General features: G+C 69.7%; 362 protein-coding genes, 1 pseudogene and 1 riboswitch (1 of these 364 running past the window's edge). Of the genes and pseudogenes, 147 read left to right on the top strand and 216 right to left on the bottom strand.

Features of this window, described 5'->3' with window-relative positions; all coding sequences use genetic code 11:
* Nucleotides 1-15: 15 nt before the first annotated feature.
* The 23 genes from GTZ93_RS28820 to sppA form a co-directional block, all read right to left on the bottom strand.
* On the bottom strand, nucleotides 16-486 hold the full coding sequence (locus GTZ93_RS28820; protein WP_139915813.1) for a cyclic nucleotide-binding domain-containing protein: 471 nt from the start codon (nucleotides 484-486) through the stop codon (nucleotides 16-18).
* 32 nt (nucleotides 487-518) lie between these two features.
* Complete coding sequence (locus GTZ93_RS28815; RefSeq protein WP_120563250.1) at nucleotides 519-1,034, bottom strand: gamma carbonic anhydrase family protein; 516 nt, start codon at nucleotides 1,032-1,034, stop codon at nucleotides 519-521.
* A 36-nt stretch (nucleotides 1,035-1,070) separates the two neighbouring features.
* The gene (gene miaB / locus GTZ93_RS28810) at nucleotides 1,071-2,456 is read right to left on the bottom strand and encodes a tRNA (N6-isopentenyl adenosine(37)-C2)-methylthiotransferase MiaB (protein WP_120577618.1); all 1,386 of its coding nucleotides are present in this window, start codon (nucleotides 2,454-2,456) and stop codon (nucleotides 1,071-1,073) included.
* A gap of 73 nt (nucleotides 2,457-2,529) precedes the next feature.
* A complete protein-coding gene (locus GTZ93_RS28805) occupies nucleotides 2,530-3,045 on the bottom strand; it encodes a hypothetical protein (protein WP_139915812.1) in 516 nt (171 codons plus the stop codon).
* A gap of 29 nt (nucleotides 3,046-3,074) precedes the next feature.
* On the bottom strand, nucleotides 3,075-4,472 hold the full coding sequence (locus tag GTZ93_RS28800; protein WP_139915811.1) for a VWA domain-containing protein: 1,398 nt from the start codon (nucleotides 4,470-4,472) through the stop codon (nucleotides 3,075-3,077).
* Nucleotides 4,473-4,478: 6 nt separating this feature from the next.
* The gene (locus GTZ93_RS28795) at nucleotides 4,479-5,774 is read right to left on the bottom strand and encodes a class I SAM-dependent RNA methyltransferase (protein WP_139915810.1); all 1,296 of its coding nucleotides are present in this window, start codon (nucleotides 5,772-5,774) and stop codon (nucleotides 4,479-4,481) included.
* Between the two features lie 39 nt (nucleotides 5,775-5,813).
* The gene (locus GTZ93_RS28790; RefSeq protein WP_120563245.1) at nucleotides 5,814-6,206 is read right to left on the bottom strand and encodes a PilZ domain-containing protein; all 393 of its coding nucleotides are present in this window, start codon (nucleotides 6,204-6,206) and stop codon (nucleotides 5,814-5,816) included.
* A gap of 75 nt (nucleotides 6,207-6,281) precedes the next feature.
* Nucleotides 6,282-6,944: a CoA transferase subunit B gene (locus GTZ93_RS28785; protein WP_120577613.1), complete on the bottom strand. Its 663-nt coding sequence runs from the start codon at nucleotides 6,942-6,944 to the stop codon at nucleotides 6,282-6,284.
* A 3-nt stretch (nucleotides 6,945-6,947) separates the two neighbouring features.
* On the bottom strand, nucleotides 6,948-7,649 hold the full coding sequence (locus GTZ93_RS28780) for a CoA transferase subunit A (RefSeq protein WP_120563244.1): 702 nt from the start codon (nucleotides 7,647-7,649) through the stop codon (nucleotides 6,948-6,950).
* 12 nt (nucleotides 7,650-7,661) lie between these two features.
* The gene (locus tag GTZ93_RS28775) at nucleotides 7,662-8,843 is read right to left on the bottom strand and encodes a thiolase family protein (protein ID WP_120577611.1); all 1,182 of its coding nucleotides are present in this window, start codon (nucleotides 8,841-8,843) and stop codon (nucleotides 7,662-7,664) included.
* 148 nt (nucleotides 8,844-8,991) lie between these two features.
* Nucleotides 8,992-10,698, bottom strand: a complete 1,707-nt coding sequence (locus GTZ93_RS28770; protein ID WP_120563302.1) for a 30S ribosomal protein S1 — start codon at nucleotides 10,696-10,698, stop codon at nucleotides 8,992-8,994.
* A gap of 271 nt (nucleotides 10,699-10,969) precedes the next feature.
* Entirely contained in the window at nucleotides 10,970-12,115 is a 1,146-nt protein-coding gene (locus tag GTZ93_RS28765; protein WP_120596117.1) for an acyl-CoA dehydrogenase family protein, read from the bottom strand.
* Between the two features lie 31 nt (nucleotides 12,116-12,146).
* Nucleotides 12,147-12,608, bottom strand: coding sequence for an AgmX/PglI C-terminal domain-containing protein (locus GTZ93_RS28760; protein ID WP_120596118.1), 462 nt, complete (start codon nucleotides 12,606-12,608; stop codon nucleotides 12,147-12,149).
* 10 nt (nucleotides 12,609-12,618) lie between these two features.
* Nucleotides 12,619-13,761 carry an acyl-CoA dehydrogenase gene (locus tag GTZ93_RS28755; RefSeq protein ID WP_120577608.1) on the bottom strand — a complete coding sequence of 381 codons (1,143 nt, stop codon included), beginning with the start codon at nucleotides 13,759-13,761 and terminating at the stop codon, nucleotides 12,619-12,621.
* Nucleotides 13,762-13,796: 35 nt separating this feature from the next.
* The gene (locus tag GTZ93_RS28750; protein ID WP_161663126.1) at nucleotides 13,797-14,420 is read right to left on the bottom strand and encodes a hypothetical protein; all 624 of its coding nucleotides are present in this window, start codon (nucleotides 14,418-14,420) and stop codon (nucleotides 13,797-13,799) included.
* Between the two features lies 1 nt (nucleotide 14,421).
* On the bottom strand, nucleotides 14,422-15,198 hold the full coding sequence (locus tag GTZ93_RS28745; protein WP_139923027.1) for an enoyl-CoA hydratase-related protein: 777 nt from the start codon (nucleotides 15,196-15,198) through the stop codon (nucleotides 14,422-14,424).
* 20 nt (nucleotides 15,199-15,218) lie between these two features.
* Nucleotides 15,219-16,067, bottom strand: coding sequence for a 3-hydroxyacyl-CoA dehydrogenase family protein (locus tag GTZ93_RS28740; protein WP_120563237.1), 849 nt, complete (start codon nucleotides 16,065-16,067; stop codon nucleotides 15,219-15,221).
* Nucleotides 16,068-16,126: 59 nt separating this feature from the next.
* A complete protein-coding gene (locus tag GTZ93_RS28735; RefSeq protein ID WP_139923025.1) occupies nucleotides 16,127-16,567 on the bottom strand; it encodes a hypothetical protein in 441 nt (146 codons plus the stop codon).
* Between the two features lie 4 nt (nucleotides 16,568-16,571).
* Complete coding sequence (locus tag GTZ93_RS28730; RefSeq protein WP_121753391.1) at nucleotides 16,572-17,081, bottom strand: hypothetical protein; 510 nt, start codon at nucleotides 17,079-17,081, stop codon at nucleotides 16,572-16,574.
* 27 nt (nucleotides 17,082-17,108) lie between these two features.
* On the bottom strand, nucleotides 17,109-18,194 hold the full coding sequence (gene apbC / locus GTZ93_RS28725) for an iron-sulfur cluster carrier protein ApbC (protein ID WP_139923023.1): 1,086 nt from the start codon (nucleotides 18,192-18,194) through the stop codon (nucleotides 17,109-17,111).
* Between the two features lie 154 nt (nucleotides 18,195-18,348).
* A complete protein-coding gene (locus GTZ93_RS28720) occupies nucleotides 18,349-18,951 on the bottom strand; it encodes a hypothetical protein (RefSeq protein ID WP_120579927.1) in 603 nt (200 codons plus the stop codon).
* 83 nt (nucleotides 18,952-19,034) lie between these two features.
* Entirely contained in the window at nucleotides 19,035-19,784 is a 750-nt protein-coding gene (locus GTZ93_RS28715) for a TFIIB-type zinc ribbon-containing protein (protein ID WP_161663125.1), read from the bottom strand.
* Between the two features lie 51 nt (nucleotides 19,785-19,835).
* Complete coding sequence (sppA, locus tag GTZ93_RS28710; protein WP_139923021.1) at nucleotides 19,836-21,527, bottom strand: signal peptide peptidase SppA; 1,692 nt, start codon at nucleotides 21,525-21,527, stop codon at nucleotides 19,836-19,838.
* Between the two features lie 79 nt (nucleotides 21,528-21,606).
* Between sppA and GTZ93_RS28705 the strand changes: the two genes are divergently transcribed.
* The gene (locus GTZ93_RS28705) at nucleotides 21,607-21,960 is read left to right on the top strand and encodes a hypothetical protein (RefSeq protein ID WP_120579930.1); all 354 of its coding nucleotides are present in this window, start codon (nucleotides 21,607-21,609) and stop codon (nucleotides 21,958-21,960) included.
* Between the two features lie 18 nt (nucleotides 21,961-21,978).
* Here GTZ93_RS28705 and GTZ93_RS28700 read toward each other — a convergent pair whose 3' ends face one another.
* Nucleotides 21,979-23,055, bottom strand: a complete 1,077-nt coding sequence (locus GTZ93_RS28700) for an RNA 3'-terminal phosphate cyclase (RefSeq protein ID WP_139922081.1) — start codon at nucleotides 23,053-23,055, stop codon at nucleotides 21,979-21,981.
* 103 nt (nucleotides 23,056-23,158) lie between these two features.
* On the bottom strand, nucleotides 23,159-25,093 hold the full coding sequence (locus tag GTZ93_RS28695; protein ID WP_139922083.1) for a CocE/NonD family hydrolase: 1,935 nt from the start codon (nucleotides 25,091-25,093) through the stop codon (nucleotides 23,159-23,161).
* A 296-nt stretch (nucleotides 25,094-25,389) separates the two neighbouring features.
* On the opposite strand from GTZ93_RS28695, the gene GTZ93_RS28690 reads away from it, so the two are divergent.
* Together GTZ93_RS28690 and GTZ93_RS28685 are read left to right on the top strand one after the other, a co-directional pair.
* Complete coding sequence (locus tag GTZ93_RS28690) at nucleotides 25,390-26,979, top strand: ADYC domain-containing protein (protein ID WP_139922085.1); 1,590 nt, start codon at nucleotides 25,390-25,392, stop codon at nucleotides 26,977-26,979.
* A gap of 189 nt (nucleotides 26,980-27,168) precedes the next feature.
* Nucleotides 27,169-28,752 (top strand): ADYC domain-containing protein, encoded by a 1,584-nt coding sequence (locus tag GTZ93_RS28685; protein WP_161663124.1) that lies wholly within the window; start codon nucleotides 27,169-27,171, stop codon nucleotides 28,750-28,752.
* A gap of 9 nt (nucleotides 28,753-28,761) precedes the next feature.
* On the opposite strand, the gene GTZ93_RS28680 is transcribed toward GTZ93_RS28685, so the two are convergent.
* Together GTZ93_RS28680 and GTZ93_RS28675 are read right to left on the bottom strand one after the other, a co-directional pair.
* The gene (locus tag GTZ93_RS28680; RefSeq protein ID WP_139922088.1) at nucleotides 28,762-31,386 is read right to left on the bottom strand and encodes a bifunctional serine/threonine-protein kinase/formylglycine-generating enzyme family protein; all 2,625 of its coding nucleotides are present in this window, start codon (nucleotides 31,384-31,386) and stop codon (nucleotides 28,762-28,764) included.
* A complete protein-coding gene (locus tag GTZ93_RS28675) occupies nucleotides 31,383-33,167 on the bottom strand; it encodes a sigma 54-interacting transcriptional regulator (RefSeq protein ID WP_261778880.1) in 1,785 nt (594 codons plus the stop codon). The genes GTZ93_RS28680 and GTZ93_RS28675 overlap by 4 nt, the downstream gene beginning before the upstream one ends.
* Before the next feature lie 127 nt (nucleotides 33,168-33,294).
* On the opposite strand from GTZ93_RS28675, the gene GTZ93_RS28670 reads away from it, so the two are divergent.
* Nucleotides 33,295-33,789, top strand: coding sequence for a peroxiredoxin (locus tag GTZ93_RS28670; RefSeq protein WP_120578434.1), 495 nt, complete (start codon nucleotides 33,295-33,297; stop codon nucleotides 33,787-33,789).
* A gap of 123 nt (nucleotides 33,790-33,912) precedes the next feature.
* A complete protein-coding gene (locus GTZ93_RS28665) occupies nucleotides 33,913-35,388 on the top strand; it encodes a hypothetical protein (RefSeq protein ID WP_139922568.1) in 1,476 nt (491 codons plus the stop codon).
* Here the strand turns inward: GTZ93_RS28665 and GTZ93_RS28660 are convergent, their stop codons facing one another.
* Together GTZ93_RS28660 and GTZ93_RS28655 are read right to left on the bottom strand one after the other, a co-directional pair.
* Complete coding sequence (locus GTZ93_RS28660; protein WP_139922565.1) at nucleotides 35,389-35,754, bottom strand: hypothetical protein; 366 nt, start codon at nucleotides 35,752-35,754, stop codon at nucleotides 35,389-35,391.
* Between the two features lie 7 nt (nucleotides 35,755-35,761).
* A complete protein-coding gene (locus tag GTZ93_RS28655) occupies nucleotides 35,762-36,103 on the bottom strand; it encodes a hypothetical protein (protein ID WP_139922561.1) in 342 nt (113 codons plus the stop codon).
* Nucleotides 36,104-36,266: 163 nt separating this feature from the next.
* Here GTZ93_RS28655 and GTZ93_RS28650 point away from each other — a divergent pair, with 163 nt between their 5' ends.
* The gene (locus tag GTZ93_RS28650) at nucleotides 36,267-37,715 is read left to right on the top strand and encodes a TraB/GumN family protein (protein ID WP_257979479.1); all 1,449 of its coding nucleotides are present in this window, start codon (nucleotides 36,267-36,269) and stop codon (nucleotides 37,713-37,715) included.
* Between the two features lie 53 nt (nucleotides 37,716-37,768).
* On the opposite strand, the gene GTZ93_RS28645 is transcribed toward GTZ93_RS28650, so the two are convergent.
* The gene (locus GTZ93_RS28645) at nucleotides 37,769-40,069 is read right to left on the bottom strand and encodes a S8 family serine peptidase (RefSeq protein ID WP_139922554.1); all 2,301 of its coding nucleotides are present in this window, start codon (nucleotides 40,067-40,069) and stop codon (nucleotides 37,769-37,771) included.
* A gap of 235 nt (nucleotides 40,070-40,304) precedes the next feature.
* Between GTZ93_RS28645 and GTZ93_RS28640 the strand changes: the two genes are divergently transcribed.
* The 4 genes from GTZ93_RS28640 to GTZ93_RS28625 all read left to right on the top strand — a co-directional run bounded on the left by GTZ93_RS28640 (nucleotide 40,305) and on the right by GTZ93_RS28625 (nucleotide 44,811).
* Nucleotides 40,305-41,723 carry a hypothetical protein gene (locus GTZ93_RS28640; protein ID WP_161663123.1) on the top strand — a complete coding sequence of 473 codons (1,419 nt, stop codon included), beginning with the start codon at nucleotides 40,305-40,307 and terminating at the stop codon, nucleotides 41,721-41,723.
* A gap of 69 nt (nucleotides 41,724-41,792) precedes the next feature.
* On the top strand, nucleotides 41,793-42,605 hold the full coding sequence (locus GTZ93_RS28635; RefSeq protein WP_139920319.1) for an STM4013/SEN3800 family hydrolase: 813 nt from the start codon (nucleotides 41,793-41,795) through the stop codon (nucleotides 42,603-42,605).
* On the top strand, nucleotides 42,602-43,915 hold the full coding sequence (locus GTZ93_RS28630; RefSeq protein ID WP_139920321.1) for an STM4012 family radical SAM protein: 1,314 nt from the start codon (nucleotides 42,602-42,604) through the stop codon (nucleotides 43,913-43,915). The genes GTZ93_RS28635 and GTZ93_RS28630 overlap by 4 nt, the downstream gene beginning before the upstream one ends.
* A complete protein-coding gene (locus GTZ93_RS28625; protein ID WP_139920323.1) occupies nucleotides 43,912-44,811 on the top strand; it encodes an STM4011 family radical SAM protein in 900 nt (299 codons plus the stop codon). Before GTZ93_RS28630 ends, GTZ93_RS28625 begins: the two co-directional genes overlap by 4 nt.
* Here the strand turns inward: GTZ93_RS28625 and GTZ93_RS28620 are convergent.
* From GTZ93_RS28620 to GTZ93_RS28610, 3 genes are all read right to left on the bottom strand, one after another.
* Complete coding sequence (locus GTZ93_RS28620) at nucleotides 44,778-45,914, bottom strand: STM4014 family protein (RefSeq protein WP_139920325.1); 1,137 nt, start codon at nucleotides 45,912-45,914, stop codon at nucleotides 44,778-44,780. The genes GTZ93_RS28625 and GTZ93_RS28620 overlap by 34 nt on opposite strands.
* 9 nt (nucleotides 45,915-45,923) lie before the next feature.
* Entirely contained in the window at nucleotides 45,924-47,267 is a 1,344-nt protein-coding gene (locus GTZ93_RS28615) for a WGR domain-containing protein (RefSeq protein WP_139920327.1), read from the bottom strand.
* Between the two features lie 62 nt (nucleotides 47,268-47,329).
* On the bottom strand, nucleotides 47,330-48,553 hold the full coding sequence (locus tag GTZ93_RS28610; protein WP_257979347.1) for an OmpA family protein: 1,224 nt from the start codon (nucleotides 48,551-48,553) through the stop codon (nucleotides 47,330-47,332).
* Nucleotides 48,554-48,851: 298 nt separating this feature from the next.
* Between GTZ93_RS28610 and GTZ93_RS28605 the strand changes: the two genes are divergently transcribed.
* From GTZ93_RS28605 to GTZ93_RS28595, 3 genes are all read left to right on the top strand, one after another.
* Entirely contained in the window at nucleotides 48,852-49,574 is a 723-nt protein-coding gene (locus tag GTZ93_RS28605) for a biotin/lipoyl-containing protein (RefSeq protein WP_161663122.1), read from the top strand.
* A 295-nt stretch (nucleotides 49,575-49,869) separates the two neighbouring features.
* Nucleotides 49,870-50,286 carry a hypothetical protein gene (locus tag GTZ93_RS28600; RefSeq protein WP_257979348.1) on the top strand — a complete coding sequence of 139 codons (417 nt, stop codon included), beginning with the start codon at nucleotides 49,870-49,872 and terminating at the stop codon, nucleotides 50,284-50,286.
* A gap of 34 nt (nucleotides 50,287-50,320) precedes the next feature.
* Nucleotides 50,321-50,902 (top strand): hypothetical protein, encoded by a 582-nt coding sequence (locus GTZ93_RS28595; protein ID WP_139920333.1) that lies wholly within the window; start codon nucleotides 50,321-50,323, stop codon nucleotides 50,900-50,902.
* Here the strand turns inward: GTZ93_RS28595 and GTZ93_RS28590 are convergent.
* Complete coding sequence (locus tag GTZ93_RS28590) at nucleotides 50,890-52,482, bottom strand: ribonuclease H-like domain-containing protein (protein ID WP_139920335.1); 1,593 nt, start codon at nucleotides 52,480-52,482, stop codon at nucleotides 50,890-50,892. The two genes, GTZ93_RS28595 and GTZ93_RS28590, sit on opposite strands and share 13 nt — an antisense overlap.
* Before the next feature lie 16 nt (nucleotides 52,483-52,498).
* On the bottom strand, nucleotides 52,499-54,919 hold the full coding sequence (locus GTZ93_RS28585; RefSeq protein ID WP_180946120.1) for a DEAD/DEAH box helicase: 2,421 nt from the start codon (nucleotides 54,917-54,919) through the stop codon (nucleotides 52,499-52,501).
* 184 nt (nucleotides 54,920-55,103) lie between these two features.
* On the opposite strand from GTZ93_RS28585, the gene GTZ93_RS28580 reads away from it, so the two are divergent.
* Complete coding sequence (locus tag GTZ93_RS28580) at nucleotides 55,104-56,351, top strand: ArsB/NhaD family transporter (protein ID WP_139920336.1); 1,248 nt, start codon at nucleotides 55,104-55,106, stop codon at nucleotides 56,349-56,351.
* Here the strand turns inward: GTZ93_RS28580 and GTZ93_RS28575 are convergent.
* Nucleotides 56,348-57,172 carry a hypothetical protein gene (locus tag GTZ93_RS28575; protein ID WP_180946121.1) on the bottom strand — a complete coding sequence of 275 codons (825 nt, stop codon included), beginning with the start codon at nucleotides 57,170-57,172 and terminating at the stop codon, nucleotides 56,348-56,350. The genes GTZ93_RS28580 and GTZ93_RS28575 overlap by 4 nt on opposite strands.
* 91 nt (nucleotides 57,173-57,263) lie before the next feature.
* Here GTZ93_RS28575 and GTZ93_RS28570 point away from each other — a divergent pair, with 91 nt between their 5' ends.
* The 3 genes from GTZ93_RS28570 to GTZ93_RS28560 are packed head-to-tail and all read left to right on the top strand — an operon-like array spanning nucleotide 57,264 to nucleotide 62,075.
* Nucleotides 57,264-58,022, top strand: a complete 759-nt coding sequence (locus GTZ93_RS28570; RefSeq protein ID WP_315967368.1) for a GspE/PulE/PilB domain-containing protein — start codon at nucleotides 57,264-57,266, stop codon at nucleotides 58,020-58,022.
* Between the two features lie 7 nt (nucleotides 58,023-58,029).
* Entirely contained in the window at nucleotides 58,030-59,955 is a 1,926-nt protein-coding gene (locus tag GTZ93_RS28565) for a hypothetical protein (protein WP_139919252.1), read from the top strand.
* A complete protein-coding gene (locus GTZ93_RS28560) occupies nucleotides 59,952-62,075 on the top strand; it encodes a coiled-coil domain-containing protein (RefSeq protein WP_139919253.1) in 2,124 nt (707 codons plus the stop codon). Before GTZ93_RS28565 ends, GTZ93_RS28560 begins: the two co-directional genes overlap by 4 nt.
* A 6-nt stretch (nucleotides 62,076-62,081) precedes the next feature.
* On the opposite strand, the gene GTZ93_RS28555 is transcribed toward GTZ93_RS28560, so the two are convergent.
* The 23 genes from GTZ93_RS28555 to trpS form a co-directional block, all read right to left on the bottom strand.
* Nucleotides 62,082-62,594, bottom strand: a complete 513-nt coding sequence (locus tag GTZ93_RS28555; protein ID WP_120579054.1) for a hypothetical protein — start codon at nucleotides 62,592-62,594, stop codon at nucleotides 62,082-62,084.
* Nucleotides 62,591-66,418, bottom strand: a complete 3,828-nt coding sequence (locus tag GTZ93_RS28550) for a type VI secretion IcmF C-terminal domain-containing protein (protein WP_139919254.1) — start codon at nucleotides 66,416-66,418, stop codon at nucleotides 62,591-62,593. Before GTZ93_RS28550 ends, GTZ93_RS28555 begins: the two co-directional genes overlap by 4 nt.
* Nucleotide 66,419: 1 nt before the next feature.
* Nucleotides 66,420-66,737 carry a hypothetical protein gene (locus GTZ93_RS28545; protein WP_257979252.1) on the bottom strand — a complete coding sequence of 106 codons (318 nt, stop codon included), beginning with the start codon at nucleotides 66,735-66,737 and terminating at the stop codon, nucleotides 66,420-66,422.
* On the bottom strand, nucleotides 66,734-67,375 hold the full coding sequence (locus tag GTZ93_RS28540; RefSeq protein ID WP_120579040.1) for a DotU family type IV/VI secretion system protein: 642 nt from the start codon (nucleotides 67,373-67,375) through the stop codon (nucleotides 66,734-66,736). Before GTZ93_RS28540 ends, GTZ93_RS28545 begins: the two co-directional genes overlap by 4 nt.
* Nucleotides 67,376-67,387: 12 nt before the next feature.
* Nucleotides 67,388-69,034: a type VI secretion system baseplate subunit TssF gene (locus GTZ93_RS28535; protein ID WP_120579041.1), complete on the bottom strand. Its 1,647-nt coding sequence runs from the start codon at nucleotides 69,032-69,034 to the stop codon at nucleotides 67,388-67,390.
* A gap of 52 nt (nucleotides 69,035-69,086) precedes the next feature.
* Nucleotides 69,087-69,713: a hypothetical protein gene (locus GTZ93_RS28530; RefSeq protein ID WP_120579042.1), complete on the bottom strand. Its 627-nt coding sequence runs from the start codon at nucleotides 69,711-69,713 to the stop codon at nucleotides 69,087-69,089.
* Nucleotides 69,714-69,726: 13 nt separating this feature from the next.
* A complete protein-coding gene (locus tag GTZ93_RS28525) occupies nucleotides 69,727-71,415 on the bottom strand; it encodes a hypothetical protein (protein ID WP_139919255.1) in 1,689 nt (562 codons plus the stop codon).
* Nucleotides 71,415-71,804: a GPW/gp25 family protein gene (locus tag GTZ93_RS28520; RefSeq protein ID WP_120579044.1), complete on the bottom strand. Its 390-nt coding sequence runs from the start codon at nucleotides 71,802-71,804 to the stop codon at nucleotides 71,415-71,417. Before GTZ93_RS28520 ends, GTZ93_RS28525 begins: the two co-directional genes overlap by 1 nt.
* Before the next feature lie 5 nt (nucleotides 71,805-71,809).
* Nucleotides 71,810-73,060, bottom strand: a complete 1,251-nt coding sequence (gene tssK, locus GTZ93_RS28515; protein WP_139919256.1) for a type VI secretion system baseplate subunit TssK — start codon at nucleotides 73,058-73,060, stop codon at nucleotides 71,810-71,812.
* Nucleotides 73,061-73,146: 86 nt separating this feature from the next.
* Nucleotides 73,147-73,731 carry a hypothetical protein gene (locus GTZ93_RS28510; RefSeq protein WP_120599257.1) on the bottom strand — a complete coding sequence of 195 codons (585 nt, stop codon included), beginning with the start codon at nucleotides 73,729-73,731 and terminating at the stop codon, nucleotides 73,147-73,149.
* Nucleotides 73,732-73,786: 55 nt separating this feature from the next.
* Nucleotides 73,787-75,274 (bottom strand): type VI secretion system contractile sheath large subunit, encoded by a 1,488-nt coding sequence (gene tssC / locus GTZ93_RS28505; protein ID WP_120579047.1) that lies wholly within the window; start codon nucleotides 75,272-75,274, stop codon nucleotides 73,787-73,789.
* 41 nt (nucleotides 75,275-75,315) lie between these two features.
* A complete protein-coding gene (gene tssB / locus GTZ93_RS28500) occupies nucleotides 75,316-75,963 on the bottom strand; it encodes a type VI secretion system contractile sheath small subunit (protein ID WP_139919257.1) in 648 nt (215 codons plus the stop codon).
* Between the two features lie 136 nt (nucleotides 75,964-76,099).
* A complete protein-coding gene (locus GTZ93_RS28495; RefSeq protein WP_121762117.1) occupies nucleotides 76,100-76,996 on the bottom strand; it encodes a type VI secretion system baseplate subunit TssG in 897 nt (298 codons plus the stop codon).
* A gap of 5 nt (nucleotides 76,997-77,001) precedes the next feature.
* Nucleotides 77,002-78,081, bottom strand: a complete 1,080-nt coding sequence (locus GTZ93_RS28490; protein ID WP_139919258.1) for a type VI secretion system protein IglI family protein — start codon at nucleotides 78,079-78,081, stop codon at nucleotides 77,002-77,004.
* Nucleotides 78,074-78,460, bottom strand: a complete 387-nt coding sequence (locus GTZ93_RS28485; RefSeq protein WP_139919259.1) for a DUF4280 domain-containing protein — start codon at nucleotides 78,458-78,460, stop codon at nucleotides 78,074-78,076. Before GTZ93_RS28485 ends, GTZ93_RS28490 begins: the two co-directional genes overlap by 8 nt.
* A 14-nt stretch (nucleotides 78,461-78,474) precedes the next feature.
* Nucleotides 78,475-80,190 (bottom strand): AMP-binding protein, encoded by a 1,716-nt coding sequence (locus tag GTZ93_RS28480; RefSeq protein WP_139919260.1) that lies wholly within the window; start codon nucleotides 80,188-80,190, stop codon nucleotides 78,475-78,477.
* Nucleotides 80,191-80,196: 6 nt separating this feature from the next.
* Nucleotides 80,197-81,111: a hypothetical protein gene (locus tag GTZ93_RS28475; RefSeq protein WP_139919261.1), complete on the bottom strand. Its 915-nt coding sequence runs from the start codon at nucleotides 81,109-81,111 to the stop codon at nucleotides 80,197-80,199.
* 108 nt (nucleotides 81,112-81,219) lie between these two features.
* Complete coding sequence (locus GTZ93_RS28470) at nucleotides 81,220-83,127, bottom strand: cyclic nucleotide-binding domain-containing protein (RefSeq protein ID WP_161663121.1); 1,908 nt, start codon at nucleotides 83,125-83,127, stop codon at nucleotides 81,220-81,222.
* Nucleotides 83,128-85,245, bottom strand: a complete 2,118-nt coding sequence (locus tag GTZ93_RS28465) for a HEAT repeat domain-containing protein (RefSeq protein WP_121753186.1) — start codon at nucleotides 85,243-85,245, stop codon at nucleotides 83,128-83,130.
* Between the two features lie 97 nt (nucleotides 85,246-85,342).
* On the bottom strand, nucleotides 85,343-87,886 hold the full coding sequence (locus GTZ93_RS28460; RefSeq protein ID WP_139919783.1) for a pseudouridine synthase: 2,544 nt from the start codon (nucleotides 87,884-87,886) through the stop codon (nucleotides 85,343-85,345).
* A gap of 27 nt (nucleotides 87,887-87,913) precedes the next feature.
* Complete coding sequence (gene scpB, locus GTZ93_RS28455) at nucleotides 87,914-88,915, bottom strand: SMC-Scp complex subunit ScpB (RefSeq protein ID WP_120580751.1); 1,002 nt, start codon at nucleotides 88,913-88,915, stop codon at nucleotides 87,914-87,916.
* Nucleotides 88,902-89,714 carry a segregation and condensation protein A gene (locus GTZ93_RS28450; protein WP_167548464.1) on the bottom strand — a complete coding sequence of 271 codons (813 nt, stop codon included), beginning with the start codon at nucleotides 89,712-89,714 and terminating at the stop codon, nucleotides 88,902-88,904. The genes scpB and GTZ93_RS28450 overlap by 14 nt, the downstream gene beginning before the upstream one ends.
* Nucleotides 89,715-89,915: 201 nt before the next feature.
* A complete protein-coding gene (gene trpS / locus GTZ93_RS28445) occupies nucleotides 89,916-90,929 on the bottom strand; it encodes a tryptophan--tRNA ligase (protein ID WP_139919784.1) in 1,014 nt (337 codons plus the stop codon).
* A 244-nt stretch (nucleotides 90,930-91,173) separates the two neighbouring features.
* Here trpS and GTZ93_RS28440 point away from each other — a divergent pair, with 244 nt between their 5' ends.
* Genes GTZ93_RS28440 through GTZ93_RS28430 form a run of 3 tightly spaced genes read left to right on the top strand, consistent with a single transcriptional unit; the run spans nucleotide 91,174 to nucleotide 94,115 of the window.
* The gene (locus GTZ93_RS28440; protein ID WP_126934133.1) at nucleotides 91,174-92,361 is read left to right on the top strand and encodes a DUF4388 domain-containing protein; all 1,188 of its coding nucleotides are present in this window, start codon (nucleotides 91,174-91,176) and stop codon (nucleotides 92,359-92,361) included.
* Nucleotides 92,362-92,365: 4 nt separating this feature from the next.
* On the top strand, nucleotides 92,366-93,346 hold the full coding sequence (locus GTZ93_RS28435) for an RNA ligase family protein (RefSeq protein ID WP_139919785.1): 981 nt from the start codon (nucleotides 92,366-92,368) through the stop codon (nucleotides 93,344-93,346).
* Between the two features lie 19 nt (nucleotides 93,347-93,365).
* Nucleotides 93,366-94,115, top strand: a complete 750-nt coding sequence (locus GTZ93_RS28430) for a hypothetical protein (protein WP_139919786.1) — start codon at nucleotides 93,366-93,368, stop codon at nucleotides 94,113-94,115.
* Here GTZ93_RS28430 and GTZ93_RS28425 read toward each other — a convergent pair whose 3' ends face one another.
* Entirely contained in the window at nucleotides 94,116-94,478 is a 363-nt protein-coding gene (locus GTZ93_RS28425) for a hypothetical protein (protein ID WP_139919787.1), read from the bottom strand.
* Nucleotides 94,479-94,857: 379 nt separating this feature from the next.
* Complete coding sequence (gene sitA5 / locus GTZ93_RS28415) at nucleotides 94,858-96,114, bottom strand: SitA5 family polymorphic toxin (protein WP_139919789.1); 1,257 nt, start codon at nucleotides 96,112-96,114, stop codon at nucleotides 94,858-94,860.
* Between the two features lie 81 nt (nucleotides 96,115-96,195).
* Here sitA5 (GTZ93_RS28415) and GTZ93_RS28410 point away from each other — a divergent pair, with 81 nt between their 5' ends.
* Nucleotides 96,196-96,579: a hypothetical protein gene (locus GTZ93_RS28410; protein WP_139919790.1), complete on the top strand. Its 384-nt coding sequence runs from the start codon at nucleotides 96,196-96,198 to the stop codon at nucleotides 96,577-96,579.
* A gap of 18 nt (nucleotides 96,580-96,597) precedes the next feature.
* On the opposite strand, the gene GTZ93_RS28405 is transcribed toward GTZ93_RS28410, so the two are convergent.
* The 4 genes from GTZ93_RS28405 to xerD all read right to left on the bottom strand — a co-directional run bounded on the left by GTZ93_RS28405 (nucleotide 96,598) and on the right by xerD (nucleotide 102,095).
* A complete protein-coding gene (locus tag GTZ93_RS28405; RefSeq protein ID WP_139919791.1) occupies nucleotides 96,598-97,341 on the bottom strand; it encodes a glutathione S-transferase family protein in 744 nt (247 codons plus the stop codon).
* Nucleotides 97,342-97,403: 62 nt separating this feature from the next.
* Nucleotides 97,404-99,320 (bottom strand): hypothetical protein, encoded by a 1,917-nt coding sequence (locus GTZ93_RS28400; RefSeq protein ID WP_139919792.1) that lies wholly within the window; start codon nucleotides 99,318-99,320, stop codon nucleotides 97,404-97,406.
* Between the two features lie 24 nt (nucleotides 99,321-99,344).
* A complete protein-coding gene (locus tag GTZ93_RS28395) occupies nucleotides 99,345-100,868 on the bottom strand; it encodes a hypothetical protein (protein ID WP_139919793.1) in 1,524 nt (507 codons plus the stop codon).
* A gap of 291 nt (nucleotides 100,869-101,159) precedes the next feature.
* Nucleotides 101,160-102,095, bottom strand: coding sequence for a site-specific tyrosine recombinase XerD (gene xerD / locus GTZ93_RS28390; RefSeq protein ID WP_139923848.1), 936 nt, complete (start codon nucleotides 102,093-102,095; stop codon nucleotides 101,160-101,162).
* 125 nt (nucleotides 102,096-102,220) lie between these two features.
* On the opposite strand from xerD, the gene GTZ93_RS28385 reads away from it, so the two are divergent.
* A complete protein-coding gene (locus GTZ93_RS28385) occupies nucleotides 102,221-102,535 on the top strand; it encodes a hypothetical protein (protein WP_126934139.1) in 315 nt (104 codons plus the stop codon).
* A 25-nt stretch (nucleotides 102,536-102,560) separates the two neighbouring features.
* Here the strand turns inward: GTZ93_RS28385 and GTZ93_RS28380 are convergent, their stop codons facing one another.
* The 6 genes from GTZ93_RS28380 to GTZ93_RS28355 are packed head-to-tail and all read right to left on the bottom strand — an operon-like array spanning nucleotide 102,561 to nucleotide 107,637.
* The gene (locus tag GTZ93_RS28380) at nucleotides 102,561-103,547 is read right to left on the bottom strand and encodes a hypothetical protein (RefSeq protein ID WP_120581578.1); all 987 of its coding nucleotides are present in this window, start codon (nucleotides 103,545-103,547) and stop codon (nucleotides 102,561-102,563) included.
* Nucleotides 103,548-103,570: 23 nt separating this feature from the next.
* The gene (locus GTZ93_RS28375; RefSeq protein ID WP_121756135.1) at nucleotides 103,571-104,191 is read right to left on the bottom strand and encodes an L-threonylcarbamoyladenylate synthase; all 621 of its coding nucleotides are present in this window, start codon (nucleotides 104,189-104,191) and stop codon (nucleotides 103,571-103,573) included.
* 52 nt (nucleotides 104,192-104,243) lie between these two features.
* A complete protein-coding gene (locus GTZ93_RS28370) occupies nucleotides 104,244-105,542 on the bottom strand; it encodes a cation:proton antiporter (protein ID WP_126934140.1) in 1,299 nt (432 codons plus the stop codon).
* Nucleotides 105,539-106,774 (bottom strand): sodium:proton exchanger, encoded by a 1,236-nt coding sequence (locus tag GTZ93_RS28365; RefSeq protein WP_126934141.1) that lies wholly within the window; start codon nucleotides 106,772-106,774, stop codon nucleotides 105,539-105,541. The genes GTZ93_RS28370 and GTZ93_RS28365 overlap by 4 nt, the downstream gene beginning before the upstream one ends.
* 32 nt (nucleotides 106,775-106,806) lie before the next feature.
* Entirely contained in the window at nucleotides 106,807-107,145 is a 339-nt protein-coding gene (locus GTZ93_RS28360) for a hypothetical protein (RefSeq protein WP_120579666.1), read from the bottom strand.
* Between the two features lie 39 nt (nucleotides 107,146-107,184).
* A complete protein-coding gene (locus tag GTZ93_RS28355; RefSeq protein ID WP_120579665.1) occupies nucleotides 107,185-107,637 on the bottom strand; it encodes a general stress protein in 453 nt (150 codons plus the stop codon).
* Nucleotides 107,638-107,986: 349 nt separating this feature from the next.
* Between GTZ93_RS28355 and GTZ93_RS28350 the strand changes: the two genes are divergently transcribed.
* Nucleotides 107,987-108,697, top strand: coding sequence for a TVP38/TMEM64 family protein (locus tag GTZ93_RS28350; RefSeq protein ID WP_257979440.1), 711 nt, complete (start codon nucleotides 107,987-107,989; stop codon nucleotides 108,695-108,697).
* Here the strand turns inward: GTZ93_RS28350 and GTZ93_RS28345 are convergent.
* The gene (locus GTZ93_RS28345) at nucleotides 108,684-109,589 is read right to left on the bottom strand and encodes a LysR family transcriptional regulator (protein WP_139921965.1); all 906 of its coding nucleotides are present in this window, start codon (nucleotides 109,587-109,589) and stop codon (nucleotides 108,684-108,686) included. The two genes, GTZ93_RS28350 and GTZ93_RS28345, sit on opposite strands and share 14 nt — an antisense overlap.
* A gap of 102 nt (nucleotides 109,590-109,691) precedes the next feature.
* Here GTZ93_RS28345 and GTZ93_RS28340 point away from each other — a divergent pair, with 102 nt between their 5' ends.
* From GTZ93_RS28340 to thiD, 3 genes are all read left to right on the top strand, one after another.
* Nucleotides 109,692-110,342 (top strand): NADPH-dependent F420 reductase, encoded by a 651-nt coding sequence (locus GTZ93_RS28340; RefSeq protein WP_139921967.1) that lies wholly within the window; start codon nucleotides 109,692-109,694, stop codon nucleotides 110,340-110,342.
* Nucleotides 110,343-110,486: 144 nt separating this feature from the next.
* Nucleotides 110,487-111,539, top strand: a complete 1,053-nt coding sequence (locus GTZ93_RS28335) for an alpha/beta fold hydrolase (RefSeq protein WP_139921969.1) — start codon at nucleotides 110,487-110,489, stop codon at nucleotides 111,537-111,539.
* 44 nt (nucleotides 111,540-111,583) lie between these two features.
* Nucleotides 111,584-112,399, top strand: coding sequence for a bifunctional hydroxymethylpyrimidine kinase/phosphomethylpyrimidine kinase (thiD, locus tag GTZ93_RS28330; protein ID WP_139921971.1), 816 nt, complete (start codon nucleotides 111,584-111,586; stop codon nucleotides 112,397-112,399).
* Nucleotides 112,400-112,739: 340 nt separating this feature from the next.
* On the opposite strand, the gene GTZ93_RS28325 is transcribed toward thiD, so the two are convergent.
* From GTZ93_RS28325 to GTZ93_RS43480, 7 genes and pseudogenes are all read right to left on the bottom strand, one after another.
* Nucleotides 112,740-116,312 (bottom strand): DEAD/DEAH box helicase, encoded by a 3,573-nt coding sequence (locus GTZ93_RS28325; protein ID WP_161663120.1) that lies wholly within the window; start codon nucleotides 116,310-116,312, stop codon nucleotides 112,740-112,742.
* A 23-nt stretch (nucleotides 116,313-116,335) separates the two neighbouring features.
* The gene (locus GTZ93_RS28320; RefSeq protein ID WP_139923279.1) at nucleotides 116,336-118,075 is read right to left on the bottom strand and encodes an N-acetylmuramoyl-L-alanine amidase; all 1,740 of its coding nucleotides are present in this window, start codon (nucleotides 118,073-118,075) and stop codon (nucleotides 116,336-116,338) included.
* An 84-nt stretch (nucleotides 118,076-118,159) separates the two neighbouring features.
* A complete protein-coding gene (locus GTZ93_RS28315) occupies nucleotides 118,160-118,927 on the bottom strand; it encodes a DUF3592 domain-containing protein (RefSeq protein WP_139923277.1) in 768 nt (255 codons plus the stop codon).
* Nucleotides 118,928-118,987: 60 nt separating this feature from the next.
* Nucleotides 118,988-120,322: a hypothetical protein gene (locus GTZ93_RS28310; protein WP_139923275.1), complete on the bottom strand. Its 1,335-nt coding sequence runs from the start codon at nucleotides 120,320-120,322 to the stop codon at nucleotides 118,988-118,990.
* Complete coding sequence (locus GTZ93_RS28305) at nucleotides 120,319-122,502, bottom strand: hypothetical protein (protein ID WP_139923273.1); 2,184 nt, start codon at nucleotides 122,500-122,502, stop codon at nucleotides 120,319-120,321. Before GTZ93_RS28305 ends, GTZ93_RS28310 begins: the two co-directional genes overlap by 4 nt.
* Nucleotides 122,492-123,832, bottom strand: a complete 1,341-nt coding sequence (locus GTZ93_RS28300) for a hypothetical protein (RefSeq protein ID WP_161663119.1) — start codon at nucleotides 123,830-123,832, stop codon at nucleotides 122,492-122,494. The genes GTZ93_RS28305 and GTZ93_RS28300 overlap by 11 nt, the downstream gene beginning before the upstream one ends.
* 392 nt (nucleotides 123,833-124,224) lie before the next feature.
* Nucleotides 124,225-124,407: pseudogene (locus GTZ93_RS43480) on the bottom strand (AHH domain-containing protein); the annotation flags it as partial.
* Nucleotides 124,408-124,493: 86 nt separating this feature from the next.
* Between GTZ93_RS43480 and sitA5 (GTZ93_RS28295) the strand changes: the two are divergent.
* On the top strand, nucleotides 124,494-125,849 hold the full coding sequence (sitA5, locus tag GTZ93_RS28295; protein WP_139915778.1) for a SitA5 family polymorphic toxin: 1,356 nt from the start codon (nucleotides 124,494-124,496) through the stop codon (nucleotides 125,847-125,849).
* Nucleotides 125,849-126,199, top strand: a complete 351-nt coding sequence (locus GTZ93_RS28290; RefSeq protein ID WP_139915804.1) for a DUF2019 domain-containing protein — start codon at nucleotides 125,849-125,851, stop codon at nucleotides 126,197-126,199. The genes sitA5 (GTZ93_RS28295) and GTZ93_RS28290 overlap by 1 nt, the downstream gene beginning before the upstream one ends.
* A gap of 203 nt (nucleotides 126,200-126,402) precedes the next feature.
* On the opposite strand, the gene GTZ93_RS28285 is transcribed toward GTZ93_RS28290, so the two are convergent.
* Together GTZ93_RS28285 and mutS are read right to left on the bottom strand one after the other, a co-directional pair.
* Complete coding sequence (locus GTZ93_RS28285; protein ID WP_161663118.1) at nucleotides 126,403-127,530, bottom strand: CBM96 family carbohydrate-binding protein; 1,128 nt, start codon at nucleotides 127,528-127,530, stop codon at nucleotides 126,403-126,405.
* Nucleotides 127,531-127,636: 106 nt separating this feature from the next.
* Complete coding sequence (gene mutS, locus GTZ93_RS28280; protein ID WP_139915780.1) at nucleotides 127,637-130,399, bottom strand: DNA mismatch repair protein MutS; 2,763 nt, start codon at nucleotides 130,397-130,399, stop codon at nucleotides 127,637-127,639.
* A gap of 151 nt (nucleotides 130,400-130,550) precedes the next feature.
* Here mutS and nhaA point away from each other — a divergent pair, with 151 nt between their 5' ends.
* The 10 genes from nhaA to GTZ93_RS28230 all read left to right on the top strand — a co-directional run bounded on the left by nhaA (nucleotide 130,551) and on the right by GTZ93_RS28230 (nucleotide 140,670).
* Entirely contained in the window at nucleotides 130,551-131,906 is a 1,356-nt protein-coding gene (gene nhaA / locus GTZ93_RS28275; RefSeq protein WP_139915781.1) for a Na+/H+ antiporter NhaA, read from the top strand.
* On the top strand, nucleotides 131,903-133,588 hold the full coding sequence (locus GTZ93_RS28270) for an ABC1 kinase family protein (protein ID WP_139915782.1): 1,686 nt from the start codon (nucleotides 131,903-131,905) through the stop codon (nucleotides 133,586-133,588). The genes nhaA and GTZ93_RS28270 overlap by 4 nt, the downstream gene beginning before the upstream one ends.
* A gap of 185 nt (nucleotides 133,589-133,773) precedes the next feature.
* Nucleotides 133,774-134,232 (top strand): cytochrome c, encoded by a 459-nt coding sequence (locus GTZ93_RS28265; RefSeq protein ID WP_139915783.1) that lies wholly within the window; start codon nucleotides 133,774-133,776, stop codon nucleotides 134,230-134,232.
* Nucleotides 134,232-135,722 (top strand): hypothetical protein, encoded by a 1,491-nt coding sequence (locus tag GTZ93_RS28260; protein ID WP_161663117.1) that lies wholly within the window; start codon nucleotides 134,232-134,234, stop codon nucleotides 135,720-135,722. Before GTZ93_RS28265 ends, GTZ93_RS28260 begins: the two co-directional genes overlap by 1 nt.
* A gap of 188 nt (nucleotides 135,723-135,910) precedes the next feature.
* Complete coding sequence (locus tag GTZ93_RS28255) at nucleotides 135,911-136,165, top strand: hypothetical protein (protein ID WP_139915784.1); 255 nt, start codon at nucleotides 135,911-135,913, stop codon at nucleotides 136,163-136,165.
* On the top strand, nucleotides 136,162-136,443 hold the full coding sequence (locus tag GTZ93_RS28250) for a hypothetical protein (protein ID WP_120579994.1): 282 nt from the start codon (nucleotides 136,162-136,164) through the stop codon (nucleotides 136,441-136,443). Before GTZ93_RS28255 ends, GTZ93_RS28250 begins: the two co-directional genes overlap by 4 nt.
* Nucleotides 136,440-138,392 carry a glycosyltransferase family 1 protein gene (locus tag GTZ93_RS28245; RefSeq protein ID WP_139915785.1) on the top strand — a complete coding sequence of 651 codons (1,953 nt, stop codon included), beginning with the start codon at nucleotides 136,440-136,442 and terminating at the stop codon, nucleotides 138,390-138,392. Before GTZ93_RS28250 ends, GTZ93_RS28245 begins: the two co-directional genes overlap by 4 nt.
* Nucleotides 138,389-139,318, top strand: coding sequence for a hypothetical protein (locus GTZ93_RS28240; protein ID WP_126934045.1), 930 nt, complete (start codon nucleotides 138,389-138,391; stop codon nucleotides 139,316-139,318). The genes GTZ93_RS28245 and GTZ93_RS28240 overlap by 4 nt, the downstream gene beginning before the upstream one ends.
* Complete coding sequence (locus GTZ93_RS28235; protein ID WP_139915786.1) at nucleotides 139,315-140,130, top strand: hypothetical protein; 816 nt, start codon at nucleotides 139,315-139,317, stop codon at nucleotides 140,128-140,130. The genes GTZ93_RS28240 and GTZ93_RS28235 overlap by 4 nt, the downstream gene beginning before the upstream one ends.
* Nucleotides 140,131-140,157: 27 nt before the next feature.
* Nucleotides 140,158-140,670, top strand: coding sequence for a hypothetical protein (locus GTZ93_RS28230; RefSeq protein WP_139915787.1), 513 nt, complete (start codon nucleotides 140,158-140,160; stop codon nucleotides 140,668-140,670).
* A 6-nt stretch (nucleotides 140,671-140,676) separates the two neighbouring features.
* On the opposite strand, the gene GTZ93_RS28225 is transcribed toward GTZ93_RS28230, so the two are convergent.
* Nucleotides 140,677-141,546, bottom strand: a complete 870-nt coding sequence (locus tag GTZ93_RS28225; RefSeq protein WP_139915788.1) for an alpha/beta hydrolase family protein — start codon at nucleotides 141,544-141,546, stop codon at nucleotides 140,677-140,679.
* A gap of 145 nt (nucleotides 141,547-141,691) precedes the next feature.
* Here GTZ93_RS28225 and GTZ93_RS28220 point away from each other — a divergent pair, with 145 nt between their 5' ends.
* Complete coding sequence (locus GTZ93_RS28220) at nucleotides 141,692-142,819, top strand: serine hydrolase domain-containing protein (RefSeq protein ID WP_167548421.1); 1,128 nt, start codon at nucleotides 141,692-141,694, stop codon at nucleotides 142,817-142,819.
* Between the two features lie 32 nt (nucleotides 142,820-142,851).
* Complete coding sequence (locus GTZ93_RS28215) at nucleotides 142,852-143,256, top strand: GFA family protein (RefSeq protein WP_139915789.1); 405 nt, start codon at nucleotides 142,852-142,854, stop codon at nucleotides 143,254-143,256.
* Between the two features lie 7 nt (nucleotides 143,257-143,263).
* Here the strand turns inward: GTZ93_RS28215 and GTZ93_RS28210 are convergent, their stop codons facing one another.
* A complete protein-coding gene (locus GTZ93_RS28210) occupies nucleotides 143,264-143,860 on the bottom strand; it encodes a TetR/AcrR family transcriptional regulator (RefSeq protein ID WP_121753241.1) in 597 nt (198 codons plus the stop codon).
* 102 nt (nucleotides 143,861-143,962) lie between these two features.
* On the opposite strand from GTZ93_RS28210, the gene GTZ93_RS28205 reads away from it, so the two are divergent.
* Both GTZ93_RS28205 and GTZ93_RS28200 read left to right on the top strand, forming a co-directional pair.
* Entirely contained in the window at nucleotides 143,963-145,510 is a 1,548-nt protein-coding gene (locus GTZ93_RS28205; protein ID WP_139915790.1) for a flavin-containing monooxygenase, read from the top strand.
* Entirely contained in the window at nucleotides 145,503-146,324 is an 822-nt protein-coding gene (locus tag GTZ93_RS28200; RefSeq protein ID WP_219629037.1) for an SDR family NAD(P)-dependent oxidoreductase, read from the top strand. Before GTZ93_RS28205 ends, GTZ93_RS28200 begins: the two co-directional genes overlap by 8 nt.
* Nucleotides 146,325-146,330: 6 nt before the next feature.
* Here GTZ93_RS28200 and GTZ93_RS28195 read toward each other — a convergent pair whose 3' ends face one another.
* From GTZ93_RS28195 to GTZ93_RS28180, 4 genes are all read right to left on the bottom strand, one after another.
* Entirely contained in the window at nucleotides 146,331-146,789 is a 459-nt protein-coding gene (locus GTZ93_RS28195; protein ID WP_139915791.1) for a DUF2267 domain-containing protein, read from the bottom strand.
* A gap of 137 nt (nucleotides 146,790-146,926) precedes the next feature.
* Nucleotides 146,927-150,043 carry an efflux RND transporter permease subunit gene (locus GTZ93_RS28190; RefSeq protein ID WP_139915792.1) on the bottom strand — a complete coding sequence of 1,039 codons (3,117 nt, stop codon included), beginning with the start codon at nucleotides 150,041-150,043 and terminating at the stop codon, nucleotides 146,927-146,929.
* The gene (locus tag GTZ93_RS28185) at nucleotides 150,040-151,227 is read right to left on the bottom strand and encodes an efflux RND transporter periplasmic adaptor subunit (RefSeq protein WP_120580302.1); all 1,188 of its coding nucleotides are present in this window, start codon (nucleotides 151,225-151,227) and stop codon (nucleotides 150,040-150,042) included. Before GTZ93_RS28185 ends, GTZ93_RS28190 begins: the two co-directional genes overlap by 4 nt.
* Nucleotides 151,228-151,232: 5 nt before the next feature.
* Entirely contained in the window at nucleotides 151,233-152,633 is a 1,401-nt protein-coding gene (locus tag GTZ93_RS28180) for a TolC family protein (RefSeq protein WP_121777152.1), read from the bottom strand.
* 208 nt (nucleotides 152,634-152,841) lie between these two features.
* Here GTZ93_RS28180 and GTZ93_RS28175 point away from each other — a divergent pair, with 208 nt between their 5' ends.
* From GTZ93_RS28175 to GTZ93_RS28150, 6 genes are read left to right on the top strand one after another with little or no spacing between them, the layout of a single operon-like run.
* Nucleotides 152,842-154,722: a putative metal-binding motif-containing protein gene (locus GTZ93_RS28175; RefSeq protein WP_139915793.1), complete on the top strand. Its 1,881-nt coding sequence runs from the start codon at nucleotides 152,842-152,844 to the stop codon at nucleotides 154,720-154,722.
* A 10-nt stretch (nucleotides 154,723-154,732) separates the two neighbouring features.
* A complete protein-coding gene (locus GTZ93_RS28170) occupies nucleotides 154,733-155,431 on the top strand; it encodes an ABC transporter ATP-binding protein (protein ID WP_139915794.1) in 699 nt (232 codons plus the stop codon).
* 19 nt (nucleotides 155,432-155,450) lie between these two features.
* Entirely contained in the window at nucleotides 155,451-156,230 is a 780-nt protein-coding gene (locus GTZ93_RS28165) for an MlaE family ABC transporter permease (protein ID WP_257978986.1), read from the top strand.
* The gene (locus GTZ93_RS28160) at nucleotides 156,227-156,973 is read left to right on the top strand and encodes an MlaE family ABC transporter permease (protein ID WP_120580298.1); all 747 of its coding nucleotides are present in this window, start codon (nucleotides 156,227-156,229) and stop codon (nucleotides 156,971-156,973) included. The genes GTZ93_RS28165 and GTZ93_RS28160 overlap by 4 nt, the downstream gene beginning before the upstream one ends.
* Nucleotides 156,970-157,713, top strand: a complete 744-nt coding sequence (locus tag GTZ93_RS28155) for an ATP-binding cassette domain-containing protein (RefSeq protein ID WP_139915795.1) — start codon at nucleotides 156,970-156,972, stop codon at nucleotides 157,711-157,713. The genes GTZ93_RS28160 and GTZ93_RS28155 overlap by 4 nt, the downstream gene beginning before the upstream one ends.
* Entirely contained in the window at nucleotides 157,706-158,716 is a 1,011-nt protein-coding gene (locus GTZ93_RS28150; RefSeq protein WP_139915796.1) for an MlaD family protein, read from the top strand. Before GTZ93_RS28155 ends, GTZ93_RS28150 begins: the two co-directional genes overlap by 8 nt.
* 14 nt (nucleotides 158,717-158,730) lie before the next feature.
* On the opposite strand, the gene GTZ93_RS28145 is transcribed toward GTZ93_RS28150, so the two are convergent.
* Nucleotides 158,731-160,092, bottom strand: coding sequence for a hypothetical protein (locus tag GTZ93_RS28145; protein WP_139915797.1), 1,362 nt, complete (start codon nucleotides 160,090-160,092; stop codon nucleotides 158,731-158,733).
* A 426-nt stretch (nucleotides 160,093-160,518) separates the two neighbouring features.
* Between GTZ93_RS28145 and GTZ93_RS28140 the strand changes: the two genes are divergently transcribed.
* The 4 genes from GTZ93_RS28140 to GTZ93_RS42975 all read left to right on the top strand — a co-directional run bounded on the left by GTZ93_RS28140 (nucleotide 160,519) and on the right by GTZ93_RS42975 (nucleotide 163,566).
* Entirely contained in the window at nucleotides 160,519-161,817 is a 1,299-nt protein-coding gene (locus GTZ93_RS28140) for a sigma-70 family RNA polymerase sigma factor (RefSeq protein WP_139915798.1), read from the top strand.
* Nucleotides 161,818-161,902: 85 nt separating this feature from the next.
* A complete protein-coding gene (locus GTZ93_RS28135) occupies nucleotides 161,903-162,811 on the top strand; it encodes a viperin family antiviral radical SAM protein (RefSeq protein ID WP_219629038.1) in 909 nt (302 codons plus the stop codon).
* Nucleotides 162,808-163,380 (top strand): deoxynucleotide monophosphate kinase family protein, encoded by a 573-nt coding sequence (locus GTZ93_RS28130; protein ID WP_139915799.1) that lies wholly within the window; start codon nucleotides 162,808-162,810, stop codon nucleotides 163,378-163,380. The genes GTZ93_RS28135 and GTZ93_RS28130 overlap by 4 nt, the downstream gene beginning before the upstream one ends.
* Before the next feature lie 57 nt (nucleotides 163,381-163,437).
* On the top strand, nucleotides 163,438-163,566 hold the full coding sequence (locus GTZ93_RS42975; RefSeq protein ID WP_257978987.1) for a hypothetical protein: 129 nt from the start codon (nucleotides 163,438-163,440) through the stop codon (nucleotides 163,564-163,566).
* Between the two features lie 53 nt (nucleotides 163,567-163,619).
* Here the strand turns inward: GTZ93_RS42975 and GTZ93_RS28125 are convergent, their stop codons facing one another.
* From GTZ93_RS28125 to GTZ93_RS28115, 3 genes are all read right to left on the bottom strand, one after another.
* A complete protein-coding gene (locus GTZ93_RS28125; RefSeq protein ID WP_139915800.1) occupies nucleotides 163,620-168,515 on the bottom strand; it encodes a hypothetical protein in 4,896 nt (1,631 codons plus the stop codon).
* A 123-nt stretch (nucleotides 168,516-168,638) separates the two neighbouring features.
* Nucleotides 168,639-169,178 (bottom strand): hypothetical protein, encoded by a 540-nt coding sequence (locus tag GTZ93_RS28120; protein ID WP_139915801.1) that lies wholly within the window; start codon nucleotides 169,176-169,178, stop codon nucleotides 168,639-168,641.
* Between the two features lie 107 nt (nucleotides 169,179-169,285).
* On the bottom strand, nucleotides 169,286-169,702 hold the full coding sequence (locus GTZ93_RS28115) for a hypothetical protein (RefSeq protein WP_257978989.1): 417 nt from the start codon (nucleotides 169,700-169,702) through the stop codon (nucleotides 169,286-169,288).
* Nucleotides 169,703-170,336: 634 nt separating this feature from the next.
* Here GTZ93_RS28115 and GTZ93_RS28110 point away from each other — a divergent pair.
* On the top strand, nucleotides 170,337-170,846 hold the full coding sequence (locus tag GTZ93_RS28110; RefSeq protein ID WP_120580189.1) for a DUF2267 domain-containing protein: 510 nt from the start codon (nucleotides 170,337-170,339) through the stop codon (nucleotides 170,844-170,846).
* Nucleotides 170,847-170,918: 72 nt separating this feature from the next.
* Complete coding sequence (locus GTZ93_RS28105) at nucleotides 170,919-171,836, top strand: LysR family transcriptional regulator (protein WP_139915802.1); 918 nt, start codon at nucleotides 170,919-170,921, stop codon at nucleotides 171,834-171,836.
* 1 nt (nucleotide 171,837) lies between these two features.
* Here GTZ93_RS28105 and GTZ93_RS28100 read toward each other — a convergent pair whose 3' ends face one another.
* The gene (locus GTZ93_RS28100) at nucleotides 171,838-172,419 is read right to left on the bottom strand and encodes an NADPH-dependent F420 reductase (RefSeq protein WP_139915803.1); all 582 of its coding nucleotides are present in this window, start codon (nucleotides 172,417-172,419) and stop codon (nucleotides 171,838-171,840) included.
* Between the two features lie 348 nt (nucleotides 172,420-172,767).
* Here GTZ93_RS28100 and GTZ93_RS28095 point away from each other — a divergent pair, with 348 nt between their 5' ends.
* The gene (locus tag GTZ93_RS28095) at nucleotides 172,768-173,832 is read left to right on the top strand and encodes a hypothetical protein (RefSeq protein ID WP_161663116.1); all 1,065 of its coding nucleotides are present in this window, start codon (nucleotides 172,768-172,770) and stop codon (nucleotides 173,830-173,832) included.
* A gap of 7 nt (nucleotides 173,833-173,839) precedes the next feature.
* Here GTZ93_RS28095 and GTZ93_RS28090 read toward each other — a convergent pair whose 3' ends face one another.
* Nucleotides 173,840-174,247, bottom strand: a complete 408-nt coding sequence (locus GTZ93_RS28090; RefSeq protein ID WP_139923783.1) for a PaaI family thioesterase — start codon at nucleotides 174,245-174,247, stop codon at nucleotides 173,840-173,842.
* Nucleotides 174,248-174,658: 411 nt separating this feature from the next.
* Nucleotides 174,659-175,774, bottom strand: coding sequence for a Gfo/Idh/MocA family protein (locus GTZ93_RS28085; protein ID WP_139923787.1), 1,116 nt, complete (start codon nucleotides 175,772-175,774; stop codon nucleotides 174,659-174,661).
* A 149-nt stretch (nucleotides 175,775-175,923) separates the two neighbouring features.
* Between GTZ93_RS28085 and GTZ93_RS28080 the strand changes: the two genes are divergently transcribed.
* Nucleotides 175,924-176,694: a sporulation protein gene (locus GTZ93_RS28080; protein ID WP_161663115.1), complete on the top strand. Its 771-nt coding sequence runs from the start codon at nucleotides 175,924-175,926 to the stop codon at nucleotides 176,692-176,694.
* A 91-nt stretch (nucleotides 176,695-176,785) separates the two neighbouring features.
* Nucleotides 176,786-178,603, top strand: a complete 1,818-nt coding sequence (locus GTZ93_RS28075; protein ID WP_161663114.1) for a DEAD/DEAH box helicase — start codon at nucleotides 176,786-176,788, stop codon at nucleotides 178,601-178,603.
* Between the two features lie 53 nt (nucleotides 178,604-178,656).
* Here the strand turns inward: GTZ93_RS28075 and GTZ93_RS28070 are convergent, their stop codons facing one another.
* Together GTZ93_RS28070 and GTZ93_RS28065 are read right to left on the bottom strand one after the other, a co-directional pair.
* Entirely contained in the window at nucleotides 178,657-181,521 is a 2,865-nt protein-coding gene (locus tag GTZ93_RS28070) for a type 2 lanthipeptide synthetase LanM family protein (protein WP_139923673.1), read from the bottom strand.
* A gap of 119 nt (nucleotides 181,522-181,640) precedes the next feature.
* Nucleotides 181,641-181,838 (bottom strand): DUF6229 family protein, encoded by a 198-nt coding sequence (locus GTZ93_RS28065; protein WP_139922033.1) that lies wholly within the window; start codon nucleotides 181,836-181,838, stop codon nucleotides 181,641-181,643.
* Between the two features lie 379 nt (nucleotides 181,839-182,217).
* On the opposite strand from GTZ93_RS28065, the gene GTZ93_RS28060 reads away from it, so the two are divergent.
* Nucleotides 182,218-183,690, top strand: coding sequence for a hypothetical protein (locus tag GTZ93_RS28060; protein ID WP_139922035.1), 1,473 nt, complete (start codon nucleotides 182,218-182,220; stop codon nucleotides 183,688-183,690).
* Nucleotides 183,691-183,705: 15 nt separating this feature from the next.
* Complete coding sequence (locus GTZ93_RS28055) at nucleotides 183,706-185,079, top strand: metallophosphoesterase (protein WP_139922037.1); 1,374 nt, start codon at nucleotides 183,706-183,708, stop codon at nucleotides 185,077-185,079.
* A 9-nt stretch (nucleotides 185,080-185,088) separates the two neighbouring features.
* On the opposite strand, the gene GTZ93_RS28050 is transcribed toward GTZ93_RS28055, so the two are convergent.
* On the bottom strand, nucleotides 185,089-186,288 hold the full coding sequence (locus GTZ93_RS28050; RefSeq protein WP_257979444.1) for an MFS transporter: 1,200 nt from the start codon (nucleotides 186,286-186,288) through the stop codon (nucleotides 185,089-185,091).
* 268 nt (nucleotides 186,289-186,556) lie between these two features.
* Between GTZ93_RS28050 and GTZ93_RS28045 the strand changes: the two genes are divergently transcribed.
* Both GTZ93_RS28045 and GTZ93_RS28040 read left to right on the top strand, forming a co-directional pair.
* On the top strand, nucleotides 186,557-186,922 hold the full coding sequence (locus tag GTZ93_RS28045) for a MerR family transcriptional regulator (RefSeq protein ID WP_120580798.1): 366 nt from the start codon (nucleotides 186,557-186,559) through the stop codon (nucleotides 186,920-186,922).
* The gene (locus GTZ93_RS28040) at nucleotides 186,909-187,832 is read left to right on the top strand and encodes an alpha/beta fold hydrolase (protein WP_139922041.1); all 924 of its coding nucleotides are present in this window, start codon (nucleotides 186,909-186,911) and stop codon (nucleotides 187,830-187,832) included. The genes GTZ93_RS28045 and GTZ93_RS28040 overlap by 14 nt, the downstream gene beginning before the upstream one ends.
* An 11-nt stretch (nucleotides 187,833-187,843) precedes the next feature.
* Here GTZ93_RS28040 and GTZ93_RS28035 read toward each other — a convergent pair whose 3' ends face one another.
* Nucleotides 187,844-188,755, bottom strand: coding sequence for a glutaminase (locus tag GTZ93_RS28035; RefSeq protein ID WP_120580796.1), 912 nt, complete (start codon nucleotides 188,753-188,755; stop codon nucleotides 187,844-187,846).
* A 70-nt stretch (nucleotides 188,756-188,825) separates the two neighbouring features.
* Between GTZ93_RS28035 and GTZ93_RS28030 the strand changes: the two genes are divergently transcribed.
* The 3 genes from GTZ93_RS28030 to GTZ93_RS28020 all read left to right on the top strand — a co-directional run bounded on the left by GTZ93_RS28030 (nucleotide 188,826) and on the right by GTZ93_RS28020 (nucleotide 191,883).
* Complete coding sequence (locus tag GTZ93_RS28030; protein ID WP_139922043.1) at nucleotides 188,826-190,220, top strand: alpha/beta hydrolase family protein; 1,395 nt, start codon at nucleotides 188,826-188,828, stop codon at nucleotides 190,218-190,220.
* 536 nt (nucleotides 190,221-190,756) lie between these two features.
* Nucleotides 190,757-191,125: a DUSAM domain-containing protein gene (locus GTZ93_RS28025; RefSeq protein ID WP_139922046.1), complete on the top strand. Its 369-nt coding sequence runs from the start codon at nucleotides 190,757-190,759 to the stop codon at nucleotides 191,123-191,125.
* Between the two features lie 140 nt (nucleotides 191,126-191,265).
* Complete coding sequence (locus tag GTZ93_RS28020; protein ID WP_139922048.1) at nucleotides 191,266-191,883, top strand: dihydrofolate reductase family protein; 618 nt, start codon at nucleotides 191,266-191,268, stop codon at nucleotides 191,881-191,883.
* A gap of 4 nt (nucleotides 191,884-191,887) precedes the next feature.
* Here GTZ93_RS28020 and GTZ93_RS28015 read toward each other — a convergent pair whose 3' ends face one another.
* Nucleotides 191,888-192,649 (bottom strand): ParA family protein, encoded by a 762-nt coding sequence (locus GTZ93_RS28015; RefSeq protein ID WP_120580793.1) that lies wholly within the window; start codon nucleotides 192,647-192,649, stop codon nucleotides 191,888-191,890.
* A gap of 212 nt (nucleotides 192,650-192,861) precedes the next feature.
* Here GTZ93_RS28015 and GTZ93_RS28010 point away from each other — a divergent pair, with 212 nt between their 5' ends.
* The 4 genes from GTZ93_RS28010 (at nucleotide 192,862) to GTZ93_RS27995 (ending at nucleotide 198,824) form a co-directional block, all read left to right on the top strand.
* Nucleotides 192,862-193,698, top strand: coding sequence for an MBL fold metallo-hydrolase (locus tag GTZ93_RS28010; protein WP_121755759.1), 837 nt, complete (start codon nucleotides 192,862-192,864; stop codon nucleotides 193,696-193,698).
* A complete protein-coding gene (locus GTZ93_RS28005; RefSeq protein ID WP_139923218.1) occupies nucleotides 193,695-195,293 on the top strand; it encodes a sigma-54-dependent Fis family transcriptional regulator in 1,599 nt (532 codons plus the stop codon). The genes GTZ93_RS28010 and GTZ93_RS28005 overlap by 4 nt, the downstream gene beginning before the upstream one ends.
* A gap of 169 nt (nucleotides 195,294-195,462) precedes the next feature.
* Nucleotides 195,463-196,884 (top strand): sugar porter family MFS transporter, encoded by a 1,422-nt coding sequence (locus GTZ93_RS28000; RefSeq protein WP_139923220.1) that lies wholly within the window; start codon nucleotides 195,463-195,465, stop codon nucleotides 196,882-196,884.
* 131 nt (nucleotides 196,885-197,015) lie between these two features.
* Nucleotides 197,016-198,824 (top strand): DUF4215 domain-containing protein, encoded by a 1,809-nt coding sequence (locus tag GTZ93_RS27995; RefSeq protein ID WP_139923222.1) that lies wholly within the window; start codon nucleotides 197,016-197,018, stop codon nucleotides 198,822-198,824.
* A gap of 57 nt (nucleotides 198,825-198,881) precedes the next feature.
* Here the strand turns inward: GTZ93_RS27995 and GTZ93_RS27990 are convergent, their stop codons facing one another.
* The 4 genes from GTZ93_RS27990 to GTZ93_RS27975 form a co-directional block, all read right to left on the bottom strand.
* The gene (locus GTZ93_RS27990) at nucleotides 198,882-199,778 is read right to left on the bottom strand and encodes a hypothetical protein (protein ID WP_139923224.1); all 897 of its coding nucleotides are present in this window, start codon (nucleotides 199,776-199,778) and stop codon (nucleotides 198,882-198,884) included.
* A 117-nt stretch (nucleotides 199,779-199,895) separates the two neighbouring features.
* Nucleotides 199,896-202,244, bottom strand: a complete 2,349-nt coding sequence (locus GTZ93_RS27985; protein ID WP_139919616.1) for a serine/threonine-protein kinase — start codon at nucleotides 202,242-202,244, stop codon at nucleotides 199,896-199,898.
* A gap of 17 nt (nucleotides 202,245-202,261) precedes the next feature.
* Nucleotides 202,262-203,935: an adenylate/guanylate cyclase domain-containing protein gene (locus GTZ93_RS27980; RefSeq protein WP_121782225.1), complete on the bottom strand. Its 1,674-nt coding sequence runs from the start codon at nucleotides 203,933-203,935 to the stop codon at nucleotides 202,262-202,264.
* A gap of 127 nt (nucleotides 203,936-204,062) precedes the next feature.
* On the bottom strand, nucleotides 204,063-204,998 hold the full coding sequence (locus tag GTZ93_RS27975; RefSeq protein ID WP_139919615.1) for a hypothetical protein: 936 nt from the start codon (nucleotides 204,996-204,998) through the stop codon (nucleotides 204,063-204,065).
* A 70-nt stretch (nucleotides 204,999-205,068) separates the two neighbouring features.
* On the opposite strand from GTZ93_RS27975, the gene truD reads away from it, so the two are divergent.
* The 7 genes from truD to GTZ93_RS27940 all read left to right on the top strand — a co-directional run bounded on the left by truD (nucleotide 205,069) and on the right by GTZ93_RS27940 (nucleotide 213,547).
* Nucleotides 205,069-206,727: a tRNA pseudouridine(13) synthase TruD gene (gene truD / locus GTZ93_RS27970; RefSeq protein ID WP_139919614.1), complete on the top strand. Its 1,659-nt coding sequence runs from the start codon at nucleotides 205,069-205,071 to the stop codon at nucleotides 206,725-206,727.
* 90 nt (nucleotides 206,728-206,817) lie between these two features.
* Nucleotides 206,818-207,396 carry an RNA polymerase sigma factor gene (locus GTZ93_RS27965; RefSeq protein ID WP_370457290.1) on the top strand — a complete coding sequence of 193 codons (579 nt, stop codon included), beginning with the start codon at nucleotides 206,818-206,820 and terminating at the stop codon, nucleotides 207,394-207,396.
* On the top strand, nucleotides 207,393-207,899 hold the full coding sequence (locus GTZ93_RS27960; protein ID WP_139919613.1) for a hypothetical protein: 507 nt from the start codon (nucleotides 207,393-207,395) through the stop codon (nucleotides 207,897-207,899). The genes GTZ93_RS27965 and GTZ93_RS27960 overlap by 4 nt, the downstream gene beginning before the upstream one ends.
* Nucleotides 207,900-207,907: 8 nt before the next feature.
* Nucleotides 207,908-209,440: a bactofilin family protein gene (locus tag GTZ93_RS27955; protein ID WP_139919612.1), complete on the top strand. Its 1,533-nt coding sequence runs from the start codon at nucleotides 207,908-207,910 to the stop codon at nucleotides 209,438-209,440.
* A gap of 209 nt (nucleotides 209,441-209,649) precedes the next feature.
* Entirely contained in the window at nucleotides 209,650-210,996 is a 1,347-nt protein-coding gene (locus GTZ93_RS27950; RefSeq protein WP_139919611.1) for a 2Fe-2S iron-sulfur cluster-binding protein, read from the top strand.
* The gene (locus tag GTZ93_RS27945) at nucleotides 210,993-212,483 is read left to right on the top strand and encodes an FAD-dependent oxidoreductase (protein WP_139919610.1); all 1,491 of its coding nucleotides are present in this window, start codon (nucleotides 210,993-210,995) and stop codon (nucleotides 212,481-212,483) included. Before GTZ93_RS27950 ends, GTZ93_RS27945 begins: the two co-directional genes overlap by 4 nt.
* 278 nt (nucleotides 212,484-212,761) lie before the next feature.
* Nucleotides 212,762-213,547, top strand: a complete 786-nt coding sequence (locus GTZ93_RS27940; protein ID WP_139919609.1) for a trypsin-like serine peptidase — start codon at nucleotides 212,762-212,764, stop codon at nucleotides 213,545-213,547.
* Between the two features lie 11 nt (nucleotides 213,548-213,558).
* Here the strand turns inward: GTZ93_RS27940 and GTZ93_RS27935 are convergent, their stop codons facing one another.
* The gene (locus GTZ93_RS27935) at nucleotides 213,559-214,434 is read right to left on the bottom strand and encodes an SDR family NAD(P)-dependent oxidoreductase (RefSeq protein ID WP_139919608.1); all 876 of its coding nucleotides are present in this window, start codon (nucleotides 214,432-214,434) and stop codon (nucleotides 213,559-213,561) included.
* Nucleotides 214,435-214,577: 143 nt separating this feature from the next.
* Here GTZ93_RS27935 and GTZ93_RS27930 point away from each other — a divergent pair, with 143 nt between their 5' ends.
* Entirely contained in the window at nucleotides 214,578-215,039 is a 462-nt protein-coding gene (locus GTZ93_RS27930) for a universal stress protein (protein ID WP_120580698.1), read from the top strand.
* A 15-nt stretch (nucleotides 215,040-215,054) separates the two neighbouring features.
* On the opposite strand, the gene GTZ93_RS27925 is transcribed toward GTZ93_RS27930, so the two are convergent.
* The 4 genes from GTZ93_RS27925 to GTZ93_RS27910 form a co-directional block, all read right to left on the bottom strand.
* Nucleotides 215,055-215,735: a Fe2+-dependent dioxygenase gene (locus GTZ93_RS27925; RefSeq protein WP_120580699.1), complete on the bottom strand. Its 681-nt coding sequence runs from the start codon at nucleotides 215,733-215,735 to the stop codon at nucleotides 215,055-215,057.
* Nucleotides 215,736-215,774: 39 nt separating this feature from the next.
* Nucleotides 215,775-218,048: a TonB-dependent receptor gene (locus GTZ93_RS27920; RefSeq protein ID WP_257979280.1), complete on the bottom strand. Its 2,274-nt coding sequence runs from the start codon at nucleotides 218,046-218,048 to the stop codon at nucleotides 215,775-215,777.
* A 301-nt stretch (nucleotides 218,049-218,349) separates the two neighbouring features.
* Complete coding sequence (locus GTZ93_RS27915; protein ID WP_139919606.1) at nucleotides 218,350-219,720, bottom strand: PepSY-associated TM helix domain-containing protein; 1,371 nt, start codon at nucleotides 219,718-219,720, stop codon at nucleotides 218,350-218,352.
* Between the two features lie 27 nt (nucleotides 219,721-219,747).
* A complete protein-coding gene (locus tag GTZ93_RS27910; protein WP_161663113.1) occupies nucleotides 219,748-220,623 on the bottom strand; it encodes a TonB family protein in 876 nt (291 codons plus the stop codon).
* A 219-nt stretch (nucleotides 220,624-220,842) separates the two neighbouring features.
* Between GTZ93_RS27910 and GTZ93_RS27905 the strand changes: the two genes are divergently transcribed.
* The 4 genes from GTZ93_RS27905 (at nucleotide 220,843) to GTZ93_RS27890 (ending at nucleotide 224,411) form a co-directional block, all read left to right on the top strand.
* Entirely contained in the window at nucleotides 220,843-221,322 is a 480-nt protein-coding gene (locus tag GTZ93_RS27905; RefSeq protein WP_139924241.1) for a hypothetical protein, read from the top strand.
* A 153-nt stretch (nucleotides 221,323-221,475) separates the two neighbouring features.
* Entirely contained in the window at nucleotides 221,476-221,637 is a 162-nt protein-coding gene (locus tag GTZ93_RS27900; protein WP_161663112.1) for a hypothetical protein, read from the top strand.
* Nucleotides 221,638-221,723: 86 nt separating this feature from the next.
* Complete coding sequence (locus GTZ93_RS27895; protein ID WP_139918253.1) at nucleotides 221,724-223,781, top strand: cation:proton antiporter; 2,058 nt, start codon at nucleotides 221,724-221,726, stop codon at nucleotides 223,779-223,781.
* 84 nt (nucleotides 223,782-223,865) lie between these two features.
* Nucleotides 223,866-224,411, top strand: coding sequence for a hypothetical protein (locus tag GTZ93_RS27890; protein ID WP_139918251.1), 546 nt, complete (start codon nucleotides 223,866-223,868; stop codon nucleotides 224,409-224,411).
* A 30-nt stretch (nucleotides 224,412-224,441) separates the two neighbouring features.
* Here GTZ93_RS27890 and GTZ93_RS27885 read toward each other — a convergent pair whose 3' ends face one another.
* The 6 genes from GTZ93_RS27885 to GTZ93_RS43315 form a co-directional block, all read right to left on the bottom strand.
* Nucleotides 224,442-225,089, bottom strand: a complete 648-nt coding sequence (locus GTZ93_RS27885) for a cysteine hydrolase family protein (protein WP_180946057.1) — start codon at nucleotides 225,087-225,089, stop codon at nucleotides 224,442-224,444.
* 67 nt (nucleotides 225,090-225,156) lie between these two features.
* Entirely contained in the window at nucleotides 225,157-227,154 is a 1,998-nt protein-coding gene (locus tag GTZ93_RS27880) for a PQQ-dependent sugar dehydrogenase (RefSeq protein WP_161663111.1), read from the bottom strand.
* 43 nt (nucleotides 227,155-227,197) lie between these two features.
* Entirely contained in the window at nucleotides 227,198-229,723 is a 2,526-nt protein-coding gene (locus GTZ93_RS27875; protein WP_139918248.1) for a PQQ-dependent sugar dehydrogenase, read from the bottom strand.
* Between the two features lie 24 nt (nucleotides 229,724-229,747).
* Nucleotides 229,748-230,704 carry a WD40 repeat domain-containing protein gene (locus GTZ93_RS27870; RefSeq protein WP_139918246.1) on the bottom strand — a complete coding sequence of 319 codons (957 nt, stop codon included), beginning with the start codon at nucleotides 230,702-230,704 and terminating at the stop codon, nucleotides 229,748-229,750.
* Nucleotides 230,704-231,402, bottom strand: a complete 699-nt coding sequence (locus tag GTZ93_RS27865) for an Imm52 family immunity protein (protein WP_139918244.1) — start codon at nucleotides 231,400-231,402, stop codon at nucleotides 230,704-230,706. The genes GTZ93_RS27870 and GTZ93_RS27865 overlap by 1 nt, the downstream gene beginning before the upstream one ends.
* A 15-nt stretch (nucleotides 231,403-231,417) precedes the next feature.
* Nucleotides 231,418-232,119: a Tox-REase-5 domain-containing protein gene (locus tag GTZ93_RS43315; protein WP_161663110.1), complete on the bottom strand. Its 702-nt coding sequence runs from the start codon at nucleotides 232,117-232,119 to the stop codon at nucleotides 231,418-231,420.
* Nucleotides 232,120-232,384: 265 nt separating this feature from the next.
* Here GTZ93_RS43315 and GTZ93_RS27855 point away from each other — a divergent pair, with 265 nt between their 5' ends.
* Entirely contained in the window at nucleotides 232,385-233,044 is a 660-nt protein-coding gene (locus GTZ93_RS27855) for an SRPBCC family protein (RefSeq protein WP_139918240.1), read from the top strand.
* A 211-nt stretch (nucleotides 233,045-233,255) separates the two neighbouring features.
* Here the strand turns inward: GTZ93_RS27855 and GTZ93_RS27850 are convergent, their stop codons facing one another.
* From GTZ93_RS27850 to GTZ93_RS27765, 18 genes are all read right to left on the bottom strand, one after another.
* On the bottom strand, nucleotides 233,256-237,656 hold the full coding sequence (locus GTZ93_RS27850) for a discoidin domain-containing protein (RefSeq protein WP_257979156.1): 4,401 nt from the start codon (nucleotides 237,654-237,656) through the stop codon (nucleotides 233,256-233,258).
* A 317-nt stretch (nucleotides 237,657-237,973) separates the two neighbouring features.
* Nucleotides 237,974-238,642 (bottom strand): putative glycoside hydrolase, encoded by a 669-nt coding sequence (locus GTZ93_RS27845; protein ID WP_139918237.1) that lies wholly within the window; start codon nucleotides 238,640-238,642, stop codon nucleotides 237,974-237,976.
* Nucleotides 238,639-239,196, bottom strand: a complete 558-nt coding sequence (locus tag GTZ93_RS27840) for a hypothetical protein (protein ID WP_169820693.1) — start codon at nucleotides 239,194-239,196, stop codon at nucleotides 238,639-238,641. The genes GTZ93_RS27845 and GTZ93_RS27840 overlap by 4 nt, the downstream gene beginning before the upstream one ends.
* A gap of 13 nt (nucleotides 239,197-239,209) precedes the next feature.
* Nucleotides 239,210-242,521: a glycoside hydrolase 5 family protein gene (locus GTZ93_RS27835; RefSeq protein WP_139918235.1), complete on the bottom strand. Its 3,312-nt coding sequence runs from the start codon at nucleotides 242,519-242,521 to the stop codon at nucleotides 239,210-239,212.
* Nucleotides 242,518-243,888 carry a GH1 family beta-glucosidase gene (locus GTZ93_RS27830; protein ID WP_139918233.1) on the bottom strand — a complete coding sequence of 457 codons (1,371 nt, stop codon included), beginning with the start codon at nucleotides 243,886-243,888 and terminating at the stop codon, nucleotides 242,518-242,520. The genes GTZ93_RS27835 and GTZ93_RS27830 overlap by 4 nt, the downstream gene beginning before the upstream one ends.
* A complete protein-coding gene (locus tag GTZ93_RS27825) occupies nucleotides 243,869-244,864 on the bottom strand; it encodes an ABC transporter ATP-binding protein (RefSeq protein WP_139918231.1) in 996 nt (331 codons plus the stop codon). Before GTZ93_RS27825 ends, GTZ93_RS27830 begins: the two co-directional genes overlap by 20 nt.
* A complete protein-coding gene (locus GTZ93_RS27820; RefSeq protein ID WP_139918229.1) occupies nucleotides 244,861-246,627 on the bottom strand; it encodes a dipeptide/oligopeptide/nickel ABC transporter permease/ATP-binding protein in 1,767 nt (588 codons plus the stop codon). Before GTZ93_RS27820 ends, GTZ93_RS27825 begins: the two co-directional genes overlap by 4 nt.
* On the bottom strand, nucleotides 246,620-247,603 hold the full coding sequence (locus tag GTZ93_RS27815; RefSeq protein ID WP_120577654.1) for an ABC transporter permease: 984 nt from the start codon (nucleotides 247,601-247,603) through the stop codon (nucleotides 246,620-246,622). Before GTZ93_RS27815 ends, GTZ93_RS27820 begins: the two co-directional genes overlap by 8 nt.
* 2 nt (nucleotides 247,604-247,605) lie before the next feature.
* Nucleotides 247,606-249,249, bottom strand: coding sequence for an ABC transporter substrate-binding protein (locus GTZ93_RS27810; RefSeq protein WP_139918227.1), 1,644 nt, complete (start codon nucleotides 249,247-249,249; stop codon nucleotides 247,606-247,608).
* Entirely contained in the window at nucleotides 249,246-250,109 is an 864-nt protein-coding gene (locus GTZ93_RS27805) for a glycoside hydrolase family 16 protein (protein WP_161663109.1), read from the bottom strand. Before GTZ93_RS27805 ends, GTZ93_RS27810 begins: the two co-directional genes overlap by 4 nt.
* Nucleotides 250,106-251,332 carry an ROK family transcriptional regulator gene (locus GTZ93_RS27800; protein WP_139924181.1) on the bottom strand — a complete coding sequence of 409 codons (1,227 nt, stop codon included), beginning with the start codon at nucleotides 251,330-251,332 and terminating at the stop codon, nucleotides 250,106-250,108. Before GTZ93_RS27800 ends, GTZ93_RS27805 begins: the two co-directional genes overlap by 4 nt.
* 47 nt (nucleotides 251,333-251,379) lie before the next feature.
* Nucleotides 251,380-252,159, bottom strand: coding sequence for a hypothetical protein (locus tag GTZ93_RS27795; protein WP_161663108.1), 780 nt, complete (start codon nucleotides 252,157-252,159; stop codon nucleotides 251,380-251,382).
* Nucleotides 252,160-252,555: 396 nt separating this feature from the next.
* A complete protein-coding gene (locus GTZ93_RS27790) occupies nucleotides 252,556-252,924 on the bottom strand; it encodes a response regulator (RefSeq protein ID WP_120579753.1) in 369 nt (122 codons plus the stop codon).
* Between the two features lie 2 nt (nucleotides 252,925-252,926).
* The gene (locus GTZ93_RS27785) at nucleotides 252,927-254,498 is read right to left on the bottom strand and encodes an ATPase domain-containing protein (protein ID WP_139922071.1); all 1,572 of its coding nucleotides are present in this window, start codon (nucleotides 254,496-254,498) and stop codon (nucleotides 252,927-252,929) included.
* A gap of 150 nt (nucleotides 254,499-254,648) precedes the next feature.
* Complete coding sequence (locus GTZ93_RS27780) at nucleotides 254,649-255,428, bottom strand: lysophospholipid acyltransferase family protein (protein WP_139922069.1); 780 nt, start codon at nucleotides 255,426-255,428, stop codon at nucleotides 254,649-254,651.
* A 28-nt stretch (nucleotides 255,429-255,456) separates the two neighbouring features.
* Nucleotides 255,457-256,242: an exodeoxyribonuclease III gene (locus GTZ93_RS27775; protein WP_139922067.1), complete on the bottom strand. Its 786-nt coding sequence runs from the start codon at nucleotides 256,240-256,242 to the stop codon at nucleotides 255,457-255,459.
* An 86-nt stretch (nucleotides 256,243-256,328) separates the two neighbouring features.
* Nucleotides 256,329-258,155, bottom strand: a complete 1,827-nt coding sequence (locus GTZ93_RS27770) for a lamin tail domain-containing protein (protein WP_139922065.1) — start codon at nucleotides 258,153-258,155, stop codon at nucleotides 256,329-256,331.
* Between the two features lie 193 nt (nucleotides 258,156-258,348).
* A complete protein-coding gene (locus tag GTZ93_RS27765; RefSeq protein ID WP_139922063.1) occupies nucleotides 258,349-259,278 on the bottom strand; it encodes an alpha/beta fold hydrolase in 930 nt (309 codons plus the stop codon).
* A gap of 115 nt (nucleotides 259,279-259,393) precedes the next feature.
* On the opposite strand from GTZ93_RS27765, the gene GTZ93_RS27760 reads away from it, so the two are divergent.
* Both GTZ93_RS27760 and GTZ93_RS27755 read left to right on the top strand, forming a co-directional pair.
* Nucleotides 259,394-260,203 carry a phytanoyl-CoA dioxygenase family protein gene (locus GTZ93_RS27760; RefSeq protein ID WP_257979445.1) on the top strand — a complete coding sequence of 270 codons (810 nt, stop codon included), beginning with the start codon at nucleotides 259,394-259,396 and terminating at the stop codon, nucleotides 260,201-260,203.
* A gap of 20 nt (nucleotides 260,204-260,223) precedes the next feature.
* Nucleotides 260,224-261,072 carry a WbqC family protein gene (locus tag GTZ93_RS27755; RefSeq protein ID WP_139922060.1) on the top strand — a complete coding sequence of 283 codons (849 nt, stop codon included), beginning with the start codon at nucleotides 260,224-260,226 and terminating at the stop codon, nucleotides 261,070-261,072.
* Here GTZ93_RS27755 and GTZ93_RS27750 read toward each other — a convergent pair.
* Entirely contained in the window at nucleotides 261,012-262,883 is a 1,872-nt protein-coding gene (locus GTZ93_RS27750; RefSeq protein ID WP_161663107.1) for an ATPase, read from the bottom strand. The genes GTZ93_RS27755 and GTZ93_RS27750 overlap by 61 nt on opposite strands.
* 66 nt (nucleotides 262,884-262,949) lie before the next feature.
* On the opposite strand from GTZ93_RS27750, the gene GTZ93_RS27745 reads away from it, so the two are divergent.
* Nucleotides 262,950-264,611, top strand: coding sequence for an acyl-CoA dehydrogenase family protein (locus GTZ93_RS27745; RefSeq protein ID WP_121755428.1), 1,662 nt, complete (start codon nucleotides 262,950-262,952; stop codon nucleotides 264,609-264,611).
* A 51-nt stretch (nucleotides 264,612-264,662) separates the two neighbouring features.
* On the top strand, nucleotides 264,663-265,406 hold the full coding sequence (locus GTZ93_RS27740; RefSeq protein WP_139923750.1) for a phytanoyl-CoA dioxygenase family protein: 744 nt from the start codon (nucleotides 264,663-264,665) through the stop codon (nucleotides 265,404-265,406).
* Between the two features lie 7 nt (nucleotides 265,407-265,413).
* Here the strand turns inward: GTZ93_RS27740 and GTZ93_RS27735 are convergent, their stop codons facing one another.
* The 3 genes from GTZ93_RS27735 to GTZ93_RS27725 form a co-directional block, all read right to left on the bottom strand.
* The gene (locus GTZ93_RS27735) at nucleotides 265,414-265,695 is read right to left on the bottom strand and encodes a hypothetical protein (RefSeq protein WP_139923752.1); all 282 of its coding nucleotides are present in this window, start codon (nucleotides 265,693-265,695) and stop codon (nucleotides 265,414-265,416) included.
* A gap of 186 nt (nucleotides 265,696-265,881) precedes the next feature.
* Nucleotides 265,882-266,637 carry a hypothetical protein gene (locus tag GTZ93_RS27730; protein ID WP_257979553.1) on the bottom strand — a complete coding sequence of 252 codons (756 nt, stop codon included), beginning with the start codon at nucleotides 266,635-266,637 and terminating at the stop codon, nucleotides 265,882-265,884.
* Nucleotides 266,638-266,796: 159 nt separating this feature from the next.
* Nucleotides 266,797-269,811 (bottom strand): error-prone DNA polymerase, encoded by a 3,015-nt coding sequence (locus GTZ93_RS27725; RefSeq protein WP_161663106.1) that lies wholly within the window; start codon nucleotides 269,809-269,811, stop codon nucleotides 266,797-266,799.
* A 210-nt stretch (nucleotides 269,812-270,021) separates the two neighbouring features.
* On the opposite strand from GTZ93_RS27725, the gene GTZ93_RS27720 reads away from it, so the two are divergent.
* From GTZ93_RS27720 to GTZ93_RS27710, 3 genes are all read left to right on the top strand, one after another.
* The gene (locus GTZ93_RS27720; protein ID WP_161663105.1) at nucleotides 270,022-270,315 is read left to right on the top strand and encodes a hypothetical protein; all 294 of its coding nucleotides are present in this window, start codon (nucleotides 270,022-270,024) and stop codon (nucleotides 270,313-270,315) included.
* 156 nt (nucleotides 270,316-270,471) lie between these two features.
* Nucleotides 270,472-270,750 carry a hypothetical protein gene (locus GTZ93_RS27715; protein WP_121761382.1) on the top strand — a complete coding sequence of 93 codons (279 nt, stop codon included), beginning with the start codon at nucleotides 270,472-270,474 and terminating at the stop codon, nucleotides 270,748-270,750.
* A 113-nt stretch (nucleotides 270,751-270,863) separates the two neighbouring features.
* Nucleotides 270,864-271,706: a hypothetical protein gene (locus GTZ93_RS27710; protein ID WP_139920913.1), complete on the top strand. Its 843-nt coding sequence runs from the start codon at nucleotides 270,864-270,866 to the stop codon at nucleotides 271,704-271,706.
* Here the strand turns inward: GTZ93_RS27710 and GTZ93_RS27705 are convergent, their stop codons facing one another.
* Entirely contained in the window at nucleotides 271,707-272,555 is an 849-nt protein-coding gene (locus tag GTZ93_RS27705; RefSeq protein ID WP_139920911.1) for an alpha/beta fold hydrolase, read from the bottom strand.
* Between the two features lie 127 nt (nucleotides 272,556-272,682).
* Between GTZ93_RS27705 and GTZ93_RS27700 the strand changes: the two genes are divergently transcribed.
* The 6 genes from GTZ93_RS27700 (at nucleotide 272,683) to GTZ93_RS27675 (ending at nucleotide 286,993) form a co-directional block, all read left to right on the top strand.
* Nucleotides 272,683-273,183 (top strand): NfeD family protein, encoded by a 501-nt coding sequence (locus tag GTZ93_RS27700; protein ID WP_120579570.1) that lies wholly within the window; start codon nucleotides 272,683-272,685, stop codon nucleotides 273,181-273,183.
* Entirely contained in the window at nucleotides 273,174-274,259 is a 1,086-nt protein-coding gene (locus GTZ93_RS27695) for an SPFH domain-containing protein (RefSeq protein WP_120579569.1), read from the top strand. The genes GTZ93_RS27700 and GTZ93_RS27695 overlap by 10 nt, the downstream gene beginning before the upstream one ends.
* 288 nt (nucleotides 274,260-274,547) lie before the next feature.
* Entirely contained in the window at nucleotides 274,548-276,053 is a 1,506-nt protein-coding gene (locus GTZ93_RS27690) for an ATP-binding cassette domain-containing protein (protein WP_126936092.1), read from the top strand.
* Between the two features lie 160 nt (nucleotides 276,054-276,213).
* Nucleotides 276,214-279,108 (top strand): CARDB domain-containing protein, encoded by a 2,895-nt coding sequence (locus GTZ93_RS27685; protein ID WP_139920909.1) that lies wholly within the window; start codon nucleotides 276,214-276,216, stop codon nucleotides 279,106-279,108.
* A 235-nt stretch (nucleotides 279,109-279,343) separates the two neighbouring features.
* The gene (locus GTZ93_RS27680) at nucleotides 279,344-282,655 is read left to right on the top strand and encodes a CARDB domain-containing protein (protein WP_161663104.1); all 3,312 of its coding nucleotides are present in this window, start codon (nucleotides 279,344-279,346) and stop codon (nucleotides 282,653-282,655) included.
* A gap of 213 nt (nucleotides 282,656-282,868) precedes the next feature.
* Nucleotides 282,869-286,993 carry a CARDB domain-containing protein gene (locus GTZ93_RS27675; RefSeq protein WP_161663103.1) on the top strand — a complete coding sequence of 1,375 codons (4,125 nt, stop codon included), beginning with the start codon at nucleotides 282,869-282,871 and terminating at the stop codon, nucleotides 286,991-286,993.
* An 87-nt stretch (nucleotides 286,994-287,080) separates the two neighbouring features.
* Here the strand turns inward: GTZ93_RS27675 and GTZ93_RS27670 are convergent, their stop codons facing one another.
* The 5 genes from GTZ93_RS27670 to GTZ93_RS27650 form a co-directional block, all read right to left on the bottom strand.
* Nucleotides 287,081-288,055 carry an NAD-dependent epimerase/dehydratase family protein gene (locus GTZ93_RS27670; protein ID WP_139915346.1) on the bottom strand — a complete coding sequence of 325 codons (975 nt, stop codon included), beginning with the start codon at nucleotides 288,053-288,055 and terminating at the stop codon, nucleotides 287,081-287,083.
* A gap of 37 nt (nucleotides 288,056-288,092) precedes the next feature.
* Nucleotides 288,093-288,626 carry a hypothetical protein gene (locus GTZ93_RS27665; RefSeq protein ID WP_121755325.1) on the bottom strand — a complete coding sequence of 178 codons (534 nt, stop codon included), beginning with the start codon at nucleotides 288,624-288,626 and terminating at the stop codon, nucleotides 288,093-288,095.
* Between the two features lie 58 nt (nucleotides 288,627-288,684).
* Nucleotides 288,685-290,220: a Y-family DNA polymerase gene (locus GTZ93_RS27660; protein ID WP_139915345.1), complete on the bottom strand. Its 1,536-nt coding sequence runs from the start codon at nucleotides 290,218-290,220 to the stop codon at nucleotides 288,685-288,687.
* Nucleotides 290,221-290,238: 18 nt separating this feature from the next.
* Entirely contained in the window at nucleotides 290,239-291,093 is an 855-nt protein-coding gene (locus GTZ93_RS27655) for an ImuA family protein (protein WP_139915344.1), read from the bottom strand.
* Nucleotides 291,094-291,340: 247 nt separating this feature from the next.
* Nucleotides 291,341-292,558 carry a vWA domain-containing protein gene (locus GTZ93_RS27650; RefSeq protein WP_139915348.1) on the bottom strand — a complete coding sequence of 406 codons (1,218 nt, stop codon included), beginning with the start codon at nucleotides 292,556-292,558 and terminating at the stop codon, nucleotides 291,341-291,343.
* Between the two features lie 270 nt (nucleotides 292,559-292,828).
* On the opposite strand from GTZ93_RS27650, the gene lon reads away from it, so the two are divergent.
* Nucleotides 292,829-295,288 (top strand): endopeptidase La, encoded by a 2,460-nt coding sequence (lon, locus tag GTZ93_RS27645; protein ID WP_120593868.1) that lies wholly within the window; start codon nucleotides 292,829-292,831, stop codon nucleotides 295,286-295,288.
* 90 nt (nucleotides 295,289-295,378) lie between these two features.
* Here the strand turns inward: lon and GTZ93_RS27640 are convergent, their stop codons facing one another.
* On the bottom strand, nucleotides 295,379-296,575 hold the full coding sequence (locus GTZ93_RS27640; protein WP_139915343.1) for a cytochrome P450: 1,197 nt from the start codon (nucleotides 296,573-296,575) through the stop codon (nucleotides 295,379-295,381).
* Between the two features lie 86 nt (nucleotides 296,576-296,661).
* Here GTZ93_RS27640 and GTZ93_RS27635 point away from each other — a divergent pair, with 86 nt between their 5' ends.
* On the top strand, nucleotides 296,662-297,642 hold the full coding sequence (locus tag GTZ93_RS27635; RefSeq protein ID WP_139915342.1) for an aldo/keto reductase: 981 nt from the start codon (nucleotides 296,662-296,664) through the stop codon (nucleotides 297,640-297,642).
* 23 nt (nucleotides 297,643-297,665) lie between these two features.
* Here the strand turns inward: GTZ93_RS27635 and GTZ93_RS27630 are convergent, their stop codons facing one another.
* The 4 genes from GTZ93_RS27630 to GTZ93_RS27615 all read right to left on the bottom strand — a co-directional run bounded on the left by GTZ93_RS27630 (nucleotide 297,666) and on the right by GTZ93_RS27615 (nucleotide 332,258).
* Complete coding sequence (locus GTZ93_RS27630; protein ID WP_139915341.1) at nucleotides 297,666-298,634, bottom strand: FHA domain-containing protein; 969 nt, start codon at nucleotides 298,632-298,634, stop codon at nucleotides 297,666-297,668.
* A complete protein-coding gene (locus GTZ93_RS27625) occupies nucleotides 298,622-299,968 on the bottom strand; it encodes a S1 family peptidase (RefSeq protein ID WP_139915340.1) in 1,347 nt (448 codons plus the stop codon). Before GTZ93_RS27625 ends, GTZ93_RS27630 begins: the two co-directional genes overlap by 13 nt.
* A gap of 67 nt (nucleotides 299,969-300,035) precedes the next feature.
* A complete protein-coding gene (locus GTZ93_RS27620; protein ID WP_139915339.1) occupies nucleotides 300,036-300,704 on the bottom strand; it encodes a hypothetical protein in 669 nt (222 codons plus the stop codon).
* A 54-nt stretch (nucleotides 300,705-300,758) separates the two neighbouring features.
* The gene (locus GTZ93_RS27615) at nucleotides 300,759-332,258 is read right to left on the bottom strand and encodes a non-ribosomal peptide synthetase (RefSeq protein WP_161663102.1); all 31,500 of its coding nucleotides are present in this window, start codon (nucleotides 332,256-332,258) and stop codon (nucleotides 300,759-300,761) included.
* 313 nt (nucleotides 332,259-332,571) lie between these two features.
* On the opposite strand from GTZ93_RS27615, the gene GTZ93_RS27610 reads away from it, so the two are divergent.
* From GTZ93_RS27610 to GTZ93_RS27570, 9 genes are all read left to right on the top strand, one after another.
* Nucleotides 332,572-334,173 carry an MBL fold metallo-hydrolase gene (locus GTZ93_RS27610; RefSeq protein WP_139915337.1) on the top strand — a complete coding sequence of 534 codons (1,602 nt, stop codon included), beginning with the start codon at nucleotides 332,572-332,574 and terminating at the stop codon, nucleotides 334,171-334,173.
* A gap of 86 nt (nucleotides 334,174-334,259) precedes the next feature.
* Complete coding sequence (locus GTZ93_RS27605; protein WP_161663101.1) at nucleotides 334,260-335,267, top strand: CPBP family intramembrane glutamic endopeptidase; 1,008 nt, start codon at nucleotides 334,260-334,262, stop codon at nucleotides 335,265-335,267.
* Nucleotides 335,268-335,343: 76 nt separating this feature from the next.
* On the top strand, nucleotides 335,344-335,823 hold the full coding sequence (locus tag GTZ93_RS27600) for a hypothetical protein (RefSeq protein WP_120575378.1): 480 nt from the start codon (nucleotides 335,344-335,346) through the stop codon (nucleotides 335,821-335,823).
* A 154-nt stretch (nucleotides 335,824-335,977) separates the two neighbouring features.
* On the top strand, nucleotides 335,978-337,075 hold the full coding sequence (locus GTZ93_RS27595; protein ID WP_139915335.1) for a 6-phosphofructokinase: 1,098 nt from the start codon (nucleotides 335,978-335,980) through the stop codon (nucleotides 337,073-337,075).
* 23 nt (nucleotides 337,076-337,098) lie between these two features.
* On the top strand, nucleotides 337,099-339,078 hold the full coding sequence (locus tag GTZ93_RS27590; RefSeq protein ID WP_139915334.1) for a serine/threonine-protein kinase: 1,980 nt from the start codon (nucleotides 337,099-337,101) through the stop codon (nucleotides 339,076-339,078).
* The gene (locus tag GTZ93_RS27585; protein WP_139915333.1) at nucleotides 339,075-340,073 is read left to right on the top strand and encodes a hypothetical protein; all 999 of its coding nucleotides are present in this window, start codon (nucleotides 339,075-339,077) and stop codon (nucleotides 340,071-340,073) included. Before GTZ93_RS27590 ends, GTZ93_RS27585 begins: the two co-directional genes overlap by 4 nt.
* A gap of 22 nt (nucleotides 340,074-340,095) precedes the next feature.
* Nucleotides 340,096-341,997: a sigma 54-interacting transcriptional regulator gene (locus GTZ93_RS27580; RefSeq protein ID WP_139915332.1), complete on the top strand. Its 1,902-nt coding sequence runs from the start codon at nucleotides 340,096-340,098 to the stop codon at nucleotides 341,995-341,997.
* 19 nt (nucleotides 341,998-342,016) lie between these two features.
* Nucleotides 342,017-342,601 (top strand): hypothetical protein, encoded by a 585-nt coding sequence (locus GTZ93_RS27575; protein ID WP_120575373.1) that lies wholly within the window; start codon nucleotides 342,017-342,019, stop codon nucleotides 342,599-342,601.
* Nucleotides 342,598-344,235, top strand: coding sequence for a peptidase associated/transthyretin-like domain-containing protein (locus tag GTZ93_RS27570; RefSeq protein WP_169819990.1), 1,638 nt, complete (start codon nucleotides 342,598-342,600; stop codon nucleotides 344,233-344,235). The genes GTZ93_RS27575 and GTZ93_RS27570 overlap by 4 nt, the downstream gene beginning before the upstream one ends.
* 8 nt (nucleotides 344,236-344,243) lie before the next feature.
* Here the strand turns inward: GTZ93_RS27570 and GTZ93_RS27565 are convergent, their stop codons facing one another.
* From GTZ93_RS27565 to GTZ93_RS27555, 3 genes are all read right to left on the bottom strand, one after another.
* Nucleotides 344,244-344,753, bottom strand: a complete 510-nt coding sequence (locus tag GTZ93_RS27565) for a hypothetical protein (RefSeq protein ID WP_180945991.1) — start codon at nucleotides 344,751-344,753, stop codon at nucleotides 344,244-344,246.
* Nucleotides 344,754-344,850: 97 nt separating this feature from the next.
* Nucleotides 344,851-345,876 carry a tetratricopeptide repeat protein gene (locus GTZ93_RS27560; RefSeq protein ID WP_161663100.1) on the bottom strand — a complete coding sequence of 342 codons (1,026 nt, stop codon included), beginning with the start codon at nucleotides 345,874-345,876 and terminating at the stop codon, nucleotides 344,851-344,853.
* A 133-nt stretch (nucleotides 345,877-346,009) separates the two neighbouring features.
* Nucleotides 346,010-346,744 (bottom strand): hypothetical protein, encoded by a 735-nt coding sequence (locus GTZ93_RS27555; RefSeq protein ID WP_120577703.1) that lies wholly within the window; start codon nucleotides 346,742-346,744, stop codon nucleotides 346,010-346,012.
* A gap of 180 nt (nucleotides 346,745-346,924) precedes the next feature.
* Between GTZ93_RS27555 and GTZ93_RS27550 the strand changes: the two genes are divergently transcribed.
* Nucleotides 346,925-347,350 (top strand): YciI family protein, encoded by a 426-nt coding sequence (locus GTZ93_RS27550; protein ID WP_139920996.1) that lies wholly within the window; start codon nucleotides 346,925-346,927, stop codon nucleotides 347,348-347,350.
* A 4-nt stretch (nucleotides 347,351-347,354) separates the two neighbouring features.
* On the opposite strand, the gene mutL is transcribed toward GTZ93_RS27550, so the two are convergent.
* Nucleotides 347,355-349,238 (bottom strand): DNA mismatch repair endonuclease MutL, encoded by a 1,884-nt coding sequence (mutL, locus tag GTZ93_RS27545; RefSeq protein ID WP_139920997.1) that lies wholly within the window; start codon nucleotides 349,236-349,238, stop codon nucleotides 347,355-347,357.
* Between the two features lie 102 nt (nucleotides 349,239-349,340).
* Here mutL and GTZ93_RS27540 point away from each other — a divergent pair, with 102 nt between their 5' ends.
* Both GTZ93_RS27540 and GTZ93_RS27535 read left to right on the top strand, forming a co-directional pair.
* Nucleotides 349,341-350,312, top strand: coding sequence for an SDR family oxidoreductase (locus tag GTZ93_RS27540; protein ID WP_139920999.1), 972 nt, complete (start codon nucleotides 349,341-349,343; stop codon nucleotides 350,310-350,312).
* Nucleotides 350,309-352,504 carry a lysophospholipid acyltransferase family protein gene (locus GTZ93_RS27535; RefSeq protein ID WP_139921001.1) on the top strand — a complete coding sequence of 732 codons (2,196 nt, stop codon included), beginning with the start codon at nucleotides 350,309-350,311 and terminating at the stop codon, nucleotides 352,502-352,504. The genes GTZ93_RS27540 and GTZ93_RS27535 overlap by 4 nt, the downstream gene beginning before the upstream one ends.
* Nucleotides 352,505-352,531: 27 nt before the next feature.
* On the opposite strand, the gene GTZ93_RS27530 is transcribed toward GTZ93_RS27535, so the two are convergent.
* Nucleotides 352,532-353,410 carry a GGDEF domain-containing protein gene (locus GTZ93_RS27530; RefSeq protein ID WP_120577698.1) on the bottom strand — a complete coding sequence of 293 codons (879 nt, stop codon included), beginning with the start codon at nucleotides 353,408-353,410 and terminating at the stop codon, nucleotides 352,532-352,534.
* Nucleotides 353,411-353,504: 94 nt separating this feature from the next.
* A complete protein-coding gene (locus GTZ93_RS27525; protein WP_161663099.1) occupies nucleotides 353,505-356,096 on the bottom strand; it encodes a carboxypeptidase regulatory-like domain-containing protein in 2,592 nt (863 codons plus the stop codon).
* A gap of 195 nt (nucleotides 356,097-356,291) precedes the next feature.
* Between GTZ93_RS27525 and GTZ93_RS27520 the strand changes: the two genes are divergently transcribed.
* Both GTZ93_RS27520 and GTZ93_RS27515 read left to right on the top strand, forming a co-directional pair.
* Nucleotides 356,292-356,591 (top strand): DciA family protein, encoded by a 300-nt coding sequence (locus tag GTZ93_RS27520; RefSeq protein WP_139921003.1) that lies wholly within the window; start codon nucleotides 356,292-356,294, stop codon nucleotides 356,589-356,591.
* Complete coding sequence (locus GTZ93_RS27515) at nucleotides 356,588-358,198, top strand: CAP domain-containing protein (RefSeq protein WP_180946140.1); 1,611 nt, start codon at nucleotides 356,588-356,590, stop codon at nucleotides 358,196-358,198. The genes GTZ93_RS27520 and GTZ93_RS27515 overlap by 4 nt, the downstream gene beginning before the upstream one ends.
* 117 nt (nucleotides 358,199-358,315) lie before the next feature.
* Here the strand turns inward: GTZ93_RS27515 and GTZ93_RS27510 are convergent, their stop codons facing one another.
* Nucleotides 358,316-358,549 (bottom strand): hypothetical protein, encoded by a 234-nt coding sequence (locus tag GTZ93_RS27510; protein WP_120577695.1) that lies wholly within the window; start codon nucleotides 358,547-358,549, stop codon nucleotides 358,316-358,318.
* Between the two features lie 313 nt (nucleotides 358,550-358,862).
* Here GTZ93_RS27510 and GTZ93_RS27505 point away from each other — a divergent pair, with 313 nt between their 5' ends.
* The gene (locus GTZ93_RS27505; RefSeq protein ID WP_139923130.1) at nucleotides 358,863-360,998 is read left to right on the top strand and encodes a lytic transglycosylase domain-containing protein; all 2,136 of its coding nucleotides are present in this window, start codon (nucleotides 358,863-358,865) and stop codon (nucleotides 360,996-360,998) included.
* Nucleotides 360,999-361,097: 99 nt separating this feature from the next.
* Here GTZ93_RS27505 and cmk read toward each other — a convergent pair whose 3' ends face one another.
* The 3 genes from cmk to GTZ93_RS27490 are packed head-to-tail and all read right to left on the bottom strand — an operon-like array spanning nucleotide 361,098 to nucleotide 363,863.
* The gene (gene cmk, locus GTZ93_RS27500; protein ID WP_139923128.1) at nucleotides 361,098-361,793 is read right to left on the bottom strand and encodes a (d)CMP kinase; all 696 of its coding nucleotides are present in this window, start codon (nucleotides 361,791-361,793) and stop codon (nucleotides 361,098-361,100) included.
* Entirely contained in the window at nucleotides 361,790-362,881 is a 1,092-nt protein-coding gene (hisC, locus tag GTZ93_RS27495; RefSeq protein ID WP_139923127.1) for a histidinol-phosphate transaminase, read from the bottom strand. Before hisC ends, cmk begins: the two co-directional genes overlap by 4 nt.
* A 13-nt stretch (nucleotides 362,882-362,894) precedes the next feature.
* Entirely contained in the window at nucleotides 362,895-363,863 is a 969-nt protein-coding gene (locus GTZ93_RS27490) for an acetyl-CoA carboxylase carboxyltransferase subunit alpha (protein WP_120577691.1), read from the bottom strand.
* 93 nt (nucleotides 363,864-363,956) lie between these two features.
* On the opposite strand from GTZ93_RS27490, the gene GTZ93_RS27485 reads away from it, so the two are divergent.
* Nucleotides 363,957-364,649 (top strand): tetratricopeptide repeat protein, encoded by a 693-nt coding sequence (locus tag GTZ93_RS27485; protein ID WP_121778632.1) that lies wholly within the window; start codon nucleotides 363,957-363,959, stop codon nucleotides 364,647-364,649.
* A 103-nt stretch (nucleotides 364,650-364,752) separates the two neighbouring features.
* Complete coding sequence (locus tag GTZ93_RS27480; protein ID WP_120577689.1) at nucleotides 364,753-365,220, top strand: hypothetical protein; 468 nt, start codon at nucleotides 364,753-364,755, stop codon at nucleotides 365,218-365,220.
* A gap of 21 nt (nucleotides 365,221-365,241) precedes the next feature.
* Here GTZ93_RS27480 and GTZ93_RS27475 read toward each other — a convergent pair whose 3' ends face one another.
* The 6 genes from GTZ93_RS27475 to GTZ93_RS27450 form a co-directional block, all read right to left on the bottom strand.
* Complete coding sequence (locus GTZ93_RS27475; protein ID WP_120577688.1) at nucleotides 365,242-367,221, bottom strand: ArsA family ATPase; 1,980 nt, start codon at nucleotides 367,219-367,221, stop codon at nucleotides 365,242-365,244.
* Between the two features lie 337 nt (nucleotides 367,222-367,558).
* Nucleotides 367,559-368,998, bottom strand: a complete 1,440-nt coding sequence (gene nla6, locus GTZ93_RS27470; protein WP_120563019.1) for an enhancer binding protein Nla6 — start codon at nucleotides 368,996-368,998, stop codon at nucleotides 367,559-367,561.
* 71 nt (nucleotides 368,999-369,069) lie between these two features.
* Nucleotides 369,070-369,732 carry a HAMP domain-containing histidine kinase gene (locus GTZ93_RS27465; protein WP_167548420.1) on the bottom strand — a complete coding sequence of 221 codons (663 nt, stop codon included), beginning with the start codon at nucleotides 369,730-369,732 and terminating at the stop codon, nucleotides 369,070-369,072.
* A gap of 255 nt (nucleotides 369,733-369,987) precedes the next feature.
* Entirely contained in the window at nucleotides 369,988-370,446 is a 459-nt protein-coding gene (locus tag GTZ93_RS27460; protein WP_120563017.1) for a deoxycytidylate deaminase, read from the bottom strand.
* Between the two features lie 83 nt (nucleotides 370,447-370,529).
* On the bottom strand, nucleotides 370,530-371,420 hold the full coding sequence (locus GTZ93_RS27455; RefSeq protein ID WP_121751786.1) for a S1 family peptidase: 891 nt from the start codon (nucleotides 371,418-371,420) through the stop codon (nucleotides 370,530-370,532).
* A 149-nt stretch (nucleotides 371,421-371,569) separates the two neighbouring features.
* Nucleotides 371,570-373,828, bottom strand: coding sequence for a PrkA family serine protein kinase (locus GTZ93_RS27450; protein WP_139921995.1), 2,259 nt, complete (start codon nucleotides 373,826-373,828; stop codon nucleotides 371,570-371,572).
* Nucleotides 373,829-374,170: 342 nt separating this feature from the next.
* Here GTZ93_RS27450 and GTZ93_RS27445 point away from each other — a divergent pair, with 342 nt between their 5' ends.
* Complete coding sequence (locus GTZ93_RS27445; RefSeq protein WP_120577683.1) at nucleotides 374,171-375,691, top strand: Hsp70 family protein; 1,521 nt, start codon at nucleotides 374,171-374,173, stop codon at nucleotides 375,689-375,691.
* An 87-nt stretch (nucleotides 375,692-375,778) separates the two neighbouring features.
* On the opposite strand, the gene clpX is transcribed toward GTZ93_RS27445, so the two are convergent.
* The 3 genes from clpX to GTZ93_RS27430 all read right to left on the bottom strand — a co-directional run bounded on the left by clpX (nucleotide 375,779) and on the right by GTZ93_RS27430 (nucleotide 378,877).
* Nucleotides 375,779-377,056 carry an ATP-dependent Clp protease ATP-binding subunit ClpX gene (gene clpX, locus GTZ93_RS27440; protein ID WP_120577682.1) on the bottom strand — a complete coding sequence of 426 codons (1,278 nt, stop codon included), beginning with the start codon at nucleotides 377,054-377,056 and terminating at the stop codon, nucleotides 375,779-375,781.
* Between the two features lie 222 nt (nucleotides 377,057-377,278).
* Entirely contained in the window at nucleotides 377,279-377,932 is a 654-nt protein-coding gene (locus tag GTZ93_RS27435; protein WP_169826248.1) for a hypothetical protein, read from the bottom strand.
* Between the two features lie 27 nt (nucleotides 377,933-377,959).
* Nucleotides 377,960-378,877 carry an AgmX/PglI C-terminal domain-containing protein gene (locus GTZ93_RS27430; protein WP_121752681.1) on the bottom strand — a complete coding sequence of 306 codons (918 nt, stop codon included), beginning with the start codon at nucleotides 378,875-378,877 and terminating at the stop codon, nucleotides 377,960-377,962.
* Nucleotides 378,878-378,920: 43 nt separating this feature from the next.
* Between GTZ93_RS27430 and GTZ93_RS27425 the strand changes: the two genes are divergently transcribed.
* The gene (locus tag GTZ93_RS27425) at nucleotides 378,921-379,781 is read left to right on the top strand and encodes a tRNA pseudouridine synthase A (protein WP_139922397.1); all 861 of its coding nucleotides are present in this window, start codon (nucleotides 378,921-378,923) and stop codon (nucleotides 379,779-379,781) included.
* Between the two features lie 9 nt (nucleotides 379,782-379,790).
* Here the strand turns inward: GTZ93_RS27425 and GTZ93_RS27420 are convergent, their stop codons facing one another.
* The 9 genes from GTZ93_RS27420 to GTZ93_RS27380 form a co-directional block, all read right to left on the bottom strand.
* Nucleotides 379,791-379,955, bottom strand: coding sequence for a ribbon-helix-helix domain-containing protein (locus GTZ93_RS27420; protein WP_014396701.1), 165 nt, complete (start codon nucleotides 379,953-379,955; stop codon nucleotides 379,791-379,793).
* A gap of 63 nt (nucleotides 379,956-380,018) precedes the next feature.
* Nucleotides 380,019-380,558: a hypothetical protein gene (locus GTZ93_RS27415; protein WP_257979470.1), complete on the bottom strand. Its 540-nt coding sequence runs from the start codon at nucleotides 380,556-380,558 to the stop codon at nucleotides 380,019-380,021.
* Nucleotides 380,555-381,457, bottom strand: coding sequence for an ATP-dependent sacrificial sulfur transferase LarE (gene larE, locus GTZ93_RS27410; RefSeq protein ID WP_139922399.1), 903 nt, complete (start codon nucleotides 381,455-381,457; stop codon nucleotides 380,555-380,557). Before larE ends, GTZ93_RS27415 begins: the two co-directional genes overlap by 4 nt.
* An 89-nt stretch (nucleotides 381,458-381,546) precedes the next feature.
* Complete coding sequence (gene cysC / locus GTZ93_RS27405) at nucleotides 381,547-382,317, bottom strand: adenylyl-sulfate kinase (protein WP_139922401.1); 771 nt, start codon at nucleotides 382,315-382,317, stop codon at nucleotides 381,547-381,549.
* 157 nt (nucleotides 382,318-382,474) lie between these two features.
* Nucleotides 382,475-382,963, bottom strand: a complete 489-nt coding sequence (locus tag GTZ93_RS27400) for a Mov34/MPN/PAD-1 family protein (RefSeq protein ID WP_139922404.1) — start codon at nucleotides 382,961-382,963, stop codon at nucleotides 382,475-382,477.
* A complete protein-coding gene (locus GTZ93_RS27395; protein WP_121778643.1) occupies nucleotides 382,927-383,559 on the bottom strand; it encodes a HesA/MoeB/ThiF family protein in 633 nt (210 codons plus the stop codon). Before GTZ93_RS27395 ends, GTZ93_RS27400 begins: the two co-directional genes overlap by 37 nt.
* A 10-nt stretch (nucleotides 383,560-383,569) precedes the next feature.
* Nucleotides 383,570-383,842, bottom strand: coding sequence for a ubiquitin-like small modifier protein 1 (locus GTZ93_RS27390; protein WP_121752683.1), 273 nt, complete (start codon nucleotides 383,840-383,842; stop codon nucleotides 383,570-383,572).
* 4 nt (nucleotides 383,843-383,846) lie between these two features.
* Nucleotides 383,847-384,086 (bottom strand): sulfurtransferase TusA family protein, encoded by a 240-nt coding sequence (locus GTZ93_RS27385; protein ID WP_121778645.1) that lies wholly within the window; start codon nucleotides 384,084-384,086, stop codon nucleotides 383,847-383,849.
* Entirely contained in the window at nucleotides 384,074-384,850 is a 777-nt protein-coding gene (locus GTZ93_RS27380) for a HesA/MoeB/ThiF family protein (RefSeq protein ID WP_120581054.1), read from the bottom strand. Before GTZ93_RS27380 ends, GTZ93_RS27385 begins: the two co-directional genes overlap by 13 nt.
* A gap of 123 nt (nucleotides 384,851-384,973) precedes the next feature.
* On the opposite strand from GTZ93_RS27380, the gene GTZ93_RS27375 reads away from it, so the two are divergent.
* From GTZ93_RS27375 to GTZ93_RS27350, 6 genes are all read left to right on the top strand, one after another.
* A complete protein-coding gene (locus tag GTZ93_RS27375) occupies nucleotides 384,974-385,393 on the top strand; it encodes a hypothetical protein (protein ID WP_120581055.1) in 420 nt (139 codons plus the stop codon).
* Between the two features lie 91 nt (nucleotides 385,394-385,484).
* Entirely contained in the window at nucleotides 385,485-386,768 is a 1,284-nt protein-coding gene (locus tag GTZ93_RS27370) for a sensor histidine kinase (protein ID WP_120581056.1), read from the top strand.
* A 20-nt stretch (nucleotides 386,769-386,788) separates the two neighbouring features.
* Entirely contained in the window at nucleotides 386,789-387,529 is a 741-nt protein-coding gene (locus tag GTZ93_RS27365) for a response regulator (protein ID WP_121752685.1), read from the top strand.
* 100 nt (nucleotides 387,530-387,629) lie between these two features.
* The gene (locus GTZ93_RS27360; protein ID WP_139924010.1) at nucleotides 387,630-388,742 is read left to right on the top strand and encodes an S-(hydroxymethyl)glutathione dehydrogenase/class III alcohol dehydrogenase; all 1,113 of its coding nucleotides are present in this window, start codon (nucleotides 387,630-387,632) and stop codon (nucleotides 388,740-388,742) included.
* On the top strand, nucleotides 388,739-389,593 hold the full coding sequence (gene fghA, locus GTZ93_RS27355; protein ID WP_139924012.1) for an S-formylglutathione hydrolase: 855 nt from the start codon (nucleotides 388,739-388,741) through the stop codon (nucleotides 389,591-389,593). Before GTZ93_RS27360 ends, fghA begins: the two co-directional genes overlap by 4 nt.
* 96 nt (nucleotides 389,594-389,689) lie before the next feature.
* The gene (locus GTZ93_RS27350) at nucleotides 389,690-390,964 is read left to right on the top strand and encodes a DEAD/DEAH box helicase (RefSeq protein ID WP_126935261.1); all 1,275 of its coding nucleotides are present in this window, start codon (nucleotides 389,690-389,692) and stop codon (nucleotides 390,962-390,964) included.
* On the opposite strand, the gene GTZ93_RS27345 is transcribed toward GTZ93_RS27350, so the two are convergent.
* A complete protein-coding gene (locus GTZ93_RS27345) occupies nucleotides 390,958-391,446 on the bottom strand; it encodes an FKBP-type peptidyl-prolyl cis-trans isomerase (protein WP_120581329.1) in 489 nt (162 codons plus the stop codon). The genes GTZ93_RS27350 and GTZ93_RS27345 overlap by 7 nt on opposite strands.
* Nucleotides 391,447-391,521: 75 nt before the next feature.
* On the bottom strand, nucleotides 391,522-392,058 hold the full coding sequence (locus GTZ93_RS27340) for a DUF2378 family protein (protein WP_120581330.1): 537 nt from the start codon (nucleotides 392,056-392,058) through the stop codon (nucleotides 391,522-391,524).
* A 188-nt stretch (nucleotides 392,059-392,246) separates the two neighbouring features.
* Between GTZ93_RS27340 and GTZ93_RS27335 the strand changes: the two genes are divergently transcribed.
* The 3 genes from GTZ93_RS27335 to GTZ93_RS27325 are packed head-to-tail and all read left to right on the top strand — an operon-like array spanning nucleotide 392,247 to nucleotide 393,738.
* Nucleotides 392,247-392,789, top strand: a complete 543-nt coding sequence (locus GTZ93_RS27335; protein WP_014396684.1) for an RNA polymerase sigma factor — start codon at nucleotides 392,247-392,249, stop codon at nucleotides 392,787-392,789.
* Entirely contained in the window at nucleotides 392,786-393,445 is a 660-nt protein-coding gene (locus GTZ93_RS27330) for an NrsF family protein (protein WP_139916058.1), read from the top strand. Before GTZ93_RS27335 ends, GTZ93_RS27330 begins: the two co-directional genes overlap by 4 nt.
* Nucleotides 393,442-393,738: a Carotenogenesis protein CarS gene (locus tag GTZ93_RS27325; protein ID WP_121778650.1), complete on the top strand. Its 297-nt coding sequence runs from the start codon at nucleotides 393,442-393,444 to the stop codon at nucleotides 393,736-393,738. The genes GTZ93_RS27330 and GTZ93_RS27325 overlap by 4 nt, the downstream gene beginning before the upstream one ends.
* On the opposite strand, the gene GTZ93_RS27320 is transcribed toward GTZ93_RS27325, so the two are convergent.
* The 5 genes from GTZ93_RS27320 to GTZ93_RS42965 all read right to left on the bottom strand — a co-directional run bounded on the left by GTZ93_RS27320 (nucleotide 393,702) and on the right by GTZ93_RS42965 (nucleotide 396,335).
* Nucleotides 393,702-394,451, bottom strand: coding sequence for a glutathione S-transferase (locus GTZ93_RS27320; RefSeq protein ID WP_126934413.1), 750 nt, complete (start codon nucleotides 394,449-394,451; stop codon nucleotides 393,702-393,704). The two genes, GTZ93_RS27325 and GTZ93_RS27320, sit on opposite strands and share 37 nt — an antisense overlap.
* Nucleotides 394,452-394,557: 106 nt before the next feature.
* Nucleotides 394,558-394,887: a quaternary ammonium compound efflux SMR transporter SugE gene (sugE, locus tag GTZ93_RS27315; RefSeq protein WP_120575499.1), complete on the bottom strand. Its 330-nt coding sequence runs from the start codon at nucleotides 394,885-394,887 to the stop codon at nucleotides 394,558-394,560.
* A gap of 17 nt (nucleotides 394,888-394,904) precedes the next feature.
* Nucleotides 394,905-394,974: riboswitch (guanidine-III (ykkC-III) riboswitch) on the bottom strand.
* 61 nt (nucleotides 394,975-395,035) lie between these two features.
* Nucleotides 395,036-395,506 carry an NUDIX hydrolase gene (locus tag GTZ93_RS27310; RefSeq protein ID WP_139916059.1) on the bottom strand — a complete coding sequence of 157 codons (471 nt, stop codon included), beginning with the start codon at nucleotides 395,504-395,506 and terminating at the stop codon, nucleotides 395,036-395,038.
* A gap of 68 nt (nucleotides 395,507-395,574) precedes the next feature.
* Nucleotides 395,575-396,087: a carboxylesterase family protein gene (locus GTZ93_RS27305; RefSeq protein ID WP_257979027.1), complete on the bottom strand. Its 513-nt coding sequence runs from the start codon at nucleotides 396,085-396,087 to the stop codon at nucleotides 395,575-395,577.
* Complete coding sequence (locus GTZ93_RS42965) at nucleotides 396,084-396,335, bottom strand: hypothetical protein (RefSeq protein ID WP_257979028.1); 252 nt, start codon at nucleotides 396,333-396,335, stop codon at nucleotides 396,084-396,086. Before GTZ93_RS42965 ends, GTZ93_RS27305 begins: the two co-directional genes overlap by 4 nt.
* Before the next feature lie 115 nt (nucleotides 396,336-396,450).
* Here GTZ93_RS42965 and GTZ93_RS27300 point away from each other — a divergent pair, with 115 nt between their 5' ends.
* On the top strand, nucleotides 396,451-397,218 hold the full coding sequence (locus GTZ93_RS27300; protein WP_120575502.1) for a polysaccharide lyase: 768 nt from the start codon (nucleotides 396,451-396,453) through the stop codon (nucleotides 397,216-397,218).
* A gap of 45 nt (nucleotides 397,219-397,263) precedes the next feature.
* On the opposite strand, the gene GTZ93_RS27295 is transcribed toward GTZ93_RS27300, so the two are convergent.
* From GTZ93_RS27295 to GTZ93_RS27285, 3 genes are all read right to left on the bottom strand, one after another.
* Nucleotides 397,264-399,015: a CotH kinase family protein gene (locus tag GTZ93_RS27295; RefSeq protein WP_139916060.1), complete on the bottom strand. Its 1,752-nt coding sequence runs from the start codon at nucleotides 399,013-399,015 to the stop codon at nucleotides 397,264-397,266.
* Nucleotides 399,016-399,136: 121 nt separating this feature from the next.
* The gene (locus GTZ93_RS27290; RefSeq protein ID WP_139916061.1) at nucleotides 399,137-400,174 is read right to left on the bottom strand and encodes a hypothetical protein; all 1,038 of its coding nucleotides are present in this window, start codon (nucleotides 400,172-400,174) and stop codon (nucleotides 399,137-399,139) included.
* Between the two features lie 48 nt (nucleotides 400,175-400,222).
* Nucleotides 400,223-401,374, bottom strand: coding sequence for an AI-2E family transporter (locus GTZ93_RS27285; RefSeq protein ID WP_120575505.1), 1,152 nt, complete (start codon nucleotides 401,372-401,374; stop codon nucleotides 400,223-400,225).
* Nucleotides 401,375-401,467: 93 nt separating this feature from the next.
* Here GTZ93_RS27285 and GTZ93_RS27280 point away from each other — a divergent pair, with 93 nt between their 5' ends.
* The gene (locus GTZ93_RS27280; protein ID WP_139916062.1) at nucleotides 401,468-401,989 is read left to right on the top strand and encodes a hypothetical protein; all 522 of its coding nucleotides are present in this window, start codon (nucleotides 401,468-401,470) and stop codon (nucleotides 401,987-401,989) included.
* 37 nt (nucleotides 401,990-402,026) lie between these two features.
* Here GTZ93_RS27280 and GTZ93_RS27275 read toward each other — a convergent pair whose 3' ends face one another.
* The 3 genes from GTZ93_RS27275 to GTZ93_RS27265 all read right to left on the bottom strand — a co-directional run bounded on the left by GTZ93_RS27275 (nucleotide 402,027) and on the right by GTZ93_RS27265 (nucleotide 404,394).
* Complete coding sequence (locus GTZ93_RS27275; protein WP_120560766.1) at nucleotides 402,027-402,149, bottom strand: aminopeptidase; 123 nt, start codon at nucleotides 402,147-402,149, stop codon at nucleotides 402,027-402,029.
* Nucleotides 402,150-402,204: 55 nt separating this feature from the next.
* Nucleotides 402,205-403,587 carry a DmpA family aminopeptidase gene (locus tag GTZ93_RS27270; RefSeq protein ID WP_120575507.1) on the bottom strand — a complete coding sequence of 461 codons (1,383 nt, stop codon included), beginning with the start codon at nucleotides 403,585-403,587 and terminating at the stop codon, nucleotides 402,205-402,207.
* A 66-nt stretch (nucleotides 403,588-403,653) separates the two neighbouring features.
* Nucleotides 403,654-404,394 (bottom strand): TetR/AcrR family transcriptional regulator, encoded by a 741-nt coding sequence (locus tag GTZ93_RS27265; RefSeq protein WP_261778877.1) that lies wholly within the window; start codon nucleotides 404,392-404,394, stop codon nucleotides 403,654-403,656.
* A 94-nt stretch (nucleotides 404,395-404,488) separates the two neighbouring features.
* On the opposite strand from GTZ93_RS27265, the gene GTZ93_RS27260 reads away from it, so the two are divergent.
* Together GTZ93_RS27260 and GTZ93_RS27255 are read left to right on the top strand one after the other, a co-directional pair.
* A complete protein-coding gene (locus tag GTZ93_RS27260) occupies nucleotides 404,489-405,919 on the top strand; it encodes a carotenoid oxygenase family protein (protein ID WP_139916064.1) in 1,431 nt (476 codons plus the stop codon).
* Between the two features lie 75 nt (nucleotides 405,920-405,994).
* Nucleotides 405,995-407,278 carry a phospholipase D-like domain-containing protein gene (locus GTZ93_RS27255; protein ID WP_139916065.1) on the top strand — a complete coding sequence of 428 codons (1,284 nt, stop codon included), beginning with the start codon at nucleotides 405,995-405,997 and terminating at the stop codon, nucleotides 407,276-407,278.
* 63 nt (nucleotides 407,279-407,341) lie between these two features.
* Here the strand turns inward: GTZ93_RS27255 and GTZ93_RS27250 are convergent, their stop codons facing one another.
* The 5 genes from GTZ93_RS27250 to GTZ93_RS27230 all read right to left on the bottom strand — a co-directional run bounded on the left by GTZ93_RS27250 (nucleotide 407,342) and on the right by GTZ93_RS27230 (nucleotide 412,028).
* Nucleotides 407,342-409,540, bottom strand: a complete 2,199-nt coding sequence (locus GTZ93_RS27250; RefSeq protein WP_139916066.1) for a D-alanine--D-alanine ligase family protein — start codon at nucleotides 409,538-409,540, stop codon at nucleotides 407,342-407,344.
* A complete protein-coding gene (locus GTZ93_RS27245) occupies nucleotides 409,525-410,142 on the bottom strand; it encodes an RDD family protein (RefSeq protein WP_120575513.1) in 618 nt (205 codons plus the stop codon). Before GTZ93_RS27245 ends, GTZ93_RS27250 begins: the two co-directional genes overlap by 16 nt.
* Before the next feature lie 23 nt (nucleotides 410,143-410,165).
* On the bottom strand, nucleotides 410,166-410,576 hold the full coding sequence (locus tag GTZ93_RS42960) for a hypothetical protein (protein ID WP_257979029.1): 411 nt from the start codon (nucleotides 410,574-410,576) through the stop codon (nucleotides 410,166-410,168).
* Between the two features lie 210 nt (nucleotides 410,577-410,786).
* Nucleotides 410,787-411,755, bottom strand: coding sequence for a porphobilinogen synthase (gene hemB / locus GTZ93_RS27235; protein WP_121752700.1), 969 nt, complete (start codon nucleotides 411,753-411,755; stop codon nucleotides 410,787-410,789).
* Between the two features lie 63 nt (nucleotides 411,756-411,818).
* The gene (locus GTZ93_RS27230; RefSeq protein ID WP_120563278.1) at nucleotides 411,819-412,028 is read right to left on the bottom strand and encodes a hypothetical protein; all 210 of its coding nucleotides are present in this window, start codon (nucleotides 412,026-412,028) and stop codon (nucleotides 411,819-411,821) included.
* Nucleotides 412,029-412,421: 393 nt separating this feature from the next.
* Between GTZ93_RS27230 and GTZ93_RS27225 the strand changes: the two genes are divergently transcribed.
* The 4 genes from GTZ93_RS27225 (at nucleotide 412,422) to GTZ93_RS27210 (ending at nucleotide 418,558) form a co-directional block, all read left to right on the top strand.
* Complete coding sequence (locus tag GTZ93_RS27225) at nucleotides 412,422-413,270, top strand: ABC transporter ATP-binding protein (protein ID WP_257979030.1); 849 nt, start codon at nucleotides 412,422-412,424, stop codon at nucleotides 413,268-413,270.
* Between the two features lie 62 nt (nucleotides 413,271-413,332).
* Nucleotides 413,333-414,106 carry a hypothetical protein gene (locus tag GTZ93_RS27220; RefSeq protein WP_257979032.1) on the top strand — a complete coding sequence of 258 codons (774 nt, stop codon included), beginning with the start codon at nucleotides 413,333-413,335 and terminating at the stop codon, nucleotides 414,104-414,106.
* Nucleotides 414,107-414,109: 3 nt separating this feature from the next.
* Nucleotides 414,110-415,231 (top strand): hypothetical protein, encoded by a 1,122-nt coding sequence (locus GTZ93_RS27215; RefSeq protein ID WP_120575516.1) that lies wholly within the window; start codon nucleotides 414,110-414,112, stop codon nucleotides 415,229-415,231.
* Between the two features lie 117 nt (nucleotides 415,232-415,348).
* Nucleotides 415,349-418,558 (top strand): fused MFS/spermidine synthase, encoded by a 3,210-nt coding sequence (locus GTZ93_RS27210; RefSeq protein ID WP_139916069.1) that lies wholly within the window; start codon nucleotides 415,349-415,351, stop codon nucleotides 418,556-418,558.
* Nucleotides 418,559-418,574: 16 nt separating this feature from the next.
* Here the strand turns inward: GTZ93_RS27210 and GTZ93_RS27205 are convergent, their stop codons facing one another.
* From GTZ93_RS27205 to GTZ93_RS27190, 4 genes are all read right to left on the bottom strand, one after another.
* On the bottom strand, nucleotides 418,575-419,561 hold the full coding sequence (locus GTZ93_RS27205; protein ID WP_139916070.1) for a DUF6268 family outer membrane beta-barrel protein: 987 nt from the start codon (nucleotides 419,559-419,561) through the stop codon (nucleotides 418,575-418,577).
* A gap of 105 nt (nucleotides 419,562-419,666) precedes the next feature.
* Nucleotides 419,667-419,828, bottom strand: coding sequence for a hypothetical protein (locus tag GTZ93_RS27200; RefSeq protein WP_161663098.1), 162 nt, complete (start codon nucleotides 419,826-419,828; stop codon nucleotides 419,667-419,669).
* Nucleotides 419,829-419,839: 11 nt separating this feature from the next.
* Entirely contained in the window at nucleotides 419,840-420,985 is a 1,146-nt protein-coding gene (locus GTZ93_RS27195; protein ID WP_126934402.1) for a DUF1015 domain-containing protein, read from the bottom strand.
* A 67-nt stretch (nucleotides 420,986-421,052) separates the two neighbouring features.
* A complete protein-coding gene (locus GTZ93_RS27190; RefSeq protein WP_180946012.1) occupies nucleotides 421,053-422,327 on the bottom strand; it encodes a hypothetical protein in 1,275 nt (424 codons plus the stop codon).
* 95 nt (nucleotides 422,328-422,422) lie between these two features.
* Between GTZ93_RS27190 and GTZ93_RS27185 the strand changes: the two genes are divergently transcribed.
* Both GTZ93_RS27185 and GTZ93_RS27180 read left to right on the top strand, forming a co-directional pair.
* Complete coding sequence (locus GTZ93_RS27185; protein WP_257979031.1) at nucleotides 422,423-423,892, top strand: cryptochrome/DNA photolyase family protein; 1,470 nt, start codon at nucleotides 422,423-422,425, stop codon at nucleotides 423,890-423,892.
* A gap of 104 nt (nucleotides 423,893-423,996) precedes the next feature.
* The gene (locus GTZ93_RS27180; protein WP_120575522.1) at nucleotides 423,997-424,320 is read left to right on the top strand and encodes a polyhydroxyalkanoic acid system family protein; all 324 of its coding nucleotides are present in this window, start codon (nucleotides 423,997-423,999) and stop codon (nucleotides 424,318-424,320) included.
* Nucleotides 424,321-424,353: 33 nt separating this feature from the next.
* Here the strand turns inward: GTZ93_RS27180 and GTZ93_RS27175 are convergent, their stop codons facing one another.
* The 6 genes from GTZ93_RS27175 to GTZ93_RS27150 form a co-directional block, all read right to left on the bottom strand.
* Nucleotides 424,354-426,123 (bottom strand): CheR family methyltransferase, encoded by a 1,770-nt coding sequence (locus tag GTZ93_RS27175; protein WP_139916071.1) that lies wholly within the window; start codon nucleotides 426,121-426,123, stop codon nucleotides 424,354-424,356.
* Nucleotides 426,117-427,118 (bottom strand): chemotaxis protein CheB, encoded by a 1,002-nt coding sequence (locus tag GTZ93_RS27170; RefSeq protein WP_120575537.1) that lies wholly within the window; start codon nucleotides 427,116-427,118, stop codon nucleotides 426,117-426,119. Before GTZ93_RS27170 ends, GTZ93_RS27175 begins: the two co-directional genes overlap by 7 nt.
* Nucleotides 427,119-427,155: 37 nt before the next feature.
* Nucleotides 427,156-429,459, bottom strand: coding sequence for a hybrid sensor histidine kinase/response regulator (locus GTZ93_RS27165; protein WP_139916072.1), 2,304 nt, complete (start codon nucleotides 429,457-429,459; stop codon nucleotides 427,156-427,158).
* Nucleotides 429,460-429,524: 65 nt separating this feature from the next.
* Nucleotides 429,525-430,784 carry a methyl-accepting chemotaxis protein gene (locus GTZ93_RS27160; protein ID WP_139916073.1) on the bottom strand — a complete coding sequence of 420 codons (1,260 nt, stop codon included), beginning with the start codon at nucleotides 430,782-430,784 and terminating at the stop codon, nucleotides 429,525-429,527.
* Nucleotides 430,785-430,789: 5 nt separating this feature from the next.
* Complete coding sequence (locus GTZ93_RS27155; RefSeq protein ID WP_139916074.1) at nucleotides 430,790-431,194, bottom strand: Frizzy aggregation protein FrzB; 405 nt, start codon at nucleotides 431,192-431,194, stop codon at nucleotides 430,790-430,792.
* Nucleotides 431,191-431,673, bottom strand: a complete 483-nt coding sequence (locus GTZ93_RS27150; RefSeq protein WP_139916075.1) for a chemotaxis protein CheW — start codon at nucleotides 431,671-431,673, stop codon at nucleotides 431,191-431,193. The genes GTZ93_RS27155 and GTZ93_RS27150 overlap by 4 nt, the downstream gene beginning before the upstream one ends.
* Before the next feature lie 180 nt (nucleotides 431,674-431,853).
* Between GTZ93_RS27150 and GTZ93_RS27145 the strand changes: the two genes are divergently transcribed.
* Nucleotides 431,854-432,714, top strand: coding sequence for a response regulator (locus GTZ93_RS27145; protein ID WP_161663097.1), 861 nt, complete (start codon nucleotides 431,854-431,856; stop codon nucleotides 432,712-432,714).
* A gap of 12 nt (nucleotides 432,715-432,726) precedes the next feature.
* On the opposite strand, the gene GTZ93_RS27140 is transcribed toward GTZ93_RS27145, so the two are convergent.
* Together GTZ93_RS27140 and GTZ93_RS27135 are read right to left on the bottom strand one after the other, a co-directional pair.
* Nucleotides 432,727-433,431 carry a hypothetical protein gene (locus tag GTZ93_RS27140; RefSeq protein ID WP_139923342.1) on the bottom strand — a complete coding sequence of 235 codons (705 nt, stop codon included), beginning with the start codon at nucleotides 433,429-433,431 and terminating at the stop codon, nucleotides 432,727-432,729.
* Nucleotides 433,432-433,463: 32 nt separating this feature from the next.
* Nucleotides 433,464-434,774 (bottom strand): radical SAM protein, encoded by a 1,311-nt coding sequence (locus GTZ93_RS27135; RefSeq protein ID WP_139923344.1) that lies wholly within the window; start codon nucleotides 434,772-434,774, stop codon nucleotides 433,464-433,466.
* 181 nt (nucleotides 434,775-434,955) lie between these two features.
* On the opposite strand from GTZ93_RS27135, the gene ald reads away from it, so the two are divergent.
* The 4 genes from ald to GTZ93_RS27115 all read left to right on the top strand — a co-directional run bounded on the left by ald (nucleotide 434,956) and on the right by GTZ93_RS27115 (nucleotide 439,883).
* Nucleotides 434,956-436,083, top strand: a complete 1,128-nt coding sequence (gene ald, locus GTZ93_RS27130) for an alanine dehydrogenase (RefSeq protein WP_120599621.1) — start codon at nucleotides 434,956-434,958, stop codon at nucleotides 436,081-436,083.
* A 259-nt stretch (nucleotides 436,084-436,342) separates the two neighbouring features.
* A complete protein-coding gene (locus GTZ93_RS27125) occupies nucleotides 436,343-436,987 on the top strand; it encodes a sigma-70 family RNA polymerase sigma factor (RefSeq protein WP_120563274.1) in 645 nt (214 codons plus the stop codon).
* 50 nt (nucleotides 436,988-437,037) lie between these two features.
* On the top strand, nucleotides 437,038-437,889 hold the full coding sequence (locus GTZ93_RS27120; protein WP_120575531.1) for an anti-sigma factor family protein: 852 nt from the start codon (nucleotides 437,038-437,040) through the stop codon (nucleotides 437,887-437,889).
* A 188-nt stretch (nucleotides 437,890-438,077) separates the two neighbouring features.
* Nucleotides 438,078-439,883, top strand: a complete 1,806-nt coding sequence (locus GTZ93_RS27115; protein ID WP_161663096.1) for a response regulator — start codon at nucleotides 438,078-438,080, stop codon at nucleotides 439,881-439,883.
* 76 nt (nucleotides 439,884-439,959) lie between these two features.
* Here the strand turns inward: GTZ93_RS27115 and GTZ93_RS27110 are convergent, their stop codons facing one another.
* The 6 genes from GTZ93_RS27110 to GTZ93_RS27085 are packed head-to-tail and all read right to left on the bottom strand — an operon-like array spanning nucleotide 439,960 to nucleotide 446,726.
* Entirely contained in the window at nucleotides 439,960-441,096 is a 1,137-nt protein-coding gene (locus GTZ93_RS27110) for a hypothetical protein (protein ID WP_121756121.1), read from the bottom strand.
* On the bottom strand, nucleotides 441,093-441,863 hold the full coding sequence (locus tag GTZ93_RS27105) for a type III pantothenate kinase (RefSeq protein WP_139924187.1): 771 nt from the start codon (nucleotides 441,861-441,863) through the stop codon (nucleotides 441,093-441,095). The genes GTZ93_RS27110 and GTZ93_RS27105 overlap by 4 nt, the downstream gene beginning before the upstream one ends.
* 12 nt (nucleotides 441,864-441,875) lie before the next feature.
* Nucleotides 441,876-442,871: a biotin--[acetyl-CoA-carboxylase] ligase gene (locus GTZ93_RS27100; RefSeq protein WP_167548437.1), complete on the bottom strand. Its 996-nt coding sequence runs from the start codon at nucleotides 442,869-442,871 to the stop codon at nucleotides 441,876-441,878.
* Nucleotides 442,872-442,892: 21 nt separating this feature from the next.
* Nucleotides 442,893-443,516, bottom strand: coding sequence for a hypothetical protein (locus GTZ93_RS27095; RefSeq protein ID WP_161663095.1), 624 nt, complete (start codon nucleotides 443,514-443,516; stop codon nucleotides 442,893-442,895).
* A 3-nt stretch (nucleotides 443,517-443,519) separates the two neighbouring features.
* Nucleotides 443,520-444,437, bottom strand: coding sequence for a HEAT repeat domain-containing protein (locus GTZ93_RS27090; protein ID WP_120577061.1), 918 nt, complete (start codon nucleotides 444,435-444,437; stop codon nucleotides 443,520-443,522).
* A 54-nt stretch (nucleotides 444,438-444,491) separates the two neighbouring features.
* Nucleotides 444,492-446,726, bottom strand: coding sequence for an HTH domain-containing protein (locus GTZ93_RS27085; protein ID WP_139920485.1), 2,235 nt, complete (start codon nucleotides 446,724-446,726; stop codon nucleotides 444,492-444,494).
* A 97-nt stretch (nucleotides 446,727-446,823) separates the two neighbouring features.
* Here GTZ93_RS27085 and GTZ93_RS27080 point away from each other — a divergent pair, with 97 nt between their 5' ends.
* Complete coding sequence (locus tag GTZ93_RS27080; RefSeq protein WP_121753824.1) at nucleotides 446,824-449,019, top strand: outer membrane protein assembly factor BamB family protein; 2,196 nt, start codon at nucleotides 446,824-446,826, stop codon at nucleotides 449,017-449,019.
* A 46-nt stretch (nucleotides 449,020-449,065) separates the two neighbouring features.
* Here the strand turns inward: GTZ93_RS27080 and GTZ93_RS27075 are convergent, their stop codons facing one another.
* Nucleotides 449,066-449,995, bottom strand: a complete 930-nt coding sequence (locus tag GTZ93_RS27075; protein ID WP_172811452.1) for a hypothetical protein — start codon at nucleotides 449,993-449,995, stop codon at nucleotides 449,066-449,068.
* Between the two features lie 35 nt (nucleotides 449,996-450,030).
* On the opposite strand from GTZ93_RS27075, the gene GTZ93_RS27070 reads away from it, so the two are divergent.
* Nucleotides 450,031-451,083, top strand: a complete 1,053-nt coding sequence (locus GTZ93_RS27070; RefSeq protein ID WP_167548419.1) for an alpha/beta fold hydrolase — start codon at nucleotides 450,031-450,033, stop codon at nucleotides 451,081-451,083.
* Here the strand turns inward: GTZ93_RS27070 and udk are convergent, their stop codons facing one another.
* The 3 genes from udk to GTZ93_RS27055 form a co-directional block, all read right to left on the bottom strand.
* On the bottom strand, nucleotides 451,084-451,722 hold the full coding sequence (gene udk, locus GTZ93_RS27065; protein WP_120577057.1) for a uridine kinase: 639 nt from the start codon (nucleotides 451,720-451,722) through the stop codon (nucleotides 451,084-451,086). It lies immediately after the preceding gene.
* Between the two features lie 68 nt (nucleotides 451,723-451,790).
* A complete protein-coding gene (locus GTZ93_RS27060) occupies nucleotides 451,791-453,437 on the bottom strand; it encodes a DUF692 domain-containing protein (RefSeq protein ID WP_139920488.1) in 1,647 nt (548 codons plus the stop codon).
* Between the two features lie 34 nt (nucleotides 453,438-453,471).
* Nucleotides 453,472-453,924, bottom strand: coding sequence for a winged helix-turn-helix transcriptional regulator (locus tag GTZ93_RS27055; protein WP_199733788.1), 453 nt, complete (start codon nucleotides 453,922-453,924; stop codon nucleotides 453,472-453,474).
* A gap of 112 nt (nucleotides 453,925-454,036) precedes the next feature.
* Between GTZ93_RS27055 and GTZ93_RS27050 the strand changes: the two genes are divergently transcribed.
* The 3 genes from GTZ93_RS27050 (at nucleotide 454,037) to GTZ93_RS27040 (ending at nucleotide 457,076) form a co-directional block, all read left to right on the top strand.
* Nucleotides 454,037-454,822, top strand: a complete 786-nt coding sequence (locus GTZ93_RS27050; RefSeq protein ID WP_139920490.1) for an SDR family NAD(P)-dependent oxidoreductase — start codon at nucleotides 454,037-454,039, stop codon at nucleotides 454,820-454,822.
* Nucleotides 454,823-454,858: 36 nt separating this feature from the next.
* Nucleotides 454,859-455,608 carry an SDR family NAD(P)-dependent oxidoreductase gene (locus GTZ93_RS27045; RefSeq protein ID WP_139920492.1) on the top strand — a complete coding sequence of 250 codons (750 nt, stop codon included), beginning with the start codon at nucleotides 454,859-454,861 and terminating at the stop codon, nucleotides 455,606-455,608.
* A gap of 139 nt (nucleotides 455,609-455,747) precedes the next feature.
* Nucleotides 455,748-457,076: a ferritin-like domain-containing protein gene (locus GTZ93_RS27040; RefSeq protein ID WP_139920494.1), complete on the top strand. Its 1,329-nt coding sequence runs from the start codon at nucleotides 455,748-455,750 to the stop codon at nucleotides 457,074-457,076.
* Here the strand turns inward: GTZ93_RS27040 and GTZ93_RS27035 are convergent, their stop codons facing one another.
* Nucleotides 457,077-457,499 carry a hypothetical protein gene (locus GTZ93_RS27035; RefSeq protein WP_139920496.1) on the bottom strand — a complete coding sequence of 141 codons (423 nt, stop codon included), beginning with the start codon at nucleotides 457,497-457,499 and terminating at the stop codon, nucleotides 457,077-457,079.
* A gap of 124 nt (nucleotides 457,500-457,623) precedes the next feature.
* On the opposite strand from GTZ93_RS27035, the gene GTZ93_RS27030 reads away from it, so the two are divergent.
* From GTZ93_RS27030 to GTZ93_RS27020, 3 genes are all read left to right on the top strand, one after another.
* Nucleotides 457,624-458,427: a GNAT family N-acetyltransferase gene (locus tag GTZ93_RS27030; RefSeq protein ID WP_121753819.1), complete on the top strand. Its 804-nt coding sequence runs from the start codon at nucleotides 457,624-457,626 to the stop codon at nucleotides 458,425-458,427.
* Between the two features lie 200 nt (nucleotides 458,428-458,627).
* Nucleotides 458,628-459,881 carry a hypothetical protein gene (locus GTZ93_RS27025; protein ID WP_139919508.1) on the top strand — a complete coding sequence of 418 codons (1,254 nt, stop codon included), beginning with the start codon at nucleotides 458,628-458,630 and terminating at the stop codon, nucleotides 459,879-459,881.
* Nucleotides 459,882-460,084: 203 nt separating this feature from the next.
* Nucleotides 460,085-461,373, top strand: partial view of a sensor histidine kinase gene (locus GTZ93_RS27020; protein ID WP_139919507.1) — the 5' portion only. The gene runs 172 nt beyond the window's last position; 1,289 of the gene's 1,461 nt are visible here — the first part of the coding sequence; the start codon lies at nucleotides 460,085-460,087; its stop codon lies beyond the right edge, outside the window.

The raw sequence follows: 461,373 nt of genomic DNA, 5'->3' as shown, positions 1-461,373 counted from the left end.
CTGTCCGACAGCCGTTCAGGTTCCCGGGGCCCGCGCCACCAGCGTGCGCAGCATGTCCCGGTTATCCCGGGCCTTCGCGCCGAAGTGGCTGACGATGCCCATCAGCAGCTTGATGCAGGCCTGCGGCTTCTGCGCGAGCAGCTTCTGGAAGTCCGCCGCGCGGATCTCCAGCGCCATCACGTCCGTCTGGGCCGTGGCCGAGCACAGCCGCTCGCCCTTCTGCACGAGCGCCAGTTCGCCCAGGGGCTCTCCGACAGTCACCTCGCCCAGGGGCACGTCTTCGCCCGAGGGGCTCCGGGCGCTCAGCCGCACCGTGCCCTCACCGACGATCAGCAGCGAATCCCCCGCCTTGCCCTCGGTGAACAAGGCCGTCCCCTTGGGGAAGGCACGCGACACGGCCGCCGCCGCGAAGATGGAGATGCCGGTGTCGGTGAAGCCCTTGAAGAGCGGACAGGCCTTCAGGGTCGTCTCGGGGGCGAGCGCCATGGGGTGTTCCTAACACGCACAACGCGGCCGCGTCAGCGGCTGGCGCGGTGTTCGGCGGCGGTGTGCACGTAGTGGAGGGCGGACTGCACCAGGAACTCGCGTTCGCCGTCGTGGATGGGGCGCTTCACCTTGCCGGGCGAGCCCACCACCAGCGACCCCGGGGGAATCTTCGTCCCGGGCGTCAGCAGCGTGCCCGCGCCGATGATGCAGTCGTCCCCCACCTCCACGCCGTCCATCAGGATGGCGCCCATGCCCACCAGCACCCGGTGGCCCACGACGCACCCGTGGAGGATGACCCGGTGGCCCACCGTGCAGTCGTCGCCCACCGTCGTCGAGTCACCCTGGCTGGTGACGTGGATCATGGTGAGGTCCTGGATGTTGGTGCGCTTGCCGATGCGGATGGAGTTCACGTCCCCGCGCAGCACGGAGTTGAACCAGATGGACGAGTCCTCGCCCAGCTCCACATCGCCCACCACCTGGGCGGAGTCCTCGATGAAGCAGCTCGGATGGACGCGGGGGGACACCCCGCGAAACGGCTTCAACGGCATGGGGCTACCTCCGACGGCGGGACAGCGGCGGAAGCGTCAGGCCTCCGCCGGGACATGCAGCGGCACGGGCAGCTCCACGGCGGGCGGCGCCACGGTGGGGGCCTGGAGCACCACCAACTGCTTGCCCCCGAGCTGGTTGGGCGTGGCGCGCTCCACGTGCACCTTCACGATGGAGCCCGCGGGAGCATCACCCTCGAAGTTCACCGTGCGGTTCTCCGGCGTGCGGCCGAAGCGCTTGGTGGCGTCGTAGCGCGAGCGCCCTTCCACCAGCACCTCCACGTCCAGGCCCACCTGCGCCTGGGTGTACTCGCCGCTGATGCGCCGCTGCAGCTTCTGCAGCCGCTCCAGCCGGGCCACCTTCACCTCGTGCGGGATGGGACCCCAGTCCTTCTCGCGCAGCGCGGCGCCCGTCTTGGGGCGCGGGCTGTACACGAAGGAGAACTGGTTGTCGTACTTCACCCGTTCGGTGAGCTGCATCGTCATCTCGAACTCTTCCTCGGTCTCACCGGGGAAGCCCACGATGATGTCCGTGGTGATGGCGATGCCGGGCCGCGCGGCGCGCAGCTTCTCCAGTCGCTCCATGTACTGCTCGACGGTGTAGTCGCGGCGCATCATCTTCAGGATGCGGTCGCTGCCACACTGCACCGGCAGGTGGAAGTGCGGGGCAATCTTCGGCTGCACGCGGAAGGCTTCGATCAGCTCGTCCGACAGGTCATGCGGGTGGCTGGTGGTGAAGCGCACGCGCTCGATGCCCGGCACCTCCGCGGTGCGCAGCAGCAGCTGCGCGAAGCTGATGCCGCCCAGGTACGAGTTGACGTTCTGGCCAATGAGCGTGACTTCGCGCAGGCCTACGCCGGCCAGGTCCGCCACCTCGTTGAGCACCTCCGGGAAGTTGCGGCTCACCTCGCGGCCACGGGTGTGCGGGACGATGCAGAAGGAGCAGACGTTGTCGCAGCCCTTCATCACGGTGACGAACTCGGTCACCTTGCCGCGGGACGTCTCCGCGTCGGCGCGCGGGAAGACGTACTCCTCGGAGTCCACGAAGGCCGTCTCCACCACGCGCTCGCGGGCGTCCTGCACGCGGGCGATGACCTCCGGCAGCTTCGCGATGTTGTCCGGGCCGAAGACGAAGTCCAGGTACGGGACCTTCTTGAGCAGCTTGTCCTTCTCCTGCTGGGCCACGCAGCCGCCCACGCCCAGGATGGCGCCCCGGCTGGCCTTCACGGCGCGGTAGCGCCCCAGCGCGGACAGCATCTTGTCCTCGGCCTTCTCCCGGATGGAGCAGGTGTTGAGGATGATGAGGTCCGCGTTGTCCGGCTCCGGCGTGGGGACGTAGGACATCTTCGACAACGCTTCGCTCATGCGGAGCGAGTCGTTGACGTTCATCTGGCAGCCGAAGGTGTGGATGAAGTAGCGCTTCATGGGTGGGCCTTGAAGGAAAACGGGCCGTTATGGAACGCCCGGACGCGGAATGCAACCGGGCGGACACGCTGGGTCATCCCCGGCTGAGCACCTTCGTGAGCCGGGTGTGCAGGGCCACCAGCTCCGCCTCGCGCTCCCGGAGCAGGGCCACCGTCTCCACGCCGTACCGCCGGCCCAGGGCGTCCGTCTCCCGCTCCTGCTTCACCAGCTCGCCCTGGACGCGCTTCTTCACCTCGTCCACCTCCGGCCCGGAGCGGGACTCCAGCTCCGTCAGCTTCGAGCGCAGCCGCTGCACGGTCCACCGCCGCCCGCCGAAGGCCCGGAGGACGGCGCTCCCCCACTCCGCTGCCTTCACGTCCAGGCCGCTGGTTTCCAGCGCCGCCTTCGCCGCGCCGGCCATGGCTTCGGGACTGGCGTCCGCCTCCACGTGCTCCAGGAAGGTCTCCTGGTAGCGGACCAGCTGGTCGAGCAGCGCCTTGTCCACCGGCCGGGACGCCATGCGCAGCGTGCGGTCGTCGGCGGCGTCGAAGTCCGGACCGGTCTCCACGTTGGGGACGTCCTGGTAGTCGTCGAAGAAGGACGGGGCCATGGGGGCGCTCCTCGGGTGCGAAAGGGTTTTCAGACGGGGACAAGCTGTTCCGCGATGCGGGCCAGGTCCGTCACGGAGGTGACGACCACGGCCTGGGTGCAGTGCTTCTCGTAGGTGAGCATCTCGCTGTCGCCGATGCCCCAGTTGCCCCGGTCCTCGGGGCAGATCCACAGCACGCGCTTGGCCTTGCGCTTCAGATCCTTGAGGGCCCAGGCGTTGCTCGCGTTGTAGTTGTTGCGGCCGTCGCCAATGATCATCACGGTGGTGCGGCGCGTGATGCTGCCCAGGTGGTCGCGCGTGAAGTCCGCCAGCGCACGGCCGTAGTTGGAGTTGGAGCTCATGGACACGGTGCGCCCTGCGGTCGCCGCGTCGATGGCCTCGCTCACGTCCAGGTCCTTGAAGAACTGAGTGACTTCGCCCACGTCGGACACGAAGACGAACGAGCGCACGCGCACGAACAGCGACTGCAGCGTGTGCATGAACAGCAGCATCATGCGGGACGCATTGCGCACGGAGTCGGACACGTCGCAGAGCACCACCAACTCCGGGCGCTCGGGCCTGCGGGTGCGGAACACGGGCACCATGGGGATGCCATCCCACGGCATGTTCCGGCGCAGCGTGCGCTGGGCGTGCAGCGACCCGCGACGGTGCGAGCGCTGCTTGCGGATCATCCGGCTCTTGAGCTTCTCCGCCATCGTGCGGACGGCGGCCTCCATCTGGTCCACCTCCGCCTGCGTGAGCAGGTGCAGCGGCTTCTCCGTGACGTCGTCCGTGCGGCGGCGGATGCGAGCCTCGGACTGACGCTTCACCTCCGCGCGAGCGGCGTCTTCAATCTTGCGCATCGCCGCGGCCACGTGGCGCGAGACGATCTCCACGCCCTCGGCATGGAGCCCGCGAGCCTTCAGCTCGTCCTCCATCGACTTGAGGTCGGAGCGCGCCCGCTCCATGCCCGCGCCCGCGAGCATCCGCCGCGTGAAGAACCCCGTCTGCAGAGGGCTCTCCAGTTGCCCCAGGTCCAGCTGGAGCGACGCCTGACGGAAGATCTGCGCCAGCCGCGCGCGGTCACCCGCGAGGATGGCCTGCGCGAGCGGGGACATCTCCGGCGCCAGCAGGTTCATCTGGTAGATGACCATCTTCAGCAGGTCGCCTTCCAGGTAGCCCTCTTCCTCCAGCTGCTTCGCCAGCGACTTGTCGATGGCCTCGAACGTGCGGGCCGCGCCGGAGAAGTAGAAGTCGAACGCGCGGCGGAACGTCTCCACGTCCAGCTCGCGCTTCACCAGCGTGGCGCGCAGCACGGAGCGGAACAGGCTCCGGTCCTGGACGCCCACTTCCGCCGTGGCGCGCAGGGCGTCCTGCACCTCGGACGTGCTGACGCGCACGCCGTTTTGGCGGAGGACCTCGGCGAACTCGACGATGCGGGCGTCCATGGCGCGTCAGGCTCCCCGTTCGAAGGACATCACCGCTTCCACGTGGTGCGTCTGCGGGAACATGTCCACCACCTGGAGCGCCACCGGCTTGTAACCGGCCTCCACCAGCCCCGCCGCGTCGCGCGCCAGCGAAGCCGGGTCGCACGCCACGTAGACGACCCGGCGCACGTTCAGCGCGCGCATCCACTTCGCCAGGCCCGGAGCCCCGGCGCGCGGAGGATCCGCGAGGCACAGGTCGAACGAACGCCCCTCCGCCACCAGCCCGTCGCACACCTTGCGCGCGTCGCCCTGGATGAAGCGCACGTTGGCCACCCCACCCTCGCGAGCACTCCGCTGCGCCAGCTCCACGCCCACCGGCGACGACTCCACGCCCAGCACCGACCCGGCCGTGCCCGCCAACGGGAACGTGAAGTTGCCGTTGCCGGAGTACAGCTCCAGCACGGAGTCCGTCTCCTGTGCGCCCAGTTCGTACAGGGCCGCGGTGACGAGCCCCACGTTGGCCTCCGCGTGCGCCTGCGCGAACGCATCCGGCCGCAGGTACACCGGCACCTCGGGTCGCAGAGGGGACAGCGAGCGCAGCACCGGCCGGCCGATGAACCGCGCCGAGCCCTCCTTGGGCACCAGCACCGCGCCCTCCAGCCGCAGCGCGCGCACCGCCGCCTCCGCCGCCTCCAGGTGCCGCGCCGTCACCTGGCCGCTGAGGTTCACCGCGAACGCGGCCTTGTCGCCCTCGGCGAGCAGCAGAACCTCCTCGGTGTCCTTGGCCAGCGGCTTGAGCAGCGGGGCCAGCTTCCCGGGCAGCGCCGTGAGCACGGGCGTGAGCGCGGGGCAGACGTCCACAGGAATGCGCTCGTGCGTACGCCGGCCGAAGTAGCCGAGCGCCCCCTTCCCCGCCCCGTGCAGCACCGCGCGGCGGCGGTAGCCCCAGTCCCGAGGCGCCACCATCAACGGCCGCACCGTGAAGCCCGTGCGCTTCAAGCGGCCCAGGTGCTCCAGGGTGGAGAGGACGATCTCCTGCTTCGCGGACCGCTGTGCCGGGACGGACAGCTCCAGCCAGTCACAGCCGCCGCACGCGTCGGACAGGACGCAGCGCGACGACACGCGCTCCGCACCGTCCGTCAGCACCTGGCCCAACAGGCCGCGCAGGACCTTGCCCTGGGACTCCAGGCGCACGCGCACGGTGTCGCCGGGGAAGGCGCCGGGCACGAAGACGGTGCGCCCCTCCCACTGGGCCACGCCTTCGCCCAGCTGGCCCAGCCGTTCAATCGTCAGTTCAATGGGGGATTCGGGCAGCGTCGTCATCGCAGGCGCACTCGCGGGGGCCGCCTGGGTGGGGCCGCCCTACTTCCGGGTCGCACTGCCACGCTCGTCCGCCGGCAGGGCTTCCCGCAGGCGCTCCACGAACGCTTCGATGCGCGACCGCTTCTCGTCGTCAACGTCCAGGAACTCCACCGCCATCCCCGGCACCTCGGAGCCCGGCGTCCCCTGGGGGTTCGTGCGGGTCACCTTCCCGGACAGGTCCACCGGGAAGCTGGCGCCCGGCAGCGACACCAACAGGCGCACCACCGTGCCCACCGGCAGCGGTTGCGGCGTGTTGATGTAGAGCCCGCCGCGCGACAGGTTCACCGCCCAGTCCGTCACGAAGCCCGCCACCGTGCGGTACGCCACGGGCAGCTCATGGTCGATGCGGTGCGCGCGAGGCGCGGGGACGGGCTTCTCCGAGGTATCAGCCATGCGGTGCTCCGTTCCCCGGGGAAAGGTGGCTTCCGTCCCACACTGGGAAACGGAAGCGCACCCTAGCACTCCACGTCAGGCCTGGAACTTCATCTCGCGCAGGTCGGGCGCGATCTTCAGCTTCGGCTCGGTGAGCTGCTGCACCCGTTCCACCGTCAGTCCGGGTGCCAGCTCGCGGAGGACCAGTCCCTCCGGCGTCACGTCCATGAACGCGTGGTCCGTGACGATGTGGTGCACGCACTTGAGGCCCGTCAAAGGCAGCGAGCACTTCTTCAAAATCTTGGGCTGCCCGTCCTTGTTGGCGTGCTCCATGGCCACGTAGATGCGCTTGGCACCCACGGCCAGGTCCATGGCGCCGCCCATGCCCTTCACCATCTTGCCGGGGATCATCCAGTTGGCCAGGTCACCCTCTTCGCTGACCTCCATGGCGCCCAGCACGGCCAGGTCGATGTGGCCGCCGCGGATCATCCCGAAGGACAGCGCGGAGTCGAAGAAGGCGGAGCCCTTCACCTCCGTCACCGTCTCCTTGCCCGCGTTGATGAGGTCCGGGTCCTCGCTCCCCTCCTCCGGATACGGCCCGATTCCGAGCAGGCCGTTCTCCGACTGGAGCACCACCTCCACCCCGTGCGGGATGTAGTTGGGCACGAGCGTGGGGATGCCGATGCCCAGGTTCACGTAGAAGCCGTCCTTCAGCTCCTGGGCGATGCGCTGCGCGATCTGTTCACGAGTCAGGGGCATGGCTCAGGACGCCTTCTTGCGGACGGTCCGCCGCTCGATCCACTTCTGGAGGTTCTGCGCCTGCACGATGCGGTGCACGAAGATGCTCGGGATGTGCACCAGGTCCGGGTCCAGCTCGCCCGGCTGCACGATGTGCTCCGCCTCCACGATGGTGACCTTGGCGGCCATGCACATCATGGGAGTGAAGTTCCGGGCCGTCTTGTGGAACACCAGGTTGCCCCAGGTGTCCGCCTTCCATGCATGGACGATGGCGAAGTCGGCCTTCAGCGGCGTCTCCAGGACGTGGAGCCGCCCGTCGATCATCCGCGACTCCTTGCCCTCCGCCACCTGGGTGCCCGCGCCCGTCGGCGTGAAGAACCCGCCGATGCCGCAGCCCCCGGCGCGGATGCGCTCCGCGAGCGTGCCCTGCGGGTTGAGCTCCACCTCCAGCTCTCCGGAGAGGAACTGCCGCTCGAACTCCTTGTTCTCCCCCACGTAGCTGGCGACCATCTTCTTCACCTGCTTGTTCTGCAGGAGGATGCCCAGCCCCAGCTCCGTGGTGCCGCAGTTGTTGGAGATGATGGTGAGGCCCTTCACGTTCTTCTTGTGCAGGGCCGTGATGAGGTTCTCGGGGTTGCCGCACAGCCCGAACCCACCACTCATGAGGGTGATGTTGTCCGGGATGTCGGCGACCGCCTCATCCGCGCTCGCGTAGACCTTGTTCATGCGGTCAGGTCCTCAGCGCTCGACCATCAGCGCGATGCCTTCGCCGCCGCCGATGCAGAGCGACGCCACGCCGCGCTTCTTGTCCTGGTCCTTCATCGTCTGGAGCAGCGTGACGAGCACGCGAGCACCGGACGCGCCAATCGGGTGGCCCAGCACCACCGCGCCGCCGCGCACGTTCACCTTGGCCGGATCCAGGCCGAGGATGCGGTTGTTGGCGATGGCCACCACGGAGAAGGCCTCGTTGATCTCCCAGAGGTCCACGTCCTTGGCCGTCACGTTCTGCTTCGTGAGCAGCGTGTTGATGGCGTCCGCCGGCGCGATGGTGAACTCCACCGGCTTGCGGGCGGCCTGCGCGTAGCCCTTGATGCGGCCCAGGATGGTGCGGCCTTCGGCCTTCGCCTTCTCCTCGCTCATCAGCACCAGCGCCGCGGCGCCGTCGTTGATGGAGGACGCGTTCGCGGCCGTCACGGTGCCGTCCTTCTTGAACACCGGCTTCAGGCCCGGGATCTTGTCCGGCTTGGCGTTCTTGGGGCCCTCGTCCTCGGAGACGGTGGTGAACTCATCCGGCTTCTTGCCGGGAATCTGCACGGGGACGATCTCCGCCGCGAACAGGCCTTCCTTCTGGGCCTGGATGGCGCGGCGCGTGGACTCCAGCGCGAACTCGTCCTGCTGCGCGCGGCTGATGCCCTGCGAGGTGGAACACTCCTCGGCGCAGTTGCCCATGTGGACGTTGCCGTACACGTCCCAGAGGCCGTCGGAGATCATCGCGTCCTTGAACTCCACGTTGCCCATGCGGGAACCGCCGCGCATCGTGTGGCTGATGTAGGGCGCGTTGGACATGGACTCCATGCCGCCCGCGACGACGACGTCCGCGTCGCCCAGGGCGATGGACTGCGCCGCGGCGATGACGGCCTTGAGGCCGGAGCCACAGACCTTGTTCAGCGTGACGGCCGGGACGGACTCCGGGAGGCCCGCGAAGATGGTGGCCTGACGCGCGGGGGCCTGGCCCACGCCTGCCTGCAGGACGCAGCCCATGATGACCTCCTGCACGGCCTCCGGCTTCACGCCCGCGCGCTCCAGCGCCGCCTTGATGGCGATGGCGCCCAGCTGGGGAGCGGTGAGCTTGGACAGCGCTCCCTGGAAGGAGCCGATGGGGGTACGGGCCGCGCCCACGATGACGACTTCACGAGCCATGGAATTGCCTCCTGGAGAGGGAACCGTCTGTAAAAGAGAAAAGCGCCGGAAAGGCACTTATCACGGCCGCTTTCCGCCGAATCAAATGGAAACGGCCGGGCTCCCACTGGGGAACCCGGCCGCTATTCACGTCAAGACGTTGGGCTGATTACTTCTTCAGCTTGGAGGCCATGACGTCGCCCAGGCGGGCCTTGGAACCCTCGGCCTGCTTGCGCAGGTACTCGCGGTAGTCCTCGCCCTCGCCGATGAGCGCCTTGATGGACAGCGCCACCTTGCGGTCCGGGGTGTTGATGTCGATGAGCTTCACCTCGACATCCTGGCCCTCGCTCACCACGTCGCGGGGGTTCTCCACGCGCTCTTCCTTCAGCTCGGAGACGTGGACGAGGCCCTCGATGCCCGGCTCGATCTCCACGAACGCGCCGAAGTCGGTGACCTTGGTGACCTTGCCCTTCACGCGGCTGCCCACGGGCAGGCGCTCGGAGAGGGTCTCCCAGGGGTCCGGCTGGAGCTGCTTGATGCCCAGGCTGAAGCGCTCGTTCTCGACGTCGATGTTGAGGACCACCGCCTCGACCTCGTCGCCCTTCTTGAACATCTCGCCCGGGTGCTTGATGCGCTGGGTCCAGGAGATGTCGGACACGTGCACCAGGCCGTCCACGCCCTCCTCGACGCCGACGAACACGCCGAAGTCGGTGACGTTGCGGATCTGGCCCTTGATGACGGAGCCGATCGGGTACTTGTCCTCGAGCAGCGTCCAGGGGTTCTGCTCGATCTGCTTCATGCCCAGCGCGATGCGCTTGGCCTTCGGATCGATGTCGAGGACGACGGCCTCCACCGTCTGGCCGACCTCCAGGATCTTGGACGGGTGCTTGAGGCGCTTGGTCCAGGACATCTCGGACACGTGCACCAGGCCCTCCACGCCCTGCTCGATCTCGATGAACGCGCCGTAGTCCGTGATGGACACGACCTTGCCGGCGACGCGGGTACCGACGGGGTACTTCTCGTCGGCGCGGTGCCACGGGTCCTCCTGGATCTGCTTGAGGCCCAGGCTGACGCGCTCCTGCGCGGGGTCGAACTTGAGGACGACGACGCGCACTTCGTCACCGACGTTGAACATCTCGCTGGGGTGACCGATGCGGCCCCAGGACATGTCGGTGATGTGCAGCAGGCCGTCGATGCCGCCGAGGTCGATGAAGGCGCCGTAGTCCGTGAGGTTCTTGACCACGCCCTTGAGGACCGCACCCTCCTTGAGGTTCTTGAGGGTCTCCTTCTTCATCTCCTCGCGCTGCTTCTCCAGCAGCACGCGGCGAGAGAGGACGATGTTGCCGCGCTTCTTGTTGAACTTGATGACCTTGAACTCGAATTCCTTCGAGATGTACTGGTCAAGGTTGCGCACAGGGCGGATGTCGACCTGGGAGCCAGGCAGGAACGCCTTCACGCCGATGTCGACGGAGAGGCCACCCTTCACGCGACCGACGATGGTGCCCTTGACGATCTCATCACGCTCGCAAGCGGCGGAGATCTCGTCCCAGATGCGCATCTTGTCGGCCTTCTCCTTGGAGAGGACGACCATGCCGGTGTCGTTCTCGCGGCTCTCCAGGAGGACCTCGACGGGGTCACCGGCCTTCACGGTGACTTCGCCGCGGGGGTTGGTGAACTCGGAGATCGGGACCTGACCCTCGGACTTGTAGCCGATGTCCACGATCGCGAAATCCTTCGTCACCTGCACGACCGTGCCCTTGACGATCTCGCCTTCCTTCAGGATTCCGTCGCCGCCACGCTCCTTGAGCGAGGCCTCGAACATCGCCGCGAAGTCTTCGTCACCGCCGTCGATCTGCTGGTTCACGTTCTGCTGCATGAATGGGAAGTCCTTGGAACGGTACAACTGCCCCCTGTTTGAATGGGTGCGCGGCCGCCTGCGGGGAGCGACGGGAGACCGCGGGTGTCCCCTGAATGGGAACGCAAGGCTGGTTGGAAGCCGCGCACCCTAGACACCTGGGTTTACAGGAGTCAAGCGGTGCACCGCCCCAAGTGATGATCCGTGTTCTATGAACGCCCGGCCGCGTCCGCATCTGTCCTACCCGGCCGGTGCCCCCTGCCCGCTCGCCCCAGGTGGGACAAGCGGAGCGTTACCCCTCGCGCCGGAATGTTTCCCGGGCGATGACCATCCGCTGCACCTCGCTGGTGCCCTCGTAGATGGTCTGCACGCGCGCGTCCCGGAAGTAACGCTCGACCGGGAACTCGTCGATGTAACCGTAACCACCGTGCAGCTGCACGGCCTTGTCCGCGACCTTGTTGCTCATCTCGCTGGCGAACAGCTTCGCCATGGAAGCTTCGCGAGTGAACGGCTGGCCGGCCTCCTTGAGGGCGGCGGCGCGCAGGGTCAGCAGCTCGGCTGCGTCCAGCTGGGTGCGCATGTCCGCCATCATGAAGCGCGGGCCCTGCAGGTCCGCCACGGCCTGGCCAAAGGCCTTGCGGTCCTTGGTGTAGGAGACGGTCGCTTCCAGCGCTGCGCGGCCCGTGCCGCACGCCTGCGCCGCGATGCCAATGCGCCCGCCGTCCAGCGCCATCATGGCCAGGCGGAACCCGTCGCCCTCCTTGCCCAGGAGGTTCTCCGCGGGGACTTCGCAGTCCTCGAAGGTGAGACCCACGGTGTTGGACGCGCGCAGGCCCATCTTGTCCTCGTGCTTGCCCACGTGGAGGCCCTTCGCGCCGCCCTCCACGATGAAGCAGGACAGGCCCTTGTTGCCGGACTGACCCGTGCGGGCCCACACGACGATGACGCCCGCGTAGGCGCCGGAGGTGATCCACTGCTTGCTGCCGTTGAGCACGTACACGTCGCCGCGCTTCGTGGCGGTGGTGAGCATGGCGCCGGGGTCGGAGCCCGCGTGCGGCTCGCTCAGCGCGAACGCGCCCACGACGGCCTCACCGGAGGTGATGCGCGTGACGAACTTCTCCCGCTGCGCGTCGGTGCCCACCGCGTGGATGAGTTCGCCGCACATGTTGGTGACGGCCATGGCCACGGACACGGAGGCGTCCGCGGCGGCCATCTCCATCATGGCCAGCGCGTAGGACACGACGCCGGCCTCCGCGCCGCCGTACTTCCCCGGCAGGTTCACGCCCAGTAGGCCCACTTCGGCCAGGGCCTTGAAGACTTCCGGGTCGAAGCGCTCTTCGCGGTCGGACGCGCGGGCGTGCGGGGCCACGCGCTCGCGGGCGAACTTGCGAGCGGTGTCACGGATGAGCGTCTGGGTCTCGGTGAGGTCGAAGTTCACGGGCGCGGGCGTCCTTGGGGGCTCGGAAGCCCTACTCGATGGCCTTGAGGTTGAACGGGTACTCGATGGGGTGGTCGCGGCCGTCCGGGGGCTTGGGGAAGTCCAGGGACGACAGCACCGCCACCACGCAATCGTTGAGGCCCGCGTCCTTCAGCGTGCTGCCGTGCTTGTCGATCTTCGCGCTGCGCACGGCGCCTTCCGCGGTGATGGTGAAGGTGGTCCGGAGCAGGCCCTCCACCTTCTTGTCCTTCTCCACCATGTGGTCCTCGTAGCACTCCTGGATCCGAGGCATGTGGTAGGCGATCACCTGGCGGATGGAGTCCGGGGTGAAGGGCAGCTTGCTGACGTCCAGCCCGTCGTCCTTCTTGGGCGCGGACGTCGTGGCCGGAGCCGGCGTGGCCGCGGCCTTCTTCTTCGAGGTGCCCTGGGCGAGCGCCAGCGGAGACGCCAGGCCCAGGGACAGGAACAGCACGGGGAGGAGCGCGCGTTTCATGGCCGGGGGACTACTCCTTCAGCAGGTTGGCGGAGATGACGATGCGCTGGATCTCGCTCGTCCCCTCGTAGATTTCGGTGATGCGCGCGTCGCGCACGTGGCGCTCGGCGTCCATCTCCTTGCTGTAGCCCATGCCGCCGTGGATCTGCAGGGCCTTGTTGGCCACGCGGCTGGCCATCTCGCTGGCGTAGAGCTTGGCCATGGCGCTCTCCGGGCTGTGGCGCACGCCCTTGTCCTTCATCAGCGCCGCGCGCCACACGAGCAGGCGGGCCGCGTCGATCTCCATGGCCATGTCCGCGATCATGAACTGGATGGCCTGGTGGTCGCGGATGGGCTTGCCGAACGTCTTGCGCTCACCCGAGTAGCGCACAGCCTCCTCGAAGGCCGCGCGCGCGATGCCCAGCGCCTGGGACGCGATGCCGATGCGGCCGCCGTCCAGCGTGGACATGGCGACCTTGAAGCCCTCGCCCTCCTTGCCCAGGCGGTACTTCTCCGGGACGCGCATGTCCTCGAAAAACATGGAGCAGGACCAGGCGGCGCTGATGCCCATCTTCTTGTCGGGCTCCGCGCGAGTGAAGCCGGGGGTGTTGGTGGGCACCAGGAACGCGGTGATGCCCTTGTTGCCCGCTTCCCGGTTCGTCATCGTGATGAGGACGATGGCGTCGGCCTTGGGGCCGTTGGTGATCCAGTTCTTGGAGCCGTTGATGATGTACTCGTCGCCCCGCTTCACGGCGACGGTCTTCTGGGCGGCGGCGTCGCTGCCGGCCTCGGGCTCCGTGAGGCCGAAGCAGCCGATCTTCTCACCGCTGGCGAAGGGCTTGAGGAACTGCTCCTTCTGCTCGGGGGTGCCGAACTTGGACACCGGGTCGCAGTAGAGCGAGTTGTTCACGCTCATGATCACGCCGGTGGAGGCGCAGCCGCGCGAAATCTCCTCCATCGCGATGGCGTAACAGACGTTGTCCAGGCCCGCGCCGCCCCACTCCTCCGGCACCGCGATGCCCAGCAGGGACAGCTCCGCCAGCTTCTTCACCGCGTCCGTGGGCCACGCGTGCTGCTCGTCCCACTTGCGGGCGTTGGGGATGAGCTCCTTGGCGGCGAACTCGCGGCACAGCCGCTGGATCTCGCGCTGGATGTCGGTCAGCTCGAAGTTCATGGTGGACCTCCCATAGTACGGGGTCCGCCCCGGGGCTACTCCGAAGACGCCCCTCCATCCTCGGGGCCGGGGATCCGGGTCCCAAAGAACATCGCCAGCGGCACCGTCACGTCGAAGGACACGTCCGTGCGAGCCCCCGAGTCCGTCCAGGTCCTGCGCACCACCACCGACACCGTCCAGGGTTGGGTGTCCCGGTGCCGTTCAATCAAGTCGTAGGTGAGCCCCACCCCGGCCACCCCGCCCTTCCCGTCTCCGCCCCACACGCCCGCCCCCTCGGCCAGCACGCCGAAGCGGTACGCGTCCGGGAAGGCATACACGCGGGCCCCGGCGAGCATGCGGAAGGTGGACGGCCGCAGCCTCAGCTGGGGTTCCACGAAGGGCGACAGGATGAGCGTGGAACCCAACACGCCGGGTACGTCCAACGGTGGCGTGGCCCACGGGTGGATGGGCCAGGACAGCACCCAGTGGGCGCCATCGCCCCACTCGCGGCGCAGGTCCGGGATGGCGGGCTCCAGGAAGCACAGCGTGTAGAGACACAGCGTGCGCTTCCAGGACACCAGGGCCGGGGCGCGGGGCTCCTGCTCGGAGACCTCCTCCGCCCGGGCCGGCGGCGCGGCCAGGAAGCACAGCAGGCTCCCGGCCGCGACCGCGTGCTTCACGTCACTTGCCCTGGAAGTTGGCCGGACGCTTGGCCAGGAACGCGGCCATGCCCTCGCGCTGATCCTCCGAACCGAAGAGGACCGCGAAGCCCTGGCGCTCCAGCTCGTTCGCGGCGCGCAGGTCCTGATCCGCGCCGTACTCCACCACGCGCTTGGCCTGGGCCACCGCGAGCGGGCCGTTCTTGAGGATCTTCGCGGCCACTGCCTTGCAGTGATCCATCAGCTTGTCCGCGGGCAGCACCTCCAGGACCAGGCCGATCTCCTTCGCCTTCGCCGCGTCGATGCGGTCCGCGGTGAAGAGCAGCTCCTTCGCACGGGCGCGGCCCAGGAGGCGCGTGAGGCGCTGCGTGCCGCCGAAGCCCGGGATGACGCCCAGGGTGACTTCGGGCACGCCCAGCTTCGCCTTCTCCGACGCGTAGATGAGGTCGCAGCCCAGGGCCAGCTCCAGGCCGCCGCCCAGCGCGAAGCCATTGACGGCCGCGATGGTGGGGATGGACAGGTTCTCCAGGGACGCGAAGACGTGGTGCCCCAGCGCGGAGAACTCACGGGCCTGCGCGGCGCTGATGGTGGACATCTCCGCGATGTCCGCGCCCGCGACGAAGGACTTGTCCCCGCCGCCGGTGACGATGAGCGCGCGCGTGTCGTCCTTCAGCGAGCGCAGCGCGTGGTCCATCTCGTGGAACGTGGCGCTGTTGAGCGCGTTGAGCGCCTTGGGCCGGTCCACGGTGAGGATGGCGAGGGCGCCGTCCTTCTCGAACTTGATGTTCTGGTAGTCCATGTGTGGTGTCTCCGGAAGGCCTAGTACTTGTAGAAGCCGCGGCCGGACTTCTTGCCGTACCAGCCGGCGTCCACGTACTGACGCAGCAGCGGGCACGGGCGGTACTTGGAGTCACCCAGGCCCTTGTGCAGGACCTCGGCGATGTAGAGCACCGTGTCCAGGCCGATGAAGTCCGCCAGCTGCAGCGGGCCCATGGGCTGGTTGGTGCCCAGCTTCATCGCGGTGTCGATGTCCTCCGCCGTGCCCAGGCCCTCCATCAGCGCGAAGCAGGCCTCGTTGAGCATGGGGATGAGGATGCGGTTGACGATGAAGCCCGGGTAGTCCTTGGAGACCACCGTCGTCTTGCCCATGCGCTCGGCCATCGTGCGGATGGTGGCGTAGGTCTCATCGCTGGTGGCGGCGCCGCGGATCAGCTCCACCAGCTGCATCACCGGCACGGGGTTCATGAAGTGCATCCCGATGACGGACTCGGGGCGCTTCGTGGCCGCGGCGATGCGGGTGATGGGGATGGAGGACGTGTTGGTGGCGAGGATGCCGCCGGGGCGGACGACCTCGTCCAGCTCCAGGAAGATGCGGCGCTTGAGGTCCTCGTTCTCCGTGACGGCCTCGATGGCGACGTCCACGTCCTTCGCGTCGCGCGCGCTGGTGAAGGTGGCCAGGTTGGCTTCCGCGGCCTGCTGCTTCGCCGCGTCCAGCTTGCCCTTCTCCACCAGCTTCTTCAGGCCGGCCTTGATGCGGTCCGCGCCCTTGGCGAGTCCGTCCTTGTTGACGTCCACCAGCGACACGCGCAGGCCCGCCTGGAGCGCCACCTGCGCGATGCCCGCGCCCATCTGCCCTGCACCGACGACGACGATGTGTTCCGTTGCCATGGCGTCTTCTCTCCTGTGCCGGCGGCCATAACGCACGCCCCCAGGAGGGTCAACGCCGGTCAACGACTGGCGGCGGGCAATCGCAGCTGGCGGACGATGGCCTCACCCTCGCCCACCGTGAGCCGCTCCTCCAGGCGCACGCGCGGCTCGCGCCCCTCCACCTTCACGAACAGGAGCGCGCGGACGGTGCCCTCCGGCAGGCGCATCTTGAAGGTCACCTCCGGGGGCGGGCCGTTCGCGAAGAACAGCTCCTCGCGCTTGAGGATGTGCTCCTCGTCGTCCACCACCTGGAGGTCCACGGCGCGCACGCTGCTCCAGCCGTCGCCGGTGAACTGGAAGATGAGCTGACGCTCTGGCAGGTCCGTGGCCTTCCACAGCCACAGCCCCACCGCCACGATGGCGATGAGCGCCAGCCGCTTGGGCAGCGGGTGCGTGCGCCAGCCAGGACGCGGCTTATCGGGGGCCGGAGCCGGAGCTTCCGGCGTGGGTGCTTCCGCCACGTCCCTACTCCCGCTTCGAGCGCTTGGAGGCCGGCCGGCGCGCGTTCACGTCCGTGATGACCACGCGCGCGGTGGGCGCCTCCGCGGCCTTCTTGCTGGCCTTGGGGGGATGCTCCGGCGCGGGCGCCTCTTCCGCCTTCTCCGACGGCACCAGGCGGATCTGCGCCTTGACCTCCACCGTCATGCCGGAGAGCAGCTTGAGGAACTCGTCGCGCAGCTTCTCCGACTGCATGAAGCGGCGCAGCTCCTCCGTGACGACACGGCTGATGTCGTCCTTGGTCTTCTCCGCCTGGGAGAGGAGGAAGCCCAGCGCCTCCTTGGGCAGCTTGAGCTGGCCGGCGAGGGCACGGATGCCCTCCTCGCCCATGAAGACCGCGCCCATGCCGGCCACCGCCATGCGCCGCACGAAGTCCGGCACGAAGCCGCCCGAGCGGTTCTCCCGTCCGGACTGCTGCTCCGAGTCGTCATCGAACAGCGGATCAGGCGGGAGGTCGTCGTTGCCGGCCGGGGCCATGCGGTCTCCTTACACTTCGGTTGAGCCCTACCGGGCCTGCATCACCGGCAGGGGCACGCTCTTCATGGTCTGCGCGGACACGCGGCCCGCGATTGCGCGAGCGACGTCCTGGAAGGCCTTCGCCTCCGGGCTGTCCTTGTGCCCCACCACCACCGGCACGCCGGAGTCTCCCGCCTCACGCACCTTGAGGTCGAGCGGGATCTCCCCGAGGAATGGGATGCCGAACATCTCCGCCGCCTTCTGCCCGCCGCCGTGGTTGAAGATGGGCGTGCTCTTGTTGCAGTGCGGGCAGATGAACTGGCTCATGTTCTCCACGATGCCCAGCACGGGGATGTGGACCTTGTCGAACATCTGCTTGGCGCGGACCACGTCCGCCAGCGCCACGTCCTGCGGCGTCGTCACCAGCACCGCGCCCGCGGCCCGCACGGACTGGGACAGCGTCAGCGCCACGTCGCCCGTGCCCGGGGGCAGGTCCAGGATGAGGTAGTCCAGCTCCCCCCAGTTCACGTCGCGCACCAGCTGCATGAGGGCGCCGTGGAGCATGGGGCCGCGCCAGATGAGCGCCTGATCCGCCTCCACCAGGAAGCCGATGGACATGATCTTCAGGCCGTGGGCGACCAGCGGATCCAGCGTCTTGCCGTTGGGGCTCACCGGGCGCTTGTCCGCGGTGCCCGTCATCAGCGGCACGGAGGGGCCGTAGAAGTCCGCGTCCAGCAGGCCCACCTTGGCGCCGTGCTGCGCGAGCGATGTGGCCAGGTTCACCGCCACCGTGCTCTTGCCCACGCCGCCCTTGCCGGCGCCCACGAGCAGGATGTTCTTCACGCCCGGCAGCAGCGCCCCGCCGCCGGAGCCCCCGGCGACGCCGCGCACCTGGGCGCCCCACTCGATGTCGAAGGACTTCAGGCCCGGCACCGCCTTGAGCGCCGCCTCCGCGTCCGCCTGGATCTTCCCCTTCATGGGACACGCGGGCGTGGTCAGCTCGATCTTCAACTTCACCGTGTCACCGGTGACGCGCACGTCCTTCACCATGCCGGCCTTCACCAGGTCGACGTGCAGCTCGGGGTCGATCACCTTCGACATGGCCGTCATCACATCGGCCTGGGACACGCTCATCGGAACACCTGAAACCTTTTGAAAACGGGCGTTTGCACGCTCGAAGGGGGGCGGAGATTGCCAGCACTCCGGGGGCTGTCAACGTCGTTTAACGCACATGCCCGGAGGCCGCCCGGCCTTCCTCCAGCACTGGATCGCGCCCGGCTTCTGGCCCTCATTCGATGGCTGCCACCCGGTACTCGCCATCCTCCAGCACCAGCCGCACCGCGCGCTCACCCCCCAGAGGGAACAGCGCTTCACCCGCCGCCACGCGCACGTGGGTGTTGAGGGCCAGCCGGGCGCGGCGCAGGCGCTCCCTGGCCAGGGGCTCGCGCTCGAAGTCCTCTTTCAGGCGCTCCGGCGTGTAGCGGGCCCTCAGCGGCGAGGCGAGCAGGCCCCATGCGCCCTTCCAGTCGCGGGACTCCACCTGGTCCAGGAACTTCTTCAGCGCCGCGCGGGGCACGTCCGCGGGGCGGGACTCCACCACGCGCCAGTCCTCTCCCTGGCGGGCCAGCGTGACGGACGGGGCCCGGGCCTCCAGCACGCCCGAGCCTGCCCGGACGGCGGCGGCGCGCTCCTTCCGGGCGGCCTCGACGGAGTACTCGTCCAGGAAGGCCCCCTCGCCCTCCGGGGTGCCGGTCGTCAGGCGGTAGGCGTCCGACAGCCGGTTCTCCTCCAGTGCCTTGGCGTACGCCTCCGCGACCGAGGCCGGTTCACGGGACATGGTGGCACAGGCGGTGCCCAGCAACAGGAGGCTCAAGGGGGCAAGACGGGTCATCACTGGCGCGGCAGGGTAGACGCCGGCTCCGGGGCCGGCAATGCCCGTACGTCCGCCCCGTTGGTGCTCCCGCGGACGAACGGTCAGCGACGCAGCAGCCGGAATAGCCAGACGACGATGTCCGCCAGGTCGACGCCGTCCGACGCGGCTTCCAGGTTCGGGTAGTTGGACGGGTCCCGGTCCCTGGGAAGGCTGTTGCCCGACACGGCGCCCTTCGGGCGGTGCTCGCGGCAGTAGAGGTCACCGTTGAACGCGTACGCCTGGGGCACGGAGACCTGGATGCCGCAATGGACGCAGGCCAGCGGGGAGAGCACGCCCAGTCCGCCCGTGGGCGAGTCCGACGGCGGCAGCGCGGCCGTGGAGCCTGGACCCTTCCATGGGTCCGCGCCCCCATCCGTCGCCGCGGCGACCTCCCAGCCCTTGGACGTCGCGGGCGTGGGCTTGGGGGCCGTCACCTCGGCCTTCTCCAGGGCCTCGAACTTGCCCGCGTCCAGCCAGGTGCCGCCGCAGTGCGTGCACAGGTCCACGTTGCACACGCGCGCGTTGACCATCGCCAGCCGCGCGCCGCAGCCGGGACAGCCCAGGGGCGCGCCGGAGCAGGTGGCACAGACGGCCATGGCGCGTGGGACGAGGTGCCCGCCGGTGCGGCAGCGCGATGCGGCCTGCCTCGCCGCGGTCAGCAGCGGCTTGAGCGAAGGCCGGTCCGGAAAGCGCTCCAGCTCCCCCCGGTCGAAGTACAGACCGTGGCAGCGCGGACAGACGTCCACCTCCACGTCGGAGGCATGGACGACGTTCATGGGCTGGCTGGGGCAGACCGGGCAGGAGCGGGCCATGCGGCGCATGCTAAAGGGCCGACTCTCCCAGTGAAAGGCGCGACGCCGCTCTCAATCGTCGAACCGGCGGAAGGCCCTGGAGCGCTGGAGGCTCCACGCCGTGGTGCAGAAGGCGTACGTGGCCGGGTGCGCCGCGCCCATCAGCAGCTTGAGCAACGACAGCCTCGCGCGAGCGTCACCGTAGCGCACCAACTCGAAGTCGTCCGACGGGACGCGCGCCTCGTCCAGCGCGTGGCGGCAGACCTCCTCGAAGCCGCCGATGCGGTCCACCAGCCCCGCCTCCTTCGCGCGCAGCCCCGAGTAGACGCGCCCCTCCGCGCGCTGGTGGATCTCCTCCTTCGTCCGGCCTCGTGCCTGGGCCACCAGCTCCAGGAAGGACTGGTAGCCCTCTTCCACCTCTCGCTCCAATGCGGCGCGCTCGTGTGGCGTGAAGCCCCGCGACGAGGAGAAGAAGGCCGCGTTCTCGCCCCGCGCCAGCGTGGTGCGGTGGATGCCCAGCTTCTCTAGCAGCTCGCCGTACTCGAACTTGCCCACGAAGATGCCGATGGAGCCCACGACGGCATGGGGCGCGGACCAGATCTCCTTCGCGCCGATGGCCGCCATGTAGCCGCCGCTCGCGCAGATCTGATCCACGTACGCGATGACGGGCTTCTGCTTCGCCACGCGCTTCACCGCTTCCAAGATCTGCTCGGACGCGAGCGCTGATCCGCCGGGGCTCCCCACCGCCAGCACCACCGCCTTCGCGCGCGGATCCCTCCCCGCCTTCCGCAGCGCCTTCACCACCGAGTCCGCCGCCGCGAACCGGCCCGCGCCGCCGCTGCCCGGGATGATGATGCCCGCCACGTCCACCACCGCCAGCCGGGGCTTGCGGCGCAGCCGGCGCCACTTCACCGGCGGGAACGCGAGCGTCGCCAGGTACGCGTCATAGGTGGGCACCGGGGGCTCCTCGTCCTTCTTCGCCTCCAGGCCCAGGTGCGCGCCCAGGTCCGCTTCGTGGACCAGCCCGTCCACCAGCCCCGCCTCCAGCGCCCGCTTCGCGCTGTAGGGCCCTGAATCGATGAGCGCCCGCGCCTCCTCCGGCGTCTTGCCCCGGTCGCTGGAGATGGCCTCCACCAGCACGCCGTAGCGCTCGTCCAGGAAGGACTCCAGCGTCTGGCGCTGGATGTCGGACACCTTGCCGTCCGTGAAGAGCTCCGGCGCCGTCTTGTAGTCGCCGCGCCGCGCGAAGTGCGCGTGGATGCCCACCCGCCCGAAGGCCTCGCCCAGCACCGTGGCCTCGGCGGCGTAGCCCACCAGCTCCACCCGGCCCATGGGGGCGAGCAGCACCTCGTCCGCCGCGCCCAATACGGGGTAGGCGTCCGTGTCCACCATCACCGCCCAGGACACCACCCGCTTGCCGGCGGCCTGGAAGTCCGACAGCAGGGTGCGAAGGGCCTCGCGCTTGGCGTCCGGGATGCCCAGGCCCTCCAGCTCCAGGAGGATGCCCTCCACCTTCGGGTCCGCGGCCAGCACCTTGAGTGCGCGGCCCAACGCTTCCAGTGACGTCACCGTGGCGGGCTCCGCCGCGGCGCCGCCGAAACGAAATCGTTGCACGGGGCGAGGGCGGTACGGGAGCTCGCCCGCGAGCCGGAAGCGGATCCACGTGGGTCTTTTGCGCGCCGCCATCAGACGAAAGGGCAGGCCCAGGAGGAGTCGCAGCCCCAGGAGGAGGTTCGTCAGGAGGAGGAAGGGAAGGCGGAGCATGCGCCGCGCGTAACGCCCCGCGCCGGGCGAAGCAACCCCTGTTCACCCGCGCCGGGAGGCTCTGTTAGGCTGAAGGCCCATGCCCTCCCCCTCCCTCCCCCGGCTTGTCCTCGTCCTCGCCCTTGTCTGGGGCGGCGCTGTCCTGGCGCAGCCCCAGCGCCGGCAGCCTCAGGAGTTCCAGAACCGCAAGGAGTTGACCCAGGAAGAGAAGGACGCCGCCAAGGCGCGCGCCATGGGCAACAACCTCAACGGTTACGGCAAGGACGTGCAGATCAAGGAGACGCCCATTCCCTGGATGGCCATTGGCCTCGTGGGCATCGTCTTCCTCGTCGCCGCGCCCTTCGCCATCCGCGCCTACCGGGGCACCGTCAAGGACATGTCGGACTCCAACACCTTCGGCGCCCGTGGCAACGCCACCGAGGACGAGGCTTAAGCGCCTCGCCCTTCCCCTTCACGCCGGGCGGACCTCCACGCTTCCGCCCGGATCCACCTGAAGGTGCACCGGCAGGAAGCGCCGCAGCACCTCCGCCTGGACCGTCAGCTCGTCGGTGATGCGAGCGGCGGTGAAACGCGTGGTGCCCGGCGTCACCGCCCCCAGCCTCCCTGACGCCAGGAGCGCCGCCGGCAGCAGCAACTGTTCCGCCAGGTGTTCGTCGAGCGCGCCGCCCGTCTCCATGAAGCGGGTCAGCGCCTCCGCCGCCTCGCGCCCCACCCCTTCGGCGTCCAGGCCCCGCTCGCCCAGCGACGTGAAGCCCGCCACGGTGTGCTCGAACTGCGCCAGCACGAGTGTCGCGGAGCCCTGCGAGCGCGTCACCGCCAGTGGCCGGTTGTCCGCTTCCGCCAGGATGCCCCGCTCGCGCAGCGCGGCCACCGCGGCGCGGGACTGACGCTCCGCCACCGCGAAGGGCAGCCCGCCCACGACGGACATCACCCGCACCTCCCGCAGCACGCCGCGCGCGGGCAGGTCCACGCGCACGGGCGGCTCGGCCGGGGCGCCCACCTCCGCGGTGAACTCGCCCGCGCCCTCCGGAAGGAAGCCCGCGTGGGTGAGCGACAGCTGCACGGGCAGCCCGTATGCGCGCGCCACCGACTGCCACGCGCCGACGAGCTCGTGAAAGCTGGGCCCGCCCCGCGGGTGCGTGGCGCCTCGCAGCGTGAGCCGTCCGCCGCCCGCGAGCGCCAGCGGGTACACCAGGCACTGGAAGAGCCGGGGCGTGCTGCCGGACGCGCCGGCCTCCAGCAGGTAGTCCCCCGCGCGCACCGGGCCGGGCGTGAAGCGCAGCTCCGTGGAGCCCACGGAGGCGCCCTCGCTGGTGCCGCCGCTCAGCGCCTCCGCGCCGCGCACGTAGGCCAGGTGATGGGGACGCAAGCCCGGCGGGTCGCGGTGCCCGCGCAGCCCGCTGAGATGGAAGGGACGGCCGGTGATGAGCGACAGGGACAGCGCGGAGCGGAGGACGTGGCCGCCCCCCTCCCCCAACTTTCCGTCGAGCAACACCCGCCCGGCGTCGGGCCGGTCGTGACCGGTCATGTCCCTCCCGTCATGGCGTGTCGTGGCGCGCGGCCCGGTGAAGGGCCACCCGCGTGGTGGCGGGCGCGCAGCCTAGCAGACCGCGCGCGAGCGAACCGGGGATCTACTCGTCCAACGCGGGCAGGACGTTCACCTTCAACGCACTGGGCTGGGCCGCCGTGTGGTGCAGCCGGTGCATCGCACGCACGAAGTCGGTGGGCTTCGCCTCGTAGATGCTGGACACGTAGGTCTGCGGGTTGCGGTCGATGAACGGGAACCAGCTCGACTGCACCTGCACCATCAGCCGGTGGCCGCGCTGGAAGGTGTGGAACACGTCGTTGATGACGAAGCGCACCTTCGTCACCTCGTTGGGCGTGAAGGGCTTGGGCTGGGAGTAGCTGTCGCGGAAGCGGCCGCGGAACGGCTCCCCTCGCACCAGCGTCTGCTGCGCGCCCCGGTTGTGCTCGCCGGACTGCTCCTGCTCCTTCGTCCAGCCGGGCACCTTCCCGGGGTTCACGTCCACCAGCTTCACCACCCAGTCCGCGTCACTGCCCGTCGTGGAAACCCACAACTCCGCCTCCAGCGGGCCCGCGAGCGTGAGGTCCTTCTCCAGCGGCTCCGTCTGGTACGTGAGCACGTCCGGCCGGCGCGAGGCGAAGCGCTGATCCTCCGTCATGTACGACTTGGACCAGCCGGGGCTCAGGTCCTGCGTGTACGGCACGGGCTTCGCCGGGTCGCTCACGTACTCGTCGAACGACGGCGCCGCCGCCTTGGGGGCCTGGAACGCCAGCGCGCCCTGAGGCTGGAAGTACAGGCGCGCCTCCTTGGTGCCCTTGGGCGGCCAGGCGTCCAGTTGGCGCCAGCGGTTGGCGCCACCCTCGAAGACGAGCGCCTCCGGCACGGCCGCGTCCGGGCCTCCCTTCAGGTGCTGCTTGAAGAAGGCCAGCACCAGGTCCTGATACGTGGCGCTGGTGGGGAAGCCGAAGTCCGCGTCTCCCAGCGACGAGCCCTCCCCGCGCATCCATCCGCCGTGGGGCCACGGGCCCATCACCAGCGTGTTGGCGATGCCGGGGTTCTGCTTCTCGATGGCGGCGTACGTGCGCAGCGGCCCGTAGAGGTCCTCCGTGTCGTACCAGCCGCCCACCACCATCACCGCCGCCTTGATGTTCTTCAGGTGCGGCAGCAGGTTCCGCGCCTGCCAGAAGGCGTCGTAGTTGGGGTGCGCGGTGATGTCCTTCCAGAAGGCCACGTCACCGTGGAAGTGCTTCGCGTCCGCGTTGGCCACCGGGCCCAGGTCCAGGAAGAACTGGTAGGCGTCCGGGGTGCCGAATTCGAAGGGCTTCCACTCCACGTCATCCGTGGGCGCGGGGCGGGGCTTTCCGAAGACGGAGAAGAAGCTGAACGCCAGCTGCAGGTTGAGGGCGCCATGCCGGTGCATGTCGTCCCAGAACCAGTCCGCGATGGGCGCCTGCGGCGACACCGCCTTGAGCGCGGGGTGCGAATCGATGGCGCCCGCGGACGTGTAGAAGCCCGGATAGGACACGCCCCACATGCCCACCTTGCCGTTGTTGTGGGGCACGCGCTTCACCAGCCAGTCGATGGTGTCGTACGTGTCGCTGCTCTCGTCCACCTCCTTGCCCTTCTTGGTGTCGCGGTGGGGGCGCACGTTGACGAACTCGCCCTCGGACATGAACCGGCCGCGCACGTCCTGGAAGGCGAAGATGAAGCCCTCCTTCTCGAAGCCGGGCAGGCCCAGGGTCCTGGGATAGCGGCCCGCGCCGTAGGGGGGAATCGAGTACGGCGTGCGCATCATCAGCACGGGGTAGCGCTTCTGGGGGCTCGCGTCGTTGGGGACGTAGAACGTCGTGAAGAGCTTCACGCCGTCGCGCATGGGGATGCGCACCTCGTACTTCGTGAAGTGCGACCGGACGAACGCGGCGCGTTCATCCTCTGGACTCGCGGGCGGCTTGGGCGGCGCGGCGGGGGCCTGCGCGAGGGCGGGACCGGACAGCGAGAACAGCGCGAGCGCGGCCACGAGGCCGCGGGGGTGGAAGGCCATGCTCCCCTCCTCTTTGCGGAAAAATGCGGGGGAAATTCGGAAGGAAATGCATCTTGGGCGATGCCGCCCGGGCACGGAAGCTGGATCGCCCGCCGCATCGCGCCGCGCTCGGAGCGTGCAAGGCTTGCACACGCTCCTCGCATGCGCGGCACGGCAATCCTTGCATGCACGGCAAGGTTTGCGCGCTCCGCACAAAACAGAAATCCGTAGCCAACTTCACGCGCACGGTCCGTTCCATATGCAGCGGGGACGCGATGGTGCGCCCCACGGATTCGAAGGCCTGTGGAGATGGACACATGAAGGCGAGCGGCAGGACGTTGACGCGGTGGTGCCTGGCGATGGGGCTCCTGACGGCCCTGGGCGCGGAGGCGGATCCGCCGCCGGTGAACAGCGCGCAGGGAACGAAGCTGCACGGCTCGGGGCGCTTCGAGAACGTGAACATCCCGTTGAACTCCATCGAGGTCTCCGCGCCTCCCACCGGGCTGGTTTGCGATCCACCCATGGCGGCGATGTCTGGCGGGCGGCTGGTCGGCGTCCAGATCTGTACGGGTGGCAATCCCCCGATGCCGGTGCGGGTCCTGGAGGGGGTGGGCCTCGTGGGCACGTCCTTCCGCGCGCCCTTCGAGGGGCGCTCGGTGAAGCTCACCATCGATCAGGTCCGCTGCCACGTCGGCATCACGGCGCCCACCTTCCCGTGCACGGACCAGAACGTGGCTGACGGCAAGGCGTTCTGGGAGTACCGCGTGACGGCGTCCACGGAGGACGCGGCGCCCCAGGCGCTGTGCCCCACGGGCAGCGGATTCGCGCTCGCGGTGCCGCATGCGTGGTCCACGGGCGGCGAGCTGATCCCCAACTACGAGTACTTCACCTTCGCCTGCGCGCCGAAGGACGAGGGCACGAGCCAGCCGTTCTTCGTGGGCGGCGGCGTCATCGCCAAGTGCATCGACTGGGGTTATCCGCCCTGGAACGCGACGTCCTCGCAGGGCGTCGCGCGGGAGTACCACCAGCTGTGCACGCGCATGGCCACGGCGGACTACTGCGGCGAGGGCCGGAGCAACACGCTGGACGGGACGCCGCTGAAGTTCATGGGCCCCCATGACGCGATCCAACTGAACGCGGGAAACCTGCCGGTCACCTTGGAGGGATACTCCCTGGAGGCCGTGTGGAAGGTGGATGACTGCGGCGGAGTGCGGCCGCTGTGCCTGAGCAAGAAGCGCTGGGACACGCTGCCCCTGGAGGCCACGTGCGTGAACCGCAAGCTCCTCCTGGCCCCGCGTGCGACGCGGCCCTGCGAATCGATGAACCTGTCGGCCTATGCCAGCTCGACGCTGCTCGTGTCCTATTCGCTCTTCATCGACCGGTCGCTGGTGATGTTCAAGGATGCCGCCAACAGCTACGTGACGACCACCGCGGTGACGGTGGATGAGTCGACCATCGAAGGCGGCAGCAGCGTGACCGGCATCCACCTGGACCTGGATGCGGACGGAGCGGCGGACGTGACGCCGTTCACGCCGCAGCGCAAGGAGGGGCCCATCCTCTCCTCGAAGCTGCCGGCCGACATCCGCGCGCGCATGGGCAGCCTCATCAAGCCGCTGTACCGGTGCGCGAGCAGCACCGGGCGCTACCTGCTCACGGACGATCACCAGTGTGAACGCCTGGCCGGCTTCGCCCTCCAGCCCCTCAACGGAGACCAGGGCATCGAAGGCTTCGTGTACAGCTCCGTGGACGTCACCAGCGCGGGCCAGCGCCGGCCGCTGAAGCTGTGGCGGTCCCTGGTGGCGCCGGGCGTCTACGCCACCTCCACGCAGGCCCAGCCCGGGTTCTTCCTCGTCCGGGAGCTGGGCTACCTGCCGGCGGTGGGACAGCTGCCGGCGCGCGACCTCTGAGCGGTTCGGGATGCAAGACCTGCACGGGAGGCGGCGCGGACCCGTGCAGGGGTTGCATGTCCGGCAGGAGTTGCATGGGGGGAAACCACGGCCGTGCGTAGGGCGGAGCGTTGGCATCCGGCTCGCATTGATGCGCGGGTGACCTCCGCCCGCGCGCGGAAGAAAAATGGAGCCGTGGACGTGGGGACGATGACGGGCTGGAAGCGGTTGCTGGCGGGGGTGCTGTGCCTGGGGAGCGCGGTCGCGGGAGCGGAACCTCCCCCGACGAACAGCGCGCAGGGCACGCAGCTGCACGGCTCCGGGCGCTTCGAGTTCATCAACGTGCCGTTGCGGTCGGTGGAGGTGCCCGAAGCCCCCGGAGAGCCCGACTGCGGGAGGCCGGTGGCAACGATCGCGGAGGGCCGGTTGAGGGTGACCCAGAACTGCGCCGTGGAGGGGACGCCCATGCCCGTGAGGAGGATCCTGGAGGGGCCCACGCTGGAGAAGGCCGTGTTCCGCGCGCCGTTCGAGGGCCGCACGGTGAAGCTCGTCATCGAGTCGGTCCGCTGTCACGAGGACATCACGCCGCCGACCTCCGCGTGCGACTCCGCCAACGTGAACGCCGGCAAGGCGCGCTGGGAGTACCGGGTCCAGGCCTTCACGGATGACAAGAACGTGACGCCGTTGTGTCCCACCGGCAGCGGCTACGCGCTCGCGGTGCCGCACGCGTGGTCCACGTCCGGGGACCTGCGGGAGAACCCGAACTTCTTCACCTTCGCCTGCGCGCCGAAGAACGAGGGCAGCTCCAGCAAGCCGTTCTTCGTGGGCGGCGGCGTCATCGCCAAGTGCATCGACTGGGGCTATCCGCCCTGGGCCACGGAGTACCCGGAGACCGTCGCGCGCGAGTACCACCAGCTGTGCACGCGCATGGCGGTGGCGGACTACTGCGGCGAGGGCCGGAGCAACACACTGGACGGGACACCGCTGGCGTTCATGGGGCCGGAGAACGCGGCCGTCCTCAGCCAGAGCGGCCACCTGCCGGCGACGCTCGTTCCGGACGGCTACGCGCTGGAGGCGGTGTGGACGATGGACTCCTGTGGCCTGGCGCGGCCGCTGTGCCTGGGCAAGAAGCGCTGGGACACGCTGTCCGCGGACGCCACCTGCGTGGATCAGGCGCTCAAGATCCCGGTGCCGAAGCTCACCTGTGAGCAGGTGGACTTCCACGGGACGGCGCAGCGGATGCTGGTGTCCTATTCGCTCTTCATCGACCGCGCGCTGGTGCTGTTCAAGAAGGGCACCACCGACTACGTGACGACGACCGCCGTCGAGGGCATCCCAGGCGAATCCGCGGGAGGCGCGCTGCCGGGGGCCTTCATCCTGGCGATGGAGGGACTGGGGAGCGCGGCGCCCACCGACTACTCCCCGGTGCGGGTCGAAGGGCCCATCCTGTCCCCGACGCTGCCCAATGACGTGATGGCGAGGATGAAGCCGTTCATCAAGCCGCTGTACCGCTGCGGAACGTCCACCGGGCGCATGCTGCTCACGGACCGGCCGGACTGCGAGCTGGCGGCGGGCTATTCGCGCAGACCGCTCGCGGGGGATGGGGCCGTCGAGGGCTACATCTACAGCTCCGTCGACCCGGTCCGCGAGGGACAGCGGCGGCCGCTGAAGCTGTGGAGGCACCCGACGCTAGGTGTCTACGCCACGGCGACCCTGAACCCGGGCGCCTTCACGTTCGTGCGCGACCTGGGCTTCCTGCCCGCGGTGGGGCAGCTGCCGGGGCGGGACCTCTGAGTCATGGCGTCAGGGCATGGACGCGCACACGCGCATCCCGATGAAGGGGAAGCGTGTGCGGGGTTCGCCGTCGCCGTGGTTGAGGGCGCGGGCGGTGAGCGCGTCCTGGTAGAACGAACCGCCGCCGTACGCGGGCGTGCTGTTCGTGTCCGTCACCAGCCATTCCCACACGTTGCCGGACAGGTCCGCCACACCGAAGGGGCTGTCCGACGCGGGATGCGAACCCACCGCGTCCGGCCCGAAGGCGCGCGGCTTGCGGCCGTAGGTGGCGTCGAAGTTGGCGTCATCCGGCGCGAGCACCGGGCCGTGCGGGTAGTCGCGTCCATCCGCGCCCCGGGCCGCGCGCTCCCATTCGCGTTCGGAGCACAGGCGTGCGTGGGGCAGCCGGCCGGTGGCATCCAGCCACGCGGTGTACGCGCGGGCGTCCTCCCAGGAGATGCCGGACACGGGGAAGCGGCGCCAGTCCTGTTCGGCGCGCAGGGTGCGGTCCTGGTAGCGCAGCGGCTCCCCTTCCCTCGCCTGGTACGTGACGCCTTCGTGCTCCAGGTGGAAGGTCCAGGTGCTGTCGTTGGCCGGGCGCAGCTCGATGGTGCCGAAGTAGTTGGTGCCCCGGGGCCTGCGCGCGGCGCGCTCGGAGGCGGGCAGTTCGCGCAGCCAGGCGAGCCAGTCCGCGTAGGTGACTTCGTGGCGCGCGATGAGGAAGGCGCCGGTGGTGAGCCGGTGCATCGGGCGCGTGCGGATGACGGTGCGGCGGATGGTCTCGTCGTCGCCGCTGCCGTAGAGGAAGCGGCCGGGGGGCACGTAGACGTAGCCTTCCGGGACGTGTTCGGGGATGGGGACCTTCGCCTGGAAGGTCTCTCCGCGCGTGAGCATGACCGGGTAGTGGACGGGAGGCCTGTCAGGGAGCGTGAAGGTCAGCCGGTGCGAGCCGGGCTCCAGCGTGAGGCCGGAGGTCATGGGCGTCTTGTCGAAGGCCCTGGGCTCGGACCAGCGCGGCGGGCCGCCGGGCTGGGGCTCGAAGGATTCGACCTGGATGACGGCGCCAGGGGGATCGCTGTCCAGCTCCATCCGGACGGGGGCGGTCAGCTTCTGGCTCGTGCGGGCGCTCGGGTCCAGTTCGTTCAGGCGTTGGGTCAGCGTGGTCTGGACGCCGGATTCGCGGTCGCGCTCCGCGAAGAGGATCCGCTGGAGGAGGACCTCCGCGACGCGTTGATCCAGGGCGAGGTTCGAGCCCCGGCCCACGCGTGTCTGCGCGGCTTCGAGGACGGTGCTGGCGTCCTCGTAGCGGCGGGCCTGCTTCGCGCCCAGCTCCAGGGCCTGGGCCCAGGAGGCCTCCGCGTCGGAGGAGCGGTCGGTGTCGAACGCGGTGAAGGCCTCCGTGCGGAGGACTTCGATGCGGGTGTCCAGGGCGCGGCCTTCGTCGAGGATGGAGGAGGCGGAGGCCATGGCCTTCTCCACGTCGATGCGCCGGGAACGTTCGCCCCACCAGTCGCCGCCAGCGAGGATGGCCACCGCGAGCCCCGGGAGCGCGAGCACGCGGGTGATGCGCAGCCACCGTGGACGCGGGGGCGCGATGGCCGGGGTGACGCCGCGCGAGGTGATGGACTCCAGGGCTTCGCGCAGGGCGTCCGCGGATTCGAAGCGCGCGAACGGATCATGCGCGAGGCAGCGGGCGAGGATGGCGGCGAACGTCGCATCGGCGCCGGGGACCACGACGTCCAGGGGCTCGAAGTTCCGGGGGAGTCGCGGGGCCTCCGCGAGCGGTCCGGGCGTGGGGCCGCCGCACAGCTCGTAGAGGAGCACGCCCAGCGAGAAGAGATCGCTGCGGACCGTGGCCGGTTCTCCTCGCCAGACCTCCGGAGCCATGTAGAGCGGTGTCCCGATGCGGCCCGTGGCCAGCAGGTCCGCGGGACCGAGGAGGCGCTCCGGAGGGAGTGGCGTCGACGTCGCGGTCCGCGGGGCGAGGCCAGGATCCGAGGCCGCCGTCCCTGGACGGCCCGTGGCGGCCCCCTGCCTCGGCACATCGACGGTCGAGGTCCGTCGCGAATCCTCCACGCCGGGCAGATCCACCGTCGCCGCACCCTCCACGAGCAGGGCACCTGCTCCTTCCGGTGGGCGCACGGGCCCGACGGGCGCCATCGCCACGTCGAGCAGCTTCGCCACGCCGAAGTCGAGCAGCTTCACCTGACCGTCCTCGGTCAGCAGCGCGTTCGCGGGCTTGAGGTCCCGGTGCAGCACCCCCTGCCGATGCGCCGCCGCGAGCCCTTTCGCCAGCCCGATGCCAATCTCCAGCACCCGCGTCCAGGGCACCGGCCGGGCCAGCCGGTCCAGGCTGTCCCCTCTCAAGAACTCCGAGACGAGGTAGGGCCGGTCCTTCACCTCGCCCACGCGGTGGATGCCCACCACGTTCGGATGCTGCACCCTCGCGATGGCCCGCGCCTCCGTGCGGAAGCGCTCGCGCTGCACTTCATCCGGCGCGACGCCCGCGATGAACTTCACCGCCACCAGCCGGTCCAGCACCGTGTCGTGCGCGAGGTACACCTCCCCCATCGCGCCCCGCCCCAGCGGCTGCAACAGGCGGTACTCCCCGAACGTCGCGGGCGGCTGCCAGGCTGGAAGCGGCTCGCTCCTCATTCACCCGCCGCGCCCCGGCCTCGTGAGGGTGAGATGCGGTGCTGCTTCAGCTTGAACGCGAACGTGCGCAGCGGCATCCCGATGAGCTGCGCCGCCCGCGTCTGCACCCCACCCGTCGCCTCCAGCGCCTCCACCATCCGCTGCCGCTCCAGCGTCCGCAGCTCCTCCGCCAGGTTCTGGAACACCCTCGGAGCCTCCGTGCCGCCCCCCTCCGCGCGCACCGCCTCCGGCTCGAGGGGAGGCAGCGCCCGCAGGGACTCCGGCAGGTGCGATGGCTCCACCACGGGCCCCGGAGACGTGGCCACCGCGTACTCCACCGTGTTCTTCAACTCGCGCACGTTGCCCGGCCACGCGTGCGCGCCCAGCACCTCCATGGTCGCGGCGGACAGGTGCAGCGGCGGACGCCCTGCCCTCGCGCAGGCGTCCTCCAGGAACGCCCGCGCCAGCAACGGCAGCTCGCGGGGCCTGTCACGCAACGGCGGCAACATCACCACCGCCGCGGACAGGCGGAAGAACAGGTCCTGCCGGAAGCGCCCCGCCTTCACCTCGTCCGCCAGCACCCGGTGCGTGGCCGCCACCACGCGCAGGTCCACGGGCCGCTCGCGCGAATCGCCCAGCCGGGTGATCACCTGCTGATCCAACGCGCGCAGCAGCTTGGCCTGGATGGGCAGCGACAACTCCGCCACCTCGTCCAGGAACAACGTCCCGCCACTGGCCCGCTCCAGCAGGCCCGCGCGCGCCCGGTCCGCGCCGGAGAACGCGCCCCGCTCGTGGCCGAACAGCTCCCCTTCCACCAGGCTCTCCGGCAGCGCCGCGCAGTTGAGCGCCACGAAGGGCTGCGCCGAGCGCGGCGACCAGTGATGCACCGCCCACGCCGCGTTCTCCTTCCCCGCCCCCGTCTCGCCGTGGATGAGCACCGGCAGGGGGCTCGCCGCCAGCCGGCGCAGCAATTCGAACAGGCGCATCAGCGCCGCGTCCGCCACCACCACTGAACGCTCACCCAGCGCCAGCCGGTACATCGAAGGCCCGCTGACCCGTGTCTCTCCTGGCGCCGCCGCCAGGGCCGCGGCCTTCGCCGAGCCCAGCAGCGCGTCCCCCTGCATCCCGTCCCCCGGCGCGGTCGCCAGCCCCGCCCGCACCCGCCCGGCCAGCGGCGTGAGCACCGACACCAGGTGCGCCGCCGCCGCTTCCGCTTCCTCGCCAGACAGGTCCGGCAGCAGCACCATCAGCGTGCCGCCCACCTGTCCCACCCCGTCCATCAACCGCAGCGCACCGTGCAGCGCCCGCACCAGCTCCACCTGCGGCACCCGCGCGGACTCCACCTCCAGCGCGAGCACGCTCACCGCCAGACCCGAGCTGTGCACCCGGTCCAGCTCCTCGGAGAGCCGGGCCCGCAGCCCTTCGGTCTCCAGCGCCCGCCGCTCCGGCAGGGGCCGCTCGCCCCGGTGAAACACCAGGGTCACGTTGCCCAGCGTCACCACGTCGCCGCCGTCCAGGGGCCGCGTCCCCTGCACCCGCTCGCCGTTGACCCGCACGCCGTTGTGGCTGCCCAGGTCCGCGATGAACGCCTCGCCCTCCGCCACGCCCACCTTCGCGTGCTGGCGGCTCACCGACGCGTCCTCCACCACCACGTCCGCCCCCACCGCGCGGCCAATCACCACCGCCCCTTCCCGGGGCAACGGAACGAGCGTGGAGGTGTTCCCCTGCAGGAGCAGCAGGTACAGCCGGTCCGCCGGGGCGGCGCGGGAGGGCCCCCGGCGGGAGTCCTCGGTGTCCATCATGTCGCGTGGCTCCATTCCTCGAAAGAATGCCCAGGCCCTTGAATTCCGGGCAACCCGGTTGTCCTGATTGATTTGCGGGTCAGGCCGTGCGCGGTCCATGCTCCCACCCGGGAGGAGAGGGACTTTCATGGCCAAGATGCTGAAAGAAGGGGATGCGGTTCCGGATGTCACACTGCAGGGGCCGGGCGGCGCGCCGGTGCGCCTGCGCGACCTGCTGGGTGACAAGGCGATGGTCATCTACTTCTACCCGAGGGACGACTCCCCGGGATGTACGGTCCAGGCCTGCAGCCTGAGGGATCAGTACCAGGACTTCACGGACGCGGGCGCGGACGTGGTGGGCATCAGCAGCGACTCCGCGGAGTCCCACGAGAAGTTCGTCGCCAAGTACCGCCTCCCCTTCCGGCTCCTCAGCGACCCGGATGGCGCGGCGCGCAAGGCCTTCGGGGTGGGCACCAACTTCCTGGGGCTATTGCCCGGCCGGGTGACGTTCGTCGCGGACAAGGGCGGCACCATCCGCTACGCGTTCGAGTCGCAGATCCAGGTGAAGAAGCACGCCGAACACGCGCTGGATGTCGTCCGGTCGCTCACGGGCCAGGGAGCCGCTCCCACCCGTTCCGCCTGACACACGTGTTTGCCGTGCGTTTCCCGGTAGACTGATTCCCGTCGTCCAGGCCGTGGGAGCCGGGACGCCTCACCCCCGCCGCTAGCAACATCGGAGCACATCGGGTGGGCCGGAGGTCATGCCATGCGGTTTCACTGGTTGCTGGGACTGTCGCTGTGCGTCGGCGGCTGCGCGAGCCTGACGAAGGACCTCCATGCCGACACGCCGGAGGACGAGGAGGTCCCCACCGAGGAGACGGTGTACCTGGTCCCGCTGGACGAGGCGCTCTTCACCATGCGGCGCGTCTTCGAGTCGCAGCGCTACGACGTCTTCGAGCGCGAGGGCCACCACGAGCTCTACACGTCCGCGCACGAGCCCGGGGTGAACCTGCCCGGCAACCGCACCTACGAGCGCTACTTCGTGAAGGGCGCGTCGCTGGGGCCGCGCCAGTCGGTCATCCGAGTCTTCCGGCTGAGCTACCGCGAGCAGGACACGAACATCGAGGTGAAGCCCAAGTGGCTCAACGAGCGCATCGCGGACGAGGAGAAGTACCTCTCCCGGAAGACGTTCGAGCGCTTCACGTTCGACGGCGTGCCGGACATGGAGGGCTTCAAGATGGTGCGCGGCACACGCGACCTGCCCCTGGAGCGCAAGCTGCTGGCGAAGCTGGAGATGGTGCCGTCGCTGGAGCTGGTGGGTGGCAGGACGAACGCGCCCGTGCGCGCCGTGCAGGTGGAGGGCTGGGATGACGACACGGCCCAGCCGCCGCCGGTGAAGTGCGGGGCGCCGCTGCAGGGCGTGGAGCCGCTGCTCACGGCGGGGAACACGGTGCTGGTGGGAGATCCACTGGGCACGCGTGAGCTGCCGGAGATCGCCACGCGGATGCTCTGCGACGCGGTGGAGAAGAAGCTGTCCGTGGCGTTGGCGCTGTCCATGCCGTCGGAGGATCAGGGCGCGCTGGACGACTACCTGGCCAGCGAGGGCCACGGCCCGGACCTGGAGCGGCTGCTGGTGGTCAGCTCGTTCTGGCGCCGCGTGTATCAGGACGGCCGCAGCAGCGGCGCCCTGCTCCGCCTCATCGAGCAGGCCCGGAGGCTGCGCGCGCAGGGGCACTCCGTGACGGTGCTGGCGTTCGATTCGAACAACGCCTCTGGCAACGCTCGCGAGGCGGAGATGGCGAAGAATCTCATCGCGTACCGCCAGGCGAATCCGGACACGTGGCTGCTGGCGCTCGCGGGTGACGTGCACGTGCGCACGAAGCCGGTGAGCTGGAACAAGGACTTCGAGCCGCTGGGCTGGCGGCTGACGAAGGCGCTGCCCGCGTCGCCGGTGAAGGCGCTGGAGGTGGGCTTCGCGCGAGGTTCGCAGTTCTCCTGCCGGTTCAACGTCTGGGAGCAGGTGGACTGCAACGTCTTCGCGCTCAGCCCGACCCCGGAGCTGCGCCAGGAGCCGGGAACGCCGCGCAAGGTGGCCATGTTCGATGCGCCCAGCGACACGGGCTTCCACGGCCGGCTCTGGGTGGGTGCCCTCAACGCCTCACCCCCGGTCATCCAGCGCGCCGCCCCGCCCGTGGCCCAGCAGCAGCCGGGCGCCGCGAAGCCCGCGGACGCGGAGCACTGATCAATCATTGCTGGGTGGGAGCCCCTCGAAGGTCGCCCATCCGCCTGGAGGCGTCTGGACTCCCAGCGCATCCAGGCACTCGCGGGCCTGGGCATTCCATCCGGGGTCCATGAGATGACCGGTGGGCGCGGATGCCAGGGACTCGGCGAGCGCCCGCACCGTGGGAGCCGCTGACCGGAAGCGCTCCGCATCCGGGCTTCCCCAAGCCTTCTCACAGAAGGCGGCGAGCGCCACCATGCGAGTCTGGAGCACGGTCCGCAGTTCCTCCGCCGGAGCCTGGGTGCACCACCGCTCGTAGAGGCGCGGTGCGGCCAGGACAGTCAGGAGGTTGAGCGCCTCGACGACCCGGGTCGCTTCCTGAGCCAACGAATCCTCAGCCACAGATGGGCCCCAGACGCGCGTTGAAGGGCGCCGTGTTGAATAGCAGCGCCTTCCCCTTCACGGCATCGCCGCTCGTGCACGTGTAGACCGCCCACCCTGTGAAGACGAGGTTCTCCATGCCCTCGATGAAGCAGTACGGGCACTTGCCTTCGCCACAGCTCGAAATAAAGCACGGCGTGCTGCCGCAGGTGACGGTCGCGGGCCATCCACGCTTGGCGCACCCCGGGGCCCTCGTCAGAGGAGGCTCCGCATGGGCTGCCGGTGTCAGCACGGAGCCCAGCATGCCGAGTCCCATCAGCAGCTTCGTCAGACTCTTTCGCGCGTGTCGCGGCACGAGGCACCCCTCCTCCAGCGAATATCCGGAGTGTGGAGTGTTCCTTTCACGGCAGGGTTGCGCAATTTCCACACCCGGAGTGCTAGACTCAAGCGTCCGGGGATGGTGCTGCCTTGGGCCGTCCCCTTCCACGAAAGGGGGCAGGACCATGCGGATGCACTGGATGCTGGGACTTCTGTGCATGACGGGTTGCACGGGCATCTCACGTGGGCTGGACGGGGATCCTCTGGACACGGAGCCCATCCCCACCGTGGAGCGCGTGTACCTGGTGCCTCTGGATGAGGCGATGTTCGTCGCACGCCGCCTGCTGGAAGAGCAGCGCCTGGACATCTTCGAGAACAACACCACGCATGAGCTGTACTCCCAGTCCTGGGAGATCGGCGTCAACGTCCGCGGCAACCGCACCTTCGAACGCTACCTGGTGCGCCCCGAAGAGGTCGGCCCGCGCCAGTCCATCGTGCGCATCTTCCGGCTCCAGTACCGCGAGGCGGAGGACGCCGTCACGCAGCAGACGCCCGAGCCGGGCAGCCAGAAGCGGAACGACCACTACTACAACCACAACCGCGAGGTTTTCGCCCACGAGACCTTCGAGGCCGTCCCGCAGATGGAGGGCTTCCGGCTGCGCCGCGGCATCCGCGACCTGCCCCAGGAGCGCAAGCTGCTGATGCGCCTGGAGATGGCCCCCTCCCTGGAACTGGTCGGCGGCAAGGCCTCCATCCCCGTGCGCGACGTGAAGGTCGCCGGCTGGACCCCGGAGACCCCGGAAGCCGCGCCCCGCTGCGGTGACCCCGTGGAGGGCGTGGACGCGCTGCTCACGCAGGGCGGCACCGTGCTGGTCGCGGACCCCATGGGCACGCGCGAGCTGCCGGATGCCGCCTCGCGGATGCTCTGCGACGCCACGGCGAAGAAGCTGCCGGTGGCGCTGGCCCTGTCCGTGCCGTCCGTGGATCAGGGCGCGCTCGACGAGTACCTCACCAGCGCCGGCACGGACGCGGACCTGGAGCGGTTGCTCGTGCTGAGCGACTTCTTCCGCCGCGTGGATCAGGACGGCCGCAGCAGCGCGGGCGTCATCCACCTGCTGGAGGCCGCGCGACGCCTGCGGCACCAGGGCCACTCCGTGTCGGTGGTGGCGTTCGACTCCAAGCAGGCGGCGGGCAACGCGCGCGAGGAGGAGATGGCCGCGAACCTCATCGCCTTCCGCAAGGAGAACCCGGACGCGTGGATGCTCGTGCTCGCGGGCGACGTGCACGTGCGCACCGGTGGCGTGAACTGGGATTCGAAGTTCGAACCCATGGGCCACCGCCTCACCGCCGCCCTGCCCTCCTCCCCCGTGCGGGCCCTGGACGTGGGCTTCGCGCGCGGGGCCCACTTCGCCTGCCGCTTCAACGTCTGGCAGCAGGTGGACTGTGACGTGCACGGCATCAACCCGGCGGCGGACGCGCGCCAGGAGCCGAACACGCCGCGCAAGGTGGCCCTCTTCGACGCGCCGGGCGAGACGGGCTTCCACGGCCGGCTCTACCTGGGCACGCTGAGCCCGTCCCTGCCCGTCCTCCAGCGCGCCGCGAAGCCCGTGGTCCAGCAGCAGGCCCCCGCGCAGCCCGCCGAGCGCTGACCGCGACAGCGCGGGCCCCGGACACTCCGGAGCCCGCGCACGGGAAGCGACGCCTACGGCGCCTTCGCGTTGAGGTTCACGCCGCTCACCACCAGGGCGTAGTTGGCGTCCACCGCCGCCGTCGCCGTGTGGGCGTCCTGGACCACCTCATCCGCAAGGACCTCCACCTTCCACGAACCCGCGGCGGGGTTCGCGAGGAAGACGTTCTCCACGGTGTCCACCTTGTTGGACACGCCACCGGACGTGGACACGTTGCCCGCCGTCAGGCCGTTGTTGCCCCAGTACACGGTGCCGTTGGGCGCCGTCACGCGCAGGGACAGGTCGTTGATGCGCGCCCGCGCCGCACCCACCGTGCCCATGGGATCCGTGTAGACCATCGTGACGTTGAGCTCCGGCTCGCCGCTGGCCACGGTGAAGGTGTACGTCCTGGAGCCGAGCGGCGCGAGGACGTCCGTCTCGTCCACGACGAACGTCTTCGCGGCGCGGTCATACAGGCGCTTGACGTCCGACGTTCCCCAGCCCTGCTTGTTGCGGTCGATGTCCGCGTTGGCGCCGCCAGCCAGCCAGTTGTACTTGGACGCGCCGTTGATCATCAGCGCCTTGGCGGTGGCCATCTTCGGGCGGCTGGTGAAGACGTCCGCCTTCTTGCCGTGGCCGGCCCACACGCCCTCGTGCCACATCTGGTGCAGCAAGCCGAAGAAGCCCGCCGTCTGCGGCGTGGCGGAGCTGGTGCCGCTGAACTCCGTGTACGCGGTGTCCGAAGAGCCGTACGCGCCCCGGACGTTGTCGTAGTAGAAGGCCAGGTCCGGCTTGATGCGGCCGTCCGCCGCCGGACCGATGCTCGCGCCCGACGACCAGCGATCATCCGTGCGGGCCTGCGTGTTGTAGTGCCGGATGCCGCCCACGGAGACGATGTTCTTCGCCCACGCCTGCGGCCGGGAGTTGCGCGTGCCGTTGTTGCTCTGCGACTGCGTGCTGAGGAGGGGCGCCTTGAACAGGTAGTCGTCCACCTCCGCGGAGATGGTCGTGTACGCCGTCGTCAGCGTGCTGCCCACGCTGGAGGTCTGGAACACCGCGCGGTAGGGGCCGTTCGGGTTGAGCAGCTCCTGGTTCATCGCGAGCCGGGACTTGGTGCCGCCGAACTGCGTGGTCTCCGAGTAGAGGAAGAAGATGCCCTGCCCGCCCGGCAAGATGCCCTTGGCCAGCGGATCCACTCCACTGGCGAAGTTGTGGCTGTAGCAGCTGGTGCCGTGCAGCGAACCGGAGGACGTGCCCGTGCTGTGGATGATGGGCGTCGTCGGCCACTCACGGTGGGTGGTGCGCAGCTCGGTGTCGAAGATCTCCCCGCGCACGCCCTGCCCGTTCCAGCCCTTGAGCGTCCCGATGTAGTTGGCGCCGCCCGTCTCGCGCACGATGTCCATGTCCACCTCGCCGGGGCCACCCCAGCGGTCGATGAACTGCACCTCGTTGGCGCGCGCGACCGAGGCCAGCTGCTCCTGGTTGAGCGTGGCCTCCACGCGCAGGCCGCCCGGCTCCACCAGGTCCACCTTGCCGCCCAGCCGCTCCACCAGCGCCGTCACGCGAGACTGGCGGGCCGCGCCGCCCTCACCCAGCATGATGGAGTAGCGCTGGGGCGCCAGCGCCGCCGCCCGTCCGAGCAGCGCGTCCCGCAGCACCGGCTCCAGGCGCCACTCCGGGTGGTAGTCCCCCACCCAGCGCACGGCCGGAAGCTGGGACACCCGCGCGCGGACCTCCGACGGCATCTCCACCAGGTACGTGTGGTCCGACAGGAAGCGCAGCACCTTGCCGCCCGCGTTCTCGATCGTCTCCCGGTACTCCGGCAGCGGCGTGCCGTGGAACTGCACCAGCGACAGGGTGTTGTCCCGGTCCGCCACCAGCGCGTTGCCCAACAGCGGCGCGGTGCGAGCCAGCGGGTCGAACGACGCCTCCGCCAACCGGATGAGGTACTCCTCCTGCTGCACGCGGCCCAGCAGCTCCGAGCCGCCGCGCGTGTACGCTGAGAAGGCGCGCTCCGTGCCGTCCGCCTGCCGCTCACGCCAGACGTGCAGCTGCACGCCGGTGTCCCGCACCACGTCCAGGCTGCGCAGGCCGCTGACCGGTCGCGCCGTCTGGTGGAACACCCGTCCCGACGGCGTCACCAGCGTCGTGCCCCCTGCCTTGAGCGCCGTCGCCACCGCCGCGCCCGGCGCCGCCGGAGCCCGCGTGGCCGATGAAGGGGGGCGCTCCGCCGCGAGCGCTCCAGCCGGAACCGCCAGGGTGCAGCCCAGCACCAGCGCCGTCACCGGCCGCCAGCCACCACGAGACGTCGAGAACTGCTTCCGCATGTTCTGCATGTCGTGCACTCCCTTCAAAGTGAGAATAACCTGTAATACACATTAAGACTGTATTTCAAGTCCTTGCCACTCAGTTGCAATAGGGCGTGCTTTTTGCGTCCGGGATGTTCGCTCCGAGTAGGTCCAGGTGGTTTTGAATGGGCGGAAGTAGCCGGAATCTCTCAACAATCAGGAGTGTAAGAGCCACACACTGAGCGGAAACAAACCGTCGGAAAGGTCGATAACCTCAATACACATGACTTCCATCAATCCGAACCGTCCCACTCCGACCTTCCAGCCGACGCAGTCGACGGTTCCCGCCAACCGCCCCGCGAGCGCGCCGCAGCCGCAGGCGCCCGCGCAGCAGCCGCCCGAAGCGCAGGCCGCGGCGGAGCGCAACCGCGACTCGTTCTCGCCCGCCGCCGCGCTGCGCCCCTCGGGCCGCGCCCGGGTGACGACGCAGGGTGACAACTTCGTCCTGGAGGCCCAGGGCCAGGTGGGCAACCGCGGCTCGACGCCCCGGGGCGGCGTTCCGACGCGCCTGGGGACGGCGAACGCGAGTGGTTCGTTCGGGCTGCAGGGCAGCCTGCGAGTGGAGGTGCCGCGCGAGGCCGCCACGGACGCCATCCGCAATGGCCAGCTGCCCAACCCCGCCTCCCCGGAGACGTGGCCGGTGGGCACCCGCGCCCGGGCGGAAGTCCAGGGCCAGGCGGGCTTCAATGCGGGCCTGCGCGCGGGCCCGGGCCGGCTGGGCGAGCGGCTGGGGCTGAGCACGTCGTATGACCGCACCCAGACGCAGCGCTACGAGGTGCAGCGCACGTCGGAAGACACCGTGCGCGCCACGGTGACCAGCGACGGCCGCCAGCGGGACGCCACCAACATCCGCGGCCTGGAGGGCCGGCAGGATCAGCGCCTGGGGCACACCCAGTCCGCGGACTTCAACATCCGCACGCCGGAAGGCCGCGCGGCCTATGACGACTTCATGCGCACCGGCCAGCTGCCCCGCGAGAACGGTGCGGGCGTGAGCAACGTGAACCGCACGGACACGCTGGACCAGACCCGCGAGGGCCGCGTGCTGGGCCGCGAGGTGGCCACCACCGAGCGCCAGACGCGCCTCACCGCGGACGGCGCGGGTGATCAGACCGTGCGCCAGACGGACCGCAACGTGGCGGGCAGCACCCAGTCCACGGAGATGCAGGTGGGCGCGGACGGCAACGGCCGGGCGCGCACGGCCATCAACGACTCCGTGGTGGCGACCACCACCACGCGTCCCGGTCAGCCCCCGGAGACGAGCTACGAGCTGACCTTCACGGATCCGAACGCGGCGGCCATGGCTCGCGGCGCCTTCTCCAGCGACGACGCGGCGGCGTCCGGCACCGGCCCGTTCACGGCGCGCCTCAGCGAGCAGCAGGCGCGCGCGCTGGTGGAGCGCACCATGGGCCAGGGCCTGCAGGGCGGCCAGCAGGCGCTGGACCGCGCCTTCCGCACGCTGTCCACCAACGGGCAGCAGACCTTCGCCACGACGCTCTACAACTCGACCGTGGACACCCGGAACCCCAACGCCGCGCGCCGCCCGCTCGAGTCCATGCCGCCCGAGGCCGCCGCCCCGGCGCAGCCGCGGACCCCGGCCCCGGCGCAGCCGCGCCCCCCGGCCGAGACCGTCCCGATGTCGTAGTCCCGCCGTCCCGGGCGGGGTATGGGACCTCCCATCGATGAGGTCCCCTCCCCGCCCCGCCTTGTCCGCATGCATGACCTGAACGCGCTGGTCGGCACGCACGACCTGCTCTTCCTCACGCTGGACACGCTCCGCTACGACGTGGCGCGGGAGGAGTTGGAAGCAGGCCGCACCCCCACCCTGGCCGCGCTGCTGCCCGGCGGCCGGTGGGAGGAGCGGCACACCCCGGCGAGCTTCACCTACGCCGCGCACCAGGCCTTCTTCGCGGGCTTCCTCCCCACCCCTGTCACTCCGGGCCGGCACTCGCGCCCCTTCGCCCTGCGCTTCGAGGGCAGCGAGACGACAGGCCCCGGCACCTGCGTGCTGGACGCGCCGGACCTCGTCACGGGCCTGGCCGGGCGCGGCTATCACACGGTGTGTATTGGCGGGACGGGGTTCTTCAACCAGAAGAACCCCTTGGGCCGCGTCCTCCCAGGCCTCTTCTCCGAGGCGCACTGGGCCCCGGAACTGGGCGTCACCGACCCCCAATCCACGGAAAATCAGGCATCACTCGCAGTGAAAATCCTGGGGTCGCTGCCCCGGGAGCAGCGGGTGTTCCTGTTCATCAACGTCTCCGCGCTGCACCAGCCCAACCGGCACTACGTGCCCGGGGCAACGGAGGACTCCAAGGCGACGCACGCGGCGGCGCTGGCGTACGTGGACAGTCAGCTGCCGCCCCTGTTCCAGGCGCTGCGACGGCGCGGCCCGGCGTTCTGCATCGTGTGCTCGGACCACGGCACGGCGTACGGCGAGGACGGCTACACGGGGCACCGGCTGGGGCACCCGGTGGTGTGGACGGTGCCCTATGGCCAGTTCGTGCTGCCGGTAGACTCCGCGCCATGACGCGCCTGGAGTCGATGCTCGAAGGGACGCCGTACGTGGCGTACCTGTACGGCTACCCGCACAAGACGGCGTACCGCCCGCTCACGCCCGCGCTGCCGTTGGAGGACGTCTGGGCGAAGGAGCGGCGGGACGCGCTGTTCCTCTACCTGCACGTGCCCTTCTGCGAGATGCGCTGCGGGTTCTGCAACCTCTTCACCGCCGCGGGCCCGAAGGAGGACGTCGTCGAAGCGTGGCTCGCCGCGCTGAAGCGCGAGGCCCGCCGGGTGAAGGAGGCGTTGGGGCCGTCGACGTTCGCTCGGGCCGCCATTGGCGGTGGCACCCCCACCCTGCTGGACGTCGCGGGGCTGGAGACGGTGTTCGACCTGGCGGCGGAGCTGGGCGTGAACCCGCGCGACGTGCCCATGTCCGTGGAGGTGTCGCCGGAGACGGTGGACGCGGACAAGGTCGCGCTCTTGAAGGCCCGGGGCGTGGACCGGGTGAGCATGGGCGTGCAGAGCTTCCTGGAGTCGGAGGTCGCCGCGGTGAAGCGGCCGCAGAAGACGGCGCAGGTGGAGGCCACGTTGGATCTGCTGCGGAGCGCGGGCTTCCCCACGCTCAACCTGGACCTCATCTACGGCATCGAAGGCCAGACGGTGGAGACGTTCCTCCACTCGTTGGAGGCGGCGCTGCGGTACGCGCCGGAGGAGCTGTACCTCTACCCGCTCTACGTGCGGCCCCTCACGTTCCTGGGCAAGAAGTCGCGCGCGTGGGACGACCTGCGGCTGTCGCTCTACCGGACCGGCCGGGACTTCCTCCTGTCGCGCGGCTACACGCAGGTGTCCATGCGGATGTTCCGCGCGGCGCATGCTCCCGCGGCTCGCGGCGCGGTGTATCGCTGTCAGGAGGACGGCATGGTGGGCCTGGGCGTGGGGGCGCGCTCTTACACGGGCGCGGTCCACTACTCGACCGAGTACGCGGTGGCCTCGCGAGAGGTGCGCGGCATCATCCAGGCGTACAGCGAACGGGACACGGCCTCCTTCGGTGAGGTGCGCTACGGCTTCGTGCTGGACGCGGCCGAGCAGCGCCACCGGCACCTGGTGTTGTCGCTGCTGGCGGAGGGCGTGGACCCGGGTGTGTACCGCCAGCGCTTCGGTACGGAGGCGAAGGCGGACTTCCCGATGCTCGCGGAACTGGAGGCGCACGGGCTGGCGCGCGACGTGGACGGCGTGTTCCAGCTCACTCCCGCGGGCGTGGAGCGCTCCGACTTGATTGGTCCCTGGCTGGACTCCGAGGCCGTGCGCGCGCGCATGGCGGAGTACGCCTGGCGATGAAGCTCACCGTGCTCTACCGGGGCCCGCTGTCCGGCTGTAACTACGGCTGCGAGTACTGCCCCTTCGGCAAGTGGAAGCAGAGCGAGGAGGAGCTGACGAAGGACCGCGCGGACCTGGAGCGGTTCCTCCAGTGGGTGGAGTCGCGCACGCAGGACACCGTGTCCGTGTTCTTCACGCCGTGGGGCGAGGCGCTCATCTGGCCCTGGTATCAGCAGGCCCTGGCGCGGCTGACGCACCTGCCCCACGTGGAGCGCGCGGCGGTGCAGACGAACCTCTCCTGCCGGCTGGATTGGCTCACGGACTGCCGCACGGAGAAGCTGGGCATCTGGGCCACGTACCATCCGGAGTGGATGAAGCGTGCGCGCTTCCTCGCGCAGTGCGAGCGGCTGTCGGAGCACGGCGTGCGGCACAGCGCGGGCATGGTGGGCTTCCGGCGCTTCGCGGACGAAGCCGAGGCCCTGCGCCGCGAACTCCCCGAGGACACGTACCTGTGGATCAACGCGGTGAAGGACGGCCTGGACGCGTACACGTCCGAAGACGTGGAGCGCTTCACCCGAATCGACCCGCTCTTCCCCATCAACAACACCCGTCACCCCAGCCGGGGCCGGGCCTGCCGTGGCGGCGAGTCCGTGCTGTCCGTGGACGGTGACGGCACCGCGTACCGGTGCCACTTCATCAAGGAACCGCTGGGCAACCTCTACGCGCCGGACTTCGACGCGGCGTTGAAGCCGCGCCCGTGCTCGAAGGACACGTGCGGGTGTCACATCGGCTACGTGCACCTGGAGTACCTGGAGCTGGATCGCGTGTTCGGATCCGGGCTGCTGGAGCGCGTACCGGCGACGCGGCTGTGGACGGGCGGGGCTCAGCGCAGCGCTTCGCGGATCTCCCAGTCGTAGACGGACAGGCCGTCGCGCGTGAGGCCGGGGAGCAGGTCCCCGAAGGCGTTCGCCTCCAGCACCCGGTGGCCGTGGAAGAAGTCCTCGAACATCAGGTCGATGCCCACGTGGAGGCAGTCGTGCGCGCGGGCCACGGCGCGGCAGCTCTCCATCGCGGCCTCCAGTTCGGCGGGTGGCACCGCCGCGTGGAAGGCGTCCAGGTCTCCCCGGTAGCCGCCCAGGTGCAGGTTGGTGATGGGCAGGCGGCTCTGGCGCACGACGGTGAAGACGGGCTCGCCGCGCACGGTGAGGACGCGGCAGTCGAACAGGTCCCCTCCCAGCCGGGCCTTGGGCCGGGCCTCCTCCACCTGTGAGCCTTCGCGCAGGAGGAAGGACAGCACCGCGTCCACCTCCCGAGCGTCCGTCACACGGCGCACCTTGAGGGAGTTGAACCAGCCGGTGGCGCCCCGGTGCAGGCTGGTGAGCAACGAGCCTTGCGCCAGCCCAGGCCGGTACACGGCGAGGCACGACGCGGACGAACCGCAGGACAGCTTCACGAACGCCTCGCGGAAGCTCGCTTCTCGCAACGCCTGGCGCAGGGCTTCCGGTGTCGTGCCCGGAGCCACGTCCAGGAACGGCGGCACGGGGATGCCCAGGCTCGCGTACCGGCGTGACGTGATGCGCTTGTCGAACAGGTCCGCGATGGCGCGGGGTGAGGACAACACGCGCCATCGGGGACGCTGCGCGAACCTGTCGGACAAGTCCTCCAGCACGCGCAGGAAACCCAGGTGATGCTGCCGGGGGCACAGCACGCGGCCGTGCTCATCCGGCAATGCATCCAGTTGCTCGGGCGCCACGGTGTCGCAGCCCGCGCCGAGCGCATCCGTGAAGCCGCGCTGGAGGAAGGCGCGCTCCACGGCCGCGTCCTCCCCCGCCGCGTCGATGCGGACGATGCGCTCCGTGTCGGGGAGCTCCAGGAGGGTATCGGGCGCGCGAGCCACCGTCTCCCACGCCACCACGTGCGCGGGAGGCAGCCCGGCGCGGACCAGGGCCTCCTGGAAGAGCGTGACGCGCCGGTTCCCGGGGTTGCCGATGATCAGGAACGGCGGCGCGGCGGACGGCATGGAGACGGGCTACTCGCCCACGGCGGCGTAGCGCGACTCCTCGTCGTAGGGCGTGCGCTGGTTACCGCTCGCCACCGACTTCGCGACGTTGGCCACGGTCTTCTGCCCCGCCTTCGTGAGGAAGTTCTGGGTGACGTCCAGCGCCTTGAGGTGCCCGAAGGCCTTGGCGTTCTGGGCCAGCGTGTCCGCGCCCGTGTCGCTCATCGTGCCCATGGACAGATCCAGCTCTTCAATCTGGGCCAGGATCTTCGACTTGGGCAGCACCGCGCACAGCTCGTCCGTGAACTCGGAGTTGCGCAGCCCCAGCTTGCGCAGGGCCGGCACGCCCTCCGCGTCGAGCAGCGGCTTGAGGTCCTTCACCCCGCCGCTCGCGCCGTAGTTCTCCTGGCCGAACCAGACCTCCAGCGACTCCAGCTTCGGCCACTTCGCCTTCACGATCTCCTTCACCGAGCCCTGGTGAAGGCCACCCGTCTCCACGGTGAACGACCGCAGCTCCGGCAGGTCGATCTTCCCGAACCCGATCTCACCGCCGCGCACGCGCAGCTCCTGGAGCTGGGGATAGACCTTGTAGAGCGGCTTGAGGTCGCCCACCTGCGTCCAGGAGATCTCCGTCTCGTCCGGGAACTCGAAGTCGCCGATGAACAGCGAGCGCAACGGCGGCGCGGGCTTCGCCTTCGCGAGCACCTCCAGCGTTTCGTCGTAATCGTTCTCGCCGTCGAAGTTGGCCATGCCCAGAGTCAGGCGGCTCAGGAACCGCGCGGACGGATGGGCCAGCAGCTCGGCCAGCAGGTCCGGGATGTTCGCCGAGGAGTCGTAGTCCACCTGTCCCAGCCGGGCCTCGCGGATGAAGCCCAGGTGCCACTCGAGCTTGAGGGTCTCGTCGGAGACGGCCTCCGTCAGTGACTCACCCAGGAGCTCGTTGGCGTGATCCTCGATGAGCTTCGCCACCTTCTTGCGCGTGGCTGCGGGCGCCTCCAGCGCGGAGTGCTGGAGGAGGATAAGCTCGGCGCGCGGGTCTCCCTCGCCCTTGAGCCATTCGGCGTACGCGAGGTAGCCCTTCGCGTCGTCGGGCTTCGCGAGGATGGCGGCCTCCAGGTCCGGGTTGACGGCGGACTCGGCGGTGGCCTCCCCTCCGTCGCTGTCCCCGCTCTCGGCGAGCGTGTAGCCCTTGCGCACCTTCTCGTGGACCTGCGCTTCGTAGGCCTTCTTCGCCTCCGCCTTGGAGTCGAACTCCTCGACCTTCTCCTGGCCGTCGGTGCCGATGCGGCCCCAGCGCTTGGTCAGCGTGGTGCCCTCCAGGGTGATCTCCCAGAACTTGCTGGAGCTGCCTTCCGTGAACTCGTAGCGAGGCATCGCGCGTCCCTTCAGCGAAGAACGCCCGGGACGCTAGAGGAGGCCTCCAGCAACCTCAAGGCTCAGGGACGCAGCAGCACCAGCTCCACGCGGCGGTTGAGCTCACGTCCGCGAGGAATCAGGTTGGGGGCCTTGGGATTGCGGTCGCCCAGGCCCACGGCCTCCACTCGGGACGGGGCCACGCCGGCGCGGACGAGCATGTCGGCCACGGCGCGGGCGCGGGCGTCGGAGAGGCTCTGGCGCGCGGGCTCGGGGACCTCGCGCGAGTCGGTGTGGCCCTCGACGCGCAGGCGGGCCTTCGGGTCGCGCACCAGCAGGTCCACCGCCAGGTCCAGGCCCGCGAGCGTGGCCTTGGCGGGCACGGGCTTCTTCTCATCGAAGCTCAGGGGGTCGGGCAGCTCGATGCGGCCCTCCTGCACCTTGGCGGCCTTGGCGGCCTTGGGCGCGGGCACCAGCGCGAAGGCGAGCGACGAGTCCGCCCCGGCGGCCAGCTCCACCTGGCGCGTCTGCGCGAGGAAGCCGTCGGCGATGAGGTCCACGGTGTACGCGCCCGCGGACAGGGGCACGTCCTGCGGCTTCTTGCCGGGCACGGTGAGCTTCAGGGGCTCGCCCGTGCCGCGCACGAAGGCGGTGGCGGAGGTGGGCTTCTTCGACGTCACCTGGAGGCGCAGGCGGCTGGGCGCCACCGGCGGGCGCTCCACGGGCGGCGTCACCGAGACGACAGTCGTCGTGGGCTTCACGCCCGCGTCCAGCGGCGGCGTGGGCTGGACGACCTTCACCGGGGCGCCGGCATCCACGGGCGCGGGCTTCACGGGCGGCGGCGCGGTGACGACGGCGGGCTCGTCCTGCGGAGGCTTGATCATCTCCGCGGTGACGGCGTGGGTGAGCTTGAGCTTGAGGCGCGGATCCGGCGCGTTGGGCACGACGCTGGGGGACGCCTTCACCACGACGCGCAGGCCGCGCTGGGTCTGGAAGCCGACGGAGGCGGTGATCTTCCAGAGGAAGCCGTTGGTCTCGCTGAACAGGCTCCAGGAGCCGTTGGTGTACGTGACGCGCGAGACGAGGGTGTGCTCGCCGGGTTCGACCTTCAGGACCGCGAGCCGGTGGACGCCGGGCGCGTTGAGCTCCTCCAGCCCCGGGACGGCGAGCGGTTCGCCATCCAGGAGGAAGTCGGTCTCCACGAGCCGGTAGCCGTCCTCGGGCTTGAAGCCCGCGAAGAGCACCTGCACTTCGGAAGGGGACTCGGGGACCATGTCGCGCAGCTGGCGTTCCAGCTCCGCGCGCACCTGTTCCTCACGCGTCGGCTCAGCCGCGAACGCGCCCGGAGCAAGGAGTCCGGCGAGGACCAGGGACCCGAATCTGAGGAAGGAAGAATCCACGAGGCGCATGCAGCATGGCACAAGGCGCCCCGGGGTGATGCAGGGATACATCCCTGTAGGGCGAGCAGGCGTACGAGTCCGTCAAGTTTCAGGGACCCGGTTGAAGGCCTCGCGGTGAATCCCGCGTTCCAACCAGTCCTGGCGCAGGGAGGCCGGGATGGATCATCCTGTTCCGCACATGGATCCGCGGCCTGAATCCCCTCCGATGCCTGTCTCCTCCCCTCCCAAGCCGACGTCCCGCTTTTCACGGCGGGCATGGACCTGGAGCGCGGTGGGAGCGGTGGTGACGCTGGGAGTGCTCGCGGGGATGGTACGGGTGGACCGGTCCGCGCGGGGGCAGGTGCTGCTCCAGCAGGGCGAGTGGGTGGACGTCCCTGCTCCGGCCGCGGGGCGAGTGATGTCGGTGGACGTGGGGCTGAGCCAGCCGGTCAAGGCCGGGCAGGTGGTGGCGCGGCTGGAGACGGCGACCGGGGCGGCGGAGGTGGTGGCACCGCTGGAGGCGATGGTGGGCCAGGTGGCGGTGACGAAGGGGGCCCAGGTGGAGGCGGGTCAGCTGGTGGCGGCCTTGATGAACCGGAACGTGCTGCCGTCGCTCAACGTGCTGTTAGCGGAGGAGTACCGGCAGGAGCTGGCCCCGGGGATGACGTTGGAGTTCCAGATGCCGGACATGCGCCACCCGCTGGAAACGGTCATCGAGCAGGTGGAGGGTCCGGAGGAATCGCTCCAGTTCGCGAAGGTGCAGCGGCGAGCCGAGGCGTACCCGAAAGGCGCGGTGCTGATCCGGGCGCACGTGCCGGCCCGGACCTACGAGCGTGACGGCAAGAAGCGCGTCTACCAGGACGGCGAGTCGGGCCGGGCCTACGTGAAACTGGGCACGCAGCGGTTGCTCGTCTCGTGGTTCCCAGGTCTGCGTGATGCGTTGCCGTGAGCCGGGCCTTGTCGCGCTCCTCTCAGCCCTGGTGCTGGGCTGTGGAGGCCCGCGTCCCATCCCAGGGGTCGTTCAGGGCTCCAACGGGGCTCCGCTTGCGAGCATCCCGGGCCCCATGCCCGCCTTCGGCCCATTCGATTCGTTCTCGGATGCCCTACAGGCTGCGTGTCCCCTGATCCTGGGCAAGCCGCAAGCCACCGCAGGCAGACCGACCGGGCAGAACTTCCAGCTGCGTTGGCGCCTCTCACGCGAGTACTGCGCATGGCTGTATTACACGCCGGACCGGAAGTTCGAGATGAGCATGCTTGCTGGGGGCGCGTTGCACGACGAACCCCAGAAGCGCACTTGCAACCTCCCGTCGAGCGTGGACGACGCGCGCTATGCCTCGAACAGCCTGGGCTATGTCTTCGTCCTCCACAACCATCCCTACGACAACGTGTTGTCGGACCGAGACATCCGATTCATCGTCGACATGGCGCTCGAGCATGGTGTGACCGTGAAGACGCACGCGGGAGAGATTCCACTCTCCATCGTCGCCTTCTTCTCCCTCTCCGATAGTCTGGAGCACCCCCCGTGTGACGGGTTCTTCCAGTACATCCCCGCGACCGGAGAGTTGTTGCGATGGCTGCGGGGCGATGGCGGATGGGGACGACAGCTCATCGGTCGGGTGCAGTGGTTGGACAGCGCGCGCTATCGCATCGTGCGCGAATAGGGAAATAGGCCTTCGCAATGGAGGAGCGCGGAAGATGAAGCGAAGCGCGTCGTTGTTTCTGCTGGGGATTGCTGCCGCCGGGTGTGTGCGCGGGTTCGTGGCGGGCTCTGCCCCGGTGGAGGATGACCGTTCGATAGTCTTCCCGCAGTTCTTCGAACAGGCGCCGATCCAGGTCGGCACATCCGAGCAGCCCGTCGTGCTGGATGGAGCCGTGATCCGCGCACTGACCTTGGCGGCGAACGATTATCTGCCTCCGGACCGGTCTGAAGCGCCGTGCACCGACAGGCGCATGTCACATGTCTTCAGGGTCATTGAGCGTGAAGACATCGTCTTCGTGCGCATCGATATGGACCCGTCGGCATGCGCCGGATCCCAGCCGGGACTCGACTCTGGGGTCCGGTATGCCATCAGCCGTGATGGCCGCATCCTTCGCCGGATCCTGGACGGGATGGAGCCGTACATCCCTTTCGCGGACGGCGGCGTCCTGGAGAAGGCCGCCCCTGGCGTCTCACCCTCCTTCGACCCGGCGCATCCGCGGCCCCTGCCCTTCCTGGACGCATCTTCGGACGCTGGCGTTGCCCCAGACGCAGGGGGAGCTGATGCTCAGGCCCCCTGACGCGACAGGCGCCGCTCCAGGCGCTCCAGGCGGAGCTGGTGGTCCTCCGGCAGCTCCACGGGGGCGGCGAGCCTGGCGTGGTACAGGGCCCGGGGCAGGTCCTTGAGGGAGTGCTCGTAGAGCTTCGTCAGGGACAGGTGCAGCACCGCGCCCTGTCCGGGCTTCGCGAACGTGAGCGCACGCTGCAGGTGCGCCACCGCCGTGTCGCAATCACCCGAGCGGCGGCAGAGGCGCGAGGCCAGCACCAGCGCTTCGATTCCCACCGGGCCCCCGCTCTCCGCGGCGGCCTTCGCGAACGTCAGCGCCCGCGCCGCGTCCCCTGCCCTCTCCGCCACCTGCGCGAAGCCCAGCAGATCTCGAGGGTCCTGCTGCTCCGAGCCTTCGGACTGGAAGCGGCGCACCAGATCGCCCATCAAGGCCGCCAGCAGCAGCAGGTCCTTCTGGTTGTGCTCCAGCACCGGCACCAGCTCCGAACCGTCCGTGCCGCGCAGGAAGCGGAAGTACAGCTCCGGGATCTGCGAGCCGTCCACGTCCCCCACCCGGTGATGCCCCAGCACCTTCGACTCCAGGTGCACCAGCCGCGCGCCCTCGCCGCGGTGCTTGAACACGCGCCGCGCGCAGTGCAGGAGGTCCAGGTGCGGCAGCTCCTTCGGCACCGGCACCCGGTTGAGCACGAAGCGCGTGCGCAGCAGCGGCCAGTCGAAGCTCTTGCCGTTGTACGTGACCAGACAGGACGACGACGCCATGCGCTCGGCCAGGAGGCGCAGCATGGGCGCCTCTTCTCCCATGCGCCTCAGGAAGAGCTGCTGCACGCGCATCGAGCGGCCTTCGAACCAGCCCAGGCCCACCAGGAACGGCACCGTTCCCGTACCGCCCGCGAGCCCCGTCGTCTCCGTGTCCAGCATCAACATCCGCGTGAAGTCCACCGACTCCAACTCCGGATGCAGCGCCAACCCCGCCACCAGCCGCGCCTCCACGTCGAGCGCCGCCGCCACCGGTGCCGAGCCATGACGATGGTCCGGCGCATACACCTGCTCGGCCACGTGCACCGTGCCATGCGGCGTCGACCGTGCCTCCACGGGCAAGGCACGCGGCTCGGGGGCCGGCGCCACCGCCTTCCGAGCAGACGCCGTGCCCTGCCGCTCCGACCAGAACGACAGCATCTGGCGCAGCGCTTCCACCCGTGGATCCGCGGGACCGTCCGCCGCACCACCGCGCTTCGCCGCGAACCGCCGCCGCGCCTCCTCGCGCAGGTCCACGAGACCGTCCGCCCGCGTGGCCTCGCTGTCAGCGACCTCCGCCTGCGCGGTACGCAATGCGGCCTCGCGAGGCTGCCCGCCGTCAGTCCCCTCCCCGTCCATCGACATGCGCTTGCGCAGCGCCTGGACCAGCACCTCCGCGATGGTGGTCGTGCCCGCCTCTTCCACCGGCGGAATCGGAGCCACCGCCGCGTCCTGCGCGCGCGCCTCCACCGCCGGTGTCTCCACCACAGGAGCCACCGCCACGGTGTTCACGGGCGCCCGGGCCTGACTGCCGGGGCCCGCGTTGGTGAGTCGGGACAGCTTGCGCTTCAGGTCCATGCCGCGCCCGTGCTCCTCACTGCACCCCGGCGACGCCGAGCGCCGCCAGCAGGTCCAACGCCAAACGCTTGCGCGGATGCGACCCCGACGGCGCGCTCCCCGGCTGCCCACCCGCCGCAGGACCGATGCACGCCGGACACCCGTCCTCGCACGGACACGACTCCAGCAGCTTGCGTCCTCGCAGGAGCAGCTCCTCGCGCTGATCGTACAGCCGAGCCGCCAGCCCCACGCCTCCGGGCACGTTGTCGTAGAGGAACAGCGTCGGATCGAAGCCCACGCCGCCTTCCTTGCGCGGCGGACCGTCCGGCTCGTCCTTGCTGCCCAGCGTGCGGCCCAGGTCTCGCGGGTCGCTCATCAATCCCACGCACGCCACCGTGCGCAGCGCGGAACCCAGGCCTCGCAGCGCGTCGATGACCGCGGGCCGGGGCGCGTCCATGCTCCGCACCACCGCCTCCGGCACCGTCAGCCATAGCGCCGACGTGTGCATCTGCATCTCCGGCAGCCGCACGTCGCCGTAGCCCACGTTCTCGTGCGTGTGGAACTTGATCTTCTTGTATCCGACCACCTTCTCGATGACGGACACCTCGCCCAGGCCCGCGTGCAGCGAGGGCCCCAGCGGCGCTCCCTGGTCCTCCTGGATGACGCTCACGCGCACGTTCGTCATCGCGTCCGTGAAGTAGTCCGGCGCCACCTTCCGCACGAACGCCTTGTGGTTCTCCAGGTCCAGCATCTCCACCTGATACTGCTCGGAGTCGTGCTGGTAGATGGCCTGTTCGTGCAGCTGCGTGTGCGCGGAACGGAAGTCCATCTCCGCCAGCGTCTTGTCCGTGCCGCGCTCGATGACCACCACGTTGTCCCAGCCCACGCTGCGCAACGACACGTGGTGCGCCGGATACGCGTCCGACGACCAGTGGAACATCCGACGCCCGCCCTCCGGCGCCTGCGACGGGTGCACCACCTGGTGCTGCGTGAGGAAGTCCAGCGCCTCCGTGGTGTTCTCCACCGGCACGTCGCCGAACGCGTCCCCTTCCTCGAAGGGCAGCTCGAACGCCGCGCACTTCAGGTGCTGGACCAATATCTCCACGTTGTCCGGATCAATCCGCGCATGCTCCACCGGCGCTCCCGTGAGCGCGCGCGGATCCGCCGCGAAGTACTGATCCAACGGCGCGCTGGACGTCACCAGCAGCGCCAGGCTCCCCATGCCTCGCCGGCCCGCGCGGCCGAAGCGCTGCGCCAGCGCCGCCACGGAGCCCGGGTAGCCCGCGCACACCACCGCGTCCAACGAACCGATGTCGATGCCCAACTCCAGCGCATTGGTGGCCACGACGCAGCGCACCTCGCCCGCGCGCATCGCGGCCTCCGTCGCGCGGCGGGTGCCCGGCAGGTAGCCGCCCCGGTAGCCCTGGATGAGCGACGGGTCCAGCTTCTCCTCCACGAACCGGTCACGGAGGTACTTGAGCATCACCTCCACGTTGTTGCGCGACTGGCCGAACAGCAGCGTGGACACGCCCGCGCGCACCAGGTCCGACGTGAGCCGCACCGCGCTCTTGAGATAGCTGGCGCGGATGCCCAGCTCCGCGTTCACCACGGGCGGGTTGTAGACCAACACCCGGCGCTCACCGGACGGCGCCCCGCTCTCCGACACGAGCGCCACCTCGCGCCCCAGCATCCGCTCCGCATGCGCCTTCGGATTGCCGATGGTCGCCGACGCCAGGATGAACGTGGGCGATGCCCCGTGGAACCGCGCCACCCGCTGCAACCGCCGCAGCACGTTCGCCAGGTGCGAACCGAAGACGCCCCGGTACGTGTGCAACTCGTCGATGACGACGTAGCGCAGGTTCGAGAACAGCCGCGCCCAGTTCGCGTGGTGCGGAAGGATGCCCGTGTGCAGCATGTCCGGGTTGGTGAGCACCACGCCCGCGCGCTCACGTGCCGCCCGGCGCGCGTCCCCCGGTGTGTCACCGTCGAAGGTGATGGCGCCGTGGCCCAGGCCCGCCTCGCGCATGAAGGCGCGCAGCGATTCTTCCTGATCGCGCGACAGGGCCTTGGTGGGGAACAGGTAGAGCGCCCGCGCTTCCGGCTCGCGCGCGAAGCGATCCAACAGCGGCAGGTTGTAGCAGAGGCTCTTGCCGGACGCGGTCGGCGTGGCGATGACCAGGCTCTCCCCGTCGCGGGCCCGCTCGAAGGCTTCGGCCTGATGGGAGAAGAGCTGCTCCACGCCCCGGCGCTGGAGCGCGTCCCGGACCTGGGGAGCCAACCCCTCAGGCATCGGCGCGAACACGCCAGCGCGAGCGGGGGTCACGGCGTCATGGACGATGTTCGGCCACACCTGCCGGTCCGTCCGCCATCCCTGGAGGACGGCGTCCAGCCCGCGAGCCCCAGACCACGGCGTGCGGCGCGGGCCGGAGAAGGCCTCGGTTTCCTTCTCGGGCTTCATAGGGCCGGCCACTGTACAGACGTGTACCCGGAAGGACAACGCGCGTCAGGACCCACCACGGCGGTCTTTTGGGGGCCCATCACCCACATTCCCACCCGACAGTAGCCGGCCCGATTCCCTGCTGGGCAGGCGGCTCCAGGGGACCTCGACGGGGCCGAGGCGCGGACCCTACTGTCCCGCGCCCGTGGCGCTCGCGATCTTCCTGTTCACTTACATCTTCATCGCCGGGGCGAGGCTGCCCTTCATCAAGCTGGACCGTCCCGGAGGTGCCCTGCTGGGCGCCACGCTGATGGTCGTCGCCGGGGCCGTCACGCCCGCGGAGGTCTTCGGTCACAGCTCGGACCGGAACCAGCAAGCCATCGACATGGACACCATCGTCCTCCTGTTGGGGATGATGTTGCTGGCCGTGTACCTGGCGCAGGCGAACTTCTTCCGCGCCGCCGGGGCCAAGGCCCTCAAGGTCGCGCACACGCCGCGGCTGCTCCTGGTGGCCGTGACGTTCGTGAGCGCGTTCCTGTCCGCGTTCCTCGTCAACGACACCGTGTGCCTGTTCCTCACGCCGCTGGTGCTGGTGGTGGTGGAGGACGCGCGCCTGCCGCCCGTGCCGTACCTGCTCGCGGTGTGCATGGGCAGCAACAGCGGTTCCGTGGCCACCTTCACCGGCAACCCGCAGAACATGCTGATCCAGGGCGCGTCCGGCCTGGGCTACGCGCGGTTCGCCGCGTACATGGCCCTGCCCGCAATCCTCTCCACCGTCATCGTCGCCCTGGCGCTGCTCTACCTCTTCCGCAAGGAGCTGCCGTCCGCGCGCTTCGACACGCACCCGCCCCCGCTGGAGGTGGACCGTCGGCTGCTCGCGCTGGGGCTGGGAGTCCTGCTGGGCGTGGTGGTGGCGTTCTTCGCCGGCCTGCCCATGAGCTGGAGCGCGCTCGCGGGCGGCGTGCTGGTGATGTCCCTGTCCGGGCACGAACCGCGCGAGGCCCTGGAGCGCGTGGACTGGGTGCTGCTGCTCTTCTTCGCCAGCCTCTTCGTCGTCGTGTACGGGGTGAACAAGGCGGGCTGGGCGGAGGACATCCGCCACGTGTTCTCCCCGCTGATGGCCGGGCCGCCGTGGCGCGAGACGCTGGGCTTCGCGTTCCTGACGCTGGTGGCGTCCAACCTCTTCAGCAACGTGCCGTTCGTGATGCTCGCGCGCGCGTGGGTGCCGACCATGCAGGAGCCGGAGCTGGCGTGGCACGTGCTCGCGCTGGGCTCCACGCTCGCGGGCAACCTCACGCTGGTGGGCAGCGTGGCGAACCTCATCGTCTTCGAGGCCGCGCGCGGCAAGGTCCGCATGGGCTTCGTGGACTACCTGCGCGTGGGTGTGCCCGTGACGCTGATCAGCTTCGTCGTGGGCCTGGGTGTGCTCCTGGCGGAGCACGCCCTCTTCTAGGCGTCCGGATCCGGCAGTTCGCCCGGGGGCAGCTGGCGCTCGGGAGGCGTGGGCGGCGCGGGCGTGACGGCGGAGGGCACGGTGTCCGGGGCGGTGTTGCCCGCAGGGGCCGCGCCCTTGCGGTTGTTGGGCGTCAGGTCCTTCACGAACATGTCCGCGACCTTGTCCAACAGGGCCGTCATGGCCAGGCGGAACAGCTCCGGCTCCTTGCCGACCTTGAACGGATCCAGGTGCTGCGCGCCCTGCTCCACCGCGTCCAGATCAAACGGCCGGCGCCACAGCTCCGAGCGCCCGTCCACCCGGAACATCCGCCCGTAACCCTTGAGGTAGGCCCCGGCGTGCCCGTCATCGCTGCGCATGCCGTAGTCCTGGATGACGAACTCCACGATGGTGTCCGCGCCCAGCGGGGCCATCAAGTCGTAGTCCGGCGCGTTGGCGGGCACCTCCTCCACGAGGAAGCTCTCCAGCGCGGACGCCACCCGGGCGGGGTCCACCGCGTCCGTCCAGGGGGCCTCTTCCGGAAGGCGCGACAGGGTGGTGACGCGCAGGCGCTCGGAGAGCTCGAAGCGCGTCACCGCCTGCTGCAGCTTCACGGTGAGCCGGCGGTCCGCCTCCTTGGGCTCCAGCTTCTTGAGCTTGTCGGAGTACGCGCTGTCCTCCTGGAACACCTTGCTCTTGGGGCCCGCGCCGTCCTCGATGCGGGAGATGAAGGCGGGCCGCTGGACCCGGTCCAGGTCCGCGCCGGAGAGGCGCTGGGAGGCGCAACCGGCGGTGAAGGCGACGAGGACTGCGGCGAATAGGACGCTTCGGCTTCGCACCATGGGCCCCAGGCTAGCCCATCCCCGTCCCCCTGGCCTGTTTGTGACCCACCGAAGGCCTGGGGACTGTCCGGCACTGATATGCTGCCCGGCCGTGAATCCTCCCCCTTCTGTTCCTCCCGGCCCGGGCCCCAACCGCAAGCGGCGGCTGGGCGAGATCCTGATGGACGCCGGCCTGCTCACTGAAACCCAGCTGCGGTCGGCGCTCGCCGAGCAGCGCAAGTGGGGCGGCCGGCTGGGCCTCACCCTGGTGCAGATGGGCGTCGTGGACGAGAGCTCCATGGTGCACGCCCTGTCGCGGCAGCTGGCCATCCCCACCGTGAACCTGGACACGCACGTCCCCGTCCCGAACGCCCTCCAGGCGCTGCGCGTGGACATCGCCGAGCGCTACACCGTCTTCCCCATCGCCTACGAGTCCGGCTCCAAGACGCTCACCGTGGCCACGTCGGATCCCACCAACGTGGAGTCCCTCCAGGAGCTGGCCTTCCACTCCGGCCAGAAGCTCCAGGTGGTGGTGGCGACGGCGTCCTCCATCGAGCGCGCCATCCGGCACCACTACCACGGCGAAATCACCTCCACGGCCGCCACGCCGCTGAGCTTCGGCATGGACGAGGCCACCTTCGAGCTGGCCCCGCCGCAGCAGGCCGAACCCGCCGCGCCCCCGCGCCCCCCCACCCCGCCGCCGTTGGTGCGCGACGTGGAGCTGGCGTCGAAGGTGGAGGCGCTCACGCAGCAGGTGGCGGACCTGGAGCGCATGGTGGCGCAGCAGGCGCGCGTGATGCGCGCGATGATGGACGCGCTGGAGGCCCGGGGCGCGTTGACCCGCGAAGAGGTCCAGGCAAAGGCCCGGTGAACACGGCATGACGCTCCTCTTCTCCGAAAAACTGAAGTTGGAGCTCACCGTCACCGCGGGCGAGCAGGCCTTCGCCATTCCCGGTGGGCAGGTGCGGGACTTCTCGCTGCGGATGACGCCCACGGGCTTCAGCTGCGAGCTGACATTCTGGACCTCGCTGGAGAAGGCGGACGCGGCGCTGTTCACCGCGTTCAGCAAGCCGGACCTGGTGCGGGTGCGGCTGGCGCTGTCCGGCGTCTTCAACCCTCCGCCCACGCCGCTGGTGGTGCAGGGCATCGTCACGGAGAAGCGCGTCGGTGGCACCGCGCACGGCAACAAGGACAGCGTGGCGGTGGCCTTCCGCCAGTACACGGTCCTCTTCGAAGACCCCGCGCGCGTGCTCTGGAAGCAGCACCGCCCGGTGGAGCTGCACACGGCGAAGAAGCTGTCGGACCTGCTGGACGCGCACAAGCCCGGCGGACTGCTGCTCACCTACGACTGGGACGCGCTGGAGGCGAAGCAGGCCCTGGTGTGCCTGGGCATCGGGGACGACGACGCGGCCGCGAGCTTCTACGACTTCGTCCTCTGGTTCGTGGACACGCGCGGAGGCGTGCTCACGTACGACAGCCCCAAGGACACGTACACCTTCTCCGCGAAGAAGCCGGCCACGGGCACCGTCACCGGGCTCAGCCGCAAACACGTGTCGCGCGTGGACGTGGAGATGCCGCCCGTCATCCGTCACAGCACGCGGGTGCTCAACGGCTTCGGGGCCGGGGCGACCACGGTGGCGCTGGAGCAGTCCCAGGCGGTGGCGGGCATCCAGCACGACATGCTGGTGCGCACGCCCATCGCGACGGAGGCGGAGCAGCGTCAGTCCGTGGAGAAGGGACGCCTGCGCGTGCGCAAGCGGCGGCTGCGGCTGACGTTCTCCGACGTGCCGCCCATCGCGCTGCACCCGGGGGCGTTGATCAAGCTGGACGGCGGGCGGTGGAGCCCGGACCTCACGGGCCTGGGGGAAGACCATCGCGTCGCGGAGCTGGCCTTCGACGGCGTGGGGCTCCAGGCCGGCCCGCACGACGGGCAGCAGGAGACGATGCAGGGCTACACGGTCTCCCTGTCCGTGCTGCTGGAGCAGAAGTCGGATCCGGTGCCGGAGCTGCCCGCGTACCGGCCGCCCCGCTACCCCATCTACGTCGAGGGCAAGATGCACAGCCCCGGCGGCGAGGCCACGGACCGCATCTACCTGCAGGTGGATGATCAGAAGACGTCCGTGACGAACTACCGGGTGGCCATTCCCCTGTGGAACAAGACGGTGAGCGTGCCGGCGGAGCCCGGTGAGTTCCCGGGGGAGTTCTACTTCCCGCCGTACAAGAACGAGCGGGTGCTGGTGGCGCTGCACTTCGACCACGCGGCGCTGCACCGCTTCCTGGACTGGGGCGAAGGCGTGCGCATGCCCCAGGACAGCCAGGGCGATCAGATCCTCTTCGGCAAGAACGGCGCGAACCAGACGGCGCTCACGCACGACTTCAAGGACAACAAGCCGGTGTGGAACCTGGGGCGGGTGAACTCCAACGACACGGAGATCATCCGCATGTCGGAAGGGCACCTGCTCATCCAGACGAAGGAGAACCCCGGCGGCGCCGCCACCACGCCCACGTACGACGTGACGCCGCAGGTGGAGACGGCGAAGGGCGATCTCACCGCGGGCGTGGACGGCGCGGTGAGCGACGCGACGGCGGCGTACAAGGAGTCCTCGGCGGCGGTGAACTCCAAGTTGAACGCGGCGACGGAGGAGACGGGCGCGGCCCTCTCCGCCGCGGAGGCCCAGGTGAAGGGCAAGGCCGCTGAATCCCGCGCCAAACTCACTGGCGCACTCAACGGCGTGGATGGCCAGACGGGCGCGCTCTCCGGCGCAGCCGCTGAAGCCAAGGCCGCGCTCGCGGGGCTGAAATGAACGAACTGCGCGCCACCGTGGCGAAGCACAAGGCAACCGTGGAGGGCTTCGGCTCCGGCATCACGCCGCGCCTCGCCACCGCGAAGGGCGAAGTGGAGACCCTGGCCCAGGGCGTCGTGGAGCAGGTTGCCGCGCTCCGTCCCTCCATCAGCGCGTCGCTGGGAGCGCTGCTCACGCAGGTGAACGCGACGAAGGTGACGCTGGCGGACCCCTCCCCTCGCTTCGACGCGCTGGCCACGGAGGTGGCGGGCCACCAGCAGACGCTGACCGCCTCCAGCACCACCGCGCGCACGCAGGCGGAGTCACTGGGGAAGGAAGCGACGGCGAAGAGCCAGGGGATGGAGGCGCAGGCGAAGTCGTCCGTGGAGTCGTCGCAGGGGCAGCTCACCGCGCTCCAGCAGCAGGTGGCCCAGAAGTGCGACGCGGACAAGAAGTCCTTCGACGCGAAGCTCGCGAAGCGCAAGGGCTCCAAGGAGGAGACGGAGGCCCGCCGCGCGCAGGGCTACGCGCTGATTGATCAAACGCGCTCGCAGCTCACGCAGGACCTCACGGGCGTGGGGTCCACCCTCACGGCGGCGTTGGCGGCGGTGCTGGTGCGGCTGACCACGTCGCGCGACGCGGCGACGGGCCGGAGCACCCAGCTCACCTCCACGCTGGACGGCGCGGTGAAGAACCCCGTGAGCGCGCTGAAGACGCTGCACCAGGAGATCCTCAACGCGGGCACCACGGCGAAGGAAACCCACAAGCAACAGCAGTCCGTGCTGGAGGGCCAGCGCAAGACGCTGGTGGATCAGCTGATGGCCGCGGCGGCGGCGGCGGCCGCCATCGTGGATCCGCTGGACACCCAGGTGGCCCCGTCGCTGACGGCGGGCAAGACGCAGGCGGACGGAGCGCTGGACACGCTGGGCAAGACGATTGGCGGACAGGTCGCCAGCGTCACGGCGCAGCTCACGGCGGTGGAGAAGCTCATCGAGCAGGTGCAGAAGCAGGTGGAGACCGCCATCAAGACGGTGAGCGGCACCATCGACAGCGTGGTGCAGGGCGCGCTCACGGCGGTGGAGACCGTCAAGGCGCCGCTGAAGGCCACGCTGGAGGCGGCCTTCACCACGCTGGACACGCTGGTCGCGACCGTCAGCGCCCTCAAGCAACAGGTGATGGCGCTGTTCGAAGCGCTGCCGCAGATGCTCGAGCAGCTCCAGACCCTCTTCCAGCAGATCGTCGGCTCGCTGGAGTCGCTGCTGGAGCGGGCCATGGGCCTCCTGGACGCCATCCCGGCCGCGGACCTGCCCAAGCCACTGGTGAACCCCGCGGTGCAGGGCATCAGCCAGGTGGTGGGGCAGATCACCACGCAGCTGGGCACCCTCTCCTCTCAAGTGGGCACGCAGCTCCAGGCGGTGCAGAAGACCATCGTGTCGCAGGTGGAGACGGTGCAGACCCAGGCCCAGACGCAGATTGACGCGGCCACGACGCAGGCCGTGACGCAGATGGGCACGCTCACCCAGTCCATCCTCCAGGGCATCGAGCAGGCCACCGCGCAGGTGGGCCAGATTGTCGCCGCGGCCGTCACGCAAATTGGCACCGTGAAGGACCAGGGCGTGCAGCAGATTGAGACCATGAAGCAGCAGGTCGCCGCCCGGGTGACGCCGCTGGACACGCAGGTGCCCCAGCGCCTGGAGGCCCTGGACGCGCAGGTGGGCTCCGGCATCGACGCGGCGGTGCAGGCCATGCAGACGGCGCGGGACTCAGCGGAGGGCCAGGTGACGTCCGCCAAGGGCCGGCTGGACTCGCAGCTGGGGGGCACGAAGACGTCCGTGGCGGCCGGGCTGACGTCGCTGGAGCAGGCTCGCAAGAGCGCGGACACGTCGCTCGCCACCCAGGCGGACTCGGCGCTCGCGGCCTTCAAGCAGCGCGCGGAGGGCCTGAAGACAGGCGCCCAGACGCAGGTGGACTCCATCTCCACCCAGGCCACGGGGCAGAAGCCGCAGCTCCTCTCCCCTCTCGACGCGATTGGCACCCAGCTCCAGGGGGGCGCCTTCTCCAAGCCAGTGACGGCGGCGAACGGCCGGGTGACGTCCGCGCTCAACGCGCTGGGGCCCCAGTTGGACGCGCTCGCGTCCTGAGTCCTTCTACTTGGGCGAGGCCAGGGTCACCGGAGGCTCGGGCGCCTTGGGCGCTTCCGGGGCCTTCGGAGGGCCGACCGGGGCCGGCGCGGAGTCCTGGGCGGACAGGCTCTTCTGCAGGTCCGTGCGGATGCGGCTCTCCTGCAGCTCGATGTCCACCGTCTTGGGCACCGGCACATCCAGCAGCGCCTGCCACGCGCCGTTGGGCGTGGTGAAGAGGAAGCTCACGGCCACCGCCTGCTCCGGCGGCAGGGGAATCTTCACCTGCTTCGTGCGGCTCGGGTAGATGACCACCGTCTGGAGCACGGAGTCGTCCGGGCTGATGACCTTGGCCGCGACGTCCGCGTAGCCCTCCGTCATCGACGTCTTCGACACCGTGCGGATGAGCATGTACAGCGGCCGGCCCTGGTTGGTGCCCGCGGGCGCGTTGACGTTCACCGTCAGGCTGGGCGCCGCGCAGCTGCCCACCACCACCGCCGTCACCAGCCCCGCCGCCAGCCTCACGCCCCTGTCCTTCATGGCACCACCCCACGGAATGGCGCCCAAGGCTCGCCGCGCAACCCGAAGCTGATCTCCAGCACCTTCTCGTTCGCCGCCAACCCGCGACCCGGCAGCACCCACACCACGTTCGACTGGTCCGTCAGCGTCGCGGACTCCAGCAGGCGGAAGCAGTTCCAGGACGACTCGGACATCTCCATGGAGCGGTAGCGCTTTCCATCCCGCTGCGGCGAGCGCAGCTCCACGCCGATGGACGACGGCTGCGGGCTCCACCAGCTCAGGGGAAACTCACCCCACGCCGGCCGCTGGTTGAAGCCGAATGACGCCGCCCCGCCGCACTTCAGGAACGACAGCGTCACGAAGCTGTCCGGCGTGGGCGCCGTCGGCAGCGGCAGCGGCCGCACCTGCATGGCGATGGGACGGGCCTTGCCCTCGTCGTCCCACAGGAGCTTCGACAGGCGGCCCAGCTGGCCCAGCGCGGAGAGCATGCGCGGAGGCAGCAGCAGCCGGGACTTCAGCGGATAGCGCACCGACCAGTCCGTCCCGCGCTCCTCCACCACCGGCGCCAGCACCTGCGTGACGAAGCCCCAGAAGGCCCCGTCCTTGCGGCGCAGCACCTCCAGCTCCACCGGGTCCACTTCCTGCGACGCGCTGGGGTTGAACGGATAGCGCTTCACCAGCGGGTCCAGCGTGCGGCGGGCCTGATAGGTCCACTGCTCCGCGATGACGCGCTCCAGCTCCGCGCGGCCCCGGTTGCGCACGACGATGAAGGGCTGGCGGAACGGCTGACGGAACTCGCCCACCAGGCCGTGCTGATCCAGCCACGCGTCCACCCGGCGCAGATACGAGTCCTCCTCCTCCAGCAGCATGCTCAGCGCCACGCGCCCCACCGGCGACAACATCTCCGCCAGCTGCGACCCCGCCGAGGACGCCGTCGCGCCAGCGGCTCCAGGCGCCGCGGGGTCCTTGGGCGCCGCGGGCTTCGCGGCCGCGGGCTTCACGCCGGACAGCTCCTGCTGCAGCTGCGACACCAGCGTGGTGTAGGCCGCCAGCTCCACGATCGCGCCGCTCTTGTCCGGCGTCATCAGCTGCACGATCGGCTTGAAGGGCGCCACCGCGTCGCGCATGGGCGCGTAGTACTCGCTCTCCAGCGGACCCACGCCGGCGCGGGTGGCCACGTCGCGCAGCATCGCCTCCAGCGGTGACGACGGCTGCAGCAGCACGGACAGGTCGCTGGACAGCGAACCTCGCGGCGTGGTGCGGAAGCGGTAGCCCCGGTAGGTCGCGTAGAGGTCCTGGCCGTAGCGCTTCGCGAAGGTCTGCACCTTGCCCTGCACGAAGGTGGCGCGCTCCACGGCCTCCTCGCGCGACAGGCTGGACTTGGCGAGCCGCTCCGTGAACTCGTCCACCAGCGGTGCCAGCTGCGCCTCGAAGGCGGCCTTGCCCAGCACCTTGCCCACCACCGGGAGCGTCCCGCTGGTGAACTCCGTGTCGTCGTCCCCCACCCCTTCGGTCGCCACTTCCGACGTCGTCTCGCCCGCGCGCGGGTTGAACGAATCCGCGTTGAACGGCGTGCGGCCCGTCTCCTTCAGCGAGCGCAGCGTCTTGTCCAAGAGCTGCCGCGACACGTCCATGGGGCGGAACACGAAGTCGCGCCGGAGGACCTCCACCTGGTAGCGCGCGTCACCGTCGCTGGGGGCGAAGAGGCCGTCCGCGCGGGTGAGCAGCTCCGCGGGCGTCATGCGGGCGGCGGCGCGCAGGGCGGCGTCCGTTTCGTCCTCCATGCGCAGGATGGCCTCCAGCGTCTGGCGGTTCTGGCGCAGCCAGTCCAGCGAGTCCAACAGGCTGCCCACGCCCTTCAGCTGGCTGGCGTCCGGCTCCGCGTCCGACGCGTTGATGAGGTCCATCACCTTGCGGGCGGAGCTGTACGGCGCGCTCTCCGCCAGCAAGGCGCGCAGGCGCTCACGGTCGTCCGCCAGCGCGCGCCACCGGGCCAGATCCAGCTCCTTCGCGGCCAGCGTGTCCTGCAGCTGCATGAAGTGGTCGCGCCACGGGCCCAGCAGGCCGTCCATCGTCAGCCAGGCGAAGGGCCAGCGAGTCCAGGGGACGTTCTCGTCGAAGGGCTTGTCGCTGGCGATGACGTAGTTGGCGATCATCGGCTCCGCCAGGCCCATCGCCTCCAGCCAGTTGTGCTCCTGGTCGGTGCTGGCCAGGCTCAGCCCGAAGGCCTCCGTCGTCCACCCCAGCTGCTTCTTGTTCGTCCCCTGCACGCTGCGCAGCACGAACTGGCCCAGGGCCTCATTGCGCGAGGCGTACAGCACGCCCAGCGTGTAGAGCACCTGCTCCGGACGGCACAGCGTCTCCAGGTGGCAGCTGTCATCCACCGAGGGCGCCGGGATCAGCGGCGTGGCGCGCGTGCCCCGGCTGGCGAAGGCGGGCGCGGGCTGGCAGCCAGGAATCAGGCTCGGGCAGCGCCGGCACTGGTCCTGGCACTTCTCCAGCATCGGCTTCAGGTAGGACATCCGGATGCTGCGCGCGAGCCGCGCCCGCAGCTCCTCCCACTCGTCGGTGAAGCTGTGGGCCAGGGGCGGCCAGTAGCGCGTGGCGCCCCAGAGGTCCTCCATCGCCTTCACCGCGTCGGTCGTCTGGGACTCCACCACGGAGCCGGACACGCTCTGGTTGCGATCCTCCAGCCGCTGCACCGTCACCTGGAACGCGTCCAGCTTGTCCTGCGCGCGCAGGAGCAGCCGGTAGAAGTGCCCGTACGCCAGCAGCACCGGCAGGCACCCCACCGCGAGGATGGCCGCGCACCGGCGCAGGTGCGTCCAGCGGTAGTCCCGGACGAGCAGCTCCGCCGGTTGATCCGCCTGCACCGCCAGCGCCCCGGTGGGCCGGGCATCCGCCCCTCCCGAGGACAGGTACACGCGCTGGAGCTTCAGCGGGTATGCCAGCGAGCCGCCCTCCAACAGCGTGGACACGAAGCGTCCCAGCGCAGCGAACGCCTCGCCGCCGCGCGAGTAGAAGGCCGCCAGCCGCTCGAACGCGTCCGGCGCCAGCGAGGTGAGCCCCAGCGCCAGGTACTTCTCCATGGGCTGGAGCGCTTCCCCCAGCTCCCCTTCCCTGCCGGGCGGCGGCACCGTCAGTTCCAGCGGCACGCCGTTCTGGCGCAGCAGCTGCGCGAAGTCCGCGTAGCCGTCCAGCGTGTCCATGTGCGTGAGGACCAGCCGCGTCTCCACGGGCGACTGGCACACCTCCGACAAGAGATTGACCTTGCCGCGCAGCAGCTGGGTGACGCGCTTCACCTCGTCCGGAGACGTCTCCAGCAGCCAGTTGACCTTCAGGACGATGACGGCCCGGCCCACGTGCCGGCGCCCGAAGGTGGCCTTCCACAGCCGGCGCAGCGCACGCCGCGCGTGGCGCGAGTCGTCCTCCAGCACGGGCGCGGCCAGCTCCTGCACCACGACCTCCGGCCCCAGGAACATCTTGAGGAGCGGGTCGTCCGTGTAGCTGGGCATGAACTGGCGCTGCTGCCGCTCCCAGTCCACCTCCGCTTCGATGAGGTCCGACTTGCCGCTGCCCGCCGGGCCCAGCACCACCAGCGTGGGGAAGTCCCGCACGGACGCGCGGAAGCGCCACGGCAGCTTCGCCAGGAACTGCTTGCGGATGGCCAGCAGCTGCCCGGACCCGAGCGGCTTCTGCTCGCCCGCGAGCGACGGGCCGCGCTGCTGCCGCTTGCGCCACCAGAGCGTCACGCCCACGCCAATGGCCGCGAGCACCACCACGATGCCAAACACGAGCACCCAGTGGGCCTTCAATGCCGCCAGCATGGACTGGATCGCGCCCACGTCAGCCGCCGCTCCTTCCGCCCGGCTTCACGGCCAACTGGAGGGCTTCCAAGACGTCTTCCGCCTCCTCCAGCGTGGACGTCAGCTTCGCGCGCAGCTTCTCCTGCTCCTGCGGCGACGGAAGCATTCCATCCCCCGGTGGATCCAACGCCACCAGGCCCTCACGCACGGAGTCCAGCAGCGGCTGCACGCCCTCCTTCAGCGCCCCCAGCTCCGAGCCCACCTGCTGCTCCAGCGCGTCCAGCAGCGCGAGCGTCTTGGGCGGAGCCTTGGGCGCCGGCGCGAGAGGCCGTGCGTCGTGTGTCGGGAAGGGCCTCAATTGGAGACCCACCACAGGAAGATGGGCAACCCCAGCACGATGGCCGCCGTCACGGCGTAGTAGTGCACCGGGAAGTCATAGACGGTGGGCACCGCCGCGGGCACCACCGGCGCGGACGGCGCCATGGCCGCCGGCTGCGGGATGCGCTGCGAGATGCGGTCCTTGATTTCGCGGATGCGCTCCGGCTGCCCCACGAGGCGGCCCGTGAAGCCCGCAGCCAGGCAAAAGCGGATCATCTCGAAGACGATGGAGGGGGTATCGTTGCGACGCAACTTCTCTTCCACGAAGTCGTAGAAGAGGTCTCCGCCTGCATCAACCTGAAACAGGTTCTGCTGCAGGAGTGGCCAGAGATGTTGCTCCGCGTCCGCCAGCCGCCGCAGCACCCACTCATCGAGGAAGTAGACGAAGGGACGGATCAGATCCTCCACCTCGTCCGGGCGCATGTCCGCGCCGAACGCGGCGCGCAGGCGCTCCAGCTCCACCATCAGCGCCTGCTCCAGATGGCCCAGCGCCTCCGGCCCCACCCTGCCCTGCGGCCGGCGCGCACCCGGGGCGGGCTCGGCGGGCAGTGCCCGGTCGAGGAGCTGACGCACGCGACGCTGCGTGGCCAGGAGTGCGTTCCAATGCTCCAGTTTCATGCGTGTGTTTGTCTATGTTGGAAGCTGTAGCGGTCCCAATCCCGCCACCGAGGCCTTGAGATCAACAGTCGCCTCGTTGTTCCAAGCATCAAGCAGGTCCCTCAACTGCTCAAGAAAGCAGATGACGACAGGCTCGAAGCTTTGGTCGAAGGGCTCCATCACGGCCTCGTAAGCGTGGCGGATCCCCGAACCCTTGAGAGCGCTGTCGGGCACCACACTGAACTTCAACTCCTTGAGCCAAGGAAGGACGCGGCGGAACGGGCTCTCCGCGGGGGTCCCCAGGTGACCCAGCAGGGCGACCACCTCGTCGCGGCCCAGCGTGGGCTTGGCCTTCCACGCAAGGAATTGGGTCAACGCCTCGACATCATCCCGTAGCACGCTGTCGCGGTGCGGCTGCAGGCTGCCCACCGTCTGCCATTTCAAGCCTTCGATGTGACGGCCCGGCACGGACACCTCCACCCTGCCCGCCGCCTGCGCGGAGAACTGCGGCTGGTGCCACAGCGCCTCCAGGACGATCTTTCGCGGCGCCGTGAAGGCCTCCGGCATGCGCACGATGAGGCTCTGCCGGGACGCGAGCTTCTCGTCGAAGGTCTCGTCCACCTCGTAGCTGGGGCCCTTGCCGGGCAGGAACGCGGGCCTGAGCGGGGCCAGGCCCACCTTGGTCATCTCGAAGACGCCCGTCACCGAGTGCAGGGAGAACTCGCGCCCCGCGCTCATGCTGATGATGGGGTGCTCCGCGCGCGTGCCGTCCGCCACCACCACCTGCGCGGGCTCCGCCTTGAGGTTCACCACCGGCACGGTGAAGAGCTGGAAGAAGTCCGGGTGCAGCGAGCGGCCGACGTTCCAGTCCTTGTCCAGGTCCAGGCAGATGCAGAAGCGCATCCAGGAGCTGCCACGAGGCGGCGGCACCTTCACGTGCACGAAGAGCTGCTGCTCCGGGAACTGGAAGAACGCGCGCAGGCGCTGGAACGGATGCGCGTAGAGGCCGCTGTCGTCCGGCGCGGGCGGATCCCGGTTGAAGGACACCTCGCAGGGGCTGCCCACGGAGTGCTCATCCGCCTCCTCGTCGTAGACGACGCTCACCTGCTTCACGTGCTTGCGCAGCGCATGAAACACCGCCAGCGACGAGCGGTAGTCGTCCAGGTGCCGCACGTGCAGGCTGAGCACGTCGATGGCGTCCTTGCGCGCGAAGCGGGACTCGAAGCGGAGGATCAGCCGGTGGCCGCTGCGCACCTGGGGCACCACGTCCGTGCCCTTGAGGAAGATGGGCAGCACGCGCAGGTCGCGCTGGAGCCGGAAGGAGCCCGCCACCCCTTCCGCGGGCGTCAGGCGCAGCTCCGTGCCCCGGGTGAGGAGCACCGGCTCCACCATCTTCTCCGTGGGCACGGCCTGCGCCATGGCGGTGGCGGGCACGGGCTCCAGGAGGAAGTCGAAGAAGCCCGCGAACAGCCGGCGCCAGGTGGAGCGCAGGTTGTGCAGCGTGGCGTGCCGCGTCTGGACGGAGAAGAACGCCATCGCCTCGATGAGGCGGCGCACGTCCGGGTCCTCGCGATCCAACGGAGCCGCCGGGTGCCGCTCCTGGAAGCGCTGACGGAAGCGCTCCAGCCCGTCCAATTCCGACAGGAAATCCAGGTAGATCTTCTCGGAGAAGTCCTTCACCGCCCGCTCTCCCGCCGTACGTCTGTCGTTGCCATGTGTGAGTCAGTCGTCTTCAGCCCAGCTTCACCAGGGTGCCGCCCACGCTGGTGATGGAGCCCTTCAGGTTCGCCATGCCGGAGCTCTCCAAATCGAGCTTGCCGGTGCCGGACACCTTGGTCATCGCGCCGGACATCTCCGCCTGCGACTTGCCGGCGAGCTTCAGCGTCACGCCGTCCACCTTGGCCTCGCCGCCGGACGTGACCATCTCCGCGCCCATGTTGCCCTTCATGGCCAGCTTGGACGTGGCCTCGATGTTCACGTTCGCGCTGGAGGACAGCTTCGCGTCGCTGGTGGCCGTCTGCGTGAGCTTCGCGCTCGTCTTGAGCGTCATGTCCTTGGTGCTCTCCACCGTGAACGTGTCCTGGCTGGTCCACTTGGACACGCCCTTGGACTTCATCGTGATGGTGTCGGTGTCGAACGTCAGGTCCTTCACCGTCACCACGATGCTGTCCTGCTTCTGCACGATGGTGCTCGTCTCCTGCTGGCCCTTCACCGTGATGGTGATGCTGGTGCCGTCCATCACGATGGTCTGGGTGATCTGATCATCCCCGTTTTCGACCTGGACGGTGATGCCCCCCTTCTTGTCCAGTTCGATCTTGCAGACCAGCGTTCCTGCCGCTCCCGGTCCTGAAGCTCCCATCGTCCCTCCCGCCTCAGGCGGACTCTTCCTTTACCAGGATGAGCAGGTTGCCTTCCTTGAGCTCGACCTTCTCCGTGTCGCTCTCGTTCGTGCGCTGCAGGCGCCACAGCGGCTTGTTGTCCTCGTAGAAGTGCCTCATGGACGTGCCGCTCGTCGTGGTCTTGCCGACGAGCAGGTGCACGCCCTGTCCGTCCGAGGGCAGGCGCGCGCCCGCTCGCCAGTCCAGGTTGCGCTTGAGCCACGCGCGCAGGAAGTCCAGCGCCACCAGCACCCGGGCGCCCTTGTAGGCCGGGAAGTAGAAGTGCCCCGGCTGGAGGTTCGCGTTGAAGGGCACCTGGATGATCTGGTTGGCGAAGAGCGGCAGCTTCACCTTGTAGCTGTCCAGCGACGTGGCCTCGTCCGTGTACGCCTGCCAGGTCTCATCCTTCTTCTCGCCCACCTCGCTGACGATGAGCCCCTCCACGAAGCGCGGGAACACCGGCGCGGTGAAGGGCGGCAGGTCCGTGTGCAGTTCGGCCTTCTTCTCCAGCCGCGTGGTGAAGGAGATGAGATAGCGGCTCTCCGGCTTGGGCCGGCGCGTGGGCTCCTCTCCTCCGGGCCCGGACGCCTCCCCGCCCGCCGGGATCTCCCCCTCCTCCACGGGCAGCGGATCCGCGCGCAGGTGCATCCGGCGCACCCGGAAGTCCTGCGTGACCGGCACGCCCGCCGCCGTCCACCCGGCGGTGTCCGGCAGCTTCACCAGCGCGCCCGGGGCGAAGGCCACCGCCGGGAAGCGGTTCCAGGTCAGCTCCACCTCCAGGCCGCGCACCTTGAGGCGCGCGGTCTCCAGCGTGGCGCGGGCCTGCACGTCGTCCGCGATGTCCGTGCGCAGGAGCACGTCCTGACGGACGCCGGTGACGGCCTGGGCGTTGGTGATGGCCTGGTTCTTGGGGCTCTCCGCGGCCGCGTTGAGGATGGCCACGTCGTGGCGCGCGACCTCCGGGAACACCACCGACACGCGGTCCACGTCCGCCGCGCGCAGCGTGAGGGGCGTGGGGCTGGCGTCCTTCGCCGCGCGCAGCTGATAGCCCTGCGCCGTGTAGTCGTACGCCAGCACGCCGTTGCGCGTGTGCACGAACCAGACGACGAAGTCGTAGAAGCTGGCGCCGGACTCCGGGGACAGGCCCAGGAAGATGAGCGGCAGCGTCTTGGCCAGCTGCGCGTCCCAGTCGTTGGCCAGGGTGATCTTGTCGCCCTTGTGCGCGTCCAGCACGTCCTGGAGCGTCTTCTGCGTGTAGAGCACGCACGGGTAATGCTGCTTCCACAGGAGCCGCGCGGTGTCCACGAAGCGCACGGTGTAGTGCCGGTAGGTGATGCCCGCGCCCTTGGCCTGGGCGACGCCCTCCTCCGTGAGGGACTTGTCCTGCACCAGCCCCTTCAACTTCAGCGACGTGAAGGTGGGCTTCGTCGCCGTATCGGAGTGCACGGCCTTCAACTCCAGCGCCACCTCCACCAGGTCCGGCTTGAGGAAGTCCGCCAGCAGCTTGTCCTGCTTCTGTCCGCCGTGCCCCGTCTCGTCGAGCACGCGGAACTCCACCCTCCCCTCGTGCCCCCAGCCGTGCAGATCCAACTCGAAGGCGAGCACGTCCGCCGAGGGGATGGCGTGCGCCGTCCCGCCGATGGTGAGCGTCAGGCCCAGGTCCAGGCGGTCGGCGAAGGCCATCAGGTGTCCTCCGCCTGCACGCGCACCCGGCCGGTGGTGGAGTGGAACAACAGCGACAGGTGACACGGCTGCCCGTTGAAGGTGCCCTTGCAGTCGAAGTACAGCCACAGCGAGCTGTCGCGGCCGCGCAGCTTCACTTCCGGCCCCACCAGCCGGGGCTCGTGCTGCGTGACTTCCTGCTGGATCTCCGCGGTGAGCGCCTCCACCAGCTCGCGCGTGCCCAGCTTCTCCGTGTACCCGCCCAGCCCGAAGTCATGCATGAAGAAGCCGTAGCCCTTCTTCGTGTTGAGCACGGCTTCGATGTTGCGCATCACGTGCTCCAGGCTGTCGCGCGAGTTGGTGCGCTCCCTGCGAGTCGCGAACTTGTCCAGGAACGGTGCGCGCGCCATGGCGACTAGCTCCTCCGCCAGAACAGCGACGTCTGGGCGCCCCGGAGCGCGGGCGTCACGTAGAAGGCCAGGCCGTCCTCGCGCAGCGCGTGCTGCCACTCCTCGCCGTTGCTCAGCAGGTACCAGTCAATCTCCGGCCCCAGCGCGTGCGGGAACGACGGATACGGCACGTGCTTGAACGGCACGCCCTTCAGGGCCTGCCTGCGTACCAGCGGCAGCCTCGTGGGGCTGGCCAGCTTCACGCCGTCCAGCGGCGTGCGCTCGCCGGGCTGGGTGCGCTGCACCAGGAGGTAGGCCTCGCTGGCGGAGCGGATCTCCGGCGGCAGCGGCGTCATCTGGAACTGCCCTTCCTTCGCCTGGAAGGCCTTGTGAGTCGAGCGCGTGGCTTCCGGCTGGAAGCTGCGCTGGAGCAGGCGGATCCACCCGCCCAGGGCCTCGTTCAGCCCCTCGTGCTGGTACACCGGCATCTGCTCGTCCGGGAGCATCTCCAGGTAGCAGCACGCCTCGAAGTACAGCCGGCGAAGCGCGTCGAACAGGTGGTACGGGTGCACGTACACCTGCCGGAACATGTCCCGGCGCAGCGCGATCAGCCGCTGCACTTCAAAGAGCGCCCGGCGCGCGTTGGTGAGCCGGTCCGTGCGCAGGTACGTGTCGGAGATGTTGGTGAGCAGCTGCTGGCGCACCTGATCCAGCAGATCATCCAGCGTGGAGAGCAGCTTCTCCAGGAAGGGGTTGGGCCCCACGAGCAGGAGCGCGGGCACCCAGTCCGCGGACGTGTGCCACGCGCCGTCCTCGTCCTGCGATACGGCGGCCAGCCCCAGGGACGCGACGGTCCCGTCCAGCACCGGCTCCGTGGACAGTTGCAGCTTGTGCAGCACGCGCTGGATGACCGGCGGATCATCCGCGTACAGGCGGATGCCCTCCGCGCTGACGGTCTCCTTCAGCACGTGCAGGTAGACGATGAACTCCGTCTTGCCGACGGCTTCCAGCGACAGCGGCGCGATGACGGAGTTGCCCGGGACGTCCATCAGGTCCCCGGCCTTGGTGACGACGGTGAGCGCGGAGATGGACAGGCTGCCGCTCTGGAGGAGCGACTCGTTCCAGGCCATGTTCGCGATGCCGTACGACGGCAGGCCGGACAGGGTGGCATGGAGGCGGATCTCCGCGTCCAGCGCGTCCTCCTGCGCGACGAAATGCTCCGGAAGAAGCGTCTGGCCTACGTGCCAGCGGACCCGTGCGAGCTTGTACCGCTGCATACGCCGTTCTTTCCTTCCACCCGCCTGACCCAGGCCGGGAGCGAGACCTGCTCCCAGCCCGGTTTAGACTCAGACCGCGGCCAACGCTACTTGGCGGCCGCTTCGGTGATGCCCCACTTCTTCGCGATCTTCTTGGCGGACGAGGTCGCCAGGTTCAGCGACTGCTCGGCTGCCTGCGGCTTGATGCCAATCTGGAACGTGAAGTTCTTGGGAGACTGGACCTCGCGCGACTCGTTGTCCGCGACGGACATGTTCAGGTCGTCGCCGTTCTTCTCGAGCAGGCCCTTCATCTCCGCGTCCAGGAAGTTGGACTTGAAGTACTTCTTCCCGATGGGGTCGTACTCGTAGATGACGTACTTGAAGTTGACTTCAATGTTGCTGAAGTTGCCCAGCAGCATCTCCGCCACCTTCTGCTTGTTCGCCACCGACACCTGGCCGGAGAAGTACATGGCGTCCGTCACGCCCGTCTCCCACAGGTAGTGGTTGAGCACCGCGACGACCTTGTCGCCGATGGCCGCGTCCGGGTTCTCAGGATCCTTGATGGTCTCCTGATCCGGCGCCAGGGCCTGGCCGCCAATGGTGATGGCGGTGATGTAGCCCACGGGGGACTGCTTGTCCTTCTTGAAGTTGAAGCCCTGATACACGTCCAGGTTCCGCGAAAACTGGGGCATCTGTCACTCCAGGGTAAGCGGGGCAGGCACTCACCTGCCCCAGGTGGGTTGCGGCTTAACCGAGCCGCGACTCGAGCATCAGCTCCACGTTGAGGCCTTCGAACTGGATGTGCGGGAGCACGGCCAGCTTGCAGTCGTACCAGCCGATCTCACCGGGACGCGGGAACACCGCCACGCTGCTCGCCTTGAACGGGAAGCGGCGCACGGTGAGGTCGTCCGGGTTGGCCACGGTCGTGACGTAGTTGGACAGCCACGAGTCCAGCTGGCGCTGGATGTAGGGCGCGTCCGCCGTGTTGCCGATGTTGTCGCGCATGATGCACTTCACGTAGTGCGCCAGACGCGTGATGGAGAACGTGTAGGCCAGGTTCGTGACGAGCTGCGAGTTCTCCGAGTCCTTGGGGTCCTTGAACGTCTTGGAGACCTTGGCGGACTGGGTGCTGAAGAACGTCGCGTCGCTGGAACCCTTGCGGTACACGAGCGGGATGAAGCCGGAGCGCGCGAACTCGTACTCGCGGTAGTCCGGGATGGCGATCTCCACCGGGGCCTTGATCTCCTCCTGGCCGCGCAGGGAGAAGGTGTCCACGGGCAGGCCGGAGATGAGGCCACCGCCCTTGGGGCCGCGGATGGACTGGCACCAGCCGCTGATCTCGAACGCCTTCACCATGTTGCGCGCGAGCAGGATGGCGGAGTTGCCCCACAGGTACTTGTCGGAGTCGCCGCGCGCCGTCTCGGTGAAGTTGAGGACGTCGCAGGGGTTCTTGTCCGGGTGCCAGGGCAGGCGCAGCACGTAGCGCGGGAAGGTCAGGCCCACGTACGCGGCCTCCTCCGTGTCGCGGAACGCGTTCCAGCGGCCGAACCGCGGGTGGGCGAGCACGCCCTCCAGGTTCTTGATGGCCTCCATCTCCTCGATGGTCTCGCAGCCGAAGAACTTGTGGTTCACGGCGGAGATGAACGGCGCGTGCGCGGCGTTGGAGACCTTGGCCATGCGCTGCAGCCAGGTGAGGTCCGCGGGCGACGAGGAGAAGTCGTACAGGCCGACGATGGCGCCGAAGGGACGGCCACCGTACTGGTCGTACTCCTGGATGTAGACCTTGTCGAACAGCGCTCCGGCGAAGATGTTGCTGGAGTTGTTCTCGAAGTCCTCCGCCAGCTCATCCTTGGCGACGTCCAGGATGTCGATGGCGATGTTGGCCTTGAAGTTGGTGTGGTCGACCAGGTCCTCCAGGCCGCGCCACGTGGACTCCAGCTTCTGGAAGGTGTCGTTGTGGAGGATCTCGTTCATCTGCACGTCGATCATGCGATCGATGCGGCTGATGACGTCCAGCACCTGGCCCTTGTCGAAGCGGGCGGTGTTGTCCGGGCCCTCCACGGGGGCCACGTTCTGCAGCAGCGCGGCGACGCTGGAGAGAAAGCGGCTCTCCAGGGTGACCTGCTGCTCGTCGCCGGCGGGCGCGAAGTTGGTGGTGATCATCGGCGCCGATTCCTGGGGCGGATCGAGCCGGACGCTGGTGAACAGGCGCTTCAGGTAGGTGGTCTCAGCCATGGCGGAGTCCTTTTAGAAGTCGAAGGGGTTGGGAAGGCGGATCAGGAAGCGGCCGGGGGCTTGGCGCCCGCGGCGACGGTGGCGGCGACCGCGGCCGTGGCGGCGGCGGCACCGGCGGCGGGCTTGCCAGCGGCGGCGGGCTTGCCAGCGGCGGCGGGCGCGTCCGTCTTCGCCGTCTCACCGGCGGGCAGGCGCATGGTCTCGTAGCCCTTCAGCTCCGTGAGCAGCTCCTTGAGCGCGTCCGGCTTGGAGAACAGCTCGTAGAGTTCGCGGCGCAGGTCCTTGCGGTTGTCGATGTTCGACTGCATCTCCACGAGGAGCGTCTTCAGGAGCAGCAGCGCCTTGAGCTTCGGCACGTGCTTGACGATCTCATCCGGGTGGAAGGACTTCATCCGGTCGATGGGGAGCGTGACGTTCAGCTCCTCCTCCACGTCCGGGTTGATGCGGTTGGCGACCTGGAAGTTGGCGGACATCTTCATGTCCTTCATCAACTCGTCCAGGTTGCGGCCGTCCACGGAGCGCAGCTTGCGTGTCTCCAGGTCCGTCTTGCGATCCTCGGAGGTCCCCAGCGAGTAGTCGCCCATGACCAGGAGGCGCAACGGCAGGTTCACCGTCTCCTGCTCGCCGTTGATGGTGGTGCGGTACGTGAGGGTGATGCGGGATTTGGGAAGCTGGTCCTGAATGGCCACGGTGACTCCCTGACAATCGCAGCGCGCTTTATTCCCCCCGTCCTACTGGAGCCGCCCCGGGAGTACGCCCTGCCGAGTGAACATTTACAGCCTAGGCGCGATCAGGAATTCCCGTCAACCAGCCGACATGACAGGTCTACCGGGGTTCCGATGATCGCAGTTGAGCGGTGTCCCCCGTGAACAGGAGGACCTCCTGGGTTTGCTCCGGACCGCCTACCAGCGGCTCGTAGCCCAGATGACTTCCGTCGATGAGCCGGGCGTAGCTGCTCTGATCACGCAGGCACAGGATGACGGCGAGCACGAGCGGGGTCTCCGCGAGGCTCGGAAGGATGCGGGTGTTGAGGCGCCTGCGTGCCTCCACGGCCCAGGGGGTGCCGGTGCCGGAGTGCGGCTCGTTGAGGAACAGCCGCACCTCCACCCCGCCCGTGGGGACGGTGGCGAAGCCGCCCACCGCGCTGCCGTCTCCGAGCGCCGCGGCGCCCAGGCGGATGCCCTTGGCTTCGATGCGCTGGCGGCGCGTCTCTCGGCGCACCACCACCTCCGCCTCCGGGAAGACCTTGGCGAAAAGCCAGTGCAGGCTGCTGGGGCACGCGAGGCGGAGCAGGCGCAGCCGGTGCGCGGTGGAGTGCTCCCAGCCGGGCAGCAGGGATTCGTCGCGATCAGGAAACTGGCCCGCGAAGCGGGTCCGCAGCAACAGGTGGTCAAAGTAACCCAGGAAGTCAGCCATCGTGTCCTGCTCCAGGCGATCCATGGCCTGGAAGAGAAAGGATGGCAGCGGCGTCTGGAGACTGAGCAGGCCCAGGTTGACGGTGATCACCACGCGCTTGCGCGGGTGGCGGGTGAATTCAATGGCATGCACCAGATGGGGCTGGTGCACGGTGCTGCGGTGGCTGCGGAACTCCACCTCCGCCTCGCCGTAGCCTTCCTTGGCGAGCAGATCCAGGAGGGCCGGCACGTCGAAGCTGCGGATGCGCTCGCTGATGCGCTCCTCGACGGTGAGCTTGCGGTTCGGCTGTTCGCGCTCCAGGGCCATGGGGGCTATTCGTCGTATTCCGAGCCGCCGCCGCGCGGCTGGCGCTGCTGGGCGACGAGGAACGCGTCCAGGTCCACGCGGTAGAGCTGATCCATGGCGCGGAAGGACAGCGTCTCCGTGTTGTGCAGCATGGGCTCAATGGCTTCCGCGTGCTGCGCCAGGCCATTGAAGAAGCCGGAGAACAGCTGCGGCAGGAACACGCGCGGGTCGAAGCGCTCCACGGTGGCGAGCACGTCCACGGCGATGACGCTCGCCTTGGAGTAGTCCTCTTTCTCCACCAGCGCCTCAAAGGCAGACAGCTTGCGGACCAGCAGCGCGAGCGCGGGAGACATGGGCACGCTGGGGCCGGAGTCCTGTTCCTCCTGGCGTGCGGCCTTCTTGCGGCGCACGGGGCGGACCTCCTCTTCCTCCTCCCCTTCGTCGTCCTCTTCCTCGTCGTCGTCCGGAGCGGCGGCGAGCTCGGGCTCCGGGGCCTCGGACTGGGGCTCCTCCGGCGGGGGCAGGAAGGGCACGCCCTGGGCGTGGGAGCGCAGCGCGCCCAGCAGCGAGCGCATGGCGTCCATGCACGCGGGCTTCTGCAGGATGGCGAGCGCGGCGATGAGTGGATCCCCGAGGGTCAGGGCTTCCTCGATGGGCTCGCGATTGCCGGGCGCGGTCCAGGCCTGCCACTGCGCGTCCTTGAGGCGCGAGTGGTGTTCCAGGTGCTTGCCCATCATCTTCAGCAGCCAGCGCAGGCCGGTGTCCGCGAAGACGAGCTTCTTCTCCATCGGGCCGAAGAAGTCCCAGTTCTCCGTCAGCGTGCGCTTGAGGGAGCGGAACAGGACGGGCAGCGCCTTCATGCCCTCCGCGAAGAAGTGGCCGAAGAGGTACGGCCCCACCACGCGCACGTCGCGCACGCCCTGGCGCAGGAGCCCCTCGGCGGCACGGGCGGCGTTCGCGTACTCGCTCTTGGCGACGAAACCGGTGATGGCCTCCAGGCGCGGATCCGGGCCCTCGGACTCGTCGAGCGGCACGGGGGCGGTGGTGAACTCCACGTCGAGCAGCGTGAAGTCGACGGCCTCCAACACCTGCGCGGGGCTACCCATCGATGGCCACCATCTGTCCGGGGGAGACGACCTGGATGACGCCGCCGTAGCTGCACATGCACTTGGAGTTGCTCTCCAGCGCCGGCATGTTGCCGATGAGCACCTTGGGGCACCCGGGCATCCAGGGGGCCGCGGTGGCGGGGATGCAGGGCATGGGGGTGAGGACGCCGAGGGCCGCCGCGGTCGCCGCCGCCACCATGGGGTTGGCCAGGGACTGGCACATGCCGAAGGGCAGGATGTTCATGAACGGCTTGTTGTCCATGATGTTCGCCGCGGGCGTGGTGGCCATGATCCGGTTCACGGGCAGCACCATCAGCGACGAGGGCGCCATCCCGAAGCTGCATTGGAGCATCGCTCCCATCACGACCTGAGCACCCATGTGCCGTTCCTTTTTCAGCGCGCTGGCGACGGATCATCTTCGCCCGAAGCGGCAGCGCTTGCCAGCAGTCGTCCCCGCAGGGCGGTGAGGGCCTGGAACATCGGGTCCTTCGCCTTCTTGTGTAGCGCGCCGGTGAAGAACTGCGAGGCGCACCATGCGTCGTCGACCGCGCCCTTCACCCGGTGGGGAAAGAGCGGGAAGAACTCGATCCGGTCGGGCAGGAAATCCCCGCCCAGCAACATTTCGATGCGTCGGTTTATCTCCTGCTCGCCGGACGAGGGAGCAGGCGTGGCCCCGGTGAAGGCCAGGAGGAGGAAGCGGGAGTGGCTGGCCAGGCCGCCGGTGGACACCGGCACCACGCTGGTGCCCGCGAGGAACGGCAGGCCCTCCAGCGCGGCGGTGACCTCCTTCGCGGAGTAGGTGCGGCCGTCGTGCCGGAAGCCCAGCGTGCCCGCGTAGTGGTAGCGCTGGCGGATCCGCGCGAGCAGGACGTGGCCCGGCGGGTACTCCTTGTCCGGCAGGAGCGTGAAGACGCCCACGTCCGTGGGAGCGCCCTGCCCGCTCTGGTTCGGATCCTTCAGCGTCCACGCGCGGCCCGGGACGGGGAAGACGTCCGTGTGCACGTCGGTGGTCGCCTCGCTCACGCCGCGCGACGAGGCCAGCACCGCGCCGCCCGCGGACGCGTCGATGAGGATGTTGGAGGACGGCACGGCCTGGAGGCCGCACTGCTTCACCCAGGTGCGCCACGCCTGGGCGTCGAAGGGCTCCTCCGGGCTGCGGAACCAGTGCTGCACGTTGCGCAGGGAGGCGCGGTGGCGCACGAGCAGGTCGCGCAGCTTCGGCGTGACGCCCAGGGCGCGCAGCGGGTGCTCCAGGAGCGGGGCCGGGTTGAGCGCCAGGTCCGCCATCTCCAGGTGCAGGTAGGTGGCGCCGCGCAGGAGCGTGGCGAAGAGGAGCGCGGGCAGGTGCTGGAGCACCGGGAAGTCCGGCGCCGCGAGGAGGTCCCCCGGCGACAGGCCGAAGGTGAGCATCCCGTCGCCGATGGCGCCCTTCCACGCGTTCTCCGCGGTGAGGGGCACGGGCGTGTGCGGCGGATCCACCAGCGGCGAGAAGAGCAGCCCCACCACGTCCGAGGGCTTGTACGTGTGCGACGTGAAGCCCGGCGCTCCCCTCCCCTGGCTCTTGAGCAGCAGCTGCTCGTGGCCCTTGAGGAGCGGGAGCTGGTGGGGCTCCGCGGCGATGAAGTCCGGCGTCAGGGACTCCAGCCGGGTGGCCATGGCTCGCGGGCCCATGGGCGGCAGGAGCGTGAAGCAGCCGCCCAGTTTCAGCGTGGCCAGGAGCGACACGAGGAGCTCCTGCCCCACGCCGTGCACCAGGCACACCTTGGCGCCCGGCTCCACGCCCTGATCCGCCCACTCGCTGGCGCGGCGCGAGGCCAGGTCGTGCAGGGTGCGGTAGGCCAGGGCCTGCCAACCCTGGATGCGCTGGTGCGTGCGGAACGCGGGGCGCTCCAGCGCGACGTGGCGCACGATGAGATCATGGAAGAAGTCGTACTGCTGGCCCGGGCGGCTCTTGGGCGGCGGGACGCCCCGGCCCGCGTGGGCCTCCGCGAGCGCCACGGCGAACCCTTCCGGATCCTCCCAGCTCTCCTGCCACCACTTCGGAGCGCCTGAATCCGGGGCGAAGCCGGCTTCCAGCTGCCGGAGGATGTCCTTCACGTCGAAAGGCATGGGTCTCTAGCGGGAGGGAAAGTCGAAGCCGACCTTCACCATGAAACGGACCTTGGAGCGCACGTTGGTTTCCGGGGCGTAGTCGATCGGGGTCGCCCCGCGCTTTCCTGGCGTCTGCTGCTTCGCGCGTTCGATGGACGTGGGCTCGACGGCGCGCACCAGCGGGTGGCGGGCCAGGAGCGGCGGCACGTGCATGTCCACGTCCCGGCCGAAGAGCCACGCGCCACAGCGCCAGAGGACGTCGTGGCGCCGGGTGAGCAGCGTCCAGAGGCGGTCTCGCGTCTCCGTGGCCTCGAAGAGCAGCGGCGAGCTGTCGTCCTCGCGGGCCTCTCCCGGGGCCGCGAGCAGGGCGCGCAGCTGCTGCGCCACGCGCTCCACTTCGTTCACGTCCTCGGGGGTGACAGGGGAACGGCCGGCGAGCTTCTCTTCGTGCCTGCGGAACAGCGCCACGAGTCCCAGGCAGTCCCCCACCACGTCGCGGTGGCCCTCTCCGTGGGCGGCCGTCACGTCCGCGGCGGCGAGGAAGGAGGACTCCGCGAGCGCCTCCGCGGTCTTGAGCAGCTTGCGGCGCAGCTGCTGGGCGCGGTCGAAGAGGGCTCCGAAGGAGCTGGCCCGCATGTCGCGCTGGACGCGCAGCGCGGCCCAGGCCAGGCCCTGCGCGAGCAGCGGCAGTTCGCGCAGCTCCTCCACGTTCACACCCGGGAGCGCGGCGACCTCCGCCTCACGGGCGAAGACGCTCTCCACCCCGCGCTTCGTGTTGTGGAAGGCGAGCGCGATGTTGGAGCGGCACTCCTCCACGGCGCCTTCGAGGGCGCGCGCAGGGGCCAGGAACACGTCATAGCCGGGCTCGGAGCCAATGGCTTCCAGTTCGGCGATGTCGTCGGGCCCCAATCCCGCTGTCGCGTGCTGGCCTCCAGCCATGCCGGGCAGGATAGCGGGCGCTTCCGGGCGTCACAACCTGGCGCCCTGGCTGGTTGCGTCAGGTGACTCGCGGGGTGGGATTGGGGGCCGGGGACCCGCGAGGGCAGATCAGACGAGGATGAGGTCTTCTTCCTCGTCGTCCGGCGTCGTCCCCGCTTGGCTGTCCAGCACGTGCTGCGTGCGGCGCAGGCGTTCGTCGCTCAGGTCCGAGACGAGCATCAGGACCTGCGGGTGGCTGGAGATGAGCGAGTCGAAGTCCTCGCGCGGCAGGCGCAGCAGCGTGGTGTGGCGCGTGGCCTCCACGGTGGCGGTGGCCGGGGTCTTCTGCAGGAGGGAGATCTCTCCGAACAGGTCCCCTTCCTTCAGGGTCGACAGCCGCTGCCCGCCCTTGTGGACCTCCACCTCGCCGGAGAGGACGACGTAGAGGCCGTCCGTGGCGTCGCCTTCGCGGATGATGACTTCGCCGCGCTCCACGTCGCGGGCCCGGAAGCGCTCCACCAGGTTGCGGCGATCCTTGCGGTTGAAGGGACGGAACAGCGCGGAGCTGTTCATCACGTTCGCGAGGAGCCGCTCGCGGCAGAACTTCTTGAGGGCCTTCGCCACGGGCGGATGGCTGCGCGAGAGCGTGGCCAGCACGGCGGCGGAGATTTCGAGCACCTGCGTGTCGTCGGACGCGGACTCCACGGAGGCGGCGCGCGGGGCTCCGGACAGGAGCGCCATCTCGCCGAAGAAGGCGCCGACCTCCAGCGTGGCCAGGTCCTGGCGGCGGCCGTCCTCCTCGCGGAAGACGCGCACGTTGCCTTCGCAGATGACGTAGAAGGCGTCGCCGTGCGAGCCCTGCGCGAGGATGCGCTCGCCGGGGCCGAAGCGCCGCAGCGGGCAGCGTTCGAAGAGCTGGATGAAGGCGTCGCGCGGCAGGTCGGAGAAGAGCGGGATGGACGGCAGCGCGTCCCAGGTGCCCGAGGTGGGCTCGGCCTCCTCGGTCAGCTCGTAGACGGGCTCCTCTTCCTGCGCGTGTTCGGCCAGTCCCCGCTGGGCCGCCAGCTCCACCGCGTGAAGCAGCGAGTCCGCTTCGATCTCCAGCTCCGTGAAGCTGGAGACGCTCAGGGACGCGCGCCAGGGCTCCGGGGATCCGGCGGTGGTGGGCACCACGGAGGCACCCGCGGCGACCGTGGTCGTGGGCCTGGACGGAGTGTCGACGCGGCGGGGGCGCAGGCCCGGGGGCGCGGCCTGTGAGGGAGGCTTCGGCGCGGTGGGGGCCGGCGTGGTTTCGGGGCCCGTGATGGGCGGCGCGAGCGCCTGCCAGCGTCCGCTGGGCGTCCGGAGTTGGGGAAGCTCGGGCATGGGAGATGGGGACGGCGGTGCGACTCGGACGGACTGGCCCGCGGGTGCGGGGACGGCGGGTGGCGGCGCGGCGGCCTCGGTCACCGTGGGTGCCTTGGGCTCGTCCTGCGTGGGCTCGAGCTCGACTTCGACGGAGAGGACCACCTCGGTGTCATCCGCGACGGGCGCGTTCGACAGGGCCAGCTCGGGCGGGAGCGCATCCGACAGGTCCACCGGGGCCCCGCCGGCCTCCAGCGGCACGGGGGGCACGGGCCTGGGGCTGGTGGTTTCGGGCGGGACCTCCCGAGGGGTGATGAGGCTCGCCGGGGTGGATGGGGGCGCGGCGTCCTTCGGCTTCGCCCTGGAGGTGGCCGGCGTGCCCCTTCGCGCGTACAGGTCCGCGAGCATCTGCTGCACGCCCTGGTGGGACGGATCCAGTTCGAGGATCAGCTTGCTCGCGGCGATGGCGCGCGGGAGGAAGCCCTCCTTCGCGAAGCCCTCCGCCGCGGACTGGTACGCGGAGACGGCGCGGTCACGCTGACCGGCCTTGGACCACGCATCCCCCATGCGCAAGCGGCTCTGGTGATCCTTCGGCTCCGCCTGGCAGTAGTCCTCGTACAGCTCAGCGGCCTTGGCGAAGCGGCCCTTGCCGAAGGCCTCCGTCGCCTTGTCCTTGAGCGCGCGCGACTCCATTCACCGCGCCCCGCCAGCCGCCGTGCCTTCCTTCGTCATCGAGGCCCCCGCCGCGACGCGGACCTCGCGGAAGTAGTCGCCCTTCAGCGCGTCCAGCGGCTCGGCCTGCGCGCCGGTGTTCATCTTGCGCAGCGCCGTGGCCGCCGCGGCCCGGATCTCCGGCAGGTCGTGGTACAGGTCCCGCCCCACCACCTCCGCGGACTTCGCGTCGCCCATGACGCCCAGCGCCAGCAGCACGTCGCGCCGGGCCACGCTGTTGGAGTCGTCCAGCGCCTTGAGCAGCGTGGGCACCGCGTCCTTCGCGCCCATCCGCCCCAAGAGTTGCGCCGCGAGCGCCGCCTCCGCCCCACCCTCCTTCACCACGCCCTGCAACGCCTCCGACGCGGACGCCGGCGGCGGTCCCACGCGCGTCAGCGCATCCAGGACCACCAGCTTCTCGCTGCCCATCTTCGGCAGCGACGCCACCAGCGCGAGCTGCCCGGCCTCACCCTGCTCCGCCAGCGCCAGCGCCAGCGTCTTCTGCAACTCGCGGTCGGGCTCCAGCAGCGCCGTGCGGGTCACCTCGATGCCTTCGGGCCCCACGGACGCGAGTCCCACCAGCGCCGCCGCGCGCAGCACCGGGCTCGCGTCGTCCGTGTAGCCCTTGAGGATCTCCAGCGCTCCGGGCGCCTTGAGCGCACCCAGCGCGGTGAGCAGCGTGGCCAGCGGCTGCAGCTTCGCGGGCTCCACGTCGTCGCTCAGCTCCGAGGGGACTCGCGGAGGCACCACCACGCGCCCGGCCTCCTTGGCGCGGGCCGCGTTGAGCGCCTGGAGCCGCTCGAAGAGCTGCGCGTGCTTGGACGACCGGTTGTCTTCCTTCGCCTTCGCTACCTCCGCACGCGGGGCCGACGGATCCAGGTCCGCGGCGTACTTCCGTGGCAGCGCCTGCGGGATCCAGTCCGCGCGCAGCGCCGCGAGCCCGGCGACCTCCTGCTCGTAGAGCTTCTGGATGACGGGCACCACGGAGGCATCGCCCACGTGCGTCACCGCCTCCACCGCGAGCGTGCGCAGCCCGACGTCCGGCTGGTTGAGCCACGGCGTCACCTTGGGCAGCAGCGCCTGCGCCGCCGGGCCCAGGCCCGTCACCGCCTGGAGCCCTGAAGCCGCGGAGGCGGGGCGCGACAGCCGGTCCGCGATGGGGTCCGCCGGGCAGCCGCCTCGCGAACGCATGGCGCGGGCGGCGTCGAGGGCCTCGTCCCGGGCGCCGTCGAGCGCGATGGCGCACAGCGCGGCGTCCGTCGCGGGCGTGCGCGGGAAGGTCAGGATGGCGTCGGTGGCCAGCGGGCTCACCGCGCTCTTCTCCACCGCCACCGCCTGGAGCTTCGTCGCGGCCGTCGGATCCTGAAGCTTCATCAGCGCGCTGATGGCGGACTCACGAAGCTCCGGGAAGCTCTCGTCGAGGAGCAGCGCGATGGGGGCCACCGCGCGGGTGTCGCCCGCGTCACCCAGCCCGCGCACGGCGGCGGCGGCGAGGATGACCTGGCTGTCACGCACCATGGGGAGCAACCGGTTCACCGCCTCCGGACGGCCGCTCTTGCCCAGCTCCTCCGCGGCGCCCACGCGTTCCGGGAGCACGCCTTCGGTCAGGGCCAGGAGGTTGCGGTCCCAGAGGCCCTTGGATTCGGCGGCGACGACGGAGGCCATGGCGCCAGGGACGTTGGTGCTCTTGAGGGCCTGGACGATGACCTGGCGTGTAGCGCGGCCCCGCCGTCCGTACTGGAGCGTGAGGTACGCCTTGGCCTTGTCGTTCTTCACCTTGGCGAGCGCCAGGGCGGCCTGGCCCTGCACGGCTTCGTCTGGATCCTCCAGGAGCTCTCCGAGCAGATCCACGACGCGCGGGTCCTGGCTCTCCCCGAGCGCGCTGGCGGCTTCACCGCGGACGAAGGCGGAGAGGTCCTTGGCGGCGCGGGTGAAGAGGACCAGGTCGTCCGCGTTGTTCTGCTCGGCCAGCTTCCTTACGGCGGCGGCGCGGGTTTCGGGACGGGGGTCCTGGATCTCCGCGAGGAGCTGATCCCGGTTGCCGTTGCACCCGACGAGGAGGGTCAGGGCGAGGAAGAGGGGTCGCACGCGGATTCGCATCGTTCTCCCGGAGCGGCGGACGCTGGAGGTAGGCGGCGGTTATATCAACGCCCTCCCGGGCCGCCCACCGACGGAGCGACCCAGGAGGAGGGGTGTTCTAGCGGGAGCGGCCACCACGGGGGGGCGGACGGCCTGCCCCTCCACGCTCGCCCGGGGGGCTCTTCTTCACGCCCGCGCGGACGATGCGCTCGCCGGTGCCGCTGGACGAGGACTCACCGCCGCCGCGAGACCGGCTGCCGGAGTCTTCACCCCGGGGCTTCCACTCGCGACGCTCGGGACGGTCTCCGCGAGCAGCACCGCCTGCACCGGCGGGCTTGCCGAAGCGGGCACCACCGCGAGGAGCACCGCCCTCCGCGCCGAAGCGGCCCGCGGGCTTGCCGAAGCTGCGGCCACGAGGAGCACCGCCTTCGGAGCGACCGGCACCGGCGGGCTTGCCGAAGCTGCGGCCACGAGGAGCGCCGCCCTCTTCACGACCGAAACGGCCACCACCGGCCGGCTTGCCGAAGCTGCGGCCACGAGGAGCGCCGCCCTCGTCTCCGAAGGAGCGACCGCGCGGGGCGCGCTCGTCACCGCCACGGCCCGCACCGGCCGGCTTGCCGAAGCTGCGACCACGAGGAGCGCCGCCCTCTGCACCGAAGCGGCCGGCGGGCTTGCCGAAGCTGCGGCCACGAGGAGCGCCGCCCTCGTCACCGAAGCTACGACCGCGAGGGGCACCGCCCTCGGAACGACCCGCACCGGCCGGCTTGCCGAAGCTGCGACCACGGGGAGCGCCGCCCTCTGCACCGAAGCGGCCGGCGGGCTTGCCGAAGCTGCGACCACGAGGGGCACCGCCCTCGTCACCGAAGCGGCCGGCGGGCTTGCCGAAGCTGCGACCACGCGGAGCGCCGCCCTCGTCTCCGAAGCGGCCCGCCGGCTTGCCGAAGCTGCGGCCGCGAGGAGCACCGCCCTCGTCACCGCCACGGCCCGCACCGGCCGGCTTGCCGAAGCTGCGACCGCGAGGAGCGCCGCCCTCGTCTCCGAAGCGGCCCGCCGGCTTGCCGAAGCTGCGGCCACGAGGAGCACCACCCTCGTCACCGAAGCGGCCCGCAGGCTTGCCGAAGCTGCGACCGCGCGGAGCTTCGTCACCACCACGACCCGCACCGGCCGGCTTGCCGAACCGACTGCCACCGCGAGGCGCGCCGCCTTCCGCACCGAAGCGGCCGGCGGGCTTGCCGAAGCTGCGACCGCGAGGAGCACCGCCCTCGTCACCGAAGCTGCGACCGCGAGGGGCACCGCCCTCGGAACGACCCGCACCGGCGGGCTTGCCGAAGCTGCGACCGCGCGGAGCACCGCCCTCGTCACCGCCACGGCCCGCACCGGCCGGCCTGCCGAAGCTGCGACCGCGCGGAGCACCGCCCTCGTCACCACCGCGCGCCGGCTTGCCGAACCGGCTACCACCACGCGGCGCATCACCCTCGGAACGCCCCGCACCGGCGGGCTTGCCGAACCGCGCGGCACCACGGGGGGCACGCTCACCCTCGGGCTTGCCGGTACGGCCCGCGCCTCGCGCGGCCTTGCCGTAGGTGGCTCCCTCGGCGACGTCCGACTCCGCCTCGTCACCGTCGTCGTCGAACGTCGGCACGTCATCCAGATCCGCGTCGTTGTCCGTCTCCAGCGTCGCCCCGCGCTTCGCGAACTTCGGCGGACGCGTGCCTCCGTCCTGCACGCCCTTCCACTCCTTGCGCTCCGGACGCGCCTCGCGAGTCTTGGGCCCCGTCGGAGCCTTCTTCGCCGCGCGCTCCGTCTTGCGCGGCGCCGCCGGCGCGTCGTCGTCCATCGACAGCTCGATGTCGTCGTCATCCGCCCCGCCGAAGCCCGGCGCCGAACGCCCGTGACGGCGCGGCGGCAGCTTCAGGTCCGAGGACGCCGGCTGCGCACGGCCTTCCGCCACCTCCGTGAGCTGCAGCACTTCCGCGACCTTCAGCGGCCGCAGCTCGCCAGGGCGCAGCCCTTCCACGCCCACGCCCGCGTAGTTCGGACGGAACAGGCGCACCACCGGGTGCCCCACCGCCGCGCACAGGCGCTTGATGAGGTGCGGACGGCCTTCCGCCACGACGATCTTCAGCCAGGTGTTCCGCTCGGCCTTCTCGAAAATGTCCACGGACACCGGCGTGGCCATGCCGTCTTCCAGCCGCACGCCACCTCGCAGCTTCTCCAGCGTGGGGAAGTCCGGCACGCCCTTCACCTTCGCCAGGTACGTGCGCGGCACCTGGAAGCTCGGGTGCGTGAGCTTGTGCGCCAGCGCGCCGTCATCCGTGAAGAGCAGCGCCCCTTCGGCGTCGTAGTCCAGACGTCCCACGGGGAACAGGCGGCGGCCCGTCTCCTCCACGTAGCTGGCCACCGTGGGCCGGCCCTGCGGATCCGACAGCGTCGTCACGACGCCCACGGGCTTGTACAGCAGGTAGTAGGACGACTCTTCCGGCGGCGTGACGAGCTTCCCATCCACGGTCACCAGGTCCACTCCGGGCTCCACCCGGCTGCCCAGCTCCGTCACCGTCTCGTTGTTCACTCCGACGCGACCGGAGGTGATGAGTTCTTCCGCGTGCCGGCGCGAAGCAACTCCCGCGCGAGCCAGGTACTTCTGCAAACGTTCCGCCGCCATTCCGTGCCTTCTTCCAGTTGCCGCCCATCACTCGGGCTTGGGGCCCTCGCTATCACCCTTCTCGGGCGAAGGGGGGCTTTCCAGGATGCTGGCGCTGACCTTCTGGCTCCGCTCCGCGGCGGCCATGGCCTCCTCCAGTTCCTCCAAGGCTGCCTCGCTGGCCGCCTCGTTCTTCTCCATCCGCTTCGTGAACCCCGGGTCCGACAGCGCAGCCACCGTCCCCGACGCCACCGGTACCGGCGGAGCCGCCTCCTTCTCCACGATTTCCCGGTGCTCCTGGGTCAACTCATGGAATTCCCGGAGCGTGGGCAGCGCGGAGAGGTCCTTCAGCGCGAAGAACTCCAGGAACTCGCGCGTGGTTCCATAAAGAATGGGGCGGCCGACTTCTTCCCGCTTGCCCAGGATTTTCACCAGCTTGCGGTCCATTAGCGCCTTGAGCACCGCGCCGCAGTCCACGCCGCGGATGTCCTCCAGCTCCGGCCGGGTGACGGGCTGGCGGTACGCGATGATGGCCAGCGTCTCCACCGCCGCGCGGGTGAGCCGCTGCGGCTTCACCCGGAGGTAGCGCCGGACGTACTCCGCGGAGTGGGGGTCCGTGCGGAACTGCCACCCGCCCGCCACCTCGTAGAGGACGACGCCGCTGATGCCCTCGCGGTGGATGCCGGAGAGCTGATCCAGCGCCTGGAGGATGGGATCCCTCGGGATGCCGGTGGCCTGGTAGAGCTCGTCCACGGACAGGGGGCGCTCGGCGACGAAGAGCACGCTCTCCAGCACCGTGCGGATGCGGTCCGGGGAGAGGTTGCGGCTCTTGGCGAGCAGCTTCTCGAAGGAGGACTGGAGGTCCGGGACGTTCTCGGTGTCGTCCGAGTCCTCCTCGATGGCGGCCGCCTCCACCCCGTCCAGCTCCGCGTCGTCCGGGCCAGGGCCGGTGACCGCGGCGATCTCCTCCTCGGAGAACTGTCCGGGGCCGCCGGGCGTGCCGGGGGCGGGCGTCTCGTCACCGTCGTCGGGACCGTTACCGGTAGTCACTCTCGTCGACCTCCGTGGGGATGAGCTTTTCCAGCGCGTCCCCGTTGGGCGTCACCTGGATGGGGCCCAGGGGCTCCTCCTGGAAGACCTTGATGAGGCGGCGCTTCACCATCTCCAGCATGGCGATGAAGGTGATGACCACCTCCTGGCGCGTGGCCGCCTCCGTGAACAGCGCCTCGAACACCACCTGCCCGTCCTTCTTCACGCGCTCCGCCAACCGGAGGATGGCCTCGGACAGGCTGACGCGCTCCAGCACCACCTCGTGCTGCACCTTGGGCGTCAGCCGCTCGAGCACCCGGTCGAGCGCCTCCACCAGCTTCAGGACGGAGATCTCCTGGAGCCCCACCTCGTCCTCGGGGATGGGGACCGCCTCCACGGGCACCTTCCGGGCGAACACGTCCCGGTCCAGGATGTCCTGCTTGGCCAGGTGCTCCGCGGCGTCCTTGTACTTCTGGTACTCCAACAGCCGGCGCACCAACTCCGCGCGAGGGTCCTGCGCCTCCTCCACCGCCGCGAGCGCGTCCGCCCCTTCCGGCACCTGGGCCGCGTCCTGCCGGGGCAGGAGCATGCGGCTCTTGAGGTGGGCGAGCGTGGAGGCCATCACCAGGAACTCCCCGGCGATGTCCAGGTTCAGCTCCCGCATCCGCTCCAGGTACTCGAGGTACTTGCCGGTAATCAGCGCCAGCGGGATGTCGAAGATGTCAACCCGGTGCTCCTTGATGAGATGGAGCAGCAGGTCCAGGGGACCTTCGAAGTTGGGCAGCGCCACCCGGAAGGCGTCTCCGGGCGTGCGCGGCAATCCCTCCCCGTCGGGGTCCGGCGGGAGGTCGTCCGGCGGTGGGGGCTTGCGACCTTCGCTCACCGGCCGGCGTCCTTCTGGGGGGATGGGAACTTCGTCATGCGTAAGGGTCCGAATTTCCGGCCTTTACGCGCGCCGGGGGGACAGACCTCCTTAGCAATGCCTCCCAGGGGGGTCAAACATTTGAACAGGAACGGGCGTTCAGGGGATTCCCACTGCCCGCCTCACCTGGTCCATCAGGCGGGTGGCTTCCGCCCGGGCGCGGTTGGCGCCGTCCGCGAGGATGCGCTCCAGCTCCCCGGGGTCGTTGAGCAGTTCCTGCCGGCGCTGGCGGGCGGGGCCGAAGGTGACGTGGAAGGCCTCCAGGAGCTTCTTCTTGAAGTCGCCGTAGCCCTTGCCGCCGGCCTTCCAGGACGCGTCCACGTCGGAGAACTCGCCGGGCGGGAGCATCAGCTTGAGCAGGTCATACAGCGGCGCGTCCACGGTGGGCTTGGGCGCGTCCACGGGCGTGGAGTCCGTCTTGATGGACATGATGCGCTTCTTGATGTCCTTCTCCTCGCCGAACAGCTCCAGCGTGTTGCCGTAGGACTTGGACATCTTCTGTCCGTCGATGCCGGGCACGGTGGCGGCGTTCTCCTGCACGAAGGCGGACGGCAGCTTGAGGATGCCGGGCGCGTGGCCCCGCTCCTTCCCTTCCGGATCCGCCGGGTCGTAGCCGGGGACGTACTGGGTGTTGAACTTCACGGCCCAGTCGCGCGCGAACTCGATGTGCTGGATCTGATCCTTGCCCACCGGCACCTGATCCGCGCTGTAGAGCAGGATGTCCGCGGACATGAGGACGGGGTACGCGTAGAGGCCGAAGTCCGCGCTGATGCCGCGGGCGACCTTGTCCTTGTAGCTGTGGGCGCGCTCCAGGTGGGCCTGGGGCACCACGGTGCCGAGGATCCAGTTGAGCTCCAGCACCTCCTTCACGTCACTCTGGCGGAAGAGGACGGCCTTCTTCGGATCCAGGCCCAGCGACAGGTACGTGAGCGCCGCGTCGCGGGTCAGCTCCAGCGCGAGCTTCGGGTCCCGGACGGTGGTGAGCGCGTGGTAGTTGGCGATGAAGTAGTAGGCCTCGCCCTGGTCCTGGAGCTGCACGAACTGCCGCATCGCCCCGTAATAGTTGCCGATGTGCAGCTTTCCGGACGACTGGACGCCTGAGAGAATCCGCATCGCGATTCGTGCTCCCAATGACGGGTGGAGGACACGGCTCGTTCGCACACCCGCCGTCATGCTGCAACCTTCCGTTGGGACAGGTGAGCCCTTCCAATGCCTGACACTCGCGCGCCCGGCATTTCTGGAACATTTCGTCCGGGCAGGAAAATACCAGCAGTTTCAGGGGGTTGAGAGGGCTCAAGTCTCCCAGGTACCCTGGCGGCCGGCGCAGCATGCGACGTGCCTTGGAGGGCGCCCACGGATGGAAGCGTTCACAGGAAACCTGGCCAGCTACCGGCTCCAGTTGGTGTTGCCCCCGCTGTTCGCGACGCCTGGAGTGGAGGGGACGCTGCGGGTGGAGCGGGGCGCGGTGCGCCGGGAGTTCTACCTGCGGGACGGGCACCTGGTGGGGGTGGCCTCCACGGATCCGAGGGAGCATCTGGCGCAGGTGCTGGTGAACCTGCGCATCCTGGACGCGCCCCGAGCGGCGGCGGCGTTCGAGGCGGCGGAAGGCGCGAACCTGCCCTACGGCACGTTCCTGGTGCAGCGCTGCTTCGTGGAGCTGTCGCAGCTGACGGAGGCCATGGAGCACAAGGCGCGCGAGGCGCTGTTCGACTGCTACGCCTGGGAGTCGGGCGAGGTGGAGTTCACGCCGGGGCTGCCCCTGTCCGGGCGGGCGGTGGGCCTGCGGCTGCCATTGAGCACGCTGCACCGGGACGCGGTGGCGAGGGTGCAGGAGTGGGCGCAGTTCCGGGACATCTTCCCGCGCCTGGACACCACGTTCCGGGTGTTCCGCGAGTTCGCGGTGGAGACGTTCTCCGAGGAGGAGGACGTGCTCCTGGACCTGGCGGCCGGAGGCGCGACGCTGGGCGAATTGCTGGCGAGCGCGAGGGAGGCCCCGCTGTTCGCGGCGCGCTGGGTGCTGCACCTGTACCGGCGGGGAGCACTGGCGCCGCACCGAGCGACGGGCCTCACGGTGGGCGAGTCCACGGAGTTCACGGAGCTGCTGGCGCTGGTGCGCGCGTTCCTGTCGTCGCGCAAGTACGACCTGGCGGTGGCGTTGGCGGCGCAGGTGCTGGAGCGGGGGCCGGTGCCGGAGGCGCACGCGTTGTACCGCGAGGCGGAGGTGGGGCTGACGCTGGCGTTGAGTGACGCGCTGTTCGCGTTGGACGGGAGGCTGGTGTTCGAGCCCATTCCCCGCCCTGCCCCGGCGGATCTGACGGCGGACGACCTGTATCTCTATTCCAAGCTGAGGGGCAGCCGGAGCATCCGTCAGGCGTTGCGCACGGCGGCGATGGGCGAGCTGGCCGCGTCACGGTCCGTGGAGCGGCTGAGGGCCGCGGGGCTGATCCGCGTGGCACCGGTGGCGCCTGGTACGCCGGAGCCGGCACCGAGGCGGACGACGACGGATCCCTACGGTTTGAATCTGGGGGACCTCGGCGGAAACTGAGGCCATGCGCTTCCGACCCTTCCTGAAGATGTCCTCCGCGGGTGATGCACGGGGGCAGGCCAGTCCTTCCGGGAGTTGGGTGGCGCTGGAGAAGCTCCATGGCGCGCAGCTCGTCCTGGGCGTGCAGGACGGGGCGGTGCACTTTGGCAAGCGCAAGGCCTGGCTCGAGGAGGGAGATTCCTTCTTTGGATGGCAGCTGTTGCGCCTGTCCTTGAACAACGCGGCGCTGGAGGCGGTCCGGACGCTGGGGCTCACCGACGCGCGCGTCTATCTGTACGGAGAGCTGTTGGGAGGCCGCTATCCCCACCCGGAGGTCCCGGCCGTGCCTGGAATGATGCCGGTCCAGACGGGCATCTGGTACGCGCCGGGCCTTCACTGGGTGCTGTTCGATATCCTCGTGGCCCGGTCGGACGAGGACGAAGGGGTGATGCTCTCGCATCGCGAGGTGGAGACGGCCGCGAGGGCCGCCGGGGTGCACGTCCCTCCCCTCGTGGCGCGAGGAACCCGGGCGCAGATGGAAGCCGCGCCCACGCGAGCGCTGACGCGGCTCCCGGCGATGCTGGGCCTGCCGCCGTTGGCCGACAACCATGCGGAGGGGCTCGTCATCAAGAGTGAGCAGCCCGTGTCACCGGGGCATCGCGTCGCCTTCAAGCGGAAGATCGAGGAGTTCAACGAGGCCCGCTTCGACGAGAGCACGGCCTGGGATGCCCACCAGCGGCTGTCCTTCACGGACCTTCAGGACTGGTCCTCACGGCTGGTGAATCCCGCGCGGATTGCCAGTGCCCTCTCAAAGTGCGGGCGCGATGATGCCGAGGCCGTGTTGAGCGAGGTGGAGCTGGATGTCCGGGTGGACCTGGAACTGGCCTTCCCCACCGCGTGTCAGTCCCTGGATCCGGCGAGCGAGGAGCGCCTGTCCGCGCATGTTCGTGAACTTGCCCGGCCGCTCATCCGGGAGGCCTTGGATGCCGCCTTGAAGTCCGAATGACGCTCCGCCAACGAAAGCCGTGATCGCGCCGGACCTCGGGCCGCACGACCAGGTGCGCGCCCTGCTCGCGCGTGGCTGTCCGCGACAGGCCCGGGCCTGTGCCGAGCAGCTCGTGGAGCGAGGTAATGATCCGCTCGCCACGGCGCTGCTCGCGGACGCGCACTTCGCGCTGCGAAGTTTCGACACGGCGTCGCGGCTCTATGCGCAGTGGTTTGACGGAAACACCCGGTTGGACGCAGCCCGCGTGTTGCGCCACTACATCACGCCCCTGCTCCAGCAGGACTTTGGCGAGGGACACCGTCAAGTGCGGCGGGCCTCCATGCGCGCCGCCAAGGCCTCACGACTTTCCGAGCCCGAGGAACGGAGGGCGGGCCTTCGCGAAGCCCTCCAGTTGGATCCACTCTGTGGAGACGCGTGGACGCACTACACGCCGCTCGTCGCGGAAGAAAACCCGGAGCAGTGCGCGAACGAGTGGGTGGCAGCGGTATCCCTCGCGGGACACCTTGATGTGCGCCACCACATCCAGGCCCTGGCCCTGCTGACGCGGGACTCCAGTGAGACGGCCGCCGTGCTCCGGCTCGCGGTCCTCCGGATCGCACTGGACCAGTATGGAGAGCGCTTCTTTGAAGAACTTCAGCGCCAGGATCCCGGTGCCAGCATCGGGGGCTCGGCCAGCTACCTTCAGTATTTGCGCATCACGGTGGACGCCGCGCGGCAGGTCTTCCCGGATGCGGAACAGGAGCCCGTTCCCCGCGCTGTCGGAACCTGATCAGGGGAACTCGAGCGTGCCTTCGCGCCATGCCTTGAGGACGTACTCCGCACGGAACCCGAGGAGTCCGGGACGCTTCGCGAGCCAGAGCAACGTCGGCTCGCCAAGCTCGGGAGCGAATTCCAGGCCATGGGCCGCGACGTGCATCCGGAGAGTTTCGTCCTCGCTCTTGAGCAGGGGGATGAGCTGGGACAGCGCATCACGGCCCCGAAGCTCCTGGTAGGCCCCCATGATCTTGTCGTTCGCCCGGTTGGCCGACCGAGAGTCGGCAGCCTCCAGCGCTTGTCCGTACGCGACTGAGCCCTCCGCGTACCAGCGGACGAGTTCTTCGATGCTGGCCTTCTGGAACTTACGGGCACTCAAGGAACGACTCCGTAGTGCATTCAGGGGAACTTGAGCGTGCCCTCGCGCCATGCCTTGAGGACGTATTCCGCATGGAGCCCGTTGAACCCAGGGCGTTTCGCGATCCAGAGCAAGACCGGTTCACCATGCTCGGGAGCGAACTCCAATGCATGGGCGGCGACATGGGTTCGGACAGTTTCGTTGTCGCTCTTGAGCAGAGGGAGAAGCTGAGACGCTGCACCACGACTCCGAAGCTCCCGGTATGCCCCCACGATCTTGTCGCTTGCGCGATTGGCGGACCGCGAGTCCGAAACATCAAGGGCGTGTCCATACGCGACTGAACTCTCCGCGTACCACTGGACGAGTTCATCGATGCTGGCCTTCTGTAACCTTCGGGTGCTCAAGGAACGGCTCCAAATAGCAGGAGGGTCTTCATTCCGAAGTCCGTTTGGGCCTGGAAGGACTGAGTGCTCAACCATTGCCTTACGGTCTGCGTTCCGGAGAGGACGGGGATTTTCGATGAATAATACCTGCTGATTTGTTGGTGGACGGATTCGTCGATAGCGATCACGTTCTCGGTGTTGTGCAGGGCATGGGGACCGAAGCGCCGCACGTTACCGTCCGTCTGCTCGACGATGTGGTGCCACTGCTTTCCTGGCCCTGCGGGTCCTCGGGCCCGCTTGAGGCCGCTGAAGGAGTTCCAGGAGCGCGCCCCACTTGGTGTGGTGCTGGCCGGATGCTTCGCCGCCATGGCGACGGCCGTGGACGGCAGCACGAGCGTGATGACGCCGCCCGAGACGGACACCGCCCTCACCTGCTCAAGGCCCGCGACGTTGATGCCCACACGCGAGGCCCCTGCCGCGCCTCCCGGGAAGTTCGGCAGCGTCGCAACCCGGGCCGCCAGCAACGACGCGCCACCCGTCATGCCATGGCTCACCGCGACCGTGACCGCAAGGACCAGGACTCGCGCGATGGATGGCCCTACCCGGGCCGCGAAGCGCTGGCCAGATGCATCCAGTTCCTTCCAGGTGGTGGCCCCGTCCGTCGCGAGCTTCAGGTCCTGGCTTGCTTCAATCAGCTCCAGGAACGTCTCCGCGCCCAGGTAGATCAGCAGCAGCGCCGAGATGACCGCGGCGGCCTTGGTGAAAGCAGGCTCGGGATTCGCGGCCAGTGCCGCCCAGGTCACGAGTCCGGTGGCGATCACCGAGTAGAAAAGCTGCGGAGCCAGGGACTCCTCCACGGCCCTGGAGATGATCTCCTTGAGTGAGTCCAGGGACAGCGCGAGCGCCACGCCGAACTTGTCCCAGTCACTCAGCCCCATCACGTCTTCGAGCAGCGAGATGCAGTCGCCCCTACGAAGTCCCGGCTCGCAGAAGCCCCCGAAGGCACGGTCCGACACCTGCGGCCCTCGGGAGTAGGACGCGCGGACCCATTCGCCTGGCCGTGAGGCCTGGAGGCGCAGAGGTGTCACCAGAACCAGCTCGGTCAGTGCCTTCTCGAAGGCACCCTCCCCCACGGTCACGGCCCGGATGGGAGAAGGCGGGCTGTACTCGATGGGTGCACCTTCGCCGGTATCTAGCCGCACCCTGCCCCTTGGGGTGGCGCACGCGCTGAGCAAGGCGAGGATCAGGACAGCGAGCTGGACTCGAAAGGCCATGGACCCCTCCGGGTCCACTCCCTAGCGTGAGGCTCGACCCGAGGGGAAGCCCGGTGGGTATTCGAAGAAAGGAGCACGCGGATGGACCCAGCGGCCCGTGAGCGGATCACCCTCGTGGAGGTGCTCGAACGGACGGCGCCCTTCCCTGTCTTCACCGCCACCCTTCAGGCCGCGGTCCAGCGTCTGGAATCCGAAGGCGTGAGCAGCCTGCTCAGCATCCAGTTCCACGCCCGGCCCGACGACACAGAGGTAGGAGCCGTCATCACGTTCGCGGACTCGCGCCAGGTCATGGAGCACATCCGGAGGATCTCCGGGTGGCCGGAGTTCAAAGCGCTCCTCGGCGTCGCGAAGCCCGTAGACGTGCGCGTCTATGGTCGGCTCGGCGAGGAGGCGCACGCCTGGCTTCGGACCATGAACGTCGTGAGCAAGGTCTTCGAAAGTCCCGTGGCCGGCTTCGTCCGGTGAGCCGGCCACCAGTCGCCCTCAGCTCGCGGCGCGCAGGGGCACGTTCGCGATCCGGGTCGCCACATCCACCCGCCCGAGCCACGCGCGCAACCGCTCGCGCCGATCCACCTCCGCGCCCTGCCAGGGCGTAAGCGGCGTCCGCAGGCTGTGCAGCTGCGCGAACAGGGCCAGGTCCGCCACGCTCAGCGCCCCTGACAACCAGAAGCCCTGCTCCGGCGCCCGCGCATCCAGCTGATCCAACAGCGCCCCGAACCGGCGCCAGCAGGCCTCCGGGCCCGCGCGCCAGACATCCCTCGCCACCAACCGCTCCACCTGCTTGCGCCGGATCAGCGTCGGAACCACCGCGCGCACCGGCGCCGGCATGAAGTGGAAGAACGTGGCGCGCGTCCGAGGCCAGTTGCGGTCATCCGCCCAGCGCGCCGCGACCAGGAAGCCATTGAGGGACGTGTCCGCCAGCTCCTCCCAGAGCAGCGCCTCTGGCGACGCGTCGATGCGGCCCGGCGCCAGCTGCTGGATGCGCGCGAGGATGGCCGTGGAGTCCGGCACCGCCTCCGCCCCCACCAGCAACACCGGCACCTGTCCCGTGGGATTGTGCACCCGGTGCGAGGCCGGGTTGTCCGCGCAGCCTCGCGCGTAGGGCAGCCCCGCGTACTTCAGGGCCCGGTGGGCCTTCAGGCAGAACGGCGAGTAGCTCTCGACGCCAGGCAGGCCGGTGTCGGCCAGCTCCAGCAGGGTCAGGGGTGGCAAGGCGTTCGGGGTCATGAAGCCACGCTATGCCCCCGCTGTGACAGCCGTCTGTCAGGATAGTGTGAAGGCGGTCCGGCTCAGTCCTCCCGGAGGATGTCTGCCCACTTCAGGGTGGAGATCTCCTCCTGGAACGGAGCGAGCATGAGCTTCCGGTAGTCCATCACCACCTGGGTCATCTTCGTTTCGAGGAACGTCCGGACCTCTTCACGGATCCTGAAGTAGTCGTCGATCCCCTTCAGTGCTTCCCGGATGTCCGCCATCTCGTCCCCGGTGTAGCCGTTGGTGAACTCCTCGCGGGTCCGCACGCGCATGAGGAAGTGCGTGAGCTCGTCCGCGACGACCGGGGGGATGAACTCGTGGTGCATGGCGATGAAGGCGGCGATCTCGTTCTTCGTGCCGCCCAGGAAGTTGACGTTCTTCGGATCCAGCGAGGCGCCGCTCAGGGTGTTGCAGTACGCCCGCATCACGTCCTTGAGCGCCGCCAACTGGCGCACGTCCGCGACGGATTGGATCTGATAGTTCGTCAGGGGCTTCAGCTTGCTCCCGAGATTTCCCTGGGGCGAGACCAGCATGAAGGAAGCCGCGCCCAGGACGTCGATGCGGCATCGCTCCGAGAACCTCTTCCGGAGCCCGATGGCGGCCTCCTTCACGGCGTTCTCGCGGTGCGACAGGCTCCGGAAGAGCCAGCCTTCGTCGCAGATGAGCTCCAGCTCTGACTCGTCGACCCCCCGGCCCTTCTGCTTGAGGAGGTCGCTGCTGACCAGCAGCTTCGCCACCCCCGAAGGGCTGTCATTCACCTCCTGGCCGATGCAGTAGACGTAGATGTCGACGTCCTGGATGTCCGTGACGAGCGTCTTCTTCTTCGTGATGACCTCGTTCTCGCCCTTGCCCGCCTTCTCATCCTCCAGCGAGTAGGCCTGCACGCGGAGCTGCGTGCTGCTGGAGCTTGCGACCTCCGCCAGGCTCACCCCCTTCTTGAACTCCGACGTGACGGACTGGTTCACGTAGGTCCCACTCTTGGCGAGCTTGGGCGCGTGCACGAGCAGGGAGTTGGCGAGGATGTTCACGCCGGACCGCACCAGCCAGTGCACCTCATGGCCATAGCGGATGGCCTGTTCGACCGCGTCGATCGCCGCGTTCCCACCCTGGACGACGATCCGCTTGCGCTTCTTCCCGTTCACCACGAGGAAGCGCATGAGCTGATCCATGTCCATGATCCGCCGGTCCCGCTCCCACCCCTTGGGGACCTTGATGCCGTTGGCCTCCGTGGGCTTGAGGTAACTCCCGTTGCCCGTCATCAGGAGCAGCTCGCGGGCCTTGATGGGGTCACGCACCTTCTCGGACTTCATCGGCGTGAAGGTGATCTCGAAGTGCGCCTTGTCCTCGTCGTCGTCCCGCTTCCACTCGATCTTCGTCACGTTGCCCCAGACACGGGTCAGCCCCCGGTTCATGGCGCGGCCGATGACGTTCAACCACTCGTCCTTGAAGCTCTCGCGGGTCGTGTAGCCCTGGGACTGCTCGAACAGGACCTCCTCTCCGCCCACGGAGTCACTTGTGCTGAAGACCTTCTCCCACTCGGCCTTCACCGTGCTCCGGGACTGGGTGTTCTTGAAGGAAGAGAGCGGCCGGGTGCTGATGACCTGGCGGGTGTGATTGACGACGTAGTTGCCGCCTCGCCCCGTGTACCGGTCGTTCTTGCCGATGTGCCACGGATTGCTCATGCCGATGAGCACCGTGTTCTTGAGCACGGCGCGCTCGGACGTGAGGTCCAGGAGCGACTTGTCCTCCGGGGCCTTCTGCATGTCGATGTCCTTGTCACCGACGAACAGCAGGTGCTTCAGCGCCTTCCTGCGAGCCTCCTCGTTCTTGATCTTCCCGAACTGCTTCTTGAACTGCTCCCGGACGTCCGACGTGAGGTCGGACCCCATGCGCGCATCGAGGTAATACATGGCACCGCCACCGGCGCCGATGATGGCCTTGTCGAAGATGGACATGGGGTCCTCCCGGAGGTCACGGGCCTACTGGCCGTTGTACTTGAGGTCGCGCGGGTTCACGGGCTGCGTGCCACGGAGCAGGTCGACGGCCTCGAAGGCCCTCATGCCGCTGTTGCCCTGCGTCGCCGCCTGCCACGCGGGCAGCGACTTGAAGGCGAACACCATGTCGAAGTCCATGGGCACCGTCCCGGGATCCAGCGGCACGTTGCCCGGGTTGTCCTGGAACCACTTCATCCAGGCCGCGGAACCGGGCTGCTCGAGGACCAGCGCGTCGCCCACGACCGTCGGCGGCATCGTGGTGGTGGGCAGCAGGAACGTCTTCATGGGCCACTCCGCCACGCTGTGGCAGCTCATGCACGACGAGGCCTGCACGGCCGGCACGATCTGCCCGTTGAAGGAGGCCGGTGCCACCACCGCGCCGTCGTTCGGGCCGGACAGACGGCCACCCCACCCCAGCGTCGCCGTGGAGTACGCGGGCGCCGCGGGGTTGATGACCGTCTCCTGCAGCGGCGTGCCCGGGTTCAGCGTGGAGTTGACGTTGGGATCATCCCCCCACATCGCGCCCAGGGGGATCATCTTGTCCCAGGGACTGCCGGGCACTCGCATGTCGTAGACGAGCGTGGAGAACACCCAGCCCGTCTTGGGCGCCGTCTTGGTGTCCTTGACGATGATGTCGAACTGCATGATCGACGCGTTCATCGTCACCGGCTTCGCGCCCGTGGGCCCGTTGGGCGGCGGCACGTAGACGGGCCACAGCGACGCGCCCTGCATCACCGGCCAGTCCTTCGCCAGCGCGCTGGTCAACGCCACCTTGATGACAATGGACCCTTCCGGGAACTGCGCGGACGTGTTGGTGAGCGTGGGGCTCATGGCCGTCTTGCCCCACACCTGCCCCAGCGCGGACGCCGCCACCTTGTCGTAGTAGGTGAGCACGTACGTCGTCATGTCGACCTTGAGGCCGGACGCGGCGAAGGTGGCCGCGGGGAACTCGGAGCCCACGTACGTGCCGTGGATGCTCTCACGGATGGAGGCGAGCCACGGCTCGTTGTACCAACCCTCCTTCGCCGCATCCCACCGGGGATAGTTGTAGAGCAGCGTCTGCATGGACGGCGCGATGTAGGCCTTCAGCGCGTTGACGTACGCGAGCGCGTTCGCCTTGGAGATGGGCTGCCCCCTGAGCGCGGCGATCCACGGCGGATTGGCGGGCGGCGCCACGGGCGTTTGCGGATAGTCGTGGCTCAGGCTGAACATCGGGCCCGAGTACTGCCAGGACGGCGGAATGCTGCCGTTGCTGTCCGCGAAGGGGTTGGCGTTCACGGAGTTGCGCTCGAACGCCTCGCGAGCCGCGGCGAACGGCGTGCGGGCCTTCACGGGCTCCGCGGGCGCGGTGGCGGAGACCGGCACCACGTTGGCGGTGGGCGCCTTCTTGGGCGGAGACTTTGATTCCGCCGCGTCGGCCTCCGGCACCTTGCAGCCGGAGAGGGACAGCGCCACGCAGCCGGTAAGGCTCAGGACGCCTGACATCAGGGATTGGCGAGAACGCTTCATGGACGAGCAGACCTTCGTGGGCCACACCGCGCCCGAGTGGGGTGGTACGCGAGACCGTGCGACAGGGCGGCGGACCCGCTGTCCGCCGCGTCCGCCCTGCACTGCATGCGGCGATCCACTTCCCAGGAATGCGTCGTTTCCTCTGCGAGCCGGCTTCGGCGGCACGCCCACCCGCTCGAAGCGCGTCTTCACCGCAAGCGATTGCGTTCGCGCGCGACGCACGTACCGCCCCCCTCCCCGCGGTCCAGGGTCCCCCTCACCCCGTGAAGGATGACGGCTCGACTCCCGGCGTCACGGCGCGGATGGACGCTTGCGCGCGGAGGGCTTGGGCTTGAACGCGTCGCTGCGCGGGTGGAACTCGTCGTACACCTTGCGCAGGCGGGCGCCGTTGACGTGCGTGTAGATCTGCGTCGTCGCCAGGTCCGCGTGGCCCAGCATCTGCTGCACCGCGCGCAGGTCCGCGCCGCGCTCCACCAGGTGCGTGGCGAACGAGTGGCGCAGCTTGTGCGGCGACAGCGGCTTCAGGATGCCGGCCTTCAACGCGTAGCGCTTGAGCAGCTTCCAGAAGCCCTGCCGCGTGAAGCCCTCCCCGCGCGGCGTGACGAACAGAGCGTCCGCCTGGCGCTTGCCCAGGAACTCCGGCCGCGAATGGGCCAGGTACTCCTGGACCTTCTCAATCGCCACGCGCCCCAGCGGGACGATGCGCTCCTTGGAGCCCTTGCCCCGGGTGACGAGGTAGCCGGACGTGAGCTGCACGTTGTTGAGCTCCAGCGTGCACAGCTCCGTCACGCGCAGGCCGGTGGCGTAGAGCACCTCCAGCATGGCCTTGTCGCGCAGGCCCGTGACGGTGCGCTCGTCGGGCGCGGCGAGCAGCTGCTCCACCTCCTCCAGCGTGAGGAACACGGGCAGCTTCCGGGGCGACTTCGGCGTGTCCACGTCCTCCGTGGGGTCCTTGTCCGCCAGCCGCTCCGCCACGAGGAAGCGGTGGAAGACGCGCAGCGCGGCCAGATGGCGCGCCTGGCTGCGGCGCCCCAGGCCCCGCTTGCCCAGCGTCACCAGGTGCGCGAGCACGTCCTCCTGTTTGACGCGCGCCACGTCGTCCTTGCCGCGCGAGCGCAGGTCCTCGAAGTACACGGTGAGGTCCGCCGCGTAGGCGTCCACCGTCTTGCCGGACAGGCCCCGCTCCGCGCGGATGAAGGCGATGAACGCGTCGAGCAGTCCTTCCATGGTCCCCGGAGGCTACCGGACGCGCTCCCGAGGGCAACTCCCTGACGGCCCCACCCGTCACGACGTTGCCTTCACCCCGGGAAGCGGTCCACCCTGCCGCTTCCCACACTCGAGGAGTGACGAAGATGCGTGCACAGGCATGGATGTGGATGGCGGTCCTCACGCTGGGCAGCGTGGGCACGACGGCCCTGGCGCAGACGCCCGCGCCCGTGGCGAAGGAGCAGAAGACCCGGACGGGCAAGGTGAAGAGCGTCAGCCCGTCCAGCATCCAGCTGGAGGGCACCACCGCGGATGCCCCACCGCTCACCTACGTGGTGGACACGACGAAGCCCCAGCTCACGCAGACCCTCCAGGGCATCCGGGCTGGGGACTCCGTGAAGCTGACCTACGCCCCCAACGACGTGGGCGCGAAGGTCGTCACGGACGTGCAGAAGCAGTAGCGCCTGTCGGCGGCCCCGGGCGCCTTCAGGCCTGGGGTTCCGCCGAGGCCTCCTGGGCGTGCGCGCGCTCCAGCGCCTCCACCACCCAGGGCCAGCCCACCAGGATGTTGCCCGGCGAGCGCAAGCACGCGTCCGCCACCGCCAGCACCTCCGCCGGCCGCGAGCGCACCGCCAGCGCCAGGTGACGGCTCAGGAACGGGTGCGGCAGGTAGCTCAGGTTGTGATGCCTCACCGGCACCCAGCGCAGCGTGGGCTTCCCCGTGAAGCGCTCCACCGCGTACGCCACCGCCTGCGCCAGCACCTCCAGCGCGTAGAACGGCAGCCGGAACGCGCACATCAGGAAGGCCACCAGCGCGCTCGCCGCCACCGCGCCCGCGAAGGACACCGTCGAGGCGCTGCTCCACACCAGCATGGGCACCAGGCTGGTGGCGATGGCCGCCACCTGCACGTTGCGCACGGAGGGACCGCGCCCGCTGGACAGGCCGCCAATGCTCCCCGCGGACAGGCCGGACACGATGCCCAGGCACAGGCCCACCGTCATCGCCGCCGCGCCTCCATGCTCCGGACCGAAGGCACCGCCCGCCGTGGCGTGCAGCCCCGCCAGCATGGACACGCTCGCCAGCGAGCCCAGCAGCACGCCCGACGCGAGCCCCGACACCAGCGCCACCACCAGCCCCACCGCGCTGCACAGCCCGGCGGAGACCAGGTACACGCCCCGCATCGGCACGCCCATCAGCCGCAGCCCCAGCCCCGCGAGCACCGTGAGGAGGGGCGACAGCACGACGAGCAGCAACAGCATCCGCGCCACGAAGGCCCCGGCGGCGCGGCCTCCTTCGGCTTGTTCTCGCCACAGCTGCCCGATGCGGCCCGCGGGCGAGCGGATGCCCGCTTCGCGCAGCCGGTAATGCAAATCAATGGGACGGAGCACCAACAGGCCCAGCAGCGCGAGCGCGCCCGGCACCCGCTCCGGTGAGTCGACGACAGGCGTTGCTGGTAGGTCCCCCTCAGCCAAGGCTTCCCCCTCTGGAATGGATTTCAGGACTCCAGACTACCCTTGCCTTGCCTCAGGATTTCAAGCGTATCGCCTATCAGTGAAACCACCGTGGACGGCTCGTTCAAAGTGACGCCTCCGTCAAGAATCAAATCCAGCCCATGCCCCAGCGCCGTCTTGATATCCCGAGCGTCCGAAAGAACCGTACCGTCGGTATGGGTTGCCGACGTGGTGATGAGCGGGCGGCCGAGCGCTTTCGCCAGCTCGCGGGGCAAGGCAGCGTCCGGCACTCGCAGGCCCACCTGCTTCTGCTTCGTCATCATCACCTCTGGCACCAGGCGTGTGGCCTCCAGGATGAAGGTGAAGGCACCCGGGGTGAGCCCCTTCATGGCGCGGTAGGCGAAGTTGCTCACGTGCGCGTAGCGGGCCACGTCCGACAGGTCCGGACACAGCAGTGACAAGGGCTTCTTCTTGTCGCGGCCCTTGAGCTGGTACAGCCGCTCAATGGCTTTCTTTGCGTTCAAATCACAGCCGATGCCGTAGTACGTGTCCGTGGGATAGGCGATGAGGCCGCCCTTCTCCAGCACCTCCACCGCGCGTGCGATGTGGCGGGGCGAGGGGTGTTCCACGTCCACCTCGAGGATGGGAGCGACGGCGGCGGGCATGACGGGAGGCTCCTGGAAGAGGCCACCCCCGGGGTGAGGGGGTGTGCCCCCACTATGCGCCGCCGCCCGCCTCCTCCGCACGGATTTCGCCACTGCCCATCAGCGCGCGCCGGGTGAGGACGGGCCCCACCAGTTCGTGCGCGGTGATCATCGCGATGATGAGCACCTCCACCTGCGGCCCGAAGGTCGGGAAGGTGCGCGACACCAGCGCAGCCAGGCCGAACGTCACGCCCGCCTGGGAGATGAGCCCCATCCACAGGTAGCGCTTGAGGCGCGGGTCCTCCGCGGGCGCGAACCTGCGGCACGCTCCCCAGATGGCCAGGCCGCGCAGCGCCACGAGCAGCAGCGCCGCCGGTCCCACCGTCACCAGCGTGTCCAGCCGCAGCCCCGCCCCCGCCGCGGCGAAGAAGAGCGCGAACACCGGCAGGCCCGCCTGGTTGATGGCGTGGTGGATGCGCCGGCCCTCGCGCTCGTCCAGGTTCGCGATGAGCGCTCCGGCCGCCAGCGACACCAAGAGCGGCGACAGGTGCAGCCGCGCCCCGCCTTCCGCCGCCGCGAACGACAGCCCCACGAGGAACAGCGGCAGCTCCCGGTTGACGCCTCGCATGTACAGGAGCATCGCCACGGCCAGCAGGCACCCGACCGCCACGGAGCCGAACAGCTCCCACCCCACCCCGCCCACCAGCGCGGGCAGATCCAGGCCGCTGCCGAACGTCGCGCGGGTGACGCCCGCCGCCAGGCCGAAGGCCACCATCACGAACAGGTCCCCGATGATGACCAGCGCCATCAGGAACTCCGTGAAGGAGCCGCGCGCGGACGTCTCCTGCACGATGGCGATGGTCACCGTGGGGGAGAACGACACCACCACCGTGGACATGAGCGCGCTCACCGCCAGCGCCTGCGGCACGCTCATGGGGGTCAGGAACGGCAGCACGGGCTTGAGCGCGAACGTCGCCGCGAAGCACACCGCGAACGTCAGCCCGCACACCGTCGCGCAGAGCAGCGCCACGCGCGCGCCCACCCGGCGGATGAGCCCCAGGTGCAGCTCCGTGCCCGCGACGAGCGCGATGAGGCTCACCGCCAGGCCCTTCACCAGCTCCAGGCCCTTCACGCCCGCGTTGGGGATGAAGCCCAGCGCGTACGGCCCCACCGCCACGCCCACCAGCAGGTAACCGGTGAGGCGCGGCAGGCCCATGCCCTTGGCCACCTTGCCCGCGAACAGGCCGCACAACAGCAGCGCGCCCGCCGCCAGCAGCACCGGCGTGCCCGCGTCCGCGCGCACCACCTGCGCCTGGGTGATGGCCGCCAGGAGCCCCATGAGCAGCAGCAACCGGAAGATGGACCCCTTCACGCCACCACCCCCGCGTCACCCTCGGGAGGTGTGTTGCGCGAAGTCGTGGCCCTGGGCTCCGCTGCCAGCACGTGCCGGAAGGCTCCGTGCGCGAGCATCTCGTTGACGACCGCGCCCACCGCCACCACGTCCAGCACGCGCTGAGACAGCGAGCCCGGCACCAGCATCACGTACTCGGCCACCAGGCACAGCGCCAGGCCGCCCTGGGAGATGAGCGCGTAGCCGAAGCGCGGAGGCAGGTCCAACACGCCCGCCGTGAGCCGCTGCGCGAAGCGTCCCCCCAGCACCTTGCCCAGGAAGCGCAGCCCCACGAACGCGGGCAACAGCGCCCAGGCGGACATGTCACGCGCGTGGATGTGGCTGCCCACCAGGAACACCAGCACCAGGTACGTGGGCCGCTCCACGCGCGAGAGCGCCCGCGCCACCCGCTCCGCCGTGCGCCCGCCCATCAGCGCCAGCGTCGCGCCGCACGCCACGCCCGCCAGCAGCGACGACAGCCGCAGGTACGCCGCCGCGCCGCCCACCAGCGCCACCATGCCCAGCGTCACCGTGGTCTGCTCCGCCAGGTCCTTCAGCGAATACGTGAGGAACGCCAGCAGCGCCCCGCACGCCACGCCCAGCAGCAGCGTCAGGCTCAGGAGACCCAGCCCTTCCGCCGCGTTGCCGGTGACGCCCAGCACCAGGCCCAGCGCGAGCACGCCCAGGCCCACCGCGTCGTCCATCATCGTGAGCAGCGCCACGCCCAGACCGCGCGCGCGCTCCATCCGTCCGTTGCGGTAGCCCAGCACCGCGAAGTGGCCGGAGGACAGGCTCGCCGCCGCGCCCAGGAGCGCCGCCGCGCCCACCGCCATCAGGGGCCTGAGGCCCATGGACAACAGCAGCGGCACGGACAGCGGCAGCGCGACGAAGAGGAACGCCGTGCCCGCGTGCGCGACCGCCGCCGCGTACACGGGCCGAGGCAACAGCCGCAGCAGGCGCGGCTCCAGGTTGAGCCCTAGAAGCACGCCCCCCGTCCCCAGCCCCAGCGCCACCAGCGGGCGCAGGGACTCCAGGTTGCCCACGGTGAGCACGCCCAGGAGGGACGGGCCCAGGAGGGCCCCGAAGATGAGGAACATCAGGCCGCTGGCCGCCAGCTGTGCCAGCGCCGGGAAGCGGCCCGGAGCCAGGAGCGACCGGCTGGACGCGAGCAGCGACAACGCCGCGACGATGAGAAAGACGAGCAGCGCTTGCACGCAACGTGCTTACACCCGTGCGCCCCCGCGCGTCATCCACGCCGATGCGTGGGCGCCGCCAGGACAGGCAGGGCCACCAGGCGACCCATGGGTGGGTCGTCCGCGTCCATCTCCAACTGCACGCGCTGGAGCATGCGATCCAACTCCTCCTGCGGGAGCGCGGGCAGCACGCTCACCAGGACGATGCGGTCCTCGTCCGCGCCCAGCGCGAGGCTGCGCAGCCCGGCGAACACCGGGACCTCCGCGGACAATGCCGCGGCGGCGCTGCGCGCTCGGATGACCATCGGTTCCGGGATGCCAAACTCCCGGAGCCGGCGGATCGCCCGCTCAGTCGTCTCCACCTGTTCGAGGAACGTGATGACCAGGTACACGCGGCCGTCATACCGGAAGACCGCGCTTCCTGTCCCCCGTTACTCGTTGCCACCCGGCTGCGCGGGCTCTTCCGGCGGCTTCACCGGAGCGGAGGTGCCCTCGGCCGCGGGGGCATTCCCGCCGGCGGCCTGGCTCTCCATGGCGGCGCGGGCGGCGCGCTTGCCCTCTTCAATCAGCTTCTTGACCTTCTGCCCGCCCTTGCGGCCGATCTCCTCATAGAAGTTCGGCCCGCGGGTGGCCTTGACGCGGTCGCCACCCTTCTTGCCGATCTCCTCGTAGAACTTCGCGCCGCGCTCGGCCTTCACGGTCTCGCCGCCCTTGCGGCCGATCTCCTCGTAGAAGGAGCGTCCGCGCTCGGCCTTCACCGTCGCTCCACCCTTGCGGCCAATGGTCTCGTAGAACTCGCGACCGCGCTCGTTGCGGACAGTCTCGCCGCCCTTACGCCCGGCCTCAGCCACCGTCATGCTGCCCTTGTTGTCCTTGTCCGACATGTCCGTGTCTCCTCTCGTGACTGACCAACCCCGTCCGCGCCTTGGTGTCCCTTGCCTGAAACCTTGGGACGGAAGCGCCCCGATGCAAGCAAGCTCCGTACACCGCCAGCCGTTCTCTCCTGACATTGCATGCATAATCCCCAAGGATTTCGCGCGCTTGTCAGGCCTGCTGGGCATCCGGCCGGGACGGGTGATTGCCCGGCAGGACGCTCTCGTTGTTCACAACAATTCAGTCCACGTTGCCGATTCCCTGCTCGGATCCCACCTTGTGCGCAACGCCTGACACATGTGCCCGCGGGCGGTGGGGGAGGTTCTTTTGGCGAGTGTCAGGAACGGACTGAAGACCTGGTTGCGAATCCTCGCGCCCATGGTCGTCTCCATTGGCGGTCTGGTGATGCTCCGGCTGTTGGGGCCGGACTTCATCGATCAGCGCACCATCCGGGAGTTGCTGTTGCCTCTGGGCGACTACGCCCCCCTGGCGTACGTGGCCTTCCTGGCCGTGCGGCCCCTGACGCTCTTGCCAGGTCAGGTCCTCACCGCGGTGGGCGGCATGATGTTCGGGACTCTCGCCGCCACCCTCTATTCACTAACGGGCAGCTTCCTGTCCGCCACCCTGCTCTACTTCGTTGCTCGCAAGCTGGGCACGCGGCCCATGCAGCGGCTGTGCGGCAGCAAGTACCCGGCTATCGCCAAGGCGGCGCGGCGGCACGACTTCCAGTTCGCGTTCCTGGCGTGCCTCAATCCGTTGTGCCCCACGGACATCATGCTGATCGCCGGCGCGGCGAGCGGCGCGCGCTTCTGGCCGTCCGTGCTGGGTGTCGTGCTGGGCACCATCCCGGGCACCTTCCTCACCGCGCAGTTCGGCAGTGGCCTCGCGCAGGGCCGCACGGTGATGACCGCCGTATCCGCTGTGGGCATGGTGGTGTCGCTGGTGCTGGGCGTCATCTTCGGCCGCCGGTTCTACAAGGAGGTCAACGAGGCGTCGGTGGAAGTTCCCACGCCCGAAGCGGAAGCCCCCCGCGGCCTGCCCGCCGCGAAGGAAGCGCTCACCACGCCGTGACGGCGCGCAGCTCCTCCACCAGGTGCTGGAGGAGCGCGCGGACGCGGGGCACGGACTGGCGCCCTGGCAGGCACAGCGCGTGGACCGGAGGCCCTTCCGCGGCGTACTCCGCCAGGACCTCCACCAGCGCGCCCTCGCGCAGCCGTGCATCGCTCATGAAGTCCAGCACCTGGCAGAGCCCGGCACCCGCGGCGGCCAGGTCCAGCAGCGCCGGGCCGTGATCCACGTCGATGGCCGCGCGCGTGCGCACCACTCCGGCCTTGTCGCCACCGGGTGATTCACGGAAGTGCCACTCGCGGGTGATGCCGCGCGGATCCACGAACTTCAGGCACGCGTGGCGCTCCAGCAGTGACGGGTGCTCCGGCGTCCCGTGCCGCGCCAGATAGGCCGGCGACGCCAGCGTCATCCATCGCGTGGAGAACAGCCGCCGCGCCACCAGGCTGGAGTCCTCCATCCCGCCCACGCGGATGGCCACGTCGACCTGCTCCTCCACCAGTTTGCTGAGCCGGTCGCTCATGCGCACGTGCAGCGTGAGCTGCGGGTGGCGGGCCTGGAGCCGCGCCAGCCGGGGCAGCAGCACGGGGCCCAGGATGAACGGCAGCGACACCGTGACCGGTCCTTTGGGCGCGCGGTGCGCCTGGGCCACCGTCTCGCGGGCGGCGCGGATCTGCGCCACGGCCTCTCGCGCCCGCTCCAGGAAGGCGACGCCTTCGGACGTGAGGGCCACCTGCCGGCTGGTGCGCTCCAGGAGCCTGGCGCCCAGCTCCTCCTCCAGCTTCCGCACCGCCTTGCTCACCGCCGCGACGGTGACGCCCAGCCGCTCCGCCGCCTTCCGGAAGCTCCGCTCCTCCGCCACGTGGAGGAAGGGCAACACGCCCGTGAACAGGTCCATGGGCCGCATTGTCAACCCAGGGTTGATGATGGTTCAACCTGGACGTGCTCACGGTCGTCCGGGTTGACGATTAGGGTTCACCCCACACGAAAGGGAGTCCTCATGAAGATCGCGATCCTGGGTACGGGCATGGTGGGCGAGACGCTGGGCAGCAAGCTGGTGGCGCTGGGCCACGAGGTGCGCATGGGCTCGCGCACGCCGGACAACGCGAAGGCCGCCGCGTGGGTGAAGAAGTCCGGGGGCAAGGCTTCGCAGGGAACGTTCCGGGACGCCGCCGCGTTCGCGGAGCTGATCTTCAACTGCACGCTGGGCAATGCCTCGCTGGACGTCCTGAAGTCCGCGGGTGAGGAGGCCCTGCGCGGCAAGGTGCTGGTGGACGTGTCCAACCCGCTCGACTTCACCAAGGGCATGCCGCCGGTGCTCTCCACGCCTCCGGATGACTCGCTGGGCGAGCAGCTCCAGCGCGCCTTCCCGTCGCTGAAGGTGGTGAAGACGCTCAACACCATGAACTGCGAGGTGATGGTGGATCCGTCACGGGTGCCGGGAGATCACGACGTCTTCGTGTCCGGCAACGACGTGGACGCCAAGGCCCGCGTGAAGCAGCTCCTCACGGAGGGCTTCGGCTGGAAGCACGTCATCGACCTGGGCGACATCACCACCGCCCGCGGCACCGAGGCCTTCCTCCCGCTGTGGCTGCGCCTGTGGGGCACGTTTCGCACCGGCGACTTCAACATCCACGTCGTGAAGCGCTGAAAACCATGCCGGGTGTCTGGAATTGACCAGGCGCGTCAGGCACGGGATGTGGATTGCGGGGCCATGACGCGGGGGAACGCAACTTCCCGGGCAAGGAGCGGATAACCTACCCAAACCCACTTCCCCCGGTGGTTGGAGGTTCTCATGAGCACGATCGACCGCACCCGTTCCCTCGCCGTGCCGTCCTCCACTTCGAAGACGGCCGCGGAGCCGCTCGCGAAGAAGCCGGTGGCGCATCAGCCCGCGTTCCAGAAGTCCTCCTTCGAGCAGTCGCCGTCGCGCGCCGCCACGGCGAACCTGGCGGGCGCCGCGCCTGCGCAGAAGAACGGGCTGTTGGGCGGCCTCATCGACGCGGCGGTGGGCGGCATCAAGGACATCCCCCGCTTCCTGCAGATGGGCGCGGACGTCTTCAACGCCACCACGGTGAAGGAGATCACCAGCCTGTTTGGCGGCGCGAAGCCGGACCGCGCGCAGGACGGCATGTTCGTGGGCGCGGGCGGCAAGGTGCTTCCGGCGACGACGAAGCTGGGCGACGTGCCGGGCATCACGCCGAAGAACAACCCGAACCCGGACAAGACGATCCTCTACGTCAACGGCATCATGACGCCGACGGCGGGCCAGGTGAACGAGATGCAGGCGCTGGCGGACAGCTCCGGCGCGAAGGTGGTGGGGATCCACAACGCGACCGAAGGCCTGGTGAAGGACCTGGGCCAGTGCGTGACGGACAAGCTGGACAAGGGCAAGAACCCCGCCGTGGACACGCTGGCGGACACGCTCTACTCGGAGCTGAAGGCCGGCCGCGACGTGCACCTGGTGGGCTACAGCCAGGGCGGCCTCATCACCGCGCGAGCGCTGAACGACGTGGCGAAGCGGCTGCGCGTGGAAGACGGGCTGTCCCCCGCGCAGGTGGAGGCGAAGATGAGCCACCTGCAGGTGGAGACCTTCGGCGCCGCGTCCACGAAGTACCCGGACGGCCCGCAGTACGTGCACTACGTCAACAACGCGGACCCCGTGCCCACGCTCACCGGCCTGGGCGGCGACGTGGATCCGCTGGCCTTCCTGAAGGACGCGGGCAAGGGCGCGGTGGTCCACCGCTTCACCGACGGCAACCTGAACCCCATCAGCAACCACATGCTGGACACGCTGTACCTGAAGCACCGCGTGGACTTCGACCAGGCCCGGCAGAACCAGTTCTAGTTCCAGGGCCCCAGGCGCCGGGCCGCGGCTAGGATGCCGCGCCCATGAAGCCCTTCCCTGTCGCAACCGCCCTCACCATCGCCGGCTCTGATAGCGGCGGTGGCGCGGGCATCCAGGCCGACCTCCGCACCTTCTCCTTCCACCGAGTGCACGGCACCAGCGCCGTGACGGCCATCACCGCGCAGAACACGCGAGGCGTCACGCGCGTGGACCTGCTCCCGCCCGAGTCCGTCACCGCGCAGGTGGACGCCGTCGCGTCGGACATGCGCGTGGACGCGGTCAAGGTGGGCATGCTGGCCCAGCGCCCGCTCATCGAGGCCGTGGCGGATCAACTGGCCCGCGTGTCGCTGGGCCCCATCGTGGTGGATCCCGTGATGGTGTCCCGAGCGGGCTCGCAGCTCATCGACAATGAGGCGGTGGAGGCGCTGCGCGCGCGCATGCTGCCCCTGGCGGCCATCCTCACGCCCAACCGCCATGAAGCGAAGCTGCTCGCGGGCATGGACATCCAGACGCTGGAGGACATGCGCGAGGCGGCACGGCGCATCCACGCCCTGGGCTCCCGCGTGGTGCTGGTGAAGGGCGGCGGCATGCCGGGCGCGCTGCGCGGCACGGACGTGTGGTTCGACGGGACGCGCATGGAGACGCTGTCCGTGGCGCCCGTGGACACGCCGAACACGCACGGCACTGGCTGCACGCTGTCCGCCGCGATCGCCGCGAGGCTCGCGCTGGGGACCCCGCCGCTGGAGGCCGTGCGGCTCGCGAAGGAGTACGTCACCTCCGCCCTGCGCTACCCGCTCGCCGTGGGCCATGGGAACGGCCCGATCGGGCACTTCTTCCCGCTGACTCACGACCAAACATAGACATTAAATGCAATTGATTGTATTCAATTGCAGATACTCAGCAAATGAAACATGTATTCAATTGATACATGTTTCATTGGGTGGGTCGAGACTCACTGAAACTGTGTTCATGTGGGCATGGCGATCCTGATCGGGCAGGTGGGTGTAGGCGCTGGCGGTGATTGTCCGCCGACAAACGGCGCACCTTGCCCACCTGATCACTGTTTCATGTAGGCACGGCCGATCAGGACCCCAGGACTGATCAGCCGTTCAGACCTGGGTGCACTGAAAATGGCTAAAAGTCTGTTCAGTGCCTGTTCAGGCGCACGAATGGGTCCGAGAAAAACCACGGAAAGACCGTTCAGTGCTTCGTCGCGTCGGAATCGAGCCCGTCGATGCCCGGCATCCGCTGCGCGAGCAACCCGAGCAGCTCCTGGGTGGACAGGCGGGCGGCGGCGTCCTTGCCCTCCAGCACACCGGCCACCAGGGCCCGCTTCTGCTCATGGAGCGAGAGCATCTGCTCCTCGATCGTCCCACGAGACACCAGCCGGTAGACCGTGACGGGTCGCTGCTGGCCGATGCGGTGGGCGCGATCGGAGGCCTGATCCTCCACGGCGGGGTTCCACCAGGGGTCCAGGTGGATGACGCTGGTGGCGGCCGTCAGGTTGAGACCGAAGCCGCCTGCCTTGAGTGAAATCAGGAACAGGGGGGCGTCGCCCTCCTGGAAGGCACGCACGCGGTCCGCCCGGGCGCTGGCGGGGGTGGAGCCGTCCAGGTACTCGTAGGCGATGCCCTGGGCATCCAGCACCTCGCGCACCAGCGCCAGGTGGGACGTGAACTGGCTGAACACCAGTGCACGGTGGCCTTCCTCGCGCAGCTCCTGGATGAGCTCCAGGAAGCGCTCCAGCTTGGAGGACTCCAGCTTGGACGCCTTGTCGTACAGGCGCGGGTGCGACGCGAGCAGCCGCAGCCGCGTCAGCGCCGCCAGTACCTCGATGCGCCGCTCCTGGTCCTTCATCTTCGCCTTGCGCGTCTCCAGGTCGGACAGCGCCGCCAGCCGCGCGTCCTCGTAGAGCGTCCACTCCGGCGGGGACAGGACGACAGGCACGTGCACGTCCGTGCGCGGCGGCAGCTGTGCCTCCACCTGTGCCTTGGTGCGGCGCAGCAGGAAGGGCTGGAGCACGCGGGCCAGCGCGGGCGCGGCAGTCGGATCCACCTGCTTCTCGATGGGCGCGGCGAAGCGGTTGCGGAACGCCTCCAGGCTGCCCAGGAGCCCCGGGAAGACGACCGCGAAGAGCGACCACAGCTCGCCCAGGTGGTTCTCCAGCGGCGTGCCGGACAGCGCGAACTTGAAGTCGCTCTGGAGCGCTCGCGCCGCCCGGAAGCGCTGCGTGGCCGCGTTCTTCAGCTGCTGGGCCTCGTCGAAGACGATGGTGGAGAAGCGCAGCGCGGCCAGCCGCTCGATGTCGCGCACGAGCAGGCCGTAGCTGAGCACCAGCACGTCGCGAGGCCCCAGCCGCTCCAGCGTGCCGCCCCGGTCCTCCGCGTCGGAGAAGATCGTCACCTTCAGCGACGGCGCGAAACGCTTCGCTTCGTCCCGCCAGTTGAAGGCGACCGACGTGGGGGCAAGCACCAGCGCGGGCCCCTGCTTCGCGCGATCCAGCAGCACGGCCAGGGCCTGCACCGTCTTGCCCAGGCCCATGTCGTCCGCGAGCACCCCACCCGCGTTCCACGACGCCAGCCGCGTGAGCCAGCGGAAGCCTTCGAGCTGGTAGTCGCGCAGCTCCGTCTTGAGCGCCGCGGGCACCCGGGGCTTCAGCTCCTTCGCCGCGAAGATGCGCTCGACCAGCGTCTTCCAGGACGCATCCGCGTCGATGAGCGCGCCCGCGGTGCCCAGTCCCGCCAGGGCCTCCGCCGCGGACGGGCCCACCTCCAGCCCGTGCTTCGACAGGTACGTGTGATCCGCCAGCTTCTCCAACTGCTCGCGCAGCGCCGCTTCGATCTCCACCCACGTGCGCGCGTCCACCTGGACAAAGCGTTCCTTGCGCCGGGCCGCGTCCAGGAGCCGCGCCAGCTCCACCCGCTCGCCCTCCACGGACAGGCTGCCCAGCACGCCGAACCACTCGCGCTTGCGCTCCAGGACGACCTTCAGGTCGCCCGCGCCCCGCTTGGGCACGAGCCGCATGGACGCGCCCACCCACTCCAGCTCCGGCCGGGGCTCCATCTCCGCGCACGCGGCCAGCACCGCCAGCCCGCCCTGCGCGCTGTGGAAGAGGAAGCAGAACGGAAGCTCCTGCGGCTCCGCCGTCTGCAAGGGCAACCGGGCCTGGAGCGCCGCGCCCGCCGTCAGCTCGCGCCCGAAGTCGCGCACCGCGTGGAAGGACCGCGTGTCGCGCCGCACGTGCACGTCGCGAGGTCCCTCACCGGGCAGATACGCCGGGCCATCCGGCAGCGCGCGCAGCCGCAGCTCCAGCCGCACCGAGCCCCCAGGCTGTCCTTCCAGCCGTAGCACCGGGAGCTGCTGCGGCGCGATGGACTCCCCCATCACGCTGCGAGGCATGGCCACCGGCAGGTGCACGGAGAGCTTCGACAGGTGCTCCAGCAGCGGCCCGTGACTCTCCGGAGGAAATGCGTTGCCGTGCCGCTGGAGCACCGTGGCCATGGCGCGCACCTCCGGGCTCACGTCCAGCACCGTGAGCACGTGCGCGCCTTCGTCCCAGAGGAACACCGCGTCCTCCGGCTTCGCCTTGCGCACGCGCTCCAGCAGCGGCGCGGGCAGTACGGTGCCGTCCACGCCCGCGTTCACCAGCACGGTGCCGCCCCGGTCCTCGGCGACCAGGCCCACCTTCTCGCGCTCGATGCGCACGGGGATGTCCTGCGTGCCCTCCAACGACAGGCGCGGATGATCAATCAACTCGAACAGCAGCGCGCGCGACGCGGGGGCCGTGCTGTCAGAGAGCAGCGCGGCGATGCGCGAGTCCGAGGGGCTGAGCTGCGAGCCATACTCCTGCAACAGCTTGCGCCGGCCGACCTTCGCCCCTGTCGTGCGCTGGCCCTTCTTCGTGCGCCGGTGCACATAGGGCGCGACCTCCACGCCGTACCCTTCGATGACGTCCAGCCGCCAGGAGATCTCCACGCCTCCGCCGCCGCCCGGGCTCTCCTCCACCGCCCGCTCCAGCGCACGCAGCGTCCGGGCCCACGCGGGCCGGACCAGCTCCTCCAGCGTCTCGCCGAAGTCCTCCGTCCAGCGCTGCCGCAGCCACAGGAGCGCCGTGTCCACCGCCGCCAGCTGGTGCACGCAGAACGTGGCGCCGCACGAACAATCCACCGTCACACCGGATGGACTGAACGTCAGCCGCGCGTCCGCGAGGATGAAGCCCGAGCCCGGCGGGGACACGGGCAGCTCGGAGATGCGCGTCTCCTTGAGGCGGAAGCCCGGCAGGTCCGGCTCCTCCACCAGCGCCTCCAGCGACAGCGCGCGCTCCGGACGCGGCGCGATGCTCGAAGGCACGCGAGCACGCCAGGCAAGCAACATCCCGTGGACCGTGTGCGTGCGCTTGTCTGTCGGGGGCGCGAGCCGCTCCGCGACGGAAGCCCGGGCATCGAGGGTGGCCTGCCGCTCGTTCTCCACGTAGCGCCAGGCGAGCTTCGGCAGCAGGTCCCGCATGCGCGGCGTGGGCAGCATCTCCGCCGTCCAGCGGTCGAGCGTGTCCTGGGCCAGCACCTCCACCAGCCTGCGGCGGGAGATGACCGCGCGCACCTGCGGCAGGTACGCGGCCTCCACGCGAGGCGTGAGCAGGGCCAGGCTCAGGCGCGACAGGTGCTCCAGTCCCTCCGCGCGCAGCCACGCGCGCAGGTCCGCCTCCGTCTGGAACGGGGGCGCGTGGGGATCCTGCGCGGGCTTGGGGCTGGACGGGGGGGACTGCTCGGCCATGGGGACTGACGACAACGAACGCGTCAGTCTACCTTGGCCATGCGGCGGCGATCACCGAGGAACTCTTCCACTCCCAGCACGATGTTCTTCGCCACCTCGTCCTGGAAGCGCTCGGACGCCAGGCGCTTCTCGTCCTCCGCGTGCGACAGGAAGGACGTCTCCACCAGGATGGCGGGCATCTTCGCGCCCAGGAGCACGTAGAACAGCGCCTCCTTGTGGCCCAGGTCCTTGATGCCGTCGTACTGGCCGGACAGGCCCGTCACCAGGTTGTGCTGCACGGCGTTCGCCAGCCGCGACGACTCCTCGGTGTTCGCCTTGGTGGCCAGGTCCGCCAGGATGAACTGGAGGTCGCTGATGCCCTTCTCGGAGGAAGCGTTCTCGCGAGCGGCCAGGCGGATGGAGTAGCGGTCCGCGGACGTGTTGAGCGTGTACGTCTCGATGCCGCGCAGCTTGTGCGTCGCCGCCGAGTTGCAGTGCACCGAGATGAACAGGTCTCCGTGCGCCTCGTTGGCCAGCTTCGCGCGGTCCTCCAGGCGGATGAACGTGTCGTCGTCGCGGGTGAGCACGACCTCCAGGCCCTTCTCCCGCAGGCCGTCCGCGACCTTCTTGGAGATGGCCAGGGCCACCTCCTTCTCCTTCGTCCCCGCCTTGCCCACCGCGCCGGAGTCATGGCCGCCGTGGCCCGGATCGATCACCACGCGGCGCACCTTCAGCCCCAGCTGCTCCGCCAGCGTCAGCTCCGCGTGGCGCGACTGCTTCGCCACGGCCTTGAGCCGCGCCTGCGCCACCTGCGCGTCCACCGGCGCCGTCACCGGGCGCGGAGCTTCCGGCTTCGTCTCCTGCTTCGACGCCAGCACCACGGGGGCGGCCGGCTTCGGAGCGACCGGGGCGCTGTCCACCACCGGAGCCGGAGCCTTCGTCGCCACGGCCGGAACCTCCACGCGGACCTCCGGCTTCGACGTCCCGTGCGAGGACGCCACCGCCTCCGGAGCCTTCGCGTCCGTGGCCCGGTCAGCGACGGTGGGCGCGTCCACGATGTTCGCCGAGGAGTCCTTCGTCGAGGTCTCGGAGCCCGAGGCCGGGACGTTCGGATCCAGGCGCGGCAGCACCGGCGACGGCTCGCGAGCGAGCTTGGAGATCGCATCCACCAGCGGCGAACTGGAGGGCGCGGCGGCGACGGCGGTGTCCGGCGTGGACTTCACCACCGGGGGCAGCGGCTTCACGGTGGGCTTCGCGGGCGGCGTCTTGCTGGGCGGGGGCAGCGAGGCCAGCAGCGACTTCAGCTCCTTGGCCTGGTCGCCCTTGGGGTTGGTGGCCAGCGATTCGTTGAGGACCTTCCGGGCCGCTTCCGGCTTGTCCAGGCGGTTGACGTGGATGCGCGCCAGCGCCAGCGCCGCGTCATCCGCGAGCCGGTGCTTCGGGTGCGCCTCCACCAGCTTGGAGTAGTCCGAGATGGCCGACTGCAGGTCCTCGTCCACGAAGGAGATGCGGCTCAGTTCCTGGAGCAGGTCGCCCGCGGTGAAGAGGGCATCGGGGGCGCGGTCGCTCTTGGGGAAGCGCGTGGCCACGGCCTCGAAGCGGTGCACCACGTTGAGCCAGTGGTGGCGCAGCTTGCGGCGGGACGCGTCGTCCTTCAGTGCGTAGTAGGCGCGGCGGGCCTGCTGGTACGCCTCCTCCGCTTCGTTGCGCTTGCCGGCTCCGACGGCGCTCGGGGCCGTGAGGAGCAGCACGGGCAGCACGAAGTGGGAGAAGCGAACGCGCATGGAAGCCTCCGGACGTTGCAGCTACAGGCGTGTGTCACACGGCCTCTGGGGGCCAGCAACTTTTCAACCCCACCTGTCCGTCCGTCAGCGCACCCAGCCCAGCGTCCGCGCCAGCTCCTCGTCGATGACGCGGCACCACCCCGGCTCGGAGGGAACCACGGCGGCCAACACCTTGCCGCCATTGCGCACCGGGGCCCGCTGGGGGCGGCAGCGAGCCCGCACAGCGCGCTTCACGTCCTGGCGGAAGAAGTGCGCGGGGAACACGGCCTCGCCCTTCCCTTCCGGCAGGTAGCCATCGTCCGGCGTGAGCCACACCAGCGCGCCCAGGCGCAGCGGCACCACCTCCCGGCGCCACAGCCGCCGCACCTCCCACGCGAAGCCGCCCAGGGCCACCAGCGCCCCCAGGCCCAGGCCCCAAGGCAGCAGGCCCACCCGGGCCGCCTGGGCCCGAGCATGGGTCGCCTCGCGAGGCCGCCCCGGCTGGGACGGATCCACCAGCAGCTGCACCCGGGCACCGTGGCCCAGGCCCGCGGCATGTTCCGCGGCCGTGCGCACGCCCGACACGGAGTGATCCTCGCCCGCGAACGTGTAGAGGACGTCCAGCGTGCCTTCCGCGTCTTCGTGCTGGCTCGGAGGGGGCGCATGGCTCGCGCCCACCAGCGCGTCCACCAGCTCCGCGCTGGATGTGAAGCGCTGCTCCTCGATGAAGTAGCGGCCGGCGTAGCTGGCACCCAGGCCCAGCACGGTGATGATCACCAGGCCCAGCACCACCCCGCGCACCAACCGCGCCACGGCCCCAGGCACCTGGGCGAGTTTGACGCTGCGGGGGGCATGGGGGATGGCGAGCTGCATGGCGGGCGCGAAGCCTACTTCACGACCGGTGCTCGCGCTTCATTCGTGCCCGGTCCCAAGTCAGTCCCGATGCCGTTCCGCCTCCCGGAAGAACTGCGTGAGCGAATAGTCCAGCAGCGCCTCGCAAGACTGCATGTACCGGCGGGCGCGAAGGAAGGGGAGCCAGATGCGCTTGCCGACACGCACTTGCGACTCCTCCAGCTTTTGCCGTGGCACCCATGTCCCGCCCAGCCGCCGTACCAGCGTACGTCCCAAGTAGGCTCCCAGAGCCGGCGCGGTGTGACTGTCGATGAGGTCTCGCAGGTACCGCTTCGGGAAGCTCTCCTTCCAGAAATAGAAGTCGAGGTCCGTGAGGGACTCAGGCGTCTCATCGAAGATGCTGGGCACCTTGGTGTGCAGCGCCGCCACGAGGCCTTCTGACAGGTCATCGTAGTCGCTGAGGACACGCTCCGGATTCTCGACGTCCGATGGGAGTGCGGCCGGGAGCCACTCCTCCGGCTCGGGCGGCCGGAAGGCGTTCAGTTCGGCGATCTTCCGCTGCCGCTCGCTGATGGCGAATTCGAATGGCAGACGGGAGAGGAGCGGCGCCAGGTCGGGGTAGAAGCGCGGTTCCACCGGAGCGAGCGCGGCACTGCGCTCGCGCAGGGTCCGCAGCACCGTGTCGAAATCGAGCTCCGGCCGAAGGTGCACATGGGCACGGGCCTGGGCGACGCGCGCTTCCTCACTGGCGAAGTCGGCGGGGGTGGGCCGGAGCACCAGGAGGACGGAGCCGTTGGGAAGCTCCTCCACGAGGTGCGCGGGAGTCGAAAGCATCCGCTCGCGCCCTACCGTCTCCACCAGCCTGGAGCCGAAGACATTGAGCCAACAGAGCTCATAGACTTTATCGAAGCCATCCCTCCAGACGGCCTCGTTATCCCTGCCAAAATTGGGAGCATCCGCCAGCTGGTTATCGGCGGAACTGTGGGCCGATGCGTGTGAAGTCGGGTAGCGCAAGGCCCACTCCCGAACCATCTCCACGAGTCGACTGCACGGCTCCTCCTCGGCGAACAGTGGGAGCGAATCAATGTAAATCAACACCGCAATGTCGGAAGGCAGCGGAGGAAGCCTGAGGTGCAGTGACATGTCCAGCGCAGGCTCTTGCGTTCGACAAAGTCCGATGACCGCGACCCTCTCCCCGCGCATTTCGTTGAAGGCCTTCCAGACAGAATTTCTGGAATATTTGCGTTCGCGCTTTCCCTCGACAACGTCTGGCATCCACTCGCCCGCATGCCTCTCCAGGCTTTCGAAGATCGGGCCCAGCTCGTCTTCAGCTGGAGCGGCACTGTCAAAAGCCGCTTCAAATGACAGCACGAGACGGTCTGCCGACCTTGACTCCCACAGGTTCAGATGTCTCATTGAAACACGACCTCCACGTCCTGAACCGCGTGAAGCGTACTGCTCAGCGCCCGGCTTAGGGCACTTGCGTCCCTGGGTTTGAATTCTCCACCTTCGTAAATCAAGCGAACCTTCTGAACCCGCACCTCCATCTGCATGCCTGGGCGTCGGATGGTCAGCATTTCACCGTAGTACCTCAAGGCAGCGCTCGCGTCCGCGAACATTTGCGCCGTGAGAGCCTTGACTCTGAACTGCGAAAGGTCGCGGCTCTTGAAGCTGAAGGTCTCCACGCGAGGAGAAGTGCCGGGAGCCGGCCGCTCCTCGATGACGAGCACGTCCGAGAAGCGCAGGTCCGACTTCATCACTCCCACGTGCGTCTCGATGCGAGGTTGGTCGAAGTCCCCGAGCCATCGACGCTGCGCTCGCGGTAGGGCCGCATCCTTCTCCAGGAGGGTTACCATGGCTTTCTCGAAGGCCATGCCCCGCGCGTAGTGGGCGAACATCTCCTGATAGCCCGCCCACTTCAGGGGCCCCTTGACGTCCGCACCGCTCTGAATCTCCTGGAGCCGCCGCTCTCGGTAGGAGACGTAGTCGCGCCAGAGGCCCGCGCCCCTCTCGACTCCCGCCGGAGGTGCATCCATTTCGGCTGCCAGTCCCTTCAGCGCCTCCACGTCCTTGGGAAGGCGTGGGCCCGAGGCCTCCAGTTCGGCCTGGAGCAGCTTGGCCTTCGCCGCCTCCAGAGCGGACACGCCTGCGTCCTGCGCCAGCAATGCGGAGCCGCTGGCACTCTTCCCGGCCACGCCCTTCGTTTCCGCGGCTCGGGCAGAATCGCGACGGGCCTCCGCCAGCACCGCGTGCGCCTTCGCCGGATTGCCGCGCGCCTCGTACAGCGCCAGCAGCCCCGCCTCGCCCCACTCGGCGGCAACCCTTGCACCCTCTCGGTTCGCCTGGAGGTAGCGCAGCAGATCGCGAGCGGCGTTGACGCCGAGCTGCTCCTCAATGCGCCCCAACAGCGCCTTCATCCCCTCCAGATCCAGCGCCGGCATCTGAAGCCGTCGTAGCCCTCCGCGCGCCTCCACAAGGGCCCTGGCGCCCTTGCCTCCTGCGTACAACGCCACCGCCAGTGCCGCCGGTGCGAGTTCCCGGCTGGCCTGCTCGTACTTGCCTTGCGCCAGCGAGTACGCCCCGTGCCCCGTCCCCGTAACCAGGTGGTAGAAGCCCAGCGGCACGCCAAACGTCAGGTGATCGAAGGCCCCTGCCGAGACGCTTCCGGCCGAGTAGTGCCGCGCCATCAAGGCCTTCTGCACTTCGTCGAGGGCGGCCTGGTAGGGCGAGGGCATTTGACCCCGCATCGCCATCAGGTCCGTGTACCGGGCCTCACCACTCACGGAAGTGCTGGAGAGCATGTCCCGGCCTGCTCGCCCCAGCCCGCGCAGCACATCTGGGGCCTGCTCTCCCCGCTCCAGGAAGTTCTCCAGCGCCAGCCCCCGCCGCTTCAACTCCTCGCGGACGGCGGCCATGCTCCCCAGCGTCTCCGCCAACTGCTTGTCGCGAGCCAGCAACCGCACCACCTCGCGTAACTCATCATCGAAAGCCGAGTGGAGGACGAAGAGGGCCAGGACCTCTGCATACGGCCCACCGTACTTCTCGGTGACGGCGACGAGGAATGCCGCGCGCTTGCGTCCGAGTACCTCCGAGGCCCGCGCGTCGAGTGGCCCCAGGGCGCCCAGCCGGACGGCGTCCCAATCCTCCAGCGACTCCACCAGCGCGGCCATGTCCACCCCGCGCTGCATGGCCACGAACTCCGCAGGCGAGGCACACGCAAGGAAGGGCGCCAGTACCTCCCGGCTGGAGTCCAGGTGGGGCCACCCGGAAGGCACTCCCCCGCCGCCACACGCGAAGGCGACACCTTCCACCTCGCCCGAGCCGCGCGCTCCCGTCCTTTCGATGGTGTCAGTCAACGGGCCGCGTCGAAAGCCCAGGGGCGCCGCCGCGCGCTCCCTGGTCGAGGAGTCCAACTCCTCCTCCGGGTACACCCCTGCCGCCGTGCTCCTCTCCGCCTGGGAAGCCGAGGAGATGGGATTGAAAGCCAGGGTGGAACCATGGCTCGCCTTCGCGTGAAACGAGGCGCAGCCCGAGGCGAGGAGGGCCACCATCAGCACGAGGCCGGGTCCGCTGTGCAGCCGCCGATCAGCGCACATGGTCCACCCCCAGCCCCACGGCCACGAACGCTCCCGGCCGCAGCGTCCCCTCCGCCGTCGGGAATAGCAGCGTGCCCCCTTGCCCCACCGCGTACAGCCACTCTCCCAGGAAGCGCCACCGCGCCTCACCCGACGCGAGGTAGCGGGCTGCCGGCTGGCCCATTCCCATCGCCACGCCACCTACCGCCACGGTGAGGTTCCGGTGAAACACCTGCGCCTCCAGGCGCCCATCCACGTCCACGCGGCCCCAGCTGAAGGCCTCCGCCCCCATCGTCAGGCGGAAGTGGCGCTTCCCCAGAACGCCCAGTCCCTCCGCGTCCCAGCTGAGAATCACCTCGCCATAGGCCGAGGACCCTTCAGGGAAAGGCGCATCCGCCTGCGGCAGGGCGGACGGGCCCGCCACCTGGATGCGCGCCAACTCGTAGTCCGGACCGAAGGCGCCCTGACGGAAGCCGCCTCGCTGCAGGCGCGCTTCCAGGCGCGCCCTCAAATCCAACGTCGAGGACACGGCCTCCACGCCCAGTCCCGCCACCGCGCCCCATGCGCCCCCTTCGCCGGGTCGCCCGCCCCAGCCGCCCATCGCCTGCAACTCAAAGCCTCCCTCGGTGTTTCCGCGCCGCACCAGGATGACCGTCCCGTCCAGATGGGCCAGCGTCATCGGCTCCGAGTTCCCTCCAGCCTTCCCCCAGTCATGCACCGCGGACAGCGACAGCAGATACTGCAAGGGATTGCGAGGACGGCCGAAGAGCAGGTGTTGCGCGTCCAGGACGACTTCCGCGCCCATCAGCCGCGCACCGAGCACGTCCGAGGCGAAAGCCTCCACATACACAGGTGCCATCAGGCCCGTCACCACCACCCCGGCCGGGTGATAGTCGGGATTGCCCCGGTTGTTGTATCGACGCACCAGGTGACCGGACAGCAGCGTGTATGACTCCAGGGCGCCCATCCACAGCGAGTTCGGTGCATCCCCTCCCACCGTGAGGATGCGCACCACCTGGCCCCAGTCGGACAGCGTGTCCCAGTCCTCCTTCCGCACGAGGCCGGCCCCTTCCCCACCACCCCACATCCGCAGCCGCACCGGTGCACCCAGGCCGAGGTGAAGCACTCCGGGCCTGGCCACGACCAACTTCGGAGCCACCTGCAAGAAGCCTTCGTCCCTTCCCACCACCCGCTGGGGAAGCAACGTCAACGTCGTGGTCTCCAGGCTCAGGAGGTTCGCCCAGCGCGAGCTCGAGTCGGGCGGGGTTGGCAGCGGAGGCGAGTCTTCCGCCCAGCCTGCTCCGGGTAACAGCAGCAGCAACACGACGGCCCAGCTCCGACGCACGAACATCGACGCCTCCCGAGAAGGCCCCAGCAGGGGCCGCGAGGACGGAGGTTCCCCGGTCGGTCCGACAGGGCGTCAGGCCACGGGCGAAGGCCCCTGGAGGTGATGGCGTGCGCGAAGCCTGCTTCACGACTGTGGCCCGCGCTTGATTCGCGCCCGCGTCAGTGAGCGCTCCCTGTCAGGCTGGATCCAGATTCCATGCCCCCTCCTCCCAGCGCTTCAGCACCTCCGAGGCCTCGAACGCCGCCAACCCTTCCCCGCCCGCGGCATGCTCCAGGACGGCCTTCGCTTCGTGGGTCCTGTAGCGGAGCAGGTACGCCCTTGGAGCCTCCCCCGGAAGATCGCGTCAGTCTGCGCCTTAACGTGAGAGGCGAATTCATCGACGAGTGCCGCAGGCGTCATCGCCAGACTCCTTTCCTGATGTTTTCGATGCTCCGCAAGCCGAACGCCCGTTGAGCTTCGAGCGTCTGAGCACTCAGGCACTGCCTCACGGTCAGCGATTCTGATCCGGTGATGAACTGGCGTTTGGACGAATAGAACGCGGTCACCAGCTCATGAAGTGCCTTGTCGAGCGGGATGACTAACTGACAGCTCTATCTGGTATTACTCAACCTTGGGTCGACGCTGGACTCCCGACGAAAGGGGGCTAGCGCCAGGAGTGCTCCGCATGCTGCCACGATGGTCGATTCCCTTGTTGGTTGTGATGCTGGCCGGATGCAGCGGCACCACGAAGTCCGTGCGCCTGCACACGGGCCACGGCGAGCCCATCGTCCTCATCCCACGCAGCGGAGATGCCGCACCGGTGAAACTGGACGAAGACAACTTCGTTGGAGCAGTAGAAGCGCTGGCCCGGAGCGTGAGGCCATCTCCCCGTCCCCAGGAAACGGCTCGGCGGGTGTTCGAGGTGGAGTCGCGCAGCGGCTTGTACCTCTACGATCCACGCGGCCACCGTGTCATCCCACTGGGACCGGGCGAACACCTGGAGGGCACGCAACCTGCGACAGAGGTGGAGTTGACGCGCGCCTACCTGCGTTGGTGCGAGCGCACGCACAAGCCCGGCGATTGCCTGCGCCTCCTGGTGGAGAGCCCCACTGTCACCGAGGATGGCCGTTACGCCCTGGCCATGGCCTTGGCCCAGGGCGTCGTGATGGACGAGATGATGGAAGCCTTCAAGGACATGGCCGACCCCCAGGCCATGATGGCGGCGGTTCTTTGGACGTGGACCACGTACATGATCTTGCTCGCGGTGCCCGAGCCTTTCTCGAAGGGCGTGGCCGCCGTGATGACCGCCTCGCTCATTGCCTACGTGGGGGTCGATACGTTCTGGAGCCTCATCGTGGGCTTCAAGCGGTTGGTGGAGGATGCGGAGCGGGCTACTGCGTTTGACGATCTCCGCGAGGCAGGGGAGCGCTACGGCAAAGTCATGGGCCGCAACGCCGCGCGCGCGTTTGCCATGTTGGCCACGGCTGCAATCGGGAACACGGCGGCGGGGTTGGGGGCGAAGGTGCCAAAGCTACCCGGCGCCGCGCAGGCGGCAGTGCACGCCGAAGCGCAAATGGGCTTCAGGCTCGCGGCGGTCGCGGATGTGGGAACGGTGGCCGTGAGCGCCGAGACCGTCACCATCGCTCTCGCGCCTGGGGCGGTGGCCATGTCGGCCAAGGGCACGGGCGGCGGTAGTACTGCCTCCAAGGCGCGCCCCACGGGCTACAGGGCCTGGGGGTCATTCAGTGGCTTCAAGAAGGCCATGGGCCCGGCTGGCAAGAACAAGGAGTGGCACCACATCGTCGAGCAGACCCCAGGCAATGCGAAGCGCTTCGGCCCCCAGTCCCTCCAGAACACCGAGAACATCATCCCACTGGACAAGACCCTACACTCCGACGTCAGCGCGTTCTTTTCCTCGATTCGACGCGATATTACCGGCTCGCCATTGACCGTGCGGCAATGGTTGAGCACGCAGTCCTACGAGGCCCAACGTGACTTCGGGTTGCTCGCTATCGAGAACGTCGGGAAGGGGCTCTGGTGATGAAGTTGGAGGATCTTGTCGAACAGTTCGCCCAGAACGTGGCCGCGCAGAACGAGGCCATCTTCCGGGGAGACGCCAAGACCGGGAACAAGCACGCCAGGAAGTACGGTGCCGCCGTCGACAAGCTCCTGGCCCACGGCAATGTCGGACGTGACGCTCTCGCAGTGCTGCTCAAGCATGAGCGAATGGACGTGCGTGTGATGGCTGCCGCACATCTGCTCCGCTATCGGACGGCCGAAGCCAGAGCGGTCCTGGAGGAAGCTGCCAAGGGACAGGGACTGGTCCCGTTTGGAGCGCAGCAGGCATTGAAACGCTGGGAAGAAGGAACCTGGGCGCTCGATCCCGGTTAGCTCGCATCGAGTGAAGGACCCGCATTCGCGCCCGCGTCAGCGCTTCAGTGCTCACCCGCGAAACGCCAGACAACGACCCTGCACTCGAAACGGAAGCACCGTTGTGGAGACAGCCCCCTCGCTTCCGTCCTGGCTCCTGTATCGAACGAGGACGGAAGCGGTTGCGTGGGAGCGCCCTGCCCTTCAGGACAAGGCCCGCGGCATCACGGCAGGTACGTCACCTCCAGCTTGGGATGCTTCGACGCGTCCGGGGACTCGCGCGAGTAGTAGCTCGTCGCGTAGTACGGGCCGTTGAGCCGGAAGGAGATGCGCCGGTCCGTGGCATCCGAAGCGGCCTGGACCACGGGGATGAAGGCCGGATCCGCCGTTGCGCCCACCTGGTCGTAGGAACTGCCTCCGGGATACCAGAGCCACCACGTCCCGAGCAGCTCCCAGATCGGCCAGACCTGGGTGTCGTAGGTGATGGTGTACTCGTCCCAGTTGTTGTCCCACAACCGGTACACGTAGACGTTGCCATCGCCGCCGGGCGAACTGCCCGTGAACGCCGTGGCGGACAGCTTCACGGACTGGATGAGGGCCCCCGCGGGGATGCTGGCCAGATTGAACCGCAGGAAGAACTTCCGGTCCCAGCGGTAGTTGATGTGCAGCGCCTGCTCCCGGCCGTAGTTCATCGTGTTCTCACCGTGGTCGCCGCCGGTGATGTACGCATCCGCCTCGGGATCCAGCACCACGGTGACGGGCTCGTTCACCGAATAGGTGAGCGTCAGCGCCGGGCGCTGGGCCGCGTTGGTGACCTCACGCGAGCGGTAGCGCGTCTTGTAGCCCGGCGAGTGCAGCCGGAAGCTCACCAACTTGTCTCCGGCCAGTTCGCCCTGCACGACGGGGATGAGCGCGGCATTGGAATTGACGCCCCGCTTGTCCTCCACCGTGTAGTCGTACCAGAGGAACCACTCCCCCACCGGAGTCGCCGCGGGAGTGGGCCGGTTGTTCCAGGTGATGCCCATCTCCTGCCACGAGTCATCCGCGACGAAGGACGTGTACACGTTGCCGTCGCCCCCGTACGCGTAGCCGTCATAGGCCAGCGAGCTGAGGCTGGCGGCCGTGATGACCGCGTTCGAGGGCAGGCTGCTCAAGTCGAACCGCAGGTAGGCCTCGGCGTACCCCCGGTTCACGACGAACGTCCCGTGGTTCCCGAAGTTCGAGTCGGGCCCGTCGGGCGAGACGTAGGAGTCCGCGACGGGCGTGAGCGTCACCGTCGTGGAGGCCAGCGCCAGCGACGGGGCCGACAGCGCGGCCACCGCCAGCAGGGTTGTGACAGGGAATGAATTCAACAGCGAAACATCTGGAAATCTGAAGCGGCTCGTCATGTCTGCCTTTTTCCGTGAGGAGAGCAGTGATTGCTCTCAAGCTCACGGACCGGGCAGGCAGAAAATGTATTCAGCTCAACGTCTGTTTCAGCTTCGCCAGCAGGTTGAGCGCGTCCAGCGGCGTCATCCGGTCGATGGATGCGGTCCGGAGTGACTCCAGCACCTCCGCGTGCTCGGGAGGCACGGGTGGCGCGGCAACGGCCGGCGGCGCTCCACCGAACAGGCCCAGCTGTCCCGCGTTCACCGGGGCCACGCGCTTCGTGGAGCGCACCGCCACGCGGGGACGGCCCGCGTCGTCCAGCTCACCGGACTCCAGGTTCTGGAGCAGCTCACGGGCGCGAGACACCACCTCCGGCGGCAGGCCCGCCAGCTTCGCGACCTCGATGCCGTAGGAGCGGCTGGCCCCGCCAGGAATCAGCTTGCGCAGGAAGATGACCTTGCCGCCCTGCTCCTTCACCGCGATGCACAGGTTCTTCACCCGGGGCCGCTCGCGCGCCAGGTCCACCAGTTCGTGGTAATGCGTGGCGAAGAGCGAGCGCGCGCCCACCTTGTCGTGGATGTGCTCCGCCACCGCCCACGCGATGGACAAGCCGTCGAACGTGGACGTGCCTCGGCCAATCTCATCCAGGATGACCAGGCTCTTCCTCGTGGCGTGATGGAGGATGTGGCTCGTCTCCGTCATCTCCACCATGAACGTGGACTGCCCGCGCGCCAGGTTGTCCGCCGCGCCCACGCGCGTGAAGATGCGGTCGCACAGGCCGATGCGCGCCGCCTTCGCCGGCACGAACGAGCCCGCCTGCGCCATCAGCGCCGTCAGCGCCACCTGCCGCATCACCGTGCTCTTGCCCGCCATGTTCGGGCCGGTGATGACCAGCAACTGCGCGTCCTCTGGATCCAACCGCACGTCGTTGGGGACGAAGGACTCGCCCGCGCCCAGCATCCGCTCCACCACCGGGTGCCGGCCGCCCGTGATCGTCAGCCCCTCGCCCGCGTCCACCTGGGGCCGCGTATAGCCGTACTCCGCCGCGCACCGCGCGAAGGACACCAGCGCGTCCGCCGTGGCCACCGCCTCCGCCGCGGAACGGATGCGCGGCGCCGCGGCGATGACCTTCGTGCGCAGCTCCTCGAACAGCTGGAGCTCCAGCACCACGCGGCGCTCCTCCGCGGTGAGGACCTTCTCCTCGTACTCCTTCAGCTCCTCGGTGACGAAGCGCTCCGCGCCCACCGTGGTCTGCTTGCGGATGTAGTCCTTGGGCACCGCGTGGAGGTTCGCCTTCGTCACCTCCAGGTAGTAGCCGAACACCTTGTTGTAGCGGATCTTCAGCGAGGAGATGCCCGTGCGGTCCTTCTCCCGCTGCTCCAGCTTGAGCAGGTAGTCCTTGCCCGTGGTGGACAGCGCCACCAGGTCATCCAGCTCCGCGTGGTAGCCCGGCCGGATGAAGCCGCCGTCGCGGATGACCACCGGCGGCTCGTCCGTCACCGCGCGCATCAGCAGGTCCGCCAGCTCCGGCAGCGCGCCCAGCGGCCCGGACAGCGATTTCAAGAGCGACGCGTCACACCGCGCGAGCGCCGCGCCCAGCCTCGGCAGCTGCGTCAGCGACAGCCCCAACGCGCGCAAGTCACGAGCGTTGCCCGCGCCCAGCGACAGCCGGCCGCAAAGCCGCTCCAGGTCGCCCACTTCCTTGAGGGTGGCCACCAACTCCTCGCGCCACACGCTCTTTCCGGACAGCTCCTCCACGGAATCCAGCCGCGCTTCGATCTCCGGCAGCGAGCACAGCGGCGCGGACAGCCAGCGAGCCAATTTGCGCGCGCCCAGGCCCGTGGCCGTCCTGTCCAGCACGCCCAGAAGCGACCCCTTGCGGCCGCCGTCGCGCAGGCTCTTGAGGACCTCCAGGTTGCCGCGCGAGGACTCGTCCATCACCAGACAGCCCGCACGCTCCTGGCGCGACAGCCGGTCCACGTGCGCCGCGGGCGTCTTCTGCGTGTCCTTGAGGTAGCGCAGCGCGGCCCCGGCCGCCCCGGTGGCCAGCGGCGAGCCGTCCAACCCGAACGCGGACAGCGACTGCACGTTGAAGTGCGAGCGCAGGAACGCGGAGGCCCGGGTGTGCTCGAAGGCCGCGCCCTCGCTCTCCGCCACGGCCGGCACGCGCGACAGCCGCTGGCACACCTGCACCACCTCCGGCGCATCCCGCATGCCCTGCGGAACCAGCAGCTCGCGTGGCTCCACGCGCGACAGGCCCTCCACCAGCTCCGACAGGCTCTGGGCCTCGAAGGTGTAGAACTCGCCGGTGGACGCCTCCAGCAGCGCCGCGCCGAAGCCCGCTTCACCCCAGCACACGGCCGCGAGGAAGTTGCTGGCCTGCGGCTCCAGCACCTCGTCGTCCAGCACCATGCCGGGGGTGATGACCCGGGTGACTTCCCGCTGCACGATGCCCGGCCCCGCGCCCGGCTCCGTCACCTGCTCGCAGATGGCGACCTTGAGGCCGTGCTCCACCAGCTTCGCGATGTACCGGCGCGAGGAGTGGTACGGCACCCCGCACATCGGAATCTTGTCCGCGCCCTTGGCCCGGGCCGTGAGGGTGATCTGGAGCAGCTCCGAGGCCTTCACCGCGTCCTCGAAGAACATCTCGTAGAAGTCACCCAGCCGGAAGAAGAGCACCGTGTCCGGATGGAGCGCCTTCACCTCCAGGTACTGGCGCATCATCGGGGTCAGGGAAGCGATCTCCCGCGCACCCGCGGGGGCCTCACCCGTTCCGACTTCCGGAGTCGTGTCCACGTCGGGCAGCACCACGTCCGCCGCCTTGCCTGTCTTCGCCTGCTGCGTCACCGCCATCCCCGACCTTCTCTCACGACCTTACCCCCGGATCAACGAACGGACGCCCCTACCTGGTGCGTATGCCTACCACCGGCGTCCGACATTTCGGCAGGCCGTCTTCCGAAAACGGTTTGCAGGCCCCGTGCCCCCCGGCAGGCTGCTCTCCGACATGGCGAACTCTTCCCAGACGACGAACCGTCCCCCCGTCCCCGCCCTGTTCAAGGTGGCCCTGGCCCCCGTGCAGGCGTTCTTCCGGCTGGAGGCCAGCAGCGGCATCCTCCTGGCGCTCTGCGCGGTGGCCGCGCTCGCGTGGGCCAACTCCCCCTGGAGTTCCACCTACGCCGCCGTCTTCGACGCGCCCCTGCACCTGGAGATCGTGGGCCATGGCGGCCACTTCACCTTCCGCGAGCTCATCAACGACGGGCTGATGACGCTCTTCTTCTTCCTCGTGGGGATGGAGATCAAGCGCGAGCTGTCCGCGGGCGAGCTGCGCACCTTCTCCCGCGCGCTGCTGCCGCTCATCGCCGCGCTGGGCGGCATGGTGGTTCCCGCCGCGCTCTACTACTTCTTCACCCGCGGCACGCCCGCGGAGGGCGGCTGGGCCATCCCCATGGCCACGGACATCGCGTTCGCCATCGGCTGTCTCACGCTGGTGAAGGCGCGCGTGGGCCACGGGCTGGTGGTGTTCCTCACCGCCCTCGCCATCTTCGACGACATCGGCGGCATCCTCGTCATCGCGCTCTTCTACGGCACGGGCCTGCACGTCGAATGGCTCGCCGTGGGCGCGGCCCTGGTCGCGGTGCTCTGGGGTCTCAACCGCTTCTACGTGCGCAACGGCCTGGTCTACGCCGTCGTGGGCGCGGCGCTCTGGTACGCCATGCATCACGGCGGCATCCACGCGACGCTGTCCGGCGTGATCCTGGGCCTGTGCATCCCCGCGCTCCCCAGCCGCCCGGGCCGCGAGGTGCTGGAGGAGCTGGCGGCCTACGTCCAGGGGCTCGTTTCCCAGCCGGACGACGAGGCCGCGCGCGGAGCGCAGCTGCTCCACATCGAGGAGGCGCTGGAGGACATCGAGCCGCCGCTCAACCGCTTCGTGCACCTGTGGCACGGCTACGTGGCGTACGGCATCGTGCCCCTGTTCGCGCTGGCCAACTCCGGCGTGGACGTGTCCGGCATGTCGTTCGCGGACCTGCTCAAGCCCCTGCCGCTGGGCATCATCATGGGCCTCTTCGTGGGCAAGCAGGTGGGCATCTTCCTGTTCACCTTCGCGGCGGTGCGGGCGGGCGTGTCGCCGCTGCCCGCGGGCGGCAGCCTCGCCCAGCTGCACGGGGTGGCGGTGGTGGCCGGCATCGGCTTCACGGTGGCCCTCTTCGTGGGCGGGCTGGCCTTCGCCAACCAGCCGGCCCTGCTGGCCGAGGCCAAGCTGGGCATCCTGACGGGCTCGCTGCTCTCCGCGGTCGTGGGCTACGTGCTCTTGCGCTACGTGGCCCGTCCAGCCCAGGCTCCCATACGCGCCTCCCCATGAACCTCCAGGACCTCAACCGCATCCGGCAGATTGCCCTCATCGCCGCCCGCCACGGCTTCGGCGAGGTGACCGAGCGCGCGGGCGTCTGGCGCCTGCTCGGCGGCCGCAAGGAGAAGGTGGAGGTCTCCGAGGAGGCCCGCCGCGAGTCCACCGCGCGCCGCTTCCGCCTCTTCCTCTCGGAGCTGGGCCCCACGTTCATCAAGCTGGGTCAGGTGCTCTCCACCCGCGCGGACCTGCTGCCCGCGGAGTTCGTGGAGGAGCTGGCCACGCTCCAGGACAACGTGGAGGCCATCCCGCTGGAGCAGGTCCACGCGCAGATCCGCGACGCCCTGGGCAAGGACGTGCAGGAGCTGTTCGCCCAGGTGGATCCGGAGCCGCTCGCGGCCGCGTCCATCGCCCAGGTGCACCGCGCGGTGACGATGGACGGCGAGGAGGTCGTCATCAAGGTGCAGCGCCCCGGCATCGCCCAGCGCATCGACGCGGACCTGGGCGTGCTGCGCTCGCTGGCGCGCCTGTTGGAGGCCGTGGTGGAGGAGACGGGCATCTACTCGCCCTCCGGCATCGTGGACGAGTTCGACCGGGCCATCCACGAGGAGCTGGACTTCATCAACGAGGCCACCAACATCCGCGCGTTCCTGGAGAACCACAAGGACCGCCCGTACCTCAAGATTCCGCGCGTGCACGCGGCGCTCTCCAGCCGCACCGTGCTCACCATGGAGTTCATCCGCGGGGAGAAGATCAACCCCGCCGCCCTCGCGGAGGCGGACCGCAAGCAGATTGCCCAGCACATCCTGGAGGCCAGCTTCCGCCAGCTCTTCGACGACGGCCTGTTCCACGGCGACCCGCACCCCGGCAACGTGCTGCTCATGGAGGGCAACCGGCTGGCGCTCCTGGACTTCGGCGTGGTGGGCCGGCTCACCCGCCCCATGCAGGAGACGCTGGTGATGCTGTGCCTGGCGGTGGCGCTCAAGGACAGCGACTCCGTGGCGCGCATCCTCTACCGCGTGGGCGTGCCGGACGCGCGCGCCAACCTGATGGGCTTCCGCAACGACATCGAGGCCATCCTCGGCCAGCACCTGCCCACCACGCTGGGCCAGGTGGACGCGCGCACGCTCCTGCGCGACCTGTTGGACCTGGCCGTGAAGTACCGCATCCGCATCCCCAAGGAGTACGCGCTGCTGTCGCGCGCCTCCATCTCCACCGAGGGCATGCTGCGCGGGCTCTACCCGGAGCTGAACATCATCGAGGTCGCGCTGCCGTACGCGAAGGAGCTGATGGCGGGCCGGTACGATCCCTCGCAGCTCCAGGGCGGCCTGATGCGCACGCTCCTGCGCTTCCAGTCCATGGCGCAGGACCTGCCCACGCAGCTGTCGCAAATCCTGTTGGACCTGGAGACGGGCAAGTTCAGCGTCACGGTGCGCGCGGAGCAGTTCGACAAGCTCAACGAGAACCTGCGCAGCGTGGCCGTCATCGCCTTCCTGGGCCTGTGCGCGTGCGGCTTCATCGTGGGCGCGTTCATCGCCTTCGCGCCCCGGCCGCCCATGTACGGGAACGTGCCGGTGCTGGGCATCGTCGGCATCGCGCTGGCGGCGGCCCTCTTCGGCGCGGTGCTCACCTGGTACCTGTTCGGCGGCCGGTTCGGGAAGGTCAGCGTGACCCGCTTCCTCAAGAAGCGCAGGTAGCCGGGAACCTCACCGGCGCTCGGCCCGGTGCGGGTGTGACAACGGCCCACCTGGGGACAGGCAGGCGGGCGCGGGGAGCGCATGTCACGCGAGTGAGAACGGATCCGTTGATGGGTGCACAGTCAGGCTCTGCCCGGGTAATCTGCGGGGCTTGTCGTTCCCCCCCTCTTGCCCCCGTGCTCGACTTGTTCGCGAACCCAACCGCCGCCCGTCGTCCGTATCGCGCCCCGCTGGCCACGCTGTTCGCGGCCGCGCTCCTCGCCACCACCGCCGGCTGTGCTGGCGGGCTCGATGACCCCGAGCGCTTCACCGGGGGCTCCAGCTCCTGCGCCGCCGGCACCACCGGCGCGAGCATCATCCAGGCGCAGTGCTTGTCGTGTCACTCCACGGATGCCAACGGTTCGGCGGGCGGGGGCCTGGACCTGCAGGCGTCCGGCCTCCCCGGGCGGCTCTACACCACCAACGCGGCGTGCAATTCCAAGCCGCTGGCGGACAGCGCCAACCCGTCCCAGTCCTTCTTCCTGATGAAGCTCACGGCTTCTCCGGGCTGCGGCGCGCGGATGCCGCTGGGCGCGTCGCTGAACGCCTCCGACACCGCGTGCCTCTCCGAGTGGCTGGTCGCCGGAAAGCCGAGCTCCCCGTGATGACGCGCACCCGTCATGTCTCCGCCGCGGCCCTCCTGGGCGCGGCCCTGCTGCTCGCCCCCGCCGCTGACGCCGCGCCGAAGAAGGCGTCCGCGAAGACGGCGCAGTCCGCGAAGAAGAAGGCCCAGGCCGCGGAGGCGCGCCGCGTGGCGGTGCTCGCCTCCGGTCCGCACGCGGACGCCGCGCGCGACGCGCTGGAGGCGGAATTGGCCCGCCGTCCGGCCCGCTACGAAGTCGTCCCCGAGTCCGCGGTGCGCGCCGCCGCCTCACGCATGGGCAGGGACCCGACGCAGCCCGCCGGCGCCGCCGCCGTGGCGAGCGAGCTGGGCCTGAGCGCGGTGGTGGTGGCGGACACGTCCACCGTGGGCAAGAAGCCTCAGGTGCGCGTCACCGTGCGCAACGGCAAGGACGGCAAGGCGCTGGCCTCGCCCCCCGCCGCGAAGCCCGCCACGCCGAAGCTGGTGCCCGTGGCGGTGAAGCGTCAGTGGACGGCGCTGGAGCGCGGCCTGCAGAAGTCCAGCGCGCCAGTGGCCGCCCCGGTGGCGCCCCCGCAGCCCGCCACGCCGGTGGAGCCGGAGCCGTCGGTGAAGCCCGCGACGCCCATCGCGGAGACGCCCGCGCCCACGAAGACGCCCGCCGCGGAGCCCAACCGCAAGCCGGTGGCCGCGACTCCCAAGGAGACGAAGGCCCCGGAGAAGCCGGAGGACTCCTCCTCCACGGAGCCAGAGCTGACGGCCTCCGCGCCCATCGTCGAGGGCGCACTGGGCCTGAAGCTCTTCGGCCGCTCGCTGCGCTACAAGGACGACGTGTTCGGCGTGCTGCGCCCGTACACGCTGGGCCCGGACGTGGGCGGCTTCGCGCTGCCGGGAGCGCCCCAGTTGGCGGGTGACGTGACGGTCTATCCGCTCGCGGCCTTCAAGAAGGGAGCGCTGGCGCGGCTGGGCATCACGGGCTCCATTGATCAGTCCTTCGGGCTGAAGTCCACGGGCTCCTCGGGCGAGGTCACCTACCCCACCACGGCGCGCGAGTGGCAGGCGGGCCTGCGCTACGTGATTCCCTTCGGCGCGGCGAAGCAACACGGCTTCGAGCTCACCGGCACGTACGGGATGAACACGTTCCGCATCGACGCGGTGGACGGCGAGCGGCCGTTGGACCTGCCCAACGTGGAGTACAAGACCGCGGGCCTGGGCCTGGGCGTGCGGGCGGCGCTGTCGGAGAAGTTCGACTTCAACTTCCGGCTTGGCTACCAGCACCCGCTGGACTCCGGCGAGCTGTCCTCGGACGCGTGGTTCCCGCGCATGTCCGCGGGCGCCGTCACGGGCAGCGCCACGCTGGCGTACCGGCTCAATCGCATCCTGGACGTGAGGTTGAAGGCGGACCTGCGCCGCTACTTCTTCAAGTTCAACCCGGAGCCGGGCGACCCGTACGTCGCCGGTGGCGCCGTGGATCAGTACCCCGGCCTGTCGCTCCAGGTGGGCTTCCGCTACTAGCTGAAGCGCCCGCCCCCGCTGTGCTTGCGTGTCTGCCCATCCTTGGATGGGCAGACACGCAACCCGGGAGGCAGGGCAGGTAGTGCCAACCCATCCCTACCCTGTTTTTGCATGGGTGCGATTGCAATGCGACGCCGACCGGCTGATTCTGATTCACGCCACGTGAACAGGATTCAACCGGAGACCGGATGTCCGACCCCGTACGCGTCATCTTTCGCAACCAGACCAACGCGCCTGTGACCGTCATCATCAACGGCTATCAGAACGCCAGCAGCGTCCCGGCCCGTGTCTATTCGGGGCAGGTCACCGGCATGAGCGGCGTCTTCCAGGTGTCTGGCTATGCCAGCTACGCCTGCTCCGCCTATGCAACGACGATGCTCTCCCCGGCGCTCGCACCCCAGACGGACGTGTCCATCGTCTTCACCACGGAGCAGACGCCATGAGCAACATGCGTGTCGTTTTCACGCCCTGCCCGGGGCAGGGCTATCAGGCGGATATCAAGAAGGTCTCCCAGGGGCACGTCAGCGAAGTGCAGAACGTGTCGGTCTGGAAGAGCTTGACCACCGACGCCACCGCGACGTTCACCGGCGGACCGGGTGACAGCTTCTTCATGCAGCTCTCTTCCTCGGGAGGACCGCGGGCCCTCTCGGGGACGGCGACCTTCTCGTCGGACGTCACCATCACCTTCGGGATGCTTTACACGGTCTTCGAGGAAGGATGAGCGCCCCGCCGACCCAAGAGACGCCGTCGCTCTTCCTGGTGTCGCTGCCCCGCTCCCTGTCGTCGACCACGTGGCAGTGGGCGCGCGAGCTGTTGGGACTCTCGGCCCCCGGCTGGGTGACGGACGGTGAAGTGCTCAACCTGGAGCGCTTCGGCTTCGCGCCCCATCCCGCGGCGGTGCACTTCCTGCGCCCGTCGGATGGCCCCGCCTTCGAGGCCGCTCGCGAGCACCTGGTGCACGTGGTGCGCCCCACGGGCTGGGCCTACAAGGACGTCACCCAACCCTTCGTCGTCTCCGCCGCGCTCTCCCAACCCGGCGCCCTCCGGGTGATGAAGATCCACCGCTCCGTCGCGGACGTCGCGCTCGCCATGGGGGACCGGGGCTGGACGTATCCAGCGCGAGGCGTGCGCCGCGACGACCCGGATGAGGCCCTCATCGAGGGCCTGCTCGACGCCCAGGAGGCGCTGGATGCCATTCCCGGCCTGGTCGTGGACTTCGACGACCTGGTGATGGACGAGCTCGCGCTGCCCGCCTCGCTCCGGAGCCTCTATCCCGGGCTCGCGATGCCCGACACCGTCTCCTTCGACGATGCGTTCCTCCGGGCGCGGGACGAGGTCCTCACGCGACGCCGGAGCGAGCGCCACCGCGTCCTGGGAGACCGCGTGCTGGAGGCCGTGCGACGGCGCGCGGAGGAGCGCCGCGCGATCGCCGAGGACGCGCCCCGGCCGGGCTCCGGGCGCCGGAGCCGCCCGCGCATCCTCGTGGTGGGAGATGCCGTGGCCCCCACCGGCTTCAGCCGGGTCACCGAGAGCATCTTCCGCCGCGTCTCGCGCGACTACGACATCCACCAGCTCGGGATCAAATACGCAGGCGGCGCCCACGATCTGCCCTGGACGCTCCACCCGGCCATCGACGCCCGCGGCGTCAGCAAGCTGCCGGAGCTGTGCGCCAGCCTGGAGCCGGATCTCGTCTTCCTCGTCAATGACATCTGGGTGCTCGGAGACCATGTCCGGGCGCTTGGCCGCGTGCCCGGACGCCACCGGATGGTGGCCTACTGCCCCGTGGACTCCGGCCCGCTGAGCCCGAGCTTCCTCGCGGGGCTCCAGGGCGTCCACCGCCTGGTCGCGTACACCGACTTCGGTCAGGGCGAGCTGAGCGCCGCCGCGGCCCGGCTCACCACCGCGCCCACCTGGCCCCGGGTGGACGTCATCCCCCACGGCGTCGACACCGACGTCTTCCGCCCCCTGTCGCCCCCGAGCGAGTCGCTCATTGCGTCCCGCCGCGCCAGCCGCGCCGCGCTGTTCGGGACGAACGAGCTGGACGACGCCTTCATCGTTCTGAACGCCAACCGCAACCAGCCGCGCAAGCTCATCGACCTCACGGTGAGGGGCTTCGCCGCCTTCGCGCAGGGCCGTCCCGACGCCCGGCTCTACCTGCACATGGGCACCGAGGACGTGGGCTGGGACGTGCGTGGGCTGGGAGCGCGCTTCGGCGTCACCGACCGCCTCATCATCAGCTCGGACCAACGCTTCGCGCCCCGGCTGTCGCTCGCCCAGCTCAACCACGTCTACAACGCGTGCGACGTGGGCGTGAACACCTCCAGCAGCGAAGGCTGGGGGCTCGTCGCCTTCGAGCACGCCGCCACGGGCGCCGCGCAGGTGGTCCCCGGCCACACCGCGCCGGGGGAGCTCTGGGCGGGCAGCGCCGAGCTGCTCGACGTCGCGTTGACCTTGTGCCAGCCCCGCATCCTCACCGACGCCCACGTGCCGTCCGTGGACTCGCTGACGGCGGCGCTGACCCGGCTGTACGAAGATCGAGCACACCTGGAGGCCCGCTCTCGGGCCGCCCACGCGCTCGCCACCCGTCCCACGCTCCAGTGGGACACCATTGCCCTGGAGTGGGCCCGTCTCTTCGCGGACGAGCTCTCCCAGGGTGGAGGCCGTTCATGAATACCCAATATCAGCAGGCCCTCGCGGGAACCCTGGCTTCGGCCCCCACCGGAGGCATGCGCTCCCTTCGCTTCTGGAACAACCTGCCCGTGGACGCGCAGCTCTTCTACCTCGCCGAGGACGCCTCCCGGTGCGCCATGGGCGTCGTCCCCGCGGGCTACGCGATCAACTTCTGGGTGGCCAACGGGGACTCCATCAGCTGGTCCTGCCGACACACGGGCTCGTTCATCGGCGTGTGCTCCATCACCTCCAGCACCCCCAGCGTCTTCTTTGGCCCCCACTCCATGGTGGCCCCCAATGACATCGGACTGCCCCCGCAGCCCACCGCCGAGGTCGTCATCCCTCCGGACTCCCCGCGCGTCCTCGTGGCGGCGGGCCTGCTGGAGAACCGCAACCGTACGCTTCGTGAGCAGTACTGGCGGCGGCTGCCCGAGTCCTACACCATCGCTCCGGGCGAGACGCAGACGGTCAGCACCACGTCCACCTCGAACATGCAGCAGACGTCGTCGAGCACCGACACCGTCTCCGCCTCGCTCGGCACCAGCGCGAGCGCGGGCTGGGGGCCCATGTCCGTGGGCATCTCCGCCAGCCTGAGCGCCAGCTCCACCAGCTCCCAGGAGGTGTCGCTCAGCACCGAGTACACCGCCTACGTCTCCGACACCCTCACCGCCACCCAGACCTATACGCAGATGTTCCTCAAGTGGCAGCTGATGGACATCGTCAGCGTGCTCTCGCCGAACGGCCAGGTGCTCTCGAGCATCGTCAACGGGCTGTCGCCGACGCTGTTGCAGGGGCCCTACAACGTGTCGGACCTCTCGACGTTGAGCGCCGCGAAGAAGGCCCTGAACCCCGCGAGCCCGGGCTTCCCTCGCACGCGCGTCGCCGCCCGTCCGTTCCAGCCCCGGGCCCTGGCGGAGCGCAGGTGATTGTCGCGTACTGGAACACCCAGCGGGCCAGCGGCCTGAGGTCCCGCAACCTGGAGCCCCAGGCCCGCTGCCTCTGGTGTTGCCAGCAGATCGTCCAGTGGATCATCGAGACCATCGACTCCCACCAGGCCATGCCCTCGCTCATCTTCCTGTCCGAGGTCTCGCAGGGCGGTGGGGAGCTGGCCGCGTACCTCGGGACCACCAGCGGCTACCAGGCGCGCTACTTCGCCGCGGGCGACAGGAACAACAACGCCAGCCCGTGCTCCTTCATCGTCATGTGGCTGGAAGAGTTGAAGCCAGAGATCGCGATCATTGGCGCCAGCACCCGGCGGCCCATGGTGCGGGTGAAGCTGCGAGACCTCACCGTGGGGGGCGTCCACATCATCGCCAACTCCGATAAGGCTCCGGATGAAATCCTGGATGACATCCACGAGCTCGAAATGGAGCGGCGGCCCGCGGTGCTTATCGGTGACATGAACTACCCCTGGAGCAGTCTCGACAAGGCGCGACATGGAAACCCCAAGAGCCTGGAGGACGAGGTCGACTACCTCTACGACTGGGAGCCGGTCCACCCCCACCTCCAAGCCACCTTCGGCAAGATCACGGAGACAGGTGCGTTCAGGACTCAGCTTCTCGACTACCTGTGGAAGTCCGAGGACATCAGCCGCATCGAGGCCCTGCCTCCGTATCCGGGCTACAACCAGTGGACGCTGATCGACCATGCGCCCATCGCCTACCGCATCCACCTGAACGACGAGGACGAGCTGATGTCCGACGTGGAGGATGAGATGGGCGACGACGCGAGGGGGTGAAGCAGCGGATGCGCTACGCTGCCGCGAATGCACGCCGCCCTCATCCTGCCCGCGCTGCTCCTGCTGCACACCGCTCCGGCGGACCTGTCCTCCGAATACACCGACGTGGAGAAGTGCCCGCGTCAGGCCGAGGAGGATGACTCCGAGGGCGGAGACATCCCCCTCCAGTGTGACGGCCCGGGTGGCGACTACGTGCTGACGGAGTTCTACAGCGCCTACGACATCCAGCGGCAAATCACCTCCAAGAGCGACTCCCGCTTCACCGTCGAGCTGAGGCCGAAGGCGCAGTGCCCGGTGTCCCGCTTCGGTCCCAAGCTGGAATGGCGCATGAAGGACGGGAAGCCCTTCGCCGTCATCCAGCGCGTGACGTGCTTCGCCCTGAACAAGGAAGAGTCCGGCCCGGGCAAGAAGCTGGGGGAATACCTGATCGTGAGGGGACTCAAGGGCTTCGAGTCCATCAGCGGCGAGGTGTCCACGAAGACGAAGGATGCGAACACGAAGGCCCGCGCCATCGCGGACGCGGCGCCCTCCAAGCGCTGAAGGCCTTCAGCCGCGCTCCGGGGCGTGGCGGCGCAGCCACTCCCTCACCGTGGGCCAGAGCGTGGCGGCGTGGTGCTCGCGGAAGAAGCCCAGGTGGCAGATGCCCTGGCCCAGGCTGTCCGCTGGGGAGAACTGCCGACGCTCCACGGTGCAGCCGGTGAGGTGCTCACAGACCAGGTCGATGGCTTCGGGTGGCCCCCAGGGGTCATCGTCCAGGCCAATGGCCAGCACCGGCATGCGCAGCCGCTTGAGGCGGGCCGCGGCGTCCACGTTCGGGGCGTCGAAGTAGAAGCGAGGCAGCGACGCCCAGCGGCTCCACTCCAGCAACGCCTGGGCGGGGACGTCCTCGCCAAGCCCCAGCCGCGCATAGGGCATGTAGCCCAGGACCCGCGCGCACAGCGGCCCGATGAGTTTGAGGTACATCGCGACCAGCATCCGCTCCCGAATGGAGTGGATGAACCTCATGCTCCCAGCCTGGGCCGCCACCATCACCGCCGCGGTGAGCTGCTGGCTGCTCGCGCTCAGTCCAATGGCGTGGCCGCCGAAGCTGTGCCCCACGGCCAGCAGCGGCAGCCCCGGGTATTGCTCCGCCGCCCAGCGGGTCACCGCGTCCACGTCCTGGTCGGCCCAGGTGAGGAACCCGGCATGCGTCCGCTTCGCCACGCCTGAAGGGTGCACACCCCGGTAGTTGTAGGTCACCACCGCGAAGCCGTCGTCCGTCAGCCGCTCGGCGAACGCGAAATACATACTCGCGGGCATGGCGGTCGCGGGATGCACCAGCACCACGCCCCGGATGGGGCCCGCCGGGCTGTGCAGCGTGGACTGCAACTCGAAGCCATCGGCGCAGGTGATTCGATGCGGAGTCGAGAGTGCCATGGCCCCCGTGAGCGGCTTCGCAAAAGAACCTATCGGCTAGCATGTGAATCCAGGCAGGGCAAGACCACGGCCCGCGGCGAACCCGCGGATGAGACACACCGCAACCCTTTCGAACAATCCGGGTTGAACAGGAACGGAGGTGTTCATGAATGCGGTGATCAGGGCAGTCAGCGGTGCGGGGATGTGTCTCCTGTTGTGGGCCTGTGGGGGTGCGGGCGGTCTGGCTCCAGCGCCGGAGGCGGCACCGGCCGTCACGTCCCAGGAGCTGGCGCCGGACGCGGGAGCCGCATGGAACGCGGTGGGCGCGATGGTGACGGCCCGCGCGGCGGCGGCGGGCGTGACGAGCATGGGACTCGCCATCTACGACGCGCAGGACCGCAAGGTGTACGAGCAGATGCTCGGTGACTTCACGCCGGACACGCGCGTGGCCATCGCGTCCTCGTCGAAGATGGTGTCCGGCACCGTCCTCTTCGACGTCATCCGTCAGGGCCTGCTGTCGCTGGACTCCACCACCGGCCAGGTCCTGGGGTGGACGGGCGACAAGGCGAACATCACGCTGCGCCACCTGCTGTCCTTCACGTCGGGCCTGGAGCCTTCGAACGCCTGCACGACCCGGCCGGGCATCACGCTGGCGGAGTGCGTGGCGCAGATCGCCGCCGTGCCCATGAAGGCGCCGCCGGGCACGCGCTTCGACTACGGCAGCACGCATCTCCAGGTCGCCGGGCGAATGGCGGAGGTCGTCACGGGCAAGACGTGGAACACGCTCTTCACGCAGACGCTGGCGACGCCGCTGGGGCTGCCGTCCGGAGTGACGTACTACACGGCGCCGACGCAGCAGTTGGGCACCACCAACCCGCTCGTCGCGGGAGGGCTGCGCGCGTCGATGAACGAGTACGCCAAGCTGCTCGCGCTCGTGTATCACCGGGGCCGTTACGCGGGGCTGGAGAAGGGCACGCTGGCGCTCTTCGCGCTGCAGTCGCGTGAGCCCTACCCGTCCGTCGTGGTGGGCAACTCGCCCTATCAGGAGCTGGGCTATCCGTACCGCTACGGACTGACGGCGTGGCTGGAGTGCACGACGCCCGCCACGGGCTGCGACAGCATCAGCTCGCCGGGCGCGTTCGGCTTCACGCCGTGGCTGGACCGGGGCGCGAAGTACTACGCCATCCTGGGCATGCAGCTGGCGGGCAGCGACACCACGGGCGGCGTGGTGGCGTTCTCCGTGGACCTGGAGAACGACCTGAAGCCGTTGATTGAGACAGCGCTCGGCAACTGAGCCACACTGCCCTCCCCTTCTGGAGGCAGCCCATGTCCCAGCGTCGAGCGTCATGCGTCTGCGGTCAGCTTCGCGTGGAGTGCACGGGAGAGCCCTTCCGGGTCTCCATGTGTCACTGTTTCGCCTGTCAGCAGCGCAGCGGCAGCGTGTACGCCGTGCAGGCCCGCTTCCGGCGTGAAGACATCACCGCCATCGAGGGCCGCTCCCAGACATTCGTCCGCAAGGGCGACGAGAGCGGCATCCCCACCACCTTCCACTTCTGTCCGGAGTGCGGCGCGACGGTCTACTACGTGAGCTCGGGGGCTCCGGACGCCGTGGCGATCGCCGTGGGTGCCTTCACGGATCCGAACTTCCCCGCCCCGGTCTTCTCCGTCTACGAAGAGCGGAGCCACCCCTGGGCCGTGCCCCGGGGCATCCCCATGGAGCACATGGACTGAGCGCCGTTCACTTCGCAGGAGGCCGTGCTTCCAGGAGCCCCCGCACGAACGCCGCGACCGGGCCGGCCAGCTCCGAGAGACGGTCGACGCGGTCCTCCTCCACGGCCTCCAGGATGAGCTCGTTGATGCCGCCCACGAGCGCCATCGCAATCGCCGGGGACAGCGTGGCCCCGGTGCCCGCCGCGTCGAACTCCCTGCGCATCAACTCCGCGAAGCCGCGCATCACCTGGCGGCGCAGCGCCACGCCCTTCGGCCCCACGTGCAGGATCTCCACCAGGAGCGTCCGCACGAGCCCTGGCCGGCTCTGGAGGCTCGCGAGGTACACGGCCGCGCCGATGCTGGCCCGCATCTCCCCCGGAGGCGCGTGCTGGATGGCCGCCTGGATCTCCGCCAGCAGCCGGGCGCTCTGCGCCGCGTAGAGCGCGAGCAGGCATGCGTCCTTGTCCTCGAAGTGCTCGTAGAACGTGCGCTTCGACACGCGCGCGTGCCGCACGATGTCCGCGATGGTCAGCCGGGCGTAGCCCACCTCGATGATGGCCTGCGCCAGGCCCGCGACGAGCCGCTCCCGGGGCGCTTCGCCTGGTGGGTCGGACGGGGTCGTCATGCGGCTCCCGGGGCTGGTACTTGACGGTACCAGATGTCACTGCTACCTCTGTTCAACAGACGCATAGGCTGGGTACCTTCCTGTACCACGAGGAGTCCCGTGATGCCGCTGTCCTCCGCCGAGCCGCTCTCGCACGTCGATGTGTTGATCATCGGCGCGGGCCTGTCGGGCATCGGCGCCGCGTACCACCTGCAGACGCGCTGCCCCACCCTGAGCTACGCCATCCTGGAGGGGCGCGGGGCCATGGGCGGCACGTGGGATTTGTTCCGCTACCCGGGCGTCCGCTCGGACTCGGACATGTACACGCTGGGCTACCGGTTCCGTCCGTGGCTGGGGGGCAAGGCCATCGCGGATGGGCCCTCCATCAAGGCGTACATCGAGGAGACCGCGGCGGAGTACGGCATCGACCAGCGGATCCGCTACCACCACCGCGTCACGCGCGCCGAGTGGTCCTCCGAGCACGCGCGCTGGACCGTGGACATGGAGGTGGGCCCTGAACGCGCGCCCGTCCGCATGACGTGCGGCTTCCTCTACGCCTGCACCGGCTACTACGACTACGCGAGCGGCTACACGCCCACGTGGCCCGGCACCGAGCGCTTCCAGGGCCGCGTCGTGCACCCGCAGCACTGGCCCGAGGACCTGGACTACGGCGGCAAGCGCGTGGTCGTCATCGGCAGTGGCGCGACGGCGGTGACGCTGGTCCCCGCGATGGCCGACCGCGCCGCGCACGTCACGATGTTGCAGCGCTCGCCCACGTACATCGCGGATCAACCGGCCGAGGACGGCGTCGCCCGGGCGTTGAGGTACGTCCTCCCCCGGCGCGCGGCCTACGCGGTCGCGCGCTGGAAGAACGTCCTGCGCGGCATGCTCCTCTATGGCCTCGCGCGCAGCCGGCCGGGGCTGTTCAAGTGGCTCTTGCGCCTTGGCGTGCGGAAGGCGCTCGGCAAGGCCTACGACGTCGATACGCACTTCGCGCCCCGCTACAACCCCTGGGACGAGCGGCTGTGCGTCGCCCCCGACGGAGACCTCTTCGGCGCCATCCGAGAGGGGCGCGCCTCCATGGTGACGGACCACATCGAGTCCTTCACCGAAAAGGGCCTCCAGCTGCGCTCGGGCGCGCACGTGGACGCGGACATCATCGTCACCGCCACGGGGCTGAACGTGAAGATCCTCAGCGGCCTGGCGCTGTCCGTGGACGGAGAGCCCGTCCAGCTGGCGCGGACGCTCGCATACAAGGGGATGATGTTCAGCGACGTGCCCAACCTCGTCGCGGCCTTCGGGTATACCAACGCGTCGTGGACCCTGAAGTGCGACCTGGTGGCCGAGTACACCTGCCGCCTGCTCAACCACATGAAGCAGCACGGCTACACGCAATGCGTGCCCCGCCTGACGGGCCCGGCCATGACGCCGGAGCCCGTGCTCGACTTCCGCTCCGGCTACGTGCAGCGCGCGCTGGACTCCCTGCCCCGCCAGGGCACGCGCGCCCCGTGGCGCCTGTACCAGAACTACGTCCGCGACCTGGTGATGATGCGCTACGGCCGCGTGGACGACGAAGCCATGGAGTTCAAGCGGTCCGGGAGCGCTGCCTCGGGACAGGCGCTGCTTCCGGAGGTGAGCACCCGTTCCAACGCGGAGGTGGCCCGTGGCTGAGCGCATGCGGCTTCAAGGCAGGACGGCGGTCGTCACGGGCGCGGCGAGCGGCATCGGCCGGGCCATCGCGGTCTGCCTGGCGCGCAAGGGCTGTCACCTCGCGCTCGCGGACGTGAACGAAGCGGGGCTCGCCGAAACAGCGGACCTCGCGCGAGCGCCGGAGCTGCGCATCAGCCGTCACCGGCTCGACGTGTCCGACAAGGAGGCCGTGGAGTCCTTCCCGGAGAAGGTGACGGCGGAGCATCCCGGGGTCGACCTGCTCTTCAACAACGCGGGCGTCGCGCTTGGAGGCTCCTTCGAACAGGTGAGCAGCGACGACTTCGAGTGGCTGTTCGGCATCAACTTCTGGGGTGTGGTGCGCCTGAGCCGCGCCTTCCTGCCCTTGCTGCGCCAGAGCGACGACGCGCGGCTGGTGAACCTCTCCAGCGTCTTCGGGCTGGTGGCCCCGCCGGGACAGGTGGCCTACGCGGCGAGCAAGTTCGCCGTCCGAGGCTTCTCCGAGGGCCTGCGCCACGAGTTGGAGGGCACCACCGTGGGCGTCACCGTGGTGCACCCGGGCGGCGTCGCGACGTCCATCGCCGCGAGCGCCCGGGTCCCCACCGGCGCGACGGACGAGGAGGTCTCCCGCCGCCGCAAGTCCTTCCAGAAGATGCTGCGGCTCCCGGCGGAGGCCGCGGGCGACATCATCGTCCGAGGGGTCGAAGCGCGCGAGCAGCGCATCCTCGTCGGCAAGGACGCCGTGGCGCTGGCGATGCTCGCCCGCGTCTTCCCCGTGTCGTACTGGAAGCTGCTCGCCCCGCGCCTCCGCGCCTGAAGCCTGTCAGACAGGCCTGCGGAACAGGTCGCCCAGGTCCGCGGGCAGCTGCGACGCCACGGCGGCGACCTCGTCCTCGGGGATGCGGTCGCGCACGGCGGTGAACACCGCGGTGACGACGCGGAAGGCCTGGTCGGGTTTGATGTTCAGGTGGTCCGCCACGTCGGTGATGAACTCATCGCGGCCAATGCGCTTGGCGCGTGAAGGTCCCCGGTGCACCGCGCAGGCCCCCAGGATGGTGCCGATGCCGCCGGGCAGCGCTCGGTAGAGCTTCACGTCCTCGCCATCCGACAGCCGCCGGGCGAGCGAGCAGAACACCGCGCTGGCGGCCTCCCGGGCCTCCAGGCCCTGGCTGTGCATGACGGCGTCCCCCTGGATTTCATCCAGGAAGGGCTGGAGCTCGAGCGACTCGTCCCGCGCCTTGACGGGCACGGCGTGGGTGTCGGGAGGAACAGGCGTGGCCATGGCAGCGTCTCCGAAGGTTCAGGGCCCCAAGGCGGGGCCGTGTTCCGAAGACGCTGCGCATGTGCCAGGGCGCCTGCATCGTCCACCGACGCCGGGGGCGCGTGCGGTCAGGCCGCCGCTGAGACTTGACCGGCCCCCTACCCGTGCGGCACCGGCCGGGGCTCCTCGTGGGCGGCGTGCGAGTCGTCGTCGCCCTTCCCCTTGCTGAACCGGTTGCCCAGGCGCGTCTTGAGTCGGTCCGCGACGACGTAGAACGCGGGCACCACGAGCAGGCTCAAGACGGTGGACACGGACAGGCCGCCCAGCACCGCGATGGACATGGGGGCGCGCGTCTCGCTGCCCGCGCCCAGCGCCAGCGCCGCCGGCACCGCGGACATCATCGTCGCGGTGGACGTCATCAAGATGGGACGCAGGCGCACCGGACCCGCGCGCAGCATGGCCTGCATCGCGTCCGCGCCCTGCTCGCGCTGCTGGAGCGCGTAGTCCACCAGGATGATGGAGTTCTTCTTCACGATGCCCATGAGCAGCAGCAGGCCAATCATGCTGAAGATGTTCAGCGTGTTCCCCGTGATGAGCAGCGCGAACGACGCGCCCGCCACCGACAGGGGCAGAATGGTGAGCACCGTCACCGGGTGCAGGAACGAATTGAACTGCGCGCCCAGCACCATGTACGCGACGGCGATGCCCATGAAGAGCGCGAAGATGAGGCTGCTCATCGAGTCGCGGAACGCCACGCTCGCGCCGCCCGCCACCACGCGGATGCCGCCGGGCAGGTCCTTGCCCAGGGACTCCACCGTGGCCAGCGCCTCCTCCTGATTCGACCCCGGCGCCACGTTGGCGAAGATGCTGATGGCGCGCTCACGGTCGCGGCGGGTGATGGCCTGCAGCGCGGGCAGCTCCTCCTGCGTCACCAGCGACGACAGCGGCACCAGCGAGTTGTTCGCCGTCCGGACCTTCAGCAGCGACAGGTCCTCCGGCCGCGAGCGCTGGCCCGCGAGCAGCCGCATGCGCACGTCGATGCGCCGCCCGCCGCTGCTGTACTTGCCCACGCGCACGCCACCCACCAGCGCGTTCACCGTGGACGCCACCGCCTGGATGGGCACGCCCACGTCCGCCGCGCGAGCGCGGTCCGGGGTGATGCGCAGCTCCGGCTGGCCCAGTTGGTAGTCCGTGTCCAGGTCCACCACCTTGCCGGAGGCCTGGAGCTGATCTCGCAGGGACTGGCTCGCCTCCACCAGCTTGTCCCAGTCCGACCCGCGCACGCTGAACTCCACCGGGAAGCCGCGCTGCGCGGTGAAGCCCGCCTGGGACAGGTCCTGCACCACCGCGCGCAGGCCCGGGTAGCTGTTCAGCTCCTTGCGCAGCACCTGCGCGAAGTCCGCCTGCGCCATGCGCTGATCCGTCGGCACCAGCGTCAGGTTCATGTTGCCGGAGTTCACGGCGGACCCGCTGCCGCCGCCGCCCACCACCACGAACACGCGCGTCACCTCCGGACGGCTGGCGACGAACTCCTCCGCGCGCTTGAAGAGGCGGTTGGTCTCCTCCAGGCTGCTCCCCACCGCCGTCTGCAGACGCACGGACATGCGGCCCTGGTCCTGTGACGGGACGAACTCGCCGGGCAGCGCCTTGAACGCGAACGCGCTCAGGAACAGCATCGCCACCGCCACCAGCAGCACGCGCCAGGGGCGCACCAGCCCCCAGCCCAACGCCCGCGCGTACAGCGCCTCCAGCTTGGAGAAGGCCTTGTCCACCACCACGCCAATGCGGCTGCGGTGCTCGCGAGAAGTCTTCAGCAGCTGCGCGCAGCGCGCGGGCGCCAGGGTGATGGCCTCCACGTAGGACAGGAGCACCGCCACGCACAGCGTGACGCCGAACTGGAGGAAGAACCGGCCGATGATGCCCTTCATGAAGACGACGGGCAGGAAGATGGCCACCACCGCCAGCGTCGCCGCCAGGGCCGCGAAGGTGATTTCCGCCGTGCCTTCACGCGCGGCGCTCACCCGGTCCTTCCCCTCCTCCGCGTGCCGGAAGATGTTCTCCAGCACCATGATGGCGTCGTCCACCACGATTCCTACGGCCAACGCCAATCCCAACAACGTGAAGGTGTTGAGCGTGAAGCCCAGGAAGTAGATGACCGCCACCGTCCCCAACAGCGACATGGGAATGGCGAGCACGACGTTGAGCGTGCTGGAGAGCGACCCCAGGAACACCCAGCACACGAACGCGGTGAGGATGCACGCGAGCAACAGCTCGAACTCAATCTCGTGCACGCTCTCCTCGATGAACTGCGTCGAGTCGAAGTTGATGCTCGCGCTCATGCCCTCCGGCAGCTCCTTCTGGAGCTGCGCCAGCTGCTCACGCACCGCCTGGGCCACGGCCACCGCGTTCGCGCCGCGCTGCTTCTTGATGCCCATGGCCTGGGCGGGCTCGCCGTTCACGCGCGCCAGGCGGCGCTCGTCCTCGAAGCCGTCCTCCACGATGGCCACGTCGTGCAGGTACACCGGGCGGCCGCCCTCCTCGCGCACCACGACGTTCTGAAGCGTCTCCAGGTCCAGCGCCTCGCCCATGAAGCGCACGTTGACCTCGCGGCCCTGCGTCTCGATGCGGCCCGCGGGCAGCTCCACGTGCTCGCGCTGGAGCGCGGCGGTGATGTCCGTGACGGTGAGCCCGTGCGCGTCCAGCTTCTGCGCGTCCACCCAGATGCGCACGTTGCGCTCCAGGAGGCCGCCCAGGATGACCTCGCCCACGCCGGGCACCGTCTGCAGGCGCTCCTTCACGCGGTAGCGGGCGAAGTCGCTCACCACCTGCTGGGAGAACGGTCCGGCCACGCCCAGCCACATGATGGGCTGGTCCTCCGGGTTGGACTTGGAGACGACGGGCGGATCGATGTCCAGCGGCAGCCGGCGCTGGGCCTGGCTCACCTTGGTCTGCACGTCCTGCAGCGCCAGGTCCACGTTGCGCGACAGGTCCAGCTCCACCGTGATGTTGGCGCTGCCCTGGCGCGCGGAGGACGTGATGCTCTTGACGCCCTCCACCTGCGTCACGGCCTCCTCGATGAACTCGACGACGTCCGACTCCACGGCCTCCGGGTTGGCGCCCTCCCACGACACGGAGATGTTGATGGTGGGGAAGTCGACGTCCGGGAACTGGCTGATGCCGATGCGCTGGGCCGCCACCAGTCCGAAGATGATGGTCGCCGCCATGATCATCCAGGCGAACACCGGCTTCTTGATGCAGACGTCGGTGATGCTCATGGCCGGCCCTCGGCGCCCGCGTTCGGGTTCGTGTCGCCGCGGGCCTCGGCCGGGGGCTGCTCGCCTCCCACCTTCGGCTTCGGGCGCTCCTGCTCCACGCGCACGGCCACGCCGTCGCGCAGGGCCTCCGCGCCGCGCACCACCAGCGTCTCACCGGGCTTGAGGCCTTCCTTCACCTCCACCCGCCCGTCCGGCGTGCGCAGGCCCAGCTCCAGGATGCGCTCGCGCGCCTTGTTGTCCGTCACCACGAACGCCAGGAAGCCGCGCTCGCTGGGGCGGATGGCTGTCTGCGGAATCACCGGGCTGCCTCCGCGCGACTCCACCGGCACGCTCACCGTGGCGAAGGCGCCCGGGCGCAGCTTCTGCGCGGCCTCTCCCGTCACCTCCGCGGTCACCGCCACCATGCGGCTCTGCGTGTCCGCGCTCGCGGACACGTAGGTGATCTTCGCCTCGTACGCCCCACCGTCCGAGCGCACCGTGAAGCGCGCGGGCATCCCCGGGGTGATCCGCGTCACGTCCGCCGCGGGCACGTTGAAGCGCAGGAGCAGCGGTTCGCGGCGCAGGAGCGTGGCCAGCACCACGCCCGGCTGCACGTACTGGCCCGTCTGCACGGTGCGCGTCTGGAGGACGCCGTCCATGGGGGCGCGCACGTACGCGTCGCGCTGGTTGAGCTGCGCTTGATCCAACGCCGCCTTCGCGGCCGACACGTCCGCCTGGGCGGTGGCGGCGCGGGCCTGGTACGTCTCCAGCTGTTCGGCGGGCAGCAGGCCCGGGCTCTGCGCGTTGACCTCCGCGCGGCGCTGGGCGCCGGCCTTGGCCTCCACCAGCGCGGCCTGGGCCTTCTGCAGCACGGCCTCCGCGGCGCGCACGGCGATGGCGTAGCGCGCGGGTTCGATCTCCGCGAGCGTGTCGCCCTTCTTCACCGTCTGGCCTTCGGTGAAGGACACCCGCTCCAGGGCGCCCGGGACACGCGCGGTGATCTGCACGCTTTCGAAGGCCTCCACCGCGCCCACGGCGCTGACCGCGTACTCCACGTCGCGCGACTCCACGGGCGCGACCTCCACGGGGAACTGGAGGGGGCCCCGGCCCGCGGCCTTGCCACCTTGCGCGGTCGCTTCCTTCTTGCAGCCAGGGGCCAGGGACAGCACGGCCAGCGACAGGGCCAGCACACCAGTGCGTTGCATTGCCTTCACGGTTCCTTCCCCAGCGGATTCAGTCCGACAGCGGCCCGCAGGCCCAACAACGCCACGCCCAGCCCATAGCGGTTCTGCGCGAGCGCCACCTCCGCCTCGAAGAGGCTGAGCGACGCGTCCGCCAGGGTGAGCGCGGTGGACAGGCCCTGGCGGTAGAGGATGCCTGTTTCCGCGGCGTTCTTGCGCGCTGCCTTCGCCGCCTGCTCGCTCTGCGCGAGCGCGGCCCGCGCCGTCTCCAGATTGACCCGAGCCTGCTCGATGTCCACCGGCACGCGGCGCGTCGCGGCCTGGGTGTTCAGCTCCGCGACGTTGGCGTTGGCCACGCGCTCGTCGCGGTCGGCGTAGCGGGCGCCGCCGTCGAAGAGCGTCCAGGTGAGGTCCAGGGCGAGGAAGCCATCACCGACGTTGCCGTTGAGGCCCGCCTCGTTGGTGAGGCGGTACTGGGCGCTCGCGCCCAGGGACGGCAGCAGTCGAGCCAGGGGCTCCTTCGCGTTCTCCCGCAGCGAGCGCACGCGCAGGCGCGCGGAGAGGATGTCCGGCCGCCGGTCCGTGGCCCCCTCCGTGAGCAGCTCCAGGGGCGGCGTGGGCTGGATGGCGTCCGCGAGCAGCGGCTCCGGCGGCGCGAGCCCACCCTGCACGGGCTCCACGAGCAGGTAGCCCAGCTCCAGGCGGCTCGTCTCCGCGGTGCCCAGGGCGGCGGCGAGGTTCGAATGAGCGGTGGCCAGCTCCAGCTCCGCGCGGGTGACGTCGTTGGTGCTGGCGAGCCCGGAGCTGGCGCGGGCCTGTGCGTCCGCCAGGCTCTGCTTCGCGTAGGCCAGGCGCTGCTCGGCGGCCTGGTACACCTGCTGGTTGGCCAGGGTGACGAGGAAGGCGTTGGCGGCGCTGAAGGACACCTGGCGGCGCGTCTCCACGGCGTCCAGCTTGAAGGCCTCGCTCTCCAGCTTCGCGGCCTTGTAGAGCGGGAAGCCGCGCGCGTCGAAGAGGGCCATGCGGCCGGAGAAGACCGCGCCCAGGGCGTTGTACTTCTGGAGCACGACGGTCTGTCCGCCGACCTCGCGCGTGGACTCACGCAGGCGCCGCGTGTAGGTGCCAGCGGCCGTGATGGTGGGCAGGAAGAAGGCGCGGGCGCGGGCGACGCGGGCCTGGGCGGCCTCGGCCGACTGCCCCGCGGCGAGCACGGCCTCGTTCTTCTGCGAGGCGAGCTCCACGGCGCGCTCCAGCGTCAGCGGCGCGGCATCGCCGGACGGCATCGGCGGCTTGGGGAAGGCGCTGGCGGGAGCCTCGGTGGCGGGCGCCGGAGACGGGGCCGGAGGCGTCTGGGCGAAGGCGTCCGGGGCCAGCGCGCAGAGGCAGGCACCCAGTGGCGCGGCGAAGAGGGCACGGCGGACGGTAGGCATAAGGCGTGCGGTGGAACGGGCCAATGTTGAAAGGTCAGCGGCCCCTATACACGGAAGCCGTCATCTGGGGGGTGATGAGCGGTGCGTGTCTGGACGATGCCTCGCGCAGCGGACTAAGGGTCGGGGAAGAAGGCTCTCGGGTTGAATTGCCGACGGGTGGCGACATCGCCCTACTCCGGGTGTGGGCGCGCCCCAGAATGCGTGTCCCATGCGTTTATTCCTGGTCGCTGTGCTCGCGAGCACCCTCGCGGGGTGCTCCAAGGGCGATGAGCTCAAGTCCGCCGCCCTGAAGGTGCAGGTTCATTACGAAGGATTTCGGCCGGGGTGCGTGACGCTGACCGTCACGGATCAGGCGGAGGTGTCCCGGCACGTCACGAAGGACGTGAACGTGTCCGCCGGTGCGCCTCCGGGCACGCTGTCCGTGGCGGTGTTCCGGCAGGCAGGCTGGAGCAACGACGTGAAGCTCCTGGCCCAGGCACACGAGCAGTCCTGCGAAGGCGCCCGGGTGGCGATCGCGGAGGCCACCGCGAGCCTCGCGAAGGACGGCATCACACCGGTGGAGCTGCTGCTGGCGGCCACGGACGGCGACGGCGACGGCTACGTCGTTTCGTCCGAAGGCGGCACGGACTGCAACGACCGCGACGAGACCGTGGGCGGTCCCAAGCCCTGGTACGCGGACGATGATGGCGATGGTTACGGCAACGGGCTCCTGCCGCCCCGCGTGGTGGCATGCGAGGGGCCCGCGCTGACCGCGTCACGCACCGGCGACTGCAACGATCGCGACCCTCTGGTTCACCCGGATCAGGTGGAGTTCCGGTGCGATGGCAAGGACGACAACTGCGATGGCGTGAACGACGAGTCGTTCGACGTGGGCAGGACGTGCCGTGACACGCTCGACTGTGAGGGAGTGACGGCCTGTGGCGGCACGAATGGGGGCAGCGTCTGCGCCAACACCGCCGTCCCCGCTCCCTACTACGTGGACACGGATGGAGACGGAAAGGCGGGCACGGAGGCGGGCCGGAAGTGCGGACCGATCCCCGCGAACGCGAGCAGGGATCCATCCGACTGTGACGAGAGCTCCCGCTTCCGCTCACCGGACCTGGCGGAGGTCTGCGACCGGATCGACAACGATTGCAGCGGTGGGCCCGACAATGGCCTGGCTTGCAACCTGGACTGGCGGACGCCCGTGGTGACCGACGGCACGAAATGGAATGCGACCGCGACGGATGGAACGACGACGATCTGGGTCGCGGGTGATGGCGGCAAGCTGGCCCGATCCCAGATGGATTTCACCGGGGGCCGGTACGTCACCTGCGACGGTGACTGGAAGGACGCGTGGGTCGCGGCCTCCGGAGAGTTGTTCCTCGCGGGCGGCAAGAACAACTCCGGCCGCTTCGCGCGGGTGACCGTGAACGCGGGCGAGTGCACGCTGGAGACCAACAACGTCCCCCAGGTCGTGAACGGCCTCATCGGTATCGAGAATCCATCGGGAGCGCCGACGCTCTACGGAGTCACAGGGGGTGGCAGGAGCTTCCGGTGGACGCCTCCCGCCGCTCCGGAACAGACGCAGGCGAACCAGATGGACGCAAGCCTGCGCGCCGTCAGCGCCGCGGGCCGCCCGGACACGCTCCTGGCCGTGGGAAGCAGGAGCGCCAGGCCCGTCGCGTTCCGGTTCGACGCGGCGAGTTCCACCTGGAGAGAAGAGGCGATTTCCACGACACTCACGGGCGAACTGCGAGGCGTCCACGTCGTCAACGCAAACTACGCCTACGCGGTGGGCGACAACGGAATGGCCTTCGAACGGACCGACGGATTGTGGAGCGCGATGAAGCCCCTGCCCTCGCCTTACACGAGCCGCGACCTCCAGGACGTCGTGGCCTTTGGAAAGACTGCGGTCTACGTGGCGACCATCGAGGCGGGCGGCACCGGAGGGTCCGTCCTCTTCTTCAACGGCAACGAGTGGAGCGTCGTCTACACCGACGTGAATTCTCCAGCCCGGGCCCTGCGCTCCCTGGACGGGAAGACGCCCACGGGGGTCGTCACCTCGGGGGACCGGGGCGCGGCCGCCAGCTTCGTCACGACGCGTTGACCGCCCCACCATGGACCTGCGCGCCGAAGCCCTGACCCTCCGTTACGGTATCCGGACCGTGCTGGAGCCCACGGATTGCCACGTCCCGCCCGGCACGCAGGCGCTGGTGCTGGGACGTTCGGGGTCGGGCAAGACGACGCTCCTGAAGGCCTTCGCGGGCCTCCTGCGCCCCTCTTCCGGTCGGGTGACGTGGGACGGACAGGACGTCTCCAGGCTCTCGGCGCCGGAGCGGCGCGCGCAGCAGGCGTCGTTCGGCTTCGTGTTCCAGACGGACGCGCTCTTCGACTCGCTGACGGTGCGGCAGAACGTGATGCAGCCATTGCTCCGCCGTCGCGTGCCGGAAGACGAGGCCCGCGAGCGGACGGATGCGGTGCTGCGCTCGGTGGGGCTGGCGGACGCGGCGGACACGCTGCCGGAGCGGCTGTCCGGCGGCATGAAGAAGCGCGCGGGGCTCGCGAGGGCGATCGCGGCGAGGCCGGCGGTGCTGCTGGCGGATGATCCGTTCGCGGGCCTGGATCCCGGCACGGCGCGTCAGGTCGCGAGGGTGCTCCTGGAGGTCGCTGGCCAGGGAACGCTGTTGGTGGCGGCGCCGGAAGCGCCGGTGGATCTTCCCCTGCCCCGCTGGTTGTACCTGCGAAGCGGCAGACTGGTGCACGATGGGGCCCCGGCGCCGCAGCTCGAAAGCGCGCCGGACGAGGCCCTCGCATGACTCCGCGGTCCCAGCACCCGTGAGCACCACCGCCCTGGCCTGGCTGGGACGCTCGGCGATGCGGGCGGTGGGCGGCGTGGGAGCGTTGGCCCTGGTCGCGGGCCGCACGGCCTGGGGTCTGCGCAGGCTGGAGCGGCGCGAGCTGGCGCGAGGGCTGGTGCAGTTCGGCTACGGCTCGCTGCCCCTGGCGTTGGCGACGGCGGCGCTGGCGGGCGTCATCGTGGTGGTGCAGGCGTCGCTCTACATCCAGCGCTTCGGGGCGAGGGCCTTCCTGGGATGGGCCGCGGGCTACGGCGTGCTGTGGGAGTTCGGCCCGCTGTTGCTGGGGCTGATCATGTCGGCGCGGATCGGCGCGAGGAACGCGGCGGAGCTGGCCACGCTGAAGGTGGGCGGACAGATTGAAGGCCTGCGAGGCATTGGCCTGGATCCGTTCGCGCTGCTGGTGGCGCCCCGCGTGGTGGCCATGGAGCTGAGCATGCTGGGGCTGAGCACGTTCACGTTCCTGGTGTCCATCCTCTGCGAGGCGGTGGCGGCGAAGCTCACGTTGGACCTGCCGGTGCGGGTGTTCTTCGGGACGTTCGCGCAGATGCTGAATCCCTCCGACATCCTCGGGGGCGTGGTGAAGACGGGAGCGTTCGGGCTGGCCATCTCGCTGGTGTCCACGGCGGTGGGGCTCCGGGCGAAGGGAGGAGCCCGCGCCGTAGGCGAGGCCGCGGCGAGCGCGGTGGTGCTGGGCTGCGCGGCCATCTTCCTGTTGGACTTCCTGCTGACGTCGCTGCTGTCGAAGGTGCTCGCATGAAGCGCGTGCTGCTCTTCTTCGGGGCGCCGGGAGTGATGCTGGCGCGCACGGTGCGGGCGGGCGCGCGGGAGGGAATCCCGTGGCGTGAAACCCTGGCGCAGGTGCACGAGCTGGGCGGGCGCAGCGTGTGGCTGGTGATGTCCGGCATGGCCTTCTTCGGCGCGGTGCTGGTGATGATCGCCAACGCGCAGGCGAAGAAGCTGATCGGCAACGTGGCGGTGCTGGGCCCGGCCTACTTCGAGATGCTGGTGCGCGAGTTGGGCCCCGCGGTGTCGGCGCTGCTGACGGCGTCGCGAGCGGGCGCGAGCCACTCCGCGGAGCTGGCCACGATGAGTGTGAATGAACAGGTGGAGGCGCTGGAGATGTCCGCGGGGGATCCCTACGCGGACCTCGTGGCGCCCCGGGTGGTGGCGGGGTTGGTCGGAGTGCCGCTCCTGAGCGTGCTGGGGACCATCGCGGCGACGGCGTCAGCGGTGCTGGTGGCGAGCGTGGCGTTGAACATCGACGGCCGGGCGTTCATGGACGCGAGGTACGTGGATGGGTGGGACGTGCTCGTCGGAGGGCTGAAGGTCGTGGCCTGCGGGCTGTACATCCCGCTCGCGGCGGCGGTGGCGGGGTTGAACGCCCGGGGCGGAGCGGAGGCGGTGGGCGAGGCCACGACGGACGGCGTGGTGGCAGCCAGTCTGGGATGTCTGTTGATTGACCTGACGGTGTCGCTTGCGTTCCAGTTCGTGCGCCTGTGAGTGACACCGGTCCGGACACGCTGGTCTTTGAAGATGTGGCGATTGCCTTCGAGCAGGGCCGCCGCGTCCTGGACGGCCTGAGCGCGCAGGTCTCCACGAAGGAGCTGACGTTCATCGCGGGAGCGAGCGGCTCCGGCAAGAGCGTGCTGTGCCGGCTGGCGGTGGGCCTGCTGAAGCCCGAAGCCGGCAAGGTGACGCTGTTCGGGGAGCGGGTGGACACGCAGCCGGAGAGGACACTGGTGCCCCTGCGCCGCAGGGCTCCGTACCTGGTGCAGGGCCCCGCGCTGCTGGACTGGAGGACGCTGAGGGAGAACGTGCGCCTCGCGGATCCGAGCGCCCCGGAGGAAGCCGTGGAGACGGCGCTGGAGAAGGTAGGCCTGAAGGAATGGGCGGACCGGCTGCCGCCGGAGCTGGGGCCCGGGGCGAAGAAGCGGGCGGCCATCGCGAGGGCGCTGGTGCTCAAGCCGCGCTACCTGCTGTTGGACGAGCCGACGACGGGGTTGGACCGGAGGGCGGCGATGCAGGTGGAGGCGGTGTTGGCGTCGTTGAAGGAGCAGGGCCTTGGGGCGTTGGTGGTGTCGCACGACTACCGGCAGTTGAGAGGCATCGCGGACCGGGTGCTGGTGGTGGCGAAGGGGCGCAGCGCGTACCTGGGCAGCCCGGAGGGCTTCCTGGAGTCCCCTGCCCCGGAGCTGCGAACGCTGACAGCGCCGTTCATGGAGGGCGCGACGGATGGATGAGCAACGGCTGGAGTTGAAGGTCGGAGCGCTGGTGCTCGCGGCGCTGGTGGGAGTGCTGGTATTGCTCTGGTTGATGGGAGAGCTGACGCTGGGCCGAGGCGCCAAGCTGGAGGTGGACTTCGCGCACACGGGCAACGTGGTGCAGGGAGCCCCGGTGAAGCTGGGAGGCGTCCAGGTGGGCAAGGTGGACACCATCCATCTCCTGGCGGACCGAAGGGACGCGAAGGGCCTCCCCCTCCCCGTCCGCATGGACCTGTCCGTGGAGCCTGCGGCGAGGGGCGCCCTGCGCAAGGACGCCAGGGTGACGGTGGGAACGGTGGGCCTGCTGGGTGAGCCCTATCTGGAGTTGAACCCGGGAAACGCGGACGCGCCGCTGCCGGAGAAAGAAGCGCTCCGGGGCGTGGATGCGCCGCGACTGGACCTGCTGTCGGAGCAGCTCTCCAAGTTCGTGACGCTGCTGTCGGACATGCTGGAGAAGGACCCGGAGGCCGTGACTGGCCTGGCCGCCAACGTATCGAGGTTGGCGAAGACGTTGGACGAGGTCCTGACGGAGAACAAGGGCAACGTGAAGGTCCTGGCCACGGAGCTGTCAGCGGCGTCGAAGGACCTGAGGCAGCTCGCGCAGCTGGCCAAGGAGTCCATGCAGCCCGGAGGCAAGGGAGCCCGCCTCCTGGACGACGCCTCCGCCGTGGCGGCCCTGATGCGAAAGGACCTCCCCGGCCTGACGAAGTCCGCGGGTACGACGCTGGACGGACTGGCGGCGGTGACAGGCCCACTGACGCCCGAGGACGGTCAGCAGGTGAAGCTGGCCCTCCAGCGCTTCACGGCGGCAGCGGGCCAGTTGGAGCAGATCGCCACCAAGGCGGACCGGATCCTCGGACAGCTCGACTCCGGCCAGGGAACCGGGGGCGCGCTGCTCAAGGACCCTGCCCTCTACGACGAACTGAAGACCCTGGTCACGGACCTGCGCAAGCACCCGTGGAAGATCCTCTGGAAGGACTGAGCAACTCCTCCAACTCAGTCAGCCGCGGCTTTATCGGCGGGAGGCGAATTCGAACCTGCCTTGCTGGCATTGGCTGGGCATCGCTTCTCGTTCATGACCCAGCGCTCCACCACAAAGCCTGGATCCGTGCTGAACGCCAACTGACTGTCGCTGTCATCGACAAATGGCCGCATTGGATCTTGAAGCGCGCTGAGTTGATTGAAGGCCGCAGCCAGCCATGTGCGCATCTTGAAGACCTCGGCCTCATCAGTCATGACAAGGTCCACGGCGCGTCCTCCCTCCCGCACCTTGATGTAGTCATTGGCACGCGTCTTGATTCGATACAGCACGACCGGATCCATCTCGAACGAGTACACAGCCCGCTCACCCTTTGCTGGCGCGGAGTGCCACTCAAACGCCACCCAGTCATCATGCTCACTGATTGTCCTGGCGTCTTCGGAATGAACATGGCGAACGACGGCAGTTGCGGTTCCAGAGAGCAGGAACTGATTACAAGGCGCATAGGTTGCCTTCCCAGAAGCCAACCCAATGCGTTCGTCGGCTTTCTTGGGCACCTCCACCGCGAACACCTGGGTTGATTCAGATTTGGCCGCGCGGAACTGCAAATCGATCGTCGTGCTGCCCGTCAGATCGATTCCGGAAATGCCCTCGCGGAGAATTCCGATGGAGCGACCATTCGGGGCAAGCGACACCGCAAGGGAGGTGTAACGGCGCCGCAGTGCCACCTCTTCGCCAAACGTTTCACCTGCCCCAGCCGTCACCGATGCCCCACCAGTCGTCTTCGTTGAAGTCGAGGCTCCCTCGACCGGACTCACCGTGGCAGCCGCCTCGTTGGTTGTTCCAACCGTTCCAGCCACGCTCCAGTTCGCTGTCCGCGTGAGCTTTCCCAGGTCCACTGTCTCATAGCCGGTATCGACCTTGTCATACCCGATGATTGAGTACGCATCGGTCATGAGATTGATGCGAACCTCCGCCCATACAATTCGATCCGCCGGATCGTAGTTTCCGGAGGAAAACGGCCGATGGATGAGGTTTGTCACCAATCGAGCCTTGGGCCGATCCAGCCGGCTGACTCCCTGAACCACCGGCGATTTGACGCTCATTCCGACGAGCGTCTTGACGTTGTCGAGGCGTTCCTTCTTCCCCTCGATGCCGGCCACCTCGATCGCTGCCGCCTGCCCTCGGCCGTCGAGGTCAAAGAACGACTTCTGTGTTGGCTCGGCCTGAGAGACAGGCAACACGAAGAGCGACAAGGAGAAACGATTGATGTCTTTCGGAATGCCTTCCGAAATCGCACGCGAATGCCTTCGCGTGAGCTTGCTCGGGCATCCAGTGCTTGCGAAGGCAATCACGGCAATGGCGATGATTCTTCTCACTGGCCACTCCACACCAAACGACAAATCTTCGCGGACATCTCACGTTGCTTGGTCATGTCGTTGAAAATGCCCCCATCCTTGTCCTCCTCTTCCACGCACTGCCAGCGGCTCTTGGAGAAGGAGGAGGTCCTGCCATCCCACACATCGGCTGACCGGGCGGCCTCCACGCTGGGGTACTCACCGCTGGAAACCCACACGTCACTCTGCTGATACGAAGCGACAAGGATTACAACCATCTCCTGCAAGGTGCACCTCCGCCTGGATGGCATCCAACTACAAGGGGTTGAGTTGACGAAATGCATACTACCGGAGGGGCCGTGGAGGCCGCGTACCCTGAATGAGGGATGCCCTTGGGAGACAACGGGCCATTCCCCTCCGCCAGACAAGCCCGTACGATGCGGCTGTTGTTCCTAGAAGGAAGGCCGCATGGCACAGCAGGGGGAGTCCGGACCGCCACCCCGACGGACCGCGGGCTGGCAGTTGGTCTTGGTGGCGTTGGCACTCGCAATCCTCTCCATCAAGGTCGTCATCCCCGGCGTCTTCGTGGGCATCGGAGCCACCGGGCTCATGGGCTTCGCGATCGCGGCGGTCCTCCTTGAGCGGATGGGGGCGCTCTCGGCAGGTATCTTCGAGGGTGCGGCTCAACTCTCGGTCATCTTCCTGGGCATGGCCTTGATCGCCTTCGCGGCCATCACCGGATGGAACGGATACCGGCGTCTGGCTGGCAGAGTGGGCCCGCCGCCCCTCCTCATACGCTCGCCCTGGGCCCTGGTGGGACTGCTGCTGTTCCTGGCGTGCAAGTGGGCCATCCCCGATGCAGGTGAGCGCCTTGCCCTGCCCGTGCTGTCCGGTGCGATCGTCATCGCCTTCTCGGTCTGGACCCTCATCACCGTGAGCGTGCTGCTGTTCCGGATGAGCGTAGGGATGCTCCGGCTCTCATGGCGAATCGCCCAGGCCTCGCCCTTTGGAGCCGGGGGCTTGACCCTGGCGGCGCTCGCGGCCACGGGGCTGATTCCCAGCGTGGACTCTCTCGCCGAGGCCCTCCCGGCCCGTGCCCAGACCGTGGCGTCCGCGCGTCCGGCCCGCTGCGATTCGTTGTCCTGGGAGTGCTCGCGGCAGGCGCTCCTTGCCGCCCAACCCTCACGACCCGCGCCTGTCTACGCAGCGCCAGAGGATGGATACGAAGGCGTCACAGGGGCCTCCTTCACGGCCTCCGCTGATTCCACGGTCACACTCAACACGCGCTCCTGCCTGGAGAAGCAATTTCAGCAACGGGAGATGATGACCAAGGCTCGCCGGATCGCACAGGGGCTGGTTGGCACTTCCGATGCGGAGGACCTGGTTCATTCCATCCTCCTGAACATCTGCCTGAGGAAGCGCCCTCCCGATGATTTCGAGCAGTTCTTCCTCCGCTCGGTTCAGTACGGAGCCATGAAGCGGTTCGGCCGTGTGATCCGCTCGTGCTCAATCGACGAGTCACTGGAACCTCAGTGCACGATCAGGCCTGACGACCAGTACATTCAGCTCGAGTCTCACCAGACCCTCCACGATGCGATCTGTGCGCTCCCCGAGAAGCATCAGGAGATCATCCAGATGCGCTACTTCGAGGAGCTGTCCGACGACGAGATTGGCGCCCGGCTCGGGATCTTTCCCGACGCCGTCCGCAAGCGGACCCAGCGAGCCCGGGATCAATTACGGACCATTTTTCTCCAGCAATGTCAGTGACTTACGATTCTCGGTCACACTTAATTCGCTGAAGGGAGTGGAGCACCAGACTGCCTGCCTGACACGGGCGGTTTCTGGAGGCTTCATGCACTCGCTGTCCGCCACGCCGTTCCCGGCCACCGCCCAGGTGATGCCGCCCTCGGTCAACTTCCACCTGTGGGAGCCGTGCAACATGCGTTGCCGGTTCTGCTTCGCCACCTTCCAGGATGTCCGCAAGGACGTGCTCCCCAAGGGGCACCTTCCCAAGCAGGAGGCGCTGAGGCTCGTGGAGCTGTTGGCGCTCCGCTTCCAGAAGATCACCTTCGCGGGAGGCGAGCCCCTGCTCTGCTCGTGGTTGCCGGACCTCGTGGCAGCCGCCAAGGCAAAGGGGGCCACCACGATGTTGGTGACCAATGGCAGCCGGCTAGATGCGGACACCCTCGCACGCCTTCGCGGCGTGATGGATTGGGTGACGCTCAGCATCGACAGCGTATCGCCGCAGACGCATGCCGCACTGGGGCGGGCCGTCCAGGGCAAGGCGCTGCCGGTCGAGCACTACCTGTCCCTCGCGGAGCGGATCCGCGCGGCGGGCATGCGCCTCAAGGTGAACACGGTCGTCACGAACCTGAACGCGGGTGAGGACCAGACGGCGTTCCTCCAGGAGTTGCGGCCCGAACGTTGGAAGCTGTTGCGCGTCCTCAGCGTCGAGGGACAGAACACCGGCAAGGTAGAAGCCCTGCACTGCTCTCGGGAGGACTTCGAAGCCTTCGTCGACCGCCATCGCTGTCTGGAGCGCGACGGCATCATCCTGGTGCCTGAAGACAACGAAGACATGCGCGGCAGCTACGCGATGATCGACCCGGCAGGCCGGTTCTTCGACAACGTCCAGGAAGGTCATCGCTACAGCGCCCCCATCCTCCAGTGCGGCCTGGATGCGGCATGGTCCCAGGTCCAGTTCTCCATGGAGCGCTTCATCGGTCGCGACGGCCACTACGCGTTCGGAGGTGAGTCATGAACTCGGCCTCCAGTCTTGTATGTCTCGCGGGAGTCTCCGGTGCGGGCAAGGACACACTGGGCGGCTTCCTGGCGAAACAGTATGGCTTCGAGCGGGTCGCGCTCGCGGACCCCATCAAGGCGGCGTTGATGGGCTTGCTTCAGCTCGATCCCGCCCAGCTCTGGGGTGAGCGCCGCAATGAGGTGGACCCACGGTTCGGCCGCGCGCCCAGGGAACTCTACCAGCGATTCGGCCAGGCCTGCCTGGAGCTGGATCCCGAGGTCTGGCTGCGGCCCTTCCGGATGCGGGTCGAAGCCATCCGTCGCGCGGGAGGACGCGTCGTCTGCACGGACTTGCGGACCCAGGCGGAATGGCGGGCTGCGCGGGAGCTGGGGGCCACCATCTGGTTGATTGAACGGCCCGGCGCGGGCGCTCCAGGTGCATTGTCGCGTCACGCCACGGAGATGGAGCTCCTGGGGCTCGACCGAAGTTCTTTCGACGCCGTCTTGAGGAATGACGGCTCACCCGAGGCCCTGTACCTCACCGTGAAACGCATGGTCGAGGGAGGCATCGACTCGCGGGCCACCTGAGCGCCGCCCAGGAAGCCCGGCCCATCATCCAGCGCGATGGGCTACCACCTGGAGCCGTTGAATCCTCTGCTCAGTGCAGGCCAGGGAACCGGCGGCGCGCTGCTCAAGGCCCCTGCCCTCCATGACGAGCTGAAGACCCTGGTCACAGGCCTGAGCAAGCATCCGCTGCTCCGGCCCCTCTCCTGATGCGAAGAGTCCGGAGCACCCGCCCGGCCGCGCTGGCGCGGCCCCGGCGTCCCCTACCGCCGACCCTGGTCGGAATCGAGGTACTCCCACGGGAAGGCGTCGGCCGGCGTGGCCGACCGCAGGTAGCTCATGGGATGGGCCGGATTGTATTTGTAGATCTTCTCCATGTCGCGCTCGAACGCGAACATCTGGTGGGCCGTGTACAGGTTGTGCTGGCGGTTCAATGCGTGGATCCGGGTGTTCTGGGGCGCGACGACACGGGCGGGCAGCGGCAGCAGCCGGGTCCCCTCGTCAACATAGGACGGCTTGATCCTCACCGTGACCGGCGGGTCCATATCGGCAAGCAACTGCTCCAGCTCATCGTTCACCGCTTCGTACGTCGCATTGGTGCTCGAGGCGATCTGCCGGTGGTCCTGATGGCTGACCATATCGGCGATGTAGCAGTCGCGAAGATCATTGAGCGTCCAGTTACCGCTCCGGGCGTGGAGAATCGTCTCGCGGTTGCTAAGCCCATGCAGCGCCCACTCATGGGAGATGATCAAGAGGATGCCGCCCGGGTGCGTGGTGGCCTGTCCCCTCATCGCGATATGGACGCGGATCCGCACGTCGCGAGACATGTCGAACCCGGCGAGGTCCCGGGTGAGCTGGTGAAGCGGAATCCAGGATCCGCCCGGCGTCGTCGTGTCGGCAGGGTCCCGCACCTCGATGATGCACTGACCATCGATGCCGCGCGTGGCGGTCGGAGTGACCTCGATGATCAACGGGACGTAGTCGGCGGCGCCTCGGTTGGCGAAGGGCTCGATGACGGACTGACGGAAGACGCTGGAGCTTTCGAGGATCTGCGTCAGCCGCGGGTAGGCCGCCGTGATCTGCGAGTAGCCCTCGATGAACGGCCACTCCGTCGGGGGCTGCTGCTCCTGCTCGTCCGAGACCGTCGGGGTGGAGGTCGCGGAGCTGGCGCCTCGGGTGCCCGAGCGGTTGCGAACCGCGACCTTGGACGGCTGCACGTCCACCTCCATGCCAGGCGAACCACGGACCGCGTCAATGGTCTCCCTCAGGTCCAGCTGATCCAGCGGCGACGCCTTCGAGCTCGAAGCCTGGGAATCGCCGCCGAGCTGCGCGTTGAGCAACCGCTCCTTCCACTCCTGGTTCTTCGCCGGGGCTCTGGCGACAGGGAAGGCCTTGTCGATCTGCTCGTTCAGGACAGCGGAGTTGCGGCTGCTCTGGGCCGACAGCGCGAGCTTCGTGGCCATCTCTCCGAAGGCCCGCGCGGTCTCCTGGTTGGAGGTCATCGCCGCCAGGGCGTTCTGCTGGTTCTGGTCCAGGCCCGTCAGGTTGGCGAACGGGCTCACCTGGGTGAGCGCGGTCAGCAGCGAGCCCACCCCCGAGGGATCCGGCGCGGCCGGTGCGTTCTGGATGTTGACGATGGGCTGCGGAAGCGCGGTGGGCGTGGTGCTCTGCGGCGCCTGGTAGCGGCTGTCCGTGCTCACCGGGTTGATGGCGGTGGGCTCGTCCGAGGGCGACTGCTCCCATCTCCAGAAGCGCGTGTCATCGATGCGCTCGCACGCGTTGCAGGCGCCGCGCACGGCCTCCGCGAAGACTCCGGGCGTAGGCACGCTCAGGCGGAAGACCGCGCCCTGCCCCCCTTCGCGCTCGGCCTCCGTCTGGTAGTGCTCCAGCAGTGAGGCATGGGCAATGGCCCCACTGCCGCTCTGGTCCGGGGTGCCCATCTCGTAGGTGGGGTCCAGGTTGAGGCCACGGGCCACCGGGAACACGAGCGAGTTGCCCGCGACCCCCAGCAGCCGGTTCTCCACCAGCGAGGCCAGGGAGCGGCCCAGCACCCCGCGTTGCGCATAGATGGAGTTGAACTCGTCCTGCGCCAGATGGATGCGGTCCAGCATCATGTACCGGCGGTGCGGCGTGATGCCGTGGCACCAGATGGCGTGGTGGTAGTACTCCAGGTTCTCCTGGTTGAGGTGATCCCGGAGCTGCTGGGCCAGCCGCTGGTCCTCCTGCCAGGGGTTGCGCTGCTCCTCGGGCTTCATGGGCGTGGGCAGGTAGATCTGATCCGCGAAGCCGATGTCGTTGCGGATGGCCTGGTTGTTCACCAGCGTCCCGCTGAAGTGGGGCGTGCGGTAGCGCAGCGTGCCCCGGTCGACGACGGCGAAGCTGCCCGACAGACTCAGGCTGGGAGAGTTCAGCCGCAGTCCGACAATCTGGCTGCGCTTGAGGTCCGCGGGGGTGCCGGTGAAGGGCTGCTGGGCCACCCCGGCCTTGAGCGCCTTGATGTCCGTGGTCCGCGTGGAGCGCACGGAGACGGTCAACAGCCGGCCCGGGGCGTAGTCGGTGAGCAGGGTGCAGTCCAGCCGCAGGTCCTTCACCGTCGTTCCGTCCGCGAGGATGGCCTCGAAGCGAAGCTGCTCGACGAAGTTGCGGGCGAGCGCGGGGGCGTGCTGCGTCTGGAAGGTGCGCTCGCGCTCCTCGATGGCGAGCTTGACGAACAGGTTGCTGATGCCCCGGATGTCCAGCCCCAGGAAGACATGGCTCAGGGTGGCCCAGGCGCCCGCGTCAATCGACCCATCCGCTTGATCCGCCGGCCGGCTCAGCGTCAGGCGGAGCTGGAGCTCACCCGAGAACTCCTCGATCGACTCCTCACTGTAGGGCAGGAAGGTCACCGCGCCGGAGGACTCCACGCGGCGGGGGAAGTCCGTGCCCTGGTAGTTCCGCGCGATGCGATCCAGCGCGTCGAAGCCCCGGCGCAGCTCCTGCCCCCGGGTCGTCTCCAGGGAGTAGAGCAGGTGCTCGGACAGGCACTCCCGCCAGCGGAGGATCTTCGCGTCCGTGAAGAGGCTCATCATCAAGGGGACGAAGAGGCACTCCTGGACGTCCACCACCTGCTGCTCGATGACGAAGTGCCGGAGGATTTCGAAGTACTGGATGGTCAACGCGTGGCAGTGGTTGTGGTTGGCCACCACTTCGGTCTGCACGGAGAGCGATTCGCCCTGCTTCGCGCTGGTGACGACGGTGGAGCGCTGGCTGCGCACGGAGGACGTCGCCTGCATGGTGGCGTCCCGCAGCCGGTTGTGAAGGCTGGACGTCATGTCGCGGGTGTTGTCCTGCCACGCGGAGGACGTCCCCGAACCGCCGGAGATGCTGAAGCCGGTGGACAACCCCACGGCCACGCCGTTCTTGCTGCCGCTGCCAGCGCCCCCCAGGCCGAAGGAGAAGCCGCGCGTCTTGGCCGAGCTGCCACCCCGCATGGACTCCTGGACGGTCCCACTGAGGATTTCGTCGATGTCGCGGTCTCTCGACAGGCTGTGGGTCAGCCCCTCTTCGGCCACCGTGGCCTCATCGCGCGAGGCCCCGTCCTCCCGGTTCCAGTCGTAGATGACGAGCTGCTTCTTCTGACCGGGGGCCAGCGGCAGGGAGTAGAGCAGGTCCCCCATCGAGTAGCCGTCCGCCTTGAAGGTCTGCTTGAAGTGGAGCACGTGGCCGTGCGCCAGCGACACGGCTTGATACAGCTCATAGTCGGTGGCGTCGTCGTCCCAGCGCAGGGGGTTCTTGCTCCCCAGCGTCTGCCGCAAGGTGCGGTGGAGATGACGGGCGTAGCCGGCCGGGTCGGAGGTGTCGCCATTCCACTCCCAGGCGGGGGCTTCGCGGATGGGGACGAGCTGGCCGCGCGGGTCCGTGGTGCGGACGATGGCGTAGTGGCTGAACTCCTCCAGCGACCGGTTGGGGACCGTGAAGTTGACGCAGGAGCCGCCGATATCCTGCGAGTAGCTGGACTCGTTGGCGACGAGCTCCTCCGTGCCCGGCAGGCGCGGGGTCGGGTCATTGCAGGCGCAGTCGTCTTCACCGCTGGCGGCCTCGGTCGTGCTCCCTGTCGCGACGACCAGCAGCGTGAACGCGGGGAAGGTCCCATCCGCGTTGAGCACGATGGGGAGCTCCTCGTCGGGACGGGAGGAGACCACCGCGTGGGCCCCGAGGAACGGCTCGTTGGGGACCACCACGGAGAAGTTGCCGCTGCTGTGCGTGGTGACCGCGGCGAGGGACACCTTGAGCGGGGGGCTCGTCCCGTCTCCTCGCAGTGCCTGGAAGAGGATCTGCTGCCGCGTCAGCGCCCTGCCCGTGGGGTCCACCAGGCGCCCCTTGAGGGCACGGGTGGTGGGCGCGCTGGAGCTCGGCACGAGGACGTTGGGCGAGAACGGCTCCACCTGCACCTTCACCACCGACATCTTCGCGGCCTGGCTCACGGTGAGGTGCGTCGGAGAGACGAGCCGGGTAGGCAGGCCGTTGGGGGTGCGCACCACGAAGGTGAGAGGGCTGCTGGAGATGCGGCCGGTGATGGCGAGCGTCAACTGGAAGGCGCCCGTGGGCCCGAGCAGGAACTCCTGGTGGATGGGGGTGACTTCGCTGTCTCCAGCGATGGTGTCCGGACAGGAGATCTCCAGGGTGTACCCCGAGACGGAGCCGGCGGAGCTCTCCACCGCGCCCAGGACGGAGATGAACTCCACCTCCTCCAGTTTCGGCGCTGTCGCGGTAGGTGTGAGGGGCGACAGAGGGGCCTTCTGCTCAAGCCGGGAAGCGGTCGCGGCCTCCATCGTCGTGACCGACGTGCGCGGGGCCACCTTCACCGCGGGAGCGAGCGCCGGCAGCTGGAGGATGACCAGCCGGTCCGCCGCGGCGGGCTTGCTCTCCGCGACCAGCACCGCGTTCAGCGCGGCCTTGTCGGCGAAGGTGTGCTCCACGACGGAAACCCCCGAGCGGAGGACATAGAGCGAAAGGGGAAAGGGAAGCGCGGAGGCGGTGATCTTCTGGAAGAAGAACCCACCCTGCGGGCTCGTGAGCTCAGCGGTGAAGAGGGGCGTGTTGGGCGACTGGCCCAGCAGCACCGTGCATGCTTCCAGGCTGCCAGGCTCCGAGGTTTCTATCTGTCCGTAGAGTTTCATGGGTCTCGTGAATTATTTCCGACGAGACCGTAAGAAACACGACATTTGTGCTCATAATACATTTCTCAGGAAATGAGACATGTCTCAAGTGGGCGCGTCCTGAGGCATTCCCATCCGTACACGTCAAAGCTCGGTCGGCACCGGCACTTCGTCCGCGGGCGCCGGCACGGGCACCGGAGCCGCAGCAGGCGCGGGAGCAGGCGTCTCATCCTGGGCCACGGGCGAGTTCAAGACCCACGAATAGCCGTAGCCCTCCTTGAGCAGTCGGTACGTCGCGCGCTTTCCGCAGCCCACGACGCCCGCAGTGACGCGATCCAGCTTGGACGTCTTGAGATCAAACCGTGAACAGCCCATGTCGAACTCCGCGCGGGCCCTCACGTCCGGGACCCAGGAGCACTGCCCCACCTTGCATTTCAGCTCATAGACGCCTTCAACGTTGCAGCCGATCATCTGGTACTGATTCTCACCCAGGTACTGCGGCGTCAGCTCCTGGTCGCACTTGAGGTCCTTGGCGGCGATCTTCTCCAGGTTCGCATAGCGCTTGGAGTTGATGGACGGCCCCATCTGGGAAAAGTCCACCTTGGCGTTGCTCCGGCGGCCCCCGCAGCCCGCAACCAGGAACGCCACACCCACGCCCACAACCGACAGTCGAATCAGGTTCATGGGCGCTCATCTACTCCAGGGCCTCACGCGCTTTCCAGTCCTCCCCCGCAAAGACAAGATCCGCCCCGCCGCACAGGCAGGACGGCTCCCAGGTCCACGCCCGCGCATCACTGCATCGACAGGGCCCAGGTGTAGCTGCCGCTCGATCCCAGCCCGACCAGCGTCGTCTTGCACGTGGCGGTGGTGCTGCCCTTGGACGTGGCGCTCCCCGCGGGCGTCCAGTACCCGGACGTCCCCAGGATCGGGTTGGGCGGGGTCCAGATGCTGCTCATGTTGAAGCGACAGGTCTTGCTGCCGCTCGTGTACTCGATGTAGACGGCGGAGTTGGTGCCACAGTCCGTCTGGTACACCCCGGACGTCGAGTTGGCCGCCACCGAGGTCAGGGCCGGGATGACCGCGGCACAGCCGTTGAAGTAGGAATTGGTGATCGCGCTGGTCGTGATCTTGTTCTGCACCGTGAACGTCAGCGTCGCCGCGTGCGCGGAACCCATGCCCAGCGCCGACACCGCGAACGCAGCCACCACCGTCAAGCTTTCATGGACAGCCCCCAAGGAAGGGGAATCGCTTCCCCAGAATCAGATAGACGATTCCCGGGAGCCTTGTCCAGACAGCCAATGCTTGAAATTCATGCAATGGATTGCGAGGAAAATTCTCACCAGACTCGCTTCCCTTCCTGAGTCAGGCCTGAATCGCTTACCGCCCATCGTGGTCGCGTCCGACTCACGACCCCCCATCCAATGACAGACATCCGCCTTACCGCGTCAGGGCTGGGGCGCTTCCGCACTGCCGGGCAGCAGGTCCGACAGCAGCATCTGCTCCTCGCTCGGTGAGAGGTCGAAGTGGCGGGCGGCCTCCGTGATGATCTGGATCATGGGCGTGTCCGGCTCCTCGGCCCTCCGCGCCGCGATCCTGCGGGCTGCGCCTCGAAGGGCCTCTCCCCTGGGTTTAAGGCTTTCACGCATGACGGCACCTCACTGGAGAGATTCGGATGCGCTTGCACCAATGCAAGGGCGATGACGGGTGGTGGGAGCAAGCGCTTCCCGTCAGCCCCCGCCCACGGGAAGCGGGCGGCTCGCAGGGCGGCGCGTGCCTTCCTCTGGATTCGCGAGCGCTCCAGCTTTGGGGTCGGACCCCACTCCGAGGAACGAGGAATCAGACATGGCAGCGCAAGACATCCCCGGCACCGGGCAGCAGGCAGGGAGCCCCACGCACCGCAGCACGGACATCCCGCTCGACGAGCGCCGCCGCATGCGCCACGAGTCCCGCACGTCGCAGACCTACAAGGCCTTCCTCAAGTACCTGCGCGACGTAGGCCAGTTCCAGGACGAGCAGGCTGCCCAGCAAGCCGCCTTCTCCGTGCTGTGCGTGCTGGAGCAGCGCCTCTTCGGCGAGGAGGACAACGACATGGAGGCCCAGCTGCCCCACAAGCTGCGCGAGCTCCTGGTGCGGTGCGACCGCCACGAAGCCGGGCCGCCGCCCCATAAGTTCGGCCGGGCGGAGATGCTGGCGATGGTCTCCACGGACCTGGGCGTGGAGGCCGAGAACGCAGAACCCATCGTCCGCGCGGTCTTCAGCGCCATCCAGGCGCAGATCTCCGAGGGGGAAAGCGACGACATCGCTGGCGAGCTGCCGACGGACCTCCGCGAACTGTGGGCGCGCCCCACCTGAGGCCGGGGCGCTCGCCTGCATGGATGCATCCCATTGACGCCAGGTCATGAATGGCTGTGAGCTGGCGGCAACATGGACTCCATCTCGGAGATCGAAGTCTTCATCAAGGCCGTCGACCTGGGCGGCTTCACGCGGGCCGCCGAGAACCTGGGGCTGACTCCTTCGGGCGTGAGCCGGATCATCTCGCGGCTGGAAGGCCGGCTGGGCGTCCGGCTCCTGAACAGGACCACCCGCAGCCTCAGCCTCACGGACGAAGGGGCCGTGTACCACGAGCACTGCACGCGCATGCTCGCGGAACTCGAAGCGGTCAACGCCACCCTGGCGCGGACGAGCGTCACGCCGCGAGGCCGCCTGCGCGTCGATGTCCCCATCCCGCTCGCGGACTACGTCGTCGGGCCCGCGTTACCCCGGTTCCTGGAGCGCTACCCGGACGTGTCCATCGACCTCACGGTCCGCGACCGGATCATCGACCCCACCGCCGAGGGCGTCGACGTGGTCCTCCGCCTCGCGCCGACGCGTGACTCCGACCTGGTCTCACGGAAGCTCGCCCGCGCGCGCTCCATCCTGGTCGCCTCCCCCGGCTATCTCACCGCGCATGGCAGGCCCCGGACGCTCGCATCGCTGCGGGAACACACCTGCATCGCGTACCTGTCGAACACAGGCCCCCTTCCGTGGCGGCTGAAGGGGCCTGGGGGCGAGGTCACCTTCGCCGCTCGGGGCAGGCTCATGGCCGGCTCAGGCAACGTGCTCACGCACGCCGCGCTGGGCGGGCTCGGCATCATCCAGACCTACGAGTACCACGTCGCCGAACACCTCTCCCGGGGCGAGCTCGAGCTCATCCTCGAAGACCTGGAGCCCGAGCCACGCACCGTCTTCGCGCTCTTCGAACGGCACAAGTCCGCCGTGCCCAAGGTGCGTGTGTTCCTGGACTTCGTGGCGGAGCTCTTCGCCTCCAGGGCCCCGCTGGCCACGGGACGCAAGCGCCGCTGAATCAGCGCACCAGGCGGAACCCGATGTCCGGCCCCAGCTTCTGCACGTAGCCGAGCAGGATGTTGAGGTAGCCCAGCGACTCCAGCCACCGGGAGTTGCGCAGCGGTCCCGCGTCCACCGGGTCGAAGCCCAGGTCGCGCCCCAGGCCCAGGACGCGCTCCTTGCCAGCGGCGTCATCCGAGGCCACGAGCAGGCTGAGCTTCTCTCCCTTCACCTGTCCCTGGTCCATGTGCTGCGCGAAGACCGTGTTGAAGGCCTTCACGACGCGCGCCTGGGGAGCCTTCTTCTGCAGCTCCTCCGCGCCGCTCGTGGTGAAGCCGAGCGCCAGCTGCATGTCGGCGGTCAGCGCGTTCGTCACATCCACCACGACCTTGCCGTTCACCGCGTCGCCCAGCGCGCGGAGCGTGTCATCCAGCGCGCCGAAGGGCACCGCGAGGAACACCACCTCCGCCCACGCCGCCGTCTGACGCACGGCCGCCGGGTCCTTGCCCACCGCCCTCACCTCGTGCCCCGCGCGAGCCAGGCCCCGCTGCAGCGCGCCGCCCACGTTCCCCTTGCCGATGATTCCGATCTTCGTCGCCATGGTCTTGCCGTCCTCGTGAAGGCCGGAGCGATGCGCCCCGGAACGGAAGGCAATATGCGGAACGCGGCCCTCGCGAAAAACGCGTGGGTCGTCACGTCACCTGTGACGCGGCGTCATGAAACGCGGGGCGGGCCTCCTGGTGACACGAGTCACCAGCGCTGATGATCCGCATCACCAGTTTCAGGCCGCCCGGGCACCCCTCGAAATACGCGCTTCAGAGGGAAGACAGCCCCGACGGAGGCATGGCACGCGCCGTGCTCTAGGGATTCAGCACACGGACCGGACGCACTCCGGCCCTTCTTCCAAATCCCTCAGTCTCCCCTCCTTCGCTGGCCCCCGAGGTCCCCCATGCGCGTCTCCAACCGCCCCGCGTCCACGCCCGCCTCGAACTCCCCCGCCGTTGCCGGCCCGTCCTCGGCCACGGAGAAGAAGCCTGGCTTCATTGACAAGAACCAGCCGGAGACGAAGTTCAGCAAGGAGTGGGGCCAGGACATCTTCATGGACTCGCGCAAGGGCGATAAGGCCCAGGCCAGCGCGGACAAGAAGGACGGGCGCCAGGTCACGCAGGGCAACACGGGCCCCGGTCAGGTGGCGGGCAACGAGAGCGGCAAGTACGTGTCGTGGCAGAAGGACGCGGCGGAGTTCAAGACCGGCACGGGCTTCACCCAGGACGGCACCGGCGCGCAGATCGAGGCGAGCGCAGCCGAGGTCCAGGGTGATGCGTCCTACCGCGTGATGCCGTGGGAGATCGGCGGCCGCGCGGGCGCCGAGGCCAACATCGCCAGCCTCCACGGTGACGCGGGCTTCGGCAAGGACCTGAAGGACATCGGCCTCGACAAGGTGGAGGGCAAGGTCTACGGCGGCGTGCACGGCGAGGCGCTGGTGGGCGCCAACGCGGATGCGAAGGCCAAGATCGACCTGAACCCCAAGAACGGCGACATGGGCGCCGAGGTCGGCGCGGGCGCGCTGGTGGGCGCCGAGGCGAGCGCCACGGCTCGCGGTGAGTTCGGCCCCGTGCAGGGCTCCGTGACGGGCAGCGCCATCGCTGGCGTGGGCGCCGCGGTGGACGCGAAGGTGGCCTTCGAGGACGGCAAGCTCACCATCGGCGGCAAGGCCAAGGCGGCGCTCGGCGTGGGCGTCGGCGTCGGCACCTCGTATACCATCGACTTCAACAAGCTGAAGGGCACGGTCGACAACCTCACCAACGGCAAGGCCAGCGAGGCCGTCAAGAACGTCACGGACAAGGTTGGCGATACGGCGAAGAACGTCACTGACAAGGTCGGCGACACGGCCAAGAATGTCACCGACAAGGTCGCCGACAAGGCCAAGGACGTTACGGACAAGGTCGCCGACAAGGCCAAGGACGTCGGCAAGAGCATCAAGGACGGCGTGTCCGGCCTCTTCGGGTTCTGATGCGCCTTCAGGCGGCGGAGACCACCGTGCCCTGCGCCAGGGCAACCAGCGTCTCCGCGCCATCCTTCACGGCGAAGACTTCACACTGACACACGGCCTGCCGCTTGCCGGCGGCCTTCGCGTGGGCCCGCGCGATGAGCAGCGAGCCCACGGCGGGCTTCAGGTAGTTGATCTTGTACTCGGAGGTCAGCGCGTTGCCGCCCAGCGCCAGGCCACCGGCGAACGTGATGGCGTTGTCCGCGAGGTAGCTGAGCACGCCCCCGTGGACGAAGCCGTGCTGCTGCTTCAGATGGTCCACGATGGGGAGCCGCAGCTCCGCGGTCCCAGGCCCGGCGCTGGCGAGCTGCGCGCCGATGAACTGGCTGAAGGGCTGCGACGCGAACACCTGACGCGCGAACTCCTGATGGTCTTCCACTGCGTGCTCCTGCGGTCGAGTTGGAAAGTCGCGGGAGCATGACGCGCGAGGGGATCTTCACCAAGCCGAAATCCTGGCGCGCCGATCCGCGGCCTGTCAGTGCCACGCGGCGACTTGCCAATCCCTGCCTGCAGGAAATAGGACTGTCCTTGGCTCACAGACCAGACATGGGAGGAAATATGAACCCGTCGCGACTGAAGCGGGCAATTCCTGGCATCGCGTTGTTGATTGGACTCGCCGCGGGCACGGCCCTGGCGATGGTCCCCACCGCCACCGCGGAGGGCACGGAATCAAGCGCGGCCCCCAAGGCGAGGATCTGTTCCGTGAGCTGCAAGCTCTGCGTCACGACCTCGGACTGTGGCTCCGGGGAAGGAGTCTGCGGGGCCTATCTCTGCCTGTAGAGGCGCCTCTCTATCCCTCCGCCGGAGCCGGTGCGTTCACCGGTTCTGGCGGCTCCACCGGCGGCCTGACGATGAGCTGCTCCAGCGTGGGCCGCTTCGGCTTTTCGAACGGGGCCAGCTTCACCGGCATCCCCGTGCGAGCCGACTCCTGCAACGCGACGATGACGCGCACGTCCGCCAATCCTTCAATGCCATTGGGCTCCGGATCCCGGTCCTCCAGGACGCACTTCGAGAAGTAGACGAGCTCCGGCGCGAACTGGTCGCTGTTCTTGAACGTCCGCGTCTCCGTCTCTCCGCCCACCGTGAGCTCGTGCTGGATGTCCGTGCCGTAGCCGAAGCCGTGCTTCACCAGCAGGTCGCCTTCCGTCCCCACCAACCGGTAGCTCGACACCGCCGAGGCCTCGTGGCTGATGGCGAACTGGGCCACCCGTCCGTTCGGGAACCGCATCAGCGCGAACGCGGATGCATCCACGCCGTGGAAGCGCCCATCCCTGCCTCCTCCCGTGAACGCGAACACCTCGCGCGGCTCGTCGCGGAAGAGGTAGCGCGCGGCGTTGATGGGGTACGGCCCTTCGTCCAGCAGCGCCCCGCCTCCTACGTCCACTCGTGTGCGGATGTCCCCTTTGCGCACCTGCTGCGTCAGCGTCCCCGTGAACACCAGCGGATTCCCCAGCCGCCCTGAGCGCATCAGCTCGATGGCGCGGAGGTTCGCTTCCTCGAAGTGCAGCCGGTACGCGACCATCAGCTTCACGTCGTTCTCGTTCGTGGCGCGGATCATCGCCTCGCAGTCCTCCACCGACGTCGCCATTGGCTTCTCGCAGAGGACGTGCACGCCAATGCGCGCCGCACGCTCCGTGAAGGCCCGGTGCAGGGTGTTGGGCAACACGAGGTAGACCGCGTCCGCCTTCGAGTCGCGCAACACCTGCTCGAAGTTCTCGTAGCCCCCCACGTGCTCCACGCCGTACTTCTCCTGGAGCGTGACCCGCTTCGCCTTGTCGGAGGAGATGATGGCCACCAGCTCGGAGTTCTCCTCCGCGTGCTGGAACGCCGGGAGGATGGCCACCTGCGCGAGGTTGCCCGCTCCCACCACCGCGTACCGCACCCGCCTGGATGTCCCCTGCGCCATGATGCACCTCTCCCGTGGTGAAGCCCTACGCTGGTGACGCGCCAGGCCACCCCGCAAGCCGCGCCCGTCCCTCCGGTGCAGGGGCCGCATGATGGGCAGGCGGACGGACAGGCTTTCGTGCGGCGTCCATCCGGCCTATGCCGTTCCCCATGCCCTTCATGAAGATGCTCGCCCGCCTCGGGATTGGCAGCGCGCGGGTGGACACCCGCCTGGAACACGACACCGTGCGCGCGGGCGGCGACCTGCGTGGACTCGTCCATGTCCAGGGCGGCCACACGCCCCAGCGCATCGATCGCATCGACCTGCACCTGATGGCGCAGTACCTCCAGCGCGACAACGACCGCCTCAGCGCGCTCAACGCCGTCGTGCGCACCTGGCGCGTCGCCAACCCCTTCACCCTCCAGCCCCGCGAGGAGCGTGAGATCCCCTTCTCCCTGCGCATCCCCGCCCACGCGCCCATCACCGAGCGCGGCACGCCCGTGTGGATCAAGACGGCGCTCGACATCGACAACGCCCTCAACCCCGAGGACAGCGACCGCGTCCACGTCCTGCCCCACCCGTCCCTCCAGACCGTGATTGAGGCCGTGCGACAGCTGGGCTTCCAGTGGCGCAACTCGTACTGTGAGGCTGGGTCCCCGTTGGGTCGCGACGAGCCCTTCGTGCAGGAACTGGAGTTCCACGCCGGCCCGGAGTGGAACGGCCCGCCTCGCTCGCTCGCCCTCCTGCCCTTCCCCCAGGAGGACGCGCTGGAGCTGGTCCTCGACCTGGACCGTGGCCCCCGGGGCCTTACTTCCCTCCTGGAGGGCTCGTCGCTGGACGGCGGCCGGCGGCAGCGGCTGGTGCTGTCCTCCTCGGACCTGTCCTTGGGGACAGGGGCCGTCGCGGCGCTCCTGGCTCCGCACCTTCGCGGCGGGGCGTGAAAGCCCGGAAGGACCGGTCCTTCGTACAGCCCCGGACGTACCCGACGTCCCAAGTCCTCCGCCCGGGCTCGGAAGTGGTACAAGCCGCCGTGTGAAAGCTCCCCCGCCTCCCGCTGCCCCCGAAACCCCCACCTTCGAAGCCCTCGGGCTCAAGCCCGAGCTCGTCGAAGCGTTGACGTCGCTCGGCTACGAAGAGCCTACCCCCATCCAGGCCGCCGCGCTCCCGCCGCTGCTGGCCCAGAAGGACCTGCTGGGCATTGCCGCCACGGGCACCGGCAAGACGGCCGCGTTCTCGCTTCCGCTCCTCCAGCACCTGAAGCCCGGCGCCGCCGGACCGCACAGCACCTCCGCGCTGGTGCTCGTGCCCACGCGCGAACTGGCCATGCAGGTGTCCGAGGCCATCCACCGCTACGGCCAGAAGCTGGGCGTCAGCGTGCTCCCGCTCTACGGCGGCCAGGAGATTGGCCGGCAGCTGCGCGTGCTCAAGCGCGGCGTGGACGTCATCGTCGCCACGCCGGGCCGCGCGCTGGACCACTTGCGCCGCAAGACGATGAAGCTGGACCTGGTGCAGACCGTGGTCCTGGACGAAGCGGACGAGATGCTCGACATGGGCTTCGCGGACGACCTGGAGGCCATCCTCTCCGAGACGCCCGAGAAGCGGCAGACGGCGCTGTTCTCCGCCACCCTGCCCCCGCGCATCGCCAGCATCGCGGAGCGCCACCTGCACCAGCCGGTGCGCGTGCGCATCGAGAAGGAGAAGCTGGAGGCCGGGGAGATGCCGCGCGTCCGGCAGACGGCCTACATCGTCCCGCGCGCGTTCAAGATCGCCACGCTGGGTCGCGTGCTGGACCTGGAGTCCCCCACCGCCGCCATCGTGTTCTGCCGCACGCGCACGGAGGTGGATGAGCTCACCACGTCCCTCAACGGCCGGGGCTGGCGCGCCCACGCCCTGCACGGCGGCATGAGCCAGGAGCAGCGCGACCGCGTCATCAAGCAGTTCAAGTCGCAGGCGGCGGACCTGCTCATCGCCACGGACGTCGCGGCGCGCGGCCTGGACATCCCCCGGCTGACGCACGTGGTGAACTTCGACGTGCCCAACGCGCCGGAGGCCTACGTGCACCGCATCGGCCGCACGGGCCGTGCCGGCCGCGAGGGCGTGGCCATCACCCTGCTGGAGCCCCGCGAGCACCGGCTCTTGCGCAACATCGAGCGGCTCACCGGTCAGCGCATCGAGGTCACCGCGGTCCCCACCGTGTCGGACCTGCGCGCGCGCCGGCTGGAGATGATCCGCTCGTCGCTTCGCGAGGCGCTCGTGGGCGGGGAGCTGGACGCGTTCCGCGGCATCGCGGAGGACCTGTCCGGCGAGTTCAGCGTCATGGACGTGGCCGCCGCAGCCATCAAGCTCCTCCAGGAGAAGGAGGACGAGGGCAAGGACTCCGCCGAGCAGGACATTCCCCAGGTGTCCGCGCCGGCGGAGCGGAAGTTCTCGCGCACGGAGCGCTCCGGTCCTCCGGGCAAGTTCGCGGACCGAGACGCCGAGCGCCCGGCGCGAGGCCCCCGCACCGCCGACCGGGGCGAGCGCGGAGAGAGAGCCGAGCGCGGCGAACGGGCTGAGCGCGGCGAACGGGCCGAGCGGGCCCCCGCGCGTCCCCCGCGCGCGCCGGAGTGGAACGTCACGCGCCTGTTCATCGGCGCGGGCCGCACCGCGGGCATGCGGCCGGCGGACCTGGTGGGCGCCATCGCGGGCGAGGCGGGGCTCGACTCCTCGCGCATCGGCGCGATCCACATCGCGGACATGTACTCCATCGTGGAGGTGCCGGAGCCGGAAGCCGCGCGCATCATCTCCGCGTTGAAGGGCTCCACGCTGCGCGGCCGCAAGGTCACCGTGCGCCGCGACACCCGCGACTGACGTCCTTTTCGCGTCACCGGCCACCCGTCATGGGCGGGCCGGTGACGCACGCGTCAGACCGCGTCCGGGTCCAGGTCCCGCGCGCGCCCCAGCAGCAGCGGCGACGCGATCCGGCTCTCCGGGTGCATGCGCAAGAGTGTGTGGATGACGCCGCCCAGCCCCGCCATCAGCCCGGGCGAGAAGGCGTCACGCGCGAGCCCCGCCACCGGCCCCCGCGCCTCCAGGCCGGAGATGAGCTCCGCGTCCAGCGTCTCCCGCTCCTGCCCGAGCGGCTCCGAGGACAGCCGCCGCGCCGTCTCCATCAGCTCCCACAATCCCAGGTCGCCGTGACACAGGGTGTGGGTCCAGCCAAAGCCCTCGCGCACAGCCGCGGCCCGGGCCCGCTGGAACAGGTCCTCGTAGCGCGGCAGTCCCGTGCGCGCGAAGAGGTCCGCCGCCGCCAGGCCGATGCCCGTGCTCCCGTGGCACCAGGTCGTCAGCTGATCCGTGGCGTCCGGGCGGCGCAGGTCCGTCCAGTTGCCCACGTCCGGCCGGTAGAGCCCGTCCACGAAGTCGAAGGCGCGCTCGGCCAGGCTGCGCCACCGGCGCCGGTCCGCCGCCGTCCCCGCCGCGCTCAGGCCCAGCCGAGCCAGCGCCCAGCCAATGCCCGCCGTGCCGTGCGCGAAGCCGCCGATGGGCTCCGGGAACATCGACGTGGACCACCGCGCGTCCCCCGCCACGCTCCGCGCCGTGTCCTCCAGCCGCTGCCCCGCGTGCGCCGCGATGTCCAGCCACTTCGATTCGCCCGTCTGGTCCACCAGGTTGAGCAGCGGGACGATGACGCCAGCCACGCCGCCCAGCACCTCCAGCAGTCCGTCCGCATCCAGCACCTGGGGCGTCAGCACCGCCGCGCGCTCGCGGGCCCGGTCCAACGCGCCGGGGACGGTGCCCAGGTCGTGCAGCGTGGACCAGATCCACACCTGCGACGCGAGCCCGGAGAAGCCACCCGGCGACTTCACCGGCACGCGGTCCTCCGTGGCTCGCAGCACCGCGAGCGTGCCTTCCAGCAGCGCGGGCAGTCCCTCCACCGCGTCCGCACGGCCATGGTGGACCTCGCGCAGGTACTGGGCCAGCACCACCGCGACGCCGCCCTGCCCGCTGTAGTGCTCGGCGGAGAGGGGCCGCACCGCCCAGCCGTACTCGGCGAGCACCGGGCTGATCCACGTCACTGTGCCGTCCGGACCCCGCACGGCCGCGTCGCGCACGCGGCGGACCAGCGTGGACAGCTGGGCCCGGCGCCGCGCATCCAGGCGCTCCTTGCGCGCTGAAGTGACAGGCGCGGGGACGCGTGGAGGCAGGGCCTTCTCGTTGAGATAGGCGCTGATCAACGTGCTCTGGATGGTCATCTCCTCCAGCGACTCATCCACGGAACGCCACGCCTCCACCGTGGCGTCGATCACGCTCCGGGTCACGGGCAGCGTGAACACGGGGATGTCGCCCACGCACAGGTCCGAGAGCTCCTCCTCGATGACGGGCGTCGAGGACGGAGCACCGGGAGAAACTTCCGCGTTGCGGCGCATCACGTCGTGTGCCTTCTCGCGGGCCTTCGGGGCGTCGTGCAGTGACGCCGGATGCCAGAGCATGCGCAGCAGCTCCGAATAGGTCTGCGTGGGCCGCAGGATGCGCCGGACCACCGCGCCCATGAACGGCTCCAGCAGCGGGCGCAGCTCTCCGTCCGCGTCCAGCGACTTCATCCGCGACGTGAGCTCCCGGAAGCCGCCGACGACCTGATCCCAGTGCCGCGCGAGCACGGGCTCCGGGCTGGGATGGTTCCTCGACGGCGGACGCTCCACCCACGTCATGCCCAGGTGGGCCGCGTCCGAGCCGCCGCCCACGATGGTGGGCACGTGGATGCGCGGCTGCTGGCCCGGGAGTGAACCCGCCGCGGAGATGTCCAATCCGCCCAGGCCCGGGCCTCCGCTGCGCACGGGGAGCAGTCCCGTCCGCAGCACGGTGCCCCGGATGGCCTTCGCCGCCAGGTCCACCGCCAGCCCACGCTCCGCCGGGGGCACGGGCGGGTCCGGGGTGAAGAGGCTCTCCACGTCCACCACCACCGGCACGGGCCCGTGCGCGATGAGGTTCTCCGAGTGCAGATCCGTGCCGCCCAGCAGGCGCATCACCGCGAGCCAGTGGCCCAGGTTCCGGTAGAAGCGCGCGAGCTCGGTCTCGCCCTCGCAGAAGCGGTGCTCCACGAACTCCGCCCAGCCATAGCCCGCGCGCACCAGCACGGACGGCACGCGGATGCGCGTGGCGGCGTCATCCGGCGCGAGCAGCCTCGACAGCAGCCCCTCCAGCGCGCGGTCCACGCGCATGCACCGGGGCTTGTAGAGCACCTGCCCCTCTTCCAGTTCGAGCAACGCGACCGTCTGGCCGCCCCGGTGGGCATCGCCCTCGCCCAGCCGCAGCCGCTTCAGCGCGCCGCGAGGCTTGCCTGGCAAGGCGGACAGTGCGTCCCGGTCCGCGACGAAGCGCTCCGCGAGCCGCAACACCGCCTGGGCATGGAGCCGGCCCACGGTGGCCAACCGGTCGAGGAGCGGCGGATAGCGCTCGCGCAGGTGCGCGTGGAAGCCGGACGTGCACGCCCGGTCGAGGAACTGGTTCCACCGGCCCTCGGAGTCCGTGGCGTCCAGCCACCCTTCCAACCCCGCCGCGTGAAGCTCCAGGAGCAACACCCGGTTGAGCTTGAGCTGGGCGCTGAAGCCCAGGGCCTGCCGGGCCGCTGTCTCCACGACCTCGCGCTCCCGGGCGGAGAGGTCCGCCATCCGAGCCAGCCGCTCCGACAGCGTCTCCAGCTGCGGCGCCAGCAAGACGTTCACGGGGCGAGCGAGCCACCCGGCGGGCGGGACTTCGGTGACCGTCAACGCTTGCTCATGCACCATGGGTGGGGCTCCCTTGGGGGTGGGGACCGGATGAGGGGATTTCTCGGAAGGCCCTCCGGCACCGGGATGCGGCGCCGGAGGGATGCTTCAGACGGGCGGACGGGAGCCGCCCGCTGGCATCAACAACAGTGGACGTCGATGGACGCGGTGCAGCTGCTGCAGCCCGTGTCCGCCACCAGGTTGGACTCGGTGAGCGCCTGTTCGGTGCGCTCACCTCCCACGAAGAGCGGTCCCGCGGGGTTGGTCATGCCTTGGGACTCCTCATTGCCGGCCAGCCAGCCCTCCACCACATCCTGGAAACTGGGCTTCTTCGTCATGAGTGTTCTCCCTCGCGTCCGGACGGTCATGGCGAGGGGAGCCATGTGCGCCGGACGCGGAGCGGACGTGAACACAGACACGCCCCGCAATGCCAGACGCATCAGGTCAAAGTCAGACACTCCACAATGACTTGCGCCTGCACGCCACAAGTCCAGCGGGATCCGAACGCGGCATAAGGGATTGCCACCACGAAACGGGCGGCCCCCTGCCCAAGAGGACGAGGAGACCGTGGACCAGGTGACAGGTCGGCCTCGGGGTCGGAGAGCGAGCCCGCCACGCGACATCCGCCGCCGCCAACGCCAGGGGCCTGACAGCCGGGCCCCTGTCCGCTCTTTCCAGGTCAGCAGGGACGCCTAGGATGGCGAGGAGGAGGTGAACGTGGAGCGCCCCATCGCCAGCCCGGAAGATCCGCTGGTCTTCAACGGCATCGATGGCGTCACCGGGCAGTACCTGGTGCCGCCCATCGCATTGCCCGCGGCCGCGGAGGTGGCGGAGCCTCGGGGTGAGGCCGCGTATTTCGAAGCGTGGAGGAAGTGGCTTGAGTTCCTCCCCATGCGTCTCAGCTTCGGCCTGCCGCCCGACGCGCCTCCGGAGGACTACACGAAGGCCGGCTGGGGCGTGGTGTTCCCGGCGTCCGCCTCCGAGGAGCTTCGCAAGAGCCTGGAGCCGCTCATCGCCCATCGGCGCGAGCGCATGGAAGAAGCGGACCGGTGCCACGTCCTCACCTACCAGCCCGGTGAGACGGCGCATCAGTTCCTGGAGCGGCACGGAGCGCCCATCGGCGACGTGGAGCCGAGCATCGTTCCCTACTACCTCCTGCTCGTGGGCGGGCCCGACGTCATCCCGTTCGACGTGCAGCACTCGCTCTCCCTGTCGTACGCCGTGGGCCGGCTCTCCTTCGACACGCCCGCGGAGTACGGGCGCTATGCGGACAGCGTGGTGGCGTATGAGACGGGCGCTTCCGTGCCCAATCACCGGCAGGTGAACTGGTGGGGACCCAAGCACCCTGGGGACCGCTCGACGGAGCTCAGCGCGGACAACCTCGTCGCTCCGCTCGCCCGTGGTGCGCCGTTGGATCACCCTCCCCAGCTGTCGAAGACGGTCGCCGCGAAGGCCCGCTTCGCCAGCCGTGAGGCCATCGAGGATGACGCAACTCGCGAATGGTTGCTGGCCGCGCTCCATGGCCGCGACGTGCGCCCAGCGGTGCTCTTCACCGCGTCCCATGGCGTGGGCTTCAAGGCGAACGATCCGCTCCAGCTCACGAAACAGGGCGCCCTGCTGAGCCAGGATTGGGCCGGATTTGGCGCGATGGCCCCCGCGCACTACGTGGCGGCGTCGGACATCCAGGACGACGCGCGGCTCCATGGCCTGGTGGCGTTCTTCTTCGCCTGCTTCGGCATGGGCACGCCCGCGAACGACGAGTTCCCGCTCCATGCCTCGCGCAGCGGTGACGCGCTCGCGAGTGCTCCCTTCGTCGCGGCCCTGCCCCGGCGGCTCCTGGCCCATCCCAACGGCGGCGCGCTGGCGGTGATCGGCCACGTGGAGCGGGCGTGGGGCTTCTCCATCAAGCCCCTGCAGATGACCCAGACGACCATCCACCCGTTCCGCAACACGCTCTGGAAGATCATGGCGGGAGTGCCGGTGGGCCACGCGCTGCGCGACTTCCGCGACCGGTTCTCCGCCGCCAACAACATCCTGCTGACGCACCTGGATGCCAACACGTCCAACGGCAAGCTCCAGCCTCGCGAGCTGCTGCACCGGTGGATCGAACGCAACGACGCTCGCAACTACGTGGTGCTCGGCGATCCCGCCGTGAGCATCCGGCACAACGACCTGCAGTCGCTTCCCTGAAAGGAGCATCGACCCATGCGAACGCTCATTCTCAGCGACCTCCACCTCGGCAACGGTGGCCCCTACGACATCTTCGCGGGTGCCGTCGAGCTGCCCGCCCTCTTCGACTCCTTCACCCGCACGCCCACCCACGTCGTCCTCAACGGGGACAGCTTCGACTTCCTGCTCAACGACGACCCGTTGGCGGTGGACCCGAAGCGGACACTGGAGCAGGCCCGCGCGCTGGTGACGTCCGCGGCGACCGCGCCCGCGCTGAAGGCGCTCGGGCGGGTGCTGGCCGCGGGGGGCCGGGCGACGATGGTGGTGGGCAACCACGACCTGGAGCTGGCGCTTCCGGACGTCCAGGAGGTGATCCGCTCCGCGCTGGGCCAGCCCAAGGACATCGCTTCGCGGCTGGAGTTCCGGGACGGCACTGCCCCCCTGCAACTGGAGGTCGGCGGTTCGCGCGTGCTGGTGACGCACGGCGAGCACACCGACGTGGCGAACCGCATCGACTACGACTCGCTCCTATCGTCGGAGCGAGCGAACCGCTTCCGCTATCCGCCGGGCTCCGTGCTGGTGAAGACGCTGCTCAACCCGCTCAAGCACCAGCACCGCATGCGGTACATGGACCTGCTCAAGCCGGACTTCGAGGGCGCGGTGATGGTGGCGCTCGGCGTGAAGCCCGACGCGCTCCGGGTCCTCTTCAACGCGGGGACGCTCACGCTCATCCGGCGCCTGCTGGACAACCGGGGCCTCGCGCCGGCCTTCGCGCTCGAACCGATGGACGCGGTGGGCGGGTCGGACGCGGACGTGCACCTGGCGCGCAGCCTGGCGCGAGTGGACCTGAAGGACGACGAGGTGGACGCCCTGCTGTCGGTGCTCGACCCGGAGAAGCTCAACGCCTTCGACAACCCGGAGGCCCTGGGCCGTGCCCGGCTGAAGCTGGCCAAGGCGGGGTTCGCGTTCTACGCACGCCTGCACCGCGCGGTCGCTGGCAGGACCGGCACGGACTACTTCGCCCTGGAGCCCGGCAAGGACGAGCTCGCGGAGACCGCGCGGCTGGGCAAGAAGTACAACCCGCAGGCGGTGGTGATGGGCCACACGCACGCGGCCCGCTGGCACGAGGGCAACGGCCCCCTCTACGCCAACACCGGCACGTGGATCTCCCTCCTGCGGCTCCCCGCCCCGGAGGCCTCCGACGAGGAATGGGGCGAATACCTCGCGGAGCTCCAGGTCAATCCGTCGCTGGACCCGGCGAAACAGAAACACGCGAAGCTGGAGCAGCGCTTCACCTTCGTGGAGGTGGAGCCGCACGCCTCGGCGCGAGGCGCGACGCTGCGCCTGTCGCAGTGGACGGAGCAGGGCCCGAAGACACTGCGCAGCGCGGAGCTTCCGGCCGGGAGCTGAGGTCCGCGCTCAGCGGGAGAGTTGGGGACGGTCCGCCACGGCGGACAGCACGCCGTGCAGAAGGGCCAGCACCACGGCCACCCCGAGCATGTACGGAGCGATGACCTGAAGGCCCCATCGCTCCGCCATGACACCCGCGAGGCTGGGAATCGCCGCCACGCCCGCCGTCGCCGCGCTGACCTGGAAGCCCACCGCGTGCGCGGAGACATCCAGGCCCACGCGGCGCGGCGTCACCGACATCAGGGCCGGGAAGATGGGCGCCAGCGCCAGACCCAGCAACGCGAGCCCCAGCGCGGGCGGCACGGCGGGAATCGCGAACAGGGCCGCGCCCACCACCGCCAGCACCGTGCTCGCGCGCAGCATCCGCACCGGACCGATGTGTTCGACGACGAAGCCTGACAGCACGCGTCCCACCAGCAGGCTGCCCCAGTAGATACTCACGCAGGTGCCCGCCGCGGCGGTGTGCAGGCCCCGGCCTTCGGTGAGCACGGTGAAGCTCCACTGGCCCGCCGTCACCTCCACGCCCGTGTAGAAGAAGAACGTGAGGATCTGCAGCCACACGCGGGGCCGGCGCACGGCCTCCATGGCGGACGCGGTGGGCACCTCCGCGCGAGGCTCCTCGCCGGGCGCCGCCACCTGTGCGTCCCACAACCGGCGCATCAACAGGAACGTCAGCGCCAGCGTCCCCAGCACCACGGCGAGGACCGCATAGCCGGTCCTCCAACCCGCCCCCCGAGCAAGCAGCGCGGTCATCAACACCGGCCCCACCGCGGCGCCCACGCTGTAGGCCGCGTGAAGCCAGCTCATGTGCTTGGGTCCGAAGTTCTGGGCCGCGTAGTTGTTGAGCGCGGAGTCGATGGCGCCCGAACCGAAGCCGATGAAGCAGGCGGCGGCCAGGAACAGCACGAACAGGGGCACGGTCGCGTAGCCCGTGAGCCCCAGCGCCACCGAGCCGGTGCTCAGCGCCAGCAGCAGCCCCAGGTTCATCGCGCGCATCAGCCGGCCCGCGAGCAACCCGGAGATGAAGTACGCGACCGCGGCCGTCCCCAGGATGGCGCCCATCGTCGCCTGCGACAGGCCGAACGCGCTGCGCAGCGACGGCCACGCAACCCCCAGCACCGCGTCCGGCAACCCCAGGCTGACGAAGGCCAGGTAGGCAAGCGTGAGAAGTGCGGGACGCGGACGGGGCACGGGCGAAGACGGGCTCACGCGGCGCACCGTAGATCGCGGTCGGACATCCCGTGGGGACATCGCGGTCACATTCCCCCGCCGGGGTCTTGACCTTGACACCAGTGTCAGGCCCGAAGCTCTCGGCCATGGAGTCTTCAGGAATGAGAAGGAAAGAACCCGACCGGGTCTGCCCGCCGGGAGCGGACCGCGGAAACCTGTCCGACAGTAGGACAGGTTTTGAACCGGCTCGACCGGGAGGGGCCCCATGGATGTTGGGGGTCCTGGCATCCGGATTCAGGAGCGCAGGATGAACATCGGAGAACTCGCCCGGCGCACGGGCAGCAGTGCGCGGTCCATCCGCCACTACGACAAGGCGGGGCTCGTCGCTTCCCACCGCCGCGACAACGGCTACCGCGACTTCGACGAGGTCGCCGTCCCCCAGGTCATGCAGGTCGCGAGGATGATCCGCCTGGGCTTCTCCCTGGAGGAGATCGCCACCTTCCCGCCGTGCATGCTCCGGCAGGTCACGGACGCCATCTGCCCGGACGCGCTCGCCGCCCACCGGGAGCGTCTGGCGGAGGTGGAGCGACAGCTCTTCGACCTCGCCCGCCTGCGCGAGCGGCTCATGGCCCTGCTTCCCCCCAACGAAGGAGTCCCTCATGAACCGTCGTGACGTGATGAAGACAGCCCTCGTGGGCACGGGGCTGTTGCCAGGCCTCGGGCTCGCGGCCACGCCCGCGAAGGCGCCACGCAGGCCCCGGACGTTCCTTCTGGTCCACGGCGCGTGGCACAACGCCCTGCACTGGACGCGTGTCGCGGAGGCGCTCACCTCGAAGGGACACCAGGTCGTGGCCATCGACCTGCCCGGCCACGGACTCAACGCGCGCTTCCCCGTGTCCTACCTCACAGGCGACGCGGCGCGCTTCAAGGAGGAGCGCTCGCCCCTGGCCGACGTCACGCTGGACGACTGCGCGGACGCGGTGGTCGCCGCGCTGGAGAAGCTCCAGGGCGGCGCAAAGCCCGTGCTCGTGGGCCACAGCGCGGGTGGCACTGTCATCACCCGCGCGGCGGAGAAGGCCCCGCACCTCATTGGCCGACTGGTGTACCTGAGCGCCTACGTCCCGCTGCGCCTCCAGAGCGCCAGCGGCTACGGCGCACTGCCCGAGGCCCACACGCCCTACAGCGCGTCACTCTTCATTGGCGACGCCGCGAAGTTGGGCGCGGTGCGGATCAATCCGCGCGGTGATGCGGCGTACCGGGAGGCCCTGCGCACGGGCTTCTACTATGACGTGGACGAAGCAGCCTTCCTGCCCTTCGCGCTCACGCTCACGCCCGACATCCCGGTGTCCCTGTGGATTGGCAAGGTCGGCGCCACGAAGGAGCGCTGGGGCCGCATCCCACGCAGCTACCTGCGCTGCGCCCAGGACCGCGCCCTGGTCCCCGCGCTCCAGGACCTGATGATCCGCGAGGCGGACGCCTTCACACCCGGCAACGCCTTCACCGTGGACACACTGGACACGTCACACTCGCCCTTCGCGTCCCAGCCCCAGAAGCTGGCCACGTTGTTGGACGGACTGCGCTGAAGCCGCGGCCTTCAGAAGATGGACAGGCCGGTCAGCGTCGTGAACCGGTCCAGCGCCTCCACGCCCGCCACCGAGTTGCCCCGCGCATCCAACCCGGGGCTCCACACGCACAGGCCACAGCGGTTCGGGATGACGGCGATGATGCCCCCGCCCACGCCGCTCTTGCCCGGCAGGCCCACGCGGTAGGCGAACTCCCCCGCCGCGTCGTACGTGCCGCAGGTGAGCATCACCGCGTTGACCTGCTTGGCCTGGCTGCGAGTGAGCAGCCTCGACCCGTCCGCGCGCTGCCCATGCCGGGCGAGGAAACCACAGGCCCGGGCCAGGTCCGCGCAGCTCATCGCCAGCGAGCACTGCCAGAAGTAGTGCTCCAGCACCTCCGGGACTGCACTCTCCATGTTGCCGTAGCTCGCCATGAAGTGGGCCAGCGCTCGGTTGCGGTGGCCGTGATCCGCCTCCGACGCCGCGATGATCGGATCGAAGTCCACGGACGGGTTGCCGCTCTCCGCGCGGAGGAAGTCCCGCAGCGTGCCGCGCGCATCCCCGGTCAGCCGCTGCAACCGGTCCGTGATGACCAGCGCCCCCGCGTTGATGAACGGGTTGCGTGGGATGCCCTGCTCGTACTCCAGCTGCACCAGCGAGTTGAACGGATTGCCCGACGGCTCCTTGCCCACGCGCTTCCACAGCGCGTCCCCGTCCCGCGACAGCGCGAGCGCCAGCGTGAACACCTTGGAGATGCTCTGGATGGAGAACGGCTCGCGCCAGTCCCCCACGCCGTACACGTCCCCCTCCACCGTCGCGAGCGCCATGCCGAAGCGGCCCGGGTCCACCGCCGCCAACGCCGGGATGTACGTCGCCACGCGGCCCTGCCCCACCACCGGCCGCACCGCGTCCCAGACCTCCGACAACACCGCCTGGTAGTCCATGTGCCGCCATCCTCGTCCGGAAAGGACGGGGACGCTTTCAGAATTTCCGCGCCGCGGTGTCTGCTGGGACATGCGCTTCCTCCCGACCACGCTCCTGGCCCTTTCCCTCCTGGGCACCCTCCCCACCGCGTGCTGCAGCAACCCCAGCCCGTCCACCAACGCCTGCCAGATCCCGGAAGAAACGCAGACGGCTCCAGGCACGGTCCAGGTGACGCAGCTTGGCGCCGGGGAGCTCAACGCCGCGGGTCAGACGTGGCCCTACCAGTTGCTCAAGCTGGAGGTGCCCGGCCGCGCCGCCACCTATGCGCAGTGGTTCCCGCCCCGGAAGCCCGGCGTGTCCCCCACGGTGGTGCTCACCAAGCCCTACGACGGCATCGCCTGGACCGGTGAGGCCGTGGACGCGAAGTGGGCCACGCGCGGCGCCGGCATCCACCCGGACGACAGCGAGCCACACTACGGGCCGGGCTCGTCCCCCATCGCGTTCACGCCCACCACGCCGGAGCTCATCGCGGGCGAGGCCTTCATCCACCTGTTCCATGACTTCGGCGTGCTCGCCGTCTTCGGCCGCTTCTACGCGGGCGGCGATCTCCAGAATGACCGCGACGACATGAACGCCGGCATGCGCTTCTTGGCCCAGGCCCCCAACGTGGACACCACGCGCATCGGCATCTTCGGCGGCTCCTGGGGCGGCTACGAGGCGCTCTACGCCGCGGCGGACGCCCCCTCCACCGTGGTGCCCGCCGTGGGCGTCGCCCTGTCCCCGCTGTCCGACTTCGCCGCGGAGGTGGACTACGTGAGTCGATGGGTGCCGGCGCGCGTGAGCGACCCGGCCATGCGCTCGCGCTACCAGCAGTTCTTCGAGCCCTACTTCCGCCGCATCTACGCCACCACCGGCGGCGACCCCGTCACCCCCGGCACGGACTACACGCGCTGGACCGCCGCCCACCTGGCCAGCACGGTCCAGACGCCGTTCCTCATCCTCCACGACGATTGGGACACCCTCATCCCCGTGGAGCACACGCGCGTGCTCGTCGCCCAGGCCCCGCAGCGTTTCACGCCCATGTACTTCCAGAACCTCCCGGCCGTGGACTGGAACACCCTGCCGCCGGACCACGGACCGCTGCTCAGCGCGCATGGCGGCGTCGTCATCACGCTGAGCCTGGGGCACCTCTTCGTGACGCTGGGCGCGGCGGAGCAACCCCTCTACGTCCCCCACGCACAGGGCACCGTGCGCACGTGGCTGCAGGGCGTGCGCGCCTCCCAGGAGCAGGGCCGCGACGTAAGCGACGTGGTGCCCCGCCTGCTGGAGCTCACCGATCCGCGCGTGCTGATGTTCGAACCCTCTCTGGGAACGCTCCAGCCGGGCGCCGCCTTCATCGCCCAGGAGATCAACGCCGTCTGGGGCACGACCTTCACCGACGCCAACGTGCGCTCGGCGCTGGCCCCGGGCCTGCCCGCGCCCTGAGCCAGTACAGGCCCGTCGCCCTGGGCAACGGAAAACGTCGGCGTCTCGATTCAAGCGCACCCATTTGGCGCGAAGTCGGCTCAAGTAAAGACTGGCATGTAATACATGCTAAATCGGAACACTCGATTCATGGGGATGCTCGTGGCGGCCCTCGCGTTCTTGGGTGTGGGCTGTGGTGGCGGCGCCCATGCGCGGGTAAGCGCCCCCCAGCCCAGCGCCACCGCGGTGTATTTGGCCCAGGCGCAGTGCGGTCCCCAGGACTCCACCGTCAGCTGCTGCGTGAAGACTCACCCAGGCAATCCTGCTCGCTGTGGTGCCACGGAGTTGGAGGCCGAGGACATCCTCCTGTTCACCCGCGCCGCCGAGGAGCTCTCTCGAGACCTTCCGGAGTGGAAACGCGCCTGCTTGGAGACCTACGTGCAATGCCAGGAGGACCACTGGTCAGGCTCCTGCTACGACTGCTTCCGGTACTGCGAGGGACAACAGGGCGACTGGCCCCGGGACAAGTGCCGGAAGAGGAAGGGTGGTCACTGAGCATGACCGAGGACATCGACTGGGACCCGGTGAGGGAACTGGCCTCGCGCGTGGAGGCGGGAGAAGCGCTGGTGCTCACTCCCGAGGTTCGCGACCTGCTGCTGCGCACGGCTCAGCAGGTGTCCATCCCCGAGTCCGACGCTCAGGCAGCCATCCAGGACGTGGCCACCGCGACCGCGCTGCTGCGCGAGGCGCGCGGGCGAATTCGCGAGGGCTCCACCCGGCTGAACATCACCGAGATGAAGGCGCGAGACCTCGTGCGAGCGGGTGACAAGGCCGGAGCACGACAGCTGCTGGGGGATCTCCTCGCTGTGGAGTCAGTGCCGCTCTACCGCGAGCAGATAGAACTGGCCTTGGAGGATCTGGACTGAGAAGCGCTCACGCGCCCTGAGCCAGCGCATGCCTGCCTCTCCGGTGGCACCCGCCCGAACAGGCATGTCGATCCGCACGTGGCCCATTCGTCGCCAATTTGGACGGGCAATGGGACTGCCCGGAAGGGACGGATGCGACGATGGAACTGACGGTGACGGAGTTCGTGACGCTGGACGGAGTGGTGCAGGCCCCAGGAGGTCCGGAGGAGGACACGAGCGGCGGCTTCACCCATGGCGGCTGGGTGCAACCCCATTTCAGCGAGGAGATGGGGGCGCACATCGTCGACATCTTCTCCCGCGCGGACGCGTTCCTGCTCGGGCGCGGGACGTACGAAATCTTCGCCGGCTACTGGCCGCGCGTGACGACGCCGGACGACCCCATCGCCCGGCCGCTCAACACGCTGCCCAAGTACGTGGCGTCCACCACCCTGCGCCGCGTGGAGTGGGCGAACTCAACGCTGTTGGAGGCGGACACGGTCGAGGCGGTGCGCCGCCTCAAGGCCTCGCCCGGCCGCGAGCTCCAGGTGCATGGCAGTGGCGGCCTGCTGCAGACCCTTCTGGCGCATGACCTGGTGGACGTGCTGCACCTGCACGTCATCCCCGTGACGCTGGGCAGCGGCCGGCGCCTCTTCGGAGCGGGAACGCAGCCTCGCATGCTGCAACTGGCCGCGTCCCGAATCACGCCCAACGGGGTGGCGCTGCTCACCTACCGGCGCGCCGGGCCCCTGCGGACGGGCACCATCGGACAACTGGATTGATGCGTCAGCGCAGCCCCGCGAGCTTCGCCAGCTCGCGGGACATGGCGCGCAGCTCCTCCGCGCCCGCCGCGTTCGGGCTCACGTCGAACACCACCTCGTAGCCCAGGCCCGCCTGGTTGATGGACTCCGAGCGCGGGATGCGTGCCTTCAGCACCGGCACCGTCACGTCCTTCAGCGCCTCCTCCATCGCCTCGTTGGTCGCGGGCGTGCGCCGATCCCACAGGTTCACCGCGGCCACCAGCTGGCCGCCCTGCTCGCGCACGTCGCGCCACGCGGTCTCAATCTCGCCCAGGCCCTGCAGCGCGAACGCGCCCGTGGGCACCGGTGCCACCACCACGTCCGCGAAGCACAGCACGGCCTCCGTGAACGCGCCGATGCTCGGCGGCGTGTCCACGATGATGACGTCCGGCGTCCATGACAGCGTCTTCAGCGCGCGCGGAATCGCCTGGAGCCGATGACCCCAGCCGAACAACTCGCGCTCCAGCGCCGCCATGCGCGGTGCCCCCGGCGCGATGAACAGCCCCTGCCGCTTCGGCGACGCCACCACGATCTCATCCAACTTGTGCTTCGGCCGAGGCCCGAACGCATCCGCCACGCACGGGCCTTCACGCGTCTCCAGGCCCAGCACCAGCGACGCATGCGCCTGCGGATCCAGGTCCAACAGCAGCACCCGGCGGCCCGCGTCCGCCAGCGCCGCCGCCACGTGCGAACACAAGGTCGTCTTCCCGACGCCACCCTTGATGGTGCAGAACGCAATCGTTGGCATGGCCCCGGGGTCTACCAGGAATCCCCCACGGCGCGGGGCCGCTCCGGATTGGACCGCCCGCCCCATCCGGAGCGCTCCAGAATGGAGCAGCCCGCCCTGCCCCACCCCCGTCACTCCAATGATTCCAACCCCTTGGCGCTGGCACCGGACGTGCTCTGTCCCCTCCACGTCAGGGCGCCCCCAGCGGGTGTCGGAGCATCAGGAGACTCACCATGGAAATCCGCTTCTTTGGCGTTCGGGGCAGCATCGCGGTGTCGGGCTCGCGCATCGGTGGCAACACGGCGTGCGTGGAGGTGACGAGCCAGGGCGAGCGGCTGATCCTCGACGCGGGCACGGGCATCCGGACGCTGGGCGAAGTCATGATGCGCGAGGGCGCTCCCCAGAAGGCGACGATGTTCTTCTCGCACCTGCACTGGGATCACGTGCAGGGCTTCCCCTTCTTCACGCCCGCGTACCTGCCCACCACGTCGCTGACGATGTACGGCCCCGGCGCGAATGGCGCGCAGGCGCTGGAGTCCACGCTGTCGCAGCAGATGCGCCCGCCGCAGTTCCCGGTGCCGCTGTCCACCATGCGCTCGAAGATGACCTTCGGCGCCGCGATGCACGGCCGCACCGTGGAGGTGGGCCCCTTCAAGGTGACGCCCATCGACGTGCCCCACCCGGACGGCTGCATGGCCTACCGGGTCGAAGCGGACGGCCACTCCTTCGTGTACGCCACGGACGTGGAGCTGCCGGAGCGCCTCACGCCGGACGTGGCCCGTCACTTCGAGGGCGCGGACGCGCTGTGCCTGGACGCGCAGTACACGCCCGACGAGTACGAGGGCAAGAAGGGCATGTCCAAGAAGGGCTGGGGCCACTCGACGATGATGGACGCGGCCAAGGTGGCCAAGGACCTGCACGCCGGGCGCCTCTTCCTCTTCCACCACGACCCGTCCCACGCGGACGAGCTGCTGGAGGACATGGCGCAGGAGGCGCGCGGCCTGTTCCCCTTCACCGAGCCCGCGCGTGAAGGCCAGCGCATGCTCCTGGGCCGCGCGGCGGGCGCATGAGCGCCGCGAGCCCGGAGCCGTGCGATAGACTGTCTCCAGCGCCCTTCTCTCTTCCGCCGCTGCCCGCCGCCATGCCCTCGTCCCCGCCGGATGTGTCCCAGGTCCTGCTCCCCCTTGGTGGCCTCGTCGGGCGCGAGGTGGACCTGGACGCCTTCCTACAGACGCTCGTGGACCGCATCGCCATCACGCTCCAGGCGGACCGGGGCACGCTGTGGCTGTTGGACCCCGTGCGCCGCGAGCTGTTCAGCCGCGCGGCGCACCTGCCGGAGGTCGCGCAGATCCGCGTGAAGCTGGGCCAGGGCGTGGCGGGCTACGTGGCGGAGGCCGGCGAGCCCGTGCACGTGCCGGATCCGCGCGGCGAGCGCCGCTTCTTCGCGGACATCGACCGGATGACGGGCTACCGCACCATCAGCCTGGCCGCGGTGCCGCTGCGCGACGCCGCGGGCGCCGTGTACGGCGTGCTCCAGGTGCTCAACCGCCTGGGCGGCGGCCCCTTCACGGAGGACGACACCCGGAAGCTCACCGACATCGCGGCGCAGGTGAGCACCGCCCTCCAGAGCACCAGCCTCTACCAGGAGCTCCAGCGCGCGAAGGATCAACCGCAGGCCCCGGTGGGCTACTTCTTCAACCGCATCATCGGAGAAGCCCCGCCGCTCAAGGCGCTCTACCGCCTGGTGCAGAAGGCCGCGCCCACGGACGCCACCGTGCTGCTGCGCGGGGAGAGCGGCTGCGGCAAGGAGCTCTTCGCGCGAGCCATCCACGTCAATGGCCCCCGGCGCGACAAGCCCTTCGTGAAGGTGGACTGCGCGGCCCTGCCCGCCGCCCTCATCGAGAACGAGCTCTTCGGCCACGAGAAGGGCGCCTTCACCGGCGCCGACCACCGCATGCCCGGCAAGTTCGAGGCGGCCGACGGCGGCACTGTCTTCATCGACGAGTTGGGCGAGTTGCCCCAGGCCGTGCAGGGCAAGCTCCTGCGCGTGCTGCAGGACCGCGAGTTCGAACGCGTGGGCGGCACGCAGGCCGTCAAGGTGGACGTGCGCATCGTCGCGGCCACCCACCGCGACCTGCCGCGCATGGTGGCGGAGGGCAGGTTCCGAGAGGACCTCTACTACCGCATCAAGGTCGTGGAGCTGCTCCTGCCCCCGCTGCGCGAGCGCGGCGCGGAGGACATCGAGCGGCTCGCCCGTCACTTCGTCGCCACCGCCGCGAAGCGCCACCGCCTGCCCGTGCCCCGCCTCGGCGCCACCGCGCTCGCGAGGCTCAAGCGCTACCGCTGGCCCGGCAACGTGCGCGAGCTGGAGAACTGCATCGAAAGCGCCGTGGTGCTGTCCGAGGGCGAAATCCTGGAGGAGCACCTGCCCCTGCCCTCCCTGGACCGGGCGCCCTCGCCCACCGAGCCAGACGCGCCGCAAGTGCCCGCCACCACACCGGACGCACCGCTCCTCCTTCCGCTGGCGGAGGTGGAGCGCCGCCACATCCTGCGCGTGCTGGAGGCCGTGAAGGGCAACCGCACCGCGGCCGCGCGCACGCTGGAGATGGGCCGCAACACGCTCGCCCGCAAGCTCAAGGAGTACGGCCTGGCGGACGAGGGCTGAACTTCGAATCGCCCTCGAAGCCCGAGCCCCGCCCCCCAACGAGCGGCCATCGGGGCGGCGGCCTGCCCGGGAGTGCCTTTCGGCGGACACCGGGAGCACCTCTCCTCAGGGCCGTTGTGCGCACCCGCGAGGGCCGGACACGTGCCCGTCCGAGGGGAAGGAGCACGTCATGGCGGATGTCCTCGATGCCCATTCAAGCGGGCCCCCGGCGCATCGGGAGGTGCGGACTGGCAGGATCATCGGCATCTCCGTGGTGGCCGCCCTGGGCGGATTCCTCTTCGGCTTCGACACCGCCGTCATCAACGGCACGGTCGTCGCACTGAAGGCCGAGTTCGCCGCGAGCAGCCTGGGCCTGGGGCTGGCGGTATCCTCCGCGCTCATCGGCTCGGCGGCGGGCGCCTTCGCAGCGGGGCCCTTCGCGGACCGCTACGGCCGCCGGCGCGCGATGATGCTCGCGGCGGGGCTGTTCATCATCAGCGCCATCGGATCGGGGCTCGCGTTCTCCCTCTGGGACCTGAGCTTCTGGCGGCTGGTGGGCGGCCTGGGGGTGGGCTTCGCCAGCGTCGTCGCGCCCACGTACATCGCGGAGATCGCCCCGGCGTACCTGCGCGGCCGCCTGGCGTCCCTGCAACAGCTGGCCATCGTGTCCGGCATCTTCGTGGCCCTGCTGGGGGACTTCGCCATCGCGCTCTACGCGGGCTCCGCCTCCAACCCCACCTGGCTGGGCTTAACCGCGTGGCGGTGGATGTTCTTCAGCGGCCTGCCACCCGCGCTCTTCTACGGCATCGGCGCCATCTTCATCTCGGAGTCCCCGCGCTTCCTCGTGGCCAAGGGCCGTGAGCAGGAGGCGCTGAGCGTGCTGAGCGACATCGAGGGGGACGCCGCGCCCGCCAAGGTCGTGGAGATCCGCCGCTCGCTGCGCACGAACTACACACCGCACCTGGCGGACCTGAAGGGCGGCCGCTTCGGGTTCCTGCCCATCGTGTGGATCGGCATCGTGCTCGCGATGCTCCAGCAGTTCGTGGGCATCAACGTCATCTTCTACTACTCCAGCGTCCTCTGGCAGGCTGTGGGCTTCTCCGAGCACAACGCGCTGGCCATCACCGTCATCACCAGCGTCACCAACATCCTCACCACGCTCGTGGCCATCGCGTTCGTGGACAAGGTTGGAAGAAAGCCCCTGCTGCTTATCGGCTCCGTGGGCATGGCGCTCACGCTGGGCCTGCTGGCGTACCTCTTCGGCACCGCGCCGTTGGATGCCGCGGGCAAGCCCGTGCTGCAGGGCGCGGCAGGCACCACCGCGCTCATCGCCGCCAACCTCTACGTCGTCTTCTTCGGCTTCTCGTGGGGGCCCATCGTCTGGGTGCTGTTGGGCGAGATGTTCCCCAACCGCATCCGAGCGCTCGCGCTGTCCATCGCGGCCATGGCGCAGTGGCTGGCCAACTTCCTGGTGTCCGCCACGTTCCCGTCGCTGCAGGCCGTGGGACTCGGCTGGGCGTACGGCCTCTATGCCGCGGCCGCCGTCTTCTCGATCTTCTTCGCCGCGAAGTACATCCGCGAGACGAAGGGTCAGGAGCTGGAACAGATGTAGCCCCGCGAGACAGGGCGATACACGGAAGTCCGTACACCCGTACGGGCTTTCTTCATTTTTACGCACCGGCTGGGTGAGAAAACACCTGATCCATTTGACACCTGGGGTCACAGGCTTTCAGCATCTGCTTCATGCTGAAACATTCCCCCCTGCTCCCCCGGCTTGCGAGCGTCCTGCTCGCTTCCCTCCTCCTCACACTGACAGCGTGTCCCGGCGACGAAGGCTCGGACGAAGACGGCGGCACGAACATCACGGACGGGGGCCAGAGCGACGCGGGTCCCGACGGCGGCGACCCCACCAAGCAGCCCGACGGCGGCACGTACGACCCGGGTCCCCAGGTCTGTGGTGACGGCAAGGTCCAGAAGGGCGAGGCCTGTGACGACAGCAACACCGTGAGCGGCGACGGCTGCACGTTCGACTGCAAGGAGGTCGAGGTCGGCTTCGAGTGTCCCGTGTCGGGCCGGCCCTGCATCGTGGCGACGGCGTGCGGCAACGGCATCGTCGAGGAAGGCGAGGTGTGCGACGACCGCAACAACGAGTCCAACGACGGCTGCAAGGCGGACTGCTCCGCCGTGGAGACCGGCTGGTCCTGCCCCTTCCAGGGACAGCGCTGCCGCGCCGCCGAGTGCGGTGACAAGATCATCGCTGGCGAGGAGGAGTGCGAGGACGGCAACCTCATCAAGGGCGACGGCTGCAGCGACACCTGCCGCCTGGAGCAGGGCTACAAGTGCGACACCATCGGGCAGCCGTGCGCGAAGACGACCTGCGGCGACGGCAAGAAGGAAGGCACCGAGCAGTGCGACGACGGCAACCACGACATGGGCGACGGCTGCTCGCCGCTGTGCGTGCTGGAGCCCCGGTGCGTGAACGGCACCTGCGAGGCCCGCTGCGGCGACGGCGTCATCCTCCCCGGTGACACCACCGAGCAGTGCGACGACGGCAACACCCGCTCCAACGACGGCTGCTCGTCCGACTGCAAGCTGGAGGCGGGCTTCGCCTGCTTCAACGTCAAGGGCACCCTGCCGGACGTGGTGGAGATCCCGGTCGTCTACCGCGACTTCCGCGGCAAGGGTCAGCCCGTCGGTGGCAACTACCCCGCCACCATCCACCCGGACTTCGACGACGCGAACGGCGCGGAGCAGGGCATCGTCGGCGCGAAGTTCGCCGCCCTCGGCGCGGACGGCAAGCCCGTCTATGCGAAGGAGGGCGTGTCCTCCGGCACCACCCACGGCAAGACGGCCTTCGACCAGTGGTACCGCGACACGGCCAACATCAACGTCACCGAGGTCGGCACGCTGAAGCTCGACAAGCAGGCCAACAACTCCTACGTGTTCGACGACCAGACCTTCTTCCCGCTCGACGACAGCGGCTGGGTGGGCCTGGGCAAGGAGAACCGGCTCAACGACAACAACGGCATCAAGCGCAACTTCAGCTTCACCAGCGAGACGCGCTACTGGTTCGAGTTCAAGGGCAACGAGGTGCTGACGTTCCTGGGTGACGACGACGTCTGGGTGTTCATCAACCGCAAGCTCGCCCTGGACCTGGGCGGCGTGCACGGAGCCACCTCCGGCACGGTGTCCCTGGCGGATGCAGCCACCGTGTCCGGCCTGGGCCTGGTGAAGGGCAAGATCTACGAGGTCGTCGTGTTCCAGGCGGAGCGCCACACGTCCCAGTCCTCGTACAGGCTGACCCTGAACAACTTCGAGACCCAGCGCACCGAGTGCAAGTCCACCTGCGGCAACGGTACGGTCGATCAGGGCGAGACGTGCGACAACGGCAACCTCAACGGCCCGGGCTACGGCAAGTGCAGCCTCACCTGCATCTGGAACGCCCGCTGCGGCGACGGCATCACCCAGTACAACTTCGGCGAGACGTGCGACGACGGCAACACCAACAACTTCGACAACTGCCCGAACAACTGCCAGATCGATCCGGGGTAGTCGTTCCGCCGTCCCCGGCTCCGGCGCCCCCCAGGGCCGGAGCCCCCCGCCCGGACCTCACAGGGTCCGGGCGAGCATGAACACGGCGGCCAGGGACAGCGCCCCGGCCGCCGCGAAGTGCCTCCAGGCCCGGCGGGACAACACCCCGCCGGTGCCCGTGGCGCCCTCCCCCAGCACCATCAGCGCCGGACGCCCACCGCGCCCGCGAAGCTCGTAGGTGCCGTCGCGGGACCCGCGCTGAAGCTCCCCCACCACCAGGCACGCTTCCCCGGGGACGCCCACGCGCTCCCAGGACAGCGCCTGCGCGGGCACCCCCAACAATTCCTCCCGGGTGAGCGCGGGCGGCGCCAGGCACCGGCGCACCTCCACCGGCGCGAGCAGCGCGGACGGCGCGAAGCCCACCGCGGCCCGCGTGCGCTCGCCCTTCAGGATCAGCACCGGCGAGTACGCGCGCTCGCGAGACAGGAGCGGACCCTTGCGGCCATGCGTCCCCAGCGCGTGCACCGCCGCGTCGTAGAAGGCGCATGGCACGCCGCCCGGTGACGTCAGCGTCTCCACCGAATCCAGCTGGCCCCGGTACACGCCGAAGCCCGGGGGCCGCCCCGCGCGCAGGGCCTCCACCGCCTCATCGAGTGACATGGGCGCGGCGCCGCGCAGCGCATCCGCCCGCAGGCGCACCCGGGCCCCCCGGGCGGACACCCCCGCGGCCAGCACCAGCAGCACGGCGCCCAGCGCCTTCACCAGCACGTCCGGCGACACGGGCACCAGCGGCGTCCCGCGCATCCACGGGACGAAGAGCACCAGCCCCAGGGCCAGCGCCCCGAAGCCCGCGAGCATCCAGCGAGGCCGCGCGTCCGTGGGCGTCCGCCCCAGGGTGAAGGTCGCCCAGAGCAGCAGGGCCAGGCCCACGCCACAGAGCGGCAGCAGGAGCACGCGCCCCAGGTCCACGGCCATGCCCCACCCCCGCCCGCGTGCCGGACGGCCCCGAGACGACGGAGCCCGGCGGGAGCAAGGTGGGAACGGGCGGACGGGGCGGCAAGCCCCATCCCCTTGCCGGAAGGCCGCGGCGGACTACTCGCCGGGGACGCGGCGCACGGGGCGCTCCTGCAGCGGCCCCACGACCTTCAGGTCATCGAAGATGCACTCGAGGTTGCGGCAGCCCAGCGCCAGCTTGCCCACGCGGCCCTCGAAGCCCGGCAGCACCTTGGAGGCGAAGAGCTTCTTGTTGAGGAAGGCGTCCACCCGCACGCCGCTCTTCTGCCGCTTGAGCTGGAGCTTCACCAGGAAGGGGCCCTGCTTCGGCACCGGCATCTCGTCCTGGACCAGGTTCTTGGTGTCCTCGGCGCTGTTGCCCACCACTTCATGCCCGTCTTCCGGGGAGAAGTAGCGCCACGACAGGCGCATGCCCGCGTCGGGGATGGCGAAGACGGACACCTGCACGTCGCGGATGCGGAACGCCAGCTCGCCGAAGTGCTGCCCGTCCTCCTCCACCGACCACTGCTTCCCCAGCGGGTTCACGTCCATCAGCACTTCGGCCGTGAAGTCGTCGCTCGTGAAGTAGCGGTGCGCCAGGTACGCGCGCGGCACCAGCTTGCCGTCCGCCTCGCGGCCGGCCTGCACGACGCGCAGCTCCCCCTGGTCCATCGTCCACGTGCCGCTGTGGACGTTGATCTCCTCCTCGCCCGGCCCGAAGCCCAGCTCCAGGGTGGAGCTGGCCGAGCCGGCCTCGGGCGGCGTGAGCCTCAGGCCGGAGAACACCTCCCCTTCCGTGTTGGCCGGGAAGTGCAGCTCCGTGAGCGGGGGCGGCTTCGGGCGGCCAAGGCCGTACTCCTCGTCGCCCAGGCGCAGGCTCACCGGCCCCACGAAGGCGCGCACCGCCAGGCCCAGCACGGCCAGGCCGCCCACCACGGACAGGCCGGTGCGCACCCGGCCCCAGCCCGCGTGGATCGTGTCCAGCACGGCGGACTCGGCGGCCGTCGGGGACTTCATCGGAGCCACGTGCGAGGTCCGCGCACGCGCCAGCGCCGACGCGGGCGCCACCACGTGCGGCGACGACGAGGCCGTCACCAGCTCTTCCAGCGCCTCGCACACCTCCGTGGCGGTGGCGTAGCGGGCCTCGCGGTCCGTCTCCAGCAGGCGCTCCACCACCGGATCCAGGCGCGGATCCAGGCCTCCCACGCGCTCGGACGGCAGCTTGAAGCGGCCCACGGGCAGCTCGCCCGTGAGCGCCTCGTACATCATCACGCCCAGGGAGAAGAGGTCCGCTCTCCCGTCCACGTTCTTCGCGTCCCGGCGCTGCTCCGGGGCCATGTAGTTGAGCGTACCCATGGCCACCGCGGTCGCGGTGAGCTGCTTCTCCGAATCCGGCTCGCGGATGCCCGCCAGGCCGAAGTCCGCCACCTTCGCGTGCAGCCGCCCATCCAGCAGGATGTTCTCCGGCTTGAGGTCGCGGTGGATGATGTTCTTGGCGTGCGCGCACTCCACGGCGCGCGCCACCTGGAGCAGCACCTTCAGCGACTGCGCGGGCGAAATCGGGTCCCTGCCGCTCAGCGCGTGGCGCAGCGACTGGCCCTCCACGTACTCCATGACGAAGTAGTAGTGCTCGCCCTGCACGCCCCGGTCGATGATCTGCACGATGTTCGGGTGGCTCAGGGCCGCGAGCGCGGTCGCCTCCTTGTCGAAGCGCGACACGAACTCCTCGTCCTTCGCCAGCCGGGGCGGCAGCATCTTCACCGCCACCGTGCGGCCCAGGGAGCGCTGGCGCGCGAGCCACACCTCGCCCATGCCGCCGCGCCCCAGCACCTCCAGGAGCTCCAGGCCCGGAAGCTCGGGCTTCGCGCCCGTCAGAATCGTTTCCGCGGTCTCGATGTCGCGGATGCCCGTGTTCAGGGGCGCGCGCGGGGCCTTCACCCCCAGCGACTCCGGGCGCACCAGCGTGGCCCCGACCGCCTCCGCGGCCACCGGGCCCGTCGCGGGCAATGCCACTCCAGACAAAGGCGCGTCGCGGCCCTCGACGGAGGCAGACACCGCCCCCGCGGGAACCTCGCCCTCGTCCGCCTTCCCCACGCCATCCGGTCGCGGGATGTTCATCTCGTTGCCCCCTGGGACGGAGCCGGCCCTCATCTCCTGTCCCACCGAGTCCTCCCGGCCCGCGCCAACACCCGGAGCGGCGGAAGGTGAAGTCGATTCTGGCGGTTCATCCGCCGTGCGCGGCGTGAACGTCACCGCGTTGCCTGCTTCGTCGTGGACCTTGTCGGCCGGACGGATGCCCGACGGCTCGGCCGGGCGGTGGATGCCGGACACGTCCGCGCGCCGCACCTCGAACCGGATGCCGCAGCGGCACGTCACCTTCTGGCCGCTCACGTACACCCGGGTGTCGTGCACCGTGCCGCAGTTGGGGCACGACTGGGTCGTCGTCATGGACGAGGAGCGCACCGTCAGCGCACCTTGCGGGAGGTGGAAGTGGTCAGCTCCGCGCCGTGGACGCGGAAGGTCTGCACGCCCTTCTCCTTGCCCTTCACCTGCTGCAGCACCGGCAACTCCTCCACGTCGAAGCCCGGCCCGGACTTGCGCACCGTGGCCTCCGACGCCAGCACCTCGCCGCTCTTCGCGATGCCGCACAGCCGCGACGCGGTGTTCACGGTGTCGCCGATGGCGGTGAACTCGTGCCGCTCCGCGCTGCCCATGTAGCCCACGACGGCCTGGCCGGTGTTCACGCCAATGCCCACTTCGATGGGCTTCTTGCCATCCAGCACGCGCTGCCGGTTGAGCTCCGTGACGGCGTCCTGCATCTCCAGCGCGGCGCGCAAGGCGCGGGCCGGATCATCCGGGTGGGACGACGGCGGACCCCACACCGCCATCACGCAGTCCCCGATGAACTTGTCCAGGTTGCCTTCGTAGCGGAACACCACGTCCGCCATGGCGGTGAAGAAGCTGTTGAGCATCGACACCACCTCCTGCGGCGAGTCGCTCTCCGCCAGGGTGGTGAAGCCACGGATGTCCGCGAACAGGCAGCTCACTTCCGCGAGCCGGCTCTGGCGCAGGTCCTCCGTGCCGCCGTTGATCACCGCGTCCGCCACCGCCTTGGACAGGAAGCGCGACAGCTCCGCGCGCGTCACCGCCTCGTTGCGGATCTGCTCCGCCAGGGCCGCGTTCTCCAGCGCGATGCCCGCCTGCGCGGCGATGCCGGAGAGGATGGTCAGGTCCTTCTCCGAGAAGGCGTTGATCTGCTGGCGGCTGTCCAGGAACAGCACCGCCATGATGTCGCCGTTGACGAGCAGCGGCACCGCCATGGCGGACCGGATGCCCTGCGCCACGATGCTCTCCGCGGCGGAGAAGCGCTCGTCGATGATGGCGTCCGCGGTGAGCACCGCCTTGCCCGTCTCCACCACGCGCTTGAGCACGGTGTCCGACAGCATGACGTTCACCTGCTTGCCCTGCCGGTGGTGCACCGCGGCAGGGATGAACTCCCCCTGCGGACCCACCTTCAGGATGACGCCGTGGTCGGCCGCGAGCAGCTCGAAGGCCACCTTGAGAATCTGCTCGAACAGGTCGTCCTGCGTGCCCTTGAGGCTCACCTGCCGGTGGAACTCGTGGACGATGCGCAGCTTCTCGTAGTCCCGGCGCAGCGCGGCGGTGTCCGTCACCTGGTCGGCCGGACGGAAGTTCTGCGGCACCTGGTCCATCTGCGCCAGGAAGGCCGGCATGGAGACGGCGTTGGCCACCACCGTCACGCCCGGCAGCGTGGGCGGGTTGCTTCCGCCGGGCAGGGCCTCGCCGCTGTGGAAGACGAGCCTGGAGGAGCCCAGGGCGATCTCATCCCCGTCCTTCAGGCGCATCTCCCCCGTCACCCGGCGCCCGTTGACGAAGGTGCCGTTGGACGAGTTCAGGTCGCGCAGCACGAAGTCGCGCCCCACCTTCTCGATGGTGGCGTGCTCCTTGGAGACCTCTCGGTCCACCAGCCGCAGCGTGTTGGAGGGATGGCGGCCGAGCGACGTGGTGGGGCCCAGGGGAAACTCCCCCAGCGACCCGTCCGCGAACCGCCCCGTCAGGTGCGGCCCGCGCGGGTGCGACCCGGACCTGGGCGGGAATGGGGCGGGTGCCTGGTTCACGCGCGAATCCTCACCGGCCCGGACACTACCAGAGCCTTCCGCCCCAAAGGAACGCTCGCGAAGCCCCCCCGGTTCCAGCCCACCAACGCCCTGCACGGCCGGTCAGTCCCCGTCCCCGTCGGGTGGCTCATATGGACGGCGGGGCCACCGTCCCCGGGGCGGCGGGGTTCACGGACGCGGCCGGGCGGCGCTCGGGGGCCCGGAAGCCCAGGCCCACGGACGGCAGGAAGGTCATCCCGCCCAGGTCCCGCTTCTGCCCGAAGACGTGGGGGTTGCAGAAGACGTAGCCCCCGGTGAGCTCCGCGTAGAAGTGCACGTACTTGTAGCCGACCGCGAAGCCCACCGTGGAGCCCACGAAGTGGCTGTTCACCACGGACGGCAGGCTCGCGTCGAAGCCCGTCACCGGCTTGCCCTGCTGGGAGAAGTCCACCAGTTGGGCGTCCAACCGGGTGTGGCTGAAGACGTACTTGGGGGCGCCGTAGAGCTTGAACACGTCGCCGTACTCGGCGCTCAGGTACAGCGGCACCTCCACGTCGGTCCGGCTGAAGTCCCCCAGCTGGACGACCTCCAGGACGTCCATCACCGCCCCGGAGAACAGGTACTTGGACACCCCCAGCCCCAGCGCCAGGTCATAGGAGCGGCGAGGCCCCGGCCCGCCGTGGGCCAGGCGCACCTTGCCGTCGAAGCGCAGCGCGTTGCCGTTGTAACGACCGCCCACGTCGAAGCCGTCCAGCAGCCCCACCCGCACCATCAGCTCGGGGTTCACCCCCGGCGGGGCCACCGCCAGGGCCAGGCCCGCCGTCAGCAGGCGCTGCTGGTCCTCCTCCGTGAGGTTGTAGGGCCGGTCCTCCTCGATGGCCCGCTTCGCCTCGAGCCCCTGGTCGATGCCCACGTCCACCACCGACGCCAGCGTCCCCACCGGGACGAACACGCCCATGCTGCCCGTCACCTGGACCTGGCCCGGTGAGAGCGTCTTGGCCGTCTGCATGGTGGACAACGGGGTCGCGCACCCGGCGGCGAGCCCAGCGAGCCCCAGCAGGAGCAGAGCGGGAAGGTTTCTCATGGGGTTGCAGGTTAAGCCCATTTCCAGCGCGAACGCTTCAATCCGGGCGGTCACGTGGTAAGGGGGCATCGTGCGAATCAAGCAAAAACCCGAGGACTTCTCCGTGAAGGAGTCCTACCGCTTCGACGAAGTCGCCAGCGGAAAGCATCGCGTCTACCTGATGGACAAGCAGAAGCTGTCCACCTTTGACGCAGTCAACCGAATCCGTGACGCGTTCGGCCTCAAGCCCGGCGCCATCAGCTATTGCGGCCTGAAGGACAAGCAGGGCCGCACCGAGCAGATCATCGCCGTGGACAGCGCGGACGTGGACATGCAGGAGCCCGATCTGCGCCTGAAGTTCCTGGGCCGGACGGACAAGCCGCTGTCCGCGAGGAACATCACCTCCAACCGCTTCTCCGTCACCGTGCGTGCCCTCACGCGTGACTCGCTTGCGCCGCTGAACCTGGCCGCCGCGGAGGTGAACCGGCTGGGAGTGGTGAACTACTTCGACAGCCAGCGCTTCGGCGCGCTCAAGCACGGCCAGGGCTTCATCGCCAAGGACCTCATCCGAGGCGACTTCGAGGCCGCGCTGCACAACTACTTCGCCCGCCCCTCGGACCTGGACCGCACCGAGGACGCCAAGGTGAAGGGCTTCTGGCGCGACAACTGGGGCAAGTGGGACGCGCGCGTGCCCTTCGAGGGCGCGAAGAAGTACCACCGCATCCTGCGCTCCCTGCGTGAGCACCCGGGCGACTGGCTCCGCGCGTTCCTGCAGATCGACTCGGACTACCGGGCGATGATCCTCTTCGAGTACCAGAGCTTCCTCTGGAACGAGGGCGTCCGCCGCTACCTCCAGCTGATGCTGCCGCGCGAAGCCATGTTCCCCATGCGCTACCAGGCCGGCACGCTGCTGCACTTCCGGGACGCGACCCCGGACGTGCTGCACACGCTGCGCGAGAAGACCTTCCCGCTCGTGGGGCCGGACTCCACCTTCGAGGATCCGAAGGTGGCGGAGGCCATGGCGTGGGTGCTGGGCAAGGAGAAGCTCAAGCTCGCCGACCTGCGCATCAAGGGCGCGGAGCGGATGCTCTACTTCAAGGGTGAGGAGCGCCCGCTGGTGATGTTCCCGCACAAGCTCGTCGTGGGCCGCACGCAGAACGACGACGTGAACCGCGGCGACATCAAGGTCAACGTGGCCTTCACGCTGCCCCCGGGCGCGTACGCCACGCTGGTCATCAAGCGCCTGTTCCACTTCGAGTACACGGAGGACTCGAAGGAGGACATCCGCACCTCGCAGCGCCCGCGGCTCGTCACCACCGAGCGCGACGAGGTCCGGGTGGAAGAGGCCCGGAGTGTCGCGCGTGCCTCGGAAGGACCTTCCCGCCACCGCACCCTGGCGGACCGGGCCACCCCGCGCACCACGCGTCCGGCCACGTCCGAGCGTCCGGCCACGTCCGAGCGCCCCGCCCGTCCGGGCACCTCCCGTCGCGACGACCGGGCCGCACCGCCCGCGAAGGACGCCCGTCCCCCCAGCCGCATCGGCCGTCCTGCCCGCAAGCCCCGCGAGGAGCTGCCGGACCTGGATGAGGTCAAGGCCGCCCCCTCGCCTGCTCCCGAGCCGGAGATTCCGTTGGGCTTCCGGGCGAAGCAGAAGCAGCGCAAGCAGGTGAAGGCCGAAAGCCGGGCGGAAAAGGCCGAAAAGCAGCGCCTTGCCGCCGCCAAGTCCGCGAAAAAACAGAAGCGGAAGTGATGATCGAGGGCGGCGCAATGGCCTTTGGCCGCGCCCGTAGTCCAGGGTGTGAACGCTCTTGCCCTCGACTCGCTCCCCATGGCCATCGGAATGCTGATGGCTGAGGACGCCGCCCCGCTCCCCTGGAAGGCGGACGTGCAGGCCGCCCGCAAGGGGGACCCGTCCGCTTTCGAAGCGCTCGTTCGCAGCGTGCAGCGCCCGGTGTACGGCCTGGCGCTGCGCCTCTTGCAGAGCGACGCGGAGGCCGCCGAGGTCGCGCAGGAGGCCCTTCTCCGCGCGTACCAGAACCTCCACCGGTATGACGACTCGCGCCCGTTCGACCTCTGGGTGCTCGCCATCACCCGCAACCTCTGCCTGGACCTGCTCCGCCGCCGCACCAAGGTGCGCACGGAGGAGCTGGAGCCCATGAAGGAGGTGCTCCCCAGCAACGATGTGTCCCAGGAGGACGGGGCCATCGCGCGTGAGGAGCGGCAGTCACTGGAGGCCGCCATGGAGACGCTCTCCGTGGACGACCGTGAAGTGCTGGCCCTCTATTACGTCCAGAAGCGCACCACGAAGGAGATCGCGCAGATCATGGGCTGCGCGCCCGGGACCATCATGGCCCGCCTGTTCCGAGCCCGTGAAAAGCTGCGCAAGAAGATGGCGCCCGCCGAGGAGGAGACGCGATGAGCCCCACCCCCTGCCCTGATCTGGAGGTCCTCTTCGCGGAGCTGGAGGCCGGTGAGGGTCCCGCCCTGGATCACGCCGCGGAGTGCGAGGCGTGCGCCGCCGTGATGGAGGACCACCGCCTGCTGGAGAACGATCTGTTCCGGCTGGCGGATCCGCTACCGCCCCCGTCGCTGGTCGTGAACGTGATGGCCCGCGTCGCGGAGAGCCCCGTGCCCCAGCGCCGCGAGGTGTGGACGGGCCTGGCCATCCTGCTCACGTCCCTGGGCGTGGGTCTGGGCTTCCTGTTCACCAACGACAGGGCGCTCGGCCGCATGGGCACCGCGTTCGCGTCCAGCGTGCGCGACAGCCGCGCGTTCGTGGAAGGCCTGTTCAGCGGTGCGCACGCCCTGTGGAGCACCGCGGGGCTGGCGGTGGCCTGCATCGTCGCCTTCGTCGTGTTCACGTCGCTGTTCGGCCTGAAGCGCCTGGCCGGCTCCCCTCCTCCGTCCCTCTCCGAAGCCTGAGCGTGACCATGAAGATCCTCCCCCGCCTGTTGCTTCCGACCCTCCTCCTCGGCGCCCCCGTGGCGCTCGCGGAAGGCGCCCCGGCCCCCGCCGCTGCCGCCACCGCGCCGGCCCGCACCATCGACGTGAGCTTCCGCGGTTCGCTGCGGGACGCGCTCAAGACCATCGCGGAGAAGGGCGGCCTGAACCTGGTCGTCACCGGCGACCTGGACACCCCCGCCGAAGTGCGGCTGCGCGGCATCAGCGCCGAGCAGGCCCTGCGCACCGTGGCCCGCGCCTACTCGCTCCACCTGGAGCAGGACGGCTCCATCTTCACGCTGCGCCCGCTGACCGCGAAGGAGAAGGAGTCCGGCGTAGGCCCCACGGCCAACGCCCCCACGCCGCCCGTCGCTCCGCCCGTCATCGCCGCCAGCCCGCCCGCGCCGCCGGCGCCTCCCGCTCCGCCCACCCTGGACGAGGACGCGACGCCGGAGGAGGCCCGCGAGGCACGTGAGGAAGCCCGCGAAGAGGCGAGGCGCGCTCGCGATGAGGCCAAGCAGGCCGCGAAGGAAGAGGCCGAAGCCGCCAAGCAGCGCATCCGCGAGGAGATCCGCAGCTTCCGCGACAGCTTCAAGCACAAGAAGGGCAAGCGCGGCGCCCGGGACGTGGTGGCGCGCGGACAGAACCTAGAGGTGAAGGAGGGCGAGTCCGTGGAGAGCGCCGTCGTGTACGGCGGCAACCTCATCGTGAAGGGCACCGTGGAGGACGACGCGGTCGCCTTCGGCGGCAACCTGGAGATCCAGGGCCACGTGGAGGGAGACGCGCACGCCTTCGGCGGCAACGTCATCCTGGGGCCCAACGCGCAGGTGGAGGGCGACGTGTCCGCCTTTGGCGGGCAGGTGCAGAAGGCGGACGGCGCCATCGTGGAGGGCAGCCTGGAGTCCTTCGGCGGCGCGGGCCTGGGCCGCATGGTGGCCGGTGAGATCAAGCGCGGCATGCAGGACGGGCAGAACCACGACGCGTCGGTGGACCACGACGACGATGACGACCACGACGGCCGCGGCGGGGGCCTGGCGTCCTTCATCCTCCAGTTCGCGCTCCTCTTCGGCCTGGGCTTCCTGGGGCAGATGTTCTTCCCGGCGCGCATGAAGGAGCTGGGCGATGAGATCCGCGCCAACCCCGCCCGCAACTTCTGGGTGGGCATCGTGGGTGCGCTGGCCCTCATCCCGCTGACCATCGTCCTGTGCATCACGCTCATCGGCATCCCGGTGGCGTTCGCCCTCCTGGTCGCCTCCATGCTGGGCACGGCGTTGGGCTACGCGGCCATCGCCAGCGAGGTGGGCACGCGGTTGCCGGTGATGCGCGGCCGCAAGACGCAGGCGGTGGTGCTCGCCCTGGGCCTGGGCCTCATCCTGCTCATCAGCCACATCCCGGTGGTGGGCGTGCTGCTCAACCTCATCCTCAACCCGCTGGCCTTCGGCGCGGTCATCCGCACCCGGTTCGGCTACCGCGGCCGGGGCATGCCGGAGCCCATCTTCCCCCGGAGCGAGCACCCGGTTTGACGCACCCGGCCTCACGGCCACCCGAATTGCCACACCGCATCATGAAGCCCCGCTCCCAAGCGCACCGGGAGTGGGGCTTTTCCTTCTCCAACAAGTGCCGTGCTCGCGCGCCATCACCTGCGCTGTCGTCACGGGGTGTTGACGGTGGGCGGGCGGCCGCTGACAGGCTTTGACCGGCTCCGTCGGGTGCGCCATTTTGCGCGGCACCCATGCGACGCCTCCCAGACGCAACCCCGCGCGGCAGGGCCATCACCGTGGACCTCGAGGGCGAGAGCATCCCCGCCATCGAAGGCGAGCCGGTGGCGTGCTCCCTCATCGCCGCGGGCGAGAACGTCCTCTCCCGCTCCGTGAAGTACCACCGCCCGCGCGGGCCGTACTGCTTCGCCGCGGCCTGCTCGCACTGCCTCATGCGCGTGGACGGGCTGCCCAACGTCTACACCTGCCGCACCCCCGCGAAGGAGGGCATGCGGCTGGAGCGGCAGAACGCGTACCCGTCCGCGAAGGTGGACATCTTCGAGACCATCGACTGGTTCTTCCCCAAGCGCCTGGACCATCACGAGATGTTCGCGGGCGTGCCGGTGGCGGAGGACGTGATGGCGCGCGTGGCCCGGCAGCTGGCCGGCCTGGGCCTGTTGCCCAAGCAGGCGGGCCCGGAGCCCCTGCCCCCTCGCACCTTCCACACCTCCGTCGCGGTGGTGGGCGGCGGCGCGGCGGGCCTGGAGGCGGCGCGGGTGCTCGCCGGACAGGGCGTGCCCTTCCTGCTCTTCGAGCGCGACGCGAACCTGGGCGGACGTCTGGCCCACGGCGCCCCGGAGGACAACGCGCCCTTCGTGCCGGAGGCCACAGCGTTCCCGCAGGGCAGCGTGGTGCGCAACGCCACCGTCATTGGCCTGTATGACGACGAGCACGGCCGCTACCTGGCGGTGGCGTCGCAAGAAGCGGCGAACCTGCGGCTGCTCAAGGTCTACGCGAAGCGCTTCCTGCTCACGGTGGGCGGCCATCCCCCCACCCTCCCCTTCGAGAACAACGACCTGCCCGGCGTCATCGCGGGCCGCGCGGCCAGCCTGCTCCTGCGAAAGCACGACGTGGCGCCCCAGGTGGCGACGCTGGTGGGCCACGGCCCGGAGCTGCACGCGCTGGCGCACCTGTTCACCCAGCGCGGCGTGGAGGTGGTGGCGGTGGTGGACCTGAAGGGCCCGCTGCCCGCGAACGCGCACCCGAAGGCCGTCATGGGTGACGGGCTCAAGGCCCACGGCCTGCGAGGCGTGACGGCGCTGAGCTTCACGCCCCAGGGCGGGCGCAAGCAGAAGGTGTCGTGCGACGCGGTGGTGGTGTCCGTGCCGGTGACGCCGGGCTTCGAGCTGGCGCGCCAGGGCGGCGCGAAGGTGGAGTTCGACGCGGACGCGGGCCACTTCCGGGTCGACGCGGACGCGGACGGGCGCACGCAGGCGGCGGACGTGTTCGTCGCGGGCGACGTGGCGAAGGTCGGCACGGCGAAGGACGCCGCGGCCATGGGCGCACGCGCGGCGCAGGCACTGATGGGAGGGCTGTCATGAGCAAGGCGCTCGTCTGCACCTGCGAGGACGTCACCGTCACGGACGTGGAGCACGCCATCGAGCGCGGCTACCACGACGTGGAGTCGGTGAAGCGCTACACGGGCTTCGGCACCGGCATCTGCCAGGGCAAGAGCTGCCATGCCGCGGTGGCCGCGCTGCTCAAGCAGAAGGCCCCGGCGCTCAAGCCGGAGGGCGTGGTGCCCTTCACGCCGCGCCCGCCGCTGTACCCCACGGAGCTGCGCGTGCTCGCCAGCGCTCCCGTGGACGAGTCCGTCCCGCCCGTGGGCGGCGTGCCCCAGGAGCTGGAGCACTTCCCGTCCGCGCTGCGCCCGGAAGGGCCGGTGCCGCAGAAGGCGAAGGTGGTCATCATCGGCGGCGGCATCATGGGCCTGTCGCTGGCGTACAACCTGGCCCTGCGCGGGGAGACGGACGTCGTCGTGCTGGAGCGCGGCTACCTGTGCGCGGGCGCGTCCGGCCGCAACGGCGGCGGCGTGCGCATGCAGTGGGGCACCCCGGCGCTGATTGAATTGGCCAAGCGCTCCATCGACCTGATGAAGGGCTTCGCGCGCGACCTGGGCGTCAACGTGTGGCTGCGCCAGGGTGGCTACCTGTTCCTGGCCAAGCGCAAGGACACCGCGTACCGCCTGGATCGCAACGCCGCCCTGCACAACAAGTACGGCGTGCCCACGCGCATCATCACCGCGGACGAGGCGCGGCAGATCGTCCCGGACCTCACGATGAAGGACTGCGTGACGGCGGCCTACAACCCGGAGGACGGCGTCATCTTCCCCTGGGCCTTCCTGTGGGGCTACGCGCAGGGCTGCGTGAAGCGCGGCGTGAAGGTGGAGACGTACACCAACGTCACCGGCTTCGAGACGAGCAACGGCCAGGTGCGCAAGGTGAAGACGGACCGGGGCGACATCGCCTGCGACACCGTGGTGCTCGCCTCCGGCGCGTGGAGCCCGCAGGTCGCGAAGCTGGCGGACGTGACGCTGCCCAACGAGCCGCACCGCCACGAAATCCTCAGCACCGAACCGCTCAAGCCCTTCCTGTCGCCGCTGGTGTCGGTGCTCGACACGGGCCTGTACTTCAGCCAGTCCATGCGCGGTGAAATCGTGGGCGGCATGGGTGACCCCAAGGAGCCCGCCGGCCCCAACATGGGCAGCACCCTGCGCTTCGTGGCGCGCTTCGCCCAGGCCCTCACGGAGCAGCTGCCGCACGTGGGCCAGGTGAAGGTGCTGCGCCAGTGGGGCGGGCTCTATGACGTCACCCCGGACAACAACCCCATCCTGGGACGCACCCCGGGCCTGGACAACCTGCTGCAGCTGTCCGGCTTCGTGGGCCACGGCTTCATGATGGCCCCCGCCGTCGCGGAGCGGATGGCCCAGTGGATGACCTCCGGCGACTCCGACGAGCTCTTCACCCGCTTCAACCTCCGCCGCTTCGAGGAAGGCACCCTCGAGCGCGAGGACATGATCATCGGCTGAAGAATTCCGCCCTCCCCGCCCCTGTCTCCGCCTGGGACAGGGGCGCACCCCGCATGTCCGCAAAAGCGGCACTCCCGGAAAATCACGCAAGTTCCCGGGATGGCTGGGGATTCGCCGCGGATTGTGACGTTTCTTTACAAACGCAACCGGATTGCACGGAGCATCCACGCACCACTGTCACGGGGGCGTGACGCCGGGCTCTCTCTGACGGGCGCACTGGCACGGGCCGTGCGTAGGCCCCCCGCGCCGCGCAATGCCGCGCGGGGGGAGATTCAGTGATGGCCGCGAAGAAGCTCGTGGGTGCGATGCTGGTGATGGGCCTGACGGCGTGTGGTTCCGTGGAGCCCATGGACGTGCCGGACGCGGAGCCGCTCGCGTCGCAGGAGTCCAACGTCATCGTGGGCTCGCTGAACTGGGTGAGCGCCACGTCCCTCACGGGCACGCAGCGCACCAAGTCCCTGGCGGTGGGCTACCTCTCCATCCCCGCGGTGGGAAGCCGCTGCACGGCGTGGCTCGTCTCCAACGACATCATCATCACCAACAACCACTGCGTGGGCAGCGCGTCGGAAGCGGTGGGCGCGCGCGTGTCGTTCAACTACGAGGACGGCGTCGCGTCCGCTTCGCGCGTCTGGTACCCGTGCGCCACGTTCATCAAGACGTGGAGCGGTGACGACATGACGGCGCTGCGCTGCTCGGCCGTCAACGGCCAGCTGCCCGGCCAGGTGTACGGCTTCCTCACCGTCGCCACCGCCAACGCGGCGACGAACGCCACCGTGTACGTCGTGAACCAGAACTGCGACTACTACACGACGTCGTCCTGCGTGCCGACGAAGAAGTCCTCGCCGGGCAAGGTGCTCAACGGCAACTACAGCACCACGGACATCTCCTACGACGCGGACACGCTGGGCGGCTCGTCCGGCTCGCCCGTCATCTCCACGTCCACGAACCAGGTGGTGGCGCTGCACCACATCGGCGTCGGCGGCAACTCGCAGGGCCGCGGCACGGCCAACACCGGCGTGAAGGCCACGCGCGTGAAGGCGCGTCTGGCCGAAATCGGCCTGTAGTCGCCCATCGTCTACGTCGCGGACGAAGGCTCCCCCCTGGCCAGCAGCACCGGCTGGGGGGGCGCATCCGTTCCGGTGGGCCCGGTCGGCTTCAGGAGCAGCGTCCGCTTGAGGCCGCCCAGCGCCAGCCGCCCCAGGCCCCGCTTGAAGGAGCGCGGCAGGAAACGCAGCAGCCGCATCACCCAGCGGTGCCCCAGGCCGGGGTACACCAGCGCCTCGCCCCGCTCGAAGCCCTCCAGGGCCTCGCGGGCGCACTGGCGCAGGGACAGCTCGAAGAACGGCGTCACCTCTCCCTCCAGGTGCGGCTCCAGCGCCAGCGGGCCGGGGGCCACGAAGGTGACGGGGATGCCCGCGTCCTTCAGCTCCAGGCGCAGCGACTCACTGAAGCCGTCCAGGAAGCGCTGCGTGGCGGAGAACGCCACCGCCCCCGGGAGGAACAGGCGCGCCGCGCCCGAGCCCACCGTGAGGATGCCACCCCGCCCGCGCTCCAGCATGGGGCCCAGCAGGCGGTGGGTGATCATGGCCGGGGCCAGCACATTCGCATGCACCAGCTCCTCGATGCGCTTCCAGCGCTCCTCCGCGTACAGGCCGCTGGAGGAATGGTCCGCGTTGTTGATGAGCACGTCCACGCGGACGTAGTGGCGCTCCAGGTGCTCGAACAGCGCGTCCACGGCGCGCGGATCATCCAGCCGGCACGCGCGGATCATCACCCCCAGGGTGGGGTTCCGGACGAGCAGCTCCTCCCGCAGGCTCCCCAGGTCGTCCACGTCGCGCGCGACGAGCACCAGGGTCCTGACCCGGGGGGAGAGCAGCCGGGCAAGCTCGCGGCCGATGCCGCCAGCTGCGCCGATGATGAGCACGGTACCGTTGTCGATGGGAGGGCGCATAGGGGGGCAGGACCTCGGACAGGAAGGTGTCCATGCGCGGATGGCCCTGCGTGCCCGCCCCGCTGCTCGGCTCTCCCTGCACGCCCCCTTGCCCTGGAGGCGGTCGGGCATTAACCGTTCATAGTTCCCACAGGAGGACACCCATGGCTGGCCCTTCACGCATCCTCGTGCCGGTGGACCTGAAGGACGGTTCCCGGTCCGTCGTGGACTACGCGCTGCAACTCGCCCGCCCCTTCGGCGCGACGGTGGACGTCCTGCACGCCTGGGAGCCGCCGCAGTACGTGGCGCCGGACCTGCTGGTGGCCTCGCCCGGCTGGGACGCAACCTCGCTGGAGGCGATGGCGCGCGACACCGCGGGCAAGGAACTGGAATCCCTGCTGCGCAAGGTGGACGGCACCGCGCCTGTCGCCCTGTCCCACCGCGTGGTGATTGGCGAGGCGGGCAACGTGGTGCTGGAGGAGGCCGAGCGCGGGAAGTACGACCTCATCGTGATGGGCACGCACCAGCGCAAGGGGCTCACCCGCATGCTGCTGGGCAGCGTGGCGCAGAAGGTGGTCGGCCGCGCCGCGTGCCCGGTGCTCACCCTGCACGTCAGCCCGGAGTAACGGCTCCGACGCGGCTCAGGGCTCCGCCCACTGGCGCAGGAGGTTGTGGTACACGCCCGTGAGCATCACCAGCGCGGGGCTCTTGGGCACCTCGCGGGTGAGCTGCATGATGGACGTGTCCATGTCGAAGAGCAGCGAGCGCTGCCCCGCGTCGCGGATCATGCTCTGGATCCAGAAGAACGACGCCAGCCGCACGCCGCGCGTCACCGGCGTGACGTGGTGCAGGCTGGTGGACGGGTAGACGATGAGGTCCCCCGCGGGCAGCTTCGCCGCGTGGTTGCCGTAGGTGTCCTCCACCACCAGCTCACCACCGTCGTAGCTGTCCGGGTCGCTCAGGAAGAGCGTGGCGGACACGTCCGTGCGGATGCGCTGGTTCGTGCCCAGGATGGGCCGGATGGCGTTGTCCACATGCGAGCCGAAGTCCATGCCGGACTCGTAGCGGTTGAACAGCGGAGGGAAGACGCGCTGGGGCAGCACGGCGGAGATGAACAGCGGGCTCTTCTCCAGGCCGGCCAGCACCAGGTCCCCCAGCTCCCGGGCAGCGGGGCTGCCTTCGGGCAGCTGGAGGTTCTTCTTCACCTGCATGGACTGCTTGCCGGCGGTGGTCCGGCCGTCCTCCCACGCCGCCTTGTCGAAGACGGCGCGGCAGTGGGCCACCTGCTCGGGCGTGAGCACCTGCGGGATGTGCACCATCATGATGAACGTCCTCCTACGCCCGGCGGGAATTGCGCGCGACTAGAACCGCACGTGCGCTGAGAGCAGCGCCGAAACACCGTCCGCCGGCACGGCCTGACCGCCGTAGTACGAGTCGTAGTAGAGCTTGTCGGTCAGGTTGTAGACGTTGAGCTGCAGGTCCACCTTCTTGATGGAGTACGAGGCGAACGCGTCGAAGCGCCAGAAGTTGGGGACCTTGGTGAGCAGCACCGTCGCGTTGGCCGGGTTGTTCACCGGGGCCACGTCCTGGTAGGTGGCGCCGCCGCCCACGGACAGGTTGTCCAGGATGGCGTACGTGGTCCACAGCGAGAAGCTGCGCTTGGGCGTGTTCACCAGGCGCTGGCCCACCAGGAACTCATTGGTGTGCTCGCGGATGCTCGCGTCCAGGAACGTGTAGTTGGCGAACACGTTCCAGCGGCGCACCGGCGAACCCGCGATGCCGAGCGCGTAGCCCTGCACCCGCTGCTTGCCCTCCAGCACGGTGGGCGGGCCGTCCGGATCCGAGTTCGGCACGCGCGCGTTCAGCTTGTTGGTGCGGAAGAGCGCGGCGTTGACGCTCAGGCGCTCCGCGATGAGGTCCGCCTTGGCGCCGACCTCGAAGGTCTCGTTCTTCTCCGGATCCAGGGTGACGGTGTCGTTGGCCAGCGTGGCCAGCTCCGCGCTCGGGTTCTGGGACGTGCCGTACATGCCGTAGACGCTGGTGTTCTCCGCCGGGTGGAGCACCAGGCCCACGCGCCAGTTGAACAGGCTGTTCTCCTGCTCGAAGGCGGCCACGTCACCGTTCGCGGCCTTGGTCTCGTAGTCGCTGTGCAGGTTGTCCAGGCGCAGGGTGCCCAGGACCTCCACGTACTTGCCGATCTGGATCTGATCCGACGCGTACGCGCCCAGGTTCCACTGGCGGCTGTAGTTGGTGGCGCCCGGGACACGGTTCACGCCGGACAGGTCCGGGCTGTTGTCCGGCTCGAACAGGTCCGCGGGCAGGTTGCCGCTGGCCGTGGTGAGGTTGACGCGGCCCAGCTCACGCTGCTCGCGGGACACGTCCAGGCCAAAGTTGGCGGTGTGCTTGAGGAAGCCCGTGTTGAACACGCCGCGCACGTCCAGCTGGTCCGCGAAGTAGGTGTTGTCCGTGGACGTCTCGAAGCGCTGGCGTCCGATGGTGGTGGGGTCCGTGGCCGGCGTCAGGCCACGCGGCGCGGTGGGCCGGGCGAAGCGGTCCACGCCGCCGTAGCGCAGCGTGTTCGTCAGGCGGAAGGTGTTGCCCAGGTCCGCCAGCAGGCGCGCCGAGCCGATGTGGACGTTGACGAGCTCCGCGTCGCTGTCCTTCACGCCGTAGAAGTTCTCACGAGGCACGTCCAGGGTGACGCCCACGGGGTAGCCGTTGAAGTACGGCTGGCCGTAGTCCGGCATGCTGTCCTCGTGCTGGTAGAAGTAGTCCACTTCCAGGGCGACCTTGTCCGCCAGCTGGAAGCGCGCGGACGGCGCGATGCCCGCGCGGTTCTCCTTCACGACGTCGCGGCCCGCGACACCCGCCAGCTGCCCCACGGCGCTCACGCGGAACTGCACGCTGTCGGAGAGCTCCTGGTTGACGTCCGCCTCGATGCGGCCAATCGGCGCCGTGCCGCCGGACAGGCGTAGGTCCGTGAAGGAGCCCTTGCGCGCCTTCTTCGTCACCAGGTTGATGGCGCCGCCCGTGGAGCCGCGGCCGAACAGCACCGACGACGGGCCGAAGTAGACCTCCACGCCCTCCAGGTTGAACGTGTCGCGGGTGAACCAGCCCAGGTCACGCACGCCGTCGCGCAGCGTGTCCGTCTGGGCGGAGAAGCCGCGCAGCGAGAAGGAGTCACCCTGGCGGCCACCCTCGCCCGCCGTCACCGTGATGCCGGACACGTTGCGAAGCGCGTCGCGCAGCGTCATCGCCTGCTGCTCCTCCATCACGCGCTCGGGCACCACCGTGATGGTCTGCGGCGTGTCCACCAGCGGCCGCGGCAGCCGGGCCAGGCTGGGCTCGGTGACGTTGTACTTCTCCGTCTCGCCCTCCACGGACACTTCCGGCAGGACGTACGCGTCGTCCTGACCGGCCTCCGCCTCCGGCGCGCCCGTGGGCGCGGACTCCGGGGTGCGCTCCGGGGCCGGGGCATCCTGGCCCACCCGGGGGGTCTCCGCCGGCCGGGACTCCTGCACCGGCGCGGACGTCTCACCCGTCACCGGCGTCTCCTGCGCCACCGCGCCACCCGCGGCCAGCGCGGAGGCGAGCCCCACGGCAGCGGGACCCCAGGGCCAGAGCGTGCCGCGCACGCCTCCAGGGTTGCCATTGGAAGAGCGGATACCAGTACGACCGGGCTTGGCTGTGGACACGAATCCCCTCGGAATGGGAGGCACTGCCTAAATGAGAATGATTCTCATATGCAGGACCCTGATTCGCGTTACAAGAAATTTCTTCCCGTCAACACCCTGATTTCCAAAGACAGGCGATCGCAACGGCACTGCTTGGCATCAGCCAGCCGAATGCCACACGCCGCCGAGTGAAAACGATGAGGCCCGGATCCACTCTCGCGGTCCGGGCCTCGGGGTTGTCTGGGTTTACCGAATTGTCACATCAGGCGGCGTTTATATTCGTTTCCGCGGGCGGTGCCACCGGGGCCGGGGGCGCCACGGCCTGCGTCTTCCGGCGAGGGACGAAGCGGCGCCAGGAGAGCGCATAGCCGGTGTAGACGAGGAACACGGCGCCGAAGGACGCGAGCGCCGCGATGAGCTGGCCCACCCACCCGAGCGCCTCGCCGGTGTGCAGGAAGCGCAGCCACGTGCGCACCTTCCGGCCGCTGTTGAAGTCCGCGTACGTCTCCGTCTTCAGCGTCTGGGCCGTGAACGGATCCAGCGACACCGTGTTGTTGGCGAAGAGCGGCCAGCGCTCCTGCTCGCGGACGGTGAAGGCGCTGGCCTGCGGGCCCTTCGGACCACCGCGACCTTCCGCACGGCCTTCGCCGCGAGGGCCACCCTCGCCGCGAGGGCCACCCTCGCCGCGAGGACCACCCTCACCGCGCTGGGCACCTTCGCCACGCTGGCCACCCTCGCCTCGCGGGGCGCCTTCGGGACGGCCGCCGGGGGCGCCAGCGCCCGGAGGCGTGGCCAGACGCAGGGTGATGGTCTCCCAGGCGTTGGACTGCTTCATCACCGCCGCGAACTGCGCATCCAGCGGCTGGGGCTGCGTCCCCGGCGCGGGCGTGGGAACGACGACGGGCGCCGCGGCCATGGGTCCCTGCGCGGCGGGCGGCTCGTTGCCGGTGAGCGTGAAGACCAGGTTCGACGCCCACTTATAGGAGATGACCGCGCCGGACGTGGTCAGCACCACCAGCACGGGCAGCGACCAGAAGCCGATCACGTTGTGCCAGTTGAAGTCGCGCGCCTTGCCCTTGAGCCCACGGCGGAACCACAGGGTGGGCCGCATGGCGCGCAGGTTCCACTTGCGCGGCCACCACAGGAACAGGCCCGTGAGGCCCAGGAACAGGAACGCCAGGTTGGCCACGCCGGTGATGGCCTTGCCCACGGCGCGGTTGTCGCCGGACGCCGCGAGCCAGCGGTGCAGATCCTCCATCGTGTGGAAGAACGACCGCCAGCCCTGAGCGCCCGGCTCGCGGACTTCACCGGTGTAGGGATTGACGTAGACCGTGGCGCCGCGGCCCAGGGCCACCGACACCACGCTCTCCGCCCCGGGGTACACCGTCACTCCGGAGGGCGGCACGGCGGGCTTCGCCTCCTTCACCTTCGCGAGCATCTCCTCCAGCGTCAGCTTGGGAGCCCCCTCCGCGGGAGGCGTCACGTGACGGGCGTCACGGTCCGCCCATTCGATGATCTGCGACTCGAACGCGATCGCCGCGCCCGTGAAAGACATCACCCCGACGACGAGCCCCACGATGAGGCCGCAGATCAGGTGGATCCAGAAGAGAATCGAGCGGAGCTTGGGATTCATGAAGGCTTCTACGGGACCGCGAAGGAACTACCTCAGGGCGAACTTCACCGGGATCACGACCTTCACGCGCACGGGCGCGCCGCCATGTCCCAGGGCCGGCGAGAAGCGCCAGCCCGACACGGACTCGAGCGCGGCCTCGTCCAGGCCCGGCACCGAGCGATGGATGCGCGGCGAGCCCGGCTCCACCGCGCCGTCCGTGCCAATCACGACCATCACCATCACCACGCCGGTGATTCCATCCTCGCGGGCGCGGCGCGGATACTCCGGCTTGCCGGACAGCAGCACCGGCAGCTTCATCACCTCGCGCGGCGTATAGATGGGCGGCGCGGTGCCCTGCCCACCGGCCTTGCCGCCCACGACTCCGCCCACCACGCCCCCGACGACTCCCCCCACCGCGCCGTCCGGCACGCCAGGCCCCGCGGGCGCCTGCGACGCGACCGCGGCGACTTCCGTCGCGGCCGGGGTCTCCACCTGCTCCACCACCGGCTCCTGCTCCTTCACCGGCTCAGGAACCTTCGCGGGCACCACCAGTTCCTGCCGCTTCGGGCGCGGCTTCTGCACCACCGGCTTCACGGGCTCCGGGGCCGCCTGCTTCAGCGCGCCCCCCCCCAACGGCGGCGGAGGCGGCGCGTAGGCCATCAGCACCAGCTCCGGCTCCGGCTTCTTGAGTTCGGGCGGCGGGCGGGTCGACACCATCATCACGCCCACCGCCACCGCCAATACGTGCGCCACGGTCGCGGTCAACAGGGCCCCGCTCCAGCGACCCCATCCCGCCTCCGCCGTCGCGGTCGCGGACTGGAAGAGCCCCACCGGGCTCCGCGCCGCATCCGCACGCGCGGTCACAGCTTGCGGCAGCGTCGGGGCAGCACCCAATCCGTCGTTGAAGTTGAGAATGGTTCGCATTTTCGGTCGCCGGAAGGGGATATCCCCTGACGGGTGGCAACGTCAATCTGGAGCGATGCTGAAATCATCCCGGTGCGTCACCACCGGACTGTTTCGTCGCCAAGGGCGCGATTTTCCGAGGTGCGTGACGACCCCGCTGCGTATAAAGGCCTTCCGTCGGCTCGTTTCTGTCGTCGGCCGACTGTCGCATCCCGTGCGACACGCTTAACCCCCCCATCCATGACGCCGGCCCTTCCCCACACCGGGCGTGAAGCCCCCCGCGAGAGCAGGTTCGCCCTGACGGCGGCCGTGTGCGCGGCGGTGCTGGCCGGGCTCCTGGGAATGGTGGGGCTGCCCTCGAGGTCCTCGCGCGGAGCCCACCTGGAGGCCGCGGCGTCCCGGACGCATGGGGTGTCGCGCTCGCCTTCCACCCCGAAGCTGGGGTGGGAGGAAGCGGGGCTGCTGCATGGCTTGCACGTGGCCGCCCCGCGGGCGGGCTCGCGAGATCAGGTGGATGGCGGTGGCGCCGGCCTCCGCCCCCCGACACCCTTCACGCCCCGGCCGGACACGCTGCGCGCGATCCTCGCGCGCCATGACGCGCGGATGCTGGCGCTGGCAGAGGGCCTGCTTGCCCGGGCGCTGCCCTCCCGGCTCACGCCGCTGGCGGACCGTCCCCGGACGGTGAACTGCCCGGCGCAGGGTCCGCCCGGCCAGGGCTGAGCGGTTTCTTTCGTGCATCCTCTTTCGTTCGCGGGCCCGCGTCCGCTTCCGCCCCCCGGTGTGTCCTCTGGGAACCCGGCGGGCAGGCCGCTCCCACGACACAAACCTTCCAGCACGCGGTGCGCCCTTCGCGGCCGCGCGAGACCTTCCTCCATGTCTTCATCCCCTTCCCCCGAGCCCACCTCACCCCCGTCGCAGCAGCCCCAGCAGGGCGGCTCCACCCACGATCAGTGGCAGGGCGCGCGCCTGTTGTGGAGCGGACTGCTGTGTGTGCTCATCATCGCCGGGGCCATTGCCCTCGAGCGATGCAGCTGATTCCGCCCTAACTTCCTGTGGATCCGGCCCCGCGCAGCACGGGCGGGGCCGCTCATCGCGAGCCCATCACCTCCAGAGGCGCCCCCATGCACGACGCCCACGCGTTCCTCCAAGCCCTCGCCACCGTCCTTTGTGTCGCGGCGGTCACCACGGTCCTCTTCCAGCGCCTGCGCCAGCCGGTGGTGCTGGGCTACATCCTCGCGGGCTTCATCATCGGACCGCACGTCCCCATTCCGCTGGTGGCGGACCCGGGCATCGTGCAGACGCTGTCGGAGATGGGCGTCATCCTGCTGATGTTCTCCCTGGGGCTGGAGTTCAGCCTGCGCAAGCTGTTCCAGGTGGGGCCCACCGCGGGGCTCACCGCCGTCATCCAGTGCAGCGTGATGGTGTGGCTGGGCTTCATCACCGGCCGCGCCTTCGGCTGGACGATGCTGGAGAGCCTGTTCACCGGCTGCTGCATCGCCATCTCCAGCACCACCATCATCGCCAAGGCCTTCGACGAGCAGAACATCCGGGGCGCGCTGCGCGGCATCGTGGTGGGCATCCTCATCGTGGAGGACCTCATCGGCATCCTGCTGATGGCCATGCTCACCGCGGTGTCCAGCGGGACCGGCATGTCCGCCGTGGACCTGGCGTTCACCGTGGGCCGGCTGGCTGCGTTCCTCGTGGGTCTGGTCGGCATTGGCCTGTTCGTCGTGCCCCGGTTGATGCGCTACATCACGAACCTCCAGCGGCCGGAGACGACGCTCGTCACCAGCGTGGGCATCTGCTTCGCGGGCGCGCTGCTGGCGCAGACGTTCGGCTACTCGGTGGCGCTGGGCGCGTTCCTGGCGGGCTCGCTGGTGGCGGAGTCCGGCGAGGGCAAGGAGGTTGAACACCTGGTGCAGCCGGTGCGCGACCTGTTCGGCGCGGTGTTCTTCGTGTCGGTGGGCATGCTCATCGACCCGGCGCTCATCCGCGAGCACTGGGCGGCCATCGCGGTGCTCACCGGTGTGGTCGTCGTGGGGAAGATCCTCAGCGTGTCGCTGGGTGCGTTCTTCACGGGCAACGGTACGCGCACGTCCGTGCAGGCGGGCCTGAGCCTGTCCCAGATTGGCGAGTTCTCCTTCATCATCGCGGGCCTGGGCCTGTCCCTGAAGGCCACGGGCACGTTCCTCTACCCGGTGGCGGTGGCCGTGTCCGCCATCACCACGCTGACCACGCCGTGGCTCATCCGCGCGTCCGGTCCCATCGCCAACTGGGTGGACCGCAAGCTGCCGGCGCCACTGCAGACATTCGCGTCGCTGTACGGAAGCTGGGTGGAGAACCTGCGCACGTCGCCGCGCCAGAAGACGGTGGGCGCGCGCGTGCGGCGCATGGCACTCCTGATGCTCCTGGACGCGGCGTTCATCACCATCATCGTCATTGGCACGTCGGTGCTGCTGCCCCAGGTGACGGAGTTCATCGACGAGCGCATGGGCTGGGGCAAGACGATGACGCCGTGGATCGTCATCGGCCTGTCCACGGCGCTGGCCCTGCCCTTCTGCGTGGGCATCGTGCGGATGGGGCGGCGGCTGGGCGTGGTGCTGGCGGAGGGCGCGCTACCGGCGGCAGCCAACGGCAGGGTGGACCTGGCGGCGGCGCCTCGGCGGGTGCTGGTGGTGGCGCTCCAGTTGGCCAGCGTCTTCATGGTGGGCGTGCCGGTGCTGGCCATCACCCAGCCGTTCATTCCCGGCGTGCCGGGCGCGGTGGTGCTGCTGGTGTCCCTGGGCGTGATGGGCTTCGCCTTCTGGAAGAGCGCCACGAACCTGCAGGGACACATGCGCGCGGGCGCGCAGGTCATCGTGGAGGCGCTCGCGGCCCAGTCCCACGCCAAGGGCGACGAGGACGAGCCGTCAAAAGACGTGCTGCACGGCGTGCGTCAGATGCTGCCCGGCATTGGCGAACCGGAGTCGGTGGCGCTCGGCGAGTCCAGCGCGGCGGTGGGCCGGACCCTGGCGGAGCTCAACCTGCGCGGCATGACGGGGGCCACGGTGCTGGCCATCCGGCGGGGCGAAGCAGGCGTACTCGTGCCCACCGCGCAGGAGGTGCTGCGCGCGGGTGACATCCTCGCGCTCGCGGGGACTCATGAGGCCATCGACGCGGCGAAGGGCGTTCTCGGCTGAGGCAGGGCACCGGATGCAATGGGGGAGGCGGCCGTCCGTAGCAAGGGCATGCCGCTCCCCTTCCGCGTTCCGGAGGTTCCCGCCATGCGCCGCCCGTTCCTGCCCACCCTGTTGCTCGCCTGCTCGCTGGCCTTGCCTGCCCTGGCGGCGGAGCCGGCGAAGAAGCCGGCCAAGGCTCCCGCCAAGACCATCTGCGTCAACGTCAAGGATGGGAGCAAGGCGGTCCAGGGGACGAACCTGGTCATCGAGCCCGGGGAGAAGATCAAGGACGCGGTCGCCGTGGATGGCGACGTCATCGTGAAGAAGGGCGCGGTGGTGGACAACGACGTGGCCGCCATCCGGGGCCGCGTCATCCTGGAGCCCGGTGCGAAGGTGAAGGGCGACGTGGTGTCCATCGGCGGCGAGGTGCGGGTGCCCGCGGGCGCGCACGTCGACGGGAACGCGACGGCGCTGGGCGGCAAGCTCGTCCTGGACAAGAAGGAGGACGTGGGCGGTGAGCAGAACTCCTTGTCCCTGGTCTTCAACGGCGACGACCTGGTGAAGGAGTTCATCGGCAAGGCGCTCGACGAGGATGCCGGCAAGTGCCACATCCTCGACGACGATGACGAGGACGGCGACAAGGACGTCTGAGCCGACCTCCACCGTGTCAGGCGGCCCCCGTCACTTCCATTCTGGCGGGGGCTTTCGCGTGGCGCGGCGGCGCGAGCGGGGTTGCAGATGTACTTCGTCGCCCCGGCAGACGCGCACCCGCAGGAAGCGCTGGAGCTGATCCAGGGCCAGGTCGTGGTCCTTGTCGCTCTCCGCGCAGCAGCAGTCGCTGAGCACGGTGATCTTGTACTCGTGCATGTGCGCGTCGTGGGCGCTGAAGAAGACGCACAGGTTGGTGGCGATGCCCGCGAGCAGCAGCTTCTTCGTGCCCAGGTGCTCCAGCAGGGGCACCAGCGACGTGGCGAAGAAGGCCGAGTGCTTGGGCTTGAGGATGAAGTAATCGTCCGGCCGGGGCTTGAGCGCGCGGGCGACCCGCTGGCCCCGGCTGTCCTTCCGGGTGCAGTGTTTGTAGACGTCCGTGAAGCTGCTGCGCCACAGGTCGAAGTTGTCGTTGACGTAGATGACCGGGACGCCCGCCTTGCGCATCCGCTCCGCGAAGGGGCTCAGGCGCTCCACCATGCGCAGCGCCCAGGGCAGGACGTTCTCCCCGCCGGGGAACTCCAGGTCGTTGATGACGTCGATGATGAGCAGCGCGGTGTCATGCCGCCGCTCATGCGGCGTGCGCGTCTGCTTCCGGACCGCCTGGCGCGGCTTCGCCACGTCCACCTCCCCGTGGCGAAACGCTAATCATCCTGTCGCCGATCGCCCAGGTGCCGCGCGCGGCGGGTTACCGCCGGGACCGGCGGGGCCTCCTCACGAGCCCGGCGAGCAGCCACCAGGCCAGGACGCCTGGGAGCGCGCTGGCGCCGGCACTGCACCCGCCGGATTCATCCTCCATGTGCACGGGCACCGTGCCGCCGTCCTTCGCGGAGCCAGCGTCAACGACCGCCCCGGCGTCCACCTGGGTTCCCGCGTCTTCGCTTGTCCCGGCATCCTCGACGGTGCCCGCGTCTTCGCTTGTCCCGGCATCCTCGAGGGTTCCCGCGTCTTCGCTTGTCCCGGCATCCTCGACGGTGCCCGCGTCCACTTCCGCGCCGCCGTCGACGCCACCGTCATTGACTGGCTCCTCCGGAACCTCGTCCTCCTCCGTGCGGGCATGGACGGTGACCATGGGGAAGTCCTGCGTCGGCGTGAACGTGAAGGTCGCGTGCTCGACGTCCGCATCCGCGTCCTGCGCCGCGCCCAGCGTCACGAATTGAGGGACGCTCCAGTTCTCACGCGTGAAGCGAAGCGACTCGCCCTCCACCACGGAGAGGTCACCGTCGGCCCCTTGCACCGCCACCTTGACCCAGACATCCACCGCGGGGGGCATGGCGAGGGAGACCATGACCGTCTGGGTTTCGCCCTCCGGGATGACGAGGTCCGATGACGACACAACCAGGGCCTGGCCTCCCGGCACCGGCGTGACCCGGTTGATTCCGCCGTAATAGCTCAGCACATACAACGCCCCATCCGGCCCCACGTTCACGTCGACGAAGCCGCCGCCCGTCTCATAATTCATGATGATGTCTTCCGTGGCCACGGAGCCGTCCGCCGCGAACCGGATTCGATGAAGCATTCCGCGGAAGTCCGTGAACAGGTAGTTGCCGGAGTAGCTCGAGGGGAAGAGCGACCCTGTATAGAACATGCCTCCCATGACGAACTCGCCATCGACCCAGCGCTTGAGCTGACCGCCGCCGCTCACCGCATCCGGCTCCGGTTGATCCACGGTGAACGACTGCGGGGAGGGATGCCCTGTGACATAGAAGTCACCGTTGAAGCTGGGGTCCTCCACGTCCTGGATCTGGACCCGCGTCCCCTTGTGATACCAGGCGGAGGAAATGTCGTAATACTGGAGCGTGAAGGTGGCGACGCCGTTCTGCCGCACCGCGCCTGTCGGCGTGAACGGACCGAATTCCGTATTGGCGATGTAAGAGAATACGGGCGAGAGATAGCCTGCGGGCCGGTCGTAGTTGTAGTGGGGCCACCCGCCATGGTCGCCCGGTCCCACGCTGAAGACTTGAATGGTGTCCGGGCTCGAGGCATTGGCCCACAGGCGTCCGGTCCCCGGCTGGAAGACAAGGCCATAGAGGTTGCAGAAGCCCCGCGCCCAGATGCTGTCCACGTTGGGGCCTGGCCCATCATGGAAGGGATTGTCGGAGGGCACGGTGCCATCCGGGCGCACGCGGTGGATCTTCCCTGCCGCGCTCGTCAAGTCATCTTCACCCTTGCTTCCGTGGAGATTCCCCACCCCGAAATACAGCATGCCATCCGGACCGAAGGTCATCCCGCCGCCGTCGAAGTCGAGCACTCCCGCCTGAAGTCCGTCCACGATGACGGTGCGATTCACGCCGACGCCACCGACGTCGGTGTACCGGAAGATCTGCAACGTGAAGCCCGGCATCGCCGCGAAGAAATAGACGTAGTGGTTGTTCGCGAAGTCCGGATCGAAGGCCATGCCCAGGAGGCCTTGTTGCTCGTGCCCCTGAGTGAACGACTCGGAGATGAAAGGGGTGGGCTGCAACACCCCGTTCATCACGACGAGGACCTTTCCCCGCATCGTCGTCACGAACAGCCGGCCAGAGCCGTCTGGGACCCATCCCATCCGGGTGGCGTCGCCGGCCACCGACCCGAAGTCTACCCAGTCGTTCTGGATCTCCAGGTCACGGGCGGTCTCGGCTGGCTGGGAATAGACGGGGAAGGCAGTCAGCAATGCCAGGGTAAGCCAGGCGGCAATGGATCGCATATCGAGCACGCTAGCGTGCCTTCCCATCTGTCTGTCAGTCTTTTCAGCTCCGCCGGTCGCGGCGGGGCCTCCACACGAGTCCCGCGAGCAGCCACCAGGCCAGGACGCCCGGAAGCGCGGTGGCGCCAGCGCTGCACCCGCCGGAATCATCCTCCTTGGGGCCCGTTACCGTGCCGCCGTCCTGCTGGGTGCCCGCGTCCGCGACGGAGCCACCGTCCGTTCCGGTCCCCGCATCCGTATTGGCCCCGGCATCCGTCTGGGCGCCAGCATCCACGACGCTGCCCGCATCGGTGCCGGCGTCGGGGATTCCTGACGCTCGGACCTGGAGCTGGAACGTCTGGACTGCATCCGGAAGCTGTCCATTGCTGGCGCGCACGGAGACGGTCACGGTCGCTTCGCTCGTCGGCGTCCAGGACAGACGCCCGCTGACAGGATCCAGCGTCATGCCTTGCGGCCCCTGCACCAGTGTCAGCAGCGGCTCGGGCTTCCCGAACGCCGTGACCGTGTACGCATAGGGCTTCCCCACGGTCGCCTGCGTCACGGGCGCGGAGGTGATGGTCGGCACCCCAGCCACGTCCCTGGCGATGACGGTGACCACCCGCGAGATGAGTCCCGGAGAGGACACCGTCAACAAGGCCACGTCGTCCTCGCTGTCCGTGTCACGCGCGGTCGCCACCGTGACGGTCTTCGCCGCGGTTCCGTCCTCGGGCGTGAAGGTCAGGGAGGCGCCGCCGGTGACGGTCACGTCCGCGCTCCCCGAAGTGCGGGCCACTGTGACCGTCACGGGAGACGTCGGTACATAGGTCAGGCCGACGGTGAAGGTGCCGCCCATTCCCTCATCCAGATCGAATGACGTGGTGGAGAGCTTGAGCGCCTGGACTTCATCCTCCTCGGTGCGCACGTGGATCTCCACGCCGGGAACGCCAGCCGGAAAGCCCTGGTCCAGGGTGACGAAGAACGTGGCGTGGTCGACCTCCGAGTCCGCGTCATGGGCCGCGCTGAGGGTGACGAACTGCGGGACGCTCCAGTTGGTCGCGTCGAACAGCATTGGCTGTCCGGCGGTCACCCGGATGTCCGAGTCCTCTTCACGCCTCACGAGGGCCACATACGTCGGGGTCGTGGGCGGCATGGCCAGGGAGACCATGAGGGTCTTCGACCCTCCTTCGGGGACAACCAGGTCCTGAGTGGAGACGATCACGCCCTGGCCTACAGGCAGCGGCGTGACCCGGAAGATCGTGCCGTAGAAGGATGAGACATACAGCGCGCCATCCGGCCCCACCGCGACGTCGGTGAAGTTCGTCTCGTGGACGTAGTTCACCACGAGCTCCACCTTTTTCACGGAGCCATCCGCTCCCAGGTCCACCCGGTGGAGGTACCCACCGAAGTCGGCGAAGAAGTAGTCGCCCTGGTAGTCGGAGGGAAAGCGTGAGCCTGCGTAGAACACGCCACCGACCACGGCATCGCCCATCGGGTCTGTCTGCAGGCCACCGCCACCGCTCACCGCATCCGGACCGGCCTGCTCCACCGTGAACGACAGGGGCGTCGGAAAGCCAGTGATGTAGCCGACTCCATTGAAGCTGGGGTCCGCCACATCCCGCAGATGAACCTTCTTGCCCTTGCGCAGAGAGGAGACCGGATAGGTGCCCTCCACGGTGAAGGTCGCGACCCCGCCCTTGCGCACGGCACCTGTCGACGTGAAGGAGTACACGTCCCACAGCCCTGGCGTATAGGCGACGAGTGGCGACAGGAATCCCTGGGGCTGGTTGTTCTCATACTGCCACCAGCCCGCATGCTCGCCCGGTCCCACGCTGAAGATCTGCTCGGCTGCCGCCCCAGCGACGTTGGCCCAGAGCTTCCCGGTTCCAGGCTGGAAGCGGATCCGGAAGGGATTGCGGAAGCCTCGGGCCCAGACGAGATCGTTGTTCGGTCCCCAGTCATCGTAGAAGGGGTTGTCCGTGGGAACGGTCCCGTCCTTGCGGACGCGGAGGATCTTCGACGACATCAGGGACAGGTCGTCATTGCCCCCTGCGTAGATGTCTCCATCCCCTACTCCAAAATACAGGAACCCATCCGGGCCGAAGGCCAGACCTCCGCCATTGTGGCTCTTGTTTTGCGGGATGTTGTCCACGATGACGGTCCGGTTGACACCCACACCGCCAGCCTCCGTGAACCGCAGAATCTGCGCCATGTAGCGGGTGACACCCCCTACGTCGATGTTCGGCTGACTGGCGAAGACGTAGACGTAGCGGTTGGTCGCGAAGTCCGGATCGAAGGCAAGGCTTTGCAGGCCCTGCTCTCCATCCGTTGCCACCAGCTCATTGATGAATGGCGTAGGCTGGAGCGCGCCGTTCTGGATGATCCGGACCTTCCCCCCCTTGATCACCACGAACAGGCGGTTGGAACCGTCCGGAGCCCAGGCCAGTCCGGACGCATTCTCAATCTCCTGCGTCTCGATGAACTTCGCGACTTCGACGCCATAGGCGCCACTGGGGGTAGGAATATAGACCTGGGCTTGGGCGGTGAAGGCCGCAAGGCACGCAAGAAGCACCAAGGAATGGACTGAACGCATGGCAGACACGCTACCATCCCTTCCTCAGGGTCTGGGCTTCACGCCCCAGATGCCCACCTTGCCGTCGTCCATGCCCCAGCTCACGAAGCGTCCGTCGGGGGAGAAGTTCGCGGTGCTGCCCTGCATGTCATCCAGGTCCGAATAGGCGAAGACGCGCCGGCCCTCCTGGACGTCGATGACCACGAACGCGCTCGTGTCCGCGCTGGCGGCCAGCAATGAACCCTCGGGGCTGAACTCGACCTGCAGCGCACCGGATGCCGGGGCCTCGATGCTCCGAACGGTTTCCAGTCCCGGGAGGCCCAGGAACAGCAACTCGCCACCGGAATTGGCGGCGACCAGGCCTTCTCCGGAGGGAGTGAATGCCACGTTCCAGATCAGCTGGGCGTCGAGCGTACGTGACCCCACGGGCTTGCCGGTCCTCGCATCCCAAAGGCGTACGGAAGCTCGTGTCGCGGCACCTGCCTGCGCCTCGGCGGCTCCCACGGCCGCGAACCGGCCATCCGCCGACAGCGCGCAGCCGTAGAGAAACGCGGGGTCCTCCAGCCGCCACACGAGCCAACTGCGCTCCAGGTCCCAGAGCAGGACACGTCCCTGCGAGGACGCGAGCAGCAGGCGCGTTCCGTCCGAGGACAGACACGCATTGTTGACGGACCCACCCGTCTCCACCGAGGACAGCAGCGTGCCGTCGGTGACGGACCAGATCTGGAGGGTGCCGCGCACCGTCACGGACAGGAGGCGCTGTGAGCCGGGAAGGAACCATGCGGCCACACAACGGGATACAGAGTGAGCAAAGAGCGGAGTTGCCCCTTCCGAATGCAGGTCCCACCAGCGCAGCGGTGTCCCGCCCTGCTTCTGGACGGACAGCAGGTAGCGCGACGACGCATCCCACCCCAGCCGCTGCCACCGCGAGTACGGAGACAGCTCCGGCCCCCCCAGCGTCCGCAGCAGGGACAAGTGTCTCGCGGTAGCAGGGGTCAGCATCAAGACGCGGCTCCCACCGGTTCCAGCAACCCGGCCCGTTGCAACTGGGCCCGCACCTCTTCCGCGAGCGCGACATGATCCGACCTGGCCAGCGTGAATCGTTCTGGGGTCAGGATGACGAGGGTGCCCTGGTTCTCCACGAACTCGACTCGCACGGGCCCTGGAAGCGGCGGCACTGGACCGCGGTCCCGGGAGAAGTACGTCATCCATCCGATGAACGTGCCTGCGTCGCCTGACTCAGACACGGCGTCCCGGTGCTCGTCGGAAATGACGACACCCCATTGCGGATCCCAAGCCAGCACCATCGCCTTCAGCACCTGGGACGCTCTGTGCTCGGAAATGAGCCCTCGTGCGGCTGGAGTCCAAACGCAGAGGTCCACCGCATCCGGCACTGGAGACCCGCAGGAGAAGTTGACGACACTGCTGTCGTCCGGACTCCCGTTCCATGCGGCGAAGGAGAGCTCGCCTTCGCCTATCTGGTACTTCGTCTTCGTGAACAACTGCTGAAGCGAAAGAGCATCGGTGCTGACCCGGCTGTTGAGCGCGGACTCCCGGGAACGGGCCTGCTCGTACCAGGTCGCGAGGCTCGGGTCCGTGGAAGCCAATCGCTGGAACAGGGCCTCGGCCCGCCGAGCATAGGCCTCCAGCGGCTCGGGCCTTCCGGGCCAGTACACCCCTGCGTAGTAGGTTTCAGTCATCAGCCGTGAAGACGTTCAGCGCGGAGGAGTGAAGTGGACGGGAATCCGCCCCAGACCGTTTCTCTTGAAGAGCGCTCGTACGTAGTCCGCGACCTTGCGCTCCGCGAAGTGCCATTCCAGGGGAACTCCACGGGCAACCCGCTGCTGCCGCTTGGCTTGCCGGACCATGTCCGTGAATCCCTCGAACCATCCGCCCTGCTCTACGGCCAGTTCGAGGAACTTCTCATAGCCCGGCCCTTTGGCCTCCAGCAACACGCCGTTGGTGAACCCATCGAACTTGACGCCGTCGACGTCGTAGACCTGTCCCTCCAGGGCGTTGGTGATCTGGGACTGATACTTCCGCGCCGCATCCTCCATGTGCTCGGTCGCGGGCCGCCACTTCCCCGGTCCACCGGAAGAAGACGCTCCGCCGCCAGGGGCGTTTGACTTCAACAGGATGACGGCCGCCCCGGAAGCCCCACTCAAAACTGTCGTCGCACGCCCTACGGGGACTGAGACGAGCTCCAGCACCAGCGCTCCCTCTGCGGACAGCGAAAGCATTGGCGCGGAGGCCTCGGCTCCCACGGCCAGCCCCTTCAGCGAGCGAGTCGTGGCAGAGGCGGTTCCCCACAGTGCGACGACGTTCGTCGTCAGCCGTGCGGTCTCGCGGATCTGCTCGCCGCGCGTCATGTGCTGGAAGCGATCCCAATATGCGGGCGAGTTCGCGATGAGGGCCACGATTCCCGCAGGCAGGTGTCGCAGCCCAGCGATGCTTTCCGTGGGGCGTGACACCCGGCACAGCCACTGCAGAACAGGGCCGCGAGTATCGCTATGACCGCCAGGCGCATGGGCCCACTCTAGACCGCCGGTACAATGGTGGGCCCTGGTGACTCGCGCCTCACGCTGCGTCAAGCCAAGCCGCGCGCTGGGGGGCTTGAGCCGGAGCGATCCGGCGGCCTAAGACGCGTCCTCCCCGTCCAGGGGACCCTTTTCGAGGAACTTCATGTTCAAGAAGATTGCCATTGGCGTTGTCGCCGTGCTCGCGCTGCTCGCCGGCTTCATTACCACCCGCCCCGATTCCTACACCGTCACGCGCACCGCCACGGTGCCGGGTACGCCCGACGTCGCATTCGGTCTGGTCAATGACTTCCACCAGTGGAACCAGTGGTCTCCCTGGGACAACCTCGACCCGAACATGAAGAAGACCTTTGGCGGCGCGGAGTCGGGCGTTGGCGCCACCTATGGGTGGGTGGGCAACAACGACGTGGGTGAGGGCCGCATGACCATCCTGGAGGCCACCGCCAACGCGGCCGTCCGTATCAAGCTGGAGTTCATCAAGCCCTTCGAAGACAGCAGCATCACCACCTTCACGTTCAAGCCCGCCGACGACGGCACCACTGTCACCTGGGCCATGGCCGGTAACCACAACTTCATGAGCAAGGCGATGTGCCTCGTCATGGACATGGACCAGATGATCGGCAAGGACTTCGAGAAGGGCCTCGCCAGCATGAAGACCTCTGCCCAGACCGAGGCCACCAAGCGCGCGGAGGCCGAAGCCGCCCGCAAGGTCGCCGAGGCCAAGGCCGCCGAGGAGGCCGCCGCCGCTGCCAAGGCCGCCGCTCCCGCGGAAGGCGCGCCCGCCGTCGCCGCGCCGACCCCGTAGTTCCGGCCTGAGAAATGCGCGGCAGAAGGCAGACCTCCTGTTCCGCGCGACGGCCGCGTTCCACCACCCGACGCTCGTGACGCAGTCCGCCCACGAAGATCTGGAACCCCAGCTCCGGGCGATCGTCAAAGTGCTGCTTCGCGGAATGACATCAAACTGAAGAGGGGCGGCCATCACTCCGGCCGCCCCTCCTCTCTCTCAAGCCATCACCCTACTTCGTGAAGGTGATGGGCCCCGAGGACAGCGTGGTGTTGTTCGCGCCGTCCACCGCGCGCACGCGCCACGTGTGCGAGCCCGTGGACAGACCGTTCAGCGTCGTCTGCTCCGTGCCCACGCCGTACACCTCGAACTCCCACAGCGAGTAGCCGTACGCCGTCGCGCGCTGCACGCCGCGCATGCGCACGAAGCGGCCCACGCCAGCCACCGTCCAGTCGTCGATGCCGCCGTCGCCGGTGTCCACCGTCCGCAGCGCCGTCCAGTTGGTGGAGCCGTCCAGCGACGACTCCAGCACGTAGCGGCGGCCGTACGCGGCCTCCCAGTTCAGCACGATGCGCTTGAGCGAGTAGATGGCCCCCAGGTCGATGGTGATGGACTCCGTGTCACCCGTGGTCGCCGTGCCCACGCTGGACCAGCGCGTCGCCAGGCTTCCGTCCACCGCGTCGTTCGCGCTGCCGAACTCCACGGACGTGGCGTAGGCATTCTTCCCCCGCGCCAGGTTCGTGCCCGCCGGCACCGGCGTGCTGCGCAGGATGGAGGGGCCGCGGTCCGTGCCGTCCACGATGAGGACGTACTCCGCCACGCCCGCGCCCACGTCCGTCGTCTGCTCCCAGATGAAGCGCGTGGACGTGCCCGGCACCGACTGCCCGGCCGACGGCGACAGCGCCGCGAAGGCCGCGGGCGGCGTCGTGTCGTTCAGCGTGAAGGTGAACGTCGGGGACTGCGTGACGCCGTTCGCCCAGTTGAACGCCTTCACGAACCAGGTGTGCACCCCGTTCGCCAGCTTCAGCCCATCCAGCGCCGCCGACGGCGTCTTGGTGATGGCCACCGGCATCGCGCCGCCGTCCAGGTACACCTCGTAACGCTGGATGCCCGTCTGAGGGTCGCTGCTGGCCGCCCAGGTGAACGCCGGACGCGTGCCGGTGATGACCAGGTTGTTTGACGGCGTCAGCAGGTTGAACGCCACCGGAGGCGTCGCGTCCGTCAGGCCGAAGCCCTGGATGCCCGCGCCGTACTGGTACAGCGGGTTGCCGTACGTGGGTGGCACCGGCTGGCCCGCCGCGATCTTCTGGCGGATGGCCGTGCGCTCCGCGTCCGTCGCGCCCAGGTCGAACGGCAGGTCCCACTTCTCCAACTGGTTGTTCTCCACGTCCGTGCCGATCTGGTTCATGCCGCGCGGCAGCTGCCAGGGCGTCTTGCCCCGAGGCAGCACGTCACCGAACAGCACGTCCGCCACCGCGTAGCCGCCCATGTCGCCCGGGCGGTACGCCAGCATCAGCGCGTTGGAGAGGGGCACCACGTTCGTCAGCACGTACGGACGCGGGCTGATCAACACCACCGTCGTGGGGATGCCCCGCGACTTGAAGCTGTTGATGATGCCGTACTGGTCGCCCCACTTCGCGTCGTGGGCAGGGCCAATCGGGTCGCCCGGCAGGTACGGCTTCTCCTTGTCCCACTCCGTGCCGTGGGTGAAGTAGCTCTCGCCCACCACCACGATGGCCGCGTCCGGCGTCACGCCCGCGGGGGCGTTGTCTTTGTAGACCGTGAGCCCCGCGGCCTCCGCGCGCGCCTTCACCGCCGCGTAGATGGTCGGGTCGCCGAACTCGTTGCCGTGGAAGTCCGAACGCCAGGTCACCATGCAGGACATGTCGTCCGCGCGCGGGCCCGCGATGACCAGCTTGCCGCCCGCCGGCAGGCGGATGGGCAGCGCGCCATCGTTCTTGAGCAGCGTCATGGCCTCCTGGGACGCGCGGCGCACCGCCGCCTTGCTGTCCGCGGTGTGCCACTGGGACGTGCCGGCCGGGCCCTGCTTGTACGGATCCTCGAAGATGCCCAGGCGGAACTTCAGGTCCAGGATGCGGCGCACGGAGTCGTTGATGCGCGCGACGGGGACTTCGTTCTCGAAGTTGGCCATGGCCTGCGGCGTCGCGCCGCCCATCACGTCCGAGCCCGCCGTGGCGGAGCGCACCCACGAACCCGACGGCAGCCAGTCCGAGCAGATGACGCCGTCGTACTTCAGCTGGTTGCGCAGGTAGTTGAGGATGCCCGGGTTGTCACCCGCCCCGTAGCCCTCCGGCCCCAGCAGCCAGCTGCCCGCGTAGCCCGGCATGATGCCGCTGGTGCCCGCCTCGATGGCCGCGTGCCACGGACGCATGTGGTAGTGGATGGTGGTGCCGTCGTAGGTGATGCCCGCCTCACCGCCAGCGCCCTGCCCCGGCCAGTGCTTCGTCGTCACCCAGATGGAGCTCGGGTTCACCTCCGGACCGCCCTGGAGGCCCGCGATGAGCGCGCGGGTGATGCCCGCCGCCAGGTCCGCGTCCTCGCCGTTGCCTTCCTGCGTGCGCGGATACAGGACCTTGGTGTTCACCTCCGCCAGCGGAGACAGCGTGCCGCGGCTGCCAATGGCCAGCTGCTCGCGGCGCTGGATGTCACCCATCTCGTAGATGGTGTCCAGGTCGCGCGTGGCCGCCAGCGCCGGCTGCGTGGGCCAGCTCGTCTTGTAGCCGTGGATGGTGTCACCCGCGTCGATGTGCGGGATGCCCAGACGCGTGGCCGCGGACGCCTTCTGGAACATGGGGATGTCCGTGGGCGACAGGGGCCCCATCTGGAAGCCGGCTTCCGGGTACGTCTTGGCGTCGTAGAACATCTGCAGCGCCTTCTCGCGCAGCGTCATGCGGCCCAGCAGGTCGTTCACGCGCACGGAGATGGGGTTGTGCCAGTCCTCGTACGGCTCAATCGTCCCGTTCTTGTTCAGGTCGCGCACGCCGTTGATGAGGTTGACGCCGTCCGCCTGAGTCTCCACCACCGGCAGGTACACGCTGAAGGTGCCGATGTCCGAGCGCGACGTGCTGCCACCCGACAGCGTGGCCACCACGTACCACTTGTACGTCCACCGGTCCGGCAGGTCCTCCGTGAAGGTGAAGGACGTGCCCGTCTGCGACGCCACCTGCGTGTAGCGGTCCAACAGGTTGCCCGCCGCCATCCAGTCGTAGTCGTTGCGCGTGAGGTTGACGTAGACCTTGTAGTTCGTCGCGCCCGTCACCGTGGCCCACGACAGCGTGGGACGGCGGGTCGCGGTGACCATCGCGTTGTTGCCCGGCGCGGCCAGGCGGAACGCACCGGCAACAGCCAGCGGCGCGGGCGCCACGTACGGGTCCGGGATGATGGTGGGGTCGCGGGGATCCGTGGGGCCATTGCCCGTGGAGAAGATCTCCACGTTCCAGTCGGCGCCCTGCACCGCCAGCGCCGTGACGGACTGCGCGCGCTGCTGCACGCCGTTGTAGTCCACCACCGCCAGGCGGATGTCCGTGTTGGGCTGCGTGGGGGAGAACTGGTTCTTCGACAGCGTCACCGTCGTGTTGGGCGGGAACGTGAGCTGGTAGGTGAAGGGCCCGGGCGGGTTGCGCACGGACGGCGTGGTGTTGCCCTCCTCCGGCACCGGCGTCACCGACAGCGGCGCGGGCGACACGTTGATCTTCGCGTACGCCAGCTCCGGGAAGTTCAGCTTGATGGTCTGGTTGGTGGTCTGAGTGGGCGGCGGCGTGGTGCCCCCGTTCTGGTAGACCTCGAAGGACCACAGCGAGTAGCCGTAGCCCGTGCCGCGCTCCGTGCCGCGCATGCGGATGTAGCGGTACGTGCCCGACACGGGAATCTCCCGGCGGCCGATGGCGCCGTTGGTCACCGTGTTGAGCGTCGTCCAGCTGGTGTCGTTGTTGGAGCCGTCAATCGTGTACGTCTTGCCGTACGCGCCCTCCCAGTCCAGCACCACCTTGCCCACCACCTGGGACGACCCCAGGTCCACGCGGATCCACTGCGGATCCACGCCCTGCGCGGAGGCCCAACGGGTGTTGATGTCGTTGTCGAACGCGAAGCCCGGCTGGAGCCCCGCGGCGTCCGCCTCCACGCTGGACGCGGTGGCCGGACGGTTGCGCGCCAGGTCCGTGTTGGTGGGAGGCGGCGTGCCGCCCGTCTCATAGACGGCGAACTCCCACAGCGAATAGCCATACGCGGGCAGCGCGCGGGTGACGCCCTGCATGCGGACGTAGCGGCCGGTGGTGCCAGCCGGCAGGGACAGGTCGTCCGTCGCGCCGTCGCCGGTGTTCACCGTCAGCGCGTCGGTGAAGGTGGTGTTGTTGGTGGAGACCTGGATTTTGTAGACCGTGGCGTAGGCCGGCTCCCAGGTGAGCACCACGCGCGAAATGGTGCGCGTCTGGCCCAGGTCCACGGTGATCCATTCGTTCGCCGTGAAGCCGCTGGCCCAGCGGGTGCCACCGTCGCCGTCCACCGCGTACTGGCCCAGGAATGGAGCCTCCGCGGAAGAGGTATAGGTGGTCTTGTTCAACGCGACGTTCGTCTGCGCGCGGGCGTCGGACGCGCCCAGGAGGGACACCACCATGAGCACCGCCGCGAAGGCCTGTAATAACCAGACGCGCGGTGCTTCACGGAGACATGGGCTTGCGCCCCTGCTTGACAATTGCGGCAAGGATTCAGACATTGGGGGACGACTCCTTGGGTAGGAACACCGTGACGCGCGTTCGCACGCACCGCCAGGACGCGCGGCGGACGCAAGGGGACTGCCCGGCTGAAACAACTGCAGCCCTGCCCTGGCGACACCGCACGCGGGGGCGTGACGGCGGCGTCAAGACAAGGCTCGGGCGCTCCGGCTGTCACACGGCGACAGCCGGCCCGCCCTTCCTGGCACTGCGTTCCTGCCTAGTCCGCGGTGAAGTACAGGTTGTCGAGCAGGAGGAACTGACCGGTCGTGCCACCCTCGGCTGCGAAGGTGAACGGTGACGACACGTCATTGAGCTTCAGGCCCGCCGCGACGAAGTCCGCGACGGGGATGGCCAGGTGGTGCCACTCACCATCGTTCGCCCAGCCATATTTGGTGACGGCGAGCGGGTTGCCCTTCTCAGCGGTGCCCGTGCCGCTGGTCATGCCGATCTTCACGTTGGCGAAGGCGGCGTCGGACGACTTCATGCTGACGTGGAGCGTCTTCCACGCATCGAAGTTGTGCGTCTGCTTCCAGTGCACACCGAAGCCCATCCACGGCTTGCCGTTCTGCACGATGCGGTCGGCGGACTTGCCCTCGACGTGGTCGGGGTCCGACTCCACGTAGACGGTGTTCTCGTAGAGGTAGAAGTTGGAGTCGATGTTGTCGAGGATGATCTCCTGCGAGCGGCCCGTCTCGTAGAAGATGCCCACCATCAGGCGCGCCTTGCCGGCCTCGTAGGGGAACGGCCCCGGCAGCATGTCCGAGGGCTGCGTCCCGCCGTCGGGGTTCTGGTCGTCCGGCAGCTCCTGGCCTGAGTAGTCCGCCGGGCCCGGATCCGGGCGGCAGGCGGCGAGCAGCAGCAACAGGCCCCACACTGGCTTCTTCATGGCTTCACCGCCCGGTCCGCACCACTGGAGGTCTTCACCATCACCCAGCCGCCAGCCACGGTGCCGCCCAGCTCGACGACGCCCTTGTACGCGGGCGTCACCAGGTCGTAGGCCACCGTGCCGGACGCGTCGTACGTCACCGCGTCCGGGAAGTTGTCGAGCACGGACTGGTAGGCCTTCACCGCCATCTCGCGCGTCTGCGCCAGGCTGCCCTGGTCCGCCAGGCCCCGCTGGTAGATGGCCGCCAGGTTGAGGGCCACGTAGTACTGCGCTTCACCGTACGGCCCGTTCGCGAGCACCGTGGCCCACGAGTAGTAGGCCGCCACGGGGTCCGCCCCGGACTGGATCTGCCACTTCGTCTCCGTGCCCACCCCCGACAGCGCGAAGGGGTTGTTCGGGTCATCCAGCACGGAGGTGTTCGGGTAGATGCCCATCGCCGGGTCGGTGACCGTGAAGGTCATGTCGTCCAGCGACTTGCCGTAGATGATGGTCGGGTCTTCGTAGCAGCCGGACAGCGCGGCCACGGCGGCGGCCAGCAGGAAACCAGTCCTCATGTTGCGTGTTCCCTCAGAGAGAAAGGATGGCATACGCGCCCACCTCGTACTCGCGACCCTTCAGGCCCTCGGTGATGCCCCGATCGTTGAGGCCCTCCGAGTACTCATCCAGCATGCGCACCAGCCCCCGCAGGCCGAAGCGCGTGGACACCGCGCCCAGCACCGGCTTCTTCAAGCCGTAGGACAGGTCCCCGCCCAACTGCACCGGGTAGGTGAGGTTGAAGACGCGGTGGTAGTCGTACGGACCCCAGTCGTTGAAGCGCAGCTGGGCCGCGAGCAGCAGCGTGTCGAAGAGCGCGGAGCCGTCCAGGCCGAAGCGGTGGATCTGCCGGTTGTCCTCGCCAGAAGACTGCTGGCTGCCCACGTACGCAGTGCCGTACAGGCGCAGGCGCTGGGTGGGGTTTCCCACCAGGCGCAGGGACGTCTCCCACTCATCGCGGGCCACTGGCGCGCTGCCGAAGGCGATGGTGCTGCCGTCCGCGAGGATGGCGATGCCCGCGTCGCGCGACGTGGGCTGGTGCCGGTAGACGATGTCCAGGCCCGCGGCGAACGGCGCGTCCTCGCGCATGTCGCGGTCCCACGACCAGAACCAGGTGCCCGGCGTCGGGTCGAAGGTGATGAGCAGCTCGCCGCCCAGCGTCTCGCGGTTGTCCAGCACGCTGAACGAGTCCACCAGCACGCTGCGCGGACGCACGCCCGCGTAGTACATGCCGGTGCCAGGGTCGTACGCGTCCGAGATGGTGGGGTTCGGCCCGATGAGGGGCTTCTGGTACAGGACGTTGGGCGACACCTGGATGGAGCCGAACTGCAACGCCGCGCCCAGCTGACCCGCGTAGTGGTTGCCGCGGCCGCTCTCGCGCAGGCTCCAGCCGGTGATGATGTTGCCCTGCTCCGGCCCGCTGTCCGCGACGAGGCCGCGGAAGGAGGACTGCACCAGCCAGCGCACCGGCCCCATGTCGTAGGTGAGCCGCGCCTTGGCGCCCAGCGTGTCCAGGAACTGCACCTTGTCCTGGAGCACGTCGTAGCCGCTGTTGAGGTAGCTGGGGCCGCCTTCCGGAGCGGCGAGCGTATAGGTGAACGTCTCGCCAATGCGCTGGGGCGCGGAGAGCAGACCGCCCACGTCCAGCACCAGCTTGCCGGTGGCGTACTGGAAGTTGAGCGCCGTCCTGCGCGCGATGCGCTCGCGCACCACGGAGGCCGTGGACGACGACGAGCCCTGCGCCAGGTCTTCCTGGTGCACCAGCGTCACGTTCACCGGGCCCACGTTGTTGCGGTACTTCGCCACCACGGAGGGGTTGGCGCCCCAGTACAGCTCCGGCCCGACGACGACCTTCAGTCCATCCATGGCCTTCTTGCCGCTGAACACCACGCCGAAGGGCGCGTTGCCGTGGTAGATGTCCAGGTTCGGCCCGTAGTTCGCCTCGCGGTAGAGGTTGAAGAAGTCACCCTCCTCGCCCCAGTGGTAGTGGCCGGTGCGGTAGTAGCCTTCCAGCGCGAAGTCCGAGCGGTCGAACTTGAACTCCGCCTGGTACAGGGCGAAGCGCTCCAACGCGGACTGCTCACGCGCCGGGGCGCCAGGGCCCACCGGGATGTCACCCGAGGTCGGCGTGGAGGGCGTGCCACGGTTCTCGTAGAACAGGTTGTTGAGCCGGTTCTGCGCCACGTTGCCCACGACGTTGAACGACGCGCGGCCGTAGACGCCGCTGGCCGGCTGCAACGCCAGGTCGAAGAAGATGGATTCGGTGTGGTCCGCCGAGCTCTGGTTGGGCCGCACCGTCGCGATGCTTCCGCGCGACAGTGAGCTGTCGAGCAGCAGCCGCAGGTTCGACACCCGCACCGCGCCGAGCTCCTCCGTGCGAGCCAGCGCCACCGACGAGGTGTAGCCGCTGGTGAGCGCGGACGGACGGATGCCCGCGAAGTAGTCGCGGATGGAGTCCGGGTTGGTCGTCGTTGCGTACGGGTCCAGGCGGAACACGGCCTGGAGGACGTAGTAGGCGGTGCGCGGCTGGATGCCGCTGATGCCGTTGGAGTCCGGCGGGCCCAGGGCCGCGATGCCGAACCACTCCTCGTTCATGTTGTTCTGGCCGGGAACGAAGTCCGCCGCGTAGCCGCCGTTGGGCCACGTCGCGGTGGTGTCGTGGATGGACAGGTTGGACTCCTGGCCGTGCTTCCACCAGCCGTCCACCCACTGGAACACGAAGCCGCCAATGGCGGTGCCGGACAGGCCCTGGCCGTAGCCCTCCAGGTAGATCTGCTCCCACTGCGTGCGCAGGTACTCCGCCTGCGCCACGTGGTCCTCGCGGCCCGCGCGAGCGTCATAGGCGTCCGCGCCGAACTCGCTGAAGAACACCGGCTTGTCGAGCTTGGCCTTCACCTCCGCGAACAGGTCGCGCGCGGTGGGGCCGCGGTAGACGTTCGTGCCCAGCACGTCCAGGTCCTGGCAGTGCTTGGCGATGAGGTCGATGTACTGGAGGTCGCCGTTGGCGATGGACACAGGGTGGTTCGTGTCCCGCTTCTTCACCGTGCGGGCCGCCTCGCCGTAGAGCGAATAGAGCGACTCCGCGCGGGCGGCGTCCTCGTGGCCCGGCAGGGCTTCGATCTCGAACGACGTCCAGTGCAGGCCGTAGTTGTTCTCGTTGCCCAGCAGCCACATCAGCACGCCGGGCACGTCGCGGTAGAGCTCCACCTTCTCCGCCAACGCGCCGAGGATGGCCTTGCGGTGGTCCGGGTTCGAGTAGTCGATGTTGACGACCATGACCCCGTTCACCGGGTGGCCATAGCGTCCCATCAGCGGGTTGAGCAGCGTGTGGATGCCGTAGTTCCGGTAGATGTACTCGACCCAGACAGGCGGGATGTCGTCGAACTGGCGGATGGCGTTGAACCCCGCGTCGCGGAGCATCCCCATCTCTTTCGCCAGCACCTGCTTGATGAAGTCCTCCGGCTGCGTCCAGAGCGAGTACCGGTAGTTCTCACCGATGGGCGTGTAGCCCCAGTTCACGCCGTGGACGGGGAAGTCCTTCCCGTCCACCTGAAGCTTGAAGCCGCGCTCGTCGTGGATGACACGCGTCACCGTCGTGCGCTTCGCGTCCGAAGACACGACGGCCTGCGGGGCCGGAGCCGCCGGCGAAGCGATGGGAGCGTCCGCGGGCGCCTGCGGCTCGGGCGTCGCCTGTCCCGGCACGGGCGCGGCGGCATCCACGGGACCGGCGGAGGGCGGCTGCGCGGTGGGCGGAGACTGGAGGGGCGAGCCCGCACCGGACACCTGGGCCCAGGCCTGGGTGCCACCGCACAACGCCAGACACGTCGTCAGGAAGAGCCTTTTCAAGCGGCCTGCTCCACGTCCAGGCCGTTCTGGGCCACGACGTCGCGATAGAGATGGGCGCTGTCCTTCGGGATGCGCTGCTGGGTGGCGTAGTCCACCCACACCAGGCCGAAGCGCTTGGTGTACCCGTAGGCCCACTCGAAGTTGTCCAGCAGCGACCACGCGAAGTAACCCGCCAGCTTCACGCCCTGCGCGATGGCGTCACTGCACGCCGCCAGGTGCCCGCGCAGGTACTCCACGCGCTGCACGTCGTGCACGCGGCCGTCCGCGCTGGGGGTGGTGGAGTACGCGCAGCCGTTCTCCGTGATGTAGATGGGGCCCGGCTTGTATTCCTTCTCCAGGTGCACCAGCAGGCGCGTGAGGGAGGCCGGGCACACCTCCCAGTCCATGTCCGTCTTGTCCGGGCGCACGAACACGGTGCGCGGCGCGTTCTGCTCTTCCGGGATGCGGTTGCTGCGCAGGACGGCGCGCGAATAGAAGTTCACGCCCAGGAAGTCGGTGGGCGCGGCGATGGTCTCCAGGTCGCCGGGCTGGATGAAGTCCAGGTTCGGGGACGCGATGCGGCCCGCCTTCACGTGGTCTTCAATCACGTCCTGCGGGTAACCCCGGCCGTAGAGCGGCTCCAGGAACCAGCGGTTGAAGCCGCCGTCGAAGTCGCGCGTGGCGTCCGCGTCCTCCGGGCTGGGCGACGCGGGCTCGCCCGGCGTGAGGTTGAGGGTGATGCCCACCTCCGCGTTCTTCACATTGGCGCGCAGCACCTTCACCGCGTTGCCGTGCGACACCATCAGCGTGTGCGCCGCGGCCAGCATCTTGGACCAGTCCTTGTGGCCCGGTGCGTGCTCGCCGTTGCCGTAGCCCAGGTAGCTGATGCACCAGGGCTCGTTGTGGGTGATCCAGCGATTCACGCGGTCGCCCAGGGCGCGGCTGATGACGTCCGCGTACTCCACGAAGGCGTCACCGGTGGCGCGCGCGGGCCAGCCGCCCTGGTCCTCCAGCACCTGCGGCAAGTCCCAGTGGTAGAGCGTGACGAAGGGCTCGATGCCCGCGCCCAGCAGCGAGTCCACCAAGCGCGAGTAGAAGTCCACGCCCGCCGCGTTCACCCGGCCCCGGCCCTCCGGGAGGATGCGCGGCCACGCGATGGAGAAGCGGTAGGACTTCAGCCCCATCCAGCGCATCAGTTCGATGTCCTCCGGCCAGCGGCGGTAGTGCTCACAGGCCACCGAGCCGTCGGACTTGTCTTGGATCTTCCCCGGGGTGGCGGAGAAGCGGTCCCAGATGGACTCGCCCCGGCCGTCCACTCGGGTGGCGCCCTCAATCTGATACGCGGAGGTGGCCACTCCCCAGAGGAAGTCAGGAGGAAACTGACGCATCGGCGGTAACTCCTTTCGGAACTTCAAGGTGGCAGCGGACGAGGTGATTCGCGGCCGGCAGGACGTCGGGAGGCGTGAGGGTGGAGCAGCGAGGCTCGGACACCGGGCAACGAGGAGCGAAGGGACAGCCCACGAGCGGCGGCGACCCCGTGGCGGGGCGCACCGGCAGCGCGGCCTGGAGGAAGTCGTCCCCATCCGGCACCGCGGACAGCAGCAGCTTCGTGTACGGGTGGCGCGGCTGGCGCAGCACTTCGTCCGCCCTGCCCGCCTCCACCACGGTGCCCGCGTAGAGCACGAGGATGCGGTCGGCCAGGTGGCGCGCGCTCGCCAAGTCGTGGGTGATGAACAGGATGCCGATGCCGCGCTCCTGCGTGAGGCCGCGAAGCAGCTGCAGCACTCCCTTGCGCGTGGACACGTCCAGCATGGACGTGGGCTCATCCGCGATGATGACCTGCGGCTCCACCGCCAGGGCGCGAGCCACCGCCACGCGCTGACGCTGGCCGCCGGACAACTCATGCGGGTAGCGCTTCGCGAAGGCCTCCGCGGGCGTCAGGCCCACGGACTCCAGCAGCGACAGCACCCGCGTGCGCAGGCCGGACTTCGGCACCCGGCCATGGCGCACGAGCGGCCGCTCCAGGTGATAGGCCACCGTGTGCACGGGGTTGAGGGATGCGAACGGATCCTGGAACACCATCTGCACCCGGCCGCGGTAGTCGAGCGACGCCTGCGCGCTGCCGTCCGCCAGCACGTCGCGCCCGGCGAGCCGCAGCTGCCCCGCGTCCGGAATGTCCAGCCGGGCCAGCAGCCGCGCCAGCGTGGACTTGCCGCTGCCGGACTCGCCCACCAGCGCGACGATCTCCCCCGGCTGGAGGGAGAAGGACACGCCCTTGAGGATGGGCTTGCGCTCGCGGGAGAAGAAGCCGCCCGCCAGGAAGCTGCGGGTGAGCCCTTCCGCCTCCAGGAGAGGCGCGCTCATCGGTGACCTCCGGGGATGGCGGCGACGCGCGTGGACGGCCGGGACACGGACAGCTCCGGCGCCTTCTGAACCGGCGGCGGCGCGGCGTCCTTCGCGGACAGGTGCGGGAACGAGGACAGCAGCAGCTGCGTGTACGGGTGGCGGGCCCCGGCGCGCAGGTTGGCGGACGTGTCCACCTCCACCAGCTTGCCGCCCTGGAGCACGCCCACGCGGTCCGACAGCGCGAGCAGCAGCGGCAGGTCATGCGTGATGAAGAGCATGGCGAAGCCCAGCCGCTGCTTGAGCTCCACCATGCGCTGGAGCAGCTCCTTCTGCACCACGACGTCCAGCGCCGTGGTGGGCTCGTCCATGATGACCAGCCGGGGCTCCAGCGCCAGCGCCAGCGCGATGCCCACGCGCTGCCGCATGCCGCCGGAGAGCTGGTGCGGCCACGCCGTCACCAGGTCCGGAGACAGGCCCACCATGCCCAGCAGCTCCCGAGCGCGGGCGTAGGACGTGGCGCGCGACACGCGGCCGTGCGCCGCGAGCGTGTCGTGGAACTGCTCGCCCAGCGTGAGCACCGGGTTGAGCGCGCTCATGGCGCTCTGGAACACCATGGACACCTGGCGCCAGCGGAACGCGCGCAGGGCCGGGCCCTCCAGCGCGGTGACGTCCATGCCGTTGAAGAGGATGCGCCCCTGCGCGACGCGCGCGGAGGAAGGCAGGAGGCCCAGCAGCGCGGAGCCGATGGTGGACTTGCCGCTGCCGGACTCACCCGCCAGGCCGAACACCTCGCCGGGCGCCACGTCGAACGACACCGAGTCCACCACGCGGGAGGCGCCCTTCTCCGTCGCGTAGTCGATGCACACGTCCTGCACGCGCAGGAGCACGCCCGGCACCGGCTTCTCCAGGTGCGCGCGCGGGGCTGTGCTCGCGGGCAGCGCCGCCGGCTTGTGCACGCGCAGCGAGGGGTTGGTCAGCTCGTCGATGGCGGAGCTCAGCAGCGTGAGCGCGAAGCCCACCAGCGCGATGCACATGCCCGTGGGGACGAAGATCCACCAGGAGCGCGTGAGCAGCGCCGCGTCGTTGCCGGCCCAGTAGAGGTTGGTGCCCCACGTCACCACGCTCACGTCGCCCAGGCCCAGGAACTCCAGGCCCACCTGCGCGCCCACGGCATAGAGCGTGTTCCCGATGAACGATGAGCCCACCAGCGACGCCATGTTGGGCAACAGCTCCCGCGACACGATGCGCGAGTGGCTCTCCCCCGTCACCACCGCCGCGGACACGAAGTCGCGCCCGCGCAGGGCCAGCGACTCCGCGCGGAACACGCGAGCGTTCCAGGCCCAGCCCGCCACGGTCAGCACCGCCACCATGCGCAGCGGGCCGGACGGCAGGTATGCGCCCAGCACGATGGCCAGCGGCATGCCGGGAATGACGAGGAACACGTTGGTGGTGAGCGACAGCACGTCGTCCACGCGGCGGCCCAGGTAGCCGGCGGTGATGCCCACCAGCGCGCCCACCAGCGTCACGAGCGCGCCCACCGCGAAGCCCACCGCCAGCGTCTGGCGCGCGCCCACCACGGTCTGCGCGAGCACGTCCTGTCCCTGGCCGGTGGTGCCGAACCAGTGCGCCGCATTGGGCGGCTGGTGCGGCCGGCCCACGAGGTCCGAGGGGTCCATCACGAAGAAGGGCCCCACGACCGCGAGCAGCAGGAAGAACAGGAGCAGGCCGCCGCCCACCGCCGCCTTCCGGTGGCGGGAGAGCCTTCGCAGGAAGTCACGCATGGGCGCGGGTCCTCGGATCCAACCAGAGGCAGATGAGGTCCACGGCGAAGTTCGCCGCGAGCACCGCCAGCGTGATGACCAGGAAGAGCCCCTGCATCAGCGGGTAGTCCTGGTTGCGCACGGCGAGGATGAGCAGGTAGCCCGTGCCCGGATAGGAGAAGACGATCTCCGTCAGCAGCGAACCGGACAGCACGAAGCCCACCGCCATGCCGAAGCTGGTGACGTTGGGCAGCAGCGCGTTGCGCGCGGCGTAGCGCAGCATCACCTGCCGGGGCGGAAGGCCGCGCGCGTGCGCCAGGCGGATGGAGTCCGTGCCCAGCGTGGCCACCATCGTGTTGCGCATGCCCAGCATCCAGCCGCCCAGCGTGGCCACCACGATGGAGGACGCGGGCAGCACCGCGTGGCGGGCCACGTCCGCGGCGAACGCGAACGACAGCCCCGGCTCCATGTCGTGCCCGTACGCGTGGCGCAGCGGGAACCACCCCAGCACGAAGCCGAAGAGGTACAGCGCCAGCATGGCCAGCCAGAAGTACGGGAAGGCCCCCAGGAACGCGAGCGCCGGAGCCAGCCCTGAGTCCAGCCACCCGCCGCGGTTCCACGCGGCGAGCACGCCCAGGAAGGACCCCAGCACGAAGCTGATGATGACGGCCACGCCAGCCAGGGCCACCGTCCACATCAGGCCCGTGCCGATGACCTCCGTCACCCGCGCGGGAAAGTACGCGTACGACATGCCCAGGTCGCCCTGCACCAGGTGCTTCAGGTAGGTGAAGTACTGGGCGTAGAGCGGCGCGTCCGTGAAACCGAAGGCGGCCTTCAGCGCGCCCATGGCCTCCGGCGCCACCTTGCCCTCGAAGCGCGCGAACATGGCCGCGGCCGGGTCGCCGGGAGCCAGGCGCGGAATCACGAAGTTGAGCGTGAGCGAGGCCCACGCGGCGATGAGGTAGAAGCCCATTCGCCGGAGGATGTAGCGGCCCATGGTCAGCGCTCCCTCGGGGACAGCTGCGTCAGCACCAGCAGGCTGTCGGGCTCCGCGTGCGGCGCGAGCCGCGCGTAGGGGTTCTGCTCGGTGGGGAAGCCCGTGAAGCGCGAGGAGTTGGACTCGCCCCAGGACGGGTTGGGGAACAGCGGGATGGCGGGCGCGGTGGCGGAGAAGCGCTGCTGCACCTGGGACATCAGCGCGTGCTGCTCCTCCGGCGTGCCGGCGCGCTCGAAGCGCACGAGCAACTCATCCGCCTGCGCGTCGCCCATGCGGTGCCAGTTGGCCGCGGCCACCTCGCCCACCGGCCGCACCGTGCGCGGTGACAACAGCCACTTGTAGAAGTTGTACGGAGTGGGGCCGTCCAGCGACCAGGAGATGGCCAGCTGGAACTCGCCCTTCTGCAGGCGCGTGAACCAGGTGCCGAACTCGTACGTCTTGAGCGTCACGCCGATGCCCAGCTTGCGCAGGTCGCGGCCCACCACCTGCCCCGCCCGCACCCAGTCCGACCACCCGCTCACGACCTCCAGATCCAACGCGAAGGGCTGCCCGTCCTTCAGGCGCCGCATGCCGTCCGTGCCGCGCGTGAGGCCCGCCTCGTCCAGGAGCTTGTTCGCCGCGGCCAGGTCGTAGTGCGTCCACGTGTCCTTGGCGACCTCCGCGTCCTTCCAGCCGGTGTACGCGTCGTTGAGGGCGGTGGCGTCCGCGGGGCGGGTGTAGCCATACATGGCCACCTCCACCAACCGGTCGCGGTCCAGCGCCATGCTCAGCGCCTTGCGCACGCGCACGTCATCCAGCGGCGGGCGCGTGGTGTTGGGATAGAGGAAGACGGTGCTGCCGTAGAGCGGGAACCAGCGCGCGTGGTGCGCGGGGTCTCTCGACACGAAGGTGCGGTCCACGGCCGGCACGAAGTTGCCCGCCCAGTCCACCTCCCCCTCCACGAGCGCCATGTTGGCCTGGTCGTTGGTGGGGAACGCGAGGAAGCGCAGCGCGGACACCGCGGGCTTGCCGGGCTGCCAGTAGTGCGGGTTCCTGCCCAGTTCGTAGACCTGGTTGCGGAACAGCGTCACCTGGGTGAACGGCCCGGTGGCCACCGGCTCCGGGTTGGTGAACGTCACCGGGTCCGCGACGTCCTTCCACACGTGCTGGGGCACGATGATCTGATGCGCCAGGTCGCTGAAGCCCGGCAGGTATACGCGTGAGAAGGTGAAGGCGACGGTGCCCTTCCCTTCCGTCTTCACGTCCGTGAGGAAGCGCCACACGCCGCCCGCGTCCAGCGCCGGGTGCTGCTTGAGCAGGCCGAAGGTGTAGACGACGTCGTCCGCGGTGAAGGGCTTGCCGTCGGACCAGAGGACGCCGTCGCGCACGTTGAAGCGCAGCGTGAGCTGGTCCTCCGACCACGCGTGGCCGGTGGCGAGCCACGGCACCCACTTGCCCTGCGCGGAGCTGAAGATCTCCATGCACTCGTACACGCCCGCCCGGGTGGGCCAGCGCGCACCGGCGCCCGCGAACAGCGGGTTGAAGTTGCGCACCCACGCGCTCTGCTGCTCCACGGAGACGAAGAGCACGCCCGGCGGCCGGGGGCGCGGCTCGGACGAGCACGCCACCAGCAGCGCCAACGGCAGGAGCGCGCGGGCGAACCTCACTGCGCGGCCCTTTCGTAGACGCGCACGTAGTCCACCTTCATCGTCTGCGGGAACACCGTCTTGGAGTCCGGCGGGCCCACGAACGAGCCGCCCACCGCGATGTTCAGGATGATGAAGTGCGGATGGTCGTAGACCCACTTCCGGCCGGACGGCAGGCTCTTCGGCGTCACCTCGAAGAAGACGGTGTCGTCCACGATGAAGCGCAAGAGCTCCGGCTCCCACTCCACCGCGTAGATGTGGAAGTCCTCGGCGAGCGGCGGTCCGGAGACGGCGTGCTGGCGGCCGATGTTCGAGCCACCGGAGTAGCCCGGCCCGTGCACCGCGCTGCTGACGACCGAGGGGATCTGCCCCTTGTGCTCCATGATGTCGATCTCGCCGCAGGCCGGCCAACCGACGGAGTCCACGTCCGCGCCCAGCAGCCAGAACGCCGGCCAGATGCCCCGGCCCGTGGGCAGCTTGATGCGCGCCTCGATGCGGCCGTAGGCCTTGCTGTAGCGGTTCTTCGTCGTCAGGCGCGCGGACGTGTAGTCGTTGTTGCCGTAGCGCTCACGGCGCGCGGTGATGGCCAGGTGGCCCTCGCCGTCCAGCGACGCGTTCTCCGCCCGCGACGTGTTGTATTCGTACTGGCCATTGCCCCACCCGTCCCCGCCCACGTCCGGGACCCAGCGCTCCTTCGAGGGCAGCGAGCCCGCCGGACCCTCGAACTCGTCCTGCCAGACGACTTCCCACCCCGTGCCCGGCTGCTCCGTGACGGGCTTGGGTTGCTCGTTTTGCTTGTTATCCAGACCTGCTGCCGGATCACACGAAGCCATTCCCAGGCCCGAGAGGGCCAGGGCGAGGACAAGACGGCGCGAAGTCATGCACTTCTCCCGACGTGCTGCGTGGGAAAGAGGGAGCGGTCGCGCAGCGCCTCCTGGAGCACCAGGGTGGCCGCGCCCACGGCGATGGCCCGCTCTCCCAGCACCGACGTGACGATGCGCGTCTCCGCCATGGAGACAGACAGGGCGCGCTGCCGCACGGACGCGCGCAAGGGGTCGAGCAGCATCTCGCCCACGGAGGAGATCTCCCCTCCCAGCACGACGATGGCGGGGTTCAACAGGTTGAGCAGGCCGCCCACGGCGATGCCCAGGTAGGCGCCCATGCCGTCGATGATCTGCTTCGCGGCGGCGTCACCCGTGCGGGCGCCCTCCACCAGGTCGCGCACGGTGGGGCCCTTGCGGCCGCGGGTGCCCATGAGCTCGCGTGCGCGCTCGGTGAGCGCCGTGGAGCCGATGAGGGTGACGAGGCAGCCCCTCAGGCCGCACACGCAGAGCGGGCCGTTGGAGTCGACCGGGATGTGGCCGATTTCACCGGCCATTCCGCCGGCGCCCCGGTACACGTCGCCGTGGATGATGTGACCGGCGCCGATACCGGTGGCCAGCTTGATGTACGTGAGATCCTCGCCGCCGGAGCCCGCGCCCCAGAAGCACTCCGACAGCGCGCCGAGGTTCGCGTCGTTGTCCACGAACACCGGCATGTCGAAGGTGGTCTCGAACCACTCCTTCACGTCCACGTGCTTCCACGCGGGGAGGATGAGGGGGGACATCTTGCCCGGGGCCGCCGGGTGCACGGGGCTGGGCACGGCCACCCCCATGCCGACGACGGAGCGGCGCGGGACGCGCTCGGCCTCCAGGCACTCCTGGACCAGCTCCTTCGCCTTCTGCAGCGACCCTTCCGGATCGCCGCGCACCGCGTGGCTCGCCTTGCTCTGCGTGCGCACGCGGCCGCGGAGGTCCGTGAGGACGACGGTGACGTGGGAGGCGCCCAGTTCGACGCCCACCAGGCTGAACGCTTCGTCGCAGAAGCCGATGAGGGTGGGACGGCGGCCCCCGCGGGAGACCCCGGCGCCAATGCTGCGCACCAGGCCCGCCTGCTCCAGGTCCGCGACGATGGCGGAGACGGTCGACGGGCTGAGCTCCGTGCGCCGGGCGATCTCCGCCCGGGAGATCTGACGCTCGCGCCAGATCATGTTGAGCAGCAGGCCGCTGTTCTGCGCCCGCATGCCCGCCGCATCGACCGTCAACACCGCCGTTCCCGCTCTCATCGTCCGCTCACGTTCCTGGGTTGGCGCACGGGGCGCTCAAGGGGAGGTCACTTCCACTGGATGTCGTCAATGAAGAGCACGAGCGGCTTGACGTCCAGCCCGCCCGCCGACCAGCCGAAGCCCGCGCCGACCTCGGCGTAGCGAACCTTGCTGATGTCGAGGGTGTACTGCTTGGGCTCGTTGGTCAGCGTGACGTTGATCTTCTTGGTGAAGCCATCCTTGGTGGTGTCTCCATAGCCCACGAAGAAGTCGACGACCTCTCCGCCGGACTCACCCCAGGCGTAGAAGGTCACGGACTTCGCGCCGTCCGGCACCAGGAAGCCGACGCGCGGGTCGTCCGCCCAGGCGCCTTCCGGGAACTGCCAGAAGACACCAGCCCAGGCGTCCCCCTTCTGGGTGGCGGTGAACTTGTGGCAGTTGCCCAGGCCCGCGCCCGGACGGGGCGTGTGGCAGATGGGCTCGTCCACCAGCCCCCCCTGCCCGCCCGCTCCCATGTAGCCGCTGGCCGCCCAGGTGCCGTCCACCGCCAGGGGCAGCGTCGTCTGGGTGCCCGCGTCCACACCCGCGTCCGTCTCCGTGCCCGCGTCGGTGGTGGTGCCGGCGTCAGTGTTCGTCCCGGCGTCCGTCTCCGTGCCCGCGTCGGTGTTGGTGCCCGCGTCGGTGTTCGTCCCGGCGTCCGTGTTGGTGCCCGCGTCAGTCTTGGTACCGGCGTCGTTCTGGGTGCCAGGCGTGGGGTCGTCCTCGGGATCACAGGCCCCCACGAGCCCCGCGAGCGCGAAAACTCCGACAGCCGTCAACGTCCACGCGAAACGCTTGTTGCGAAGCATGAATCCCCTCCGGGTTGTCTTGCTGGGATGACTTCGTTCTTACGGCGAAGAAATCAAAACCTGCTGGAATCCGTCGCTCGCATGCCGCGTCGCGTCACCCATACAACCACCCGCCAGAGGAGAAACCGCCGTCTCCCGCCGCCGGGGCTCCTGCTACCTGGAGCCGCCCTGCGTCCCCGCCCACCGCGAACATGCGAGTTCGTTCGATTGACGAAGAAATACCAGCCCCCTTTACCCATTTGCAAGCAGCCGAGAACGCGTTGCGCGGCGTAAACCGGTTGATGCGGTGCGCCGTGGATTCAGGGATGTGTTGGTTTGGGTGGGAGCGCGGGCAGACACGGCCCTGCCCCGGTCAGGGGCGAGCCACGCGTCACTTCCCGCGATGCCTCAGGAACGTCAGTGCGTCACTGGCGGCGGACCGATCATGCGCCGGACCATGCCAAGCAGTTGCTCGATGTCGAAGGGCTTGGGCAGGAAGCCCGCGCATGGCAGGTGCTGCCAGAAGTCCGGCGGGCTGGCGCTCATCATCACCACCGGGACGTCGCGCAGGGCCGGGTCCTTCTGCATGGACTCCAGCACCCCGGGCCCGTTGAGCACCGGCATCATGTAGTCGAGCAGGATCATCGACGGGCGCTCCTGGCGCATCCGCTCCAGGGCCTCGCGGCCGTTGAGCGCCGTGGCCGTGCGGTAGCCTTCGTCGGACAGGAGGTCCCGGACGGCCTCCACGATGCCGAACTCGTCGTCGACAATGAGGACGGGCCCCATGGTCACGTGCCTCGGCGCTTGGAGACGTTCCGGCGCGGCTTCGACGGTGTCCCCGCTTTGGCGGTAGACCTGTTGCCCGCGCGCGGTTTGCGGCGCGGCTTCGGCAAGGGGGTCGGCTCCGGAGTCCGCGTGCGCGCGAGCCCCGTCATCAACATCTGCCCTTCCGCGAAGGGCTGGCCGACCTTGAGCCCCTTGTTCGTGATCTCCAGCTCGCGCACGGCGGGATCGAAGGCGCTGTTGCGCACCTTCAGCACCGCGATGAAGCGGCGCAGCCCGGAGTGCAGCTCCACCATGCGCAGGAACAGGATGTTCTCCGCCACCATGGAGATGCCCTTGAGCGGGAACTTCACCTCCGGGCCAAAGGCGGAGGTGGTCTCGGCGGTGTAGATGAGCGTCACCTCGCGCACCCGGCACTCATTGACGAGCGCCGCCAGGAAGCGCGCCACCCGCGTATTGCGGGTGGAGGCGCGGCGGAGCGCCTCGTAGCCATCCAGGAAGATGCGGCGCACCCGGCCGCTGCGCACGATGGTCAGCAGCTCCGTGCCCAGCTTGTCGAGGATGTTCTCCGTGGGCGGCCGGAAGCTCACCTCCAGGTCCCCGCGCTCCATCAGGGGCTGCAGGTGCAGGCCCACGCCCGCCGCCTGCGCGAGCATCCGCTCCGGCGCGTCGTAGAAGGCGAAGTAGTGGCTGCGCTCCCCCTGGCGGGCGCCTTCCGCCAGGAAGCACAGGCCCAGCAGCGTCTTGCCGCTGCCCGGAGGCCCCAGGAGGATGGTGGTGGAGCCCGAGGGCACGCCCCCCTTGAGCATCGAGTCCAGGCCGGCCACACCGAAGGCGTCGCGATCTCGCTTCCCCGCGCCGGGCACCAGGTTGCCGTCCACCATGGACTCCAGGCGGGGATAGACGGTGAGGCCGTCACCGGTGATCTCGAAGCCGTGCTGCCCCAGCTTGTACGCGCTGCCCCGGAACTTGCTCACGCGCAGCTCGCGCAGGGTGCGCACTCCGAAGTTCTTCTGCTGGAGCAGCAGCAGGCCATCCACCATCGTGTGCTCCGCGCGCAGGCCCTTGTCGCCCCCGGTGGTGAGCACCACCGTGGTGCAGCCGATGAGGCCCGTCACGACCTGGAGGCCGTGGATGAACTTCTTGAGCGCCTGCCGCGACGGCGCCAGTTCCTCCGCCGCCAGCAGTCCGTCCAGCACGAGCAGCGAGGCCTTGTGCGACTTGATCTCCTTGCGCACCAGCTCCGCGAGCGCGTCCAGCCCGCCCTGCTCCAAAATCGTGAAGGCGCTCAGGTAGCTGATCTTCCCCGGCACGCAGGCCGGGTCGAAGAACGACAGCGTCTGGAGGTTGCTCACCAGCTCCGTGTGCGACTCGGCCAGGAGCGTGAGGTAGAGGACCCGGTGGCCCTGGGCCGCCTGATGGAAGCAGATCTGGTTGGCGAGGATGGTCTTGCCCGCGCCCGGCAGGCCCAGGACCATGTACATGCGGCCCTTGCGCAGGCCGCCGCACAGCACGGTGTCCAGTCCGGGGATGCCCGTGGCCATCCGCTGCTCTTCACGTGGACCGCCCGGCGTCATCACGCGCTTCCTTCCTGGGCGCCAGGCGCCGAGCCGGACCGAGAGGAACGGCCCAGGGTGGACTCCATAGTCCAGACCCTGATTGAAGGCTCAACAATCTGGGCAGCGTGCGTTCCTGGACAATCACGCATGCCCCGACTCGCTGCCCGCTCAGCGGGCGGCGTTGGCGTCCGTCGCCGGGACGGGAGCCGCGCCCCCTGTCAGCGGCTTGAGCGACGCGCGCAGGGCTTCAATCTGGGCGCGCGCCTGGTTCTTGAGTGACTCCACGTCGTCCATCGTCATGCCCTTGGTGGAGATGGGCGTGCCCACCGTCACCAGTCCGCGCGACGTGGCGAAACGCCACGAGTGCTTGGGCAGCGCCAGCCGCGTGCCGCTCACCGCCAGGGGCAGCACGTCCGCCTGCATCTCGATGGCGAGCCGGAAGGCGCCGTCCTTGAAGGGCAGCAGCTCATCCGTCTTGGAGCGCGTGCCCTCCGGGAAGATCATCACCGGCATCCCCTTGAGCATCCACTCCTTGCAGCGCGCCATGGCGCCGGTGGCCGAGTCGCGGTCGCCGCGCTCCACCGAGACGTCCCCGGCGAGGCTCATCATCCAGCCCACCACGGGCACCTTGAAGAGGCTCCGCTTGCCCAGCCACTTCATCTCCCACGGCAGGAAGGAAATGAGGAAGCAGTCCGCGTTGGATTCGTGGTTGCTCACCACCACGGTGTTGGGCGCCACGCGGTCCGGCACGTTCCCATGCACGCCGAAGCGCCAGAAGGGCGTGAGCTTCGCGGCGGTGACCCCCACCAGGCGGAAGCAGCGGCCCGCCACGTAGCGGCGCTTGTCGAACAGGAACGTGAGGATGAACAGGGAGAGCTGGACGAAGAAGCCCACCAGGGCGACGAGGCCCACTTCGACCCAGGTCCAGATGGAGAGCAGTGCGTTCATGAGAGGTGTCCCTTGGGCATGAGGGGGTTCAGGTGAGGACCGCGGGGTCCAGGTCCACGCTCACCGGGCAGTGATCCGATCCGTGGACGTCCGGGTGCACGGAGGCCTTCTTCACGAAGGCGAGCGCCGCGGGGGTGGCGAGCACGTAGTCGATGCGCCAGCCGATGTTCTTCTCGCGCACGCCGGCGCGCTGGCTCCACCAGGAGTAGTGACCGCCCTCCGCGTTGAACTGGCGGAAGGTGTCCACCCAGCCCGCGCGGATCCACCGGTCGAACTCCTCGCGCTCCTCCGGACGGAAGCCGCTCGTCTCGCGGTTCTCGCGCGGGCGTGCCAGGTCGATGTCGCGGTGGGCGGTGTTGAAGTCCCCCATCACCAGCACGCGCTCTTTGTCGCGCAGGGGCTTCTCCAGGCGCGCGAAGAGGCGGCGGTAGAAGTCCAGCTTGAAGGGGATGCGGGAGAGGTCCCGGTCCTTCCCGTTGCCGTTGGGGAAGTAGCCGTTGACCACGGTGAGCTTGCCGTAGCGGGCGAACTGGAGGCGGCCCTCCGCGTCCATCTCCGGCGAGTCCAGGGTGGTGGTGAGGTCGTCCGGTTCGTGGCGGCTGAAGAGGCCCACGCCGCTGTAGCCGGGGCGCTCCGCGGCCACGAAGTGGGTCTTCCAACGACGGGGGGCGCGCACCTCCGCGGGGAGCTGCTCCACGCGGGCGCGCACCTCCTGCAGCCCCACGATGTCCGCCCGGGCCTTGGACAGCCACGGGAGGAAACCCTTGCGGTGGATGGAGCGCAGACCGTTGACGTTCCAGGAGACGACTCGCACGCCCCCGCTTATGGCGAAAGCGCGCGGGTATTGCCAGCCCCCACCGCTCCTGGACGGACGGTGGGGGCCGTTCACTGCTCAGTGCGTCAAGGCGTTTCCGTGCCGCTCGCCTTGTTCTGCGGGCCGCGCTGCGTGCGGATGATGAAGTCCGCGTTGTTCACGTCCGTGTCCCGGCTGTTGCCCTTCGTCGCATCCGCCCCGCTGCCTTCCATGGTGGCGGCGGACGAGCCCGCGTTGGCCTTGCGCTCGTAGCTGCCTGCGGTGGCAGGAGCACCGTTGACGGAGGCGCCCTCCGGCTGGTCCGCGGTCCCGTAGCCCACCTTGTCCACGGCCTTCTCAGAAGCGCCCGTGCCGAGCGTCGAGGGCCCGATGCGGATGTGGCCGCCAGCGGCCGCCATGGAGAAGGTCGTGCCCCAGCTCGCGTCACTTGCCACGGAGCCAGCGTACTTGGAGTTCGTCAGCAGGAAGAAGCCGTGGGCCGCGATCTTCGAGTTGGCGGGGATCACGTAGTTGCCGCTGTAGGCCGTGCCTCCGGTGGCCTTCATGTACTGCAGCTTCCAGCCACCGATATTCACCTCCGCGTTCGTCGGGTTGTAGAGCTCGACGAACTCGTCATCCGCGCCCGCGGGACCCGAGTACGCCAGCTCACTGATGACGACGTGATCGGTCGTCGGGGCGGCGGTGACCTGCGCCTGGGCGGACACGGACTGGCCGTTGAGCGTGGCCACGATGGTGCCCGTCGAACCGGCCGCGCCGGCGGTGAAGACGAACTTGGCGGAGAGCTCGTTGGCCGGCACCGTCACGGTGGCCGGCACGGAGCCCACGTTGCCCGTCGTGGACAGCGCCACGGACGTGGCCGACGCGGCCGGGATGTCGAGCGTCACGGTGACGTTGGCCGTCTGACCGGCGGCCAGGGACACCGTCTCCGGCGACAGGAACGCCAGCGAGGCCGCTTCCGTCGCACCGAGCACGCGCACGGTGGCGGTGCGCGAGTCACCGCCCAGCGTGGCCGTCAGCGTCGCCTTGGCGGAGCCCGCCGCGTCGTTCGCCGTCACGATGATCGCCGCGGAGCGCGAGCCCGCGGGCACCGTCACCTGGCCGTTGTTCGCGATGACGACCGAGGGGCTGGACGAGGTGACCTGGATCACGACGTCCGCGGTGGCATTGGCGCTCAGCGACACCGCGAGCGGCTCCGGAATCGTCTCACCCGTGGTGCCCGAGCGCGCGAAGACCGCGGCCGGCTCCAGCGCGTTGAGCGTCGCCGTGGTGCCCGCGTCCGAACCCGTGCCCGCGTCCGAACCCGTGCCCGCGTCCGGAGCCGGGCCACCGTCGGTGGCGCCGCCGTCCGTCTCCGTGCCGGCATCCGTGCCCGCGTCCGTCTCCGTGCCGGCGTCCGTGCCCGCGTCGATCGTGCCCGCGTCCGTCTCCGTGCCAGCGTCCGTGCCCGCGTCGACCGGGCCAGAGCCGCCGTCCGTCTCGGTGCCCGCGTCGGTGGTCGTGCCGGCGTCAGTGGTCGTGCCGGCGTCCGTCTCGGTGCCCGCGTCGGTGGTCGTGCCGGCGTCCGTCTCGGTGCCCGCGTCGGTGGTCGTGCCCGCGTCCGTCTCCGTACCCGCGTCGGTGGTCGTGCCGGCGTCCGTCTCGGTGCCCGCGTCCGTCTCCGTGCCGGCGTCCGTCTCGGTGCCAGCGTCAGTGCCCGCGTCCGTGTTGGTGCCCGCGTCGTTCGTGGGCGTGGTCACCTGACAGCTGTTGTTGCAGCGGTCGCCTTCGACGCGGTTGCCGTCGTCGCACGCCTCGCCACTCTCGATGATGCCGTTGCCGCAGACAGGGTTCTTGTCGTCATCACCACCGCACGCCGACAACACCAACAGCACCGCTGACAAAGGGACCAGCAGATGCCGGGAAGACCAGGACATGGAGACTCCGTGTTGAGTACTGAGCCTCCTCACAAACCACAAAATTACAGGCCGACGCAAACCCCTCCCCGTGACTTCTCGCTCACGGCCATCGAACCCTCCGGGTCACGGGTTTCTCAAGACCTGGCAGTGCGGATGGGTCATCTGGACCGGCCCGGCTTCAGCCAGGAGTCCCGGGGGTTTGCGGGGAGGCTCAATCCGCCAATCCATGCGCATCCAGGAAGCCCCGAACGGACTGGGCGATCTCCGTCCCGGCCTCCAGGAGGCCCGCGTGGCCGGCGTCATCCACCTGGAGCCAGTGGGCCTGGGGCAGCGCGCGGTGCAGCCGCTGCACTTCCGACAGGGGGACGAGGACGTCATCGCTCGCGGCGATGATCAGCACGGGCACCCGGATGGAGGGGAGGACGTCCCAGGCGTGGCCCTCCGTGAGGCCTCGCAGCGTGCGCCAATAGGCCTGCGCGCTCATGTGGTAGAGCGCGTCCAGGAACTCGGCGATGTCCTCGCGCGGAGCCCGGGGCCGCAGCGCGCCCACGGCCCGCGCGAGCGGATCCGCCAGCGGGGTGGCGAGGAAGGCCTTCACCGCGGGCGCCACCACCGGCACCCAGGGCGTCCCCGCGGCCAGCACCCCCTTCGCGGCGGACAACGCGAAGCGGGATCCCCAGCGCGGATCCGCCGAGCCCGGCACGCCCGGCGTCCCCGCGATGAGCGTCATGGACGGCACCAGATCCGGCCGGCGGCGGTAGAGCTCCAGCAGGATGCGCACGCCCATGGAGAAGGCGATGTGGTGCGGGGGCTTGCCGTCGCCGCGCGCCATGGCCGCCTCGGTGACGCGCTCCAGGTCGTCCACGTGCACCTGGACGCGGTAGTCGTTGTCGCGCGACTCCTCGCTCATGCCATGGCCGCGGTAGTCCCAGTGCACCACGCGGTGGTCCTGCTCCAGGTCGGCGACGATGTGGCGCCAGAAGTTCTCCGACGTGCCAATGCCGTTGGTCAGCAACACCGTGGAGCGGTCCGCGAGCGCGGCGTCGCGGCCCTCCTCCGGCGTGCCCGAGCTGTGGGTGTGGACCGCAACCCGGGTGCCATCCGGGGCGGAGACGAGGTGCGTGGCGCGACGGTAGGGCATCCCTGCCCACCATGCGGCCGGGCAGGCGCGGGTGCAAGGGCCGACAGCCCATCCCACGAGTGCGCCCTCCCCTGTCCGCGCAGGCCAAGGCTGGACGCGCCGGGGCCTCCAGGCAATGGTGCGCGCGATGATCAGCGTGGAGGCGGAAGGGTTGGACGTGGCGGCCGTGCTCGCCCACTACGAGGCGCACGGCTTCGCGCGCCTGGGCCGGGTGCTGGACGACGCGGGCGTGGAGGCCCTGCGCGAGCGGGCGGACGACCTGATGCTCGGCCGCGTGGTGTACCCGGGCATGTTCTTCCAGCCGGACGCCACCACCGGCCGCTACGAGGACGCCCCCCTGGGGCTGGGCTGGCAGGGGCCGTCCCTGGACTACCGCAAGCTGGAGAAGCTGGAGAAGGATCCGCGCTTCCTCGCGTGGATGGAGAACCCGCTGTTCGAACGGATCGCCCGCGCGCGCATCCCCGGCGACATCGTCCTGTACCGCGCCATCCTCTTCCACAAGGGCCCCGCGGGCGGCAGCAACCTGCCCTTCCACCAGGACGGCGGAAAGCTGTGGGGCCTCACGCGCGAGCCGGACCTTCAAATCTGGACCGCGCTGGACGACGCGCCGGAGGGCGGCGGTTGTCTGGAGGTGATTCCGGGCAGCCACCGCGCGGGCCTGGTGACGTCACTGGGCGGCGTGATTCCTCCGGACCGCGTGGAGGCGGCGGACGCGGAAGGACACGTGGTGCCCCTGCCGGTGCGGGCTGGAGAGGCGCTGCTCGTGCACAACCACATCTGGCACCGCTCCGGTCGCGGCCGGCCCGGACAGCGGCGGCGCGCGTTCTCCGCCTGCTACATGAGCGCGGACACCACCTGCGTGCGCAAGAAGAAGGCCCCGCGCGTGTTCCCTCCGATGTTCCGTCACCCGGTGCGCGGCGGCTGAAAGGCCCTATCATCCCGGGCGTGTCCGGACACCCTGGAGTCCTCGTCGCCGAGCAGCCCCACTACCTGCCGTGGGTGGACTTCTACGAGCAGGTGGCCCGCGCCGGAACGCTGGTGGTGCTGGACGACGTGCAGTGGCTCCGGCGCGGTTGGCAGCGCCGCACGCGCGTCGCCCTGCCCCACGGCGTGCCCACGCCGCCCCCGTCCGAGCCGGGCTTCCAGTGGCTGTCCATCCCGCTGGAGGATCCGCACCGCGACACGCGCATCCGCGACCTGACGGTGGATCAGAGCCAGCCCTGGGCGCGCAAGCACCTCCAGGCAATGGTGACGCTCTACGGAGGCCGGCCGCACTTCCGCGCGCAGGTGCTGCCGCTGCTGGAGCCCTTCTACGACGCCGCCGCGCGCGAGTCCGGGCCGGGGTCGCTCTTGCGCGTGCTCCTGTCCAGCATGGCGCTGTTCCATGCACCGCTGGGCCTGGAGCCGAACCTGGTGCTCTCCTCCACGCTGGAGCGCCGGGGCGAGGACAAGACGCAGCGGCTGGTGGAGTACTCCCTCCAGACGGGCGCGCACACGTACTACTCGGGGACGGGCTCCACGGTGTACCTGAAGCCGGAGCGCTTCCGCGCGGTGGACGTGCGCCTCTTGTGGCAACGCTTCCGCCACCCGGACTACGCGCAGGGGCGCGAGGGGCGCTTCGTGACGGGGCTGTCCATCGTGGACGTGCTGGCCAACGTGCCCGTGGAGACGGTGCGCACGTGGCTCCAGCCGTCACCGTGGGGGCCGTTCGCGGGGGACGGCCCCCAGCCACTTCAGCGGGCGGACGCGGCGGTGGGCGAGGAGTCCGCCGGCTTGTCGAAGCGCACGAAGTAGCTGCGCACGGCGGCGTCCAGCAGCGCGGGATCCAGGCGCGGCGTCTGGCCCTGGTAGTTCGCCATGTCGATGACCTGATCCAACAGGTCGCGAGGCTGGCACGCGGCGAAGGGCCGGTGGTGCGGGCGGTAGTGCTCGTCGATGAGGTAGTCCACGGCGCGCGCGTCGTAGGGCACGCCGCGCTTCCTGCACATCACCTGGAAGATCTCGTGGAACTGCTCCTCGTCCGGGCGCTGCACCTCCAGCTTGTAGCGGACGCGGCGCAGGAAGGCGTCATCCACCAGGGCGCTGGGATCCAGGTTCGTGGAGAACGCGGCGAACACGTCGAAGGGCACCTGGAGCTTCTTGCCGGTGTGGAGCGTGAGGATGTCCACGTCGCTCTCCAGCGGGACGATCCACCGGTTGAGCAGGTCCTTGGGGGACACCTTCTGCCGGCCGAAGTCGTCGATGAGGAGCATCCCGTTGGACGCCTTCATCTGGAACGGGGCCTCGTAGTACTTCACCTCCGGCGTGTAGACGAGGTCGAGCATCTCCAGCGTGAGCTCACCGCCCACCACCACGAGCGGGCGGCGGCAGCGCACCCAGCGGCGGTCATAAGACGGCATGCCGGGTTCGTCCTCCACCGCGCGGTGGATGTTCGCGTCGAACATCTTCACGACGAAGTCGTCGACGAGCAGCGCGTGCGGAACGAAGATGTCTCCCTCGTAGCAGTTGACCATGCCCTGGCAGATGGCCGTCTTGCCGTTGCCCGGGGGGCCATAGAAGAAGATGGCGCGCCCGGAGTTCATCGCCGGACCGATGCCGTCGAAGATGTAGTCGCGGATGATCAGGTCGCCGAACTTGTCCTGCATGCGATGGCGGGTGATGCGATTGCCGCGCACGGTCTGCTGCTTCACGGCGGCGACCCATTCGTTGAACGGCACGGGCGCCGGACCGTTGTAGCGGTTGCGGTCCAATATCTGCCGCAGCACGTCCGTCACGAAGGTCGTGAGCTGGTAGATCATCGTGGAGCGGCCCACGCCGGATCCGCCACCGCCACGGATGTCGATGTACTTCTGCCGGCGCAGGCCTTCGATGACCTCGTCCACCAGCGCGCTGGGCAGTTGCAGGCGCGTGGCCACGTCCATGCCGCGCATCTCGCCCGCGAAGAAGATGGCCTTGAGGACCAGCTCCTCCACGAAGGTCGCGTTGAGGCCGGACTCCTGAAGCGTCTTGGGCTGCGCGGGCCAGAAGCGGTTCGTCGCCTGGGCGTCCGAGCCATCGGCGCGCCGGACGCCGCGCCGCTCCGGGCCTGCGTAGCCCTGCTGCGGCGCCGAGGCGGCACCGCGACGGTCAGGGCCCGCCGGGGGCGCGCCACGGCGGTCCGCCTCCGGGGGACCGCGACGCTCCATGCCGGGAGCCGCGCGACGTTCGGGCTCCTGTGCGGGTGGAGGCGGGCCAGGGGGCGCGGTGCGCCGCTCGGTCTGTACGTCGAGCATCTCCTCGCCGAACGGCGGCGGCGCGCCCGGTGGAGCCACGCCCGCGGACTGCGCGGGAGGCACGCGAGGGCGCGGCATCGGGTCGAAGATGACGGACGGCAGCGGCGCGGACACCGCGGGCCGGGAGCGGGTGGGCTCCGGACGCGGCTCCGCGCCCAGGGCCGCACCGGCGGGTGCGGGTGCGGGCGCGCGCGGACGGGGCGGCGCGGACAGGACGGGGTTCGCCTGCGCGGCGGGCGTCTCCAGCGGGGTGATGTTGCGATTCTCGTCCTGCTCGGCGCCGAGCGAAGACGGACCTGGGCCAGGTGGGGGCCTGCGGGTGAAGTCAGCCATCACAGCTCCGGCGGGGGGGGAGGTCACTGTACCCCACCGTCGTGTCAGCGGTGTTAACTTCGGCCCATGAGCTTCTTCCAGGCGCCCCCCGGTCTTGGCAACCAGTACGACGACGACGCGTTCCTGCAGGGCTACCTCGCCCGTACCCTTCCGGAGGACATGTTTCGTTCGCTCCAGGATGACTTCCGCGAGCTGGGGGAGCTGGGAGGCAAGTACTTCTACGAGTTCCAGCAGCGCGACCGGCTGAACGAGCCCGTGCTCACGCAGTGGAGCCCGTGGGGTCAGCGCATTGATCACATCGAGGTGTCACCGCTGTGGAAGGAGGCGGAGGCGCTGACCGCGAAGAAGGGCCTGGTCGCGGTGGCCTACGAGCAGAAGAGCGGCGCGCTCAGCCGCGTGCACCAGTTCGCGTTGAACTACCTGGTGCAGCCGTCGCTGGACGTCTACTCGTGCCCGCTGGCGATGACGGACGGCGCGGCGCGGTCACTCCTGTCGCTGGGCAACCAGGCGCTCATCGACCACGCCCTGCCCCACCTGACGTCGCGCGATCCGGCGACGTTCTGGACGTCGGGCCAGTGGATGACGGAGCGCACGGGTGGCTCGGACGTGGGGCTCACGCTGACGGAGGCGCGGCAGTCCCCCGAGGGCTGGCGGCTGCACGGCACGAAGTGGTTCACGTCCGCGACGACGGCGCAGATGGCGCTGACGCTGGCGAGGCCCACGGGCAACGGCCCCGGAGGCAAGGGGCTGGCGCTCTTCTTCGTGGAGACGCGGGACGCGCAGGGCCGTCTCAACGGCATCCAGATCAACCGGCTGAAGGACAAGATGGGCACGCGCAAGGTGCCCACGGCGGAGCTGACGCTGGACGGGACGCTGGCGGTGCCGGTGGCGGGGCTGACGGACGGCATCCGCAACATGGCGATGATGCTGAACGTGACGCGCACCTGGAACGCGATGGGCGCTACGTGGAGCATGCGCCGGGCGATGGCGCTGGCGCACGATTACGCGAAGCGCCGGGTGCAGTTCGGCGCGCCGTTGTCGGAGAAGCCGCTGCACATGGACACGCTGGCGGGGCTGGAAGCGGAGTTCCAGGCGGGCTTCCTGCTGGCGTTCCGCGGGGTGGAGCTGCTTGGCAAGCTTGAGACGCGCACGGCGACGGAGCAGGAGATGCTGTTGCAGCGGCTGGTGACGCCGCTGGCGAAGCTGACCACGGGCCGCCAGGTGGTGCACATCACGTCGGAGGTGACGGAGTCCTTCGGCGGCGCGGGCTACGTGGAGGACACGGGCCTGCCGCGCATCCAGGCGGACGCGCAGGTGCTGTCCATCTGGGAGGGCACCACGAACGTGTTGTCGTTGGATTCGCTGCGCGCGCTGGCGAAGGAAGGCACGCTGGAGGCGTTCTTCCACGAGGTGGAGGGCCGGCTGTCGAAGGTGACGGACGCGGGCCTGCGGCCATGCGTGAAGACGGCGCACGACGCGCTGGAGCACGCGCGGGCCTGGGTGTCCGGAGCGATGGCGAACCCCACCACGATGGAGGCCGGGGCGCGGCGCTTCTCCCTGACGCTGGGGCGCACGCTGGAGCTGGCGCTGCTCAGCGAGCACGCGCAGTGGTGCCTGGAGCACGGGCACGGCCCGCGCAGCCGGGCGGCGGCGCGGCGGTTCCGGCAGAACGGCGTGGACCTCATCCAGGATGAAATCGACCTGGATGATTCGCGGCTGCTGAGCTGAGGCATCGCGACAGGTGCATGCGGCGGGCGCCGCCATTAAGAAGCGGGCGCCATGTCCGTCCTGAGCCCCGAGCAGTGCCAGCGCTTCGCCACCGATGGGTATCTCGTCCTGCCGTCCTTCGTGGAGGGCGGGACGAGTGAGCGGATGCGGGCCGTCATCCAGGAGCAGCTCGCCTCCGGTGACGGCCCGGTGGAGTACGAGGCCGAAGTCGCCTATCCGGGCTCACCGGCGAGCATCGATGCCGAGGGCGGGCGGACGGTGAGGCGCTTGCTGAAGGCGCATGGGCGCTCTTCTGTGTTCGGGGCGTGGTTCGACGACGCGCGGATGCTGGAGGCGCTGGGGCAGTTGCTGGACGGGCCGGTGGTGCAGGCGCGGGCGCACCACAACTGCGTGATGACGAAGCAGCCGCGCTTCTCATCGGACACGGGGTGGCACCAGGACGTGCGCTACTGGGCCTTCACGCAACCGGAGCTGATCTCCACGTGGTTGGCATTGGGCCCGGAGACGCCGGAGAACGGCGGCCTGAAGGTGCTGCCCGGCACGCACCGGATGCAGTTCGCGCCGGAGCGCTACGACGCGCGGCTGTTCCTGCGGTCGGATCTGCCAGAGAACGCGGCGCTCATCGAAGGCGCGCAGTACGTGAGATTGTCCCCCGGGGACGTGCTGCTCTTCCACGCGCGGCTGTTCCACGCGGCGAGCCGGAACCACACGGCGGACACGAAGTACTCCGTGGTGGCTACGTACCGGCGGACGGACAACCTGCCGGTCCCGGGCTCACGATCCGCGAGGGATTGAGGCGGATTCACGGCGCGTACTGATACCGCTCGATGATCCGGCCCTCGGGCGAGACGGCATAGAGCTCGAACCAGTCGAACTCGAAGTTGCCACCAGGTCCGATTCCCTCACAGTGGTCGACGCGCCGGTTCACCCGGACGATGTAGACGCCCTTCCCCTCGCCGACGACGACCTCCAGGGCTCGCGCCGTGAAGATGCATTCATTCCGGCGCGCCTTGGGGAAACGGCTCACGACATCCTGGAGGGCCGCATGGGACGCCAGGATGGCAGGTCCATCCAGCGTCGCCATGGGCTCCAGGCCCTCTGGCCATTCAAAGACAGCAGAAGAAATGGCTTCGCTTGAGTCAGCCTGAGTCTCCGGCTGAAGCCCAGTCGTGGCGCAAGACACCATGCAAGCAATCGCTGCCCATGCCCAAACACGGCGGATGCCGTACTTGAGTGGGCAGCAAAGGCGCGGCATCTGGCCCGGCAGGAGCTACTTCGCGGCCTGCGTGAGGGCGTCTTCCACGTAGCGGACGCCCTTCGCGGTGATGGCCTTGCCCTTCTTGGTGTCCTGGGCGTAGCCGGCGTGCAGGCGCAGCGCCTTGGCCGCGTTCGGCGCGGCGTAGGTCACGCCCAGCCCGCTCCAGAAGCGCGACGTCGTTCCGGACGTCACCTCCACGTCCAGCGACTTCGCCAGGTACAGCGGGATCAGCGAGCGCAGGAGCTGATCCTTCTCCTTGCCCGCGGAGACCAGGTCCTTCTGGCGCGCGTGGCCTCGCAGCGCGGTCTCCAGCACCGACACCGCGTCCTCGCTCGTGGCTCCGGACGAAGCCGCCTTCTTCGCGGCCGGGGCCTTCTTCGCCGCGCTCTTCTTCTTCGCGGGCGCCGCCTTCTTCGCGGCCGGGGCCTTCTTCGCCGCGCTCTTCTTGCTCGCGGCCTTCTTCGCCTTGGGCGCCGTCTTGCGGCGGGCGGCTTGCGCCAGCTCCATGCGACCCTCGAAGGGGACCCCCACCACCGTCGCGTCCACCTGGCGCTCCGGAATCGCGTTGCGCAGGGACTCGATCACCTCATGCACGGACGCGCGCGGGGCCTCGGAGTGCACCGGGCGAGAGACGCGGGTCCGAGCAGGCTCGCTCACGGGCGGCTTGCCCTGCGCGTAGTACCGAACCCAATCGCTCGCCTCCTCCACCACTTCAGACAGGCCCACGCGATCGAGCAGCGACCCCAACCACCGAAGACTGTTGCGCACTGAGTACCCTCCCGTTCTGATCCACGCTACTACACTCCAGACAGAAGCAACCTATATCGCTAGCAATACGGGTTGTTCCATGCCCCCGTGGGTATTCCTGCCCATCCCTCCACGGATCACGGGAACAGACGTGCAGATGTAGCGCGGTGTTCCTACGTCTCACTGCCGCACGGACACCACGCTGCGCGTCTTCACGTTCGTCACCTTCCCCGAGCGCTCCAGCATCCCCTCCCCCACGAGGAACAGCGCGCCGTGGATCTCCTGCCTGCACCGCGCATACACCTCCGAGGGCACCACCAGGTTGGCGATCCCCGTCTCGTCCTCCAGCGAGATGAAGCAGATCCCCTTCGCCGTGGGCGGCATCTGCCGGCAGATCATCATCCCCCCCACCTTCACCGGCCGCCCCGCCGACACCCGCTTCAACCCCTCCGCCGTCACCGCCCCCATCCGCTTCAACGTGGGCCGGAGCAACTCCATGGGGTGCTTCTCCAGCGACAACCCCACCGTGTCGTAATCCGCCACCACCCGCTCCTGGACTGCCATGGGAGGCAATTGGACCGCCGTGCCATCCATGGGCATGCCGAAGAACAGGTCGTCCGCGTCCAGCGGCCCCAGCGCCTGGATCTCCCACAGCGCCTGCCTCCGCGCCCCGCACAGCGACGCCAGCGCCCCCGACAACGCCAGCCGCGTCAAGTCATGCCGGGGAATGCGCGCCCGCCGCGCCAGGTCTCCCACGCTCGTGTAGTCCCCCCGCCTCGCGGTCTCCACCGCCCGGCCCGAGGACTCGCCCAGCCCCCGCACCATCCTCAACCCCAGCCGCACCGCCCCGTCCTCCAACGTGCAGTCCCAGCTCGAACGGCGCACGTCCACCGGCCGCACCTCCACGCCGTGCCGCTGCACGTCCGCCACCAGCGTGTGCGGCGCGTAGAACCCCATGGGCTGTGAATTGAGCAGCGCCGCCGTGAAGGCCGCCGGGTAGTGACACTTCAGCCAGCTGGACGCATAGGCAATCAACGCGAAGCTCGCGGAGTGGCTCTCCGGGAACCCGTAGTGCGCGAACCCCCGGAAGTGGTCGAACCACTCCTCCGCTTGCTTTCGCGTGTAGCCCTTCGCCTCGCAGCCCTCCACGAAGCGGCCCCGGTACGGGAGGATGCGCGCCTCCGCCTGCTTGTGGCTCAGCGCCCGCCGCAGGCCGTCCGCCTCTCCCGCGCTGAAGCCCGCCGCCACCATCGCGAGCCGCATCGCCTGCTCCTGGAAGAGCGGCACGCCCAACGTCTTCTGGAGGATGCCGCGCACCTCGTCGCTCGGGTACGTCACCTGTTCCTGGCCGTGCCGCCTGCGCAGGTACGGGTGCACCATGTTGCCCACGATGGGCCCCGGCCGGATGAGGGCGATCTGCACCACCAGGTCGTAGAACTCCCGGGGCTGGAGCCGGGGCAGCATGTTCATCTGCGCGCGGCTCTCAATCTGGAACACGCCCACCGTGTCCGCATTGCACAGCATGTCGTAGACCTTCGGATCCTCCGGCGGCACCGTGGCCAGGGACAGCTCGCGGCCGTAGTGCTTGTGGATCAGGGCGAAGCAGCGCGACAGCGCCGTCAACATGCCCAGCGCCAGCAGGTCCACCTTCAGGAGCCCCACCGCGTTGATGTCGTCCTTTTCCCACTGGATGACCGTGCGCCCCGGCATCGCCGCGTTCTCCACCGGCACCAGGTCCACCAGCGGCTCGCGCGTCATCACGAAGCCGCCCACGTGGATGGACAGGTGCCGGGGCACGCCCTCCAGCTCCTTCGCCACCGACAGCGTCCGCAGCACCCGCCCGTCCGTCGGTGACAGGCCCGCCTCCTGGAGCACGTCCGGCGTCACCTGGAAGCCGTGCGACGACGCCACCCGAGACAGCCGGTCCACCTGATCCAACGACAGCCCCAGCGCCTTGCCCGCCTCGCGCAGCGCGAGCCGTCCCCGGTAGCAGATCACCTCGCACACCATGCCCGCGTGGCGGCGGCCGTGCTTCTCGTAGACGTACTGGAGCACCTCCTCGCGCCGCTCGTGCTCGAAGTCCACGTCGATGTCCGGCGGCTCCTTGCGCTCCATGCTGAGGAAGCGCTCGAACAACAGCCCCATCCGCACCGGATCAATGGCCGTGATGCCCAGCGCGTAGCAGACCGCCGAGTTCGCCGCGCTGCCCCGCCCCTGGCAGAGGATGCCCCGCCCCCGCGCGAACATCACGATGTCCCACAGCGACAGGAAGTACCCCGCGAAGTCCAGCGCCGCGATGAGCCGCAGCTCGTGGTCGATCTGCTTCGTCACCGCCGGCGGCACGCCCCCCGGATAGCGCGTGCGCAGGCCTGCCTCCGTGAGCACCCGCAGGTGCGCGTCCGCCGTGCGGCCTTCTGGCAGGTCCTCCTCCGGGAAGCGGTAGTGCAGCGCGTCCAGGGACGCCTCGCAGCGCGACGCCAGCTCCACCGTGCGCGCCAGCGCCTCCGGCCGATCCGCGAACAGCCGGGCCATGTCTCCAGGGGACTTCAACGTCCGCTCGGCGTTCGGGAACAGCCGCGTGCCCGCCTGATCCACCGTCACCCCGTGGCGGATGGACGTGAGCACGTCCTGGAGCACCTGCCGGTCGCGGTGGTGCGTGTGCACGTCGTTGTGGACCACCAGCGGCACGCCCAGCGCGCGGGCCAGCGCTTCCGCTCGCGCCTCCCGGGCCGCGTCTCCCGCTGACAACGAGCGGCTCAGGCCCACGTGGAAGCTCCCGGGAAACGCCTCCGCCAGAGGGGCTACCGCCTCCAGCGACGCGGGCCCCGGGAGCAGCGCGAGCAGCCCCGACGCGTGCTCCGCCACCTTGCGCCAGGGCACGCCCGCCTCGCCTTTGGGGTGCGTCATCCGGCCGTGGGACACCAGCCGGCACAGGTTCGAGTACCCGGTCGCGTCCCTCGCGTACACCACCACCGGAGGGCCGTCCTCCAGCGTCAGCTCCGCGGCGAGGAGCAGCTTCACGCCGTGCTCCTTCGCCGCGTGGTGCGCCTTCACCACGCCGTAGAGCCCATCCCTGTCCGTCAGCGCCAGCGCGGACAGCCCCAGCCGGGCCGCGGTGGCCACCAGCTCCTCCGGATGGGAGGCGCCGTGCAGGAAGGAGAAGTGGGACCGGCACACCAACTCGGCGTAGCTCACGCCTGATCAGGATACTGAGCGGGCGTTCAGGCGCTAGATTGGATCTCCGTTTCGCGAGCGGGCGACTTCATGGGTTGTTCCTCTCATACGGAGGAGGCCATTGTCTCCCATTGCTCAGTCCTCTCATCCCCCGGTTTGATTTGTAATTGTGAATTGAACGAGCATGACCTGACCGTCCGTGAAAGCCCATTGCTGCCTTTGGAGATATTCATGAAGAGGTCCCTGAAGTCATTGCGCGCAGCCATCGCCCTCCTCGCCCTGGCGCCCCTGACGGCCGGAGCGCTGCCCCGATACTGTTCGGAAATCTGCGGCCCGATCGCAGGCTGTGACACGCTCTGCGTCATCGAAGGCAGGACCATCGTCACCTGTGGCGAATACGGATTCTGCGGCGTGTTCCAGGCGGCGCCGTCCGAACCGCAGGCCTCCGCACAGCAGCCCGCGCCCGCCCAGGCCGACGACGCGGAAGCCGTCTGCCGCGCCCCCGATGATCAGGCCCAGGGCTGATATCCGTTACGTTCCCTCCTTCTGGAGCGGTGTCTCCACCGACTCCAGGAGCGGGGTTTGATTTGCCATTGGGTTCCGGGCGAGCATGCGCCGCGCTGTCTTCGTCTCACCGACAGCATTCAGCCGCAGTGGTGCTACTCGTTCCCGAGGTGCCTCATGACGCTGCTCCGCCGATCCCTCCTCCTGGTCCCCGCCCTCCTCCTCGCGCCGCTGACCGCCAGCGCCCGTCCGCCGGATTGCACCAACACCTACTGTGAACAGGAGTCGTGCGCCGCCCTCTGTCTGGAGGCCGGCCACATCATCACCTGTGGCGATTACGGCGTCTGCATCGGCTCGCCGGTGGCGCAGCCCTCCGAGCCGCAGGCCTCCGTGCAACCCGCGGACACGGACGACGCGTCGGAAGCCGTCTGCCGCGAGCCCGAGGCCCGGGGCTAGTTCACCGCTGCTTCCTGGAGTGAGCTGCGCTCTACCTCCTCCAGGAAGTCCTGATGCTCCATGCAGGCCCTGTCCGCCTCCGCGAGAGCGGTGGCGGACAGCGAAGGACGGTCATGTTCATCACCGATCCAGAGAAGTTCATCCATCAGCAGATCATCCTGATGGGGGGCAGCATCCAGTCGAACGACCTCGTGACCCGGAAGGGGGACCTCGTCAGCTACGAAGGACAGCTGCTCAGTTTCGGGGCGACGGAAGGCCGTCACCGGGTCTTCGTGAAGCACTGGTTCCAGGAACCCGAGGACTCGGACGAGGACGAGCCGGATCTGGAATGGGAAGAGGAGAAGGCCCAGCTCCAGGCGCTGCGTGGCTACACCGTGGTCCCCCGGACCTTCGGTTGGACGCCTCGCGCTTCCGTGACGATCGACGCCGACCCGTCCGACGGCTTCGTCTCCGCGCAGACCTTCAACCTGGATGGCAACGAAGGGGGCCAGGGCAAACGGGCCTACCTGCTGCCCTGGCACGAGGATGGCGTCTGCTGGATGCAGCTGGGGGATGAAGCCAATTTCTTCTTCACCGACGTGATGACGGGCTGCACGTTTGGCGTGGGCGGAGATTCGCGCAAGCCCGTCGTGCTCCATAGCAACGTCGGAGACAGCAAGCACCGCGACACCCAGACGCGGGAGCATCTCAAATACGTCACCCAGCGGCTGCCGGTGGGCGTTCAGGCCTCTCCCGTGACGCTCTATGGCAAGGAGCGCCAGTACAAGAGCGACCTGGAGAAGGAGGGGAAGCAACGGATGGGGTTCGCCGCCGCCGGAACCAACGCCAACATCGTGGGCTGGCGCGAGAAGGGCGAATGGAGGTTCTGGAGCCAGCGCTACATGCTCTACACCAAGCAGGACGGCTCCGGTCAGCTGGCCGTCGCGGACATCGTCGTGGAGCCGATCGAATACTGATCAGCCGGACGCGAACCGGTGCCCGTCCGCCTGGAGCGAGGTGCGCTCCACCTCCTCCAGGAAGTCTCCCAGCGCGACGTTGACCGCCTGGGGCTGCTCCAGGATGCACATGTGCCCGCCGCAGCGCAGCCGCTTGAGCCGCGCGCCCCGGATGCGCTGATGCAGCCGCTCCGCCACCTCCGGCACCGTCACCGCGTCCTCCTCCCCCACCAGCACCAGCGTCGGCGTCTGGATGCGGTGCAGCTCCCCCTCCACGCTGCGGCGGTGGATGACGCCCTGCATCGCTCGCCACACCGCGCGCGGGTTCGCCACCAGCTGCCGGCGCAGCAACGCCCGCTCCGCGGACCGCTCCGGGTCCCGCATGAACGTGCGCCCGAAGTAGAGCGACATGATCCGATCCACCACCGGCCTCAGGCCCAGCCAGTGCGTGAGCGTCGTCAGCACCCGGTAGCGCGCCAGCGTCAGCGGCAGCTCCGCCGCGGCGGACGAATCCAGCAGCGCCAGTGAGCGCAGGAGCTCCGGGTGCCTGGCTGCCAGCCTCAGGCCCACGAAGCCCCCCATGGACTGGCCCACGAAGTGACACGGCGCCAGCCCCAGCGCCTGGATGACCGCCACGGCGTCCTCGTACACGGTGCGCAGGTCGATGACCGAGTCGCCAGGCGGGGGCTCGCTCTGCCCCTGGCCCCGGTGGTCGTACACGACGCAGCGGTAGTGGCCCCTCAGGGCCTCCACCTGCCGGTGGAACAGATGGGAGTCCCAGAGCAGCCCGTGACTGAAAAGCACCGGCTCCCCGCTCCCCCCTGTGTCCTCGTAGTACAGTCGTGCACCACGGATGGACAGGTATGGCATCTGCTTTTCCCCCGGCTTGGGCCCCCTTAGGGCCTTCCCGGAACCCACCCTCCGTTTTGATTGATTCCGGATGCCCGGCCGCCCGGTTTGACAGGGGGCCGAAGCCGCTGCCAAACAAGGACCCCCTATGGACACCACCGCCTGGCAGCTCTGGTTGATCGCCGCCATCGTCCTGGGCGCGCTGGAGATCAAGCTCTCCGGCTTCGTGACGCTCTGGTTCGCGGTGGGCGCGCTGATGGCCTCCCTGATGGCCGGGGTGGGCCTGGGCCTCAACAGCCAGCTCTTCGCCTTCATCCTGGTGTCCGCCGCCCTCTTCGGCGCGTCCCGCACCATCTTCAAACACGTTTTCATGCGGGACGCCGTGCACTTGAAGACGGGCGTGGAGGCGATGCTGGGCCAGGAGGCCGTGGTCATGGAGGCGCTGGCGGACGGACACGGGGGCACCGTGCGCATCAACGGCGAGCTGTGGATGGCGCGCTCCCTGTCCGGGCCCCTGCCCGAGGGCGAGCGCGTCACCGTGGAGCAGATTGAAGGCCTCAAGTTGTGGGTGCGACGCCCGTCGGCGTCCAACGAAGTCGCGCTGCAACCGGCGCGTCGCAAGAAGAAGGAGAACGCAGGATGGGACTGACCATTGTTCTGCTCGTCGCGGCCGCGGCCGTCGTGATCGGGCTCGTCACCGGTGTGCGCATCGTTCCCCAGGCCAAGGTGATGGTCGTGGAGCGGCTGGGGAAGTTCCACCACGTGGCCTCCAGCGGCCTCAACATCCTCATCCCCTTCATGGACAGCCCTCGCGCCATGGAGATGCGCGCCGGCAACCGCTTCACGCGCAACACCCTGGTGGACCTGCGCGAGCAGGTCATGGGCTTCGAGACCGTCCAGGTCATCACCCATGACAACGTCAACATGGAGGTCGGCTCGGTCATCTACTACCAGATCGTCGATCCGGGCCGGGCGCTCTACCAGGTGGAGAACCTGGCGCTCGCCATCGAGCAGCTCACCATGACGAACCTGCGCAACGTCATGGGCGGCCTCACGCTGGATCAGACGCTCACCAGCCGCGAGACGGTCAACACCAAGCTGCGCATGGTGCTGGACGAGGCCACGGAGAAGTGGGGCGTGAAGGTGACGCGCGTGGAGCTGCGCGAGATTGAACCGCCCCAGGCCATCAAGGCCGCCATGGCCAAGCAGATGACCGCCGAGCGCGAGCGCCGCGCCGAGGTCACCAAGGCCGAAGGTGACAAGGCCGCCGCCATCCTCCAGGCCGAAGGCGAGAAGATCTCCCGCATCCTGCGCGCGGAGGCCGAGCGCGACGCGGAGATCGCCCGCGCCGAAGGCCACAAGCGCGCCGTGATGCTGGAGGCCGAGGGCAAGGCCGAGGCCACGCGCCTCACCTTCGAGGCCATCCACACCGGCCGCGCCACGCCGGAGGTGCTCGCGCTGCGCTACCTGGAGACGCTCCAGGAGCTGGGCAAGGGCGACAACAAGATGTTCATCCCCTACGAGGCCACCGCCGCGCTGGGCTCCATCGCCACGCTGAAGGAGGTGTTCGCCAAGGACGCCGCCCCGGCCGCCGCGCCCCAGCCCCAGCTCCGCGCGTCCGCTCCGTCCGCCGCCTCGATGAGCGCCCAGGCCCTGGCCCGGAACGCCGCCGCGAGCGCCACCATCCCGGCCACCCGCCGGGTGCAGCCGCCCTCGGACGAGTAGCCCCGGCCCCTTTCGGGGAATCGTTGTCAGGGCACCGGCGTTCTTTCCGTCGGTGCCCGCGTCACGGCACGCGCCCGGACTTGCCATCCGCCCGGGCCGCGCCGCATGCTCCACCTGAAGCACCAGCTGTCGGCAGTCCACGCGGGGAGATGTCACAGGTCTTCCCCTGAACGAGGTTCGCAGACCCTTGAAGCTGTTCGCCTGAAACCCCGGTCCCCCGCTGTACCCCGCCGCCGCGCGTCCTGACGGACGTGTGCGCTGGCTTCCGGTTTCAGGAGTCGCTTCAACATGCCCTCGTCCTCTTCCGTGCGCGCGCACCGCGTCTGCTTTTCGTTCACCGATGCCATCCCCGTCCTCACCGACGTGGAGTTCCACCTCGCCTCCGGCTGGACGGGCCTCGTCGGCCCCAACGGCGCTGGCAAGTCCACCCTGCTGCGCCTGCTGTCCGGGGAGCTGAAGCCCACGTCCGGGCAGCTCCAGTTCGAACCGGACTCGCCGCTCGTGTGCCTGTGTCCACAGGGCGTGGAGGCACTCACGCCCGACATCACCGCCTTCGCGGACGCCTGGGACGCGCTGGCGCGCAGGCTCCAGGGCCAGCTGGGCCTGGACGTCACCGCGCTGGAGCGTTGGCCCACGCTGTCCCCGGGTGAACGCAAGCGCTGGCAGGTGGGCGCGGCGCTCGCCCGCGAGCCGGACGTGCTGCTGTTGGATGAACCCACCAACCACCTGGACGCGGAGGCGCGCGCCTGGCTGGTGGCCGCGCTGCGCCGCTTCCGGGGCGTGGGCGTCGTCGTGTCCCACGACCGCGAGCTGCTGGAGACACTCACCCAGGCCACGCTGCGCGTGCACGGCGGCGAGGCGCACCTGTACCCGGGCGCCTACTCCGCCGCGAAGGGCCACTGGGAGGCGGAGCGCGAGTCGGAGGTCGCCGCCCACCAACAGTCCAAGGCGGAGCGGGATCGGGCCGCGCAGCTGCTGGACAGCGCCCGGCGCGAGCACCAGGGCGCCACCCTGTCGCGCAGCACGTCGCGGCGGATGCGCAACAAGTACGACAGCGACGCGCGCGGCCTGGGGCCCTCCACGCTGGCGAGCTGGGCCGAGTCCCGCCTGGGCCACCAGGTCACCGTGAAGCGCCGCGAACTGGAGCGCGCCGAGGCCGCGGTGGGCACCTTCACCGTGGACAAGACGGTGGGGCGCTCCGTGTTCGTGGACTACGTGCGCTCGCCCAACCCGTGGCTCTTCACCTTCGACACACCGGGCCTGAAGGCCGGCGACGTGGAGGTGCTGGGCCCCACGCGCCTGGACGTGGACCGCGAGGCGCGCATCCGCATCGAGGGCCCCAACGGCGCCGGCAAGACGACGCTTCTGAAGGCCCTGTTGGAGCAGGCGCGCGTGCCTCGCGAGAAGCTCCTGTACCTGCCCCAGGACCTGGGCGCGGAGGAGACGCGCGCCCTGATCGACGCGGTGCGAGAGCTGCCCTCCGATGAGCGCGGCCGGGTGATGTCCCTGGTGGCCGCGCTGGGGGTGGATCCGCACCGGCTGCTCGCGTCCGAACAACCGTCGCCCGGCGAGGCGCGCAAGCTGGCCATCGCGCGCGGCCTGGGCCAGCACGCCTGGGCCCTGGTGCTGGACGAACCCACCAACCACCTGGACCTGCCGTCCATCGAACGGCTGGAGGCGGCGCTGCACGACTATCCGGGCGCGCTGCTGCTCGTCACCCACGACGCGCCCTTCGCCCGCTCCTGCACCACCACGCGGTGGCTGGTGGCGAACGGACGTGTGGAGGTGGAATGAGCCACCTGACCGCCGGGATGGAGTGAAGACAGACCTCCCCGCGAAATAACGCTGAAACTTGTTTTTCGCGCCGGTGTTCCACTCCTAGGAAAGACCTGCAGTCCCGGTGGATGTCACACCGGGCCTGTATCGTCTTCTTCCCCCCATTCCAGGAGTCCGTATGTCTCGGCGTACGCCGCCATGGCGGCATTCGTGTCTCTTCATCACGGGCGCGCTCGCGCTCACCGGCTGTTCCAGCGGTTCCACCCCGGAGGAAGCGCCTCCGCTGGAGCAGCAGGCCAGCGCGCTCATCCCCGGACCGGACCTGCGCATCACGGAGCTGACGGCTCCGGACAGCGCGAAACCCGGCCAGCCCGTCACCGTCACCGCGAAGGTCTGCAACACCGGTGACCAGGCCGTGTACTCCAGCGCCATGCTGGAGGTGTACCTGTCCACCACGCCCACGCAGCAGGTGCCGGGGCCCGGGACGCAGCCGCCTCCCACCCAGCAACTCACCCAGGGCCAGACGGACGTGGGAACGGTGTACGCGGGCCAGTGCGTCAGCCGTTCGTTCAACATCTACGTCAGCCCTCCTTCGGGCTTCACGGGCAACGGCACCTACTACCTGGGGGCCAGCGTCGACACGCAGAACGCGGTGCCGGAGTCGGACGAGACGAACAATGGCTTCGTGAAGGGCCTGATGGGCGTGGGCAACTGGCCGGACCTGGTCGTCACGCGGGTGGACGCACCGCCCAACCTGGCGCCGGGCCAGGCCTTCAGCGCGTCCGCGACGGTGTGCAACGTGGGCACGGAGTACAGCTCCGGCGGCTCCGTGGAGCTGTACCTGTCCTCGGTGAACGGGCTGACGCTGCCGCCGCTGTCCGGCCCGCCCCCCGTCCCCGTCACGCAGCTGATGGTCGGGAGCGCCCTCATGGGCAGCCTGGAGGCGGGCCAGTGCCGCGCGGTGCCGCTCACCGGCTACGCCCAGAGGCCGCCCTCCGCGCCGCCGGGCACGCCGCTGTACCTGGGCACCATCGCGGACCCGTCGCGGAGCGTGACGGAGCTGCGCGAGGACAACAACACGTTCGTGCAGGGACTGGTGGGCGTGGGCAATGGCCCGGACCTGACCATTCGCTCCGTGACGGGGCCCGCGAGCGCGCGCCAGGGCGACTCCTTCCCCGCGACGGTGACGGTGTGCAACGAGGGCACCGCGTCTTCCCCCCAGGCCGACGTGAGGGTGTTCCTGTCCACGGTGCCGTCGCTGGCGGCCCCGGGAACGCAGCCCCGCCCCTTGACTGAATTCCCGGTGACGAGCTTCAGCGTGCCGGCGCTGGTGAGCGGCCAGTGCGCCACCCGCACGGTGCAGGGCCCCGCCAACCGCCCGCCCGCGAATCCCAGCGAGCAGCCCCTGTACCTGGGCGCCATCGTGGACCTGCCGCAGGGCGTGGTGGAGCTGCGCGAGGACAACAACACCCGCGCGGACACGCTGATGGGCATGGGCGCGCGGCCCGACCTCACCGTCGTCTCGCTGGACGCCCCCTCCAACGCGCCGTCCTACGGGCCGCTCGCGGTGTCCGCGAAGGTCTGCAACGTGGGCACGACGCGGTCCACCGACGTGCCGGTGGAGGTGTACGTCACGAATGAGCCCTCGCTGAGCGTCGTGTCCGGTCCGCCGCCCATGTCCCGCATGCCGGTGGGCACGGTCAACGTGCCGGCGCTGGAGCCCCTGGAGTGCGTCACGCGGCTGGTGAGCGGCTACTCCAACGTGCCGGGCGGGACGGCCATGCCGAACCCCGTGCTGTACGTGGGCGCCATCGTGGACCCGATGTCGTCTCTCCAGGAGCTGCGCGAGGACAACAACGTGTCTCCGCTGTCCCGCATCGGCCTGGGGTACGGCCCGGACCTCGTCGTGCGCACGCTGACGGCGCCCTCGAGCGTCAAGCCCGGCACCTCGCTGTCGACGGACGTGAAGGTCTGCAACGAGGGCACCCAGCCCTCGTCGGTTTCGACGGTGGGCCTCTTCCTGTCCACCACGGCCTCCGTGACGTCGTCCATGCAGTACCCGCCGTCACCGTCCCAGGTGATGGTGGGCACGGTGGAGGTGTCGTCGCTTTCGCAGGGCACCTGCGTGCTGTACCCGAAGACGGTGTACGCCGCCCTCCCCCCGGCGGCCACGCCCACGCAGCCGCTGTACCTGGTGGCCGTGGCGGACGTGAACCAGCAGCAGCTGGAGCTGCGCGAGGACAACAACACCCGCGTCGCCGGCACCCTCATCGTGGGCAATGGCCCGGACCTGGTGGTGACGGACGTCACCGGCCCCTCAAGCGCCACCCCGGGCGGCCCCCTCACCCTCAACGTCAAGGTCTGCAACGTGGGGACCGAGCCGGCGGGGCCCTCGTATGTGATGGGCGTCCTGGCCATGGAGGAGATGCAGTCCAATCCGTACCTGCCTCCCGCGTCCTCGGAGTCCTATGTCGGAATGACCTCCGTGTCCTCGCTCGCCGTGGGCCAGTGCGTGACGACGGCCGTGAGCGGATCCGCGTCCACGGTGCCCAACGCGGACCCCGCTTCCCCGCGCTACCTGGGAGCCCGCGTGGACATGTCCAATCAGGTGGTGGAGCTGCGCGAGGACAACAACACCCGCATGACGTCGCGGATCGTCGTGGGCAGCGGCCCGGACCTGGTCGTCCGCTCGGTGACGGCGCCCCCGGCCCTGCCGCAGTACGGCTCCTTCACCGCGCAGGTGCAGGTCTGCAACGAGGGCAACGTGTCCATGTACGGCTCCGTGCCGCTGGACCTGGTCATCACCACGGAGACGTCCCTCTACACGCCCGGACAGGGGCAGCCTCCGTTCACCCAGGTCCAGATCCCCGTGGGGGGCGCCATGGTGCCCGCGCTGTCCGTGGGCCAGTGCACCACGCTGTCGATCCCGAGCTCCGTGGTCCGCCCCTCCGCGGCCACCTCCGGACAGTCCCTGTACCTGGGCGCCCTTGTCGACGGGCCGAACTCGCTGCTGGAGCTGCGTGAGGACAACAACACCCTGACGCGGGCCACGCCCATCGGCCAGGCGCAGTAAAGGAATTCCTCCAAGAGGAAACCCCTATCGTTTGAGATGGAATTCGCCGGCCGGAGGCCTTCATGTCTCCGGCCGGCGTTTGTCTTTTCTGGCGGGAGAATCTTCGTGGCTGGTTTGAATTTCATCGGCTCCGCGCCGTTGAGGAAATCCCTTGGATGTCCCCGCGACGTTGAACCGGGCCCGGCGGCCAGCGCGCGTGGGGATGTTGAATCCTCACAGCCATCAGGAGAATCACATGTCACGGCTCATGCCGGCATGGAGGCACGCGTGTCTGCTCGTCGCGGGCACGCTCGTCGTTACCGGCTGCGGAAGTGAAGGCGCGTCGTCCGGCTCGGCTGTCATCCGGAGTCAGCGGTCCGCCCTTCAGCAGGGCGCGGACCTGGTCATCACCGAGCTGCGAGCGCCCGACGCCGCCCGCCCCGGAGAGGCCTTCACCGTCACCGCGAAGGTCTGCAACAGGGGGACGGTCTCCTCGCCCCCGGCGGAGGCGGCGATCGTCATCTCCACGCAGGCCACCCTGGACGCGCCAACCTCCGGCCCCATCCCGCCAACGCAGGCGCGCGTGGGACAGGCGCTGGTGCCATCGCTCGACGCGGGCCGCTGCGTGCTCGTCCGCACGCAGGCGTCCGCGCAGCGGCCTCCCGACGCCTTCGCGCCCGGACAGCCGCTGTACGTGGGCGCCATCGTGGACCCCTCCGCGTCCATCCCGGAGCTGCGCGAGGACAACAACACGCACGTCGCGGGACGGATGGGCGTGGGTGACGGCCCCGACCTGGTGGTCACCGAGGTGACGGGGCCCACCAGCTTCCAGCAGGGGTTCACGAGCCCCCTGTCCGTGACGGTGTGCAACGTGGGCACGGAGCGGGCTCCAGAGGTGCGCGGGGACGTGCTCCTGTCCACCCGGCCCTCGGTGACGCCTCCTCCGCAGATGCCGGACGTGGTGACCGAGGTCCCCGTCATCCACTTCGACGCGGCGGGGCTGGACGCCGGTCGGTGCGTCACGCTGTCCAAGGAGGGCTCCGCGATCGCGCCCACCTCCTGGCAGCCGAACACGCCGCTGTACCTGGGCGCGCGCGTGGAGGAGCCGCGGTTCGTTCCTGAGCTGCGGACGGACAACAACACCTTCGTAATGGGACTGGTGGGCCTGGGCAACGGCCCGGACCTGGTGGTCCGGTCGCTGAAGGCGGCGGCCAACGTCGCACCGGGGATGCACTTCCCCGTCGAGGCGACGGTCTGCAACGTGGGAACGGCGGACCTGGGCGGCTCCGCCCGGCTGCAGCTGGCGCTGTCCTCGGAGAGCGCGGTGGTCTTCCCGGCGCTCCCCGAGCCGTTCGACTCTCGGACCCAGGTCCCCGTGGGGAGCGCGAACGTGTCGGTCCTGTCCGCCGGCCAGTGCAAGACGCTGACGGTGGACGCCATCGCCTCCCGGCCCCAGGAGGCAGGGCCGTACCAGGCCCTGACCCTGGGCGCGGTCATCGACGCGAACCGGACCGTGCCGGAGCTGCGTGAGGACAACAACGTCTTCACCCAAGGCCTGGTGGGCGTGGGCTTCGACGCGGACCTCGTCATCACGGACGTGAAGGCGCCCGCGAACCTGCGCGACGGTCAGTCCTTCACCGCGAGCTACACGGTCTGCAACGTGGGCCTCAGCCCCGCGTCCTCCACCGGCGTGGCGATGTACCTCTCCGTGGACGCGGCGCCGCCCGCGGTGGCCCCCTGGCAGTCCCAGGGTCCCCTCCCCGGGTACGCGTTCCTGGGACGGTCCTCCATCAACACGGACCTGACGCCGGGCCAGTGCACCACGCAGAGCGGGACGTTCCAGGCCCTGCGCCCCATGGAGCTGGGGCCCCTGCCCCTGTCCTCCACGCTGAACCTGAGCGCGGTGATGGACGGCCCGCCCGACGCGCGCACGGACAACAACGGCTTCGCCGTGGGTCCCGTGGGCGTGGGCTTCGGTCCAGACCTCGTCGTCACCGAGCTCCAGGGTCCCGCCAGCGCGCGGCCCTGGAACACCTTCACCAGCACCGTGAAGGTCTGCAACGTGGGCACGCAGCCGACGCCCGGGACCTCGCAGGTGGCCGTCTACCTGGGTACGGGCAACACCCTGCCGGCGCCCCTGGCGCAGAGCGGCTCGCCGCCGTCTCCCGACGGTACCGTGGCGCTCGTGGGCACGGTGAGCGTGCCATCCCTGGGTGAAGGGGCCTGCGTCACGCAGAGCCTCACCGGACGGGCGACACGTCCGGAGCAGGCCACGCCGCTGCAGCCGCTGTACCTGGGCGCCGTCGTCGACCCGGGGGTGGCCCAGCAGGAGCTGCGCGAGGACAACAACACGTTCGTCGCGGGCCTGATGGGCGTGGGTGAGGCGCCCGACCTGGTCGTCACGGGGCTGACGTTCCCTGACACCGTCGCGCCGATGGAGCCGTTCACCGCCACCGCGCGCCTCTGCAACGCGGGCACGGAAGGCTCGAGCATCGTCCCGATGATGTTCGTGGTGTCCACGGAGGCGAACTGGACGCGGCCTCCACCGGGTACGCCGTTCCCTTCGATGGACCAGCACATGGCGGGCATGACGAACGCTCCGTCGCTCCAGGCCGGCCAGTGCCAGGACGTGCCGGTGACGCTGCACGCGAACCGGCCGTGGAGTGCGCCCGTGGACGCGCCGTTGTACCTGAGCGCCGTCTTGGATCCGTTCCAGGACCAGCTGGACCTGCGCCGGGACAACAACGTGTCCCCGGGGCGGAGGCTGGGCGTGGGCACCGGGCCGGACCTGGTCATCACGTCGCTGACGGGCCCCGTGAGCGCGTTCGGTCCGCTCGACCTGGGCGTCACCGTCTGCAACCTGGGCGCCGAGGCCGCGCCTGGGACTCGGTTGACCCTGCACCTGCTGACGAAGCCCTCGCTGACGCTGCCGGCCCCGAACGTTCCCGTTCCGCTCGAGGAGCTGCTGGGCGAAGCCACCCTTCCGCCCGTGGCGGCGCACGCCTGCGTCACGCAGACGGTGAACGCGTTCATCTCCGGAGCCGGCATCGGGATGCCGGGCACGCAGACGTTCTTCCTGGGCGCCAGCGTGGACCGCGCCCAGGATCTGCCGGAGGTGCGCGAGGACAACAACACGTTCGTCGGTCCGCGCATCGGCGTGGGGTTCGCCGCGGACGTCGTCATCACCGCCATGGGCGGGCCGGATCAGGTCCAGCCGTGGGCGGCGATGCAGGTGCCCGTCACCGTCTGCAACCAGGGTACGATGCTCGCGCCGCCTCACTCGGTGGACCTGCTGCTCTCCACGGTGGCCACGCTGCCGGCGTCCGCCGTCCAGGGTGAGCCCGTCGAGTCTCCCACCCTGTCGCGGCTGGGCTCCGTGCAGGTGCCGCCGCTGGCTGTCGGTGAGTGCGTCTCGGTGGAGGGCTCCGTCAACGCCATCCCGCCACAGGCCGCACAGCCGGGCGCGGCCCTCTACCTGGGGGCCTCCGCGAGGCTTTACGACTCCGAGCTGCGCAAGGACAACAACGGCTTCGTGCGCGGCACCCTCACCGTGAGCAACACGCCGTAACCGCGCTTCACGGCACGTAGGACAAGTGGACGTCGGCCGGGGTCTTCACGAACCCGGCCGGCGTTTGCCTTTTCCAGGCCACGCATCCGACATGCTGGGTTTGAAGCGCATTGGCTTTTCGCATGTCAGGGCATCCATTTAGTGTCGTCATGGCGCCAGACCTGGCCCGGCGGCCGGCGTCTGGTTGATTGCACATTCCCCCAAGGAGAACACATGCAACGGCTCTCGCCGTCATGGAGACACACGTGTCTGCTCATCGCGGGCACGCTCGTCATCACCGGCTGCGGAAGTGAAGGCGCGTCGTCGAGCGTGAAACCCGCTCGCGATCAAAGCCATTCCCTGGACCACGAAGCGGACCTGGTCATCACCGAGCTTCTCGCCCCTGACAGCGTTCGCGACGGGCATGACTTCACCGCCACCGTGAAGGTCTGCAACCAGGGCACCGCGGCCGCGTACCCCCAGGGCAGCGGCACGTTCCTGCAGCTGTACCTGTCCACGACCCCCACCCAGCAGGTGCCCGACCCCAACGCTCCGCCCCCGACCCAGCAGGTCACCGTGGGCCAGAAGGACGTGGGGCCGCTGGAGCCCCACCAGTGCGTCACGCGCACCGTGACCGCCAACGCGCAGCTGCCCCCCGGGCAGCCCGGCACCGCCTTCTATCTGGGCGCCAGCATCGACACGGGGCAGTCCGTGACGGAGCTGGATGAGACGAACAACGGCTTCGTCCGCGGCCTGATGGGCGTGGGCCTGGGCCCGGACCTCGTGGTCTCCGAAGTGCACATGCCCGCGAGCGTCCGGCCGGGAACGCCCCTCCTCGCCGACGTGCGCGTCTGCAACGTGGGCACGGAGGAGTCGCCCTATTCCGAGGCGGAGCTCTACATCTCCACGCTGGACACCCTGAGCCTTCCCACGCCAGGCGCGCCGGTGGATGTCCAGGCGCCGATGGGCATCGTCCCCGTGCCGCCGCTGGAGGCGGGCCGCTGCTTCACGGTCCGGACGCAGGCGTTCCCGCAGAGTCCCCCGGCGGCCACCCAGCCCGGGCAGCCGCTGTACGTGGGCGCCATCATCGACCCGCGGCAGCAGCACCCCGAACTGCGCGAGGACAACAACACGCGCGTCGCGGGCCGGCTGAGCGTGGGCGACAAGGCCGACCTGGTGGTCACCGACATGACGGGGCCCACGAACATCGGCCCGGGGAGCTCGTTCTCCGGCTCCGTGACGGTGTGCAACGTGGGCACGGACCGGGCCATGGATGTACGCGCGGACGTGCTGCTGTCCACGGAGGCCTCGCTGCCTGCTTCGCCGCAGCCCGGCTCCCAGACGGAGTCCCTCGTCGGACAGGCGCAGGCGCCGGGATTGGATGCCGGGCGGTGCGTCACGCTGCCGGTGTTCGGCGTCACGTTCCCACCCCCAGCCTTCCAGTACGGCGTGCCGCTGTACCTGGGAGCGCGTGTGGACGGGATGCAGTCCGTCCCGGAGCTGCGTGACGACAACAACACCTTCACGAAGGGCGCCGTGCGCAAGGGCTATGACCCCGACCTGGTGGTGCGGTCGCTGAAGGGCCCCGCCAACCTCCCGTATTCCTATTCGTTCCCCGTCGAGGCGCAGGTCTGCAACGTGGGCATGGGCAACCTGTATGGCTACGCCCACCTGGAGCTCTTCCTCTCCACGGAAGCCGCGGTGACGCTCCTGCAGCCGTCCGGGCCCTACCTCACGCCAACGCAGGCCCCGGTGGGCGGGACGGACGTGTCCTTCCTCCCCGCCGGCCAGTGCCAGACGGTTCAGGTGAACGCCTACCGCAACCTGCCCATGGAGGCGCAGCCGGGTCAGCCCCTGTACCTGGGCGCGGGCATCGACACGGTCCAGAACATCCAGGAGATGAACGAGGACAACAACACGTTCATCCAGGGGCTGGTGGGCACGGGACCGGACGCGGACGTGGTGATCACCGACGTGCGCGCCCCCGCGGACCTCCTTGACGGCCAGCCCTTCAGCGCGACCTATACGGTCTGCAACCAGGGCACGGATCCCGTGTATAGCTACGGGGTCTCGCTGTTCCTCTCCACGGAGACCGCGCCGCCCGTGTCGCGGCCGTATCCGGCGCCCCCTGTGTTCGCGGAGCTCCCGCGGGCCTACGCCTTCCAGGGCCGCGCCCAGGCCAACGTGATACTGCCGGCCGGGCAGTGCATGACCCAGCGCTCCACGTTCCAGGCCTCGCGTCCGGTGGACTCGATGCTCTCGCCGTTCGAGCGGCCCCTGAACCTGAGCGCGGTCGTGGACATGCAGCAGTCCGAGCCGCGCGTGGACAACAACGGCTTCGCCGCGGGCATCGTCGGCGTGGGCAACGGGCCTGACCTCGTCATCACCGAGCTCCAGGGGCCCGCCAGCGTGCGGCCCGGGGAGTCCTTCACCAGCAAGGTCAAGGTCTGCAACGTGGGCACGGGCCCGCTGAGTGGCGGCTCGCGCGTGGCGGTCTACTTGAGCGTGTACGACACTCTGCTGGCGCCGGATCCGCTGGCGTTCCCGCCCATGCCGATGGGCGGCCAGACGTTCGTGGGTGACGCGTCCCTGCCGTCGCTGGGCGCGGGTGCCTGCACCACGCGGGAGGTCTCCGGATGGGCGGATGCGCCGCCCGACGCGGCTCCGTTCCGTCCGCTGTACCTGGGGGCCGTCGTCAACCGGGAGGCGATGCCGCAAGAGCTGCGGTGGGACAACAACACCCGCATGGCGGGCGCCATTGGCGTGGGCAACGGGCCGGACCTGGTGGTCACCGCGGTGGAGGCCCCCTCCACCGTCGCGCCCTGGGAGCCGTTCGCCGCCACCGTGCGCGTCTGCAACGTGGGCACCGACTCCGTGACCTCCACCGAGGTGGCGCTCGTCGTGTCCACGGAGGAGACCTGGAACCTGCCTCCGCCGGGCTCGCCGCCGCCGTCCCCCAACGATCCCAGCCGGTTCATGGCGGGGTACCTGAACGTCGCGCCGCTCGATGCCGGACAGTGCGTGAGCGCCATGGGGATGGTGTCCGTCGACCGGCCCTCGGGAGCGTCACCGGAGCAGCCCCTGTACCTGAGCGCCGTCGTGGATCCGTTCCAGGGCCGGACGGAGCTGCTCGAGGACAACAACGTCTTCGTGAAGGGGCGCCTGGGCGTGGGGTCGGGGGCCGACCTGATCATCACCGCGCTGACGGCGCCCGCCAGCATCCGGCACGGCCAGTCCTTCACCGCCACCGTCACCGTCTGCAACCAGGGCTCCCTGGCCTCGTGGGACAGCCTGCCGGTGACGCTGCAACTGCTGCCCCATCCCCAGCTGTCCCTGCCTCCGCAGGGCGGCGCGAACCAGGTGCCCCCCGATGAGTTCCTGGGCGAGCTCGTCATCCCCAATCTGGCCGGGCACACCTGCCTCACCCTGCCGGTGACCGGCAACTTCTACGGGTACACGAGCGCGGATCCGCTCACGTACTACGTGGGGGCCACCGTGGACCGGTACTGGATTGCCCCGGAGGTGCGCAAGGACAACAACACCTTCGTCGGGCCGCGCGTCGGCGTGGGGAACGCGCCGGACCTCGTCATCACCGCGATGGGCGGGCCGGAGAATCTCGAGCCTTATGGACAGGCCCAGGTCCCCGTCACCGTCTGCAACCAGGGCACGCAGCCCTCTTTCGGACAGACGGTGGAGTTCTTCCTCTCCACGTCGTCCACGCCGCCGGAGCTGACCTTCCCCGGTGGAGATCCGGCCTCCAGCGTGTCCCTGGCGGGAGCGGTGGAGATTCCGTCCCTCCCCGAGAACGCGTGCGTCACGCGCGAAGGCACCCTCAACGCCAATCCACCGGCGGATCCGGAAGCGCCCCTCTTCGTGGGGGCCTTCATTCGCGCAGGGTCTCCCAACGACGAACTGCGCACGGACAACAACGCCTTCGTGCGGGGCCGCATCGGCGTGGGGTACGGGCCGGACCTGGTCGTCACGGAAGTCACCGCGCCGTTCGCCGTGCGCAGGGGAGAGATGTTCTCCACCACCGTGACGGTCTGCAACCAGGGCACGCAGCCCTCGGGGTGGAACAGCCAGGTGAAGCTCCTCCTCTCCACCCAGCCCACCCTGGCGTTCCCGGACGAGATGCCGTCCTCCTCCACCCAGGTGACCCTGGGCGATGTGGACGTGGACTCTCTGTCCGTGGGGCAATGCACGACGCGCCAGCTCTTCATCACCGCGGACACGCTGCCCGGCTACCAGGGCTCCGGGCTGTTCTACCTGGGCGCGCTGGTGGACTCGCAGCGGTCGGTGACGGAGCTGCGCGAGGACAACAACGCCTTCGTCGAGAACTTCCTCGCGGTGCTGCCGTAGCGCTTCCACGCCGCACGTAGGACACGCGGGCGTCGGCCGGGGTCTTCACGAGCCCCGGGCGGCGCCCGCCGCCGTTTCGCGCAGGCCTCAGCGGGCGGTGCCGCTCCACTCGCGGTACCACGCCACCAACCGGGCCACGCCCGCGTCCACGGACACGCGCGGCCTGAAGCCCGTCTCCGCCTCCAGCCGCGAGGTGTCCGCCCACGTGGAGACCATCTCCGCGGGCGCCGAAGGCACGGACGTCACGCGGGCCTTCGTGCCCCAGTGCCGCTCCAGCAGGCCCACGAAGTCCCCCAGCGCCACCGGCTCGCCGTGGCCCACGTTGAGAAGCCGGTGCGGCGGGCTCCCCGAGGGAGGCCGGTCCAGCACGCGCAGCACGGCCTCCGCCACGTCGTCCACGAAGGTGAAGTCGCGCCGCATGCGCCCGTCGCCGTGCAGCCGCAGGGGCTCACCCTTCGCCAGCGCGCGCAGGAACAACAGCGGCGCCATGTCCGGACGTCCCCACGGCCCGTACACCGTGAAGAAGCGCAGGCCGCTCGTGGGCAGCCGGTGCAGGTGGCTGTACGCGTGCGCCATCAACTCGTTGGCGCGCTTGGTGGCGCCGTAGAGGTTGAGCGGTTGATCCACGGGCGCGTCCTCGCGGAACGGAGCGGGCGTGGACGCGCCGTACACGGAGCTGGAGGACGCGTAGACCAGGTGCTGGACGCGCGCCTCGCGGCAGGCCTCCAGCACGCGCACGAAGCCCGTCACGTTGGTGTCCGCGTACGCCGGAGCCTCCGCGTCCGGGGCCCGCACACCCACCCGCGCGGCCAGGTGCACCACGCCCTCCGGACGCGCGGCCGTGAACGCTTCACCCAGCCGGGCCGCATCGGTGATGTCCCCGGAGAGGAAGGTGAAGCCCTGCGCGCCGGACAGCCGCTGGAGGCGCGCGCGCCGCAGCGCCACGTCCCCAGGAGCCGCGTCCAGCGCGTCCAGGCCCACCACCGTGTCGCCCCGGGAGAGGAGCCGCTCGCAGACGTGGGCGCCGATGAAGCCCGCCGCGCCCGTCACCAGGACCCGCATGCCCCCCTCGTCACGCGCGAAGGAGGGACGACCACCGTCACGGCACCACCTGCACCGCGTCGATGACGGCCCGGCGCAGGAACGAGTTCCAGTCCGTCGCGGACTGGTAGGCGCTCACCACGGGCTGCGAGCGGAACGTGTCCGTCCAGAGCACCTGGCCGTTGGGATCCACCATGCCCAGGCGCAGCACCACGTCCACCCGGCCCAGCACCGTCGCGCCGGACACGTCCAGCCAGTCCAGGATGACCACCACCGCGGCCTCGGCCTTGTTCTGCTGGACGAAGGAGGACACCTCGTCCGTGAGCGGCACCGGGGCCTGGGACTGGCGCGTGGCCACGACCTCGAAGCCGCGCGAGAGGAGTTCCGCCTCCGTCTGGCGGGCCAGCACCGTGCGCGGGTTGCTCTCCCCGATGATGTCCTGGCGGAACGTGCCCGTGGGCAGCACGTCCACGCGCGAGCCCGCCACCACCACCACCTTGCGGATGCTCCCCTCCGGGCGCACCTGCCGTGCGGCGCAGGCCGGAAGGACGAGGGACACGAGCAGCAGCGGGAGGAGTCGTGCGGGGCGCATGCCGTCACGCTAGGCCACAAGCGGCGGGGCCTCCACCCCGACCGCACCCGCCTACCCCTCAATCGAACAGCCCCTGCAGGTAGAAGTCCCCGTCCCGCCCGTCCCGGTACACCCAGGCGGGCCCCAGCCCCTCGAAGTGCACGCGGTAGTAGTCCCTCTGGTACGGGGTGTCCGTCCACCATTCGCCACCCAGTCGCTCCGGCCCCGCCATCGCCGTCACCCGGTGCCGCCGCCCCGCGATCCGCGCCGCCAGCATCTCCCCGGACGCCGTCACCTCCGCGTCCAGCCGGGCCGGCTGGGCCAGCAGCCGCGACGGCCGCTCCCGGGCGGCCCCCGCCTCGCGCCAGACGGTGATGGGCGCGGCAGACTCCGGCGCCGGAGCCAGTGGGCCCGACGGGGACAGCAGGCCGCGCCGCGCCTCTGGAGGATGGAAGGCCCGGGGCGTATGCGCGGACTCCGGCCGGTGCACCGCCTCCAGGGACGCGGCGAACAGCGCCCCCTCGCCCAGCGTCGTCGCCAGCCGCGACAGCACGCCCTCCAGGGCCGCGTCCCCCTCCGGCGCGTCCCCCAGCGCCAGTTGCTGGCCCAGGTCCTCGTCGTGCGCATCCACCCGCACGGAGACCTCCGCCACCGGCCGCTCCAGCCGCAATTCCCCCAGCCGGTGCCGAGCCAGGTCCAACAGCAGCTTCGCTTGCGCCGTGGGCCGCGCCAGCAGGAGCGGCACCTGGGCCTCGCCGGTGGGGTCCAGGCGCAGCACGAAGGTGAGCCGCACCGCCGCCCGCTGCCGCCCGGACAGCCGCGCGCCCAGCCTGTCGAGCAGCGTCTTGAGCGCGAACTGCACGGGTTCGAAGGTGTCCGCGGGCGCGTCCAACACCACCCGATCCTCCAGCGCCTCCTCCAACGGATCCGGCGTGAAGGGCGTGTCGTCCACGCCCCGGCACCGCGCATGGACCCGGGCCGCACCGGCGCCTCCTCGCGCCGTCACCGCCCCGGCCGGCAGCGCCGCCACCTCTCCCAACGTGGACAGCCCCAGGACGGTGAAGGCCTTCGCCGCCGAGTCCTCCAGCGCGCCCAGCGGAAGGGGCGCCAGAGCTCGCGCGCCCTGCCCCTCCGGCACCACCGACACCCGCTGGGAGCCATACCGCGCCAGCACTCGCGAGGTGAACGCCTCCGACGCCACCGTCACGTGCGCCCGGTAGCCCTGCTCGCCGCAGACCTCCAGCACGCGCGCGCCCAACTCCCTTTCGCCGCCCACCAGGTGCGCCGCGCTCGCGTCGAACCACAGCCCGTCCGGTGCGTCGCGCTGGAAGCCAGGACACAGGCCGAGCAGCGACTCTCCCAGCGCGGCCAGCGCCTGGGCCTCGTCCTTCAACCGGTACGGGAAGTGCCGCAGCTCGGGCTCCAACGCGGTGGCCGCCGTCAGCGTCATCCCCGTCCGCACGCCGGCCTTCAGCGCGCGCGTGGAGGCGAACACCACCCGGCGCTGGCCGCGCACCTCCTCCACCAGCACCAGCGGCTGGCCCGCGAGCGCGGGCGACTCAATGACCTTGCGCTGCACTGGGAAGCGCGTGACGTGCAGGTAGCCCCTCCGCATGGCCCACCCTCTCTCTTGTCAGCGGCCGGCCGGGGACAGCGCGCTCCCCAGCGAAGGCATGGGCGCGTCCCGGCCGGGGCGCTGACCCAGGATGCCCATGCCGTTGCGCACGCGGTCGGCGGGGTCCCGGTAGAAGTCCGGCCCCGCGTCCCCTGACGCCTCCACGTCCGCGTCCAGCAGCCGCGCCCCGGCATCCAGCCCCACCTCCGGGTAGAGCTCCCGCCAGGGGCTCACGACGCGCGTCCCCACGCCTCCGCCCCGGCTGCGCTCCAACTCCACGGACCAGCCCTGGACGCCCCGGGCCTCCAGCCGCAGCCGCGCGAGCCCGTCCGCGGGCGCCTCCGGCGACGTCAGCAGCAACACCAGCGTCCCGCCTCGCGCCGCCGCGTCCGCGAGCTTGCGCGCCTCCGTCAGGGCCAACCGCTCCGGACGGCCCGGAGCGCCCACGCCGAGCGTCAGATCCACCACCACCGCCGTGAAGGCACCACTGCGCGCCAGCTGCACGGCGGCCCACACCCGCTGCGCGAAGGCCTGGGGCCGCACGACGAGCAGCCGCTCCAGGTCCACGCCCAGCGCCGCCGCCGCGGGGGGATAGAGCTCCTTCGGACCATCCACCCACGCGCACAAGCGCAGCTCCCGGTGCGCGGCCGCCACCGCACGCAGCGCCAGGCTGGTGCGCCCCGACGCCGCCTCGCCGCACAGCTCCACGGAGTGCCCCAGCGGCAGGCCCCCTTGAGGCAGCAGCGCGTCCACCGCGTCCACGCCCGTGCGCAGCACCGACAGCGCGCGACGGGGCGCCGCCTGCAACTGGCGGATCCGTTCGCGCAGCTCCTCCACCACCGCCAACCCCGACCGTCCGACCGCCGCGCCCATGTGGACTCCTCGCCTCGCGCACCGCGCGCGCATGGGGCCAGTATCCGAAGCCCTCTGACACCCAAGCAGGCTGCTTTCCGAGTGCATCGGACCTGTCGCGTCGGGTGCTCCGCTCGACGGAAGGAGGCGGATCCGCGCGCATTCTTTTTTTGGCACCGGACATGACAGGTCACCTGCGGACCCACGAAAAAGGGCCCCGCGTCCTTCGCGGGGCCCTTCGGGTGATGCGCGGCGGATCAGCTCCGGGCTACCCGGCGCACAGCACCTTCACCTCCACCTTCGTGTCGCCCACGCGCCGCAGGCACGGGCCCAGGAAGAAGATGCGCGCGGAGCGGTCGCCGCTGGGGGGCTCGTAGCGGAAGTCGCCGTTGCCCGCCGTGCACGTCTGCACGGATCCATCCGCGCGCGTGACGTTCACCACCGCGAGCCGCGGATCCGGCAGGTTCACCACGGCCACGCTCTGCGCCACCGTGGCCAGATCCGCGATGTCCAGCAGCGTCTGCTGGTAGCTCGTCTTGCAGATGGAATCCAGGTTCGCCCGGGTCACGTCGAACGCCTTCGCCATGTCGCTCTGCCGGTAGCCGGGCCCGTAGGACGTCGGGCAGTCGACGTTGCGCACGTAGGTGGTGCCGCTCGTCGTGTCCACGATCAGCTCCGCGCGCTTGTCCGTCACCGCCACCGGCCCGATGGTCGCCCACAGCACCTCGCGCGACGCGCCCCGGCTGTCACGCAGGCTCTGGAAGGCCTGGTAGTACTCCGACACCGGCGTCAGCTTGTCCCCCTGCTCCGTGCACGAGTCCACGGCCCGGTCCTCGCCCAGCGCCACCGGGGGCGGCCGCTGGGTGGAGCTGCAGTCCTCCTCGTCGGACACCACCACCACCAGCAGGCGGGCGTCGTCCCGCAGGAAGCCCCCGTTGCCCCCTTCCGCCAGGGGCTGGGTGGCCAGGGGCGAGGCGACCGCCAGCCGCACCGCCTCGAAGGGCGCCTCCTGACCGCTGCCGGAGGTGCCCTGGTCCACCAGCCGCTGGAACTTGGGCAGCAGCAACGGATCCGAACCCTCGATGAAGCGCTCGGCGGTGGGCTGGTTCGACTCGTCCCTCACCGGCCTCAGCCGGCCCTCCTGATCCGGGAAGGAGCGGATGACGTCCGCTCCGTCCGCGAAGCGCTGGCGCTGGTACACGGAGGTGGTGATGACCCCCACGCGGAAGTCCTGGGACACACCGTTGCCCTCCTTCAGCGCGGCCAGGAAGGCAGGCAGTTCCGTCGCGATGCCCTGCTGCTCCTCGCTCATGGATCCGGAGTTGTCGATGACGAAGAGGATGTCCGTCTTCTGGGGAGCCACCAATGGAGGGCTCGCCTCGCAGGCGTCCGGGACCGTGGAGCCGTCATCATCCACGGGGGAGTGGCATCCGAGCGCCAGGAGCGCGGACAGCGACATCAGGTGGGCGCAGGTGTGGAGCTTCACATCGTCCTCCAGTGCGGGGACGCGCGCTCGCGCACCGCAGCAGGCGTGAGAGGGGGCAAGCATGCCCCACCCCTTCACCGGACGCGAGACTTCTGGGCCGTTACATAGAGGAGAGTCGTACAGCCGACGAGGCACGGAAATAACGCACATCGCGTTTGCCATGTCCCTTTTGGTTGTTACGTTGGTTCATCCGCCGCAGAAAACAACCGGATGGTTCACCGGCCCGGCCGCTTGCTGACCGGGTTCAAGCAAGGAAGAGGCCGAACTCCTATGTCTGACGAGAAGAAGAAGGGCACCGCGGCCAGCGCCATGCCCACCGCGATGGCCCCTCCGGGGCTCATCAACAAGGAAGACATTCCGCAGGTGCTGCCCATCCTGCCGCTCCGCAACAGTGTCTTCTTCCCCGGCGGTGTGCTGCCCCTGGCCGTCGGCCGCCAGAAGACGATTGCGCTGATCAAGGACGCCGTCCGTGACGACCAGGTCATCGGCGTCGTGACGCAGCGCCGCGCCGAGGAAGAGGATCCGGGCGCGTCCGACCTGTACACGATGGGCACCGTCGCCCGCATCGTGAAGCTCCTGAAGATGGGCGAGGACAACTACTCGCTCGTGGTGCAGGGCCTCGCGCGCTTCCGCGTGATGGAGCTGGTCCAGGAAGCCCCCTACCTCAAGGCCCGCGTCGACGCGGTCGAGGACAAGACCTCCTCCGAGAACGTCGAGGTCGAGGCCCTGGGCATCAACCTGAAGAAGCTGGCGCGCGAGGTCATCGAGCTGATGCCCGAGCTGCCGGCCGCCGCCACGGAGCTGGTGGAGAGCATCACGCACCCGGGCCACCTGGCGGACCTCATCGCCGCCAACGTGGACGTGCCCATCGAGGAGAAGCAGGCCGTGCTGGAGACGGTCGACCTCAAGGCGCGCATGAAGCTCGTCCTGGAGCTGCTCAACCGCAAGCGCGAGATCCTCAAGCTCTCCAACAAGATCGACTCCGCCGTGAAGGGCGAGATGTCGAAGACCCAGCGCGAGTACTACCTGCGCCAGCAGCTCAAGGCGATCAAGGAAGAGCTCGGCGAGATGGGCGAAGAGGAAGAGGAGCTGGACGAGCTCCAGGAGCGCCTGAAGAAGGCCGCCCTGCCCCCCGAGGTGGAGAAGGTCGCCCAGAAGGAGCTCAACCGCCTGAAGACGATCCCGGCGGCCTCCAGCGAGTACACCGTCGCGCGCACCTACCTGGACTGGATCGCGGACCTGCCGTGGTCGAAGATCAGCGAGGACAACCTCGACATCGAGAACGCGCGCCAGCAGCTGGACAAGGATCACTTCGGCATCAAGAAGGTGAAGAAGCGCATCCTGGAGTACCTGGCCGTCCGCAAGCTGAAGAACGACATGCGCGGGCCCATCCTGTGCCTCGTCGGTCCCCCGGGCGTCGGCAAGACGTCGCTGGGCCAGAGCGTGGCCAAGGCCACGGGCCGCAAGTTCGTGCGCCTCAGCTTGGGCGGCGTGCGTGACGAGGCCGAAATCCGTGGCCACCGCCGCACGTACGTGGGCGCGCTGCCGGGCCGCTTCATCCAGAGCATGAAGAAGGCCGGGACGAAGAACCCGGTCATGATGCTGGACGAAATCGACAAGCTGGGCGCGGACTTCCGCGGCGACCCGAGCGCGGCGCTGCTGGAGGTGCTGGACCCGGAGCAGAACAGCACGTTCAGCGACCACTACCTGGACGTGGCGTTCGACCTGTCGAAGGTCATGTTCGTCGCCACGGCGAACCAGCTGGATCCCATCCCCGGGCCGCTCCGCGACCGCATGGAGATCATCGAGCTGACGGGCTACACGTTCGAGGAGAAGCAGGCCATCGCCCGCATCCACCTCGTGCCGAAGCAGCTCAAGGAGCACGGCCTCAACGGGGATCACATCGAGGTGCAGGACGAGGCGCTGCTCATCCTGACCACGTCGTACACCCGCGAGGCGGGCGTGCGTAACCTGGAGCGCCGCATCGCGGACATCTGCCGCGCGGTGGCGGTGGAAGTGGCCGGCGGCAAGCTGGAGAAGCAGACCATCGGCGCGGAGCGCGTGAAGGAGATCCTCGGGCCCGAGATGTTCTACTCGGAGGTCGCGGAGCGCACGGAGGTTCCCGGTGTGGCGACGGGCCTCGCGTGGACCGCGGCGGGCGGCGATCTGCTCTTCATCGAAGCGACCAAGATGGCGGGCAAGGGCGGAATGACGCTCACCGGCCAGCTGGGCGACGTGATGAAGGAGTCCGCCACGGCGGCCCTGAGCTACCTGCGCAGCAAGGCGGAGGCGCTGGGCATCCCGTCCAACTTCCTGGAGAAGACGGACCTGCACCTGCACTTCCCCGCGGGCTCCATCCCCAAGGATGGTCCTTCGGCCGGCGTCACCATCCTGACCGCGCTCACCAGCCTGCTGACGGGCATCCGGGTGCGGCACGACACGGCGATGACGGGCGAGGCCACGCTGCGTGGCCTGGTGCTGCCGGTGGGCGGCATCAAGGAGAAGGTCCTGGCGGCGCACCGCGCGGGCATCAAGCGCGTCATCCTGCCGGAGCGTTGCCGCAAGGACCTGATCGACGTGCCGGATCAGGCGAAGAACGAGCTGGAGTTCATCTTCGCCACGAAGATGGACGAGGTCCTCAACGCCGCGCTGGAGACGTCTCCGTTCAAGGAGGGCGCCGCGATCGCCGCGCCCACCACGGACACGCCCCCGGCGGAAGTCCGGGCGTAAGGCTCCTGACGTGAAGCAGTGACGCGGGCAGGTTCCCCTCACCGGGGACCTGCCCGTCGTCTTTGCGGGGCCGCCCTGCCCTGCTTCGCTTCAATGCGGGTGCAGGATGAGCGGCAGCGTGGCGGGCCCGCGCACCACCAGCGTCCTGTGCCACGTCATGGGCTCCGGGGCGGCCTGCAGGTGGCGGAAGGCGTCCAGCAGGGCCTCCAGCGCGAGGCGGCCCTCCATGCGCGCCAGCTGCGCGCCCAGGCAGAAGTGGACGCCGTGGCCGAAGGGCAGGTTCTGCGGACCGGGGCGGGACAGGTTGAAGCGGTCGCCGTCCGGGAAGTGCGCCTCGTCATGCGCGGCGGAGCCCAGGAGTACGAGCACCGGGGCGCCCTTGGGCAAGCTCACCCCACCCAGCTCCACCGCCTCCGTGGTGAGGCGCGGCGCGGCCTGGGCGGGCGGTTCGTAGCGCAGCACCTCGTCGATGAAGGCGGGGATGCGCGAGCGGTCCGAGCGCAGCTGGGCCCAGATCTCCGGGTGCTCCCTCAGCACGACGAGCGACGCGCCCAGCAGGTGCACCACCGTCTCGATGCCGCCCACCAGCAGGAGCGCCATGAAGGCGATGAGCTCGTCCTTCGACAGGGCCTCGCCGTCCACGCGGGCCTGTTGCAGCTCGCTGACCAGGTCCGTGCCGGGCTCGCGGGCGCGGGCGTCCAGCACCTCGCCGAAGTACTGGCGCAGCTCCGCCACCGCGTCGCGGGCCTTCTGCTTGCGGTCCTCTTCGTCTGGCCGGACGGTGGTGACGCCGCCGGTGATCAGATCCGCCCACTGCTTCAGTCGCGTGGCGCGCGCGGGGTCCAGGCCCAGCAGCTCGCTGATGACGGCGGCAGGGATCCGCAGCGCGTACGGCGGCATCAGGTCCACCGGCACGCCGCGAGGCAGCTCCGCCACCGCCTGCCGGCAGATGTCGCGGACACGGGGCTCCAGCCGGGCCATGGCCGCCGAGCCGAACGCCTTCTGCATCAGCACCCGCAGCCGGCCGTGCTGGGGCGGATCCATGGTGAGCATGGACTCGGAGAAGGGATTGCCGCCCAGCCATGGCGGGTTGGTGGCCACGCGGAAGCCCTGCGAGGAGAAGCGCTGGGGATCCTTGAGGACGCGCAGCACGTCTTCATGGCGCGACACGGCCCACATGCCACCGGGCTCCACCTGACACACGGGGGCCTCGCGGCGCATGCGGGCGTAGGTGGGATAGGGGTTGGCCTTCACTTCCGGCGACAAGAGGTTGAAGCGCTCACTCATGCTGGGCATACGCAAGCTGCGAACGTCTCTGGCAACACCAGACGCCCCGGCACCTTGAGGTGCCTGCCACGCGAAGGAGCGGACCCATGAAGTACGCCAACCTGGGACACACCGGCCTGCGGGTCTCCCGCATCTGCCTGGGCTGCATGAGCTACGGCACTCCGAAGTGGCGCCCGTGGGTGCTGGACGAAGAGGCGGCGCAGCCCTTCTTCCGCCGCGCGGTGGAGCTGGGCGTCACCTTCTTCGACACCGCGAACATGTACTCGGACGGGGTCAGTGAAGAGGTGACGGGCCGCGCGCTGCGCAAGTACGCGAAGCTGGACGAGGTGGTGCTGGCGACGAAGGTCTACTTCCCCACGGGCAGCGGCCAGAACGAGCGCGGCCTGTCGCGCAAGGCCATCACCCAGGCGTGCGAGGCGAGCCTCAAGCGGCTGGGCGTGGACACCATCGACCTCTACCAAATCCATCGGATGGATCCGAACACGCCCATCGAGGAGACGCTGTCCGCGTTGGATCAGCTCGTGCGCCAGGGGAAGGTGCGCTACCTGGGCGCGAGCTCCGCGTACGCGTGGCAGTTCATGCGCGCGCTCAGCGTGTCCGAGCGCAACGGCTGGGCGCGCTTCGTGTCCATGCAGAACCACTACAACCTGGTCTACCGCGAGGAGGAGCGGGAGATGCTGCCCCTCTGCGAGGCGGAAGGCGTAGGCGTCATCCCGTGGTCGCCGCTGGCGCGAGGACTGCTCGCGGGTTCACGCAAGTCGCTGGACGACAAGGAGGCCACGACGCGCGCGGGCTCCGACACGCTGTCACCCATCCTCTACAACCAGCCCGGAGACTGGGACGTGGTGGAGGCGGTGAAGCAGGTGGCGGAGGCGCGCAAGGCCCCGCCCGCGCAGGTGGCCCTGGCGTGGCTGTTGTCCAAGCCCGTCGTCACCGCGCCCATCATCGGCGCGACGAAGCCCGAGCACCTGGAGGACGCGGTGAAGGCCGTGAGCCTCAAGCTCGCGCCAGAAGAAGTGAAGGCGCTGGAGGCCCCCTACAAGCCGCACGCGGTGCGCGGCCTGTAGGCGGTGCCAGGGGTGGACGCGCCTCAGCGCTCCTTCACGAGCGCGTCCACCTTCTTCTCCAGCGGCTTCACGTCCTCGAAGAACGAGTCCATGGAGTGCGCCGGGGCCACGCGCAGCACCGGTGGCAGGAGCGAGCGGGGGAACTCCAGCTCCTCGCTGAAGGGTTCGTTGCCCAGCACCTCCGACGCGTTCGTGAGGACCAGCACGCCCACCGACGCGATGACGAGCCCGCGCACCACCCGCTTGCCGCTCCAGCGCGTCACGTAGCGCAGGTGCCAGTAGAGCCCCCACCCCACCAGTGCCAACACGGCCAGCATGCGCACGAAGCCCAGCCACGAGCCCAGCGAGAAGCTGAAGCTCACGAGCGCGAACAGGGGCGGTAGCAGCGAGAAGCCCAGCAGCACCAGGGCGGCGATGGTGGTGTGCACGCGGAAGTGGAAGCGCTTGCGCGCGATGCGGCTCGCCAGAGACCAGCCCCCGGCCCACAGGAGCGCCAGTCCCAGGGGCACCACCGCGGACATCAGCAGGTCGCCCCAGTCCGTCTTCCGGAACTGGGTCACCCGCTCGGAGATGAAGGACGTCACGACCAGCGCCTGCAGCGTGAACGCGAAGGCCCGAGGGCGCTCGATCAGACGCTCGCTGGGGGCTTCGGGGGCTTCGTTGACGAGCGTGTCCTCCACCACGAAGGAGCGGGGCCGGAAGCGCAGCACCGTGTCCCCCACGGACACACGCGCGTCCGGGGTGACGACCAGCTCCTTCAGTGGCGCCCACGGCTCCACGCTGAAGGTGCCGTTGACGCTGCCCACGTCATGCAGCACCACCGCGCCGTCCTCGCGCCGCTCCAGGCGCAGGTGTTCCGCGGAGACCTTCGGGTCGTCCAGGATGATGTCGTTGGCGTAGCCGCGCCCCACCGTCACCGGCAGCGTGTCCAGCCGGTGGCGGGACTGGACGGCGTCCCCTTCCAGCACCTCCAGGAAGATCACTTCGCCCATGACAGGCCCTCCAGGTAGCGGCGCGCCAGCTTGCGAGCGTTCTCCGCGGAGAAGCCGCCCAGCGTGAGGCTGGTGTCCACGCCGTGCGTGGATGCGTTCAGCGTGGCCGCGCGCAACACCAGGTCGTAGAGGCCCGGGAAGCGGCGGTAGGCGCGCATGCAGATGGCGGCGCGCACGGTGAGGCCGTTCACGTCCACGAACTCCGACTTGCAGCGGAAGTTGGTGACGTCCTCGCGCGTGGCGGCCACCGCGTCCGGGTCCTGCGAGAAGAGCGTGCTGTAGAGCGCGGAGAAGCGCATCGCGCCCAGCTTCTGGCTTTCGACGTGCTGGTGCAGGTAGGCCACCACGCCCGTGCGGTGGCTGGAGGACAGGAAGATGTCCTCCTCGGAGGAGCACTGGTAGCTCGTCACCGTGTAGGGCGTCTCCGGATCATGCGGCGTGTCGCCCCAGCACTTGAGGAAGGGGCTCCAGCGGCCGGGGACGCGGTACTCGCCCAGCGACTGCTTCGGCAGGTCCGTGGCCATCAGCCTGTCGGTGATGCGCTGCTGGTTGGCCAGCAACTGATCCTTCACGGACGTCATCAGCGCGGCCGGGTCCGGAGGCGCTTCCTGCTCCAGCGCCCGGTCGAGCAGCGCCCGTGCACGGGCCACCGGCACCAGGAAGCCCACCTGGTTGCCCATCGTGGCCACGTTGACGCCCACGACGCCGCCCTCGCCGCTGAGCGTGGGGCCGCCGCTCATGCCGGGGTTGATGGCGCCGGTGAAGTGCACGCGCTCGTAGAGGGCGTCGCGCACCAGGCCGTTGTAGGTGCCCTCCACGATGGTGGTGCCCAGGTCGCGCGGGTTGCCCATGGCGAACAGGCGCGTGCCCTGCGGCGGTTCGTGCTCCTCCAGCTTGAAGTAGTCGCTGACGGGCGTGTCCACCTGGATGACGGCCAGGTCGCTCGCCACGTCCACCGCGAGCAGGCGCACCGGCACCGTCGCGTCGCCGCGGTCCAGCTCCGCGGTGTAGTCCTCCGGGTGGAGCACCAGGTCGGAGACGACGTGGTAGTTCGTGAGGGCGTGGCCCTTCGCGCTCACGAAGAACGCGGAGCCGATGGAGGACTTCGTCCCGGAACGGCGCTCGATGATGCGCACCTGCGAGACGCGGCCCTGGATGCGGCGGAACAGCTCGTGCGTGGCCGGAGGCAACGAGGCCACCGGCAGGGGCGGCACCACCACGTCCGCGACGCCGGCGTCGGGCGCTGGAAGGGCCGGCGGAGCTGGAGACGCCGGGGGCGCCGAAGGAGCCACGGGCCCCTGCGCGAGCACGGCGACAAGAAGAAGGGAGAACATGGGCGGCGGAACCGTATCCCACCGCGAGCCCCACCGGGGGACGCCTTGGCCCTCCTGTCAGGCCACGCTACGAAGTGGCCGGCCCCTCCCCCTGCCGGCGGCGGCGCCAGGCCGCGTACGACACCAGCAGGGCTCCGGCCAGGGTGCCCGCCAGCGCCCCCGCGAGCCGCCGGGAGACGACGCCCGCCACCGGGGCCTCCATGCGGAAGGTCTCCAGCGAGGCGCGCACCCCGGGGGCCAGGGCGTCCCAGCGGGCGGCGGGCGCGCTGACCGTCACCACGGCGTGGCGGCCTTCGGAGGCCAGCCCCGTCACCAGCACCGTGCGCACCTGCCCTGCTTCACGGAGCGTCCCCAGCACCTCCACCCGGGGCACGGGCCCGCCCACGCGGTCCACCCGCTCCGGCGTCAGCGCCACGCCCAGCTCCCGTTGGAAGTGCTGGACCACGGCGGTGGAGAAGGAGTCGCGCTCGGAAGGACTGGCGGAGAAGCCTCCGTCCACCACGGCGATGAGGAACGTGGCCGCGTCCGGGCCCTCTCCGTCCGACAGCGCCGCGGACAGGGCGCGCGTGCGCACGCCGTCCTCCGACACCGCGCCCACCTGCGAGCCGGTGTAGCGCTCCCAGCGTGCCATCCGGAACGTGTCCGGAGGCCGGAAGCTGTAGCCATCCCGCCGCAGCTCCGTGCCGAGCGAACCGGACAGCGACAACCACACACCGGTGAGGACGGGCAGGAGCACGGGCCCCGAGGATAACCCCGAAGCCCGCGCCACGCCCGCTCCCCTGCCCCGCCGCTACCCGATCTTCTTCTTCAGGTCGTCCACCGGCGTCGTGTGCGTGACGATGCGGGACTGGAGCTCCCGCGCCACGTTGGTGATCAGCGGCTTGCGCATCATCGTCATGTGCGTGCCCGGCATGTCCACGACCTCCACGCCGCCGGTGACGAACTCCTCCCAGCCGGTGTGCTCACGCGTGTCCGGACGCTGGCTGGCGCGCAGCAGCACGATCTTCCCGTCGAGCGGCTTCGCGTCGTACTGCGTGAAGGCGCGCGAGGTGGACTCGAACACCCGGTACAGGTTGCGCACGCGCTCCACGCCCACGTCGGCGATCTGCGTGTCACCCTGGCTGCCCACTTCGTAGAAGTAGTTCACGCGCTCCGCTTGCGTCATCTGGGAGATGCGCTCGCGCAGTTCCAAGGGGTCACGGCCGGTGGTGGCCGCCAGCATCATGGTGAGTTCGGAGGTGAGCATGTCCTCCAGGACCTGCTCCGGCGTCTTGTCCGGCACCATGTGCTGCACGGTGTACGCGTCGATGCTCGCCAGCAGCGCCACCTCTTCGCCCACGGCGCGCAGCTGCCGCGCCATCTCGAAGGCGATGATGCCGCCCAGCGACCAGCCCGCCAGGTGGTAGGGCCCGTGCGGCTGCACCTCGCGCACGGACGCCAAGTACAGCGCGGCCATCTCCGCCACGGTGCCCAGGGGCTCCTCGCCCTCGGTGCCCCGGGCCTGCAGGCCGTAGCACGGCTGATCCGCGTCCAGCTCTCGCGCCAGATCCACGTAGCAGAGGACGCCGCCGCCCGCCGGGTGGATGGCGAACAGCGGAGGCTTCGTGCCCTCCGGCTTCAGCGCCACCAGCGGCGACCAGGCGCGTGACTCGGCCTCCAGCAGCGCGGCCAGCTGCTCCACCGTCGACGCCTGGAACAGCGACGCCAGGGGCAGGTTCTTGCCGGTGAGCTGCTGGATGCGGCCCATGAGCTGCACCGCCAGCATGGAGTGGCCGCCCAGGTCGAAGAAGTCGTCGCGGATGCCAATGGGCAACATCCCGAGCGTCTCCTCCCAGACTCGGACCAACTGCAGCTGAAGCGGCGTGCGCGCCACCACCAGCGTGGAGCCTTCCGCGCGCGTGGTGTCCGGCGCGGGCAGCGCGCGGCGATCCACCTTGCCGTTCGACGTGAGCGGCAGCGACTCCAGCGTCATGAAGGCGGACGGCACCATGTACTCCGGCAGCGTGCGCCGCAGTTGCTCGCGCAGCTCCGGGACTCCCGCCACGCTCTGACCCGGCGCGCCCACCAGGTACGCCACCAGGCGCTTGTCGCCCGGCACGTCCTCGCGCACCAGCACCACGGCCTCGCGCACGCTCGGGTGCGAGAGCAGGCCCGCCTCGATTTCGCCCAACTCGATGCGGAAGCCGCGCACCTTCACCTGGAAGTCCGCACGACCCAGGTACTCCAGCGTGCCGTCAGGACGCCACCGCGCCAGGTCGCCGGAGCGGTAGAGCCGCGCGCCCGGAACAGTGCTGAACGGATCCGGGATGAAGCGCTGCGCGGTCAGCTCCGGCCGGCCCAGGTAGCCGCGGCTGAGGCCGTCGCCGCCCACGTACATCTCACCCGTGACGCCCGGAGGCACCGGCTGTCCGTGCGCATCCAGCACGTACACCTGGAGGTCCGGGATCGCGACGCCGACCTCGCTGCCGCGCCCGCCCTCCGCGTCCGCCGCCTTGAGTGCGCGGTAGGTCACGTGAACGGTCGTCTCGGTGATGCCGTACATGTTGACGAGCACCGGCGCGTTGTCCGCGTGGCGCGCGTACCAGGGACGCAGGCTGCCGAACTCCAGCGCCTCGCCGCCGAACACGACCGTGCGCAGGGACAGGCCCTCGTGGTCGCCCGTGCGCTCCTCGTGTTGGATCAGCTGACGGAACGCGGACGGCGTCTGGTTGAGCACCGTGACGCCCTCGCGCTTGAGCAGCGCGTGGAAGTCCGCGGGCGTGCGGCTGACTTCGTACGGCACCACCACCAGCTTGCCGCCGTACAGCAGCGCGCCCCACATCTCCCAGACGGAGAAGTCGAAGGCGTACGAGTGGAACAGCGTCCACACGTCCTTCGCGCCGAAGTCGAACCAGTGCTTCGTGCCGTCGAAGAGGCGCACCACCTGGGCGTGCTCAATCTGCGCGCCCTTGGGACGGCCCGTGGAGCCGGACGTGTAGATGACGTACGCCAGGTGATGCGGCGCCACGCCGCTGTCCGGCGTCGTCGTGGGCGCGGAGGCCCAAGCGGCGGCATCCGAGTCCAGGCACAGGCGCTTCGCCGCGCCCGACGGCACCACGTCCAGCAGGTGCTGCTGCGTGAGCACCACCGGCACGCGAGCGTCCTCCACCATGAACTCCAGGCGATCCCGCGGGTACGCCGGATCCATGGGCAGGTACGCGCCGCCGGCCTTGAGGATGGCCAGCAGGCCCACCATCAGCTCCAGCGAACGCTCCACCGCGAGGCCCACCAGGACCTCCGGCCCCACGCCCAGCGTGCGCAGGTGATGCGCCAGCTGGTTCGCCCGCGTGTCCAGCTCGCGGTACGTGAGGCGCTGTTCGGCGTACGTGACCGCGATGGCGTCCGGGGTACGGGCCGCCTGCCGCTCGAACAACGTGTGCAGGCACGCGTCCACCGGGAAGCGGAAGGACGTGTTCCAGTCCGTCACCACCTGCGTGCGGTCCTCCTCCGTGAGCAGCGGCAGCTGGTGCAGCCGCGCGTCTGGGTTCGCCCCGATGCCCGCCAGCAACACGCCCAGGTGCCGGGCGAGCCGCTCGGCGGTGCTCGCGTCGAACAGATCGGTGTTGAACTCGAGCCCGCCCTCGATGCCGTTCGCCGTCTCCGTGAGGCCCAGCGACAGGTCGAACTTCGCGGTGCGGTGCTCCACCTCCACGCCTTCCAGGGTGAGGTCGGTCAGCGTGAACGCCCCTTCCGGCGCGTTCTGCAGCGTCATGGACACCTGGAACAGCGGCGTGCGGCTGGTATCGCGCGTGGGCGCCAGCTCCTCCACCAGCTTCTCGAACGGCACTTCCTGGTGCGCGTACGCGCCCAGCGTCGTCTCCCGCACGCGGCCCAGCAGCTCGCGGAACGTGGGGTCGCCGTCCAGCTTCGTGCGCAGCACCAGCGTGTTGACGAAGAAGCCGATGAGGCCTTCCGTCTCCGCGCGCTGGCGGCCCGCGATGGGCGTGCCCACGCTGATGTCATCCTGCCCGGAGTAGCGAGACAGCAGCGTCTGCCACGCGGCCAGCAGGACCATGAAGGGCGTGGTGCCCTCCTTCAACGCCAGGGCCCTGAGCGTCTCCGTCAGCTCGCGGCTGACCTTCACCGGGACGCTGGAGCCGTGCGACGTCTGCACGGCCGGACGCGGACGGTCCGTGGGCAGCTCCAGCGCGGAGGGCGCACCGGTCAGCTGCTGCTTCCAGTAGCCGAGCTGCTTCTCCAGCACCTCGCCCTGGAGCCAGCCACGCTGCCAGCCCGCGTAGTCCGCGTACTGCACCGGCAGCTCCGGCAGGGACGGCGTGCCGCCGTTGGAGAAGGCCTCGTAGGACGCGGCCATCTCGCGCACCAGCACGCCCATGGACCAACCGTCGGAGACGATGTGGTGCATGACGAGCAGGAGGATGTGCTCCTCCTCGTCCAGCTTGAGCAGCTTCACGCGCAACAGCGGACCGGTGGCCAGCTGGAACGGGTGCACCGCCTCGTCGTCCGCGAGCCGGCGGGCCTCGTCATGGCGCTCCGGCTCCGCGATGTCGGAGAGGTCCACCACCGGGAGCGGCAGCGACACCGCCGGGTGGATGACCTGCGTGGCCTGTCCGTTGTCCAGGTGGAACGACGTGCGCAGCGATTCGTGCCTGCGCACCAACTCCGTGAAGCTCTGCTCCAGCGCCATCACGTCCAGCGAGCCCTTCAGGCGAAGGACCATGGGCACGTTGTAGGCCGGGCTGGACGCGTCCAGCTGGTGCAGGAACCACAAGCGCTGCTGAGCGAACGACAGCGGCAGGCGGCCTTCGCGCGGCAACGGCACGATGGCGGGCGCCTGGGTGCCCGCGCCGGCCTGGAGCGCCTGGTCGATGAGGACGGACAGCTTCTGCACCGTGGGCGCGTTGAAGACGTCCCGCAGCTGCAGGTCGATCCGGAAGATGCTCCGGACGCGAGACAGCACCTGCGTGGCCAACAGCGAGTGTCCGCCCAGCTCGAAGAAGTCGTCCGTCGAGCCCACGCGGTCCACGTTCAGCAGCTCGCTCCACGCTCCGGCGAGCAGCTGTTCGGTGGGAGTGCGCGGCGCGATGAACGCGTCGTCCTGCGCGCGCTCGTCGCTGGGGACGGGCAGCGCCTTGCGGTCCACCTTGCCGTTGGAGGTCACCGGCAGCGCCTCCATCACCACGAAGGCGGACGGCACCATGTACTCCGGCAGCGTGCGCTCCAGGTGTTCGCGCAGGCCCTTGCGGTCCAGGGACTCCACGTCACCGGCGACGTAGGCCACCAGCCGCTTGTCGCCGGCCACGTCCTCGCGGACGACGACGACGGACTCGCGCACGCCGTAGGCGCCCATGAGGGCGGATTCGATCTCCCCCAGCTCGATGCGGTAGCCACGCACCTTCACCTGGTGGTCGACGCGGCCCATGTATTCCAGCGTGCCGTCTGCGCGCCAGCGGGCCAGGTCGCCGGAGCGGTACAGCCGCGCGCCAGCGTCGGTGCTGAACGCATCCGGCACGAACTTCTCCGCCGTGAGCTCCGGCCGGCCCAGGTAGCCGCGGCCCACCTGCACGCCGCCGATGTACAGCTCACCCGGCACGCCCACCGGCACGGGTTGCAGCTGCGAATCCAGCACGTACATCCGCGTGTTGGGCAGCGGCTTGCCGATGCGCACCGCGCCGGAGCCCGAGTCCTCCGGGGCCACGACGTGCACCGAGCAGCCCACCACCGTCTCCGTGGGGCCGTATTCGTTGATGAGCCGCGTGGCCGGCGCGTGCTTGCGCCAGAACGCCAGCTCCTCCGAGAAGAGCGCTTCGCCGCCGATGACGAAGGCGCCCGTGCGCCCCGCCGCCGCGTCCGCGCCCAGCAGGTCCGACAACAGCCGCAGGTGGCTGGGCGTCAGCTTCACCAGGCTGAAGCCCGTGCCTTCACGCAGCACGTCCGCCAGGCCTTCCACGCCTCGCGTCTCCGACACCATCACCACGCCCCGGCCCGCGACCAGCGGCGCCAGCATGCTGGTGACGGTCAGGTCGAACGCGAGCGACGAGTGCACCGGTGCGCCCGCGCCCGTATCCAGCCCGTACGCCGACAAGCACCACGTCAGGTAGTTGGACACACCGCGGTGCTCGATGGCCACGCCCTTGGGCTTGCCCGTCGAACCGGACGTGTAGATGACGTACGCCAGGTTGCCAGCCGTCACCGCCGTCACGGGCGCGTCCTCGCGCTCGCGGGAGATGCTGCGCTTCCAGTCGCCATCCAGGCTGATCAACTGCTGGGTGGTGACGGGCAGCTCGTCCGCCAGCGAGTCCTGCGTCAGCACCACCGGCACCTGCGTGTCCTCCAGCATGAAGGACAGTCGATCCAGCGGGTACTTCGGGTCGAGCGGCACGTAGGCGCCGCCGGCCTTGAGCACGCCCATCACGGCGATGACCATCTCCAGCGAGCGCTCCAGGCACAGGGCGACCTTCACCTCGGGCCCCACGCCCAGCCGGCGCAGGTGGTGCGCCAGCTGGTTGGCCTTCGCGTCCAGCTGCCGGTACGTGAGCTGCTCACCCTCGAAGGTCGCGGCGATGGCGTCCGGGGTGCGGGCCACCTGCTCCTCGAAGCGCTGGTGGATGCAGGCATCGCGCGGGAAGTCGGCCCGCGTGTCGTTCCACGTCGTCAGCAACTGCGTCCGTTCGCCATCCGTGAGCAGCGGCAGGCGCTGCACGGGCACGTCCGGCTGGGACGCCACGCCCTCCAGCAGGACGCGGAGGTGCTCCAGCATCCGCTCGGCGGTGCCGGCGTCGAACAGGTCGGAGTTGTACTCCATGGCTCCGCGCAGCTCTCCGTCCACCTCCGACAGGGTCATGTTCAGATCGAACTGCGCGGTGCGGTGCTCCAGCGGGACGGCGCGCAGCGTGAGGCCCTTGACCTCCAGCTCCGGCACCGGCGCGTTCTGGAACGACAGCAGCACCTGGAACAGCGGCGTGCGGCTGGTGTCGCGCGTGGGCGCCAGCTCCTCCACCAGCTTCTCGAAGGGCACTTCCTGGTGCGCGTACGCGCCCAGCGTCGTCTCCTTCACCTGGGCCAGCAGCGCGCGGAAGGACGGGTTGCCCTCCAGCTTCGTGCGCAGCACCAGCGTGTTGACGAAGAAGCCGATGAGGCCCTCCGTCTCCGTGCGGCCACGGCCCGCGATGGGCGTGCCCACGCTCACGTCGTCCTGACCGGAGTAGCGCGCGAGCAGCACCTGCCACGCGGCCAGGAGCACCATGAAGGGCGTGGCGCCCTCCTTGAGCGCCAGGGCCTTCAGCGTGTTCGTCACCAGCTTGCCCACGCGCAGGTTCACGCTGGCGCCCCGGTACGTCTGCACCGCCGGACGCGGACGGTCCGTGGGCAGCTCCAGCGCGGCGGGCGCGCCAGTCAGCTGCTGCTTCCAGTACGCCATCTGCTGGGCCAGCACGTCACCCTGCAACCAGCCGCGCTGCCAGCCCGCGTAGTCCGCGTACTGCACCGGCAACTCCGGCAGGGACGGCGCGCGACCGGAGGCGAAGGCCTCGTAGAGGGCCGCCATCTCCCGCACCAGCACACCCATGGACCAGCCGTCGGAGACGATGTGGTGCATCGTCGCGAGCAGCACGTGCCGCTGGGCCTCCAGCTTGAGCAGCTTCACGCGCAGCAACGGACCGTTCGCCAGGTGGAACGGACGCTGCGCCTCTTCGTTGGCCCGACGCTGGGCCTCGGCTTCACGCTCGGCTTCGGGCTGACCGGACAGGTCCACCACCTGAATCGGCAGCGTCGCGGCCGGGTGGACGACCTGCGCGGGCTGGCCGTCGCGCATGGGGAACGTGGTGCGCAGCGATTCGTGGCGGCGCACCAGCTCCGTGAAGGCGCGCTCCAACGCGGACACGTCCAGCGTGCCCTCCAGCCGCACCGGCAGCGGGAGGTTGTAGAAGGCGCTGTCCGGCTCCAGCTGGTTGAGGAACCACAGACGCTGCTGAGCGAACGACAGCGGCATCCGCTCCGCGCGCGGCAGCGGCACGAGCGGCGGCGCCCTCACGCCCCTGCCCTGCGCCACGAGCGCGTCCACGCGCCGGGCCAGGTCCGACACCGTGGGCGCCTCGAAGAGCGTCCGCAGCGGCAGCTCCACGTCGAAGGCCTCGCGGATGCGCGACGCCAGCCGCGTGGCCATGAGCGAGTGGCCACCCATCTCGAAGAAGTGGTCCTCCACGCCCATGCGCTCCACGCCCAACAGCTGCGCGAAGAGGGCCGCGAGCAGCTCCTCCGTCGGCGTGCGCGGGGCCACGAAGGTGCGCGTGCGCGACACCTCGCCCGTCGGCGCGGGCAGGGCCTTGCGGTCAATCTTGCCGGCGGGCGTCAGCGGCAGCGCTTCCAGCACCACGAAGGCCGAAGGCACCATGTACTCCGGCACCTCGGTCTTCAGGTGGCGGCGCAGCTCCACCGCGTCCAGCGTGCCCGCGGCCTGGGGCACGACGTACGCCACCAGGCGCTTGTCGCCCGGCGCGTCCTCGCGCACCACCACCGCCGCCTCACGCACCTCCGCGTGGTGCAGCAGCACGGATTCGACCTCACCCAGCTCGATGCGGAAGCCGCGCACCTTCACCTGGGAGTCGATGCGGCCCAGGTACTCGAGCTCGGCCAGGGACGTCCACCGCACGCGGTCACCGGTGCGGTACAGCCGCGCGCCCGGCTCCTGGCTGAACGGGTTCGGGATGAACCGCTCCGCCGTCAGGTCCGGCCGGCCCTGGTAGCCACGCGCCAGGCCCGCGCCCGCCACGTACAGCTCGCCCGGGACGCCCGTCGGCTGGGGCCGGAGCGCGTCGTCCAGCACGTACACCTGCACGTTCGCCCAAGGCTTGCCGATGGTGAGCCGCTCCGGGTTCGCGCCGTTCTCGGTCAGCGTCGCGCAGACCGTGGCCTCCGTGGGGCCGTAGGCGTTGATCATCAAGCGCCCTTCGCCCCACTTGCGCGCCAGCTCCACGCTCAGCGCTTCGCCGGCGGAGATGACGGTGCGCAGGCCCTCCAGCCCTTCCGTGCCCAGCTGCGCGAGCACCGACGGCGTCAGGGTGACAGCGGTGATGCGCTGCTCCTGGAGCAGCGTGCGCAGCGGTTCATCCGGCAGCAGCCGGTCGCGCGGCGCGAGCACCAGCGTGGCCCCGGCGACGAGCGTGCCGAACACCTCGCACACGCTGGCGTCGAAGCTGGACGCCGCGTACTGCAGCACCCGGCTGCCCGGCGCGTAGCGGTGCGCGCGGCCCGCCTGGATGGCCGTGTTCACCAGGCCCTGGTGCTGGAGCAGCGTGCCCTTGGGACGGCCCGTGGATCCGGACGTGTAGATGACGTACGCCAGGTTGGCGGAGGTCACGTTCACGGACGGCGCCGTGGTGGGCAGTGCCTGGAGCACGTCCCGCACGTCATCCAGGTGCAGCCCGACACGGTCTTCCGCGTGCAGGCCCGGCATGGGCTCGCCGCGCGTCACGAGCACCGTGGCGCCGCTGTCCTCCAGCATGTAGTCGAGCCGGTCGATGGGGTACGCCGGGTCGAGCGGCACGAACGCGCCGCCGGCCTTGAGCACGCCCAGCATGCCGACCACCAGGTCCAGCGAGCGGTCCAGGCAGAGCGCCACGCGCACTTCCGGCGCGACGCCCAGGGTGCGCAGGTGGTGCGCCAGCTGGTTCGCCTTCGCGTCCAGCTGCGCGAACGTGAGCGACGTGTCCTCGTAGACGAGCGCCACGGCGTCCGGCGTGGCGCGGGCATGCGCCTGGATGAACGACTGGATGCACGCCTCGCGCGGGAACTCCACGCGGGTGTCGTTCCACACCACCAGCGCCTGCCGCGCCTCGTCCTCCGTCATCAGGGGCAGCGCCATCACGCGCTGGTCCATGTCCGTGGCGATGCCTTCCAGCATCATCACCAGGTGCTGCACCAGCCGTTCGGCGGTGGCGCGGGAGTACAGGTCGGAGTTGTACGCGAGCCGGCCCAGGAAGCCCTCGGACGCGTCCGCCAGCGACAGGGACATGTCGAACTTCGCCGTGCGCGCTTCGGCTTCGAACGTCTTCAGCGTGAGGCCGGCCACGGACACCTGACCGGACAGATCCTCCGCCTGGAGCACGAACATGGCCTGGAAGAGCGGCGAGCGGCTGGTGTCGCGCACCGGGTGCAGCTCCTCCACCAGCTTCTCGAAGGGCACTTCCTGGTGGACGTGCGCGGACAGCACCGTGTCACGCACCTGGGTCAGCACGTCGCGGAAGGACGGGTTGCCCTCCAGCTTCGCGCGCAGCACCAGCGTGTTGACGAAGAAGCCGATGATGCCCTCCGTCGACGAGTGCCCGCGGCCCGCGGCCGGAGAACCCACGCTGATGTCGTCCTGGCCCGCGTGGCGCGCCAGGAGCACCTGCCACGCCGCCAGCAGGAACATGAACGGCGTCACGCCCTTCTCGCGGCACAGCGCCTTGATCCGCTGCGACAGCGTCTGCGGCACCTTCACCGCCACGCCGCCGCCCGAGTACGTCATCACCGCCGGGCGCGGGAAGTCCGTGGGCAGCTCCAGCGCGGAGGGCGCGCCGGACAGCTGCTGCCGCCAGTACTCCACGTGCTTGCCCATCACGTCGCTGCGCAGCCAGTCGCGCTGCCAGCCCGCGTAGTCCGCGTACTGCACCGGCAGCTCCGGCAGCGGCGACGGCTTGTCCTCGCGGAAGGCCGCGTAGAGCGCGGCGATCTCGCGGACGAGCAGGCTCATGGACCAGCCGTCCGTGATGATGTGGTGCAGCGACAGGAGCAGCACGTGCTCCGTCCGCGACATGCGCAGGATGAGGGCGCGCATGAGCGGCCCCGTGGCCAGCTTGAAGCCGCGGTTGGTCTCCGCGTCGGCCAGGCGCTTCGCCTCGGCCTCGCGCTCCGCGTCCGGCAGGCCGCTCAGGTCCACGACGTTGAGCGACGCGGGCGTGGGCGCGTGGATGCGCTGCACGGGCTGATCGCCTTCCGCGTGGAACGTGGTGCGCAGCGATTCGTGGCGGCGCACCAGCTCCGTGAAGGTCCGCTCCAGCACGCCCAGGTCCAGCTCACCCTCCAGACGGACGGGCAGCACGATGTTGTAGAACGCGCTGTCCGGCTCCATCTGGTCCAGGAACCACAACCGCTGCTGGGCAAGACCCAGCGGCAGCGAGCCCTCGCGCGACAGCGGCACGATGGGCGGCGCCTGGAGTCCCTGCTCCGAACGCACGGACTGATCCACGCGCTGGGCCAGGTCCGCGATGGTGGGCGCCTCGAAGAGCGCGCGCAGCGGCAGCTCCACGCCGAACGCCTCGCGGATGCGCGAAGCGACCTGCGTGGCCAGCAGCGAGTGCCCGCCCAGGTCGAAGAAGTTGTCGCGCACCCCTACCCGCTTCACGTCCAGGATCTCCGTCCAGACCGTGGCGAGCAGCTCCTCCGTCGGCGTGCGCGGCGCGGCGAACTCCGCCTCGCTGCGCTCCGTGCGGGAGTCGGACGGCGCGGGCAGGGCCTTGCGGTCCACCTTGCCCGCGGGCGTCATCGGCAGCGCCTCCAGCACCACGAAGGCGGACGGCACCATGTACTCCGGCACCTCGCCCTTCAGGTGGCGGCGCAGCTCCGCCACGTCCAGCTCCGTGTCCTCCTGCGCGACGACGTAGGCCACCAGGCGCTTGTCGCCCGGCACGTCCTCGCGCACGACCACCGCCGCCTCACGGATGTCCGTGTGGTGCAGCAGCACGGATTCGACTTCGCCCAGTTCGATGCGGAAGCCACGCACCTTCACCTGGAAGTCGATGCGGCCCAGGTACTCCAGCTCGCCCGTCGCCAGCCAGCGCACGCGGTCACCCGTGCGGTACAGCCGCGCGCCCGCGTCCGTGCTGAACGGATGCGGCACGAACTTCTCCGCCGTCAGGTCCGGCCGGCCCTGGTAGCCACGCGCCAGCGCCACGCCGCCGATGTAGAGCTCACCGCCCACGCCCACCGGCACCGGACGCTGTGCCGCGTCCAGCACGTACACCTGCGCGTTCGCCCACGGCTTGCCAATGGTGATCCGCTCCGGGTTCACGCCGCCTTCGGTCAGCGTCGCGCAGACCGTGGCCTCCGTGGGGCCGTAGGCGTTGATCATGAGGCGCCCCGCGCCCCACTTGCGCGCCAGCTCCACGCTCAGCGCTTCACCGGCGGACACCACGCTGCGCAGGCCCTCCAGCCCTTCCGTGCTCAGCTGCGCGAGCACCGACGGCGTCAGCGTGGCGGTGGTGATGCCCTGCTCCTTCAGCAGCGTGCGCAGGGGCTCGTCCGGCATCAGCCGGTCGCGCGGCGCGAGCACCAGCGTGGCGCCCACGGCCAGGGTGCTGAAGATCTCCCAGACGCTGGCATCGAAGCTGGACGCCGCGTACTGCAACACGCGGCTGCCCGGCCCCACCCGCTTCGCCGCGGCGGCGCGCAGGGCCGTGTTCACCAGGCCCTGGTGCTGGAGCAGCGTGCCCTTGGGACGGCCCGTGGAGCCGGACGTGTAGATGACGTACGCCAGGTTGTGCGCGGACACGCCCGTGCGCGGCGCCTCTTCCGGCATCCGCTCGATGGCGTCCACGTCCATGTCCAGTTGGATGGTCAGGCGGCCGTCGGTGGGCAGCGAGTCCATCAGCGACTCCTGCGTCACCAGCACCGGCGCGCCCGAGTCCGACAGCATGTAGTCGAGCCGCTCCACTGGGTACGACGGATCCAACGGGATGAACGCGCCACCGGCCTTGAGGATGCCGAGCATGCCCACCACGAGATCCAGCGAGCGCTCCAGGCAGAGCGCCACGCGCACCTCGCGTCCGACGTACCGGCGGCGCAGGTGGTGCGCCAGCTGGTTCGCCTTCACGTCCAGCTCCGCGTACGTGAGCGACTGCTCCTCGTACACGAGGGCCACCGCGTCCGGCGTGGCCTCCGCGTGCGCTTCGATGAGCGAGTGGATGGTCGCCTCGCTCGGCAGCTCCGCGCGGACGCTGTTCCAGCCCACCAGCACCTGGTGCCGCTCCTCGGCGGACAGCAGGGGCAGCTCACCCACTGGCGCCTCGGGCTTCGTGACGATGCCCGTCAGCAGCACGTGCAGGCGCGCCATCATCCGCTCCGCGGTCGCGCGGGCGAACAGGTCGGAGTTGTACTCCAGGCGGCCCACGAAGCCGTCCGCCGCGTCCAGCATGGACAGGGCCAGGTCGAACTTCGCGGTGCGCGCTTCCGCCTCGTAGGCGCTCAGCGTGAGGCCCGGCACGGACAGCTTCGCCGCCAGCTCCTGGTGCAGCACGAACCACACCTGGAAGAGCGGCGAGCGGCTGGTGTCGCGCACCGGCTGCAGCTCTTCCACCAGCTTCTCGAACGGCACTTCCTGGTGCGCGTGCGCGCCCAGCACCGACTCCCGCACCCGCGCGAGCACCTGGCGGAACGAGGGGTCCCCTTCCAGCCGCGTGCGCAGCACGAGCGTGTTGATGAAGAAGCCGATGAGGCCTTCGGTCTCCATGCGGCCACGGCCGGCCACCGGCGAACCCACCGTGACGTCGTCCTGGCCCGCGTGGCGCGCCAGCAGCACCTGCCACGCGGTGAGCAGCAGCATGTACGGCGTGACGCCTTCCTTCAGCGCCAGGGCGCGCAGGGCATCCGACAGCTCGCGCGGCAGCGTGAAGGGCAGCGTCTCACCGCGGTACGTTTGCACCGCCGGACGCGGGAAGTCCGTCGGCAATTCCAGCGCGGAGGGCGCGCCGGTCAGCTGCTGCTTCCAGTAGCCGACCTGCTTCTTCAGCACGTCGCCCTGGAGCCAGCCACGCTGCCAGCCCGAGTAGTCCGCGTACTGCACCGGCAGCTCCGGCAGCGGCGACGGCTTGCCCTGGCGGAAGGCCTCGTAGAGCGCGGCCACTTCGCGCACCAGCACGCCGCGCGACCAGCCGTCGGACACGATGTGGTGCACCGTGAGCAGCAGCATGTGGCGCACGTCCGAGATGCGCACCAGCGTGGCGCGCAGCAGCGGGCCCGTGGCCAGGTTGAACGGCTTGCCCGCGTCCTCGTCCGCCAGACGCTGCGCCTTCGCCTCGCGCTCCGCCTCCGGCAGGTGCGTGAGGTCCACGAGCGGCAGCGGCATGAAGCCCGCCGGGTGGACGACCTGCACCGGGTTACCACCCTCCGCGCGGAAGGTGGTGCGCAGCACTTCATGCCGGCGCACCAGCTCCGTGAAGGCCTGCTCCAGCGGGGCCACTTCCAGCGCGCCGTCCAGCATCACCGGCGCGGCGATGTTGTAGAACGCGCTGTCCGGCTCCAGCTGATCCAGGAACCACAGGCGCTGCTGCGCGAACGACAGCGGCAGCGTGTTCTCGCGAGACAGCGGCACGATGGCCGGTGCCTCCAGGCCGAAGCCCTGGCGGACGGCCTCGTCCACGCGAGCGGAGAGCGTCTCCACCGTGGTCGCCTCGAAGAGCGCGCGCAGGGGCAGCTCCACGCGGAACGCGCTCCGGATGCGGGAGATCATCTGCGTCGCCAGCAGCGAGTGTCCGCCGAGCACGAAGAAGTCATCCTTCGCACCCACGCGCTCCACGCCCAGCAACTTCGACCACAGGCCCGCGATGAGCTCCTCGGTGGGAGTGCGCGGGGCCACGTGGGCGCGGCCTGCTTCGGTCTCCTGCTCCGGCGCGGGCAGCGCGCGGCGGTCCACCTTGCCGTTGGACGTGAGGGGCAGCGCGTCCAGCATGACGAAGGCGGACGGCACCATGTAGTCCGGCAGCCGCGTCTTCAGGCCCTGGCGCAGCGCCCCGGCCTCCAGCGTGTGGCCGGGCACCGCGACGACGTAGGCCACCAGGCGCTTGTCGCCCGGCACGTCCTCGCGCGCCAGCACGACGACTTCCGCGACGCCGGGCAGGCCGCTCATCGCCGCCTCGATTTCAGGCAGCTCGATGCGGAAGCCGCGCACCTTCACCTGGAAGTCGACGCGGCCCAGGAACTCCAGCGCGCCGTCCGGCAGGTAGCGGACGCGGTCGCCCGTGCGGTACACGCGCGCGCCGGGCTCCGCGTGGAACGGATCCGCCAGGAAGCGCTCCATCGTGAGGCCGGGCTGTCCCAGGTAGCCCCGGGCCACGCCCGCGCCGCCGATGAACAGCTCGCCGGGCACGCCCACGGGGACGGGCTGCAGCGCCGCGTCCAGCACGTACATCCGAGCATTGGGCAACGGACGGCCCAGCGGCACGGAGGCCGTGGCCGACAGCTGCGTGCCCCGCTCCACCTTCCACGTCAGCACGCCGACCGTGGTCTCGGTGGGACCGTAGTGGTTGAAGACTTCGAGTCCGGGCACCAGCGCGTGCACGCGCGCCACGAGCGCCGGATCGGACGCCTCACCGCCCAGCACCAGCCGCTTGCGAGGCAGGACGCGCTCGGGCGACGGCGACGACAGGAGCGCCGTCAGGTGCGAGGGGACGATCTTCAAGCAGTCCACCGCGTGGCGCTCGAAGTAGTCGCCCAGCGCTGCCGGGTCGGAGGCGCGGTCGCGGGAGATGAGGTGCAGCGTGCCGCCGCCGCTCAGCGTCGGGAAGACGGCGGTGTGGCCCAGGTCCGCGGCCAGCGTGGACACCGACGCGAAGCTCGCCGCCGGGGGCAGCTCCAGCCGGACCGTCACGCCCTCCACGTAGTGGTTGAGCTGACGGTGCTCGATGGCCACGCCCTTGGGCCGGCCCGTGGAGCCGGACGTGAAGATGACGTAGGCCAGGGAGCCCGCGTCGCCCAGGCGCGTCGGGTCGTCCTCACGCTCGCGTGAGAGCAGCCCAGCGTCGGAGTCCAGGCACACGTGTTCCCTGGAGGCGTCCGCCACGTGCGCGGCGAGCGAGGCCTGGGTGACCACGAGCGAAGCCGCCGCGTCCTCCAGCACCGTGCGCAGGCGCTCGGGCGGGTGCGACGGATCCAGCGGCACGTACGCGCCGCCGGCCTTGAGGATGCCCAGCATGCCGACGATGGCGTCCGGGGTGCGCTCGGTGAGCAGACCCACGCGAGCATCCGGGCCCACGCCGCGCGCGCGCAGCCAGTGCGCCAGCTGGTTGGCCCTGCGGTTCAGCTCCCCGTAGGTGAGCTGGCCGTCGTCGCAGACCACCGCCACGGCGTCCGGCGTGCGGGCCGCGTGAACGGCGAAGCGCTCATGAACGAGGGTGTCGCCCGCGGACGCCGCGCCCGTGGCGTTCCACTCCACCAGCAGCTTCTGGCGCTCCGCGTCCGGCAGCAGCCGCGCGTGCTCGTGGCGCGCGTGCGGGTTGGCGGCCATCGCTTCGAGGGCGCGGAAGTAGTAGCCCGCCAGCGCCTCCGTCTGGTCCGCGTCGCGCTGCGTGCCGTTGGTGCGCAGCACGAGCATCAGCGCGCCGGTGTCCGGGCGCTGGAGGAACAGCGTGCTCAGCGGAAGCTCCATCCACGCGGTGGACGGCGTCTCCTCCAGCAGGCGCACGCCTTCGAGCTGCGACAGGCCTCCGGCCACGTGGAAGTGGACGAAATTGAAGATGGTCTCGAACAGCCGCTGGCCCCCCAGCTGCTGCTGCAACCGGCCCATGGGGTAGCGGCGGTGCGGCCAGATGTCGCTGTCCGCCTTCGAGACCTGGCGCACCAGGTCCAGCCACGAGCCGTCCGCCAGCGTCACCGGGAACGGGATGCTGTTGAGGAACAGGCCCACCATGCGCTCACTGTCGGCCGTCTCCGGACGGCCGTTGGAGACCACGCCCGTCACCACCGAGCGCTGTCCCTCCATCAGCGCACGCACGCGCAGGTGCGCCGCCAGCAGCACGGTCTTCAGCGGCACGTTGACCGCCTGTGCCACGCGTTGCAGTCCTTCCTGGAGCGCGGCGGGCACGTCCACCTGCCGCATGCTCAGCACCGGCTCCTGGCCCGCAAGCAGCGGCGCGCGAGGAGCAGGACGGTCCACTTCCGCGAGGCGCGACTTCCAGAACTGCTCGCCCTCGCCGGAGGTGAGCGACTGGTGCTCCAGCGCGACGAACTGGCGGTAGGTGACGGCCAGCGGCGCCGCCTCCGGGGCCGGCGTGCCGCGCAGCAGGTTCACGTAGCCGCGGAACAGCTCCGACAACAGCGTCGCGAGGCTCCAACCATCCAGGATGGCGTGGTGGAAGATGAGCGAGAACTGGAGCGTCTTCTCCGTGCGCCGGTAGATCGCGAAGCGCAGCAGCGGCGCGCGGTTCCAGTCGAACGGACGGCAGCGGTCCGCTTCCACGAGCCTGCGCAACAGCGCGTCCTGCTCCGCGGCAGGCACGTGGCGCACGTCGTGGAGCTCCAGCGGCACCTGGACCTCGCGGTGCACGAACTGCAACGGCTGCTCGTAACCGGTGAGGTCGAACGAAGTGCGCAGGATGGCGTGACGGCGTGCCAGCTCCGCCAGCAGCTGGCGCATCTTCGCCTCATCGAGCGCCATCTCCAGGTGGTAGCTGGTGGCGTCGTGGTACATGCCGGACGCCTGGTCCAGCTCGCTCTGGAAGAGCATGCCGGCCTGGAGCACGGCCACCGGGTACGCATCCTCCACATCCGAGGGCAGGCGCGCGCGGTCCGCGTCGGACAGCAGGCTGAACGGCTCCGAGCCAGGGACGGCCTGCGCCGCGGCCTTCGACGGGGCCGCGTGCACCAGATTGCCAAGCGCGCGGATGGTGGGCTGACGCAGCAGCTCCACCATGGGCAGATCCAACCCGCGCTCACGCAGCTTCGCGATGAGCTGGATGCTGCGGATGGAGTCACCGCCCAGATCGTAGAAGCTGTCGTCGATACCGACGCGCTCCACGCCCAGCACCTCCGCCCAGACCTCGCACAGCGCGGTCTCCTCCATGGTGCGAGGCGCGGCGTACGCGGTGGACATCTGCGGACGCTCGCTGCCGGGCACGGGCAGCGCGCGGCGGTCCACCTTGCCGTTGGGCGTGAGCGGCAGCGCGTCCAGTGCCATCAGCGCCGTGGGCACCATGTACGCGGGTAGCTTGTCGTGCAGGAACGCACGCATCGTGTCCACGCCCAGCGGCTCAGCGCCCTCTTCCGTGACGACGTAGGCCACCAGGGCCTTCTCGCCCGCGACCTCCTGCACGGCGACGGTGACGTCGAGCACGGACGCGTGTCCGCGCAGCGCCGTTTCAATCTCGCCCGGCTCGATGCGGAAGCCACGCACCTTCACCTGCTGATCGATGCGGCCCAGGAACTCCAGGGCGCCGTCCGCGCGGAAGCGGACCTGGTCGCCGGTGCGGTACAGCCGCGCGCCCGGCACGGTGCTGAACGGATCCGGGATGAACTTCTCCGCCGTCAGCTCCGGCTGGTTCAGGTAGCCATGCGCCAGGCCGTCGCCGCCCGCGAACAACTCGCCGGGGGCGCCCAGGGGCACGGGCTGCAGGGACGCGTTGAGGACATGCACGCGCGTGCCGTTGATGGGACGGCCGATGGGCACGGAGATGCCCAGCGCGCCCGCGTTCTCCACCGGGTAGCACGCGGTGAACGTCGTGTTCTCCGTGGGGCCGTAGCCGTTGATGACGCGGCAGCCGGGCAGCTGCTCCATCACGCGCAGCACGTGCGCGGGGGACAGCACGTCACCACCCGCCAGCAGCTGGCGCACGGGACGCAGGCCGTCCAGGTTGCCATCCACCATCTGGTGGAACAGACCGGCGGTGAGCCACAAGGTGCTCACGCCCTCGCGGTTGATGACCTCCCCCAGTTCGTCCAGGGTGGGCGCGCGCGGCGGGAACACGGCGAGCTTCGCGCCGTTGAGCATCGCGCCCCACAGCTCGAAGGTGGACGCGTCGAACGCGAGCGGCGCCAGCTGGAGGAACACGTCCTTCGACGACAGGCTCACCCACTCCGGACCGCACACCAGGCGCACGACGGCGCGGTGGGGCACGGACACGCCCTTGGGGCGACCCGTGGAGCCGGAGGTGTAGAGGACGTACAGCTCGTCCTCGCCGCTCGGCGCGGTGTCGAGGTTGGCGTCCGAACGCTTCGCGAGCGCGGCAGCGTCGTCATCCAGGCAGATCACCTGGAGCCACTGCGCGGGCAGCTCGTCCGCGATCGCGGAGACGCTGACGAGCGCGGACAGGCCCGCGTCCTCGATGAGCATCGAGAGGCGCTCGGTGGGGAAGCTGGGGTCGAGCGGCACGTACGCGCCGCCCGCCTTGGCGATGCCCAGCACCGCCACGACGAGGTCCAGCGAGCGCTCCAGGGACACGCCCACGCGCTTGCCGGGCCTGACGCCCAGGGCGCGCAGGTGGTGCGCGAGCTGGTTGGCGCGCGCGTTGAGCTGCGAAGCGGTGAGCGTTTCGCCCTCGAAGCTGACGGCGACCGCGTCCGGGGCGCGGGCGGCCTGCGCCTCGAAGACGCGCGACACGGGCTGGCCGTGCGGGTACGTCCGCGGGCGGTCGTTCCACGCGGCGAGCGTGTTGCGCTCATCCGGCGTGAGCAGCGGCAGCGTGCCGATGCGGAGCTCGGGGTCGTCCACGACGGCGCGCAGCAGCGACTCGAAGTGGGCGAACAGGCGCTCCACCGACGCACGGTCGAGCACGTCCGTGTTGTGCTCCACCGTGACGGTGAGCCCGCCCTGCCACGGGAAGACGACGACGAGCAGGTCCCACTTCGCGGTCCCGTTCGTCTCCGCGTCCAGGAGGCTCAGCTCCAGGCCGGGGAGCTGGAGCGGCGGCAGCGGCGCGTTCTCCAGCACGAACTTCACGTTGAAGAGCTGACCACCCGGCTCGCGCGGCGGCTTGAGCGCCTGCACCAGCGTTCCGAAGGGCAGGTCCTGGTGCTCGTAGGCGTCCAGGGTCCCCTTGCGCACGCGGTCCAGCAGCGAGCGGAAGGACAAGTCGCCCGACACCTGCGTGCGCAGGACGAGCTGGTTGGTGAAGAAGCCAACCAGGGACTCCAGCTCCTCGCGGGCGCGGTTCGCGATGTCCGTGCCCACGACGATGTCGTCCTGGCCGGTGCGGCGGTGCAGGAGCGCGTCGAACGCGGCGAGCAGCACCATGAACAGCGTGGCGCCCTCCCCTCGTCCCAGCGCCTCGATGCGGGACGTGAGGTCCGGGGACAGGTGGAAGCGGCGGCTGTCACCGTGGAAGCGGTCGCCCGCGGGACGCGGCGCGTCCGTGCGCAGCGCGATGCGGGGCGCTCCGGCGAGCTGCTTCTTCCACCAGGAGATCTGCTGCTCCAGCACGTCGCCGCTCAGCCACTGGCGGTGCCAGAGGGTGTAGTCCGCGTACTGCACGGGCAGCGCGGGCAGCGGCGAGGGCTCGCCGCGCGAGAACGCGGTGTAGAGCGCCTGGAGCTCGTTCATGAACACGCCCACGGCCCAGCCATCCACCACGATGTGGTGCATGGCGAGGCACAGCACGTGCTCGCGCGCGCTCAGCTTCAGGAGCTGCGCGCGCAGGAGCGGGCCCTGCACCAGGTCGAAGGGCCGAGCGGCCTCCGCGTTCAGGTGCTTCCGGGCCTCGGCCTCCGCCTGGTCGGCGGGCAGCGAGGACAGGTCCACCACGGGCAGCACGAACGGCTTCGCTGGCAGGATGACCTGCACGGGCGCGCCGGACGCATCCTGATGGAAGACGGTGCGCAGCGCCTCGTGGCGCCGGACGATCTCCTCCAGGCCGCGGCGGAGCACGTCGACGTCCAGGTCGCCGCTCAAGCGCGCCGCGCTAGGTACGTTGTAGATGGGCGTGCCCGGCGTGAGCTGCTCGAAGAGCCAGAGGCGCTCCTGGTCGAACGACAGCGGCAGCGAGCCCTCACGCGACGCGGGCTTGAGCGGCGGCGTCTTGAACTTCCGCTCGGCGCCGGTGGCCTCGTCCACGCGGGCGGCCAGGGCGGCCACCGTCGGGGACTCGAAGAGCGCGCGCAGGGGCAGCTCCACCTGGAACTCGCCGCGCAGACGCGACACCAGCTGGGTGGCCATCAGCGAGTGGCCGCCCAGTTCGAAGAACGAATCCTCCGCGCCCACGCGCTCCACGGTAAGCACGCGCGCGAAGAGGGCCGCCACGCGCGTCTCCGTCTGCGTGCGAGGGGCCACGTAGGCATCCGGACGCGTGAGCGCGCCGGTGGGGGCCGGCAGGGCCTTGCGGTCCACCTTGCCGGCGGGCGTCATCGGCAGTGCGTCCAGCACCACGAAGGCCGACGGCACCATGTACTCCGGCACGCCGTCCTTCAGGTGCTTGCGCAGCGAGGCCGCGTCCACCGTCCGACCCGGCTGCGGCACGACGTAGCCGACGAGCCGCTTGTCACCCGGGACGTCCTCGCGAACCACGACCGCCGCCTCACGCACGTCCGCGTGGCGCAGCAGCACGGCCTCGATTTCACCCAGCTCGATGCGGAAGCCACGCACCTTCACCTGGTGGTCGATGCGGCCCAGGTATTCGATCTCGCCCTCGGCCAGCCAGCGCACGCGGTCGCCAGTGCGGTACAGCCGCGCGCCGGGCTCCTGGCTGAACGGGTTGGGGACGAACTTCTCCGCCGTCATGTCCGGCCGGCCCTGGTAGCCGCGCGCCAGGCCTTCGCCCGCGACGTACAGCTCGCCCGCGACGCCCACGGGCACCGGATGGTGCAGGGCATCCAGCACGTACACCTGCACGTTCGCCAGCGGCTTGCCGATGGTCAGGCGCTCCGCCCGGACACCGCCGTGTGTGAGGGTCGCGCAGACCGTGGTCTCGGTGGGGCCGTACGCGTTGATCAGCGTCCTCCCCTGCCCCCACTTGCGAGCCATCTCCACGCTCAGCGCCTCACCGGCGGAGACGATGGTGGACAGGCCGTCCAGCCCTTCCGTGCTCAGCTGCGCGAGCACCGACGGCGTCAGCGTCACGGTGGTGATGCGCTGCGACTTCAGCAGCGTGCGCAGCGGCTCATCCGGCAGCAGGCGGTCGCGCGGCGCGAGCACCAGCGTGGCCCCGGACACGAGCGTGCTGAACACCTCCCACACGCTGGCGTCGAAGCTGGATGCCGCGTACTGCAACGCGCGACGGCCCGTGCCCAGGCCCTTCGCCGCGGCGGCCTGCCGGGCGGTGTTGTTGAGGCCGCGGTGCGGCAGGAGCGTGCCCTTGGGACGCCCCGTGGAGCCGGACGTGTAGATGACGTACGCCAGGGTGTCGGCGTTGGCGCTGGAGGCCGGAGCGGTCTCCGGCAGCGTCCGGAGGTGCGCCGCCTCCACGTCCATGCGCACCACGCGCAGGCCGTCGGAGGGAAGCTGCTGGCTCAGCGAGTCCTGAGTCACCAGCACGGGCGCGCCGCTGTCCTCCAACATGAAGGACAGGCGCTCACGCGGGTAGGACGGATCCAACGGCACGAAGGCGCCACCGGCCTTCTGGATGCCGAGCATCGCCACCGCCAGCTCAAGCGAACGCTCCACGCAGAGCGCCACACGCACCTCGGGCCCGACGCCCAGCGTGCGCAGGTGGTGCGCCAGCTGGTTTGCCCGCGCGTCCAGCTGCGCGTACGTCAGCGAGGCATCCTCGAACACCAGCGCCTGCGAGTCCGGCGCGCGACGCACCTGGGCCTCGAAGAGCGTCGGGAACGTCACGTCACCCGTGACGTCACCGCGAGTGTCGTTCCACGCCACCAGCACTTGGTGACGCTCCTGCTCACCCATCAGCGCGAGCTGGGACAGCTTCGCCATGGGCCGCACCGCCACGGACTCCAGCAGCACCCGCAGGTGCTCCGTCATCCGCCGCGCCGTCGCCGCCGCGAACAGGTCCGTGTTGTACTCCAGCGTTCCTTCCAGCCCGCCCGCCGTCTCCGTCAGCGACAGCGTCAGGTCGAACTTCGCGGACTTCGCGTCCACCTCGTACGGCGAAAGCTCCACGCCCGACAGCTTCAGGTGCGGCAGCACGTCCTGCTGCAGCGCGAACATCACCTGGAACAACGGCGCATGGCTCAGGCTTCGCTGCGGCTGGAGTTCCTCCACCAGCTTCTCGAACGGCACATCCTGGTGCGCGTACGCGCCCAACGTCGTCTCACGCACCTGCTTCAGGACCTGCTGGAAGCTCGGGTTGCCCGCCAGCTTCGTGCGCAGCACCAGCGTGTTGACGAAGAAGCCGATGAGGCCCTCCGTCTCCGCCTGCGTGCGGCCCGCGATGGGCGAACCCACCGAGATGTCGTCCTGCCCGCTGTAGCGGGACAGCAGCACCTGGAACGCCGCCAGCAGCAGCTGGTACGGCGTGACGCCTTCCTGCTTCGCCAGCGCATTCAGCGTGCGGCTCAGGTCCGCGCCCAGCTTCACCGGCACCGTCGCGCCGCGGTACGTCTGCACCGCCGGGCGTGCGAAGTCCGTCGGCAGCTCCAGCACCGCCGGAGCACCGGCCAGCTGCTGCTTCCAGTAACCGACCTGCTTCTCCAGCACCCCGCCCAGCAGCCATTCCCGCTGCCACTGCGCGAAGTCCGCGTACTGCACCGCCAGCTCCGGCAGCGGCGACTTCTGGTTGAGTACCTGGGCCTCGTAGAGCGCGGCGACCTCACGCACGAGCACGCCCATGGACCAGCCGTCGGAGACGATGTGGTGCATCGTCACCAGCAGCACGTGCTTCGCCTCACCCAGCTTCAGCAGCTTCGCGCGGAAGAGCGGGCCCGTACCCAGATCGAACGGGCGCGAGGCTTCTTCCTCCGCCAGCCGCCGCGCTTCCGTGTCCTGTGCACCGGAGACGTCCACCACCGGCAGCTCGAAGGCCTTCGCCGGATGGATGACCTGCACCGCCTGACCATTGTCCTCACGGAACGTCGTGCGCAGCGACTCATGCCGACGGACGATCTCTTCCAAAGCCAGCCGCATGGATTCCACATGCAGCGCGCCGTCCAGCTTCACACCGCCCGCCACGTTGTAGAAGGCGCTGCCCTGCTCCAGCTGGTCCAGGAACCACAGACGCTGCTGTGAGAACGACAGCGACTCCGTGGCGCTCCGGGGCCGAGGCGTGATCGCCGGGGCCTTGGACGCATCACGGCCCGACACGGCCGTATCCACGAACGACGCGAGCGAAGCCACCGTGCTCAGCTCGAAGAGCGAACGCAGCGGGACCTCGGCGCCGAAGGCCGTGCGCAGCCGGGAGACCAGCTGCATCGCCAGCAGCGAGTGTCCGCCCAGCTCGAAGAACGAGTCCTCCGCACCCACGCGCTCCACGCGCAGCAACTGCGCGAAGATCGTGGCCACCTGCTCTTCCGTCGCCGTGCGCGGCGCCACGTACTGGCCCTGCGCCGTCTGGGCCTCCGGCACTGGCAGCGACTTGCGGTCCACCTTCCCATTCGGATTCAGAGGCAGTGCGCTCAACACCACGAACGCCGACGGCACCATGTACTCCGGCAGCCGCGCCTTCAGACCCTTGCGCAGCTCCGCCACGTCCAGGGACGCACCCGCCACGTACGCCACCAGGCGCCTGTCGCCGGGCACGTCCTCGCGCACCATCACCACGGACTCGCGCACGCCGGGCTGCGTGGACAGCACCGACTCCACTTCGCCCAGTTCGATGCGGAAGCCACGCACCTTCACCTGGAAGTCGATGCGGCCCAGGTACTCCAGCTCGCCATTCGGCAACCAGCGGATGCGGTCGCCCGTGCGGTACATCCGCGCGCCGGGCTCCTGGCTGAAGGGATTGGGGACGTACCTCTCCGCCGTCAGAGCAGGCTTCGCCAGGTAGCCTCGCGAGAGGCCCGCACCCGCGATGTACAGCTCGCCCGGCACGCCCTGCGGCACCGGACGCAGCCAGGCATCCAGCACGTACCCTCGCGAGCCCGTCAGGAGACGGCCAACGGTCGGCTCCCGCGCCGCGCCCTTCTCCACTCGCAAGTACGTCGAATACGTCGTGTCTTCCGTCGGGCCGTAGAAGTTGTAGACGGCCTCCACGTTCTTCAGCCCGTAGACGGCCTGCGCCAGCCGGTTCAGCAGCGGCTCACCGGCGAGGTTCACCGTGCGCACCGTCTCCGGCACGCCCTGGCTGCGCAGCAACTCCGCCATCGCGGAGGGCACCGTGTTCACCAGCGTCACCCGGCTCGCGTCCTTCATCGTCGGGAGCGCCAGTGCGTTCTCCGCGACGATGACGGAACCACCGATGCTCAGCGGCGCGAAGACTTCAAACACCGAGATGTCGAAGTTCAGCGACGTCGACGCCAACATGCCCGACAGCTGCTGAGGCGTGAAGAACGTCGTCGCCCAGTGCAGGAAGGCCACCACGCTGCGCTGCTCGATGGCCACGCCCTTCGGACGGCCCGTCGAACCCGACGTGTACAGCACGTACGCCAGATTCCTCACGCCCGTGCGCGCATCGACGCGCGAAGCAGGGTTCTTGGAGATGCTCTCCCAATCCGTATCCAGGAACACGTTGCGCGCCGAGTGCTTGGGCAGCACGCCCAGCAACTTCTGCTGCGTCAGCACCACCGTCGCCTGCGCGTCCTCCAACATCCAGCCCAGACGATCCTGCGGGTACGCCGGATCCAACGGCACGTAGGCGCCACCCGCCTTCAGCACGCCCAGCAGCGCCACCACCATCCGTGCGGAGCGCTCCAGGCTCACGCCCACCAGCATGTCCGGGCCCACGCCCATGCCACGCAGGTGATGCGCCAGCTGGTTCGACTGCGCCTCCAGCTGCGCGTACGTCAGCACCTCTCCGTCGAAGTAGACGGCCGCCGCATCCGGCGTGCGCGCAACCTGCGCCTCGAAGAGCGCCTGCATCGTCCCGGTCACCGGAGCCGGCAGGTCCGTCCCCGACACGTCCAGCAACAGCGTCTGCTTCTCCTGCGCGCCCATCAACGACAGGTCGAACACCTTCGCCATGGGCCGCACCGCCACGGACTCCAGCAGCACTCGCAGGTGCTCCGTCATCCGCCGCGCCGTCGCCGCCGTGAACAGGTCCGAGTTGTACTCGAGCGTCCCTTCCAGTCCGCCCGCGGTCTCCGTGAGGAAGAGCGTCAGGTCGAACTTCGCCGTCTTCGACTCCACTTCGTACGGCGACAGCTCCATGCCCGACAGCTTCAGGTGCGGCAGCACGTCCTGCTGCAGCGCGAACATCACCTGGAACAGCGGCGCATGGCTCAGGCTGCGCTGCGGCTGGAGTTCTTCCACCAGCTTCTCGAACGGCACGTCCTGGTGCGCATACGCGCCCAGCGTCGTCTCGCGCACCTGCTTCAGGAGCTGCTGGAAGCTCGGGTTGCCTGCCAGCTTCGTGCGCAACACCAGCGTGTTGACGAAGAAGCCGATGAGCCCTTCCGTCTCCGCCTGCGTACGGCCTGCGATGGGCGAACCCACCGAGATGTCGTCCTGGCCCGTGTAACGCGCCAGCAGCACCTGGAACGCGGCCAGCAGCAACTGGTACGGCGTGACGCCTTCCTGCTTCGCCAGCGCATTCAGTGAGCGGCTCAGGTCAGCGCCCAGCTTCACCGGCACCGTCGCGCCGCGGTACGTCTGCACCGCCGGACGCGCGAAGTCCGTCTGCAGCTCCAACATCGCCGGAGCCCCTGCCAGCTGCTGCTTCCAGTAGCCGACCTGCTTCTCCAGCGCCCCGCCCAGCAGCCATTCCCGCTGCCACTGCGCGAAGTCCGCGTACTGCACCGCCAGCTCCGGCAGCGGCATGGCGCGGCCCTGCGAGTGCGCCTCGTAGAGCGCGGCCATCTCGCGCACGAGGACACCCAGGGACCAGCCGTCGGAGACGATGTGGTGCATCGACACCAGCAGCACGTGCTTCGCTTCGCCCAGCTTCAGCAACTGAGCGCGGAAGAGCGGACCCGTGCCCAGATCGAACGGACGCACGGCCTCTTCGTTCACCCGGCGCTGAATCTCTGCCTCACCCGCGACCGACAGATCCACCACGGGCAGGTCCATCCGGCCCGCCGCGTGGATGATCTGCACCGCCTGACCGTTGTCCTCACGGAACGTCGTGCGCAGCGACTCGTGCCGCGCGACGATCTCCTGGAGCGTCAGCCTCAGGGCCTCCACGTCCAGCGTGCCATCCAGACGCACCGCGCCCGGCACGTTGTAGAGCGCGCTCCCCTGCTCCAGCCGGTCCAGGAACCACAGGCGCTGCTGCGCGAACGACAGCGGCAGCACACCCTCACGCGACACCCGCTTCAGCGGCGGCAGGTTCGCGGCTTCCGCCTGCTGCTTCTTCCCGTCGACGAATGACGCGAGCGAGGCCACCGAGTTCAGCTCGAAGAGCGAACGCAGCGGGACCTCGACGCCGAAGGCCGTGCGCAGCCGGGAGGCCAACTGCATCGCCAGCAGCGAGTGTCCACCCAGTTCGAAGAACGAGTCCTCCGAGCCCACGCGCTCCACGCGCAGCAACTGCGCGAAGATCGTCGCGACCTGCTCCTCCGTCGCCGTGCGCGGTGCCACGTACTGGCTCTGCGACTGGGCCTCCGGCACCGGCAGCGCCTTGCGGTCCACCTTCCCGTTCGGCGTCAGCGGCAGCGCGTTCAGCACCACGAACGCCGACGGCACCATGTACTCCGGCAGCCGCGCCTTCAGGCCCTGGCGCAGCTCCGCCGTGTCGAGAGACGCACCCGCCACGTACGCCACCAGGCGCTTGTCGCCCGGCACGTCCTCACGCACCACCACCACCGACTCACGCACGCCGGGCTGCGACGCCAGGGCCGACTCCACCTCGCCCAGTTCGATGCGGAAGCCACGCACCTTCACCTGGAAGTCGATGCGGCCCAGGTACTCCAGCTCGCCCGTCGCCAGCCACCGCACGCGGTCTCCCGTGCGGTACATCCGCGCGCCCAGCTGCTCCGAGAACGGGTTCGGCACGAAGCGCTCCGCCGTCAGCGACGGCTTGGCCAGGTAGCCGCGCGCGAGGCCCGCGCCCGCGATGTACAGCTCGCCCGGCACGCCCTGCGGCACTGGACGCAGCCACGCGTCCAGCACGTACGCCCGCGAGCCCGTCAGCGGACGGCCAATCGTCGGCTCACGCGCCGCGCCCTTCTCCACCCGCGAGTACGTCGAATACGTCGTGTCTTCCGTCGGGCCGTAGAGGTTGTAGACGCCCTCCACGTGCTTCAGTCCGTACAGCGGCTGCGCCAGCCGGTTCAGCAGCGGCTCGCCCGCGAGGTTCACCGTGCGCACCGACTCCGGCACGCCCTGGCTGCGCAGCAACTCCGCCATCGCGGAGGGCACCGTGTTCACCAACGTCACGCGGCCCGCGTCCTTCAGCGTCGGCAGCGCCAGCGCGTTCTCCGCGACGATGACGGCACCACCGCTGGTCAACGGCGCGAAGACTTCGAACACCGACAGGTCGAAGTTCAGCGACGTCGCCGCCAGCACGCCCGCCAGCTGCTGCTTCGTGAAGGCCGCCGTCGCCCAGTGCAGGAAGGCCACCACGCTGCGCTGCTCGATGGCCACGCCCTTTGGACGGCCCGTGGAGCCCGACGTGTACAGCACGTACGCCAGGTTCCCCTCGCCCGTGCTCGTCGCGACAGGCGTAGTCGGCTGCCGCGCGATCACGGCCCAATCCGTGTCCACGCAGACGGCCTTCGCGGAGTGCTCAGGCAGCACGCCCAGCAGCTTCTGCTGCGTCAGCAGCACCGGCGCCTGCGCGTCCTCCAGCATCCAGCCCAGGCGCTCACTCGGGTACGCCGGATCCAGCGGCACGTACGCGCCGCCCGCCTTCAGCACGCCCAGCAGCGCCACCACCATCCGCGCCGAACGCTCCAGGCTCACGCCCACCAGCGTGTCCGGGCCCACGCCCATGCCACGCAGGTGGTGCGCCAGCTGATTCGCCTGCGCGTCCAGCTGCGCGTACGTCAGCACCTCGCCATCGAAGTGGACCGCGGGCGCATCCGGCGTGCGCGCGACCTGCGCCTCGAACAGGGCCTGCATCGTCCCGCGCACCGGGGCCGACAGGTCCGTCCCCGACACGTCCCTCAGCAGCGTCTGCGTCTCCTGCGCGCCCATCAGCGACAGGTCGGACAGCTTCGCGCCCGGATCCGTGAGCAGCGACTCCAGCAGCACCCGCAGGTGCTCCATCATCCGCCGCGCCGTCGCCGCCGCGAACAGGTCCGTGTTGTACTCGAGCGTCCCGTCCAGCCCGCCCGCCGTCTCCGTCAGGTAGAGCGTCAGGTCGAACTTCGCCGTCTTCGACTCCACCTCGTACGGCGACAGCTCCACGCCCGGCAGACGGAAGTGCGGCAGCACGTCCTGCTGCAACACGAACATCACCTGGAACAGCGGCGCGTGGCTGAGGCTGCGCTGCGGCTGGAGTTCCTCCACCAGCTTCTCGAACGGCACGTCCTGGTGCGCGTACGCACCCAGCGTCGTCTCCTTCACCTGGGCCAGCAGCGCGCGGAAGGACGGATTGCCCGTAAGCGTCGTGCGCAGCACCAGCGTGTTGACGAAGAAGCCGATGAGGCCCTCCGTCTCAGCACGCGTGCGGCCCGTGATGGGCGAACCCACCGAGATGTCGTCCTGCCCCGAGTAGCGCCCCAGCAGCACCTGGAACGCCGCCAGCAGCAGCATGTACGGCGTGACGCCTTCCTTCTTCGCCAGCGCGCCCAGCGCCTTGCTCAGCTCCGCTCCCAGCTTCACCGGCACCGTCGCGCCGCGGTACGTCTGCGCCGCCGGACGCGCGAAGTCCGTGGGCAACTCCAGCACGGCGGGCGCTCCGGACAGCCGCTGCTTCCAGTAGCCGACCTGCTTCTCCAACACGCCGCCCAGCAGCCACTCCCGCTGCCACTGCGCGAAGTCCGCGTACTGCACCTTCAGCGCCGGCAGCGGAGAACCCCGCCCGCCACGGAACGCGTCGTAGAGCGCGGCGACTTCACGCACGAGCACGCCCATGGACCAGCCGTCGGAGACGATGTGGTGCATCGTCACCAGCAGCACGTGCTTCGCTTCACCCAGCTTGAGCAACCGCGCGCGCACCAGCGGACCCGTACCCAGGTCGAACGAGCGCACGGCCTCTTCATCCACGCACCGCCGCGCCTCCGCCTCGCGCGACGCCTCCGGGAAGCCCGTCAGGTCCACCACCGGCAGCTCGAAGGACTTCGCCGGGTGGATGAGCTGCACCGCCTCGCCGTTCTCCTCGCGGAACGTCGTGCGCAGCGACTCGTGCCGGCGGACGATCTCCTCCAGGCTCCGGCGCATCGCCTCCGCGTCCAGCGCTCCGTCCAGCCGCACCGCGCCCGGGATGCTGTAGAGCGCGCTGCCCTGCTCCAGCCGGTCCAGGAACCACAGGCGCTGCTGCGCGAACGACAGCGGCTGCGTGGCGCCACGCGGCCTGGGCGCGAGCACCGCCGCCTTCGGCTCCTGCTTCGACGCCGTGATGCGCTTCGCCAGCTCCACCAGGCTCGGCCCCTGGAGCAGCAGCTCCATGGGCAGCGCGATCCCCAGCCCCTTCTCCACCGCGTGCGCCAGCTCCACCGCGCTCAGCGAATCCAGGCCGTAGCGCGTGATGGGCTCACGCACGTCCACCGTCTTCGCCGGCATCTTCAGCTGCTCCGCCACGCGCTCCACCAGCCACGTCAGCGTGGTCCGCGCGGCCTCCGGCACGTCCTCACGCACCGGCGCAGCGGCGGGCTCCGAGGACTCGGCGGCTTCCGACTCCTCCGCCTCCTCGAACCCCGGCTCGCGCCACACCAGCACCGTGCGCAGCTCGTCCGCGAGGAACTGCGCCTTGCTCGCGTGCCGCTGGATCTTCCCGCTGGAGGTCTTCGGGATGCTGCCGGGCTCGATCAGCGCCACGGCGTGCACCTGCACCTCGTGCCGCTCGGCGACGCGCTGGCGGATCTCCTTCACCGCCGCCTCCGCCATGTCCACCTGCTTGCGCAGGTTGCCCGCCTTGCGCAGGTCGATCTCCTGCACCACCACCAGGCGCTCCTCGCCCGCCACCTCCAGAGACACCGCCGCGACGCTGCCAGCGCGCAGCGCGGGGTGGCTCTCCTCCACCGTCTGCTCGATGTCCTGCGGGTAGTGGTTGCGGCCCCGGATGATGATCAGATCCTTGGCCCGGCCGGTGACGTACAGCTCGCCGTCCCGCATGAAGCCCAGGTCGCCGGTGCGCAGGAACGGGCCTTCGTCCGTGCCCTTCACGCGCGCGTGGAACGCCTCCGCCGTCGCCTCCGGCTTGTTCCAGTAGCCCAGCGCCACGCTGGGGCCGCGCACCCAGATTTCACCCACGCCGCCGGGCGCGCACGCCTCGCGCGTCTGGGGATCCACGATGGCCACGGGGTGTCCCGGCCGCTCATCGCCGCAGCCCACCAGGACGCGCGCCTCCGGCTTCGCCGCGTCCACCAGCACCGCCCGGCGCTGCTCCAACGCCGGAGCATCCAGCGCGCAGCGCACCGGCGGCGCCTCCACGCGCCCGCCCGACACCAGCAGCGTCGCCTCCGCCAGGCCGTAGCACGGGAAGAAGAACTCACGCTTGAAGCCGTGCGGCCCGAAGGCCTGCTCGAAGCGATCCAGCGTCGCCGGACGGATGGGCTCCGCGCCGGTGAACGCCACCCGCCACGAGCTCAGGTCCAACGACTGACGCTCCTCCGCCGGGATGCGCCGGATGCACAGGTCGAACGCGAAGTTCGGCCCGCCGCTGATGGTGGCCTTGTAGCGGGTGATGGCCTCCAGCCACACGCGCGGGTTCTTGAGCATCGTCATCGGCGACATCAGCGCCGCGTGGAACGTCGCGTACAGCGGCGTGAGGATGCCGCCGATGAGCCCCATGTCGTGGTACGGCGGCAGCCAGATGACGGCCGAGCTGCTGGGGCCCAGCTCGAACGCGTCCGTGATCAGCGCCAGGTTGTGAGCCAGGTTGCCGTGGCTCAGCATCACGCCCTTGGGCGAGCCCGTGGATCCCGACGTGTACTGGAGGAACGCCAGCGTCGACGCGTCCACCGCCGGCGGCGTCCACTCCGCTTCCCCACCCGCCGGAATCTCGTCCGTCCCCACCCAGTGCAGCGAGCGCAGGTCCGGCGCCTGCTCGAAGACGAACTCCGTCATGGACAGGATGCCGGACGTGGTGAGCACCACCGTCGCGTTCGCGTCCTGGATGATCGCGCGCAGGCGCGGCAGCGTCCGCTCCAGCCGCATCGGATCCGGCGGATACGCCGGCACCGCGATGAGCCCCGCGTAGAGGCACCCGAAGAACCCCGCCACGTACTCCAGCCCGGGCGGGTACAGCAGCATCACGCGCTCGCCCGGCTTCGCCACCTTCCGCAGCGCCACCGCGATCCGCCGCGCCCGCGCATCCAGCCCCGCGTAGCTCAGCGCTCCGTCTTCCTGCCCAGCGTCGTCCAGGAACGTGTACAGCGGCTGATCGGGCCGTGATTCAGCCCGGCTCCGCAAGATTTCGACGAGAGTGGAATGCGAGGGCGTCAGCTCAGGGGAACGCGGCAAGGAAGAACCCATGTGGAAAGCCGGAGATCACCGCAAAGGCTTCAGTGGGCCGACTTCCTGTGCGACGCACACGCACGATGTGCGTGACACAGGCGCCCTTGCAATGTGTCCGGGGGAGCAGAACTGGATACGAGAATACCACTAGGAATGGGTTCTACTGAACTTGAACAATTTGCTCGAATCGCTCACATTCGCTTGTCAGCCCTGCTTCCTGGTCTTCAGCACTCACTCCGCCCTCCCTTGACTCCGCGAGTTCCCTTCTTGGAACCGCCGTGAATCGAGTGCGGGTGCGGGGACTCCCTGATCGCACACCATGACTGCTCCCCTGTATCGCCTCGCGGACGCCACTCTCGTTGAACCGCTCGTCCAGGACTTCCAGGCCTGGTGGATGACGGTGGCGCCCATGCCCGCGAGCCTGCATCTGCAGGCCTATCTGCTGCCGCTGCTGAAGGCCTACCTGCAGACGCCGGACTTCCACGCGAAGGCGGCGAAGGATCCGGAGCTGAGCGGCAGCTCCTTCGTGGGCATCGCGCCGGAGCGCGCGGAAGAGGTGCGGGCGCTCATGCAGCGGATGACCACCGCGCAGGAGGACAACATCAAGCTGGCGGAGGCGTTCGACGAGTTCCAGACGCAGCTGCTGGCGGAGGCCAAGGGCCAGTCCCTGGAGCCACTGTATTCGCGGCTGCCGGACGTGCTCAAGGGCAAGGTGGAGCTGGTCTACGACTACGTGAACCGCCCGTCGATGCGCGTGCACGAAGGCCTGCTGTACCGCGGCCACCACCACAAGACGGAGCTCCAGTCGATGCGGCTCCGCCGGCTGAAGGCGGACGCGGAGCGTGACTCGCTGCTCACCACGCCGCGCCTGATGGAGGCGGGGCAGCTGGACTGGAAGGTGCCCTTCCACGACGAGCGCCTGGACAAGCTCTTCAGCCTGGACGTGGAGCCCAAGCCGCTGGAGTGGATCCGCGACCTGCTGGGCGACGCGGTGAAGTCCGACGCGGACCTGATGCCCCTGCTCACGGAGGCGACGCAGACCCTTCCCGAGACCTGGAACGGGCCGGGGGTGCGCATCCGCTACGTGGGCCACGCGTGCGTGCTGGTGGAGTGGAAGGGCACGTCCATCCTCATCGACGCGGTGGTGCCGGTGCGGCCGGAGAAGATGGGCCCGCTGGAGCGCATGTCCTTCGCGGACCTGCCCCGCCGCATCGACTACGTGGTCATCACCCACAGCCACCCGGACCACCTGGACATCGAAACGCTGCTGCGCCTGCGCCACCGCATCGGCACGCTGATGGTGCCGCGCGCGAGCGGCGCCCTGGCGGGTGACTACTCGCCGCGGCTGTTGGGCAAGGCGCTCGGCTTCAAGAACGTGCTGGAGCCCTACTTCTACGAATCCCTGCCCATCCCGGACGGCGAGATCATCGCCGCGCCGTTCATGGGCGAGCACGGCGACGTGGCCCACGCCAAGTCCGCGTGGATCATCCGCACCGGCGAGGATCGCCTGTTCTTCGCCGCCGACTCCATGTGCGTGGATGAGACGACGTACCGCGACCTGCGCAGCACGGTGGGCGATCTGCACACGGTCTTCATGAACACGGAGATCGTCGGCGCGCCGCACACGTGGATGCTGGAGGGCTTCTTCCCCAAGAAGCGCGACCGCAAGCTGGAGAAGAACCGCCGGTGCCGCGGCAGCAACTCCGCCGAAGGCCTGCGCCTCCTGGAACTCGTGGGCGCGAAGCGGATCTTCAACTACGCCATGGGCCTGGAGCCCTGGATGGAGCACATCATCGGGCCCGCCGCCACGCCGGAGACGCCCCGCATGAAGGAGTCGGATCTGCTGCTCACCACCGCTCGCGAGCGCGGCCTCCAGGCCGAACGACTCGAGGGCGCGCGGCAGGTCCACCTCAAGGGCTGATTCGCACGCGGGCGCAGGGCGGCCTGGCCGCCCTCCCCTCGTACGTTGGGCTCGACGGGGCGAGCCCAACCGGTATGCTCCGGAACATGAGGAATCCCCGGAAAGAAACCCTCACGTTCATCGCGGTGACGCTCGCGGTGAGCTGGACGATGGCCGTGGCGTTCATCGCGGGCGGCGAGAAGTCCGTGTGGCTGATGCGCTGGATGATGTGCGTTCCGGGCATCGTGGGCCTCGCGTGCTCGTGGTTCTTCCGTCGCGAGCCGCCTTCCGCGGTGGGCTTCTCCTTCCCCGGCTGGAAGTGGTGGTTCCTGGGGCTGGCGTTGCCGCTGGCGTACGGCGCCGTCATCGCGCCGCTGGCCTACGCGATCCGGTTCGCGACCGGGGACGCGTCCTTCATCCATTTCCAGCCGGAGCTGCTCAAGGGCCCGTTCGGGGTGACGGGCGTGGCGACGGTGCCGGTGATGATCCTCCTGTTCTGGGCGCTGACGGTGACGTGGTGGCTGGCCGCCGCGTCCGTGCGCTGGCGCTGGGTGGAGAAGCTGGGCGCGAAGCTGCCCGAGCGTTGGCGCTGGCTGCGCTACGGCCTGGTCGCGCTGGTGTGGGGGCCCGTCGTGGGCTTCGGCGTCCCCAGCGAGCTGGGTGAGGAAGTGGGCTGGCGCGGGACGCTGGTGCGCTGGTGGATGCACCGGCCGGCGCTGGCCGCGGCCATCACCATGCCGGTGTGGGCCGCGTTCCACCTGCCCCTCATCTTCTCCTCCACGCAGCGCGGGCACGTGGGGCAGAACGTGACGTTCCTCCTGTCCATCGCCGTGGCCGCGGTGGTGTTCGCGCAGCTCTACATGGCGTCGCGCTCCATCTGGCCGCCCGCCCTCTTCCACATCAGCTGGAACATCATCAACCCGCTGCTCTTCGGCAGCGTCTACAACGGCCGGCCGGGGCTCTTCGGCGGTCAGGTCTGGGTCTTCAACGGCGAGGGCGTCTTCGGGCTCCTGCTCCACGGGCTGGTGGCCGTGTGGCTCTTCCGCCATTGGAAGCGGAGCGCCCGGACCACGGAAAGCGCGGTATTGCCGGAGTCCTCCGCGACGCCTGCCTGAGGCCTTGCGACCCGGCGAGCGCAGGCTTTTCCGCATGTGACATCCCGGGCGGGCAACAGTTACTCTCCCGCGCGAGATGACCCCTGCCGTCCGGGCCGACATGGAAGCACGTGCCGACCGCGCCCTGCGCCGGGGCGAGCTGGCGGAGGCGTTCGAGCTCTTCGAGCACCTCCTGGCCGCCTTTCCGCGCGAAGAGAGCCTGGCCGCCAGGCTGGCCCAGCTGCGCGACAGCCTCCAGCCGGAGGAGCTGCAGCACCTGAAGAACCGCGTGCGCGAACCCCAGCGCCTCCCGCTGGGCCCGCCGTCGCCCATGCAGGAGGGCGAGCGACTCTTCACGTTGGGTGACTATGTGGGCGCCGCCGCCGCGTACCGCCGGGCACTTCAGGAGCGCCCCGGCAACGAGCTGGTGCTGGAGCGGCTGGAGGAGCTGTACCGGATGGCCCGCGAGATGCCCGTGCAGTCCCCCACGGACCGGGCCCTTCCGCCACAGAAGGAGGATCGCCTCCAGGCCCTCCTGGACCGGCTGGCCTCCCGGCGTCGCCTCAAGCGCGACTGAGGGGCCGCCCCCGCGTCCCGGCGAGCGCGGATCCGACGCAACCGCTGATTCGCGCGTTGCACCCCCCTGGGGTGGCACCTACAATCCGCACCGACGTTGCTGTCATAGTGCCGCCCGTTCCTACTGACACCCGCGTCCGACTTTCTACGCTCCTATGGCTCGACCTCTTCGACTTGGCGTCCTCACCGGCGGTGGCGACTGCCCGGGACTCAATGCGCTCATCCGTGGCCTCGTCCGTCGAGGCGTGCACGAGTTCGGCCACTCGTTCGTCGGCATCGAGAATGGCTACATGGGACTGGTGGAGCCGGAGCTCGTCCGCCCGCTCGGTGTGGAGGACACGCGCGGCATCCTGCCCAAGGGCGGCACCATCCTCGGCACGTCCAACAAGGCGAACCCGTTCTCCTACCCGGTGCGTGAGGGTGATGCCTGGGTGGATCGGGACGTGTCGGATTCGGTCCTTCGCCGCTGCGAGGAGTTGCGGCTGGACGGACTGGTCGCGATTGGCGGGGACGGCACGCTGTCCATCGCGCACCAGCTGGCGGAGAAGGGGCTGAAGGTCGTCGGGTGTCCGAAGACCATCGACAACGACTTGTCCGGCACGGACCAGACGTTCGGGTTCGACACCGCGCGGCTCATCGTCACGGAGGCGCTGGACCGGCTGCACTCCACCGCGGAGGCGCATGACCGCGTGATGGTGGTGGAGATCATGGGCCGCCACGCGGGCTTCCTCACGCTGGAGAGCGGCATCGCTGGCGGCGCGGACCTCATCCTCATCCCGGAGATTCCGTACCGCGTGGAGTCCATGCTGGAGACGCTGAAGCGGCGGGCCACGCGGCGGCGCAGCTTCTCCATCATCGCCATCTCCGAAGGCGCGTATCCGGAGGGTGGCGCGCTGTCCGTGCTGGCGGAGGCCGCGGACATCCCGGGGCGGGGCGTGGTGCGGCTGGGCGGCTCCGGCAAGGTGTGCGCGGATCTGCTGGCGAGCCACATCGCGGCGGAGATCCGCGTCACCGTGCTGGGCCACCTGCAGCGCGGCGGCAGCCCGAGCGCGGCGGACCGGGTGCTGGCCACGCGCTACGGGTGCAAGGTGCTGGACCTGGTGCGGGACAACCAGTGGGGGCACATGGTGGCGCTGCGGAACAACGACGTCATCCCCGTGCCGCTGAGTGAGTCTCGCAAGGAGCGACGCGTGGACGTCCAGGGAGACCTGGTGCGGTTCGCGCGGAGCATGGGCATCGGGTTCGGGGACTGAGGGGAGAGCGCGCACCGCACGCCATGACGCTCGTCGGCCGCCATATCGGTCGCTATCGCATCCTGGAGGAGCTGGGCTCCGGGGGCATGAGCGTCGTGTACAAGGGCCTGGACACGGCCCTTGACCGCGAGGTCGCGGTGAAGGTGCTGCACCCGCACCTGGCCGGCAAGGACGAGTCGCGCCGCCGCCTGGCGCGCGAGGCCCGCGCGGTGGCGAAGCTGCACCACCCCAACATCCTGGAGGTGTTCGACTTCTCCTCGGCGGAGGCGCACGACGCCTTCATCGTCACCGAGTACATCCGCGGCCGGACGCTCAAGACGTACCTGGATGAAGGCCCGCTGGAGCCGCCGGAGCTGGCGGCGATGATCATCCACGAGCTGGCGGCGGCGCTGGCGCACGCGCACGAAGCGGGCGTCATCCACCGCGACCTGAAGCCGGAGAACGTCATGGTGCGCGAGGACGGGGTCCTCAAGCTCATGGACTTCGGCATCGCGCGGCTGCTGGACATCGAGGACCGGATGACGGTGACCGGCGCGCTGGTGGGTTCGCCCGCGCACATGTCGCCGGAGATCATCGAGGGCCTGGAGGCCGGGCCTGAGGCGGACGTCTTCAGCCTGGGGATCATGTTCTACGCGCTGATGACGGGCCGCCTGCCCTTCACCGCGTCGAACACCACGGCGACGCTCAAGCGCATCCTGGACGGGGCGTATGAAGACCCTCGCCGCCGCGTGCCCGCGCTGTCGGACGAGCTCGCGGAGATCTGCGCGACGTGCCTCCAGCGCGACCCGGCGCGGCGCTACCCGAACGCGGGGAAGCTGCGCGACGCGCTGGCGGATGCGCTCGCGGGGCTGGGTTTCTCCCGCGTGGGCGAGGAGCTGATTTCGTTCTTCGCGGATCCGCCGTCGTACCAGCGGCTCGCGCGCCAGCGCATCGTCGCGGCGCTGCTGGAGCGTGGGGAGCGGCAGCTGGCGGAGAAGCGGACGCCGCGCGCACTGGCGTGTCTCAATCACGTGCTCGCGCTGGATGCGACGAATGAACGGGCGCTGGGGTTGCTCAAGGGCATCCAGCGTCAGCAGCGGCGGCGCACGTGGCGCAGGCGCGGCATCCGCGCGGGCATCGCGGCGGGCGTGGCGCTCGCGTTGGGGTTGGGCGGCTGGCAGCTGTTCCGGATGAACGCGAGCGCGCCCGAGACGCCGAAGGTGCAGCCGGATGATCCGCGCGCCGAGGGCTCGAAGACCCCGGGTTCCCAGTCCGCGGCTGGCGGTACGACGGGCGGCTCCACGGGCACGCAAGGCACGGGCGCGGTCCAAGGCTCGCAGGGCACGGGCGGCACGGCGGGTTCGCCCGACGGCACGGGCACCCTTCAGGGCACGCAGGCCACGGGCTCGAGACCCAACGGTGCGCAGGGCACGGGTGGCACGGGCACGCCCGGCCGAGACAGCGACCTCAACCCTCGGGTCCCCTCCCCTCCGGATCGCACGCCCTCGCGCCCCACGGTGGTCGCCAGCCTCGACCCACAGGACGACTCCAAGCCCTCGCGCAACGGCAAGATCCCCGTGTCCATCCTCGTGCGCCCCTACGGCTCCATCCGCGTGGACGGCGGCCCCGCCGGCGCGCAGCAGCTCGCGCAGCACGACGTGCACCTGTCCCCTGGCGAGCACACCGTCATCGTCTCCTGCGGCTACTGCGAGGACGCCACGGAGACCATCGACGTGAAGCCGGACCGCGAGAACGTCTTCCGCCTGCGCGCCTTGCTGAAGGCCTCGCAGCTGGCCATGGACTACCAGCCGCCGGACGCCACCGTGCGCGTGGGCGACGTGGAGCGCGCCGCGAACGACAGCCTCCAGCACCCCTTCGACATCCGCTCCCCCCGAGGCCCCGCCAGCTTCCAGCACCGCGTGGAGGTGGAGATCTCCTCCCCCGGCTACAAGACCGAGAAGCGCGTCGTCCTGCTGGAGCCCGGCAAGCCCACCACCCTGCGCGGGAGCCTGGCGCCCGAATGAGCCAAGGCCCGCTGCTTCTCGTCGTCCTCCTGCTGGCCGCCCTGCTCGGCCCCGCGTCCGCGCGCGCCCAGGCGCCCATGGGCGCGGATCCGGAGGTCGCCGCGCTGCGCTCGTCGTTCGAATACGGCAAGTACGCGGAGGTGCTGGAGCGCGCGGGCCAGCGCATCGACCGGGGCGACCTGCCGGAGGAGGACCTGGTGGAGCTGCACAAGCTCGCGGGCCTGTCCGCCTTCAACCTCAACAAGACGGACGACGCCGAGCGCCACCTGCGCGCCGTGCTCCGGTTGGATCCCGACTTCAGCCTGGACCCCTTCGTAGTCCCGCCCCCGGCCGTCGCCTACTTCGAGGACCTCAAGAACCAGATGTCCGGCGAGCGCGATTTCCTTCGGCAGGAGCAGCGCCTGCGCCTGGAGCGAGAGAAGACCGAACAGGAGCGCCGGGAACAGGAGCGCGTCGCCCTGGAGACGCAGCGCCGCCGCGCGGAGGAGCTGGCCCGTCAGGTCACCGTGCGCACCGTGGAGAAGCACAACTTCCTGGTCAACTTCGTCCCCTTCGGCGCCGGCCAGTTCCAGCAGGGCCGCAACGGCATGGGCATCGCCTTCGCCGCGACGGAAGGCGTGCTGGCCATCACCAGCATCATCGCGTTCTTCGCGTACGATTCGCTCTTCGAGGAGCGGCTCATCAACCTGGACAACGTGCTGGACGAGGACGGCCGCGCGTCCATTCCGGTGCGCTACATCCCCACGGACCGCGCCCGGCAGGCGGACACCTGGCAGCTGCTCAAGCTCGCGTCCGCCACCGGCTTCTACACCGTCTACACCCTGGGCGTGGTGGACGCCGTCTACCACCACGAGGACCAGGTGGTGAGCAGCACCACCGTCGAGTCCCGCCCCGAACCGAAGCCCTCTCCTACCGTCTCCCAGGCCGCGCCGCCGCGCGTGCGGCTGTACTCCACCAAGGGTGGGCTGGGCGCCGGCTTCTCCCTCACGTTCTAGCCCCGAACCCCAAAGTCCGCCCATGGCCAGCCTCACCGTTCGCACCCCCGATGGAAAGGTCCGCACGGTCTCCCTGCTCAAGCGCATCACCAGCCTGGGGCGGGGATCCGACAACGATGTGCCACTGGAGGACGCCAGCGTCCCCTCCAATGCCCTGCACGTCACCTTCGACGGCTCCCGCTACGAAGTCGGCAGCCTGGGCGCCACCTTCCACGTCAACGGCAAGCGGCGCGACAATCACGCGCTCGCCACCGGTGACGTGGTCAAGGTTGGCGGCACCGAGCTGACCTTCTCCCGCGAGGACGCCCCCCGCGAGCCCGTGCGCCGCGAGGTGCCCGAGCGGGAGGTGTCCCTCCTCCCCTCCGCCGCCACCGCCTCGTCTGATTCGCACACGGCGGAGCTGCCCGGCGTGGTGGGCCGCGAGCTGGTGCTGCTCAAGCGGCTCACCGCGTTCAGCGAGCGGCTCTTCGGCAGCTACGACGTGGACCGCATCCTGGAGAGCCTGCTGGACGAGGCCATTGAGGTCACCCGCGCCGACAAGGGCTTCCTCATCCTGATGGAGAGCGGCGAGCCGCGCGTGAAGGCCGCGCGCAACGTGGCCCGGGAGAACATCGAGGACGCGGTGGAGAAGCTGTCCGACTCCATCATCGCCAAGGTGGTGAAGGACCAGAAGGCCATCATCGTCGCGGACGCGCTGGACGCGCCGGAGTTCAAGGCCAGCGAGTCCGTGGTGAACCTCAAGGTCCACTCCGTCATGTGCGTGCCGGTGATGCACAAGGGCGACCTGTTCGGCGTGCTCTACGTGGGCAACGATCGACTGGTGAACCGCTTCGAGCCCAAGAGCCTGGACATGCTCACCGTGTTCGCGGCGCAGGCGTCCCTGCTCTTGCAGAACGCGCTGCTCGTGAACGACCTCAAGCTCGACAACACGGAGCTGCGCCGCAAGCTGGAGGACCAGCGCTACGGCGACATCGTGGGCGCGTGCCAGGGCATGCGGGACGTGTACAAGCGCATCGACAAGATCGCGCCCACGGACATCTCCGTGCTGATTACGGGAGAGACGGGCACGGGCAAGGAGCTCATCGCCCGGGAGGTCCACCGCCGCTCGCCGCGCACCAAGGGCCCGTTCATCACGGTGAACTGCGGCGCCATCCCGGAGAACCTGCTGGAGAGCGAGCTGTTCGGCCACGCCAAGGGCGCCTTCACCGGCGCGGTGGCCACGCGGCCCGGCAAGTTCCAGGCGGCCATCGGCGGCACGCTCTTCCTGGACGAGATCGGCGAGATGCCGCTCCAGCTCCAGGTGAAGCTGCTGCGCGCGCTCCAGGACAAGATTGTCTACAAGGTCGGCGAGAACCGCGGCGAGCCGGTGGACATCCGCGTGGTGGCCGCGACGAACAAGATTCTTGAAGACGAGGTGAAGCGGAACACGTTCCGCGAGGACCTCTACTACCGGCTCAACGTCGTCACCGTGAAGCTGCCGCCCCTGCGCGAGCGCGGCGAGGACGTCATCGTCCTGGGCCGCTTCTTCCTCCAGAAGTACGCGCGCGAGTTCAACTCCAAGGCGCGCGGCTTCACGCCCGCGGCCGCCGTGTCGATGAAGAAGTACGGCTGGCCGGGCAACATCCGGGAGCTGGAGAACCGCCTGAAGAAGGCGGTGGTGCTGGCGGACAAGCCGCTGCTCGGCGCGGACGACCTGGACCTCAAGCCGGAGAACCTGGAGCCCATCATGCCGCTGCTCCAGGCGAAGGAAGAGTTCCAGAAGCGTTACATCAACGAAGTCCTCGCCCGGAACAACGGCAACCGCACCAAGACGGCCAAGGACCTGGGGGTGGATCCCCGCACCATCTTCCGCCACCTGGAGAAACTGGAGGCGGAGAAGACGGGCGGTCCGCTTCCTCCCGAGGAGAACGAGGAACTGCTATAGCGTTCCCCCAAGCCACGCCATGCACCGTCACGCGACGCGACAGTCCCGGGGCATCCTCCAGCCGTTGGTGACGGCCCTGGGGCTCGCGGCGCTCGCGACGGGCTCCGGGTGCCTCATCCCCCAGGACGTGGCGCTGCTGGAGAGCCTGCCCGAGTTCAGGAACCGCCCGCCCCGCATCGTGGAGGAGCAGGTGGAGCCCTCCGAGCGCATCCTGCGCGCCTTCGGCGTGGGCAGCTGCACCCAGGACTTCAACGTGGTGGTGGAGGACCTGGACGTCGACGACCGCATCACCGTGGAGTGGTACGTGGACTACAACCCGTCCAACCCCACGGGCTACTACCGGCAGATCGTCCTCGCCAACACCGGCCAGCCCCGCCGTGACGACCGCGGCACGCTGCGCATGGACCTGCGCTCGGCCAACAACCCGCTGGCCCCGCCGGGCATCCACCTGATCGAGGCGTTCGTCACCGACCGGCACCTCACCAACCGCCAGCCGGATCCTCCGGACGAAGTCATCCTCGCGGACGGCGGCGTGGTGAAGAACCCGGGCTTCGTCACCTCGTACGCGTGGGTGGTGAACACCGTGGCTGGGGACTGCCAGTGAGGCGCGCGCTCCGGGCCCTGGCGCTGGCGCTCGGGCTGACCGGGGCCGGGTGCGGCTTCCTGGATGACGAGCCGCCCCCGGAGCAGCTGGTGTGCCGCTCCGACGCGGAGTGCGCCGCCGGCCAGGTGTGCTTCGTGGACGGCTGCGGCAACCCCGGCGGCGACATCGTCGTGGAGGTGCAGCCCCATCCCAAGGCGGGCCTGCTCGCGCAGGACTTCCCGGTGGACCGGCTGCGGGCGGAGCAGAACCTGGAGCTCTTCAGCCCCGTGCGCCTGACGGGCACCGTCACGAGCGGCACCACCGCCACGGAGGACGGTGGCACGGCGCCCGTCCCCTACCGCGCCCCCATCCACCTGCTGGCCACGGGCGACAGCCGCCTCATCCCGGGCGTGGCACGGCGCTATGAGACGACGCTCACCCCGGACGACGGCGCGTGGGTGCTGCCCGTGGGCAGCGGCCAATACACCGTGACGCTCACGCCGGTGGACCCGTCCCTGCCGCCGCTGTCGCGCGACGCCTTCGTGGACCCTTCCTCGGGCGGCATGGTGGCCTTCGACCTGCCCACCGCGTCGCGCGTGGTGACGGTGACGGGGACGCTGATGCTCCAGGGTTCGAAGCGGGTGGACGCGGACATGGAGGTGCAGGTGCTGGATGAGTCCCTGCGCCCGCTGTCCCAACGCGCCCGCGTGGCCCGCGACACGGGCGCGTTCCAGTTGGTGCTGGGCGCGGACGACGCAAGGCGCGCCACGGTGCTCGTGCGCGCGACGCCCGTGAACGCCGGGGACCTGGTGCCCTGGAAGACCTTCGTGGTGGATCCGTCCACCATCCTCCCCATCCCGCTGGAGCTGGGCGACCCCGGCGCGGCCGTGACGGTGGAGGGCCGCGTGCTGGAGATGAACGGCCAGACGCCCATGGCCGGCGCGCGCGTGTCGCTCCAGGGCCGCGTGGCCGGCGGCGGCACCTTCAAGGGCGTGCCGGTGCTGACGGACGCGCAGGGGCGCTACCAGCTCACGTCCCTGCCCGGCGTCGCGGAGTCCCCGCTCACGCTGGTCATCGTCCCGCCGCCCAGCTCGTCCTCGCGTCTGACGCCCCAGCAGGTGGCGGTGGCGGCGGTGGACACGGTGCTGCCAGACGTGACGTGCCCGGAGCGCATGACGGTGGTGGGCAGCGTGAAGAACCCGGAGGGCACCGGCCCGGCGTCGGGCGTGCGCGTCGTGGTGGAGCCGGTGGGGGCGCTCGAAGGCTATCCGCAGCCGCCCCTGGGCTTCGAGTCGCCCCTCACCACCAACAGCGACGGCAACTTCGCGCTGGCCCTGGACCCGGGCGAGTACCGGCTGGACTTCCTGCCCGGGGAGAACCTGCCGCGCGTCAGCCGCTTCGTCACCGTGCCGGCCGGCACCGCCGATTCAGAGGTGATGACGCTGGCGGCCTTCACGCTGTCACGGGGCCGTTCGTTGAGCGGCCGCATCACCCTGCCCCCGGACCCCGCGCTGGCGCCGGACGGAATCGGGGCGAACGCTTCCGTGCGCTTCTTCCGCGTGGTGACGGTGGGAGGACGGCCTGAGTCCATCCTGCTGGCGCAGACAGTGTCCGACAGCACGGGGCGCTACTCCACCGTGCTGCCCACGCGCTGAAGCAGTGACTACCGGCCGCTGTCCTTGCGGCGCGCGGTGTCGAAGGCGGCGTGCAGCGCGTCCACCGCGCCGCCCACCTCGCCCGCGTACTGCACCGCGTGGATGGTGTAGAGGTCCTGCACCCGCGTGAGGTGGCGGTACACCGAGCGCAGCTCCACGCGCGCCGGATCCCTCGACTCCAGGGCGCACTCGGACTCGGACTTGCGCACGCGCGTCAGCCAGTCCGTGCGGAAGCGCATCCACTCCTGGTCGACCTTGCGGGCGGGGAGGACGTGCACGAGCTTCTCGCGCTCGGACTCCAGGTCCTTCCAGTGCGCGTCCGCGGCGTCCAGGCATTCGCGCACGGTGAGCGGTGGCGTCACGGCCGGGGGCCTCGCGGGCGTCATCGCCGCGACGGAGTGCCCCACGTTCCAGATCATCCACAGCGAGACCAGCGTGGCCAGCGTGATGTGGACCGCGTACGCGGCGCCACGGTAGCGGCGGAAGCGGGGGTCTTTCTGCGAGTCGGGAGCGGACACGGGGCCCAGGTCTTACGACCCTGGACCCCGGGTGGCAATGCTTCCCTTACACACCGTCCGGAAGGCGAACCCTGCCCGGACGGCGGCGGTGTGGGGACTACTGGCCCGCGGCGGGGGCGGCCACGGCCGGAGCGGCCTGGGGCGCGGCGGCCGGGGCGGCGGCGGGCACCGCTGCGGCGTCGCCACCGGAGGCGGCGCGCTTGGCGGAGTTCAGACGGCCGCGGAACTGCGACAGGTACTGGGTGGCCGGGTACGTGGCCAGCGCGTCGCGCACCGTGTCCGCCGCCTTATCGAACGCGCCCGTCTCCTGGTACGACTGGGCGAGCAGCAGCATGGCGTAGTCGCGCGTCTTGGACTTCTTGTCGCCTTCCACGAAGCGGGCCAGCAGCGGCACGGCCTTCTCGTGCTGACGCAGTTGGTTGTAGGCGGTGCCCAGGAAGAAGGACGCGTCCAGCGCGTCCGCCTCCTGCGGGTTCATCGCCAGGAAGCGCGACAGGTTCTCCACCACGGCGGGCATCTCGTTCTTGCGGAAGGCGATCTTCCCGCGCTCCAGGGCGGCGTCGCCCGTCTCACGGCGCAGGATGGCGGCGCGGTCGTTGAGGGCCTGGCGCTCCAGCGAGGACAGCTTCTGCGTGTCCAGCTTCACGAGCGCGTCGATGCCCTTGAGGCGCTCGTCGCCCGGCAGCGTGGTCATCATCTTGTAGACCTCGTTGGCGGCGCGCTGGGCCGTCAGGTGCGAGGTGGAGTCCGCGCGCTGCTTCTCCAGCTGCCCGGAGAGGTCCGCGACCTGCTTCTCCAACCGCTCGCGCTCGTTGGTGTTGCTGGAGCTGCGCGCGCCGTTCACCAGCACCGCGCCACCGACCGCCAGAACCGCGAAGAGCGTGTAGGCCACCGCCGAGGAGAGCCATTGCCGCTTCTGGAAGTCCTCGTGGCGCTTGCCCACCGCCTTCACCTCCGCATGGAGGTTCTTCAGCAGGTTGTCCGTCTTGATGACGAGGTTGCGCGACTCGATGACCTCGCGGCGGAGTTCGGAGAGTTCCTTCTCGAGGTCAGTCTTCGGCTGTTCAGAGGGGGGCATGGACATCTTCCTGGGACCGGAAATGACTTCGGCCGACTCACGCATGCTAGGGGACTCTCCGGGATGAGGGGCGGGTTCTTTTTCCGCTCCCAAACAGGGCCCTTGGTGGCCACCATTCCCCGAAAGTCCCTGCTCCGCGCGCGCTCGCCTGCTTTCGTCTTGGAACTTTCCCGAGCCTCTAGAACGAGGCCATCGGGCGGGACGGATTCGGCGGGAACGTATACGTCACACCGAGCCCGAACCAACTGCCTCCGTGGCTGAAACTGAAGGGCCCGGGCCACTTCGCCGCGTCTGGAGACTCCACGGGGCCGCGCAGGAACATGAGGCGGTATTCAGCGGTGATACCCCACTCCGCGGACAGGCGAAGCGTGGCGCCGAGCGAGCCCACCCAGGCCTGGGTGACATTCTCCTTGAGGGACGAGCCCTCGCGCGTCGAGGAGACGACCGTGGGCCCCGTGAGCACGCCCGCGAAGGGCACCAGCCCCTGCGGTCCGATGTCGAGCACGCCCTGGAAGCGCAGGCCGAGGAGCGCGCCGTACGACACGGTGCTGACCTTGCGGGACACGGTGCCGTCGGCCCCGGGCTCGGACAGGCGCAGGTTCTGCGCGGTGCCGAACAGGTCGATGCCCACCTCCACCAGGTCCGACACCGCGTAAGCGAACGAGGCCACGCCGAACGGACCACCCGAGGACTCCGGCGCGCGCTCCAGGCCGTTGCCCGGCCCCTTGGCGCCATACCAGGCGTCGTAGAGCGTGCCGTTGGAGGTGAGGCGGTAGCCGGCCTGCACGGTGATGCGGCCCACGCCGTCCAGGTTGGCGGGAGCCCGCCCCGCGCTCCAATCACCGTCATCCTGGGCAAGGGCGAGGGCTGGCGCGGCGACGAGGGCGAAGACGAGCGGCAGACGGCGGAGCATCAAGGCGCGGATCCCGGGGCTTTCTGCCGGCACGGGCGCTCGCGGCCCGGTGCTACAGGCGTGTCGCACACCGTATCCGGGGGCCATGCCGCGTCAATTTTCCGGCCGTCCCCCACCGTGTCGATTTCGCGCCCTACCATTCGTCGCCATTGTGAACCCGACGTTCCAGGAGAACTCCCCATGCGCTTCATGATGATCGTCAAGGCCAACACCGACAGCGAGACCGGTCGCCTCCCCTCCACGGAGGAGTTGACCTCGATGGGCAAGTACAACGAGGAGCTGGTGAAGGCCGGCATCCTGCTCGCGGGTGAAGGGCTGCACCCCAGCTCCAAGGGCGCCCGCGTGGCGTTCTCCAAGACGGGGAACACGGTGACGGATGGCCCCTTCTCGGAGACGAAGGAGCTGGTCGCCGGCTTCTGGATCATCGAGGTGAAGTCGCGCGAGGAGGCCATCGCCTGGGCGCGCCGCATCCCCTTCCAGGAGGGAGAGGTGGAGATCCGCCAGGTGGCCTCCGCGGAGGACTTCGCGGAAAGCGATCCCACCGGCGAGCTGCGCGCGAAGGAGGAGGCGCTGCGCGCTCAGGTCGAGGCGAAGGCCAAGGCCTGAGCCGTCAGCGAGCGCGCCGCTCCAGCTCCAGCAGCGGCATCTCCAGCACCACCACCGTGCCGTGCGTGCACGGGGGTGTGAAGTCCGCGCGGTCCAACTCGCCCAACAGCGCGCGCAGCTGCGCGTCGGTGAGCGGCGAAGACGATGCGCGCCGCGCGGCGTGACAGGCCATCACGCGCACGGCCTCCGCCAGGCTCGTCACGTCCAGCGGAGCGCTGCGCGGAGGCAACGCGCGCGACAGGGCCTCCAGGAGCGCGCGCGGGTCCACGCCCTCCAGGCCCGCCGGCACCGACTTGAGCGCGAGCGCCGTGCCGCCAAAGGGCTCCACGTCCACGCCCAGCTTGAGCAGCGCCTCGCGGCCATCCACCAGCGCCTTCACCGCAGCCAGCGACAGGTCCACCGTGGTGCCGAACAGCGACGGCGGCGGCGCCTTCGTCTCGTCCTCCAGCCGGCGCAGGTACGCGGTGAGGCGCGCGCGCTCCAGCGCGGCGTGAGGGTCCAGCACCACCAGCGTGCCGCCGGGGCCCTCGCAGACATGGAAGCGGCTGCCCAACAGGCCCATGGGGCGCAGCGCCGCGAAGTAGCCTGGAGGCGGCGCTTCGTTGAGCTGCGGCTGGGCCTCACCGAACCCGAGCGAGCGGCCCGGCACCTGGGGGCCCTGGAACGGACCCGGGAACGCGCTGCCCTGCGCTCCACCGTTCGGCGAGAAATAGGACGGCGTCAGCGGGCGCGCGGGCGTGGAACCGTCGGGGCCGGGTGCGTCCATCGCGGTGGGCAGCGGCGCGCCCCAGGTGGCTTCCTGCGCGCGAGTGAGGAAGCGCTCCACGGCGTGCGCATAGTGCGCGGCGTCTCGGGGCTGCGGGTTCGCGGCCTGCTCTTCCGGCGAGCCCAGCCATGGGGCCGCGCGCAGCACGCGTGAGAGGGCGGCGCTGATCGCGTCCTGCACGCCACGGGCGTCCGCGAAGCGCACCTCCATCTTCTGCGGGTGCACGTTGACGTCCACCGCGGCGGGCTCCACGTCGATGTGCAGCACCACCACCGGCTGACGGCCCGCGGGCAGGAAGTCCTGGAACGCGCGCTGCACGGTGCTGATGAGGCCGCGGTCGCGGATGTAGCGGCGGTTGACGAAGGTGTAGAGGCCGCGCGCGTTGGGCAGCGTGTACTCCGGCGACGCGAGGTAGCCCGTGACGACGACACCCAGCCGGCGCTCCTCCACCGGGAACAGGTGCGGGAAGGACGCGGGGCCCAGGGCCGCGGCGATGCGCTCGCGCGGATCATGTTCGGCGGCGGGGCTGGAGAAGAGCTCGTTGCCCTCGTGCGAGGCGAAGAAGCCGACCTCCGGGTGCGCGAGCGCCAGGCGCACCACGGCCTCCTCGCAGTGCTTGAGCTCGGTGGCGCCCTGACGCATGAACTTGCGGCGCGCGGGCACGTTGAAGAACAGGTCCTCGATGGTGATGACCGTGCCCACGCGGGGTGGCGCGGCCTCCACCGTGGGCGGGCCGCCCCCCTCCACCATGACCTTGGTGCCCTCGTGCGCGTCCGGCTCCGCGGTGTGCAGCGTGAAACGGGACACGGAGGCGATGGCGGGGATGGCCTCGCCCCGGAACCCCATGGAGTCGATGTGGAAGAGGTCGTCCAGTTCGCGCAGCTTGCTGGTGGCGTGGCGCTCCAGGCAGAGCGTGGCGTCCTCGCGGCTCATGCCGTGGCCGTCGTCGGAGATGGTGATGCGGCCCACGCCGCCGGCCTCCAGCTCCACGCGGACGGTGCGGGCCCCGGCGTCGAGCGAGTTCTCGCACAGCTCCTTCACCACGGAGGCGGGGCGCTCCACCACCTCACCGGCGGCGATCTTGTTGATGAGCACGTCGCTCAGGCGCGCGATTCGGGACATGGCGATCAACCACCCTCCGCCACCTGGATGACGTTGTCCAGAACATCACGGGCACACGCGGCTGACATTCCTGGACGGCTGGGCTAACACCCGCCCCTGCGAATGGAAGTGATCCGAGCAGGCAAGGGCCCGATGCGTATCGCGGTGACAGGCGCCAGTGGCGACTACGGCAGGCTGCTCCTGCCGAGGCTGGAAGCGGACCCCGGCGTGGAGAGCATCCTCGTGCTGGACACGAAGGAGCCCCAGCCGATGAGCAAGGTGGAGTTCCACCGAGTGGACCTCACCCGCTACGACGCGGAAGGTGAGCTGACGGACGCGCTCACCGAGCGCCCCGTGGACGCCCTCTTCCACCTGGCGTTCCTCTTCGGGCCCATCCTCAACGGCCCGCTGGCGCACGAACTGGAAGTCATTGGCACCATGAACGTGCTGACGGCGGTGGGCCGCGCCCGGCTGCCCCGGCTGGTGGTGCCGTCGCTGACGGTGACGTACGGCGCGCGGGGCAACAACCCGGCGCTCCTGCGCGAGGGCTCCCCGCTGTTCGGCTGTCCGCACAGCCGCTTCGTGAACGACAAGGTGGAGGTGGAGGGACAGGTGCGGGCGTTCCGCGAGCGCAATCCCGACACCCGCACGCTCGTGTTGCGGTTCGCTCCCCTGCTCGGCCCGAGCCTGGACAATCCGGCGACGCGGTTGCTGTCGCACGCGGTGGTGCCCACGCTCCTGGGATTCGACCCGCTCTGGCAGGCGATCCACGAGGACGACGCGGGCCGGGCGCTGCACCTGGCCCTGCGGGCGGACACGGCGGGAGAGTTCAACGTCGTGGGGCGCGGGGTGTTGCCTTTGTCGGGGCTCATCCGCCAGGCGGGCGCGCGACCGCTCCCCCTGCCGGGGCCGTTGTTTCGTGGAGCACTTCGCGCGCTCGGGGTGGTGGGGGCGGGCACGTTGCCGGTGGCCCTGCTCGACTACATGCATTACTCCTGGGTCGCGGACGGTGAGCGCGCCGAGTCCGCGTTGGGGTTCGTGCCCCTCCACCATGTCAGGGACGCCGCCTCGGCGCTCAGAAGGAGCCAGTCATGACCAAGGGTGTCCTCGGGAATGATCCCTTCCAGCGGGGCGCCGCGCCTCGCACGGGCGAGGTGAAGGACGACGCGGCCAACCCGAAGGCCGCGAAGAAGTCCGCGGCGTCGAAGTCCGCGAAGGGTGCGAAGTCAGCGGGAAAGGCGAAGAGCGCCAAGGGTGGCGCGTCGAAGTCCGGCGCCCAGGCGAAGGCGCCCAAGGGCGGCAAGGCCGCGGAGGCGAAGCAGGCCACCGCGACGCCGAAGACGCCCGCCGCCAAGGTCCACATGTTCGAGGCCCGCACGGACGGACGCGGGAGCCCGAGGCACGAGCAGGACGCGCGCGACGTGGAGCACGCCTCGGGAGCGAAGCACGGGCGTTCGTCCGCGAAGGACCCGCACGCTTCGGGAGGGGCACCGGCCGCGAGGCCTGGCGCCCACGACGCCGTGCACGCTTCGGGACAGCCTCCCGCCGGTGAGGAGGTCTCGCCCCTTCGCGAGCCCTCCGTGCCGGCCCCCGCCACCGAGCCCCGGCCGTCGCGGCCCCAGGTGCTCGCGGACGAGGTGCGCGGCTCGCGTCCCCAGGAGCGCACGGTGGACCGCGCCCTGACGGAAGCCCTCGCGTCGGACGCGGCGGAGGCCGCGGCGAAGACGGCCGTGGACGAGCTGTTCGAGGGGCGCAAGGAGCCGGACCGCGACATCGAGCGCGTCCTCGCGACGGAGCTCGTCACCGAGGTGGCCGAGTCCGCCGTGCGGCAGGTGCTGGATGACGGCAACGGCGACGCCGCCGAGCGGGAAGTCGCCACCGCCGTCGCGACCCAGGTGGCCGAGGCCACCGCGGGCGTCGCCGTGGACCAGGTGATGGACCGCCACGCCACCAGCCCCGAGGAGCGCGCCCTGTCCTCCGCTGGCGGCGGCAATGCGCAGGACGACGACGGCGAAGAGGCCTGGCCTGGCGACGCCTGGATCCGCGACCCGAAGGACGTGCCTCCTCCCGAGGACACCGAGGACCTCTGGACCGCGGACGCCTGGCGCCGCGACCCGGAGGGCATGTCCGCGCCGGAGGACCCGGACGAGGACGACCTGGTCACCGGCGTCGAGCGCGTCGAGGAGGACGGCGTGCACATCTCCGTCTCCATCATCGAGGGTGCCGCCCCCACGGACGTGGAGCCGGAGGTGGAGCTGCCCGACGAGTCCCACGACGAGCTGCCTCCCAGCCGCCGGCCCCTGTCGCTCGTGAGCGACCACGGCGAGGTGCCCCTCCCGGAGGAAGTGGAGCGGGATGCGCAGGGCTTCGACCGTCCGGAGGAATCGGCCCCGCCGTCCGGCTTCGCGGGCCGCGCCGCGGGCATGTTCTCGCTGGCGAAGGAGATCGCCGGCCAGGCGCTCGCGAGCGACGGCCTGGGCCGCGCCGTGGGTGCCATGCACGGCCTGATGGAGGCCGTGCGCACCAGCCTGGGCACTGGCGGTGGCAGCCGGTTGGACGACTACGGCAAGGACGAGGGGCTGGTGGAGAGCCTCCAGCCCGTCCTCGACTTCCTCTACGAGCAGTACTGGCGCGTCTCCGTGGAGGGCGTGGATCAGGTGCCGCGCGGCGCCTCCATCCTCGTCGCCAACCACTCCGGCGCCCTGCCCTACGACGGCCTGGTGATGGCGCAGGCGCTCCTGCGCGAGCGCCCGGATCTGCTCGAGACCCGCTGGCTGGTGGAGGATCAGGTCTTCCACGCGCCCATGCTCGGCACCCTCTTCAACCGCCTGGGCGCCGTGCGAGCTTCACCGGAGAACGCGCTGCGGCTGCTCGATGAGCACCGGCCGCTCGTCGTCTTCCCGGAGGGCTACCAGGGCGCGAGCAAGCCGTTCGCGGAGCGCTACCGCCTCAAGCGCTTCGGCCGCGGCGGCTTCGTGAAGCTGGCCCTGCGCACCGGCGCGCCCATCGTCCCGGTGGCCATCGTCGGCGCGGAGGAGACGTCTCCGCTGCTGGGCCGCCTCCCCGGTGGCTTCCTCGGGTTCCCGTCGCTGCCGCTCACCGCGCCGGGCCCGCTGCCCGCCAAGTGGACCATCCGCTTCGGCGAGCCGCTGACCATGGAGGGACTGTCTCCGGAGGACGCGGACGACCTGGGCCAAGTGCAGCGGCTTACCGAGCGCACCCGCGAGTCCATCCAGGGAATGCTCCAGGCCCTGCTGCGCGAGCGCCGCTCCGTGTTCACGGGCTGAAGGCTGAAGGCGAGACACCCGGGGGCGTCAGCCGCAGATGCGGTTGCGCCCCTGGCTCTTCGCGGCGAAGAGGTGCTCGTCCGCCGTGCGCACCATCTCCGCGGGCTCGCGGTGGTGCGGCTCCAGCGCGGCCACGCCCATCGACAGCGTGACGGGGATGACCTGCTTGTCGAACTCGAAGCGCTGCCGCTCCACCAGCTTGCGCACCTTCTCCGCGAGCTGACGGGCGCCGGCCAGGTTGATCTCCGGCAGGAGCAGCGCGAACTCCTCACCGCCGTAGCGGGCGAAGACGTCCTCGCGCCGGATGCGCGTGCGCACCGTGGACGCCAGCTGCTTGAGCACCGAGTCGCCCGCCAGGTGCCCGTACGTGTCGTTCACGTCCTTGAAGTGATCCAGGTCGAACATCACCAGCGACAGCGTGCGCTCGTAGCGGCGGCTGCGGGAGATTTCGCGGTCCAACTGCTCGTCGAAGTAGCGGCGGTTGTAGATCTGCGTGAGGCCGTCCATGGTGGTCAGCCGATAGATCTCGTCGTGGTACGCCGCCTCGATGTTGCCGCCCGCGATGAACTTGAAGATGGTGCGGCCAATCTTCACCAGGTCGCCGTTCTGCAGCGACCGCGCCGACGACGCGACGTCGTCATTGACGAACGTGCCGTTGGTGGACCCCAGATCCTCGATGCGCACGCCCTTGGTGGTGTTGGTGATGCGCGCGTGGTTGCGGCTCACCGCTTCCTGATCAATCTGGATGTCCGCCTTGGACGACCGGCCGATCAGCGTCTCCTCGCGCGCCAGGTCGTACTTGCGCCCCAGGTCCAGGCCGTAGATGACCACCAGCGCCGCGTCCAGGTTGACGGGGCGCTCGGAGATCTTCGAGATGACGGTGACAACCGTCTCCTTCTGGCCCATGACGCCAAACGTATCACCGCGCAATTCGCGAAAGCGAATTCACGGCCGGAACGGGTGCCCCGCCAGGTCGTAGACGCACTGACACCCCAGCACGTCAGGGCACGCGCACCGTGCGCGCGGCGCTGACGGCGGGCCGCAGCGGCAACCCGAGCCCGTCCACCAGCGACGCCACCAGCGTGACCTCCATCCCGGAGCAGGCGGGCGGAAGGGAGAGCGCCACCTCGCCCGACCGCGTGGCCACGTCGCCGAGCACCACCGAGAGGTCGCAGGCCGGGCCGCCATCACGAACGGTGAGCAGCACCCCGCCCTCGTCGCCATTGCCTGCGTCCGTCCCCACCTGGAAGCCGTCCACCCGCACGCGCACGGTGGCGCCGCGAGCCAGCGACGCGCCCTCGGCGGGTGCCAGCCACGTCACCTGGGGCCGGCCGTAGTTCAGCGTGGACGCGGCGCGCACCGACGAGGCGAGCAGTTCGGGCGCCATGCCCCCGGACTCCGCCAGCGTGGAGAGGTTCGTCGAACGGCCCTCGGACATGGCCACGTTCAAAGCCTCCACCGACAGCGATGCGCGCGAACCCTCCGTGTCGCCCTGGAAGGTGCGGTCCTCCAGGCCCGAGGGAGGCAGCGGCAGGCGCACGCCGGTCACGGAGCGGCGGCTGTCCGCCCAGACCGTCCAGCGCCGGCCGGCCACGTTGGTGAAGGTCGCGCGCACGATCGTCGCACCCAGCAAGGAGGTGTCCATGCGCCACTCGCGCGGCAGCAGGCCGTGCCACGGCGATGCGTCCGGGTTGTAGTGGGCGCCCTCCGGGATGCCGAGGAACGCGTCCGCGAGCGTCACCGGCGTCGTGCCCTCTGGATCGAAGTGGGGTGCATCCAGCGGGGTCATCACCGCGCTGGTGGCGAGGCCCACGGGCTCTTCACCGCCCAGCGCTCCCGACGACGCGACCGCGACCAGCCGGTACGCCTGTCCCTCCAGGCCGTGATGGGCCGGCGCCATGCGCACGCGCACGAGGCCCGGAGAGGACAACAAGGGCTGCGTGTCCGTGTTCGGATCCACCGGGTTGGCGTTGACGGCGGCGCCCAGGCCCAGCGGCACCGTGCCCTGACCGGGCGCGGTCACCGAGCCCACCACCAGCGCGCGCGACAGGTAGCTGTCCCGGAAGCGCGGAAGCGGCGGGACGCGCACCACGAACGGGAAGGCCAGCGGCACCTGCTGGAAGTCCAGCGACGTGAGCGGCCCGCTGGGAGGAATCTTCCCCTCGATTGGCGCATGGAGGGGGAAGCGCACATCGCGCTGGACGGCGGAGGAGAACCGCCCGGACTGCGGCAGCACGCGCGCCAGGAGCAGCAGTGGATCCGCGCCCGGGTCCATCATCCCCGCCGGAAGCTCGCCGGACGGCACCTGGGCGGTGAGGGCCCAGGCGGTGCGAGTGCCACAGGTCCCCGAGCGCGTGGCCGTCTCCGGATCCGTTCCGTCCGCGAGGGCCGTGTCGCACACCCCGGAGATGCCCGGCACATCCACGGACTCCGGCGGCAGGACGCCGAGCCCGTTCACCCAGACGCTTGCGGGCAGCTGGAACTGGCGCGTCACCCCGCGGAGCGTGAGGTCCACATCCCGGTCGGATCCCTGCACCTGGGCGGAGGCCGACTCGGACAGGAGCCCCGGCACGGACAGCCCCGCCATGCCCAGGGACAGCGCGCCGCCCACGCCCACGGGCGACAGGTGGATGAACCGGGCGCGCACTCCGCCCACTCGGTCCGCCGGGTTGCGGCGCAACGGCAGCCGCAGGTCCCGCGTGCCGGACATGTCGTAGTTCGCCACGGTGAGGTAGCCGAAGTCCGGGTGGAAGACAGACACCGTCGAATCGCTCCGGGCCACCAGCACGGCCACGCCCAACGCATCCGTGGACTCGCGCGCCGTCGCGCCACCCAGCGCGTCCGCCACCACCACCGAGGCCCCCTCGACGGGGTAGCCCGTGAGCGCGTCCGTCACCACCACCCGCACCTGCCCCGAGGCCGTATGCGGGGGCAGCACGGTGACGCGCGCACGGCACGTGACGTTGCCCAGCCGGGCCTCCACCGCCTCCACCTCCGCGCCCGCCGACTCCAGCGTGAACGTGGCCCCGGAGCCCGTGCCCCCGCCCTTCACGCGCGCGGACACGGCGGACCAGGCGAGCCCGTTTCGAGGGACGAAGGGCTGGCCCGTGACATCGGACATCCAGGCTTCGAAGCGCAGGGTGGTGCCCACGGGCGCGATGATGCGCTCGGGCACCACGCGGCAAGCCGCTACGGTGGACGACGGCGGGGGCGGCCCACAGGCGCCGTCGCGGCACAGTTCCCCGTCCTCGCAGTCACTGTCGCCGGTGCAGAGGGCGGGAACGCAGCGGCTGGCGTCACAGCGGCAGCCCAGCGCCTGCGACTCACAGGCGGCGATGGCGTTCACCTCCCCGCGGCGCATCACCGAACAATCGAGGTCCGTCCGGCACGAGGGCTCACAGCGCGACAGGGCGGTGTTGCAGAAGAACAGCGCCGGATCCCCGCAGTCCTGATCCACCGTGCAGAACGTGTCCGCCCAGCCCCCGTGGATGAACGGCGCCTCCATGTCGGACATCGCGCAGCCCATGGCGCACGCCAGCAGGCATGCGAGCACGAGGCCGGGGGACCGGACCGGATGGGGGATGGAACGCATGGGAACTCCGAGGGGGACCGGCCTTGCCTCGACCTTACAAGGGGAAGGGCCGCGACGCGACCGGCGATGCCACCGGAACCGCTTTCGCTGGAAGCCTGGAACCGGGGCGGAACCGGGGTCCTGGGAAAATCAGACGGGCGGGCAGGCAAGTGTCGGTTGGCTTCCGTCGCCAGGGGTTCCAGAATCGGACCGACGATGGCACGCGCTGAACCGAAGACCTTGGAGAGCCTGCTGCCCCGGGTGCTGGCGCGCCTGGCGGGAGAGTCAGGCCGCGCGACGTCGCTGATGCCGCTCTGGACCGCCGCGGTGGGAGAGAACATCGCGCGCCACAGCCGTCCTCACCAGTTGGACGGAAGCACGCTGATCATCACCGTGGAGAGCGCCGAGTGGGCTCAGGTCCTCTCCCGCCAGGCCGACTCCCTGCGCGAGCGGTTCAACGAGAAGCTGGGCGCTGGCACCGTGAAGACGCTCGTCTTCCAGTTGGAGTCACGATGAGGCGCGCGCTCCTGGGATTGCTGCTCGCTGGCGCCGCCGACCTCCCCGCATCCGCCGCGCCGCCGTCCCCGGCGGTGGCCTCCGTGTCCGTTCCCTCCCAGGAAGGACAGGACCGTCCGCCCCCTGTGCCGGAGGAGACGCCCCAGGCCCAGGAGGCCCGGGCCCGGCTGCACGTGCAGCGCGAGTTCGAACGCGTGGGCCGCCGCGCCCCCACGAACGACAAGGCGCTGGAGGCCGCGGCCCGGAGGCTCGCGCGCGAGGCCCTGAGCGAGTTCACCACCGGCGCCCCGGACCTGCTCACGTTGACGGAGGCGGTCAGCGATTCGGGCGCCGCGGATCCGTCCCCGAAGGTGCTGGTCATCCGCGCCTGGGTGCACTCGCACGCCATCGAGACGTTCCTCGCCCGCACGGACTTCAACGACGAGCGCGTGAGCCACTTCGGCGTGGGCGTGGCCTTCCTGGGCGAGCGCGCCGCGCTGGTGCTGCTCGTCGCGGACCGCAAGGCGGAGGTGCTCCCCTTCCCCCGGAGCATCGCCAAGGCCGGGACGGAGAAGCGCGTGTGCGGCCGGCTCGTGCCGCCGCTGCTGAGCCCGCAGGTCTTCGTCACCCGGCCGGATGGCGAGGTGGAGGCCGTGGCCCTGAGCCGCGCGCCCTCCGGCACGAATGGTTTCTGCGCCCTGGTGGGCTTCGACACCCCCGGCAGCTACACCGTGGAGGTGGTGGGCCAGGCGAACGCGGGGCCAGAGGTGACTTCGCTGTTCCTCGTGCAGGTGGGGGCCCGTTCCGCGCGCGGCGGACAGGAGTCCCAGCGCGAACCCACAACGCTGGCCGAGGCCCGCACCGCTCTCTACGAGCGCATCAACACCCTGCGCCGCGCCTACCAACTGCCGGAGCTCACGCCGGATCCGACGCTGGAGGACGTATCGCTGCGCTACAGCACGCGCATGGCGACGGAGGGCTTCTTCGCGCACATCGCGCCGGACGGCTCCACGCTCACCCGCCGCCTCCCGGAGGGCGCGCGCTACGTACGCGCCGGAGAGAACCTGGGGCTGGCGGCGGGTCCGCTCGCGGCGCACTTCGGCATCGAGCACAGCCCCGGCCACCGCAAGAACCTGATGGACCCCGCGTTCCGCTTCATGGGCGTGGGCGTGGCCTTCCAGAAGGTGGACGGCCGCGACCAGGCCGTCGTCACGGAGGTCTTCACCGCGGCCTCGCCCGGCGCGGCGCTTCCGGCGGACCCGGTGTCGGATGTCTACGACGCGCTGTCCCGGCACCGCGCCACGCTCAAGCTGCCGCCCCTGGTGCGCAGCGATGCGCTGGAGCGGCTGGCGCGCGACCACGCCCGCCGTGCGCAGGCGCAGGACGAGCCCACAGCGGGAGACGGCGACCCGTCCCCGCTGCACGAGCGGGTGTTCTCCGCGCTGCCGGACGCGGGCACCGCTTCGGTGGACTTCTTCGTCGTGGGAGACCCGGGCGCCGTGCCGGAGTCACGCAGCCTGGCCACGGCCACCTACACCCGGGTGGGTGTGGGGCTGGTGCGAGGCGACTCCAAGCGCTTCGGCCAGGGCCAGTACTGGGTGGCCGTCATCTACGCCGCGGTCCCCTGAAGCGTTGGCTTCGGAAGAGAACGTCGACGCGAACGCCGGCCACGACCGGGCTTCGGGCGTGACCGGGTGCAAGCTCGCGCGGGCCCGGTGAAACGGGCCCCATGTCAGACGTCCCGGTTAGACAGGACGGCGCTGCGTGGCGTACGCCTCGAGCCCCATCTGCGGAGGCGCGAGGTTGGCGTACATCGGGCACTTCATGCACGTGAACGACTGCCAGCCGCGACGGACGGCCTCATCGAGGCAGTTGTCGTAGTGGTTGCAGTTCAGGTTGCGATGCGTCTCGACGCCTGCCCGCTTCGGGCCGGCTTCGGGATTGATGGTCTGCTGCAGATCGGATGGACACGGCTTCATGGAGCCTCCCCTATGAGCTGTTTCCCCCCCCGAGGTCTGTGTACGAGCAGTGCTACCGACGACAGGTCTTCCTGCGACGACAGGTCTTCCTGACACGACGGCGGTCCGGAGTAGCGCTCAACAGCGGCGCAACGTAAGGATTCCCTCCGGATAGCGCAACGGGCCGACAACCCCGCGGGACCAGCCCGTGGGCGCGGGATCTAGGACTTGTCGGGCCGACTGTCAAACCGACCCCCGCCCACCTGGTGGGGAATGTCGACTGCAAACCTCTCGTTCCGAAGCCGCAAGGCCGCGAAGTGAAAGGAAGAACCACATGAGTTGGACCGGCTGGGTGGCGGGTTGGGTGACGGGGGTGGCGCTGGGGCAGTCCCCGGCGACGCTGGAGGCCGTCCGCCTGCACCGGTCCGACGCGGCGGCGCTCGCCCGGGCGGAGCTCGCCGCGTGTGAGCAGGCGAAGTGCCCGGACGCGAGCCGCCTGGGCCTGCTCGCCGGGACTCTAGTACTTTCGGACGGGGACGCCGTTCAGGCGCGGGACCTGCTCACCCGCCACGCGCCGCCCGCGCCCCTGGAGGCCTTCCACGCCTTCTACCTGGGCCAGGCGCGCTTCTACGCGGGCGACCCCAACGGCGCGGCGAAGGACTTCGAGCGGGCCCTGGAGAAGGCCTCCCCGGCCCTCGCCGTGCGCGCCCGCGCCCGCCTGGGTGAGTCGCTCCTGGACGCACATCGGCCCAAGGACGCGTCCCCGGTGCTGGAGTCCGCGGCGGCGGCGCAGCCCACCCCGGAGCTGCTCTTCCAGCGCGCCCTGACGCGCGCGGCCACCGGCAACGCGGCGGGCCTGCGGGCGGACCTGAAGACGGTGGCGCTGCGCTTCCCCACCCACCCCTACGCGGACGAGGCGCTGGAGCAGTTGGCCACGCTGAAGCCCGCGGTGAAGCTCACCCTGCCCGAACACCTCCAGCGAGCCCGGGGCTTCCTCTCCGACGGCGCGGCGGCGCGGGCCGAGGACGAGCTCCTGAGGGCGGAGAAGCTGGGGCTGGTGAAGGGTGCGCCCGCCCAGGCACAGGTGGCGCTCCTGCGCGCGCAGGTGCTCTTCGCGCGAGGCAAGCGCGAGGAGGCGGAGAAGGCGCTCGCGGTGGCGCGCAAGGGGCCGCCGGCCATCGCCGCGGAGGCCGCGCTGGTGGTGGCGCGCCGGGCGCTGCGCTCGGACGACAACGAGAAGGCGCGCAAGCTGATGGCGGCGCTGGACAAGGCCTATCCCTCTCAAGCGGCTGGTGAGGAAGGCGCGTTCTTCGCCGCGTGGTTGGATTTGCAGGGCGGCCGCTTCGAGGACGCAGCGAAGTCCTTCGAGGACTACGAGAAGCGCTACAAGGGCTCGCGCCGCCGCGATGAGGCGATGTGGTTCCGCGCCCTCTCGCACATCCGGTTGGAGCAGTACGCCAAGGCGCGCCAGGCGCTGGACGACCTGGTGACGGCCTACCCGAAGACGAGCATGGCGCCGCAGGCGCGCTACTGGCAGGCGCGCACGGAGGAGCTGGGCGGCGGCAAGCCGGCGACGTTGGGGCCCGCCTATGAAGCCGTCATCAGCGCGGCGCCCGCGTCGTTCTACGCGCTGCTCGCCACGGAGCGGCTGCGCGAGCTGGGACGCACGCCGCCCGCGGCCTTCCCGCAGCCTCCGAAGCAGCTCACCCTGCCCCGCCCTCCGGAGCTGGAGTTGGCGGTGGCGCTGACTCGCGCGGGCCTCTTCCGCGACGCGGCGGACGAGGTGCAGTCGCGCGTGTCGGGCCTGCGCGGCGCGGACCAGGCGCTGCCGTTCGCGCACGCGCTCTTGCAGCTGGGTGAGTTCGGCCACGCGCACGTCGTGGCGGCGCGCTACCTGTGGGGCCGGGCCTTCGGGGCGAAGGCACCGGACGCGCTGGCCGCGTTCTACCCGCGAGCGTTCGCCCAGGCGGTGGAGACGGAGGCCACGCGGCAGGCGCTGGATCCGTTCCTCGTGTGGGCCATCATGCGCCGCGAGAGCGCCTTCCGCCCGGAGGTCATGAGCGCGGCGGACGCGCGCGGCCTGATGCAGATCATCCCGCCCACGGCGACGGAGATCGCGCAGAAGATGGCGGAGCCCGCGCCCGCACCGGCGGACCTGTTCGCCCCGGAGCGCAACATCCGCTACGGCGCGTGGTACCTGGCGCAGCTGATGAAGCGCTTCGCGCACCCGGCCCTCGCGGCGGCGGCCTACAACGCGGGCCCCAAGGCGGCGGTGCGCTGGACGCAGGAGCGCGGCACTCTGCCCCTGGACCTGTTCGTGGAGTCCATCCCGTACCGGGAGACGCGCGGCTACGTGAAGCAGGTGGTGGCGGACCTGTACCTCTACCACCGCTTCTACGAGAAGGACGGCACCCAGGCCCGGCTGGCCATGACGGTGCCCGCTCCCAGCACGGACGGCGTCAGCTTCTGACGGAAGGCTCGTGACGGCTCAGGCGCCGCGTCAGCACTGGCGGCGCGGACGCTCCGGCCCGGGAGGACAGCTTTCCGACGGACGCGGCGCGTGCGGACGTCAGGTGCCGCGCGAGGCCCGGCGGCGCTCGATTTCGAGCTCCAGCGACTGCACCACCTCCGACAGCGGCATACTGCTGGAGTCCACGTGCACCGCGTCCTCGGCGGGCTTCAGGGGCGCCACCTCACGACCGGAGTCCGCGGCGTCGCGGCGCGTCTGGTCCTGGAGGACGCCCTCCAGGCTGCTGTCCACGCCCTTCTGGAACAGCTCCTCGAAGCGGCGGCGCGCACGCACTTCCGGGTTCGCCTGGAGGAAGAACTTCACGTCCGCGTCCGGGAACACCACCGTGCCGATATCCCGGCCCTCCAGGATGGCGCCCGACGATGCCTCCAGGGCCAGCCGCCGCTGGAGCGCCAGCAGCCCCGCGCGCACCACCGGCCGCCCGGACACCTGCGACGCGCCCATGGAGATGGGGGGCGTGCGGATCTCCGACGACACGTCCTTGCCGCCCAGGAAGACGTGGTTCTCCTCGCCCACCACATGGAAGTGGATGCGCACGCGCCCGAGCAGCTCGCCCAGCTTCGCGTCGTCGTCGAAGGCGATGCCCTCGCGCGAGGCCATCAGCGCCACGCAGCGGTAGATGGCGCCGGTGTCCACCAGCGCGAACTCCAGCCGTCGCGCGAGCAGCTTGGACACGGAGGACTTGCCCGCTCCGGCCGGCCCGTCGATGGCGACGATGAACGGACGCGTGCTCATGACAGGACCTCCTTCAGCGCGGCCACGCACCGGGCATTCTCCTCCGGAGAACCCACGGAGATGCGCAGGCAGTTCGGGTGTCCGTTGCCCGCCATGGGCCGCACGATGACGCCCCGGCGCAAGAGCTGCTCGTACACCTCGGCGGACGGACGGTGGCAGTCCACGAAGACGAAGTTCGCGTGGCTGTCCGTCAGCGTGAGCCCCAGCTTCGGCAGCTCTTCTCCGTAGAAGCGCAGGCCCACGCGGTTGTTCTCACGCGTGTGCTTCACGTGCTCCGTGTCCTCCAGCGCCGCCATGCCCGCCGCCTGCGCCACCGTCGTCAGGTTGAACGGCATGCGCGTGCGGTGCACGTAGCCCGCGAGCTTCGCGTCCATCACCGCGCTGCCCAGCCGGATGCCGGCCAGCCCGTGGATCTTGCTGAAGGTGCGCAGCCCCACCAGGTTCGGGTGCGCGTGGAACAGCTCCACGGCGCTCGCGTAGTCGGGCCAGTCCACGAACTCCGCATAGGCCTCGTCGTGGACGACGAGCACGTCCTTCGGCACCGCCGCGAGGAACTTCTCCAGGTCCTTGCGCCCGAACGTGGTGCCCGTGGGGTTGTCCGGGTTGGCCAGGAACACCATGCGCGTGCGCGGCGTGACCGCGCGGGCCATGGCCTCCAGGTCGTAGCGGAAGCCCTCGCGCATGGGCACCTCCACGAACGCACGGCCGTGCGCCTGCGCGGAGATGCGGTACGCGGGGAACGAGCCCTTGCACAGGAGGATCTCCTCCTCGGGCGTCGTGAACGTGCGCATCAACAGCTCGATGAGCTCGTTGGAGCCGCTGCCCAGCACCACTTCCTCCGGCTTCACGCCCAGGTGCGCGGCCAGCTTGCGCACCAGGTGGAAGCTGGTGGCGTCCGGGTACAGGTGCACCTGCGCGGCGGCGTTGCGCATGGCCTCCACCGCGCGGGGCGACGGGCCCAGCGGGTTCTCGTTGGAGGCCAGCTTGATGACGCCTTTGAGGCCGTACTCCCGCTCGGTCTCCTCGATGGGCTTGCCCGGAACGTAGGCCTTGAGCGTCTCGACGTAGGGAGGAACGAGCGGTCGCATGAAGTGTGAACCTCTACTTGCCGGAGTACATGCCGAGTGCGCGGAACTTGTCGTAGCGGTCGCGCACCAGCGCGTCCGGATTCAGCTCCGCCAGTTGGCCCAGGTGCTTGCGCAGCGTCTTGCCCAGCGCTTCCGCCGCCTTGGCCGGGTCGCGGTGCGCGCCGCCCGGAGGCTCCGGAATCACCTCGTCGATGATCTTCATCTCCAGCAGGTCCGGCGCCGTGGGGCGCATCGCGTCCGCGGCCTTGTCCGCCTTGGTCGCGTCGCGGAAGAGGATGGAGGCGCAGCCCTCCGGGGAGATGACCGAGTAGACGCTGTTCTGGAACATCAGCACGCGGTTGCCCACGCCGATGGCCAGCGCGCCGCCGGAGCCGCCCTCGCCCACCACGGTGGAGATGATGGGCACGCGCAGCCGGCTCATGACCTCCAGGTTCATGGCGATGGCCTCCGCCTGGCCGCGCTCCTCCGCGCCGATGCCCGGGTATGCGCCCGGCGTGTCCACGAAGGTGAGGATGGGCTTCTCCATCCGCTCGGCCAGCTCCATCAGCCGGCGCGCCTTGCGGTAGCCCTCCGGGCGGGGCATGCCGAAGTTGCGCGCCATGTTCTCCTTGGTGTTGCGCCCCTTCTGATGGCCGATGAGCATCACCGTCTTGCCATCGAAGCGCGCGAAGCCACCGACGATGGACGGGTCCTCGCCGAAGTGCCGGTCGCCGCACATCTCGAAGAAGTCCGTGAAGAGGTAGTGGACGTAGTCCAGGAAGTACGGGCGCGCGCTGTGGCGCGACAGCTGCACCACCTGCCAGCGGGTCAGGTCGCTGAAGATCTCCGTCTGGAGCTTCTTCGCCTTCTTCTCCAGCTTGGAGATTTCGGAGGAGAAATCCACGGTGCCGCTGGTGGAGAGGACCTTCAGCTCCTCGATCTTCTTTTCCAGCTCGATGAGCGGGCGCTCGAAGTCGAGCGCGTAGCCAATGCCGGTTGCCATGGCGCCGAACTAGCACCAGGGTTCAGGCCTTTCAACGCGCAAGCGGTTACGCACCCCCTGGAATGTCCGGGAGGTCCGCCCGTCTGGAGCCACATGGTCCTCGCCCTCTCCCTGCTGGCCCTGACGCTGTCCGCCGCTCCGGCCGCGCCTCCTTCCGGCCGGGCCCTCAACACGCAGGGGTTCCGGCTGTACCAGTCCGGCCGTTATCCAGAGGCCCTGGAGAAGTTCCAGGCCGCTGCCCAGGCCACCCCGGACTACGCCCTGGCCCACTACAACGCCGCGGCCACCCTGGGCCTCCTGCGCAAGCAGGGCAAGGTGTGCGAGTACAGCGCCCACCGCGACGTCATCGTGGAGAAGCTGGCCACCGCCGTGCGCCTGGACGCGCGCCGCCTCCAGCGGGCGAAGGAGGACCGGGACCTGGACGTCATCCGGGACACGCTCGGCTGGCAGAAGCTGCTGGGCCGCACGCCCCAGAAGGAGGCCGACGTGCCGGCCCTCCTGCGGGCGGTGTCCTGGTACGGCCCCGGCGTGGGCGTCTACGGCACCGTCCGTGCCCTGAAGTTCCAGGACGGGGGCCGCGTGGAGCTCTGGAAGCGGGACGTGGACGACTCCGGCACGCCCCGCGAGTCCCGGACCCCGGGCACGTACACCGTCAAGGGCCGCACGGTGGAGGTGAAGCTCCCCAACGCCGCGCCCGTCACCGGCACCCTCAGCGAGGCGGGCGCCCTCACCTTCCCGGAACCCCTGGGCGGCTTCACCGACAGCCCGTCGGAGTGCGACGCCTGAGACCAAGTGATGTCCCGTGCACGCCTACCCGCGTCCAGGGGACACCGCCCTGGCGCGCCTGCCTGCCGGTGAGCACCTTCCTCCCGTAGCCGAGGGGGAAGCCGTGCACAGACTCAACGCCAGACACTGGGGGCTGGCCGCCATCATCGCGGTCGCGCCCTTCGTCCTCGCCTTCGTACTGGGAGCCTCGGCGCCCCAGCTGCTGGAGCCGGTGCTCGGCACGCCGGTGGGTGGGCTGAGCTGGGGACTGGCCGCGGTGCTGGGACTCGTAGGCGGCGCCCTCTTCGCGCGCATCCTCGCGGCCCTGCAGCGCCCGCGCATCCAGGCATCGCCGGTGCTGCGCGTACTGGGCACGGTGGGCGGCGCCAGCGCGGTGGTGACCCTGTGCATCGTGCCAGCGGTGGCGCTGATGCTCCTGGGTCCGGGCTGGGTGCTCCATCAGCACCTTCAGGTGCCGGCGGCCCCGACGGTGCGCTCACTGGAAGCGACCGCCGTGGACCTGCTGGGACAGGCGCGCCGGGCGAATCCCCACCGGCTACCCCTGTCCCTGCTCCTGCCGGGCCCCCACTGAGGAGCCCGGCGCGGCCAATGCTCAGGCCGCCTTGATCTTCGCCGGCGGCGCGGACAGCGCGTACCAGGCCGTGCGGAACGCCTTCAGCTCGCGCAGCCCCGCGGGGTGACGGCCCAGCGCGGGCGCCATCGTCACGGGCAGGCCAATCTTCTTCTCCATGGCCTTGGCCGCGTTCAGCTCCAGCTTGCGGCGGTTCTCGCACTTCTCGCAGGTGGACTTGGGGCCCACGCGGTTGACGAGCACCCGCTCCACCTGGAGCTTGCGCTCCTTGAGGTACTCCACCAGCCGCTCCGTGCGGGTCGACGCCAGGTCCTCGCCGCGCGTGACGACCACGAAGCGCGACTCGCTGGGGGACGCCAGCGCGTCCTCGAAGCGCTTCACGTGCTTGAGCATCGCCGCCAGGTCATCCGCCAGCTCGCCCAGGCCCTTGGCGCGGTGCTTGTTGAGGATGCCGTGCAGCGCGCCCAGCCACGTCTTCGCCGTGTCCGCCAGCTCCACCACGCGGACGTTGGTCACCTGCGGCGACGAGTCCACCACGATGCGCTTGAACCGCTCCTGCACCAGCGCGTCCGTCAGCACGGACATGGCCGCCAGCTCGTCGATGCCCGGGGGTGCGCACTCCAGCAGGTTGCGCAGGTAGAGCAGGTCCGCCGGCACGTCGTTGCCCGCCTTGGGCGCGCCCTCGAAGGCCTTCTCCGCCTTCTCCTTCAGGCGCTTGCGCAGGGCGTTGAACCACCCCGCCATGTCCAGCTCGCGCGCGTACAGGCCCTTGGTGCCCTTCACCTGCGTCTCGGTGTCCGTCAGGCGGCTCTGCAGCACGTCCGACAGCGAGTGCGCGGGATCCGTGGAGATGAGGAGCACCGGCCCCTCCTTCTCCGTCAGCGTCACCGCCGCGGCGGCCGCGCAGGAGGACTTGCCCACCCCGCCCTGCCCCACGAAGAAGATGAGCCGCGTGGGCGGCAGCGGAGGCGCCGCGATGGGAGGCATGGACGGGGCGCGCACCAGCGCCGGAGGCCCTTCCGCCGCGCTGAACTCCAGCGCCTTGGTCTCCTTGCCCGCCGCCCACTCCTTGGCGAACTCCTTCAGCCCGTCCAGCCCCCGGGGCGCCACCTCGCGGCGGCCCAGCAGGTTCACGGGCACGGTCTTGTCCAGCGCCTGGTACTTGCGCACGTGGGGGGCCTGCAGGCCCCGGCGGCCCTGACACGCCGGACAGCCCTCGTGGTCCTCCACCTGGTTGACCACCACCTCCGTCACCGGCAGACCGCGCTCGCGCAGCTGGGTGAAGTACATGCGCGTCTGCGCTTCCGGCACCGGCTCGGCGAGCGCCACCAGGTGGAAGGCCGTGCGCGCGGGGTCCTTCAGCAACGCCAGCAGCTTCTCCGCCTTCTGGCCCACCTGATCCAGGAAGCCGGCGGGAGTCGCCTCCGCCGCGGCGGCGGCCGCCTTCTTGCCCTTGCCGCTGGGGGCCGGGGCGGCGCGGTCCTGGCCCGCCTTCACGAAGCCCAGGAACTTGCGCAGCTGCGCCGGCATGTCGAACAGGCGCAGCGTGTGGCTGGTGGGCGCCGTGTCCACCACGATGCGGTCGTAGTCGCCGGACTCCAGCAGCTCCACCACGTGGAAGAGGGCCACCAGCTCCTCCAGCCCAGGCACCGCCTGCTGGTAGAGCTTGCCCATCTCCTCGTCCGACAGGTGCGTGCCCTTCACCGCCGCCTTCGCCAGCGCCGGCAGGTACTCCGCCAGGAACGGCTTGAGCAGCGCGGGCGGGTTCAGCTCCGCGCCGAAGAGGCCGCCCTCGCCCTTGCCCGCCTGGAGCTTGGTGGGCTTCGCCGGCAGCTTCTTCTTCACGAGGTCCGACAGGGACTGGACCGGATCCAACGAGACGACCAGCACCCGGTGCTTGGGCACTTCTTCGGAGAGCCTCACCGCGTACGCTGCCGCAAGCGTGGTCTTGCCGACCCCGCCCTTGCCGCCGAAGAAGTGAAGTACTCTCGCGTCGCTCATTGCGTTGTGGCCTTCCTTGTGCCCCCCCGGCGGCACCCCAGATGACTCACGTCGGACGACCGCACCATGGGGGGCGGACGTGGCCCGAAATGAAACGTCCCGGCCGGGCCCTCACCAACGGGTGGGAGAGGCCCGGATGATCCCCCGTCCAGGGGGGAAAAGTCAAGAATTGACAGGGGTTTTCGAGACCTCCCCCGCCCGCTTAAGCCGGCTTGGGGAGGCCCCGTGCGCGCTCTCCAGGAGCCCTGCCAAGGGCCCGGAATCCGGGCCTTCTTGCCTACCCAACAGGTCAGCGGCGAGCGGCCGCAGGTCGCCGAGCCGGGGGACGGGGCACGGATCAGCGGGTCAGGAAGCTGCTGGCGCTCATGGGGCCGTCGTTGCCCTGTCCACCCAGGGGGCTGCCGCCACCCGGGGTGCCCTGGGCACGGTTCTCCGCCGCGTAGCGGTTGAGCTTGTTGTAGAGCGTCTTCTCGCTCACCCCCAGCACCTCCGCCGTGCGGGCCTTGTTGTTCCCGTTCCGCTGGAGGCTGCCCAGGATGTACTCGCGCTCCACGGCGTCCAGGCTCAGGCCGAACGGCAGCTTGAACGTGTGGCGCTCCGGGCTCTTGCCGGCCATGTCGGGCGGCAGGTGCTCGCGGGTGATCAGCTCCCCGTCGCAGAGGATGACGGCGCGCTCCACGGCGTTGCGCAGCTCGCGGATGTTGCCCGGCCAGTCGTAGTTCTTGAGCACCTCCATCGCTTCCGGGTGCACGCCGGAGACGCGCTTGGCGGAGTCCCCACGGAACTTGTCCACGAAGTGCTGGACCAGGATGGGCACGTCGTCCCGGCGCTCGCGCAGGGGCGGCAGGTGCAGCTGGAACACGTTGAGGCGGAAGTAGAGATCCTCGCGGAAGCGCTGGTTCTTGATCTCCTGCTTCAGGTCGCGGTTCGTGGCGGACAGCACGCGCACGTCCACTTCGATCTCCACCTTGCCACCCAGGCGGCGCAGGCGGCCCTCCTCCAGCACGCGCAGCAGCTTGGCCTGCAGGTCGATGGGGATTTCACCCAACTCGTCCAGGAAGAGCGTGCCGCCGTGGGCCATCTCGAAGACGCCCGGGCGGCGCTGATCCGCGCCGGTGAAGGCGCCGCGCTCGTGGCCGAAGAGCTCGGACTCAATCAGTGTCGCGGGGATGGACGCGCAGTTGATGGCGATGAAGGGCTTGTCGCGGCGCAGGGACAGGTTGTGCACCGTGCGGGCGACCACTTCCTTGCCCGTGCCGGACTCACCGCTGATGGAGACGCTGGCCTTGGAGGGGGCCACCTTCTCCATCATCTCGATGACCTTGCGCATCCCGGTGGAGCCGGCGATGAGGTCCGTGGAGCCCAGCTGCTTGAGGCGGCGCCGGAGCGTCTGCACCTCGCGCATGGTCTCCTTCTTCTCCAGCGCGCGGTCGATGCAGACCTTGAGCCGCGCGGTGTCCAGCGGCTTCACGATGAAGTCGTAGGCGCCCTCGCGGATGGACTCCACGGCGGTGTCGATGGTGCCGCGGCCGGTGAGGAACACGACCGGACAGTCCGGCAGCTCCTCGCGCAGGTTGCGCAAGAGCCACAGGCCATCCGTCTCCGGCATGGCGAGGTCCGACAGGACGACGTCGGGCCGGAACTCACCGGCCTTGCGGAGGGCGTCATGCCCGTCGAACGCGGTCTCGACCTTGTGACCCCAGGCGGACAGCATCTCCGCCAGGGCCTCGCAGGTCTCACGTTCGTCATCCACGGCCAGGATTCGTGCGCTGCCCAAGGTGAAAACCTCCACTGCGATGAAGCGTGATGAAACCGGATGGAAGACCGACCGCGCCCGAAGGGGGAACCTCAGCCGCGCGGAAACACGAGGCGGCACGTTCCCGCCTCCACGAAGAACTCGATGCCCAGCTGGGCCGCGCGGAGCGTCAGCGCGGCCACGGTGTCCGACGCTCGCTCGGGCGCCGAGGAGCCGTCCGCGACCTCCAGCACCGCGTTCGGCCCTTCCGCGCGGACCGAGACGACCACCGTGGAGCCGGACTCCGCGCGATGGAAGGCGCGCATCAGCACCTGCACCAGGAAGAAGCCCAGCTCGGTGGTGTCCTCCATGTGGGCCTGTACGTCCGGCTCGATGTCGCGCTGGACCTGGAGGCGGCGCCGGCGGCTCTCATGGCCCAGCACGTCCAGGGCCTTGCCGGTGGCGTCCGACAGCGGCGCGTCCCCAGAGGGGCCCGCTCCGCGAAACACGATGAAGTCCGAGAAGAGCTTGAGCAGGCCGTCCACGCGGGCGATCTGCTCGCGCATCGCCTTGAGGTTCTTCTCCTGGGTGGCCGGCACCTGGCCGGACTCGCCCTTGAGCTTCTCGGAGAGCACCTCGAGATGGATGGCGAGCGCGTTGAGCGGGTTGCGCACGTCGTGCAGCAGGCTGTCCATCAAGGGCGGAACCGCGTCGTAGCGGGCCGCGCCCACCACCGGGTCCGACACTTCCTGGACAGAAGGCACACTGATAGCCATGAGAGATGAGTTAACCACCTGGAACTCCTAGGAATTTCCGTCGCCCCACCCCCGCCGCCGCCCTACCGAGCCAGGATTTAGGGAGCACCCCAGGGATCGTCAACCCTGGGTCGGTAATTCTTGCCGGAGTTCTAAAATTCCCGTGTCGGAACAGCCACTTACGACCTCTCGCAAGTGTCATTCAACGAACGGGAACCCCATCCCGGGCGATCAGCGTGTCCAGGGGTTGTCCACCCCCGGACAGCGCGTCCGCCCTCAGGTCCCGGTGGCGGGCGAAGGCGGCTGGGCGGCGGCGCCCACGCCCACGAGCTGGAGGCCCAGCCGGGCGGCGTACTCGAAGATGCGCGGGTCCCGGTAGAACTCGCCAAAGACGATGCGGGTGCAGCCGCTGTTGGCGATCAGCTTGAAGCACGGCCAGCACGGGCTGGCGGTCGTGTAGATGGTCGCCCCGTCGATTCCGACGCCGTTCTTGGCGGCCTGGATGATGGCGTTGGCCTCCGCGTGGACGGTGGCCACGCAGTGGCCGTTCTCCATCATGTGGCCCACTTCATCACAGTGGGGCAGGCCGCGGATGGCGCCGTTGTAGCCGGTGGACAGGATGGTCTTGTCCCTCACCAGCACCGCGCCCACGTGCTTGCGGTCGCAGGTGGCGCGCGTGGCCACCTGCTGGGCGATGTCCATGAAGTACTGATCCCAATTGCCCCGAGCGGACATGCGCGTGAACCCTCCAGCGAAAGAGCCCGCAGCTCTAACGCTGGATCAGGCCCGCACCAATTTCTCGGTCCGGGGCTGTTGGATCAGCGACTCGCCGTCTTCTGGGGCCCCGCACCCTCCGCGTCCGCGGAGCGCTCCAGGAGCCGGCCGAAGCCTTTCGCCTGGAGGAAGCCGCGCACCTTGGCGCTGGGCGCGGCGAACGTCTCGCCGGGCATGGGCACGTCGAAGCTGAAGTTCTGGGAGGCGACCTCGAAGTCCACCTTCGCGGTGCGGTAGCCCTCCACGATGGCCAACAGCCGCCCCGTCTCGATGCTGAAGATGCCACCGCCGGAGGCCCCATAGCCGATGGGCGCGTCCGTCTTCAGCATGCGCGGGTGCTTCGTCTCCTTGTCCCACTCCACCTGGGACACCATGCCGCCGGAGATGGACAGCGCGCGGCCGTACGGGGACGCCGCCACCACCACGTCCTCGCCCGGCTCCGGTTCGTCGTCCGCGGCCAGCTCCGCCACGGGCCACGTCACGCCCGTCACGCGCAGCAGCGCCAGGTCCACGTCCGGCACCTGGCCCGTGGCCACCACCTCCGCCAGGTACTCGTGCGTCTCCGCGCGCCGGTCCAACACGACCTTGAGCACAGGCTCTTTCAGGTCACCCTGCTCCACCGCGTGCGCGTTGGTGAGGACATAGCTGACGGGCCCGGCCTCACCGGCCTCCGTGCCAATGACGACGCCCGACGCCGAGCGGCGCACCTTGCCGTCCTCCGTCGTCACCAGCCGCACGTTGAGCGGGAGGATGCGCCGCACCATCGCCTTGCGCGTGGGCTGCGGCGTGGGCTCGGGCCGGGACAGCGCCCGCTCCACCCGGAGCGGAGCCTGCGTGTGCGTCGCGACCGGAGTGTCCTCGGAGGACTGCGACGGGGCACTGGCGCAAGACACGAGGGCCCACAGGAGGGGGGTGCCCAACAGCAACCGGTTCATCAACACTCCAGGCGCAAGGATGAGGAGGGACGAAAAGACGACGACACACGCGCAACTCGGTGCGAAGCCGCATCATCCCGAGCCCTGGCCCGGATTGGGAAGCAGACGAGCAGGCATCGGCTTCCTGGATGCCTGCCCTCCGCCACCCGTCAGGTGTAGCGCTGACGCATCAGGAACAAGATGGCGTCCTTCGCGCAGAACTCGCAGTAGCCGTAGCGCTCCGCCATCGTCTTGAGCGTGCCCTGCACCTGCGTCTGCTCGCGCGAGGAGAGCTGGTTGCGGTCCTCGGAGAGGTACTTGAGGACGTTCTCCTTGTTCTTGCGCAGCACACGCTTGCGCTCCTCGAAGTAGTGGTCGCGCAGGCGCTTGAACATGTCCGGGAAGATGCGCGGGTAGTCCATGGCGCCGTCCGGGTTGTCCAGCCGGTGCGCGCCAATGCTTGCAATCAGTCCGCGGCGGAAGTCCGCGGGGGCCTCGCCCTGCGGCATCACGATGGCCTCCACCTCCGCCATGCGCGCCTCGTCCGGCTTCTCTGATTCGCCCGTCACGCGGTTGCGCATCTTCTCCCCGCGCACCCAGTGGCTGACGCTCTGGATGTAGCGCTCCACCAGCTCGCGGTACTGGCCTTCCGACACCAGACCCATGGAGTCGCGCACCTCCGAGTCCACGCGGTCCAGGTACGTGCCCTCCACCACGCGCACGAAGGTTTCGTGGTCGTGGTAGCCGTCCATCACCTCCTGGAGGAGGAACTCGTAGACGCTCTTGTCCTTGCAGAGCGCGTGCAGCTCTTCCAACACCGCCAGCGCGTGGAGGCACTTGTAGTCGGGGTTCTGCGCGGCGTTGAAGAGGGCCGTCTTGATTTCGCGCGCGCTCGCACCGGAGCGCCCCTCGTAGTTGGGGTACGCGTCGGACTCCTCGTACATCTCCTCGCGCAGCTTGAGCAGCTCCTTGGTGTTCGCGGAGGACAGCCGCGCGGGCACTCCCGCCTCCTGGTACAGGTGAAGCTTCTCCACCGGGGCCACCTGCTCCACCAACGGCTTCACGTTGGCCGGGTAGCGGTCCGGGATGGGCTTCTTCAGGCGCGTGAGCACCGCCCACATCGCGGCCACCTCCGTGGCGTGCGGCGCCACGTGCTTGCCCACGGACGTCGCGGTGATCTGCGCGTCGTAGATCTCCTGCTCGACCTTGTAGCGGCGCAGGTACGGCACGCGCACCAGCTCGATGCGGCCCTTGAACGACGCGAAGTCCGGCAGCTCCTTGAACGCGTTCAGGTGCTTCTCGTTGGAGGACGCGATGAGCACCTCATCCAGCTGGAGCACGAAGGGCTCCAGGGGCACCTCGCCCGTCTCACTGAAACCCAGCAGGTACTTGAAGGCCTCCAGCGGGCGCTTGAGCAGGTCCGCGTATTCGATGAGGCCGCGGTTGGCGTGCACCAGCGGGCCGTGCGGCTCGAAGAGCACCGTGCTGTGCAGCGCGGCCGGCATGTTGAGCTGGGTGCGGTCCGCGGAGATCTGCTGCGCGGCGGCGTCCACGCTCATCTGCGGCTCCACCGTCACCGTGCCCACCTGGTAGCGGCGCGACACGTAGAAGCGCTCCACCTGCACGTGGCGCAGGACCTTGAGGTAGTCCCCGCCGTAGGCGTTGAGCAATGCCGTATAGATGCGGCGGCACTTGGCGCACAGCTCGCCTTCGCGCACGTAGTCGGACAACAGGAAGTCGCCTGTCGCCCCGTCGCCGTTGCCCAGGCCCTTCTTCTTGAGCGCCCCTTCCAGGAGGCCCTTGCGCTCGGCTGGCGGCACCGCGAACAGCGGATGGTCGCGCAGCTCACACGGCATGCGCAGGTCCAGCTCCTCCGCATCCAGGTGGGCGTACGTGGTGAGCTCGCCGCCTTCCGCGGACTTCGCGCCCGCGCGCTCGCCGAAGCCGATGGAGCCCTTGATCAGCTTCTCCGACGGGAACACCCACGCGATGCGGTAGAGGGCCCCGTGCGACTGGCGGGAGTAGTCCTCCATGCCCTGCTTCAGCGCGTTGACCAGGCTGGACTTCGCGCTGCCGTTGGGGCCGTGCAGCATGATGAGCTTGTTGATGCGGCCGGCGCGCACGAAGTTGCCCAGGATGCGGTAGAGGGCGTTCTGCACCTCCTCCTGCCCGGCGACGCGGCCGTCATGTTCCGCGGACGGGACGTCGAAGACCTTGAAGCGCCGGATGGTGCCGGTGGGGTGCGGCACCATCTCCGTGCCGTAGTGGTCCATCACGTCCCGCAGGTACTGCGCCGCGTTGCGCGACTGGCCCTTCGGGTCCGTGAAGAAGAGCGACAGGTACTCCTCGAAGGACAGGATGGACCGGTTCTTGACGAAGTCGGCGCTGACCTGTGCGCCCACCTCCTGCAGATAGCCCTTCGCTTCCACGGCGGCTCCCCTCTGTGGATGGGTGGTCTCTCGGATGTAGCCACGGCGCTTCGCCGTCGCATGTGAACCCCTGGGGCTGACCTTCGTTCCCGGCCCTTGGGATGTAAAGCGACCCGCCCTGCCCTCGCGGGCGGTTGTGTTCGGGGTCGCGCGCTTGGATGCCGGCCGTGTCCCACCCGGCCAGGCGGGCGACCCGGGGTGGCAGGTTCAGGCGCGCTGGAAGTTTGAGGGCGTCCGTCGGATGACGGATGGTTCGCGATTCGCGGACCCGGGACGGGTGAGATACGGTCCCGGCCAGCCACACCCCATCCGCCGCAACGCCTCACCCGGAGCCCACACGCGATGCACAAGGAGCCCATCATCGGCATCGACCTCGGCACGACGAACTCGTGCGCGGCGATCGTCGAGGACAGCGGGAACGTCAAGCTCATCCCCTACAAGGGCGGCGAGTACACCATCCCCTCAATCTTCGCCATCGACGACAAGGGCAACGAGCTCATCGGCTTCGAGGCGAAGCGCCAGTGGCAGCTCAACCCGCGCAACACCGTCTACGGCTCCAAGCGCCTGGTGGGGGTCAACTTCAGCAGCGACGTCGTCGGCACGATGAAGAAGGCCGTCGCGTACAACATGCGCGCCGGTGCCAAGAACGACGTCACCCTGGACGTCGGCAAGAAGGAATTCACGCTCCAGGAGATCAGCGCCAAGATCCTGGGGAAGATCCGCGACGTCGCCGCCAACTACCTGAAGACGCCCATCAAGCGCGCGGTGGTGACGGTGCCCGCGTACTTCAACGACCGGCAGCGCCAGTCGGTGAAGGACGCCGGCAAGCTGATCGACCTGGAGGTGGTGCGCATCATCAACGAGCCCACCGCGGCGGCGCTCGCCTACGGCGTGGGCAAGACGTTGAAGGAGAAGGTCGTCATCTACGACCTGGGCGGCGGCACCTTCGACGTCTCCATCATCGAAATCCGCGACCGCGTCTTCGAGGTGAAGGCCACCGGCGGCGACGTGTTCCTGGGCGGCATCGACTTCGACAACGCCATCATCCACCACGTCCTCAAGGACTTCGCGGCCAAGACGGGCATCGACCTGGCCACGGACCCGGTGGCCATGCAGCGCATCAAGGACCTGGCCGAGCGCACGAAGATCGACCTGTCCGCGCGCGAGGAAGTGCCCTTCAACATCCCCTTCATCACGATGACGGCGCAGGGCCAGCCGCTGAACATCGAGATGAAGTTCACGCGCAAGATGCTGGAGCAGCTGACAAACCAGCTGGTGGACCGCACCCTGCAGATGGTGGCGCGCGTGCTGGTGGACTCGGGTCTGTCCACCAAGGACATCGACGAAGTGATGCTGGTGGGCGGCCAGACGCGCATGCCCGTCGTGCAGGACCGGCTCACCAAGTTCTTCGGCAAGCCGCCCAGCAAGGGCGTGCACCCGGACGAGGCGGTGGCCATTGGCGCGGCGCTCTACGCGCACTCGCTCGAGGACAACACCAACCTGCGCATCCAGCTGTTGGACGTGATTCCCATGGCCATTGGCCTGGAGCGCGGCGACGGCGGCTTCCACGTCGTCTTCCCGCGCAACGCGTCCATCCCCAACGCCAAGCAGCTGCTGGCCACGACGAGCATCGACAACCAGACCGAACTGGCGATGCGCATCTACCAGGGCGACCACGACACGGTGGCGCGCAACGACCTGCTGGGCGAGTTCACCTTCTCCGGGATCATGCCCGCCAAGGCCGGCACGGTGAACGTGGAGATCATCTTCGACGTGAGCGTGGAGGGCATCCTCACCATGCGCGCGAAGGACCCCGCCACCGGCCGCGAGATGAAGACCACGGTGCGCGTCACGCAGAACTGAAGCACTTGGCGCCAGAAACACCACGGCGCCCCTGCCTGCTGGAGGCGAGGGGCGCCGGATGGAATCACCGACCGTCTGGGGGAAACCTCAGGCGGTCTTCTTTTCCTTCTCCATGACGATCTGCGGAGGCTCGTGCTTGGTGATCACCTGCTCGGTGATCTTGCACTCCTTGACGCCCTCGCGGAACGGCACGTCGTACATGATCTCCAGCATGGCGTCCTCCATGATGGCGCGCAGGCCGCGCGCTCCGGAGTGACGGCGCATCGCCTCGCGAGCAATGGCGCGCAGCGCTTCCTTGGTGAAGGTGAGCTTCACCTTCTCGATCTCGAACATCTTCTGGTACTGCTTCACCAGGGCGTTCTTCGGGATCGTGAGGATGGTGACGAGGTCATCCTCCTTCAGGTCGTTGAGCGTCGCGATCATCGGCAGACGGCCGATGAACTCCGGAATCATTCCGAACTTCATCAGGTCTTCCGGCTCGGTCATCGCCAGCAGCTCACCCACGCTGCGCTCTTCCTTGTGGGTGATCTTCGCGCCGAAGCCCAGGCCCTTCTCACCCACGCGGCGCTTGATCACGCCGTCGATGCCGTGGAAGGCACCGCCGCAGATGAAGAGGATGTTGGTCGTGTCGACCTGGACGTACTCCTGCTGGTTGTACTTCTTGCCGCCGCGCGGGGTGACGTTGGCGCGGGTGCCTTCGATGATCTTCAGCAGGGCCTGCTGCACGCCCTCGCCGCCCACGTCGCGGGTGGCGCTGGGCATGTCGCCCTTGCGGGCAATCTTGTCGATCTCGTCGATGTAGACGATGCCGCGCGCGGCCTTCTCCACGTCATAGTCGGCGTTGTGGAGGAGGTTCTGGATGATGTTCTCGACGTCCTCACCCACGTAGCCGGCCTCGGTGAGGCTGGTGGCATCCGCGATGGTGAAGGGGACGTTGAGGAAGCGCGCCAGGGACTGCGCGAGCAGCGTCTTGCCAGAGCCCGTGGGGCCGATGAGCAGGATGTTGCTCTTCTGCAGCTCCACGTCCTCGCCGCCAGGGGCCTTCACCCCGGGGCGCGGCCGGGCAGTCGGCTTCTTCTGATAGATGCGCTTGTAGTGGTTGTACACCGCGACCGAGAGGACCTTCTTCGCCTGGTCCTGGCCGATGACGTAGTCGTCGAGGAACGCCTTGATCTCCAGCGGCGTGGGCAGGCTGACCTGCGGCTTGCCTTCCTCGCGTTCGTTCTCGTCCGCGATGATGTCGTTACACAGCTTGATGCACTCGTCGCAGATGTAGACCGTGGGTCCGGCAATGAGCTTCCGGACCTCGCGCTGCGACTTTCCGCAGAACGAGCAGGACAGGTTGACGTGGTGCTCCTTCTTCACTGCCGCCTCCGAGTTCGCCGGTCCCGGTTCGGGACCTTCTCCACCGACCACCGCACTCCATCACCCCGCGAAGCCGCCCACGTCTTTCGACGGCTTCAAGCCCACCTACAGGCCCTGAACCCACTATAGGGCCCTCCCCTTCGGGCAGGAAGCCCGGTGGAAGCGCCCTATCCTTCCGAGCGTTCAGCCCAGGTCAACGGGTCGGTCTTGGATAACAGCGACTCAGGCGTCCGTCACGCTCGACGCGAGTTCTTCGACATCGTCCGCCAGGGAGGCCGCCCGCTCGGCGACAGCGTTGGGGACTCGACGGCTTCCCGCCAGCTCGGAGGCGAGCTTTCGCGCCAGCTGCGCCAGTTTCCGTACCTGGAGGCTCTCCGGGGGCGGCTCGGGCGGGGGCCGGGGGAAGCGCTCGGCGAATTCCTTCTTGAGCTCCGTGGGGGACTTCTCCGGGCTCCAGATGCTGTCGCGCAGCGACTTGTATTCCGTGGGGGACAGCTGGCCCCGCTCCTCGGCGTCGGCCAGGACTTCCACCACCTCGAAGGCGGGGGCCTTCTCCGGGAACTCGTGCTGCTGGAGCTCTTCCGGGGCCTCGTGCTTGGCCAGGAAGCTGAACGAGCGCGTGAGCTTGAGCGCCGTCTGCTTCTTGATGTGCAGCTCCTTGAGGCAGTAGGCCTCGAAGGAGGCGTGGCCCCACTCCTCGTACTTCGCTTCGTCCCGGACCTGGACGAGCAGCTTGCCCAGCTCCGCCCAGGTGGACTTGAAGCGCTTGGCGGCGAGCAGGACGGTGTGGCGGAACGTCCCCGGGGGGACGCTCATGGCCTTCTTGGCAATTTCGACTTCGGCGACAGAGGCGGACATGCCTGTTGTATCGGGCACGTCCGGAGGGTGGGCAAGAAAGTCGCCCTACCCCCGCTTGCCGATATTGAACGAAAGCCCCACGGTGGCGCGCTCGCCGTCGTAGGCCTTGAAGGGCCACTTCTTCAGCTCGGCGAAGAGGCACTCGAAGAGTGGGCCCTGCTTGAACTGGGGGTTGTCCACCCACAGCTTGTTCACGCGCCCGTCGTTCCCGATGACGAACTCCATGGGGATCTTCGCGGCCAGACCGGGCGTGCGCTCGGCCTCTTCCTTGAAGCAGCGGAAGAGCTTGGACTGGTTGCCCGCGACGACGCGGTTGATGGCGCCCTGGTCGAACTGCTGGGCCATCTCCAGGCCGTCCGGATCCGTGGAGACGCTGCCCGTGCGGGGCGGCGGCCGGTTGCCCGCGACGGCGGCGCTGGCCACCGCGCCACTTCCCGCGGGCTTGGCGGGGGTGCTGCCCTGCCCCGCGGGGCGATCCGGGCGGCGCGGGTCGTTGGACGGATAGGCGAAGAGATCCTCGTCATCCCCGCGCGCCTGGGCCAGGCGGATGGTGGGCGGGTCCATGGTGATGCCATCGCCCTCCTCGGTCGCGCCGAACAGGCCATACACGGCGGCGTTGCGCGCCAGGTACCAGCCGGTGACGCCCAGCAGGAGCGCCACGCCCGCGGCGACGCCGGCCAGCACCTTCACCCGCTTCTGGTTGCGGGCCTGCTCGACGAGCATCGTCTGGGCGACGCGGCCCTGCGCCTCGAAGCGCGCGATGTGCACCTGGAAGGTGGCGGTGTCCCGGAGGTTGCGGAACTCCCGCTCTCCGGCCGGAGCCACCTGGCTGTCCGGGGTCAGCTCCCCCGTGTAGAGCTTCTCCACCACCTGGGACGCGGTGATGGGCCCCAGCACCAGGTCGCCCTGTCGGAAAAGCCACTGCCCATCACTGTCCATCGCGAGTTCTTGAGCGGCCAGCATTCGCGCGGGAGTATCGTGTTTCTCCCATCGACACCGCAACGCCGTGGCAAGGACCTCTCTCAGACGAATTCCCGCCGTACTGTGGACTTGGTATCGCGGCGGAAACTTCCGCGGCTTCCAGCGCCAGGTGGAAGGTCCCACGGTCCAGGACGCGCTCGAAAACGCCTTGGAGCAGGCAGGCTCACCAGCCACGGTGATGCCGTCCGGGCGCACCGACCGGGGCGTACACGCGCGGATGCAGGTCATCAGCCTGCGCCTCAATGAGGACGTGCCCCTGGATTCGCTGCCCGCGCGGCTGGCGCCGCACCTGTCCCCGGACGTGGGGCTGTGCATCGCGAAGCGGCCGCCGGGCGCCTTTCACGCGCAGTGGAGCGCGAGCAGCAAGGAGTACCGCTACCACCTGACGCTGGGCACTCCGCCCCCGGAAGCATGGAGGCCGTACGCGCTGGACGTGGCGGCGGACGAAACCCTCCAGGCAGGCCACCGGGTGACTCCGGAGAAGCTGGAGGGACTGCTCGCCCGCGCCGTGGGCACGCGGGACTTCACCGCGTTCCACGAGCGCTCCAGTCCCCAGAAGCCGCGCGCGCTTCAGTCCGCCACCCTGCGGGAGCTGGGCGGTGGGCTCTTCGAGGCGCGGCTGGAAGGAGACGGCTTCGCGCGCTACCAGGTGAGGTACCTGGTGGGCAGCGCGCTGAAGGTGGCCGCGGGGCTCCTGTCCGAGGAGCAGTGGCACGCGGCGCTGGATTCGGGAACCGCCCTGCCCGGCTTCAAGGCCCCGGCGCATGGGCTGGTGTTGTGGGAGGTCCGCTATCCTTCCGCGGTGGACCCTTTCGGGCCCGGCGAGCGCCTCCACCCGCCCGGTCTGCCCGACGCGCCACCCTTCACGGGAGCGCCGCCGGGCTGACGTGGCGCTTCAGTCCACGAAGCGCGCTTCGTACTTCGCCAGCAGATCCGAGATGGCCTCCCGGAGGTACTCGCTCTGACGGATGCGCGTGGTGCGCGACAGCTCCTTCAGGGCGTCCAACTTCTCGCGGTTGAGACGAAACACGACCGAGGTGAGGCGGGGATTCATGTCCAAGTGCGCAACCTCCGACAGATGCACACACCCTCTCACAATGTCGGACGACCTCAAGAAAACAACCTACGAGGCTGAACCCACCGGGATGATCCACTGCAACCCGGTGAAGAGCTCGGTGTCCGCGCGCAGTCCGGAGCCGAACCCGAACGTGAAGCCGAGCCCGCCGTACAGCGCGAAATGATCCGAGAGGGTGTGTCTGGCGCCGAACCCTATGCGAGGCCCCAGCCACGGCCCAGAAATCGGACGCACGGAAACGCCCAGGTCGAAGAAGGTCCGCCACGACTCGGATCCGAAGACGCTGCGGTACCCGGTGATCAGCGCCAGATCCTCCCTCGGGCGGCCGGTGCTGCCGCGCGCGAGGAGGAACACCTCGTCCCCTCCGTAGCCCACGGTGATCGCGGCCCCCAGGTCCAGGTGCCCGGCGAGTCCGGACACGGCGGAGTCCCCGCTGATCCGTTCGGAGTACGTGGCCCCGGGCCCCACCGTGAGGATCAGCGAGCGCCGGCGCGCGTACGGCCCGTCATCCAGGTACTCCACGGCGGCGGCGGGGGTGGCCAGCGCCAGGCCCAGCGCGATCAGGAAACCCGAGGGGAGACCCTTCACCCCACCACCGGGAGCTTGAAGCCCTCGGACTTCCCCTGCCCTGCCCCGGCCGCGGGGGCGATGCCGGCGGCCTCGTTGAGGCGGCCGGAGCGGAAGGGCTCCAGATCCAGGGCCACGAACTTGAAGCCCAGGGACTTGAAGGCGCCGTTGATCCGCTCGCGGATGCCGGCCTCGAAGAAGCGCGGGTACTCCTCGCCGGCCAGCTCGATGCGCGCCACGTCCTGGTGGTAGCGCACCCGGAACTGCTTGAAGTCCAGCGCGCGCAGCTCCGACTCCGCGGCGGCGATCTGCAGGAGCCGGTCGCGCGTCACGGAGGTGCCGTAGGGGATGCGCGACGCCAGGCACGCCATCTGCGGCTTGTCCCAGGTGGGCAGGCCCAGCTTGCGGCTCCACGCGCGGATCTCATCCTTGGTGAGCCCGGCCTGGGCCAGCGGGGACACCACCCGGTGCTCCTTCGCGGCCTTGTGGCCGGGGCGGTGATCCTTGAAGTCGTCCGCGTTGAAGCCGTCCAGCACCACGGACAGCCCCAGCTCCGCGCGCTTCGCCTCGCAGAGGTCGTACAGCTCCGTCTTGCAGAAGTAGCAGCGGTTGGTGGGGTTGGCGGCGTAGTTGGGGTTCGCCAGCTCGTTGCTGGAGACGACGACGTGCCGGGCGCCCAGGCGGTCCGCCAGCTCGCGGGCCTCGCGCTCCTCCTCCGGGGCGACGGAGGCGGACAGCGCGGTGAGCGCCAGGGCGCGCTCGCCCAGCACCTCCGCCGCGATCGCGAGGACGAAGGTGGAGTCCACGCCGCCTGAGAACGCCACCAGCGCGCTGCCGTGGGCGCGCAGGGCGTCGCGCATCACCTCCAGCTTGGGGCGGGACGCTTCACAGAGGGCTTCAATCCGCTCGGGGCTCAGCATGGGGGACTCCTAAAACGGAAGGGCCCCGGATTGCACGCGCATCGCGCGGGCAACCTGGAGCCCTTCGACAGTCAGGACGGCGGTGGGGACTACCGGGCCTTGCCCTTGGCGGCCTTCTTCTTCGCGGCCGGGGCCGGCTTGCCCACGCGGGCGGCGCGGGTGGCCGGACGCGCCTTGGCGCCCTTGGAACCCTTGTCCGCCTTGGCGGGCTTGGCGGCCTTCACGGCGGCGACGCGGACCGGCGGGTCCTCTTCGTCGCGGCGGGCCTTCCTCGCCGGCAGCGGGTTGGCCTTCATCTTCTTGCCGGTGATGGTCTTCAGCTCGTCCGTGGACATCAGGCCCAGGTCCAGCAGCGCCTGGAAGATCTTCGTCCCACCGTCCTCCACCGACTCCGAGTCGGAGTAGATGGTCACCTCGGGTGAGGTGGGCGGCTCGTACGGCTCCGTGATGCCGATGAAGTTGGGGATCTCCCCGTTGAGCGCCTTCTTGTACTTGCCGGTGGAGTCACGCTCGATGAGCTTCTCCGTGGGGCAGTCGACGTAGACCTCCACGTACTTGCCCACCGAGCGGCGCACTTCCTCGCGGCTCGACTTGTAGGGGCTCACGCAGGGGACGAGCACCGCCACGCCGTTGCGGGCCATGAGGCCGGCGACGAAGCCCAGGCGGCGCACGATCATGTTGCGCTCGTCCTTGGTGTCGCCGATGCCAGCCCACAGGTCGTTATGGAGTTCGCCCTCGTCGAGGACCTCCACGTTACGTCCGACCTGGCGGAGCCGGGCCGCGATGTAGGCGGCCGTCGTGGTCTTCCCAGTTCCGGACATGCCGGTGAGCCAGAGGGTGAATCCGTTGTTGGTGGCCATAAGGGTTCTAACTCCCTGCGTCCGGAGCGCTTCTTGCACGCGGCGTGGGACGCGGCAGATCCAATAGACCACCGCTTTATAGACGAAAACCCAGTCACTTGACAATTCGGACCCACCTTTCCGCAGGTGGGGTCGGTTGCAGGGCAAGTTCCCGCCCTTACACGGTTTTTTCAAACCTGAAATCCGCCAATGCAAGCGGAACAGTCTGAAAATCGCCCGCGCTCCAAATAGACCGGGAGGCGGAGGCGGCACGGCCTCCGCGTATGGCAACCACGACGTAGGACACCTGGGGCAGCAGTGGGATTCCCGAGGGAGCAGCCTGGCGTCGGTCCTCGGAGGAGAACACGGCGGGCGCGTCCACGTGCGAGTGGAAGACGCAGACCACCGCCTCCTGACGCGCGTCCGCGTCCAGGCACACCTGGAGCCACACCTCTGGGGCGAAGGCGTAGGCGACGTGCGGCGTGGGAGAGGTGTTGGGCAGCGGGACGACCCGCCAGGAGTCACCCTCCCCCGCCCCGCTCCGGAGGATCACGCCGCAGCCTTCCTGGGGCCACGCGGCCTCCAGGTGGCGGATCATCATGGCGAGGACTTCCGGCGGGGCGTGCTGGATCAGGGCTTCGCTTCCGCCGCGGCGCAGCGCGAGCATCGGCGGAGTTCCAGGTCCGTCATCGAGCCCGGAGCGCTCAACCACCGGCCGCCCAGCGACGGGCCCAGTCCCAACCGCAGCCGCTGGAAGACGAGCGCGCCCAGGGCGCCCAGGGCCACGCCCATCGCTCCATCTGGTGGCGTGCCCAGGTGGCGCACCGTTTCACCGAAGCACCAGACGCACCCGTCCGCGCCCCGGAACACCACCGCGCCACGCGCGCCGTCGCCACCCAGCGCGACCCAGGGAGCCTCTCCGCTCCAGGCCGCCGGCAGCTCCGCGAGCAGCCCGCCGCCGGGCGTGCCCACCGCGTCCGGATTCACCTCCGGCACCACGCGCGCCAGCACCTCCGCCACGGGCTGGCCCACGTCATGCGCGGACGCGAGGAACCCCGGCGACCAGGGCCCCATGGTCAGCGATCCCACGCCCGTCACGGGAGTACCGCCGCCCGCCAGGTACGCCGTGGCCGTGAGGCCGGAAGCGCCCAGCCCGTCCACGCGCGCGCCGCCGGCCAGCAGGGCCTCCTGCCCGCGCCCACCTACGTCCCTCAGGAGGATCTGCCGGGAGTAGCGGAGAATCTGATCCTCGCGCAGCGCCATGACGGCCCCTTCAGCCCCCCGCCATCGCGGGGATGAGGGTGATCCGGTCCGCGTCCTTCACGGGCGTGTCCAGGGCCTTGAGCGCGCGCACGTCCTCGTCATTGAGGAAGACGTTCACGTACCGGCGCACGGCGCCCTTGTCGTCGAAGAGGCGCGCGCCCATGCCGGGATAGCGCGCTTCCAGGTCGCGCAGCACGTCGCCCACGGTGGAGCCGGTGGCCTGGACCTCGGACTGGTTGCCCGTCAGCGTCCTCATGGGTGTCGGAATGCGAATCGTGGCCATTGGCTCATTTCCCCCGCTTGCGGATGATCAACCGGTGCGTGCCGTCCCCGCGTGGATCCAGGGACACCACGTCGTGGCCCTCGTCCTTCGCGCTGCGAGGCACGTTCTTCAAGGGCTCGTCGCCCTTGAGCAGCACCTCCAGCAGCGTGTCCGCGGGCAGCGACTCCAGCTTCAGCTTGGTGCGCACGTAGGTCATCGGACACACCTCGCGGGTGATGTCCAACGTCGCCGTCACGTCGGGCATGCGGTGTCCTCCTGGGACGAAGGGAACGGGGGCAGCGTCTGGATGGCGCACCCCGGGCAGTCGGGCGCGCGCGTCACCTTCACGGTGCGCCCCTCCAGCGTCTCGCCGTCGAGCACGTGCAGCGTGGCCTGGCCGCGGGGGCCCGTGGCCGCGCCCGCCAGCAGCTCCAGCGCGAGCAGCGCCTGCACCGCGCCGATGAGCCCCGCCATCGCGCCCAGCACACCCGCCTGCGCGCAGGTGGGCACCGCGTCCGGGGGCGGCACGTCCTCATAGAGGCAGCGCAGGCAGGGGCCGCCGGGGTCGATTCGCAGGGCCTGGCCGTTCATGCGCAGCACGCCGCCGTATACGAGCGGCACGCCGGTGAGCACCGCCACGTCCGACAGGAAGAACTTGGTGGCGACGCCGTCGGTGGCGTCCACCACCAGGTCGTGCTCGCGGAAGAGCGCTTCGGCGTTGCCCGCGTCCAGCCGCTCCGGCAGGGCCTCCACGCTCAAGCCGGGGAAGGCGCGCAGGAGGCCGGCGGCGGCGGACTCCGCCTTGAAACGGCCCACGTCCTGGGTGCGGTGCCAGAGCTGCCGGGGCAGGTTCGTCACGTCCACCCGGTCCGGATCCACCAACGTCAGGTGGCCCACACCACCCTGCGCCAGCGCGAGCGACGCCGGACAGCCCAGGCCGCCTGCTCCCACCACCAGCACCCGCGCGCGCTCGATGCGGGTGGCGTGGGGAATGCGTGCGTGATGGTCGGTATCCGGCGAACCGTGCATGGGACTGGTGCTCCGTGAGGAACGAACGAATATGGTGCGGCGACTCCACGTCCTGACTTCAGGACGCTCCCGAAGCCTTCACTACCCGCCGCCGTCACAAGCGGCCCTCACCAGCCAGGACATATGAAAAACCTGACCGGCGCGCTCGTGTTTTCCACCCTGCTGTCCCTGGCTGTCGGCTGCCACAAGAACACCGGGGAGAGCCCGGACGCGGCCACGCAGACCGGCACCGTCAAGGAGGAGCTCCAGTCGGGCCGCGAGGCCGCTCCCCCGGAGGCCACCGCCGAGGCTGGCACGAAGGACGCGAGCGCCGTGACCTATGACTCGGGCGCCAGCGACCGCCTGGCCCTGGAGGCCTGCGTGGACGGCTGGCTCAAGACCCACAACCTGGACAAGTACGGCAGCCAGAAGGGCACCATGTACGCGGGCGGCACGCCCCTGTTCGACGAGCGCACCGGAGAGACGAAGGACCGCCTGGACTTCGTCCTCTCCCGCCAGCCGGAGGCCAAGAAGGCGTGCGTGGACGAAGGCGCCCCCAAGTAGCGCGTTTCCCCTTCCGCACCCGCCAGGACGCTGACCTGGCGGCTTGCCGGGAATTCCGCTCCCCGGGAAGGTCCCGTAAGCTGCCGCTCGAATGGACAGCGACCTCCGACCCGGCGACGACCATCCGGCCCATGACCTGAAGGCCCGCGTCCGCGCCGTGCTGGAGCGCCGCAACCTCACGGACAACGTGTCCGCGGAGCAGGCGGCTGCCTCCTGGGAGCAGGACCGCTTCGTCGCCCGGGCCCGCGCGCTGTTCTACGCGCGGATGATGTTCCTCACGTTGGGCCTGCTCATCCTCGCGGTGCCAGCGTGGAGCGGCTACTTCGGCTTCAACGGGCCCATTTCGTTCCTGGGCTACTTCGCGATGCTCCTCTACAGCGTCGCGAACCTGCTCGTCATCGACCACCCGAAGGCGGGCCGGTGGGTGACGTACCTGTCGCTGTGCTGCGACCTGCTGATCACCGTGGTGCTCATCGCCCGGCCGCAAGTGGGCGGCGGTCTTCAAAGCCCGCTGCTGGCGACGCAGCTGCTCTTCACCACGCTCTTCGCCATCCTCTTCCCCAAGCCGCTGGCCATCCTGCCGCCGCTGCTGGCGCTGCCCATCACCACGCGCCTGGACCTGCTGCTCAACCGCTCCGTGACGGCGGTGGAGCTGCTCACGCTGCTCTGGTACCTGGGGCTCAACTTCATCATCGTCTACGTGCTCGTGTACCTGAACGAGCGCGAGGCCACCGCGCACCGCGAGGTGGTGTCCCTGCAGGGCGACTTGAAGGAGCTGGCGGTGGTGGAGGAGCGCAACCGACTGGCGCGCGAAATCCATGACGGCCTGGGCGCGTCCCTGTCCTCGATGATCATCCAGGCGGAGTACATCCTGAACCTCGCGCGCGAGGACGGGCTGCGCACGGAGATCCGCGAGATGAAGGCCACCGCGGAGGAGTCGATTGAAGAGCTGCGCCGCAACCTGCGGATGATGCGCGACGACTTCGAGCTGGCGCAGGGCCTGGAGGACTACATCAAGACCTTCCGCGACCGCACCGGGCAGGACATCCGCTTCGAGCGAACAGGCCTGACGCGCAAGCTGCCCCCGGACGCGCAGCTGGCGCTGTTCCGCATCCTCCAGGAGTGTCTGTCCAACGCCGCGAAGCACGCCGAGGCGAAGGAGGTCCAGGTGCGCCTGGACTTCAGCGCGGAGGGCGTGCACCTGGTGGTCCGCGACAACGGCAAGGGCTTCGACCCGGGCCGCACGCCGCGCGGACACTACGGCCTGCTCAACATGCGTGAGCGGGCGATGAAGCTCGGGGGTTCCATCGTGGTGGACTCGGCGCCCGGCGCCGGGGCCCAGGTGGCCTTCTCCCTTCCCTGCCTTTCCGCCTGACACGCACCGGAGCCCGCCCCGTGGACCCGACACCGAATGCCCCCGCCCTCCCCATCCGCGTGTTCGTCGTGGAGGACCAGACCAAGATTCTGAAGAACCAGCTGCGCCTCTTCGAGGGCCACCCGGACATCGACATCGTGGGCACCGCGCTGTCCGGTGAGGCCGCGCTGGTGGAGGTGGAGCGCGAGCAGCCGGACGTGCTGCTGCTGGACCTGGGGCTCCCGCGCATGAGCGGCATCGACGTGACGCGCGAGGTGAAGGCGCGCTTCCCGAAGGTGGAGATCTTGATCTTCACCATCTTCGACGAGGAGGACAAAGTCCTCGAAGCCGTGAAGGCAGGCGCGTCCGGCTACCTGCTCAAGGGCGCCACGGTGGACAAGATCGTGGAGGCCATCAAAGAGGTGCGCGCGGGCGGCACGGTCATCCAGCCGAACCTCGCGCGGCGCCTGCTGCGCCACTTCCGCGTGGAGCCGGACACCGCGCCCGTGCCCACGGAGCCCCTGGCCGTGGCGCCGTCCGCCTCGGAGCCCGCGGCTCCGGCATCCGCGCAGGAGCCGTTGCTCAAGCCGCTGTCGGACCGCGAGCGGGAGATCCTCCAGCTCATCGCCAAGGGCGTGTCCAACAGCGAGGCGGCCCGGCTGCTGTCGCTCTCCAAGGCGACCATCCGCACGCACCTGGAGCACATCTACCGGAAACTCGAAGTGACGAACCGGGTGGAGGCCGTCACCGAAGGCATCCGCAAGGGCCTGATCTCCGTCTAGAAGCGGGCCCTGATGGGTCGGGCCGCTTCTTTTCACGGACGACGCGGTGCGTGGCCTCTATGGTGGGGAGTCTTCGTTCCCCACTCACAGGAGCCCCACCATGGACGTCCGCGCCGCCGTCGCCTTCGAGGCCGGCAAGCCCCTGAGCATCGAAACCGTGCACCTGGAGGGCCCCAAGGCGGGCGAGGTGCTGATCGAGCTGAAGGCCACCGGCCTGTGCCACACCGACGAGTTCACCCGCTCTGGCGCGGACCCGGAAGGTCTGTTCCCCGCCATCTTCGGCCACGAGGGCGCGGGCGTCGTCGTGGACGTGGGCCCGGGCGTCACCAGCGTGAAGAAGGGCGACCACGTCATCCCGCTCTACACGCCGGAGTGCCGCGGCTGTAAGTCGTGCCTGTCCCAGAAGACGAACCTGTGCACGGCCATCCGCGCCACGCAGGGCAAGGGCCTGATGCCGGATGGCACCAGCCGCTTCCGCCTGGGCAAGCAGGCCATCCACCACTACATGGGCTGCTCCACGTTCGCGAACTTCACGGTCCTGCCGGAGATCGCGGTGGCGAAGATCCGCGAGGACGCCCCCTTCGACAAGGTCTGCTACATCGGCTGCGGCGTCACCACCGGAGTGGGCGCCGTCGTCTACACCGCGAAGGTGGAGGCCGGCGCGAAGGTCGTCGTCTTCGGCCTGGGCGGCATCGGCCTGAACGTCGTGCAGGCCGCGCGCATGGTGGGCGCGGACATGATCGTCGGCGTGGACCTGAACCCCGCTCGCAAGGAGATCGCGGAGAAGTTCGGGATGACGCACTTCGTGAACCCGAAGGAAGTGGAAGGCGACCTCGTCCCGTACCTGGTGAACCTCACCGGCGGCGGCGCGGACTACAGCTTCGAGTGCATCGGCAACGTGAAGACGATGCGCCAGGCCCTAGAGTGCTGCCACCGCGGCTGGGGCGAGAGCATCATCATCGGCGTGGCGGGCGCGGGGCAGGAGATCAGCACCCGTCCGTTCCAGCTCGTCACCGGCCGCGTGTGGAAGGGCAGCGCGTTCGGCGGTGCCCGCGGCCGCACGGACGTGCCGAAGATCGTCGACTGGTACATGGACGGGAAGATCCAGGTCGACCCGCTGATCACGCACACGCTGAAGCTGGAGGAGATCAACCACGGCTTCGACCTGATGCACGAGGGCAAGTCCATCCGCAGCGTGGTGAAGTACGGATGAGCGCCGTGACGCCCACGCTCGTCAGTGAGCACGCGTGCTTCGGGGGGACGCAGTCCTTCTGGAAGCACCCGTCCGAGGCCTGCGGCGGTGAGATGCGCTTCAGCGTCTTCACCCCGCCCCAGGCGAAGCACGGCAAGGTGCCCGTGCTGTACTACCTGGCGGGCCTCACCTGCACGGAGGAGACCTTCGTCACCAAGGGCGGTGCGCAGCGCGTGGCGGCGGAGCTGGGGCTGGTGCTCGTGGCGCCGGACACCAGTCCTCGCGGCGCGGGCATCCCGGGCGAGGACGCGGACTGGGACTTCGGCACCGGAGCGGGCTTCTACCTGGACGCCACCCAGGAGCCGTGGAAGGCGCGCTACCGCATGGGCACGTACATCACCCAGGAGCTGCCCGGCATCATCGGGGCGCACTTCCCCGCGCGCATGGACCGCGAGGGCATCTTCGGGCACTCGATGGGCGGGCACGGCGCGCTGGTGACGGCGCTCCGGAACCCGGGCCGGTACAAGTCCGTGTCCGCGTTCGCTCCCATTGGCGCTCCCATCCGCAGCCCCTGGGGCAAGAAGGCCTTTGGCGGATACCTGGGGCCGGATGAGCAGACGTGGCGCGAGTACGACGCCACGGAGCTCTTGAAGGCCGGCCGGCGCGTGCCGGCGCTGCTCGTGGACCAGGGGACGAAGGACAAGTTCCTGCCGGACCAGCTGCACCCGCACTTCCTCAAGGAAGCCTGCGAGGCGGCGGGCCAGCCCCTCACCCTGCGCATGCAGGAGGGGTACGACCACGGCTACTACTTCGTCTCCACGTTCATGGAAGACCACCTGCGCCACCACGGCGCGGCGCTGAACGCGGGCTGAAAACAGCCCCTGGCGCGCCCTGGGCTTACATGGCCCGGGGCGCCCTCCCCCTCAATCCCCCTTCCCTCTCCGGCCCGGACGTGGGAGGCGTGGGGCATGACTGCTTCCTTCAAGTCCCTGGGCCTGTCCCCCGAAACGCTGGGCGCCGTGAAGCGTGCCCGCTTCGGTACCCCCACGCCCATCCAGGCGCAGGCCATCCCGCCCGCGCTATCTGGCCGTGACGTCATCGGCTGCGCGGCCACCGGCACCGGCAAGACGGCCGCCTACCTGCTCCCCATGATTGAGCGCTTCGCGGGCGAGAAGGGCACCCGGGGCCTCATCCTCACCCCCACGCGCGAGCTGGCGCAGCAGGTGGAGGAGCAGGCCCGCTTCTTCGGTGAGCCCCTGGGCGTGATGCCCGTCCTCATCGTCGGCGGCGAGGACATGAACGCGCAGGTGGATGCGCTGAATTCACGTCCCACCCTCATCGTTGCCACACCGGGCCGGCTCGTGGACCTGCTGGGCGTGAAGGCCGTGAACCTGTCGCGCATCCAGACCCTGGTGCTGGATGAAGCGGACCGGATGCTCGACATGGGCTTCCTGCCGCAGATCAACCAGATCCTCCACGCGCTGCCCCGCCAGCGCCAGACGATGCTGTTCTCCGCCACCCTGGGCGCGGACGTGACGCGCTTCGGACAGCGCGCCCTGCACAAGCCCGTGCGCGTGGAGGTGACCCCCAGCGGTACGCCCGCGCCTCGCGCCGAGCAGCACCTCTACATCGTGAAGCCCGAGGAGAAGTGGCCCCTGCTCCTCACGCTGCTCTCACAGGATCAGGCCAGCGCGCTCGTGTTCGTGCGCACCCAGCAACGCGCGGACAAGATGAAGGAGCTGCTCGCCGCCGCGGGCCACAAGTCCGCCGCCCTGCACGCGGGCCGCACGCAGGCGCAGCGGCGTCAGGCGTTGGAGGGCTTCCGCCGGGGGCAGTACCGCTGCCTCGTGGCCACCGACCTGGCGGCGCGCGGACTGGACGTGGATGACATTGGCCACGTCATCAGCATGGACGTGCCTCACGGGCCGGAGGACTACGTGCACCGCATCGGCCGCACCGCTCGCGCGGCGGCCAGTGGACGGGCTTCGTTGTTCGCGCTGGAAGTGGAGCGGCGCACGCTCCAGGACATCGAGCGCATCATCCGCCAGGAGCTTCCGCGCACGGAGGTGCCGCGCAGGGACCCCCTCTTCAAGCGGGAGATGGAGGCGTTCGCGGCGAAGCAGCGCGACCCGGGACCGCCCCAGACCGACCATGGACGCTCCAAGCGGCCCGAAGGCGCGGCGCCCGGGCGGCATGCCCGGACGCACGGCAAGGGCCGGCCGAAGGGTCCCGCCGGTCAGTGATCGTGGTCGTCGTCGGGGCCGTGCGCGTGGCCGTGCTCGAGTTCCTCGGGCGTGGCGGCGCGCACTTCCTTGATGGAGACCTCGAAGTGCAGTTCCTTGCCGGCGAACGGGTGGTTGAAGTCCACCAGCACCGTGTCCTTGCGAACTTCCTTCACCAGGAAGTCGACCTCGTCGCCCTCCGGATCCGTGGCGCTCAGGATGCCGCCGGCCTTGATCTCCAGGTCCTCGGGGAACTCGGTCCGGGGGACCTCCTCGACGCCTTCCGGATCGTAGTCGCCGTAGCCGTCCGCCGCGGAGACGACCGTCTTCAGCGACTCGCCCGCGGACTTGCCCTCCAGCGCCTTCTCCAGGCCGGGGACGATCTCCTCGTAGCCGTGCAGGTAGACGAGCGGCTCGCCCGCCTCGCTCTCGTCCACGGTCTTCCCGTCGCCGAGGTGCAGCTTGTAGTCAATGGCGACAACACTGTCCTTGCCGATTTTCATGGGGCCCTCATAGCGCATTCAGTCATGTCGCGGTGGAAGGATGATGATCACCGTTACGGCGTGCACAGGGACGTCCTACCAGCGCATGTGCAGCTCGAAGCGGCCGTGTCCGTCGTCGGACTCGAGCACCGCGTTGGCATTGGCGGCCCCGGCCTGACGCAGCGCCTCCTCGCAACACCCCGCCGCGGCCTCCGCCGGGAAGGGATAGCCCTGGAAGGTCACCCGCCAGTCCTTGGGGCCCAGCTCCGTGGAGGTGATCTCCACCGGCTCCATCACGGAGCGGAAGCTCAGCGCCACCCGCTTCATCGCGCGGTCCGGGCCCGCGACCTTCAGGGCCACGTTCACGACCTTGCCCACCAGCGTCTCGAAGTAGCCGCGCACCAGGTCCCGGCCCATCTGACGCAGGGCCTCCTCGCGAGGCCGGCCCGCGTACGCGGCCTGCAGCACCAGGTTCTGGCAGCGCTGGAACACCGACGCCGGATAGCTGGCCCTGGGCCGGTCCGGGTCATAGCCAGCCGCCGCCATCCGCTCGCGCAACGCGTTGTCCAACCGCACGCAGCGCAGCAGCGATTCGAACAGCGTGGACTGGATGACGACCTCGGCCGGGGACATGGACGCTCGAATTGGGGAAACGCGTTGAAACCTGTAAGGCGCGCGACACTACCCTTTCGGGTCCTGGAAGCGAGCCCTCCGGCGATGTCACGTCCAGCGCTTGTCGTTTCAAGGCTTTGGAGCCTCCAAGGAGGCAATCGACCGCCCTTGGAAACGATTTCCGAGCAGGGCCGTCCGTGAGCCAGACGATGGAAGGCGTTACGGACGAAGTGCTCATGGACCAGTTTCGCCAGGGAGACGAGCCGGCGTTCGAGGCGCTGTTCGCCCGGCATGCCGGGCGTGTGCACGGCTTCCTCGCCCGCATGGTGAGGGACGGGCCGCTGGCGGAGGACCTCATGCAGACGACCTTCCTTTCCGTCATCCGCGCCCGGGGCCGCTACGAGCGCGGCACCCGCTTCACCCCCTGGCTGCTCACCATCGCGGCGAACGCGGCCCGGGACGCGCTGCGGCATCAGCAGCACGTGGACGCGCACGCGCACGCGCCGCAGGACGGACCCACGTCGGTGCCCGCGCCGGACGGGGACCCGGCCATGCGCCGGCGCATCGAGGACGCGCTCCAGCAATTGCCCGTGGAGCAGCGTGAGGCCGTGGTGCTGAGCAAGATGGAGGGCTGGTCCTTCGAGGAGATCGCCGAGATGCGCGGCATCCGCGCGGGCGCGGCCCGGCTCCGGGCACACCGGGGCTACGAGAAGCTGCGTGAGTTGCTGGGCGGACTGGAGGACGTGTCATGAGCCCTCCGACCGACCCATGGCGGTCCACCCCGCCCCGCCTGGACCCTAAGGCGATGGAGCGCGCGCTGGCGGCATCGCGCGCGGAGCTGGCCCTGAAGCGGCCCGTGCGGGGGTGGCGTTCGCAGGCGTTGGGCGTGTTCGCGGCGTCCGCGGGCATGGCGCTCGCGGTGATGGGCGTGTTCCTGGCGCTGGGGCGCACCACGGGCTCGATGCTGATGGGCCGCGCGCCCCTGCTGGCGATGCTGCTGTCCACGAGCGCGGTGTGCTCCTGGGGAGCGCTGTCCCCGCGAGGGCGCAGGCTGCGCTGGGTGGGCGTGGGCATGGCGCTGGTGAGCTCCGCGCTGCTGGTGCTGACGCGGGCCACCCCGCGGGGCCCTTCCAGCCTCCCCGAGTGGGTGTGCACAGTGAGCCACGTGGCGCTGGCGTTGGTGCCCCTGGTGGTGGCGCTGGTCGCGTTGCGGTCGGCGGTGTTCGACCCGCTGCGCGCGACGGTGGCGGGGCTGGCAGTGGGGACGGTGGGCGCGGTCGTGGGCGAGCTGGCGTGTGAGCAGGGCCCTGGCCACGTGGCCACCTATCACCTGGGGGCATGGGCGCTGTTGACGCTCGTGACCTGGGCGCTGTCGAAACGACTCAAACCCCGGACCTACGCACCATGAAGCACGACCCCTCGCTCATCTTGATGGAAGACGTGGACGGCGCGCCGGTGCGCATGGGCGCGGCGGTGATGATCGTCCGCACGGAGCCGGATGACTCCGTGTCGGAGCGCTTCCTGGGCCGAGTGGGCGTCGTCGTTGCGCTGGTATTCGACGATCCGCCCATGCAGTACCCGAGCGACCCGCTCATCCAGGTGCGCGTGGCCGGCCTGGGCGAGGACCTGTTCTTCGCCCGCGAAATCGTCGAGGTGCCCCAGGGTCACTTCGTCGCGTTCGGGTCGTCCAGCTCCGGGTAGTGCCGGAAGATGCCGTGAGGGTTGAAAGGCTGGGCGCGCGGGGATTTCTTGTAGGCAGCGATGCGAGGGCGCTCCGCGATGCGCTGACGCAAGGCCATCACGCCGGGCACCTCGGGCGCGACGCGGCGCATGGCATTGGGAAAGGCATACAGCAGGCCTTCCACCAGTTGGTATAGCGCCAGTTCCGGATAGGAGAAGTCGCGGCCCAGGAGGTACTTCCCGCCGCCCTGCGTGTTTGCCTTCAACACGCGTTCGAAATAGCCCAGGAACTTCGGGATGCGCTGGGTGCGGAAATCCTCGGCGCGCTGCTTCGCGGCGTCCTTCTGCTCGTCGTAGTACTTCATCACGGCGAGCGGGTGGTGCGTGTCATGTGCTTCCGCGACCGCGTCCGCGACGGTGAGCTGGAATTGACGGGCATGGAGACGCGAGGCTTCGTCCGCGGGGACCAGGCCGAAGCGCTCACCCAGGTAGGAGCAGATGTTGGGCGCCTGGGAGAAGACGACGTCGCCCACCTTGAGCACGGGCGGCGCGTACGCGGGCACGGAGCCCTTGGAAATCATCGCCGTGATGGCCTTGGCGCCGCCGCCCTGGGCTTCGGGCAGGAGGCCCACGTCGACCCAGTCCGCGCCCGCCTCCTCCAGCACCAGCCGCACGAACTCGCCCCGGCCGGGAATGCCGGGCCAGTAGTACAGCTCGAACTTCGCGTCGCTCATCGCCGTCACCTCGCGTGATGGGAACAGGCGCGCATCCTGTGCTCGGGGGATGCGCGCTTTGGAAGCCCATCTACGAGGAGGGTTCACTCCCCCACTGTCCTTGAGGTCAGTGCGTTCCGCTGGTGACCTTCAGCCCGATGATGGCGACGATCATCAGGACCAGGAAGAACAGGCGCGAGGGCGTGGCGGGCTCATGGAAGAGCACCATGCCCGCGATCGCCGCGCCGGCCGCGCCGATGCCCACCCAGACCGCGTAGGCCGTGCCGATGGGGAGCTGCTTCACCGCGAGGCCCAGGAGGCCCATGCTCGCGATGATGGCGGCCACCGTGAGCACGCTGGGCAGCGGTCGGGTGAAGCCCTGCGTGTACTTGAGGCCCAGCGTCCAGCAGACCTCGAGAAGGCCCGCGATGATGAGGAGGATCCACGACGGCGACATGACGCACGACTCCCGTTAAGGCGTCGTCTTGTCGTGACCGGGTACGGCGCACCTCGTCCGGGCTCAGAGGCCCCACCCTGGGGACTCCGCACGCGACGCGGAAGCTAACCGGGATGGCAGCCATCCGCCACCCACTTGAGGTGGTGGCTCAGGCTTCTTCGTCCGGCAGCAACGTGCAGAGGAGTTCGTCGTCGGGACCGAGGGGACGCCAGCCCGGTGGGGGTGGATGGGCATCAAGCGCATCGCCTGCTTGATCGGCCCGTGCTTGATGCGATTCAGGAATGTCCGTGGACCAATAGGCGAGCGCCTTGGCCAACAGGAACCGGGCGTGGTCATCCATCACGGCCGGCCAGCCCTTCGGGAGGCTGTGGGCAAGGTGACGCACGAACACGTCGCGAACGAAGCGCGTGACCTGCTTGCTCCGCTCCGCTTCGGCAAGCAGTCCGCGAAGGACCTGGATGCCCGCGACATCGTCCTTCCCAAGTTCCTCCGCGAGGTCCTCGAACGGCACGGCGGGTCGCGAGTCAGCGAACGCGGTGAGCGACTTGAAACCGCGCTCCTGAAGCCGCTCATGAATGCGGACCTTCCAGTTGCCTTCCCAGGAACGACCGTCCGTCATCGCCGGATCCCGCGAACGAAGCTCATGGGACGTCATTGAATTGCGTTCGCGGACCGGACTGAAGGGAATCAGAGGCTGTGGCTCAAGAGCCACGCGTAGACGTCATGGCCCGCTGAACCGTCGTACGTGCGGCCCCACGAGTCGTGCCCCACGCCGGGATAGAGCGTGAGCTGCGCCGCGGGATTCGCCCCGGGCGAGCAGGTGTTGTTCATCCGGCTCACCGGATCGATGGAGCCGTATGGCGACACCGTGCCGTCCGCCTGACCGTGGAAGGCCCAGACCGGCAGGCCCGCCGCCGCCATGGGGCAGAGGTTCAGGCCATTGCCGTTGCCTGCGATGGGCAACACCGCCGCCAGCTTGGCGTAGTGCTGGGCCGCGTACGCCCACGTCTGGATGGCGCCCGCAGAGATCCCCGTCAGGTAGATGCGCTTCGGATCCACCCGGTAGTGCACCTTCGCGAACTCGATGATGGAGTCGATCTCCGGCACCTGGATGAACGCGTTGAACCGCTGCGGCGCGATCAGGATGAACGGGAAGTCGCGCCCGTTGCGGATCAGCCGCGGCGGCGCGTTCAGGTTCATGATCTTCTCCAGCGCCGCGGCGCTGCCGTTACCCACATCCCCGGTCCATGCAGCATCACCACCAGCGGGAACTTCTCCGTGGGCGCGTCGTCGTACCCCAGCGGCAGGTACTCCCAATACCCGTAGTTCATCCCCGGCACCGTCCCGTACGGCCGGGCCAGAATCTCCCCCTGTGCCGCCAGTGCCGCCTGCGCGGAGAACAGCACCCAGCCTACGCACAAGATCAACAGCCGACGCATCGCTGTCATGGAACCTCCTGGAAAGGGAAGCTCCACTCTAACGAGACAAACGAGGCACGAACCTGCTAAGCTAGAAAAACCAGCAATAACGCCAAAGCCGTAAATTTTCAGTGGAGGCTTTTCAATGCAGCCCAAGCATTTCGCCGTCGCCGCTAGCGTGTCGCTGTTCGCGCTGGGGCTGAGCGCGCAGGCGGCGGAGATCTTCCGCAACACCGGAACACTCACCGGCTGGAACTCCATCAACCGGGAGCACAACGGCTCCGTGAACGAGGTCACCAACGTCACCTATGAGGGCCCCACCGCCATCAAGGTCACGCAGATCTACGACCCGAACTACACGGGCCGGTACCACTCGGAGGTGGTGAGGAACAACGTGTACCGCCGGGGCGACACGGGCTTCTATGGCTTCACGTTCCGCCTGCAGCAGGACTGGCAGTTCCAACCCCAGTCCTACAACATCGCGCAGTTCATCGCGGACTTCTCCAACACCGGCTGCGACGACTACATGCCGTCCACCATGGTGTGGCTGTCCGGCAACCAGCTCTACACGCGCGTCAAGCAGGGAACCGTCTGCAACCAGAAGACCGTCACCTTCCCCAGTCTGGCCACCGTGAGCGCGGGGGAATGGCACAAGGTCATCATGCAGGTGAAGTGGGCAAGCGACAGCACCGGCTACATCAAGCTCTGGTTCGACGGCGTGAAGGTCCTGGAGCAGTTCAATCTGGCGACCACCGTGGCTGACGACCGCTACTTCCAGTTCCGCGTCGGCCTCTACGCCAATGGCTGGCACGACAGCGGCTCCATGCAGGGCTCCCAGCCCAACCGCAGCATCTGGTTCGACGAAATCGCCGCCGGCACGACGTTCGCCGACGCCGACCCTTCGCAGTGGTAGTCCCGGTGGGCGCGGCGAGGTCCTCCCCCCGCCGCGCCGCCAACCTCACGGCAGCTGTGACTGGAACGCGCCCCACCGCGTGTGCACCCACTGCCGGATGTATTCCACCTCCTCCACGTGGGTCTTGAAGTCCTGGCGCAGGTGCCAGTCCGGGAAGTTGCCGTACCCTCCGTCGCTCCCCGCCTCCGGCTTCGCGAAGTTGCGGTACTCCGTTGCCCACCGCGCCTCGTCTCGCTGCGCGTTCGGCCCCAGCTCCCGCACGTAGCCGTCAATCATCGCCTGCACCTGGGCCTCGCTCAGCTCGTTCTTCAGGGCCTGGCGGTAGCGCTCGCGCATGGGGCCCGCGATGGTGGGCTCCGCCAGCATCCGCTTGAAGAGCAGGTTGTCCGACGCATAGGTGGGCCGCGCCGTGGCGCTGGTGCGCGTGGTGTCGTAGTTCTGCCCGAAGCTCGCGTCCAGGTCCCACGGGATGAAGCGCCACGGTCCGCCCGCCTTGGGGTCATACGCGTGATAGGCGTTCTTCCCCTGCGAGTCATTGCCCTGGATGAGCGTATTGAAGATCCACCAGTCCTCGTAGTCCCGCGCCTTCAGCTTCGTGCCGAACTCCTGGCGGAAACCGTCCGCGCTGGAGTCCGCCACCCACGCGACGAAGGCGTCCAGCGTGTCGAAGGCGTGGGGCTGGTTCTGCTCGGGCGTGCCCTCGTCCTTTTCGAAGCCGACGTGGAGGTGCTCCTTCGTCTGCCCATTGCGCTTGAGGCGGGAGAAGTTGGCGTCCGCGTCCACGCCCTTGAAGAGGTCCGAGTCGTTGTCGATGCCGTTCCACCCCATCAGCCGCTTGTCCACGTGGTCCGCCGCTGTGTAGAGCCCGCGGTACTTTTTGTTCGCGTACACCACCACGCTGAAGGTGCGGATGCGCACGGCGTCGGGTGACAGCCGGTTCCACAGGTCGAACGCCAGCCGCGAGCGCAGGTATGAGTTGTCATTGAACGGCGTGATCAGCACCAGGCGCTTGCGGTCCTTGAAGCCGTCGCCGAAGACGGGCTCGGAGAACAGGTCGTCCTCCGCGAACTTGAAGGTCAGGCTGCGCTTGGGGAACACGCTGGACGTGGCCCCGCGGTACTTCGCTTCCATCGTGAAGCGGTGGCCCCGGTACACCACCTCCGCGGGCCGGTAGCCTCCGGACGTCAGGCCCACGGCCGGGTCGAAGAACAGGTGCACCACGGGCAGCCCGTACTCCTCCGTGTAGGCCGCGGGGTCGACGATGTCGACCTTGCCCGGCGCGTTGTCATTGTTGGCCACGCCCACCTTGAGCGTGCCCGTCTCGTCGGTGGTGCGCTCCTCCAGCGTGAGCATCCACACCGCGCCCTGGTTGAGCGCGGGCGTCCAACGCAGCGTGGCGGTGGACTCGTCGAACGTGGCGCCCTGAGGCAGGTTCTTCACCCCGAAGCGCAGCCCGGCCTCCTTGAGGCCCGTCGCGCACGTCACCTGCGCGGTGAAGGCCTCGCCCTCCAGCACCCAGCGCGTGTCGCCCGCCGTGGGTGCGCAGGCCTGCGGTGCCGTCCCCGCGTCCGGCATTTCGGTGCCCGCGTCGGACTGCGAACCCGTTCCCGCGTCGGAGGACGGCAGCGTGCCCCCATCCACCGTGCCCGCGTCGGATTGCGGGTGCGTGCCCGCGTCGGAGTCCGTGCCGGAAGGCGTGTCGTTCGTGGGCGATGGGGTGTCACCGCCGCCGCACGCCACCAGAGCGAAGCACGCCAGCCCCGCCAGTCCCCGCGTCCACCATCGCCTTGTTCGCACCGAGCAGCGTCCCCCTTGCGTCACGGGCCTGTGACAGGCCGTGGAGGCAAGGGGTAGTCATCGTTCCGGAGTGCCGACACCCGCGCTCCGGGGCGATGTCGCACGCCCGACAGCGTCAACGTCAGTACGTCACGATCAAGCCAGCGTGCAGGCTGGAGTACGTCTCCTCGGCCGCTCCTCCGTTGTTCCAACCGGTGAGCGTGCCGGGCCCGGAGAAGCTGTCCTTGAAGTGCTCCAGGTGCCAGGCCACCTCGTAGCCGAACGGTCCCCAGATGTCCCCGGACACGCCCAGCTCCGCGCTCCAGCCGAAGCTGGACACGGACGTGCCGTAGTCGCGGACCTCCAGCGCCCGCCGGCCCCCGTCCGCTTCCGGCGAGTGCCCCGGCTTGGGCGACAGCAGGAGCCCGCCCGACGCGTCCAGCCGCACCGAGCTGAACAGCGGCACGGACAGGTCCACCGCCACGGACGGGAACACGCGGTGCGTGCCGGTCAGCGGGTTGTCCGTGGACTGCTCCACGTCGAACGCGCGCGTCTGGATGCCGGCGCGCGCGCCCACGTAGCCCTGCTGCGGCCGCGTCGTGCCAAAGCGGAAGTAGTAGCGATACATCGCCTGCGCGGTGAAGGCCGTGTCCGTGGCGGACACCTCGCGCACCGGCGTCTGGCCGCCGTCCCCGGTGAGCGTCACGTCGGAATTGGAAAAGCCCCGCTGCGCCCCCAGCTTGAACCCCAGCCCGCGCAGCACCGACGGGGTGGCGCGCGCCAGGGGCAGCACCTCCACATCCAGCGCCAGCCCCAGGTACGGATACGACGACCTGAAGTCCGACGTGTCCCCGAGCTGATCCTCCTCCGGCAGCCTGTCGTACGCGCCGCAGCTGTCCACGCCGGGCCGCGCGCAGTAGCGCCGCCACGTCGCCGTCAGGGACAGGTTGAGCCGCACCCAGGTGGGCGCGCCCACCTCCGGCTCCACCTTCGACTGCGCCTTGCCTGACGGTCCGGTGCCCAGCCGCAGCGACAGCCACGCGGGGGACTCCCGGGTGCCATGGAAGGCCGGCGGAGTCAGGACGTCGGAGGCCGCCGCGGCCGGAGCCGACAGGGCTCCGACGAGGGCCAGGGTCCGCGGCAGTCCCGAGAGGACCCTCGCGCTTCGGGTGGTCGTCATGCTCCGGTCAGGTTCACCCAGCGCCGGGGCGAAGTCCAGGCTCGGGGCTCAGGCGTTCATCACGTGACCCACGCTGGCCGTGGAGGGCACCGGCGCGGGCTGCGGGGTGAGCGAAGGCGAGGAATCCTGGGACACCACGGGTGCAGGCTGGGATTCCTGCGCACGACCCAGGAAGTCGCGCCGGTAGATGCGCACCATGGCCATGAAGATGGACGCGATGAGCGGCCCCACCAGCAGGCCCATCATCCCGAACACCGCCAGCCCGCCGAACATGGACAGGAAGACGAGCAGCGGGTGCAGCGCCATGCGCGAACCGCACAGCCTGGGGCGGATGACGTTGTCGATGCTGCCCACCAGGAACGTGCCCCACGCGAGCAGGAACACGCCCTCGCTCACCCGGTTCGCCGCGATGAGGATGACACCAATGGGCCCCCACACGAGCGCGGTGCCACCCACCGGCACCAGCGCCACCAGCACCATGGCCGCGCCCCACACCCCGGCGTGCGGCACGCCCGCGATGAGCAACCCCACGAAGCCCACCGCGCCCTGCACCAACGCGGTGACGGTGTTGCCGTAGATGATGGCGTACGCGACGTCCGTGAACTCGTGGGAGAAGGCGTCGAAGTAGCGGCGCTCCAGCGGAATCAGCCGCGCCACCTCGTTCACCAGACGACGGCCGTCCAGGAAGAAGTAGTACATGGCGACCGTCATCAGGAACATGTTGACGAGGAGCTCCGTGCCGGCGCCCACCACGTCCGCGAGCAGCCCCGCGCCGCCCGACACCGCCGTCATCAACAGGCGCTCCGTCTCCGAGCTCTCCGGATCGAAGTGCACGTAGCGGGCAAGACCCCGGGGCAGGCTGTTGAGGAAATGGTGACGCAGGTCCACCTGATCCAACAGGTCCTGCGCCTGGCCCACGAACTGGAGCACCTCCCGGGCCACCATCCAGCCCACCAGGGCCAGCGGGGCGAGAATCAGCAGGAACACCGCGAGGGTGGACAGTCCGGCCGTCAGGGACTTGCGGCCCTGGAGCCGCCGGTCCAAGGAGTCCTGGATGGGCATGAACAGGACGACCAGGAAGCCGCCCAGCAGCACCGGCATCAGGAACGGCAGCAGGATGCGTGAAAAGAGAATCAGCGCGAGCGCGAACAGCCCCGCGAAAATGAAATTGGACCACCGCTTCGAATCGCCCGCCGTCACCGCCCCACCCCGTCCCCCAGAACGACTGCACACAACGTAGGAATGGTTATTCCCACCAGGAAGTCCGCTCCTCGCTTCACCAAGAGGCCATCCATGACTTCTGGACGTTTCGTTCGCCTGGCAGCCGTCGCCACCGCGGTGGTGTCCAGCACCTTCCTGATGCTCGCTCCCGCTGGCTGCGACGAGAGCCAGAGCGTGGCATGCACCGACAACTGCCCCGCCGTGGAGGGCGCGTATCCGCTGACGTTCCTGGGGGACGCGGGCCTGTCCGCCGAGTGCGTGAACCTGAACGTCCAGCCGCTGGCGGACGGCGAGGTGCTGAACATCCAGCGCACCGGGGGCAACGCGCTCACGGCCTCACTGGCGGGGGTGGCGCTGACGGGTCAGGTGTACGCGACCGGCGACCTGACGCTCATCGGCACGCCGCTGCCCAGCGGCGACGGCGGGGTGAGCGCCACCTACACCCTCACCGCGACCCACACCGGCGGAGCCGAGGACGGCGGCCTGGGCCAGAGCAACCTGACCGGGAACTTCAGCGGCCAGTTCTCGCGCGTCCAGGGGACCAGCGCCCAAAGATGCAACGTGGCGCGCCCCTTCACGGCGACCCGGCAGTGAAGCCAGGGCCGCCGGGAGCGGCGCCAGGGCGGCAGAACTACTTCTTCTTGCCTTCGGCGGCTGCGGTCTTGGCGGCTTCCTTCTGCTTCTTGATCCGCTTCTTCCAGTGCTGACGGATCTTCATCTGCACGCGGCGGTGCTTGCTCTTGCTGTTGGCCATGTGGGTGGCTCCTGGTCTCCGGAATGGAGCAAAGGGGTGCTTACCTATCAGAAGCCTACGGGCTCCCGGAAGAGGAACCCTCGGGGTCCCCCGGGACAGGCGCCGCGTTCGCTTCCGGCGAGGGCCCTGGCGCCCCGTCCGGAGGGGGTTCGTTGGGGGCCGGACGGGTCGGGAAGGGAATGCCCTCCGCGCCGCGGACCTGGGTGGGCAGGGCGCTGCCCAGCGTCACCTCCCCCTCCCGGTCCTCGTCGCTGGGGCGCTCCTTGGAGGCCGGGGCGCTCGTCTGGTGGGGGCGCTTCTTCACCGAGGCGAAGATGGGACGGCAGGCGTCCACGAAGCGGCGGACCTCGTCCAGGGGCAGCGCCGGCGAGTAGTTGTCGTTCACCCCCGTCATGGGCTCCGCCATGCACATGGCGTTGAGGATGGCCTCCTCCGTGGCCTCCATCACGGCCTCGTAGAGGGGGTCCAGACGCTGATCCAGGAGGATCTTCATCTTGTAGACCATCTTCTGGGTGCGCCTGGGGATGATGTTCGCGGTGGAGAAGCCCACCACGATTTCACCCGAGCCGTGCGCCGCGTAGCTGCCCACCCGGCCAATGCCCAGGCCCACGCGCTTGCAGAGGCGGTTGATCTGATGGCTCAGGAGCGGCGCGTCCGTGGCGACCACGGCGATGATGGAGCCGTAGGACTTGCCGCGGTGGGGGGTGTTCTTGAACTTCTCCACCAGCACTTCGCCCACGGGCAGGCCGCCCACGCGCAGGTTGTGCATCTTCCCGAAGTTGGACATGACGAGCACGCCCAGCGTGTAGCCGCCCAGCACCTCCGGCAGCTTGCGCGACGACGTGCCGATGCCGCCCTTGAAGTCGCACGTCACCATGCCGGTGCCGCCGCCGACGTTGCCCTCCTGCACCGGCCCGGACTTCGCGGCGTTGATGGCGGCGAAGACGTGCTCCTGGCGCACGTGGCGGCCGGAGACGTCGTTGAGCCACGAGTCGTCGCACTCGCCCACCACGGGGATGATGACGTCGTGCTCGTCACCGATGCCCGGGTAGCGTTGGACGAGGTAGTTGGCCACGCCGTCGGACACGGCGCCCACGGCCATGGTGTTGGTGAGGAGGATGGGCGTTTCGATAAGGCCCCACTCCATGAGCTGCGTCATGCCGGAGACCTCGCCCGCGCCGTTGAGCACGAACCCGCCTCCACTCATGCGCTCCATGAAGATGTTGCCCAGGTTGGGCAGGATGGCCGTGACGCCCGTGCGCACCGGACCGTAGCCGGGGCGTAACGGCCCCGAGCCTTCGATGATGGTGGTGTGGCCCACCAACACGCCTTCCACGTCGGTGATGGCGTTGTACTTCCCCGGCTTGAAGCGCCCCAGCGGAAGCCCCAGCTCCCGCGCCCGGACCCTCGGCCCATTCTCTTCCGGTATCCGCACCATGGCGCCGACCGTACCCGACAATCTCCTACGGTCAACCCTGCTTTCCCTACCAACTGTCCCGAAGGTTCAGCCGCGTGCGGGTGGCTTCAGCCCCTCGACGAGCAGCCGCGTCTGCACGCGGGCGAGCGCCTCCGCGGCCTCCGCGCCCTGCTGCGACTCACCGAGCTGCTGATCCACGAACAGCGAGGCGAGCCCGTGCACGAGCGACCACGCGGTGAGCGTGAGGGGCCGCGACTCGCCGGGGCGCAGGAGGCCCGCCGCCTGTCCGGCCTCGATGCTGCTCACCAGCAACGTGAAGGCACCCTGCTCTCCTTCCGGCTCCGGGGGTGGTGACATGGGCCGGGTGAAGTGCGGGCCGAACATCACCCGGAAGTGCGGAGGGTGGCGCATGGCGAACAGCACGTAGGCCTCGCCCGCCGCGTACAGCCGCTCCAGGGGTCCGGTGTGCGGGGCCATGCGCTCGCGCATCTCGCGCGCCATGGCGCGGAAGCCCTCGTGCGCCACCGCCTCCAGCAGCGCCTCCTTGTCCGCGAAGTGCCGGTACGGCGCCGCGTGGGTGACGCCCGCCCGCCGGGCCACCTCCCGCAGGGACAGCGCGCCGAAGCCCTCCTCGGCGATGAGCACCACCGCCGCGTCCACCAGCGCCTGGCGCAGGTCTCCATGGTGGTAGCGGCCCTTGTCCTCGGGTGCCTCCGCCGCCTGCTTCCGCTTGCCCCGCGTCGCCACCGTCCGTGCCTCCTCATGCGCCCACTGTCGCCTGCGTGACTTGACCATCCGCCGCGCGAAGTTGCCAGCGTCAACATCCATGTTGACACCGACAACATACAATGTTTACGGTGTCTACAAGATGGGCGGCGCGGGGTTCTCTCGCGCCCTACGTTGCACTGGAAAGGGAGCCGTCATGACGACCGCGATGAAGCAGACGATGTCCTCCTCCGCGCCGGGCTGGCTGCGGGCGTTCCGCACGCTCCCCCGCCAGCACGGCTTCGAGCCGCTGCGGGTGGAGGGCCAGGTGCCGGAGGGGCTGCGGGGTTCGCTGTACCGGGTGGGGCCGTGGACGTTCGACGTGCATGGCCGGGCGTACCAGCACTGGTTCGACGGGGACGGCGGGATGCTGGGCGTGCGCTTCGGCGCGGACGGGGTGACGGGCGCGTCGCGGCTGCTGGACACGCCCACGATGGTCGCGGAGCGCGAGGCGCACTCGCAGCGCTACGGCGCGTACGGCACGCCCACGCCGCTGCTGCACAAGCTTCGCAACGTGCGAAAGAACTCCGCGAACACGTCCGTGATGGCGTGGAACGGCAAGCTGTACGCGCTCTTCGAGGGCAGCATCCCGGTGGAGGTGTCCCAGGACGACCTGTCCACGCTGGGTGAGACGGACTTCGACGGCACGGTGGTGGAGACGTTCTCCGCGCACCCGCACCGCGTTCCGTCGCGCAAGGCGTCCTACAACTTCGGCATCCGCTACGGCCGCGAGACGCTGGCGGACCTCTACGCGCTGCCGGATGGCGGCAAGGCGCAGCGGCTGGGCGCGGTGAAGCTGCCGGGCGCGACCATGGTGCACGACTTCATCGCCACGGACCGCTACCTCCTCTTCTTCCTGTCACCGCTGCGCCTGAACCTCTTCCGCATGCTGCTGCGGATGGGCACGTACTCGGAGAACCTGCGGTGGAAGCCGGAGGCGGGCACGGAGGTGCTGGTGGTGCCCATCGATGACGTGGCGCACCCGGTGCGCATCACCACGGATGCCTTCTACCTGTGGCACTTCGGCAACGCGTACGAGCAGGGCGACACGCTGGTGGTGGACTACGTGCGCTATCCCGACTTCACGACGAACCAGTGGCTGGGCGAGCTGGTGCACGGCGCCACGTCCCTGGACGCGAAGGGCATGCTGCACCGGGCGGTGGTGGACCTGAAGGCACGCACCTTCCGCACGGAGCAGCGGCTGGACGTGAGCTGCGAATTCCCCCGCGTGGCCCCCGGCGTCGTGAACCGCGAGAACCAGACGGTCTACGTGGGCACGCACCGCAGCGACGAGGCCCGGCGCGGCCTCTTCGACGGCGTGGCGCGCGTGGACGTGGCCACGGGCCGCATGACGACGGCGTCCCTGGGCGAGGGCACCTACCCCTCCGAGCCCATCTTCGTCTCCCGCCCCGGCGGAAGCGCCGAGGACGACGGCTGGGTGCTCACGCAGGTGTTCGACGCGAAGTCGGACACGTCCCACATCGCCGTGCTGGACGCGCGCCACCTGGAGGACGGCCCCGTGGCGCGCTGCCACTTCGACCACGCCCTGCCCCCGACGTTCCACGGCGGCTTCGCGCCCGCGAAATGACACTGACTCCTGCTTTCTCCGCTTTCAATACCATTTCAGCTTAAATGGTTGAAGACGGAGAAACGGAGGCAGGTCATGAGAAGGCTGTTGGCGGTGGCAGGACTGGTAGTGGTCGCGCTCACCGGGTGTCAGCCCGAGGCGCAGACGGATCCGAACCTGGCGGAGCAGGCCCAGGGCGCGACGAACGTGCCCGGGCTCTACGCCGTCTTCAACCAGCCGGACAACACGGGCACGCGGGACTACCGCATCAAGGACGAGGTTGCCCGGCTCATCCAGAACAGCCCCAAGGGCTCATACATCCGCATCGCCATGTTCCTGTGGACGACGGACCACCTGAACGCGGACATCAAGGCGGCGCTGTGCCGGGGCGTCATCGTGCGGCTGGTGGTGGACGAGCAGAACGGCGGCGCCGCTTCGGAGTTCTCCGCGGGCGGCGTCATCCATGACCTGAGCAGCTACGTGCCCCCGGCGGCGACGTGCCCGGACGGCTTGAGGCTGGAGCTCACGCGGTGCAACGGCACGGGCGCGGGCAGTGCGTGCATCGCGGGCTTCGACCGCGAGGGCACCATCATGCACGACAAGATCTTCACCTTCTCCACCACCACGGATCCGCAGGGCAACCGCATCCAGCGCGTCGTGGTGCAGGGCTCCTGGAACAACACCTACTCCCAGAACAACTACTGGAACGACATGGTCGTCAGCTACGAGGACTGGGACTGGTACGACTACTGGGTCGGCTACCACAACGACCTGCGCGGCGGCTCGAAGACGACGGACTACTACAACCCCACCACGGGCCAGGGTTACTACAGCTCCCCCAACGCGCCGTGGACCGCCTACTTCTTCCCGCGCACGGGCAACGACAACGAGCTGTCCAGCGACACCGTGACGAACAACTTCACGGACTACATCAAGACGTACGTGTCGGGCTGCACGCTGGACGTGAACCAGAACCACTTCAACGACAGTCGCGTCATCGTGGCCACGGAGCTGGTGCGCATTGGCAAGCTGGGCTGCCGGGTGCGCGTGCTCTACACGGACATGGACGCGGGCATCAAAACGAAGCTCACCGGCGCGAAGAACATCACCCTGCGCCAGCTCTACGACGTCTCCGCCAACAACGTGAAGACGAGCGACGGCACGCCGCGCGAGGTGCTCACGCACAGCAAGCACTTCGTCTACTCGGGGAACTTCAACGGGACGGTGCGCAAGATGGTGCTGACGGGCTCGCACAACCTGTCCAAGAACTCGCTGCGCTACAACGACGAGAACCTGGTGAAGTTCTACTCGGACGCGCTGTGGCAGGCGTACCACGACAACTTCGAGAAGGGCTGGGCCCAGTCCCTCAACGACGGCTGAAATGAAACGGGGACGGCGCCTTTCGGGCACCGTCCCCTTCCCTGCCCGCGCTTCAGCGGACGCTCAGGACTTGAGCTCCGGGCGCGGAGGAGGCGTCGGCTCCTGCGGTGAGGCCGTCGCGGCGGCAGTGGCGTTGGCCCGCGCGTTCTGCTCCTCGATCCGCTGCACGACCTTGTTGAGCGGCGGCGCGTGGGTACCAGCCGGGTTCTCCGTCTGGGCCCGGCGCGCCTCGCGCTCCTTGTAGCGGCGGATGGCGGGGGCCATGATCTCGCCAATCAGCGTCCGGTAGTCCATGCCGGCGCCCGCCGCGATGAGCACCAGGTCGCTCCAGCCGGGAGTGAGGCCGGGCAGCGGGTTGCACTCGATGAAGTAGATGCGCCCCTTGTCATCCATGCGGAAGTCGATGCGCGCCACGTCGCGGCACCCCAACGCCATGAACGAGTTGCGCGCCGCCGTGCGCAGCTTCTCCAGCAGCGCCGGTTCGAGCTTCGCGGGCGCGTCGTAGCGGATGCGGTCCGTCCAATCCAGCTTGTGCTGGAAGCTGTAGACCGGGTTCTTCTCCGCCTTGTCCAGGAAGACGATCTCCATGGGCGGCAGCACGCGCGGACGCCGCTCGCCCAGCAGGCCCACCGTGAACTCGCGGCCGCCGATGTACTCTTCAATCAGCGCGGGCTGCTGGTACTTGCCGGCGATCTCCTTCACCACGTCGCGCAGCTCCGTCTCGGAGTAGCAGACGCTCTTGGTGACGACGCCCTTGGAGCTGCCCTCCGCCACCGGCTTCACGATGAGCGGGAAGGAGGTGAACTCCTTGTTGAGGCGCTCCTTGCCCGTGACCATCAGCTGGAAGTTGGGCGTGAGGATGCCCGCCTGACGGACGATCTTCTTCGCCAGCGCCTTGTCCAACGCGAGCGACAGCGTGGCCGGATCAGAGCCCGTGTACGGGATGTCCAGCAGCTCCAGCATCGCTGGCACCTGGCTCTCGCGGTTGCGGCCCTTGAAGCCCTCCGCGATGTTGAAGACGACGTCCAGCGGCGTGCTGGAGAGCACCGTCGGCAGCTCCGCCGTGGCCTCCAGGTCGATGACCTCGTGGCCCCAGGAGGCGATGGCCTCGCGGATGGCCTGGAGGGTGTTGGGCGAGTCGTACTCGGCCTCGCTGTCCTCCTGCACCGTCTCCGCCGTGGCGCTGGGCTTCACGCGCTTCACGTTGAAGCTGAAGCCCACGCGCAGCGGACCGGACTTGCGCGCGGGCCGGCCCTGGCGGCTCTTGGAGTCGCGGATCTTGTGGCGCTTGCCCGCGCTCTGGATGATGGAGTTGATGACCCCGTCCAGGTGCAGCCCTTCCAGCTCCGCCGCGGCGTAGATGCCCGCGCCCGGCTCCAGGCTGGGCAGCGCGTTGATCTCCAGGAAGTACGGCACGCCCGCGTCGGACACGCGGAAGTCCAGCCGGCCCAGGTCGCGGCAGTCCAGCACCTGGAGGATCTTCTGCGCCATCTTGCGGACGTCCTCGGACATCTTCGCCGGGATGTTCGCGGGGGCGCGCACGGAGACGGCCTTTTCCCGGCGCGTCTTCAGCTCGTAGTCGTAGATGGCGTACTTGCGGCCCTGGGACGCCTCCGGGTCGATGACGTACTCCACCGGCGCGAGCACGCCGTCGAAGTCGTTGTCCACCGCGGCCAGGAACGGCACCGTGAGGTCGCGCCCGCTGATGTACTCCTCCACCAGCACGCCCGCCGGGTACTTCTCCAGCGCCTTCGCCACCTTCTCCCGCACCTGCTCCAGCGTCTCCGCGACGGAGTCCTGGGTGATGCCCTTGGAGGAGCCCTCGAAGTTGGGCTTCACGATGACGGGGAAGCGCAGGTTCTCCGCCTGCAGCTCGCTGAGCTTCTCCACGTACTGCCAGCCCGGCGTGCGGATGCCGTGCTTGGAGAGGATGAGCTTGGTGAGCTGCTTGTCCAACGTGAGCGCCAGCGCGTACGCGTCCGAGCCCGTGTACGCGAAGCCCAGCTCGTCGAAGAGCGCCGGGTAGAACGCCTCACGGAAGCGGCCGCGGCGGCCTTCCGCCGTGTTGAAGATGAGGTCCGGGCTGTACGCCTCCAGGCGGGCGACGGTGCGCGACGCGGGGCCGCTCACCTCGAAGCGCTCCAGGCGATGGCCCAGCCGCTCGATGGCTCCCGCCAGCGTGTTCACCGTCTCCTGCGTGTCGAACTCCGCCTCTTCTTCCGAGTCCGAAAGCCGCAGGTTGTAGGTCAGCGCGATGCGCATGGCTTACCCCGTCTCCCTTTCCTGAATGCCTTGCCGCGGCGCACTTTCGCCGCTGACATCAAACGACCCGGGGCGCGCGTGGCGGCCACCGGCGTGCGGGCTGCAACCGTCGCGCCCGCGACAACCTTCCCGTCCACCACCTGCGTCTGCGCCCAGGTGTCTCCCAGCCGCAGGCCCAGCGGGTCGCGCAGCACGCGCCACGCCTCCACTCCGCCCATCACGACGAAGCCCGCCAGGGCGGCCACCACGCCATGCGGCGCGGGCATCATCCCCAGCAGCACCACCAGCGCGAGCGGCGCGTTGCGAAGCGTGCTGTCACGGTGCCGCGCGGCCGAGCGCGTGGGCAGGTGCATCACCTTCACGCCGAAGATGCGCTTGCCCACGCTCTGCCCCTGGAGCATCCCGTCCGCGAGCAGCAGGAACAGCAGCGCCACCACCGCGCCCGCCGCCCCGCACACCACGTACAGGCCCCAGGCCACCGCGCAGTCCACCACGCGCGCGCCCAGCCGCAGCAGCAGCGACGCCTTCGGGTACGGTGAGTCCGGCCCAGCGTCCTCCTGCACCAGCCGCAGCACGCGGCCCGCGCTCCGGCCTTCCGCCATGAGACTGCGATCGGGGGCGGTGCTCACTCCTCGGGCTCCAGCGTGAGACCCTCTTCGGTGGGCTCCGGCTCGTCCAGCCCCGCCAGCCTCGCCAGCCGCTCGTGCGCGGACAGCGGGTGGACGAAGGGCACCACCGTCTGCGCGTGCTCTCCGGCGTGCTCCGCCGCCAGCCGCGCCGTGGGGCTTCCGCCTTCCGACATGCGCAACAGCTTCTGCCGCGCGTCGTCCTCGTCGTGCCGCGCGGCCTCGCCCTCGCGGGTGAAGAAGATGAAGGCCATGGCCGGGCGCTTGGAGGACTCGCGCATCGCGAACTGCACGCCGTCCAGGTTCCAGCCCTTGGCGGTCCACTCGTTCAAGGTGCGCTCCAGCGCTCCCTCGTCCACCGTGGACAGCTCCACCACTTTGTACTGCAACGGCCCGGGTTCACGGACCACCGGAGCGCGACCCTTCCCGGGGCGCTGGCTCGACGGGGTGCGCGGCGCAGGGCCCTTACGGACCTTGGACGTCGCGCCACGTCTGGGCGGAGGCTTCTCGGTTCTGCGTCCCGGCCGCTTCTTCTGGGTGGGCATCGTTGTGGGGGCCATTTGGGCGCAAGCGGCGGAAGCGATCAAGCCTTCCGCCGAACACGGGCGCCCGGGTGTCGCCTACAGGAGCTTGGCCGCTTCCAGGGCGTGGTAGGTGATGACCAGGTCGGCGCCCGCGCGCTTGATGGATGTGAGGACCTCCAACATCACGCGCTCGTAGTCCACCCAGCCGTTCTGCCCGGCGGCCTTGAGCATCGCGTACTCGCCAGAGACGTTGTACGCGGCGAGCGGCAGGTCGAAGTTCTCGCGCAGCGCGCGGATGACGTCCAGGTACGACAGCGCCGGCTTCACCATGATGAAGTCCGCGCCCTCCTCCACGTCCAGCGCCGTCTCGCGGATGGCCTCGCGCACGTTGCCAGGGTCCATCTGGTAGCCGCGGCGGTCGCCGAACTGCGGCGTGCTCTGCGCGGCCTCACGGAAGGGACCGTAGAAGCCGGAGGCGTACTTCGCCGAGTACGCCATGATGGGCGTGTCCTGGTGCCTCACCTCATCCAGCGCCTTGCGGATGGCGCCGATGCGGCCGTCCATCATGTCCGAGGGAGCGATGATGTCCGCGCCCGCCTGCGCGCAGGTGACGGCCATCTGGGCCAGCAAGGGCAGCGTGGCGTCATTGGCCACGTGGTTGCCGTCCAGCACGCCGCAGTGGCCGTGGTCGGTGTACTCGCACAGGCACACGTCCGCGATGACTTGCAGGTCCGGCTCCGCGGCCTTGATCTCCCGGATGGCGCGCTGGACGATTCCGTCCGTCGCGTACGCCTGGGTGCCGCGCGCGTCCTTGTGGTCCGGGATGCCGAAGAGGATGACGGAGGGCACGCCCAGCGACTTCGCGAGCTTCGCCTCCTTCACCGCGTGCTCCAGCGAGAAGTTGAAGACGCCCGGCATGGAGGAGATGGGACGGCGAACGTCCCGGCCTTCCACGACGAACAGCGGATAGATGAAGTCCGTGGGCGAGAGACGCGTCTCTCTCACCATGTCACGGAGGGCCGCCGAGCGGCGCAGCCGGCGGGGACGGTGGACGGGGTGGGCCATGGGTCGCCGGTATAAACCGCCGGGCCCCGCGCTTCACCCCTTCCGCGTCCTGAATCCGCCTGCTCAGCCGGCGACGGGGCGCCAGGTCAGCTGCTGGCGGCGGGAATCGCGCGCCATGCGGTCGGCCCGCCGCCCGGCCAGGTCCGCCTCGTACAGCGCCCGGGCGTAGCGCACCCGCGCCGCCTCGGTCCCGGTGTTCAGCTCCCGCTCGGCGGCCTCCAACTCACGGCGCGCGTCCTGAAGCTGCTGCTCGGTCCCGTTTGCCCACGTCATGCCCATGTCTCCTGTTTGGTGTGTCCGCGAGGGTTGGCGTTTCGTCCCGCGGGTCGATGACTGGCATTGCAGGGTCTGGACCAGGGACACCGTTGGAACTCCCAGGAGTGCAACGCCCGGGAAAGACGAGGTGTCGCGTCGCGCCACGCGCGCTCAGGGTGCGCAAGGCCTTTCCCATCGGCGCGAACGCGGGAACGCGGAGGGGCAGCCCGCATGCAGGGCCGCCCGTCCCTCCCCCGAGGGCACTGGTTTCCATGCGGGTGCAATCATCCGCCCAGCGGGTCGTCTACAGTCGTAACCGTGACGACTCCTCCTCCCGCCCTTGAAGTGCAGGGCCTGCGAAAAACGTATCGCCGAGCGTTCGGACGCGGCGGCCATGAAGCCCTCCGGGGCATGGACCTCCACGTCCCGGCGGGCAGCGCCTTCGGGCTGATTGGCCCCAACGGCGCAGGCAAGACGACCTTCATCAAGAGCGTGCTCGGCATCGTCCGGCCCACCGCGGGCACGGTGCGCGTGCTGGGCGGGTCGCCGGAGGATCCCGCCATCCGCGCGCGCATCGGCTACCTGCCGGAGCGGCTGCACCTGCCCGGCACGTGGAAGTCGCCCGCGTTCCTGGCCACCGTGGCGCGGCTCAAGGGGCTCAAGGTCGACGCAGCCGCGCACGCGCGACTGCTGGAGCGCGTGGGGCTTTCAGACGCGGTGGACCGGCGCATCGGCGGCTACTCCAAGGGCATGCGGCAGCGGCTGGGACTGGCGGCGGCGCTGTTGGGAGACCCGGCGCTGCTCGTGCTGGACGAGCCCACGGACGGAATCGATCCCATGGGCCGGCTGGAGGTGCGCCGCATCCTTCAGGAGGAGGTCCGGAAGGGCGTGACGCTGTTCCTCAACTCGCACCTGCTGGCGGAGACGGAACGCGTGTGCGACCGCGTGGCCATCCTCGCGGACGGGCGCGTGCTGCGCGAAGGCAGGCTGGAGGAGTTGGCGAAGGCGGGGGCCCGCTGGCGCGTGCGCTTCGCGCCCGGCGCGGACACCCAGTCGCTGACGGCGGAGGGCTTCATGCCGGCCGGGAGCGGCCGCGAGGAAGGCGTGTACACGGTGGAAGCGGCGGACGTGGCGGTGCTCAACGCGGCGCTGGACCGGGCGCGGGCCTCGGGCGCGCTGCTGATGGAGCTCAAGCGCGAGGGCGCGGACCTGGAGGCGGTGCTCCTGGGCGCCGTGGGCGGGCCGGGGGTGGCGGCGTGAAGAGCCCTGTCTTCGTCATCGCCGGCTACGTGCTGCGCGAGGCGGCGTCTCGCAAGTTCATCATGGCCTTCATGGTGGGGCTCACGCTGGTGCTGGCCACCGTGGCGCTCAGCCTCAAGCTGGAGGTCGTGGACGGAGCGCTCGCGGCGACGCGCCTGTTCGGCGAGGTGATGCGCTCCAACATCATGTCCGTGGACGTGGCGCTGCGGCCCATCTACCGCGCGGCGGCATACCTGGTGTTCTACGGCGGCATCCTCTTCGGCATCGTCGCGTGCTCGGACTTCGCGCCGGGGCTCCTGTCTCCCGGCCGCATCGAGCACCTGCTCTCCCTGCCCCTGCAGCGCTGGCACCTGCTGGCCGGCACGTTCCTGGGGGTGATGACGCTGGCCCTGGGCGGCACGGTGTACGCCGCGGGCGGGCTGACGCTCATCTTCGGAGTGAAGACGGGGTACTGGACGGTGGGGCCGCTCATCGCCGGGGGCCTGGCGTGCGTGGGGTTCGCGGCGGTGTACGCGGTGATGCTCACCACGGCGACGCTGGTGCGCAGCGCGGCGCTGTGCTCGGCGGCGGGCTTCGTGCTGCTGGTGGGCGGCATCCTCGCGGGCTTCCGCACGGACGTGTCGCGCTACCTGGAGTCGGGCTTCGGCCGCACGGCGTTCGACGCGGTGACGCTGGTGCTGCCCCGGCTGTCCGCGCTGGCGTCGCGCGCGGCGGACCTGGCCAGCTCCACGCCGATGGAGAAGGGTTCGCTGGGCATGCTGCTGGGCGGCGTGCTGGTGTTCGGATTGGGGGCCCTCTCCGTGGGCTTCTGGCACTTCGAAGGAAAGGACTGCTGAACCATGGACTCGCGCGGGCGCAGGAGGGTGTGGCTGGTGGGGGCGCTGCTGTTGTTCGCCGGAGGCGCGGTCCTGATGTTCACGGGCCAGGGCGACAAGCCGGCAGCGGAAGCTCCGGACGTGGAGTTCCCAAGGCGCATGCGGGGCACGGACCTGGAGCGCGCGGAGAAGCGGCGCACCTGGGTGATGCCCGCGGTGGTGGACGCGGGCGTGGCCGCTCCGGCGAAGCCGAGGGATCCGCTGCTCGCGGCGCTGCCCCGCGGCCCGGGCCGCACGGCGGTGGTCATCGAGGCGAACGCGCTCCGCTACTCGCCCGTGGGCGAGCTGCTCATGGACTGCCTCCTGCGAGACGGCGGCAAGAACCTGGAGCAGTTCAAGGCGCTGAGCGGCGTGGATCCGCTCCAGGACCTGGACCGGCTGGTCGTCACCGACGAGGGCGTCATCCTCTCCGGCGACTTCAGCAAGGCGAAGTACCAGGAGCTCCTGGGCGAGCGCGTGGCGTCCGACCACGGCCCGGGCGCGCGCGTGTACGAGCCGGGGGACACGACCTTCGCCCTGCCGGACGGCGGCACGCAGCGCGGGCGCATGGACAGCGCGGTGGGCACCTGGAACAACCAGATGCTGGTGTTCGGCAAGTCGCCGGACTCCGTGAAGACGGTGTTGGATCGCATGGATGGGCGCGGCCAGGAGGAAGGCGCGCCGCTCCTGGATGAGAACAGCACCTACGGCGAGATGTACGGCGTGCTGGCGGTGGAGACCCTGGCGAAGCTGCTGGGGCCGGGCCAGGAGGAGCTGGCGCGGCGGCTGACGGACGTGGCCCAGAACGTGGAGCTGCACCTGGACACCAGCGGCGACGTGGCCATGGTGGCCAACGTGACGGGCCTGGACGCGGAGAAGATGACGGACCTGGGCAAGTCCCTGGGCGGCGCGCTGTCCATGGCGCGCATGAAGGCGCAGGCGGACGGCAAGGACGACCTGGCGCAGCTCCTGGACTTCGCGAAGGTCCGGCCGGACGGCTCGTCCTTCAAGCTGGAGCTGGCCGTGCCCCTGGCCACCCTCCAGGAGCAGCTCGCCTGGTGCCGCCAGGAGCGCCAGGCCGCCGAGCGCGCGAAACCGGCGCCGTAGGGGCAGGCAGGCCCCGCTTCACTGTTTTCAGCCGGACAACTCGTACGAGATACTAGGACCCGGCAGGGAGCCGCGACCCGCCATGAAAAGGACGGGCGCCGGCTCCCCGAGGGTTCGATGAACGCACGCGTCTGGAGGGTGGCTCCCCTCCTCTTCGGTTCGGGGCTTTGCGCACTCGTCTATCAGACGGTGTGGGTGCGGGAGTTCCGCCTCATCTTCGGGGCCTCGACCGCCGCTTCGGCCGCGGTGCTCGCCATCTTCATGGCGGGGTTGGGTCTGGGCAGCGCGCTCCTGGGCGCTCGGGCGGACCGGCAGGCGCGGCCGCTGGGCTTCTACGCGAACCTGGAGCTGCTCATCGCCGCGAGCGCCGCGCTGAGCCCCTTCCTCGTGGAGGCGGTGCGCGCCATCTACGTCGCCCTGGGCGGCACGCCGGTGATGGGCCTGGGCCTGGGTACCGTCGTGCGGCTGGTGCTGTCGCTGCTGGTGCTCGCGGTGCCCACGGTGCTCATGGGCGGCACGCTCCCGGCCGCCGCGCGCGCGGTGCTCTCCGACGCGGATCCGCATCGCCGCGACCTCGCCCTGCTCTATGGCATCAACACGCTGGGCGCCGTGACGGGCGCGGTGGCGTCCACGTTCCTGCTGCTGGAGGTGCTGGGCAACCGCTCCACGCTCTGGTGCGCCTGCCTGCTCAACGCGCTCGTGGCCATCACCGCGCGCTCCGTGAGCCGTTCGATGGAATCCGACGCTCCGGCCACGCCCGTGCCCGCCGAGGCGGCGCCCGCCACCGGGCCCGTGGCCAACGCGAGCGCGCTGCCCCCCCAGGGCTTCGTGCTCGTGGCCGCGGCCGTGGTGGGCTTCGCGTTCCTGCTGATGGAGCTGGTCTGGTACCGGATGCTGGGACCGCTCCTGGGCGGTACGACCTTCACCTTCGGGCTCATCCTCGCCCTGGCGCTGCTGGGCATCGGGTTGGGCGGCACCGCCTACACCGTCTTCTTCCGCCACCGCCCGGCCACGCTCCAGGGCTTCGCGCTCACGTGCGCCGCGGAGGCCGTGCTGATGGCGCTGCCGTTCGCGCTGGGGGACCGGCTGGCCATCCTCGCCGCGCTGCTGCGCCCCCTGGGCGGCATGGGCCTGGCGGGAATGGCGCTGGGCTGGACGTTCATCACCTCCATCGTGGTGTTGCCCGCCGCGTTCGTGTCCGGCGTGCAGTTCCCGCTGCTGCTCGCCCTCATCGGGCGGGGCAAGCAGGACGCGGGCCGGCAGGTGGGCCAGGTGTACGCGTGGAACACGGGCGGCTCCATCGTGGGCTCGCTCGCGGGCGGCTTCGGAGTGATTCCGCTGCTCACCGCGCCGGTGACCTGGCAGGCCGTGTCCGGACTCCTCGCCGCGCTGGGCCTGGGCGCCGCCCTCCTCTCCTTCCAGCGGGAGCGCCAACGCAGCGCCCTGGTGGCGCCGGTGCTGGCCACCGCGCTCGCCGTGCTGCTGCTCACCGCGCAGGGGCCCACCGCCGCGTGGCGCCACTCCGGCGTGGGCGCGGGCCGGACGGGGTTGGAGAACGCCAACAACCAGCGGATCGACGGGTTCCTGCGCACCAGCCGGGCTGCCATCGCCTGGGAACACGAGGGCGTGGAGAGCAGCGTCGCGCTGGGGGATGACGACGCCCTGCACTTCATCGTCAACGGCAAGGTGGACGGCAACGCCATTGGCGACGCGACCACCCAGGTCATGGCGGGCCTCGTCGGCGCGATCCTGCACCCGGCGCCGCGCACGTCGCTCGTCATCGGGCTGGGCACGGGCAGCACCGCGGGCTGGCTGGGCCGGGTCCCGGAGATGGAGCGCGTGGACGTGGTCGAAATCGAGCCCGCCATCCTGGAGGTCGCGCGCCGCAGCCACTCGGTGAACGCGGACGTGATGAACAACCCGAAGGTGCACACCGTCTTCGGCGACGCACGCGAGGTGCTGCTCACCACCCGCCAGCGCTACGACATCATCTTCTCCGAGCCCTCCAACCCGTACCGCGCCGGCATCTCCAGCCTCTTCACGCGCGAGTTCTACCAGGCGGCGAAGCAGCGGCTGTCCGAGGGAGGCCTGTTCCTGCAGTGGCTCCAGGCCTACGAAGTGGATTCCCTCACCGTCCAGAGCGCCTACGCCACGCTCGTCTCTGAGTTCGCGGAGGTGGACACCTGGCAGACGCAGTCCGGAGACCTGCTGCTCATCGCCTCCACGAAGCCGCGGTCACTCGAGCTGCAAGCGCTGCGCGCCCGCATTGCAAAGGAGCCCTTCCGCACCGCGCTGTCCGCCGTGTGGCGGACGGACGAACTGGAGGGCGTGCTCGCGCACTTCATCGCGAACGCAGGGCTGGCGAAGCTGGCGGCGGAGCGCGGCGCGAACATGATCAACACGGACGATCTGTCCTCCATGGAGTTCGCCTTCGCGCGCGGCCTGGGCCAATCCATCTCCTTCTCCACCGCGGACATGGGCCGCCTGTCGCGGCGGCTCGGGGTGGACCGGCTGGCGTTCACGGGGGGAAGCCCGGACTGGGGGCGCGTGGAAGAGCTGCGGTTGTGGCTGGGGACCACGCTCCCTGGGCAGGTGTCCGAACAGGCCCGTCCCTACAAGGCCTTCGTCGACGCCGCGCTGGCGGGCCAGGACGCCGTGGCGCTGAGGCACTGGACGCGCATGAAGCGGGAGCCCCGCGGCCCCCTGGAGCAGTACCTGGTGGCACGCGCGCTGGTGATGACCCGCAACCCCAAGGCGCTCGAGGCCGTGCAGGCCTTGAGGACGATCCTCCCCGTCGAAGCGGACTTCCTGGAGGCCCTGCACCTGGAGTCCCAGAAGCAGGATGCTCCCGCCACGGCGTTGCTCGAGCGCGCGTTCACGGCCCTGCGAGAGGATCCATGGCCGACGCGGGAGCTGACGCGCACGGCGCTGGGCGCCGCGGTCCGGGTGGGCCAGCGCTCTCCGGAGTTGGCCCGGCGGCTCTACGTGACGCTCGAGCAGCCCTTCGCGGCCAGCGCGGCCACGGAGCGGCGGAAGCTGGTCCGCGCGAGGCTCGCGGTCGCGGCGGGAGGCATGGCGATGTGCGTGGAGGGGCTCTCGCCCCTGGAGCCGCATTTCCCATGGAACCGCGAGCTGTTGATGGAGCGCGCCGCGTGCTACGCCCAGCATGGCGACGCCCGGGCGGAAACGGCGCGGGAGGACCTGGAGCGCTTCCTGGCCCAGGCGCCCCCTCCCTTCCTGGAGGACGCCCTCCCGGAAGAGCCCCCAAGGAATGAGGCGCCGAAACAAGAGGCGCCGCAGGCCACGGACGTCCCGGAGGGACAGTAGGTCCGCTCCGCGGTGCTCAGGGCGCCGGGCGCGGGCTCTTCGCCTTCGCCTGGGGCCGCCCGGGCCGCCAGCCCAGGACAACGCGCGCGTACGGAGCGGGCCCCATGTCCAGCCCGCGGACGTTCAGGCTTTCGCGCTGGCGGTCCAGCAGCGCGTAGTCGTTGATCAGCGACAGGCCCACCGACGAGCTCAGCCACAGGTCGCGGCCCAGGTGGACGTTCACGGTGGGGCCCACGCGGACCTGCGTCTCGCGCAGGTAGCTGGCGTTCAGCGCCTGGAGCTCCGGGTCGAAGCGGGTGCGGAGCACCTGCATGTCCAGCGCGCCCACCAGCCCCAGCTCCACCGTGTCGCCCAGCTTGCGCAGCAGCGTGAGCCGGGGCAGGCCCACCTCCAGGACGTACGGGCCCCGGTTGTAGGTCAGGCTCAGCATGGGCACCACCGGCAGCTTGTCGAACGGCCACAGCGCGACCACTCCGAACGTCACCCCGAGACCCGGTGTGTCCTCGAACTGGTAGTTGGCCATCGCGAACGCCACCCACGACGTGTCCAGCGCCATGTCGAAGGAGGACTGGAAGTCCGTGCGGGTGCTGGCCATCACGCCCGTGACGAGCAGCCAGCGCGGCACCAGGGGCCGGACGACCGTGAGCCCCAACTGGATGCGGTGGAACTGCCGATCCACCGCGTCATCGCGCACGGCGGGCACGTCCACGCCCATCCACCGCGTCTCGTAGCCCACCGACGGCAGCAGGTACGTGCGCCCCAGGACGAGTGGCGGCAGCGGCACGCGCAGCTCCAGGGTCCGCCGCTCCTTGATGCGGGCGCCTCCCGCTTCCAGCGAGCCGCCGCCGGAGAGGCCGTAGCTCAGATAGAGCCGGTCCGCCTGCGTCTGCGCCAGCACGCGGGTGCCCATGAGCAGCAGCAGCGCCACGCCCCAGCCGCTCAAGCCCGCGGCCATCCGGGCCCGGAGTCGCCATCGCACGGCGCGGCGGAAGTCCACGCGCATCACACCCTGCCTTCGCAAAGACGGAGCGGCCGGACCCCGCCCCGAGGCCGGGGAGTCTACCCTGCCCCGCCGCACCCGGGGTGAAGCGAAAGGCGTGTGGGTGTGTCAGCCCACCTTGGCGTTCACCTCGTCCGTGAAGGCCGCGTCCTCGTCCGCGTGGACGACGAGCGGTGGCAGCACGGTGAGGTCCGACCGGCCGCCCTTCATCGCGTGGAGTAGCACCAGCTTCGCGGGCCAGTCCTGCGCGGTGCCGGTCAGCGCACGCACACAGGGAGCCGTCAGGCTTCGGGATCCATGAAGAGCAACCCCGCGGGCACGCGCGGCTCCACGCGCAGGGTGCGCGGAGGCAACGTGGCCTGGGCCTCCATCACCGCCCGCACCTCCCACACCGGCGGAGGGTTGAGCGCGAAGCCCGCCTGGAACGTGCCGGCCTCCACGCCCGCCACCAGCGCGCCCAGGCCGTGCACCGGGAACACCTGCGGATGTCCGGACGCCTCCGGCTCCTGGATGCCCAGCACCGTGCGCAACACCAACGCGTTGAGCAGCGCCAGGTCCAGGCTGCGCAGCGTGGGGTTTCGAGGCGCGCCCTTCAGGTGCGCCAGGTCCAGGCCCTGACGGAAGCGCAGGATGCGGCCCCGGCCTCCCGGCAGCACCAGCAGCACGGCGTGCTGTCCGGGCACCAGCGTGGCCAGCCGCTCGCGCGCCGCGGACAGTCCCTGCGGCGTGGTGAGGGGCGCGTCCAGCTCCGTCACGCGCGCGTACGCGGCCACCAGGGTGAGGAAGGTGTCCTCCTGGAACGTCTCCACGCCCTTCAGGGCACGGTGGATGGGGCACAGCTCCAGGCCCGGCTCGGACAGCGGCACCACCGCGGCCAAGGTCTGGCCCTGCTCGCTCAGGGCCGCCAGGGGCCGCATGGGCGCCTCGTCCAGCACCGCCTGCAGGCGCTTGGACACCGGGGACGGTTCGATGCGGAGGAGCGACACCGGGCTGCCGTCGTACAGCCCCTTCCAGACGGAGATGCCGCGCTCGGCGGCTTCGGCCAGGAGGGCGCGGAGGGCGCCGTGGTCATCCGCCACCAGGGTGACGGCGGGCTCCACCTCCCACGCGCGGGGCCGGTACGGGTCCTGCTCCAGCGACGGCACCGCGTCCGGCGTCAGCGCGCACAGCAGGTAGCGCACGGGCGGGCCGGAGAAGCGGCCCGCGGGGCCGTGCAGCTCCACCACGTAGAGGGCGGGACGTGCGTCCTTCAACAGCCCGCCCGAGTCGCGCAACCGGCGAAGCTCGGCGCTTGGGTTCGCGGCCTCCAGCAGGGGCCGCACATGCGTGGGCAATGGGGCCGCGTTGCCGCGAGGAGGACCGTCACCGGGCTCCAGCGAGGAGCCCAGCGAGGTCAGGAGGGCCGAGAACGGAAGGACGCGCGCCATACCGGGGAAAGGTGATGCCGCCCATCCCCGCGTGCCATCACGCCTGCTCGCCCGTCCGCCTGGCCGTCTACCACCAGACGTTCTTGTAGGGCCGGTCCTTGGCGCTGCGCAGGGAGGACCGGTCCACGCTCTCCTCCCACAACAGGCTCACGGTGGTGATGGCGCCCGCGGAGCCCAGGAAGGACAGCACGTAGGGGGTGGACTGGTTGAAGCCGCCCAGCACCAGGCCGGAGATGAGCAGCACCGCCGCGCCCACGCCGCCGCCGAAGAGGTCCGCACGCAGAATCTGCGACGCCGTGGGGTTGTAGCGCATGGTCGCCAGGGCCAGCACGCCCGCGCCCACTCCCGGGGAGATGAGCAGCAGGTCCTTCCACGTCTTGCCGGAGATGGCCGTGCCGGAGAAGTGCACGATGGCGAGGAACAGCGCGCTGTACGCCGCCGCCCAGCCCGCGCCGGACGCCACCAGCAGGCCGTCCGAGAGCGGCAACTGCCCGCCCCCGATGCCCGCCGTCAGCCACGCGCCCAGCTCCGCGCCCAGGAACCCGGCCCAGGTGAGCACGCCCGCGTCCTGGGTGATGAGGTCCATGAAGCCCGCGAGGAACATGCCGCCGATCCCCGAGTTGAGGATGGTGAAGTTCGCCATGGGCGTGTCCACCCAGTTGTTGAACTGCCACCACGCGGAAGCGCCGAAGCCCAGGCCCGCGCCAATGAGGGTGCCCGCGAGCATGGACTCGCGCGAGCTGCGGTCGAAGTTGAACTCCTTGTTGAACGCCTGCGTGAAGAAGCCGCCCAGCGCGCCCAGGGCCGTGTGGTGGAGCACGAAGCGCGTGCTGCCGGGACCGGACAGGAACGGCCCCCGGCGGCGCTGGCCGTCCAGGAACACGCCGTTGTCCTCCGGCGGCGGGCGGAGCCGCGAGGCGGCCGTCGCGGTCTCGTCGCGGATGGACTCCGGGCGAACCTCGCGCGTGCCTTCCGTCAACGGCGCCTGAGGCTCGGTGCGCAGGCGGTCCGGATCCGGCGGCGCGAGCGGCGCGTCGCTCGCGCGGGGAGGCACGTCATCCGGGTTCGCCTGCGTGGACGGCGGATACGCGTCGATGTTCGACGGCCGCGAGGGAGGCATCTGCCCGTCAGCGTCGCTGGAGGGCGACACGGGCCGCGGTTCTTCCGCCTGGGGCTCGGCCTGCGAGGACGGCGCCGGGTACATGCCCGGCGCGGGCGGAGGCGGCGGCTGAGGTGCCGGATAGACGCCCGTGCCACCCGCCTGCGCGAGTGCGAGGCCCGGCAACATCAGCGCGACCGCGAGGACGGTGACAGGGAGGTTCCAGATTCGACGGTGTGACACGCGAGGCGCTCCTTGGGTCCGGCCGTCCGGCAGAAAACCACAACCGGTGCGCGCGTGTTGGTTTTCCGCCGCGTGTCGAAGATTCTCGCGCGCCCATGCCCGAAGGCATCTCGTGGTCCGAACTCGGCGTCGACTCCGCCCGCGTGCAGGCGGTGAACGAAGCCCCCTTCCCTCCTGGTCAGCGCGACTTCGTCCTCTACTGGTGCATTGTGAACCATCGGTGGGAGGAGAACCACGCGCTGGACGCCGCCATCGCGCTGGGCAACCACCTGGGCCTGCCCGTCGTCGTCTACCAGGCCATCCGCCCGGACTACCCCTACGCATCGGAGCGGCTCCACGCGTGGGCCCTGGAGGGCATGGCGGACATGGCGAAGGGCTGCGCCGCGCGCGGCATGCAGTACTGGCTGGAGCTGCCGCGCACGAAGAAGGAGCACAAGCCGCGGCTCGCGAGCCTGGGCCGGCGCGCGGCGGCCGTCGTGTCGGACCTGTTCCCCACGTACATCATCCCGGGCCACCTGCGCGGCGCGGCGAAGGCGCTGCGGGTGCCGCTCATCGCCGTGGACGCCTCCTGCGTGGTGCCCATGCAGCGCATCCCCGCGGCCCAGGTGGGCGCGTACGCGCTGCGCCCCAAGCTGCGCAAGCTGTGGCCGGAGTACCTGGAGCGCACGCTGCCCCAGCGCAAGCCCCGCGTGTCGGGCGCGAAGCTGCAACCGGACTTCGAGCTCTCCGACGCCGTGACGGCCCGCGCCGAGCTGGACACGTTCGCGTTGGATCATTCCGTGAAGCCCGTCTCCGAGCGCGGTGGACGCAAGGCAGGCCTCAAGGCGCTGGATGCGTTCCTCCACGAGCGGCTGGAGGGCTACGACACCGGCCGGAATGATCCAGGCCTGGGCCAGCAGTCCAACCTGTCGCCCTACTTCCACTGGGGCAACCTCTTCCCCGGCGAGGCAGCGCGAGCGGCCATCGCGGCGAAGGGCAAGGACCACCCCGCCGTGCAGTCCTTCGTGGAGGAGCTGCTCGTGCGCCGCGAGCTGGGCTTCAACTACTGCTTCCACACGCCCGGCCCGAAGCAGCTGAGCACGGACTCCCTGCCCGGCTGGGCGCGCGAAACGCTCTCACGCCACCGGAAGGATCCGCGTCCGCATCTCTACTCGTTCGAGGATCTGGATCAGGGCCGCACGCAGGACGCGCTCTGGAACGCGGCCCAGCGCGAGCTGCGGGAGCGAGGGCGGATCCACAACTACCTGCGCATGCTCTGGGGGAAGAAGATCCTGGAGTGGAGCCCCACGCCGGAGGAAGCGCTGGCCCGCATCGCGCGGCTCAACGACACCTACGCGGTGGACGGACGCGACCCGGCGAGCGTCTCCAACTTCATGTGGGTCCTGGGGCTGCACGACCGGCCCTTCCAGGAGCGCGCGGTGATTGGGAAGGTGCGGCCCATGAGCTCGCTCCGCACCGCGGAGAAGTTCGACCTGGACCCGTACCTGGAGCGCTGGGGCGCCACGGCCGAGCAGCCCGAGGTTCCCGCGAATGTAAAGAAGTCCCGCCGGAAGACAGCCCGGTAGGCCGCCGGTGGACATCCCCCTGAAGACGGCGGTTCACTTTCCGGCCCGGGGTCACTAAACCGGACGGACGCACCCGCTTTCGCGGAATGAATCAGGAGTCAGCCATGGGCACGATGAAGTTCGAGGTCCCCCACAACCTTCCCAAGGACGAGGTCAAGAAGCGCGTCGAGCAGCTCCTCCACTACTGGGGCTCCAAGTACGGCGTGAAGTCCGACTGGCAGGGCGACGAGGGCGCGAAGCTCGTCGGCAAGGTGATGGGCATCAACCTGGACGCCAGCTTCGTCATCACGGACAAGGCCATCTCCGGCGAGGGCACCGACCCCGGAATGCTGCTGCGCAGCCAGGCCAAGACGTACATCCAGAAGAAGTTCGGCGCGGTGCTGGATCCGTCCAAGAGCCTGGATCAGGTGAAGGGCAACCTGGACTGACGTCGTTCCGCCGTGCGCCGGGCTGTGCTGCTTTCAGCCCGGCTGCTCCTCCAGCGCGGCCAGCGCATAGCGGGCCGCGCGGGAGATGGCCTCCGCGGAGTCGAGCATCTCCGGGTAGTGCCCCGCCAGCGGGCGCTGCGGATACTTCAGCTGAGCGACGGCGTTGCGGTAGCTGCGCCGGGCCGCCTCGAAGTCCTGCGTGCGCTCCTGTACCTGGGCCAGCAGGTAGTGGCCAATGGCCAGCGTGGGCTCCAGGAACAGGGCCTTGGCCAGCTCGGAGCGAGCCTCGGTCAGGCTCCCCGCCTGCATCGCCGCCACCCCGCCGAAGACGCGCGCCTCCACGCACAGCGGCTCGCGCTGGAGCGCCTGACCGAAGGTTTCGCGCGCCTCGTCGATGCGGCCGGTGAGCGAGTACAGGTTGCCCAGCGTCAGGAGCGCGTCCAGGTCGGAGGGCTCGTCCACCAGCAGGCGCTTCACGCCGTCGATGGCGCCAGGGAAGTCGCCCTGCGCCATCTTGCGCACGGCCATGTTCAAGCGCTCGGCGGGCGGCAGCAGCTGCGGCCACGAACCGCTGGGGCGCGCTGGCACCGCTTCCGTCAGCGGCCGGGACGCGGGCGGATCCACGCGCACCGCCGCGAAGGAACCAGTCGTCGCGGTCCGGCGCGGAGGCTCTCCGGGACGGGTCGGATCCACCTTGATGGCGGGGAACTCCCCGGTGCGGGCCGGTTCCGGGCGGACGGCGGGGAACTCCCCGGTGCGGCGCCCCGCCAGCGCGCCCAACGCGGGCATCTCCAGGGTGGGCCTGCGCACGGGCGCGTCCGGAGCCTTGGCACCCGCCGCGTCGGTGCGCAGCCTGGCCGCGGTCTCCGCGCTGGCCTGCATCCGCTGGCGCAGCTCCACGGCGAAGGACTCCGGGCTGCCCGGCCGGAGTTCCGACGCCATGGACGCCAGCGGCGGCGGCGGACGGGGGCGCTCGCCCAAGGGGCGCCGGTACACGAACGCACCGTCCACTTCGATCATCTCGAAGCGGTCATAGACCTTGAACAGGCTCTCCGAGTATCCCAGGAAGAGCAGCCCGCCCGGACGCAGCGCCGCGAGGAAGCGGTCCATCAGCGCGCGGATGGTGGGCAGGTCGAAGTAGATGATGACGTTGCGGCAGAGGATGAGGTCCAACGACGCGGGCGCCACCTTGTCGAACACCGGCACGGCCAGGTTCTGACCGTCGAAGCGGATGTACTCGCGCAGGATGGGAGACGCCTCGTAGCCGTCCTCCACGGGCCGGAAGAAGCGCTTGAGCCGCTCCGGTCCAATGGCCATCGCGCGACGCGTGGTGAAGCGCCCCTGCCGCGCGGCCTCCACCGCGGCCAGGTTCAGGTCGGTGGCCCACAGGTCCACCTCCACCGCGAGCGCCCCCAGCTCCGCCATCACCAGCGCCAGGCTGTAGGGCTCCTCGCCGGTGGCGCAGCCCGCGGACCAGATGGTCACCTTGCGCATCTCGCGCCGGGCCCGCGCGAGCAGCTCCGGCAGCACGCTCTGCTCCAGCGCGCGGAACTGCTTCGCGTCGCGGAAGAACTCCGTGTGCCCCACCGTCACCAGCGGCAAGAGCGCGCGCAGCTCCTCCTCGCCGCTAACGCTCATCAGCTTCTGCAGGTACTTCTCAGGGTCGCTCAGCCCCAGCACGGGCATGCGCGTGGACAGGGCGAGCCGCAGGCTGTGGTAGCCATCCAGGGTGATCTTCAGCCCCGCGCGTTCCAGGAGGAGCGCGGCCAGCTGCTGGAGCACCTTGTTGCCCACGTTCAGCACGCGTCCACCCACTGCACGAGCGTCGGCGCGATGACGTCCAGCGGCAGCACCTGCTGCGCCGCGCCCAGGAGCACGGCTTCGCGAGGCATGCCGTAGACGACGCACGTGGCCTCGTCCTGCGCGATGGTGCGCCCGCCCCGCTCGCGAATCTCCTTCAACCCCCTGGCGCCGTCGCGGCCCATGCCCGTCAGGATGACGCCAATGCACCGCCGGCCGAAAGACTCCCCGGCCGAAGTGAGCAGCATGTCACACGAGGGCCGGAAGCCCCGCAGGGCAGGTCCTGTATCCAGTTCCAGACGGCCGTCCGGCTTCACCAGCAGATGTCCTCCCGAAGGGGCGATGTACACCGTGCCCGGCTCCATCCACGCGTCATGCGTCGCCTCGACGACGCGCAGCGCCGTCTCCGTGGAAAGCCAGTGCGCCAGACCTTCCGTGAAGCCCTGGCTGATGTGTTGACAGTAGGCGATGGGCGCGGGGAAGCCCCGCGGAATCATCCGCAGCACGGACGCGACGGCCTTCGGCCCGCCCAGCGAGGCAGCCAGCGCCACCAGGGGGAACGGCGCGGTGGGCCCCTCCTGCACCGGCTGTTTGGCCTTGGGCGAGGAAGGCGGCGAGCGCACGCCCTTCACCTGCGCCAGCATCACCAGCTTGCGGTTCACCGCGTGCCAGAAGTCCGGCCCCGGAGTCATGGGCCGGTCCATCACGTCCAGCGCGCCCATGGCCAGCGCCTGGAACGCCTGCTGGCCGGTGAGCACGCCCGGGTGCAGCGCGAGGATGGGCGTGGGGCGCTGGGCCATGATGCGCTCGATGGCGCCCAGCGCCTCCGACGACACCAGGTCCACCAGGAGCACGTCCGGGAAGTGCCTGCGCACTACCGCTTCCGCGCCCACGAAGTCCGCCTCTGGCGGGCCCACGGCGACCAGGGACTCGCCCTCGAAGAGCCCGCGCACCAGCCCGCGCAGGCCCCGCCCCACCAGGAGTACCCGGAACGCCAGTCCCATCACCGCCGTGCCGCCGCCCACGAGAGGCTCCTCAGGTCAGCCTATCGATGGACTGCGCCAGGATCTCCACTCCCAGCTCGCCCTTCACCAGGTACGCATCCGCGCCCGCATCCAGGCCGCGCCGCTTGTCCTCCGGCGACGCGAGCGACGACAGGATGATGACCGGGATGCGCGCCACGGCGGGCGTGCCCTTCAGCCGCCGCGTGAGGGAGAAGCCATCCAGCTTCGGCATCTGCACGTCGGTGAGGATGAGGTCGTACGTGTTCGTCTGCACCTTCACGTACGCCTCCTCGCCGTCCTGGGCCTCCTCCACGGAGTGGCCCAGCGCCTTGACGAGCGCGCCTTCCGTCGCACGCGCGATGGGCGAGTCGTCCACCAGGAGCACGCGCAGCCTGCGGCTGGCGGGCGCCTGGGTGACGGGGCGGGCCATGCGGCGCACCTCCGTCATGATGTCCGGCACGTGCAGCAGCACCGCGATGCGCCCGTCCTCCAGCGCCGCCGTGCCCGCGATGAACGGCGCGCCCTTGAGGAACTCGCCGCCGCAGGGCTTCACCGCCACCTCGCGCTCGTCCACGAAGCCGTCCACCACCAGCGCGGCGTAGTCGTCGCCGTGGCGCACCACCACCGCGGGGGGCTTGTCGAAGCGGTTGCCGCCGTTGAGGCCCAACAGCGGCCCCAGCGCCACGAGCGCCGTGGGCTTGCCCCGGTGCCGCACCGCCAGCGTGCCGAACACCTCCATGCGGTCATCCGGCTTGATGCGCATGACGGCCACCACGTCCGCGGCGGGCATGCCGTAGACGTCGTCGCCCAGACGCACCAGCAGCACCTTCATGAGGGCCAGCGACTGAGGCAGGCGCAGCGTGATGGTGGTGCCGCGGCCCTGGCGGCTCTGCACGCCCACGGACCCGCCCAGCGTCTCCACCTTGCGCTTCACCACGTCCATGCCCACGCCGCGGCCGGACAGCTCACTGACCTGTTCGCGCGTGGAGAAGCCGGGGCGGAAGATGAGCTCGATGGCCTCGCGCTCCGACAGCGCGGCGGCCTGCACCGGTGACAGCAGGCGCTTGTTGATGGCCACCTGCTTGAGCCGCTCGGTGTCCATGCCCCGGCCGTCGTCCTCCACCTCGATGTGGAGCATGTCGCCGTCCACGCGCACGCGGATGCGGATGCGGCCCGTGTCGGGCTTGCCCATCTGGTGGCGGAAGGCCGGGGACTCCAGGCCGTGGTCCACGGCGTTGCGCAGGAGGTGCACCAGCGCGTCGCGCACGTCCGCCAGCATGGACCGGTCCACGCCGATGTCGGCGTTCTCGATGATCAGGTCCACTTCCTTGTTCTGCGTCTTCGCGATGTCGCGCACCGCGCGAGGGAACGCGTCGAACACGGTGGACAGCGGCACCAGGCGCGCCTCGGCCACGTGGTCCGCCAGCTGGGCCAGGTTGCCGTGCAGCGTGTTGATGCCGTCCCCGTTGCGGCGCACGAAGCGGAACGCGTCGTCGCGCAGCATGTGCAGGTCCGCCTCCGCGCGCTCCAGCTCCGTGCGGATGGTGTCCGGGACGTCCACCTCCTCGGAGATGCGCAGGAAGCGGTCGCCCAGGCGGCTGAAGCGCTCGAAGAGCTGCGCTGTCTCCGTGCTGCGAAGCCGGCCGCGCGCGCTCTCCACCAGCAGGTCGCCGGCGAGCAGGCCCAGCGAGTCCAGCACCTCCACGTTCACGCGGATGCTGCGGTCCGCGATGGAGTTGCTCTTCGCGGTGTTCGGAGCCTCCTCCTCCTTCGCGGCCGGAGCGGGCGCGGCCACGACGACAGGTTCCGCCGCACGGGGCGTGGCCTGCGCGGGCGCCGGGGCAGGCACGGGGGCCTGCACCACGGCGGCGGGTGGCGCCACCGGCGCCTGCACGGCGGGCTTGGGCGGCGCGGCGGCGGGCTTGCGCACCGGGCCCAGCGCGGGCACGGGGTGGCCGGACACGTCCGACAGCGCCTTCACCATCTCCTCGGTGGCGGACGAGCCGGTGTGGGCCGCGTCCAGGTCCTCCAGGAGGTCCGACAGCACGTCGCAGGCACGGAGCATGACGTCCGTGGCCGTCTCGGTGGCCGTCTTGCCTTCGCGCTCGGCGCGCAGGACGTCCTCGGCGGCGTGCGCGAGCTGCCCGATGGCGGCCAGGCCCAACATGCGGGCCTCGCCTTTCATCGTGTGCAGTTCGCGCGCGACGTCGTCCGCGGCCTGCTCCGCGGTCTCCTTCTCCAGGTCGATGACTCCCAGTTGAATCTTCTGGAGTCGGTCGGCCGTGACCTCCTGGAACTTCTTCAGGAGGGATTTCTTGAGGGCCTCGGTGTCCATGGGTCGCGGGCCTCAGGGCGCTCTGCACGCCCCTCGACCCATTTCTCCCCTCAGGAGAACGCCTGCTAGTCGGCCTTGAAACGCTTGATGAGCTCGGCGAGCCGGGCCGCGAGCTGGGTGAGCTCGGCGGCGGCCCCGGTGGCCTGCTTCGACGCCTGCGTCGTCTGGCGCGTCACGTCCTCGATCTCCGCCATGGACGCCACCACCTGCTCGGTGGCCGTGCGCTGCTGCTGGGTCGCCAGGTTGATGACCCGGGCCGCGTCGCTCGTCTCCTGCACGCCGGCGAGGATGCCTTCCACGGCCTGCGCCGCCACCGCGCCCAGCTTCTCGCCGGACTCCGTGGCGTGCTTGGACGCGTCCGCGGCGCCCGCGGCGGCCTGCGTGGCCTCGCGGATCTCGGTGATCAGGTTCTTGATCTCCTTGGTGGACTCCAGGACGTTCTCCGCCAGCCGGCGCATCTCCGCCGCGACGATGGAGAAGCCCTTGCCCGCCTCGCCCGCGCGGCTGCCTTCCAGCGCCGCGTTGAGCGCCAGCAGGTCGGAGCGGTCCGCGATCTCGTCAATCACCTCCACCACCGTGCCAATGCGCTCCACGCGCTTGGACAGCTTGGAGATGGAGTCCGCCACCGCGACGCCGTCGCTGCGGATCTGCTGCATGGCCTGGATGAACTCGCCAATGGCGCCACGGCCCGCGCGGGCCGCGCCCAGCGTCTCCTCCGCCACGCGCGCCACGCTGCCCGCGTTCTCCGCGATCTGCGCGGACGCGTGCTTCAACTCCTCCATGGTCGCGGTCGTCTCGTGGATGGCCGCGGCCTGCTCGGTGGAGGACGTCTCATGCTGCGTGGACGCCGCCAGCACCTGGTTGGCGGAGGACGACAGCCGCAGCGCGGCCTCGTTGATCTCCCGCACGAAGATGCGCAGCGTCTCGATGACCTTGCCGAAGCCCTCCAGCAGGGGCCCGAGCTGGGGGTCTTCGGTGGACGTGTTCCAGCGCGACAGGTCGCCTTCACGCACCAGGATGATGAGCGAGTCGAGCGCCTGATCGATCTCCTGGGCCGCCACCTGCTTGCGGTGTTCGGCGGAGGAGAACTGCTCCAGCACCTGGTTGAGCAGGTGGCCGAAGCCGGTGGCGTCCGCCTGCACGCGGTCCTGCGGCACGCGCGCGTTCAGGTTGCCGGCCAGCACCGACATCAGCGTGTCGGTGAAGGGCTTGAGCGGATCCGTCACGGTGTTGGCGATGACGGACTCCGCGCCGGCCTTCACGCCCGGGGACTTCCTCGCGCCGCGGGACTTCGCGGGCTTCTCGTTGGGGCTCTCCAGGGACATGTGTGTCAGTGCCTTCCTTGCGTCTTCAAGGTTTCCGCCAAATCAATGAGCAACACGGGACGGCCCGCCTCTTCATCCAGGCAGACACCCACCGCATACGAAGCCGCCGAGGCGGCGGCCGGCATGCGGCGCAGCCCGGCGAGCGGGATGGTGCGCACCCCGTTGACGGCGTCCACCTTCAGGTGGCCCTCGCCCTCGGGGGTGTCGAACACGAGCGCGCGGTGCCCCCTGTGGGGCAGTCCCAGGTCGCGCACGGTCAGGTCATCCGGGAGCGCCCGGTCGATGCGCAGCACGGACGACGCGTCCGTGCCGTACTCCGAATCACCAATCTGGAAGAAGAGGACGTCCACCTCTCCCAGGGCCCGTTCCTGCTCGGGGGCTTCCTCATCCAGCAGGACGTTGCCGCTCATCGCACCACCGCGCGCTGACGGGCCGTCTGAAGGAGCTTGGAGAAGTTGAGCAGGTTGAGGCCATCCGCCGGGCCCGACCCATGCACCACGCCCAGGAGGTGCTCCGCGGCCTGATCACCGCCCAGGGGCGGCGGCAGGATGTCCGCCACGGGGATGCGGCGCAGGCCGAGCACGACGTCCGCCACCACGCCGGAGACGTAGTTGCCGCTGACGCCCACGAAGATGCGGGTGCGCGGACCGATGCGCGCCTCGCCCTTGCTGAGGAAGCGCAGCATGTCCACCACGGGAAGCACCTGGCCTCGGTGGCCGGTGACGCCCAGGATGAAGGACGGCGTGCGCGGCAGCGGCGTGAGCAGCCCGGCGCGCAGCACCTCGAGCACGTTCTCGCTCGGGACGCCAAAGCGCAGCTCGCCCACGCGGAAGCAGAAGAATTCCAGCTCCGGCCGGGCCTGGGCGGCCACCGTGCGGTCTGGCGCCATGCGCAAGGCGCGTTGGAGGGGGGAGGAGTTCGGGGTCAAGGCAGCGAAGTATCCGAGACCAGGATAAAGAGGGTCAAGGGTCCATCGTCCGGTGATGGACCGGCCGCCTGCTCTCCGTTTCGATGGTCCATCGTGACCCAAAGGTGTAGGGTTGTGCGCTGGCAGCCCTTGAGGAGGACGATGTCCCGCGTACTGGTCATTGACGACAGCCCGATGCTTCTGGAGCTTACCGTCCGGGCCCTGACGGCCGCCGGCTATGAGGCCATTGGCGCGCCGGACCTGGCTACGCTCAACCAGAAGCTCACCGAGGGCCCGTTCGCGCTCATCCTCATGGACGTGAACATGCCGGAGATGTTCGGCGACGACGTCGTCGAGTACCTCCGCACGGTGAAGGGCGTCACCGCCAAGCTCGTCCTCTACTCCGACATCTCGGAGCAGGAGCTGGAAGCGAAGGTGAAGAACTCCGGCGCGGACAGCTACATCCTCAAGAGCGGAGGCCTGGAGGGCGTGCTGGGGGGCGTGATGGGCCTCATCGGCGCCCCGGCGCTGAACATCCCCGCCGCCGTCCCCTCCCCCTCCCCCGCCCCTGCTCCCGCCCCGGCTCCGGCCGCACCCGCCACGGGTTCCGGCGGACTCCCCAAGGCCCCGATGGCCGCCGGGGGGCGCAAGCCGCGCATCCTCATCGTGGACGACAGTGAGATGACCGCGCGGATCATCGAAGCGGACCTGGTGTCCAAGGGCTTCGAGGTCCACGTCGCGGACACCGCTGACAAGGCCACGAAGATCATCCTGAAGAAGCAGACGCGCCCGGACCTGGTGCTGCTGGACGTGCGCATGCCCAACGTGAACGGCGAACAGTTCTGCCGCTTCATCAAGAGCAACAGCCTCTTCAAGGGCATCAAGGTGCTGCTGTGCTCCGGCGAGAACGTCGAGGAGCTCCAGCGCATCTGCCGCGAGGCCGGCGCCGACGGCTACATCCCCAAGGACGCCGTGATGGGCAACCTCGTCGCCAAGGAGCTGATGCCCCCTGGCGCCGAGTAGTCGCCGCGCGCTTCAGGGCTTCGTCGCCGCCTCGGGCGCCACGGACGCGTCGGGCGTCGCCACGGTCTCCTGGGCCGGGCAGCTCGTCTTGGCGGCCCGCTCCTGCAACTGCTCCTGCACTTCCGCGGACTTCGCCTCGGAGGGCTTCGCGTTCTCCACGAAGCGCTGGTACGCGGCCAGCGCCTCGCAGGACTTGCCCAGCGCGTCGTAGGACTTCACCAGCGCGTTGAGGATGGGGCGCTGGCCAGGCTGAAGGTCAAAGGCCTTCTGCAGCTCCGCCGCGGTCTCCTCGGTCCGCCCCAGCGCCTCCAGCGAGAGGCCGCGCCACACGCGATAGCTCGCGTTGTCCGGCTGCGCCGTCACCAGCGCGGTGGCGGCCTTCAGCGCCAGCTCCTTCTCCCCGGCGCGCGCGTTGGCCGTGTACGCCAGCTGGAGCAGGACGATGTTGGGGCCGCACTTCTCACCGAACGTGTCCGTCACGCGGGTGAGGCCCTTCATGTCGCCGGTGTCCAGCAGCAGCTGCGCCAGCTGCTGCGCCTTCGCCTTGTCGCACGGCGTCTCCGTCAGCTCCTCGCGCAGCTTGCGCACGAGCGGCTTCTTCAGGCCGTGGTCGAACTCCGGCTCCTCGGGCGCCTTGCTGCACGCACCGAGGACGGCGCCGGAGGAGAGACAGAAGACGGCGAGGCGGAACGCGGAACGGAAGGAGGAAGCGGACATGCCGCCCTGCGTAGCCCTTCCCTCCCGGACGGTCAAACCTCCGGTGAGCCCGCGGCGTTCTCCCGCTCGTCCAGGCCTCGCGCGAAGTTGCCGATGATGAGCCCCGGCCGCGCCGCCTTCAGCCGCTGGAGCAACGTGCGGATGCCCACCGGCTCGCCGCCCGCGCCCACGCCGCGCGCGACCTCCAGGTACTGGAGCGGATCAATGCACAGCGAGCGCGTCTGCACCTGATCCACGCGGTACTTGCGCACCAGGTCCTCCAGCGCCTGCACCTCGCCCTCGCGGTCGGTGACGCCGGGGAACAGGAGCAGGTTGAGCGCCAGGTACGCGCCCCGCTCGCGCGCCAGCGCGATGGACGCCTCCACGTCCTCCCAGCCGTACTTCACCGGCTTGTAGTAGGCCTCGTAGAGCCCCTTGGACGCGGAGTTGAGCGACACGCGCACGGCGTCCAGCCCCGCGTCCAGCAGGGCCTTGAGCCCGTGCGTGAGGCTGGCGTTGGTGTTGATGTTGATGGAGCCCTTGTCCGTCTTCGCGCGCATCAGGCGGATGGACTCCGCGATGAACTTCCAGCGCGTGAGCGGCTCGCCCTCGCAGCCCTGGCCGAAGCTCACCATGGTGCGGCCCGGCGCGTGCTCCAGGTGGTACAGGCCAATGGCCGCCATCTCCTCCGCGGAGGGGCCGTCATCCATGCGCTCGTGCGAGGCCGGCGGGCCGTCCGCGGGCTGATCCGAGATGCAGCCCACGCAGCGCGCGTTGCACATCACCGACGCGGGGATGGCGCCCTCGTCGCGCGCATAGAAGATGTTCTGCGACGTGAAGCACCGGTACAGCAGCGCGCACGTCTTCAGCTGCTTGAGCACGCGGCTGTCCGGGAAGCGCTCCATGTGCGCCGTCACCAGGCCCTTCAGCTCCGGCGTGGAGTACGCCTCCGGCTCCCAGTGCGAGCGCCGGTCGGTGTGGATGGCCCACGCGAGCGGCCCCTTCTCCCCCCACGCCGCCGCCGTGTACGCCCACTGCGGCAGGATGGGTCCGCTGCCCTTCACCTCCCCGGGCAGGAACGTGCGCGTGTAGCCCGGCGGCAGCAGCGCGCCCACGGCATTGGGCACGAAGGTCTTTCCGCCCATCTTCATCTCGCGCACCAGCTCCAGTTCACCGGAGTCCGGGTTGAGTCCCACGGGCAGGCGGCCAGGCAGGTGCACCAGGCGCCCGGTCGCTGGCAGGGCGATGGGCTTGTCCTGCGGGGGCACCAGCTCCTCGCCGCTGCGCAGGGTGGCGATGAGGTAGGGATGCTCCATGACCCGGCCCTTGGGGTCGGCGAAGAGCAGTTTCGGCGCGTGCGTCATGCGCTGTTAACTAACACGGGTGGGCCGCTCTGCGTCCAACGCCTCGCGTCATATGGGTGGATGAATGAGGCCCATCACGCGTGGCCCCTTGCCTCGCCCGTGCGCGCCTTGAAAGCGCTCATGCCCTGGTCTATGGGTCCGCCACGTTTTCCAGGCAGTCCCCCATTCGTCGGAGGCAGTCGTGATCGTCGGAGTCCCCAAGGAGATCAAAACCCGCGAGTACCGTGTTGGCATGGTGCCTGCGGGCGTGCGCGCGCTCACCATCGCGGGGCACACGGTGCTGGTCGAGACGAACGCTGGCGTCGGCTCCGGCATCCCGGATTCGGAGTACCAGCGCGTCGGCGCGCAGATCATCACCACCGCGGATGAGGTGTGGAAGCGCGCGGAGATGATCGTGAAGGTGAAGGAGCCCATCGCGCCGGAGTACGAGCGCATGCAGCCCGGGCAGATCGTCTACACGTACTTCCACCTGGCCGGCGTGGATCCGGAGCTCACCAAGACCCTCATCAAGAAGAAGGTCACGGCGGTCGCCTACGAGACGCTCCAGTTGGACGACGGCAGCCTCCCGCTGCTCAAGCCCATGTCCGAAGTGGCCGGCAAGATGGCCATCCAGGTGGGCGCCGCGTGCCTGGAGAAGGCCCACGGTGGCAAGGGCATCCTGCTGGGCGGCGTGCCCGGCGTGCGTCGCGGTCGCGTGGCCGTCATCGGCGGTGGCGTGGTGGGCCTGTGCGCCGCCAAGGTCGCCGTCGGCATGGGCGCGGAAGTGACCATCCTGGACGTGAACCTGGAGCGCCTCACCTACCTGGACGACGTGTTCCTCGGCCGCGCGCAGACGCTGGCGTCGGACACGGAGTCCATCGCGCGCACCGTGCGCGAGTCGGACCTCGTCATCGGCGGCGTGCTCATCCCCGGCGGCAAGGCCCCGAAGCTGGTGTCGCGTGAGCTCATCGGCGAGATGGAGCCCGGCTCCGTCGTCGTCGACGTGGCGGTGGACCAGGGCGGCTGCATCGAGACCTGCAAGCCCACCACGCACGACAACCCCACCTTCACCGTGAGCGACGTCGTCCACTACTGCGTGGCGAACATGCCCGGCGCGGTGCCCCAGACGTCCACCTTCGCGCTCACCAACACCACCCGCCCCTACTCGCGGAAGATCGCGGACCTGGGCCTGGTGGAGGCCATCAAGTCCGACCGCGCCCTCCAGCGCGCCATCAACACCTACAACGGCCACATCACCTACGAGGCCGTCGCCAAGGACATGGGGTACGACTACGTCCCCCTGATGGACGCACTCGGCGGCAAGAAGTGATGTAGCGGTTGCCTGCTCCACAGCCGGCCAGCCCTGTGCTGGCCGGTTGCCTGGAGGGGACTGTTGGACGGGTGTCCCGTCCAGTTCCCACCCTGTGGAATAAATGATCCCGCCGGACGTCTCCGCACTCCAGAAGCGGGCATGCGGGCGGCGCGGCAGGGGAAAGCGTTGTTGACCCGTCTGTTCCGGTGCATAGATTGACCGTTAGGCAGGCGACGCATTCCCCAATCATTTCGGGCCCCTGGAAGGCGGGAGCATGATGCTGGACTTCAGGCAACCCAACCGGACGAAGCAGGAATTCGAAGAGCTGGCGCTGGCACACCTGGACCCGCTGTATTCAGCGGCGCTCCGGTTGACCAAGAACGAGCGTGACGCCGAGGACCTGGTGCAGGACACCTGCATGCGGGCCTACCGCTTCTTCGACAAGTTCGAGCGCGGGACCAACATCAAGGCCTGGCTCTTCAAGATCCTCACGAACACCTTCATCAACCGCTACCGCCGCAAGGTGAAGGAGCGCACGGTGGTGGAGGGCGTGGAGCGCGAGGCGGTGCATGAGCGCTTCGTGAGCCGGGACGCGACGGACTTCGCGGCCAACCCGGAGCAGTACTTCTTCGACCGGCTCTTGTCGGACGACGTGCTGCGCGCCATCGACTCGCTGCCCATCGACTTCCGGCTGGTGGTCATCCTCGCGGACCTCCAGGAGTTCTCCTACAAGGAGATCGCGGAGATCCTGGAGTGCCCCGTGGGCACGGTGATGAGCCGCCTCTTCCGTGGCCGCAAGCTGCTGCAGAAGACGCTGCGCGAGTACGCGGAAGGCCAGGGCGTATTCCGGCACGACGGGGAGCCGGTTCAGGCGGCCCCGGCGGATCTGGAAGAGTTCAGGCGCCGGAAGAAGGCAGGCTAGAAAGAGGTTGGAGGGGCGTTGCTTCCCTCCGCCCACCTCATCGAGCGCCCATGACCTGCCAGGAACTCGAGCGGTTGCTGTATCCGTACCTCGACGGCGAATTCCAGCCCGAGGAACGCCACGACGTGGAATCGCATCTCGAAGGCTGCTCCGCGTGTGTCGCGCGGGTGGACGAGGAGATGCAGCTTCGTCAGACGCTTCGCCGCGCGGCGAAGCACTCCATCTCTACGCAGGGCACGCGCGCGCCGGCCTCACTGCGCGCGGGCATCCAGTCCGGCCTGCACCGCGAGCACCGCCGCGCGCAGGTGGGCCAGTGGCTGCGCGCCGGGGCCATGGCCCTGGTGGTCGTGACGGTGAGCGGCGGCTGGATGATGTACCAGTCCGGCAAGGCGCAGAAGGCCACCATCCTGGAGGCCGTGCAGCGCCACACGCGCCAGCGGCCCCTGGAGTTCGTCGCGGGCACGCCGGAGCAGATCGAAGCGTGGTTCAACGACAAGGTGGAGCACCGCATCACCCTGCCCCGCCTGCAGCAGGCGCGGCCCGTGGGCGCGCGCTTCTCCACGCTCAACGGCCAGGAAGTCGTCTACGTCAGCTACGAGACGCAGCCCCGCCTCACCAACGAGCCCAAGCGCAACATCGGCGTGTTCGTGTATCCGGCCACGGGTCAGCGGGTGATCAAGGACGAGGGCCCCACGGTGGAGAACGTCGCCGTGGACTCGAGCCAGGCGTACAACGTGGTGACGTGGCGTGATCAGGACGTCACCTACGAGCTGGTGACGGATCTGGACGACGCCGCCATCCTGCAGATGCTGCGGGATCAGGAGCACCGCTCGAACGGGCTCGTGCGCCCCGCGCAGGTGAAGCCCGCGGTGAGCGTGCAGCCTGTCTCGCTACAGCCCTGAAGCTCTCGGAAACCGGGGGCTCGGGTGGTCGGCTGCTCAACTGAATACCGGGCGTTGCGCCCGGTGTGAAGATTGACGGTCCCATGCATGGCCGATAGCCTCGACGGCGTCTTTACTCTCGCGCGCCGCCGCTGCTGTCTCACGCGGTGACACACCGCGCGCCGCACCCCCAGGATGGCCGTCCCTTCATGTCTAAGCGAATCCTGATCGTCGAAAGCGACGCCACCCTCGCCACCACCCTGCAGCAGGCCATGGAGTCGCGAGGCTTCTCCGCGCAGACGACGGGCGACGGCAAGGGCAGCGTGGAGCTGATCCGCCGTGAGCGTCCGGACCTCGTGGTGCTGGCGGTGGACCTGTCCGCGGGACAGAACGGCTACCTCATCTGCGGCAAGCTGAAGAAGGACGACGAGCTGAAGACGGTGCCCATCGTCATCATCGGCAGCCCGGACGGCTTCGCGGCGCACAGCAAGCTGAAGGCGCGCGCGGACGAATACGTGGCGAAGCCGGTGGACACGGACGTCCTCATCGACCGCGTGGGCGGCGTCATCGGCTTCCCGGAGCCGCCCGCGAGCGACGAGGTGGTGGACGAGAGCCTCACGCTGGACTCGCTGGGCGAGGAGCCCGCGACGGACTTCGGCGAGGAGATCGCCGTCGACACGGGCGAGGAGCCCGCGGTGGCCGGGGAAGACCTGGACATGCTCGACGACGCCTTCAGCGACATGTCCGAGCCCGTGACGGGCACGGAAGAGGAGCCCGTCGTCGCGCCGCCGGAGGAGATGGAGTCCCCGTCCGGCCTGGAGGAGATCTCCGCGCTCGACTCGCTGGGCCCGGACAACGACGACTCGCTGGACATGCTGGGCAGCCTGGACGAGCCGGAGGAGAAGACCGTCGTCGGCTTCATGCCGCCGGTGGATCCGGAGCCCGTCGCCGCCCCCACCCCGCCGCCCGCGCGCGCCGCGCCCACGCCGCTGCGCGCGGTGCCGCCGCCCGCCGCTGCCCGCCCCGCCGCCACTCCGGTGACGCCGGCCGCCGCCCCGGGCCCGTCCGCCGCGGATCTGGCGGAAATGCGCAACCTGCGCGCGAAGGTGGCGGAGCTGCAGAGCGCGCTGGAGGACTCGCGCGCGGAGACGACGCAGGTCGAGGACCGCGTGCAGTCGCTGGAGTCCGAGCTCCAGGCGAAGGCCACGGAGCTGGAGGCGTCCCGCTCCACCTCCGGCAAGAGCGACAAGGACACGTTCGCGCTGCGTGACACCGTCAACAAGCGCGACAAGGAGATCCTGCGGCTCAAGTCGGAGCTGAACCAGAAGGACCAGGAGATCATCGAGCTGAAGGATCAGCACCTGGAGCTGGAGCAGAAGGCCTCCACCTCCGACGAGGAGCTGAACCGCCGCGACGCGCAGATCAAGACGCTCACCACGCGCACCGAGCAGCTCACCACGGAGCGCAAGCGCGTGGATCAGCAGCTGGCCACCGCGAAGGAAGAGGCGCGCGGCGCCACCGCGAAGCTGGGCACGCTCCAGGCGGAGCTGGATCAGCACCAGGCCCAGGCCCAGGAGATGGTGGCCGAGGCGGACAGCCTGCGCGCCCAGATGGCCCAGCAGGACGCGGACCTCCAGGCGGCGCGCGACGAGGCCGAAGGGCTGCGCTCGCAGGTGGAGGCGGCGCAGGGCGAGCTGGAAGGTCTGCGCGGCGAGCTGGAAGGCCTGCGCGGCGAGCTGGAGGGCCTGCGCGGCCAGTTGGAGCAGTCCCAGGCGGACCTGTCCAACCAGAGCGCCCAGGCGGCCGCGGAGGCGGACGGCCTGCGCGCGCGCATCACCGAGCTGGAGCAGGCGGCGGTGCGCAACGAGGAGCGCGTGACGAAGCTCTACGCGCGCATCAAGGGCGACGAGAAGCTGCGCGAGAAGACGAAGAAGGCGCTGGCCATCGCGCAGCAGCTGCTGGACGAGCCGGGCACCGCCGTGGGCGACGACGCCGACGAGGAAGCCGCGGCCTGAAGCACCGCGGTACCGCCTGACGAAGCCGGGGGAAGGCGCGGGCTTGTGTGCCGCCCTCCCCCGCTCCAGGCCCCGGTTACTTGCTGGGTTGCTTCGGGGTCGTCTTCTTCTCGTGCAGCTTCTTGGCGAAGGACTGCACGGCGGCGGGCACGTTCTTGTCGCGGGACAGGTCCTTCAGCTCCGCGTCGCGCAGCGTGTTGAGGAACTTCATGGTGACGGTGAGCGGCACCTTGGGGTTCTTCACCAGCGCGAGCTTCACCTTCTGCATCTTCGTCCACTCGCGGTTGTTGTAGATGACGCGCAGCACGTCGTCGTTGACGGCGCGGTTCGCGGCGCACGCGAGCACCTCGCCGTCGGTGATGCGGGGACTGCGGATGACGGCCACGCAGACGAGCTTGTTGGTGTCGCGGATGAGGGCGGAGCGGGCCTCCTTGTTGCCCAGCGTGCCCAGCTTGATCTTCTCCGCGATGGACATCTTCATGATGCGCTGCGCGAGCGTCATGCGCTTGCCCTCCTCCATGGGAGCGGCGTCCTCGGCCTGCGCCTCCGTGCCCAGCTCCTGGAGCACCTCCTCCGCGGTGGGGCCCGGATCCGGCGGCGCGGCGGCGGCCTGCGGGCCGTAGATGCGCACGCGCGCGGCCTGCATCGCGGGCACGTCCGCCAGCACCAGGCCGCTGCGGACCGCGAAGTCGCAGATGCTGTCCACCAGGGACACCGGGACGCCGGGGTTGGCGCACAGGCCGCGGATGATGCCCTCGTTGCGCAGCAGGCGCAGCTGGTTCTGGGAGATGATCTCCGCCACCTTCGGGCTGCACGTGCCGGCCACGCTGGCCACGGCGTCGTCCGGCGTCTCCGAGTTGAGGACGAGCATCTCCGCGTAGGCTTCCTTGTCCTTGAGCAGGCCCAGGAAGTAGCCCAGCACGGGCGGCTGCACGCCCTCGTCGCGCAGCGCGGATCCGAGGATGCGGTCCGGCAGGCCGGAGGACGTCTTGGCGGCCGTCTCGCGCACGCCCGCGTCCGGGTCGAACGTGAGCATGTAGAGGGCGCCCAGCATGTCCGCCGGATTGAGCGGCACCAGGGACTTGGCCGCCATCATCCGCAGGGGCACGGGGGCGTTGGGGTCCACGTGCTTGCGCAGGTTGGGCGGCAGGAACTCCGCGTTGAAGGGGCAGCCCGGGGGCGGGGCCGGAACGCTGGGGTCGGCGGTGCTCATGTCGCGTGATTCCTTCCGTAGATGATGCGCAGCCCCTCCAGGGTGAGGAACTCATCCACCTCCTGGATGGCCTTCGATTCACTGGCCACCAGCGGGGCCAGGCCCCCGGTGGCCACCACTTTCGCGGAGAAGCCCATCTCCGCCTCCATCCGCGCGCACATGCCGTCCACCATGCTCACGTAGCCGTGGACCAGGCCGGACTGCATGGAGTGCACGGTGTTGCGGCCCACCACGTGAGGCGGCCGGGCGAACTCGACGCGGGGGAGCTTGGAGGCGTTCTGGAACAGGGCCTCCATGGAGATGTTGATGCCGGGGCAGATGGCGCCGCCCAGGTACTCGCCCTTGGGGGTCACCGCGTCCAGCGTCGTCGCGGTGCCGAAGTCCACCACGATGAGGCCACGGCGGTGCTTCTCGTAGGCGGCGACGGCGTTGACGATGCGGTCCGCGCCCACCTCGCGCGGGTTGTCGTAGAGGATGGGCATGCCCGTCTTCACGCCCGGGCCCACGAACATGGGGCGCGTCTTGAAGTAGCGCTCGCTCATCTTCTCCAGGATGAACTGGAGCGGCGGCACCACACTGGACACCGCCACGGCCTTCACCTGGTTCGCGTCGACGCCGCTCCACGCGAAGAGCTGGCGCACCTGGATGCCGTACTCGTCCGCGCTCCTGCGCGCGCTCGTCTCCAGGCGCCAGTGGTCCAGGAGCCGCCGGCCCTCGTACACGCCCAGCACGGTGTTGGTGTTGCCGACGTCGATGGCCAGGAGCATCAGGGATGCACTCTAGCGCTGGGGACGCAGCTGCTCCACGTCCCCCGCCAGCACGCGCTCCACACGGCCGTCCGCCATGCGCACCATCAGGGCGCCCGTGGGGTCGATGTCCTCCGCGAACCCCTCCCAGTCCCCCCGGTCCGTCCGCACCCGGACCGGGACACCCAGGGTGCTGGAGAGCGCCTTCCAGCGGGTGCGCACCGCGTCGAAGCCGGTGGCCAGGTACGTGTCCAGCCAGGTCTCCAGCCGGTTCCACAGGGCCGCGGCGAAGGGCGCGCGGGCCGCGGGCCGCCCCAGCGACAGGGCGAGCGACGTGGCCGTGGCGCGCAGCTCGTCGGGGAAGTGCTCCTCACCGGAGTTGAGGTTCACCCCCACGCCCACGATGACGAAGTGCACGCGCTCCGGTTCGGCGGACAGCTCCGTGAGGATGCCGGCCACCTTCTTGCCAGCGATCTGCACGTCGTTTGGCCATTTGATCGCGGCGTCCGCGCCCACGTCGCGCAGCGTCTCCGCCAGGGCCACGGCGGCCACCAGCGTGAGCTCCGGCGCGCGCTGCGGGGGCAGCTCCGGGCGCAGGATGGCGGAGAAGTACAGGTTCAGGTTCGGCGGCGACACCCAGGCGCGGCCCCGGCGCCCCTTCCCCGCCGTCTGCTGCTCGGCCACCACCACCGTGCCGTGGGCGGCGCCGTCCTGGGCCAGCCGGAAGGCCGCCGCGTTGGTGGAGCCGATGGTGTCGTGGTGGTGCAGCACGCGACCCACCGCGCGCGTGGCGAGCAGCGGGTGGAGCTCCAGCGCGGAGAGCCGGTCCGGCCGGCCCACCAGCCGGTAGCCCTTCGCGGGCACTGCTTCGATGCGGTAGCCCTTCAGCCGCAGGGCCTCCACGTGCTTCCACACCGCCGTGCGCGACAGGCCCAGCCGGTTGGACAGCGCCTCACCGGAGATGAAGCCCTCCCCGCCTTCCGCGAGGAAGTTGAGGATGCGCGCGTCCTGCGTGAGTTCGTTCGTCATCTCCACGGGAGGCGGGCCGCTTCAGTTCGGGGCGGGCGCGGCGGGGGTGGCCGCGGGGCTGGCGCCATCCGCCTTGTAGGAGATGAGCTCCAGCTCCGTCTGCGGCACGCGCTTGCCCTCGTGCTCCGTGGCCACGTCCACGCGGACCAGGCCCACGCCCGCGGCGAAGGTCATCGTGTTCACGAGCGTCGTCTGCCCATCCACCTTGTTGCGGCCCTCCACGCTGACGCAGTTGGAGAACGAACCCGCGGGCACCTTGCAGGCGAAGCCCACCTGCACCAGCTGGTAGCGCTCCGTGGAGGACACGGACACGACGTTGTTCCAGCCGCGCCCGGCCTCCAGCGGGCCGCGCAACAGGTAGCGCTTGGGGTCGCGCAGGCCGAAGGCGTCCACCGTGAGCTGGCCGCCCTGGTTGTCCACGAAGTAGCCGTCCTGCTCCTTGACGATCTCCACCGTGACGGGTTTGTCGTCGCGCCCGTCAATCCGGTACGTCCATGCGTTGCCCACGGCCAGCGGGTAGAACTGGCCGATGGACTCGGGCGAGGGGCGCGTGTCCGACTCGACGCGCTTCGCACAGCCGGAACCGACGAGCGTGGAGGCCAGGAGGGTCAGGCCCCCCACCATCGACAGCGATTGCTTCATCATGCGCTAGGGGTCCGCGTGGCCCTGGCCACGCGCCTCCGCTGTTGCGTGGTTGCGTGATGCGTAGAGCGTGTCCAGCGCCTGCTGCGCGGCGGCCTGGACCGACGGCGTGTCGTGGCCCTGGGCCACCGTGTACAGGTACGCCTCCGCCTCCGGGCCGCCAATCTCGCCCACCGCGAAGACGATTTCCTGCAGGAAGCCCGAGTCGCGGCCGCGCGCCAGGTCGATGAGCGCCGGCACCGCGCTCTTCGCCTTCATCTCCGCCAGCGCGCCAATGGTGCGGCGCACCTGCTCCGCGTCGCTGGTGTCCTTGAGGCGCTCAATCAGGAGCGGCGCGGCGGACGGGTGCTTGCGCTCGGCCAGCGTCCGCAGGGCGAACTCGCGGATGCGCGAATCGGTGGCCTGGAGGTCCGCCACCAGCGCCTCGTCCGTGCGGTCCAGTGCGGAGAGTTGAAGCACCGCGGACTCCGTCACCTGCCGCAGCACGTTCTCCAGTGCGCTGCGCATCGCAGCCCGCCGCCCGTCCGTCGAGTCCACCTCCACCGCCGCCTCGCCCAGGCCCACGACCTCGTAGCGCTGGGGCGTGTTGCCGCCAAAGCGCTCCAGGGACAGGTTGACGCCCACCTCCGCGAAGCTGTGCGGGTTGCCGTCCTTCAGCACCTCGCGGGTGAAGGGCACGTCCAGCGACAGCCGCCAGGGGCGGGCCTTCTTGGGAGACTCGTCGGCCACCAGCTCGAAGCGGCCAGAGGACTCCAGCGCGTCATCGAACAGGTCCCGCACGCCTTCCGGGCCGAAACCCAGGAGGGCGTTGTCCCGCAGGGTGGTCCCGGAGAGCTCCACCGGCGCCACCGGATAGCGCGGGGCCTGCGAGCGGCAGGCCCCGAAAAACAGCACGCAGGAGGTTAGCAGCAGGGCCGGCTTCATGGCCCCCACAGGCTAACACTCCCGCGTCCACCGCACCCGATTCCGTGCGGGGGATCAGCCTTCCTTGTTGCCCTCGGACGAGCCGTCCGTCCCAGGGGCCACCGGCGCCTCGTGCTCCTCGCGGACTTCCGCGGGCTGCGAGGACGCTTCGGCGGGAGCCTCTTCCGGAGGCAGCGCCTGCGCGGCGACCGGGGTCACCGCATCGGACGCATCACTCGCGGCTTCGGCCCGGGCCCGCGCGGCTTCGTCGGACTCCGGAGCAGCCTGCACCGCTTCGCCCGCCTGCCAGGCATTGCCCACGACGGGCGGCGGGGCGGCGGCCTCCTCGTTCGCGGGGCTGACCTCCCTCATCACGGGCAGTGCCTCGCCCGCGAGCGCGACCGTCTCACCGGTGAGGCTGCCACCCGGAGACGGCGCGGCGATGCCACCCGAGGACTCCGTGCCCTCACCGGCGGCGACCACCGCCACCGTGGTGGCATCGGACTGATCCGCGCTGGAGGCCTCACCGGCGGGAGCGCCGGCTTCACCCGCGGGCGTGCCCTCCGCTCCGCGCGTGCCACGGCCGCGACGGCCCCGGCGACGACGGCGGCGGCGCTTGCGCTCGGAGGCGCTGCCCTCGGCGGCACCGGCCTCGGCGCCCTCCTTGCCTCCACCCACGAAGGCGCTGGCGGCCTCCAGGTCCTCGTCGTCACCCTCGTCGTCGCCCTCCTCGGACTCGTCCTCTTCCGACGCGGGCGTGAACCCCGCGGCGGCCGGCGGCGCGGGGGCCACCGGCGAGGCCTTGGCCTCGGAGCCCTCGGCACCGGTCTGGGCAGAGTCGCGGGCCTCGGCCCGTTCGCGCTGACGGTCGCGGCGGCGCTCGGAACGCTCCGAACGGTCGCTCCGCTCGGGACGCTCCGCGCGCTCCGGCTTTTCGGTGGTAGCGGCGACCTCGGCCTCGCCACCGCCCTCCTCGCGGGCCTGCTTCTCGCTCTTGCGCTCCTCGCGGCGGCGCTGGGCCTCCTCGGCGTCCAGCTTCGCGGCCTCGAAGAAGCGCTCGTCGATGTCGTACAGCTCCACCTGGGTGACGGTGACGGCCGTCTTCGCCTCCAGGAACTTCTCACCCAGGGCGTCCCCGCACCACAGCATCACCAGCGAGCCAGTGGCCTGCGCTTCCGAGCGCGCGTCGCCGCGCACCTCGCCCGCGCTCACCAGCAGGCCCACCTGCGCCGAGTAGTGGCCCAGGTCGCGCCGCAGCTCCTGCACCGTCTTGCGATCGATGCCCGGCATGCCCTTGAGCATGCGGACCGCGTAGCGCAGCTCCACGCTGCCCTCGCGCTTGCGCGCGGTGAGCAGGGGGCCTTCCTTGGAGCGCTTGGCGACCTTCAACTCGCGGAAGCCCAGCCCGTGCATCATCTTCACCACGGACTTCTCGAAGGTGCCCACGTCCGCGTCGCCCAGGCGCTTGCGCAGCCCGCGAGCCACCGCCCGGCGCGCGTCCTTGAGGGCCGTGCGCGCGGTGGTGATGAGGGCCTCGTCCACCAGGGGCTCCCCGGCGGCGGCGGGCTTGCCCAGCACCGGGCGGCCCCCCTCCAGCGGAATGCCCAGGGCCTGCGCGAAGGCGGCCTGGAGCTCCAGGGGCGGCGCCTCGCTCGGCGCGCCCGCGCGCTCCAGGGACACCTCTCCGGTCTCCTGGTTGAAGGCGTACTGGGGCCGGCGGCCCGCGTCGATGCGGCGCTGGTTGTCCTCCAGCAGGGCGGTGAGCACCGCCTCCACCGTGGTCTCCTCGGCGCACAGCTCCTTGGCCTTGGCGCGCTCGATGAGCTGATCCGTGCGCAGTCCGGCTTCCGCCTCGCTGAGGATCTCGAACACCACCTCCGGCAGTGGCGGGAAGCGCTTGCGGCGTCCACCCCGCTCCTCTTCACCCTCGTCACGGCGGCGCTTGCGCTCCGTGCCACGACCCGACGCGCGGACGTTGTCCGTGCGGGGCTCCGGGTGACGCTCCACCGGCCGCAACGGAGGCAACTCCTCCTCCGGATGCGGCTCCATCACGCCCGTCTGTGCAAGTGCCTCGACGTCCTCGGAGAGCGACCAGTCCGTCAGCGCGAAGGTATCCTTCGCGGTGACAATCACCTTTCGATCCCGCGTCCGTCGCGCCATCGCGGCCAGTCGCGACAGCATCGTCACTTCCGGCGTCTTACCGATGTGGGACAGCAGGCTCAGCTGGATGGACTTCTCCGTGATCTCAAGGAAATGCAGGGGGCGACCTTCGCTCTCCAGTACACGGAGCGCGGCCTCGTAAAATGTCATCGAGTATTCCCCAAGAATTCCGAACGGTTACAAAAATGTAGGTCCGTATGGGCGGCGGATGCTAGCCATCGCTAAACTGGCTTGTCAACGAACGTCAATGACCCGTCTTCGCATCGGCCACCATTGGAAGCGCGAACCGTCGGCTTCCCCGCTCGATTCCATCGCGCTGGAGCTCGACGGCGTGAACCTGCTGTCCGGGGCGGTGGAGGAGCCCCTGACGGAGGTCGTCCCCGCTCTGGTGGAGGCGGTCGCGGCCCTGCACGCGGGGAGGCGGCGGCTGGCGCAGGTTTCGCTGACGGAGGCGCACCTGGAGTTGGTGTTGCGGCGCGTCGGGCCGGACATCGAACTTTCGGTGGCGAGTCTTGCCCGCCCCGCCCATTTGCTGCGCCCGCCCATCCGGGTGGACGCCGAGGAGCTGACGAAGGCCACCCGCCAGAGCGGCCAGAGATTCCTCCAGGACGTGACGAAGCTCGCGCCCAAGGCCCTGTCCGCCACGGCCGCCCGGAAGCTGGGCGAGGCGCTCCAGGGCCTGGGCAAGGCCGCCCCGCATGCGGAAGAAAAGCCCGTTCCCCCCACCCCGCTGCGGATTGAGCCCGTCTCCGTGCCGGGGTTCGGCTTCGAGCTGAAGGACATCTCCCCCGCCTCGCGCGAGGCGCCGTCGAAGGGCCCCTCCGGGGCGCTGGCGCCGCTCCTGGGCGCGGGTGAGGTGTGGCTGGCGCTGCCGGGACGGCCGCAGGCGTGGCGTGCGCCGGGGCCGCCGTTCCTCACGGTGCTGGAGCTGTCCCGGCAGGCCGTGGAGCTGGCGCGGGCCGTGGAGCTGGGCGAGGCCCGCTTCGAGTTCGAGCCCGCGGGCGTGCGTCCCCGCCTGACGCTGGACCTGCCCGGACGGCGGGCGAAGCTGGGGCCCACCGGCACGTGGTTCGAGCTGGAGCCCGAGGCGCTGCTGTCCGCCCTCTTCCAGTTGGGGGAGGCGCTGGGACTGGCGTTCGCGGAGGCGCACCGGGTCCAGGTCTCCAACCCGTACCTCGTGGAGGTGGCGGAGCGTTGCCGCGAGGGGCTGTCCCACCTGCGAGGTGCGCACAAGCCGCCCGAAGCCGAGGGCGAGGCCCGCGAGCGCAAGAGTCCCCCGGCGCGCGGCGAGTCCCGTCCGCTGAAGGTGCCCGGGAAGCTGCGGCGCCTGCGCTTCGAGAAGCTGTGGGAGCAGCGCGGGCTGGAGGAGCCGGAAGAGGCGCGGCTGCTCCTGGGACGGCACGGGCCGGTGTACTGCGCCCCGGGGCTGGCGGGCGCGTTCTCACGCAAGGACGGCGCGCTGCTGTGGCGTCGGGCCGCGTCGCTGGGCGTGGCGGCGTCCGCGGATGGCCACGCGGTGGCGGCGGACGACACGCGCGTGTACGGCTTCACCGGCCGGGGCTCGGGCGCGCGGTGGCTGCACGACCATGACGGCATCCCTCTGGGGCCGCTGCTGCTGCGCCAGGACGGGCTGCTGCTGACGCTGTCGGAGGACCGCACGGCGGTGGCCTTCGCGGAGGCCACGGGCCGAGAGGTGTGGCGCCTGGCCCCTCCGCGCACGCAGCGCGGGTGGATGGCCACGCAGGGACACCGGGCGCTCCTGTCCACGGACTCGGGCTACCTGTACGGCCTGGACCTGGAGGACGGTCAGGTGCGCTACCGGCTGCGCTCGCCCCTGCCCTTCCATGGGCCTCCGGTGGCGTGGGGCCGGCGCTTCCTGGCGCTCCTGGGGCGCGGCTCGCATCACGCGCTGCTGCTGGCGGACGCGCACACCGGCGAGACGCAGTGGACGTTCGAGCCGGACCTCATCCTGCCCTCCACGCCGCTGCCGGTGGGCCAGCGGGTGCTCCTGGCCGGGATGCGCGACCAGGACGGGTTCCTGGTGTGCCTGGACGCGCGTGGACGCAAGGTCTGGGAGCGCGCGCTGCACCTGGGCCCGGGGCCCTATGCGCTGGCGCCGCTGCCTCGCGCGGTGGTGGTGACGAGCGCGTCCGGGGCGGCCGCTCGCGTGGCCTTGTCCGGGCAGGTGGACTGGCGGGTGGGGGCGGCCGGCGAGCCGCTGATCACCGCGCTGCCGGCGCGCACCGCCCGCGACGTGACGCTCATCGCGGGAGAGGTGGTGCGCGCGGTGGATCCTCGCGGCGGTCAGGTGCTCGCGGAGGTGCGCGCGGGGGTGGGGCTCGTCGCGCTCCAGGCCGACGTGCGCCTCAACCTGTACTTCCTGGACGACGCCGGCACGCTGTCCGCGTACCGGCTGGGGTCGCACTTCGCCGTCGTGAAGTGACGAAGTGCGGCCTGTCCGTGACTCGCCCTTCACCTGAAACGAAGGGCTACTCGCCCTTCTTGGCGGAGGCCTTGGCCGGGTCGATGTCCTCCTCCGGCCGCTCCTCCTGCGTGGCGCCTTCCCACGTCTCGTTGGCGCCCAGCTTCCACTCCGACGGCACGTCCAGCTTCCACGCGTAGGTGGCGTTGGCGTTGCCACCGGACGCCGCGTGCGAGGCGACGTTGATGGTCATCTCCAGCTTCGCCACCTCCGCGGGCAGCAGGTCCAGGTCGTAGTGGCCCAGCACCATCTGCGGAGGGAACCCGGCGATGAGGCGCTCGGGGTAGTCGATCTTCATCGACGGGTCGGCGCCGCGCATCTCGCCCAGCAGCTTGCCCTTCGCGTCCGTGAGCTTCCACACCGTGTCGAACGAAGCGCTGGTGACCATCTTCTTCACCTTGCCCTCGTCCTTCTCCACGCGCTGCGCGCCCCAGAGCACCAGCTGCAGGCGGATCTGCGGCTTGCCCATCACCATCACCACGTCGTTGGACACCACGTCCAGGCGCATGCCCTTGTCCGTGGCGGACAACACCGGGCGGTAGCGGCCCTCCCGCAGGGAGTCGAACTGCTTGCGCGCGTACTCGTAGAAGGCCTTGCGGTCTCCCGCGCGGTTGTCCTTCTTTTCGCCCCCCGACTCCGCGCGCTGATCCAGCTCCGCCAGATAGCTGTCGAACTTCTTGTTTCCCCCAAAGCGGTCCAGGTGCGCGTCGACGTCGTCGAAGTAGCCCTTGAAGAAGGACTTCAGCTCGTCCTTGTAGGAAGCCTCATCCGGGTTGGAGCGCATCCAGCCCACGCGCTCCATGTAGACGGACTGGATGCGGCGATAGTCCGCGTCCCGCTCCGCCTCGGTGGCCCGCGCGGAGGCGGTGCGGTGACTCGCCACGGCGGCGACGATCACCAGGGCGATGACAACGATGATTCCGAAGTAGCGCTTCAAGCGACAGGCTCCTGTGCGTTCGGGCAGGCAATGATATGAGCCGCATCATCGTGCCCCAGGCCGAGGGAATCCAACTGTTCACCGTACCCCTTCCGCTGGAGGAAGGGGACCTGCTGGGAAGCCCCCAGATTGCTTGGCAGGCCTACGGGAAACCGTCGGATGGCAAAGCGGTGGTGGTGCTGCACGACCTGTCCCATTCCCACCAGGCGTTGAGCACGGAAGTGAACGGTGCGTACCAACCTTCGGGCTGGGGGCGGGAGCTGATCGGTCCGGGCAAGGCGCTGGATCCGGACGTGACGCCAGTCATCGTGCCCAACCTTCTGGGCAGCCCGTTCGGTTCCACGTCGCCGCTGACGCCGGATCCGCACAGCGGGAGGCCCTGGGGCGCGGCCCTGCCGCCGCTCACCGTGCTGGACATGGCGCGCGGCGTGTCCGCGCTGCTGCGGGCCCTGGGGCTCACGCGCGTCCGGGCGGTGGTGGGGATTGGCCTGGGCGGGCTGGTGGCGCTGCGGCTGGCCGCGCTGTTCCCGGAGCTGGCGGACGGCGTGGTGGTGCTGGGCGCGGCACGGGCGCTGCCGGAAGGGCTGCGCGAGAAGCTGGGCCTCACGTCGCAGGTGCTGCGCATGGCGCCTGACAACGAGGACACCCCGCCCCTGCGCGAGCGCGCCCCGAACCGGACGCTGGCGCGGCTTCGCATGGACTACCTCAAGCTGCTCTACGGCCGCGACCACCTGGGCAGCGCGTATCCGGACAGCGCGGCGGCGCAGGCGGCGCTGGAGGCGGAGGCCGCGTCATTCGCGGACACATTCGATCCGATCGCGTGGTCGATGCTCTGCTCCGCGTACGCGGGCTGCGACCTGACGGAGACGTTCTCGAAGATCCACGCGCGGGTGCTGCTGCTCGCGGGCGCGACGGACGCGCTGGCTCCGGCGGGCCGCGTGCGGGACACCTACCACCAGCTGACGGCGGCGGGGGTGCAGGCGCGGTTCGTGGAGCTGCAGGGGCCTGGAGACCACGGCACCCTGCTGTCGGACGCGCACCGGCTGAAGGGGCCGGTGCAGGACTTCCTGCGCTGGCTGCGCGGCTAGCTAGCGCTGCGACTGGTGCTGCGAGGCGAGCCGGGCTCGGAGCGCGCCCACGAGCATCCCGATGGCGATGTCGTTGTTGCCTCCGTGCGGGATGATGATGTCCGCGTGGTGCTTGGACGGCTCCACGAAGCCCATGTGCATGGGGCGCACGTGGCGCAGGTACTGGCCCACCACGTGGTCGAAGTCGCGGCCGCGGTCCTTGATGTCGCGGGTGAGGCGGCGAAGGATGCGCAGGTCGTCGTCCGCGTCGACGTAGATCTTCACGTCCATCTCGTCGCGCACTTCCTTCATGTGCAGCACGAGGATGCCCTCGATGAGGACGATGTCCCCGGGGTCCACGCGGTGCGTGTGCGGCTGACGGCCGGACGTAACGAAGTCGTAGACGGGCTTCTGGATGGCCTGGCCCTGCTTGAGCGCACGCAGGTGACTGACCAGCAGCTCCGTGTCGAACGCGTCGGGATGGTCGAAGTTCACCTCCCGCCGGTCCACCAGGGACATGTCCTTCAGGTCCCGGTAGTACGAATCCTGATCAATGAAGGCGACCCGGCAGTCGGCGAGAGCCTCGCGCACCTTGCGGGCCACCGTGGTCTTGCCGGACGCGGTGCCGCCCGCGATGCCAACGACGAGGGGTGACGACATGCGGCGGGCACTATCCCACCCGACAGGTGGGCGCAAGGATCCGTTGACCGGCCGACATGTGTCCGCCCTTATGCCCGCCGCAAGAGCCCGCGTGCCTGCCCTTCCGCGAGCAGCCATCTGGGCAGGGCCTCCACCGGAAGCGGCCCATCCGCGAGCCCCTGGAGCCCCGCGGCTACCTCCGGGGGCAGCGTCAGGACCTCGAAGCCGATGGCCTTGCGGCGGATGGCGAAGCGCCACGGGCCCGGACCCGGCCGGGCCGCCACCTGCGCCAGCGCCTCCAGGCCGGACACCTCCAGCGCCCCGCAGGCCCACGCACGGCCGGTGAGATGCCGCCGCAACGCCCGTATGGCGAACACCAGCTCCGTCAGGTCGGCGGGGAAGGAACCCAGGCGGACGTCCTCGGCCAGCGCCACCTGGCCCGGGGCTGGAGCCGGCGGCGCCTGGAGGAAGGCGTGCGGCAGCATCATCTCCAGCGACAGCGCGGCGGCCACGCCGTCCGACGGTGCGGCCATCACGCGCTTGCGCGCCCAGGACGCGAACGCGTGGGACAGGGACTTGCCCAGCCCATCGAAGAGGCCTCGGTACTCGCGCGAGCGGGTGAAGGACTCCAGCCCCTCGGGCGCCGCCGCGAGCAGCAGGCGCGTGAGGGGCCAGTCCTTGTCCAGCTGCTCCGCCACCACCGCCAGGCGGAAGTCCCGGTCCGCGCGCGTGCCCTCGGGGTCCTCGTCCTCCGTGGCCGGCGTGACGCCGTGGCCCGCGTCGAACAGCGCCAACGGGCGGCTGTCCCCAGTGAGGGCGGGCACGGGCTCGCGCGCCGCGGGGATGTCGATGGAAGCGCGGGACTCCTTCGGGACGAGCGCGCGCAGCCGCCGCAGTGACGCGAGCGCCACCTCTGGCGGATGGCCGTCGCCCTCGAAGGTGACGGCGCGCAGGCGCGGGCAGCGCGGGAGCACCTCCGCCAGCAGTTCGAACAGCTCCTCGCGCACGGGCTGCGTGTGGTCATCCACGTAGAAGGTCCGCCCTCCCCTGCGCGTCACCACTCCGCCGGCGATGTGGATCTCCACGACCTGATCCAACGGGAAGCCATCCAGCCCCGTGCGCAGGGGGAGGCCCGCGGACAGCTGGTGGCTGAAGAGGTGGCCCAGGTCCAGGAGCAGCGGCAGGCCCGTGCGCGCGTGCAGCTTCGCCATGAAGTCCAGCGCGTGCAGTCCGCCGCGCGTGGCGAGCACGGCGGGGTTTTCAATCACCAGCGGGACGCTCAAGCCCGCCTGGATGTGGAGCGCGTGCGCCGCGCTGTCCCGCACGCCCGCGTCGTTGAACGGCGGCGTGACGTAGAGGTAGCCCGGGAAGGGCTGGCCGCCCGCGTGCCACCAGCCCACGTCGTTGCCCACCCACGGACTGCCCACCGCGCGCGCGTGCGCGTCCAGCTCCGCGAGCGCCGACGCGGGCTCCAGCTCCGGGCCCCACAGGTTCAGGTGCACCGGATGGAAGAGGACCGGCACGTCCGAGCGGCGGCGCCACATCTCCGGGAAGAGCGTGGCCTGGGCCCTCGCCTCCTCCAGCGCGATGGGCGCGCTGTACTCCACGAAGTCGAAGAGACCGGGCGAGGCGTCAAGCAACCGGTACGGATGCGGCACGTCCGAGGCGCTCAGGTTGCTGCTCAGCCCCAGCCCCATCCAGGGCAGTGACCACGAATCCGATGCAGGGCGCGTCATGGGCACACCCTAACCAGCCCGGCTCCGGGTGGCGCTAGCCTTGTGTGGCCGGCCGATCCAGGCGCACGTCCTGGACCGTCAGCACCCTGCCGTCCGCGGCGCGAACCTCCAGCGGCTTCACCGGCTGCCCGTGCGCCTTGTCGAGCACTCGCGTCCGGGGCTCTCCCGCCTCGAAGCAGTGCTGCTGCCCCCACTGACCCAGCGCGACCAGGATGGGAAAGAGGCTCCGCCCCTTCTCCGTCAGCACGTACTCCTGCCAGGCGCTGCCGTCGGACGCCGGCTGGGTTTCGAGGATGCCGTGGTCCACCAGGTGCTTCAGTCGCTGGGCCAGGATGTTCTTCGCCACGCCCAGGCTCTTCTGGAACTCGCCGAAGCGGCGCAGGCCGTACTGCGCATCGCGCACGATGAGCAGCGACCACCAGTCCCCGATGACGTCCAGGGACCGGGCCACCGGGCACACCGCCCCTTCCATGCTCGTCCGCTTCACCACCGCCTCCTTCCAGAGGGCCGCTCCACAACTGGTTGCATAACGAAACCGGGGCTTTTATTCATCCGGCAATTGGTTTCATAATGAAACCAATCACACCGGAGGCAGTCAGATGCGGCTCAAGGGAAAGACGGCGCTGATCACGGGCGGTAACAGTGGCATCGGGCTGGCGACGGCGCGGCTGTTCGTGGCGGAGGGGGCGCGGGTGGCCATCACCGGGCGCAACCGGGAGACGCTGGACGCGGCGGTGAAGGAGCTGGGCGCGAACGTGCTGGCGGTGCAGGCGGACGCCACGGATCCGGCTGCCCTGGAGCATGCGGTGGCGGCGACGGTGGAGCGCTTTGGCGGGCTGGACATCGTGTTCGCCAACGCGGGTGTCTCGGCGCAGACGCCCGTGGGCAAGACGTCGCAGGAAGCGTTCACGTCCGTGCTCCAGACCAACGTCACCGGCGTGTTCTTCACGGTGCAGGCCGCGGCGGCGCACCTGAAGCCCGGAGCGTCGGTCATCCTCACCAGCTCGGTGCACAGCGAGCTGGGGATGCCCGGGTACTCCGCCTATGCCGCGAGCAAGGGCGCGCTGAAGGCGATGGGAAGCGTGCTGGCGGCGGAGCTCGCCCCCAAGGGCATCCGCGTCAACGTCGTGTCTCCTGGCGCGACGAACACGCCCATCTGGGAGAAGAACGCGCCCACGCCGGAGGCCTTCGCGAAGATGGAGCGCGGCATGTCCGCCACCATTCCCATGGGGCGCATGGGCAGGCCGGAGGAGATCGCGCGGACGGTGCTCTTCCTCGCATCCGACGATGCGTCCTACGTGAGCGGGCAGGATCTGTTCGTTGACGGTGGCGTCAACGGCGCCGCGCTGGGTGCGCCCTTGTTCCGCACGTCCGAGCGGGTCTGATACGGGCGACGGTCCTCTATCCCGGAGCTGCTCTCGATGACCTCCTCCCTCAAGCCCACCGCGGTCGTGGTGGGCGTTGGCGCTGAACAGGGCCTGGGCGCGGCCCTGTGCCGGAAGTTCGCCTCGGAAGGCCACCACGTGCTCGTCGCGGGGCGCACGCGGGAGAAGTTGGACCGGGTGGTCGCGGGGCTCACGGCCTCCGGTGGCAGTGGCGAGGCGGTGGTCTCGGACGCGACGCGGGAGGAGGACGTCGCGCGGCTGTTCGACCGGGCCCTGGCTCCGGGAGCGGGCTTCGCCCCCGTGGACCTGGTCGTGTTCAACGCCGGCAACAACCGGCAGGTCCCCTTCCGCGACCTGGACGCCGCGACGTTCGAGGACTTCTGGCGGGTGGGCTGTTTCGGCGGGTTCCTCGTTGGACGCGAGGCGGCCCGGCGGCTGGTGCCCCTGGGCCGGGGCACCGTCATCTTCACCGGCGCATCCGCCAGCCTTCGAGGCCGCGCGGGCTTCACGCACTTCGCCGCCGCGAAGGCGGGCCTGCGGATGATCTCCCAAGGCATGGCGCGCGAGTTCGGTCCGCAGGGCCTGCACGTGGCCCACGTGCTCATCGACGGCGGCATCGATGGTGAACGCCTGCACACGCTGGCCCCTGAGCGGGTGAAGGCGCTGGGCGAGGACGGGCTGCTCCACATCGACGCCATCGCGGAGACGTACTGGCAGCTGCACCGGCAGCACCGTTCCGCGTGGACCCAGGAAGTGGACCTGCGGCCATTCAAGGAGTCGTTCTAGGGCCTCAGCTTTCTGAAGACGCCTCAGCTTTCCGAGCACACGAACACGCTCGCGGGATGGTGGCTCCCAGAGGGAGCACTGCGATGGCATCGCTGTTGCTCTGCTCGCGGGACACCTCGTCCCACGGGAGCAGGCATCCATGAACACGAACCGATTGCGGCATCTCTTCTCGCGCGCGCTGCGGGCCTCGCTCGCGACGCCACTGGTGCTGGCGGGCTGTGGCACCGGCGGCACGGACCTGCGGGGCTACTCGGCCGTCGAGTGCACCCCGCTGGGCGATCCCGCCATCAATGACCTGAGCATCCAACCCGCGGTGGACTTCGTCGAGTCGCGCGTCCTCTCAGGCTATGGCCGCGAGGGCCCGGTGGGCTACGAGACCCGAGCCTCCACCGGAGAGGCGTGCGCGAGCGCCACCGACGTGTCCGCTTGTCAGACAGCCTTGGCCGAGGCGAGCTCCAGCGACGGCTTCACCGGCAACTGCGTCCAGCTCTGCTCGAGGTACTTCCTGGCGACGACGCGTGGCGATGAGGTGAAGACCTGGGCTTCGCTGCAAGAGCTCCAGAACCTGCTGGGCGCGGTCGACACCGCGCAGGAAGCGGCGCTCCTCACCTTCGCCGCGGGCTACCGGTTGAGCTGCCAAACGCTGGAGCAGGGAGCGGTGAAGCGGAATCCGGATGGAGGCTTCAACGTCGTGGCAACGAAGGGCGACGCGTGCGGCGAGGGCTCGAACCTGATGCAGTACGTGGTCAGGGTGTCCGCCAACGGCGAGCTCCGCGAGGTGGAGGATCACGTGCTGCAGAAGGGCTCGGGCCCATGCTCCGTGGGCCGCCGGCCCGTGGGGCTGGAGGGCTCCGTCGCGGGGGGCTGCGAGGACGCGCTCGGGCACCACTTCGCCCAGACCGCGCACCTGGAGGCTGCGTCCATCCACGCCTTCCTGCGGCTGCGTGAGGAGCTGGCCCTGCATGGCGCGGAGGCAGCACTCCAGGAGGCGGCGCTCGCGAGCGCGGTGGATGAAGTCATGCACACGGAGATGACGGGACGGCTCGCGCGCCGTTACGGGGCCACGCCACCGCCGCCCGCCGTCGCGGCCGTGCCCCTGCGCCCGTTGAGCGAGGTGGCGTTGGACAACGCCGTGGAGGGGTGCGTGCGCGAGACCTACGGCGCGCTGGTGGCCCATCACCAGGCGCTGCACGCGCGCGACGCGGAGGTGCGCGAGGCCATGGTCCGCATCGCCGAGGATGAGACGCGGCACGCGGGCCTGTCGTGGGACATCGACCGGTGGGCGCGCTCGCGTCTGTCCGCGCCGGAGCAGTCAGCGCTGCGCGAGGCCCAGAAGCGCGCCGTGGCCCTGCTGCGCGCGGAGGTCGCGATGCCGCTCGATTCAGCGCTCGTCACGGAGGCGGGGCTGCCCACGCCCGAGGCCGCGCTGGCGCTGCTCGACACGCTGGAGCAGGAGCTCTGGGCCTGATCAGATCGTCGGCTTGTTCCGGGTCGCGGCCTCGCGCGCGGCCTGGAGCGTGTCGTCCACCGCGGACTCCACCGCGTCGCTGACCAACTCCGGCGCGGAGGTGCGCCAGCGCTCCAGCGCCGCCTCGTGCATCGCCTCCGGATCCTGGAGCTTCTCGTCCGTCTCCGGAGCCACGTCCGCGATGCAGTCCGGGCACACGCCTTCGAGCGCGCGCGACCACACCTCCAGGTGCGTGGTGATGAGCACGCCCTCCATGGCCAGGGCCTCGCGCAGTCCCCTCCGACCCGCGCCGCGCATCTGCGTGCCATGCACGCGGTCCAGCATCGTGCGCATCCAGGCGGCCACCGCCTCGGGTTTCGGACACGTCTGCCTGCCACATACCCGGCAGGTCGTCTGCCAGGACTGCCCTTCCATTGGAGTCATCGCGACCCACTCCTCGCACCCGGTTTGCGGACTCGCTTTAGCAAGGCCCCTCCTCTCACGCACGTAGACGTGAGCGTCTATGAATGCGGAGAATCCGACTTCCTGGACCCTTCTGGAGCCCCTCATGTCCCGAGCCGAGATCGACGAATCACATGCGCAGTTCCGTGGAGCCTGGAGGCTCATGACGCTGGGGCTGCCCCGTGGAGAGGTCGTGGAGCGTGCGGACGTGTTCATCACCGCGGGTCACGTGACGTGGTCGCTGATGAACATGTCGTTCCTCAACCGGCCGGCGGAGACGGAGGCGGAGCTGATGCGAGCGGTGGACTCGGCCGCGAGCTACTTCGCGCAGGGACCGCACGGGTGGGCCTTCACGCTGACGCCGGAGTGGCTGGCGCCGGGGCTGCGGGAGCAGGCGGACGCGCTGCTCGCCACGCGAGGGCTCAAGCCGGGGATGACCACGTCGGGCATGGTGGCGGACCGGATGCTGGAGCCGGTGCGGCCCCTGCCGCCGCTCGACCTCCGGCCGGTGAACGACACCTGGGGCTACAACGCCGTCGCGGACGTGAACGCCGCGAGCTACGACACGCCCCAGGCGCTGGGACGTGAAGCCCTGGCCGCCCCCGGCATCTTCGGCCCCGAGAGCCGGGCCTTCGTCGGCTGCCACGACGGCGCGCCGTCGACGAGCACGGTGGCGCTGCGCGTGGACGGCATCGTCTACATCGCGCTGGTGGCGACGCTCGCGGAGCACCGCCGCAAGAGCGCCGCGGAGACGGTGCTCCGGCGCGCGCTGGAGGAGGCGAAGCACGCGTGGGGGTTGGAGCGAACGGTGCTGCATGCCACGGAGGCCGGCGCGCCCGTCTACCGCCGCATGGGCTACCGGGACGTGGCGCCGTTCGTCTCGTACTTCGCGCCCCCGAAGGGAGCTTGAAGCACCGCGGCGCCGGTTTCCCAGGAAGACCCGTGCCCTGCCGGGACTTGGGAGCTGACCCCGCGCGTCAACAGCGCGAGCCTGCTGCCCAAGGGTCGTCCACTCAACGCAGCATGAGTCCCACTGCGGGGGCTGGGGTTTGGACCGGCGCCGCCGCTGTCTAGCTTGGTCCATCAGCCCCCCACCCCTGGACCCCCACCTTGGCGATTCCCTCTCGCACCGACGTGCGCCGCTCCACCGCCGCGCTCCTCGGCGCGCTCCTCGTCCTGACCTCCGCCTCCGCCCAGGCGCAGTCCGCGCCCACGCCGCTGGAGGACAACCGCACCATCACGCTGGGCTACATCGGCATCGCGTATGAGCTGGGCGGCATCATCGACCCCACGCTGCAACCCGGTGGCACCAGCAGCGTGCGTCCCAACTGGTTCACCTTCGCGCCGCATGCGTCCCAGGCCGGCGGCAAGGGCATGTACAGCGCGGCGCTCGCGCGGCACTTCATCAACACCGCGCGGCTTCAGCCTTCGCTGTCGCTGACGAACGCGCTGGACCGGCTGGGGCTGGACGGCGTGCTGCGCCTGCGGATCCAGGACCTGTCGCTCCGGCTCATCGCGCAGGGCCTGACGGTGGACGCTGCCACGGCCCTCAGTGTGCTGACGAGCGCGCTCAACGCCGGGGCGCTCGCGGACGTGCGCACCCTGCTGGCCACCGCGTCGCGCATGGGCACGCTGTACTGGAGCGCTCCGGGCGCGACGCCGCTCGACAAGGTGGAGGCCATCGTCATCACGCTGGAGCGCACGCTCCACGAAGGCAACCTCGCCATCTACAACGACATCGGCGGCTCAGCGCGTCTGTATCTGGACTGGCGCGCCGCCGCCACCGGGCCCATCACGCCCGCGCGCGTGCTCACCGAGTTCACCCTGGTGGACGCCAACAACGTGGAGGCACAGCAGGCGTATGCCTATGCCATCGCGCACGCGGAGGACTCGCCGCGCCCCACCCGCATGGATTTGATCTTCCCCGGCATGCCCTGGAAGAGCCTGCTCATCGCCGCGTTCGCGCTCTACGAGGACGCCCGGCTCGCGCCCACGCCCGCGCGCCGTGACGCGCTCGTCGCCATGGGCACCAACTTCGTCGCGTGGCGCGAACAGTACGACCAGGCCCAGCCCGTCTTCACGCCCGCGGGTTCGCCCTCCGACGAGGTGTCTCGCGCGGCCGTGCTCCAGATGCTGACGCCCTTCCTGATGACGGACTTCGGCACCGTGCGCTGGACCTACGCGGACTATGCGTATGCCCAACCGGACCGCGACGGAAACCCGCTCACCTCCCCTCCGTGCGAGTACAGCTGGGCGGACTTCTGGGATCGATGGAACGGAATCCTCTTCGCGTTCGACAAGGCCTATGCACGGCCCACCGAGTTGTGGGTCATGCCTGAACCCCTCATGGATCCGCTGGGCTGACAGACGGCCCGGACGCCCTGTGCGCTCGCTTGACGGGCGCGGGGGCCGTGCGGGAGCGTGCAAACCCGATGAGTCCCCTCCCCGGTGGTCCGTTCGAACCTGTTCGCCACGCATCCAAGGACGATGCGTCCTCACCGGGCACGGCCGCCGCGCGCACGCCGCGTGACGCGAATCAGCCCCCCGTTCCGGCCGACGAGGCCAGCATGTCCGCGCAGACCCGCTTGCAGGTCCTGCGGGAGATGATGGCCGAGGCGTTCCTGGCGCTCGACGCGCAGGGAATCATCCATGAGCTCAACCACCGCGCCGCGTCGCTGCTGGGCCTGCCGTATGGCACCTGCCAGGGCCTGACGCCGTGGGAAGCGCAGCCGATGCTGGCCGGCACGACGTTGCACGAGCGGCTGCTGGACGCGCTCACCACGCGCGAGCCCGCGCGCTTCCTGTCGGAGCTGCCGTCAGGCGTCTGGCTGGAGCTGTCCGTGCGGCCGGTGGGCGGCGAGACGTGGGTGCTGGCCACGGACATCACCCGCCGTCAGCGCGCGGAGACCGAGGTCACGCGCACCGAGGAGCGCTTCCGCCAGCTGGGCGAGCGGTTCCAGGTGGCGCTGGAGTCCGCGCAGATGGCGGTCTGGGAGACGAACCTCGTCACCGGGCAGGTGTTCCGCTCGGAGGGGCATGACCGGCTCTACGGCTACCCGCAGCTCCTGGCGGAGTGGACGCACGAGCAGTTCCTGGCGTCGCTGCATCCGGACGACCGTCCCGCGGTGGAAGCGCAGGTGACGGCCATCTTCCACAACGACGTGCTGTCGTATTCCTCCACCTTCCGCACGCACTGGCCGGACAACACCTGGCACTGGCTCATCAGCCGGTCGCGAGTCATCCGCGACGCGAACGGCAAGGTGATGGTGGTGCGCGGGGCCATCCTGGACATCACCGCGCTGAAGGAGACGGAGGAGGCGTTGCACGAGGCGGTGCGCACGCGCGACGACTTCCTGTCGGTGGCAAGCCACGAGCTGCGCACGCCGCTCACGTCGCTGCGCCTGCAGGTGGACCTGTTGCGGCGCATGGCCGAGTCGAAGGGCCACGAGCCCCTGGGCTCCGAGAAGGTCACGACGCGGCTGGACGCGGCGGACCGGCAGCTCAAGCGGCTGACGTCGCTGTTGGACAACCTGCTGGACGTGAGCCGCATCCGCACGGGCAAGCTGGACTTCGATCTGGCGAGCGACGACCTGGCGCCGGTGGTGCAGGACCTGGTGGCGCGCTTCGGGGACGAGGCGAAGCAGGCCGGGGTGGAGCTGGACGCGCGCGTGGAGGGCCCTGCGCCGTGCCGGTTCGACCGGCTCAAGCTGGAGCAGGTGCTGAGCAACCTCATTTCCAATGCGCTGAGATACGGACAGGGCACGCCGGTGAACGTGTCGCTGCGCCGTCAGGACGGACAGCTGCGGCTGACCGTGCGGGACGGCGGTCCGGGAGTCCCCGCCGCAGAGCGAGAGCG

Source organism: Corallococcus exiguus (assembly GCF_009909105.1).
Taxonomy (GTDB): Bacteria; Myxococcota; Myxococcia; order Myxococcales; family Myxococcaceae; genus Corallococcus; species Corallococcus exiguus.
This window is presented reverse-complemented; position numbering and strand designations above follow the sequence as displayed.

Coding starts and splice junctions, on each gene's coding strand:
- GTZ93_RS27895 (WP_139918253.1), top strand. CDS start 221,724: ATGCACGACGCCCACGCGTTCCTCCAAGCCCTCGCCACCGTCCTTTGT.
- GTZ93_RS27635 (WP_139915342.1), top strand. CDS start 296,662: ATGAAGTACGCCAACCTGGGACACACCGGCCTGCGGGTCTCCCGCATC.
- GTZ93_RS27665 (WP_121755325.1), bottom strand. CDS start 288,626: ATGCGCCCCGCACGACTCCTCCCGCTGCTGCTCGTGTCCCTCGTCCTT.
- GTZ93_RS28040 (WP_139922041.1), top strand. CDS start 186,909: ATGAACCGTCGTGACGTGATGAAGACAGCCCTCGTGGGCACGGGGCTG.
- GTZ93_RS28015 (WP_120580793.1), bottom strand. CDS start 192,649: ATGCCAACGATTGCGTTCTGCACCATCAAGGGTGGCGTCGGGAAGACG.
- GTZ93_RS27995 (WP_139923222.1), top strand. CDS start 197,016: ATGCTGAAACATTCCCCCCTGCTCCCCCGGCTTGCGAGCGTCCTGCTC.
- GTZ93_RS28375 (WP_121756135.1), bottom strand. CDS start 104,191: ATGCCCGCCGCCGTCGCTCCCATCCTCGAGGTGGACGTGGAACACCCC.
- GTZ93_RS27880 (WP_161663111.1), bottom strand. CDS start 227,154: ATGCGATCCATTGCCGCCTGGCTTACCCTGGCATTGCTGACTGCCTTC.
- GTZ93_RS28070 (WP_139923673.1), bottom strand. CDS start 181,521: ATGGTGCATGAGCAAGCGTTGACGGTCACCGAAGTCCCGCCCGCCGGG.
- GTZ93_RS27215 (WP_120575516.1), top strand. CDS start 414,110: ATGGACTCGCGCGGGCGCAGGAGGGTGTGGCTGGTGGGGGCGCTGCTG.
- GTZ93_RS28400 (WP_139919792.1), bottom strand. CDS start 99,320: ATGTCCATCTTCGACAAGGCCATCATCGGCGCCGGTGGCGGTGCCATG.
- GTZ93_RS27225 (WP_257979030.1), top strand. CDS start 412,422: ATGGACCTCCACGTCCCGGCGGGCAGCGCCTTCGGGCTGATTGGCCCC.
- GTZ93_RS27505 (WP_139923130.1), top strand. CDS start 358,863: ATGAGTTGGACCGGCTGGGTGGCGGGTTGGGTGACGGGGGTGGCGCTG.
- GTZ93_RS27750 (WP_161663107.1), bottom strand. CDS start 262,883: ATGGCTGACTTCACCCGCAGGCCCCCACCTGGCCCAGGTCCGTCTTCG.
- apbC (WP_139923023.1), bottom strand. CDS start 18,194: ATGAGCGTGTCCCAGGCCGATGTGATGACGGCCATGTCGAAGGTGATC.
- GTZ93_RS27695 (WP_120579569.1), top strand. CDS start 273,174: ATGGGACTGACCATTGTTCTGCTCGTCGCGGCCGCGGCCGTCGTGATC.
- GTZ93_RS27465 (WP_167548420.1), bottom strand. CDS start 369,732: ATGGCTATCAGTGTGCCTTCTGTCCAGGAAGTGTCGGACCCGGTGGTG.
- GTZ93_RS42965 (WP_257979028.1), bottom strand. CDS start 396,335: ATGACAGCGATGCGTCGGCTGTTGATCTTGTGCGTAGGCTGGGTGCTG.
- mutL (WP_139920997.1), bottom strand. CDS start 349,238: ATGTCCCGAATCGCGCGCCTGAGCGACGTGCTCATCAACAAGATCGCC.
- GTZ93_RS27785 (WP_139922071.1), bottom strand. CDS start 254,498: ATGACGCCGGGCGGTCCACGTGAAGAGCAGCGGATGGCCACGGGCATC.
- GTZ93_RS27385 (WP_121778645.1), bottom strand. CDS start 384,086: ATGCCCGACGTGACGGCGACGTTGGACATCACCCGCGAGGTGTGTCCG.
- GTZ93_RS27045 (WP_139920492.1), top strand. CDS start 454,859: ATGACCTCCTCCCTCAAGCCCACCGCGGTCGTGGTGGGCGTTGGCGCT.
- GTZ93_RS28690 (WP_139922085.1), top strand. CDS start 25,390: ATGAAGGCGAGCGGCAGGACGTTGACGCGGTGGTGCCTGGCGATGGGG.
- GTZ93_RS27580 (WP_139915332.1), top strand. CDS start 340,096: ATGGCCAGCCTCACCGTTCGCACCCCCGATGGAAAGGTCCGCACGGTC.
- GTZ93_RS27610 (WP_139915337.1), top strand. CDS start 332,572: ATGACTGCTCCCCTGTATCGCCTCGCGGACGCCACTCTCGTTGAACCG.
- GTZ93_RS28405 (WP_139919791.1), bottom strand. CDS start 97,341: ATGACCCCGAACGCCTTGCCACCCCTGACCCTGCTGGAGCTGGCCGAC.
- GTZ93_RS27455 (WP_121751786.1), bottom strand. CDS start 371,420: ATGAACCGGTTGCTGTTGGGCACCCCCCTCCTGTGGGCCCTCGTGTCT.
- GTZ93_RS27430 (WP_121752681.1), bottom strand. CDS start 378,877: ATGCTGGCCGCTCAAGAACTCGCGATGGACAGTGATGGGCAGTGGCTT.
- GTZ93_RS28175 (WP_139915793.1), top strand. CDS start 152,842: ATGCGTTTATTCCTGGTCGCTGTGCTCGCGAGCACCCTCGCGGGGTGC.
- GTZ93_RS27815 (WP_120577654.1), bottom strand. CDS start 247,603: ATGGGCCGCTACATCCTCCGGCGAATGGGCTTCTACCTCATCGCCGCG.
- GTZ93_RS28620 (WP_139920325.1), bottom strand. CDS start 45,914: ATGCCGTCCGCCGCGCCGCCGTTCCTGATCATCGGCAACCCCGGGAAC.
- GTZ93_RS27195 (WP_126934402.1), bottom strand. CDS start 420,985: ATGGCGCGCGTCCTTCCGTTCTCGGCCCTCCTGACCTCGCTGGGCTCC.
- GTZ93_RS27735 (WP_139923752.1), bottom strand. CDS start 265,695: ATGGCGACGCTGGATGGACCTGCCATCCTGGCGTCCCATGCGGCCCTC.
- GTZ93_RS27270 (WP_120575507.1), bottom strand. CDS start 403,587: ATGGTGCGGATACCGGAAGAGAATGGGCCGAGGGTCCGGGCGCGGGAG.
- GTZ93_RS27230 (WP_120563278.1), bottom strand. CDS start 412,028: ATGACGTGGGCAAACGGGACCGAGCAGCAGCTTCAGGACGCGCGCCGT.
- tssC (WP_120579047.1), bottom strand. CDS start 75,274: ATGGCTGAGACCACCTACCTGAAGCGCCTGTTCACCAGCGTCCGGCTC.
- GTZ93_RS27865 (WP_139918244.1), bottom strand. CDS start 231,402: ATGACTGAAACCTACTACGCAGGGGTGTACTGGCCCGGAAGGCCCGAG.
- GTZ93_RS28345 (WP_139921965.1), bottom strand. CDS start 109,589: ATGGACCTGTTCACGGGCGTGTTGCCCTTCCTCCACGTGGCGGAGGAG.
- GTZ93_RS28335 (WP_139921969.1), top strand. CDS start 110,487: ATGAGCACGATCGACCGCACCCGTTCCCTCGCCGTGCCGTCCTCCACT.
- GTZ93_RS27135 (WP_139923344.1), bottom strand. CDS start 434,774: ATGACGCACGCGCCGAAACTGCTCTTCGCCGACCCCAAGGGCCGGGTC.
- GTZ93_RS28770 (WP_120563302.1), bottom strand. CDS start 10,698: ATGCAGCAGAACGTGAACCAGCAGATCGACGGCGGTGACGAAGACTTC.
- GTZ93_RS27910 (WP_161663113.1), bottom strand. CDS start 220,623: ATGCGAACCATTCTCAACTTCAACGACGGATTGGGTGCTGCCCCGACG.
- GTZ93_RS28480 (WP_139919260.1), bottom strand. CDS start 80,190: ATGCCTTTCGACGTGAAGGACATCCTCCGGCAGCTGGAAGCCGGCTTC.
- GTZ93_RS28695 (WP_139922083.1), bottom strand. CDS start 25,093: ATGGCCTTCCACCCCCGCGGCCTCGTGGCCGCGCTCGCGCTGTTCTCG.
- GTZ93_RS28625 (WP_139920323.1), top strand. CDS start 43,912: ATGAAGCTCACCGTGCTCTACCGGGGCCCGCTGTCCGGCTGTAACTAC.
- GTZ93_RS27740 (WP_139923750.1), top strand. CDS start 264,663: ATGTCCGTCCTGAGCCCCGAGCAGTGCCAGCGCTTCGCCACCGATGGG.
- GTZ93_RS28230 (WP_139915787.1), top strand. CDS start 140,158: ATGCACGCCGCCCTCATCCTGCCCGCGCTGCTCCTGCTGCACACCGCT.
- GTZ93_RS28320 (WP_139923279.1), bottom strand. CDS start 118,075: ATGCGCGTTCGCTTCTCCCACTTCGTGCTGCCCGTGCTGCTCCTCACG.
- GTZ93_RS27915 (WP_139919606.1), bottom strand. CDS start 219,720: ATGAATCCCAAGCTCCGCTCGATTCTCTTCTGGATCCACCTGATCTGC.
- GTZ93_RS28720 (WP_120579927.1), bottom strand. CDS start 18,951: ATGACCCGTCTTGCCCCCTTGAGCCTCCTGTTGCTGGGCACCGCCTGT.
- GTZ93_RS28125 (WP_139915800.1), bottom strand. CDS start 168,515: ATGAAACTCTACGGACAGATAGAAACCTCGGAGCCTGGCAGCCTGGAA.
- GTZ93_RS28160 (WP_120580298.1), top strand. CDS start 156,227: ATGAAGCGCGTGCTGCTCTTCTTCGGGGCGCCGGGAGTGATGCTGGCG.
- GTZ93_RS28530 (WP_120579042.1), bottom strand. CDS start 69,713: ATGGGAGCTTCAGGACCGGGAGCGGCAGGAACGCTGGTCTGCAAGATC.
- GTZ93_RS27165 (WP_139916072.1), bottom strand. CDS start 429,459: ATGGACACCGAGGCCCTCAAGAAATCCCTCCTGAAGAAGTTCCAGGAG.
- GTZ93_RS27900 (WP_161663112.1), top strand. CDS start 221,476: ATGTCTTCATCCCCTTCCCCCGAGCCCACCTCACCCCCGTCGCAGCAG.
- GTZ93_RS27965 (WP_370457290.1), top strand. CDS start 206,818: ATGCTGATGGCTGAGGACGCCGCCCCGCTCCCCTGGAAGGCGGACGTG.
- GTZ93_RS28640 (WP_161663123.1), top strand. CDS start 40,305: ATGACTTCCATCAATCCGAACCGTCCCACTCCGACCTTCCAGCCGACG.
- GTZ93_RS28685 (WP_161663124.1), top strand. CDS start 27,169: ATGACGGGCTGGAAGCGGTTGCTGGCGGGGGTGCTGTGCCTGGGGAGC.
- GTZ93_RS28170 (WP_139915794.1), top strand. CDS start 154,733: ATGGACCTGCGCGCCGAAGCCCTGACCCTCCGTTACGGTATCCGGACC.
- GTZ93_RS28185 (WP_120580302.1), bottom strand. CDS start 151,227: ATGCAACGCACTGGTGTGCTGGCCCTGTCGCTGGCCGTGCTGTCCCTG.
- GTZ93_RS27745 (WP_121755428.1), top strand. CDS start 262,950: ATGAGCTTCTTCCAGGCGCCCCCCGGTCTTGGCAACCAGTACGACGAC.
- GTZ93_RS28645 (WP_139922554.1), bottom strand. CDS start 40,069: ATGCAGAACATGCGGAAGCAGTTCTCGACGTCTCGTGGTGGCTGGCGG.
- GTZ93_RS28590 (WP_139920335.1), bottom strand. CDS start 52,482: ATGGACCTGAAGCGCAAGCTGTCCCGACTCACCAACGCGGGCCCCGGC.
- GTZ93_RS27445 (WP_120577683.1), top strand. CDS start 374,171: ATGCACAAGGAGCCCATCATCGGCATCGACCTCGGCACGACGAACTCG.
- GTZ93_RS27945 (WP_139919610.1), top strand. CDS start 210,993: ATGAGCAAGGCGCTCGTCTGCACCTGCGAGGACGTCACCGTCACGGAC.
- GTZ93_RS27070 (WP_167548419.1), top strand. CDS start 450,031: ATGAGCCGCATCATCGTGCCCCAGGCCGAGGGAATCCAACTGTTCACC.
- GTZ93_RS28260 (WP_161663117.1), top strand. CDS start 134,232: ATGACGCGCACCCGTCATGTCTCCGCCGCGGCCCTCCTGGGCGCGGCC.
- miaB (WP_120577618.1), bottom strand. CDS start 2,456: ATGAAGCGCTACTTCATCCACACCTTCGGCTGCCAGATGAACGTCAAC.
- GTZ93_RS28085 (WP_139923787.1), bottom strand. CDS start 175,774: ATGGCGCAGGGGACATCCAGGCGGGTGCGGTACGCGGTGGTGGGAGCG.
- GTZ93_RS28490 (WP_139919258.1), bottom strand. CDS start 78,081: ATGGGTAGCCCCGCGCAGGTGTTGGAGGCCGTCGACTTCACGCTGCTC.
- GTZ93_RS27490 (WP_120577691.1), bottom strand. CDS start 363,863: ATGGCAACCGGCATTGGCTACGCGCTCGACTTCGAGCGCCCGCTCATC.
- GTZ93_RS28520 (WP_120579044.1), bottom strand. CDS start 71,804: ATGGCGCGCGCACCGTTCCTGGACAAGTTCGCGACTCGCAGGGAGCGC.
- GTZ93_RS28815 (WP_120563250.1), bottom strand. CDS start 1,034: ATGCCGTTGAAGCCGTTTCGCGGGGTGTCCCCCCGCGTCCATCCGAGC.
- GTZ93_RS28435 (WP_139919785.1), top strand. CDS start 92,366: ATGCGCTTCCGACCCTTCCTGAAGATGTCCTCCGCGGGTGATGCACGG.
- GTZ93_RS28475 (WP_139919261.1), bottom strand. CDS start 81,111: ATGGCTGGAGGCCAGCACGCGACAGCGGGATTGGGGCCCGACGACATC.
- GTZ93_RS28315 (WP_139923277.1), bottom strand. CDS start 118,927: ATGCAGCTCGCCATCCCCCATGCCCCCCGCAGCGTCAAACTCGCCCAG.
- GTZ93_RS28575 (WP_180946121.1), bottom strand. CDS start 57,172: ATGGTGCGAAGCCGAAGCGTCCTATTCGCCGCAGTCCTCGTCGCCTTC.
- GTZ93_RS27030 (WP_121753819.1), top strand. CDS start 457,624: ATGTCCCGAGCCGAGATCGACGAATCACATGCGCAGTTCCGTGGAGCC.
- GTZ93_RS27320 (WP_126934413.1), bottom strand. CDS start 394,451: ATGAGCGACGCGAAGTTCGAGCTGTACTACTGGCCCGGCATTCCCGGC.
- GTZ93_RS27960 (WP_139919613.1), top strand. CDS start 207,393: ATGAGCCCCACCCCCTGCCCTGATCTGGAGGTCCTCTTCGCGGAGCTG.
- GTZ93_RS27325 (WP_121778650.1), top strand. CDS start 393,442: ATGAAGCACGACCCCTCGCTCATCTTGATGGAAGACGTGGACGGCGCG.
- GTZ93_RS27700 (WP_120579570.1), top strand. CDS start 272,683: ATGGACACCACCGCCTGGCAGCTCTGGTTGATCGCCGCCATCGTCCTG.
- GTZ93_RS27905 (WP_139924241.1), top strand. CDS start 220,843: ATGACGCCGGCCCTTCCCCACACCGGGCGTGAAGCCCCCCGCGAGAGC.
- GTZ93_RS28180 (WP_121777152.1), bottom strand. CDS start 152,633: ATGCCTACCGTCCGCCGTGCCCTCTTCGCCGCGCCACTGGGTGCCTGC.
- GTZ93_RS28805 (WP_139915812.1), bottom strand. CDS start 3,045: ATGGCCCCGTCCTTCTTCGACGACTACCAGGACGTCCCCAACGTGGAG.
- GTZ93_RS28745 (WP_139923027.1), bottom strand. CDS start 15,198: ATGGACTACCAGAACATCAAGTTCGAGAAGGACGGCGCCCTCGCCATC.
- GTZ93_RS28220 (WP_167548421.1), top strand. CDS start 141,692: ATGAATGCGGTGATCAGGGCAGTCAGCGGTGCGGGGATGTGTCTCCTG.
- GTZ93_RS28210 (WP_121753241.1), bottom strand. CDS start 143,860: ATGACGACCCCGTCCGACCCACCAGGCGAAGCGCCCCGGGAGCGGCTC.
- GTZ93_RS27760 (WP_257979445.1), top strand. CDS start 259,394: ATGGTGCGCGCGATGATCAGCGTGGAGGCGGAAGGGTTGGACGTGGCG.
- GTZ93_RS27710 (WP_139920913.1), top strand. CDS start 270,864: ATGTTCATCACCGATCCAGAGAAGTTCATCCATCAGCAGATCATCCTG.
- GTZ93_RS27475 (WP_120577688.1), bottom strand. CDS start 367,221: ATGAGCGACGCGAGAGTACTTCACTTCTTCGGCGGCAAGGGCGGGGTC.
- GTZ93_RS28755 (WP_120577608.1), bottom strand. CDS start 13,761: ATGAACTTCGAGCTGACCGACATCCAGCGCGAGATCCAGCGGCTGTGC.
- GTZ93_RS28485 (WP_139919259.1), bottom strand. CDS start 78,460: ATGGGTGCTCAGGTCGTGATGGGAGCGATGCTCCAATGCAGCTTCGGG.
- GTZ93_RS27940 (WP_139919609.1), top strand. CDS start 212,762: ATGGCCGCGAAGAAGCTCGTGGGTGCGATGCTGGTGATGGGCCTGACG.
- GTZ93_RS28675 (WP_261778880.1), bottom strand. CDS start 33,167: ATGATGGACACCGAGGACTCCCGCCGGGGGCCCTCCCGCGCCGCCCCG.
- sppA (WP_139923021.1), bottom strand. CDS start 21,527: ATGCTCCGCCTTCCCTTCCTCCTCCTGACGAACCTCCTCCTGGGGCTG.
- GTZ93_RS28150 (WP_139915796.1), top strand. CDS start 157,706: ATGGATGAGCAACGGCTGGAGTTGAAGGTCGGAGCGCTGGTGCTCGCG.
- lon (WP_120593868.1), top strand. CDS start 292,829: ATGTCTGACGAGAAGAAGAAGGGCACCGCGGCCAGCGCCATGCCCACC.
- cysC (WP_139922401.1), bottom strand. CDS start 382,317: ATGGCCACCAACAACGGATTCACCCTCTGGCTCACCGGCATGTCCGGA.
- GTZ93_RS27640 (WP_139915343.1), bottom strand. CDS start 296,575: ATGAGTGAGCGCTTCAACCTCTTGTCGCCGGAAGTGAAGGCCAACCCC.
- GTZ93_RS27485 (WP_121778632.1), top strand. CDS start 363,957: ATGGTCCTCGCCCTCTCCCTGCTGGCCCTGACGCTGTCCGCCGCTCCG.
- GTZ93_RS28045 (WP_120580798.1), top strand. CDS start 186,557: ATGAACATCGGAGAACTCGCCCGGCGCACGGGCAGCAGTGCGCGGTCC.
- GTZ93_RS28785 (WP_120577613.1), bottom strand. CDS start 6,944: ATGCCCCTGACTCGTGAACAGATCGCGCAGCGCATCGCCCAGGAGCTG.
- GTZ93_RS28190 (WP_139915792.1), bottom strand. CDS start 150,043: ATGAGCATCACCGACGTCTGCATCAAGAAGCCGGTGTTCGCCTGGATG.
- GTZ93_RS27525 (WP_161663099.1), bottom strand. CDS start 356,096: ATGCGTTCCATCCCCCATCCGGTCCGGTCCCCCGGCCTCGTGCTCGCA.
- GTZ93_RS28005 (WP_139923218.1), top strand. CDS start 193,695: ATGAGCGCCGCGAGCCCGGAGCCGTGCGATAGACTGTCTCCAGCGCCC.
- GTZ93_RS28465 (WP_121753186.1), bottom strand. CDS start 85,245: ATGCGAATCCGCGTGCGACCCCTCTTCCTCGCCCTGACCCTCCTCGTC.
- GTZ93_RS28010 (WP_121755759.1), top strand. CDS start 192,862: ATGGAAATCCGCTTCTTTGGCGTTCGGGGCAGCATCGCGGTGTCGGGC.
- GTZ93_RS28605 (WP_161663122.1), top strand. CDS start 48,852: ATGCCTGTCTCCTCCCCTCCCAAGCCGACGTCCCGCTTTTCACGGCGG.
- GTZ93_RS28225 (WP_139915788.1), bottom strand. CDS start 141,546: ATGGCACTCTCGACTCCGCATCGAATCACCTGCGCCGATGGCTTCGAG.
- GTZ93_RS28305 (WP_139923273.1), bottom strand. CDS start 122,502: ATGTGCGCTGATCGGCGGCTGCACAGCGGACCCGGCCTCGTGCTGATG.
- GTZ93_RS28240 (WP_126934045.1), top strand. CDS start 138,389: ATGAATACCCAATATCAGCAGGCCCTCGCGGGAACCCTGGCTTCGGCC.
- GTZ93_RS27095 (WP_161663095.1), bottom strand. CDS start 443,516: ATGATGAAGCAATCGCTGTCGATGGTGGGGGGCCTGACCCTCCTGGCC.
- GTZ93_RS28120 (WP_139915801.1), bottom strand. CDS start 169,178: ATGAACCTGATTCGACTGTCGGTTGTGGGCGTGGGTGTGGCGTTCCTG.
- GTZ93_RS27050 (WP_139920490.1), top strand. CDS start 454,037: ATGCGGCTCAAGGGAAAGACGGCGCTGATCACGGGCGGTAACAGTGGC.
- GTZ93_RS27985 (WP_139919616.1), bottom strand. CDS start 202,244: ATGACGACGACCCAGTCGTGCCCCAACTGCGGCACGGTGCACGACACC.
- GTZ93_RS28525 (WP_139919255.1), bottom strand. CDS start 71,415: ATGGCCTTCGCCGACCGCCTGGACCTGGGCCTGACGCTCACCATCGGC.
- GTZ93_RS27600 (WP_120575378.1), top strand. CDS start 335,344: ATGACCCCTGCCGTCCGGGCCGACATGGAAGCACGTGCCGACCGCGCC.
- GTZ93_RS28665 (WP_139922568.1), top strand. CDS start 33,913: ATGCGGTTTCACTGGTTGCTGGGACTGTCGCTGTGCGTCGGCGGCTGC.
- GTZ93_RS27145 (WP_161663097.1), top strand. CDS start 431,854: ATGTCCCGCGTACTGGTCATTGACGACAGCCCGATGCTTCTGGAGCTT.
- GTZ93_RS28700 (WP_139922081.1), bottom strand. CDS start 23,055: ATGACCGGTCACGACCGGCCCGACGCCGGGCGGGTGTTGCTCGACGGA.
- GTZ93_RS28140 (WP_139915798.1), top strand. CDS start 160,519: ATGGCACAGCAGGGGGAGTCCGGACCGCCACCCCGACGGACCGCGGGC.
- GTZ93_RS28760 (WP_120596118.1), bottom strand. CDS start 12,608: ATGAAACGCGCGCTCCTCCCCGTGCTGTTCCTGTCCCTGGGCCTGGCG.
- GTZ93_RS27990 (WP_139923224.1), bottom strand. CDS start 199,778: ATGGCCGTGGACCTGGGGCGCGTGCTCCTGCTGCCGCTCTGTGGCGTG.
- udk (WP_120577057.1), bottom strand. CDS start 451,722: ATGTCGTCACCCCTCGTCGTTGGCATCGCGGGCGGCACCGCGTCCGGC.
- GTZ93_RS28800 (WP_139915811.1), bottom strand. CDS start 4,472: ATGGACGCCCGCATCGTCGAGTTCGCCGAGGTCCTCCGCCAAAACGGC.
- GTZ93_RS27515 (WP_180946140.1), top strand. CDS start 356,588: ATGAGGCGCGCGCTCCTGGGATTGCTGCTCGCTGGCGCCGCCGACCTC.
- GTZ93_RS28460 (WP_139919783.1), bottom strand. CDS start 87,886: ATGGCGGCGGAACGTTTGCAGAAGTACCTGGCTCGCGCGGGAGTTGCT.
- GTZ93_RS27825 (WP_139918231.1), bottom strand. CDS start 244,864: ATGAGCGCGCCTCTCCTGGAGGCGGAAGGGCTCACCCGCAGCTTCCTG.
- GTZ93_RS28245 (WP_139915785.1), top strand. CDS start 136,440: ATGAGCGCCCCGCCGACCCAAGAGACGCCGTCGCTCTTCCTGGTGTCG.
- GTZ93_RS28035 (WP_120580796.1), bottom strand. CDS start 188,755: ATGGACTACCAGGCGGTGTTGTCGGAGGTCTGGGACGCGGTGCGGCCG.
- GTZ93_RS28055 (WP_139922037.1), top strand. CDS start 183,706: ATGCGAACGCTCATTCTCAGCGACCTCCACCTCGGCAACGGTGGCCCC.
- thiD (WP_139921971.1), top strand. CDS start 111,584: ATGAAGCCCTTCCCTGTCGCAACCGCCCTCACCATCGCCGGCTCTGAT.
- GTZ93_RS27370 (WP_120581056.1), top strand. CDS start 385,485: ATGGACAGCGACCTCCGACCCGGCGACGACCATCCGGCCCATGACCTG.
- GTZ93_RS28600 (WP_257979348.1), top strand. CDS start 49,870: ATGAGCATGCTTGCTGGGGGCGCGTTGCACGACGAACCCCAGAAGCGC.
- GTZ93_RS27680 (WP_161663104.1), top strand. CDS start 279,344: ATGTCACGGCTCATGCCGGCATGGAGGCACGCGTGTCTGCTCGTCGCG.
- GTZ93_RS28100 (WP_139915803.1), bottom strand. CDS start 172,419: ATGGCGACGAAGATCGGAATCATCGGCAAGGGGAACGTGGGCGGCGCG.
- GTZ93_RS27870 (WP_139918246.1), bottom strand. CDS start 230,704: ATGCTGACCCCTGCTACCGCGAGACACTTGTCCCTGCTGCGGACGCTG.
- GTZ93_RS28135 (WP_219629038.1), top strand. CDS start 161,903: ATGCACTCGCTGTCCGCCACGCCGTTCCCGGCCACCGCCCAGGTGATG.
- GTZ93_RS28130 (WP_139915799.1), top strand. CDS start 162,808: ATGAACTCGGCCTCCAGTCTTGTATGTCTCGCGGGAGTCTCCGGTGCG.
- GTZ93_RS27830 (WP_139918233.1), bottom strand. CDS start 243,888: ATGCGTCAGTTTCCTCCTGACTTCCTCTGGGGAGTGGCCACCTCCGCG.
- GTZ93_RS28615 (WP_139920327.1), bottom strand. CDS start 47,267: ATGCCTCGCTACGAGTTCACGGAAGGCAGCTCCAGCAAGTTCTGGGAG.
- GTZ93_RS28680 (WP_139922088.1), bottom strand. CDS start 31,386: ATGAGGAGCGAGCCGCTTCCAGCCTGGCAGCCGCCCGCGACGTTCGGG.
- GTZ93_RS27035 (WP_139920496.1), bottom strand. CDS start 457,499: ATGACTCCAATGGAAGGGCAGTCCTGGCAGACGACCTGCCGGGTATGT.
- GTZ93_RS28290 (WP_139915804.1), top strand. CDS start 125,849: ATGAAGTTGGAGGATCTTGTCGAACAGTTCGCCCAGAACGTGGCCGCG.
- GTZ93_RS27850 (WP_257979156.1), bottom strand. CDS start 237,656: ATGGTGGTGTCCCTCCTGGGCGCGTCCGACGCCCGCGCGCAGACGAAC.
- GTZ93_RS27350 (WP_126935261.1), top strand. CDS start 389,690: ATGACTGCTTCCTTCAAGTCCCTGGGCCTGTCCCCCGAAACGCTGGGC.
- GTZ93_RS28215 (WP_139915789.1), top strand. CDS start 142,852: ATGTCCCAGCGTCGAGCGTCATGCGTCTGCGGTCAGCTTCGCGTGGAG.
- GTZ93_RS27360 (WP_139924010.1), top strand. CDS start 387,630: ATGGACGTCCGCGCCGCCGTCGCCTTCGAGGCCGGCAAGCCCCTGAGC.
- sitA5 (WP_139919789.1), bottom strand. CDS start 96,114: ATGGCCTTTCGAGTCCAGCTCGCTGTCCTGATCCTCGCCTTGCTCAGC.
- GTZ93_RS27060 (WP_139920488.1), bottom strand. CDS start 453,437: ATGACGCGCCCTGCATCGGATTCGTGGTCACTGCCCTGGATGGGGCTG.
- GTZ93_RS27125 (WP_120563274.1), top strand. CDS start 436,343: ATGCTGGACTTCAGGCAACCCAACCGGACGAAGCAGGAATTCGAAGAG.
- GTZ93_RS27160 (WP_139916073.1), bottom strand. CDS start 430,784: ATGTCCCTGGAGAGCCCCAACGAGAAGCCCGCGAAGTCCCGCGGCGCG.
- GTZ93_RS27280 (WP_139916062.1), top strand. CDS start 401,468: ATGACTTCTGGACGTTTCGTTCGCCTGGCAGCCGTCGCCACCGCGGTG.
- GTZ93_RS27575 (WP_120575373.1), top strand. CDS start 342,017: ATGCACCGTCACGCGACGCGACAGTCCCGGGGCATCCTCCAGCCGTTG.
- GTZ93_RS27890 (WP_139918251.1), top strand. CDS start 223,866: ATGCGCCGCCCGTTCCTGCCCACCCTGTTGCTCGCCTGCTCGCTGGCC.
- GTZ93_RS28555 (WP_120579054.1), bottom strand. CDS start 62,594: ATGAAGGACAGGGGCGTGAGGCTGGCGGCGGGGCTGGTGACGGCGGTG.
- GTZ93_RS28030 (WP_139922043.1), top strand. CDS start 188,826: ATGCGCTTCCTCCCGACCACGCTCCTGGCCCTTTCCCTCCTGGGCACC.
- GTZ93_RS27770 (WP_139922065.1), bottom strand. CDS start 258,155: ATGTCCTGGTCTTCCCGGCATCTGCTGGTCCCTTTGTCAGCGGTGCTG.
- GTZ93_RS27845 (WP_139918237.1), bottom strand. CDS start 238,642: ATGAAGAAGCCAGTGTGGGGCCTGTTGCTGCTGCTCGCCGCCTGCCGC.
- GTZ93_RS27290 (WP_139916061.1), bottom strand. CDS start 400,174: ATGACGACCACCCGAAGCGCGAGGGTCCTCTCGGGACTGCCGCGGACC.
- GTZ93_RS27595 (WP_139915335.1), top strand. CDS start 335,978: ATGGCTCGACCTCTTCGACTTGGCGTCCTCACCGGCGGTGGCGACTGC.
- nhaA (WP_139915781.1), top strand. CDS start 130,551: ATGGCGAACTCTTCCCAGACGACGAACCGTCCCCCCGTCCCCGCCCTG.
- GTZ93_RS28110 (WP_120580189.1), top strand. CDS start 170,337: ATGGCAGCGCAAGACATCCCCGGCACCGGGCAGCAGGCAGGGAGCCCC.
- GTZ93_RS28470 (WP_161663121.1), bottom strand. CDS start 83,127: ATGGAGTCGCGCGCGCTCAAGGACAAGGCGACGGAGGCCTTCGGCAAG.
- GTZ93_RS28650 (WP_257979479.1), top strand. CDS start 36,267: ATGCTGGGACTTCTGTGCATGACGGGTTGCACGGGCATCTCACGTGGG.
- GTZ93_RS27260 (WP_139916064.1), top strand. CDS start 404,489: ATGACGACCGCGATGAAGCAGACGATGTCCTCCTCCGCGCCGGGCTGG.
- GTZ93_RS28385 (WP_126934139.1), top strand. CDS start 102,221: ATGCGTGCACAGGCATGGATGTGGATGGCGGTCCTCACGCTGGGCAGC.
- GTZ93_RS27605 (WP_161663101.1), top strand. CDS start 334,260: ATGAGGAATCCCCGGAAAGAAACCCTCACGTTCATCGCGGTGACGCTC.
- GTZ93_RS27305 (WP_257979027.1), bottom strand. CDS start 396,087: ATGAACCTGAACGCGCCGCCGCGGCTGATCCGCAACGGGCGCGACTTC.
- GTZ93_RS28790 (WP_120563245.1), bottom strand. CDS start 6,206: ATGGCTGATACCTCGGAGAAGCCCGTCCCCGCGCCTCGCGCGCACCGC.
- cmk (WP_139923128.1), bottom strand. CDS start 361,793: ATGAGCACGCGTCCGTTCATCGTCGCCATCGACGGGCCGGCCGGAGCG.
- GTZ93_RS27375 (WP_120581055.1), top strand. CDS start 384,974: ATGAAAAACCTGACCGGCGCGCTCGTGTTTTCCACCCTGCTGTCCCTG.
- GTZ93_RS28540 (WP_120579040.1), bottom strand. CDS start 67,375: ATGAAACTGGAGCATTGGAACGCACTCCTGGCCACGCAGCGTCGCGTG.
- GTZ93_RS27950 (WP_139919611.1), top strand. CDS start 209,650: ATGCGACGCCTCCCAGACGCAACCCCGCGCGGCAGGGCCATCACCGTG.
- trpS (WP_139919784.1), bottom strand. CDS start 90,929: ATGCGGATTCTCTCAGGCGTCCAGTCGTCCGGAAAGCTGCACATCGGC.
- GTZ93_RS27155 (WP_139916074.1), bottom strand. CDS start 431,194: ATGAGCGGCAACGTCCTGCTGGATGAGGAAGCCCCCGAGCAGGAACGG.
- GTZ93_RS28560 (WP_139919253.1), top strand. CDS start 59,952: ATGAACGAACTGCGCGCCACCGTGGCGAAGCACAAGGCAACCGTGGAG.
- GTZ93_RS27800 (WP_139924181.1), bottom strand. CDS start 251,332: ATGAGAGCGGGAACGGCGGTGTTGACGGTCGATGCGGCGGGCATGCGG.
- larE (WP_139922399.1), bottom strand. CDS start 381,457: ATGCTGAGCCCCGAGCGGATTGAAGCCCTCTGTGAAGCGTCCCGCCCC.
- GTZ93_RS27560 (WP_161663100.1), bottom strand. CDS start 345,876: ATGCGTGAGTCGGCCGAAGTCATTTCCGGTCCCAGGAAGATGTCCATG.
- GTZ93_RS27930 (WP_120580698.1), top strand. CDS start 214,578: ATGGCTGGCCCTTCACGCATCCTCGTGCCGGTGGACCTGAAGGACGGT.
- GTZ93_RS28595 (WP_139920333.1), top strand. CDS start 50,321: ATGAAGCGAAGCGCGTCGTTGTTTCTGCTGGGGATTGCTGCCGCCGGG.
- GTZ93_RS28630 (WP_139920321.1), top strand. CDS start 42,602: ATGACGCGCCTGGAGTCGATGCTCGAAGGGACGCCGTACGTGGCGTAC.
- GTZ93_RS28025 (WP_139922046.1), top strand. CDS start 190,757: ATGACCGAGGACATCGACTGGGACCCGGTGAGGGAACTGGCCTCGCGC.
- GTZ93_RS28410 (WP_139919790.1), top strand. CDS start 96,196: ATGGACCCAGCGGCCCGTGAGCGGATCACCCTCGTGGAGGTGCTCGAA.
- GTZ93_RS28635 (WP_139920319.1), top strand. CDS start 41,793: ATGCATGACCTGAACGCGCTGGTCGGCACGCACGACCTGCTCTTCCTC.
- GTZ93_RS27660 (WP_139915345.1), bottom strand. CDS start 290,220: ATGCGGAGGGGCTACCTGCACGTCACGCGCTTCCCAGTGCAGCGCAAG.
- GTZ93_RS27040 (WP_139920494.1), top strand. CDS start 455,748: ATGAACACGAACCGATTGCGGCATCTCTTCTCGCGCGCGCTGCGGGCC.
- GTZ93_RS27875 (WP_139918248.1), bottom strand. CDS start 229,723: ATGCGTTCAGTCCATTCCTTGGTGCTTCTTGCGTGCCTTGCGGCCTTC.
- GTZ93_RS28780 (WP_120563244.1), bottom strand. CDS start 7,649: ATGAACAAGGTCTACGCGAGCGCGGATGAGGCGGTCGCCGACATCCCG.
- GTZ93_RS27140 (WP_139923342.1), bottom strand. CDS start 433,431: ATGTCCGCTTCCTCCTTCCGTTCCGCGTTCCGCCTCGCCGTCTTCTGT.
- GTZ93_RS27395 (WP_121778643.1), bottom strand. CDS start 383,559: ATGGCGCTGCGCGAGGATCAGATTCTCCGCTACTCCCGGCAGATCCTC.
- GTZ93_RS27535 (WP_139921001.1), top strand. CDS start 350,309: ATGACCAAGGGTGTCCTCGGGAATGATCCCTTCCAGCGGGGCGCCGCG.
- GTZ93_RS27180 (WP_120575522.1), top strand. CDS start 423,997: ATGGGCACGATGAAGTTCGAGGTCCCCCACAACCTTCCCAAGGACGAG.
- GTZ93_RS28105 (WP_139915802.1), top strand. CDS start 170,919: ATGGACTCCATCTCGGAGATCGAAGTCTTCATCAAGGCCGTCGACCTG.
- GTZ93_RS27795 (WP_161663108.1), bottom strand. CDS start 252,159: ATGCTTCGCAACAAGCGTTTCGCGTGGACGTTGACGGCTGTCGGAGTT.
- GTZ93_RS28395 (WP_139919793.1), bottom strand. CDS start 100,868: ATGAAGCGTTCTCGCCAATCCCTGATGTCAGGCGTCCTGAGCCTTACC.
- GTZ93_RS28705 (WP_120579930.1), top strand. CDS start 21,607: ATGCCCTCCCCCTCCCTCCCCCGGCTTGTCCTCGTCCTCGCCCTTGTC.
- GTZ93_RS28820 (WP_139915813.1), bottom strand. CDS start 486: ATGGCGCTCGCCCCCGAGACGACCCTGAAGGCCTGTCCGCTCTTCAAG.
- GTZ93_RS27150 (WP_139916075.1), bottom strand. CDS start 431,673: ATGGCGCCAGACCGCACGGTGGCCGCCCAGGCCCGGCCGGAGCTGGAA.
- GTZ93_RS27530 (WP_120577698.1), bottom strand. CDS start 353,410: ATGGGCCAGAAGGAGACGGTTGTCACCGTCATCTCGAAGATCTCCGAG.
- GTZ93_RS27715 (WP_121761382.1), top strand. CDS start 270,472: ATGACGCTGCTCCGCCGATCCCTCCTCCTGGTCCCCGCCCTCCTCCTC.
- GTZ93_RS27685 (WP_139920909.1), top strand. CDS start 276,214: ATGTCTCGGCGTACGCCGCCATGGCGGCATTCGTGTCTCTTCATCACG.
- GTZ93_RS27840 (WP_169820693.1), bottom strand. CDS start 239,196: ATGAGGACTGGTTTCCTGCTGGCCGCCGCCGTGGCCGCGCTGTCCGGC.
- GTZ93_RS27590 (WP_139915334.1), top strand. CDS start 337,099: ATGACGCTCGTCGGCCGCCATATCGGTCGCTATCGCATCCTGGAGGAG.
- GTZ93_RS27780 (WP_139922069.1), bottom strand. CDS start 255,428: ATGAACGCACTGCTCTCCATCTGGACCTGGGTCGAAGTGGGCCTCGTC.
- GTZ93_RS27255 (WP_139916065.1), top strand. CDS start 405,995: ATGAGAAGGCTGTTGGCGGTGGCAGGACTGGTAGTGGTCGCGCTCACC.
- GTZ93_RS28730 (WP_121753391.1), bottom strand. CDS start 17,081: ATGGCCCCGGCCGGCAACGACGACCTCCCGCCTGATCCGCTGTTCGAT.
- GTZ93_RS27335 (WP_014396684.1), top strand. CDS start 392,247: ATGGAAGGCGTTACGGACGAAGTGCTCATGGACCAGTTTCGCCAGGGA.
- GTZ93_RS27345 (WP_120581329.1), bottom strand. CDS start 391,446: ATGAAAATCGGCAAGGACAGTGTTGTCGCCATTGACTACAAGCTGCAC.
- GTZ93_RS28355 (WP_120579665.1), bottom strand. CDS start 107,637: ATGTCGGACAAGGACAACAAGGGCAGCATGACGGTGGCTGAGGCCGGG.
- xerD (WP_139923848.1), bottom strand. CDS start 102,095: ATGGAAGGACTGCTCGACGCGTTCATCGCCTTCATCCGCGCGGAGCGG.
- GTZ93_RS27100 (WP_167548437.1), bottom strand. CDS start 442,871: ATGACGAACGAACTCACGCAGGACGCGCGCATCCTCAACTTCCTCGCG.
- GTZ93_RS28740 (WP_120563237.1), bottom strand. CDS start 16,067: ATGGCAACGGAACACATCGTCGTCGTCGGTGCAGGGCAGATGGGCGCG.
- GTZ93_RS27310 (WP_139916059.1), bottom strand. CDS start 395,506: ATGACGGACGGTCGTTCCTGGGAAGGCAACTGGAAGGTCCGCATTCAT.
- GTZ93_RS27510 (WP_120577695.1), bottom strand. CDS start 358,549: ATGAAGCCGTGTCCATCCGATCTGCAGCAGACCATCAATCCCGAAGCC.
- GTZ93_RS28310 (WP_139923275.1), bottom strand. CDS start 120,322: ATGAGACATCTGAACCTGTGGGAGTCAAGGTCGGCAGACCGTCTCGTG.
- GTZ93_RS27390 (WP_121752683.1), bottom strand. CDS start 383,842: ATGGCCACGATTCGCATTCCGACACCCATGAGGACGCTGACGGGCAAC.
- GTZ93_RS27085 (WP_139920485.1), bottom strand. CDS start 446,726: ATGACATTTTACGAGGCCGCGCTCCGTGTACTGGAGAGCGAAGGTCGC.
- GTZ93_RS28795 (WP_139915810.1), bottom strand. CDS start 5,774: ATGACGACGCTGCCCGAATCCCCCATTGAACTGACGATTGAACGGCTG.
- GTZ93_RS28715 (WP_161663125.1), bottom strand. CDS start 19,784: ATGGCCCGCTCCTGCCCGGTCTGCCCCAGCCAGCCCATGAACGTCGTC.
- GTZ93_RS27210 (WP_139916069.1), top strand. CDS start 415,349: ATGAACGCACGCGTCTGGAGGGTGGCTCCCCTCCTCTTCGGTTCGGGG.
- GTZ93_RS27765 (WP_139922063.1), bottom strand. CDS start 259,278: ATGCCCTACCGTCGCGCCACGCACCTCGTCTCCGCCCCGGATGGCACC.
- mutS (WP_139915780.1), bottom strand. CDS start 130,399: ATGGCGGTGACGCAGCAGGCGAAGACAGGCAAGGCGGCGGACGTGGTG.
- GTZ93_RS28775 (WP_120577611.1), bottom strand. CDS start 8,843: ATGGCTCGTGAAGTCGTCATCGTGGGCGCGGCCCGTACCCCCATCGGC.
- GTZ93_RS27550 (WP_139920996.1), top strand. CDS start 346,925: ATGCGCTTCATGATGATCGTCAAGGCCAACACCGACAGCGAGACCGGT.
- GTZ93_RS27675 (WP_161663103.1), top strand. CDS start 282,869: ATGCAACGGCTCTCGCCGTCATGGAGACACACGTGTCTGCTCATCGCG.
- GTZ93_RS28565 (WP_139919252.1), top strand. CDS start 58,030: ATGACGCTCCTCTTCTCCGAAAAACTGAAGTTGGAGCTCACCGTCACC.
- GTZ93_RS28495 (WP_121762117.1), bottom strand. CDS start 76,996: ATGGCCCTGGAGCGCGAACAGCCGAACCGCAAGCTCACCGTCGAGGAG.
- GTZ93_RS27805 (WP_161663109.1), bottom strand. CDS start 250,109: ATGACTTCGCGCCGTCTTGTCCTCGCCCTGGCCCTCTCGGGCCTGGGA.
- GTZ93_RS27275 (WP_120560766.1), bottom strand. CDS start 402,149: ATGGCCAACAGCAAGAGCAAGCACCGCCGCGTGCAGATGAAGATCCGT.
- GTZ93_RS27220 (WP_257979032.1), top strand. CDS start 413,333: ATGGCCTTCATGGTGGGGCTCACGCTGGTGCTGGCCACCGTGGCGCTC.
- GTZ93_RS27955 (WP_139919612.1), top strand. CDS start 207,908: ATGAAGATCCTCCCCCGCCTGTTGCTTCCGACCCTCCTCCTCGGCGCC.
- GTZ93_RS28205 (WP_139915790.1), top strand. CDS start 143,963: ATGCCGCTGTCCTCCGCCGAGCCGCTCTCGCACGTCGATGTGTTGATC.
- GTZ93_RS27540 (WP_139920999.1), top strand. CDS start 349,341: ATGGAAGTGATCCGAGCAGGCAAGGGCCCGATGCGTATCGCGGTGACA.
- GTZ93_RS27185 (WP_257979031.1), top strand. CDS start 422,423: ATGCCCGAAGGCATCTCGTGGTCCGAACTCGGCGTCGACTCCGCCCGC.
- GTZ93_RS27245 (WP_120575513.1), bottom strand. CDS start 410,142: ATGGCGGAAGGCCGGAGCGCGGGCCGCGTGCTGCGGCTGGTGCAGGAG.
- GTZ93_RS27250 (WP_139916066.1), bottom strand. CDS start 409,540: ATGCGCATCGCGCTGACCTACAACCTGCGGCTTTCGGACTCGGAAGAA.
- hisC (WP_139923127.1), bottom strand. CDS start 362,881: ATGCGACCGCTCGTTCCTCCCTACGTCGAGACGCTCAAGGCCTACGTT.
- GTZ93_RS27300 (WP_120575502.1), top strand. CDS start 396,451: ATGCAGCCCAAGCATTTCGCCGTCGCCGCTAGCGTGTCGCTGTTCGCG.
- GTZ93_RS27555 (WP_120577703.1), bottom strand. CDS start 346,744: ATGCTCCGCCGTCTGCCGCTCGTCTTCGCCCTCGTCGCCGCGCCAGCC.
- GTZ93_RS27340 (WP_120581330.1), bottom strand. CDS start 392,058: ATGTCCCCGGCCGAGGTCGTCATCCAGTCCACGCTGTTCGAATCGCTG.
- GTZ93_RS28670 (WP_120578434.1), top strand. CDS start 33,295: ATGGCCAAGATGCTGAAAGAAGGGGATGCGGTTCCGGATGTCACACTG.
- GTZ93_RS28000 (WP_139923220.1), top strand. CDS start 195,463: ATGGCGGATGTCCTCGATGCCCATTCAAGCGGGCCCCCGGCGCATCGG.
- GTZ93_RS27935 (WP_139919608.1), bottom strand. CDS start 214,434: ATGCGCCCTCCCATCGACAACGGTACCGTGCTCATCATCGGCGCAGCT.
- GTZ93_RS28510 (WP_120599257.1), bottom strand. CDS start 73,731: ATGCCCCAGTTTTCGCGGAACCTGGACGTGTATCAGGGCTTCAACTTC.
- GTZ93_RS27080 (WP_121753824.1), top strand. CDS start 446,824: ATGACCCGTCTTCGCATCGGCCACCATTGGAAGCGCGAACCGTCGGCT.
- GTZ93_RS27330 (WP_139916058.1), top strand. CDS start 392,786: ATGAGCCCTCCGACCGACCCATGGCGGTCCACCCCGCCCCGCCTGGAC.
- sugE (WP_120575499.1), bottom strand. CDS start 394,887: ATGTCGCCGTCGTGGATCCTCCTCATCATCGCGGGCCTTCTCGAGGTC.
- GTZ93_RS27630 (WP_139915341.1), bottom strand. CDS start 298,634: ATGGGCGAAGTGATCTTCCTGGAGGTGCTGGAAGGGGACGCCGTCCAG.
- GTZ93_RS27820 (WP_139918229.1), bottom strand. CDS start 246,627: ATGCGTGACTTCCTGCGAAGGCTCTCCCGCCACCGGAAGGCGGCGGTG.
- fghA (WP_139924012.1), top strand. CDS start 388,739: ATGAGCGCCGTGACGCCCACGCTCGTCAGTGAGCACGCGTGCTTCGGG.
- GTZ93_RS27105 (WP_139924187.1), bottom strand. CDS start 441,863: ATGCTCCTGGCCATCGACGTCGGCAACACCAACACCGTGCTGGGCGTG.
- GTZ93_RS28250 (WP_120579994.1), top strand. CDS start 136,162: ATGAGCAACATGCGTGTCGTTTTCACGCCCTGCCCGGGGCAGGGCTAT.
- tssK (WP_139919256.1), bottom strand. CDS start 73,060: ATGCAGCGGTACAAGCTCGCACGGGTCCGCTGGCACGTAGGCCAGACG.
- GTZ93_RS27110 (WP_121756121.1), bottom strand. CDS start 441,096: ATGAGCACCGCCGACCCCAGCGTTCCGGCCCCGCCCCCGGGCTGCCCC.
- GTZ93_RS27120 (WP_120575531.1), top strand. CDS start 437,038: ATGACCTGCCAGGAACTCGAGCGGTTGCTGTATCCGTACCTCGACGGC.
- GTZ93_RS28340 (WP_139921967.1), top strand. CDS start 109,692: ATGAAGATCGCGATCCTGGGTACGGGCATGGTGGGCGAGACGCTGGGC.
- GTZ93_RS28585 (WP_180946120.1), bottom strand. CDS start 54,919: ATGAAGCCCGAGAAGGAAACCGAGGCCTTCTCCGGCCCGCGCCGCACG.
- GTZ93_RS28255 (WP_139915784.1), top strand. CDS start 135,911: ATGTCCGACCCCGTACGCGTCATCTTTCGCAACCAGACCAACGCGCCT.
- GTZ93_RS27625 (WP_139915340.1), bottom strand. CDS start 299,968: ATGTTCTCCCTTCTTCTTGTCGCCGTGCTCGCGCAGGGGCCCGTGGCT.
- GTZ93_RS27720 (WP_161663105.1), top strand. CDS start 270,022: ATGAAGAGGTCCCTGAAGTCATTGCGCGCAGCCATCGCCCTCCTCGCC.
- GTZ93_RS27705 (WP_139920911.1), bottom strand. CDS start 272,555: ATGCCATACCTGTCCATCCGTGGTGCACGACTGTACTACGAGGACACA.
- GTZ93_RS27090 (WP_120577061.1), bottom strand. CDS start 444,437: ATGAAGCCGGCCCTGCTGCTAACCTCCTGCGTGCTGTTTTTCGGGGCC.
- GTZ93_RS27790 (WP_120579753.1), bottom strand. CDS start 252,924: ATGGGGCCCGTCCTCATTGTCGACGACGAGTTCGGCATCGTGGAGGCC.
- GTZ93_RS28195 (WP_139915791.1), bottom strand. CDS start 146,789: ATGGCCACGCCTGTTCCTCCCGACACCCACGCCGTGCCCGTCAAGGCG.
- GTZ93_RS27520 (WP_139921003.1), top strand. CDS start 356,292: ATGGCACGCGCTGAACCGAAGACCTTGGAGAGCCTGCTGCCCCGGGTG.
- GTZ93_RS27670 (WP_139915346.1), bottom strand. CDS start 288,055: ATGCGGGTCCTGGTGACGGGCGCGGCGGGCTTCATCGGCGCCCACGTC.
- GTZ93_RS28080 (WP_161663115.1), top strand. CDS start 175,924: ATGCCCTTCATGAAGATGCTCGCCCGCCTCGGGATTGGCAGCGCGCGG.
- hemB (WP_121752700.1), bottom strand. CDS start 411,755: ATGGCCCACCCCGTCCACCGTCCCCGCCGGCTGCGCCGCTCGGCGGCC.
- GTZ93_RS27380 (WP_120581054.1), bottom strand. CDS start 384,850: ATGCACGGTTCGCCGGATACCGACCATCACGCACGCATTCCCCACGCC.
- GTZ93_RS27855 (WP_139918240.1), top strand. CDS start 232,385: ATGTTCAAGAAGATTGCCATTGGCGTTGTCGCCGTGCTCGCGCTGCTC.
- GTZ93_RS27205 (WP_139916070.1), bottom strand. CDS start 419,561: ATGCGCGTGGACTTCCGCCGCGCCGTGCGATGGCGACTCCGGGCCCGG.
- GTZ93_RS27400 (WP_139922404.1), bottom strand. CDS start 382,963: ATGCTCGCGCTGCGCCGCGGCGGAAGCGAAGCCCTGATCCAGCACGCC.
- GTZ93_RS27460 (WP_120563017.1), bottom strand. CDS start 370,446: ATGTCCGCTCGGGGCAATTGGGATCAGTACTTCATGGACATCGCCCAG.
- GTZ93_RS28300 (WP_161663119.1), bottom strand. CDS start 123,832: ATGTTCGTGCGTCGGAGCTGGGCCGTCGTGTTGCTGCTGCTGTTACCC.
- GTZ93_RS27925 (WP_120580699.1), bottom strand. CDS start 215,735: ATGATGGTGCACATCCCGCAGGTGCTCACGCCCGAGCAGGTGGCCCAC.
- GTZ93_RS27265 (WP_261778877.1), bottom strand. CDS start 404,394: ATGGATGTTGACGCTGGCAACTTCGCGCGGCGGATGGTCAAGTCACGC.
- GTZ93_RS28440 (WP_126934133.1), top strand. CDS start 91,174: ATGGAAGCGTTCACAGGAAACCTGGCCAGCTACCGGCTCCAGTTGGTG.
- GTZ93_RS27690 (WP_126936092.1), top strand. CDS start 274,548: ATGCCCTCGTCCTCTTCCGTGCGCGCGCACCGCGTCTGCTTTTCGTTC.
- GTZ93_RS28065 (WP_139922033.1), bottom strand. CDS start 181,838: ATGACGAAGAAGCCCAGTTTCCAGGATGTGGTGGAGGGCTGGCTGGCC.
- GTZ93_RS27585 (WP_139915333.1), top strand. CDS start 339,075: ATGAGCCAAGGCCCGCTGCTTCTCGTCGTCCTCCTGCTGGCCGCCCTG.
- GTZ93_RS28270 (WP_139915782.1), top strand. CDS start 131,903: ATGAACCTCCAGGACCTCAACCGCATCCGGCAGATTGCCCTCATCGCC.
- GTZ93_RS28095 (WP_161663116.1), top strand. CDS start 172,768: ATGCGCGTCTCCAACCGCCCCGCGTCCACGCCCGCCTCGAACTCCCCC.
- GTZ93_RS28020 (WP_139922048.1), top strand. CDS start 191,266: ATGGAACTGACGGTGACGGAGTTCGTGACGCTGGACGGAGTGGTGCAG.
- GTZ93_RS27655 (WP_139915344.1), bottom strand. CDS start 291,093: ATGGGCGCGGCGGTCGGACGGTCGGGGTTGGCGGTGGTGGAGGAGCTG.
- GTZ93_RS27115 (WP_161663096.1), top strand. CDS start 438,078: ATGTCTAAGCGAATCCTGATCGTCGAAAGCGACGCCACCCTCGCCACC.
- GTZ93_RS28325 (WP_161663120.1), bottom strand. CDS start 116,312: ATGGCCGAGCAGTCCCCCCCGTCCAGCCCCAAGCCCGCGCAGGATCCC.
- sitA5 (WP_139915778.1), top strand. CDS start 124,494: ATGCTGCCACGATGGTCGATTCCCTTGTTGGTTGTGATGCTGGCCGGA.
- GTZ93_RS27975 (WP_139919615.1), bottom strand. CDS start 204,998: ATGAGAAACCTTCCCGCTCTGCTCCTGCTGGGGCTCGCTGGGCTCGCC.